At 66.1% G+C, this 440,818-nt stretch carries 376 protein-coding genes, 2 tRNA genes and 3 pseudogenes (1 of these 381 cut by a window edge); 201 read left to right on the top strand and 180 right to left on the bottom strand.

All coding sequences use genetic code 11. The annotated features are described in order from the left end of the window. Positions 1–702: 702 nt before the first annotated feature. The 9 genes from ACFSGX_RS13920 to ACFSGX_RS13880 all read right to left on the bottom strand — a co-directional run bounded on the left by ACFSGX_RS13920 (position 703) and on the right by ACFSGX_RS13880 (position 10,542). Positions 703–2,070 (bottom strand): ATP-binding protein, encoded by a 1,368-nt coding sequence (locus ACFSGX_RS13920; RefSeq protein ID WP_380930759.1) that lies wholly within the window; start codon positions 2,068–2,070, stop codon positions 703–705. Further along, positions 2,067–2,786: a response regulator transcription factor gene (locus ACFSGX_RS13915; RefSeq protein WP_380930757.1), complete on the bottom strand. Its 720-nt coding sequence runs from the start codon at positions 2,784–2,786 to the stop codon at positions 2,067–2,069. The genes ACFSGX_RS13920 and ACFSGX_RS13915 overlap by 4 nt, the downstream gene beginning before the upstream one ends. Next, positions 2,783–3,001 (bottom strand): hypothetical protein, encoded by a 219-nt coding sequence (locus tag ACFSGX_RS13910; RefSeq protein WP_380930755.1) that lies wholly within the window; start codon positions 2,999–3,001, stop codon positions 2,783–2,785. The genes ACFSGX_RS13915 and ACFSGX_RS13910 overlap by 4 nt, the downstream gene beginning before the upstream one ends. Then, positions 2,998–4,389, bottom strand: a complete 1,392-nt coding sequence (locus ACFSGX_RS13905; RefSeq protein WP_380930753.1) for an efflux transporter outer membrane subunit — start codon at positions 4,387–4,389, stop codon at positions 2,998–3,000. Before ACFSGX_RS13905 ends, ACFSGX_RS13910 begins: the two co-directional genes overlap by 4 nt. After that, positions 4,386–7,505 carry an efflux RND transporter permease subunit gene (locus ACFSGX_RS13900; RefSeq protein ID WP_380930751.1) on the bottom strand — a complete coding sequence of 1,040 codons (3,120 nt, stop codon included), beginning with the start codon at positions 7,503–7,505 and terminating at the stop codon, positions 4,386–4,388. The genes ACFSGX_RS13905 and ACFSGX_RS13900 overlap by 4 nt, the downstream gene beginning before the upstream one ends. A 1-nt stretch (position 7,506) precedes the next feature. Beyond that, positions 7,507–8,643 (bottom strand): efflux RND transporter periplasmic adaptor subunit, encoded by a 1,137-nt coding sequence (locus ACFSGX_RS13895; protein ID WP_380930749.1) that lies wholly within the window; start codon positions 8,641–8,643, stop codon positions 7,507–7,509. A 13-nt stretch (positions 8,644–8,656) separates the two neighbouring features. After that, complete coding sequence (locus ACFSGX_RS13890) at positions 8,657–8,797, bottom strand: hypothetical protein (protein ID WP_380930747.1); 141 nt, start codon at positions 8,795–8,797, stop codon at positions 8,657–8,659. Between the two features lie 123 nt (positions 8,798–8,920). Continuing rightward, a complete protein-coding gene (locus ACFSGX_RS13885) occupies positions 8,921–9,568 on the bottom strand; it encodes an alpha/beta hydrolase (protein ID WP_380930745.1) in 648 nt (215 codons plus the stop codon). A 50-nt stretch (positions 9,569–9,618) separates the two neighbouring features. After that, on the bottom strand, positions 9,619–10,542 hold the full coding sequence (locus ACFSGX_RS13880; protein ID WP_380930744.1) for a LysR family transcriptional regulator: 924 nt from the start codon (positions 10,540–10,542) through the stop codon (positions 9,619–9,621). 130 nt (positions 10,543–10,672) lie between these two features. Between ACFSGX_RS13880 and ACFSGX_RS13875 the strand changes: the two genes are divergently transcribed. The 4 genes from ACFSGX_RS13875 (at position 10,673) to ACFSGX_RS13860 (ending at position 12,993) form a co-directional block, all read left to right on the top strand. Beyond that, on the top strand, positions 10,673–11,002 hold the full coding sequence (locus tag ACFSGX_RS13875) for a nuclear transport factor 2 family protein (protein ID WP_380930743.1): 330 nt from the start codon (positions 10,673–10,675) through the stop codon (positions 11,000–11,002). Next, on the top strand, positions 10,999–11,772 hold the full coding sequence (locus tag ACFSGX_RS13870; protein ID WP_380930742.1) for an SDR family oxidoreductase: 774 nt from the start codon (positions 10,999–11,001) through the stop codon (positions 11,770–11,772). Before ACFSGX_RS13875 ends, ACFSGX_RS13870 begins: the two co-directional genes overlap by 4 nt. Positions 11,773–11,889: 117 nt before the next feature. Further along, complete coding sequence (locus ACFSGX_RS13865) at positions 11,890–12,066, top strand: hypothetical protein (protein ID WP_380930741.1); 177 nt, start codon at positions 11,890–11,892, stop codon at positions 12,064–12,066. 57 nt (positions 12,067–12,123) lie between these two features. Then, entirely contained in the window at positions 12,124–12,993 is an 870-nt protein-coding gene (locus tag ACFSGX_RS13860) for a CE1 family esterase (RefSeq protein ID WP_380930739.1), read from the top strand. A gap of 46 nt (positions 12,994–13,039) precedes the next feature. On the opposite strand, the gene ACFSGX_RS13855 is transcribed toward ACFSGX_RS13860, so the two are convergent. Further along, the gene (locus tag ACFSGX_RS13855; RefSeq protein WP_380930738.1) at positions 13,040–15,121 is read right to left on the bottom strand and encodes a phosphocholine-specific phospholipase C; all 2,082 of its coding nucleotides are present in this window, start codon (positions 15,119–15,121) and stop codon (positions 13,040–13,042) included. 62 nt (positions 15,122–15,183) lie between these two features. Then, the gene (locus ACFSGX_RS13850) at positions 15,184–17,565 is read right to left on the bottom strand and encodes a TonB-dependent receptor domain-containing protein (protein WP_380930737.1); all 2,382 of its coding nucleotides are present in this window, start codon (positions 17,563–17,565) and stop codon (positions 15,184–15,186) included. 261 nt (positions 17,566–17,826) lie between these two features. Between ACFSGX_RS13850 and ACFSGX_RS13845 the strand changes: the two genes are divergently transcribed. Further along, positions 17,827–21,087: a hybrid sensor histidine kinase/response regulator gene (locus ACFSGX_RS13845; protein ID WP_380930736.1), complete on the top strand. Its 3,261-nt coding sequence runs from the start codon at positions 17,827–17,829 to the stop codon at positions 21,085–21,087. On the opposite strand, the gene ACFSGX_RS13840 is transcribed toward ACFSGX_RS13845, so the two are convergent. Both ACFSGX_RS13840 and acs read right to left on the bottom strand, forming a co-directional pair. Next, positions 21,077–21,721: a LuxR C-terminal-related transcriptional regulator gene (locus tag ACFSGX_RS13840; RefSeq protein WP_157176493.1), complete on the bottom strand. Its 645-nt coding sequence runs from the start codon at positions 21,719–21,721 to the stop codon at positions 21,077–21,079. The two genes, ACFSGX_RS13845 and ACFSGX_RS13840, sit on opposite strands and share 11 nt — an antisense overlap. After that, on the bottom strand, positions 21,718–23,646 hold the full coding sequence (acs, locus tag ACFSGX_RS13835; protein ID WP_380930735.1) for an acetate--CoA ligase: 1,929 nt from the start codon (positions 23,644–23,646) through the stop codon (positions 21,718–21,720). The genes ACFSGX_RS13840 and acs overlap by 4 nt, the downstream gene beginning before the upstream one ends. A 153-nt stretch (positions 23,647–23,799) precedes the next feature. Between acs and ACFSGX_RS13830 the strand changes: the two genes are divergently transcribed. The 15 genes from ACFSGX_RS13830 to ACFSGX_RS13760 all read left to right on the top strand — a co-directional run bounded on the left by ACFSGX_RS13830 (position 23,800) and on the right by ACFSGX_RS13760 (position 40,339). Next, positions 23,800–25,335, top strand: a complete 1,536-nt coding sequence (locus ACFSGX_RS13830) for a DcaP family trimeric outer membrane transporter (protein WP_380930734.1) — start codon at positions 23,800–23,802, stop codon at positions 25,333–25,335. Between the two features lie 17 nt (positions 25,336–25,352). Next, positions 25,353–27,020: an MFS transporter gene (locus ACFSGX_RS13825; RefSeq protein WP_380930733.1), complete on the top strand. Its 1,668-nt coding sequence runs from the start codon at positions 25,353–25,355 to the stop codon at positions 27,018–27,020. A 211-nt stretch (positions 27,021–27,231) separates the two neighbouring features. Next, positions 27,232–27,660, top strand: a complete 429-nt coding sequence (locus ACFSGX_RS13820) for a DUF2231 domain-containing protein (protein ID WP_380930732.1) — start codon at positions 27,232–27,234, stop codon at positions 27,658–27,660. Beyond that, positions 27,657–28,973, top strand: a complete 1,317-nt coding sequence (locus ACFSGX_RS13815; RefSeq protein WP_380930731.1) for a PQQ-dependent sugar dehydrogenase — start codon at positions 27,657–27,659, stop codon at positions 28,971–28,973. Before ACFSGX_RS13820 ends, ACFSGX_RS13815 begins: the two co-directional genes overlap by 4 nt. A 76-nt stretch (positions 28,974–29,049) precedes the next feature. Then, a complete protein-coding gene (locus ACFSGX_RS13810; protein ID WP_380930729.1) occupies positions 29,050–29,883 on the top strand; it encodes a Crp/Fnr family transcriptional regulator in 834 nt (277 codons plus the stop codon). 126 nt (positions 29,884–30,009) lie between these two features. Beyond that, positions 30,010–31,191, top strand: a complete 1,182-nt coding sequence (locus ACFSGX_RS13805; RefSeq protein WP_380930728.1) for an inositol-3-phosphate synthase — start codon at positions 30,010–30,012, stop codon at positions 31,189–31,191. Next, positions 31,188–32,099, top strand: coding sequence for a hypothetical protein (locus tag ACFSGX_RS13800; RefSeq protein ID WP_380930727.1), 912 nt, complete (start codon positions 31,188–31,190; stop codon positions 32,097–32,099). The genes ACFSGX_RS13805 and ACFSGX_RS13800 overlap by 4 nt, the downstream gene beginning before the upstream one ends. A 32-nt stretch (positions 32,100–32,131) precedes the next feature. After that, entirely contained in the window at positions 32,132–33,205 is a 1,074-nt protein-coding gene (locus tag ACFSGX_RS13795) for a class I SAM-dependent methyltransferase (protein ID WP_380930726.1), read from the top strand. A gap of 10 nt (positions 33,206–33,215) precedes the next feature. Beyond that, positions 33,216–34,211 (top strand): Gfo/Idh/MocA family protein, encoded by a 996-nt coding sequence (locus ACFSGX_RS13790; RefSeq protein WP_380930725.1) that lies wholly within the window; start codon positions 33,216–33,218, stop codon positions 34,209–34,211. Continuing rightward, complete coding sequence (locus ACFSGX_RS13785; RefSeq protein ID WP_380930724.1) at positions 34,202–35,017, top strand: MBL fold metallo-hydrolase; 816 nt, start codon at positions 34,202–34,204, stop codon at positions 35,015–35,017. The genes ACFSGX_RS13790 and ACFSGX_RS13785 overlap by 10 nt, the downstream gene beginning before the upstream one ends. Continuing rightward, positions 35,014–36,504 carry a YcaO-like family protein gene (locus ACFSGX_RS13780; RefSeq protein ID WP_380930723.1) on the top strand — a complete coding sequence of 497 codons (1,491 nt, stop codon included), beginning with the start codon at positions 35,014–35,016 and terminating at the stop codon, positions 36,502–36,504. The genes ACFSGX_RS13785 and ACFSGX_RS13780 overlap by 4 nt, the downstream gene beginning before the upstream one ends. Further along, positions 36,501–37,331: a sugar phosphate isomerase/epimerase family protein gene (locus ACFSGX_RS13775; RefSeq protein WP_380930722.1), complete on the top strand. Its 831-nt coding sequence runs from the start codon at positions 36,501–36,503 to the stop codon at positions 37,329–37,331. The genes ACFSGX_RS13780 and ACFSGX_RS13775 overlap by 4 nt, the downstream gene beginning before the upstream one ends. Continuing rightward, a complete protein-coding gene (locus tag ACFSGX_RS13770) occupies positions 37,328–38,533 on the top strand; it encodes a glycosyltransferase family 4 protein (RefSeq protein WP_380930720.1) in 1,206 nt (401 codons plus the stop codon). Before ACFSGX_RS13775 ends, ACFSGX_RS13770 begins: the two co-directional genes overlap by 4 nt. Next, positions 38,530–39,231, top strand: a complete 702-nt coding sequence (locus ACFSGX_RS13765; protein WP_380930718.1) for a PIG-L deacetylase family protein — start codon at positions 38,530–38,532, stop codon at positions 39,229–39,231. The genes ACFSGX_RS13770 and ACFSGX_RS13765 overlap by 4 nt, the downstream gene beginning before the upstream one ends. Before the next feature lie 76 nt (positions 39,232–39,307). Then, the gene (locus ACFSGX_RS13760; protein WP_380930717.1) at positions 39,308–40,339 is read left to right on the top strand and encodes a LacI family DNA-binding transcriptional regulator; all 1,032 of its coding nucleotides are present in this window, start codon (positions 39,308–39,310) and stop codon (positions 40,337–40,339) included. A gap of 84 nt (positions 40,340–40,423) precedes the next feature. Here ACFSGX_RS13760 and ACFSGX_RS13755 read toward each other — a convergent pair whose 3' ends face one another. Both ACFSGX_RS13755 and ACFSGX_RS13750 read right to left on the bottom strand, forming a co-directional pair. After that, positions 40,424–42,043: a glycoside hydrolase family 43 protein gene (locus ACFSGX_RS13755; protein ID WP_380930715.1), complete on the bottom strand. Its 1,620-nt coding sequence runs from the start codon at positions 42,041–42,043 to the stop codon at positions 40,424–40,426. After that, positions 42,040–43,317 (bottom strand): MFS transporter, encoded by a 1,278-nt coding sequence (locus tag ACFSGX_RS13750; protein ID WP_380930714.1) that lies wholly within the window; start codon positions 43,315–43,317, stop codon positions 42,040–42,042. Before ACFSGX_RS13750 ends, ACFSGX_RS13755 begins: the two co-directional genes overlap by 4 nt. Positions 43,318–43,611: 294 nt before the next feature. On the opposite strand from ACFSGX_RS13750, the gene ACFSGX_RS13745 reads away from it, so the two are divergent. Further along, positions 43,612–46,650, top strand: a complete 3,039-nt coding sequence (locus ACFSGX_RS13745) for a TonB-dependent receptor plug domain-containing protein (protein WP_380930807.1) — start codon at positions 43,612–43,614, stop codon at positions 46,648–46,650. A 268-nt stretch (positions 46,651–46,918) separates the two neighbouring features. On the opposite strand, the gene ACFSGX_RS13740 is transcribed toward ACFSGX_RS13745, so the two are convergent. From ACFSGX_RS13740 to ACFSGX_RS13725, 4 genes are all read right to left on the bottom strand, one after another. Next, on the bottom strand, positions 46,919–49,471 hold the full coding sequence (locus ACFSGX_RS13740; RefSeq protein WP_380930712.1) for a glycoside hydrolase family 9 protein: 2,553 nt from the start codon (positions 49,469–49,471) through the stop codon (positions 46,919–46,921). A 36-nt stretch (positions 49,472–49,507) separates the two neighbouring features. Continuing rightward, positions 49,508–51,436 carry a sialate O-acetylesterase gene (locus ACFSGX_RS13735; protein WP_380930710.1) on the bottom strand — a complete coding sequence of 643 codons (1,929 nt, stop codon included), beginning with the start codon at positions 51,434–51,436 and terminating at the stop codon, positions 49,508–49,510. 29 nt (positions 51,437–51,465) lie between these two features. Then, on the bottom strand, positions 51,466–53,007 hold the full coding sequence (locus ACFSGX_RS13730; RefSeq protein ID WP_380930708.1) for a tryptophan halogenase family protein: 1,542 nt from the start codon (positions 53,005–53,007) through the stop codon (positions 51,466–51,468). Positions 53,008–53,083: 76 nt separating this feature from the next. After that, positions 53,084–56,146: a TonB-dependent receptor gene (locus ACFSGX_RS13725; RefSeq protein WP_380930706.1), complete on the bottom strand. Its 3,063-nt coding sequence runs from the start codon at positions 56,144–56,146 to the stop codon at positions 53,084–53,086. A gap of 212 nt (positions 56,147–56,358) precedes the next feature. Between ACFSGX_RS13725 and ACFSGX_RS13720 the strand changes: the two genes are divergently transcribed. Further along, the gene (locus ACFSGX_RS13720; protein ID WP_380930704.1) at positions 56,359–57,069 is read left to right on the top strand and encodes a SapC family protein; all 711 of its coding nucleotides are present in this window, start codon (positions 56,359–56,361) and stop codon (positions 57,067–57,069) included. Then, positions 57,066–58,064: a cupin-like domain-containing protein gene (locus tag ACFSGX_RS13715; protein WP_380930702.1), complete on the top strand. Its 999-nt coding sequence runs from the start codon at positions 57,066–57,068 to the stop codon at positions 58,062–58,064. Before ACFSGX_RS13720 ends, ACFSGX_RS13715 begins: the two co-directional genes overlap by 4 nt. Positions 58,065–58,125: 61 nt before the next feature. On the opposite strand, the gene ACFSGX_RS13710 is transcribed toward ACFSGX_RS13715, so the two are convergent. Together ACFSGX_RS13710 and ACFSGX_RS13705 are read right to left on the bottom strand one after the other, a co-directional pair. Next, positions 58,126–60,807, bottom strand: a complete 2,682-nt coding sequence (locus tag ACFSGX_RS13710; RefSeq protein ID WP_380930700.1) for a glycoside hydrolase family 3 C-terminal domain-containing protein — start codon at positions 60,805–60,807, stop codon at positions 58,126–58,128. 77 nt (positions 60,808–60,884) lie between these two features. Then, complete coding sequence (locus ACFSGX_RS13705) at positions 60,885–62,873, bottom strand: glycoside hydrolase family 43 protein (protein WP_380930698.1); 1,989 nt, start codon at positions 62,871–62,873, stop codon at positions 60,885–60,887. A 237-nt stretch (positions 62,874–63,110) separates the two neighbouring features. Between ACFSGX_RS13705 and ACFSGX_RS13700 the strand changes: the two genes are divergently transcribed. From ACFSGX_RS13700 to ACFSGX_RS13680, 5 genes are read left to right on the top strand one after another with little or no spacing between them, the layout of a single operon-like run. After that, on the top strand, positions 63,111–64,598 hold the full coding sequence (locus ACFSGX_RS13700) for an alpha-N-arabinofuranosidase (RefSeq protein ID WP_380930805.1): 1,488 nt from the start codon (positions 63,111–63,113) through the stop codon (positions 64,596–64,598). A gap of 2 nt (positions 64,599–64,600) precedes the next feature. Beyond that, positions 64,601–66,976: a glycoside hydrolase family 95 protein gene (locus tag ACFSGX_RS13695; RefSeq protein WP_380930696.1), complete on the top strand. Its 2,376-nt coding sequence runs from the start codon at positions 64,601–64,603 to the stop codon at positions 66,974–66,976. Positions 66,977–67,001: 25 nt separating this feature from the next. Beyond that, positions 67,002–68,081 (top strand): alpha/beta hydrolase, encoded by a 1,080-nt coding sequence (locus ACFSGX_RS13690; RefSeq protein WP_380930694.1) that lies wholly within the window; start codon positions 67,002–67,004, stop codon positions 68,079–68,081. Between the two features lie 23 nt (positions 68,082–68,104). After that, positions 68,105–69,985 (top strand): NPCBM/NEW2 domain-containing protein, encoded by a 1,881-nt coding sequence (locus ACFSGX_RS13685; protein ID WP_380930692.1) that lies wholly within the window; start codon positions 68,105–68,107, stop codon positions 69,983–69,985. Between the two features lies 1 nt (position 69,986). Next, on the top strand, positions 69,987–71,657 hold the full coding sequence (locus ACFSGX_RS13680; RefSeq protein ID WP_380930690.1) for a GH39 family glycosyl hydrolase: 1,671 nt from the start codon (positions 69,987–69,989) through the stop codon (positions 71,655–71,657). Between the two features lie 340 nt (positions 71,658–71,997). On the opposite strand, the gene ACFSGX_RS13675 is transcribed toward ACFSGX_RS13680, so the two are convergent. From ACFSGX_RS13675 to ACFSGX_RS13665, 3 genes are all read right to left on the bottom strand, one after another. Further along, positions 71,998–73,236, bottom strand: coding sequence for a CaiB/BaiF CoA transferase family protein (locus tag ACFSGX_RS13675; protein WP_380930688.1), 1,239 nt, complete (start codon positions 73,234–73,236; stop codon positions 71,998–72,000). Between the two features lie 509 nt (positions 73,237–73,745). Continuing rightward, positions 73,746–76,091 carry a TonB-dependent receptor domain-containing protein gene (locus tag ACFSGX_RS13670; protein ID WP_380930687.1) on the bottom strand — a complete coding sequence of 782 codons (2,346 nt, stop codon included), beginning with the start codon at positions 76,089–76,091 and terminating at the stop codon, positions 73,746–73,748. 321 nt (positions 76,092–76,412) lie between these two features. After that, complete coding sequence (locus ACFSGX_RS13665) at positions 76,413–78,455, bottom strand: S9 family peptidase (RefSeq protein ID WP_380930804.1); 2,043 nt, start codon at positions 78,453–78,455, stop codon at positions 76,413–76,415. Between the two features lie 122 nt (positions 78,456–78,577). On the opposite strand from ACFSGX_RS13665, the gene ACFSGX_RS13660 reads away from it, so the two are divergent. Together ACFSGX_RS13660 and ACFSGX_RS13655 are read left to right on the top strand one after the other, a co-directional pair. Beyond that, entirely contained in the window at positions 78,578–80,374 is a 1,797-nt protein-coding gene (locus tag ACFSGX_RS13660) for an aminopeptidase P family protein (protein WP_380930685.1), read from the top strand. A 90-nt stretch (positions 80,375–80,464) separates the two neighbouring features. Beyond that, positions 80,465–81,082, top strand: coding sequence for a glutathione peroxidase (locus ACFSGX_RS13655; RefSeq protein WP_380930683.1), 618 nt, complete (start codon positions 80,465–80,467; stop codon positions 81,080–81,082). Positions 81,083–81,229: 147 nt separating this feature from the next. Here the strand turns inward: ACFSGX_RS13655 and ACFSGX_RS13650 are convergent, their stop codons facing one another. After that, complete coding sequence (locus ACFSGX_RS13650) at positions 81,230–81,382, bottom strand: hypothetical protein (RefSeq protein ID WP_380930681.1); 153 nt, start codon at positions 81,380–81,382, stop codon at positions 81,230–81,232. 137 nt (positions 81,383–81,519) lie between these two features. On the opposite strand from ACFSGX_RS13650, the gene ACFSGX_RS13645 reads away from it, so the two are divergent. Further along, positions 81,520–81,594, top strand: a tRNA-Thr gene (locus ACFSGX_RS13645). On the opposite strand, the gene ACFSGX_RS13640 is transcribed toward ACFSGX_RS13645, so the two are convergent. Continuing rightward, the gene (locus ACFSGX_RS13640) at positions 81,573–82,550 is read right to left on the bottom strand and encodes a helix-turn-helix domain-containing protein (protein ID WP_380930679.1); all 978 of its coding nucleotides are present in this window, start codon (positions 82,548–82,550) and stop codon (positions 81,573–81,575) included. The two genes, ACFSGX_RS13645 and ACFSGX_RS13640, sit on opposite strands and share 22 nt — an antisense overlap. 122 nt (positions 82,551–82,672) lie before the next feature. Between ACFSGX_RS13640 and pobA the strand changes: the two genes are divergently transcribed. Genes pobA through pcaDC form a run of 7 tightly spaced genes read left to right on the top strand, consistent with a single transcriptional unit; the run spans position 82,673 to position 88,939 of the window. After that, complete coding sequence (gene pobA / locus ACFSGX_RS13635) at positions 82,673–83,854, top strand: 4-hydroxybenzoate 3-monooxygenase (protein ID WP_380930677.1); 1,182 nt, start codon at positions 82,673–82,675, stop codon at positions 83,852–83,854. Continuing rightward, a complete protein-coding gene (locus ACFSGX_RS13630; RefSeq protein ID WP_380930676.1) occupies positions 83,851–84,561 on the top strand; it encodes a CoA transferase subunit A in 711 nt (236 codons plus the stop codon). Before pobA ends, ACFSGX_RS13630 begins: the two co-directional genes overlap by 4 nt. Further along, positions 84,561–85,208: a 3-oxoacid CoA-transferase subunit B gene (locus ACFSGX_RS13625; RefSeq protein ID WP_380930802.1), complete on the top strand. Its 648-nt coding sequence runs from the start codon at positions 84,561–84,563 to the stop codon at positions 85,206–85,208. Before ACFSGX_RS13630 ends, ACFSGX_RS13625 begins: the two co-directional genes overlap by 1 nt. Further along, the gene (gene pcaH / locus ACFSGX_RS13620) at positions 85,205–85,918 is read left to right on the top strand and encodes a protocatechuate 3,4-dioxygenase subunit beta (protein ID WP_380930674.1); all 714 of its coding nucleotides are present in this window, start codon (positions 85,205–85,207) and stop codon (positions 85,916–85,918) included. The genes ACFSGX_RS13625 and pcaH overlap by 4 nt, the downstream gene beginning before the upstream one ends. After that, positions 85,911–86,603, top strand: coding sequence for a protocatechuate 3,4-dioxygenase subunit alpha (gene pcaG, locus ACFSGX_RS13615; RefSeq protein WP_380930672.1), 693 nt, complete (start codon positions 85,911–85,913; stop codon positions 86,601–86,603). The genes pcaH and pcaG overlap by 8 nt, the downstream gene beginning before the upstream one ends. Continuing rightward, entirely contained in the window at positions 86,600–87,739 is a 1,140-nt protein-coding gene (locus ACFSGX_RS13610; protein ID WP_380930670.1) for a lyase family protein, read from the top strand. The genes pcaG and ACFSGX_RS13610 overlap by 4 nt, the downstream gene beginning before the upstream one ends. 3 nt (positions 87,740–87,742) lie before the next feature. Then, complete coding sequence (gene pcaDC / locus ACFSGX_RS13605) at positions 87,743–88,939, top strand: bifunctional 3-oxoadipate enol-lactonase/4-carboxymuconolactone decarboxylase PcaDC (RefSeq protein ID WP_380930669.1); 1,197 nt, start codon at positions 87,743–87,745, stop codon at positions 88,937–88,939. Here the strand turns inward: pcaDC and ACFSGX_RS13600 are convergent. Further along, a complete protein-coding gene (locus tag ACFSGX_RS13600) occupies positions 88,934–90,280 on the bottom strand; it encodes an FAD/NAD(P)-binding protein (RefSeq protein ID WP_380930800.1) in 1,347 nt (448 codons plus the stop codon). The two genes, pcaDC and ACFSGX_RS13600, sit on opposite strands and share 6 nt — an antisense overlap. Before the next feature lie 225 nt (positions 90,281–90,505). Here ACFSGX_RS13600 and ACFSGX_RS13595 point away from each other — a divergent pair, with 225 nt between their 5' ends. The 4 genes from ACFSGX_RS13595 (at position 90,506) to ACFSGX_RS13580 (ending at position 94,036) form a co-directional block, all read left to right on the top strand. Further along, complete coding sequence (locus tag ACFSGX_RS13595; protein ID WP_380930668.1) at positions 90,506–91,099, top strand: SRPBCC family protein; 594 nt, start codon at positions 90,506–90,508, stop codon at positions 91,097–91,099. A 3-nt stretch (positions 91,100–91,102) separates the two neighbouring features. After that, the gene (locus ACFSGX_RS13590) at positions 91,103–92,302 is read left to right on the top strand and encodes a zinc-dependent alcohol dehydrogenase (protein ID WP_380930667.1); all 1,200 of its coding nucleotides are present in this window, start codon (positions 91,103–91,105) and stop codon (positions 92,300–92,302) included. 11 nt (positions 92,303–92,313) lie between these two features. Then, positions 92,314–93,099, top strand: a complete 786-nt coding sequence (locus tag ACFSGX_RS13585; RefSeq protein ID WP_380930665.1) for an SDR family NAD(P)-dependent oxidoreductase — start codon at positions 92,314–92,316, stop codon at positions 93,097–93,099. A 169-nt stretch (positions 93,100–93,268) separates the two neighbouring features. Further along, positions 93,269–94,036, top strand: a complete 768-nt coding sequence (locus tag ACFSGX_RS13580; protein WP_380930663.1) for an EAL domain-containing protein — start codon at positions 93,269–93,271, stop codon at positions 94,034–94,036. Positions 94,037–94,109: 73 nt separating this feature from the next. On the opposite strand, the gene ACFSGX_RS13575 is transcribed toward ACFSGX_RS13580, so the two are convergent. The 8 genes and pseudogenes from ACFSGX_RS13575 to ACFSGX_RS13540 all read right to left on the bottom strand — a co-directional run. Beyond that, the gene (locus ACFSGX_RS13575) at positions 94,110–94,535 is read right to left on the bottom strand and encodes an organic hydroperoxide resistance protein (protein ID WP_076070347.1); all 426 of its coding nucleotides are present in this window, start codon (positions 94,533–94,535) and stop codon (positions 94,110–94,112) included. A 119-nt stretch (positions 94,536–94,654) separates the two neighbouring features. Further along, positions 94,655–95,008: a hypothetical protein gene (locus ACFSGX_RS13570; RefSeq protein WP_380930660.1), complete on the bottom strand. Its 354-nt coding sequence runs from the start codon at positions 95,006–95,008 to the stop codon at positions 94,655–94,657. Then, entirely contained in the window at positions 95,005–95,436 is a 432-nt protein-coding gene (locus ACFSGX_RS13565; protein WP_380930658.1) for a hypothetical protein, read from the bottom strand. The genes ACFSGX_RS13570 and ACFSGX_RS13565 overlap by 4 nt, the downstream gene beginning before the upstream one ends. 90 nt (positions 95,437–95,526) lie before the next feature. Then, positions 95,527–96,588 carry a lipocalin-like domain-containing protein gene (locus ACFSGX_RS13560; RefSeq protein ID WP_380930656.1) on the bottom strand — a complete coding sequence of 354 codons (1,062 nt, stop codon included), beginning with the start codon at positions 96,586–96,588 and terminating at the stop codon, positions 95,527–95,529. Further along, positions 96,588–99,110 carry an FtsX-like permease family protein gene (locus ACFSGX_RS13555; protein WP_380930654.1) on the bottom strand — a complete coding sequence of 841 codons (2,523 nt, stop codon included), beginning with the start codon at positions 99,108–99,110 and terminating at the stop codon, positions 96,588–96,590. The genes ACFSGX_RS13560 and ACFSGX_RS13555 overlap by 1 nt, the downstream gene beginning before the upstream one ends. Then, entirely contained in the window at positions 99,100–99,774 is a 675-nt protein-coding gene (locus ACFSGX_RS13550) for an ABC transporter ATP-binding protein (RefSeq protein ID WP_380930653.1), read from the bottom strand. The genes ACFSGX_RS13555 and ACFSGX_RS13550 overlap by 11 nt, the downstream gene beginning before the upstream one ends. A gap of 270 nt (positions 99,775–100,044) precedes the next feature. Beyond that, positions 100,045–100,473, bottom strand: coding sequence for a hypothetical protein (locus ACFSGX_RS13545; protein WP_380930799.1), 429 nt, complete (start codon positions 100,471–100,473; stop codon positions 100,045–100,047). Positions 100,474–100,672: 199 nt separating this feature from the next. Beyond that, positions 100,673–103,654, bottom strand: a pseudogene (locus tag ACFSGX_RS13540) (DEAD/DEAH box helicase); the annotation flags it as partial. A 1,131-nt stretch (positions 103,655–104,785) separates the two neighbouring features. On the opposite strand from ACFSGX_RS13540, the gene ACFSGX_RS13535 reads away from it, so the two are divergent. The 4 genes from ACFSGX_RS13535 to ACFSGX_RS13520 all read left to right on the top strand — a co-directional run bounded on the left by ACFSGX_RS13535 (position 104,786) and on the right by ACFSGX_RS13520 (position 109,024). Next, on the top strand, positions 104,786–106,051 hold the full coding sequence (locus ACFSGX_RS13535; protein WP_380930652.1) for a TerD family protein: 1,266 nt from the start codon (positions 104,786–104,788) through the stop codon (positions 106,049–106,051). A 38-nt stretch (positions 106,052–106,089) separates the two neighbouring features. Beyond that, complete coding sequence (locus ACFSGX_RS13530; protein ID WP_380930651.1) at positions 106,090–107,163, top strand: DUF475 domain-containing protein; 1,074 nt, start codon at positions 106,090–106,092, stop codon at positions 107,161–107,163. A 3-nt stretch (positions 107,164–107,166) separates the two neighbouring features. After that, on the top strand, positions 107,167–107,745 hold the full coding sequence (locus ACFSGX_RS13525; protein WP_380930650.1) for a TerD family protein: 579 nt from the start codon (positions 107,167–107,169) through the stop codon (positions 107,743–107,745). An 82-nt stretch (positions 107,746–107,827) separates the two neighbouring features. Next, positions 107,828–109,024, top strand: a complete 1,197-nt coding sequence (locus ACFSGX_RS13520; RefSeq protein WP_380930649.1) for an acyl-CoA dehydrogenase — start codon at positions 107,828–107,830, stop codon at positions 109,022–109,024. A 111-nt stretch (positions 109,025–109,135) separates the two neighbouring features. Here ACFSGX_RS13520 and ACFSGX_RS13515 read toward each other — a convergent pair whose 3' ends face one another. The 3 genes from ACFSGX_RS13515 to rpoZ form a co-directional block, all read right to left on the bottom strand. Beyond that, entirely contained in the window at positions 109,136–110,248 is a 1,113-nt protein-coding gene (locus tag ACFSGX_RS13515; protein ID WP_380930648.1) for an alpha/beta hydrolase family protein, read from the bottom strand. Between the two features lie 806 nt (positions 110,249–111,054). After that, positions 111,055–113,139 (bottom strand): RelA/SpoT family protein, encoded by a 2,085-nt coding sequence (locus tag ACFSGX_RS13510; RefSeq protein WP_380930797.1) that lies wholly within the window; start codon positions 113,137–113,139, stop codon positions 111,055–111,057. Between the two features lie 152 nt (positions 113,140–113,291). Continuing rightward, positions 113,292–113,633: a DNA-directed RNA polymerase subunit omega gene (gene rpoZ, locus ACFSGX_RS13505; RefSeq protein WP_157176272.1), complete on the bottom strand. Its 342-nt coding sequence runs from the start codon at positions 113,631–113,633 to the stop codon at positions 113,292–113,294. Between the two features lie 134 nt (positions 113,634–113,767). Between rpoZ and ACFSGX_RS13500 the strand changes: the two genes are divergently transcribed. Next, positions 113,768–114,925 carry a phospholipase D-like domain-containing protein gene (locus tag ACFSGX_RS13500; RefSeq protein WP_380930647.1) on the top strand — a complete coding sequence of 386 codons (1,158 nt, stop codon included), beginning with the start codon at positions 113,768–113,770 and terminating at the stop codon, positions 114,923–114,925. A 22-nt stretch (positions 114,926–114,947) separates the two neighbouring features. On the opposite strand, the gene ACFSGX_RS13495 is transcribed toward ACFSGX_RS13500, so the two are convergent. Beyond that, positions 114,948–115,562: a class I SAM-dependent methyltransferase gene (locus tag ACFSGX_RS13495; RefSeq protein ID WP_380930646.1), complete on the bottom strand. Its 615-nt coding sequence runs from the start codon at positions 115,560–115,562 to the stop codon at positions 114,948–114,950. A gap of 355 nt (positions 115,563–115,917) precedes the next feature. Between ACFSGX_RS13495 and ACFSGX_RS13490 the strand changes: the two genes are divergently transcribed. After that, positions 115,918–116,835 carry a LysR substrate-binding domain-containing protein gene (locus tag ACFSGX_RS13490; RefSeq protein ID WP_380930645.1) on the top strand — a complete coding sequence of 306 codons (918 nt, stop codon included), beginning with the start codon at positions 115,918–115,920 and terminating at the stop codon, positions 116,833–116,835. A 128-nt stretch (positions 116,836–116,963) separates the two neighbouring features. Here the strand turns inward: ACFSGX_RS13490 and ACFSGX_RS13485 are convergent, their stop codons facing one another. Then, entirely contained in the window at positions 116,964–117,422 is a 459-nt protein-coding gene (locus ACFSGX_RS13485) for a peptidylprolyl isomerase (protein WP_380930643.1), read from the bottom strand. A 156-nt stretch (positions 117,423–117,578) separates the two neighbouring features. On the opposite strand from ACFSGX_RS13485, the gene mgtE reads away from it, so the two are divergent. Beyond that, the gene (gene mgtE, locus ACFSGX_RS13480) at positions 117,579–118,979 is read left to right on the top strand and encodes a magnesium transporter (protein WP_380930641.1); all 1,401 of its coding nucleotides are present in this window, start codon (positions 117,579–117,581) and stop codon (positions 118,977–118,979) included. 42 nt (positions 118,980–119,021) lie between these two features. Continuing rightward, the gene (locus ACFSGX_RS13475) at positions 119,022–119,426 is read left to right on the top strand and encodes a DUF1489 family protein (protein ID WP_157176278.1); all 405 of its coding nucleotides are present in this window, start codon (positions 119,022–119,024) and stop codon (positions 119,424–119,426) included. Between the two features lie 4 nt (positions 119,427–119,430). Here ACFSGX_RS13475 and ACFSGX_RS13470 read toward each other — a convergent pair whose 3' ends face one another. The 3 genes from ACFSGX_RS13470 to ACFSGX_RS13460 form a co-directional block, all read right to left on the bottom strand. Further along, positions 119,431–120,135 carry a GIN domain-containing protein gene (locus ACFSGX_RS13470; RefSeq protein WP_380930640.1) on the bottom strand — a complete coding sequence of 235 codons (705 nt, stop codon included), beginning with the start codon at positions 120,133–120,135 and terminating at the stop codon, positions 119,431–119,433. Further along, positions 120,120–120,824 (bottom strand): head GIN domain-containing protein, encoded by a 705-nt coding sequence (locus ACFSGX_RS13465; protein WP_380930639.1) that lies wholly within the window; start codon positions 120,822–120,824, stop codon positions 120,120–120,122. The genes ACFSGX_RS13470 and ACFSGX_RS13465 overlap by 16 nt, the downstream gene beginning before the upstream one ends. 112 nt (positions 120,825–120,936) lie before the next feature. Further along, on the bottom strand, positions 120,937–121,401 hold the full coding sequence (locus ACFSGX_RS13460) for a hypothetical protein (protein ID WP_380930637.1): 465 nt from the start codon (positions 121,399–121,401) through the stop codon (positions 120,937–120,939). Positions 121,402–121,707: 306 nt separating this feature from the next. Between ACFSGX_RS13460 and ACFSGX_RS13455 the strand changes: the two genes are divergently transcribed. Next, positions 121,708–121,887 carry a hypothetical protein gene (locus ACFSGX_RS13455; RefSeq protein WP_380930635.1) on the top strand — a complete coding sequence of 60 codons (180 nt, stop codon included), beginning with the start codon at positions 121,708–121,710 and terminating at the stop codon, positions 121,885–121,887. Positions 121,888–121,973: 86 nt separating this feature from the next. Here the strand turns inward: ACFSGX_RS13455 and ACFSGX_RS13450 are convergent, their stop codons facing one another. The 4 genes from ACFSGX_RS13450 to ACFSGX_RS13435 all read right to left on the bottom strand — a co-directional run bounded on the left by ACFSGX_RS13450 (position 121,974) and on the right by ACFSGX_RS13435 (position 126,020). Next, positions 121,974–122,492 (bottom strand): CarD family transcriptional regulator, encoded by a 519-nt coding sequence (locus ACFSGX_RS13450; RefSeq protein WP_157176282.1) that lies wholly within the window; start codon positions 122,490–122,492, stop codon positions 121,974–121,976. 209 nt (positions 122,493–122,701) lie between these two features. Next, positions 122,702–123,040, bottom strand: a complete 339-nt coding sequence (gene fdxA / locus ACFSGX_RS13445; RefSeq protein ID WP_157176283.1) for a ferredoxin FdxA — start codon at positions 123,038–123,040, stop codon at positions 122,702–122,704. 53 nt (positions 123,041–123,093) lie between these two features. Beyond that, the gene (locus ACFSGX_RS13440) at positions 123,094–123,480 is read right to left on the bottom strand and encodes an RNA-binding S4 domain-containing protein (RefSeq protein WP_380930633.1); all 387 of its coding nucleotides are present in this window, start codon (positions 123,478–123,480) and stop codon (positions 123,094–123,096) included. Positions 123,481–123,485: 5 nt separating this feature from the next. Continuing rightward, the gene (locus ACFSGX_RS13435) at positions 123,486–126,020 is read right to left on the bottom strand and encodes a helicase-related protein (protein ID WP_380930631.1); all 2,535 of its coding nucleotides are present in this window, start codon (positions 126,018–126,020) and stop codon (positions 123,486–123,488) included. Between the two features lie 193 nt (positions 126,021–126,213). On the opposite strand from ACFSGX_RS13435, the gene ACFSGX_RS13430 reads away from it, so the two are divergent. The 6 genes from ACFSGX_RS13430 (at position 126,214) to ACFSGX_RS13405 (ending at position 129,925) form a co-directional block, all read left to right on the top strand. After that, the gene (locus tag ACFSGX_RS13430; protein ID WP_380930629.1) at positions 126,214–127,722 is read left to right on the top strand and encodes a M23 family metallopeptidase; all 1,509 of its coding nucleotides are present in this window, start codon (positions 126,214–126,216) and stop codon (positions 127,720–127,722) included. A 92-nt stretch (positions 127,723–127,814) separates the two neighbouring features. Beyond that, entirely contained in the window at positions 127,815–128,534 is a 720-nt protein-coding gene (locus ACFSGX_RS13425) for a Crp/Fnr family transcriptional regulator (RefSeq protein WP_380930627.1), read from the top strand. 48 nt (positions 128,535–128,582) lie between these two features. Next, on the top strand, positions 128,583–128,903 hold the full coding sequence (locus tag ACFSGX_RS13420) for an Mpo1-like protein (protein ID WP_380930625.1): 321 nt from the start codon (positions 128,583–128,585) through the stop codon (positions 128,901–128,903). A 43-nt stretch (positions 128,904–128,946) separates the two neighbouring features. Beyond that, entirely contained in the window at positions 128,947–129,231 is a 285-nt protein-coding gene (locus ACFSGX_RS13415) for a DUF427 domain-containing protein (protein WP_184075275.1), read from the top strand. Beyond that, a complete protein-coding gene (locus tag ACFSGX_RS13410) occupies positions 129,228–129,644 on the top strand; it encodes a DUF1810 domain-containing protein (protein WP_380930622.1) in 417 nt (138 codons plus the stop codon). The genes ACFSGX_RS13415 and ACFSGX_RS13410 overlap by 4 nt, the downstream gene beginning before the upstream one ends. A gap of 38 nt (positions 129,645–129,682) precedes the next feature. Continuing rightward, positions 129,683–129,925 carry an alkylphosphonate utilization protein gene (locus tag ACFSGX_RS13405; protein ID WP_380930796.1) on the top strand — a complete coding sequence of 81 codons (243 nt, stop codon included), beginning with the start codon at positions 129,683–129,685 and terminating at the stop codon, positions 129,923–129,925. Between the two features lie 297 nt (positions 129,926–130,222). On the opposite strand, the gene ACFSGX_RS13400 is transcribed toward ACFSGX_RS13405, so the two are convergent. After that, positions 130,223–130,984, bottom strand: a complete 762-nt coding sequence (locus ACFSGX_RS13400; RefSeq protein ID WP_380930621.1) for a DUF72 domain-containing protein — start codon at positions 130,982–130,984, stop codon at positions 130,223–130,225. On the opposite strand from ACFSGX_RS13400, the gene ACFSGX_RS13395 reads away from it, so the two are divergent. The 3 genes from ACFSGX_RS13395 to ACFSGX_RS13385 all read left to right on the top strand — a co-directional run bounded on the left by ACFSGX_RS13395 (position 130,983) and on the right by ACFSGX_RS13385 (position 133,734). Further along, positions 130,983–131,396 carry a ribose-phosphate pyrophosphokinase gene (locus tag ACFSGX_RS13395; RefSeq protein ID WP_380930619.1) on the top strand — a complete coding sequence of 138 codons (414 nt, stop codon included), beginning with the start codon at positions 130,983–130,985 and terminating at the stop codon, positions 131,394–131,396. The genes ACFSGX_RS13400 and ACFSGX_RS13395 overlap by 2 nt on opposite strands. Continuing rightward, positions 131,396–131,737, top strand: coding sequence for a helix-turn-helix domain-containing protein (locus ACFSGX_RS13390; RefSeq protein WP_380930794.1), 342 nt, complete (start codon positions 131,396–131,398; stop codon positions 131,735–131,737). Before ACFSGX_RS13395 ends, ACFSGX_RS13390 begins: the two co-directional genes overlap by 1 nt. Before the next feature lie 158 nt (positions 131,738–131,895). Beyond that, the gene (locus tag ACFSGX_RS13385) at positions 131,896–133,734 is read left to right on the top strand and encodes a M2 family metallopeptidase (RefSeq protein WP_380930618.1); all 1,839 of its coding nucleotides are present in this window, start codon (positions 131,896–131,898) and stop codon (positions 133,732–133,734) included. A gap of 106 nt (positions 133,735–133,840) precedes the next feature. Here ACFSGX_RS13385 and ACFSGX_RS13380 read toward each other — a convergent pair whose 3' ends face one another. The 4 genes from ACFSGX_RS13380 to ACFSGX_RS13365 are packed head-to-tail and all read right to left on the bottom strand — an operon-like array spanning position 133,841 to position 136,961. Next, complete coding sequence (locus tag ACFSGX_RS13380; RefSeq protein WP_380930616.1) at positions 133,841–134,944, bottom strand: NADH:flavin oxidoreductase/NADH oxidase; 1,104 nt, start codon at positions 134,942–134,944, stop codon at positions 133,841–133,843. Positions 134,945–134,972: 28 nt separating this feature from the next. Further along, positions 134,973–135,626 (bottom strand): sulfite oxidase-like oxidoreductase, encoded by a 654-nt coding sequence (locus ACFSGX_RS13375; protein WP_380930614.1) that lies wholly within the window; start codon positions 135,624–135,626, stop codon positions 134,973–134,975. A 1-nt stretch (position 135,627) separates the two neighbouring features. After that, positions 135,628–136,629, bottom strand: a complete 1,002-nt coding sequence (locus tag ACFSGX_RS13370; RefSeq protein WP_380930613.1) for an LLM class flavin-dependent oxidoreductase — start codon at positions 136,627–136,629, stop codon at positions 135,628–135,630. Next, positions 136,626–136,961 (bottom strand): ArsR/SmtB family transcription factor, encoded by a 336-nt coding sequence (locus tag ACFSGX_RS13365; protein WP_157176296.1) that lies wholly within the window; start codon positions 136,959–136,961, stop codon positions 136,626–136,628. The genes ACFSGX_RS13370 and ACFSGX_RS13365 overlap by 4 nt, the downstream gene beginning before the upstream one ends. A 239-nt stretch (positions 136,962–137,200) precedes the next feature. Here ACFSGX_RS13365 and ACFSGX_RS13360 point away from each other — a divergent pair, with 239 nt between their 5' ends. Next, a complete protein-coding gene (locus ACFSGX_RS13360; RefSeq protein WP_380930792.1) occupies positions 137,201–138,292 on the top strand; it encodes a mannose-1-phosphate guanylyltransferase/mannose-6-phosphate isomerase in 1,092 nt (363 codons plus the stop codon). 247 nt (positions 138,293–138,539) lie between these two features. Here the strand turns inward: ACFSGX_RS13360 and ACFSGX_RS13355 are convergent, their stop codons facing one another. Then, the gene (locus ACFSGX_RS13355; RefSeq protein WP_380930612.1) at positions 138,540–139,304 is read right to left on the bottom strand and encodes a sulfite exporter TauE/SafE family protein; all 765 of its coding nucleotides are present in this window, start codon (positions 139,302–139,304) and stop codon (positions 138,540–138,542) included. A gap of 88 nt (positions 139,305–139,392) precedes the next feature. Then, on the bottom strand, positions 139,393–140,496 hold the full coding sequence (locus ACFSGX_RS13350) for an L-dopachrome tautomerase-related protein (protein ID WP_380930610.1): 1,104 nt from the start codon (positions 140,494–140,496) through the stop codon (positions 139,393–139,395). Between the two features lie 126 nt (positions 140,497–140,622). Here ACFSGX_RS13350 and ACFSGX_RS13345 point away from each other — a divergent pair, with 126 nt between their 5' ends. After that, entirely contained in the window at positions 140,623–140,823 is a 201-nt protein-coding gene (locus ACFSGX_RS13345; protein WP_380930608.1) for a hypothetical protein, read from the top strand. Positions 140,824–140,905: 82 nt separating this feature from the next. Beyond that, complete coding sequence (locus ACFSGX_RS13340; protein WP_184075271.1) at positions 140,906–141,052, top strand: hypothetical protein; 147 nt, start codon at positions 140,906–140,908, stop codon at positions 141,050–141,052. A 202-nt stretch (positions 141,053–141,254) separates the two neighbouring features. On the opposite strand, the gene ACFSGX_RS13335 is transcribed toward ACFSGX_RS13340, so the two are convergent. Next, positions 141,255–141,926 carry a spermidine synthase gene (locus tag ACFSGX_RS13335; RefSeq protein ID WP_380930606.1) on the bottom strand — a complete coding sequence of 224 codons (672 nt, stop codon included), beginning with the start codon at positions 141,924–141,926 and terminating at the stop codon, positions 141,255–141,257. A gap of 10 nt (positions 141,927–141,936) precedes the next feature. After that, the gene (locus tag ACFSGX_RS13330) at positions 141,937–142,434 is read right to left on the bottom strand and encodes a DUF427 domain-containing protein (RefSeq protein WP_380930605.1); all 498 of its coding nucleotides are present in this window, start codon (positions 142,432–142,434) and stop codon (positions 141,937–141,939) included. A gap of 121 nt (positions 142,435–142,555) precedes the next feature. Here ACFSGX_RS13330 and ACFSGX_RS13325 point away from each other — a divergent pair, with 121 nt between their 5' ends. The 4 genes from ACFSGX_RS13325 (at position 142,556) to ACFSGX_RS13310 (ending at position 147,355) form a co-directional block, all read left to right on the top strand. Then, entirely contained in the window at positions 142,556–142,885 is a 330-nt protein-coding gene (locus ACFSGX_RS13325) for a hypothetical protein (RefSeq protein WP_157176302.1), read from the top strand. A gap of 71 nt (positions 142,886–142,956) precedes the next feature. Beyond that, positions 142,957–145,857: a TonB-dependent receptor gene (locus ACFSGX_RS13320; RefSeq protein ID WP_380930603.1), complete on the top strand. Its 2,901-nt coding sequence runs from the start codon at positions 142,957–142,959 to the stop codon at positions 145,855–145,857. A gap of 47 nt (positions 145,858–145,904) precedes the next feature. Further along, complete coding sequence (locus tag ACFSGX_RS13315) at positions 145,905–146,765, top strand: precorrin-2 dehydrogenase/sirohydrochlorin ferrochelatase family protein (RefSeq protein WP_380930790.1); 861 nt, start codon at positions 145,905–145,907, stop codon at positions 146,763–146,765. Then, the gene (locus ACFSGX_RS13310; RefSeq protein ID WP_229674002.1) at positions 146,765–147,355 is read left to right on the top strand and encodes a Clp protease/crotonase-like domain-containing protein; all 591 of its coding nucleotides are present in this window, start codon (positions 146,765–146,767) and stop codon (positions 147,353–147,355) included. Before ACFSGX_RS13315 ends, ACFSGX_RS13310 begins: the two co-directional genes overlap by 1 nt. An 87-nt stretch (positions 147,356–147,442) precedes the next feature. Here ACFSGX_RS13310 and ACFSGX_RS13305 read toward each other — a convergent pair whose 3' ends face one another. Continuing rightward, positions 147,443–147,787, bottom strand: a complete 345-nt coding sequence (locus ACFSGX_RS13305) for a hypothetical protein (protein ID WP_380930601.1) — start codon at positions 147,785–147,787, stop codon at positions 147,443–147,445. A 26-nt stretch (positions 147,788–147,813) separates the two neighbouring features. On the opposite strand from ACFSGX_RS13305, the gene ACFSGX_RS13300 reads away from it, so the two are divergent. Beyond that, a complete protein-coding gene (locus ACFSGX_RS13300) occupies positions 147,814–148,230 on the top strand; it encodes a secondary thiamine-phosphate synthase enzyme YjbQ (RefSeq protein WP_380930599.1) in 417 nt (138 codons plus the stop codon). Positions 148,231–148,492: 262 nt separating this feature from the next. Here the strand turns inward: ACFSGX_RS13300 and ACFSGX_RS13295 are convergent, their stop codons facing one another. The 3 genes from ACFSGX_RS13295 to uvrB all read right to left on the bottom strand — a co-directional run bounded on the left by ACFSGX_RS13295 (position 148,493) and on the right by uvrB (position 152,015). Next, the gene (locus ACFSGX_RS13295; RefSeq protein WP_380930597.1) at positions 148,493–148,762 is read right to left on the bottom strand and encodes a DUF3175 domain-containing protein; all 270 of its coding nucleotides are present in this window, start codon (positions 148,760–148,762) and stop codon (positions 148,493–148,495) included. Positions 148,763–149,054: 292 nt separating this feature from the next. Further along, on the bottom strand, positions 149,055–149,573 hold the full coding sequence (locus ACFSGX_RS13290) for a hypothetical protein (RefSeq protein WP_380930595.1): 519 nt from the start codon (positions 149,571–149,573) through the stop codon (positions 149,055–149,057). A gap of 237 nt (positions 149,574–149,810) precedes the next feature. Beyond that, positions 149,811–152,015, bottom strand: a complete 2,205-nt coding sequence (uvrB, locus tag ACFSGX_RS13285; RefSeq protein WP_380930594.1) for an excinuclease ABC subunit UvrB — start codon at positions 152,013–152,015, stop codon at positions 149,811–149,813. A gap of 261 nt (positions 152,016–152,276) precedes the next feature. Between uvrB and ACFSGX_RS13280 the strand changes: the two genes are divergently transcribed. The 22 genes and pseudogenes from ACFSGX_RS13280 to ACFSGX_RS13175 all read left to right on the top strand — a co-directional run bounded on the left by ACFSGX_RS13280 (position 152,277) and on the right by ACFSGX_RS13175 (position 179,660). After that, positions 152,277–155,687: a class I SAM-dependent DNA methyltransferase gene (locus ACFSGX_RS13280; protein WP_380930592.1), complete on the top strand. Its 3,411-nt coding sequence runs from the start codon at positions 152,277–152,279 to the stop codon at positions 155,685–155,687. Between the two features lie 153 nt (positions 155,688–155,840). Continuing rightward, the gene (gene infA / locus ACFSGX_RS13275; RefSeq protein WP_076068064.1) at positions 155,841–156,059 is read left to right on the top strand and encodes a translation initiation factor IF-1; all 219 of its coding nucleotides are present in this window, start codon (positions 155,841–155,843) and stop codon (positions 156,057–156,059) included. Between the two features lie 175 nt (positions 156,060–156,234). After that, on the top strand, positions 156,235–156,807 hold the full coding sequence (locus tag ACFSGX_RS13270) for a Maf family protein (protein WP_380930590.1): 573 nt from the start codon (positions 156,235–156,237) through the stop codon (positions 156,805–156,807). After that, complete coding sequence (locus tag ACFSGX_RS13265) at positions 156,800–157,819, top strand: ribonuclease (RefSeq protein ID WP_380930589.1); 1,020 nt, start codon at positions 156,800–156,802, stop codon at positions 157,817–157,819. Before ACFSGX_RS13270 ends, ACFSGX_RS13265 begins: the two co-directional genes overlap by 8 nt. Then, on the top strand, positions 157,785–157,970 hold the full coding sequence (locus ACFSGX_RS13260) for a DNA gyrase inhibitor YacG (protein WP_380930587.1): 186 nt from the start codon (positions 157,785–157,787) through the stop codon (positions 157,968–157,970). The genes ACFSGX_RS13265 and ACFSGX_RS13260 overlap by 35 nt, the downstream gene beginning before the upstream one ends. A gap of 54 nt (positions 157,971–158,024) precedes the next feature. Further along, positions 158,025–158,100 (top strand) — tRNA-Phe (locus ACFSGX_RS13255). Positions 158,101–158,278: 178 nt separating this feature from the next. Continuing rightward, the gene (locus ACFSGX_RS13250) at positions 158,279–159,154 is read left to right on the top strand and encodes a WcbI family polysaccharide biosynthesis putative acetyltransferase (protein ID WP_380930586.1); all 876 of its coding nucleotides are present in this window, start codon (positions 158,279–158,281) and stop codon (positions 159,152–159,154) included. Next, positions 159,151–159,654 (top strand): annotated as a pseudogene (locus ACFSGX_RS13245) (GSCFA domain-containing protein); the annotation flags it as partial. The gene ACFSGX_RS13250 and the pseudogene ACFSGX_RS13245, both read left to right, overlap by 4 nt. 124 nt (positions 159,655–159,778) lie before the next feature. Continuing rightward, entirely contained in the window at positions 159,779–160,216 is a 438-nt protein-coding gene (locus ACFSGX_RS13240) for a GSCFA domain-containing protein (RefSeq protein WP_380930585.1), read from the top strand. 72 nt (positions 160,217–160,288) lie between these two features. Next, a complete protein-coding gene (locus ACFSGX_RS13235; RefSeq protein ID WP_380930584.1) occupies positions 160,289–161,434 on the top strand; it encodes a glycosyltransferase in 1,146 nt (381 codons plus the stop codon). Then, positions 161,355–162,905 (top strand): glycosyltransferase, encoded by a 1,551-nt coding sequence (locus tag ACFSGX_RS13230; RefSeq protein ID WP_380930582.1) that lies wholly within the window; start codon positions 161,355–161,357, stop codon positions 162,903–162,905. The genes ACFSGX_RS13235 and ACFSGX_RS13230 overlap by 80 nt, the downstream gene beginning before the upstream one ends. Positions 162,906–163,009: 104 nt before the next feature. Then, positions 163,010–164,641, top strand: coding sequence for an AMP-binding protein (locus ACFSGX_RS13225; protein ID WP_380930580.1), 1,632 nt, complete (start codon positions 163,010–163,012; stop codon positions 164,639–164,641). After that, complete coding sequence (locus ACFSGX_RS13220; protein ID WP_380930578.1) at positions 164,638–164,877, top strand: phosphopantetheine-binding protein; 240 nt, start codon at positions 164,638–164,640, stop codon at positions 164,875–164,877. The genes ACFSGX_RS13225 and ACFSGX_RS13220 overlap by 4 nt, the downstream gene beginning before the upstream one ends. Continuing rightward, the gene (locus ACFSGX_RS13215) at positions 164,874–165,848 is read left to right on the top strand and encodes a hypothetical protein (protein ID WP_380930576.1); all 975 of its coding nucleotides are present in this window, start codon (positions 164,874–164,876) and stop codon (positions 165,846–165,848) included. The genes ACFSGX_RS13220 and ACFSGX_RS13215 overlap by 4 nt, the downstream gene beginning before the upstream one ends. Next, the gene (locus tag ACFSGX_RS13210; RefSeq protein WP_380930574.1) at positions 165,841–167,184 is read left to right on the top strand and encodes an FkbM family methyltransferase; all 1,344 of its coding nucleotides are present in this window, start codon (positions 165,841–165,843) and stop codon (positions 167,182–167,184) included. Before ACFSGX_RS13215 ends, ACFSGX_RS13210 begins: the two co-directional genes overlap by 8 nt. 104 nt (positions 167,185–167,288) lie before the next feature. After that, the gene (locus tag ACFSGX_RS13205; protein ID WP_380930572.1) at positions 167,289–172,364 is read left to right on the top strand and encodes a glycosyltransferase; all 5,076 of its coding nucleotides are present in this window, start codon (positions 167,289–167,291) and stop codon (positions 172,362–172,364) included. A gap of 237 nt (positions 172,365–172,601) precedes the next feature. Further along, the gene (locus ACFSGX_RS13200) at positions 172,602–174,020 is read left to right on the top strand and encodes a glycosyltransferase family 9 protein (protein ID WP_380930570.1); all 1,419 of its coding nucleotides are present in this window, start codon (positions 172,602–172,604) and stop codon (positions 174,018–174,020) included. Beyond that, positions 174,017–174,562, top strand: a complete 546-nt coding sequence (locus tag ACFSGX_RS13195) for a glycosyltransferase family 9 protein (RefSeq protein WP_380930569.1) — start codon at positions 174,017–174,019, stop codon at positions 174,560–174,562. The genes ACFSGX_RS13200 and ACFSGX_RS13195 overlap by 4 nt, the downstream gene beginning before the upstream one ends. Continuing rightward, positions 174,559–174,972 (top strand): hypothetical protein, encoded by a 414-nt coding sequence (locus ACFSGX_RS13190; protein WP_380930568.1) that lies wholly within the window; start codon positions 174,559–174,561, stop codon positions 174,970–174,972. The genes ACFSGX_RS13195 and ACFSGX_RS13190 overlap by 4 nt, the downstream gene beginning before the upstream one ends. A gap of 160 nt (positions 174,973–175,132) precedes the next feature. Beyond that, positions 175,133–177,193, top strand: a complete 2,061-nt coding sequence (locus tag ACFSGX_RS13185; protein ID WP_380930566.1) for a glycosyltransferase family 9 protein — start codon at positions 175,133–175,135, stop codon at positions 177,191–177,193. A gap of 16 nt (positions 177,194–177,209) precedes the next feature. Next, positions 177,210–178,433: a hypothetical protein gene (locus ACFSGX_RS13180; RefSeq protein ID WP_380930564.1), complete on the top strand. Its 1,224-nt coding sequence runs from the start codon at positions 177,210–177,212 to the stop codon at positions 178,431–178,433. Between the two features lie 87 nt (positions 178,434–178,520). Continuing rightward, the gene (locus ACFSGX_RS13175) at positions 178,521–179,660 is read left to right on the top strand and encodes a class I SAM-dependent methyltransferase (protein ID WP_380930562.1); all 1,140 of its coding nucleotides are present in this window, start codon (positions 178,521–178,523) and stop codon (positions 179,658–179,660) included. A 116-nt stretch (positions 179,661–179,776) separates the two neighbouring features. Here the strand turns inward: ACFSGX_RS13175 and ACFSGX_RS13170 are convergent, their stop codons facing one another. The 7 genes from ACFSGX_RS13170 to ACFSGX_RS13140 all read right to left on the bottom strand — a co-directional run bounded on the left by ACFSGX_RS13170 (position 179,777) and on the right by ACFSGX_RS13140 (position 189,921). Next, positions 179,777–181,279 (bottom strand): tryptophan halogenase family protein, encoded by a 1,503-nt coding sequence (locus tag ACFSGX_RS13170; protein ID WP_380930560.1) that lies wholly within the window; start codon positions 181,277–181,279, stop codon positions 179,777–179,779. Continuing rightward, entirely contained in the window at positions 181,276–182,313 is a 1,038-nt protein-coding gene (locus ACFSGX_RS13165) for a cupin-like domain-containing protein (RefSeq protein ID WP_380930559.1), read from the bottom strand. The genes ACFSGX_RS13170 and ACFSGX_RS13165 overlap by 4 nt, the downstream gene beginning before the upstream one ends. Continuing rightward, complete coding sequence (locus ACFSGX_RS13160; RefSeq protein WP_380930557.1) at positions 182,310–183,032, bottom strand: SapC family protein; 723 nt, start codon at positions 183,030–183,032, stop codon at positions 182,310–182,312. Before ACFSGX_RS13160 ends, ACFSGX_RS13165 begins: the two co-directional genes overlap by 4 nt. A 143-nt stretch (positions 183,033–183,175) precedes the next feature. Then, positions 183,176–186,331: a TonB-dependent receptor gene (locus ACFSGX_RS13155; RefSeq protein WP_380930556.1), complete on the bottom strand. Its 3,156-nt coding sequence runs from the start codon at positions 186,329–186,331 to the stop codon at positions 183,176–183,178. A 451-nt stretch (positions 186,332–186,782) separates the two neighbouring features. Continuing rightward, positions 186,783–188,957: a catalase/peroxidase HPI gene (katG, locus tag ACFSGX_RS13150; RefSeq protein ID WP_380930788.1), complete on the bottom strand. Its 2,175-nt coding sequence runs from the start codon at positions 188,955–188,957 to the stop codon at positions 186,783–186,785. 68 nt (positions 188,958–189,025) lie between these two features. After that, positions 189,026–189,496 (bottom strand): Fur family transcriptional regulator, encoded by a 471-nt coding sequence (locus ACFSGX_RS13145; protein WP_380930554.1) that lies wholly within the window; start codon positions 189,494–189,496, stop codon positions 189,026–189,028. A gap of 116 nt (positions 189,497–189,612) precedes the next feature. After that, positions 189,613–189,921: a hypothetical protein gene (locus ACFSGX_RS13140; RefSeq protein WP_188699481.1), complete on the bottom strand. Its 309-nt coding sequence runs from the start codon at positions 189,919–189,921 to the stop codon at positions 189,613–189,615. Between the two features lie 93 nt (positions 189,922–190,014). On the opposite strand from ACFSGX_RS13140, the gene ACFSGX_RS13135 reads away from it, so the two are divergent. Next, a complete protein-coding gene (locus tag ACFSGX_RS13135) occupies positions 190,015–190,677 on the top strand; it encodes a Fe2+-dependent dioxygenase (protein ID WP_380930551.1) in 663 nt (220 codons plus the stop codon). Positions 190,678–190,680: 3 nt separating this feature from the next. Here ACFSGX_RS13135 and ACFSGX_RS13130 read toward each other — a convergent pair whose 3' ends face one another. The 7 genes from ACFSGX_RS13130 to ACFSGX_RS13100 form a co-directional block, all read right to left on the bottom strand. Further along, positions 190,681–191,562 (bottom strand): alpha/beta hydrolase, encoded by an 882-nt coding sequence (locus ACFSGX_RS13130; RefSeq protein WP_380930549.1) that lies wholly within the window; start codon positions 191,560–191,562, stop codon positions 190,681–190,683. Positions 191,563–191,635: 73 nt separating this feature from the next. After that, on the bottom strand, positions 191,636–193,726 hold the full coding sequence (locus ACFSGX_RS13125; RefSeq protein ID WP_380930547.1) for a right-handed parallel beta-helix repeat-containing protein: 2,091 nt from the start codon (positions 193,724–193,726) through the stop codon (positions 191,636–191,638). Positions 193,727–193,799: 73 nt separating this feature from the next. Then, positions 193,800–194,840: a YeiH family protein gene (locus tag ACFSGX_RS13120; protein ID WP_380930545.1), complete on the bottom strand. Its 1,041-nt coding sequence runs from the start codon at positions 194,838–194,840 to the stop codon at positions 193,800–193,802. Next, the gene (locus ACFSGX_RS13115) at positions 194,837–196,855 is read right to left on the bottom strand and encodes an alpha-glucosidase (RefSeq protein WP_380930543.1); all 2,019 of its coding nucleotides are present in this window, start codon (positions 196,853–196,855) and stop codon (positions 194,837–194,839) included. The genes ACFSGX_RS13120 and ACFSGX_RS13115 overlap by 4 nt, the downstream gene beginning before the upstream one ends. Continuing rightward, a complete protein-coding gene (locus ACFSGX_RS13110; protein ID WP_380930541.1) occupies positions 196,852–197,457 on the bottom strand; it encodes an NADPH-dependent FMN reductase in 606 nt (201 codons plus the stop codon). Before ACFSGX_RS13110 ends, ACFSGX_RS13115 begins: the two co-directional genes overlap by 4 nt. A 41-nt stretch (positions 197,458–197,498) precedes the next feature. Further along, entirely contained in the window at positions 197,499–198,566 is a 1,068-nt protein-coding gene (locus ACFSGX_RS13105) for an LLM class flavin-dependent oxidoreductase (protein WP_380930540.1), read from the bottom strand. Continuing rightward, on the bottom strand, positions 198,563–199,471 hold the full coding sequence (locus ACFSGX_RS13100; protein WP_380930538.1) for an aldo/keto reductase: 909 nt from the start codon (positions 199,469–199,471) through the stop codon (positions 198,563–198,565). Before ACFSGX_RS13100 ends, ACFSGX_RS13105 begins: the two co-directional genes overlap by 4 nt. A gap of 202 nt (positions 199,472–199,673) precedes the next feature. Here ACFSGX_RS13100 and ACFSGX_RS13095 point away from each other — a divergent pair, with 202 nt between their 5' ends. Then, the gene (locus tag ACFSGX_RS13095) at positions 199,674–202,025 is read left to right on the top strand and encodes a TonB-dependent receptor (RefSeq protein WP_380930536.1); all 2,352 of its coding nucleotides are present in this window, start codon (positions 199,674–199,676) and stop codon (positions 202,023–202,025) included. 58 nt (positions 202,026–202,083) lie between these two features. Here the strand turns inward: ACFSGX_RS13095 and ACFSGX_RS13090 are convergent, their stop codons facing one another. Together ACFSGX_RS13090 and ACFSGX_RS13085 are read right to left on the bottom strand one after the other, a co-directional pair. Next, complete coding sequence (locus ACFSGX_RS13090) at positions 202,084–203,337, bottom strand: MFS transporter (RefSeq protein ID WP_380930534.1); 1,254 nt, start codon at positions 203,335–203,337, stop codon at positions 202,084–202,086. Between the two features lie 52 nt (positions 203,338–203,389). Continuing rightward, on the bottom strand, positions 203,390–204,433 hold the full coding sequence (locus tag ACFSGX_RS13085; protein ID WP_380930532.1) for a LacI family DNA-binding transcriptional regulator: 1,044 nt from the start codon (positions 204,431–204,433) through the stop codon (positions 203,390–203,392). A 127-nt stretch (positions 204,434–204,560) separates the two neighbouring features. On the opposite strand from ACFSGX_RS13085, the gene ACFSGX_RS13080 reads away from it, so the two are divergent. Then, positions 204,561–205,547, top strand: a complete 987-nt coding sequence (locus tag ACFSGX_RS13080) for a glycoside hydrolase family 43 protein (RefSeq protein WP_380930530.1) — start codon at positions 204,561–204,563, stop codon at positions 205,545–205,547. Positions 205,548–205,585: 38 nt separating this feature from the next. Continuing rightward, the gene (locus tag ACFSGX_RS13075; protein WP_380930528.1) at positions 205,586–206,554 is read left to right on the top strand and encodes an alpha/beta hydrolase; all 969 of its coding nucleotides are present in this window, start codon (positions 205,586–205,588) and stop codon (positions 206,552–206,554) included. A gap of 43 nt (positions 206,555–206,597) precedes the next feature. Here ACFSGX_RS13075 and ACFSGX_RS13070 read toward each other — a convergent pair whose 3' ends face one another. The 7 genes from ACFSGX_RS13070 to ACFSGX_RS13040 all read right to left on the bottom strand — a co-directional run bounded on the left by ACFSGX_RS13070 (position 206,598) and on the right by ACFSGX_RS13040 (position 210,936). Beyond that, positions 206,598–206,954: a hypothetical protein gene (locus ACFSGX_RS13070; protein WP_380930526.1), complete on the bottom strand. Its 357-nt coding sequence runs from the start codon at positions 206,952–206,954 to the stop codon at positions 206,598–206,600. A 285-nt stretch (positions 206,955–207,239) separates the two neighbouring features. Next, the gene (locus tag ACFSGX_RS13065) at positions 207,240–208,121 is read right to left on the bottom strand and encodes an ATP synthase subunit B family protein (protein WP_380930524.1); all 882 of its coding nucleotides are present in this window, start codon (positions 208,119–208,121) and stop codon (positions 207,240–207,242) included. A gap of 46 nt (positions 208,122–208,167) precedes the next feature. After that, a complete protein-coding gene (locus ACFSGX_RS13060) occupies positions 208,168–208,371 on the bottom strand; it encodes a hypothetical protein (RefSeq protein ID WP_380930523.1) in 204 nt (67 codons plus the stop codon). Beyond that, positions 208,368–209,906 carry a PAS domain S-box protein gene (locus ACFSGX_RS13055; protein WP_380930521.1) on the bottom strand — a complete coding sequence of 513 codons (1,539 nt, stop codon included), beginning with the start codon at positions 209,904–209,906 and terminating at the stop codon, positions 208,368–208,370. Before ACFSGX_RS13055 ends, ACFSGX_RS13060 begins: the two co-directional genes overlap by 4 nt. 4 nt (positions 209,907–209,910) lie before the next feature. Then, entirely contained in the window at positions 209,911–210,276 is a 366-nt protein-coding gene (locus ACFSGX_RS13050) for a CsbD family protein (RefSeq protein WP_380930519.1), read from the bottom strand. 40 nt (positions 210,277–210,316) lie between these two features. Beyond that, complete coding sequence (locus ACFSGX_RS13045) at positions 210,317–210,646, bottom strand: hypothetical protein (protein WP_380930517.1); 330 nt, start codon at positions 210,644–210,646, stop codon at positions 210,317–210,319. A 95-nt stretch (positions 210,647–210,741) separates the two neighbouring features. Next, positions 210,742–210,936 (bottom strand): hypothetical protein, encoded by a 195-nt coding sequence (locus ACFSGX_RS13040; protein ID WP_380930516.1) that lies wholly within the window; start codon positions 210,934–210,936, stop codon positions 210,742–210,744. A 206-nt stretch (positions 210,937–211,142) separates the two neighbouring features. On the opposite strand from ACFSGX_RS13040, the gene ACFSGX_RS13035 reads away from it, so the two are divergent. Both ACFSGX_RS13035 and ACFSGX_RS13030 read left to right on the top strand, forming a co-directional pair. Continuing rightward, positions 211,143–212,339 (top strand): MFS transporter, encoded by a 1,197-nt coding sequence (locus ACFSGX_RS13035; protein WP_380930514.1) that lies wholly within the window; start codon positions 211,143–211,145, stop codon positions 212,337–212,339. A 51-nt stretch (positions 212,340–212,390) separates the two neighbouring features. Continuing rightward, positions 212,391–213,032, top strand: coding sequence for a UPF0149 family protein (locus ACFSGX_RS13030; RefSeq protein WP_380930512.1), 642 nt, complete (start codon positions 212,391–212,393; stop codon positions 213,030–213,032). A 3-nt stretch (positions 213,033–213,035) separates the two neighbouring features. Here the strand turns inward: ACFSGX_RS13030 and ACFSGX_RS13025 are convergent, their stop codons facing one another. After that, positions 213,036–214,253 carry an esterase-like activity of phytase family protein gene (locus tag ACFSGX_RS13025; RefSeq protein WP_380930510.1) on the bottom strand — a complete coding sequence of 406 codons (1,218 nt, stop codon included), beginning with the start codon at positions 214,251–214,253 and terminating at the stop codon, positions 213,036–213,038. 123 nt (positions 214,254–214,376) lie between these two features. Here ACFSGX_RS13025 and ACFSGX_RS13020 point away from each other — a divergent pair, with 123 nt between their 5' ends. Continuing rightward, positions 214,377–215,738, top strand: coding sequence for an ABC1 kinase family protein (locus ACFSGX_RS13020; RefSeq protein WP_380930508.1), 1,362 nt, complete (start codon positions 214,377–214,379; stop codon positions 215,736–215,738). Here the strand turns inward: ACFSGX_RS13020 and ACFSGX_RS13015 are convergent. Then, positions 215,705–216,100, bottom strand: coding sequence for a hypothetical protein (locus ACFSGX_RS13015; protein ID WP_380930506.1), 396 nt, complete (start codon positions 216,098–216,100; stop codon positions 215,705–215,707). The two genes, ACFSGX_RS13020 and ACFSGX_RS13015, sit on opposite strands and share 34 nt — an antisense overlap. A 35-nt stretch (positions 216,101–216,135) precedes the next feature. Here ACFSGX_RS13015 and ung point away from each other — a divergent pair, with 35 nt between their 5' ends. From ung to ACFSGX_RS12995, 4 genes are read left to right on the top strand one after another with little or no spacing between them, the layout of a single operon-like run. Next, complete coding sequence (ung, locus tag ACFSGX_RS13010) at positions 216,136–216,855, top strand: uracil-DNA glycosylase (protein ID WP_380930786.1); 720 nt, start codon at positions 216,136–216,138, stop codon at positions 216,853–216,855. An 11-nt stretch (positions 216,856–216,866) separates the two neighbouring features. Then, on the top strand, positions 216,867–217,634 hold the full coding sequence (gene modA, locus ACFSGX_RS13005) for a molybdate ABC transporter substrate-binding protein (RefSeq protein ID WP_380930504.1): 768 nt from the start codon (positions 216,867–216,869) through the stop codon (positions 217,632–217,634). Between the two features lie 7 nt (positions 217,635–217,641). Further along, entirely contained in the window at positions 217,642–218,337 is a 696-nt protein-coding gene (gene modB / locus ACFSGX_RS13000) for a molybdate ABC transporter permease subunit (protein ID WP_380930502.1), read from the top strand. Then, positions 218,327–218,950: an ATP-binding cassette domain-containing protein gene (locus ACFSGX_RS12995; RefSeq protein ID WP_380930500.1), complete on the top strand. Its 624-nt coding sequence runs from the start codon at positions 218,327–218,329 to the stop codon at positions 218,948–218,950. The genes modB and ACFSGX_RS12995 overlap by 11 nt, the downstream gene beginning before the upstream one ends. A 29-nt stretch (positions 218,951–218,979) precedes the next feature. On the opposite strand, the gene ACFSGX_RS12990 is transcribed toward ACFSGX_RS12995, so the two are convergent. Beyond that, positions 218,980–220,776 (bottom strand): IlvD/Edd family dehydratase, encoded by a 1,797-nt coding sequence (locus ACFSGX_RS12990; RefSeq protein WP_380930498.1) that lies wholly within the window; start codon positions 220,774–220,776, stop codon positions 218,980–218,982. A 19-nt stretch (positions 220,777–220,795) separates the two neighbouring features. Continuing rightward, positions 220,796–221,935 (bottom strand): aldose epimerase family protein, encoded by a 1,140-nt coding sequence (locus ACFSGX_RS12985; protein WP_380930496.1) that lies wholly within the window; start codon positions 221,933–221,935, stop codon positions 220,796–220,798. A gap of 134 nt (positions 221,936–222,069) precedes the next feature. Between ACFSGX_RS12985 and ACFSGX_RS12980 the strand changes: the two genes are divergently transcribed. Continuing rightward, positions 222,070–223,392, top strand: a complete 1,323-nt coding sequence (locus ACFSGX_RS12980; protein ID WP_380930494.1) for a sugar MFS transporter — start codon at positions 222,070–222,072, stop codon at positions 223,390–223,392. 205 nt (positions 223,393–223,597) lie between these two features. On the opposite strand, the gene ACFSGX_RS12975 is transcribed toward ACFSGX_RS12980, so the two are convergent. From ACFSGX_RS12975 to ACFSGX_RS12965, 3 genes are all read right to left on the bottom strand, one after another. Continuing rightward, a complete protein-coding gene (locus tag ACFSGX_RS12975; RefSeq protein ID WP_380930784.1) occupies positions 223,598–224,350 on the bottom strand; it encodes a FadR/GntR family transcriptional regulator in 753 nt (250 codons plus the stop codon). A gap of 144 nt (positions 224,351–224,494) precedes the next feature. Then, entirely contained in the window at positions 224,495–224,863 is a 369-nt protein-coding gene (locus tag ACFSGX_RS12970) for a PRC-barrel domain-containing protein (RefSeq protein WP_157176346.1), read from the bottom strand. A gap of 121 nt (positions 224,864–224,984) precedes the next feature. After that, the gene (locus ACFSGX_RS12965) at positions 224,985–225,764 is read right to left on the bottom strand and encodes an OmpA family protein (RefSeq protein ID WP_380930492.1); all 780 of its coding nucleotides are present in this window, start codon (positions 225,762–225,764) and stop codon (positions 224,985–224,987) included. Positions 225,765–225,912: 148 nt separating this feature from the next. On the opposite strand from ACFSGX_RS12965, the gene ACFSGX_RS12960 reads away from it, so the two are divergent. The 3 genes from ACFSGX_RS12960 to ACFSGX_RS12950 all read left to right on the top strand — a co-directional run bounded on the left by ACFSGX_RS12960 (position 225,913) and on the right by ACFSGX_RS12950 (position 229,681). Then, on the top strand, positions 225,913–226,812 hold the full coding sequence (locus tag ACFSGX_RS12960; protein ID WP_380930491.1) for a pirin family protein: 900 nt from the start codon (positions 225,913–225,915) through the stop codon (positions 226,810–226,812). Then, positions 226,809–227,705, top strand: coding sequence for an alpha/beta fold hydrolase (locus tag ACFSGX_RS12955; protein ID WP_380930490.1), 897 nt, complete (start codon positions 226,809–226,811; stop codon positions 227,703–227,705). Before ACFSGX_RS12960 ends, ACFSGX_RS12955 begins: the two co-directional genes overlap by 4 nt. A 374-nt stretch (positions 227,706–228,079) precedes the next feature. Then, on the top strand, positions 228,080–229,681 hold the full coding sequence (locus tag ACFSGX_RS12950; protein ID WP_380930488.1) for a cisplatin damage response ATP-dependent DNA ligase: 1,602 nt from the start codon (positions 228,080–228,082) through the stop codon (positions 229,679–229,681). A 6-nt stretch (positions 229,682–229,687) separates the two neighbouring features. On the opposite strand, the gene ACFSGX_RS12945 is transcribed toward ACFSGX_RS12950, so the two are convergent. From ACFSGX_RS12945 to ACFSGX_RS12935, 3 genes are all read right to left on the bottom strand, one after another. Next, positions 229,688–230,029 carry a PilZ domain-containing protein gene (locus ACFSGX_RS12945; protein WP_380930486.1) on the bottom strand — a complete coding sequence of 114 codons (342 nt, stop codon included), beginning with the start codon at positions 230,027–230,029 and terminating at the stop codon, positions 229,688–229,690. Between the two features lie 94 nt (positions 230,030–230,123). Beyond that, positions 230,124–230,939, bottom strand: coding sequence for a glutaminyl-peptide cyclotransferase (locus tag ACFSGX_RS12940; RefSeq protein ID WP_380930485.1), 816 nt, complete (start codon positions 230,937–230,939; stop codon positions 230,124–230,126). Positions 230,940–231,190: 251 nt separating this feature from the next. Next, positions 231,191–232,090: a cold-shock protein gene (locus ACFSGX_RS12935; protein WP_380930483.1), complete on the bottom strand. Its 900-nt coding sequence runs from the start codon at positions 232,088–232,090 to the stop codon at positions 231,191–231,193. A 264-nt stretch (positions 232,091–232,354) separates the two neighbouring features. On the opposite strand from ACFSGX_RS12935, the gene ACFSGX_RS12930 reads away from it, so the two are divergent. The 5 genes from ACFSGX_RS12930 to rpoN all read left to right on the top strand — a co-directional run bounded on the left by ACFSGX_RS12930 (position 232,355) and on the right by rpoN (position 237,481). Further along, entirely contained in the window at positions 232,355–232,972 is a 618-nt protein-coding gene (locus ACFSGX_RS12930) for a ribonuclease D (protein WP_380930481.1), read from the top strand. Beyond that, entirely contained in the window at positions 232,965–233,603 is a 639-nt protein-coding gene (gene lptC, locus ACFSGX_RS12925; RefSeq protein ID WP_380930479.1) for an LPS export ABC transporter periplasmic protein LptC, read from the top strand. Before ACFSGX_RS12930 ends, lptC begins: the two co-directional genes overlap by 8 nt. A gap of 5 nt (positions 233,604–233,608) precedes the next feature. Continuing rightward, positions 233,609–234,106 carry an LptA/OstA family protein gene (locus ACFSGX_RS12920; protein ID WP_380930477.1) on the top strand — a complete coding sequence of 166 codons (498 nt, stop codon included), beginning with the start codon at positions 233,609–233,611 and terminating at the stop codon, positions 234,104–234,106. 1,077 nt (positions 234,107–235,183) lie between these two features. Next, positions 235,184–235,957, top strand: a complete 774-nt coding sequence (gene lptB / locus ACFSGX_RS12915; protein ID WP_157176358.1) for an LPS export ABC transporter ATP-binding protein — start codon at positions 235,184–235,186, stop codon at positions 235,955–235,957. A gap of 27 nt (positions 235,958–235,984) precedes the next feature. Further along, complete coding sequence (gene rpoN / locus ACFSGX_RS12910; RefSeq protein WP_380930475.1) at positions 235,985–237,481, top strand: RNA polymerase factor sigma-54; 1,497 nt, start codon at positions 235,985–235,987, stop codon at positions 237,479–237,481. 154 nt (positions 237,482–237,635) lie between these two features. Here rpoN and ACFSGX_RS12905 read toward each other — a convergent pair whose 3' ends face one another. Further along, positions 237,636–238,832, bottom strand: coding sequence for an MFS transporter (locus tag ACFSGX_RS12905; protein ID WP_380930473.1), 1,197 nt, complete (start codon positions 238,830–238,832; stop codon positions 237,636–237,638). Between the two features lie 322 nt (positions 238,833–239,154). On the opposite strand from ACFSGX_RS12905, the gene ACFSGX_RS12900 reads away from it, so the two are divergent. Then, complete coding sequence (locus ACFSGX_RS12900) at positions 239,155–239,415, top strand: hypothetical protein (protein ID WP_380930471.1); 261 nt, start codon at positions 239,155–239,157, stop codon at positions 239,413–239,415. A gap of 4 nt (positions 239,416–239,419) precedes the next feature. Here the strand turns inward: ACFSGX_RS12900 and ACFSGX_RS12895 are convergent, their stop codons facing one another. Further along, positions 239,420–241,186 carry an ABC transporter transmembrane domain-containing protein gene (locus ACFSGX_RS12895; RefSeq protein WP_380930470.1) on the bottom strand — a complete coding sequence of 589 codons (1,767 nt, stop codon included), beginning with the start codon at positions 241,184–241,186 and terminating at the stop codon, positions 239,420–239,422. 163 nt (positions 241,187–241,349) lie between these two features. On the opposite strand from ACFSGX_RS12895, the gene ACFSGX_RS12890 reads away from it, so the two are divergent. Further along, a complete protein-coding gene (locus tag ACFSGX_RS12890; protein WP_380930468.1) occupies positions 241,350–242,585 on the top strand; it encodes a polyhydroxyalkanoate depolymerase in 1,236 nt (411 codons plus the stop codon). Further along, positions 242,572–244,125 (top strand): hypothetical protein, encoded by a 1,554-nt coding sequence (locus ACFSGX_RS12885; protein WP_380930467.1) that lies wholly within the window; start codon positions 242,572–242,574, stop codon positions 244,123–244,125. The genes ACFSGX_RS12890 and ACFSGX_RS12885 overlap by 14 nt, the downstream gene beginning before the upstream one ends. A gap of 85 nt (positions 244,126–244,210) precedes the next feature. Here the strand turns inward: ACFSGX_RS12885 and ACFSGX_RS12880 are convergent, their stop codons facing one another. The 4 genes from ACFSGX_RS12880 to ACFSGX_RS12865 all read right to left on the bottom strand — a co-directional run bounded on the left by ACFSGX_RS12880 (position 244,211) and on the right by ACFSGX_RS12865 (position 247,256). Next, positions 244,211–244,693 (bottom strand): pyridoxamine 5'-phosphate oxidase family protein, encoded by a 483-nt coding sequence (locus tag ACFSGX_RS12880; protein WP_380930465.1) that lies wholly within the window; start codon positions 244,691–244,693, stop codon positions 244,211–244,213. Further along, a complete protein-coding gene (locus tag ACFSGX_RS12875) occupies positions 244,648–245,430 on the bottom strand; it encodes a hypothetical protein (RefSeq protein ID WP_380930464.1) in 783 nt (260 codons plus the stop codon). The genes ACFSGX_RS12880 and ACFSGX_RS12875 overlap by 46 nt, the downstream gene beginning before the upstream one ends. Before the next feature lie 132 nt (positions 245,431–245,562). After that, positions 245,563–246,738 (bottom strand): acetyl-CoA C-acyltransferase, encoded by a 1,176-nt coding sequence (locus ACFSGX_RS12870; protein ID WP_380930463.1) that lies wholly within the window; start codon positions 246,736–246,738, stop codon positions 245,563–245,565. Positions 246,739–246,803: 65 nt separating this feature from the next. Continuing rightward, the gene (locus ACFSGX_RS12865) at positions 246,804–247,256 is read right to left on the bottom strand and encodes a MaoC family dehydratase (protein ID WP_157176368.1); all 453 of its coding nucleotides are present in this window, start codon (positions 247,254–247,256) and stop codon (positions 246,804–246,806) included. Between the two features lie 129 nt (positions 247,257–247,385). Between ACFSGX_RS12865 and putA the strand changes: the two genes are divergently transcribed. Beyond that, positions 247,386–250,385, top strand: coding sequence for a bifunctional proline dehydrogenase/L-glutamate gamma-semialdehyde dehydrogenase PutA (gene putA / locus ACFSGX_RS12860; protein ID WP_380930461.1), 3,000 nt, complete (start codon positions 247,386–247,388; stop codon positions 250,383–250,385). Between the two features lie 94 nt (positions 250,386–250,479). Here putA and ACFSGX_RS12855 read toward each other — a convergent pair whose 3' ends face one another. Then, positions 250,480–251,622 carry a mechanosensitive ion channel family protein gene (locus ACFSGX_RS12855; protein WP_380930459.1) on the bottom strand — a complete coding sequence of 381 codons (1,143 nt, stop codon included), beginning with the start codon at positions 251,620–251,622 and terminating at the stop codon, positions 250,480–250,482. Continuing rightward, a complete protein-coding gene (locus ACFSGX_RS12850) occupies positions 251,619–252,659 on the bottom strand; it encodes a DNA topoisomerase IB (RefSeq protein WP_380930457.1) in 1,041 nt (346 codons plus the stop codon). The genes ACFSGX_RS12855 and ACFSGX_RS12850 overlap by 4 nt, the downstream gene beginning before the upstream one ends. Before the next feature lie 117 nt (positions 252,660–252,776). On the opposite strand from ACFSGX_RS12850, the gene ACFSGX_RS12845 reads away from it, so the two are divergent. Next, positions 252,777–253,334, top strand: a complete 558-nt coding sequence (locus ACFSGX_RS12845; protein ID WP_380930455.1) for a type 1 glutamine amidotransferase domain-containing protein — start codon at positions 252,777–252,779, stop codon at positions 253,332–253,334. Positions 253,335–253,420: 86 nt separating this feature from the next. Here ACFSGX_RS12845 and ACFSGX_RS12840 read toward each other — a convergent pair whose 3' ends face one another. Continuing rightward, positions 253,421–254,782, bottom strand: a complete 1,362-nt coding sequence (locus ACFSGX_RS12840; RefSeq protein WP_380930454.1) for a putative O-glycosylation ligase, exosortase A system-associated — start codon at positions 254,780–254,782, stop codon at positions 253,421–253,423. Positions 254,783–254,991: 209 nt separating this feature from the next. Between ACFSGX_RS12840 and ACFSGX_RS12835 the strand changes: the two genes are divergently transcribed. Together ACFSGX_RS12835 and ACFSGX_RS12830 are read left to right on the top strand one after the other, a co-directional pair. Next, complete coding sequence (locus ACFSGX_RS12835) at positions 254,992–256,197, top strand: TIGR04063 family PEP-CTERM/XrtA system glycosyltransferase (protein WP_380930452.1); 1,206 nt, start codon at positions 254,992–254,994, stop codon at positions 256,195–256,197. Between the two features lie 10 nt (positions 256,198–256,207). Beyond that, complete coding sequence (locus tag ACFSGX_RS12830) at positions 256,208–256,969, top strand: hypothetical protein (RefSeq protein WP_380930450.1); 762 nt, start codon at positions 256,208–256,210, stop codon at positions 256,967–256,969. A gap of 10 nt (positions 256,970–256,979) precedes the next feature. Here ACFSGX_RS12830 and ACFSGX_RS12825 read toward each other — a convergent pair whose 3' ends face one another. Beyond that, the gene (locus ACFSGX_RS12825) at positions 256,980–257,282 is read right to left on the bottom strand and encodes a hypothetical protein (protein WP_380930448.1); all 303 of its coding nucleotides are present in this window, start codon (positions 257,280–257,282) and stop codon (positions 256,980–256,982) included. Next, complete coding sequence (locus ACFSGX_RS12820; protein ID WP_157176375.1) at positions 257,279–257,461, bottom strand: hypothetical protein; 183 nt, start codon at positions 257,459–257,461, stop codon at positions 257,279–257,281. Before ACFSGX_RS12820 ends, ACFSGX_RS12825 begins: the two co-directional genes overlap by 4 nt. A gap of 94 nt (positions 257,462–257,555) precedes the next feature. Here ACFSGX_RS12820 and ACFSGX_RS12815 point away from each other — a divergent pair, with 94 nt between their 5' ends. Further along, positions 257,556–258,206, top strand: coding sequence for a S24 family peptidase (locus ACFSGX_RS12815; RefSeq protein ID WP_380930446.1), 651 nt, complete (start codon positions 257,556–257,558; stop codon positions 258,204–258,206). A 70-nt stretch (positions 258,207–258,276) separates the two neighbouring features. On the opposite strand, the gene ACFSGX_RS12810 is transcribed toward ACFSGX_RS12815, so the two are convergent. Then, complete coding sequence (locus ACFSGX_RS12810; RefSeq protein WP_380930444.1) at positions 258,277–258,453, bottom strand: hypothetical protein; 177 nt, start codon at positions 258,451–258,453, stop codon at positions 258,277–258,279. 154 nt (positions 258,454–258,607) lie between these two features. Here ACFSGX_RS12810 and ACFSGX_RS12805 point away from each other — a divergent pair, with 154 nt between their 5' ends. Both ACFSGX_RS12805 and ACFSGX_RS12800 read left to right on the top strand, forming a co-directional pair. Next, positions 258,608–260,626: an autotransporter assembly complex protein TamA gene (locus ACFSGX_RS12805; RefSeq protein WP_380930442.1), complete on the top strand. Its 2,019-nt coding sequence runs from the start codon at positions 258,608–258,610 to the stop codon at positions 260,624–260,626. Next, positions 260,623–264,804 carry a translocation/assembly module TamB domain-containing protein gene (locus tag ACFSGX_RS12800; protein WP_380930441.1) on the top strand — a complete coding sequence of 1,394 codons (4,182 nt, stop codon included), beginning with the start codon at positions 260,623–260,625 and terminating at the stop codon, positions 264,802–264,804. The genes ACFSGX_RS12805 and ACFSGX_RS12800 overlap by 4 nt, the downstream gene beginning before the upstream one ends. Before the next feature lie 215 nt (positions 264,805–265,019). Here ACFSGX_RS12800 and ACFSGX_RS12795 read toward each other — a convergent pair whose 3' ends face one another. From ACFSGX_RS12795 to ACFSGX_RS12775, 5 genes are all read right to left on the bottom strand, one after another. After that, entirely contained in the window at positions 265,020–265,250 is a 231-nt protein-coding gene (locus ACFSGX_RS12795) for a hypothetical protein (RefSeq protein ID WP_157176377.1), read from the bottom strand. Next, complete coding sequence (locus tag ACFSGX_RS12790) at positions 265,247–265,450, bottom strand: hypothetical protein (RefSeq protein WP_157176378.1); 204 nt, start codon at positions 265,448–265,450, stop codon at positions 265,247–265,249. The genes ACFSGX_RS12795 and ACFSGX_RS12790 overlap by 4 nt, the downstream gene beginning before the upstream one ends. 243 nt (positions 265,451–265,693) lie before the next feature. Further along, complete coding sequence (infA, locus tag ACFSGX_RS12785) at positions 265,694–265,951, bottom strand: translation initiation factor IF-1 (RefSeq protein ID WP_157176379.1); 258 nt, start codon at positions 265,949–265,951, stop codon at positions 265,694–265,696. Between the two features lie 7 nt (positions 265,952–265,958). After that, positions 265,959–266,165 carry a cold-shock protein gene (locus ACFSGX_RS12780; RefSeq protein ID WP_076071220.1) on the bottom strand — a complete coding sequence of 69 codons (207 nt, stop codon included), beginning with the start codon at positions 266,163–266,165 and terminating at the stop codon, positions 265,959–265,961. Between the two features lie 143 nt (positions 266,166–266,308). Further along, positions 266,309–266,947 carry a hypothetical protein gene (locus ACFSGX_RS12775; protein ID WP_380930439.1) on the bottom strand — a complete coding sequence of 213 codons (639 nt, stop codon included), beginning with the start codon at positions 266,945–266,947 and terminating at the stop codon, positions 266,309–266,311. A gap of 82 nt (positions 266,948–267,029) precedes the next feature. On the opposite strand from ACFSGX_RS12775, the gene ACFSGX_RS12770 reads away from it, so the two are divergent. Then, on the top strand, positions 267,030–267,461 hold the full coding sequence (locus ACFSGX_RS12770) for a hypothetical protein (protein WP_380930438.1): 432 nt from the start codon (positions 267,030–267,032) through the stop codon (positions 267,459–267,461). 92 nt (positions 267,462–267,553) lie between these two features. Further along, positions 267,554–267,694 (top strand): hypothetical protein, encoded by a 141-nt coding sequence (locus ACFSGX_RS12765; RefSeq protein ID WP_380930437.1) that lies wholly within the window; start codon positions 267,554–267,556, stop codon positions 267,692–267,694. A gap of 1 nt (position 267,695) precedes the next feature. Here ACFSGX_RS12765 and ACFSGX_RS12760 read toward each other — a convergent pair whose 3' ends face one another. Then, on the bottom strand, positions 267,696–269,000 hold the full coding sequence (locus ACFSGX_RS12760; protein WP_380930435.1) for an MFS transporter: 1,305 nt from the start codon (positions 268,998–269,000) through the stop codon (positions 267,696–267,698). 83 nt (positions 269,001–269,083) lie between these two features. On the opposite strand from ACFSGX_RS12760, the gene ACFSGX_RS12755 reads away from it, so the two are divergent. Genes ACFSGX_RS12755 through ACFSGX_RS12725 form a run of 7 tightly spaced genes read left to right on the top strand, consistent with a single transcriptional unit; the run spans position 269,084 to position 272,794 of the window. Beyond that, positions 269,084–269,644, top strand: coding sequence for a GNAT family N-acetyltransferase (locus ACFSGX_RS12755; protein WP_380930433.1), 561 nt, complete (start codon positions 269,084–269,086; stop codon positions 269,642–269,644). A 6-nt stretch (positions 269,645–269,650) separates the two neighbouring features. Then, positions 269,651–270,283 carry a phosphatase PAP2 family protein gene (locus tag ACFSGX_RS12750; protein WP_380930432.1) on the top strand — a complete coding sequence of 211 codons (633 nt, stop codon included), beginning with the start codon at positions 269,651–269,653 and terminating at the stop codon, positions 270,281–270,283. 9 nt (positions 270,284–270,292) lie between these two features. Continuing rightward, positions 270,293–270,841 carry a CDP-diacylglycerol--glycerol-3-phosphate 3-phosphatidyltransferase gene (gene pgsA, locus ACFSGX_RS12745; protein ID WP_380930430.1) on the top strand — a complete coding sequence of 183 codons (549 nt, stop codon included), beginning with the start codon at positions 270,293–270,295 and terminating at the stop codon, positions 270,839–270,841. Positions 270,842–270,846: 5 nt separating this feature from the next. Then, positions 270,847–271,104 carry a molybdopterin converting factor subunit 1 gene (gene moaD, locus ACFSGX_RS12740; RefSeq protein ID WP_380930429.1) on the top strand — a complete coding sequence of 86 codons (258 nt, stop codon included), beginning with the start codon at positions 270,847–270,849 and terminating at the stop codon, positions 271,102–271,104. Between the two features lie 2 nt (positions 271,105–271,106). Then, positions 271,107–271,577 (top strand): molybdenum cofactor biosynthesis protein MoaE, encoded by a 471-nt coding sequence (locus ACFSGX_RS12735; RefSeq protein ID WP_380930427.1) that lies wholly within the window; start codon positions 271,107–271,109, stop codon positions 271,575–271,577. Then, entirely contained in the window at positions 271,570–272,097 is a 528-nt protein-coding gene (locus ACFSGX_RS12730; protein ID WP_380930426.1) for a sigma-70 family RNA polymerase sigma factor, read from the top strand. Before ACFSGX_RS12735 ends, ACFSGX_RS12730 begins: the two co-directional genes overlap by 8 nt. Before the next feature lie 4 nt (positions 272,098–272,101). Then, positions 272,102–272,794, top strand: coding sequence for an anti-sigma factor (locus ACFSGX_RS12725; protein WP_380930424.1), 693 nt, complete (start codon positions 272,102–272,104; stop codon positions 272,792–272,794). 510 nt (positions 272,795–273,304) lie between these two features. On the opposite strand, the gene ACFSGX_RS12720 is transcribed toward ACFSGX_RS12725, so the two are convergent. Then, entirely contained in the window at positions 273,305–273,799 is a 495-nt protein-coding gene (locus tag ACFSGX_RS12720) for a fasciclin domain-containing protein (RefSeq protein ID WP_380930783.1), read from the bottom strand. 148 nt (positions 273,800–273,947) lie between these two features. Further along, entirely contained in the window at positions 273,948–274,868 is a 921-nt protein-coding gene (locus ACFSGX_RS12715; protein WP_380930422.1) for a hydrogen peroxide-inducible genes activator, read from the bottom strand. Positions 274,869–274,997: 129 nt separating this feature from the next. On the opposite strand from ACFSGX_RS12715, the gene ACFSGX_RS12710 reads away from it, so the two are divergent. The 4 genes from ACFSGX_RS12710 to ACFSGX_RS12695 all read left to right on the top strand — a co-directional run bounded on the left by ACFSGX_RS12710 (position 274,998) and on the right by ACFSGX_RS12695 (position 277,295). Next, complete coding sequence (locus ACFSGX_RS12710) at positions 274,998–275,540, top strand: peroxiredoxin (RefSeq protein WP_380930420.1); 543 nt, start codon at positions 274,998–275,000, stop codon at positions 275,538–275,540. A 109-nt stretch (positions 275,541–275,649) separates the two neighbouring features. Further along, a complete protein-coding gene (gene ahpD, locus ACFSGX_RS12705; RefSeq protein WP_380930418.1) occupies positions 275,650–276,174 on the top strand; it encodes an alkylhydroperoxidase, AhpD family in 525 nt (174 codons plus the stop codon). A 64-nt stretch (positions 276,175–276,238) separates the two neighbouring features. Beyond that, complete coding sequence (gene epsC, locus ACFSGX_RS12700; protein WP_380930416.1) at positions 276,239–276,931, top strand: serine O-acetyltransferase EpsC; 693 nt, start codon at positions 276,239–276,241, stop codon at positions 276,929–276,931. 25 nt (positions 276,932–276,956) lie between these two features. After that, positions 276,957–277,295, top strand: a complete 339-nt coding sequence (locus ACFSGX_RS12695; RefSeq protein WP_380930414.1) for a DUF2794 domain-containing protein — start codon at positions 276,957–276,959, stop codon at positions 277,293–277,295. A 40-nt stretch (positions 277,296–277,335) separates the two neighbouring features. Here the strand turns inward: ACFSGX_RS12695 and ACFSGX_RS12690 are convergent, their stop codons facing one another. From ACFSGX_RS12690 to ACFSGX_RS12640, 11 genes are all read right to left on the bottom strand, one after another. Further along, a complete protein-coding gene (locus tag ACFSGX_RS12690; protein WP_380930412.1) occupies positions 277,336–278,442 on the bottom strand; it encodes a hypothetical protein in 1,107 nt (368 codons plus the stop codon). A 238-nt stretch (positions 278,443–278,680) separates the two neighbouring features. Then, positions 278,681–279,577, bottom strand: a complete 897-nt coding sequence (locus ACFSGX_RS12685) for an SDR family NAD(P)-dependent oxidoreductase (protein ID WP_380930411.1) — start codon at positions 279,575–279,577, stop codon at positions 278,681–278,683. A 145-nt stretch (positions 279,578–279,722) separates the two neighbouring features. Then, complete coding sequence (locus ACFSGX_RS12680; RefSeq protein WP_380930409.1) at positions 279,723–280,232, bottom strand: CAP domain-containing protein; 510 nt, start codon at positions 280,230–280,232, stop codon at positions 279,723–279,725. A gap of 306 nt (positions 280,233–280,538) precedes the next feature. Continuing rightward, positions 280,539–280,760: a hypothetical protein gene (locus ACFSGX_RS12675; protein ID WP_380930407.1), complete on the bottom strand. Its 222-nt coding sequence runs from the start codon at positions 280,758–280,760 to the stop codon at positions 280,539–280,541. Between the two features lie 131 nt (positions 280,761–280,891). Continuing rightward, positions 280,892–281,590: a phosphate regulon transcriptional regulator PhoB gene (phoB, locus tag ACFSGX_RS12670; RefSeq protein WP_380930406.1), complete on the bottom strand. Its 699-nt coding sequence runs from the start codon at positions 281,588–281,590 to the stop codon at positions 280,892–280,894. 4 nt (positions 281,591–281,594) lie between these two features. Then, positions 281,595–282,296: a phosphate signaling complex protein PhoU gene (phoU, locus tag ACFSGX_RS12665; protein ID WP_380930404.1), complete on the bottom strand. Its 702-nt coding sequence runs from the start codon at positions 282,294–282,296 to the stop codon at positions 281,595–281,597. An 11-nt stretch (positions 282,297–282,307) separates the two neighbouring features. Then, positions 282,308–283,054: a phosphate ABC transporter ATP-binding protein PstB gene (gene pstB / locus ACFSGX_RS12660; protein ID WP_380930781.1), complete on the bottom strand. Its 747-nt coding sequence runs from the start codon at positions 283,052–283,054 to the stop codon at positions 282,308–282,310. A gap of 65 nt (positions 283,055–283,119) precedes the next feature. After that, entirely contained in the window at positions 283,120–284,415 is a 1,296-nt protein-coding gene (gene pstA / locus ACFSGX_RS12655; protein WP_380930402.1) for a phosphate ABC transporter permease PstA, read from the bottom strand. Then, positions 284,412–285,767, bottom strand: coding sequence for a phosphate ABC transporter permease subunit PstC (gene pstC, locus ACFSGX_RS12650; RefSeq protein WP_380930401.1), 1,356 nt, complete (start codon positions 285,765–285,767; stop codon positions 284,412–284,414). The genes pstA and pstC overlap by 4 nt, the downstream gene beginning before the upstream one ends. A 3-nt stretch (positions 285,768–285,770) precedes the next feature. Beyond that, on the bottom strand, positions 285,771–286,808 hold the full coding sequence (locus tag ACFSGX_RS12645; protein ID WP_380930399.1) for a substrate-binding domain-containing protein: 1,038 nt from the start codon (positions 286,806–286,808) through the stop codon (positions 285,771–285,773). A gap of 17 nt (positions 286,809–286,825) precedes the next feature. Then, complete coding sequence (locus ACFSGX_RS12640; protein ID WP_380930398.1) at positions 286,826–288,106, bottom strand: ATP-binding protein; 1,281 nt, start codon at positions 288,104–288,106, stop codon at positions 286,826–286,828. A 133-nt stretch (positions 288,107–288,239) separates the two neighbouring features. Between ACFSGX_RS12640 and ACFSGX_RS12635 the strand changes: the two genes are divergently transcribed. From ACFSGX_RS12635 to ACFSGX_RS12620, 4 genes are read left to right on the top strand one after another with little or no spacing between them, the layout of a single operon-like run. Continuing rightward, complete coding sequence (locus ACFSGX_RS12635) at positions 288,240–288,698, top strand: hypothetical protein (protein WP_380930396.1); 459 nt, start codon at positions 288,240–288,242, stop codon at positions 288,696–288,698. Between the two features lie 11 nt (positions 288,699–288,709). Beyond that, entirely contained in the window at positions 288,710–288,997 is a 288-nt protein-coding gene (locus ACFSGX_RS12630; RefSeq protein WP_380930395.1) for an HPr-rel-A system PqqD family peptide chaperone, read from the top strand. Next, on the top strand, positions 288,994–289,851 hold the full coding sequence (locus ACFSGX_RS12625; protein WP_380930393.1) for an HprK-related kinase A: 858 nt from the start codon (positions 288,994–288,996) through the stop codon (positions 289,849–289,851). Before ACFSGX_RS12630 ends, ACFSGX_RS12625 begins: the two co-directional genes overlap by 4 nt. Beyond that, on the top strand, positions 289,836–290,843 hold the full coding sequence (locus tag ACFSGX_RS12620; RefSeq protein WP_380930391.1) for a nucleotidyltransferase domain-containing protein: 1,008 nt from the start codon (positions 289,836–289,838) through the stop codon (positions 290,841–290,843). Before ACFSGX_RS12625 ends, ACFSGX_RS12620 begins: the two co-directional genes overlap by 16 nt. Positions 290,844–290,919: 76 nt before the next feature. Here the strand turns inward: ACFSGX_RS12620 and gph are convergent, their stop codons facing one another. Then, on the bottom strand, positions 290,920–291,603 hold the full coding sequence (gene gph / locus ACFSGX_RS12615) for a phosphoglycolate phosphatase (RefSeq protein ID WP_380930389.1): 684 nt from the start codon (positions 291,601–291,603) through the stop codon (positions 290,920–290,922). 60 nt (positions 291,604–291,663) lie between these two features. Between gph and glmU the strand changes: the two genes are divergently transcribed. Beyond that, positions 291,664–293,019 (top strand): bifunctional UDP-N-acetylglucosamine diphosphorylase/glucosamine-1-phosphate N-acetyltransferase GlmU, encoded by a 1,356-nt coding sequence (glmU, locus tag ACFSGX_RS12610; protein WP_380930387.1) that lies wholly within the window; start codon positions 291,664–291,666, stop codon positions 293,017–293,019. Positions 293,020–293,200: 181 nt separating this feature from the next. Then, entirely contained in the window at positions 293,201–295,024 is a 1,824-nt protein-coding gene (gene glmS, locus ACFSGX_RS12605) for a glutamine--fructose-6-phosphate transaminase (isomerizing) (protein WP_380930386.1), read from the top strand. A 101-nt stretch (positions 295,025–295,125) separates the two neighbouring features. Here the strand turns inward: glmS and ACFSGX_RS12600 are convergent, their stop codons facing one another. The 4 genes from ACFSGX_RS12600 to ACFSGX_RS12585 form a co-directional block, all read right to left on the bottom strand. Further along, positions 295,126–295,782, bottom strand: a complete 657-nt coding sequence (locus tag ACFSGX_RS12600) for a hypothetical protein (RefSeq protein WP_380930384.1) — start codon at positions 295,780–295,782, stop codon at positions 295,126–295,128. A 981-nt stretch (positions 295,783–296,763) separates the two neighbouring features. Next, the gene (locus tag ACFSGX_RS12595; RefSeq protein ID WP_380930383.1) at positions 296,764–297,438 is read right to left on the bottom strand and encodes a hypothetical protein; all 675 of its coding nucleotides are present in this window, start codon (positions 297,436–297,438) and stop codon (positions 296,764–296,766) included. A gap of 108 nt (positions 297,439–297,546) precedes the next feature. Then, positions 297,547–299,109, bottom strand: a complete 1,563-nt coding sequence (locus ACFSGX_RS12590; RefSeq protein ID WP_380930381.1) for an ATP-binding protein — start codon at positions 299,107–299,109, stop codon at positions 297,547–297,549. Further along, complete coding sequence (locus ACFSGX_RS12585; RefSeq protein WP_380930379.1) at positions 299,109–301,094, bottom strand: PIN-like domain-containing protein; 1,986 nt, start codon at positions 301,092–301,094, stop codon at positions 299,109–299,111. Before ACFSGX_RS12585 ends, ACFSGX_RS12590 begins: the two co-directional genes overlap by 1 nt. 198 nt (positions 301,095–301,292) lie before the next feature. Between ACFSGX_RS12585 and ACFSGX_RS12580 the strand changes: the two genes are divergently transcribed. The 4 genes from ACFSGX_RS12580 (at position 301,293) to ACFSGX_RS12565 (ending at position 305,978) form a co-directional block, all read left to right on the top strand. Beyond that, positions 301,293–302,321: a DGQHR domain-containing protein gene (locus ACFSGX_RS12580; protein ID WP_380930780.1), complete on the top strand. Its 1,029-nt coding sequence runs from the start codon at positions 301,293–301,295 to the stop codon at positions 302,319–302,321. Beyond that, positions 302,321–303,943, top strand: coding sequence for a radical SAM protein (locus tag ACFSGX_RS12575; RefSeq protein ID WP_380930377.1), 1,623 nt, complete (start codon positions 302,321–302,323; stop codon positions 303,941–303,943). The genes ACFSGX_RS12580 and ACFSGX_RS12575 overlap by 1 nt, the downstream gene beginning before the upstream one ends. Continuing rightward, positions 303,940–305,469 carry an ATP-binding protein gene (locus ACFSGX_RS12570; RefSeq protein ID WP_380930375.1) on the top strand — a complete coding sequence of 510 codons (1,530 nt, stop codon included), beginning with the start codon at positions 303,940–303,942 and terminating at the stop codon, positions 305,467–305,469. Before ACFSGX_RS12575 ends, ACFSGX_RS12570 begins: the two co-directional genes overlap by 4 nt. A 65-nt stretch (positions 305,470–305,534) precedes the next feature. Beyond that, complete coding sequence (locus tag ACFSGX_RS12565; RefSeq protein ID WP_380930374.1) at positions 305,535–305,978, top strand: hypothetical protein; 444 nt, start codon at positions 305,535–305,537, stop codon at positions 305,976–305,978. 29 nt (positions 305,979–306,007) lie between these two features. Here ACFSGX_RS12565 and ACFSGX_RS12560 read toward each other — a convergent pair whose 3' ends face one another. Continuing rightward, entirely contained in the window at positions 306,008–308,377 is a 2,370-nt protein-coding gene (locus tag ACFSGX_RS12560; RefSeq protein ID WP_380930372.1) for a DGQHR domain-containing protein, read from the bottom strand. Between the two features lie 288 nt (positions 308,378–308,665). Beyond that, on the bottom strand, positions 308,666–310,024 hold the full coding sequence (locus ACFSGX_RS12555; RefSeq protein WP_380930370.1) for a hypothetical protein: 1,359 nt from the start codon (positions 310,022–310,024) through the stop codon (positions 308,666–308,668). Between the two features lie 556 nt (positions 310,025–310,580). Between ACFSGX_RS12555 and ACFSGX_RS12550 the strand changes: the two genes are divergently transcribed. Continuing rightward, positions 310,581–310,952: a hypothetical protein gene (locus tag ACFSGX_RS12550; RefSeq protein WP_380930368.1), complete on the top strand. Its 372-nt coding sequence runs from the start codon at positions 310,581–310,583 to the stop codon at positions 310,950–310,952. Positions 310,953–311,463: 511 nt separating this feature from the next. Here the strand turns inward: ACFSGX_RS12550 and ACFSGX_RS12545 are convergent. Continuing rightward, positions 311,464–317,595 carry a DUF3320 domain-containing protein gene (locus tag ACFSGX_RS12545; protein ID WP_380930366.1) on the bottom strand — a complete coding sequence of 2,044 codons (6,132 nt, stop codon included), beginning with the start codon at positions 317,593–317,595 and terminating at the stop codon, positions 311,464–311,466. A gap of 381 nt (positions 317,596–317,976) precedes the next feature. Between ACFSGX_RS12545 and ACFSGX_RS12540 the strand changes: the two genes are divergently transcribed. After that, entirely contained in the window at positions 317,977–318,765 is a 789-nt protein-coding gene (locus ACFSGX_RS12540) for a metallophosphoesterase (protein ID WP_380930365.1), read from the top strand. Positions 318,766–319,087: 322 nt separating this feature from the next. Here ACFSGX_RS12540 and ACFSGX_RS12535 read toward each other — a convergent pair whose 3' ends face one another. Continuing rightward, positions 319,088–319,861, bottom strand: coding sequence for an SDR family NAD(P)-dependent oxidoreductase (locus ACFSGX_RS12535; RefSeq protein ID WP_380930363.1), 774 nt, complete (start codon positions 319,859–319,861; stop codon positions 319,088–319,090). Positions 319,862–320,003: 142 nt separating this feature from the next. Here ACFSGX_RS12535 and ACFSGX_RS12530 point away from each other — a divergent pair, with 142 nt between their 5' ends. Beyond that, positions 320,004–320,927, top strand: coding sequence for a LysR family transcriptional regulator (locus ACFSGX_RS12530; RefSeq protein ID WP_380930362.1), 924 nt, complete (start codon positions 320,004–320,006; stop codon positions 320,925–320,927). On the opposite strand, the gene ACFSGX_RS12525 is transcribed toward ACFSGX_RS12530, so the two are convergent. The 6 genes from ACFSGX_RS12525 to ACFSGX_RS12500 all read right to left on the bottom strand — a co-directional run bounded on the left by ACFSGX_RS12525 (position 320,924) and on the right by ACFSGX_RS12500 (position 329,015). Next, entirely contained in the window at positions 320,924–321,865 is a 942-nt protein-coding gene (locus ACFSGX_RS12525) for a cyclase family protein (RefSeq protein ID WP_380930360.1), read from the bottom strand. The genes ACFSGX_RS12530 and ACFSGX_RS12525 overlap by 4 nt on opposite strands. A gap of 234 nt (positions 321,866–322,099) precedes the next feature. Beyond that, positions 322,100–322,564 (bottom strand): sensor histidine kinase, encoded by a 465-nt coding sequence (locus ACFSGX_RS12520; RefSeq protein WP_380930359.1) that lies wholly within the window; start codon positions 322,562–322,564, stop codon positions 322,100–322,102. A gap of 299 nt (positions 322,565–322,863) precedes the next feature. After that, a complete protein-coding gene (locus ACFSGX_RS12515) occupies positions 322,864–324,240 on the bottom strand; it encodes a TnsD family Tn7-like transposition protein (protein ID WP_380930358.1) in 1,377 nt (458 codons plus the stop codon). 2 nt (positions 324,241–324,242) lie between these two features. Next, entirely contained in the window at positions 324,243–325,973 is a 1,731-nt protein-coding gene (locus ACFSGX_RS12510) for an ATP-binding protein (RefSeq protein ID WP_380930356.1), read from the bottom strand. Next, positions 325,960–328,122: a hypothetical protein gene (locus tag ACFSGX_RS12505; protein WP_380930354.1), complete on the bottom strand. Its 2,163-nt coding sequence runs from the start codon at positions 328,120–328,122 to the stop codon at positions 325,960–325,962. The genes ACFSGX_RS12510 and ACFSGX_RS12505 overlap by 14 nt, the downstream gene beginning before the upstream one ends. 17 nt (positions 328,123–328,139) lie before the next feature. Beyond that, complete coding sequence (locus ACFSGX_RS12500) at positions 328,140–329,015, bottom strand: TnsA endonuclease N-terminal domain-containing protein (protein ID WP_380930778.1); 876 nt, start codon at positions 329,013–329,015, stop codon at positions 328,140–328,142. 238 nt (positions 329,016–329,253) lie between these two features. Here ACFSGX_RS12500 and ACFSGX_RS12495 point away from each other — a divergent pair, with 238 nt between their 5' ends. From ACFSGX_RS12495 to ACFSGX_RS12485, 3 genes are all read left to right on the top strand, one after another. Beyond that, positions 329,254–329,472 (top strand): alpha/beta fold hydrolase, encoded by a 219-nt coding sequence (locus ACFSGX_RS12495; RefSeq protein WP_380930352.1) that lies wholly within the window; start codon positions 329,254–329,256, stop codon positions 329,470–329,472. Between the two features lie 576 nt (positions 329,473–330,048). Continuing rightward, a complete protein-coding gene (locus tag ACFSGX_RS12490) occupies positions 330,049–330,318 on the top strand; it encodes an HU family DNA-binding protein (RefSeq protein ID WP_380930351.1) in 270 nt (89 codons plus the stop codon). Positions 330,319–331,082: 764 nt separating this feature from the next. Further along, entirely contained in the window at positions 331,083–331,532 is a 450-nt protein-coding gene (locus ACFSGX_RS12485) for a hypothetical protein (protein ID WP_380930349.1), read from the top strand. 620 nt (positions 331,533–332,152) lie between these two features. Here the strand turns inward: ACFSGX_RS12485 and ACFSGX_RS12480 are convergent. The 5 genes from ACFSGX_RS12480 to ACFSGX_RS12460 all read right to left on the bottom strand — a co-directional run bounded on the left by ACFSGX_RS12480 (position 332,153) and on the right by ACFSGX_RS12460 (position 336,946). Beyond that, positions 332,153–332,998 carry an oxidoreductase gene (locus tag ACFSGX_RS12480; RefSeq protein WP_380930347.1) on the bottom strand — a complete coding sequence of 282 codons (846 nt, stop codon included), beginning with the start codon at positions 332,996–332,998 and terminating at the stop codon, positions 332,153–332,155. Positions 332,999–333,015: 17 nt separating this feature from the next. Then, the gene (locus tag ACFSGX_RS12475; RefSeq protein ID WP_380930345.1) at positions 333,016–334,500 is read right to left on the bottom strand and encodes an aldehyde dehydrogenase family protein; all 1,485 of its coding nucleotides are present in this window, start codon (positions 334,498–334,500) and stop codon (positions 333,016–333,018) included. Continuing rightward, complete coding sequence (locus ACFSGX_RS12470) at positions 334,497–335,513, bottom strand: DMT family transporter (RefSeq protein WP_380930343.1); 1,017 nt, start codon at positions 335,511–335,513, stop codon at positions 334,497–334,499. The genes ACFSGX_RS12475 and ACFSGX_RS12470 overlap by 4 nt, the downstream gene beginning before the upstream one ends. Positions 335,514–335,536: 23 nt before the next feature. Continuing rightward, the gene (locus ACFSGX_RS12465; protein WP_380930342.1) at positions 335,537–336,190 is read right to left on the bottom strand and encodes an SDR family NAD(P)-dependent oxidoreductase; all 654 of its coding nucleotides are present in this window, start codon (positions 336,188–336,190) and stop codon (positions 335,537–335,539) included. Positions 336,191–336,307: 117 nt separating this feature from the next. Further along, positions 336,308–336,946, bottom strand: a complete 639-nt coding sequence (locus ACFSGX_RS12460) for a VOC family protein (RefSeq protein WP_380930340.1) — start codon at positions 336,944–336,946, stop codon at positions 336,308–336,310. Positions 336,947–337,067: 121 nt separating this feature from the next. On the opposite strand from ACFSGX_RS12460, the gene ACFSGX_RS12455 reads away from it, so the two are divergent. Together ACFSGX_RS12455 and ACFSGX_RS12450 are read left to right on the top strand one after the other, a co-directional pair. Next, positions 337,068–337,925: an AraC family transcriptional regulator gene (locus tag ACFSGX_RS12455; protein ID WP_380930338.1), complete on the top strand. Its 858-nt coding sequence runs from the start codon at positions 337,068–337,070 to the stop codon at positions 337,923–337,925. Positions 337,926–338,963: 1,038 nt separating this feature from the next. Continuing rightward, positions 338,964–339,383, top strand: coding sequence for a DoxX family protein (locus ACFSGX_RS12450; RefSeq protein ID WP_380930336.1), 420 nt, complete (start codon positions 338,964–338,966; stop codon positions 339,381–339,383). 332 nt (positions 339,384–339,715) lie between these two features. On the opposite strand, the gene ACFSGX_RS12445 is transcribed toward ACFSGX_RS12450, so the two are convergent. The 3 genes from ACFSGX_RS12445 to ACFSGX_RS12435 form a co-directional block, all read right to left on the bottom strand. Beyond that, positions 339,716–340,648: an alpha/beta fold hydrolase gene (locus ACFSGX_RS12445; protein WP_380930335.1), complete on the bottom strand. Its 933-nt coding sequence runs from the start codon at positions 340,646–340,648 to the stop codon at positions 339,716–339,718. A gap of 54 nt (positions 340,649–340,702) precedes the next feature. Then, on the bottom strand, positions 340,703–342,043 hold the full coding sequence (locus tag ACFSGX_RS12440) for an FAD-dependent monooxygenase (protein WP_380930333.1): 1,341 nt from the start codon (positions 342,041–342,043) through the stop codon (positions 340,703–340,705). A 124-nt stretch (positions 342,044–342,167) separates the two neighbouring features. Further along, positions 342,168–343,082: an AraC family transcriptional regulator gene (locus ACFSGX_RS12435; protein WP_380930331.1), complete on the bottom strand. Its 915-nt coding sequence runs from the start codon at positions 343,080–343,082 to the stop codon at positions 342,168–342,170. Between the two features lie 177 nt (positions 343,083–343,259). On the opposite strand from ACFSGX_RS12435, the gene ACFSGX_RS12430 reads away from it, so the two are divergent. The 3 genes from ACFSGX_RS12430 to ACFSGX_RS12420 all read left to right on the top strand — a co-directional run bounded on the left by ACFSGX_RS12430 (position 343,260) and on the right by ACFSGX_RS12420 (position 347,052). After that, entirely contained in the window at positions 343,260–343,991 is a 732-nt protein-coding gene (locus ACFSGX_RS12430; protein ID WP_380930330.1) for an SDR family oxidoreductase, read from the top strand. Between the two features lie 613 nt (positions 343,992–344,604). After that, positions 344,605–345,531: a helix-turn-helix domain-containing protein gene (locus ACFSGX_RS12425; protein ID WP_380930328.1), complete on the top strand. Its 927-nt coding sequence runs from the start codon at positions 344,605–344,607 to the stop codon at positions 345,529–345,531. Between the two features lie 111 nt (positions 345,532–345,642). Further along, complete coding sequence (locus tag ACFSGX_RS12420; protein ID WP_380930327.1) at positions 345,643–347,052, top strand: aldehyde dehydrogenase family protein; 1,410 nt, start codon at positions 345,643–345,645, stop codon at positions 347,050–347,052. A gap of 612 nt (positions 347,053–347,664) precedes the next feature. On the opposite strand, the gene ACFSGX_RS12415 is transcribed toward ACFSGX_RS12420, so the two are convergent. From ACFSGX_RS12415 to mntR, 6 genes are all read right to left on the bottom strand, one after another. After that, positions 347,665–348,291, bottom strand: a complete 627-nt coding sequence (locus tag ACFSGX_RS12415; protein ID WP_380930326.1) for a DUF4198 domain-containing protein — start codon at positions 348,289–348,291, stop codon at positions 347,665–347,667. Beyond that, positions 348,288–348,608, bottom strand: coding sequence for a DUF3325 domain-containing protein (locus tag ACFSGX_RS12410; RefSeq protein WP_380930325.1), 321 nt, complete (start codon positions 348,606–348,608; stop codon positions 348,288–348,290). Before ACFSGX_RS12410 ends, ACFSGX_RS12415 begins: the two co-directional genes overlap by 4 nt. Continuing rightward, on the bottom strand, positions 348,605–350,197 hold the full coding sequence (locus ACFSGX_RS12405) for a PepSY-associated TM helix domain-containing protein (protein ID WP_380930323.1): 1,593 nt from the start codon (positions 350,195–350,197) through the stop codon (positions 348,605–348,607). The genes ACFSGX_RS12410 and ACFSGX_RS12405 overlap by 4 nt, the downstream gene beginning before the upstream one ends. After that, entirely contained in the window at positions 350,194–350,526 is a 333-nt protein-coding gene (locus ACFSGX_RS12400) for a hypothetical protein (RefSeq protein ID WP_380930322.1), read from the bottom strand. The genes ACFSGX_RS12405 and ACFSGX_RS12400 overlap by 4 nt, the downstream gene beginning before the upstream one ends. Positions 350,527–350,542: 16 nt before the next feature. Continuing rightward, positions 350,543–352,774 (bottom strand): TonB-dependent siderophore receptor, encoded by a 2,232-nt coding sequence (locus tag ACFSGX_RS12395; protein ID WP_380930320.1) that lies wholly within the window; start codon positions 352,772–352,774, stop codon positions 350,543–350,545. A gap of 477 nt (positions 352,775–353,251) precedes the next feature. Continuing rightward, positions 353,252–353,683 (bottom strand): manganese-binding transcriptional regulator MntR, encoded by a 432-nt coding sequence (mntR, locus tag ACFSGX_RS12390; RefSeq protein ID WP_380930318.1) that lies wholly within the window; start codon positions 353,681–353,683, stop codon positions 353,252–353,254. A 72-nt stretch (positions 353,684–353,755) separates the two neighbouring features. Between mntR and ACFSGX_RS12385 the strand changes: the two genes are divergently transcribed. From ACFSGX_RS12385 to ACFSGX_RS12365, 5 genes are all read left to right on the top strand, one after another. Then, positions 353,756–355,810, top strand: coding sequence for a TonB-dependent receptor (locus tag ACFSGX_RS12385; RefSeq protein WP_380930317.1), 2,055 nt, complete (start codon positions 353,756–353,758; stop codon positions 355,808–355,810). A gap of 645 nt (positions 355,811–356,455) precedes the next feature. After that, positions 356,456–357,487, top strand: coding sequence for a uroporphyrinogen decarboxylase (gene hemE, locus ACFSGX_RS12380; protein ID WP_380930315.1), 1,032 nt, complete (start codon positions 356,456–356,458; stop codon positions 357,485–357,487). A gap of 259 nt (positions 357,488–357,746) precedes the next feature. Then, positions 357,747–358,793, top strand: coding sequence for an NAD(P)-dependent alcohol dehydrogenase (locus ACFSGX_RS12375; RefSeq protein ID WP_380930313.1), 1,047 nt, complete (start codon positions 357,747–357,749; stop codon positions 358,791–358,793). Between the two features lie 190 nt (positions 358,794–358,983). Further along, positions 358,984–359,292 (top strand): putative quinol monooxygenase, encoded by a 309-nt coding sequence (locus ACFSGX_RS12370; protein WP_380930311.1) that lies wholly within the window; start codon positions 358,984–358,986, stop codon positions 359,290–359,292. 710 nt (positions 359,293–360,002) lie between these two features. Continuing rightward, positions 360,003–360,335: a DUF1330 domain-containing protein gene (locus ACFSGX_RS12365; protein WP_380930309.1), complete on the top strand. Its 333-nt coding sequence runs from the start codon at positions 360,003–360,005 to the stop codon at positions 360,333–360,335. A 7-nt stretch (positions 360,336–360,342) separates the two neighbouring features. On the opposite strand, the gene gcvA is transcribed toward ACFSGX_RS12365, so the two are convergent. Continuing rightward, on the bottom strand, positions 360,343–361,251 hold the full coding sequence (gene gcvA, locus ACFSGX_RS12360) for a transcriptional regulator GcvA (RefSeq protein ID WP_380930307.1): 909 nt from the start codon (positions 361,249–361,251) through the stop codon (positions 360,343–360,345). Between the two features lie 152 nt (positions 361,252–361,403). On the opposite strand from gcvA, the gene ACFSGX_RS12355 reads away from it, so the two are divergent. From ACFSGX_RS12355 to ACFSGX_RS12325, 7 genes are all read left to right on the top strand, one after another. Then, positions 361,404–361,805 carry a Zn-ribbon domain-containing OB-fold protein gene (locus ACFSGX_RS12355; protein ID WP_380930777.1) on the top strand — a complete coding sequence of 134 codons (402 nt, stop codon included), beginning with the start codon at positions 361,404–361,406 and terminating at the stop codon, positions 361,803–361,805. Next, a complete protein-coding gene (locus tag ACFSGX_RS12350; protein ID WP_380930305.1) occupies positions 361,802–362,953 on the top strand; it encodes a thiolase family protein in 1,152 nt (383 codons plus the stop codon). Before ACFSGX_RS12355 ends, ACFSGX_RS12350 begins: the two co-directional genes overlap by 4 nt. Before the next feature lie 3 nt (positions 362,954–362,956). Beyond that, positions 362,957–363,709, top strand: a complete 753-nt coding sequence (locus ACFSGX_RS12345; RefSeq protein WP_380930303.1) for an SDR family NAD(P)-dependent oxidoreductase — start codon at positions 362,957–362,959, stop codon at positions 363,707–363,709. Further along, the gene (locus tag ACFSGX_RS12340; protein ID WP_380930301.1) at positions 363,709–364,509 is read left to right on the top strand and encodes an enoyl-CoA hydratase/isomerase family protein; all 801 of its coding nucleotides are present in this window, start codon (positions 363,709–363,711) and stop codon (positions 364,507–364,509) included. The genes ACFSGX_RS12345 and ACFSGX_RS12340 overlap by 1 nt, the downstream gene beginning before the upstream one ends. Further along, positions 364,506–365,684: a CaiB/BaiF CoA transferase family protein gene (locus ACFSGX_RS12335; protein ID WP_380930299.1), complete on the top strand. Its 1,179-nt coding sequence runs from the start codon at positions 364,506–364,508 to the stop codon at positions 365,682–365,684. Before ACFSGX_RS12340 ends, ACFSGX_RS12335 begins: the two co-directional genes overlap by 4 nt. Further along, on the top strand, positions 365,656–366,105 hold the full coding sequence (locus ACFSGX_RS12330; protein WP_380930775.1) for a PaaI family thioesterase: 450 nt from the start codon (positions 365,656–365,658) through the stop codon (positions 366,103–366,105). The genes ACFSGX_RS12335 and ACFSGX_RS12330 overlap by 29 nt, the downstream gene beginning before the upstream one ends. A gap of 222 nt (positions 366,106–366,327) precedes the next feature. Beyond that, positions 366,328–367,167: a hypothetical protein gene (locus ACFSGX_RS12325; protein WP_380930297.1), complete on the top strand. Its 840-nt coding sequence runs from the start codon at positions 366,328–366,330 to the stop codon at positions 367,165–367,167. A 344-nt stretch (positions 367,168–367,511) separates the two neighbouring features. Here the strand turns inward: ACFSGX_RS12325 and ACFSGX_RS12320 are convergent, their stop codons facing one another. From ACFSGX_RS12320 to ACFSGX_RS12310, 3 genes are all read right to left on the bottom strand, one after another. After that, a complete protein-coding gene (locus tag ACFSGX_RS12320) occupies positions 367,512–369,092 on the bottom strand; it encodes a Na+/H+ antiporter (protein WP_380930295.1) in 1,581 nt (526 codons plus the stop codon). 199 nt (positions 369,093–369,291) lie between these two features. Continuing rightward, positions 369,292–370,503, bottom strand: coding sequence for an MFS transporter (locus ACFSGX_RS12315; RefSeq protein ID WP_380930293.1), 1,212 nt, complete (start codon positions 370,501–370,503; stop codon positions 369,292–369,294). A gap of 40 nt (positions 370,504–370,543) precedes the next feature. Further along, positions 370,544–371,788, bottom strand: coding sequence for an MFS transporter (locus ACFSGX_RS12310; protein WP_465270301.1), 1,245 nt, complete (start codon positions 371,786–371,788; stop codon positions 370,544–370,546). A 301-nt stretch (positions 371,789–372,089) separates the two neighbouring features. Between ACFSGX_RS12310 and ACFSGX_RS12305 the strand changes: the two genes are divergently transcribed. After that, entirely contained in the window at positions 372,090–372,995 is a 906-nt protein-coding gene (locus ACFSGX_RS12305) for an NAD(P)-dependent oxidoreductase (RefSeq protein ID WP_380930290.1), read from the top strand. Here the strand turns inward: ACFSGX_RS12305 and ACFSGX_RS12300 are convergent, their stop codons facing one another. After that, complete coding sequence (locus tag ACFSGX_RS12300) at positions 372,996–374,399, bottom strand: porin (RefSeq protein WP_380930289.1); 1,404 nt, start codon at positions 374,397–374,399, stop codon at positions 372,996–372,998. Between the two features lie 219 nt (positions 374,400–374,618). Here ACFSGX_RS12300 and ACFSGX_RS12295 point away from each other — a divergent pair, with 219 nt between their 5' ends. From ACFSGX_RS12295 to ACFSGX_RS12285, 3 genes are read left to right on the top strand one after another with little or no spacing between them, the layout of a single operon-like run. After that, positions 374,619–375,098, top strand: a complete 480-nt coding sequence (locus tag ACFSGX_RS12295; protein ID WP_380930287.1) for a (2Fe-2S)-binding protein — start codon at positions 374,619–374,621, stop codon at positions 375,096–375,098. A gap of 1 nt (position 375,099) precedes the next feature. Beyond that, positions 375,100–377,247 carry a xanthine dehydrogenase family protein molybdopterin-binding subunit gene (locus ACFSGX_RS12290; protein WP_380930285.1) on the top strand — a complete coding sequence of 716 codons (2,148 nt, stop codon included), beginning with the start codon at positions 375,100–375,102 and terminating at the stop codon, positions 377,245–377,247. Further along, on the top strand, positions 377,244–377,912 hold the full coding sequence (locus ACFSGX_RS12285) for an Isoquinoline 1-oxidoreductase subunit (protein ID WP_380930284.1): 669 nt from the start codon (positions 377,244–377,246) through the stop codon (positions 377,910–377,912). Before ACFSGX_RS12290 ends, ACFSGX_RS12285 begins: the two co-directional genes overlap by 4 nt. Positions 377,913–377,925: 13 nt before the next feature. Here the strand turns inward: ACFSGX_RS12285 and ACFSGX_RS12280 are convergent, their stop codons facing one another. Continuing rightward, the gene (locus ACFSGX_RS12280) at positions 377,926–380,733 is read right to left on the bottom strand and encodes an ATP-binding protein (RefSeq protein WP_380930283.1); all 2,808 of its coding nucleotides are present in this window, start codon (positions 380,731–380,733) and stop codon (positions 377,926–377,928) included. Further along, positions 380,723–381,970 carry an MFS transporter gene (locus ACFSGX_RS12275; RefSeq protein ID WP_380930281.1) on the bottom strand — a complete coding sequence of 416 codons (1,248 nt, stop codon included), beginning with the start codon at positions 381,968–381,970 and terminating at the stop codon, positions 380,723–380,725. Before ACFSGX_RS12275 ends, ACFSGX_RS12280 begins: the two co-directional genes overlap by 11 nt. Positions 381,971–382,458: 488 nt before the next feature. Between ACFSGX_RS12275 and ACFSGX_RS12270 the strand changes: the two genes are divergently transcribed. After that, a complete protein-coding gene (locus tag ACFSGX_RS12270; protein ID WP_380930279.1) occupies positions 382,459–383,322 on the top strand; it encodes a helix-turn-helix domain-containing protein in 864 nt (287 codons plus the stop codon). Between the two features lie 154 nt (positions 383,323–383,476). Here ACFSGX_RS12270 and ACFSGX_RS12265 read toward each other — a convergent pair whose 3' ends face one another. Then, complete coding sequence (locus tag ACFSGX_RS12265) at positions 383,477–384,415, bottom strand: helix-turn-helix domain-containing protein (protein WP_380930277.1); 939 nt, start codon at positions 384,413–384,415, stop codon at positions 383,477–383,479. A 246-nt stretch (positions 384,416–384,661) separates the two neighbouring features. Between ACFSGX_RS12265 and ACFSGX_RS12260 the strand changes: the two genes are divergently transcribed. The 5 genes from ACFSGX_RS12260 (at position 384,662) to ACFSGX_RS12240 (ending at position 394,347) form a co-directional block, all read left to right on the top strand. Continuing rightward, positions 384,662–387,526 carry an ATP-binding protein gene (locus ACFSGX_RS12260; protein WP_380930276.1) on the top strand — a complete coding sequence of 955 codons (2,865 nt, stop codon included), beginning with the start codon at positions 384,662–384,664 and terminating at the stop codon, positions 387,524–387,526. A gap of 85 nt (positions 387,527–387,611) precedes the next feature. Next, positions 387,612–388,613, top strand: a complete 1,002-nt coding sequence (locus tag ACFSGX_RS12255; protein ID WP_380930275.1) for an alpha/beta hydrolase — start codon at positions 387,612–387,614, stop codon at positions 388,611–388,613. 156 nt (positions 388,614–388,769) lie between these two features. After that, a complete protein-coding gene (locus ACFSGX_RS12250; RefSeq protein ID WP_380930273.1) occupies positions 388,770–391,085 on the top strand; it encodes a TonB-dependent receptor in 2,316 nt (771 codons plus the stop codon). 421 nt (positions 391,086–391,506) lie between these two features. After that, positions 391,507–392,574: a class I SAM-dependent methyltransferase gene (locus ACFSGX_RS12245; RefSeq protein ID WP_380930271.1), complete on the top strand. Its 1,068-nt coding sequence runs from the start codon at positions 391,507–391,509 to the stop codon at positions 392,572–392,574. A gap of 687 nt (positions 392,575–393,261) precedes the next feature. Continuing rightward, positions 393,262–394,347 (top strand): LLM class flavin-dependent oxidoreductase, encoded by a 1,086-nt coding sequence (locus ACFSGX_RS12240; RefSeq protein WP_380930270.1) that lies wholly within the window; start codon positions 393,262–393,264, stop codon positions 394,345–394,347. A gap of 230 nt (positions 394,348–394,577) precedes the next feature. Here the strand turns inward: ACFSGX_RS12240 and ACFSGX_RS12235 are convergent, their stop codons facing one another. From ACFSGX_RS12235 to ccmC, 4 genes are read right to left on the bottom strand one after another with little or no spacing between them, the layout of a single operon-like run. Next, complete coding sequence (locus ACFSGX_RS12235; RefSeq protein ID WP_380930268.1) at positions 394,578–394,709, bottom strand: hypothetical protein; 132 nt, start codon at positions 394,707–394,709, stop codon at positions 394,578–394,580. Then, positions 394,706–395,158, bottom strand: a complete 453-nt coding sequence (gene ccmE / locus ACFSGX_RS12230; RefSeq protein ID WP_380930266.1) for a cytochrome c maturation protein CcmE — start codon at positions 395,156–395,158, stop codon at positions 394,706–394,708. The genes ACFSGX_RS12235 and ccmE overlap by 4 nt, the downstream gene beginning before the upstream one ends. Further along, positions 395,155–395,283, bottom strand: coding sequence for a hypothetical protein (locus tag ACFSGX_RS12225; RefSeq protein ID WP_380930265.1), 129 nt, complete (start codon positions 395,281–395,283; stop codon positions 395,155–395,157). The genes ccmE and ACFSGX_RS12225 overlap by 4 nt, the downstream gene beginning before the upstream one ends. After that, positions 395,280–395,999 (bottom strand): heme ABC transporter permease CcmC, encoded by a 720-nt coding sequence (ccmC, locus tag ACFSGX_RS12220; RefSeq protein ID WP_380930263.1) that lies wholly within the window; start codon positions 395,997–395,999, stop codon positions 395,280–395,282. Before ccmC ends, ACFSGX_RS12225 begins: the two co-directional genes overlap by 4 nt. Before the next feature lie 653 nt (positions 396,000–396,652). On the opposite strand from ccmC, the gene ACFSGX_RS12215 reads away from it, so the two are divergent. After that, on the top strand, positions 396,653–397,639 hold the full coding sequence (locus ACFSGX_RS12215; RefSeq protein ID WP_380930262.1) for an SDR family NAD(P)-dependent oxidoreductase: 987 nt from the start codon (positions 396,653–396,655) through the stop codon (positions 397,637–397,639). 68 nt (positions 397,640–397,707) lie between these two features. After that, entirely contained in the window at positions 397,708–398,319 is a 612-nt protein-coding gene (locus tag ACFSGX_RS12210; RefSeq protein ID WP_380930260.1) for a DUF938 domain-containing protein, read from the top strand. A 352-nt stretch (positions 398,320–398,671) separates the two neighbouring features. Here the strand turns inward: ACFSGX_RS12210 and ACFSGX_RS12205 are convergent, their stop codons facing one another. The 4 genes from ACFSGX_RS12205 to ACFSGX_RS12190 form a co-directional block, all read right to left on the bottom strand. Then, positions 398,672–400,105: an aldehyde dehydrogenase family protein gene (locus ACFSGX_RS12205; RefSeq protein ID WP_380930258.1), complete on the bottom strand. Its 1,434-nt coding sequence runs from the start codon at positions 400,103–400,105 to the stop codon at positions 398,672–398,674. Between the two features lie 137 nt (positions 400,106–400,242). Further along, positions 400,243–400,386, bottom strand: a complete 144-nt coding sequence (locus tag ACFSGX_RS12200; protein WP_380930257.1) for a hypothetical protein — start codon at positions 400,384–400,386, stop codon at positions 400,243–400,245. A 68-nt stretch (positions 400,387–400,454) separates the two neighbouring features. Further along, positions 400,455–400,916 (bottom strand): NAD(P)-dependent oxidoreductase, encoded by a 462-nt coding sequence (locus ACFSGX_RS12195; protein ID WP_380930255.1) that lies wholly within the window; start codon positions 400,914–400,916, stop codon positions 400,455–400,457. A 74-nt stretch (positions 400,917–400,990) separates the two neighbouring features. Further along, positions 400,991–402,060, bottom strand: a protein-coding gene (locus ACFSGX_RS12190) for an IS3 family transposase (RefSeq protein ID WP_380930773.1) whose coding sequence is annotated in 2 segments (ribosomal slippage) — positions 400,991–401,838 and positions 401,838–402,060 — 1,071 coding nt in all. Because the reading frame shifts where the segments join, the coding sequence is not laid out codon by codon here. A gap of 825 nt (positions 402,061–402,885) precedes the next feature. Between ACFSGX_RS12190 and ACFSGX_RS12185 the strand changes: the two genes are divergently transcribed. Next, positions 402,886–404,499: a GMC family oxidoreductase gene (locus ACFSGX_RS12185; protein WP_380930253.1), complete on the top strand. Its 1,614-nt coding sequence runs from the start codon at positions 402,886–402,888 to the stop codon at positions 404,497–404,499. A 106-nt stretch (positions 404,500–404,605) separates the two neighbouring features. After that, complete coding sequence (locus tag ACFSGX_RS12180; RefSeq protein WP_380930251.1) at positions 404,606–405,346, top strand: winged helix-turn-helix domain-containing protein; 741 nt, start codon at positions 404,606–404,608, stop codon at positions 405,344–405,346. A 23-nt stretch (positions 405,347–405,369) separates the two neighbouring features. Here the strand turns inward: ACFSGX_RS12180 and ACFSGX_RS12175 are convergent, their stop codons facing one another. Beyond that, positions 405,370–405,825, bottom strand: a complete 456-nt coding sequence (locus tag ACFSGX_RS12175; protein ID WP_380930250.1) for a MarR family winged helix-turn-helix transcriptional regulator — start codon at positions 405,823–405,825, stop codon at positions 405,370–405,372. Positions 405,826–405,949: 124 nt separating this feature from the next. Here ACFSGX_RS12175 and ACFSGX_RS12170 point away from each other — a divergent pair. Continuing rightward, positions 405,950–406,129: pseudogene (locus ACFSGX_RS12170) on the top strand (integrase core domain-containing protein); the annotation flags it as partial. On the opposite strand, the gene ACFSGX_RS12165 reads toward ACFSGX_RS12170, so the two are convergent. The 4 genes from ACFSGX_RS12165 to ACFSGX_RS12150 all read right to left on the bottom strand — a co-directional run bounded on the left by ACFSGX_RS12165 (position 406,130) and on the right by ACFSGX_RS12150 (position 408,432). After that, positions 406,130–406,372, bottom strand: coding sequence for an NAD(P)-binding domain-containing protein (locus ACFSGX_RS12165; protein WP_380930249.1), 243 nt, complete (start codon positions 406,370–406,372; stop codon positions 406,130–406,132). Between the two features lie 127 nt (positions 406,373–406,499). Further along, a complete protein-coding gene (locus ACFSGX_RS12160; protein ID WP_380930247.1) occupies positions 406,500–407,339 on the bottom strand; it encodes an oxidoreductase in 840 nt (279 codons plus the stop codon). Then, positions 407,336–407,557: a hypothetical protein gene (locus ACFSGX_RS12155; RefSeq protein WP_380930245.1), complete on the bottom strand. Its 222-nt coding sequence runs from the start codon at positions 407,555–407,557 to the stop codon at positions 407,336–407,338. The genes ACFSGX_RS12160 and ACFSGX_RS12155 overlap by 4 nt, the downstream gene beginning before the upstream one ends. 26 nt (positions 407,558–407,583) lie before the next feature. Continuing rightward, complete coding sequence (locus tag ACFSGX_RS12150; protein ID WP_380930243.1) at positions 407,584–408,432, bottom strand: SDR family NAD(P)-dependent oxidoreductase; 849 nt, start codon at positions 408,430–408,432, stop codon at positions 407,584–407,586. 128 nt (positions 408,433–408,560) lie between these two features. On the opposite strand from ACFSGX_RS12150, the gene ACFSGX_RS12145 reads away from it, so the two are divergent. Beyond that, positions 408,561–409,445, top strand: coding sequence for a LysR family transcriptional regulator (locus tag ACFSGX_RS12145; RefSeq protein ID WP_380930241.1), 885 nt, complete (start codon positions 408,561–408,563; stop codon positions 409,443–409,445). 235 nt (positions 409,446–409,680) lie between these two features. Here the strand turns inward: ACFSGX_RS12145 and ACFSGX_RS12140 are convergent, their stop codons facing one another. The 3 genes from ACFSGX_RS12140 to ACFSGX_RS12130 are packed head-to-tail and all read right to left on the bottom strand — an operon-like array spanning position 409,681 to position 411,932. After that, complete coding sequence (locus tag ACFSGX_RS12140; RefSeq protein ID WP_380930240.1) at positions 409,681–410,514, bottom strand: oxidoreductase; 834 nt, start codon at positions 410,512–410,514, stop codon at positions 409,681–409,683. Positions 410,515–410,563: 49 nt separating this feature from the next. Beyond that, on the bottom strand, positions 410,564–411,076 hold the full coding sequence (locus ACFSGX_RS12135; RefSeq protein WP_380930238.1) for a nuclear transport factor 2 family protein: 513 nt from the start codon (positions 411,074–411,076) through the stop codon (positions 410,564–410,566). A 55-nt stretch (positions 411,077–411,131) separates the two neighbouring features. Continuing rightward, positions 411,132–411,932, bottom strand: coding sequence for an SDR family oxidoreductase (locus tag ACFSGX_RS12130; RefSeq protein WP_380930236.1), 801 nt, complete (start codon positions 411,930–411,932; stop codon positions 411,132–411,134). A gap of 840 nt (positions 411,933–412,772) precedes the next feature. Here ACFSGX_RS12130 and ACFSGX_RS12125 point away from each other — a divergent pair. The 13 genes from ACFSGX_RS12125 to ACFSGX_RS12065 all read left to right on the top strand — a co-directional run bounded on the left by ACFSGX_RS12125 (position 412,773) and on the right by ACFSGX_RS12065 (position 431,313). Continuing rightward, complete coding sequence (locus ACFSGX_RS12125; RefSeq protein WP_380930235.1) at positions 412,773–413,534, top strand: response regulator; 762 nt, start codon at positions 412,773–412,775, stop codon at positions 413,532–413,534. 74 nt (positions 413,535–413,608) lie between these two features. Next, complete coding sequence (locus ACFSGX_RS12120) at positions 413,609–414,523, top strand: cytochrome-c peroxidase (protein WP_380930234.1); 915 nt, start codon at positions 413,609–413,611, stop codon at positions 414,521–414,523. A gap of 38 nt (positions 414,524–414,561) precedes the next feature. Next, positions 414,562–417,015 carry a DAHL domain-containing protein gene (locus ACFSGX_RS12115; protein ID WP_380930233.1) on the top strand — a complete coding sequence of 818 codons (2,454 nt, stop codon included), beginning with the start codon at positions 414,562–414,564 and terminating at the stop codon, positions 417,013–417,015. A gap of 695 nt (positions 417,016–417,710) precedes the next feature. Further along, entirely contained in the window at positions 417,711–418,412 is a 702-nt protein-coding gene (locus ACFSGX_RS12110; RefSeq protein ID WP_380930231.1) for an outer membrane protein, read from the top strand. Positions 418,413–418,637: 225 nt separating this feature from the next. Further along, complete coding sequence (locus tag ACFSGX_RS12105; protein ID WP_380930230.1) at positions 418,638–419,273, top strand: LysE family translocator; 636 nt, start codon at positions 418,638–418,640, stop codon at positions 419,271–419,273. Positions 419,274–419,629: 356 nt separating this feature from the next. Beyond that, positions 419,630–420,826, top strand: a complete 1,197-nt coding sequence (locus ACFSGX_RS12100) for an MFS transporter (RefSeq protein ID WP_380930229.1) — start codon at positions 419,630–419,632, stop codon at positions 420,824–420,826. Between the two features lie 47 nt (positions 420,827–420,873). After that, complete coding sequence (locus ACFSGX_RS12095) at positions 420,874–422,070, top strand: N-acetyltransferase (RefSeq protein ID WP_380930227.1); 1,197 nt, start codon at positions 420,874–420,876, stop codon at positions 422,068–422,070. A 317-nt stretch (positions 422,071–422,387) separates the two neighbouring features. Further along, the gene (locus ACFSGX_RS12090; RefSeq protein ID WP_380930225.1) at positions 422,388–423,698 is read left to right on the top strand and encodes an amino acid permease; all 1,311 of its coding nucleotides are present in this window, start codon (positions 422,388–422,390) and stop codon (positions 423,696–423,698) included. A gap of 291 nt (positions 423,699–423,989) precedes the next feature. Continuing rightward, complete coding sequence (gene tssK / locus ACFSGX_RS12085) at positions 423,990–425,330, top strand: type VI secretion system baseplate subunit TssK (RefSeq protein ID WP_380930223.1); 1,341 nt, start codon at positions 423,990–423,992, stop codon at positions 425,328–425,330. Further along, complete coding sequence (icmH, locus tag ACFSGX_RS12080; protein ID WP_380930221.1) at positions 425,309–426,682, top strand: type IVB secretion system protein IcmH/DotU; 1,374 nt, start codon at positions 425,309–425,311, stop codon at positions 426,680–426,682. Before tssK ends, icmH begins: the two co-directional genes overlap by 22 nt. A 3-nt stretch (positions 426,683–426,685) precedes the next feature. After that, complete coding sequence (gene tssM, locus ACFSGX_RS12075) at positions 426,686–430,072, top strand: type VI secretion system membrane subunit TssM (protein WP_380930219.1); 3,387 nt, start codon at positions 426,686–426,688, stop codon at positions 430,070–430,072. Between the two features lie 3 nt (positions 430,073–430,075). Further along, complete coding sequence (tagF, locus tag ACFSGX_RS12070) at positions 430,076–430,570, top strand: type VI secretion system-associated protein TagF (RefSeq protein ID WP_380930217.1); 495 nt, start codon at positions 430,076–430,078, stop codon at positions 430,568–430,570. A gap of 2 nt (positions 430,571–430,572) precedes the next feature. Beyond that, the gene (locus tag ACFSGX_RS12065; protein WP_380930215.1) at positions 430,573–431,313 is read left to right on the top strand and encodes a PP2C family protein-serine/threonine phosphatase; all 741 of its coding nucleotides are present in this window, start codon (positions 430,573–430,575) and stop codon (positions 431,311–431,313) included. Positions 431,314–431,862: 549 nt separating this feature from the next. Here ACFSGX_RS12065 and tagH read toward each other — a convergent pair. Genes tagH through ACFSGX_RS12050 form a run of 3 tightly spaced genes read right to left on the bottom strand, consistent with a single transcriptional unit; the run spans position 431,863 to position 435,690 of the window. After that, entirely contained in the window at positions 431,863–433,215 is a 1,353-nt protein-coding gene (gene tagH / locus ACFSGX_RS12060) for a type VI secretion system-associated FHA domain protein TagH (RefSeq protein WP_380930214.1), read from the bottom strand. Then, positions 433,215–433,754: a DUF6931 family protein gene (locus ACFSGX_RS12055; protein ID WP_380930212.1), complete on the bottom strand. Its 540-nt coding sequence runs from the start codon at positions 433,752–433,754 to the stop codon at positions 433,215–433,217. The genes tagH and ACFSGX_RS12055 overlap by 1 nt, the downstream gene beginning before the upstream one ends. 10 nt (positions 433,755–433,764) lie before the next feature. Beyond that, a complete protein-coding gene (locus tag ACFSGX_RS12050) occupies positions 433,765–435,690 on the bottom strand; it encodes a type VI secretion system Vgr family protein (RefSeq protein ID WP_380930211.1) in 1,926 nt (641 codons plus the stop codon). 115 nt (positions 435,691–435,805) lie between these two features. On the opposite strand from ACFSGX_RS12050, the gene ACFSGX_RS12045 reads away from it, so the two are divergent. The 6 genes from ACFSGX_RS12045 to ACFSGX_RS12020 all read left to right on the top strand — a co-directional run. Beyond that, positions 435,806–436,810, top strand: a complete 1,005-nt coding sequence (locus ACFSGX_RS12045; RefSeq protein ID WP_380930210.1) for a type VI secretion system protein TssA — start codon at positions 435,806–435,808, stop codon at positions 436,808–436,810. Positions 436,811–437,107: 297 nt separating this feature from the next. Then, positions 437,108–437,704 carry a type VI secretion system contractile sheath small subunit gene (tssB, locus tag ACFSGX_RS12040; protein WP_380930208.1) on the top strand — a complete coding sequence of 199 codons (597 nt, stop codon included), beginning with the start codon at positions 437,108–437,110 and terminating at the stop codon, positions 437,702–437,704. 47 nt (positions 437,705–437,751) lie between these two features. Further along, positions 437,752–439,245, top strand: coding sequence for a type VI secretion system contractile sheath large subunit (gene tssC / locus ACFSGX_RS12035; protein WP_380930206.1), 1,494 nt, complete (start codon positions 437,752–437,754; stop codon positions 439,243–439,245). 56 nt (positions 439,246–439,301) lie between these two features. Then, positions 439,302–439,787: an Hcp family type VI secretion system effector gene (locus tag ACFSGX_RS12030; protein WP_380930204.1), complete on the top strand. Its 486-nt coding sequence runs from the start codon at positions 439,302–439,304 to the stop codon at positions 439,785–439,787. 264 nt (positions 439,788–440,051) lie between these two features. Further along, complete coding sequence (locus ACFSGX_RS12025; protein WP_380930202.1) at positions 440,052–440,534, top strand: hypothetical protein; 483 nt, start codon at positions 440,052–440,054, stop codon at positions 440,532–440,534. Between the two features lie 88 nt (positions 440,535–440,622). Further along, on the top strand, positions 440,623–440,818 hold the start of the coding sequence (locus ACFSGX_RS12020) for a hypothetical protein (RefSeq protein WP_380930200.1). It continues 1,376 nt past the right edge of the window; 196 of the gene's 1,572 nt are visible here — the first part of the coding sequence; its start codon is at positions 440,623–440,625; the stop codon falls past the right edge of the window.

Here is a 440,818-nt window from a genome sequence, read left to right as displayed (position 1 = left end):
CGCGGCGATCTTGGACTGAGGTTGCGACACCCCGGCGCTCCGTGGCTGCAAGGACGCTCGCCCCGAGCGCGGGAAAGCTCCCTCAGCTAAGGTGAACCTGAACTCGTACGCCTGAGCGAGCCTTCGGCAAGCAACTGCCGCGACGAGGGTCCTAGCCGCTGCTTCGCCTGCCCTCCGTGGTCGGATCGATACGGCCGGACCCATACGCGGCCCGCTCGCCACTAGCGCCGCAGGCGTGGGATCTCATCCTTTCCGTGCCGCGTGTTCGGCCCGGCGTCTCGTTCGTACCCACATGCGGGCTTCTCGCTGCCGCTGAGGCGGCTTGCGGGCAGCCGCGTTCTGCCAGCAGCACGGGCCGCGCTGGCCGTTGCTGGCCGTTCGGCCCAGCCCGTCTCGGCACTTAGTCCTAGGCGCGTCGTTCGGACGTTCAAACTGTCGAGCGGGACTTATGCGCTCACGGCCACGGCGGTCGAGACAAGGGTTCGGCTCCCGGCCCATCGGTGTTTGGGCTGTTGCTCCGCTTGGCTGGACGCAACGGAACGCAAGGACAGCGCAGACGTCGCGCAGGGATCCGCAGCGCCATGTCAGGAGTGGTCTGGGTTCTGATGGGTCTATGGGTCCGTGGTTTAGCCAGTAGTAGGCGTAGTGGGAGCCATGCCTCGGTTTCTTAGGGTGTCACTCAGCCTGCCAGTCTAGCGGACGTCACGTGGCGCCCAGGGTCAGCGTCGCGAGGAGGCCGCCTTCGGGGTGGGTGGCGAGGGTCAGGGTGGCGCCGGTCGCGGTGGCCTGGGCACGGGCGATGGTCAGGCCGATGCCGGTGCCGTCGCCGCTCGATCGGGAGACGTCGGCGCGGACGAACGGGTCGAACGCGCAGGCGAGCATCGTGTCGCTCATGCCGGGGCCATGGTCGCGCACGGTGACGATCACGGTCCTGCCCGCGCGGCGGCATGCGATGTCGGCGTCGCCACCATATTTGATTGCGTTGTCGATCAGGTTCGACAGGCAGCGGGTGAGGGCGTCCGGGCGCACGCGTACCAGCGCGCTGCAACCGTCGACGAAGCGGACGGCGTGGCCGAACTCTGCGGCATCGTCGGCGAGACTGGACAGCAGCGAGTCGAGATCGACCATCGACCAGTCCTCGACGCTGTCCCCGCTGCGCGCGAGATCGAGGCCGCGTTTTAGCATCGCCAGCGTGGCCGACAGATCGGCGACCAGCCGGTCGCGCAGCATTTCGTCCTCGACCTGTTCCAGGCGGAGCCGCAGGCGGGTGAGCGGGGTTTGGAGATCGTGGCTGATCGCGGCCAGCATGCGGGTGCGTTCGCGTAAGCCGGCGCGGACCCGTTCCTGCATGAGGTTGAATGTCGCAAGCGCGGCGCGGACGTCGCTGGGCCCGGTTTCGAGTACCGGTTCGGCGTCGATCGATCCGGCGAAGGCATCGGCGGCGGCGGACAGGCGACGCAGCGGACTGGTCGCCAGCGCCGCCACGAGGAGCGAGAGTGCGATGGCGGCGGTGGCGACGAGCAGGAGAAACACCGTGTCGGTCGACCAGCTTGGCGGCAAGGGCAGTCGGGGGAGGGCGACGGCGACAGCCAGCGGCCGGCCGTCCATCCGGAACCGGACCAGCCAGCAATCCGGCAGTATCGGGGGGGCAAAACCCGCCGCGCGCGGCCGCCCCCAGAAGGGATCGTTGCTCAGGCAGACACTGGCCGGTGCGCGTCCGACCGTCGGCTGCATGGCGGTTCCGATGCGCGCGGCGAGCATCCCGGTGAGATCCTCGTCCCGGACGGTCGCCGGTATCGGCCGTTTGTCGATCAGGCGCGCGCCCACGAGGCGATTGTCGCGCAGGCCGGCGAGCGTACCCGCGCGATCGCGGTGAAGCCGGTCGATGACGTCGACCGTGCTGGCGATCACGCGCTCGTTGCGCAGGCGGTGAAACTCGGCACGCCGACCCTGTTCGGCGAGCAGCAAGGCCCCGAACAGCGCGAGCGAGATGCCCACCGACAGGATCAGCGCGATCCTGCCCGCGAGCGATGCCGTGAACCGCACGAGCCGGGTGATCGGGTGCGTCATTCGAACCGGACCGTTGCGGCGAGCATGTAGCCCTGACCGCGCACGGTCAGGATCAGGTCATCGCCGTCGGGGCGCAGTTTCTGGCGCAGTCGGCTGATCTGGTTGTCGATCGTCCGGTCATAGGCGGCGGTGGCGGCGCGGGCGGGGAACAGCGCCTCGCGCGAAAGCGGCCGCCCGGCGGACTGAACGAGGCGGGAAAGCATGTCGAACTCCGCGGTCGACAGCATCACGACGCTGTCGCCGGGGGCGAGCAAGCGGCGTTTGGTCAGGTCGAGCCGCCAGCGGCCGAACAGCGCGTTGCGTGGGCCCCCGACCGCGCCGGCATCGCGCGCGCCGCGCCGGAGCAGGTTGCGGACCCGCGCGGTCAGCTCGCGCGGCTCGAATGGTTTGGTCAGGTAATCGTCGGCCCCGAGTTCGAGGCCGAGGACGCGGTCGATCGCGCTGTCGCGTGCGGTGACCATGATGATCGCGCCTTCGTAGCCCTCGGCCCGCAGTTCGCGGCACAATGTCAGCCCGTCGCCGTCGGGCAGGCCGAGGTCGAGGACGATGAGGTCGACGATGCCGGCGGCGAGCACCGCGCGGATGCCGGCGACGTCGCCCGCCGGGGTCAGGCGATATCCCTCCCGCATCAGCTGCGCGGTCACCAGGTCGCGGATGTCGGCATCGTCGTCGGCGATCAGCAGGTGCGGACGATCGGTGGGAGTGGTCGTGGTCATTCCGATTCCGCGCGGTTCGGGCCGCAGGTGGCCGCCGCCGATGGAGCATAGGTGAGCGCCACGCGCATGCACAGTAGTGCGAGGCGTCGATGCGCGTCACACGATCTGAGGCATTGGGCGTTGATCGCCCGGGCGATCTCCTGCGCCGATCGGTGGGACCAGTAGCGAAACTCGTGCGCGTCCATCGCCGGCGGGTCGAGTTCGTCGACCGTCACAATGTGTCGTCCGACCCGATCGCCTGGTAGAGCGTCACGCGGTTGACGAGGTCGGTCAGCGTGGCGGTGATCGCGGTCTGCCGCGCGGAATAGAGCGTACGTTGCGCTACCAATGTGGTCAGGAAACTGTCCGTGCCCTCGCGGTAGCGCGCCTCGCTGATCCGGTAGCTGGTCTGCGCGGCGGTCACGAGATCGGCCTGGGCGCGGCGCTGACGATCGATCGTGCCGCGCCGGGCAAGGCCGTCGGCGACGTCGCGATAGGCGGTCTGCGCCGCCTTGCGGTAGGTGGCGAGATAGTAATCGACCTGGGCGCGGGCATAGTCGAGGTTGCCGCGGTTGGTACCGCCGAGGATTGGGATGCTGGCCGACGGCGTCGTCGTCCAGGTCGCGCCCGAGAACAGGCCGGTCAGCGCCGTGCTGGCCAGACCCAGCACGCTGGTAAGCGAGATCGTCGGGAAGAAGGCGGCGCGCGCGGCGCCGACATCGGCGTTGGCGCTCTTCAGCTGATGCTCCGCCTCCACCACGTCGGGGCGGTCGAGCAGCACGGTCGAGGAGAGTCCGGCGGGGACGTTGGCGATCGCGGGATCGAGCGCGGCGAGACCGGCGGGGAGCAGGGCGTCCTCGACGGGGCCGCCGACCAGCAGTTCGAGCGCGTTGCGATCCTGCGCGACCTGGGTCGTGCGCTGCGCCGCGTCGGCCTGCGCCTGGGCGAGCAAGGTGCGGGCGTCCGCGACGTCGGCGCCGTTCACCAGCCCGGTATCGTGCAGTTCCTCGTTCAGCCGGACCGTCCGCGCGCTGCTCTGCACCTGATCCTGCGACACGGTCAGCAGGTCGCGGTCCGCGGCGAGCGTGAGATAGGCGCTGGCCGTTTCGGTCACGACGGTGAAGCGCGTCGAGCGGGCGCCGCTCTGCGTGCCGAGATAGGTTTCGAACGCGGCCTGCGACAGGTTCTTCTGACGACCGAACAGATCGAGTTCGAAGCCGCTGATCCCCACATTGCCGGAGAACAGCGAGCCGGACCCCGATGTCGCGGTGCCGCCGCCCACCGCCTGGCTGAGCGCCGCGCTGCCGTCCGCCGAAAGCGTGGGGAGCTGGGCGGACCGCTGCACGCGGTACAGCGCGCGGGCGGAGGCGACGTTGGCGACGGCGGCGGCGAGATCCTGGTTGTTCGCCAGCGCGCGTTCGATGACGGCGCGGAGCTTTGTGTCGCGGACCAGCGAGCGCCACGGCATCCCGGCCTTGCCCGCGGCGGCGGGGGCGTAGGCGGCACCCGACGGCCATCCCTGCGGCACGGATTGCGAGACCGACCGGACATAGGTCGGTGCCAGATTGCAGGCAGTGAGCGCGCTCGCCCCCAGCATCAGCAGTGCGGTACGCAGGCGGATCATGCCGCGGTCTCCTTGCGGCCATGGAACAGTTTCGCGACGACGACGAAGAACAGCGGGACGTAGAAGATGGCCAGCACCGTCGCGGTCAGCATGCCGCCGATCACCGCGGTGCCGATCGCGATGCGGCTGTTGGCGCCAGCACCACTGGCGACCGCGAGCGGGAACACGCCGAAGATGAACGCCAGGCTGGTCATCAGGATCGGGCGCAGCCGGGTGCGTGCCGCCTCCAGCGCCGCATCGACGACATCCTTGCCGGCGCGGCGGGCTTCCTCGGCAAACTCGACGATGAGGATCGCGTTCTTGGCGGCGAGACCGATCGTCGTGATGAGCCCGACCTGGAAATAGATGTCGTTGTCCAGCCCGCGCAGCGTCACCGCGAGCACCGCACCGATGATGCCGAGCGGCAGAACGAGCAGCACAGCGATCGGCACCGACCAGCTTTCGTAGAGCGCGGCGAGGCACAGGAAGACGATCAGGATCGACAGGCCGTAGAGCATCGGCGCCTGTCCGCTGGCCTGCTGTTCCTGGAACGACAGGCCCGCCCAGGCATAGCCGGTGCCGGGTGCGAGTTCCTTCTGGAGCTTCACCATCTCGGTCATCGCGGCGCCCGAGCTGCCGCCCGCGGCGGGCTCGCCCTGGATTTCGTAGGAAGAGCGGCCGTTGAAGCGCGCGACGCTGTTGGGTCCCTTTTCCCACGACAGCGTCGCGATGGAGGAAAAAGGCGCCATCGTGCCGTCCGCGGTGCGGATGAACCAGCCGTCGAGATCGTCCGGCAGCATGCGGTAGGGGGCGTCCGACTGCATATAGACGCGCTTCACGCGACCGCGATCGACGAAGTCGTTGACGTAGACGCCGCCCCACGCGCTCGACAGCACGTTGGTCACGTTGGCCTCCGTCAGGCCGAGCACGGCGAGCTTCGCGTCGTCGAGCGTGACGCGCAGCTGCGGCGTATCCGGCAGCGTGGATGCGCGGACGCGGGCGAGCTTGGGGTCCTTGTTCGCCGCGGCGATCAGCTTGTCGCGGAGCGCCACGAAGGCATCGCGGCTGAGCCCGCTGGTGTTGGTCAGTTCGAAGGTGAAGCCGTTCGACTGGCCGAGGCCCGAGATCGCCGGCGGGGTCAGCGGAATGACGGTCGCGTCGCGGATCGTGCCGAATTCCTTCATCGCGCGGCCGTTGAGCGCGTCCGCGCTCTGGTCGGCCTTCTTGCGGTCCTCGAACGGGGCCAGGCTGGCGAAGGCCATGCCGGCATTCTGGCCCGATCCGCTGAACCCGAAACCGGTGATGCTGAACGCGTTGGCGACGGTCGCCTTCTCCTTGGTGGAATAGTAGGCCTGGATCTTGTCGCGCACGGCCTCGGTCCGCTCGTTGGTGGCACCGGCGGGCAGCGTGTACATCACCATCACCTGCCCCTGATCCTCGGGGGGCAGGAAGCTGGTCGGCAGCCGTACGAACAGGACGGCGAGCACAATCGTGATGACGCCGACCACGCCGAGATGGAGCCAGCGCCGGCCGATGACGGCGCGGGTGCCCGCGACATAGCGTTGCGTCGTGCGGTCGAACCAGCGGTTGAACCGGCCGAACACACCGCGTCGTTCCAGGGGGTCGCCTTGGACCGGCTTGAGCAGGGTCGCGGTCATGGCGGGGGTCAGCACGAGTGCCACCAGCACGGACAGCAGCATCGCGGACACGATGGTGATCGAGAACTGGCGATAGATGACGCCGGTCGATCCGCCGAAGAACGCCATCGGCAGGAACACCGCCGACAGAACGAGCGCCACGCCGACCAGCGCCGAGCCGATTTCGCCCATCGAGCGGATCGTCGCGGCCTTCGGATCGAGTTTCTCGTCGGCCATCACGCGTTCGACATTTTCGACCACGACGATCGCGTCGTCGACCAGCAGGCCGATGGCGAGCACCATGGCGAACAGGGTCAGCGTGTTGATCGAATAGCCGCAGATCGACAGCACGCCGAACGTGCCGAGCAGGACGACGGGGACGGCGACCGCCGGGATCAGCGTCGCGCGCCAGTTCTGGAGGAACACGAACATCACGATGATGACGAGCACGATCGCGATGGCGAGCGTTTCGATGACTTCCTCGACCGACAGCTTGACGAAGGTGGTCGTGTCGCGCGGGTAGGCGATCGCGTAGCCGGCCGGCATGTTGGTCGCCAGTTCCGCCATTCGTGCCTTCACCGCAGTCGCGGTTTCGAGCGCGTCGGCGCCGGTCGCCAGCTGGATCGCCATGCCCGACGCGGGGTGACCGTCGAGCTGTGCCGAGGTCGTGTAGCTGTCCTGCCCCAGTTCGACGCGCGCGACGTCGGCCAGACGGACGATCGATCCGTTGCTGGTGGTCTTCAGCACGATCTGGCGGAACTGCTCCGGCGTCGACAGGCGCGACTTGGCGCGGACGGTGGCGTTGAGCATCTGCCCCTTCACCGCCGGCTGTGCGCCGACCTGGCCCGCGGCGACATCGACATTCTGCGCCGCGATCGCGCTCTGCACGTCCGACGGCATCAGCTGGACCGCGGCGAGCTTGGTCGGGTCGAGCCACACGCGCATCGCATATTGCGAGCCGAACACCTGGCTCTGGCCGACACCCGCGACGCGCGCCAGATCGTCCTGGAAATTGCTGACGAGATAGTCGGCGATGTCGCTGGCGGACGCCTTGTTCGTCTTGTCGTACAGCGCGACGATCATCAGGAAGTCGCTGTTCGACTTGGTGACGGTGACGCCCTGCGCGGTGACGGCGCTGGGCAGCCGCGCGGTCGCCTGCTGCACCTTGTTCTGGACCTGCACCTGCGCGGTGTCGGGATCGGTGCCTTTTTCGAACGTCACGGTGATCGACGCGGAACCGGAGGAGTCCGAGCTCGACTGAAAATATTGCAGGCCGTCGATGCCGGTCAGCTGCTGCTCGATCACCTGCGTCACGCTGGTTTCGAGCGTTTCGGCGGATGCGCCGGGATAGGTGGCGTTGATCGCGATCGTCGGCGGCGCGACGTCGGGATATTGCGCGATCGGCAGCGCGCGGAGGCCCGCAATGCCGCCGAGCATGATGACGATCGCGATCACCCAGGCGAAGATCGGACGTTCGACGAAGAAGCGGCTGATGCCCATGTTATTTGGTCCCGGTCTGGACGGCGACGGGCTTCACGGCCGCACCGGCCTGCGCCTTGTCGGTGCCCTGCACGATCAGGCGGTCGCCCGCCTTGAGGCCGGCGGTGACGAGCCATTTGTCGCCGATCGCCTGCCCGGTGGTGACCTGGCGCAGGGCGACCTTGTTGTCCGCGCCCACGACCAGCGCGGTGGCATTGCCCTTCGCATCGCGAGTGATGCCCTGTTGCGGCGCGAGGATGCCGTTGCGCACGACCGTCTGCGGTACGGTCAGCCGCACGAACATGCCGGGCAGCAGGATGCCCTGCGGGTTGGGGAAGCGGGCGCGGAGGGTGACGGTGCCGGTGGTGGTGTCGACCGTAACCTCTCCGAACTGGATCGTGCCGGTCTGCGCATAGCCGCGGCCGTTTTCGAGCGTCAGGCGGACGGTGGTGCTGGCAGGCAGCGTGTCGCCATTGGCAAGGCTTTCGCGCAGGTCGAGCAGCGCGGTGCTGGACTGCTGAATATCAACGAAGATCGGGTCGAGCTGCGAGATCGTCGCGAGCGCCGACGTCTGCCCGGCGGTCACGAGCGCGCCGACGGTGAAGGCGGAGCGACCGATGCGGCCCGAAATAGGCGCGTAGACGCGCGTGAAGCCCAGATTGACGTTCGCGGTGCGCAGGCTGGCGCGATATTGCGCGGTGCTGGCGGCGGCCTGTCGCGCGGTGGCGACGGCGTCGTCGACGTCCTGGCGCGCGACGGCGTCCGCGCTCTGCAGCCGGTTGTAGCGCGCGACCTTCGCTTGCGCGGTCACGGCCGCGGCCTGCGCGCTGGCGAGTTGCGCCGCGGTCTGGTCGCGCGTGGCGCGGTAGAGCCGCGGGTCGATCTGGTACAGCGGCTGGCCGGCGCGGACGACGGCGCCTTCCTCGAACAGTCGCGCCTTGATGATCCCGTCGACCTGCGGGCGCACCTCCGCCATCGCGGTGGCAGCGATCCGGCCGGTCAGCTCGGTGGTGGTGGTGACGGGCTGTGCCGCCAGCGTCACGACGCCGACCTCGGGCGTGGGCGGCGGACCCATCGGTGCGTCGGACGCGCCGCCGCAGCCGGTGAGGGACAGGCCGAGCAAAAGGATCGGGGCGAGGCGCAGGGGCGAGGGGAGCATGGCGCTGGTTCGCTTACCGGGGGCGACGCGGGCGGATGCCGCGCAGGTCGGTGCCGGTGTGAGGCGACGGCGTGTCGTGCGCGGACCGGACGGCATCCGGTCGGGGCGCGGACGCTGCGGCGACCATCGCGGCGGCGAGCTCGAATGCGAACATGGGGAGAGGACCTTCTCTGGTGGTCCTCTCGACTAGACCCGGAAACCGTCCCTAAACATGCACGCGGGGTAAGCGAACGTATCGGTTTGTAACGGGCGGAGCGTCAGACGATCGCGGCCCCGGTCAGGCGAGGACCCGCCGGGCGAACGCGGTGGCGGCGGCGAGGCCGTCCTGCCCGACGCTGTGGCCCATGCCCGGCGAGACATGGGTTTCGACCGCGACGCCGAGCGCCGCGAGGGACGCGGAGGCGAGGTCCAGCGAGCGGAACGGCACCACTTCGTCATCGGTGCCGTGGATGAGGAGCACCGGCGGGCGGCTGCGGACCTCGCCCTCCAGCCGATCCGGCGCGACGAGCATGCCCGACATGCCGACGATGCCGGCGACAGGCTCGGTGCGGCGGAGGCCGACGTGGAGCGCCATCATGGTGCCCTGGCTGAACCCGACGAGCAGGAGGCGGTCGGCGGTCAGGCCGGTTTTCTCGAGCTCCTGCGTGATGAAGGCGTCGAGCGTCGGCGCGGCCGAAACGGCACCCGCGGCGCGTTCGGCCATCGAGAATGTCTGGATCGGCCACCATTGGTAGGCGGCGGCCATCTGCGGCATCCGCATCGGTGCATTCGGTGCGACGAACGCGGCGTTCGGCAGCGCCGGCTGGATCATGCGGGCGAGCGCGATGAGATCGTCGCCGTTCGACCCGTAGCCATGGATCAGAATGACGAGCGCGCTCGGCGCGGAGCCGGAGAGGGGAGCGAGGCGGGGACCGTCGAGCGACACGGAAGACCTTTCAGCGGTGGGGGCGGGACAGACCTAGCCGGTCGGCGCGGTCATGTCGCCGCGCGATCGGTGGCCCCGTTCGACGCGGCGACTTCGCGCGCGAGGCGGATGAAGGCCGTGAACGCGGCGGACGGGTTCCGGCGGTTCGGATAGTAGAGGCACAGCGGCGCGAGTGGCGGCGTCCAGTCCTGCAGGATCCGGACGAGGCGGCCGGCGGCGAGGTCGTCGCGAATGTCGGGTTCCATGAAGAAGCCGATGCCGACGCCCGCCAGAACGGCCATGCGGGAAAGGCTGGCCTCGTCGAGCGTGATCGGACCCGCGACATCGATCTGGACCGCCTGCCCGTCCTTTTCGAAATGCCAGCGGTAGAGCGCGCCGTTGGGAAGCCGGATGCGGATGCAGGGATGGCCGTGCAGGTCCGGCGGAACGCGTGGGATTTCCCTGTCCCGGAAATAGGACGGGGCGGCCACGACGGCGAAGCGGCGGACGAAGCCGAGCGGGATCGCGATCGTGTCGCTGGGGACGAGGTCCGCGGTTCGGACGCCCAGATCGAAGCCCTCCGCCACGATATCGACCAGGCGCCCCTCGGTGACCAGATCGACGTGGACGCGCGGATGGCGGCGCAGGAACTCCAGGATGAGCGGCGAGAGGATTTCGCGCGCGGCCGTTGCGAAGGCGTTGATCCGCAACGTTCCGGACGGCGTCTCCTGCTGCGCGCGCGCCATGTCCATCGCCGTGGTGATGGTGTCGAGCGCCGGGCCGACCTGACCGACGAAGGTTCGGCCGGCGTCGGTGAGCGAGACACTGCGCGTCGTGCGGTTGAACAGGCGGATGCCGAGCTGCCGTTCGAGCTTGCCGATCGCGTTGCTCAGGGCGGTGGTCGATACCCCGAGTTCGAGCGCCGCCGCACGGAACGAGCCGCGCCGCACGATGGCAAGCACCGCTTCCAGCTCGATCAGGCCGGACCTAGCCATCGTCCCGGAAATCGCAACGCTTCATCCCGCTTTGTCCCGATTATCGTGGCCGTCGTCCATCGCTAATTCGAGGTCGGACGAGGCGGGCACGTGGGCGGCCCGTCGATCCGGGGCCGGAGGAGAAGCTAAGATGACCGTCACATTGCCAGGCACGATAGCGGACTATTTCGAAGCGGATGCAGTGGGCGACGCCGGGGCGGTTGCGCGGTGCTTCGCAGAGGACGGCGTCGTCAGGGACGAGGGCGAAACGCATGTCGGAGCGGCTGCGATCGAGCGATGGAAGGCCGATGCGTCGACCCAGTATAATTACACCGTCGAGCCGTTCGGCGTCGCGAGCGAGGGCGACCGTACCGTCGTCACCGCGCGTGTGGCGGGCAACTTCCCCGGCAGCCCGACGGACCTGCGCTACCGCTTCGTCCTGACCGGCGGGAAGATCGCGGAGCTGGAGATCGTTCCGTGACCCCGTTCGTGACGCTGGAGGGGAAGCGGGCGCTGATCACGTCCGGCACGCGCGGGGCGGGGGCGGCGACGGTCGCGCTGTTCCGTGAGCTGGGCGCGGAGGTTGTGACGACCGCCCGGGCGAAGCCCGACGCCCTGCCGGACCAGCTGTTCTTCGCGGCGGACCTGACCACGCCGGAGGGGTGCGCGGCGCTGGCGTCTGCGGTTCGGGCGCGATGGGGCGGGGTGGACATCGTCGTCCATATGCTGGGCGGGTCGACCGCGCCGTCCGGTGGGTTCGGGGCGCTCGGCGATGCCGAATGGGCGCGGGCGCTGGACCTGAACCTGATGCCGGCGGTCCGGCTCGATCGCGAACTCGTGCCCGGCATGATGGCGCGCGGCGACGGTGTCGTCGTGCATGTGACGTCGATCCAGCGTGTGCTGCCGCTGCCGGAAGCGACGACCGCCTATGCCGCCGCGAAGGCGGCCCTGTCGACGTACAGCAAGAGCCTGTCCAAGGAGGTCGGGCCCAGCGGGGTTCGGGTGGTGCGGGTTTCGCCCGGCTGGATCGAGACCGAGGCTGCGGTGGACCTGGCCGAGCGGCTCGGGGCGGAAGGCGGGGTGGAGGCAGGCAAGCGGATGATCATGCAATCGCTGGGCGGGATCCCGATCGGGCGGCCGTCGACACCCGATGAGGTGGCGAACCTGATCGCCTTCCTGGCATCCACCCGCGCCGGCAGCATCACGGGCGCCGAATATGTGATCGATGGCGGCACGGTGCCGACGGCTTGAGCCGGGACAAGGTCCTATGCGCTGTTTTCGCGCCGTTCGTCGATTTCCTGGCGGCCTGACTGTAGTGATGATGCCTGCACGTGCGTGCTGTGACGTCGCGGTTCCGGGAGTTCGAGCATGATCGCGATCGGGTGTCTGGCGCTGCTCGTCCTGCCGTTGGCCGGGCTGGCGTGCGGCGGATGGATCGCCGGTCCGGACGGCGGGGTCTGGGGTGCCGCGATCGGGTTCGGCCTGGCGCTGGGGGTCTGCGGGTTCAGTGCGTACGCCTTGCGGGTGATCGGTCGGCGGCGGTGATGCGGTCGTGACATTCGAGGGTAGGCGGCGCCGGGCGGGCGCGTTACGCTCGTGGTCATGCTTGCGATCCGCCTCCTCGTTGCGCTGACTGCGTGTTTTGCCTCCACGTCCGTCCTGGCCGAGTGCCGGGTCGGGGCGCTCGACGCGTTTCCGGAAAGGGCGCGGATCCATGTGCCCGTTTCGCCATCGGCCGGCGCCATGCCGCTCGTCATCCTGCTCCATGGCAGCACGAGCACGGGCGCGGAAATGCTCCGCGAGAGCCAGCTTGCCGGGACGGCGGACCGGCATGGCTTCATCGTGGTGGCACCCGACGGCGGGATCGCGGCAGAGCGTGGATATGTGTGGAACATCCCCGGCGTGGCGACCGTCACGGGGGCGATGCCCGCGAAGGACGCGCGCGACGACACCGCTTATCTGACGGGCCTGATCGACCGGATGGTCGCGACGGGCTGCGCCGACCGCAGCCGCGTCTACGCGACCGGATTGTCGGGTGGGGGGCGGATGGTGTCGTGGCTCGGCTGCGTCGATCCGCGCCGGTTTGCCGCGATCGCGCCGGTCGTCGGGTTGCGGGCCGGGCGTCCGCTGCCGTCTGATCCGAGGCGCGCGGACCCTGCGACCTGTCGCCCGCGCGCGGCGTTGCCGGTGCTGGCGTTCTCGGGCGATGCCGATACGACCAACCCGATTGCGGGGGGCGGGGCGCCTTACTGGCAATATCCGCAGACCGCCGCGTTGCAGCGGTGGGCGACGCTGAACGGCTGCACCGAACCCTATGCGCGCGACGTCGGCGCGGGCGTGTACGAGCAGGGCTATGCCCGTTGCCGAGGCGGGGCGACCGTGGCGGCGCGCGTGATGCGCGGGGGCAAGCACAGCTGGTCGGTCGTCGACAACGAGGCGATGTGGGCGTTCCTGGCGCAGCACCGGCGTTAGCGAGCAGCCTCAACGCACCGAACGGCGTCCAAGCGTTCGGGGACGGTCAGGCGCCGCCGAACGGGTCGCTGCAGGTGATGCGGCCGGGCGTGTCGATCCGGCCGGCGAGGCGGCGGCGATAGTCGGGCGCGCCGGGTGTCGACAGCGTGATGTCGTACCAGCCGAAGCTGTCGCGCAGCGGCCAGCGGTGGCGCGGTTCGGTGAGCGCGACGCGGGCGGGCGTGGTGCCGATCCGTTCGACCTGCGCGACCAGCCCGAGGCTCCGCGGATCGGACGGGAGGCGCAGGACCAGATCGTCTGGGGTTGCGGTCCAGCCGAGCGTCGCGAGGGCGGCCGGGTCGGCGCGGTACCCGGCGAAGTGGCGGTGGAAGCCGTTGGGGCCGAGCACCCACAGATCGTAGCGATCGCCGTTGTCGAACGACCAGCGGTCGTCGAGCGCCTTGCCCGGTTCGACCGTGTAGCGCCGCGGCGCACGGGTCAGGTCGCGGCGGTCGTAGACGTGGAAGACCGCGGCGGCGGTGCCGTCTGCGGCGAACCGGAGCTGGATCGCGCCGTCGGCGATCGTGTCGGTGACGGTCAGTGCGTAGGGGAGCGGGCGGGCGCGGCGGATGCCGTGTTCCTGCCAGGGGCGGTTGGTGGTGGCGGGCGCCTGCGGCCGGACCTGCTTGGGGATCGCGGCGGCGCGGGTGGCGTCCGCGCTTGGGTCGGGCATGGCGGCGGCCCGCGTGCGATCGGCCTTGGTGAAGTCGAACGCCGAGGTCAGGTCGCCGCAGACCGCGCGGCGCCAGGGGGCGATATTGGGTTCGTGGAAGCCGAAACGCTGTTCGAGGAAACGGATGACGGACGTGTGGTCGAACACCTGCGAATTGACCCAGCCGCCGCGGCTCCACGGCGAGACGACGTAGAGCGGCACGCGGGGGCCGAGACCGTAGGGGCGGCCGCGATAGGCGGGGAGATCGAGCGGGGCGTCGGCCTTGCTCGGTTGGAGATGGTAGCTGCCGGTCAGATCGACGGTCGATCCGCCGCCGGGCGTGCCGTCGGCAGCGCGCGATGGGGGCGCGGGCGGGGGCATATGATCGAAGAAGCCGTCATTCTCGTCGAACATGACGAGCAGCGCGGTGCGTGCCCAGACGGCGGGGTCGGCGGTCAGCGCGTCGAGCACCGCGGCGGTGTAGGCGGCCCCTTGCGCCGGGCTGGACGGGCCGGGATGTTCGGACCCCTTCGCGGTGGCGATGATGTACGACACGTGCGGCAGTTGGCCGGCGAGGACGTCGGCGCGGAGGGCGTCCAGCTTGCGCGTGGTGATCGCGCGGTCGCGCAGCACGGCGTCGCCGGTGCCGTCATGCGCCGCGCGGAAGGCGGCGAAACCGGCGAGCGGGTTGTCGGTGAAGTTGTCGGCCATGTCCTGGTAGATGCGCCAGTCGACGCCGGCGGCCTGCAACCGTTCGACCACGGTCGTCCAGCGGTAGGAGTCGGGATTGCCGCCGTCCTGCGGGAAGCTGTCGTGCGAATTGCCGATCGCCGGGCCGCCGAGCGTGCCGCCGGGATCGTTGGTGCCGGACCAGAGGAACAGCCGGTTGGTGTTCGTGCCGGTCTGCGACGCGCAGTGATAGGCGTCGCAGATCGTGAACGCCTCAGCCAGCGCGAACTGGAACGGGATGTCCTCGCGCCGGTAATGGCCCATTGCGCGCTGGCTCTTGGCCTCCGGCCAGTGCGCCATGCGGCCCTCGTCCCAGCCGCGTTGTGCATCGGGCCAGCTGTGCGGCGTGCCCTCCATCCGCATGAGATCGAAATCAGTGCGGGTGGCGAGGTGGAAGGGGCGGACGGTGCGTGCGCCGGCCGGGTCGGTGCGGTCGCGCTGGTCCCAGACGGGGGCGGGGCCGGGTTTGCCGGGGACGGGGATGGGAAGGCGGTCCGCAAAGCCGCGGACGCCGCGCATGGATCCAAAATAATGATCGAAGCCGCGATTCTCCTGCATCAGGATGACGACATGCTGGACGTCCATGATCGAACCGGTCCGCGCGTCGGGCGCGATCGCGGCGGCGCGGGCGATCGCGGCGGGCAGCGTCGACAGCGCCGCACCGGCGAACCCGGTGGCGAGCAGACTGCGGCGGGACAGGTCGGTCATCGGGATGGTCCCATGGCGAACGGGCGCGGTCCGGCCTTTACGCGGACCGCGCCCGGATGGCGTCAGAAATCGACGGACAGCGCGGCGGTCACGGTGCGCGGCGAGCCGAGGAAGGCCGATCCGCCGTCCGCGCTCGACAGGTAGCGCTTGTCGGTCAGGTTGGTCGCCTGGATCGTGACGGAGACGCCCTTCAGCCGGTCGTTCACCTCGCCAAGGTCGGCGCCGACATAGCCGCTGACCAGCGTGAACTTGCCGGCCTTTGCCTCGCCCTGCGTATCGATGTTGCGATCACCGACGAACTTGGTGGCGACGCCCGCCTTGAAGATCGATTTCTTGTAGTCCGCCGACAGGACCCACATCGTGCGCGGCGAATTGATCACCTGCACCCCCGGCGTCACGCCGACATCGGCATCCTGCGCGGCGTTGCCCGTGCCGATATAGGTCGCGTGGTTGTAGGTGAAGCTGCCCGACAGCGTGAGCGGCGGCAGGATGCGGTAGGCGAGCGCGGCCTCGACCCCGCGGCTCTTCACGCCGCCGACGTTCAGGTAGACGCTGTCCTGCTGTTCCAGATAGTCGATCCCGGTGACGAGGTTCGACGAGATCGACACGATCTGGTTTTTGAACTTGATGTCGTAGCCGGTGAGCGAGGCCTGGATGCGGCCGGTGCTGTAGCGGGCGCCGACCTCGATATTGTTCGCGGTTTCGGGGCGCAGGTTGCGGATCGTTTCCGCGGGCTGGCCGAGCGGGCCGTTGCCGATCGCGGCGAAATTCTGGGAGTAGCCGGCGAACAGCTCCATCCCCTGGAGCGGCGTAACGTAGGTCAGGCCGGCGTTGATCAGCGGCTTGGAATGCGATTTCAGCGACGTTGCGCTGAGATCACCGAGCAGTTCGGTACGGGTCTGGTCGAGGAAGAACTGTTTCACGCCGAACCGGGCGGTGATCGGCCCGGCGGTCACCGCGTCCTCGGCATAATACATGATCTCGTCCAGGCCGTAGTCGGTGCTGAACTGGACGTAATATGGCGTGCCGTCATAGGCCGGGCCGACGGTGGCATCGGTGACCTTGTGCCAGTCGCGCAGCTGGTTCGAGCGGCCATGTTCGTACCAGAGGCCGGCGCGGAACTGGTTCTGGACGGGGCCGAAATCATGCTGCCAATCGACGTCACCGGTGAAGCCGAAGCGGTCGTTCTTATAGTGGGTGTGGCGGTAGGACATGACCGGCGTGACGTTCGAGGCGTAGCAGGTCGGCGAGTATTCCGCCGGCACGCCGCTGGTGCCGACGCAGCCGGGCGTCATCGTTGCGGCCGCACCGGTGGGCGTGACGAAGTAGAGTTTACCGATCGAGTCGCCGCCGCGGACGGTCTGGCCGCCGGTATATTCGCTTTCGGGATTGCCCGCGCCGTCGTTGCGGACGTCGACCAGATAGGGCGGTGCGAAATCGCCGCGGCCGCGCATGCGGTGGTAGTAGCCCGCCGCCTGCAGTTTCACCTCGCCCACTTCGGTGCGGGCCTTCAAATAGCCGAACAGATTCTTGCGCAGCGCGCGTGACGTGGAGCGGTAGGCCTGGTCGATATAGGGCAGGCCGGTCCAGCGGTCGGTATAGGCGTCGTGGTTCGGGTCGTTCGCGAACCGTTCGGGCGAGACGGAGCCGAACTCGGACTCGTCGGCATCGTCGTAGGAGACGAAGCCGGTCAGATCGACAGTGCCGACGCGGCTGAGCACCTTGGCATCGATGTGGTCGCGGCTGGTCTTGCCCGATCCGCCGATCCAGTCGTGGACGCGCGAGGTGGATGCGCTGAGATAGGCCGTGGTGTTCGGCGCGATTGTGCCGGTGTCGCCGCGGACGTAATATTTGCGCGCGCCGAAATCGCCGCCGGCCGCGGTGAAGCGCAGCCGGCTGTTTGCGGTGGGATCGGACGTGACATAGTCGAGCGTCGCGCCGAGCGCTTCGTTCGACCGCGACGAGATGTCGGCGGTGCCCTGCGACACATTGACGGTCTTGAGGTCGAGCACATCGATATAGCGGTTGGCGCGCGATCCGCCGCCATAGCCCGACCCGCCGTTGGGCAGGCCGTCGATGGTGGAGCCGATCTGCTGTCCGCCGCCGCCGCCGCTGTTGAAGCCACGGATGCTGATCGACGTGACCCAGTCGGACGAGCCGAACGCGTCGCCCTCCGCCACGAACACGCCGGGCAGTTCGTTGATGACGTCGTTGACGCTGGCCAATGCGGACTGGCGTTCGATCATCGGCGCGGTGACGCGCGTGTTGGCGAAGGCGGTGGACTGGCCGGTCACGACGATGTCGTCGCCGGCGGACTGCGTCGCGTCCGGGGCCTGTTCGGCCGTGCCGGTCGCCGCTGTCGAAATCGGCGTCACCTGCGCACCGGCGCCCGTCGTCACGGTCGCGATCGCCAGGATCGTGGCCCCCGTCATCAACCTTGTCATGTCGATCTCCCACCGCTGCGGCCCGGTTCGGATCGGTCGTCAGCGGCACGACGCCCCTGTCGGCGGCAAATGACGTCGTCGTGACAGCTTGGATTATTACGGAGATGTAATGAATATTGCGCTTGCGGGTTTATGGACGGGACGGTGCTTCGTCAGGCGTCGTGCCAGCCGGATGACAGTGTCGTGACGATTGCGTAGGGTGACCGGCATCCGGCGTGTCGCATGCGGGCAGGGCGCGGATCGACGTACCGAGAGCCGTTCATGCTGTTTGCCGTCGCACTGGCCTATGCGAGCCTGCTGTTCCTCGTGGCGTACCGGATCGACGGGGCCGGGGCGGACGGCGTGCGCCGTCGGTGGCGCGGGACGGCCTATGCGCTGTCGCTGACCGTCTATTGCACCAGCTGGACATTCTACGGCGCGGTCGGCAGCGCGAGCGTCGGGGGCTGGGCGTATCTGCCGATCTATCTCGGGCCGATCCTGCTCTATGCGCTGGGCATCCGCTGGCTCGAACGGCTGATCGTGGTGGCCAAGGAAGTTGGCGCGACGTCCGTTTCGGACTTCATCGGGACGCGGTTCGGCAAGAGCCGCGGCGTGGCGGCGCTGGTAACGCTGCTCGCGCTGGCCGGCACGGTGCCGTATCTCGCGCTCCAGCTCCGGTCGGTCGGGACGACCTATGCGCTGCTGTCCGACCATGCATCGACGTTGCTGCCGATGGCGACGACCGCGGTCGTGCTGGCGGTGTTCGCGATGCTGTTCGGCACGCGGCGCTACGAGGCGGCGGGCAAGAACCCCGGCGTCATGTTCGCGGTGGCGGTGGAGGCCAGCGTGAAGCTGATCGCGTTCCTGGCGATCGGGGTGTTCGCGGTGATGCAAATCGCCGATACGCCGCCCGCGGTCCGCGCGCTGGCCGTCGACCGGCTGGCGACGCTGTTCGCGCCGGGGGCGCTGCGGGCGGACTTCTTCGTGACGACGTTGCTGGCGGCCGTGGCGGCGATTGCCCTGCCGCGGCAGTTCCACATCGCGGTGACGCAGGCCGACGACGCGCGCGACATCAGGCGCGCGCGCTGGCCGTTCGTGGGGGCGCTTGCGGTCTTCAGCCTGACGGTGCTGCCGATCACGCTGGCGGTGCTGGCCGCGGGATCGGGCGGCGCGGCCGACATGCTGGTCATCCAGCTGCCGTTGCAGGCGGGCAGTTTCCCGGTCGCGTTGCTGGTGTTCGTCGGCGGTTTTTCGGCCGCGACGGGCATGGTGGTGGTCGAGATGATCGCGCTGTCGACGATGGTGTCGAACGACCTGCTCGCGCCGTTGCTGATCCGCCGGCTGGCGGTGGCGAGCGAGGCGGATGCCGGCGTCGTGCTGCTGCGCGTCCGGCGCACGGTGATCGCCGGGCTGATGGCGATCGCGCTCGGCTACGCGGTCGCGCTGCCGACGGGCGTCACGCTGGCGGAGACGGGGCTGGTGGCGTTCACGGCGATGGCGCAGTTCGCGCCCGCGCTGATCCTGGCGGTCGAGCGGGAGGGGCGCGACGCGCTGGCCGCCAAGGCGGGGCTGGCGACGGGGCTGGTCGCATGGGCTGCGCTGGTCCTGATCCCCGCGCTGGGCGTGGCCGCGCCGCTGAGCGGACTGGCGGAGGCGATCGGGCTGGGCGGGTTCGCGACGGGCGCGGTGGCGAGCCTGGCGGCGAATCTGTTCGTCCACGCGCTGGTCGCGGCGCGGCCGGTTGGACGAAGCATGATCGCGGCCCCTGCCGCCCCTGACGCAGGCCGTGCGATGACGTCGGGCGAGTTGCTCGATTTCGTCGCGCGGTTCGTGGGGATGGACAAGGCGCGGGCCGCGTTGAACGAAGCCGGCAGACCGGGCGGCGGTGCCCATTCGCAGGCGCGCGCGGCGGAACGGCTGATCGCGAGTGCGGTGGGGGCGCCGTCGGCCCGCGCGCTGGTGGCATCCGCGCTGTCGGGCACGTCGCTGTCCGCGATCGAGGTGGCGCGGATGCTGGATGCCAGCGGGCAGAGCCTGCAATTCTCGCAGGGGCTGCTCGCCGCGACGCTGGAGAATATCGATCCGGCGGTGAGCGTCGTCGACCGCGACCTGGCGCTGGTCGCGTGGAATACGCGGTATCTGGAGATGTTCGGCTTTCCGCCGGGGATGATCCGGGTCGGCGCGCCGGTGGCCGACGCGATCGCGTTCAACGCGATGCGCGGCGAGTGCGGGCCGGGCGAGGTCGACAGCCATGTCGAACGCCGGCTGGCGAACATCCGGCGCGGGCGGCAGCATAGTTTCGAGCGCACGCGGAGCGACGGCCGCGTGCTGAAGACGGTCGGTGGGCCCATGCCGGGTGGCGGCTATGTGATGTGCTTCTCCGACGTGACGGCGGAGGCGAAGGCGCGCGACGTGCTGGAAAGCGCGCGGATCGAGCTGGAGGCGCGCGTCGAACAGCGCACGGCCGAACTGTCCGCGGTCAATGCCGACCTGGCGCGTGCGACGGCGGACAAGACGCGGTTCCTGGCCGCGGCGAGTCATGACCTGATCCAGCCGCTGCACGCCGCGCGGCTGTTCACCGCGGCGCTGGACCGCGCGGTGGGCGGACATCCGTTGGCGGCGAAGGTGGACCAGTCGATCGTCGCGGCGGAGCGGCTGCTGCGCGCGCTGCTCGACATTTCACGGCTGGATTCGGGCGGGATCGTGCCGGTCGTGCGGCCATTCGCGCTGCGCCCGTTGCTGCGCGAGGTGCTCGACGGGCTGGCCCCGCGGGCGGCGGAGAAGGGAATTACGCTGCGCCTGGCGTGCGGCGACGCGGTGGTGGCAAGCGATGGGACGATGGTGCGGTCGATCGTCCAGAACCTGATTTCGAACGCGGTGCGCTACACCGCGCGCGGCGGCGTGGTGGTGGGCGCGCGGCGGCGCGGCGACGGCATCCTGATCGAGGTGTGGGACAGCGGGATCGGCATTCCGGCGGCGGACCGCCAGCGGATCTTCGGCGAGTTCGAACGGCTCGAAAGCGGCGACGATGTGGGCGTCGGGCTGGGCCTCGCGATCGTCGAGCGGACCGCGCGGCTGCTCGGCGCGCCGGTGACGTTGACCAGTCAGGTCGGGCGCGGGAGCCGGTTCGCGTTCACCTTGCCGCAGGCGGCGGATGCACCGGTGGCGGTGCCGCGCGCGGCGCCGAAGAGGTTCGCGCGGGCGGCGACGATCCTGGTCGTCGACGACGATGCGCGGGTGTGCGAGGCGATGGTCGCGATGCTGTCGGCCCGCGGCCACCGGGTGCATGTCGCGGGGAGCGCGGCGGCGGCGCTGGCGATCGGCATGCCGTATGATGCGGCGCTGATCGATTTCCACCTGGGCGAGGAGATGGACGGGTTGGCGCTGATCGCGGCATTGCCAGCGATCCCCGCGGCGCTGGTGACGGCGGAGCCCGGCCCGGCGCTGGCGCAGCGGGCCGCGGCGTGCGGGGTCGCGCTGTTGACCAAGCCGCTCGATCCCGATGCGTTCGACAACTGGCTGGCGGGCGCGCTCAGCGCTTGATGGCGGGGCGGGGCTCGAGCCCCAGCGCGCGGGCGGCGAGCGCGGCCTGCGTGCGGTTGGTGACGTCGAGCTTGCGCAGCACCGCGGTCATGTGCGCGCGGACGGTCGCCTCACTGATGCCGAGATCATAGGCGATTTCCTTGTTGTAGCGCCCGTCGAGCACGCCGAGCAGGACCTTGAGCTGCGTCGGGGTGAGCGATGCGACGCGGGCGGAGGCATCGTCGGTCGGATCGGCGGGCGGGTCGGGCTCGGCGGGCGCGGCGTGGCCCTCGAGCGCGGCGGCGATCGCCTGTTCGATCGTGGCGAGGTCGGCGCCCTTGCCGAGAAAACCGATCGCGCCGAACCGCCGGACCTCGGGCAGTGCCACGGCGGCGTCCGCGCTGGAGACGACCAGGATCGGCACGGTCGGCCGTTCGGCATGGATCAGCGCGACGCCGGCATAGCCGGTGGCACCGGGCATCTTCAGGTCGAGCAGGATCAACTCCAGATCGTCCGTCTCCGCCGCCAGCGTCGCCGCGCGGGCGAGCGTGCCCGCTTCGAGCACGCGCGCGGCGGGGCGCACGGCGGCGACCGCCAGGCCGAGCGCCTGGCGGAACAGCGGATGGTCGTCCGCGATCAGGATCGATCCGCTCAGCCGATCCGCTCCTTTACCAGCAGCGCAACCACCGATGGGTCGGCGAGCGTCGAGATGTCGCCGAGGTTGGTGGTGTCGCCCTCCGCGATCTTGCGCAGAATGCGGCGCATGATCTTGCCCGACCGGGTCTTGGGCAAGGCGGGTGCGAATTGGAGCGCGTCGGGCGTGGCGATCGGGCCGATTTCGCGCCGGACCCAGGCACGCAGTTCGTCGCGGGTCGCATCGTCGCCGGTGTCGCCGGCGTTGAGCGTGACATAGGCGTAGATGCCCTGGCCCTTCACCTCGTGCGGCATGCCAACGACCGCGGCCTCCGCCACGCGCGGATGCGCGACGAGCGCGCTTTCGACCTCCGCCGTGCCCATCCGGTGGCCGGACACATTGATGACGTCGTCGACGCGGCCGGTGATCCAATAGTCGCCGTCCGCATCGCGGCGCGCGCCGTCGCCGGTGAAATACTTGCCGGGATAGGTGCTGAAATAGGTCTGGAAAAAGCGGTCGTGATCGCCCCAGACGGTGCGCATCTGCCCAGGCCAGCTGTCCGCGATGACGAGGTTGCCCTCCGTTGCGCCGTCCAGCACGACGCCCTCCGCGTCAACGAGCTGCGGCATCACGCCGGGCAGCGGCTTGGTCGCGCTGCCGGGCTTGCCGACGGCGGTGTGGGGGGAGGGGGCGATCATGATGCCGCCGGTCTCGGTCTGCCACCAGGTGTCGACGATCGGGCAGCGGCCGTCGCCGACCACGTCGTGATACCAGCGCCACGCCTCCGGATTGATCGGTTCGCCGACGCTGCCGAGCAGGCGGAGCGAGGTGCGCGACGAACGTGCGACCCAGGTGTCGCCCTCGCGCATCAGGGCGCGGATCGCGGTGGGGGCGGTGTAGAAGATCGTGACGCCGAGCCGGTCGATCGTTTCCCAGAAGCGGCCATGGTCGGGATAGTTGGGGACGCCGTCGAACATCACGGTGGTGGCTCCGCTGGCGAGCGGGCCGTAGACGACATAGCTGTGGCCGGTGACCCAGCCGACGTCGGCGGTGCACCAGAACAGGTCGCCGTCGCGGTAGTCGAACACCTCCTGGAACGTGACCGCGGTCCAGACGAGGTAGCCGCCGCTGCTGTGCAGGACGCCCTTGGGCTTGCCGGTCGATCCGGAGGTGTAGAGGATGAACAGCGGGTCCTCCGCATCCATCGGCTCCGGCGCGCAGTCCGCCGACGCGTCGGCCATCGCCTCGTGATACCAGATGTCGCGGCCGGCGATCATCGGGATGTCGGCGCCCGTGCGGCGGACGACCACGACGCGCGTGACGCCCGCGTATTTCTCCAGCGCGGCGTCGACATTGGCCTTGAGCGGGATGCGCTTGCCGCCGCGGCAGCCTTCGTCGGCGGTGATGACGAAGGTCGATCCGCAATCCTCGATCCGCCCGGCCAGGCTGTCCGGGGAGAAGCCGCCGAACACCACCGAGTGGACCGCGCCGATCCGCGCGCAGGCGAGCATCGCGACCGCTGCCTCGACGATCATCGGCATGTAGAGCGTGACGCGGTCGCCCTTGGCGACGCCTTGCGCCTTCAGGACGTTGGCGAACTTGCAGACGCGGGCGTGCAGGTCGCGGTAGGTGACGCGTTCGGTTTCGCCGGGCTCGTCACCCTCCCAGATGATCGCGACCTGATCGCCGCGCGTGTCGAGATGCCGGTCGAGGCAGTTGGCCGACACGTTGAGCTTGCCGTCCGCGAACCAGCGGATGCGGAAGTCGGCGGCGTCGAACGAGGTGTCCTTCACCTGCGTATAGGGTTCGATCCAGTCGATCGCTTGGCCGCGGTCGCGCCAATAGCCGTCGGGATCGGCGGCCGCGGCGGCGCGGCGGTCCTGCAACGCGGTGTCCGGCGCGGTGTTTTTGTCGGGGTCCGCACGCTCTTGGATTGCGCTCGTCATCGATCCATCTTTCGCTTGCTACGTCCGATGCAATCTATGGGCTGACCGTGGTGAGCGGTATACGACGTTTATCGCGGTTAACGCCGCGCGGCCGCTGCGCGATGATGTACCCAGTACAAAACGGGTCGACCCGTTCGGGCTGGGGAGAGGCCAATGAGGCGTTTCAAACGCTGCGCATCGCGTATGCTGCTGCTTTCGGGCACTGCCATGCTGGTTACGACCGCCGGGCCTGCCGCAGCCCAGGGTGCCGGTTCGCCCGGGACCAGTGCGCGCGAGGCGGCACTGGAAGCCCGACTGAAGCTGCTCGAACAGGCGGTGTCCGACCTCAGATCCGAGCTGGTGCGGAGCCGCGCGTCGTCGTCGGTGGCCGCCTCGACCGCGCCGGTCGCAACCGGGGCGTCGGCTGGCGCGGCACCGACCGCCGTCGCGTCGGCATCGTCGGGCTCGTCCGGCCCAAGCGGTCCGTCCGCATCGTCCGGTCCAGGCGTCAATCCGCAGGTCGCGAGCGCCGGGACGGCGGGCGGCCCCACGGCGAACAGCACCGCATCGAGCACCGCGTCCTCCCCGTCCGGCGACGGGTTCCGGATCGGCAACACGACGGTCAAGCTGAACGGCTTCGTCCGGCTGAACGTGATCGCCAGCCGGTACAGCGACGGCGAGGTCGCGGTCGGTGGCCTGGGCAAGGAGTTCTTCCTGCCGCAGCAGATCCCGGTCGGCGGCGGTTTTTCCAGCGAGGACCTGCTGCTGTCCGCCCGCCAGACGCGGCTTGGGTTCAGCACATCGACCCCGGTGAACGGGACGGATATCAAGACGCTGATCGAATTCGATTTCGCGCTGGCGACCGCACCGGTGGGTGCGCAGCGCGCGACCAACCCCTACACGCCGACGTTCCGGCGCGGCTTCATCGAATATGGCCGCTGGCTGGTCGGGCAGGAATGGTCGACGTTCCAGAATCTGGGCGTGCTGCCCGAGACGACCGATTTCGTCGGTCCGCTGGACGGCACGGTGTTCAACCGCCAGGCGCTGATCCGTTATACCGTGCCGTTGCGACCCGGCATGACGTTGCAGCTGGCCGCGGAGAACCCGGAGACCGAGACCGCGCTGCCGACCAACGCCGCGCTGGTCGATACGGACGACGACCGGTTGCCCGACGTCGTGGCGCGCGTGAACTGGAAGGGGACGCTGGGCGAATTCGCGCTGGCCGGCATCGCACGTGAACTGCGTACCGATACGCTGGGCGTCGGCGACAGCGCGTTCGGCTGGGGCGTGTCCGGATCGGGCAAGATCCCGTTCGGCGCGCGTCACGACCTGCGGTTCATGGCGACCTATGGCCAGGGGATCGGGCGCTATCTCGGCCTCGGCTATGTGCCGGACGCGATTTACGGCGGCACGGCGCAGTCGCTGGGGCGGATCGACAATTTCGCGGCGTTCGCCGCGCTGAAGCTTGGCTGGAGCGCGACCGTGCGCTCCACCTTCATGGGCAGCTACCAGTCGGCCGACTATCCGGAGGGCGTGATCGTGACGGGTCTGGCCAACGCCAAATCCTATGGCGGTGCGGCGAACCTGTTCTGGACGCCGGCCAAGGGTTTCGACCTGGGCATCGAATATCGCCACGCCGTCCGCGAATTGCTGTCGGGGGATAAGGGCGCGCTCGACCGGGTCGAGTTCGCAGTGAAATACGGGTTCTGATCAGGAAGGACGACGCGATGGCGACGACATACGACGAAGCGCCCGATCCAAAGGCGACATTCCAAAGCGACAAGAAAGTCATCATCGCCTCGTCGCTGGGCACCGTGTTCGAATGGTATGACTTCTACCTCTACGGGCTGCTCGCGACCTATATCTCGGCGCAGTTCTTCTCCGGCGTGAACGAGACGACCGGGTTCATCCTGGCGCTCGGTGCGTTCGCGGCGGGTTTCGCCGTCCGGCCGTTCGGCGCGCTGGTGTTCGGGCGGATCGGCGATCTGGTCGGGCGCAAGAACACGTTCCTCGTCACGATGGGCATCATGGGCCTGTCGACCTTTGCGGTCGGCCTGCTGCCGTCCTACGCGTCGATCGGTGTCGCGGCGCCGCTGATGCTGGTGTTCCTGCGACTGCTGCAGGGTCTCGCGCTCGGCGGCGAATATGGCGGTGCGGCGACCTATGTCGCGGAACATGCGCCGGCGAACCGGCGTGGTCTCTACACCAGCTTCATCCAGACGACCGCGACGCTCGGGCTGTTCGCGGCGCTGCTCGTCGTGATCGGATTGCGGTTTGCGCTGGGTGAGGAAGCGTTCGCTTCCTGGGGTTGGCGTCTGCCGTTCATCATCTCGATCGTGCTGCTCGGCGTGTCGCTGTGGATCCGTCTCCAGCTTTCCGAAAGCCCCGCGTTCCAGCGGATGAAGGACGAAGGCAAGACGTCGAAGGCGCCGCTGACCGAAGCGTTCGCGCGCTGGGGTAACCTGAAGATCGTGCTGATCGCGCTGTTCGGTGCCGCGATGGGCCAGGCGGTGGTGTGGTATACCGGCCAGTTCTACGCGCTGTTTTTCCTGGAAAAGATGCTGAAGGTCGACGGCGCGACGACCAACGTGCTGATGGCGATTGCACTGGCATTGGGAACGCCGTTCTTCGTGATCTTCGGCTGGTTGTCGGACAAGATCGGGCGCAAGCCGATCATCCTGACGGGCTGTGCGGTGGCGGCGCTGACGTACTTCCCGCTGTTCGGCATGCTGACCCAGGCCGCCAACCCCGCGCTGGCCGCGGCGCAGGCCGCATCGCCGATCACGGTTGTCAGCCACGACGCTGAATGTTCGGTGCAGTTCGACCCGGTCGGTCGCAACAAGTTCGACGCCAAGAGCTGCGACATCGCCAAGTCGTTCCTGGCCAAGAACGGCGTGAACTATGCCAATGTCGAGGCACCCGCGGGCACGATCGCGCAGATCAAGATCGGTGGGCAGACGTTCGTCGCGCCCGATCCGTCGAAGGTGACGGGTGAAGCGCGCAAGGCGGCGATCACGGCGTATCAGGCCGAGCTGAAGACCGCGATCGCGGCGGCGGGTTATGCGCCGAAATATGATCCGGCGGGCATGAACACGCCGCTCGTCATCGCGATCCTGTTCTTCATGGTCCTGCTGGTGACGGCGGTCTACGGCCCGATCGCCGCGCTGCTGGTCGAACTGTTCCCGACCAACATCCGCTACACGTCGATGTCGTTGCCCTATCATATCGCCAATGGCTGGTTCGGCGGTTTCCTGCCGACCACGGCGTTCGCGATGGTCGCGGCGACGGGCGATATCTACTACGGGCTCTGGTATCCCGTGGTGCTGGCGGCGATCACGCTGGCGCTCGGACTGGTGTTCCTGCCGGAGACGTTCAAGCGCGATATCGAAGCCTGAGCGAGCCGACACCCCGTTGCAACCGCAGCGGGGTGTCGTTCGGCTGAGCGACCAGTATCGCGCTGCCGACGGTCGCGGGCAGCAAGCGGAACTTCCATCGCGAGCGGGGCATTTTCCTTTCAATGACCGCGCGGGCTCTCGGGCCGGCGCGGTTTCGCCATCATCATGTCGGTGATGAACGCCGTTCGATCGGCCAGAGGGGGATGCGATCGTGTCTGCAACCATCAGTCGACCGGTTCCGGCGGCGCTTCATCCGTTTCATGCCGTCGTGCTCGCCGGGATGGTGCCGCTCTTTTTAGGCGCGTTGCTGAGCGACTTGGCCTATGCGGATGCCTATCAGATCCAGTGGCTGAACTTCGCGTCCTGGCTGATCGTCGGGGGCATGGTGTTTTGCGGGCTGACGCTGCTGTGTGCGGCGATCGATCTGCTGCGGCGGGACCGGCGGACCAACGATGTGGTCGTTTACTTCGTGCTGGTGCTGGCGACGTTCGTGTTCGGGTTCCTGAATGCACTGGAGCACGCCAAGGACGCGTGGGCGACGATGCCGGGCGGGCTGATCCTGTCCGTCGTGGTGGCGGTGCTGGCGCTGGTGGCGACGTGGGTCGGCTTTTCCAAGTTTCGCGCGGGAGCAGTCGCATGACGCGCATCGGCCAGATCTCCGTGCTTTCGATGGCCGTGCTGCTGAGTGCGTGCGGCAACGACCCGGACGTGACGCAATATGGCGCCGAGCCGACGTTGCCGGCGCAGCAGGGCGGTTTGTTGCCGAGCATGAAGATTGCCGACCCGGGAGTGTGGGGGAATGCACGGCCGACGGTGCCGGCGGGCTATACGATCACGCCGATCGCGACCGACCTGCTGGTGCCGCGCCAGACGCTCGTCCTGCCCAACGGCGATATCCTGGTGGCCGAGGGGAAGGGCGGCGGCGATGCGCCGAAACTTCGGCCCAAAGACATCATAGCCGGCTACATCATGTCGAAGGGCACGACCCCGGTTAAGGGCGGCGACCGGCTGACGCTGCTGCGCGACAGCAATGGCGACGGGGTCTATGAGGGGCGGACGGTGTTCGCCGAGCATCTGAACGCGCCCTACGGCCTCGCGCTGGTGAACGGGGCGCTCTACGTCGCCAATCAGGACTCGCTGGTGCGGTTCGCCTATCGCGACGGGCAGATCCGGGCGAGCGGCCCGCCGGTGAAGGTCACCGACCTGCCGGCGGAGATCAACCATCACTGGACCAAGTCGCTGGCGGCGAGCCCCGACGGGCGGTTCCTGTATGTCGGCATCGGATCAAACAGCAACATCACCGAACGCGGGATGGCCGCCGAGGTCGACCGCGCGATGGTGTGGCAGATTGACGCGCAGACCGGGTCGCACCGGCCGTTCGCGACCGGGTTGCGCAATCCGACCGCGCTGGCGATCCAGCCGGGGCTGGGGCAGTTGTGGGCGGTCGCCAACGAGCGTGACGAGCTGGGACCGAACCTGGTGCCGGATTACCTGACGTCGGTGCGCGACGGGGCGTTCTACGGCTGGCCCTACAGTTACTACGGTCAGACGGTCGATCCGCGCGTGCGGCCGCAGAACCCCGAGCGGGTGGCCGCGGCGATCCGGCCGGATTATGCGCTGGGTGCGCATGTCGCGGCGCTCGGCCTTACGTTCTCAAGCCCGGTGATGGGTGCGCGGTTCGGCGATGGCGTATTCGTCGGCGAACATGGCAGCTGGAACCGCGATACGCCGTCCGGGTACAAGGTGGTGTTCGTGCCGTTCCGCGGCGGGCGACCGACGGGTGCGCCGATCGATTTCGTGACGGGCTTCATGGGTGCGGACGGCAAGACGCGCGGTCGGCCGGTGGGCGTGACGCTCGATCCGCGCGGCGCGGTGATCGTGGCGGACGACCTGTCCAACACGATCTGGCGCGTGACCCCGACGCGGGCGCCGCAACGCGTCGCGTCCAGGTAGGCTTTCGTCGGCCCTTCGCGGGTCGGGTCAGCGCCGAAAACGATGGTATCAGCGGGTTTCCGCGCTATGAGTGGGCATGCCCGAGGAGAGTCCGCTTGAAGCCCGGTTGTCGCAACATCTGCGGCTGACCTATTCCGAGCGGGACGCGCTGCGCTCGCTCGAACGGCGCGAGCGGCTGTACCAGGCCGGCGAGATCGTCGTGCAGGAAGGCGAGGAAACCGACAAGCTGTACGTGGTCGCGAGCGGCTGGCTGCACGGATCGGTGCAGTTGAAGGGCGGCGGGCGGCAGGTGCTGCGGTTCTACTTCGTCGGCGACCTGACCACGACATTCTCGATCGCGTGGGGGCGGAGTGCGGCAACACTGACCGCGGTAAGTGCGACGACATTGTACGAGCTGCCGCGGCAGGCGTTCGGCCGGCTGTTCCGCGATCATCCGCGGCTGGGCGCGCTGCTGTACGGGGTCAGCGCGTCGGAGCATGTCGCGATGGCGGACCGGCTGACGTCGGTCGGGCGGACCGACGGGATTACGCGGATCGCGACGTTGCTGCTCGATATCCGATCGCGGTTGCGGGTGACCGACGGGATCGACGGGGCGACGTTCGAACTGCCGCTGACGCAGCAGGATCTGGGCGACGCGGTGGGGCTGACCAAGACACATGTCAGCCGGTCGCTGAAGGTGCTGGCGGAGGCCGGGCTGGTCGACCGCGACGGCAAGATCATCCGGATCAACGATGTCGAGCGGCTGTCGCAGATGGTCGATTTTCAGGATCGCCACAGCCATGTCGCGACCGACTGGTTGCCGCCATACGGGTCGAACGGGGCGGGCGAGGCGAACGGCAGTTCGATGCCCGCAAACGGGTCGAACGGCGCGAATGGTGACATACGTCATCAGGTGCTGCCCGCCGAGTGAACCTATGTCACCGCCGCCCGCGCTTATTTCGCGTGGCGGTGCGCCACCCCTCGAAACCCTGACTCAGCGCGTCATTGTCCCGTCCAAAGCAGCCCGGAGTCGGGGTGCAGGAGCAGGGATACCGATATGGCCGAGCGGCTTGGCGTAGCGATCGTGGGCGTGGGTGGGGCAGTCGCCACCACGGCGATCGCCGGAATCGAATTGATCAAGGCAGGGTCGAACAGCTTTGCGGGGCTGCCGCTGGCGGACCGCGACGTGGCCGGCATGGTCGCGTATCGCGACATGGAATTCGGCGGCTGGGACCTGGCCGACGACACGCTGGCCGACTGCGCGCTGCGCCACGGCGTGATCGGCGAGAAGGAGCTGGCCAACGGTGCGGCGAGCCTGAACCAAATGCGGCCGTGGAAGGCGGTCGGCAGCACGGGCCATTGCGCCAATATCGACGGCAGCAACAAGATGGAGAGCGGCCACCGCGCCGCGGTGCGCCAGATCCAGGCCGATCTGCAGCGCTTCAAGGAAGAGAAGGGGCTCGACCGCGTCGTGGTCGTGAACCTGGCCTCGACCGAGCGGATGCCGGTGGCCGACGCCGAATGCCTGCAGTCGCAGGAGGCGTTCGAGCGCGGGCTGGACGCGGACGACAGCGCGATCAGCCCGGCGATGCTGTACGCCTATGCGTCGATTGATGCGGGTGCGCCCTATGCGAACTTCACGCCGTCGGTTGCGGCGGATGTCGCGCCGCTGGCGGATTTCGCGGCGGACCGGAACGTGCCGGTGGCGGGCAAGGACGGCAAGACCGGCCAGACGTTCATCAAGACGGTGATCGCGCCCGCGCTGCGTGATCGTGCGCTGCATGTCGATGGGTGGTTCTCGACCAACATCCTGGGCAATTCGGACGGGTTGGCGCTCGACGATCCGAAGTCGCTCGAGTCCAAGCTGGGCACCAAGGGCAGCGTGCTCAACTCGATCCTGGGCTATCCGGTCGAGGATCATATCGTGATGATCCATTATTACCGGCCGCGCGGCGACGACAAGGAAGCGTGGGACAACATCGATCTGACCGGGTTCATGGGCCAGAAGATGCAGCTGAAGCTGAATTTCCTGTGCAAGGATTCGATCCTGGCAGCACCACTGGCGATCGAGATCGCACGGTGCCTGGACCTGGCGCAGCAGCGCGGCGAAGGCGGCGTGCAGGAGCAGATGGGCCTGTTCTTCAAGCTGCCGCAGATGAAGGGCAGCAACGATCCGGTCCATGCGTTTCCGGAACAGCAGCTGATCCTCGACCGCTGGCTGGGCGACCAGAGCGCGTGAGGGGTGGATTGTCGCCGGCGACGCTGCCGTTCTTCCGCGAACTGGGCGACCTGAAGCGGATCTACTCGGCCGCCGCGCCGGGGTCGATCGCGGAACGCCTGTTCCGCGACGGCTGGGCGGCGCTGTTCGACGGGCAGCCGCCGGCGACGGTGATGAAGCAGGTCGTGGCCGCGGCACTGGTCGCGGCGCGGCTGGGCGACCTGGACCTGGCGGCGTTGCAGGCGCTGGGGACAGGCGAGCAGGCGGTCGTGATCCTGAACCGCAGTTTCGACGAGGTGACGGGCGACATGGACCCGGCGTTGCGCGCGCGGTTGCGCGGGGCGTTGTCGTCCGGCCGGCCGGCGGCGGGGGACGTGCCGGCATTCGTCGACAAGCTGGCGCGGCAGCCGCGGGCGGGGGTGACCTGTCCGGGGCAGCCGCGGATCATGTTGCAGCCGGCGGAGAACCATGCGGAACATTGCCTGACGGTGGCGGTGTACGGCGTGGTGGCGAGCCCGTGGTACGGCGCCGATCCGGTCGCGGTGTTCCTGGCCGGGATGGCGCACCACCTGCACAATGCTGACATGCCGGACAGCGGCTATTCGGGCGAGATGCTGCTGGGCGGGATGCTGGATACCGTCATCGTGAACGCGCGCGAGGCGGCGTTTCGCGAACTGGCCGACGTGCCGGAGCTGGAGGCCGATGTGCGCGCCGCGCTGGCGCCGATCGGTGGGGACGAGACGCCCGAGGCGCGCGCGTTCCATGTCGCCGACGTGCTGGACCGCGTGCTGGAGATCGAACAGCATCTGCGCGCCGCGCAGCTGACGATGGGCGTGGTGCTGGACGATTACGGGCTGGTCCATGACGGCCCGGTCAAGGCGTTCCATGACGAGATCCTGGCGACGACCGGCCTGTCGGGTCGGGCGTGACCTTACGTTCGCCGCTGACCGGTCGGGTGTTGATGCCCGATACACCGCATTCGCTGGCGGCGCCGGGGGAGCGGTGGCCGGTGGTGGATGGCATCCCGTATCTGCGCACCGAGAGCGAGGGGCTGGTCGCGGTGGCGCTCGACCATCTCGACGCCGGGTGCCCGGACGATGCGCTGGTCGCATTGCTGACCGATCAGGATGCGTGGTGGACCGGTCCGGCGACCGACCTGCGCGAGCTGAAGCGGCTGGTGCGCGAGCGCGACATGCTGTCGCTGCGCGAGGCGATGGCGCTGCTGCGGATGGGGCCTGTAGCGGATTACTTCGCCTATCGCTGGAGCGACCCGACCTATCTGGCGGGGCTCGCGCTGATCGAGGCGCACTGGGCGGCGCCGACGAGCGCGTTCGAACTGGCGTGCGGGATCGGGCATTATCTGCGCGAACTGGGCGCGCGCGGGGTGGCTTGCACGGGGGCGGACGTGGTGTTCGCGAAATGCTGGCTGGCGAAGCACTGGGTGGCGCCGCTGGCGGACTATGTCGTGTTCGATGCGGCGGCGCCGTCCTGGCCGGTCGGACAGGCGCGGTTCGACCTGGTGATGTGTCACGACGCATTCTATTTCCTGCCCGAACAGGCGCGGATCGCGGCGCGGTTGCGCGCGGTGACCGACGCAGGCGGCGTGTTGGCGATCAGTCACCTGCATAATGCGGGTTTCGAAGGCGGGGCGAAGGGGCCGGCACTGAGCGCGGGGGCGTGGGGGGCGTTGTTTCCGCATGCGGACGTGCATGACGAAGCGGTGTTGCTCGACGCGCTGATGACGCAAACGGCGCCCGCTACGGTCGGCTGGCACGACGATCCGCAGGTCGAGGCGTGGTCGCTGGTGGAGGGCGGCCGGGAGGGGCGTGTCGTGGCGGATGGCGTTGCGATGCCGATGCCGGGCGCACCCCTGCGACCGAACCCGTTGATTGCGGCCGATGGGGTTCGGTGGCCGTCCGAGCTTTACCGCGAGGAATATGGCAGCGGGTGCCTGTGGGCGCGCGACGATGCGGATTTGCCGACGACCGATCCGGTGCGGTTGCGGCGCGTCGTCGACTTGCCGGAGCGCTGGTAAGGTGGGCGTGATGCGGTGGGGCATTGCCGGCTATGGCTGGGTGGCGCGCGATCATATGGCGCCGGCGATCCGCGCGGCGGGCGGGCGGGTGACGGCGGTGGCCGATCCTTCGCCGGCGGCACGCGCGCTGGCGGAGGCGGCTGGGCTGGCGGCGTTTGAGACGGCGGACGCGATGCTGGCGGCGGGGGATGTCGACATCGTCTATGTCGCGACGCCGAACGATGCGCATGTCGAGCCGGTGCGGGCGGCGGCGGGGGCGGGGGTGCCGGTGTTGTGCGAGAAGCCGATCGCCGCGACCTTGACGCAGGCGGAGGCGCTCGCGGACGCGGTGGCGGGCGGTCCGTTGTACGGGACGGCGTTCGATCAGCGGCATCATCCGGCGCATCGTGCGATGGCGGACGCGATCGCGGGGGGCGAGATCGGGCGGCCGGTGGCGGTGCGCATCGTCTATGCGTGCTGGGTCGCGCCGGACTGGACGCCCGATGGCGGGCCGCATGATAATTGGCGAGCGGACCCGGTGCGGGCGGGCGGCGGGGCGGTGATCGACCTGGCGCTGCACGGGCTGGATCTGGCGGAGCGTTTGCTCGGCAAGCCGCTGGTCGATCTGTCGATCATACTGCAGCGGCGGATCCACGCCTATCCGGTCGATGATGGCGGGATGCTGACCGGCCGGACCGCGGCGGGTGTGCTTTTCCAGAGCCATGTCGCGTACAACACCGCGGAGGTCCTGCCGCGCCGCCGGCTGGAGGTGCTGGGCGAACATGGCCTGCTGGTTGCGACCGACACGATGGGGCAGACGGCGGGCGGTGCGCTGACGCGGCGTTGCGCGAAGAGCGGCGTCGAGACGGCGGTCGCGTTCGATGCGGGGACGTCGCCGTTCAGCGCGCAGGCGGCCGCGTTCATGGCCGCGGTGCGGGGTGGTCCTCATGATTTCTCGATGCCGCGCGACCTTGCGTTGATGCGGCTGTTCGACGCTGCCTATCAGGATGCCAGACGATGCCTTTGACAATGTTCGCCTGCGCGAATTGCGGGTTCTGGCAGCGCCATTTCTCGCCGCCGGACTGCCCGGTCTGCACCGACGTGCGCAACGACCTGCCCGAGGACGGCTGGCGGTTCCTGCCCGAGGCGGACGTGGCGGCAACGCATGACGGGGGTGCGCGCGAGGTGGCGCCGGGCTTGTGGGCGTTCACCACGACGCCTGCGCTGGGGTTGGCGGGCACGGGCTGGCTGATCGTGCGCGAGGGCGGCAATATCGCGTTCGAGGCGGCGCCTTATTATTCGCAGGCGATGCTCGACAAGATCGCGGAGCTGGGCGGGATCGCGTTCCTCGCGGCGAGTCATGCGCACGGGTACGGCGCGCTGTTCCAGTTGCAGCGTCGGTTCGACCCCGAGGTCGTCGCCATCCAGAAGGACGACCTGCGCATGACCAAGGCGTTCCGTGTGACGGTGCCCTATGACGACGCGCTGGAACTGGCGCCGGGTTACACACTGCACCATGTCGGCGGGCATTATGAGGGGCAGGCGTGCCTGCACGATGCGCCGGGCCTGCGGCTGTTCTGCGGCGACATGTTCAAGATCGACCAGGATGCGGACGGGCGATCGACCGCGATTTCGAGCCACAAGGCGTTTCACAAGGATATTCCGCTGACCCATGCCGAACTGGCGCAGTACCGCGCCGCGATCGCTCCACTTGAGTTCGACGCGGTGCTGACCCCGTTCGAATATGCGCCGGAGGTGGACCGGATGGTCGCGCTGGCGGCGCTGGACGACGGGCTGGCGCGAATGCCCGGCGTGCGGAGGTTGGGACTGTGAGGTCGGGCCTGCCCGAGGGGCTGGGTGCGGCGGCGCATCGCTATCTGGATGCGTTCCCGGCGGGGGACGTGGTCGCGTTCCCGATCGATCCGCTCGACCGGCTGGGCCTGCCGGTGTGGGTCGTGGCGTTGTTCCCGGAGGATCCGGCGCTGGCCGGGATCATGCCGTACGGCGTTGGCTATGGCGCGACCGAGGAAGCCGCGGTGCTGGGCGGGCTGGGCGAGATCGCCGAGATGGTGTGGCCGACGCTGACGCTGGGCACGCGCGCCAAGACGAGCGGGAGCTATACCGGGTTGGTCGCCAGCCTCGGCGAAAGGGCGGTGGCCGATCCGCTGACGCTCTGCCTGCCGGCCGGGTCGTCGGTCGGGCGCGAGACGGTGCTCGACTGGGTGGAGGCGAAGCGCTGGGCCGATGGGTCGACCGTGCTTGTGCCGATCGATCTGGCTGCTTATTCCGCGAAGGAGCTGGCGCCGGGGTATCGGCCGTTCACGACGATCATTTCGAACGGGATGGGCGCGGGGCCGGACCTGGACTGGGCGGTCGGGCACGGGCTGTGCGAGATTCTGCAGCGCGACGGCAACGGGCTGGTGTTCCGCGCGCTCGACCAGGGCGTGATGCTGGACCTGGACGGAGCATTGCCCGCGTCGACGACGGCGATCCTCGACCGGTTCGCACGGGCCGGCATCCGCGCGATGCCGAAGTTCGCGACCGACCAGTATGGGCTGCCCAACCTGTACTGCGTCGGGATCGACGAGGCGGCGCCGCCGGCCGCCCCGATCATGGTGACGGCCTGCGGCGAGGCGTGCCACGCCGACCGCGTGCAGGCGCTGGAGAAGTGCCTGACCGAATTCGCGGCGAGCCGGGCGCGCAAGGCGTTCGCGCACGGGCCGGCCGATCTGGTCGCGCGCGTGGCGCCGGAGGGCTATGTCGCGCGGTTCCTGGCGCAATCGGGCGGTGCGGCGAAATCGAGCGACAGCCGCGCGTTCGACGCGATGCGCGACTGGACCGGGCGCGATGCGGGCGAGCTGCGTGGGTGGCTGACCGACAGTGTGTTGTCCGAGCGTGCGACGATGCGGTTCGACGCGTTGCCGTCGCAGCCCGCGGCGGACGGTCATGCGCGTGCCGCGCGGGCGCGCGCGGCGGTCGAGGCGGCGGGGTTCGACATCCTGTATGTCGACATGTCGCCGCCCGACGGGTCGGTCACGGTGGTGAAGGTCATCGTGCCGGGCATGGAGGTGGAGACGATGAGCTATGCCCGGATCGGCGCGCGCAACACCGAGAAGCTGCTGGCGGTGGACAGTCCGCTGATCGGATTCGGAGCGGAGACCGACAGCCTGCGCCGGATCCGGCTGACCCCGGAGGATGCGGAGCGGCTGAGGCATCCGTTGTTCGATGTGGCGGCGGCGGAGCGGATCGTGGGGCCGCTCTATCCGCTGTACCGGGAGCCGGAGGCGCATCATGTCGCCGCGGCGGATGTTGCGCGATGAGCCTGCGTTATGCGTATAATACGAACGGGGCGGCCAACCACCGGCTGGACGACGCGCTGCGGCTGATCGCGGACTGCGGCTATGATGGGGTCGCGCTGACGCTCGACCATCATCATCTCGATCCGTTCGCGCCGAACTGGGCGCGTGAGGCGGAGCGGGTGGCGCGGGTGTTGCAGGAGTTGCGGCTGGGCAGCGTGATCGAGACGGGCGCGCGCTACCTGCTCGATCCGCGTGAGAAGCACGAGCCGACGTTAGTGACGGCGGCGGCGGACGGGCGGGCACGGCGGGTGGCGTTCCTGTGCCGGGCGCTCGACATCGCGGCGATGCTGGGCAGCGAGACGATGTCGTTCTGGGCCGGCGTGCCGAAGCCGGGCGTGGACGCGCAGGCGGCGCATGGCTGGCTGGACGAGGGGTTGGCGCGCGTGCTCGACTATGCCGAAGGGTGCGGCGTGGATGCGAGTTTCGAGCCGGAGCCGGGCATGCTGATCGAGACGGTCGCGGACTATGCGCGGCTGGCGGAGCGGCACCCACGGTTGCGGCTGGCGCTCGACACCGGGCATTGCCTGGTGACGCAGGATATCGCGCCGGACCTGGCGGTTCACGCCTATGTCGACCGGATCGGGACCGTCGCGATCGAGGATATGCGGCGCGGGGATCACACGCATCTGCCGTTCGGACAGGGCGACATGGACATTCCCGCGGTGCTTCGCGCGCTGGAGGATATCGGTTACGCGCGGTTGGTGTGCGTCGAGATGTCGCGCGAGAGCCCGCGCGCGCATGCGGCGATCCCGGAGTCGATCGCGTTCCTGCGGAGCATCGGCGCGTGAGGGTCTGCTTCGTGTCGCGCCGGTTCTTTCCGGCGATTTCCGGCATGTCGATCTATGCGATCAACTTGCTGCGGCAACTGGTCGCGGGCGGGCACGACGTGACGATGATCAGCCAATATTATGGCGATCCGGAACGCCGCAAAGTCTATGGCGGCGGGCCGCCGCCGGAGGTGCCGGGGGTCCGGGTGATCGGGCTGGAGGCAGTCGGCGAGCAGGACGGCGGCGATTTCGAGCGCGATGTCGAGACGATGGCAGCGACGATCGCGGCGGAACATGCGCAGTCGCCGTTCGACGTGCTGCACGCGCAATATGGTTATCCCACCGGCTGGGCGGCGCTGATCGCGGCGCAGCGGCTGGGGTTGCCGTGCGTCGTGTCGATCCAGGGCGGCGACGGACATTGGGTGGGGTCGTGCTGCGCCACGCACCGGATCGCGATGGAGCGCGTGCTGGATCATGCGCATGCGGTGCTGATCGGCGGCGCGAGTTTTGCGGGCGAGGTGCATGACCGGCTGGGGACCGCGCTGGAGCGGTTCACGATCGTGCCGGGCGCCGTCGATACCGAGCGGTTCGTGCCGGGTGAGCTCGCCGAAGGGCCGGTGCGGTTATTCTATCATGGGCGCGTCGATCGGCGGAAGGGCGTGCTGGACATGCTGCACGCGTTGCCGGCGGTGGGGGGCGACTGGACCTGCACCGTGTCGGGCATAGGCCCGGATCTTGAGCCGGCGCGCGCGCTGGCGACCGAGTTGGGGCTGGACGGGCGCGTCACGTTCACGGGTTATGCGGACTATGACCACGTGCCGGGGCTGTACCGTGACCACGACGTGTTCGTGTCGCCGACCTATGCGGAGGGGTTTTCGAACACGATCCTGGAGGCGATGGCGGCGGGGCTGGCGGTGGCGTCGTGCCGGTCGGTCGGGGTGGTGGATTGCGTGCGCGACGGGGAGAACGGGTTGCTGACCGAGGCGGGCGACGTGCCCGCGCTGACCGCGATGCTGACGCGGCTGGTGACCGACGCCGCGTTGCGCGGGCGACTGGCGATGGCGGGGCTGGCGGAGTGCCGGCGCGTCTATAGCTGGCATGCGGTCGGGCGGCAGATCCAGGGGATCTATGCGGCGGTGGTGGATGCGCCGGCGCTGGTCGGGGTGGACGAGCAGATTCCGGTGACGCCGTGCCGGTTCCGCAGCGAGCCGCACCTGTTGTGACGCATGTCGTCGCGATCTCGCCGCATCTGGACGATGCGGCTTTCTCGGTCGGCGGGCTGCTGGCGGCGCATGCGCGGGCGGGGGACCGGGTAACGGTGGTGACCTGTTTCACGGGCAACGTCGCGCGGCCGACCGGGTTCGCGCTGGCGTGCCAGACGGACAAGGGGCTGGGGCCGGAGGTCGATTATATGGTGCTGCGTCGGGCGGAGGACGTCGCGGCGTGCGCGGTGATCGGGGCGGCGGCGGTGCACCTGCCGTTTCTGGAAGCGCCGCATCGCGGGTATGCGAGCGCGCCCGAGCTGTTCGCGGGGCGGCGGGCGGACGATGGCGTGCTCGGGCCGCTGACGGTGGCGCTGGGAGAGTTGCTGGACGGGTTGGCGGCGGATCTGGTGATGGGGCCGCTGGCGATCGGCGATCATGTCGATCATTGGCAGGTGCGCGATGCGCTGGAGGCGGTCGATCCCGGTGCTCTGTTGTGGGAGGACTGGCCGTATCTCAGGCGGTCGGCGGTGCGGCCGGCGCTGCCGCCGGTGCGGAGCCACCGGTTGAGCGCGGACGACCGGGCGGCGCGGACCGCGATGTGCGGGGCCTATGCGTCACAGCTCGGCTATCAGTTCGGCGGGCATGACGCGATGGTGCGGGAGGTGGCGCTGGTGGAAAGCGAGCAGCTGTATCGCGGGCGCGGGGCAGCCGGCTGACAGCCTTGTCGGAACGATATTGCCACGCCGCGGGAATCGGCTAGGCCGGTCGGAACGAGCAGGGGCGGGGGCAGGCATGGCACGCAGGGCGGGAGCCGGACGCAGCACGACGATCATCGACGTGGCGGCGAAGGCCGGCGTTTCGCCCATGACCGTGTCGCGCGTGATCAACGGCCGATCGGGCGTCGGCGCCGACACGCGACTGGTGGTGCAGGACGCGATTCGCACGCTCGGATACCGCCCGAACGTGGCGGCGCGCAGCCTGGTGACGTCGGCCGAACTGAAGATCGGTGTCGTCTATTCGAACCCCAGTGCGGCGTTCATGAGCGATTTCCTGACGGGCGTGTTCGAGGAAGCGTCGGCGCGCGGGGCGCGGCTGGTGCTGCTGAAGGGTGAGGGCGGGCGGCCGCCGGCGGAGGGCGCGCTGCGCGACCTGATCGCGTCGGGCGTGTCGGGCGTGATCCTGACGCCGCCGCTGGGCGAGTCGCCCGCGGTGCTGCGCGTGCTGCGCGAGGCGGGGGTGCCGATGGCGTCGGTCGGCGCGCATCAGGTGGCGGACACGATCTGCGTGCGGATCGACGACCGGCAGGCGGCGTACGAGATGACGCGGGAACTGATCGCGCTGGGGCATCGCCGGCTGGGGTTCATCGTGGGCAACCCGGACCAGGCGGCGAGTGCGGAGCGGCTGGCCGGGTTCCACGCGGCGGTGCGCGAGGTGGACGGCGTGCAGACTGCGGTCGCGCAGGGTGATTTCAGCTACGCGTCGGGGCTGGTCGCGGGGGAGCAGCTGCTCGATGCGGCGGTGCCGCCGACCGCGATCTTTGCGAGCAACGACGACATGGCGGCGGCGATCGTCTCGGTCGCGCACCGCCGGCAGCTGGATGTGCCGGGTGAGCTGACCGTCGTGGGGTTCGACGACACGACCGCGGCGGTGATGCTGTGGCCACCGCTGACCACGGTGCACCAGCCGGTCCGGCGGCTGGCGGCGGAGGCGCTGGGGTTGCTCGCGACCGAGATCGCGGGGGGTGGGGACGCGGTGGAGCGGGCGGACCGGGTGCTGGCGCATGGCATGGTGCGGCGGCAGTCTACGGCTGCGCCTGGGGGGTGAGTTAGGGCACGGGGTTTGAGTAAGGCCCGCTTACCCCAAGCCACGCCCCCCTCCCCAACCCTCCCCCCGGTGGGGGGGAGGGAGTCAGGTTTCGTCTTTTCCGTCGTAGTGGAAGAAGGCGAAGTCGGCGGGGCGGGCGGTGCCGGCCATGTCTTGCGCGGCCATGCCGACGAAGGTGCCGGTGAAGTTGGGGAGGCCGGGGAGCGAAGCTTCGTCGGACAGGATGCTGGCGTCGCGGACGTCGGGGAGCCAGTTCCAGTCGGTCGCGTCCGCGCTGCGCCAGGCGAAGCGGAGCTGGTCGAGATTCACCGACACACGGAGGTCGATCGCGCCGTCGGGGACTGAAGCAACCGCGGGCGTGATGGTGCAGCGGCCGTCGTCGGGGCTGGCGGTCATGACCTGGAGCTGCCGTGCGCCGACGTCGCGGGTGATGTGGAGATAGTGGAATTTGGTGCTGTTATAGTAGCAGATCAGCCCGGCGGACTGCTGGAAATGCTCGGGGTCGAATTCCAGCCGCGTCGTGGCGGTGTAGGACAGATGTTCCTGGCGGCGCGCGACGAGCGCCTGAGTGAACTGGCTGCCGACCGTCTCGCGACCGTAGAGACGCAGGAAGCCGGGGCGGGCCGTGACGCTGAACAGCGCGTCCGGGTCGGGCGTGCGGAGCCATTGGTAGACCGGCGGCAGGCCGTCCGCAGTGAAGGGCGGGCTGGCGGGCTCGGCGGGCCATGGCGCGGGCGGCAGGCCGGGGAGCGGGGGTGTCGGATCGGGCGCGGCATCACCGCTGAGCGTCCGGAGCCAGCCGTCGGCGCCCCACATCATCGGTTGCAGCGCGGTTTCGCGGCCGAGGACGCAGCGCGCACGCACATCGAGCGGGCGACCGCAGAGATAGGCGATCCAGGTCGTGCCGTCGGCCAGTTCGACGAGGTCGCCGTGGCCGGCGCGGGTCACTTCGCCGGTGCGGCGGCCGGCGGCGGTCAGCACCGCGACGTCGGGGTGGACCTCGTACGGGCCGAACAGCGAGCGCGACCGCGCCATGGTGACGGCATGGTCCCAGCCGGTGCCGCCCTCCGCGACGAGCAGGTGATACCAGCCGTCGCGCTTGTAGAGATGCGGCCCCTCGGTGAAGCCGAGCGCGGTGCCGTGGAAGATGGTGCGGCGATCGCCGATGAGGCGGAGCGTGGCGCGGTCGAGTTCCTGCGCGATGATGCCGGCGAAGCGCGGATGGTTGGGGCGGTGATCCCACAGCATGTTGAGCAGCCAGCTGCGCCCGTCATCGTCGTGGAACAGCGCGGGGTCGAACCCGCTGGAGTTCAGCAGGACGGGGTCGGACCATGGCCCGTCGATGCTGTCGGCGGTGACGAGATAGTTGTGGAAATCGCGCAGCGAAGCGCCGGACGCGCCGTTGACCGTCGTCTGGCCGTAGCGTTTGACGTCGGTGTAGACGAGCCAGAAGTGGCCGTCGGCATGGCTGAGATCGGGCGCCCAGACGCCGCAGCTGTCGGGATCGCCGCGCATGTCGAGCTGGCTGGCGCGGGTCAGCGGGCGGGTGGCGAGCCGCCAGTTCACGAGGTCGCGGCTGTGGTGGATCTGGACGCCGGGAAACCATTCGAACGTCGACGTCGCGATGTAGAGGTCGTCGCCGACGCGCAGGATCGACGGATCGGGATTGAAGCCGGGCAGCACGGGGTTGCGGAAATGCGTCATGCGGGTTTGCGCACCAGGGTCCAGAGGATGGCGGCACCGACCAGATCGAGCACGCCGAGTACGACGAAGAAGGGTTCGTAGCCGACCTGATCGACCATCCGCCCGAGCAGCAGCGTGAACAGCAGGACGCCGAGATTGGCGGCCAGCCCGGCGAGACCGGTGACGGTCGCAACTTCGTCGCGGTGGAAAAGGTCCGACGCCATGGTGATGACGGTGACCGACAATGTCTGGTGCGCGAAGCCGCCGAGGCAGAGCAGGCCGATCGCGACATAGGGGTTGGTCGCCATGCCGACGAACGCCATGCCCATCATCATCACCGCGCCGAGCGTGAACGCCCAGCGCCGCGCATCGATGAGGTCGACGCCGCGGCGTTGCAGCCAGGCGACGACGGCGGGGCCGAACAGGCAGCCGAGATCGGCAGCGAGGAACGGCAGCCAGGCGAAGATCGCGATCTGCGTCAGATCGAACCCGCGTTCGCGCGCCAGATAGAGCGGCATCCAGAAGGAGAGCATGCCCCAGACCGGATCGGCGAGCAGGCGGGGGAGCGCGATGCCCCACAGGTTGCGGCGGCGGAGCAGCGCGCCGATCCGCTGGCGCTTGCCTGCGCCCGACAGCCGCTGTTCCTGACCGCCTTCGATATGGGCGCGTTCGGTGGCGCCCAGCCGCGGGTGATCGGCGGGCTTGCGGTACCAGAGCAGCCAGAAGACGCACCAGACGAGCCCGAGCCCGCCGGTGACGACGAACGCCAGCCGCCAGCTTTGCGTCATGACCGCCCAGGCGATCAGCGGCGGGGCGAGCACCGCGCCGAACGACGCGCCGATATTGTAGATACCGCCCGCCAGCCCGCGTTCGCGCGCGGGAAACCATTCGGCGATCACCTTCTGCCCCGCCGGCTGCGCCGAACCTTCGGCCAGGCCGAGTGCGAGGCGGAGGCCGGCGAAGGAGGGCCAGCCCTGCGCCATGACATGGGCGATGGTGATGAGCGACCAGACCGCGACGCACAGCGTGAAGCCGAGCCGCAGGCCGAACCCGTCGAGGAAGTAGCCGACGACCGGCTGGAACATGACGCCCAGCTGAAACGCGCTGGTCACCCAGCTATACTGCTCGCTGGAGATCCCCTGTTCGCTGAGGATCACGGGGGCCGCGACGCCGAGCACCGAGCGGGCGAGATAGTTCAGGATCATCGCGCCGACGAACAGCGCGATGATCGTCCAGCGGACATAGGGGAAGGGCCGGCGTCGTCCGCCAAGGTCGACTGCGGCTGGCGGTATCATATCCACTCCCGTTAACGTTACCTCGACCGTCGCGCAATCGCAGCGTCGCGCCGTCCAGTGCAGCCGGATCGCCGTCCGATATGCCGCGACGCTGCTTCAAACGCCAGTCTGCATGACGAATAACGATCATCAATGTCAATCAAGTCGGAGTATTGACTATCGTCGAACTGCGCGATACCCGAGGTGGTAACGTTAACGCAACGTAGCATCACGGGGTCCGCCCGGGGCCGCGGATCGCGAGCGAAGTCAGGCGCGAAGACGCCGACCGTCGATCAAAGGGAGGATATGATGCACATGACGCAAGGCACGCTACGCTCGACCGCAGGCACCGGGACCCGATCGTTGAAGCTGTCCGCCGGCCTGATGGCGCTGGCCTGTGCGATCAGTGCGAGCCCGGTGCTGGCCCAGGTCGCGCCCGCGCCGACCCCCGATCCCGTCCCGGCCGCCGGCCCGGTCGCAGCCCCGGCCGAAGCGGTCGCACCCGGCAGCGTATCGGCGACCACCGCGGTCGGCCCGGCGCAGACCAACGCCAGCGACGGCGACATCGTGGTGACCGGATCGCGCATCGTGTCCAACGGCTTTGCGGCCCCCACGCCCACCACCGTGATCGGTGCGGCGCAGATCCAGAGCAATGCGCAGCCGAACGTGTTCACGACGATCGCGCAGCTGCCCTCGCTCCAGGGATCGAGTGGCTCCGCGACCAACACGTTCAGCACGTCGAGCGGCCAGCAGGGGCTGAGTTCGCTGTCGCTGCGCGGGCTCGGCACGATCCGCACGCTGACGCTGCTCGACGGGCAGCGGGTGGTGGGCGCTTATTATACCGGCGTGACCGACGTCAGCCAGTTTCCGCAGCTGCTGATCCAGCGGGTCGATGTGGTGAACGGCGGCGCGTCGGCATCCTACGGATCGGACGCGGTCGGCGGCGTGGTGAACTTCATCACCGACACGCGCTTCACCGGGATCAAGGGCAACGTCCAGGGCGGCATCACAACCTACGGCGACAACGAGCAGGGGCTGGCGCAGCTGGCGGTCGGCAGGAGCTTCCTCGAAGATCGGCTGCACATCGTGGCGAGCGGCGAATATGCGAAGGAGGCGGGCGTCGGGCCAGGCGATTTCGGGCTGGACCTGGCCGGGAGCCGCAACTGGTTCAAGCAGACGTCGCTGGTCAATCGCAACGTCACGAACGACGGGTCGCCGCAATATCTGCTGCTCGACAATACGCAGAGCACGGGCTTCACGAAATACGGGCTGATCACCGCGGGACCGTTGCAGGGGACCGCGTTCGACCAGGCGGGCAACCCGTTCCCGTTCCAGTACGGGTCGAACGGAACGCCATCGGGTAACGCGGCAGGGACGGTCAACGGCTGCTACCCCGGTTATTGCGTGGGCGGCGATTTGTCGGGGAATATCGACACGGGCCGGTCGTTGCAGTCGGCGATCCAGCGGTTGGTCGGCTATGGCCGGATCGGCTATGATTTCGCGGAGAACAACGAGATCTATGCCACCGTCAACGTCGGGCAGGTGAAGACGAACAACCAGCCGACCAATGGCGCGAACCGCCCCGGCCTGACCATCCAGTGCGCCAACGCCTATGTCCCGGCATCGGTGCAGGCGCAGTGCGCGGCGGCGGGGATCACCAGTTTCCAGTACGGGACGAGCAACGCGAACCTGCCGAACACCAAGGTGTTCACCGACCGCCGCCAGTACCGGTTCGTGGTGGGCGCCAAGGGCAAGTTCGACGTGGGTGGATCCGACTGGTCCTACGACACCTATTACGAGCGCGGCGTGAACAAGATCGCGGTCGATGTCGAGAATGTCCTGCTGACGCCGCATTACAACCAGGCGATCAACGCGATCAACCTGAACGGCCAGATCGTGTGCGCCGATGCGACCGCGCGCGCCAACGGATGCCAGCCGCTCAACATCATCGGCGGGGCGACGCCGTCGGCCGCGGCACTGGAATATGTCATGCCGGAGAACGGGCCGTACCAGCGGATGAAGCTGACCCAGGACGTGGTCAGCGCGAATTTCAGCGGATCGCCGTTCGACCTGTGGGCCGGGCCGCTGTCGGTCGCGTTCGGTGCGGAATATCGCAAGGAATATTACACGGTGCGGGCCGATGCGTACGGCGCGGGGGTGAGCGAGATCAGCCCGAACACCGAGGCGTACCCGGCGGACCCGACGCTGCTGGCGTTGGGCAACAACTGGTATGCCGGCAACTACAAGAACGGCAACGGCGAGTATGACGTCAAGGAAGCGTATGTCGAACTCGACCTGCCGCTGGTCAATTCCGACGCGCTGGGTCGCGCGAACCTGAACGGTGCGGCGCGCTATACCGACTACAGCACGTCGGGGACGGTGTGGACGTGGAAGATCGGCGGCAACTGGGACACGCCGGTGAAGGGGCTGCGCCTGCGCGCTGTGACGTCGCGCGACGTGCGGGCGCCGAACCTGTCCGAGCTGTTCGCGGCGCCGGTGACGACGACGTTGCCCAACTTCCTCGACCCGGCGCGGAACGTGAACGTGGTGGTGATCCAGAACCAGGTCGGCAATCCGGACCTGACGCCGGAGAAGGCACGCAACACGTCCTTCGGTGCGGTGCTGTCCAACCCGCCCTGGCTGCCCGGGTTCAGCGTGTCGTTCGACTATTACAAGATCAAGGTGAAGGACGTGATCAGCAGCCTGGGCGCGGCGCAGATCGTCGACCTGTGCTACCGCAACATCCTGCCCGAAACGTGCGGGACCTATGACCTGAACAACCAGACGGGTCCGAATTTCGTCAACGTGCAGTCGTTCAACCTGGCGAGCATCAAGACGAGCGGGTTCGACATCGAGGCGAGCTATCGCTGGCAGCGGCCGCTGGGCCTGGACGGCACGTTCACGCTGCGCGCGCTGGCGACGCATATCCGGGAATATATCACCGACACCGGCCTGCCGGGGACGGTTCCGGTCGACAGCGCGGGCGTGAACATCGGGTCGACGCCCGACTGGAAGTGGCTGGCGGTGCAGGCGTACGAGACGGAGAAGTTCGGGTTCAGTATCCAGGAACGCTGGTTCAGCGACGGCAATATCGGCAACCAGTATGTCGAGTGCCAGCCGGGAAGCTGCCCGGAGTCGACGGTGAATGCGCCGACGGTGGACAATGCGTTCATGCCGGGGTCGTTCTACATGGACATCGGCGCGTCGTACAACTTCACCAAGAAGGTGACGGGGTATGTGAAAATCGACAACCTGTTCGACAAGGATCCGGCGACGTCGCCGTTCAATGCGAACCCGGCGTTGTATGACATCATCGGGCGGAGTTACCGGGCGGGCGTGCGGTTCTCGTTCTGAGGGTTTGATTGGGGGGTGGTGTGCTGCCCCTCCCGTCCATGCCGAGTGAAGACGAGGCACGCTCCCCCCGAGCGCAGCCGAGGGGTGATGTTGGCTTCTCGACTACGCTCGAAGGGTCCCTCGACTTCGCTCGGGATGGACGGGGTTTGAGAGATCAGGTGCGCTCCCCACCCGTTTGGTTCGAGCTTGTCGAGAACTCAGCGCGGCGTTCTCGACAGGCTCGAACCGAACGGGGGTGGGGGTGGTGGAGAGGAGGGTGGCGTGAGGTTTAGTCCGCGTTTGGCGCTCCGCTCGTCACCTGCGGCCCCGCCATTTCGCGGGCGGCGTTGGCCAGCGTGATCCACATCGAGCCTTCGGGGATGACATATTCGTTTTCGCCCCAGAAGAACGGCCAGTCCTCGTGGTTTTCCGGATAGTCGGGCTTGATGACCAGTACGCCGGGCACGACGCCGCCGGCGATGTAGGAGAAGTCCGCGCGGTTGTTGCCGTAGGCGACTTCCTTCGACACCGTGCCGACCGCGGAGACGAACGAGATGTCGGACGCCGGATGGTGGCCGAGCATGAAGTCGATCCCGCGCTGCACGCCGCGGCCGTCAACGATTTCCGGAAATTCCCGGTGCAGGATGTAGCTGTTGAGCGCGTAGCCCATGACGGTGCCGCTGCCCGCCCAGCCGCCGGTGGTGATCGGCACGCCGAACGGATTGGCACGGGCGGCGGTGTCGGCCTGCGTCTGCCAGGCCTGGACGACCGGCAGCATCGCGGCGCGGTAGGCGGCGGGCATGAACGGGATCGCTTCGGCGGCGGTCCAGGCCATGTCGTCGAACTTGGGCGCGATCTGCGGCCAGAGCGTCATGATGCGGTCGGCATAGCGTTTGTCGCGCGTGGTGCGGAGCAGTTCGACCGCGGCGGAGAATTCCTCCTGCACCACCGGGCCGCCGGTGGTGTTGCCGTGGCTGAACAGGTCGGGCGCGTGGCCCTGTTCCTGTGTCCAGGTGCGTTCGGCGATGGCACGCGCCTTGGTGGCGAGTGCGTTGTCATAACCCTTCAGCACGCGGGACGCGGCGGCGAGTGCGGCGATCGAGCCGTAGTTGAGCGCGCTGGCCTTGCTGGTGAACGCCCAGCGATCGTCGGGGATACCGCTGCGGCCGTTCCGCTCCTCGCCGGGTTTCAGCTTGGCGTCGTAAACCAGCCGGTCGGTCTTGCTGCCCGCGTCGCCGAGGTGGGTGTATTGCGCAACGTCGGGTTCGACGATGCCGTTGATCGCGTAGCCGACCGCGTCGAACTGCGCGACAAGTTGCAGCGTGCCGTGGCGGACCTGCTGGACCATGTCGGGGATGCCGTCGGGCACGTGGATCTCGACCTGGCGGCGCGCGTCGTTGACGCTGACCGTGTCGCGGTCGAGGCCCCAGCGTTCGCGGGCGGATACGAGCTGGCGGATCACCTGATATTGCGATTGCGTGCGGATGTCGAAGTCGCCCGCGTCGAACCAGCCGCCGACGTTCAGGCCGGCGATGTGCTGGCCAGGCTTGAACGGCGCGGTGGGTCCCTGGCGATACAGGTCGATATGTTCGTGGTTGAGCGGCGCCTGGACCGCGTCGTCGAGATGCGCCGGGCCGTGCCAGACGCGGTAGCCCTCGTTCACCGCCATATGGTCCATCGCGACCGGGAAATAGACGTCGTTGGTCGGGTGCCAGGCCTTGTCGTAGATGTCGTCGGCGATCCGGAACGTGGCGGTGCGCGTGCCGGCATAGTCGAGCAGATAGGTGCCGGGCTGCTTCACCGCGCTGAAATCGAGCTGGACGTAGCGGTAGCGCAGATAATTGCCCCAGGGCTTGGCGGCGGGGACGGCGACGGGCGTCATGCTGCCGTCCTCGCCCACGCGGATCAGCTGGAGCCGGCCGGTCCGGGTGTCGGCACGGTCCAGTTCGACGGTGGCGAGCTTGCATGCGGCGGGTGTGTAGCCGAGCTGCGAATGGGCGATGACGGGCGCGCGGAGCCAGCCGGGGACGCTGTTCGCCTCGACGGTCCAGGTCAGCACGCGGCCGGTGCGGCCGGCGGGGAGCAGCGAGCGGGCGACGAACCAGCCGTTCTGCGCCTGGTTGCGACCGTCGAACAGGGCGATCGGCGGGCCGTCGCTGCGCAGGGTCACGCGGCGGGCGGGATCCTCGGGCGCGAGGACGAGCCGCGTGCCGGACGCCATCGGAAGGGGTTCGGCGCCGATCCCGTCCGCGCGGCCGCTGGCGGGGTTGCGATCGGGCGTGCGGACCATCGCGTCGGCGGGGTGGAGCGGCATCGTGCCGGGTCGACCGTCGGCCATGTAGCTCTTGTGCATGTAGGCCGACGGCAGGAATTCCATGTTGAACCCGGCCTTGCCGACCAGCGCCGCGGGGACCGGCTGGGTCAGGTCGACGGTGATCGCGGCGGCGGTGCCGCGCGGTTCGACGCGGACGGTGTAGCGCCAGTTGTAGGCGGGATATTCGAGCGTGGTGACGACGACGCCCGTCTTCTGGTCGACCGTGCGGCTGATATACTTGGCGGCGGGGTCCCATTGTCCGGGCGTCGCCTGGAGGCGCACGTCGCCGTTGGTAGCTGTGCGGACGCCCTGCTGGATGATCTCGATCCCGCCGATCTTGGAATCGGCGAACAGGCCGTCATACCAGTTGCTGAAGACGAGCATGTCGACGCCCGACGTGTGGAGATAGCCGGCGGGGTCCCAGGCGAGTGTGGCCTTGGCGGCGGCGGTCTGCGCCACGGTGGCGGCAGGGAGGGTGGAGCAGAGCAGGGCTGCGACCAAGGCGAGACGCTTCGACAGACGGTTCATCTTTATGATTCCGATCGGGGGCAATGGCAGCGAAAACTAAGGTACGGCGATTTCGAAAGTGCCGACCGGCAGCGTATCGCCATCGACGAGATTGACCGCGGGCGCGTCCGACCAGGCGTAGCGGACTTTGGTCACCGGGCGGCCATCGCCGGCGATCGTCACGTCGCTGCCGTTCGGGCGGCCGGGGGCGAAGCGACAGCTGGCGGCGTCGCACAGTTCGAAGCCGATCGCGTCGTTGGCCCCGATCGCGCGCAGGGCGCCCGCGACGCCGGAGAAGCGGAGCGTCACGCCGCCGTTCGGACCGCGCGCGGCGCTGGCGATCGCCGGGCCGGACGGAGCGATCGCCTCGCCGTAGGCGGTGGCACGCATGACGCGGGCGAGGCGCTGGCCGACCTCATGCTTTTCGCCGGGGTGGATATCGAGCGGGTCGCCGAGATCGAGGCTGACCGCGATGCCGGAATGGCCGTCCGCCGCGGTCATGCGGCGTTGCGCGTCGCGGACATACGCCCAGCCGCTGTCCTGCGGCGTGGAGGCGCGCGCGCCGTAATTGGCGAGCTGGACCACCGCGAGCGGTAGCGTCGGCTGGCCGAACTGGGTGCGCCAGTCGCGCAGCATCGCGGCCAGGCGGCGGTCGTAGCCGGGGATGCCGGTGTCGGATTCACCCTGATACCAGGCGATGCCGGCGAAGCGGGTGGCGCCGAGCGGTGCGATCATCGCGTTGTGGAGCGTGCCGGCGCCGTTGATGTCGTCCCAGGGCACGCGCGGGGCACTGCCCTTTACGTCCCGCGCGACGGAATATTCCCAGTCGGTGCCGAGTGGGATGCTGCTGCCGTCGGCGAACGTGATCCGCATCGTGTCGGCCGGGCCGGTCATGCCGCCATAGGCGTAGACATCCTGATCGTTGACGGTGATGACGTTGCGGCCGGGTTTCAGCGTGCCGGCGGCGATGGCGTAGACGCGCGACTGGCTGGCCAGGCTGCTGCCGCCGACGCCGACGCCGTTGACCCAGGTGCGGTCGGCATCGTCGACCATGCCGATCGCCAGCGTGGCGACGCCGCGCGCCTGCGCTGGCGTCAGATCGACGACGCGGCGGTACCACAGCATGCCGTTGAAGTCGGCGAGCGCGGGGATGCCCCAGCGTTCGAAATTGTCGATCGCGGGCACCGGTTTCCAGTCGAGCGCGGCGGTCGGCTGCCACGGTTCGCGGCCTGCGGTGTCGCCGCTCTGGCCGCGCCACCAGGTTTCCCATTCGGTCGAGGCGCGGCGGTTGGCGGCGGCCGGATCGCGGCGGTAGAGCGCGAGCAGGTCGGCCTCGCCCTTCAGCCCGGCGGTGCGAAGCGCGGTGTCGCCCATCCAGGCGCTGATCCGCGATCCGCCCCAGCTGCTATGGACCGCGCCGATCGGCACCTTCGCGGTGCGGCGGAGCTGCTGGACCATGTAGTAGCAGGCGGCGGAAAAGGTCGGGACGGTGTCGGGCGCGGCGATCGACCAATTCGGTGTCTGACCGAAACGGGCGAGCGGGGCGGCGCTGGCCGCCTTTGCGACGGTGAGTAGGCGGAGCTGCGGGTCGGCGGGCGCGTGTGCGTCGGGGATCAGGTCCTGCGCCTGGCCGACCTGCAATTCCATGTTGCTCTGGCCGGAGCAGAGGAACAGGTCGCCGACCAGGATGTCGCGGAACACCGTCGATCCGCTGGGGGCGGCGACCGACATTTCATAGGGGCCGCCCGCGGGCATGGCGGGGAAGCTGCTGCGGAACCGGCCGTCGCGCGCGGCGGTGGTGACGACGCTGCGGCCCGCGAAGCCGATCATGATGCTTTCGCCCGGCATCGCGGTGCCGGCGACCGCGATCGGCTGCCCGCGTTGGACGACCGCATGGTCGCCGAAGATGCCGTCGAGCGTGGGAGCGGCCGCGGCGGGGGCGGCGAGCGCGGTCAGGAGCAGCGCCAGGGCGGGACGGTTCGGCATGGCGGGGAGCATCCTATCGAGGCGGGGCGTCAAATGGTCGGCAGCCCATATTCGGTGATCTTGCGGATCAGGTCGCGGTGCCGCGGCAGACCGGCCATCAGCCGCTCGGTCTGCACCCGGTTCTCGCGGATCGCGCGGTCCGCGGCGCGGACGTCCGTCGCCGCCACGCCCGGCGGGACGTGGGTGCGGTGGCCCATGCCGTAGAGCACATATTGGTAGCTGGCGGCGGGGAAGACCTCCTCCGCGCGGTCGAATTCGTCGAGCATCCAGGGCGCGTGGTAGCGCCACAGTTCCATCAGGCCCTGCAACCGGTCCGGGATCGATTCCGGGCGGACATTGTCGCGCCAGAAGTCTGTGTCGGTCCGCTGGGTCAGCGCATAATGGAGCTTCAGAAAATCGATGATCCGGCCCCAGCGGTAGAGCGTCGTCTCGTTGAAGCGGCGCGCGACGACGTCCATCACCTCGCGGCAGGCGGGCAGCTGGTCGGCGATCAGCTTGGCCGACAGTTCGATCAGGACGATCGCGGAGGCCTCGAGCGGTTCGAGGAAGCCGGCGGCGAGCCCGACGGCGACCGTGTTGTTCTTCCAGAAGATCTCGCGGTGGCCGGCCCTGATCGACAGCTTGCGGACCGGCAGGTCGCCGGCGGCATCGCCGATATAGGCGCGCAGTTCGCGTTCGGCCTCGTCCACGCTGATGTGGCTGCTGGAGAACACATGGCCGACGCCGCGGCGGGTGGGCAGGCCGATGTCCCAGGTCCAGCCCGCCGATTGCGCGGTGGAGATGGTGTGGCTGGCGATCGGCGCCTCGTCGTCCGGGTAGGGGACCTGGATCGCGAGCGCGGTGTCGCAGAACAGCGTGTCGGCGCAGCTCTTGAACGGGACGCCCAGCGTGCGGCCGATCAGCAGGGCGGCAAAGCCGGTGCAGTCAACGAACAGGTCGCCGGGGATGTCACCCGCCTGTTCGGTGCGGACCATGGCAATGTCGCCGGATTCGTCGACGACCGCTTCGGTGACATCGGCGAGGACGTGGCGGACCCCGAGCACGTCGCAGCAATGGCGTTGCAGGAAGCCGGAGAATTTGCCGGCATCGAGATGATAGGCGTAGTTTGCGACCGCCTCATATTCCGGCGTGGCGATCGTCTTCGGCCCCAGGCCCGCATCGCAGACCCGGCCCTGCGGCGTGACCGCGTCGCAGAAACTGGTGGCGTCCGGCGTTTCGAGCCAGTGCGGGGCGAGATTCACCTGACCGAAATTCTGCGGCAGCATGAGCGGGTGGTAGTAGCCGTCGTCCGGCGCGCCGGTGGTCCAGCGGTTGAAGCGCGCGCCCTGCTTGAACGAGGCGTCGCATTGCCGGAACAGTTCGGTTTCGGAGATGCCCATGCGGCGCAGCGTGTTGCGCAGCGTGGGCCATGTCCCCTCGCCGACGCCGATGATCGGGATATTGGGCGATTCGATCAACGTCACGGTGAAGCCATGCGCACGACGCGCCTGATGCTTCGCGGCGATGACGCCGGCGGTCAGCCAGCCGGCGGTGCCGCCGCCGACGATGACGATGTGCTTGATCTCTCTCACGTTATCTTATCGTTCACAGGCCGGGGACCCGATATCTGGGGTTGCCGGAACGTCCGGCAACCCCGTTGGCAGTCGATCAGTAGCGGAAACGCGCGCCGAGCGTAAAGCGGCGGCCATAGTCGAACACGTCGAGCAGCTGGTTCTTGAACCGGCCGTGCGTGCTCTGCTGGTTGTTGTTGATGTTCAGGATTTCACCGAACACGCTGAACTTGGGGTTGATGTCCCAGCTCGAGCTCAGATCGACCTGGAAGCTGGAGTTAACGAACGTCGGCTCCGACCCGAACGAACCGGTGTTCTGGTTCTGCCCGAAGCCGGCCAGATATTCGTCACGCCAATTGAGGGCGGTCCGGAACTGGAACCCCTTCTTGTCGTAGAAGCCGACGAAGTTCGCCGAGTTCGCCAAGCCGGTGACCGCAAAACCGGTCTGCGAAATGTCGCTCGCATCGTACGGCTTGTTGGTTTCGACGAACGTAGCATTTGCCTGGAACCCGAAGCCGGTGTCGCCGAACACATGCTGCAACGCCAGCTCGACGCCGCGGACGGTGGCGTCCGGGCCGTTCACCTGCTGCGACACGGCGAACACCGCGGCCTGCCCCGTCGTCGGATCGATCACGTCGTTGATCGTTTGACGCGTCACGCCGCCGACGATGAAGTTGCTGACGTTCTTGATGAAGAAGTCGACCGACAGATAGGAGTTGCGCTTGTAGTACCATTCGCCGGCGAGATCGAAGTTGTCGGCGAGGTATGGCTTCAGGTTCGGGTTGCCGCCGCTGGCGGACAGCGCGTTGACACGTTGACCGTTGCCGAGCGTCGTGACCGGGTTCAGCAGGCTGAGGCTTGGGCGGGTCAGCGTCCGCGATGCGCTGAACCGGGCCTGCAGCTTGTCCGTCAACTCCAGCCGCATGTCGAGCGTCGGCAGAAGGTAGGAGTAGTCGCTCTTCGACGTCACCGCCTGCGTATCGGTGAAGGCAAGCGTCAGCAGCGTCGGATCGGCGGCGCTGCGCACGATCGAGACCGGCTGGCGGCCCTGACCGGTGGCGGTCAGGTGGGTATTCTCGTTCCGGACGCCGGCGTTGAAGTGGAACGGCATCCCCGCGACTTCGGCATCGAAGTTGACGCGCATGAACAGCGCCCAGGTCTTCTCGTTCACGCGCAGCACGCTGCCCGGATCGACCGCCTGATCGAACGAGCCGGTGAAGCCGGTGACGCCGGGATAGTTGTAGCCCGCGACGTTGCCGGCCTGCGGGTTGCCGAGGCTGCTGAGATACGCCTGATAGGCGGCCGGATCGAACTTGATCACCGAAGAAGGCAGCGTGCCGTCGAAGCCGGGGATGAAGTTGTTCAGGCTGATATTGCCCTGAAACAGGCTGGACGGCAGCGGCGAGACGCCGGTGCTGCCGCCGGACGGGCCGCCGTAACCGGCATAGGCCTGCCAGTAGTTGTTCGTGAACGTACTCTTGTTCGACAGCCGGAACGTGTCGTCATAATATTGACCGCCGACCTTGATGGTCAGATCGTCCTGCTTCCAGGTCGCGGCGCCACGGAACTGCTTCAGAACGTCGGTATTGTTCTGGGTCTGCAGCACGGTGACGTGCGAACCGATCACGGTGGGATCGGTGAAGCGCGATTCGTCGCCCGCCGGACCATAGTTGGTCAGGACAGGGAACGCGCTGCTGCTGTTGCCGTTGATCGACAGGCCGGTGGTGTTCGACAGTAGACCCGAATAGCCGATGTCGGCGTTGCTGCTGCCGATCACGTCGCCCGGGTTCAGCCAGCTCTTGGCGTAGGAGCCGTCGGCTTCGAACGACAGGTTCTCGCTGGCGTCGTACTTGATGTTCAGACCGGTTTGGTTGGTCTGCAGGATCTGCTTGTTGATCGCCGAGGTGAAGTCGGTCGGGGTTCCGGCCTGCGTGAAGCTGGTCGGGGTGCCGTTGTCGTCGAGCGTGACGTTGCGCAGGTCGCTCTGATTGAACCAGACGCCGAAGCCGTAGACGTCGGTCGTGATCTTCTGGCGCGAGAAGTTATTGTCCAGCGTGACCATCAGGCTTTCCGACGGATGCCACTGGAGCGCGACGCGACCGTCGATCCGCTCGTCCTTCACCTGCTGCTGCTCCGCGCCATATTGCTGCGGGAACCAGCCGACGACGGTCTTGTTTGCGGTCGACAGCTGGTCGGCCGTGCAGTTCGGGGTCAGCTGGCACGGTGCATAGTAGCCGCCCGGCCAACCGGACACGTAGACGCGGTTGGTATCGGTATCACGCCGCGTGTAGATCACGTCGGCCAGGATGCCGAACGTGTCGTCCGCGAACGTGTCGCTGACGAGCAGGCCGGCCGTGGGCACAACGCGGCCGGCACGGTCCTGGAGCGAACCGGAGACGGTGGTGGCCAGGCGGAAGCCGCTGTGGTCGAACGGTTTCGGAAAGGCGATGTCGACGGTCGCGCCGATCGAGCTGGATGCGAGCGAGACGTCGGGCGTTTTCAGGACGCTGAGCTGGCCGATGAAATCCGCACCGACGGTGCTGAAATCGATCTGGCGGCCGCCGGTCGCGGTCGAGATGCGGCGACCATCGTACAGCGTCGTGTTGAAATCGCCGCCGAAGCCGCGGACGGTGATGCCGGTGGCCTCACCGCGTGCGCCGGAACGCTGGATCGACACGCCGGGGAGGCGCTGGAGCGAGGCGGCGACGTTGGAATCGGGGAACTTGCCGATGTCCTCAGCCGAGATGACGTCGACGACGCCCTGCGACGTGCGCTTGATGTCGAGATTGCGCTGGAGCGAACCGCGCAGACCGGTGACGACGATCTCCTGACCTTCGTCGGCGGGCGCCGCCTCGGTGGTCGCGATCGACTGACCGTTCGCGGGGACCGGCGCGGTTGCGGCGTCCTGCGGCTGGCCGGCCTGTTCGGCGGTGACCTGAGTATTGGGGGAGGGAACGGCGGGCTGAACGCCGGCCGGCTGGGCGGTTCCGGTCGTCACGGTTCCGGCCGCGGGGGCGGCGGGCTGTGCGGCGGCGGGGGTCTGCGCCTGGGCATAGGCGGGGGTCGCAAGCGCGATCGCGAGCACCGAAGAGGCGCCGATCAGCGGCGAGCGACGGGCCTTGTTCCAGCGTGAACCGAATTGGCCAATGATGATCTTCATGCCCTCTCCCTTTCTAGATGGGCCGTTGGCCGGCCGCGTTGTGTCTCTTGTGCGGACCGCATTAAAACGGAAACCGGCAACCGGACGTGATGGCCGTGGCTTAGGTAGCGCTAAACCGCGATGCAAGCTGTTTGTCGGTGTAATGAAATACGCTATCCGACCGTGGCTTGGCGGTAACGCTCTCACCGACTACGGTCGGGAATGGACAGGGCATGTGCCCGCAGGATGAGGACGACGGCGTGGCGGCATGGGAAGTGCTCGGGTTCGAGCAGCACGGGACGCTCGGCATCCGCGCGTCGGGCGACGCGGAACGGCTGTTCGTGCAGATCGTGGTCGGGGAGTTCGGGCCGGCGGCGGCGGATTATCCGATCCTGTTCGCCAAGAGCCCGGAGACCGGCCGGTTCTACGCCGGGGCGCTGTTGCGGTTGCAGCCGGGCGACGATGCGAACCTGGACGAAAGCGGCCGGTTGCGCGGCTATCGCCCGGCGGATCTGGAGCGCGAGGGGTTCTTCGTGGAGCAGGACCGGATCGTGATCGACCGCGAACTGCCCATGTTCGTGGACGGAAGCGGCGCGCCGCTGTTCGAGGGCGACGGGGTGCAGAGCGCGGCGTTGCAGCGCGTCCAGCGGGCGCTGGGGCGGTTGCACGCGGGCCTGCCGGCGACGGACGCGTTCATCGCCCGGTTGCTGGAACGGTCGCTGCTGGAGCCGATCGACATCGACCTACGGTTCGACGACGGGACGCGGTTCCGGCTGGAGGACCTCTATACAATCAGTGCCGACGCGGTGGCCGCGTTGCCGGACGCGACGGTGCTGGCGATGTTCCACGAAGGCGACCTGGCGGCCTGCTATACGCAGATCCAGTCGGTGCGGCAGATCGCGCGGATGGCGCGGGTGCGGAACGACCGGCTGGCCGGCGCATGACCGGGCGGGTGGCGGACGTCGCGGCGGATGCGCTGACGTCGCCCGACCGGTTCCGGGCGGAGGTGGTGGCCGCGTGCCGCCCGGTGGTGTTGCGCGGTGCGGTGCGCGACTGGCCGGTGCGGGCGGCGGCCGAGCAAGGCGATCTCGCGGCGTATCTGGCGCGGCTGGATGCAGGGCGGCCGGCGGAGGTGTTCGTCGGGGCGCCGGCGATCGCCGGGCGCTACACCTATAGCGACGACCTGAGCGGGTTCAATTTCGAGCGGCGCACGATGCGGTTCGGGGAGGCGCTGGCGGAGATCGTCGCGACGGCGGGCGTGGCGGAGGCCCCGACCATGTATGTCGGGTCGCTGTCGACCGAGGGGTATCTCCCGGGCTTTGCCGCGGAGAACGGGCTGGCGTTCCTGCCGACGGTGCAGCCGCGGATCTGGCTGGGGCACCGGTCATCGGTCGCCTGCCATTATGATACGTCGGACAATATCGCGTGCGTGGTGGCGGGGATGCGGCGGTTCACGCTGTACCCGCCCGAGGCGATCGGCGGGCTTTACGTGGGGCCGATCGACCACACGATGGCGGGGCAGCCGGTCGCGCTGGCGGTGGGCAGCACGCCGGGCGACCCGCGCTATCCACGGTTCAAGGCGATCCGCGACACCGCGCTGGTGGTGGACCTAGAGCCGGGCGACGCGCTCTATATTCCCAAGCTGTGGTGGCATCAGGTCGAGGCGACGGGGGGGCTGAACGTGCTGGTCAATTACTGGTGGGATGCGAGCAGCAGCGGGCCGGACCAGCCGCACAGCGCGATGATGCTGGCGATGGTCGCGATCGCGGACCGGCCGGCGGGGGAGCGCGCGGCGTGGCGGGCGTTCTTCGACCATTATGTCTTCCGGCCGGACGGGCACCCGCTGGCGCACCTCCCGGCGGAACGGCACGGGATCCTGGGGGCGGGGAACTCCGGGCGCATCCGGGCGATGGTGATGCGGTTGCTGCGCGGGGTTTGAGTTTGATTGCTTCCGTCCGTTCGGGCTCGAACCGGACGGGTTGGGTTGACGGTTGGCGTCCTTACTTCGCGACCGCCACCGCGGTGCGGACGTCGAAGCGGTCGGACTTGCTGGCCACGCCGGGGCCGGGCTGGCCGGAGCCGACCGTGACGCGGTAGCGGCCGGTGGCGACGCGGCGCGTGCCGTCGACGTCGACGCTGCTGAGATCGCGCGGTGACAGGTCGAAGGTCAGCGTGCGGCGTTCGCCGGGGGCGAGCGTGACGCGCTGATACCCGCGCAGCGCGATGCGCGGCGCGCCGGGCGTGTCGGGGAAGTTCAGGTAGAGCTGTGCCGCCTCGTCCCCCGCGCGGGCGCCGGTGTTGCGCAGTTCGGTGGTGACGCGCAGCCCCTGTCCGGCGCCGCCCGCCGCGGGGGTCAGGTTCAGCGCGCCATAGTCGAACTTCGTGTAGCTGAGCCCGTGACCGAACGCGTAGACCGGCGTGCCGGCGAAGTAGCGGTAGGTGCGGCCGGTCATGGCGTAATCGTCGAACGGCGGCAGGTCCGTGACGCTGCGGTAGAAGGTCAGCGGCAGGCGGCCCGCCGGGTTGGTGCGGCCCGACAGGACGTCGCCGATCGCGGTGCCGCCGGCCTGGCCCGGATACCACGCCTCCAGGATCGCGGCGGCATTGTCCTTTGCCCAGGCCAGGTTGATCGGGCTGCCGTTCATGGCGACGACGACGATCGGCTTGCCGGTGGCGCGGGCGGCGGTCAGCATCGCCTGCTGATCCGGCGCCAGATCGAGCGTGGTCTTGTCGCCGCCTTCGAAGCCGGGGACCTTGATCCCGGTTTCCTCCGCTTCGAGGTCGGAGGTCAGGCCGACGACCGCGACGAGCACGTCGGCATCGGCGGCGGCACGGGTGAGATCGGCGGTCGGGTTCGGCGAGATGCGTTTCCAGACGAGCGAAACCTCGCCCTCGATCGTGAAGGGGTAGCGGCGGCCGGCCTGCAGCTGGAGCGTTTCGAACGTGGCGAGGTCGTTCCAGCGCGACTTGGCGCGATCCGAGATGAGCTTGCCGTCGAGCCGCGCCGAGCCGCCCGCGCCAGTCAGGCCGACGCGGTAGGTGCCGGTTTCGGCCGGCACGAGGAAGCCGGTGCGGACGACGCGGTGGATGTCGGACAGCTTGGCGAGTTGGAGGTTGCGGTCGCCGACATCGGGTTCGATCCGGGTGACGACGGGCTTGGTCTGGTAACGCATCGCGGCGATCGCGGCGTCGCGCGTACCGGGCGCGAATGCGGTGGGGGCGGGGCGCAGCGGGTTGTAGTAGCGCACCAGGACGCCGGGCTTGCCGTCCGGCGTGCGGAGCATCTGCTGCGGCACGCGGTCGCCATCGGTCAGCGACGCGCCGAACGGCACGAGTGTGACGCGCGCGCCGGGCATCGCGCGGCGCAGGCCATCGACGACCGACACGGGCGTGCCGGTTAGGCCGGAGGAATAGTTACCGCGCAGGACGCGGGTGGCATCGCCGAGCGGGCCGATCACCGCGACGCGGATGCCGGGTTTGAGCGGCAGGATGCCGTCGTTCTTGAGCAGCACGAGGCTTTTGGCGGCTGCGGTCAGCGCCAGCGCGTCCTGTGCGGGCGCGCCGATCGCGGCGACGGGGATGGTGGCGGGCGTGCCGGCGAGGCCGGGCAGGTCGCCGGTGCGGTAGCGCGCGGAGAACAGCCGGACGAGCGTGGTGTCGATCTCACCCTCGGTGATGAGCTGGCGGCGGAGCGCCTCGCGGTAGCGGTCTTCGAGCCCCGACGTGTCGGACAGGGTCGCGTTGTGGCACTCGCTGTCGACGCCGGCGCGCATCGCGGCGGCGACCGCGGTCGGGCCGTCGGGCGAATATTTGTGGGTGTCGGCGATGTCCTTCACCGCGTCGCAATCCGACACGACGAAGCCGGTGAAGCCCCATGCGCCGCGGAGATGATCCTTGAGCAGCAGGTCGCTGGCGCAGGCGGGCTGGCCGTCGATGCGGTTGTAGGCGCACATGACGGAGTTGGCGCGTCCCTCGACGATCGCCGCGCGGAAGGCGGGGAGGTAGGTGTCCTCCAAGTCGTGCGCGGAGACGAAGACGTTGGCTTCGTGGCGGGTCGATTCCGGGCCGCTGTGAACCGCGAAATGCTTCGGCGTGGCGACGACCTGCGGCAGATCGGGGTTCGGACCCTGCATTCCTTCGATGAAGGCAACGCCGGTCCGCGCGGCGAGATACGGATCCTCGCCGTAGGTTTCCTGGCCCCGCCCCCAGCGCGGATCGCGGAAGATGTTGATGTTGGGCGACCAGGTGTCGAGGCCGGTGCCGATCCGGCCGTTGCGCCCGGTCTGGCGCGACAATGTGTGGAGCGCGCGGACCTCGGTGCCGATCGCGGCGGCGACGTTGCGGACGAGCGGCGCGTCGAAGGTGGCGGCCAGGCCGATCGGTTCGGGGAAGTTGGTCGTCTCGGTCGGCCCAAGCGCGCCGTGGAGCGATTCGGTCCACCAATTGTAGCGCGGGACGTTGAGGCGCGGGATGGCGGGGGCGACGTTGAGGAGCTGGTCGAGCTTCTCCTCGATCGTCATGCGCGCGACGAGTGCGGCGGCCATGCGATCGGCCTGTGCGTGGACCGGGCTGACGGCCGGGGCGGGGGCGATGGGCTGCGCGGTCGCGGCGGTGGCGAGCGCGAGGCCGATCGCCGCCGATGCCCACAGGACGTGCCTTTGCGAGTGCGATCCGCGCGTCATCCCCGTCTCCCCTGTCGTCTTGTGTTGTTTGGAAGTCTTGTAAGACTATTGTTAGCGTCGAACAACGCCCGTCGCGTTTATTGCACCCGGAAGCGGCTGCCGTCGGCATTGTCCGCGCTTGGCCCCAGGCTGTCGGCGCGCAGCGTGCTGTCGGAAGCGACATGCAGGTAGCGGTTGGTGACGAGCGACATCAGCACCGCGCCGCCGCTGAGCGATTCCATCCACTGATATTGTTGCGCGGGGCTGCCGTCGGTGCGGCGCAGCGCCACGGAGCCGTCGGACGCGGTGGTGAGCGACTGGCCGCCGCGGGTCAGCGAGACGCGACCGAGCGGGTGCTGGCCGACGCTGAGGCCGGCGAGTGCGGGGGCGGCGGGCCTGCCGATGGGCGTGAGGCTGATGGTGCGGCCATAGGGGATGTCGGGGCGGCTTTCGGGTTGGCCCTCGGTCACCTTGAAGTCGAGGAAGTCGGCATGGCCGCCGGGTCGGCCGGCGCCGTTGTAGGCGAACAGCGCGTAGCGGACGCCCTGGAACGTCAGCAGTTGGAACGGCATCGTCACCGGCGTGCCGAAGTCGGTGAAGGCGCGGCCGTCGGTCGAGACGCCGAACTGCGCGCGGTCGTGTGCGAGGTCCGCGGTGGCGCGCAGCCAGAGATGCGTGGCTGTGAGCGGGCGGCGGACGGTGCCGGCCAGTTCGTCGGTCATGACCAGTTCGAGACCCTTGGCCGACCGTTCGACGCCGATCGTGGCGAATGGCCGGTTGAGCAGCGCGAGCCCGGCGACGTCGCCCGCACGGAGCCCGGCGACGTCGAGTTCGACGACCGGCGTGGACTGCGGGCCGATCGCGCGCTGCGTCAGCGTGTTGCGTGCCTGGAGGAAGCCGGGGGCGGGCAGCGTGGTCAGGCGGAGTGCGCCGGGGCGGGCCGCGAGCGACCAGTTGGCCGCGACGGGGACGTGGTTCCATTGCCAGATCGCCCCGAGCGCGGGGCCGGTGAAGCTGTCCGATCGCTCATAGGGCGCATGATCGGGCGAGGCGGCCAGCCGTGGCTTGACCCAGGTGCGCGGCGAGCGGCCGAGATTGCCGGGGAGGCCGAAATAGGGCCAGCCGTCCTTCCACGTCACCGGCGACAGCGCGGTGAGGCGGCCAACCGAATTGCCTTCGAACATCGACCAGCCCCACCATTCGCCGGCGGGCGTCTGGATGACGCCGCCCTGGTGCATGGCGAGGCCGCCGCGTGCCTTGGGGTCGGGGCCGCGCAGGGTGAGCGGTTCCTTGTTGCCGGCGACGCGCCAGCCGGCGGTCTCGCCGAATTCCTCGTCGGCGCTGATCTCCGGGTTCACCTCGTACGGGCCGAAGGGTGAGGAGGCGCGCGCGGCGGGCATGCGGAAGCGGACCGCATATTCGGCGCTGGTGATGTAGTAGCGCCCGTCGAACTTGTAGAAATGCGACCCCTCGCCCATCCCCGCGCCCTTGGGGATGACGATCCGTTCGGTGCCGGGGACGATGTCGGTCAGGCTGGCGTCAAGCTGCGCCATGTGGATGTCCTGATAGCCCCAGATGACATAGGCCTTGCCGTCGTCGTCGAACAGGACGGACAGGTCGTGGAAGCTGCGCTTCATCGGCGTGCGGGTCCACGGGCCGCCCGGGTTCGTGGCGGTGAAGCGTTGCGTGTTCTGGCCGTTGACGTTGCTGAAGATGTAGAAGGTGCCGTCGCGGTAGCGCAAACTGGGCGCCCAGATGCCGCGGCCGTAGATGTGCTTGCCGCCCTCGAGCCGATATTCGGGACCGAGGTCCAGCTTGTCCAGCGCGTAGCCGAGGAACGTCCAGTTCACGAGATCGCGCGAATGGAGGATCGGCAGGCCGGGCATGGTGTGCATGGTGGTGCCGGTCATGTAGAAATCGTCGCCGACGCGGATCATGTCGGGATCGGAGAATTCGTCGAAGAACAGCGGGTTGGTAAAGGTGCCGTTGCCGTTGTCCGCGGTCCAGGTGCGGGGTGCGGAAGACGGCGTAGCTGCGGCGGGCAGCAGCGTGGTCGCCATCAACAAAGCCAGTGCGCCGTACGCCATTTCTTCTCTCCCTTACCCAGGTCCTAACATCGCGGAGGGCCGGTTTCCACTTGCTTAAGTCGGACAATTGGGGTTTCTTGGCCACCAAAGGGATGCACCCGGACAGGGGCATCGCATCGCCGATCAGGGGAGAGAGATGTGTTGAATCGTCGTTTTGGGCAGGCCGTGTCGGCCGTCGCGCTGATCGCCGCCGTGCCGACGCTGGCGCAGGCCCCGGCGCAGGTGCCGGGCCAGTCGATGACCGCCGCGACGGGCACGCTGTCCGCCGACCGGCCGGGTCCGCGCATGAACCGCCAGGTGTTCGGGCAGTTCGCCGAACATCTCGGCACCGGCATCTATCCGGGCATCTGGGTCGGCCCCAATTCCAAAATCCCGAACGACGCCGGATATCGCCGCGACGTGATGACCGCGCTGAAGGCGATAAAGGTGCCGATGGTGCGCTGGCCCGGCGGCTGTTTCGCGGACGAATATCACTGGCGCGACGGCATCGGCCCGCGCGGCAAGCGGCCGGTGAAGGTGAACACCAACTGGGGCGGCGTGACCGAGGACAATGCGTTCGGCACGCACGAATTCATGGGCTTCGTCGAGCGGCTGGGCGCGGAAGCCTATGTCTCCGCCAACCTGGGTAGTGCGCCGCCGGCCGAGACGTCGCAGTGGGTGGAATATCTGACCGCGCCGGCCGGCACGACCGTGCTGGCCAAGGAACGCGCCGCCAACGGGCATCCCGCGCCGTGGAAGGTCCAGTATCTGGGCATCGGCAACGAGCTGTGGGGGTGCGGCGGCAACATGCGCGCGGAATATGCCGCGGACCTGACCAACCGGTACGGTCAGTTCGCCAAGTCGACCAGCGGCAAGATGCTGAAGATCGCCAGCGGGCCGAGCGACAGCAATTACGAGTGGACCGAGACGCTGATGAAGCTGTCGGGCAAGAATATCGACGGTCTGGCGCTGCATTACTACACCCGTCCGCGCGATACGAAGTGGGAAGACAAGGGCCCGGCGCTGGGTTTCCCCGAGCGCGAATGGGCGACCACCATGGCGCACACGCTGCAGATGGAGGATTTCGTCACCAAGCACAGCGCGATCATGGATAAATATGATCCGGACAAGAAGGTGATGCTGGCGGTCGACGAATGGGGCACGTGGTACGACCCGACGCCGGGGTCGAACCCGGGTTTCCTGCAGCAGCAGAATTCACTGCGCGATGCGGTGGTCGCCGGGCTGAACCTCAACATCTTCGCGCATCATGCCGACCGGGTGAAAATGGCCGCGATCGCGCAGATGGTGAACGTGTTGCAGGCGATGCTGCTGACCGACGGCGCGAAGATGGTGAAGACGCCGACCTATCACGTGTTCGACATGTACCAGCCGTGGATGGACGCCACGACGCTGCCGATCACGGTGAAGTCGCCATATTATCATTATGACGAGGTCGCGGTGCAGTCGGTCAGCGCGTCCGCGGTGCGCGATGCGAGCGGTCAGGTGCATGTCGCGCTGGTCAATCTGGACCCGAACAACGCGGTGCCGGTGTCGGTGAAAATGACGGGCGTGCAGGCGACGACCGCGACGGGGCGCATCCTGACCGCCGCGACGATGGACGCGCACAACAGCTTCGACCAGCCGAACGCGCTGGTGCCGGCGGCGTTCAGCGGTGCGCAGGTGGCGGACGGGACGCTGACCGTCACGTTGCCGGCGAAGTCGGTGCTCGTGCTGGCGTTGCGCTGAGCATGGACGCGCCGGGTGGCACCGGCGCATCCAGCGATGGGGTGAGCCGGCGCGGCGTGCTGGGGGCGTCGGTGGCGGCGTCGGCTGGGCTGGTCCTGCCGGACGCGCTGCAGGCCGCGCCGCCGGTTTCGGCCGGTGGTGACCGGTTGTGGTATGCGCAGCCGGCCAAGGTGTGGACCGAGGCGCTACCGATCGGCAACGGGCGGCTGGGCGCGATGGTGTATGGCGGGACCGCGGCGGAGCGGTTGCAGCTGAACGAGGACTCGTTCTGGGCGGGCGGGCCTTATGATCCGGTCAATCCCGCGGCGGCGGGTGCGTTGCCCGAGGTGCGGCGGCTGATCGCGGCGGGGCGGTTCGCGGAGGCGCAAGCGCTGGCGAACGCGACGCTGATCGGGAAGCCGCGCGGGCAGATGCCGTATCAGACGGTCGGTGACCTGATGTTGCGGATGCCGGCGTTGAGCGCGGACGTGTCGGGCTATCGGCGCGAGCTGGATCTGGATGCGGCGAGTGCGACGACGCGGTTCGTGGCCGGTGGCGTGGCGTATGCGCGCGAGGTGATCGCGTCGCCGGCGGCGGAGGTGATCGCGGTGCGGCTGTCCGCGGACCGGGCGGGGGCGATCGATCTGGACGTGGCGCTGGAGACGCCGCAGTCGGCGACGGTGGTGACGACGGCGGACGGCCTCGCGATGGACGGGCGCGGGCCGGCGGCGGAGGGTGTGCCGGGCGCGTTGCGGATCGCGGCGCGGGTGCGGGTGATGCCGACCGGTGGGCGCATGACGCGGGCCGGCGCGACGCTGAGCGTGCGCGGGGCGGATGCGGTGACGATCCTGGTGGGGGTGGCGACGAGCTATCGCCGGTTCGACGATGTCGCGGGCGATCCGGCCAAGATCGTGGACGCGCGGATCGCGGGGGCGGCGCGGCGGGCCTATCGCGATCTGGCGGCCGATACCGCGATCGAGCATCGCCGGTTGTACCGGCGCGTGACGCTGGACCTCGGGCGGACGGCGCTGGCGGAGCGGCCGACCGATGTGCGGATCCGGAGCGGGGATGCGGCGGACGGGGCGGCGCTGGCGGCGCTCTACTTCAACTATGCGCGCTACCTGCTGATCTGTTCGTCGCGGGCGGGGAGTCAGCCGGCCAATCTGCAGGGGATCTGGAACGACAGCACGACGCCGCCCTGGGGATCGAAATACACGATCAACATCAATACCGAGATGAACTACTGGCCGGCCGAGCCGCTGGCCTTGCCGGAATGCGTCGCGCCGCTGGTGGCGCTGGTCCGCGACCTGGCGGTGACGGGCGCGCGGACGGCGGGCCGCATGTACGGCGCACGCGGCTGGGTGGCGCATCACAATACCGACCTGTGGCGCGGAACCGCACCGGTCGACGGGGCGCAATGGGGGCTGTGGCCGCTGGGCGGGGCGTGGCTCTGCACGCATCTGTGGGACCATTATGACTACGGTCGCGACGTCGCCTACCTTGCGATGGTGTATCCGTTGATGAAGGGGGCGTGCGACTTCTTCCTCGATACGCTGGTGACCGATTCGGCGACCGGCCGGCTGATGACGAGCCCGTCGATCTCGCCGGAAAACGAGCATCACAAGGGGGTGGCGGTTTGCGCCGGGCCGGCGATGGATCAGCAGATCCTGCGCGACCTGTTCGACCAGACCGCGCGGGCCGCGGCGATCCTGGGGGTGGATGCGGACTATGTGCGGCGGCTGATCTCGACGCGGGCGCGGCTGGCGCCGGATCAGGTGGGCGCGCAGGGGCAGTTGCAGGAATGGCAGCAGGACTGGGACGCGGGCGCGCCGGAGCCGCATCACCGCCATGTGTCGCACCTGTACGGGCTGTTCCCGAGTGCGCAGATCGATGTCGACCGGACGCCGGCGCTGGCGGCGGCGGCGCGGCGGTCGCTTGAGCTGCGCGGGGATGAGGCGACCGGCTGGGCGACGGCGTGGCGCGCGAACCTGTGGGCGCGGTTGCGCGACGGGGAGCGGGCGCACCGCATCCTGCGCTTCCTGCTGGGGCCGGAGCGGACCTATCCGAACATGTTCGACGCGCACCCGCCGTTCCAGATCGACGGCAATTTCGGCGGGGCGCGCGCGATCGCGGAGATGCTGATGCAGAGCGAAGGCGACGAGATCCTGCTGCTGCCGGCGCTGCCCAAGGCCTGGGCGCGCGGGCGGGTGACGGGGTTGCGCGCGCGGGGTGCGGTGCGGGTCGATATCGACTGGAGCGCGGGCCGGCTGGACGGCGTCGTGCTACACGGTGATCGAGCGGGCACGCATGTCGTGCGACTGGGCGGGCAGCGCCGCCGTGTGACGCTGTCGCCCGGCCGCACGGTGCGGTTGCGCGGACCGGATTTGAAACAGGCCTGATCACAAGGTCGTGAGGAGTGGAAACATGGGACGTTCAGTGACGCATATCGGCCTGAAGGTCGGACTGGCCCTGGCCGGCGCAATGGCGATCGCGGTCCCGGCGACGGCGCAGGTCGCGACGCAGGCGGTGCCGCCGGTCCCGGGCGCGGCCGTGCTGAAGGTGGAGCAGATCAAGGTCAACTCGCCGGCGATCCGCGGGAACCTGGAGGGCGAGACCGCCGACCGCGACGTGCTGGTCGTGTTGCCGCCGAGCTATGCGGCGAACCCGCGGCGGCGGTATCCGGTGGTCTATGCGCTGCACGGCTATTCGATCGGGGCGGAGCAGTGGACGCGCGAGATCCAGGTGCCGCAGACAATCGCGGGCGCATTCGCCAAGGGCGCGCGCGAGATGATCGTGGTGTTTCCGGACAGCAAGACGATCCACAACGGATCGATGTATTCCAGTTCGGTGACGACGGGCGATTTCGAGACGTTCATCGCGCGCGACCTCGTCGCCTATATCGACGGGCATTACCGGACGATCGCGGACCGCCGCAGCCGCGGGCTGGCCGGCCATTCGATGGGCGGATACGGCACGACGCGGATCGGCTTCAAGCACCCCGACATGTTCGGCGCGCTGTACATGATGAGCCCGTGCTGCCTGGCGCCGCGCGATCCGGCGATGTTCGACGCGGAGGCGATGGCGGCGCTGGAGAAGGTGAAGTCGCCTTCGGAGTCCGCCAGCCTGCCGTTCATGGTGCGTGCGCAGCTGGCGAGTGCCGCGGCGTGGTCGCCCAATCCGAGCAAGGGGCCGTTGTACCTCGACCTGCCGGTGAAGGGCGGGGTGGTGCAACCCGAGGTGCTGGCGCGCTGGACCGCGAATGCGCCGCTGGCGATGATCGATCAGTATGTCGGCAATCTGCGGCAGTACAAGGCGATCGCGATCGACGTGGGCGACCGCGACGGGTTGAAGGACGATGCGGCCAAGCTGCACGCCGCGCTCGACCGGTACAAGATCGCCAACAGTTTCACGGTGTATCCGGGCGACCATGTCAGCAACGTCGCCGAGCGGTTCCAGGATTTCGTCATGCCGTTCTTCACGCGCAACCTGGTGGGAGCCAAGTGACCATGCGACCGATTGCCCCGCTGATGATAACGGCGGCCTTGCTGGGCGCGGCCTCTGCACATGCCGCGCCCGATCCGCTGGCGCCGACCGCGCGGTGGAGTGCCAATACGGGCGGCCGCGCGCCGGTGCCGCCGATGGGGTGGAACACGTGGAACGCGTTCAACAGCGACATCGACGAGGAGAAGATCCTGGCGTCGGCGCGCGTGCTGGTGGACGGCGGGCTGGCCAAGCTCGGCTACCGCAACGTCAATATCGACGATGGCTGGTGGCAGCAGCGCCGGCAGAGCGACGGGCGGCTGGTGATCCGGACGGCGAAATTCCCGTCCGCGGGGAAGCCCGGCAGCACGGACACGAGCTTCCGCCCGCTGACCGACAGGATCCATGCGATGGGCCTGCGCGCGGGGATCTATTCCGACATCGGGCGCAATAGCTGCGGCCAGATCTACACCCCCGATTTCAAGAACCAGCCGGAGGGGACGGTCGCGGAGCGCGAGGTCGGGCTGTACGGCCATGTCGACCAGGACATCCGGCTGTTCTTCGAGGAGTGGGGGTTCGACACGATCAAGGTCGACGGATGCGGCGTACGCGGGTTGCCCGCCGATAGCCCGCGGGTGAAGAGCGGGCTGTACCGCGCGTTGCCGCCGCTGATCGACATGCAGTCGATGGCGCGCACCGACGTGGGCGCGGTGAAGGCGCTGTACGGGTCGGTCGATACGGCGCTGCGGCGCTACAACCCGGACGGCGACTATACCTATTCGCTGTGCCTGTGGGGGTCGTCGGACGTGCGCGCGTGGGGCAAGGACATGGGCAATATCAGCCGCACGAGCGACGATATCTCCCCGCATTGGGGGCGGATGCTGAGCAATTTCGACAGTGCGGTGACGCGGCCGTTGTACGCCCATCCCGGATCGTGGAACGACCCGGACATGCTGTTCGTGGGGACGGGCGATTTCGACGCGGCGCACCCGGTCGAGGCGCGGTCGCATTTCAGCATGTGGGCGATGATCAACGCGCCGCTGTTCATCGGGTACGACCTGCGCAAGCTGACGCCCGAGCAGCGCGCGATCTTCGGCAATGCGGCGGTGGTGGCGCTGAACCAGGATCCGGCGGGCAATCAGGCGGTGGTGGCGTACCAGTCCGACGACGTGCAGATTCTCGTCAAGACATTGGCGGGTGGCGGCAAGGCGGTGGCGTTGTTCAACCGGACCGCGTCGCCCGCACCGGTGATGCTGACGGCGGCGCAGCTGAAGCTGGTCGATACGGCACCGGTCGCGCTGACCGATCTGTGGACGGGCGCGCGGCGCAGTTTCACGAAGGAGCAGGCGTTTACGCTGAAGCCGCACGAGACTTTGGTGTTCCGCGCGGCGGGGCAGCGGAGCCTGGCGAACGGGCTGTATCTGTCGGAGCAGCCGGGAAGCGTGAACCCGGCGGTGGACGGGGTGGTGACGCCGCGGGTGGACCCGACGATCCACAAGTCGGTGATTTCGTGGGCCGGTACGCGCGGACCGGGCGAGCATCCGCAATATGCCGGCTGGGGCGGGGCGCAGGCGGACCGTGCGGCGTATGGCGACGTGCTGCGCGTTGCGACGCGGAGCTACGACAGCGGGATCGGCGTGCTGGCCGGATCGCGGCTGGAGGTGCGCAATGCGGGCTATACACGCTTCACCGCGGCGGTGGGCGTGGACGACAGTGCGTCGCCGGCCGGCGGGGCCGTGCGGTTCGAGGTGTATGGCGACGGGCGGAAGCTGGCGACGTCGCGCGCGGTCAAGTTCGGCGAGGCGGCGGTGCCGATCGCGGCGGACGTGACGGGCGTGAAGATCGTCGAACTGGTCGCGCGGCGGGCGGACGGCGCGCAGGGAGATCCGCCGGCGGTCGACTGGGCCGACGCGGCGCTGGTTCGCTAAGGTGCTGCGCCTGTCGTCCTTCGCCGGCGCGCTGGCCCTGTTCGCGGCCTTTGCCGGAAGTGCGGTCGGCGCTGCGCCGGCGATCCCGGTGACGGTCGCGGTCGATGTCGGGCGGCCGGGCAAGCCGGTGAACCCGGTGTGGCGGTTCTTCGGCGCGGACGAGCCCAATTATGCGACGATGAAGGACGGGCGCACGACGCTGGCCACGCTGGGGAAGCTCGCGCCCGACCGCGTGTACTTCCGGACGCACAATTTGCTGACGACGGGGGACGGGACGGCGGCGCTGAAGTGGGGATCGACCAACGCGTATACGGAGGATGCCGAGGGCCGGCCGCGTTACGACTGGACGATCGTCGACCGGATCTTCGACACGTACCGCGCGCGCGGCGTGCGGCCCTATGTCGAGGTCGGGTTCATGCCGGAGGCGCTTTCATCGAAGCCGGTGCCGTATCAGCACGACTGGCGGCCGGGCAGCGGGAGCCTGCGCACCGGCTGGGCTTATCCGCCGACGGATTATGCGAAGTGGGACGGGCTGGTGTTCGCGTGGGTCACGCATTGTGTCGAGCGGTACGGCCGGCAGGAGGTCGCGAGCTGGTATTTCGAGACGTGGAACGAGCCGAACCTGCCGCAATATTATTGGGGGGGCACGCAGGCCGAGTTCTTCAAGCTGCACGACACGACGGTGCGCGCGGTCCGGCGGGCGTTGCCGGAGGCGCGCGTCGGCGGGCCGGATATCGCTGGCGCGGGCGACCAGTATCTGACGCAGTTCATGGCGCATGCTGCGAAGGCGGGGACCCCGACCGATTTCTTGTCCTTCCATGCCAAGGGCAACCCGACGGTGGTGGGGACGGGCGCGGCGAGCCATGTGCGGATGGGACTGTCGGCGCAGCTGAAGGCGGCGGACCATGAATATGCGCAGATCGCGGCGAACCCGGCGTTCCGGAGCAAGCCGATCATCATCGGGGAGGCGGATCCGGAGGGGTGCGCGGCGTGCCAGGGGCCGGCCAACGCGTATCGCAACGGGACGATGTATTCGAGCTACACGGTCGCGTCGTTCGTGCGGTTGCAGGCTCTCGCCGAACGGCGCGGGCTGAACCTGGAAGGGATCCTGACCTGGGCGTTCGAGTTCGAGGACCAGGCACCGTTTGCGGGGTTCCGCCAGCTGACCTCGGGGGGCATCGACCTGCCGGTGATCAACGTGTTCAAACTGTTCGCCAAGCTGCGCGGACAGGAGCTGCCGGCGGTGTCGGATCATCAGCAGCCGCTCGACGCGGTGATGGCTGACGGGGTGCGCGGGGCGGCCGACATCGGCAGCATCGCGGCGATCGACGGCGACCGGGTGGCGGTGCTGGTCTGGCATTATCATGACGACGATGTGGCCGGGCCGGATGCGGCGGTGCGGGTGGCTTTGGCCCGGTTGCCGCGGGTGTTGCGGGCGGGGGCGAAGGTGACGCAGTACCGGGTCGATCCGGGGCATTCCAATAGCTATGCGGCGTGGTTGGGGATGGGGTCTCCGCTCGCGCCGACGACGGTGCAGCGGGCGGCTCTGTTGGAGGCGGCGGCGTTGGCGGAGAGTGCTGTGCCTATGGCTGTGGTGGGCGCTCGTGGCGTGGTCGATGTGGTGGTGCCGCGGTCTGGGGTGACTTTGGTGGTTGTTGAGCCGCAGGGGTGAGGGTTGGGCTGCGACTGGCTCCAGCACCCCCACACCCGTTCGGTTCGAGCCTGTCGAGAACGCTGCGCAGGGTTCTCGACAGGCTCGAACCGAACGGGTGTGGGGGGTGGGATCAAGTTGAGGGCAAACCTCTCACCCCACCGGCCACCTCAAACTCACCCGTTTGTCCTGAGTAGGGGCTGAGCGAAGTCGAAGACCCGTATCGAAGGATCGGTCCTGACATCTTGGCCTCGGGCTCAGTACCCGTGCTTCGATACTGGCCCTCGATACGCGCCAAGTGGCGCTATTCGGTCCCTACTCAGCATGAGCGGGTTTTGTGTGGTTGGTGGGTGAGTTGGGCTTACCCTAACCGTTCCGCCACGACGCCGGCCGCGATTAGCTCCGCCAACGTCGCCTCATCCAGCCCCAGCCGCTCGCGTAACACATCCCCGCTGTCCTCGCCCGAACGCGGCGGTGCGCGGCGGTAGTCTGTGGGGGTTTCGGAGAACTTCCCCGGATAGCCGAGCACCTGCACCGGCGTGCCGTCCGTGCGGGTCATGGGCTGGACGAGGCCGCGGGCGTCGATGTGGGGGTCGGCGAGGATGTCGGGGATGGTGTTGACGCGGCCTGCGGGAAGCCCGGCCACGTCCATCGCCGCGAGGAGGTCGTCGGCGCGCCACGTTGCGATCGCGGGGGCGAGGGCGGACTGGAGCGCGGCGCGGTGTGCGTTGCGGGCGGCGTTGTCGGCGAAGCGCGGGTCGGTGGCGAGGTCGGGCAGACCGAGCAGCGTGCAGAAGGCGCGGAACTGGCGGTCGTTGCCGAGGGCGACGAGGATGTCGCCGTCCGCGCAGGCATAGTCGCGGTAGGGGACGAGGCCGGGATGGTCGTTGCCGCGCCGGACCGGCACGACGCCGCCGTTGAGCCAGGACGAGGCCTGGTTGGCGAGCAGCGCCACCTGCGTATCGAGCAGCGCCATGTCGATATGCTGGCCGATGCCGGTGCGGTCGCGGTGGGCGAGCGCGGCGAGGATCGAGACCGTGGCGTAGAGCCCGGTGGTGAGGTCGGTGATCGGCACGCCGACCTTCATCGGGCCGCCGCCGGGTTCGTCGTCGGGGCGGCCGGTGACGGACATCAGCCCGCTCATGCCCTGGATCATGAAGTCGTAGCCGCCGCGGGCGCGGTAGGGGCCGTCCTGCCCGAACCCGGTGATCGAGCAGTAGATCAGCTCGGGTGTCGCGGCGCTGAGGCTGGCATAGTCGAGGCCGTATTTGACGAGGCCGCCGACGCGGAAATTCTCGACCACGATGTCACTGTCCGCGGCGAGCCGGCGGATCAGGTCCGCGCCGCGCGGGTCGGCCATGTCGATCGCGACCGAGCGCTTGTTGCGGTTGGCGCAGAGAAAATAAGCGGAGTCGCGCGATCCGTCGTCGAGGAAGGGCGGGCCCCAGCGGCGCGTGTCGTCGCCGTGGCCGGGCTGTTCAATCTTCACGACGTCGGCGCCGAGATCGCCGAGGATCTGCGTGCTCCATGGGCCGGCGAGGACGCGGGAAAGGTCGAGGACGCGGAGGCCGAAGAGCGGGCCTGTGGGGGGGTGGGTCATGGGTTTGGTCCCGCGGTGGGGCGGGGTGCGCATTGCGGATCTGGGGCGATCTTGGTTGCGACCGTTGTGCGGTGCCGGCCTTTCCTGCGCATTTCGTGCGATCCTCCCTGCGGTCTTTGCCGTCTGGAGGTGTCGTATAACCGTTTGTCCCGAGTGGCCATTGAGCTTGTCGATATGGCGTGCCGAAGGAGGGTAGCGCGGGTCCTTCGATACGCGCCTTCGCCTGCGCTCAGTCGCTACTCAGGATGGACGGGGGTGTGGGTGTGTGGGTTTTGCGGTCCGCGAGCTTGGCTTGAGGGGTGCTGTTGGCTTCTCGACTTCGCTCGAAGGGTCCCTCGACTTCGCTCGGGATGGGCGGGGGTGGGGGGTGTGCGAGTTCTCGACAGGCTCGAACCGAACGGGGTGGGGAGTGAGGTTTGGGATGGGTACGCGGTCTTTGGTGGGTCGACGTTTCCCCAGGCCACGCCCCCCACCCCGGCCCTCCCCCCGGTGGGGGGAGGGAGTGGTGCTTAGAAACCCCGGCGCAGGGTTACGAAGAACTGGCGGGGGGCGCCGGCGAGGAGGGTCTGGTTGTCGCCGCGGGCGCCGAAGCCGTTGGAGCCGACGGTGGAGACGTAGTTCTTGTCGGTCAGGTTGGTGACGCTGCCTTCGATCGCGAAGCCCTTCAGCGGGCCGGTGGTGGCGAAGGTGTAGCCGATCGTCGCGTCGAGCAGGACGCGGCCGGCGACCGACTGGTCGTTTTCGTAGGTGAAAAAGCGTCGCGACATATAGTCGGCGCCGATCCGGGCGAGGAAGCGGTCGTCGTTATAGACGATTTCGCCCTTCACCATGTGGCGCGGGCTGTCGGGCACGGTCTTGCCCGCGGTGGCGGTGTTGACGGTCCCGTTGGTGTTCAGCACGTCGTCGCGGAATTCCGACTTGTTGTAGGAGTAGGACGCGAACAGCGAGACCGCGGGGATGACCTTGTACAGCGCGGTCGCTTCGAAGCCGTAGTTGCGGACGTCGCCGACATTCTGGAGCGTCGTCGGGTTGCCGACCGAGGCGACGCCGTTGACCAGCGACAGCAGGCGGTTGGTGAAGTCGACATAATAGGCCGCAGCCGAGGCCTGGAACCCGGCGGCGCGGAACCGGCCGCCGACTTCGTAGCTGTCCGACTTCTCGGGCTTCAGCGTGTCGCGGATCAGGTCGAACCCGACCTGCGTGGTGGCGAAGGGCGAACCGCCGACCGCCGCCGAGGTGAAGGCGCGCATGTTCTGCGTGAAGGTGGCGAACAGTTCGGTCGAACCGCCGAGCGCGTAGACGGCGCCGGCCTGCGGCAGGAAATAATCCTTCGCGTCGATCGTGCCGGAGGCGAGGTTGCCGACGAGCTGCTTTGCGCGGTTGGTGACCTTGTAGCCCTTCCACCCGCCGTTGAGCGTCAGCGCGCCCAGTTCGAGGCGGTCGGAGACATAGTACATCGCAGTGGTCGTATCGAACTTCACGTCGAACTGCGTCGCGAAGGGGTTCGACTGGAACGACAGCGCGTCGCGCGACGGTGTCGCCTGGTCGGCGAGACCGTAGAAGCGGCGCGCGTTGCGGAACGCGTTCGATTCGTACCAGCCGCCGACTTCGAGGCGGTTGGGGCCGGCCTCCCACGCGACATGGCCGAGCGCGCCGCCGCGGGTCATGTCATATTCGGTCGAGCGGACCGACAGTGCGGAGCCGCCCGGCGTCGGGGTGTAGGGCAGGAACCAGAGGCCCTGGCCGTGATTGTTGTGGAAATAGCCGGTGAGCTTCACCGACAGCGCGTCGGTCAGCTTCCCGTCGAAGGTCGCGCCGCCGAGATAGTCGCGGCGGAGGCCCGCGGCGTCGAAATAGGCGTCATCGACCGTCTCGTACGGCGCCGGGAAGGTGAGGCCGACGGTCGGGTAGGGGAGGGCGGCGGTGGCCGAGCCGGCGCGCGTCGCCTGGTTCTGGTAGATCTGCGCCAGGCGGGTCGCGAGCGGGAAGTCGTTGGAGATGTTGTCGGTCTTCAGCCCCAGCCGGTCGATCATGTCGAGGCTGAGATCCTGGTAGTCCTGCTCGCGCCGGTCTGAGAAGTTGAAGAAGCCGGTGAGGCTGCCGCGATCGCCGAGATCCTGGACCAGCTTGACGTTCGCCTGATGCTGGCGCTGTTCGCCGAAACCCTTCCACTTGTCGGTTTTGAGATAGCCGTAGCTGACATAGCCCTTGAGCCCGTTGCCGGTCAGGTCGCCGCTGTCGAGCCGGACGAAGCCGCGATAGGTCGCGTCGCTGCCGTAGGTGCCCGATGCGGCGAGATCGAGGTCGTTCGACGGGTCGCGCGATTCGAACATGATCGTGCCGCCGAGATTGCCGGTGGAGGCGGTGCCGAGGGCGCCGGCGCCCTGCGCGACCGAGGTGGCGCCGATATTTTCGGAGATGAGCGCGCGGCTGATGTGCAGGCCGTTGCTGTTGCCGTAGCTCATGTCGCCGAGCGGCACGCCGTCGAGCGTGAAGCCGAGCTGGTTCTGATTGAACCCGCGGATCGAGATGCGCGACGACCATTCATAGGCGCCGAATGCGTCGGCCGCCTGGAAATTGACGCCGGGCAGCTTGGCGATCGCCTTCAGCGGCGTGGTGCCGGGGGTGAGGACCGCGATGTCGCGCGCGGTGATCGTCTGGACCGAACGCGCCTGGCCGAAGCCGAGCACGACGATTTCGGCGCCGTCGGCGGGGTCCGCGGCGGCGGCGTCCGCGGGAACGTCGGCGGTGGCGGTGGCGATGGCCGTGTCAGCCGGTGCGGCGACCGCGTGGGCGGTGCCCGACATGGCGAGGATGGCGGTTCCGGCAAGCAGGCAGGCGCGGCGAGCGATCATGGATGGTCCCCTTTGAGCGCGGGTGCCGATGCATCTTTCGCGCAAGGGAGCCCTTGCCGGGGGCGCTGGTCAGGTTCGTGAAGGTTCCGTGTCGGTTCGATGACGGTGGGGTGGGGGCGCGCCGAACCCGGCGATACAGGTCCGTAAGGTTCGAGCGTGTCGAGAACTCTGCGCGGAGTTCTCGACACGCTCGAACCTTACGGGTTTTGGGCGGGGGACGCTGTCGGCCGTCTCGGCTGCGCCCGACGGGGTCCCTCGCCTTCACTCGGGATGGGCGGGGTTCGGAGGGGGATTCTACCGACCGCGTTCTTGGGCCCCGTCTTACCCCAGCTGGTTGATCGCGAAGGCGTAGGTTTCGGCGGCTTCGCGGAGCGCGTCGAAGCGGCCGGACTTGCCGCCGTGGCCGGCGCCCATGTTGATCTTGAGCAGCAGGAGCGCGTCGTTCGTGCGGGTGGCGCGCAGGCGGGCGGCCCATTTGGCCGGTTCCCAATAGGTGACGCGCGGATCGTTCAGCCCGCCGGTGATGAGCATCGGCGGATAGGCTTGGGGCCCGACATTCTCGTAGGGCGAATAGCCGTGGATCAGGTCGAACGCGGCCTTGTCGGTGATGGGGTTCCCCCATTCAGGCCATTCGCCGGGGGTGAGCGGCAGGCTCTCGTCCTGCATCGTGTTGAGCACGTCGACGAACGGCACGTCGGCGATCACCGCGCCCCAGAGGTCGGGATCGGTGTTGGCGACGACGCCCATCAGTTCGCCGCCGGCCGAGCCGCCGTTGATCGCGATGCGGCCGGGGCTCGCAAAGCCTTCGGCGATCAGGCCCTTCGCGACATCGACGAAATCGTGGAACGTGTTCCAGCGCTGCGTCGCCTTGCCCTGGAGATACCAGTCGTAGCCGAGATCGTCGCCGCCGCGGATGTGGGCGATCGCGAAGGCGAAGCCGCGGTCGAGCAGGGAGAGCCGGCCGGTCGAGAAGCTGGGCGGGATGGCGTGGCCGTAGGCGCCGTAGGCGTAGAGGAACAGCGGGCCGGACCCGTCGCGCGGGAAGCCGACCGGGTAGACGATCGACACCGGGATCGAGGCACCGTCGCGCGCGGGAACCATCAGCCGCTCGGTGGCGTAGCGGCTTGCGTCGTAGCCGGACGGAATCTCCTGCACCTTCAGCGTCTGGAGCGTGTCGGTGGCGGGGTCGTAGTCGAACACCGTGACGGGGGTGACCATTGAGGTGTAGCCGATCCGGTACAGCGGCGGATCGAAGGCCGGGTTGGAGCCGAGTGCGGCGGTATAGCTCGCCTCCGGAAAGGCGATGCGGTGATCATCGCCGGCGTAGGTGCGCAGCCGGATCTGGTCGAGCCCCTCGACACGTTCGGCGATCACCAGATGCTTGGCGAAGCTGGTGAGGCCGGTCAGGTAAACCTGGTCGGAGCCCTCGATCACCGTCGTCCACTCACCGGGCGTTGTCGGGTCGGCGCGCGCGATGCGGAAATTGACGTGGGTGTCGTTGGTCAGAATCCAGAGCGTGTCGTGCGCGTGATCGACGGAATATTGCCGCTCGACCTGGCGCGGGCTGACGAGCAGCGGCGCGGCGTCGAAGTCGGCGGTGGGCACGAGCCGGATCTCGTCGGTCTGGTTGTCGCCGGTGCCGATCAGCAGATATTTGCGGTCGTGCGTCCGGCCGAGACCGATGCGGAAACCCTGGTCAGGTTCCTCGTACAGCGTCGGGGCGGCGGTGGGGTCGTCGCCCAGCCGGTGCGCGCGGGCGCGGAAGGTGCGCCAGTTGTCGTTGACCTCGGCATAGGCGATGCGGGTGCTGTCCGCCGACCAGACGACGCCGCCGTTCACGACCTCGCTGACCGTCTCGATATCTGTGCCGGTGGCGAGATCGCGGATCTTGAGCGTGAAACGTTCGGCGCCGCTGGTGTCCGCGCTCCAGGCGAGCAGGCGCGTGTCCGGGCTGATCGCCAGCGCACCGGCGCGGAAATAGTCGTGGCCGGCGGCCTCCGCGGTTTCGTCGAGGATCAGTTCGTCGGGTCCGCCGGCGACCGGGCGGCGGTACCAGAGACGGTACTGGCCGCCGGTCTGGAATGCCCACCAGTAGAGATAGTCGCCGTCGACCTGCGGCACGGAGGCGTCGTCCTGCTTCAGGCGGCCCTTCATCTCCTCGAACAGCGTGTCGACCAGCGTGGCGCTGGGGGCCATCGCGGCTTCGAAATAGGCGTTCTCGGCCTTGAGGTAGTCGAGGATCTCGGCGTCCTCGACCTTCGGGTAGCCGGCGTCCTTGAGCCAGTGATACGGGTCCTCGATCGTCACGCCGTGCGCGGTGGTGGCATGCGGGCGGACTGCGGCGACGGGCGGCGGCGGGAGCATCGCCGTGGTGGTGGGAGCGATTGCGGCGGGCGTATCGGACAAGATGCGGTCTCGGTCTGGCTGGCGCGGGGGCATGCGCGGGACTATCTGGGCGTCAACGCTAGATAGAAGGGCGACGGGCCATGTCCACCTACGAAGACCGGCTGAAGCTGCTGCGCGACGAACTGGCGACCCGCGCGCTCGATGGGTTCGTCGTGCCGCTGACCGACGAACATATGTCGGAATATGTCGGCGCCTATGCGCAGCGGCTGGCGTGGCTGACCGGGTTCCAGGGATCGGCCGGGGCGGCGGTGGTGCTGCCCGCGGACGCCGCGATCTTCACCGACGGACGCTATACGTTGCAGGTGCGCGAGCAGGTCGACGGCGCGCACTGGTCGTACCAGGCGGTGCCGGAGACGAGCATCACGCGCTGGCTGGCCGAGCATGCCCCGGCGGGGGCGCGGATCGGGTACGACCCCTGGCTGCACACGCGCGACTGGGTGGCGCAGGCGACCGCGGCGTTGGCGGCGCGCGGGGCCGAGCTGGTGGCGGTGGACGGTAATCCGGTCGATGCGGTGTGGGCCGACCGGCCGGCGCCGTCCGATGCGCGGCTGGTGGTGCATAGCGATGCGCATGCGGGGCGGACGTCGGCGGACAAACGGCAGGCGATCGCCGACTGGCTGGTGACGAAGGGTGCGGATGCGACGGTGCTGGCGGCGCTCGATTCGATCGCCTGGACGCTGAACATCCGCGGGGCGGACGTCGACCATACGCCCGTCGCGCTGGCCTATGCGGTGGTGAGCGCGGACGGGACGGCGGACCTGTTCGTGGCGCCGGAGAAGATGGCCGACGATGTGGCGCAGCATCTGGGCAATGCGGTGCGGGTCCATCCGCGGGATGCGTTCGCGGATCATCTGCGGTCACTCGGAGGCCAGCGAATCGCGGTGGACCCGGCGCAGTCGGTGGCGGCGATCTTCGCCGAGCTGGAGGCGGGCGGTGCGCAGGTGATGGAGGCGCGCGACCCGACCGTGATCCCGCGCGCGTGCAAGAATGCGGGCGAGATCGCCGGGCAGCGCGCGGCGCAGGCCCGCGACGGGGCGGCGGTGACGCGGTTCCTGCACTGGTTGTCGATCGAGGCGCCGAAGGGCGGGCTGACCGAATTGTCCGCCGCGGCCAGGCTGGAGGCGTTTCGGCGCGAGGACGCGCGGCTGATCGACCTGAGTTTCGATTCGATTTCCGGGGCGGGGCCGAACGGCGCGATCTGCCACTACAAGGTCGACGAGGCGAGCAACCGGCCGATCGAGATCGACAGCCTCTACCTGATCGATTCGGGCGGGCAGTACCGCGACGGGACGACCGACATCACGCGCACCGTGGCGGTGGGCGCGCCGACCGCGGAGATGCGCGACAGGTTCACGCGCGTGCTGAAGGGCCATATCGCGCTCGCCCGTGCGGTGTTTCCGGAGGGGACGTCGGGTGGTCAGCTCGACGTGCTGGCGCGGCAATATCTGTGGGCGGCGGGGCTGGATTACCCGCACGGGACCGGCCACGGCGTGGGGTCCTTCCTGGCGGTGCATGAGGGGCCGCAGCGCATCTCGGCGGCGTGGAGCAGTCAGTCAGGTGGGGCCGAGCCGTTGCGCGAGGGGATGATCCTGTCGAACGAGCCGGGCTACTACAAGGCGGGCGAATACGGGATTCGGATCGAGAACCTGCTGCTGGTCGAGCGGCGCATGATCCCGGGCGCGGAGGGCGCGATGCTGGCGTTCGAGACGCTGACCTTTGCGCCGATCGACCGGACGCTGGTCGATCTCGAGCTGCTCGATGCGGGCGAGCGGGCGTGGCTCGACGGCTATCACGCGCAGGTGCGTGAGGTGGTCGGGCCTTTGATTGATGGGGCTGCGAAGGCGTGGCTGGACGCGGTGACGGCGCCGCTCGGCTAGGCGGAATGTCCGCTTGCGTGGGGCCGGGGGGCGGGCCCATGATCGGACCTTGAGCGTTGCGCCGCGAAGGCGACGATAGAGGGATGAGAGATGCGGAAACTGGCGAAGTTCGGACTGGGCCTGGCGGCGGCCGGCGGCATTGCGGTGGCGGCGCTGGCGGTCGGTTTCCCGACCCCGCCCGCGACCCCGCCGATGCCGGCGGCCGAGGCCGCGCGGCGCACCGCGTGGGACTTCAATCTGGTCGCGATCGACGGCGAGCCGATGCCGATGAAGGCGTATCGCGGCAAGGTGGTGCTGCTGGTCAACACCGCCAGCTTCTGCGGCTTCAAGAAGCAGTTTGCCGGCCTGCAGCAGCTGCAGGATCGCTACGGCAAGGCGGGCTTCACGCTGATCGGCGTGCCGTCGGGCAGCTTCAAGGACCAGGAATATGGGTCCAACAAGCAGATCGCGGACAATTGCCAGACGATCGGCATCAAGTTCCCGATGGCGGAGAAGTCCGCCGTGGTGGGTGCAAGCGCTCTGCCGATCTACAAATGGGCGGCGGCCAAGGTGGGCGCGGAGAATACCCCGCGCTGGAATTTCCACAAATATCTGATCGGGCGTGACGGACGGCTGATCAAGGCGTTCGGGACGACGACGGAGCCGACCGATCCGGCTCTGAACACCGCGATCACGACCGCGATCAAGGCGCGTCCGGCGCGGGCCTGATCAGGGTTTGCGGTCGGTGGGGTGAGCCGCGGCGACGGATCGTACCGCGTCATTCCGGCGGAGGCCGGAATCTCGTTCTGGCTTGGGGTTCGGTTTGACCGGAGGGAGATCCCGGCTTTCGCCGGGATGACGGCCAAGGGGGAGAAGCTACTCGGTCACGTCGGTAACAGGCGGCCCGGCGGACGTTTCTTCCGGAGTTGCCGCGGCGGGGATTTCGCGCGCCTGCGCTTTGCGGCGGCGGAGATTGTCGCGGAGGGCGGCGGCCAGTCGTTCGGCGCGATCGGTTTGGCCGTTGCTCATCACCGGAAGCATAGGGGTGTGGGTGCCCGCGGACCAGCCCCGCCCGGCCTTTCAATGGGGATGTGCCGAGACGGACGCTTGACGCCCGCCGTCCCCTCCGCCATAGGCCGCCTCCTGTCAGGGGCCCGCCCCGGCATGCTGCCGTAGCTCAGTGGTAGAGCGCATCCTTGGTAAGGCTGAGGTCGTGAGTTCAATCCTCACCGGCAGCACCAGCATTTTCAGCGTGTAGAGCGGGCATCTTCGGATGCCCGTTTGCGTTCGGGCGCTCTTGGCCTGTGTCTGAATCGCTCCGGCAGGCGCCGCGATCGCGGCGGAAGGCGCGGGGGGAGCGGGCGGCGTGGCGGGTGAAGAAGCGCGAGAAATAGGCCGGGTCGGCGAACCCGAGCGCGTAGCCGACCTCTGCGATCGACAGGTTCGTGTAGAGGAGCGCGCGGCGCGCCTCCAGCATCGCGCGTTCGTCGAGCATGGCGGCGGGCGGGCGGGCGGCGATGCGGGTGCAGGCGGCACGCAGGCTGGTGTCGCTGGTGCCGAGCGCGGCGGCATGCGCGGCGACGCTTTCGCGCAGACGGAAACGCTGTTCGATGCGGGCGCGGAAGCGCGCGACGAGCGCGGCCTGCTGCCCCGGATCGGGGGCCGCGGCGTCGGACTTTGCGGGTATCGCGCGGAGCGCGCCGACGAGCAGCGCGAGTAGTCCGGCCTCGACCGCGGCGTGATGGCCGGTCGCCGACCAGCCGAGTTCACGGTCGAGCGTATCGATGCCGGACCGGATCGCGGACGCGATTTCGCTGTCTGTGCGTAGCGCGCGGGTCTGCGCGAAGACGGCGGCGAGATCGGGGTGGCGCGCAACGAGCCGGTCGAGGCAGGCGCAGGCGAGCGTGACCACGGCACCGGTCGATTCGCGGGTCCAGGCGAAGCCGTGGACGACGCCGGCGGGCACGAGCAGGAGCGCGGGCGCCGCGTAGGACAGCGTTCCGCCTTCGACCAGCATCGATCCGCCGCCATGGTAGACGACGAAGATCTGGACGAGATCGGCATGCGCGTGGGGGCGGATCATCCATTCGCTGGGGCGCGACCGCGCGTCGAGCCGTTCGACATGGATGAAATCGGGTGCGACCGCCCGGTGCGGTTCGCCGTAGAGATAGAAGCTGGGAATGGCCGCGTTCGTCACGGCATGACGATAGCCGCGGTCCGGCGAATCGTCCAACTTATCGGACGGGATTGCCATGGTCGGGCGGGGCGGACTGGCACAGTTTCGGCTCCGAGAGCGGATCGACCGCCACGGAGAGGATCTTGCGAACCCAGATCGCGATCATCGGTGTAGGCCCGGCGGGCATGTTCCTGGCGCACCTGATGCGGCAGGCCGGGATCGACGCGGTGGTGATCGAGCGGCGCGACCGGGCCTATGTCGAGGGGCGCGTGCGGGCCGGCGTGCTCGAACCGGTGACGACGGACCTGATGCACCGGCTGGGCATCGGCGCGCGGCTGCTGCGCGAGGGGCTGATCCATGGCGGCACGAAGCTGGCGCTGGACGGCGATGTGTTCCGGATCGACATGGCGGCGTTGACCGGTGGGACGACCGTGACGGTGTACGGCCAGCAGGAGGTGATGCGCGACCTGTTCGATGCGGCCGAGGCGGCGGACCTGCCGATCGTGTGGAACGCAGCGGATGTCGCGCTGTCCGGGCTGGACGGCGACCGGCCGGTGGTGACGTGGCGGGCGGACGGCGTGGACCGCACGCTGGACTGCGATTTCGTCGTCGGGTGCGACGGGTTCCACGGGGTGAGCCGCGGCGCGATCCCGGCGGACGTGCTGCGGACGTACGAGCGGGTCTACCCGTTCGGCTGGCTGGGAATCCTGGCGGATGTGCCGCCGGCGGATCATGAGCTGATCTACGCCAATCACGCACGTGGGTTCGCGCTGGCATCGATGCGGTCGCCGACGCGTAGCCGTTATTACATCCAGTGCGCGGTGGACGAGGATATCGCCGACTGGTCCGACGCGCGGTTCTGGGACGAGCTGTGCGTGCGGCTGGGGCCGGAGACCGCGGCGAAGGTGGTGCGCGGGCCGTCGTTCGAGAAGACGATCGCGCCGCTCAGGTCGTTCGTGTGCGAACCGATGCGCTGGGGGCGGCTGTTCCTGGCGGGGGATGCCGCGCATATCGTGCCGCCGACGGGCGCGAAGGGCATGAACCTGGCGGTGTCGGACGTGACGATGCTGGGCAAGGCGCTGGTCGAGCGGTACCGCGACGGGTCCGACGCCGGGATCGACGGATATTCGGCGCGCGCGCTGGCACGGGTGTGGAAGGCGGAGCGCTTTTCCTGGTGGTTCACATCGGTGACGCACCGCTTTCCGACAATGGACGGGTTCGATCGGCGTATCCAGATGGCCGAACTGGACTACATCCGCGGATCGCAAGCGGCGCAGCGCACGCTTGCGGAGAATTATGTCGGACTACCGATGGGGGCAGCATGAAGAACAGGATCTACGATACGCCGGCAGCCGCGCTCGACGGGCTGTTGTTCGACGGGATGACGATCATGTCGGGCGGCTTCGGCCTTTCGGGCAACCCGGAAAGTCTGATCCCGGAGATCCGCGCGAGCGGGGTGACCGGGCTTACGGTGATTTCCAACAATGCCGGGGCGGACGGGTTCGGGCTGTGGATGTTGCTGGAAAGCCGGCAGATCGCGAAGATGATCGCGAGCTATGTCGGCGAGAACAAGCTGTTCGAGCAGCAATATCTGAGCGGCGAGCTGGCGCTGGAGTTGACGCCGCAGGGGACGCTGGCCGAGCGGATCCGCGCGGGCGGGGCGGGCATCCCGGCCTTCTATACCAAGACGGGCGTCGGCACGGTGGTGGCCGAGGGCAAGCCGGTCGAGACGTTCGACGGCGAGGAGTATGTCCGCGAGACGTGGCTGCGCGCAGACCTGTCGATCGTGAAGGCGTGGCGGGCGGACCCGGCGGGGAACCTGATGTTCCGCAAGACGGCGCGGAATTTCAATCCAAACATGGCGACCGCGGGGCGCGTGACGGTGGCGGAGGTCGAGGAGATCGTGCCGGCCGGCAGCCTGGACCCCGACTGCATCCATACGCCGGGCATCTATGTCGACCGGATCGTGCTGAGCACGGTGAACGAGAAGCGCATCGAGAAACTGACGCTGCGCGAAGGGGAGGAGGCGTGATGGGCTGGACCCGCGACCAGATGGCGGCGCGTGCCGCACGCGAATTGCAGGACGGATATTATGTGAACCTGGGCATCGGCATTCCGACGCTGGTGGCGAACCATGTGCCGGACGGCGTCGACGTGACGTTGCAGTCGGAGAACGGCATGCTGGGCATCGGGCCGTTCCCGACGCGCGATGCGGTCGACCCGGACCTGATCAATGCGGGCAAGCAGACGATCACTGCGCTGCCGACGTCGAGCTTTTTCTCCAGCGCGGACAGCTTCGCGATGATCCGCGGCGGGCATATCGACATGGCGGTGCTGGGCGCGATGGAGGTCAGCGTCGCGGGCGACATCGCCAACTGGACGATCCCCGGCAAGATGGTGAAGGGAATGGGCGGGGCGATGGATCTGGTTGCCGGCGTGAAGCGCGTGATCGTGGTGATGGACCATGCCAACAAGGCGGGCGAGCCCAAAATCCTGGACGAATGCACGTTGCCGCTGACCGGCCGCGCGTGCGTCGACATGATCGTCACCGATCTGTGCGTGATGGCGTGCGACAAGCCGGGGCTGCGGCTGGTGGAGTTGGCGCCGGGCGTGACGCTGGATTTCGTGCGGGCGCGGACCGGGGCGGCGTTCACGGTGGCAGAGGGGATCGCGGTATGACCGGCATTGCACCTTATTCGAGTGACGATGCCGGGGCGCCGCCGTCGCGGTACGGCGATTACCGGTCGACCGCGCTGCGTGCGCCGTCGCAGCCGCGCGTGCAGGCGCCGCAGACGCTGACCGAGACGACGGGACCGGGCGGCGTGTGGGACCGGATGATGGGGTCGGCGCTGGCCGACCTGACGACGCAGCATGGCGGCGCGCCGATCGGGCAGCGGATCATCGTGTCGGGGCGGGTGCTGGACGATCAGGGTCGGCCGGTGCCGGACACGGTGATGGAGATCTGGCAGGCGAACGCCGCGGGGCGTTACATCCATGCGCGCGACCAGTGGGATGCGCCGATCGACCCGAATTTTACCGGGGCGGGCCGGGTCGTGACCGATGCGGACGGGCGGTACCGGTTCGTGACGGTCCGGCCGGGGGCCTATCCGTGGGGCAATCACCACAATGCGTGGCGGCCGGCGCACATCCACCTGTCGCTGCTCGGCCCCGCCTTTGCGACACGGCTGGTGACGCAGCTGTATTTTCCGGACGATCCGCTGATCGAGATCGACCCGATCGCGAATGCGGTGCCGATGCCGTACCGCCAGCGGATGGTGAGCCGGTTCGACCTGGCGACGACCGAGCCGAACCGTGCGCTGGGGTATCTGTTCGACGTGGTGTTGAAGGGGCGCATGCAGACGCCGTTCGAGGATGATCATCATGACTGATCCCGCCGATCGCCAGCCGGATGCGCGGCAGGACAATCAGGACCCCGCCCTGTTCGGCCAGACGCCGAGCCAGACGGTCGGGCCGTTCTTTCACTACGGGCTGCCGTGGAAGGGCGGCGCGGACCTGGTCGGCAAGTCCGACATGGGCGCGCGGCCCGACCTGTTCGCGGAGGAGCATTGGGTGCTGAACCTGTCCGCGCCGACCGGCACGCCGGCGGGCGAGGTGATCACGGTCGCCGGGCGGGTACTCGATGCGGAAGGGGCGCCGGTCGCGGACTCGATGGTCGAGATCTGGCAGGCGAACGCCGCGGGGCGGTATCGCAGCGTGGACGACGCGCGCGACGAGGTGCCGATCGACCCGCACTTCATAGGGTTCGGGCGGGCGGCGACCGATGCGGAGGGCGTGTACCGGTTCCGCACGATCATGCCCGGTCGCGTGCCGGGGCCGGGCGGCACGATGCAGGCGCCGCATCTGGCGCTGTCGCTGTTCGGGCGTGGGCTAATCAACCGGCTGGCGACACGAATGTATTTCGGCGGGCTGGCCGGGAACGACCAGGATCCGGTGCTGGCGTGCGTGCCGGCGGCGCGGCGCGCGACGCTGATCGCCGAACCGCGCGGGGAGGGCGAATGGTGGCTCGACCTGTGTCTGGGCGGTCCGGCCGAGACGGTGTTCTTCGCGCTGTGAGCGAGTTGCGCACCCGGACGGTCGCGACGGCGGCGATGATCGCCTTGTTCGACGATGTCGCGACGATCGCGGGGGCGATCCGGTTCGAGGTCGCGCTGGCGCGGGCGCAGGCGGACGAGGGGGTGATCCCGGCGGCGTGCGCGGACGAGATCGCGGCGGTCGCGGCGACGGTGCGGTTCGATTCTGCGGAACTGGCGGAGGAGGCGGCGTTCGCCGGGACGCTTGCCATCCCGCTGGTCGCGGCGATCCGGGCGGGGCTAGGCGCGGATGCGGCGCGCGCGCTGCATCGTGGGGCGACGAGCCAGGATGTCGCGGAGACGGTCCTGATGGGGCAAATTCGGGGTGCCGCGCGGTTGCTGGCGGGCGATGTAGTGCGGTTGGTGGCGGCGCTGGAGGCGAGCGCGCGGGCGCATGCCGCGACGCCGGCGATCGGGCGGACATTGTTGCAGGATGCGCGGCCGATCGGGTTCGGGCTGCGGATCGCGCAGTGGCACGCGGGGATCGCAGGTGCGGCGGCGCGGCTGGAGCGCGAGGTGGCGAGCGGGGCGGCGTTGCAGTGGGGTGGTGCTGCGGGGACGCGGCCGGACCAGGACGGGCGCGCGGCGGCGGTGGCGGCGCGGTTGGCGCGGGCGTTCGGGCTGGCGGATGCGCCGCCGTGGCATGCGCGGCGCGAGGGCGTCGCGGGGATCGCGGCGGCGGTGGGCATCCTGATCGGCGCGGTGGCCAAGATGGCGCGCGACGTCGCGTTGCTGAGCCAGACCGCGGTCGGCGAGGCGCATGAACCGGCGGCGGCGGGGCGCGGCGGATCGTCCACGATGCCGCACAAGCGCAACCCGACCGGGTGCCAGGTCGCGTTGTCCGCCGCGGTCCGCGCGCCGGGGCTGGTCGCGGCTATCCTGTCCGCGCTGCCGGCCGAGGAGGAACGCGGGATCGGCGGGTGGCAGGCGGAGGGCCCGATGCTGATTGACCTGTTCCTGATCGCGTCGGGCGCGGTCGATGCGATGGTGACCGTGGCGGAGGGGCTGGAGATCGATCCGGCCGCGATCGCGCGCAACCTCGCGGCGGCGGGGCAGGGCGACGATATCGGCGAGAGCGCGGCGCTGGTCGATGCGCTGATCCGGATGGGAAGGGACTGAGCGATGCCGTTTGCGGTGCGGGGCGCGGTGCGGATCTACTGGAAGCTGGACGGCGACGATGGCGCGCCGCCGCTGGTGCTGCTCAACTCGATCGGCACCGACATGGCGTTGTGGGACGCGTGCCTGCCCGCGCTGACGCGGCGGTTCCGCGTGTTGCGGATCGATACGCGCGGGCACGGGGCGTCGGATGCACCGGAGGGGGATTATACCCTGCCGATGCTGGCGGCGGACATGATCGCGGCGATGGATGCGGCCGGGATCGAGCGGGCGGCGGTGGCGGGCGTGTCGCTGGGCGGGATGATCGCGATGCAGGCGGCGTTGGATCATCCGGCGCGGGTCCACGCATTGGCGCTGATCTGCACGTCGGCGACGATGGATGCGGGTGCCTGGGCGCAGCGGATCGCGACCGTGCGGCAGGGCGGGACCGCGGCGATCGCGGACCTGGCAATGGGGCGGTTCCTGTCGCCGCAGTTCGCCGCGGCGCATCCGGCGGTGGCGGCGTCGCTGCACCGAGCGATCGTGGCGATGGCGGATGCGGGTTATGCCGGCGCGGGTGCGGCGATCCGCGACATGGATGTGATCGGGCGGTTGCCGGGGCTCGCATTGCCGGTGCTGGTGGTGGGCGGGGACCGCGATATTTCGACCCCGTTCGAGGGGCATGGCGCGCGGATCGCGGCGGCGATTCCGGGGGCGGAGGTGGCGCAGCTGGATTGCGCGCATCTGGCGCCGATCGAGGTGCCGGCGGCGCTGGCCGGGGTGATCGTGGCGTTCCTGGCGAAGGACCATGCGGTGGCAGGGGCGGCCGAGACGCTGTTCGAGGCGGGGCTGCGGAACCGGCGGCGCGTGCTGGGCGATGCGTGGGTGGACACGTCGCTCGCCGGGCGGACGCCGTTCAACGCGGAGTTCCAGGCGATGATCACGCGGATCGCGTGGAACGAGATCTGGGGGCGGCCGGGGCTGGACGATGCGACGCGGCGGTTGCTGGTCGTGGCGATCACCGCGAGCCTCGGGCGGTGGGAGGAGTTCGGGCTGCATGTCCGCGCCGGGCTGTCACGCGGTGGTTTTACGCGCGACATGTTGAAGGAGGTGCTGATGCAGACCGCGATCTATGCCGGGGTGCCGGCCGCCAATACCGGGTTTGCCGAGGCCGGGCGGATCATCGCGGAGCTGGATGCGGCCGAGGACGCGGCGGCGCTATAGCCCCTCGCCGCCGACCCACATCGCGTTGGAGAGCCGGCGGGCGAGCGACCAGGTCTGGTGGCGGATGTCGGGCACCGCGACGATTTCCCAGAAGGTGCCGCGCGTCATCGGTCCGATTGCGTAGAGCCGGTCCGACGCGCGGCCGGTGTCTTCCAGCACCGCGGACTGCGGATCGACGTCGATCCCGATACGGAGCGGGTCGGGCCGGATTCGGCCGCGGGCGAGCAGGTCGCGGAGCAGCGGTTCGGTCGTGCGGCCGATGTCGCCGAGCGGGCCGGTGCAGTTGACGATCCGGCGGATGGAGAGCGTGGTCGTGTCGTCGGAACCGCGCGGGCGGAAAGTGACGGTGGGTTGCGCGTCCGTCGTGGCGACCGCGACGAGCTTGCCCGCGACGATGTCGAGCTGGCCCGTGGCGCGCAGGGCGGCGATGCGGTCCGCGACCTGCGGCGCGAGGCGGTGGCGGTGGACGTCCCACCAGGGGCGGAGGTGGCGGAGGAAGCGCATCCGGTCGGCCGGGTCGGTCGCGCGCCACACCGCCTGGGTATGCGGGCGGAGCGCATCAACCGCGGCGCGCCAGCCGACCGTCGCGGCATGCGCGCGGACCTGCGCGAGCAGAGCGGAGGGGCGGCCGCGCGGGCGTTCGGACAGCGGGGCAGGGGTAAGATCGCCGTGCGGGCGGGGCAGGAGGCCGCGGCGCGACAGGGCGACGATGCGGCCGCGGAACCCGCGCGCTTCGAGGAGGAGCGCCACGTCGATCATCGTGAGGCCGCCGCCGAGCAGCAGGACGGTGTCGTCGTCGGACAGGCCGTCTGCGACGTCGGCCGCCCATGGGTCGGGGGCGTAGTGATCGCGCGTCAACGCGTCCGGGTCGATACCGGGCGGGGTGTGGGGCGGCAGGTTGCCGGATGCCAGCACGACGGCGTCGGCGGCGATCGCGGTGCCGTCGGCCAGCGTGACGACGGCCTGGTTGTCGTCGAGCGTCAGGCCGGTGGCCTCGCCCTGAACGATCGTGAGGCGGCCGTCGGAGCGGGCGGCGGCTTCGGCCAGAATGTCGGAAAGATATTGGCCGTAGACGAGCCGCGGGGCGAAGCCGCCGACATGGTCGGGATGATGGACGCCGAGCCAGCGATCGAAATGGCCGGGATCGTCGGGAAGCGCGCTCATGTTGCCGGCGCGGACGTTCAGCCGGTGGTCGGGATGCGCGGCGCTATAGGCGACGCCGACCCCGACGCGGGCGCGCCGTTCGATCAAGGTTGCGCGCGGCCCCTCGTGCCGCAGCAGGTTCACGGCCATCAATGCGCCCGCGAAGCCGCCGCCGACGATCGCGACATGATCGACGATCGGCGGTTGGGATGCGGGCGAGGGCGTGGGATCGTCGGGGATCGGGGGGCTCCTGATGATGCGATGACTTTATACGAAGTGCATGTCGCCGGTCCTGTGCGATGCGGCAAGGCGGAACTGGCAGGCGGCGGATCACGGCGGTGGAAGCTGATCCATGTTGGGACATTCGCGCGGAACGGGCGCTGGCGGCACCGGTTTAGGCTTTGCAACAGGAGGGCATTCGCGATGACCGACGGCGCGACGAACAGCGGGCAGGACGATGCGCCGCTCGCGACATCCAAGCATGGCGACCCGGCGGGCGAGACCGGCGGGCGGATGCGCGATACGGTGGGCGACCAGATCACGTCGCGTGCGGTGACGATCAACCGGCCGCGGACCGAACTTTATGCCTATTGGCGCGATTTCGCGAACCTGGCGATGTTCATGGAGAATGTCGAACGGATCGACGTGAAGGACGCGACGACCTCGCACTGGGTGGTCGCCGCCCCCGCCGGCAAGACGGTGGAATGGGACGCTGTGGTGACCGAGGACGAACCCGGCTCGCTGATCGCGTGGGAGAGCGCGCCGGGGGCGGACGTGCCGAACAGCGGGCGAATCGAATTCGTCGAGGCGCAGGGCGGGCGCGGCACGGTGGTGACCGCGACGATCCTGTACGATCCGCCAGCCGGCGTCGTCGGCAAGATCGTGGCGAAACTGTTCCAGCGCGAGCCCGCGATCCAGGCGCGCCGCGACCTGCGCCGGTTCAAGCAGCTGATGGAAACCGGCGAGATCAGCACCAACGCGATGAACCCGGCGCAGGCCGCGGCCAAGGAGGCTTAAGAGATGCGCGCACTTGCCTGGCACGGCCGCCACGACGTTCGCGTCGACACCGTCGACGATCCGGAGATCGTCAACAAGCGCGATGCGATCATCAAGGTCACGTCGACCGCGATCTGTGGTTCCGACCTGCATCTGTATGACGGCTATATCCCGACGATGAAGGCGGGCGACATCCTGGGCCATGAATTTATGGGCGAGGTGGTCGAGACGGGCCCGGGCAGCACGTTGAAGAAGGGCCAGCGCGTCGTCGTGCCGTTCACGATCGCGTGCGGGTCCTGCTACCATTGCGGGAAGCAGCAATTCTCCGCGTGCGACAACGGCAATCCGGCGGACAATCAGGACATCGCCGAGAAGCTGTACGGGCAGCCGATGTCCGGGCTGTTCGGGTACAGCCACATGACCGGCGGCTACGCGGGCGGTCAGGCTGAGTATGTCCGCGTGCCTTATTCCGACGTCGGGCCGATCGTGATCCCGGACGGGGTGGACGACGACAAGGTGCTGTTCCTGTCGGACATCCTGCCGACCGGGTGGCAGGCAGCGGAGAATGCCGACATCGAGCCGGGCGATACGGTCGCGGTGTGGGGTTGCGGGCCGGTCGGGCTGTTCGCGGTGCAGTCTGCGTTCCTGATGGGTGCGGCGCGGGTGATCGCGATCGATCATTTCCCCAAGCGGCTGGAACTGGCGCGGCGGTTCGGCGCGGAGACGATCAATTTCGAGGAGACCGCGACCTACGACGCGTTGATGCAGATGACCGGCGGGATCGGCCCGGACGCGTGCATCGACAGCGTGGGGCTGGAGGCGCACGGGCTGTTCGTCGACAATGTCGTCGATCAGATCAAGAAATCGACGTTCCTCGGTACGGACCGGATCCATTCGATCCGCCAGGCGATCGTGGCGTGCCGCAAGGGCGGGCGTGTGTCGATGCCTGCGGTCTATGGCGGGATCGTCGACAAGTTTCCGCTCGGTGCGTTGATGGAGAAGGGGCTGACGCTGAAGACGGGTCAGACCCATGTCCAGCGCTACCTGCCCGGCCTGCTGAACGCGATCATGGAGGAGAAGATCGATACGACCTTCCTGATCAGCCACCGGATGCCGCTGGAACACGGCGCCGAGGCGTACCGCATGTTCCACGACGAACAGAATGACGTGACCAAGATCGTGCTGAAACCCGGCATGGCTTCGGCCGCCGCCGCCACCGCTTGAAGGATCCCATCATGACCGAACGCAAATATGCCGTGATCACCGGGGCCTCGACGGGCATCGGTTTCGAACTGGCCAGCCTGGCCGCGGAGAATGGCTACGACATCCTGGTCGTGGCGGACGAAGCGTTGATCGAGGCGGCCGCCGCCGATTTCCAGACGCATGGTGGCGCGGTGGAGTCGCTCGAGGCCGACCTGTCGACGATTGAGGGCGTCGATGCGCTGGTCGCCGCGACGAACGGGCGGACGATCGACCTGCTGTGCGCCAATGCCGGGCGTGGGCTGGGCAAGGGGTTCCTCGATCAGGACGTCGCCGACTGGCGGCGGGTGGTCGACACCAATATCACCGGGACGCTGTATCTGTTGCAGTCCGTGCTGCGCGACATGGTGGCGCGCGACGACGGCAAGGTGCTGGTCACCGGATCGATCGCCGGGTTCATCCCGGGCAGCTATCAGGCGGTGTACAACGGGACGAAGGCGTTCGTGGACAGCTTCACCGACGCGATCCGGGACGAGTTGAAGGAGTCGAAGGGCGTCACGATCACGACGTCGATGCCGGGCCCGGTGGAGACCGAGTTCTTCGACCGCGCCGACATGATGGATACGTCGGTCGGCACGTCGGAGAGCAAGAGCGAGGCCGGCGACGTGGCGCGCGACGGCTGGGACGCGGTGATGGCGGGCAAGGACAGCGTCGTGTCCGGCTGGAAGAACAAGATCCAGGTCGCAATGGCGCATGTCACACCCGCGCCGATCCTGGCGCACATGCACCGCAACATGGCCGAGCCGGGCAGCGCGGAGTAAACAGGTTCGCTTGGATAGCTGGTGACGACAGGGCCCACGAGAGTAGACCGAACACTCTGCCTGGCCAGCTTTTCCGTGACATTGCAGCAAGTTGGCTTCGCGGTCCCGAGCCCGTTCACCCGTTGTTAGCTTCCGTGCGTTACGTCCGTAGAATATGGAAGGACGGAACATGCAGACCGGGTGCGTAGCGTGTCGGACGGAGCGTCGGACATTCGACATCGCCATGGCGTTCCAGCCGATCGTCGATGCCGAGACGGGACTGCCGTTCGCCTACGAAGCGCTGGTGCGTGGGCCGAATGGCGAAGGTGCGGGTGAGGTGCTGGGTAGTGTAGCACCCGAGGACCGTTATGCGTTCGACCAGCAGTGCCGGGTGGCGGCGATCGAGGATGCAGTCGCGGCCGGGATCCTCGATACAGAGGCGCGGCTGTCGATCAATTTCCTGCCCAATGCCGTCTACTCGCCCGTCGCCTGTATCCAACTGACGCTGAAGACCGCGCATGCAACGGAATTTCCGACCGACCGGCTGATCTTCGAGTTCACCGAGAGCGAGGAGATGGCGGACACCGACCATGTCGCGAACATCGTCGAGAGTTATCGAAAGATGGGGTTCGCCACCGCGATCGACGATTTCGGGGCAGGGCATGCGGGATTGCGGCTGCTCGCGAACTTCCAGACGGATTTCATCAAGCTGGACATGGACCTGATCCGCGGGATCGACGCCAGCCTGCCGCGTCGCCTAATCGTCGAGGGTGTCGTGCGGATCGCCGAGTCTTTGGATATCAGGGTGATCGCAGAGGGGATCGAAACCGTTCCGGAGTATGACGTATTGCGCGAGATCGGCGTGCGATATTTCCAAGGGTATCTGCTGGCGCGACCAGGTTTTCGGTGCCTGCCGACGATCGTGATGCCCGATCCGCCGCTGGCTGCGGTCGCCTGAGGGAGACTGTTCGGAACAAGTGCGCGACCAGACCGGGGTTGTGGGACTGTTCCCGCAACTCCGGTCTTTATGATCAGGCCAACGTCAGACCGACATCGACATTGCCGCGCGTTGCGTTGGAGTAGGGGCAGACCTCGTGCGCGGCCTTCATCAGCTTTTCGCCGTCCGCGCGATCGACGCCGGGGAGCGAGACGGTCAGGTCGGCAGTGATACCGTAGCCCCCTTCCGAGCGTGGGCCAAAGCCGATTTCGGCGGTGACGGTGGCGTCGGACGGGACCTTTACGCCCTCCTTGCCGGAGACGGCCTTCATCGCGCCCAGGAAGCAGGCGGAATAGCCCGCCGCGAACAGCTTCTCCGGATTGGCGCCGACGCCGCCGGGGCCGCCCATTTCCTTGGGCACGACAAGCTTCACGTCGACGGAGCCGTCGTCGGATTTGGCGGAGCCGTCACGGCCGCCGGTTGCGGTGGCGGTGGTCTTGTAGATCGGATCAACGGACATGGCGGTTTCCTTCGCTGGGATAAGTTCGGGACTGGAACGGCCGACCCGGTCTTGCGGCGCACGTCCAAAAGGCTGACGCGGCAGAACGGTATGGCGCGGCGGCCAGTCGAGGCCGCCCGTCAGCGTTCGCAGCGGGCGAGCGCCTCCTCGACTTGGTCGGCCCAGGCGTCGCGCGCCTCGTAGAGACCGAGCTGAGCTGCGGTGCGGGCGACGCGCTCGGCCGGGCTGGTGGGCATGGTCTGCTGGCGGAGCGGCTTGGGGCGGGCGGCGCGGAGGCGGCGGACGTCGGCGGCGGTGGGGCAGCGCGTGACTGCCGTGTCCGCTGGCTTGGCGGGCTTGGACCGGGTGGTGACCTTCGCGACGGGAGGGCCGACGAGCAGGACCGGGATGTTCGCGGCCGGGCGGACGGGCTTTGTGGCGCAACCGGTCAGGAGCCATGCCACGATCGTAGCCAGGACAAGGCGACCGGTCATTTCCAGCCGGTCCAGGCGGCGCGGCTGTCGCGTTCGATGATGCGTGCGTCGCCGGCGGCGGTGCCGGTGCTTTGTGTGGCACGGAGGCGCGAGATCTCGGCCTCGGTGTTCGCAGCGGGCGTGGGGCGGGCGGGGTCGGGTCCGGACGCGCCGCTGGCGAGCGTAGTTCGGGCGATCGCGCCGTCGCGTGCGGCAACGATCCGGTCGAACGCCTCGCCGGCTTCGTTCGGGAGTAGGGCGGATGCGCCGGGTTTGGCCTGCGCCTGAGCAATCCGTTCCAGCATAGCGGCCTGCCAGTCGCGCAGGGCGGCGGCTTCGCGGCGGGCGCCCATCCAGAGGCCGGCGAACAGCAGCAGGCCGGCGACCGCAACCGCCAGCCCGATCCGATTCATGAGGCCCGACCTGTGCCGGCCGGTGCGCGTCATCATGCCTGCTCCCATTATCGGGCGATCCTAGCGCACGGGGCGGCACGACACCATGCGGATGATCCGCGGTCCGGTGACGGGGGTGGGGGAAAATCAGATGGCGAGCGGCGCGACGTAGCCGGTCAGTTCGAGATAGCCGCGCCCGCCCTGGGTGCGCACCGCGCCCTCCCAATAGACCGGCAGGCCGCCGCTGCGCGCGTCGAGTTCCTGCGCATCGAACAGCGGGGTGAGGCGGTAGCGGCGGATCCCCTCGGGCAAGCGGACGGCGAGCAGTTGTTCGACCGGATAGACAGCACCAGTGCCGGGCGAGCGCCAGCGGCGGAGCGGGGTGAGCGCCACGTCACCGGGCGCGAACCGGACGATGCGACCGTCCGGCCGGCGGAGCGAGCCGCCCGCCCAGAGCGTGCCGCCGGACTTGGCGCGGATGCGGAACGCCATGAGCGCGGAGCCGTCGTCGAGGTTGAGGCCGGTCCAGTCCCAGCCGGCGGCGCGCGGATCGAGGTAGCTCGACGACCATTCGCGGTCGAGCCAGGCCTCGCCGGTGACGCGAACGGTGCGGCCGCCGCGCAGCACGGTGCCGGCGACCTTCAGGTGCGGGACCGAGTAATAGCGGCTGGCGTCGGCGGGGTTCGGGCCCTTGCGGCTGTAGCCGGCCTCGCCTTGGGCGAACGGCGGCTGGGTAGGGGTGAGGCTGAGCGCGAGGGTGAAGTCCTTGGCCGGGATGCGCGTTTCGAAGCGACCGGCGGGCGTACGGCGGAACGTCCAGTCGCGGATCGCGACCGCGGCGTCGCCGGTCGCGGCCTGCGCCAGACCGAAGCCGGCGCGGGCGGAGCGTTGGTCGTGGAGCAGCCGGCCGGTGGCGGGATCGGACAGGCCGGCGTGGGCGAAGACGATCTGCGACGGGTTGAACGCGCTGGGGTTGCGCGGATCGACGGGCAAGCGCGAGCGGAAGAAGGTAACCTGGAACCCCAGGTCGCGGCCGTCCGCGGTGCGCAGCCAGCCGGTCGCGTACCACCATTCGGTGCGGTAGGCGGGGTGCGCGCCGTGGTCCGCCGGGAAGGCAAGTGGCACACCCGGGCGCACGACCGGAAAGTCGCCGACGGGGGCAGCGGCGGCGAGCAGCAGGAGCGCGAGGAGGGTCCAGAGCCGGTGCATCACCAATCCTCCCGCACGGCCCGGACCGCATCGACCGCGACGGCGCGGCGGCCGGCGAGCATCGCGGTGGCCGCCGCAGCGACGATGAGCGAGGCGGCGACACCGACGATGAGCGGGATGGGGACGCGTGTGGTCATGGTCCAATTGAACGATTGCGGATTGACGACGTGGATCAGGATCTGACTGAGGCCCAGGCCCAGTGCGATTCCGGCGACACCGCCGACCGCGCCGAGAAGCGCGCCCTCCGCGCCCAGCATCGTGACGATCTGCCGCCGGCCCGCGCCGATGTGGCGGAGCATGCCGAATTCGCGGATGCGGGCGATGGTCTGCGCCGACACGGTGGTGGCGACGCCGGCGAGCTCGACAAGCACTGCGACCGCTTCGAGCACATAGGTGATCGCGAAGCTGCGATCGAACAGGGTGAGCGCGAAGGCGCGGAGCGTGGCGGGGCTGGCGACCTCGACCTGGCCAGCCAGCGCGGGCGGGGCGGCGGCGATGAGCGCGCGGCGGACGCGGGCGGGGTCCGCGCCAGGGGTGAGCGTGACGGCGCCCTCGTCGCGGAGCGTGTCACCGGTCAGCCGGCTGTAGGTGGCGGTGTCGATCGCGATCGCGCCTTGTTGCCGCGCATAGTCGCGCCAGATGCCGGCGACGGCGAAGCGCGTGTTGCGGCCGATCGGGAGGGGGAGCGTGTCGCCGCGGGACTTGTGCATCAGGCGGGAGGCGGGCTCGGAGAGCCAGACGGGGACGGTGCCGGCCGGGACCGCGGTGGTGGGGCCGATCAGCGGCAGTGTCGCGTCGATCGGGCGGGCGATCAGGATGGTGGCGGGCTGGCCGGGATCGAGCGTCAGCGGGACCTGGCGGGTGAAGGCGATCCGCGCGACGCCGGGGACCGCGCTGAGTTGTTTCTGGGCGGCGGGGTCGAAGCCGCCGGTGCTGCCCTCGACGCGGAGGTAGAGGTCGGCGGAGAGGATGTCGCCGAGCCAGTCGTCGACCGCGCCGCGGAAGCTGGTGACCATGACCGCCATCGCGATCATCAGCGCGGTGCTGGCGACGATACCGCCGAGCGCGACCGCCGCCTGACCGGGCGCGCCGCGCAGGTGGCGGATGGCGAGGTCGAAGGCCGGGCGGCCGGTGGCGTGCGCGTCGAATGGGGCGAGCAGGAGTCGTGCCGCCCATGGCATCGCCGCGACGCCACCGGCCAGGACGAGTGCCATCGCGGCATAGCCGAACAGTGGCAGGCCACCGATTGCGGGCAGCAGGGCCGCGACGACGCCTGCGCCGACGAGCGCGAGGGGGATGCGCCAGGCGACGGGCGTGCGCGGATCGACGACGTCGCCGGCGTTGCGGAGGGCCACCGCGGGGGCCGCGCGGGCTGCGGCGCGGGCCGGGATGATGCTGCCCGCGAGGGCCGCCGCGAGGCCGAGGCCGGCAAATAGCAAGGCCGCACCGGGGGCGAAGGCAAGTGCGGGGGCGACGCCGCCGAAATAGCCCGCGCCGAGATCGCCGCCGAACCGGGTCAGCGCGACCGAGGCGAGTGCGTAGCCGATCGCGAGGCCGAGCGCGGTGCCGACGAGGCCGACGACGAGCCCTTCGATCGCGACCTGGACGACGATGCCGGCGCGGGGGAGGCCGAGCGTGCGGAGAAGCGCGAAGCTGCGCAGGCGGCGGGTGACCGACAGCGACTGTGCGGAATAGACGAGGAAGCCGCCGGTGAGCAGCGCGACCAGCGCGAGCATGTCGAGGTTGACGCGGTAGGCGCGGCTGAGCGCGGCGCCTTGCTGGGCGTCGCTGTCGGCATCGGCGAGCGTGGCGGCGGAGGGGAGTGCGGTGGCGAGCGTGCGGCGGACCGCGGCGGCGTCCGTACCCTCCGCGAGTTTCAGGTCGATGCGGTCGATGCGGCCGATCCGACCGAAGCGCCACTGGGCGGCGGCGATGTCGATCACGCCGATCCGGCGGCCGGCCTCGACCCCGGGGAGGACGCCGGCGATGCGGAGGGGGAAGGTTCGACCGGCGGCGGTGACCGTGACGGTTGCGCCGACGCGCTGGTGGACTGCGTCGAGTGCGGCGCGCGAGAGGAACAGCGCGCCGAGATCGAACGCGCTGCCGGGGCCGCCCATCGGTTGCCCGACGAGCGCTGGGGTGACCTGTCCGGCGCGCAGGATGTCGAGGCCGAGCAGGGTGAGGTCGGCGCCGGCGGCGGTGGCCTTGAGCTGGACCACGGGGCTGGCATCGGCGACGCCGGGGTGGCGGGCGACCTCTGGGTAAAGCGTCTCGTCCATGCCGGCCGGGGTGGCGGCGCGGACCTGGAAGTCGGCCGCGCCGTTCACCGCGCGGACCGCTTGACCGAATGCGTCGAGCGCGGAGCCGTTGATGAGGTGGACCGCGAAGCCGAGTGCGACGCCGACCGCGATGGCGAGTGCGGCGGTGATGACGCGGGCGGGATGCGCGCGCCATTCGCCGAGGATCATCCAGCGGAGCGCGCGAGGCGGGGCAATGCCGCCCGCCGCCCGGTTAGCCGTCATGGGGGACAAGGCCGGTGGCGGTGAGCCGGAGGGTGCGGTCCGCGACGGCGGCGGCGACCAGGCTGTGCGTGACGATGACGGCGGCGGCCCCGCGGCTGCGCACCGCATCGGCGAACAGCGCGAGAATGCGGTCGGCGGTTTCGGGGTCGAGATTGCCGGTCGGCTCGTCCGCCAGGATCAGCGCGGGATCGTGGACGAGCGCGCGGGCGATGGCGACGCGCTGCAACTCGCCGCCCGACAGGTCGCGCGCATAGTCCGCGCCGCGGGTGGGCAGGCCGACGAGGTCGAGCATCGCATCGGCGCGCGCGGTGGCGGCGCGGGCGGCGGTGCGGCCGAGCGCGAGCGGGAGCGCGACGTTCTGGCGGAGCGTGAGATAGGGCAGGATGTGGAACGCCTGGAACACGAAGCCGATACGGTCGCGGCGCAGGCGGGTAGCGGCGGCCTCGTCCATTTCGGACAGCGCGGCACCTTCGACCGAGACGGTTCCGGTGTCGGGTTTGTCGAGGCCGGCGATGATGTTGAGCAGAGTGGATTTTCCGACGCCGGATTCACCCATGATCGCGACCAGTTCGCCGGGGCCGACGCTGAGGTCGAGGCCTTGGAACAGGGTGCGCCCGCCGGGGACGGACTTGGCGAGGCCGGTGAGGAGGAGGCGGGGAGGCATCAGGGCGTTTAACGCGGGGTGGCGGAAAGGGGTGCTGTCATTTTGTCCTTGGGGGTTCGGCGGCATGGCTGAATGTCCGGGCTTCGTCCTCTTCCGTCTATATCCAACACCGTTTGGTTCGAGCTTGTCGAGAACTCTGCGCAGGGTTCTCGACAAGCTCGAACCAAACGGGATTAAGGTTTGTGACCTGGTGGGACCTGCGACTAGGTCGGGTTCTCGACAGGCTCGAACCGAGCGGATGGGGGCAGTCCGTGCGGCCGTGACGCCCCCTTAGAACGCGTCCATCGGCACGAGGTGTGCGTAGGGGACGTGCTCCGCCTCTGGCGTTTCGACCGGTTCGCTGCCGCCGGGGCGCCAGCGGCGATGTTCGGTGTGGCGGGTCGCTGGACGGTCCTGGCCGTGAGCGACGGGGTGGATGTCGCGTGCGGTGAGCGTCGCGACGAGGTCCGCCATGGCGGCGTCGCGGTCGCGAACGAAGCGGCTGGCGAAGCAGCGCCAGATCGTCCAGCCGGCGCGTTCGAGCATGCGTTGGCGCGCCATGCCGTCGGGCCAGCGATCCGCGCCGTGCCACATGTCGCCGTCGCATTCGATCGCGAGGCGGCGGTCGTCCGTGCCCTCCACCACCATGTCGATGCGGCTGTTGCCGACCCGGACCTGCGTGTCGACGCGGTAGCGGCGCTGGACGAGCAGATCGAACATCTCGTTCGTAGCCGGACTCGCAGCGGTCGCGCGCGGCCTCCGTCACGGCGGGGTCGGTGGCGAAGGGGGCGCGGAAATGGTCGATCAGCGCGCGGCGGAGCTGGTCGGCGGGCTTCAGATCCTCCGGTTCGACCGAGCGGACCAGGATCATGCGGTCGCGGGCGCGGGAGGCGGCGACGTTGAAGCGTTGATCGTAGGCCGCGCCGGACAGCGCGCTGCTGCTGCGGTCGGCGATCATCGACACGAACATGATGTCGCGTTCGTCGCCCTGGAACGCGCTCGGTTCGCCGATGCGGATGTCGTGCGCCATCATCGTGTCGACGCCGTGCGTGCGTTCGATGGCCACGAACAGCGCGGCGGCCTGTTCGTGGCCGAGCAAAGTGGTGACGCCGATCGAGCGGCCCGCCATTGCCGGGTCCGCGACGATACGGCCGATCTCCTCGACGATGCAGTCGACCTCCGCCGGGTTGGTCTTGCCGCGCCGGACGCCGTCTTCGACCAGAATGTCGATCAGCGGCGGATCGAGGCGTTGCGAGGCGGAGGGGAGGCGGAGCGGGACAAGCTGGTGACTGTAGAACTGCGCCTTCGAATATTCGATGATCGGCGCGACGCAGCCAAAATGCTCCTTCAGCATGATCGCGCCGCCCGCGAACACGACGGTGCCGAGGTCGTAGAGCGACTTCTCCTCGCGCAGCACGGGGCGGTAGTCCGGGACCTGATCCGACAGGGGGCGCTGGGCGAGTTCGTTCATGCGCGCCTCCGGCCGGAAGCCGGCGTCGGGCGTGACCTGGCGGTCGTCGCCGACGATCAGCACCTGTTTGGCGCGGAGCAAAGCGGGGAGCGCGGCGACGGTCGATTGCGACGCTTCGTCGACGATGACGAGGTCGAACAGCCCGAGTTCGGGGGGCAGCGATTCGGACACGCGGTAATGCGGCATGATCCAGCAAGGGAGCGCTGCCTTCGCGCGGTCGGCGGCGACGCGGGCGTCCTCGCGGTAGCGGCCGGCCTTGATCCCCGTGCCCTTGCCGATGCGGCGCATGGCCTGCGCGTAGGCGGCGAGCGCGGCGCGGACCTGGTCGCTCGCCTGTTCGGCGAGGCGGCCCCAGCTGCGCAGTTCGATCGCCTCCTCGTAGGCGCGGCGGAGTTGTTGTTCGAGTTCGCCGCGGCGGTGGCCCGCCTCCGCCAGCGCGCCGTGGCGATCGATGCGGGTGAGCCAGCTGGCGATGCGGCGCAGGCGCCAGCGTTGCCGCCAGTCGCCGGGAGTGAGCGGGTCCTCGATGCCAGTCACTGGATCGGTGCGTAGCTGTTCGGCCCAAGCGGGGGCGCCGCTTTCGGCGATCAGCTCGGTGACGCGCGCGATGGTGGCGAAATGCGGAGCCAGCGCGGCGATGGCGTCGCGTTCGGCGAGCAGCGCGCGCCAGTCGGTGCGGAGCGCGGCGGCGTCCGTGTCGGGGTTGCCGACCCGTTTCGCCAGCAGGCGCAAGTTGTCGCCGAGCGGGCCGATGACGGGCTTTAGGGTCGCGAGCAGCGCCTGGCGTTGCGTCTGAGCGCCGAGGAGGTGGATGCGCTGGCGGTAGCGATCGAGCGTGTCGGTGATCGCGCGGATCGCGGCGCCGTCGCCGATCGTGCCACCCATGACGGTGCCGCGCCAGCCGGGGACGAGGCGGCGGAGTTCGGCATCGACCGCCCGTTCCTGTTCGACCAGCGTTCGGAGCAGCGCGATCCGGGCGAGTTGGCGGCGCATCGGTTCGGCGACGCCGGGCCCTGTGGCGGCGACCGGGTCGAGCGGGCCGTGTGCGGCGGCGTGGTTCCAGGCGGCGCGGAGCCGGAGCGCGGCGTCGGAAGCGATCAGATGGCGTTCGACCTCGGCCCAGTCCGCTGCGTCGGCCGGGGGGTGGCCGACCAGCCGGATGGCGGCGACGCGCTGATTCAGCGCACGGGCGAACAGGCCGGTGAGGAAGCCGGGTTCTTCGCCCTGCGCCAGTGCGGCGATGCGGTCGCGCAGGGGGCGGTCGTCGAGCGCGCCGTCAGGCAGGTCGACCGGGCGGGTGAGGAAGTGGCGCGTTTCGGCGACGACGTGGGCGATGTCGTCGGACAACCCTTCGAGCGCGACGAGGCCGTCCGCGGCCTGGTTGCGGCGCAGGTCGGCGAGGACGTCAGCGGTCCAGCCATGCGGGCCGTCGCCGATCTCGCGGTGGAGATTGGCGAGCCGGGCGAGCGCGTGCGCAGCGTCGGCGATGCGTTCGGGGGTGGCGTCGGGCGCAAGGGCCGCGGCGGCGGAGGTTTCGCGGCGGATCGCCTCTGCCTCCGCCAGCGCATCGTGCAGCGCGATCAGCGCGGTGTCGTCGGGCAGCGCGGACGGCAGGATGAGGCCGAGTGCGTTCAACCGCGGGCCGACAGATTTGCGCGCAACCCGGAGCTCGGTGATGTCGGCATCGTCGAACCCGGCCTCGTGCGATCGGATCGTGTCGATCGGGTCGGGCAGCCAGAGCGCGAGCGCCGGATCGGCCATCTGTTCGCGCGCGGCGCTGGCGGGGTCGATCATGCTGCCGTCGATTTCGACCGTCGCGGTGGCGGTGCGGCCGATGTCCTCGACCTGCCGGTCCACCTGCGCCAGGCCGCGGTGGAGCAGGTCGATGCGCGCGTCGGTGTCGGCGATCTGGCGGGTGTTTTCGGCGGGGCGGATGCGTTGCAGCCGTTCGGCGATGATATCGACCGATTCCTGGAACTGGCGCAGGCCGTCGCGGTCGCTGTCGAGCAGGCTGACCGCGAGCGGGCGAACCGAGGCGGGGAGTTGCGCGCGCAGGACCTTCAGCGCGGGGGCCTTTTGCGAGGTAACCAGGACGCGTTTGCCGAGTGCCAGATAATGGCTGACGATGTTGGCGATGGTGTGCGTCTTGCCGGTGCCGGGCGGCCCTTGCACCACCACGCCGGGGCGGTGGGCGAGTTGCTGGATCACCTCCACCTGTTCGCGGTTGAAGGGTTTGGGGAAGAACAGGTCCGCGCCCGATCCGTCCGAACTGGTGACGCCGGGCACGGTCGAGACGCCGCGATAGGCGGCCTGCGGCGGATCGACGCGTGCGGTGTCGGGATCGGTCAGCAGTGCGCGGACCGCGGGCGGGATCTCGGCCGGGTCGGTCGGGTCGGCAAGCTGCGTGCGGAAGGCGCGCAGGTCGTCCATCAGCATCGTGGCGCGACGCGTGCGTTCGAACAGCATCCAGCCGCAACCGACCGACAGCACGCCGTCGCCGGGCGGCGAGACGCCGTCGTGATCGGGCAGGTACAGCCCGTCCGCATCGAACAGCGCGACGGCGTGGCGCAGGATCGGCGCGTAGCCGTCGGGGTCGAACGGGGTCAGGCCGTCGCCGTCCTCGTCCGTCGCCAGCCGGTCGAGCGCGATGCGCGTGGCGCGCCGCCATTCGTCGACGGCGGGCAGTTCGAGCGCGTCGAGCGGGTCGCTTTCGATGCCGGGCGGTGTCGCGCTGCGCGGGCGAAGTCGGATGACGTGCGTGGCGGGGTCGATGCTCAGGTCCATCGCGACGGTGAGCAGCGGATGGTGGAGCCGCCCCTGCGGCCGGGCCCAGCGTGCGGGGCCGATGCCCCAGACCAGTTCGACCGGTGCGGCCGCGGCCCCGTCGAGCGCCTGGCGGAGCGCGAACAGCGCGTTGTAGAAGGCGATCGCGCGGCGGCGCGGGCGTTCCTCCAGCGCCCAGCCGTTCCAGGTTTCGCGGACATGATCGGCCAGCCGCGCGGTGACGCGGTCGCGGTGCGGATAGTCGGCGAGCGTCGTGAGTGCGCTGCCCGGCAGGTCGTCCGCGCCGATCAGTCCGGCCTTGCGGAGTGCGTCGGTCGGGCGTGCGTCGTGGAGCGTGGGGCGCGTGTCGATCGCGTCGGGCTGATCGATCCAGAGCGCGAGTTCGGCGTCGGCGGGAACGGGTGGCGCGTGGCGGGCGAGCCGGTCGACGCTGAGCCAGACCGGGTCGTCGTTGGTCCGCGCATCGACCACGACGCCGGGCATCCGCGCGACATCGTCCCCCGCGGCGCGCAGGCCGTTATAGTCCGCGACGTCGCTGACGATGGTCAGCCGGTCGTGTTCCGTCGCGGCGACATAGTCGATCAGCGCGACCAGTCGATCATGTTCGATAGTCATCGCGCGCGCGGACCCCCCGGTGACAAGTCCCTGCGCGGGCCTGTAGCGTCATCTCGATAGATATCCACAAGCATTGGTCAAGCCGGGATCGACGGTATACTATACTACATCCATTATGGACATTTCTCCTGATAGAACAGGACTTCCCAGCGGCCGGCCGACGTGGAATTTGACTGCCGCGGCGACGATGCCGGTGCGGGGGGGCGGTATGAACAGATCGGGGGACGCCCGGCGACGGGCGGTGGCGGCGTGACGGATCTGGTCCGTGGCGGGAACGCGGCCGTGCCGGGGGACCGGCTGGTGCTGGCGTTCGGATGGGACGTGCCGACCGGGCGCGCGGTGGAGGCGGATATCTCCGCCTATCCGCTGACCGCGGCGAGGCGCGTGCGCAGCGATGCCGACATGATCTTCTACAACCAGCCGTCGGGGGCGGGCGGCGCGGTGCGGTTCGATGCGGGGATCGGCGCGCGCGGGGGATTCGCGATCGACCTGGCGCGGGTGCCGGCGGAGATCGAGCGGATCGCGCTGTGCGTGACGGTGCACGACGCGGCGGCGCGCGGGCAGACGCTGGCCATGCTGTCCGCCGCGGTGGTGACCGCGGCGTCGGCGGCGACGCCCGGGACGCCGGCGCTGACGTTCCGGCCGGAACTGTCGGGCGCGACCGAGAGCGCGATGACCTTTGCCGAGCTGTACCGCCGGCAGGGCGCGTGGAAATTCCGCGCGGTGGGGCAGGGCTATAATGGCGGGTTGCCGGCGCTGGCGCGGTCGTTCGGGATCGACGTGGCGGAGGAGCGGGCGCGGCCTGCGCCACCGCCGCCGCCCGCGCCGCCGGTTTCGTTGAAGAAAGTGTCGCTGGAGAAGGCGGGGCAGAGCGTCAGCCTGGCCAAGAAGGGCGCGGATTTCGGCGAGATCGTCGTCAACCTGAACTGGTCGGCTCCGGCCAAGGGCATCTTCGGTGCGAAGACCGCGATCGACCTGGACCTGGGGTGTCTGTTCGAGCTGACCAACGGGCGGACGCATGTGGTGCAGGCGCTGGGCGATGCGTTCGGCAGCTACGACCGGGAACCGTATATTGAATTGTCGGGCGACGATCGGACGGGCGACGTTTCGGCGGGCGAGACGATCCGGATCAACGGCGCGCACTGGCCCAAGATCAAGCGGATCATGCTGTTCGCCAACATCTACGACGGCGTGCCGAACTGGCAGGCGACCGACGGCGTCGTGACGGTGACGATGCCCGACCAGCCGCCGATCGAGGTGCGCATGACCGAGGGCCGCAACGCCAAGCGGCTGTGCGGTGTCGCGATGATCGAGAACGACCGCGGCGCGCTGAAAGCCACGCGGATCGTCGAGTATTTCGCGGATCAGCAGGCGCTGGACAAGCGGTTCGGCTTTGGCCTGCGCTGGACCGCGGGGCGCAAGGACTGAACGGGCCGGCCCTGCGTGGCCGGGGTATCAACGGGGGAATGCCGGTGCTGCGTTATTACAAGGGATCGTTGCTGTTCACGGGGGTCAGCCTGGCGCTGGCCGCGTGGCTCGGCTGGGGGATGAGCGGGACGCTGGGCGGGATGCTGTCCGTCGTGTGGATCGTGCTGGTGCTCGGCGTGCTGGAGGTGTCGCTGTCGTTCGACAATGCGGTGGTGAACGCCACCGTGCTGCGCGACATGGACGCGGTGTGGCGGCGGCGGTTCCTGACGTGGGGCATCGCGATCGCGGTGTTCGGGATGCGCATCCTGTTCCCGCTGATCATCGTCGGGATCGCGGCACGGCTGGGGCCGGTCGACGCGCTGCGGCTGGCCGCGACGGAGCCGGAGACGTACGAGCGGATCATCACCGGCGCGCATGTCGGCATCGCCGGGTTCGGCGGCGCTTTCCTGGCGATGGTGGGGCTCAGTTTCTTCCTGGACGACGAGAAGGACGTCCACTGGATCGGCGGGGTCGAGAGCGGGTTGGGGCGGCTGGGCCATGTGCCGGCGATGCGGATCGGGATCGTGCTGCTGGCGCTCTACACCATGTCGCGCGTGGTGATGCCGGCCGATGCGCTGACGTTCCTGACCGCCGGGCTGCTCGGGCTGGTCGCCTATATCGCGGTCGATGCGTTCGGCGGGCTGATGGAGGGCGCGGAGGACGCGACCGGCATGGTCGTGCGGTCCGGTTTCGCCTCGTTCCTGTACCTTGAACTGCTCGACGCGTCCTTTTCGTTCGACGGGGTGATCGGCGCGTTCGCGCTGTCCAACAACCTGTTCGTCATCGCGCTGGGCCTCGGCATCGGGGCGATGTTCGTGCGGTCGATGACGGTCATGCTGGTCGATCAGGGGACGCTGTCGGAATACCGCTTCCTGGAACATGGCGCGTTCTACGCGATCCTGGCGCTGGCGATCATCATGCTGTTGTCCGCGCGGTTCGAGATTCCGGAGACGGTGACCGGCCTGATCGGCGCGGGGCTGATCGGCGTCTCGTTCCTCGCCTCCGTCGCGCACAACCGGCGCGCGCCAGTTCCGGTGGGACCCACCGGCCATCCGCTTCACCAAGGAGAATGAACCATGTCGATCAGTCTGTCCAAGGGCGGTAATGTCAGTTTGTCGAAGGAGGAGCCGGGGCTGACCCGGATCCTGATCGGGCTGGGGTGGGACACGCGGTCCACCGACGGCAGCGCGTTCGACCTGGATGCCAGCGCGTTCCTGCTGAGCGGGACTGACCGGGTGAGGAGCGACGCGGACTTCATCTACTACAACAACCTGAGGTCCGCCGACGGTGCGGTCGAGCATACCGGCGACAACCGCACGGGCGAGGGCGACGGCGACGACGAGGCGCTGAAAGTCGACCTGAGCCGCGTGCCGGCCGACGTGCAGAAGGTGGCGATCACCGTCACGATCCACGAAGGTGAAACCAAGCGCCAGAATTTCGGCATGGTCGCCAACGCGTTCATCCGGATCGCCAACGACGCGACGGGGCGCGAGATCACGCGGTTCGACCTGGCGGAGGACGCATCGACCGAGACGGCGATGATCTTCGGCGAGGTGTATCGCCACAACAGCGACTGGAAGTTCCGCGCGGTCGGCCAGGGCTATGCCGGTGGGCTCGCCCCGCTGGCGCGCAACTATGGGGTGAGCGTGGGCTAAGCCCCGCCCGCCGCCGGGCCGCCGCGCCCATTGCACTTGTGCTGCGAAAGCCCGATTTAGGCCGAAAGCAGAGACGAGGAGCATGGGTGTGGCGGCAGGTGGCATGGGGCAGTTCGACTGGGCGGATCCGTTCCTGTTGGACGATCAGCTGAGCGACGAAGAGCGCGCGGTGCGCGATACCGCCGCGGCCTATGCGCAGGAGAAGCTGGCCCCGCGGATCGTGGCGGCGTTCCGTGACGAACATACCGACCCCGAGATCTTTCGCGAGATGGGGGCGCTGGGCCTGCTCGGGCCGACGGTGCCGGAGCAATATGGCGGGGTGGGCGCGTCCTATGTCGCCTACGGCCTGGTCGCGCGCGAGGTGGAGCGGATCGACAGCGGATACCGCTCGATGATGTCGGTGCAGTCGTCGCTGGTGATGTACCCGATCCATGCGTTCGGATCGGAGGAGCAGCGGATGCGCTACCTGCCGAAGCTGGCGACTGGGGAATATATCGGCTGTTTCGGGCTGACCGAGCCGGAGGCCGGGTCCGATCCGGGCGGCATGACGACGCGCGCGGAGAAGGTGACGGACGGATATCGCATCACCGGCGCCAAGACCTGGATCAGCAATGCGCCGATCGCCGACGTGTTCGTGGTGTGGGCGAAGTCCGACGCGCATGACGGCGCGATCCGCGGGTTCATCCTGGACAAGGGCATGGCCGGGCTGTCCGCGCCGAAGATCGACGGCAAGCTGTCGCTGCGCGCATCTGTGACCGGCGAGATCGTGATGGACGGTGTGGTGGTGGGCGAGGAGCAGTTGCTGCCCAACGTCGCCGGGCTGAAGGGGCCGTTCGGGTGCCTCAACCGCGCGCGTTACGGAATCAGCTGGGGCACGATGGGCGCGGCGGAGTTCTGCTGGCACGCGGCGCGGCAATATGGGCTGGACCGCAAGCAGTTCGGCCGGCCGCTGGCGGCGACTCAGTTGTTCCAGAAGAAGCTGGCCGACATGCAGACCGAGATCGCGCTGGGGCTGCAGGCCAGCTTACGCGTCGGGCGGTTGATGGACGAGGGCCGGTTCGCGCCCGAGATGGTCTCCATCGTGAAACGCAACAATTGCGGCAAGGCGCTCGATATCGCGCGGGCGGCGCGGGACATGCACGGCGGGAACGGGATCTCCGGCGAGTATGGCGTGATGCGCCATATGATGAATCTGGAGACGGTGAATACCTACGAGGGCGCGCATGATGTGCATGCGTTGATCCTGGGGCGGGCGATTACCGGGATTGCTGCTTTCTGAGGTTGGTGCGCAGCTCGGGCAACGGCTTGGCGCCTCGATGGACCGTTCTGAGGCTAAGGGCCGGCGCCTAGAAGCAGCCCTCGGTTAAGTCGAGCGGCGACGCGGTACGTGTTACCGCACTTGTCCCATCCCCTTGCCACGTTTCGACGACAGCGTGTCTCGAAGCCAGTCGCCAACGAGCGTCACGAGGCGAGGCGATCCGAGGTACGGGCCCAAGTTCGACACCTCATTGGGCGTGCCTGTGGCGCTGCCTTCTTGGAACGAGTGGCCGAGTCCGTCCAGCATCACAATTCGAGCGCGGCGGTTGCTCGCTAAAGCAGCCCGTGCCGCAGGTGCGTCGTCCAGCGCCATCTGACCCTTGGTCCCGTAGATTGCGAGAACGGGTATGTGCAGGGCCTTGAGATCGGAGGCCGAGCGTAACTTGCTTCCCTTCAAGGCTTCTGGAACGTCAATCATGGCGAGCGCTTGTTCCGCCTGCGGGCGCGGGAACCCCGCTGCCTCGAACCGGTCGACGACGTTCGCACGAAGGCGGGCGATCGTTTCCGTATCTCTGCTGTCCAAGCGAGCCTGGAGCAGATCCATGACCGCATCCACCGCCGGGCCAACGAGGGCGTCACGGCCGCCGACGACCATCTTCTTCATCTGTCTGTAAATTCCGGTCCGGACGTAAGGCAGCCCGTCGCCAACATTGCCCGCCAGCGTCACCACGGCCGCGATGTCGGGATCGGCAGCCGCCGCTGCCGGCGCGATCACACCGCCCCCGCTATGGCCGACCAACGCAATGCGGCTGGCGACGATGTCCGAGCGATGGCGCATCGCCGCGACGGCGGCGGCGGCGTCCGCGGTCAGCCGCTCGGGATCCTCCTCGTAGGTGCCAGTCGACTGCCCGGTCCCACGCTTATCATATTCTAGTGCAGCTATGCCGTCGGCGGCCAGTCGTTTGATGATCTCGGAATAGCCGCCACGGGCATAGGGTCCCTGCCCCCCAATCAGCACGGCCAAGGGATAGGGACCCTTGCTGTGCCCTGCTGGCAGGTACAGCGTTCCCGCCAGCACAACACCCGGTTCGGATGGGATGCGAGTTTCTATCGTGCGAGCTGCGGGACCGACCGTCCTCGCCTGCTGCGCCTGTACGGGGCCGGCGACGCCCGTCGCGACAAGCGGGAGCAGGGCCGTCAACAGCCGCAGCGCGACGCGGCGGGACACATTGGCCATGGCTTTCATCAGTGCTCCACTCCCTGACCTTTGCAGCACGTTCAGTTTCCGTGCGGCATTCTTCCGCCTCGTCGCTGCTGAACAGCTGATCGTGCTAAAAGAAACATATGTAGAGTTATGGGTCAACTGTGCCGGGGCTTCATTGAGGGTTGCTGTCGAGAAAGTGTGCTGAATGACTGCTCTTGGGCGCTTGCGGTCTGCCCACTTTGCCGATCAGGAATGGCTGGGGATGATGGATTGAGATGTCGCGGGGCGCGGGTGCGACCGCGGGCTTGTTGCCGACCGGTGACAGCTCTTCACGATCACGGGATCGAAAAAAAGCGTCCTCTTACTTCGTTCTCGAGCCGAGGGCGGGCGGCCTGACGCAGGAGGACCGACTACGGTGTCGGTGCCGTTGCGGGCGGTTCGCCACCTGCGGCCGGTGCCGATGCCCCGGGTGCGGCCGGGTCCATGCCGTTGGCCGGCTTCCCCCCGGTTTCAGGTAGCACGCTTAATGCGATAATCCCCAGGAACGCGAGCGCCATGAAGCCAAGAACGATGAAGTTCATTGGCGTGAAGAGCGATGTGGGCTTTCTCGACATTGATATGCTCCTCGTTCGTTCGGCATCTGCCGCCGCCTGTCGAGAACTGTCAATGTCCAAGGCGGTGCCTATGCTGCGGGAACGATTGTGGTGCTGTGGCACCCACCCCCAACCCAGTTGCACGTCCTGTCAGGTGAAACAGGCCCCCGGCCTGTTTCAGGGATTGCCGGTGGCAATCCCAACCTGACAGGACGTGCAACTCTTAAAAGGGAGGGGGCTTTTTGTTGCGCTTTTTTATAGGCGTTCCGCTTGGGCGACGGCGTCGGCGGCGCGGAGGGCGGCCAGGATGCGCATGACGTGGGGGCGGTCGCGAACCTCAAGGGCGAGGTGGAAGGTGTGGAAGCTGGCGTCGCGGTGGAAGAGCGCGAGGTTGATGATGTTGGCGCCCTGCGACCCGAGGATGCTGGACATCGCGCCGAGCGAGCCGGGTTCGTTCTTGACGATGACCGACAGCCGCGCGGTGCCGCCGTCCGATCCATCGCCCCACGCGAGGTCGACCCAGTCGGCGTCGATGCCGTCCGCCAGTTCGGGGCAGTCGATCGCGTGGACCTCGACCGCGGCGTCGGGCCGGCGCAGGCCGACGATGCGGTCGCCGGGGACGGGGTGACAGCAGGTCGCGAGCTTGAACGCGACGCCGGGGGTGAGGCCCTTGATCGAGATCGCCTCGCGTTGCGGCCGGACCACCGTAACGTCGCCGCCGCCCGCGCCGGGCATCAGTGCCTCCATCACCTGTTCGTCTGTCAGGTGCTTGCGCGCGATCGCCTCCATCAGCGCGTCGCCGTCGGCCAGTTGCAGGCGCTTGACTGCGTTGCCGAGCGCCTCGCTGCCGAGTTGGGCGGGGAGGCGTTTGACGATCTCCTCGTAGAATTTGCGACCCAGCGCGACCGTCTCGTCGCGTTCCTTGTGCTTGACGAAGCGGCGGATGGCGGCGCGCGCCTTGCCGGTGGTGACGAAGCTCATCCAGCCCGGTTCGGGCTCCTGCGCCTTGGACCGCAGGATCTGCACCTGGTCGCCGTTCAGGATCGGCGTGCGGAGCGGCACGACGCGGCCGTTGACCTTTGCACCCACCGTCTGGTCGCCGAGATCGGTGTGGAGCGCGTAGGCGAAATCGACCGGGGTGGCGCCCTTGGGCAGCTGGATCAGCTCGCCGGTCGGGGTGAAGGCGAAGATCCGATCCTGGTACATCGCCATGCGGGTATGTTCGAGGACCTCCTCGGCCGTGTCGGCATGGTCGAGGATTTCGACGAGGTCACGGATCCAGCTGACCTGCGTGTCGGCGCTTTCCTTCTGCTTGTAGGCCCAATGGCTGGCGAGGCCGATTTCGGCCTGGTCGTGCATGTCGGTCGAGCGGATCTGGATCTCGATCCGCGCCTTTTCCGAATGGATCACCGAAGTGTGGAGCGACTTGTAGCCGTTGCGCTTCGGCGTCGAGATATAGTCCTTGAACCGGCCGGGGACCATCGGCCAGCGCTGATGGATCAGGCCGAGCGTGCGGTAGCATTGCTCCACATCCTTCACGACGATGCGGAACGCCATGATGTCGGACAGCTGCTCGAAGCTGATGTGGCGCTCGGCCATCTTGCGCCAGATCGAATAGGGATGCTTCTCGCGGCCGGTGACCTCGGCCACGATGCCCTGACGGCCGAGCAGGGTAACGATGCCGGACGAGATGCGTGCGATGCGGTCGCCGCCGCCGGATTTCAGCTGCTCGAGCCGCTTGGTGATCGATTCGTAGGCTTCGGGTTCGAGTTCGCGGAAGGCGAGCGTCTGCATCTCCTTCATGAATTCATACATGCCGATCCGCTCGGCGAGCGGCGCGTAGATCTCCATCGTCTCGCGCGCGATGCGGCGGCGCTTCTCCGGCTTGGGGATGAAGTGGAGCGTGCGCATGTTGTGGAGCCGGTCAGCGAGCTTCACGAGCAGGACGCGGATGTCGTCCGACATGGCGAGCAGGAACTTGCGGAGGTTTTCCGCGGCGCGCTCGTTCTCGGTCTGCGCCTCGATCCGCGACAGCTTGGTCACGCCGTCGACCAGCCGCGCGACGGAGGTACCGAAGCCCTTCTCGATCTGGTCGTAGGTGGCGACCGTATCCTCGATCGTGTCGTGCAGGATGGCGGTGACGATCGTCTCGTCGTCGAGCCGCAGGTCAGTCAGGATGCCGGCCACCTCGATCGGGTGGCTGAAATAGGGGTCGCCATTGGCGCGTTTCTGCGACCCGTGGGCCTGCATCGAAAAGACGTAGGCGCGGTTGAGCATCGCCTCGTCGGCTTGTGGATCGTAGTCCAGGACCCGATCTACCAGTTCATATTGTCTCAGCACCGTCATACCATGTGGCGGGGTGGGGCCGGGATGCAACGGGAAAGCGTGGGAGTGGGGAGAATGTCATACTTTGGTTGGCGACAATTTGGCATCGAGCCCGCCATGTCGCCACCACCCAACCCCTCCTCCGGAGAGGAGGGGCCTAGAAGCGATTACTCGTAGTCGCCGCCGACATTCTGGTTGCGGGGCGGTGCGGCGGCGGTGAGGCGGAGCGCCTCGGCCGACTGCGACAGCGAGCCCATTTCGTCGACCGCGTCGTCATCGTCCATCCGGACGCGCTGGAGGCCCTGGATCATGCCTTCTTCCAGATCGTGCGGCACGACGGTTTCCTCGGCGATCTCGCGCAGGGCGACGACCGGGTTCTTGTCGCGATCGCGATCGATCGTCAGTTCGGCACCGCCCGAAATCTGGCGCGCGCGCTGTGCGGCGGCCAGGACCAGGTCGAAGCGGTTGGGAATCTTGTCGACGCAATCTTCGACAGTGACGCGCGCCATGATGTCGCTCCGCTATAGTTTCGAGCATGAATGCAAGCGCGGGCGGTTAGCAGCATCAGCGCGCAAAGGCAAGGAATGGCACCATCGGGCGTTGCGTAGTCGTACCGACATGGTGACGGTGCTAGGCGGTGTCGATGAGCGAGGAGAGACCCACCTTCACCGTCGACGGTGACCGGCTGACGCTGCTGCCCGACGGGCCGGAGCGGCTGGAGGCGTTGATCGCGCTGATCGACGGGGCGGGGCGGACGTTGCGGCTGCTCTATTATATCTATGCCGACGACCGGGCGGGGCGCGCGGTGCGCGATGCGCTGGTGCGCGCGGCGGAGCGTGGCGTGCAGGTCGACATGATCGTCGACGGGTTCGGCGATGCGGCAGGGGCGGGGTTCTTCGAGGCGCTGGTCGCGGCGGGCGGCGGGGTGTGCCGGTACGAGGCGCGGTTCGGACGGCGCTATCTGTTGCGCAACCACCAGAAGCTGGCGCTGGCGGACGAGGCGCGCGCGCTGATCGGCGGGTTCAACGTGGAGGACGATTATTTCGGGACGGTCGCGGACGGGGCGTGGCGCGACCTGGGGTTGCTGGTCGAGGGCGACGCAGCGGCGCGGCTGGCGGGTTATTACGACGCGCTGCTCGATTGGACGCGGGCGCCGGCGGGGAAGTTCCGCGATCTGCGCACGATTCTGAAGCGGCATAGCGAGACGCATCCGGGCGGGCGGCTGCGCTGGCTGTTCGGTGGGCCGACGCGGCGGCTGAGCCCGTGGGCGCTGGTGGTAAAGTGGGACATGGCGCGGGCGCGGCGGCTGGACATGATCGCCGCCTATTTCGCACCGAACCCGGCGATGCTGCGGCGGATCGAGCGGATCGTGAAGCGTGGCGGCCAGGCGACCGTCATGACCGCGGGCAAGTCCGACAACAATGCGACGATCGCGGCGACGCGGCATTGTTATCAGCGGTTGTTGAAGCGCGGGGTCGGCGTGCTGGAATATGGCGCGACCAAGCTGCACAGCAAATTGTTCGTGATCGACGATGTTGTCCACATCGGATCGGCGAACTTCGACGTGCGCAGCCTGTATCTGAACCTGGAGATGATGCTGCGGATCGAGGACCCGGCCTTCGCCGCGCATATGCGGACGTATTTCGCGGGCGAGGCGGCGGAGAGCCATGTGGTGACGATGGCGGAGCATGACCGGGTCGGCTGGTTCCGCCGCGTGCAGTGGGGGGTGGCCTATTTCATCGTCGCGGTGATCGACGGGAACGTGACGCGGCGGCTGAACTTCGGCGTGGACGGCCGCTGATCGGCCGTCCGGTACTGATCGCTTAGTCCTTCCAGCACCAGTAGAGCTGGGCGGGCGGGATGTTGATCGGTTCGAACGCATGGTCGATGCGGCGGAAATGCGGGACGAGGAAGTCCTTCACCCGCGGGCTGAACTGATACACGAGGAACGCACCGCCGGGGCGGAGCGCATCGTGCGTTTCGGCGGCGATCCGCGGGCCGATGCCGGCGGGCAGCGTCGAGAAGGGCAGGCCGGACAGGATGTAGTCGGCATGGTCGTGGCCGTGATCGGCGATGATCGAGCGGACGTCGGCGGCGGAACCGAGCACCGGGCGGAACCGCGAATCGGTGAAGCGGCGGCCGAGATAGCCGACGAAATCGCGGTTCGTGTCGATCGCGATCAGCTGCGCATCGGGGGCCATGCGTTCGAGGATGGCGGGGCAGAAGGTGCCGACGCCGGGGCCATATTCGACGAACAGTTTCGTGTTCGCCCAGTCGACCGGCTTCAGCATCCGCGCGATCAGCTTGTCCGACGACGGGATGATCGAGCCGACCATGACCGGATGTTTCAGGAATTCCCGGAAGAACATCCCCAAAGGACCGGGCTCGCGCCGCTTGGTCGGATCGGCGAGCACCTGGTCTGCGGACGATGAAGGCATGGAAACTCCCGGAAGACGCAGCAGAACAGTCGGCACCGTTCGCAAAAGACGTGGCCAATAGCAAGTCGCAGGCATGGCGGAAACCGCCCTGTCTCGTTACGTAACGGCAATGAAGGCGATAAGTGCCGGGCCGGTCGCACCGATCGGCTTGGCCTCTCGCTGGCCACACGAACCGTTCGGTTGGCCGTGGACGAAAAAAAAGGGCCACCCCGAGGGGCAGCCCATAAAGTTTTAGGAGAGGATGCCTGAAAGGCCCGATCCTTTTGCTGCACCGCGACAATTGTCGCAAATGCATAATTGTGAGACACGCATGCAGGGCGTGCAATCGTGAGTTGCGGGGACCGGGAGGGGAAATATGCGTCGTCTGCCACCGCTGACTGCTGTCGAAGCGTTCGTGCAGGTCGCGCGGCTGGGGTCCGTCAAGGCGGCGGCGCAGGAACTGGCGCTGTCGTCACCTGCGCTGAGCCGGCGGGTGCAGGCGCTGGAGCGATTCGTCGGGCAGTCCTTGTTCGACCGGCGGCATCAGGCGATGCTGCCCAACGCGGCGGGCGAGCGGTTGCTCGCCCGGATCGCGCCGGCGATCGACGCGCTGGCCGAGGCGATCGAATCGACGACGGGGCAGCAGGATGCGCTTAAGTTGCGGCTGGGCGTGCTGCCGCTGTTCGCGTCGCAAAAGCTGATGGCGCGGTTGCCCGAACTGCGTGCGGCGCATCCGGAATTCCATGTCGATATCGATACCGCGCCGCATCCGACCGCACGGCTGGGCGAGAGCCTGGACGCGGCGATCGTGCTGGGGGCGGAACCGGACCCGGCGCTTTATGGCCGGCGGATCGATCGCAACCGGGTGAGCGCGATCGCGCTACGCTCGCTGACCCAGGGGCCGGACGCGGTGACCGGGCCGGACGATCTGAAGCGCATGACGATCTTCGTCCACCGCGACATGCCGGAGACGTTCGCGATCTGGCGCGCGGGGATCGGGCGGCCGGACCTGCAGCCCGCGGCGATCGACCATTTCGATTCGGGGCATCTGATGCTGGATGCCGCGGCGCAGGGGCTGGGCGTGGCGTTCATGCTCGATGCGCATCTCGACGGCGCGCATGACGACCGGCTGACCAACCTGTTCGGGCGCGAGGTGGAGAGCGACTACAGCTACTGGTTCGTGTGCCGGCGGTCGGCGATGTCGAACCGCGCGGTGCGGGTGTTCCACGACTGGCTGTTCAGCAGCGTGGCGACCGCGGGGGATGAGCCGGTTCGGGTGGCCAAGGCTGGCTGAGTGTTGTTCCCCGGCGGAGGCCGGGGCCTGGGTGAAGCGGTTGCGTCCAGGCCCCGGCCTTCGCCGGGGAACTGTTGGCGATTAGAGTTGGGCGCGGCACCTTTTGTCAGATGCCGCGCCGGTTCGGGTCAGGCGGAGACGGTCGCCTTGATGATCTTGCCGGGGGTGCGGGGCGGTTCGCCCTTCGGCAGCGCGTCGACGAATTCCATGCCGGACGTGACGTTGCCCCAGGCGGTGTACTGGTTGTCGAGGAAGCGCGAATCGTCGAAGCAAATGAAGAACTGGCTGTTGGCCGAGTTCGGGCTCTGCGAACGGGCCATCGAGCAGGTGCCGCGGACATGCGGTTCGCTGTTGAATTCGGCCTTCAGGTCGGGCTTCTTCGATCCGCCCATGCCGGTGCCGGTGGGGTCGCCGCCCTGCGCCATGAAGCCGGGGATGACGCGGTGGAACACGACGCCGTCGTAGAAGCCTTCGCTCGCCAGTTCGGCGATGCGGGCGACATGGCCCGGCGCGATATCGTCGCGCAGTGCGATCACGACGTCGCCGCCGCTGTCGAGCGTCAGGGTCAGGGTTTTCTGGTCGGCCATCGGCAGTTCCTTCGGATCATGGTTGGTGCGCGCCTATCTAGGGAGCTTGGGCGCGGATAAGAACCCCGCGTCGCAAGGCTGACATCGGCGGAGCGAGCGCGTACGAGGGCGGCGGGCGACGTCATCCGGGCGGGTTCGGATGAGACGGGAACGAACATGGCCGAGCAGCAGGATATGGAAAAGACCATCGCCGAGCCGACGCACGACGAAGACAACCGGCTGAATTCCGATTTCGTCAGTGCCGTGGTCGATGCCGTGGCGGACGGCGACGTGGAGGGTGCGCGTGCGCTGGTCGCTCCGTTGCACCCCGCCGACATCGCCGATCTGTTCGAACTGGCGCCCGGCGACAGGCGCAAGGCGATCGCGTCCGCGCTGCACGGCATGATCGACGGCGACGTGCTGGCCGAGATGAACGACTGGGTCCGCGATGAGCTGATGGAGGCGCTGGGCCCCCAGGAGGTCGCCGACATCGCAACCATGCTCGATACCGACGACGCGGTCGCGATCATTGAGGACATGGACGCCGACGACCAGCGCGAGGTGTTGCGCGCGCTGGCGCCCGACGATCGTGCCGCGATCGAGGAGGCGCTGGGATATCCGGAGGAGTCCGCCGGCCGCCTGATGCAGCGCGACCTGATCGCGGTGCCGGAGCATCTGAGCGTCGGCGACGTACTGGATTATCTGCGTCGCAACGAGGACCTGACCACCGATTTCTGGGAAATCTACGTCGTCGATCCGAGCCACCGGCCGATCGGGACGTGCAAGCTGAGCTGGATCCTGCGGACGCCGCGGTCGGTGGCGATCGCCGACGTGATGGCGCGCGAACAGACGCTGATCCCGGTCGACATGGACCAGGAAGAGGTGGCGCTGCGCTTCCAGAAATACGCGCTGATTTCCGCGGCGGTCATCGATGCGGCCGGGCGGCTGGTCGGGATGATCACGGTCGATGACATCGTGCACATCATCCAGGAGGAGGCCGGCGAGGATATCCTGCGGCTGTCGGGCGCGGGCGAAGGCGATATCAACGAGCCGATCCGCTATACCGTGCGGACCCGGCTGACCTGGCTGCTGATCAACCTGCCGACCGCGATGCTGGCGGCGACGGTGGTCGGGCTGTTCGACGAGCGGATCGCGAAGTACGCGGTGCTGGCGCAGCTGATGGGGATCGTCAGCGGGATGGGCGGCAATGCGGGGACGCAGACGCTGGCCGTCGTGGTGCGCGCGCTGGCGACGAACCAGCTGACCAGTTCCAATTCGGTGCGGATGATCATGCGCGAACTGCGGATCGCGGCGGCCAACGGCGTCGCGCTGGGGCTTGTGGTCGGGGCCGGATGCTATCTGTGGTCGGGGGTGCCGGGGCTGGCGATCGTGTTCGCGCTGGCGCTGTTCATCAACAATATCGTCGCGGGGCTGGCGGGGGTGCTGGTGCCGATCACGCTGGACAAGATGAACGTCGATCCGGCGGTGTCGTCGTCGGTGTTCGTGACGACCTGTACCGACAGCCTGGGGTTCCTCTCGTTCCTGGGGCTGGCGGCGATGTGGGGGCTGGGCAGCTAGAGGCGGGTTGAAGCGGCCGCGGGCGGACGCCATTTCGGGTCGATGCATGCGCTGAACATCACCAAGGTCGCGGTCGGTTGCGAGGATGTCGAGGCGCTGGCCGAGCGGACGCGCAACCGGACCGCGGACGGCGAGGCGCCGATCCAGACGCGGTACCGCCCGACGCGGCATGGCGAGCTGATCGGCGGATCGTTGTTCTGGATCATCAAGCACCAGCTGGTCGTGCGGCAGCGGATCATCGGGTTCGACGAGACGCCGGAGGGGCGCTGCCTGATCCGGCTGGACCCGGTGCTGGTGACCGTGCGGGCCCGGCCGAAGCGGGCGCATCAGGGGTGGCGTTACCTGACGGCGGACGATGCGCCTGACGATCTGGATGGGGGCTCGAACGAGGGTGCCGCGATGCCGGCGGCGTTGATCCGGGAGCTGGCGGAGCTGTCCTTGCTATGATGGCCTAGCGGGCGTTGGGACCGTCGCAGGTGATGTCGACGGTGCCTTCGCTGGCGACGGTGCAGGCGGGGGTGCCGAGGATGGTGATCGCGCCGGCGCCGGTGGCGTTGACCTTTGCGGTGCGGGTGGCGGCGACGGTGATCGTGCCGCTGCCGGCGGTGACGATGGTGGCGTCCTGCGTCGCCAGGTCCGGCGCGTCGATCACGCCCGCGCCCTGCACCACCGCGCGCAGGGCCCGCGTGCGGCCGGCGAGTTTCGTGCTGCCCGCGCCGGTGATCGTGACGTTGAGCAGGTCGGTGTCGAGCCCGGTGACGCCGAGCGAGCCCGCGCCCGAAACGCCGGCGTCGAACCGCGCGCCGCGGCCGGTGGCGACCGTCAGGCTGCCCGCGCCGAGCACCGTCGCGCCGAGGAGCGCCGGCGTGGTGAGCGCGATGCGGATGCCGCGCAAACTGCCGCCCTGCGTCGCGTCGCGGTCGCGCCGGATGACGAGCGTGCGGCCCATCATGTCGAGCCGGACGCCGCCCAGCATGCGCGCGTCGGGACCCTCCGCGCGGGCGGACGAGCCGGCGCTGGTGATGAGCGTGACCGCGAACGGCCCCTCGACCCGGATGCGGTCGAAGCTGGTGACCGAATAGCTGCGCGTCGCGGCCGCCGCCGGGGTGGGCAGCGCGGCGGCCGCCGCGAGGAGCGCGATCAGGCTGCGTTGCAACGCACGTCGCCCGATCCGGCCTTGCTGACGGTGCAGCGTGCGGGGCCGTGGACGGTGACGCCGCCCGACCCGGCCATCGACACGCTGGCGGTGCCCGCGGCGCGCGCGATCATGTCGCCCGACCCGGCGGTTGAGGTGGCGAGCGTGCGGACGGCGAGCGCGCCGGCGTCGAGATTGCCCGACCCCGCGATCGACAGCTTCGCGGCGCCCGCCTGGCCCGCGGCGACCAGGTCGCCCGACCCGGCGATCGACAGCGCGACCTGGCCCGCCTCGATCCGCGCGAGCCGGAGGTTGCCGGAGCCCGCGAGGGCGCCGGAGAAGCGTGGCGCGCGGAACGGACCGACCGTCATGTCACCCGAGCCAGACAGCGAGACGCCGGCCAGCGCGGGCATGGTGACGGTGATGGTGGTGGGCGGGGTCTTGCGCCAGCTCCAGCTGTTGCCGTGATGGTCCAGCACCAGCGTGCCGCCACGGACCTCCGCGGTCAGCGTCTTGAGCGTGACGGCCGGGCCGGTCGCGACGACGGAGAAGGCCGGACCGACGCGGACGATGACATTGTCCGACCCGCGCAGGTCGATCTGCGCGAACCCGCTCGCCGGGAAGCGCCGCGTGACGAGAGCATCAGCCGCGCTGGATGGCGATGCGGCAAGCAGAACGGGGACCAGGAGCAGGGCGGCGAGGCGACGCATGACGGGAGACTCCGCTAGGTGTTATGCTGATATAATACACCTGTGATCGGACAGGGCAAGATTAAACACACGCACTCTGGGTAAGCGAGGGTCGGCCGCCGGGACCGTTTGGTCAGGGAGCCGATGTTTTCCAGCAAGGTGCCAGCTGTTTGAAGGAAGCGTCGATCCACGCCGCGAGCGGTGACCCGACGTTGGAGCTGATCGTTATCTCTCCCATGTTGTCCGACGACGGCGCCGTGAGGGAATAGCCGGTTCCGTCGACCGTTATCATCATTTGCTCGCCTGGTACGCCATATGGCGCCGGAGACGGCATCTTTATGCTCGTCATGCTTGCGATCACCGAACGGACCGCGGGACAGGTGGCGCTGTCGGCCCACTTGATCTGAGGCTTCTCGCCAAGCGCATCCTTCGTAAAACGAAGCTGATACGGGAAGTCTGCGCCGATCCTTTTGCCGCCTGTCGCAACGTCGACCGTCTCGCTGACGCGACTAAGCGCACCTGCACGGCGGAACTGAGCCCATTGCAACGGCAAGGGCGGCTGTGTGGCGGCGGCGAGGATGAAGAGAATCGAGAGCAAAGGACTTCCAATCGTCGGCTTTGCGGGATGCTGTCATGAAGCGGGGTCGTCCGCAAATGTTTGGAAGCAATCCCTTACTCGCCCAAAGTGTGGACGGTTCGAGTTAAGAGAAAAGCCAGCGTTGCAGAACAGGGGCCGCCGCTCCATCACGGACGGATGACGCGACGGTTACGACCAAGCAGGGCCTTGGTTCTCATGATTCCTGTCATGGGATGCGGAAGCCGCGCGACGGTGGCGCCGTTCAACGTCGTTGTTCGAGGACCGGCGTCGTCATGCAGCGTCGAGGTTGGTGGGCGCGAGGTTGGCATGGACGAACTGCTGGCGATTGCCCGTCCGGAAGCGAAGCCAGGGCGGCGGGCGTTCATCGACTCGAATATGGCGGAGACGCCTTATCGATGTGTGGGCGGCGCCATTTTCGCGTTGCAGAGAGCAGGTTTCAAAGAGGTAAGCTTTGTCGCAGAGCCACCGCCGTCGCAGGAAAAATAGGACGAGTTCGCTGCTGCCAGAGGTCTGAAAAGCAAAACGCCCGCGCAGGGGACTGCGCGGGCGTTTTGTCGCTTGGGGCCGGAGCCTTACTTGTTGTGGATCGCGGCGGCGGCGCGGAGGATGTCGAGGATCTTTTCCGATGCCTTGGGCTCGTCGACCTGTTCCATCGCGGCGAGTTCGCGGGCGAGGCGGCTGGTCGCGGCTTCGAAGATCTGGCGCTCGGAATAGCTCTGTTCCGGCTGATCGTCGGCGCGGAACAGATCGCGGACCACTTCGGCGATCGACACGAGGTCGCCCGAGTTGATCTTGGCTTCATATTCCTGCGCGCGGCGCGACCACATGGTGCGCTTGACCTTGGGCTTGCCCTTCAGCGTGGCGAGTGCTTCGTCCATCGTGACGTTGGACGACAGCTTGCGCATGCCGACGCTTTCGGCCTTGTTGGTGGGCACGCGGAGCGTCATGCGCTCTTTTTCGAAACGCAGGACGTAGAGTTCGAGCTTCGTGCCGGCAATTTCCTGGCTTTGCAGTTCGATCACGCGACCGACCCCGTGCTTGGGGTATACGACGTAATCGCCGACGTCGAAGCTCAGCGCCTTTGCAGCCATGTAGAAGCCTTTCCATGCCGACGCCCGAACCGTCGCGGCAGCGATCCATCCCGGTCGGGACGCGCGGGCGCGGCAGCAGGCACGTCTAACTGTTTCCTCGGTCGGCGGACGAGGAACATCCGCCGGTCAACGAGGTACATAACGGAAATTCCGGCGAAAAGCCAGCGATCCTGCCGTTTATAGGTCGGCCGGACGCGCGTACGGTCCGATCAGTCGCCCTGGCCGGGGTTGGCCGAGAACAGCGTGTCATACTTATCGGGTACGTCTTTGAACGAATCCGCATCGGCCGGCGCGTCGCGCTTGCGCGTGATGTTGGGCCAGTTCGCCGACATGGTCGTGTTAAGTTCGAGCCATTTTTCGAGGCCGTTCTCGGTATCGGGCAGGATCGCCTCCGCCGGGCATTCCGGTTCGCACACGCCGCAGTCGATGCATTCGGACGGGTTGATGACGAGCATGTTCTCCCCTTCGTAGAAGCAGTCCACGGGACACACCTCGACGCAGTCCATGTACTTGCAGCGGATGCACGCGTCGGTGACGACGTAAGTCATTGGCGATTCCCGGTTGGACGATCGCGCCCTGCTATGAGGCGCGGACAGGCGCGTCAACCGATGGCGGGCTTTGCGGCGGGGAAGCTGGCATATGGGGACATTATGTCCGGCACAGTTTTCGGTGCATCGACGGGCGCGATTTCGGGGGTGGGGTTGCCCGCGGCGACCACCGGCGGTGGCGACAGATCGGTGTAGCAGGCCCGCGCCTCCGCCGGGGAACCGCGCCGGACGGGGATCGCCTCGACCCGCAGGATGCGGACGCGGCCGTGGAGCGCGAAGCTGAGCACGTTGCCGATCCGGACGGGGGCGTGGGCGCGGGCGACGGTACGTCCGTCGATGCGGAGATGCCCCTCCGCCGCGAGATCGGCGGCGAGCGAGCGGGTCTTGGCCATGCGGACATAGCAGAGATATTTGTCGAGGCGCAGGCCGCCGTCAGGCATGGGCGTCAGACATTGTTGGCCTTCAACGCCGCTAGCGCGCCGAACATATTGCCGGGGCGCGGGGGTGCCGCGGGTGCGGGCGCGGTGTCCGCACGCCGGCCACGCCAGGCCCAGCCTTCGGCCGCTGCGCGGAAGCCCAGGATGTGCATCAGCCGGTCGAACCCGTCCGGGGCGAGGCCGAGCGAGGTGGCGAGCGCGGGATCGGGGACGAACGCGGCGCGGCCACCCTTGGCGTCCGGGCGGCCGTCATGGGCGATGCGGGCGAGCCGTTCGATCATGTCGACGCGCAGCATCTGGCCGCCGAGCGGCCGGTAGCCGGCGCGGTGATAGGCGGTGCGGTCGGGCTCCGCCTCCGGCAGGGCCACCGTGACGGAGCCGGCGGGCGGGCAGCCGGGCATGGTTTCCCCGCTGCGGATCGCGGCGAGTGCCAGCCGCCAGCGCATCGGTTCGGGTTTGAGCAGACCGGTGTGGAACACGTCCATCGTGCCGATCCGGACGCCGAGCGCCTGCGCGGCGCGGCGACCGTCGCGGTCGAGTGCCGCCACGGTGGGCGCGATCGTGGCGCGCTCGATGGTGCCGCCGGCGTCGACCAGCGGCGCGAGCAGCGCGCGGAGTTGCGCGGGGCGGGCGGGATCGGTGGCGGCGGTGGCGATCGCGGACAGCGGGCGCAGGACGCGGTCGACCGTGGTCATGAGCCAGGCGATCAGCCGATCCTCGACCAGGATGCGGTCGGGCGTGCGGAGCAGATCGAGCGCGCGGTGGAGCACGATCCGCGGTGACAGGACGGTGCGCCCGCGTTCGAGCCGCGCGACGACATCGCCGCGCCAGAAGATCGCGACCGGGCGGCCGGGATCGGTGGCGAGCGTGAACTGGTCGTCCGGATCGGCGGCGAGCAACCGGGCGCGACCGCCGAGCGTGTCGCCCAGCCGGCGTTCGGCGGCGGCGAGCAGGCGTTTCTTGTCGAGCAGCTTCGCATCGGGATCGACGTGGAAGCGGAACCCCTCCAGTCGGCCGATCGGTTCGTCCGCGACCGACACGATGCCGGCATCGTCGATCGCGACGGGCAGCGCATCGATCCCGCGTGCGCCGAGATCGCGCATCAGCACCGCGGTTCGGCGGTCGACGAACCGCTGGGTCAGGCGCTGGTGGAGCGCGTCGGACAGCCGCTCTTCCAGTTCGCGCGTGCGTTCCGCCCACTTGGCGGGATCGGCCAGCCAGTCGGGGCGATGCGCGATATAGGCCCAGGTGCGGACGCCGGCGATGCGGTCCGCGATCGTTTCGACGTCGCCCTGGACATTGTCGAGGCGCGCCAGTTCCTCCGCGAACCACGGCGCGGGGAGATAGCCCTCGCCCTCGGTCAGATGGCGGTAGACGCGGCCGACGAGGCGGCTGTGCGGATCGACGCCGGTCTTGCGGAAATCGGGCAGTCCGCACGCGGACCAGAGCCGCCGGACCATGCGGTCGCCGCGCGTGCGGTCGCGCACCCAGGGTTCCTCGGCGAGCCGTTTGAGGACGGCGAGGTCGATCGCCTCGGGTGCGCTGCGCAGGACGCGGTGGTCGGGCTTACGCTCGAGATCCGCGATCAGCGTGTCGACGGAGTCGGTGCGCGGTTGCCCGTCGCGCCAGTAGAGCTGTTCGAGCGGGGGGAAGCGATGCTCCTCGATCGCATGGACCTCCTCCTCCTCGAACGCGGCGCCGCGCGACCCCTCCATGCTAAGTGTGCCGAACGTGCCGTCGCGCTGGTGGCGGCCCGCGCGGCCGGCGATCTGCGCCATCTCCGCCACGGTCAGCCGGCGCTGGCGCTTGCCGTCATATTTGCGGAGCGAGGCGAAGGCGACATGGGTGACGTCCATGTTGAGGCCCATGCCGATCGCGTCGGTGGCGACGAGATAGTCGACCTCGCCCGCCTGGAACATCGCGACCTGCGCGTTGCGGGTGCGGGGGCTGAGCGCGCCCATCACGACGGCGGCACCGCCGCGGAACCGGCGCAGCATTTCGGCGACGGCGTAGACCTCCTCCGCCGAGAAGGCGACGATGGCGGAGCGCGGCGGCAGGCGCGACAGCTTGGTCGAGCCGGCAAACGACAAGGTCGAGAAGCGCGGGCGCGAGATGATGTCGGCGTCGGGGGTCAGCGCCTTCAGCATCGGGCGGAGCGCGTCGGAGCCGAGGATCATCGTCTCCTCGCGCCCGCGTGCGCGGAGCAGACGGTCGGTGAAGACATGGCCGCGGTTGGGGTCCGCGCCGAGCTGCGCCTCGTCCAGCCCGACGAAGGCGAAATCGCGGTCGAGCGGCATCGATTCGGCGGTGGTCAGGAACCAGCGCGCCTCGGGCGGCAGGATCTTCTCCTCGCCGGTGATGAGCGCGACCGAGCGTTCGCCCTTGATCCGCACGACGCGGTCATAGACCTCGCGCGCCAGCAGGCGGAGCGGGAAGCCGATCATGCCGCTGCTATGCGCGCACATCCGTTCGATCGCGAGATGCGTCTTGCCGGTGTTGGTCGGCCCCAGGACGGCGAGAAGCTTACTGTCCGACGACGCCATGATCCGAATGTCGGGGCGGGGGCGTCGAAACGCAAGCGGTTCTGATCGCGATGTCGGGGCGAGCCGGCGCGCGTCCACATCCCGTGTCGGATTTGCCCCGATCCGTCGCGCATGGGGCGGTGGCGCGGGCCCGTTAAATTGACTTTAACCGTACGGGTCCAGAGACGGGCGTCGAACCACGGGAAACCTATTTTTGTATCGGACGAGCGACAGCGAACAGGACAGCGGGGGCGGCACGGCGGTGCTTCGTCCGCGCGGTGCCGTGCCGCCAAGGGCCGCCGAGTTCGGGCGGCGTGTCGAGGAGAAGGTTGCGCGGCTGGAGCTGGTCGTCGACCTGGGCGCGCGGATTGGCAGTCGCGAGTGGTGGCGCGGGCTTGCGACGTGCACGGCATTGTGCGCGTCGGCGATCGCTTTCTGGCCGCACCTGCCCCTCCTGACGCCGGCGGCACCCGCGGCGATGAGCACGGCCGAGTGGCAGGAGGTGCGTGCGATCGGCGTGGCACCACTGGCGCTGGGCGCGGACACCGGGCGGCGGCTGGCGGCGACGGCGGCGGTGCGGCCGTTGCTCGACACGCCGGAGCGGCCGACGATCGACCTGACCGCGACGTTGGGCCGCGGCGACGGGTTCGTGCGCGTGCTGGAGCGGTCGGGCGTGGCGGCGGGCGAGGCGGAAGCGGTCGCGGCGATGGTGGCGCAGGCGGTGCCGCTGGCCGAGATCGCGCCGGGCACGAGGCTGGACGTGACGCTGGGCCAGCGGGCCGACCGCGGACAGGCGCGGCCGCTGGAGGCGCTGGCGTTCCGCGCGCGGATCGACCTGAAGCTGGGCGTGACGCGGGTGGACGGGCGGTTGCGGCTGGTGCGGACGCCGATCGCGATCGACGCGACGCCGCTGCGCATCCGCGGGCGGGTCGGGTCCGGGCTCTACATGGCGGCACGCGCGGCGGGGGCGCCGGCCAAGGCGGTCGAGGCGTATCTGCGCGCGCTGGGATCGCGCCTGTCGATCGGGCGCGACGTGCATCCGAACGACCGGTTCGACATCATCGTGGAGCGCACGCGCGCGGCGACGGGCGAGGTGCAGCTGGGCAAGCTGCTCTATGCCGGGCTGGATCAGGCGCGCGGGCGCGTGCAACTGCTGGAATGGACGATCGACGGGCGGCGGCAATGGTATGCTGCGTCGGGCGTAGGCGAACGGCGTGGGCTGATGCGCCAGCCGGTGATCGGGCGGATCTCGTCCGGGTTCGGTTGGCGGCGGCACCCGGTGCTGGGGTTCTCCCGCCTGCACAAGGGGATGGATTTCGCGGCGCCCTATGGGTCGCCGATCGTGGCGGCGGCGGATGGGGTCGTGCGGTTCGCGGGCTGGCACGGCGGGCACGGCAAATATGTGTCGATCCAGCATGGCGGGGGTCTCGGCACCGGGTACGGCCATATGTCGCGGATCGTGGTGCCGGCCGGGGCGAACGTCGCGCAGGGGCAGCTGATCGGCTATGTCGGGTCGACCGGCCTGTCGACCGGGCCGCATCTGCATTACGAGGTGTATCGCGGCGGGGCGGCGATCAACCCGGCGACGGTCAGTTTCGTCACGACGTCGCAACTGGCGGGCGCCGAACTGGCGCGGTTTCGCAGCGTGCTGGCCGGGCTGATGGCGGTCGGCGAGGCGGGGCCGGTGCGCACCGCGGCGGGCGATCTGCGGCCGGGTGCTTGACCCCGCTTACATGTAGGACAATAGGGGAACGGAAATGGTGTGGCGCCAAGGCGCCGGGCCGGTTGCGGCGTGGGTAGTTCTGGGGGCGGGCATTGATCGAGACGTTGATCCGCAAGCTGGAACGGCGCGACACGCTGGCCGATTTCGAGCGGCGGGCACTGGTCGAGGCGGTCGGCGAGGTGCGCGAATATCGTCCGCACGAAATCGTGGTGCGCGAACGGACCGAGCAGCATAACAGTCACCTGCTGCTGGAAGGCTATCTGTGCCGCTACAAGGACCTGCGCGACGGGCGGCGGCAGATCGTGGCGCTGCACGTGCCGGGCGATTTCGCCGATCTGCATAGCTTCCTGCTGAAGCATCTGGAACATAACCTCGCCGCGCTGACGCCGGTGCGCATCGCGGTGTTCCCGCACGAACGGTTGCGCACGATCAGCGAACGCTGGCCGCATCTGACCCGGATGCTGTGGTTTTCGACGTTGCTGGACGCGGCGATCCACCGGCAGTGGATATTGTCGATCGGGCGGCGGTCCGCGGTCGGGCGGATCGCGCACCTGTTCTGCGAATTGCGCGCGCGGCTGGAGGTCGTCGGGCTGGCGTCGGAGGAGCGCTATGCCCTGCCGCTGACGCAGATCGACATCGCGGATGCGACCGGGCTGACCCCGGTGCATGTCAACCGGATGCTGCGCGAACTGCGCGACCGCGGGCTGCTGGAGTTTCGCGGGGGCGAGGTGATCATCACCGACAATGCCGGGCTGGCGCGGCTGGCGGAGTTCGATCCCGGCTATCTGTACCTGCAGAAGCAGCCGCGCTAACCTGATCCCAGGCGGACCCGGAGACCGGGCCGCGATCGGGAGCGGGTGATGGAGAGTTTTGCAGCGTTCTGGCCTTATTATCTGCGCGAGCATGCCCGGCCGCAGACGCGGGCTTTGCATTATGCGGGGACGACTTTGGTCGTGGCGCTGGCGCTGGCGGCTTTACTGTCCGGCGTGTCGTGGCTGTGGTGGCTGGTGCCGGTCGCGGGGTACGGCTTTGCGTGGGGTGCGCATTATCTGGTCGAGCGGAACCGGCCGGCGACGTTCAAGCATCCCTTATGGTCGCTGGCGGCGGATTTCCGGATGTGGGGGCTGTGGCTGACCGGGCGGCTGGGCGCGGAACTGGACCGGGCGGGCGTGCCGCGGTAGCGATCGCCGCGGCGGTGCGTTGGCCGTTTCGAGGAGACAGAACATGGCCGAAGCAAGCTGGAACGGACAGGTGATCGCGCGATCGGACGATATCGTGACGGTCGAGGGCAACGCCTATTTCCCGCGTGACGCGGTGGTGCCGGGCATCCTGGCGCCGAGCAACACGACGAGCGTGTGCCCGTGGAAGGGCACGGCGCATTATCATTCGGTGGTGGTGAACGGTGCGGCGAACCCCGATGCGGCATGGTATTATCCGGAGCCCAAGGAGGCGGCGGCGGAGATCCGCGACCGGATCGCGTTCTGGCGCGGGGTTAAGGTCACGTCGTGACGGGGCTGGAGCGGTTCGTCGACGCGCAGGCCGACGTGTACGACCGCGCGCTGCGCGAGATCCGCGCGGGCGACAAGACGACCCACTGGATGTGGTTCGTGTTTCCGCAGATCGACGGGCTGGGGCGGAGCGCGACGGCACGGGCCTATGCGATCGCGTCGATTGCGGAGGCGCGGGCGTATCTCGCGCATCCGGTGCTGGGCGCGCGGTTGCGCGAGTGCGTCGAGGCGATCTCGGACGGGTCGCCGGACGCGATGTTCGGGTCGGTCGATGCGATGAAGCTGCGCTCGTCGTTGACTCTGTTCGCGGAAGCGGGTGGGGCGGACGAGCCGTTCGCGCCGGCGCTGGCGCGGCTGTTCGGCAGTGCGGACGAGGCGACTCTGCGGCTGATCGGACGGGGAGTGCAGGCGTGACGCAGGATGTGGAGTGGGACTGGGAGAATGACCGGCCGATGGCGGATGCCGTGGCGGTTGAGGGTTCCGATTTCGAAGCGGTGGACAGCAACGGGACTGCACTGGCCGATGGCGACAGCGTGGTCCTGATCAAGGACCTGAAGGTGAAGGGCGCGGGGCAGACGCTGAAACGCGGGACGGTGGTGAAGAATATCCGCCTGACCGGACCGGACGAGTTCGATTGCCGGACCGACGGGATCAAGGGTTTGGTGCTGCGGTGTGAGTTCGTGAAGAAGCGGTGATCCGGGGGCCGCGTGGTGGACCTCGTTTTACTTTAAAGATCGTCCCTGCCCAGCGCAGTCGAGGCACGCTCCCCTGAGCGTAGTCAAGGAGGTGCTGTTGGCGTCTCGGCTGCGCTCGACGGGTCCCTCGACTGCGCTCGGGATGGACGGCTTTTGTAGGGTTGCACCTACTGTTCCGTTTGGTTCGAGCCTGTCGAGAACTCTGCGCGGAGTTCTCGACAGGCTCGAACCAAACGGGTTGGGGCGTGGGTTAGCTGAGTGTTGCCCTGCTTGAACTCGGGAGGATTGCGGTCCGGATCAGGACGCGGCGAGGCGGGCGATGAGCGCTTCGGCGGCTTGCGGGTTGCGGACCTTGTCGCCCGCGATGAAGAAGACGTAGGCGTCGTGGCCGGCCTCTGCCGTTTCCGCCGCGCGGGTGGCCCAGCTGTCGAGGTCTGCCTGCGGGTAGCCGGTCGGTTCGGCGGTCGTGGCGCGTTCGAGGCGGGCGTAGCTGAAGTCGGCGGTGACCGCGTCGATCGGGGGTGCGTCGTCGCGGTCGACATGGGCGATGGCGATATTGTGGTCGCGCATGAGGTCGACGAAGCCGGCGTCGGCGAAGCTCGGGTGGCGGGCCTCGATCACATGGTGGGCGGGGCGGTCGGCGATCTCACGCGGGAGCATGGCGAGGAAGCGGGCGAGGTCTTCGTGATCGTAGGCCTTTGTCGCGGGAAGCTGCCAGAGGATCGGCCCGAGCCGGTCGCCGAGGTGGTCGAGCCCCTGGTCGAGGAACATCGCGACCGACTCCGCGCCGTCGGCGAGTTTCTTGCGCGCGGTGCTGTAGCGTGAGGCCTTCACCGCGAAACGGAACCCGTCGGGCACGGCGGCGGCCCATTTGGCGAAGGTTTCGGGTTTCTGGCGGCCATAATAGGTCGCGTTGATCTCCAGCGCGGTCAGCCGGGTGGCGGCATGTTCCAGTTCGCGCGTATGGGGGAGCTTGTCGGGGAAGAAGGTGCCGCGCCACGGCGCGTAGGTCCAGCCGCCGATGCCGACGCGGATGGTGCCAGGTCGGGATTTGGACATGATGCGGGTTCCTGGTGGGGGTGGCATGTTGGACGCGGTGGACGGGACGGATGTCGCAAACCGGATCGGCGATGTCGAGCGGGTCCGTGCCGTGCTGGTCGAGGCGGCGCGCGCGGGGACGGCGCTGACCTATTCCGAGATGCTGGCGGCGCTGGCCCTGCGGTTCACGCGGCCGCGGATGCGCGCGCTGTGCCGGACGATGGACCGGATCGACGAAGACGGGCGCGCGGCGGGCGAGCCCGGGCTCGCGGTGCTGGTGGTGCGGGCGAGCGACGGGTTGCCGGGGCAGGGCTGGTGGACCGGCGGGCGCGCGATGATGCTGGGCCATGTCGGCGACTGGACGGGGGCGGAGGCGCGCGCGCTGGTTGCGGCGGAGCAGCGAGCGGCGTTCGACTGGTGGAGCGCTGCGTGATGCTGGGCGACGATCCGCTGATGCGGTTCCGCGGGCGGGATGGGCGTGAGATGGTGATGGTGCCGGCGGACATCTACGACCGGTTGCGGGAGCTGGCGGCGCAAGCCCTGCAGGCGTTGCCGCCGGCGGATGTGGCGGCGGCGATCGCGGGGGGTGCGCATCCGCTGGCGGCGTGGCGGCGGCATCGGGGGCTGAGCCAGCATGCGCTGGCGGCGCGGGCGGGGGTGAGCCGGGTGTGGATCAGCCGGATTGAGATGGGGGCGGGACATGGGACGCCGGCGACGCGCGCGAAGCTGGCGGGGGCGTTGGGGGTTGCGGTGGGGGCTTTGGAGGTTTCCTAGTTTGCGTTGCCCCTGTGGCGCGCCCCTCGACTGCGCTCGGGGGAGGGTGCCTCGACTGCGCTCGGCATGGACGGACATTGGTTTGGGACGGTGCTTGACCGGATGCGCTTCGGCCGTGCAGTCTGGCGTTTTCCGATCCAGTTAGGTCTCTCATCCGCATGATCCGCAACGGACTTTCCGCGTTCGCCCTTCTCCTGTCCGCAACCGCCGTGACGCCCGTCCTGGCGCAGGCCGCCGCGCCGGTCGCAGCCGCGCCGGCCGCGACACCGGCGGGGGCCGATGCGTTCGTCGAGCAGGTGCAGAAGGAGTCGCAGGAATACTCGCTCGACGCGTCGCGGATCGCGTGGGTGAATGCGACCTACATCACCGACGATACCGATGCGCTGGCGGCCAAGTCCGGTGCGGTCGGGACCGAGATGGCGGTGCGGTTCGCGCTGGGTGCGGCGAAGTTCGACGGGGTGAAGGGGATTTCGCCCGACACGCGGCGCAAGCTTGATATCCTGAAGAACGGCCTGACCCTGCCCGCGCCGACGACGCCGGGAGCGGCGCAGACGCTGTCCGACCTGTCGACCAAGATGTCGTCGAGCTACGGCAAGGGCCGTGGGCTGAAGGACGGCAAGCCGATCAACGGATCGGACATCGAGGCCGCGATGGGGACGAGCCGCGATCCGGCCGAGCTGAAGGAGATGTGGGTCAGCTGGCACGACAATGTCGGCGCCCCGATGCGCGGCGATTATGCCAAGATGGCGGCGATCGCCAACGAGGGATCGCGCGAGCTGGGGTTCAAGGACACCGGCGCGATGTGGCGGTCGGGCTACGACATGCCGGCCGACGATTTCGCGAAGCTGACCGACCAGCTGTGGAAGGAAGTCGAGCCGTTGTATTTGTCGCTGCACACCTATGTGCGCGCCAAGCTGAACGCGAAATATGGCGATGCGGTGCAGGCCAAGACGGGGCCGATCCGCGCGGACCTGCTCGGCAATATGTGGGCGCAGGAATGGGGCGGGATCTATGACGTCGTGGCGCCGGCCGGGGCGGGCGACCTGGGTTATGACGTCGGCGACTTGCTGAAGGCCAAGCAGTATGATCCGATCAGGATGGTGAAGACGGGCGAGGGCTTCTATTCCTCGCTGGGGTTCGCGCCGTTGCCCAAGACGTTCTGGGAACGGTCGCAGATCGTGAAGCCGGCCGATCGCGAGGTGATCTGCCATGCGTCGGCGTGGGACCTGGACAACAAGGACGACATCCGCATCAAGATGTGCACGAAGGTGAATGCGGACGACTTCACCACGATCCATCACGAGCTGGGGCATAACTACTACCAGCGCGCCTATAACAAGCAGCCTTTGCTGTATCAGGGTGGCGCCAACGACGGGTTCCACGAGGCGATCGGCGATTTCGTCGCACTGTCGATCACGCCCGACTATCTGGTGAAGATCGGGCTGCTCGATCCGGCGAAGGTGCCGGGGGCGGACAAGGATATCGGCCTGCTGCTGCGCCAGGCGATGGACAAGGTCGCGTTCCTGCCGTTCGGGCTGATGATGGACAAGTGGCGGTGGGGCGTGTTTTCCGGCGCGATCCCGACGAGCGGGTACCAGAAGGGCTGGGATGACCTGCGCCTGCAATATCAGGGGATCAAGCCGCCGGTCGCGCGCGACGAGACGCGGTTCGACCCGGGTGCGAAATACCATATCCCGGCGAGCACGCCCTATGCGCGCTACTTCCTGGCGCGCATTCTGCAGTTCCAGTTCTACAAGGCAGCGTGCGACCAGGCCGGGTGGAAGGGGCCGCTGCACCGCTGTTCCTTCTACGACAACAAGCAGGTCGGCGCGCGGCTGAACACCATGCTGACGATGGGTGCGTCGAAGCCGTGGCCGGACGCGTTGCAGGCGTTCACGGGGACGCGGCAGATGTCGGGCAAGGCGCTGGTCGAGTATTTCGCGCCGCTGAAGGCTTGGCTGGACCAGCAGAACAAGGGCAAGCCTAGCGGTTGGTGATTGCGCGAAGTGCCCCGGCGGAGGCCGGGGCCTAGGTTAAACGGTGGCGTCTAGGCCCCGGCCTGCGCCGGGGCACTTCGGGGGCTGCGCCGGAGAACGGCTTGCCTCAGTCGTCGAACAGCGTCTTGAAGCGGCGGGGCTGGCAGCGGAGATATTGGTCCGCGGCATGGACGGTGGCGCCGAGCTGGGCGGCGGCGTGCCAGGGCCAGCGGGGGTCGTAGAGGATGGTGCGGGCCAGAGCGATCATGTCGGCGTCGCCGGTCGAGACGATCGCTTCGGCCTGTTCGGGTTCGGTAATGAGTCCGACTGCGACGACCGGGATGCCGACGGCCTGCTTCACGGCACGGGCGAGCGGGACCTGGTAGCTCGGGCCGGCGGGGATTTCCTGGCGCGGATCGAGGCCGCCGCTGGAGACGTGGACGGCGGCGCAACCGCGCGCTTCGAGGGCCTGCGAGAACTGCACGCTCTGCACGACGTCCCAGCCGCCGGCGACCCAGTCGGTGCCGGACATCCGCATCGTCACCGGCCGGTCGGCGGGGAAGGCAGTGCGGACCGCGTCGAAGACCTCGAGCGGGAAGCGCATCCGGTTTTCGAGCGAGCCGCCATAGGCGTCATCGCGGTGGTTCGACAGCGGCGACAGGAACTGGTGGAGCAGGTAGCCGTGCGCGCCGTGGAGCTGGATCGCGTCGATCCCGAGGCGTGCGGCGCGGACCGCGGCGGCGGCGAAGGCGTCGCGGATCGCGGTCAATTCGTCGATCGACAGCGCGTGGGGCGCATTCTCTTTCGCATCGAACGGATGCGCGGACGGGGCGACGGTCTGCCACCCGTTGGTGGTATCGGGGGCGATCTGCTTGCCACCATGCCAGGGCAGCTCGGTCGATGCCTTGCGCCCGGCATGGGACAGCTGGATCGCGACCGGCATCGGCGACCAGCGGCGGATGGACTCCAGCGTGCGGGCCATCGCCGCCTCGGTCGCGTCGTCGTAGAGCCCGACGTCGCCGTAAGTGATGCGACCCTCGGGCACGACCGCGGCGGCCTCGATCGTCAGCAGGCCCGCGCCGGATTGCGCGAGCTGGCCGAGATGCTGGGCGTGCCAGTCGGTCATGCAGCCGTCTACCGCGGAATATTGGCACATCGGGGCGATGACGATGCGGTTGGCAAGCGTCAGGCCGCCGACGGTGATCGGCTGGAAGAGAGCGGGGCCGGTCATGATGGAAACTCCAAGCGTTTTTGGGGTGTCAGTCGCTGGTGTAGCGTTGCTGCGTCCAGGGATCGCCGCGGGCGTGGTAGCCGTTCACCTCCCAGAAGCCGGGGCGGTCGTCGGCGAGGAAGTCGATCCGCTTGAGCCATTTCGGGCTCTTCCAGAAATAGAGATGCGGCACGACCAGCCGGACCGGGCCACCATGGTCGCGGGTCAGCGGCTCGCCTTCCCAGCGATCGGCGAGCAGCGCATGTTCCGACGCGAAGTCGGCGATCGGCAGGTTGGTGGTGTAGCCGTCATAGGATTCGAACGCGACGAAGCGCGCTTCCGGCCGGGGCTCCGCGAAGGCGACCAGGTCGCGCGTGGCGACGCCGTCCCAGCGATTGTCGTAGCGCGACCAGGTCGTGACGCAGTGAATGTCGGACACGATCCGCGAGCGCGGCTGGCGCTGGAACACGTCCCAGTCCCAGACGCCCGGGCGGTCGACGAGGCCGCCGATCTGGAGCCGCCAGCGCTCCGGCGCGATGTCGGGTTGCTGGCCGAGATCGAGCACCGGCCAGTTCTTGACGAGATGCTGGCCGGGCGGGAGGCGCGTGGCCGGATCGGCGGGTGCGTCTTTAAGGAAACGCCCCTCCGCCGCCCAGTCGCGCTTGGTGGCGGTGAGTTTGGACGGCGGGGGCGTCTCGGTCATGTCAGGCGGCCAGGTCGCGGCGGTCGGCGGCGGCCTCCGCGATCAGTTCGTAGGAGCGCAGGCGGGCGGCGTGGTCGTAGATGTCCGACACGATCATCAGTTCGTCCGCCTGTGTTTCGGCGACGAGCGCGGCGATGCCGGCGCGGACCGTTTCGCGCGACCCGACGATCGAGCGGGACAGCATCGACATGGCCTGCGCCTTTTCGACCGGCGACCAGAAGCTGTCGATATCGTCGATCGGCGGCTGGCTGAGCCCGCGGGTGCCGCGGAACATGCCGACGAAGCTCATTTGCTGCGTGGTGGCGAGGCGGCGCGCCTCAGCATCGGTATCGGCCGCGATGATGTTGACGCCGACCGCAGCGTGCGGGCGGGCGAGCTGCTCGGATGGCTTGAACCGGCTGCGGTAGATGCCGAGCGCGGACATCAGCATGCCGGGCGCGAAGTGCGACGCGAACGCGTAGGGGAGCCCCAGTTCCGCCGCGAGCTGTGCGCCGTAGGTGCTGGAGCCGAGGATCCAGATCGGCACGTTGGTGCCGGCGGCCGGAACCGCCTGCACCGCCTGGTTCGGGCGGGCGGCGCGGAAATAGGCCTGGAGTTCCAACACGTCCTGCGGGAAATCGTCGCCACCCTCCAGCGAACGGCGAAGTGCGCGGGCGGTATGCTGGTCAGTGCCGGGCGCGCGGCCGACGCCGAGGTCGATGCGGCCGGGGAACAGCGTGGCGAGCGTGCCGAACTGTTCGGCGATCACGATCGGCGCATGGTTGGGCAGCATGACGCCGCCGGACCCCACGCGGATCCGCTTCGTGCCGGCCGCGACATGGGCGAGCACGATCGAGGTCGCGGCGCTGGCGATGCCGACCATGTTGTGATGTTCGGCCGCCCAGAAGCGTTCATAACCCCAGCGCTCGGCATGGACCGCGAGGTCGCGCGCATTGTCGATCGCGCCCTTCGCATCGGTGGTTTCGGTGACGCGGACGAGATCGAGGATGGAAAGCGCGGTCATGAGTGGGGACTCCTGGATGCGGCGGCCGGGGTGGATGCGGCGAGGATGTTGGCGACGAGGCCGGGGAAGCGGCGATCGAGTTCGTCGGTGCGCACGCTGTTGAACACCGATACGCCGCGTTTTTCGGAACGGATCAGCCCGCAGTCGCGCAGGATGCGGTGGTGGTGCGAGATGGTCGATGCGGGCAGATCGCCGCAGGATTGCCCGCAGTTGAGGCCGCCCGTCGCGATCAGTTTCGCCACGATCGACCGGCGCGTGCCGTCCGACAGGGCGTGCAGGACGCCGTCGAGCGTCATGTCCGCTTCGGCGGGATGGTGGAACGGCCGGGCCATGGGTTAGAGATGGTCGCTTAGTGCGATATTTCAAGATCATTGCAATATGCGGGGTGGACGGGGCGCGATCTACCGGTGCAGGGGCGCGGCGCATGGTATTCCAAGCCGGCTTGTCGCGTGCGGGGCGCTCCGGTATCGAGCGGACGCGCCTGCGCGATCCGATCCTGTCCGTTACGGCACTATGGCGGACGCCCGGGCTGGGACGCGTCGTGGTGGCGTGTCGTTCCTGCTGGGGAAGTATGCGCATGCCGTCCACCAAGATCGTCCCCGTCATCCTGTCCGGCGGATCTGGCACGCGGTTGTGGCCGCTGTCGCGCACCGGTCGGCCGAAACAGCTGCTCGCGCTGACCCATGCCGACACGATGTTGCAGCTGACCGCCCGGCGGACGCCGCAGGATGCGCGGTTCGGGGCGCCGATCGTTGTCGCCAATGCCGCGCATGCCGATGTGATCGCCGACCAGCTGGCGACTGCCGGTGTCGAAGGCGCGTTGCTGATCCTGGAGCCGATGGCGCGCAACACCGCGCCGGCGATCGCCCTGGCGGCCGTCGCGGCGGACCCGGACGCGGTGCTGCTGGTGATGCCGTCGGACCATGTGATCGCCGACCCGGACGCGTTCCGTGCCGCGATCGACCGCGCGCTGCCGCTGGTCAGCGACGGCGCGATGGCCACGTTCGGGATCGAACCCGACGTGCCGGACACGGGCTATGGCTATATCCAGGCGGGCGACACGCTGGCCGACGGCGTGTTCAGCGTCGCGCGGTTCGTGGAGAAGCCGGACCGGGCGACGGCGCAGGGTTATCTCGATGCGGGCGGGCATTACTGGAACGGCGGCATCTTCCTGTTCCGCGCCGATACCTACATGGCGGCGCTCGACACGCATGCGCCGGAGATGGCCGAGGCGGCGCGGGCCGCGGTGGCGGGTGCGGCGCGCGAGGACGACCGGCTGTTCCCCGATCCGGTGGCGTTCGCCAGCTCGCCGTCCGACTCGGTCGATTATGCGGTGATGGAGAAGGCGGACCGCGTGGTAGTGGTGCCGGTGGCGATGGGCTGGTCCGATGTCGGCAGCTGGGACGCGATCCACCAGTTGGCGGACCGCGACATCGCGGGCAATGCGCAGCACGGCGACGTGGTGGCGATCGATACGCAGCGCTGCCTGATCCGCACGGACGGGCCGCTGGTGGCGATGGTGGGTGTGTCCGACCTGATCGTGGTGGCGACGGGCGACGCGATCCTGATCATGCCGCGCGGCGAGAGCCAGGAAGTGAAGCGCGCGATCGCGGTGCTGAAGGAGCGTGGGCATATCACGCTGGATCGGCCGTTTGGGGAGTAAGTTGGGGGTTGGGGTTGAACCCCGCCTCATTCGTCCGTCCATCCCGAGCGCAGTCGAGGGACCGTCCCCGAGCGTAGCCGAGGGGCGATGTGGGCTTCTCGACTGCGCTCGAAGGGTCCCTCGACTTCGCTCGGGATAAGCGGGGGTTTATAACCCTCCCGTTTGGTTCGAGCCTGTCGAGAACTCAGCGCGGCGTTCTCGACAGGCTCGAACCAAACGGGGTTGAGGGTGAGGCGCGCCTCGCGACTTAGCCGTAAGCGCGGTTGAAGAAGACCGCCGTGGTCACGATCGTCACGAACAGCGTCCAGATGCGCACTGGCTTCGGCGGCAGGCGTTTGCCGAGGCGGGCGCCGAGCCAGCCGCCGAGGATGCCGCCGGCGAGCATCGGGATGCAGGACTGCCAGTTCACGAGGCCGCTGGCGACGAACACGATCGTCGCGGCGAAGTTCGCGATGGCGAGCATGAGGGTGCGCGGGGCGAACAGTGCGCGTGGGCTGATGTTGGCGAGCAGGCCGTAGATCGCGGTGGTCATCAGGCCGACGCCGCCCCCGAAATAGCCGCCGTAGATGCCGAGCAAGGCCTGCGCGACCATCAGCACGGGCGGGGCGATGGTGACGCGCGACTTCAGCCAGAGCGCGGCGCGCGGGCCCCAGGCGAGGATGACCGCGGCGAACAGCAGCAGCCAGGGGATGATGAGATCGAACGCGCGCGACGGCGTGACCGCGAGCAGGATCGCGCCGATCAGCCCGCCAACGAAGGTGATCCCGGCCAGCGTACGAATCCGGACGCCGCCGATCGGTTGCAGTTCGTCACGGAATGCCCAGGCGCTCATGCCTGCCCCCGGCAGCAGCGCCACGTTGGAGGTGGCGTTGGCGACGTTGGCGGGCAGGCCGATCGCGATCAGCGCGGGGAGCGTGGCAAAGCTGCCCCCGCCGGCCAGCGCATTCATCGCGCCGCCGAGCACGCCCGCGCCAATGGCGAGCGCGATCGTGCCGGCCAGGTCCATCGTCATAGGGTATTATCCATCGGCCACATCATGGGCGTGGCGCATAGCGGCGCGGACCGGGTCTGGCGACCCGTGCCCGCGCCGGAGTGGGGCGTCAGCGCGTGGGCTTGAACGAGAAGAGTTCGGTCTTGATCGATGCCGGCGCGCCGGGCTTGAACCAGTTGGTGTCCTGGATGTGGCTGGCGGTGACGTAGAGCGTGCCTTCCGGCCCCTCCGACATCGTGTCGGGCCAGCGCAGGCGCTTGTCCTGCACGACGGTTTCGAGCGTGGTGCCGGTCCAGCGCTTGACCGAATTGTCGGTGGGCGAGGTGACGTAGAGCACGCCCGCCTTGCTCATCCAGAGGCCGTCCGCGACCGTGGTGGTGCCGACCTTGCGGAGGGCGGCCTCGGTCTCGGCCTTTGGCGTGTCACGCTTCAGCTTGGCGGTGTCGATGGCGTAGAGCGTGCGGCCGGTGAGTGCCTGGAAATAAAGCGTCCGGCCGTCGTTCGACAGCGCGATGCCGTCCGCCGAGAAGGCGGGCTGGCGGCCGTCGGGGCGGACGAGCGGCCTTCCGTCGACGGTGACGGTGACGTCCTTCTCGACCTGTGTCGCGGGGTGGCCGTCGAGCGCGCGGAACGCGGTGCCCGCATCGAGATCGACGACGATGATTGCGCCGCGCGTGCCCGAATCGGTGATGTAGCCGGTGCGCCCGTCGGGCGAGAAGCGGATGTCGTTGAGGTAGGTGCCCTGCAGCGCGACGTCGCCGGGGAAGCGCACGACCTTTGTCACGCGGTTGGTGGCCAGGTCGATCCGGACGAGCTTCGGCCCGCCTTCGAGGATCTTCTCGTTCCCCGGCGCGGCGGGATCGAGCACCCAGAGGCCGCCGCGACCGTCCGCCACGACCGACTGGACGCAGACGAAATGTTCGCCGACCGGCATGGTCTGCGCCTTGGCATTGCGCCAGGCGTTCCAGGTCGCGTCGGGGTAAGCGGTGATGCGGCCGCCGCGGACCTCGGCCACCGACACGGGCGCGTCGTCGGTCCAGCGCGGGAAGTTGACGAAGATGCGGCCGTCGGGCGCAACGGTGACGCCGGTGACCTGATGGTCGAATGTGGCGACCTGGGTGAGCTTGGGTGCGCCGTCGGCGGCGATGGCGGTGCCGGCGGCGAGCAGGCCCACGGCGGCGGTGCCGATGAGGGCGGCGTGGATCGTCTTCATGGCGCGGGTTCCGATCTTGGGGATATGCGCGGGGTAACCGCCGGTTCGGGGCACGGGTTCCGGTGTGTGGTCTGGACGAGCGGGCCGAGAGCCGGCATCTTGCGGGTTTGGTTAACGAGGATCGACATGCGGACGACGGCGGCGGATATCTCGGTGCGGCTCTATTATCTGGACGATGGAGAGGGCGGGGTGGCGGAGACGCTGATCTATGCGCCGCTGGCCGAGGCGCTGGCGCTGGCGGCGCAGCAGCCGGAGGACGTGCAGGCCGGGTTGTTCATCCAGACGCCGGACGACGTGATCGCGTATCTCGATATCATCGAGGGGTAGCCGGGTCTTCGCGAACGGCCGTGGGGAGCGATCGGGGGCGTGACGGGTTTCGTTGAGTCAGTGGACGGTAAGGACCGACGATATGGACGACATGATGATCGATACGCCCGAGGGGCCGATGCGCTGGGCGGACTGGAAGAAGCAGAACCCGGTGCAACTGCCCTCGCGGCGGACGAAGGGGAAGAAGCTGCCGAATGTGGTGAAGCTGCATACCGAGGTGAAGAAGTAGGGGTTCGCTGGGGGATGTCTTAGTCGCGGCGTTACGCTTGGGGAGCTGTTGCACCCACCCCCAACCCCTCCCTTAAAAGGGAGGGGGCTTGTTGTTAATTCCCGTACTCACCACGCCGTTTGGTTCGAGCCTGTTGAGAACTCTGCGCAGGGTTCTCGACAGGCTCGAACCAAACGGGTTTCGGTGGTGACTGCGGAGAGACTTAGCCGCGCACGCCCACCCAGACGATGTGGCGGGCGCCGCCGCGGAGGCCGTTGGCGCGGACGATGTGTTCGGTGACGGCGAAGCCGGCGGTGGCCATGCGGCGGACGAAGGCGGCGTCGGGGGCGGTGGACCAGACCGCGAGGACGCCGCCGGGGCGGAGCGCGGTGGCCGCGGCGCGCAGGCCGGTGGCGTCGTAGAGCGCGTCGTTACCGGCGCGGGACAGGCCGTCGGGGCCGTTGTCGACATCGAGTAGAATCGCGTCGTAGTTGCCACGGGCGGCGCGGATCGGGACCAGCACGTCGCCTTCGAACAGGCGGGTGCGCGGGTCGGTGAGGCCGTCGCCGTGGAGCGACGCCAGCGGTCCGCGTGCCCAGGCGATGACGGCGGGGACCAGTTCGGCGACCTCCACCACCGCATCCATCGGCAGGACGGCGAGTGCGGCGCGGAGCGTGAAGCCCATGCCGAGGCCGCCGATCAGGACTTTCGGCGCGCGACGCCGAATGACGGGGTCGCAGCCGAGCGTGGCGAGCGCCACTTCCGACCCGCTCGTCCGGCTGTTCATCAATTCGTTGTTGGCGAGCGTGATCGACCATTCGTCGCCGCGCCGGATCAGGTGGAGCGTGCCGCCGCCGGCGATTTCGGTGCTGTCGATCAGGGTGCGCGGGAGCATGGCCCCGCTGTTACCAGAAGCGGCTGCGGGGGATACCCTTGAACGGGCCGGCGACCGCGGAGGTGATCCAGCCGCCGTAGAAGCCGCCGGGTTGCGGCACGACGCGTTCGCCATCGACATAGCAGGCATCGAAGGGTGCGGCATAGAAGGCGACATGATCGCGGAGCAGCGCGAAGGGCGGCGTCGGCGCGGGGTAGGACCAGCCGACGCCGACCAGCCGTTCGTCGCCGACCACGATGTCGTGATAGCGGGCGTGCCCCTTCCATTCGCAGAAGCTGGCGCCGGGCGAGGGGCGGAGCGCATCGGCGGCGATGTCGTCGGGCGGGATGTACCAGCTGGGCGGATGGCTGGTTTCCAGCGTGCGGACCGCGCGGCGCGTGTCGGCGACCACGATGCCGTGGTGGACGATGCGGATATGCGCGGCGCTGCGTTCGGCGATCGCGGGGCGGGGATAGTCCCAGACGCTTTCCTGGTGGGGCAGCGGCTGGTCGGGCACGGGATGCGACATCGATCGGGGTCTCCAGTCCGGAGATCGCGATATGGGGTGGCGGGGTGGGGGGTGCCAGCGGCCGGACATGGCGTTGCGATCCGGCTCGACTCGGGGCCGCGGTCTGGGGCATGTCGCGGTCATGGATATCCCCGCGCTCTATACCAAGATGATCCTGGCGATCGGCGACGGGACGGGCATGGCGGACAGCCTGCTGCACGTCCATGCCGGGATGGCGGTCATGTTCCTGACGCGCGTCGTGACGCGGCGGAGCCTGTCGACGCCGTGGCCGCTACTGGCGGTGCTGATCGCGGAGGTCGGCAACGAGGTGCTCGACCGGCTGCATTACGGATCGTGGCGGTGGGCCGATACGTCGTCCGACTTCGTCAACACGCTGTTCTGGCCGACGATGCTGTATGTCGGGCTGAAGCTGCGGCGCGCGCGGAGCCTGCGGAGCGTGTCGGGCGCGTAATATTCCTTTGGTGATGCAACATCCGTTCATCCACCGACGCTACAGCAGGCCCGAACAGGCGGATGAATTCGATGATGCATGACAAGGTCCCGGGCGTACCGGGCGGGGTATTGGCGTTGCTCCTGCTGGGCGGGGCACAGGGTGCCTATGCGATGCAGGCGGTGAGTGCCGGCGGGCAGGTCGGTGCCGATGCGCCCGTCGCGACCGAGGCCTCGCCGCCGCCGCCGACCGAGACGGCGACCCCTGCGCCCGCGCCGGTCGAGGGCGATGTGGCGGCGGAGGGCGAAGGCGACGAGGAAACGATCACCGTCACCGGGCAGCGCCCGCCGGGCAGCGTCGTCGGCAGCATCCCGCCGGAGGTGACGTTGTCGCCCGCCGACATCCGGTCCTACGGCGTCAGCACGGTGACCGACCTGCTGGCGGAGCTCGCCGCGCAGACCGGCAGCGGGCAGGGGCGCGACGGTGGCCAGCCGGTGACGTTGCTGAACGGCAAGCGGATTTCCGGACCGGGCGAGCTGCGCGATATCCCGACCGAGGCGATCCTGCGCGTCGATATCCTGCCGGAAGAAGTCGCCCTGAAATACGGCTACAATGCGGATCAGAAGGTCGTCAATTTCGTGCTGCGGCCGCGGTTCAACGCGGTGACGGGCGAGCTGAGCGGCGGCACGTCGACGCAGGGTGGCGGGGAAAGCGGGCGGATCCAGAGCAGCCTGCTGAAGATCACCACCGCCGGGCGGCTGAACCTGTCGGTCGACTACAGCAAGCAGGGGTCGCTGCTGGAAAGCGACCGGGACATCGTGCCGGCCGCGTCGGGGCAGCTGTTCGACCGGGTCGGCAATGTCGGGCCGGCGGCGGGGCTGACCGAGATCGATCCGGCGCTGAGTGCGCTGGTGGGCAGTACGGTGACGGTGGCGGGCGTGCCGGCCGGGGTGACCGGGCGGCCGACGCTGGGCCAGTTCGCGGGCACGGCAGGCACCGCGAACGTCACGGATGTGGGCCGGTACCGGACGCTGCGCGCGGCAAGCGACACGCTGGCGCTGAACGCGGTGCTGAACCGCACGATCTTCGGCGATGTGTCGGCGACGATCAACGCCAATTACGGTGCGACCGGCAGCGACGGGTTGCGCGGGCTGGCCGGATCGCGGCTGAACCTGCCGGCGGGGAACCCCTATTCACCGTTCGGGCAGGCGGTTTCGGTCTATCGATACCCCGATGGCGACACGGTGCTGGGCCAGAACAACCGCGGCGAGACGGCGCATGCCGGGTTCACGCTGAACAAGACGATCGACAGCTGGAACCTGACCGCGACGGGCAATTATGACCGCGCGGTATCGCGGACGCGGAGCGACACCGGGCTGGACGGGAGTGCGGCGCAGGCGTTGCTCGACGCCGGCAGCCTGACGCTCAACCCGTTCGGGGCGCTGCCGGGCGATCTCTACACGCTTCGCACCGCGGACCGCGCGCGATCGGTCAGCAACAGCGGCGATGTCGAGCTGGTGGCGAGCGGATCGCCGCTGCGCCTGCCGGCCGGGCCGATCAGCACGACCTTCAAGGTCGGGGGCGAGCTGAACGCGTTCGACACGCGGTCGGTGCGTTCGGGGGTCGTGCAGTCGGCGAATCTCAACCGCAGCAACGCGAACGCGCAGGGCAATATCGACATCCCGCTGACCAGCCGGCGCGCCGATGTGCTGGGCGCGATCGGCGACGTGTCGGCCAATGTGAATGCGTCGGTCGACCGGCTTTCGGATTTCGGGACGCTGACCAAGCTCGGCTACGGGCTGAACTGGCGGCCGACCGGGCGGTTGAGCCTGATCGCGTCTCAAACGCAGGAGGAGGGCGCGCCGACCGTCCAGCAGCTGGGCAATCCGCAGATTTCGACGTTCGACGTGCGGGTGTTCGATTACCGCACCGGGCAGACGGTGGGCGTGACGCAGATCAGCGGCGGCAACCCGGACCTGCTGTCCGACAACCGCCGCGTGCTGAAGCTCGGCGCGAACTGGAAACCGTTCGCCAAGCCCGACCTGTCGCTGGTCGCCAACTATGTCAGCACGCGCATCAAGAATGCGAGTTCGGCATTGCCCGCGCCGACCGCCGCGATCGAGGCGGCGTTCCCCGACCGGTTCATCCGCAATGCGGACGGCGCGCTGCTCAGCATCGACAGCCGGCCGGTCAACTTCCAGCGCCAGAACCGCGAGCAGCTGCGCTGGGGGTTCAACCTGTCGGTACCACTGAAGGCGAACAACCAGGCGTTGTTCGAGGCGTATCGTGCCGATCGTGACGCGCGGATCGCGCGTGGCGAGACGGTGCCGGCGCGTGGACCGGGTGGCCGCCCCGAGGGTGCGGTCGGGACGGCGGCGGACCGGCCGGCGGGCGGCGGGCGGCCGGACGGCGCGCGCGGTGACGGCGGCGGTGGACGCAGGGCTGGCGGTTTCGGCGGCGGTGGCGGACGTGGTGGTGGCGGTGGTCGCGGCGGCGGTGGCGGGCGCGTGCAGTTCGCGGTCTACCACACCTGGCAATTCCGCAACGACGTGGTGATCCGCGACGGCGTGCCGGTGCTCGACCTGCTGGACGGTGCGGCGAGCGGGACCGGCGGCGGCGCACCGCGGCATCAGGTGGAGGTGCAGGCCGGCGTATTCCGCAACGGATATGGCGCGCGTCTGTCGGGCGATTGGCAGAGCAAGACGTTCGTCCGGGCGGGCGGCACCGCGGCCGGAGCGGGCGACGGCGACCTGTTCTTCTCCTCGCTCGCCACGGTCGACCTGCGGCTGTTCGCGGATTTCTCGCAGATCCCGGCGCTGGTGCCGTACCGGTTCGCGCGTGGCATGCGCGTCAGCTTCTCGGTCAACAACCTGTTCAATCAGCGGCAGGGCGTGCGCGACGTGGCCGGCGTAACGCCGCTTGGTTATCAGCCGGGTTATCTCGACCCGATCGGGCGCGAGGTGCGGCTGTCGGTGCGCAAGCTGTTCTTCTGATCGGGCTGGCGTCGGCGGGTGTGGCGTAGGATACAGCCCGCATGACGTTGCATAGCCTTCCGATCCTGCTCCGGCTGTCCGGCCGCCCCGTCATCCTGCTGGGCGAGGGGGGGGCGGCCGATGCCAAGCGGCGCATCCTGACGCGCGCGGGCGCGGTGCCGGTGGGCGAGGATGCGGCCGCGGCGCTGGCGATCGTGGCGATCGAGGATGCGGACGAGGCGACCGCGGCGGTCGCGCGGTTGCGCGCGCGCGGGATCCTGGTGAATGCGGTCGATCGGCCGGCGCTCTGCGATTTCACGCTGCCGGCGATCGTGGAGCGCGGGGCCGTGCTGGTCGCGATCGGGACGGGCGGGGCGTCGGCCGGGCTGGCCAAGGCGTTGCGGCAACGGCTGGAGATGCTGTTGCCCGCCGACCTCGGAACGCTGGCCGATGGGTTGTTCGCGGCGCGCGCGGCGGTGAAGGCACGCTGGCCGGAGAATGACGTGCGGCGGCGGGCGATCGATGCGGCGCTGGCGCCGGGCGGGCTGCTCGATCCGCTGACGGCGGGTGGTGCCGAGCGGATCGCGGGCTGGGTCGCGGCGGGGGATGCGGGGGCGGAGTTAGGCAATGTCGCGATCCGGTTGCGGTCGGGCGATCCGGACGACCTGACGCTGCGTGAGGCGCGTTGGCTGGGCGGGGCGGACGTGGTGCGCCATGCGGCGGATGTGCCGGCGGCGATCCTGGCGCGGATCCGGGCGGATGCGGATGTGGCGGTCGGTGCGGGGGACGATGTCGCGGCGGAAGGGCTGATCGTCGACCTGCGGTTCGCGGAGGCGGCACCGGCGCAGGCGTGCTTCGGGCGGGCGTGCCGGGTTGCGGATCGGTTTGCTGCCCTCAGTGTTGGAGGCGACGAACAGGAGGTAGCTTGATGACCGACACGACAACGACGGCCGGCGACGGCGCGTTCGACGCGACGATGTTCCGGATGCCGGCGATCCGGCTGTCCGGGACGGTGGACTATGCGATGTACGAGCGGTTCCGATCCGCGCTCGATACCGCGCCGGAAAGCGGGCCGGTGGTGATCGAACTGTCGACGCTGGGCGGCGATCCGGAGGTCGCGCGGATGATGGGCGAGGATGTGCGCTATCACAGCGACATCGCGCCGGATCAGCGCTTCGTGTTCCTGGGCAAGGCCGCGATCTATTCCGCGGGGACGACGTTCATGAGCTTCTTCCTGCCGGAGAACCGCTATCTGACGCGCGGCACGCGGTTGATGATCCACGAACGCAAGCTGAAGAAACAGCTGAACGTCGAGGGGCCGCTGACGACCTGCGTCGCGGCGGTGAAGGCGTTGCTGCACGAGATCGAATGTTCGATCGAGATCCAGAACGAGGGGTTCGAGAACCTCGTGCGGGGCACGAAGGTGACGATGGAAGACGTGCTCGAGCGGGCTTCGGCGAACTGGTATATCGAGGCGAACACCGCGCGGGATCTGGGGTTGATCGCTGCTGTGGTGTGACGTGCCGCTGTCGTTCCCCGGCGTAGGCCGGGGCCTGGGTGAAGCGGTGGCGTCTAGGCCCCGGCCTGCGCCGGGGAACGTTCGGGGTCAGGGAGCGAGTTTCTCTTGGTCCAGCCCCGCGAACCAGTCCGCATAGGGGCCGGTGCGGGCCATGTGGCGGTTGAGGTCGGGGGCGCCGTCGTCCCACCAGACCGGGCCGCGTTCGCCGAGCGCGCGTTTGGCGATGTCGACGGCGGCGTGGGCGGCGGCCTCCGCGTCCGGGTCCTGCGCGCGGCGGGCGCGGGCGACGGCGCCGCGGGCGGTCATGAGGTCGGAGACGAGGCGGGCGCGGTCCGCCTCCTTGAGCGCGGGGTTGGCGCAGCGCCAGAGCCGGCCGCGCACGACGAAGTAGCGGCCGTCGGGCGTCGTGGGGTAGCGCGGTGCGTTGGTCATGCGGAACGGACGCGAGGGAGTGGATGATGCGGCAGGCGACGGACAGGCTGGAGGTGCGGACGCAGCGCCAGGGGCTGGTCGAGATCAGCGACGCGGTGGCGGACTGGGTGGCGCGGCAGGGGACGACGGAGGGGCTGCTGACGCTGTTCTGCCGCCATACGTCGGCGTCGCTGCTGATCCAGGAGAATGCGGCACCCGCGGTGCGCGGCGATATCGAGCGGTACTTCGCGCGGATCGCGCCGGAGAGCCGCGAGTATGTGCATGACGACGAGGGGCCGGACGACATGCCGGCGCATCTGCGCACCGCGCTGACCGCGGTCAGCCTGTCGATCCCGGTGCTGGACGGTCGGATGGCGCTGGGGACGTGGCAGGGGATCTACCTGTTCGAACATCGGGTGCGGCCGCACCGGCGGGAGATCGTGCTGCACCTGCTCGGCGAGTGAGCCCCGATCGATCGGGGCCGGACGTGAAGAAGGCCGCCGCCGCATGATGATGCGACGGCGGCCTCCTTACATGGTCAGCGGCCGGAGTTCGGCCCGGGAGACCTGGGCGCAGGCCTTTTCAGGCGCGCGTCCCCCGAACGGACTGAACCGACCTCAATTCTGAACCATGAGACATCGGATCACCTCCTTTCGCTACGTTGATGGGCAGAACGGAACATGATTCATCGCGTGGCATTCGGCAACCCCACTCGACCGAATTATCTCACTTCCTGCCGAATGCCCGGCGCAATTCGTCCTTGGCAGCTTCCAAGATGCGACGGCGTTCGGGGGACAGCGCGTCGCCGGCGCGGTTGATGTGGAAGGTGAGCATCGACATGGCCGAACGGAACGGAGAGGTGCGTAGGCCTACGCGGGCTTCGGCGAACGCCTTGATCGCGGATGCGATGCGTTTCGGGTCGGGACCGAGGAACAGGTCCTCGCTCGGCGCGGGACCGGGCAGCGCGGCGGAACGCGACCAGTGACGCAGCACCATGTCAGGCCGCCCGTGCCGGTGATGCCGCGATGATGCGCAACGATCGTCTCCCAACCTGTCCGTCGAAATCGAACGCGTCGTTCCTGTGACCGTTCCGTGACAGGGTGGACGGGTGGCGCAATGCGGGAGTTGTTCCCCCCCCCCTGCCACGGTCGTCATTCCGGCGGAGGCCGGGATCTCCCTTGGGCTGGGGGTGGGCGCTTTACCGAAGGGAGATCCCGGCTTTCGCCGGGATGACGGTTTTGGGGTTTGGGTTTGGGTCTGCGGCGTCGGACAGCGGTACTTCTACCGATCAGCCGCGGCAGTCCTCCACGGTGCGGGCGAACTCCGCCCAGGCGGGGATGATCAGCGGGGCGGCGCCAGCGAACTGGACGCGGAAGCGGCCGCGGCTGAACGCGATGCGGTCGAGGAAACCGTCGCTGGCCGAGAGCGCGACGCCGGCGCGGGGTGGCGTGCCGATCGCGGTCGTCGGGAAGCTGCGCGCGCCCTCCGAAGTCTGGATAGTGAGTGCGGTGCCCGGCGTGGCGGCGGCGTTGAGCGTGATGGTGCGGCGGTCGGCGTCGCAGCGGGCGGTGAAGCTGGGGTCCTGGCCCGCGATGCCGAAGGTCGCGACCGAGCCGCGCGCTTCGCGGGTCCAGCGCCAGGTGCCGGGGGTGGCGGGGCCGTCCTGCCATGCGACGGCGGGTGGCGGGGGTGGTGTGGGGGTTGGCCGTGGTGCGGGGGGCGGTGGGGGTGGTGGGGCCGGTGGTGGCGGCGCGACGCATGCGGCGAGCGAGAGGATGAGTGGGGTGAGGATGAGGATGCGGCGCATGCGTCGTGTTGTGGCGGAGTGGGGGAGGGTTGGGAAGGGTGTGTGGGGTGGGGTGAGGGGGTTTGGTGGTGGTCGGGGTTTGGGGTGGCGTTCGGGGTGTCTTTGGCGTTGTTCCCCTCTCCCAACCCTCTCCCCGGAGGGAGAGGGCTTTTCTGTCTCGTTTGGGACTTGGGGGCGTCAGGCCTAAGCCCCCCCACCCTACCCTCCAACCAGCGGGGGGAGGGCTTTTCCCGTTCGTCAGGCGGCGCCGCGGGTGCGTTTTTGGGCTCGGGCTTCTTTGGCTTTGGCGTAGCGGGTGGTGCGGGTGCCGGGTTTGCCGGCCATGGCGTTGCCGCGGACGGGGGCCTTGTGTTCGGAGGGCGGCAAGCCGAGTTCCTCCTGTTCCAGCGCGCGGATCTCGTCGCGCAGGCGGCCGGCGGTTTCGAATTCCAGGTCGGCGGCGGCGCGGCGCATCTTGCCTTCGAGTTCCTCGATATAGCCGCGCAGATTGTGGCCCACCATGTGCGGGCGGTCCTCGATCCCGGTCTCGACCGTCACCTGGTCCTTCGACGACAGGTGGCCGACGATGTCGGTGATGTTGCGCTTGATCGTGGCCGGCGTGATGCCGTGTTCGGTGTTGTACGCCTCCTGCTTCTCGCGCCGGCGCGCAGTCTCCGCCATGGCACGTTCCATCGATCCGGTGATGGTGTCGGCATAGAGGATCACGCGCCCTTCGACGTTGCGGGCGGCGCGGCCGATCGTCTGGATCAGCGAGGTTTCGGAGCGCAGGAAGCCCTCCTTGTCCGCGTCCAGGATCGCGACCAGGCCGCATTCGGGGATGTCGAGCCCCTCGCGCAGCAGGTTGATGCCGACCAGCACGTCGTACACGCCCAGCCGCAGGTCGCGGATCAGTTCGATGCGCTCCAACGTCTCGACGTCGCTGTGCATGTAGCGGACCTTCATCCCCGCCTCGTGGAGATATTCGGTCAGATCCTCCGCCATCCGCTTCGTCAGCGTGGTGACGAGCGAGCGGTAGCCGAGTTTGGCGGTCGCCTGGCATTCATGGACGAGATCGTCGACCTGGCTCTCGATCGGGCGGACCTCGATCGGCGGATCGATCAGCCCGGTCGGGCGGATGACCTGTTCGGCGAACACGCCGCCGGTCTGTTCCAGCTCCCACGGGCCGGGCGTGGCCGAGACATAGACCGTCTGCGGGCGCATCGCGTCCCATTCGTTGAAACGCAGCGGGCGGTTATCGATGCAGGACGGCAGGCGGAAACCATATTCGGCCAGCGTGATCTTGCGGCGGTGATCGCCGCGCGACATGCCGTTGATCTGGCCGATCGTCTGGTGGCTCTCGTCGACGAACAGCAGCGCGTTTTCGGGGAGATATTCGAACAGCGAGGGCGGCGGTTCGCCGGGCAGGCGGCCGGTGAGGAAGCGGCTGTAATTCTCGATCCCGGCGCAGCTGCCGGTGGCTGCGATCATCTCGAGATCGAAATTGGTACGCTGTTCCAGCCGCTGCGCCTCGAGCAGCTTGCCCTCGATCACCAGCTCCTTCAGCCGCTCGGTCAGTTCGTGGCGGATCGCGGCGGCGGCCTGCTGCATCGTGGGACCAGGGGTGACGTAGTGCGAGTTGGCATAGACCCGGATCGAGGGCAGCTTGGCCGCGGTCTTGCCGGTCAGCGGGTCGAATTCGGCAATGTCCTCGATCTCGTCGCCGAAGAAGGAGATGCGCCAGGCGCTGTCGTCATAATGCGACGGGAACAGTTCGAGCGTGTCGCCGCGGACCCGGAACGTGCCGCGCGTGAAGCTCTGTTCGTTGCGCTTGTACTGGAGCGCGACGAGCTTGCGGATGATCTCGCGCTGGTCGACGGTCTGGCCCTTCTTCAGGTCGAAGATCATCGCGGAGTAGGTTTCGACCGAACCGATGCCGTAGAGGCAGGACACCGAGGCGACGATCAGCACGTCGTCGCGTTCGAGCAGCGAGCGGGTGGCGGAATGGCGCATCCGGTCGATCGTCTCGTTGATCGACGATTCCTTCTCGATATAGGTATCGGACCGCGCGACATAGGCTTCGGGCTGGTAATAGTCGTAGTAGCTGACGAAGAATTCGACCGCGTTGTCAGGGAAGAACTGCTTGAATTCGCCGTAGAGTTGGGCGGCGAGGATCTTGTTGGGGGCGAGGATGAGCGCGGGCCGCTGCAGCTCCTCGACGACCTTGGCCATGGTGAAGGTCTTGCCGGAACCGGTGACGCCGAGCAGGACCTGGTCGCGCTCGCCCTGGCGCGCCTGCGCCGACAGCTCTGCGATCGCGGTCGGCTGGTCGCCCGAGGGTTGATATTCCGATTCGAGCCGGAAGGCGCGGCCGCCGTCATGCTTGGGCGGGCGGGCGGGCCGGTGGGGGACGAACGTGCCGTCGGTTTCGGGTTCCGCGAGGGAGGTTCGGATCTGGATCGGCATGACGGGAATATGGGCGGCGGTGCGGGTTTGTTCCAGTCTGGTTGTGTTTCTCGCTACCCTCTTTCGTCATCCCGGCGGAGGCCGGGATCTCGTTTGGGCTTGGGGTGGGTTCTTCACCGGAGGGAGATCCCGGCTTTCGCCGGGATGACGGTTTGGGGGGCGGGTTCTCTCCAGATCGGATGAAAAACTTGAGTCTAAGTTAGTCCGTTATGGCTGCACCTGCTTGGGACTCCGCATTCCCCGGACGTGACGCTCGCCCCGATGAGCGACTCCGCAAGCATCGACGCCTTAATCACCCGCTGGGCCAGCAACGAGGGGGGTGCCGAGCGTGCCAACTTCCCGCCGTTCCTGATCGAATTGTGCGCGCTGCTCGATCTGCCGCGGCCGGACCCGGCGGGGGCGACGCACGACCATAACGACTATGTGTTCGAACGCGCGGTGCGGTTTCATGACGAGGCGGGGCGCACCGGGCATGGCCGGATCGACCTGTATCGCCGCGGCTGTTTCGTGCTGGAGGCCAAGCAGAGCCGCGAGCCGGGCGGGGCGAAGGCCGTGGCGCTGCCCGAACAGACGGACCTGCCGGGGTTCGAGGCGGGGCGGGTGCGTGGGCGGCGGAGCGCGCATCGCGGGTGGGACGTGCTGATGCGCAACGCGCGCGAACAGGCGGAGCAATATGCCCGCGCGCTGCCGACCACGCATGGCTGGCCGCCGTTCATCCTGGTGTGCGACGTGGGGCACGCGTTCGAGGTGTTCGCCGACTTTTCGGGGCAGGGGAAGAATTACCGGCAGTTCCCGGACCGTGGGGGATACCGGATTTACCTGGACGATCTGCATAAACCGGCCATCCGCGATCGGTTGCGCGCGATCTGGCGCGATCCGCACAGCCTGGACCCGGCACGGCATGCGGCGCGGGTGACGCGCGATATCGCGCAGCGGCTGGCGTCGGTGAGCAAGCATCTGGAGGACCGCGGGCATGCCGCCGAGCCGGTCGCGCATTTCCTGATGCGGTGCCTGTTCACAATGTTCGCGGAGGATACCGGCCTGCTCGAACCGGGGTGTTTCACGCAGTTGCTGAACGAGACGCGCGCCGACCCGCGGACGTTCGCACCGTTGCTGGAGGATTTGTGGCGGACGATGGATGTCGGCGGCCTGTCGCCCGTGCTGCGCCGGACGGTCCGGCGGTTCAATGGCGGGCTGTTCGCCGACAGTCGGGCGATTCCGCTCGACCGCGAGGAGATCGGTGAACTGTACCAGGCGTCGCTGCATGTCTGGACCGAGGTGGAGCCGGCGATCTTCGGCACGCTGCTGGAACAGGCGCTGGACCCGGCGGAGCGGCGGCGGCTGGGCGCGCATTACACGCCGCGCGCCTATGTCGAGCGGCTGGTGATCGCGACGGTCATAGAGCCGTTGCAGCGCGAGTGGGAGACCGTCGTGCTGGGGACCGTGGAGCGCGAGCGCGGCGCGGACCGCAAGGCGGCGATCGCGGCGGTGCACGACTTTCACGTCCGGCTGGCGCGGACCCGCGTGCTGGATCCGGCGTGCGGGACGGGCAATTTCCTGTACGTGGCGCTGGAGCTGATGAAGCGGCTGGAAGGCGACGTGCTGGAGGTGCTGGCCGACCTCGGCGGGCAGGAGGTGCTGGCGCTGGAGACCGAGACCGTCCACCCGCGCAACTTCCTGGGGATGGAACTCAATCCGCGCGCGGCGGCGATTGCCGAGCTGGTGCTGTGGCTGGGCTATCTGCAATGGCAGATCCGGAACGGCGGCGTGGTGTCCGATCCGGTGCTGGAGACGCTGCGCAATATCGAGGCGCGCGATGCGGTGCTGGCGCATGATGCGCCGCCGCAGGGCGATACGGGCGTCGCGCTGTACAATCCGCGGCGGCCGGTGTGGCCGGAGGCGGACTATATCGTCGGGAACCCGCCGTTCATCGGCGGCAAGGACGTGCGCGGGCGGCTGGGCGAGGGCTATGCGACCGCGCTGTGGAAGGCGCATCCCAAGATGCCGAAGTCCGCGGATTTCGTGATGTACTGGTGGGACCGTGCGGCGGAGCGGCTGACCGAGCGCGGCACGCGGCTGAAGCGGTTCGGGTTCGTCACGACCAATTCGATCACGCAGGAATTCAGCCGCCGTGTGATCGCCGCCCGGCTGGATGCGCGCGCGCCGGTCCGGCTGGTGATGGCGGTGCCGGACCACCCCTGGACCAAGGCAACGCGCGATGCCGCCGCGGTGCGCATCGCGATGACGGTGGTGGAGGCCGGGAGCGGGGAGGGGGTGCTGTTGGACGTCGAGCGGGAGGCCGGGCTCGATACGGATGCGCCGGTGATCGTGTTGCGGGAGACTGGCGGTCGTATCCATGCAAACCTGACGGCCGGCGCGGACGTGACCCAGGTGAAGGCGTTGCGGGCGAACGCCTGGATCGCTTCGCCGGGAGTGAAGCTGCATGGGGCGGGGTTCATCGTTTCACCACGTGAGGCAGCTATGCTCGGGCTCGGCACTCGCCCAGGGTTAGAGGAGCACATACGTCCCTATCGGCATGGCCGTGACGTCACGGCGCGATCGCGCGACGTCATGGTCATCGATCTCTTGGGGCTCAGTGAGGCCGGGGTCCGGAAGCGCTTTCCTGAAGTCTATCAGCATTTGTTGGTGACGGTGAAGGTCGCGCGCTCCGAGCAGGTGGCCAAGTCCGGTACGGCGGATGCGGTCGCGTATCTTCGGGAATGGTGGGTCTTAGGAAAGGCCCGGTCTGACTTGCGGTCGGCGATTGCGGGAACCGATCGCTACGTCGTGACGGTGGAGACTGCGAAGCACCGAACCTTCCAGTTTCTCGATGCCGCGATACTCCCGGATAACATGCTGGTGTGCGCTGCTCTACCTAACGCGCACGATCTGGGTGTCCTGTCGTCTCGTTTACATGGGGCGTGGGTTAGCGCGCAGGGTGGTACACTCGAGGATCGGCCGCGATATACGAAGGGCAATTGTTTCGACCCGTTTCCCTTTCCTGACGCCAGTGTCGAGCAATGCGTAGTCATCGGCGATCTGGCGGAGGAACTCGATGCGATGCGCAAGGAGGTCCTCACTGCCGAGGGCGATCTGACACTGACGGGGCTTTATAACCTGCGCGACAAGGTGCGCGGCGGTGCATCCCTCGACCTCGTCGAGGAGGATCAGCGGCGGCGGGGGCGGGTGGATATCCTGATCGAGCTGCATGACCGAATCGATCTGGCGGTGGCGGAGGCTTATGGGTGGGGGGCGGACGCGCGGGCGGGAGTGCTGGACGATGCGACGATCGTGGCGCGGCTGGTGGCGCTGAATGCGGAGCGGCATGCGGAGGAGCGGCGCGGGGTCGTGCGGTGGTTGCGGCCGGACTATCAGCTGGCGCGGGCCGGGGTGACGCAGCTGCCGACGGCGGTGGCGGATGTGCAGATCGAGGCGGCGCTGGACACCGGCCGAGTGCGCAAGCCGGCGTTCCCGCGCGATGCGATCGGCCAGACGGCGGCCGTGCTGGTCGCGCTGCGCGGTGGGACGGCGCTGGCCGGGGCGGACATCGCGCGGCTGTACAGCCAGGGGCAACGCGTCGAGCGGCGGATCGTGGCGACCTTGTCGGCGCTGGAGCGCCTGGGCCATGTTGCGGCGGAGGGCGATCGTTACCATCTGAGGCGGGTCGCGTGACGTGGTCCGCCGACGTCGCACGGCCTGTTCGCGCGAATGCGTCGGGCGGTCGGGTCGCGCTGCGCCCGGCCGATGCGGCGACGTGCTTCCTTTTTCGGCCGGGACGCAGTACAGCGCGCTTCGATTTCCATCGCTCCAGAACAAGAGGCCTGTTTGGCTAAGGAAGAACTGCTCGAAATGCGTGGCCAGGTGGTGGAGCTTCTGCCCAACGCCATGTTCCGCGTGAAGCTCGAGAACGACCACGAGATCCTCGGCCACACCGCCGGCAAGATGCGCAAGAACCGCATCCGCGTGCTGGTGGGGGACGAGGTGCTGTGCGAACTCACCCCCTATGACCTGACCAAGGGCCGGATCACCTACCGGTTCAAGTGACCTTTGGTCGCCACGGCGACCGAAGGTCATCCCCGCGCAGGCGGGGATCCAGGGCGTGTGGTGCCGGGGGTGGTGGTCGTTGTGCCCGCCTCCTGCGCTGCGTTCGTGACTTAGCTGGACCCCCGCATCCGCGGGGGAACTGTGGTCGGCCCGACAGCCCAAATGTGAGAGTGCGATGTCCAGACTGATCCTCGCATCCGCGTCCCCACGTCGGCTGGACCTGCTCGCGCGGATCGGGGTCGTGCCGGATGCGGTGGACCCGGCCGATCTGGACGAGACGCCGCTGAAGGCGGAGCGACCGCCCGCGCATGCCGGGCGGCTGGCCGCGGCGAAGGCGGAGCTGGTCGCAGCGCGCCATCCCGATGCTTATGTGCTGGGCGCGGACACGGTGGTGGGTGCGGGCATTCGGATACTGCCCAAGGCGGAGGACGAGGCGACTGCGCGGCGGTGCCTGACGTTGCTCTCCGGCCGTCGTCACCGGGTGCATAGCGCCGTGACGCTGGTCGCGCCGGACGGGACCGCGCGGCACCGGATTTCGACCAGCATCGTGGCGTTCAAGGTGCTGACGCCTGCGGAGATCGACGCGTATTTGGCGGGCGGCGAGTGGCACGGCAAGGCGGGCGGCTATGCCATCCAGGGCGCGGCGGAGGCCTATGTCCGGTTCCTGTCGGGCAGCCATTCGGGGGTCGTCGGGCTGCCGCTGTTCGAGACGCGGGCGTTGTTGGGATCGGCAGGCCTGCTTGGCTAAGTGGCTGTACGAGGCCGGGATCGGCGAGGCGCGGGCTGCGCTGGTCGAGGGCGGCGTGATCGTCGAGGCGCGGGTCGCGCGCGAAGGCGGGTTGCGGGCCGGGAGCGTGCGGCGGGCCCGGCTGGCGCGGATCACCGCCCCCGGGCGGCGCGGGTTGGCGACGTTCGACGATGGCGAAGCGGTGCTGGAGCCGCTGCCCCCGGGTGTCGCCGAGGGTGGCCGCCTGCTGATCCAGATCGTGCGCGAGGCGATTCCCGAGGCGGGGCGGCCGAAGCCGGCACGCGCGCGGGCGGCGGCGGAGGGGGCCGAGATCGGCGACGGGCCTGACCTGGCGGCGCAGCTTGCGGCGGGTGACATACCCTTCCGCGCGGTGGCGACGGGGATGGCAGGGCATGGGCCGGACCTGCTGGAGGCGGCGGGCTGGTCCGAGCTGATCGAGGAGGCGACCGGCGGGGCGATCGATTTCGCGGGCGGGGCGCTGCGTCTGTCGGTGACGCCGGCGATGACGTTGTTCGATATCGACGGGGTGTTGCCGCCGGCCGCGCTGGCACTGGCGGGGGCGCAGGCGGCGGCGCGTGCGATCCAGCGGATGGAGATTGGCGGATCGATCGGCATCGACCTGCCGACCGTGTCCGACAAGGCGGTGCGGCAGGCGGTGGCCGCGGCGGTCGATGCGATCCTGCCGCAGCCGTACGAGCGGACCGCGGTCAATGGGTTCGGCTTCCTCCAGATCGTGCGGCGGCGGGTGCGGGCGAGCCTGCCCGAGCTGCTGGCGGCGGACCCGGTCCTGACCGCCGCGCTCGGCCTGTTGCGGCAGGCGGAGCGGGCGGCGGGGATCGGCACGCGGACGCTGGTGGCAGCCCCCGCGGTGATCGCGCGGATCGCGGAGCGGCCCGACTGGACCGAGGCGCTGGCGCGGCGCACCGGGACGGCGGTCGCCTTGCGGGCCGACGCGGCGCGGGCCATATCGCAAGGCTATGTCCAGACCGATCACCCCCCGCCGCGCACGTAGCGGCTGCCCCGTCTGCGGCGCGGCCGTGACGCCCGCATTCGATCCGTTCTGCAGCCAGGGCTGCCGCGACCGCGACCTGCTGCAATGGCTGGGCGACGGATATCGCGTGCCCGGACCGCCCGTCGAGGATTCCGACCAGCAGGATACATGAAGCGCTGGACAGGCGGGCGATCGGCTGTCTATAGGCCCCGCTCCGACCCTGTCCGCCCGGATAGCTCAGTTGGTAGAGCACGTGACTGAAAATCACGGTGTCGGCGGTTCGAATCCGTCTCCGGGCACCACAGCGCGACAATCGGCGATCCGTTTATCCTTTGACCTGAGTGCTCTACGCGCGCTTGCCTGCGTTCGCGGCAGTCCGTCCGGCAATCGTCCGCAGTCATTCCAATTCGGTGCGGGACGCCGTAGACGCATCCGCGACGGGATCGCGCGAGACGCTCTCGCGCGGGTTTGGGGCTTCGAATGTCGGCAGCAGAACGTTGGATCCTGATTTCAAACTGCCAGACCTACGGGTTGGCACATTGCCTGCAGATGCTGGCGGACGGGATCGTCGTCGAGCCGGTCGATATGGGCCAGTATCAGGCGCATGTCGGCCATTATAATGCGGGGTTCGGCGATTATGATCGCGTCCTGATCGGGCTTGGGGCCGAGGCGGTGCCGGGTGCCGATTTCTCGGCGGCGCGACGGGTCGACAAGGTACCGGAGCTGGTCTTCACCGCCTACCACCCGGACCTGGCCTACATCATGGACGGGGCGGCCATCGTCGAAGGGCCGATCGGGGCCTATCATTCGCTAATCGCGTTCGTCGCGCACGGTGCGGGACGTTCGGTCGACGACACGCTGCCACTATTCGACGCGGCCACTTATGCGGCGAGCGGCTACCTCGATTGCTGGGGGCCGGCGCGCGACAATCTGGTCTGGTACTGCAACCATCTCAATTTCGACGTCGCGGATGCGGTGCGGCGCTGGGGGCGCAGCGGCGCCTTCATGTACAGCACGAACCATCCGCGCATCCATGTGCTGCACGACATCGCGCGAATCTATCTGGAGCGCGAAGGCTATGCGACGCGGGTGTCGGACGTGATGCCGCACGACAATCTGGTGATGAGCGGCGTGTTCCCGGTCTATCCCGAGATCGGTGAGGCGCTGGGTGTTCCGGGGTCCTACCTGTTCAAGCGCATCAACGCCTATACGCAGATCGGGCTGCGGCAGTTCATCGAGGAGAGTTTCGCGGTGTATGATCGCCACGCGCCCGGCACATTGGCGGTTCACGAGCAGTCGCGCGCGAGCCACGACCGCGTCGCGGCCGTCCTGCAAGACGTGGCGGTGGCGGCATGACCAGCCCGTATGAGGCGTTGCCGAACCATCAATTCTGGCGCCGGTCGATCGCGCGGGTCGAAACGCACCGGGTCGATCCGATGATCGCGCCGCGGTTCCGGCTGAGCGCCGGTGACCGCGTCGTGACGGCGGGGAGCTGTTTCGCGCAGCATATCGCCCGGCGGCTGGTCGAGATCGGGCACGGTTTCCACATCACGGAGCGCGGCGAGCATCTGCCCGAGGCGAGCCGTCGCGAGCATGGCTATGGCGTGTTTTCGGCGCGATTCGGCAATATCTATACGACCGCGCAGCTGCGGCAGCTGCTCGACGAGTGCCTGGGGCGCCGGACGCCGGAGCAGACGCATTTCGTGCGGCCCGACGGGCGGCTGGTCGACCCATGGCGCCAGCAGGTCGAGCCCGACGGTTTCGCCACGCTGGACGATCTGCGTGCGGACCGCGCGCTGCACCTGGCGGCGGTCGAGCGGATGTTCCGCGAGGCGGACGTGTTCGTCTTCACGCTGGGCCTGACCGAGGGGTGGCGCGCGCGGTCGGACGGATCGGTCTACTCCGCCGCGCCAGGCGTGGTTGCGGGGGCGTTCGATCCAGAGCGCGACGAGTTCGTCAATTTTTTTCGACATCGATGCGGTGCGCGCCGGCCTGATCGCGCTGCTCACGACGTTGAAGGAGATCAACCCCGGCATCCGCGTCGTGCTGACCGTGTCGCCGGTGCCGCTGATCGCGACCTACGAGCCGCGCAGCGTGCTGGTTTCGACGAGCTACAGCAAGGCGGTGTTGCGCGTGGCGGCCGACGAGGCGCTGCGGCGGTTCGACTGGGTCGACTATTTCCCGTCCTACGAGATCATCACGGGCAGCTTTTCGGGCGGGCTCTATTATGAGGACGACCACCGCGAGGTGAACCGGTTGGGCGTCGCGCATGCGATGCGATGCTTCGTCGCGAATTTCGTCGAGGGCGCGGGGCAGGATGCGCCGGACGATGCGCCGCGACCGCCGGTGTCCCCGCGCATGGCGCAACCGACGGACATCGTGTGCGACGAGGAAACGCTGGACGCGCTGCGGTTCTGATCGAGGCGGGGTTCCGGCTTGCCGTCAGCGTGCGAAGGGCCTAGCGATCCTCGATCATCCAGGATGGACCCCGTGAAAATCTGTTTCGTCGGCCATGTCTTCCACCAGAAGACCCAATCGCACGCCTTCTTCACCGACATATTGCGGCGGCTGGGCGATGTGACGGAGCTGTATTCCGACCCGGACGGATCGCCGACCTGCGACGACGCGCTGATCCGGCGACTGGCCGCGGAGCGGTTCGACCGGATCCTGTTCTGGCAGACCGAACGGGTCGCGGAACGGCTGCTGCCGCTCGACCTGCCGGGGTGCATCATCGTGCCGATGTATGATTCGGTGGCGCGGCTGCCCGAGCTTTTCTGGCAACGCTTCGTCAAATCGCGCTTCCTGTCCTTTTCGCGCGCGCATCATGAGGCGCTGCAGCGGATCGGCTGCGTCAGCCATCATTTTCAGTATTTCCCCGATCCGGGTGTCGCGCCGGCGCGGGCGATAGTGACCGACAGGCTCGACGGCTTCTTCTGGGAACGCGTGCCGCGGTCCGCGGTGAACCGGGAGCGGGTGCTGGCACAATGTTGCCTGCTCGGGATTTCGCGACTGCATCTCCATGCGGTGCCCGACTTTGCGGATGACGACGTCGGCCCGCCGGCGGCGGACCCGGAGGGCGTCGCGTTGTCCACGTCGCGCTGGTTCGACCGGCGCGAGGAGTATGACCACGTCGCGGGTACGCCGCTGTTCTTCTTCGCGCCGCGCGAGCTGGAGGGGATCGGCATGGCGAGCCTGGAGGCGATGGCGCGTGGCCAGATCGTCGTCGGGCCGTCGCGGCCGACGCTGAACGAATATGTCGCGCACGGGACGTCCGGACTGCTGTACGAGCCGGCCGACCGCGCGGACCTGGCGCTGCGCCTGCCGCTCGATCGGACGCGACTTGCGGCGATGAGCATTGCGGCGCGGCGCAAGGCGGAAGAGGGGCGGCGAAGTTGGTTGAAGGACATTCGCCGACTGATTAGCGTCGTCGCGGACGACGGAACACGGTGGAGCAGGCACGATTACTCAGGGACTTTCGTCACCGATATCCAACGCGCCGCCCATGCAAGAATGGCCCGGGCCGGCGATCGCCCCGCCGACCCCGTCACGGATCGGCGTGAGCATCGTGACGGTGGCGCTGAACGCAGCCAGCGCGCTTCCGCTGACGCTGGAGAGTATCGCCGCACAGGATCATGACGACCTGCAGGTGATCGTGGTGGACGGCGGGAGCTGGGACGCCACCGCGACCGTGCTCGACACCTATGCCGACGTGATCGACCGCCATGTGGTCCGGAGCGACGCCGGAATCTACTACGCGATGAACGATGCCCTGGCGGAGGTGGCGAAGGAGTACGTCATCTTCATGAATGCGGGGGACAATTTCTACTGCGCGGACGCGATCAGTCGGATGGTGCGCGGGCTGACCGGGACGCCAGACATCTTCTACGGCAACCATGTCTATGTCGCCGGGCAGCTGGACGTGCTGAAGCGCTCGGCGTCGTTCGACCTGATCGCGGGGCAGCTGGCGACCGGGGCGATCGACGGCGTCTGGCAGGAGTCGATCCCCGGGCATCAGGCGACGTTCTGCCGCGCCGACCTGCTCCGGACGTTGCGGTTCGATACGCGGCTGAAGGTCTGCGCGGACCATGACCTGCTGTTCCGCGCCTATGATCAGGGCGCGTCGATGCTCTATGTCGACGAGGTCGTGGCGCATTATTATGGCGGGGGCTTCTCGATGCAGATGGGGGAGCGGACCCGGCTGGAATGTGCCGCGACCTACCGCCGGTTCAGCGACCGGCCCGAGGCGGTCGATCGCTATTTCTTTCCGCAGGGCGCGCCGTTTCCGCGCCACACCGCGCGCACCGGCCTGCGGCTGGCCGGGCTGGTGCCGGCCGATCGCATCAGGACTGACTATGGGGACCAGGGCGACTGGGTGATCGCCGATGGCGGCGAGCTGCTGTCGCCCGACCATGCGACGGGCGGCATCGAATTGAGCGGTCACAACGGGATCGCCGACCAGCGCGCGGACGTGCTGGTCGACGGCACCGTCGTCGGGTCGGCCGATTTGCCGCGCGGCGATTACCGCGTCGAGATCGATTTCGCGGATGCGGTGCCGGCGCGCAGTCTGGTGACCGTGCGGCCGCTGCATCACGCTCCGCCGGGCGAACATGATGCGGCGCTGGGTTTCCTGCTGCGCCGGTTCGAATTCCATGCGGCCGGTTCGGCGCGCGACGTGGGCCTGCTGGTCGGCGAAAGCCTGCCGTTCCGCCACGATATGCAGATGCGGCTGCTGCCGATGCTGGGCACGGGCTGGGCGCAGCCGGAGGACAGCCATGTCTGGTCGATCGGTGCGCAGTCCGACCTGTGGATCAAGGCATCGGCGGACGCCGGCACGCTGCGTTTCGACATGGGCGGCAATCCGCATGTGCCGGACGGGCGCCAGCCGATCGTGCTGCGCGTGAACGGCGAGACGGTGGCGAGTGCGGAGTCCGACCATGGCGCGCCGGTCATGCTGGAGATCGATTGCACGCGTGCGCCCTGGGCGGCGGGCCGCATCAACCGTGTCACGATCGCGCCGGAGGTTGTCGCGCAGCCGCCCGTCGAGACCGGCGATACGCGGTTGCTGGGCGTCTGCCTGCGCCGGCTGGACGTCGCCGGACGGAGGTGAGCCGCGCGCATCGATCGCCCTGAACCCCGCGCGGACTAGCTAAAGATCCGGTCCGCCGGTAAGGCCTGCCACGTCCAATCGAGCGCCGGAGGCCGGGTTTCACGATGAATGCGGTAACCCGGTATTTTGCGACGTTCCGATCGGCGCCGGACGACGCGCCGTTCGTGACCCTGCTGTCCGGGGCGGATCGCGAGGCCGTGTCGTGGGGCGCGTTTCGCCGCATGTGCTACGCGGCGGCGAACATGATGACCGATCGCGGCATCGGGCGCGGCGACGTCGTGCTGATCTTCCACCCGCACCAGCGCTGGCTGTTGCCGAGCTTTTTCGGAGCGCAGCTGATCGGGGCGATCCCGTCGTTCATGCCGCCGATGAACGCGCGGCAGGACGCCGCGCTGTTCCGCGGAAGCCACGCGCGGTTGATCGCCGAACTGAACCCGGCGCTGATCCTGGTCGACGAGCGGACGGCGGCAGCGCTGGGGGATGTAGATGCGCCGACGCTGATGCTGGACGCGTTCGACGACGTTTCGCTCGCCGACGTGCGGGCGGTGTTCGATGCGGTCGACGGCCCCGCGCTGCTCCAGCATAGTTCGGGTACGACCGGGCTGAAGAAGGGCGTCGTGCTGGGCTACGACGCGATCATGGCGCAGATCGACGGCTACGGCGCCGCGCTGAACCTGGACGGTGGCGAGACGATCGTCAGCTGGCTGCCGGTGTATCACGACATGGGGCTGATCGCGGCGACCGTGCTGCCGTTCGTGACCGGGACGCCGCTGACCGTGATGGGCGCGTTCGACTGGCTCGCGCAGCCATGGCGGCTGCTGACCGAGATGGCGGCGGTGCCGCACGCGCTCAGCTGGTTGCCGAATTTCGCGTTCGCATCGATGACGCGCACGATCAGCCGGGTGCCGCCGGACCTGCGGCTGGACGGGATTCGCGGGTTCATCAACTGTTCGGAGCCGTGCAAGCCGGAGACGGTCGACCGGTTCGTCGATGCGCTGGCGAGCCGCGGGGTGCGGCCCGAGCATGTCCAGGCGTGCTACGCGATGGCCGAGACGGTGTTCGCGGTCAGTCAGTCGCGGCTGGGCGAGGCGCCGCGACGCTGGACGCCGACCGCGCAGCCCGACGCGGGCGGGGGGACGCAGCCACAGCGGCCGTTGATATCGTGCGGTCCGCCGATCGCGACGGTGCAGGTCGAGATCCGCGATGCGGCCGGCGCAGCGCTGGGCGAGGATGCGGTCGGCGAGATCCACGTGGCCGGGCCATCGCTGTTCGACGGCTATCGCGGCCAGCCGGCACTGACCGCGCGGCGATTGCGCGACGGCTGGTATGCGACGGGGGATCTGGGTGCGTTGCACGCGGGCGAGCTGTATGTGGCCGGACGGTTCGACGACCTGATCATCGTGGCGGGGCGGTCGCTCTATGCACATGAGATCGAGGAAGAGGTGTCGCGGGTGGACGGGATCAAGCCCGGTCGCGTCTGCGCGTTCGGGGTGGCCAACGCGGACACCGGGACGGAGGATCTGGTCGTGCTGGCCGAACTCCTGTCGCCGGACGACACTGGCGTCGAACGGGCGGTGCGCGAGCGGCTGGCGGGGACGGTGCTGGTGTCGTCGGCGCATATCGTGCCGTTACCGCTCGACACGTTGATCAAGACGACCAGCGGGAAGATCAGCCGCAGCGAGAACCGGGCGCGGTTCGAACGAGGGGAGCTGACATCATGGCAGGACAGTCGATGACCGAAGAGATACCCGCCGAAGTGGTCGCGGTCTTCCGCCGCATGTTCCCGAAATATGATGGACCGGTGACGGCCACGCTGACCGCCGCGGACGTCAATGGCTGGGATTCGCTGCGCCACACCGAACTGATCCTGGATATCGAGGATGCGCTGGGTGTCGCGTTCGATCCGGCCGCGGCGTTCGATGCGCCGGACCTCGGGACATTGATAGCATCGGCGAACGGGCCGCCGCGATGAGCGAGCCGCTGATCCTCGTTCACGGCAATTGCCAGGCGCATGTGCTGGCGGCGGTGCTCGCCGCGAGCGGGGCGGGGACGGTGTGTATCCTGCACCGCGTCTACGGGTTCCGGCCGAGTTGTTTCGGGGTTCAGCCATTCATCCTGTCGATGGAGGAGGCACCCGCCACCGCCGAACGGATTAGCGGCTATGGCCGGCCGGTCGTGCTGGTCGAGCAGGCCACGCCGCTGGCGCCGCCGTTGCCGGCGGATTACCTGCCGGGGGTGCCGCGCATCCGCTTCCCGCATGTGCAGCTGCAATCCTGGTGGCCGCAGAACCCGGACGAACAGACGCCCGACCGGCTGCGGCGCTTCTGGAACCTGGATCTCGCGTCGCTCCGCCGGTCGGAGGCGGCGGCAGGCCTCGACACCGCGCTGTCCGCCTATATCGAGCAGTCCGCGGCGGAGCGTCCGCTGTTCTGGATGCCGGTCCATCCGGACCTGGGCGTGATGCGCCGGCTCTACGGTATCATCTGTGACGGGTTGCGGCAGTTCGGCGATTACGGGGCGGAGAACACCCTGTCGTCGATGCCGGAGATGCTGGACTTCTATTGCGAGCACCCGTTGCGCGACGATGTCGTGCGCGGGCTGGGCCTGAGCTGGGCGCAGGATGGCTGGTACCGGGCGTGGAGCGAGGCCGTCGCGGCGCATCGGCGCGGGGACGACATGGCGAGCTGCGCGCTGCACGAGCAATTGCTGGAGCAGCCCGACATGTCGAAGCATGTCTGGGGCAGCTACGGCACCGCGCTGCTGTCGATCGGGCGGAACGAGGATGCGCACCGGGCCTTCGGCGCCGCACACCGCGCGTTCCCGCATAATTCGAACTATCGCGCGCTGTGGGTCCAGACGCTGTCGCCGACCGCGATCGGCAGCGCGGAGGAACCGTTGATCGACATGATCGCCGACATCTACGACCCGTATCGCAATGGTTAGAAAGACGACCACCCGCACGAGCGATACCACGCCGGACGGCGCGGCCCCGAAAGCGAAGAAGGCGAAACCCGTGCCCAAGACCACCGCCGATCCAGGCGATGCCGAAACGACCGCGCCCCCGGTGACGGCCATCGACATTCCCGCGATCCGCGATCCCGCGCAGCGTGCGCCGGTGCTGGTCGATGTCGGGCTGCGCGTCGACGAGACGGTCAAGGAACAGGCGGCGTTCGCGCTGGCGTCCGACCGGAGGCGCGCGTCGGGCAGTCTGCTGGCGGAGTTCGCCCATGCGACGCTGTCTTATGCCGACATGTCGCAGGCGCAGATCTTCCAGGATGTGTTCGCGCTGTTTTTCAACGGGACGAAGCGTGGCGGCTATTTCGTCGAGGTCGGGGCCGGCGACGGCAAGCTGATCTCGAACACCTACCTGCTCGAAAAGACGTTCGGCTGGTCGGGGCTGGTGGTGGAGGCGAGCCCGGCGTTCCTGCCGGCGCTGCAACGGCATCGCGATTGCCGCATCGCGACCGATTGCGTGCTGGGCGTTAGCGGACGGCAGGTCACGTTCCGCTGTACCGCGGAGCCGGAATTCTCCGCCATCTCGGACAGTTCCGACGACCTGCATCAGCCGCGCCGCGCGGAGGATTATACCGAGATCCACCTGACGACGATCTCGCTCAACGACCTTCTGCAGCGCGAGGGGTGCCCCACGACGATCGACTATCTGTCGCTGGACATCGAGGGTGTCGAGTTCGAGGTGCTGCAGACCTTCGACTTCACGCGGACGCGGATCAACTGCCTGACGGTCGAGCATAACTGGACCGACGAACGCGCGCAGATCCATGAGCTGCTGACGGGCGTGGGCTTCGTCCGGGTGTTCGAGCATTTTTCGCAGTGGGACGACTGGTACGTCCATCGCGATCTGCTCGGCGCGATCCCGGCTGCGCAGACGATGGTCGGGACGGGCAGCGCCGGTCCCGCCCCCGAACGTGCGCATGCGTTTCTGCGGTCGGCGATCGAGGCGGTCGCGCGCGGGGATCTCGACGTCGCGCAGGCGCTGTGCCTGCACGCCGTCGGCATCGATCCGCGCTTTTCGGCGGCGTTCCGCACGCTCGCCGAGATCGCGATGCAGTTGGGTCAGGACGACGTGGCGCTCGGCCATTGGCACGCGGCCGTCGCGGCGGACCCGACCGACTATTGGGCGCATATCGGGCTTGCCGAAGTGTTGGCGACGCGCGGCGAGCGAGGCGAGGCGATCGCAGTGTTGCAGTTTGCCACGACGTTGAAAGAAAATAGCAGCGAGGCCCGCGTGCTGCTCGATTTGTGGACGGCGAAGAACTAGGGTCGACGATGGTCGCAAGGCTGCGCGGTTCATGTCTGGGAATGCAAAAAAAAATGTTTTGGAGAAAGCGCAAGATCGCGCCCGGTCTGCCGAGCGTGTGCATTGTGACGCCCGTCTTTAATGGTGCGACGTATATCGACGACACGATTTATTCGGTGCTTTCGCAGGCCGGCGACTTTAATCTCCATTATCATGTGCAAGATGGCGGATCGACCGACGACACGATGAAGCGTGTCCGGCGTTGGATACAACGTGCGGCGCAGTTGCCGGAGCTGTGCGGCAAGCTGACCTTTACATGCGCGTCCGAGCCGGACGGCGGCATGTACGATGCTATCAACAAGGGGTTCGCGCGCGCGCTGCCGCCGGGCGACGATGTCGTGATGGGCTGGATCGCCGCGGACGACCGGATCGCGCCGGGTGCCTTCGCGACGATCATGAACATCCGCGCCGAATTTCCGCAGGTGCGCTTCATCGGCGGGCGTGTCGCGCTGCTCGATCACACCGGCAGCGTGACGCGGGTCGAGCCGCTGATGCCGTTTTCGCAACGCTGCATGGCGGCCGGGTTGTACGATGGGCGCACGATGCCGTTCATCATGCAGGAGGGCAGCTTCTGGTGCGCCGACGTCTGGCGCAAGATCGGCGGCCTCGACACGCGGTTCCGGCTGGCCGGCGACTGGGATTTGTGGCGGCGGATCGCGGCGTACGAACGCTATGTCTGCGCCGACAGCCTGCTGGGCTTCCACCGCCGGCGGCCGGGTCAGTTGTCCGAACAGATGGACCGCTATTACGCCGAGGTCGATCAGGCGCTCGACGCAGCCGACGCGCCGCCTTTGCCCGAAATCCTCGACGGGCTCGACGTGGCGGACGGCACGTTCGGGTCTGTCGCGCTGCTGCGCGCCGCGCGCGAGGCCGCGCATGCCGAGCATGAGATGCTCAAGGTCGATCCGGAGCAGTTTCGCGCCAGCGCGCATTCCGGCGTCATCGTCCGCTATCACATGCCCACCCGGCTGTGGGAGTGGATCGACGGGTTCGGTGCGATGGCCAGCGCGCCGGAGCTGGTGTCCGTGGCGGGCGCGACCGAGAGCCACACGATCCGGCCGATCTCCGGTTTCAAGACGGCGGAGGGGCCGTATGTCGAGTTCGCGCTGCCGGGCGGTATCCGGTGGATGAGCGGTCCGACGGCGAGCGGCGAAGTGCTGGTTCCGGAGGCGGGGCGCTATCGTCTTGTGGTACGCTGCCGTTCGTGGATCGCGGGGCAGGTCGTCACGTTCCTGGACAATGGCCGGCCGATTGGCACGGTCGCGGTGACGCCGTACAGCCACCGCCGCGACATCGAACTGTCGGTGGAGGCGGTGTTCAGCGACGGGCCGCACATCATCACCATCTCCGTCGACCAGCCGGTCACCGACAGCTACCTGCTCGTCATCGGTTGGGAATTGCGCCAGTTGCCGCCCACCGCGGGGCGTCATGTGGTGCCGGTCGCGGCGACGCCGATCCCGCTTGCCAGCCGGATTTCGGCGCCGGCCGGGCGGGACTGGCCAATGATCTCGATCGTGGTGCCGACGTTCAACCAGGGTCAGTTCATCGAGGATACGCTCAATTCGATCATCCGGCAGGGATATCCCAATTTGGAGCTGATCGTGGTCGACGGCGGGTCGACCGACGCGACGCCGCTGATCCTGCGCAGCTTCGCGCCGCACATCACGCACCTGATCGCCGAACCGGATCGCGGGCAAAGCGACGCGATCAACAAGGGTTTCCGCGCCGCGACCGGCGAAATTCTGAGCTGGCTGAACAGCGACGACCTGCTCGCCGACGGTGCGCTGCATGCTGTGGCGCATGCGTTCATCCATTCGGGTGCCGACATGGTCGCGGGCGTCTGCGACGTGTTCAACGAAGCCAATCGCACGACGCACCGGCATATGCCGTGCATCGTCGACGGGCCGCTGCCGCTGAAGGACCTGCTCGACATCGAGAACCACTGGATCCGCGGCCAGTTCTTCCATCAGCCGGAGGTGTTCTTTTCGCGCCGGATCTGGGAGCGGATCGGCGCGGCGGTCGACGAAGACCTGTTCTATTCGATGGATTACGACCTGTGGGTGCGGATGGCGCGCTACAACGCGACGATCAAGGTGATCGGCGCGACGGTGGCGCGGTACCGCATGCATCCGGCGCAGAAGACCAGCACGCCCGAGGCGTATCGCCCGGAACTGATCGCCCACGCCACCAAGTTGCGGCGCGAGGTCGGGCTGGCACCGATGCCGGCGCAGGGCGACGTGACTCACCGGCTGCGCATCGTGTTCTTCAACGACTATGGTTTCAAATATGGCGCGGGCACGGCGCACCGGCGGCTGGCGCTGGCATTGGCGGCGGCGGGGCATGACGTCGTCGCGGTCGCCTACGCCGATTTCGATCGCGAGAAGCCCGACATCGTCCTGAACGCAGACCAGGCGGCGGCCGGCATCCTGGCGCTCCGCCCCGACCTGGTGGTGATCGGCAACCTGCATTCGATCGCCGCCGATTATGATCTGCTCGGCGCGCTGCTGCCGTCGGGGGTGCCGACGATTTTCTACGCGCACGACCAGTGGATCGGCACGGGGCGCTGCGCCTATCCCGGCGACTGCACGCAATATCGGGCGCGGTGTACGGCGACATGCCCGACGGCCGGGTCCTACCCGAAGCTCGACCGCGACAGGGTTGCGCCGGCCTATGACCGCAAGCGCGCCATGCTGGCCCCGAAACCGGGCCAGCATCTCGCGGTGCTGACCAACAGCCGGTACATGCAGGATTTCCTGACCGACGCGATCGCCGAGCCGGGCCGCCCGCCGATCCATGTCGCGCCGATCGGCCTGGACACCGACATCTTCAAGATGGGCAGCCGGTGGCATGCGCGCGCCTTGCTGGACCTGCCGCAGGACCGGTTCATCGTCATCACCGCCGCGGCCAGCCTGGCCGACGAGCGCAAGGGATTGCGCCTGCTGCTCGACGCGTTGGAGCGTCTGGACCGGCCGGAGGAGATCCTGCTGCTCATCGTGGGTTTCGGCGAGCCGATCGTCGACACGCCCTTCGAGGTGCGCCGCGCCGGCTATGTCACGAGCGAGGAGCTCGTCGCGCTGCATTATCAGGCGGCCGACATCCTGGCGGGACCGAGCCTGGCCGAGGCGTTCGGCCAGGTCTACATCGAGGCGGGGGCGTGCGGCATCCCGTCGGTGGCACTCGACGTGGGCGGGGTCTGCGACGCGGTCCTCGACGGCGAAACGGGTATTCTGGTGCAGGAGGCCAGCGCGACCGCGCTGGGGGCCGCGATCGTCGAGCTGCGATCCGATCCGGGTCGGCGCCGGCGGATGGGGGCGCAGGCGCGGCTCCATGCGGTCAACATGTTCAGCCTGGAAGCCAGTGCTGCGAAGCTGACCGCGATCCTGGTCAACGAACCCGCGCTCGGCCTGAACCTGTCGCCGTGCGTTTCGCTGGCGGCCGATCCGCCCAAGACGCTGACGATGCAGTATCTGATCAAGTCGCAGCGCGGCGCGCCGGTCACCACGCCGGCCGGATGGCTGGCGATCCGCAACATCAACGAGGAACATGCCACCGCGGACTTGGCGCATCTGCCGGAGCGGTTCTGGTGGGCGAGCTGGCCGGCATGCCGGTTCCTGGTCCGCGCCGCGCAATATGGCGCGCATACGCTGCAGCTGAAGCTGCGCAGCGACCTGCAGGGGCAGGCGCTGTCGTTCCTCGTCAATTTCGGCCCGGCGATCACGGTCAACCTGCCGCCCGCCAGTTTCCAGTCGTCCCGCGTCATCGACGTTCCGGTGATGCTGTCGAAGGGCGACAACCTGATCGACATGCGGTTCGCGGTCGGACGCGACGAATCCCCGGACAATCCGCGCGACCTGACGATGCTGGTCGAGGAGATCAACATCTGGCCGGCGATGCCCGACCAGCGGACCGGGCCGCGCGACGGCACGTGCGAGGTGGTGGCGGGCTTCGATCCCGAGGAGGGGCCGTATCCCGACATCGGGCTGCCCGATTGTTTCCACTGGGCGGTCGGCGACCGTGCGACGTTGCAGGTCTTCTGCGGCTACACCGGCCCGCGGGTGTGGGAATTCACGATCCGCAACCCGCATCCGGGGCAGCGCATGACGATCCGGATCGACGACGAGCCGGTCGGTTCCTGGTTCATGGCCGAAGGGTCGATGAGCGAGAACATGGTGATCCGTTGCACGTCGACGCAGGCGATCGGTTTCCACACGGTAACGATCGAGACCGAGCGGCAGCTGGAGTCGACGACGGATCCGCGCCGGCTCGCCTTCATCTTCGTCGGGTTGCGGCTGCGGCCGCCGGGCGACGACACCGTACCCATCGACGACGGTATCCGCTGGGACCTGAGTTCCGGCGTCGGGGCGGAGGAACCGCCGAGCCGGGACCAGGACATCGATCGTCCGTTCCGCTGGGTCCTGGCCCCGACCGCGGGTATCGTGGTCGAGCGCAACAAGACCGGACAGGGGCGGTTGCGGCTGGAGTATCGCACGCCCTGCACGCAGCAGAGCGCGCTGGTCCGCGTGAACGGTCGGCCGTCGGGCCGGGTCATGTTCGACGATGCACCGTTCAGCCAATCGGGTGTGGTCGAACATTCGTTGCAGCTGGAGCAGGGCCATAACTTCGTCGAACTGGAATTCGGCGAGCGGTGGACCACGCCCGGCGGAGGCAGGGACCTGTACCTGCTGATCCATGACCTGTCGGTCGAGCAGGATGCTGGCCCGGTATCGGACCCGAGCCTGTCGATGATCGACGTGCTGGCGAAGGCGCCGCCATGGGAGGTGGGCTTCGGCTTTTCGATCCTGGAGCATCCGGTGCCGAGCCTGGGGATCCACCGGCCGTTCCGCTGGGCGATCGACGGCGACAGCCAGATCCGCCTGACCCAATCGACGTCGCGGCTGAAACTCCAGGTCCGCAACAGCATCGCGGACCAGGAACTCCAGATCTTCACGGCCAGCGGAGCGCTGGTGGCGACCGCCGCGCTGCATGACGATATCCTGATGCTTCAGGAGGTCGACGTGCAGCTTCCCGATGCGGAGACGCAGACGCTGTCGGTCCGGCCGAAATTCGTGGCGCCGGGCTCTGCGGACGATCCGCGCCGGCTGGTCTACCTGCTGGAGGATGTGGTGATCGACGCGGCCTGACGGTGTGGGGCGCGTGCGAAGGCGGGTGTTCGACATAGCGGGCAACCGTGCGCGTGGTGACCGGCGGCCGGCCAGACTGCTAGACGTGTTCGGCAAGCTGGCCTATGCGGATGAGGCGAACTAGAGGTGCCACGCTTGTCGTCAGATCAGAAATCCGGCTCGCATGTGCGGCCCGAGTACATCGTGTTGCGGAATGAATCGATACGGGCGCTTGTTGCCGGGCGCGATATCACCGATGTGCAGGATCAGACAGTCGCGAGCGACAATGTCGATGAAGTTCGCGATCGTGGCGCAGCTTTGCTGTCGTTCCGCCTGTTGCAGGATATCGTGGATTATCGCGCCGTAGTTCGCGAATGGCACGCGCGACTTCGGGTCGGCGACTATCTGATCATCGCCGTTCCGCATTTCTTTCTATACAATCGCCAGCTGGCGCTTCCGTCGAAGTGGCTGCCTGCGCAACGCCGGCTCTACTCGCCGGGGTCCCTCCTCACGGAGATCGAGGAGGCGCTGGCGCCCGACAGCTACCGGGTGCGCTGGCTGGGCGACCTCGACGATGGCTATGATCATGACCTGCCGCCCGGCGTCGAGCCGCAGGGCGCAAGCGACATCGCGGTGGTGATCGAGCGGACGCAGGCCTCGGCAGGGCTGCTGCCCGACCCGCCCGTCCGCGCGGCGTGGGAAATGCCGCAGAAGGCACGCGTTCACTTCGACACGGAGCGGACCCGCATCGAGCGGGAGGTGCGCTCCTCACCCAAGCGCATCCTGATCATGAAACTGGACCATCTTGGCGACCTGATCATGGGGATACCGGCGCTCGAACTGGCGCGCCGATATTTCAGCGACGCGCGGATCGACCTCGTCGTGGGGTCCTGGAACAAGGACATGGCAGCCGAGCTGGGGGTGGCCGATCGGATCATCGCGTTCGACGCGTTCCCGCGCAACAGCACCGAGGAGGAGCCAAATGTCGAGGCGACGCTGGGCCTGTTCCGCGCGAGCATCACCGACCAGTATGACCTGGCGATCGACCTGCGTGCCGATATCGATACGCGTGTGCTGCTCCGCGCGGTGAAGGCGTCGATCAAGGCCGGGATCGGGACGCGGGGGCGTTTCCCCTTTCTGGACATCGCACTGCCGCTCGACAGCACCCGCAACGAAGCCGAACGTGCGCGTGACGACACGATCGGTCAGCATGGCTTCGCGCATCAGGGCAGCGCGCGGCGCACCCATTTCGGGCTGCATTCCGACAAGGAAACGGTCGAGCGCGACTGTGCGATCCTGTGGGGTCCCTACATCGTGCTCGAGCCGGGCGACTATGTCTTCGACTTCTACCTCGATCTGGAGGACGAGCGCGGCGACGGCCTGCTCCATCTCGACGTCGCGCTGAACAACGGCCGGCGGGTGGCCGAGATGTTCGTCTCCGGCCCCGGGAATTTCCACCTGCGCTTTCGGGTCGATGAGCCCGGGACGACGTTCGAGGCACGCATCTTCACGGTGGACGATCACCCGAGCATCAGTTTCAGCTTTTACGGCGGCCGACTGATCAAGCAGGCACCCGGCAATGTGCTCCATCAGAGCGAATACGCCGCGCTGCTCATCGAATTCGTCAAGATGCGCGTCCAGGATTTCGGCGCGATGCAAGATGTCCTGCCCGGATGAACGATATCATCGTCGCCCCTTTTTCCAACAGCGCAATCCGCGACTGGCCGGCGGCGCATTACGCGAAACTGATCGGCATGCTGCTCGACGAACCCGAGGTCACCGGCATGATCCACGTGATCGGGACGCCGAACCAGCGGCTCGCCGCCTGTGAGATCGTCCGTTTCCATTCGCCGGAACGCGTCATCAACGCCTGTGGGCGACTGACCTGGCCAGCCGTGCTGGTCGCGCTGCGCTCGGCGGCCTGTGTGATCGGTAACAATTCCGGCATCGCCCATGTGTCGGGCTATTACGGCACGCCGACGGTTTGCGTCTTCGGAGGATCGCATTCCCGGACGGAATGGCGGCCGCGGGGTCGCAGCGTCGTGGTGCTGTCCCGCACGATCAGCTGTTCGCCCTGCCAGCTGGACCACGGCCACGCCAGTCCATACGGCAAGGCGTGTCTGTGGGACATCGACCCCGGCCAGGTCCGCGATGCCGTGCTGCTCGCGACGAGACGGATGGCCGCGACGCAGCATCAAGAGCAGGAGATCGGGGCATGATCCTTCATTTCGGACGCGGGGACCTTGTCCGCGGCATGCAGGAGGACATGGCGGACCTCAAGCAGCAGCTCGCCGCATTGGCGACACAGGTCGCTGCACTGTCCGCTCAGCTGTCCGTCGAGGCCGAGCGCACGGCATCGGCCGAAGCGGAGCTTGAGCAGCTTCGCGGACGGCTCGACGGGGCGGTGCATGCCGCCGCGGAGCAGGACGCGGCGGTCGGGGCGCAGCGGCACGACGTCGAACGGCTTGCCGAGCGGATGGACAAGCAGGACGAAGCGATGGCGCAGGGCCGCGCCGCGATCGCGCGCGTCGAAAAGCAGGCGGCGGTCGATCTCGACGAGATTCGACGCCTGAACACCGCGACCACCGCGACGCTTCTGCGGCGGCGGGCCGAGCTTTCGTCGAACTGATCCTGCGCGTGCGACACCGACGGATCGGATCGCCAGGATCCGTGGCGGGCATTTGAAATCCATAGCGGAATCGGTCAAGGGATCATGGTGCTTGCCGCACCTGGCCGACCCTGGCCGACCGAGGGGCGGCGATTTTGCTTGAGGGGCCTGGACTTTGTCGATGACACGCTGGTTGAAGCGGGGTTCTGCTGACGCACCCGCGCAGATATTCGTCCGGCATGCGCAAGTGGCGTGCGCGGAAAAGCGTTTCCGGGACGCGGCCGCCCTGTTCGTCGAGGCCCTGAAAATCAAGCCGTCGAACGGCCCGCTGCATGTGCAGGCCGGCCACATGTTCAAGGAAGCCGGCGATCTCGTGCAGGCCGAACGGCATTATGACGCGGCGCGGGCATTGATGCCCGGCGATGCCGATCTGGCGCTTCAGCTCGGCCATTTCTACAAGACGGCGGGTCGGCTGGGGGCTGCGGTGGACAGCTACCAGCGCGCGCTGTCGATCGAGCCCGGTCTGGGTGCGGCGGAGCAGGAGCTGGCCAACATGCGCCGGGCCGGCCTGGGCACGCTGAACGAGCCCGGCGCCTATCGCGCACCGACCGTGGACCCGTTTCGCGGGGAGGACGCGCGTCACCCCTTCGATCCCGAAGTCGCCCGCAGTTTCGCGACCATGGCGCCGGCGCAGCTGCCGCGACCATTTCGCGAGATGGTGCGCCGTAGCGAGCCGTCGCAGAACCTCATCCAGTTCGGTGTTCGGCTCAATACCTATTGGGGGCTGCTGCGCGTTGCGCGGGGCATTGAGGTCGTGCGCGGCTTCTGCATCAGCACCGAGCCGCTGACCGAGGTTGTCGCCTTCGTCAACGGCCTGCCCGTCCACAGGGGGCCGATGAAGGGGCCGTACGACCTGGAGTACGAGCCCGACCGCGGGCGCATCCACAAATATGTGTTCAATATCTGGATCGATTTTTCGGCGTTCGTGCCGGGTCACTATGACCTCGAGCTGCGGTTCCTCGACAGCATGATGGAATGGCGGACGCTTGGTGAGCCCTTCGTCGTCGAGGCGCCGCTTCGCGAGGAGGATCACCCGGAGTCCGATGCGATCGTCAACCTGCCGCCCGGCGACGGAACGCTGGAGGAGCGGATCGCCGCGCGACCCAGCGCGATCCACGAGGCGGTGCGTCCCAACATGCTGCCCGAGATCGGCAGCATCCTGGTCATGCGGGTCGATCAGCTCGGCGACATGGTCGCGTCCATTCCCGGCATCCTGCGGCTGCGGGAGCTGTTCCCGACCGCCAAGCTGGTCGGCGCAGTGGGGCCCGCGAACGTCGATCTGGCTCGTTCGCTCAACGTGTTCGACGACCTGGTCGTGGTCGATTTCCGCGAGAGCATGGAATTGCGCACCCGCGTGTTGTCCTGGGAAGCGCAGGAGCGGCTGCGCGAACAGCTTGCTCCCTTCAAGTTCGATATCGCGATCGATCTGTCGCAGAGCCTGATGTCCCGGTCGCTGCTCGCCCTGTCGGGTGCGCCGTTCACCTATGGCTTCAAGGATCCGAACTGGCCGCGATTGTCGGCGGCGGTCGACGATGCGTTCTACGATCCCAAGAACCGGCGGGAAAGCGCCAGCCATTCGACGCGCATCGTGACGATGATCGATCGACTGGCCGCGTTGTTGAAGACCAGCGCGAAGGTCATCAAGCGGACCGATCTCGACCGCGCGCGGCTGGAGCAGTTCGGCATTGGTGCGGACGAGCGTTACGCCGTGCTCCATACGGGCGCGCGAATCATCTTCAGCCGCTGGCCGCATTATTCGAAGCTGGCGGAACGCCTGCACCGCGACACCGATCTGAAGATCCTGCTGTTCACCGATCGGGCCAAGCTGCTCGACGAATTGCCGGAGGATATTCGCGGGTCGGACCGGTTCATCGTGATCGACCGGCAACTGCCGTTCGACGATTTCGACGCGGTGCTGGGATTCGCAAGCGTGTATGTCGGGAACGACTCCGGGCCCAAGCATCTCGCATCGCTGCGCGGCGTGCCCGTGGTCAGCATCCATTCCGCGCGCATCAACTGGAGCGAGTGGGGCCAGGAGCATACGGGCGTGGTGATCACCCGGAAGCTGCCCTGTGCCGGCTGCTCGATCTATCACGACGTCGATGATTGCGGGAAGGACTTCACCTGCATCACGGCCATCACGCTGGACGACGTTTACGGCGCGGTGCGACGCTATGTCTGATCCCGACGATATCAGCATGGACCTGATCTGGCGGGAAGCGCTGCGCAGCGCCGGTCCCGTCGTGCCGGATGCCTTCGATCTGCTCGACTGGGCGACGCGGCTCGGCGAGCATGGCGGGGTCCTGCGTGACTGCGCCAGCCTGATCCAGGGTTTTCCGGCGGCGTCCGCGCGCCCAGTGAGCGTTGCGTGGACCGTCGACGTGGCGCGGGCCAGTTTGCTGGAGCTTGCCCGCGGACGGACGCTTTCGCTGCGCGAGCGGTCCGAACCGACATTCTCGGGACGGCCGGACTCACCGATGGGAATCGGACCCGGCATCCCCGCGCGGACCCCTCCCGCCGACCCGGCAGAACTGGCAGCCCGGCTGGTGCGGCTGCTCGGAAGCGCGGAACCGGACGCGCCGGCCCTGGCGGACGCCGTGGAGGATGCGCTCGAGCTTGCCCGCCGCCTGCCGATGCTGGACTATCGGCGCTCTGCGGATGCGTCTCCGCGACGCCTGGCCGCGGTGATCGCAACGGCGGCCTTGGCCGATTTCGCCTCGGATGTCCGCGATCTGGCGCTCCCGCCATTCGGGTCACCGGAACTGTTATGGCAAAGCGCGCGGCTCGATCGGCATGGGCTTGGCCCCTGGTTCCGCAACGTCCCCAACATCATTCGTGACAGCAACGACCTGTTCGATCTGGCACGCATGGCAGCGGTCGACGGCGACGAGGACAGCTGGTCCGCCTGGGTCGGATTGCTCTCCCGCCGGCTGCCGAAATGGCTGTTTCTGCACGTGGCCGACGACCTGGCGGATCACGGCAAGACCGCGGCGCTGGACGCCATGGTCGTCCGCGCGCTGGCCCGGCGGCCCGCCACGATCGAGCTGGCCACGATCTTTTACCTGCGCGACGCGGCACTTGATATCGGGGCGTATGACATCGCCGCGCGTGCGCAAGCCGCAACGGTCGCGTTGCGCCCCGGTGATATCCTTGAGCTGGAGATCCTCGGGACGATCCACGCGCAAAATGGCGATTTTGTGCAGGCGCGTGCCATCCTGTTGCAGGCGCAGGCGCTGGCGCCATTGCATACGGGTATCCAGGCACGTCTGGAAACGCTCGGCTCGCCGGCCTTTGCGCCCTTCCGGATCGCACGAGGCTTCGGATCGCCGGACGACCGGTACGAGACCCGCCTCGGCTTGCGGGGGGCCTTGCCCGACTATCCACGGATGGTCGGTCAGCAGATTGCGGCAGTCGAGGTTTAGCACGACGGCTTGGTTGCGCTTGTAACGAGCATGCTGCACCTACCACCTGATATCGACGGAGAGGCCCGAGCATTGATTAACGACAGTATGAGCGAGAGCACCACGTTGCACGGCGAGCCCGCCCGGGTGACCGAGATCGGTTCGGCAGGCCATGTGGTCTTCGGTCCGTACCGGCAGCTGACCCACGGCGTTTATCAGGTCGACTTCACGATCGCGCTGCCGGATGGCGGCACGCAAGCCGACATGATCTGCGCAACGTTGGATATCAGCGCCGACTACGGCAATCGTACCATCGTCGAGCGGCAGATCCGCACAAGCGAGCTGTCGACGGAACCGACGACGTTCACGTTGCTGTTCGTGCTGCGGTCGATCCATGTCATCGAATATCGCGTCCATACCAACGGGACCACGAAGCTGATCGTCGGATCCGATCCGGTGTTCACGCGCGTGTCGGGCGTCCTGGACGAGCCGGTGTCGGATGCGCTGCTGCGCGGCCGGGATGCGTCGGCGCTTGCGGCGGACACGCGCCGCATTCTGAGCCATCTGTCACCGGAGCGCCTGCTCGACCACCGCAAGGTGCGCCTGGGGAACGAGGCGGACGGTGGTTATGTTTGCATCGATGATTTCGACGGGATCGACACGGCGCTGTCGTTCGGGATCAACGACGACATCAGCTGGGACCTCGACGCCGCGGATCGCGGTTTGAAGATCCTGCAGTTCGACCACACCGTTTCCGACCCGGCGCCGGACGATCCGCGCATGGTGTTCGAGGCCCGGCGGGTCGGCGAAGGCGGCGTGTCGCTTGCCGACCTGATCCGCCAGAACGACCGCGGGCATGTGAAGCCGAACATCATCCTGAAGATGGACATCGAGCAGTCCGAGTGGGCCGTCATCGACGATACCCCCGTCGAGCTCCTGTCGCGGCTGGCCTGGATCGTGTGCGAGATGCACCATTTCCAGGCACTGGCGGATCCGGGCAGCCGCGATCTGTTCGACCGTTGCCTGACCAAGCTGGGCTCCGTGTTCGCGACGGTGCATGTGCATGCCAATGTCTGGGGCGGGATTTCCAGCTTGGCGAACGTGATCTTCCCGGACGTGATGGAGGTCAGCTTCGCCAATCGCGCGGTCTATTGGACCGGCACGAGCGACGAGGTTTTCCCGACCGTGCTCGATCGATCCTGCGATCCGGAGCAGCCCGACTTCTTCCTCGGCGCGTTTCGTTTCTGACACCGACTTAGGCGGGTGAAGCGGTCCGGCCGGTCGAGCTCACGCTCGACCGGGCGTGCCGTCGCTTGCCGCCGCTGCGGCCGTTCGGGGCTGTTCCTGAAACCCCGGGGTTGGCCTTATGCGGCCGCGGCGGACTTCGCCTCCGGGCAGTAGCGGTCGAGGAAGGTCTGGTGGTGGGGGAGCTTGCTGACCGTGGCGGCGACCTGGGCGCTGATCGAGGCGAGGATCTGTTGCAGTTCGCCGGGGGGCATCAGGCGGGCGACTGGGTGGTGCTGGACGGGTTCGAGCCGCTGGCCGAACATGACTTGCGTCCAGGAGGCGACGCGGAACAGGTCGTGGCTCGCCTGATAGACGTTGGCGCTTTCGCGGAACAGGTCGATCCGTTCGGCAAGGCTGTCGGGGATGCGCATCTCCCGGCGTTCGCGCCAGAAGGGCTCGTCGCGCTCGTTCAGGTGATAATGCAGGATGATGAAGTCGCGGACGCTTTCGATCTCCGTCCGCGACTGTTCGTTGAAGCGCGCGATGGCGGCTTCGCTTATCTTGCCGCCGGGGTAGAGCTGCAGGAAGCGGATCAGCGCGATCATGATGAGGTGGATGCTGGTCGATTCGAGCGGCTCGACGAAGCCGCCGGCCAGGCTGAGCGCAATGCAGTTGCGGTGCCACGCTTCCTTGCGCCGGCCGGTGCGGTAGCGGATGAGGCGCGGTTCGATCAGCTTGCGGCCCTCGACCTGCGACAACAGGCGGTCACGGGCGGCATCGTCGTCGAGATAGGCCGAGCAGTAGACCAGGCCGTTGCCGACGCGGTGCTGGAGCGGGATCTTCCAACGCCAGCCGCAGTCGTGCGCGATGGCGCGGGTGTAGGGCACGGCCGGCCCGGTCGAGGCGGTCTGCATCGCTACCGCGCGATCGGTCGGCAGCCAGTGCGCCCAGTCCTCGTATCCGATGCCGAGCGTCTCATCGATCAACATGGCACGGAAGCCGGTGCAGTCGAAGAAGATGTCGCCTTCGATCCGCGTGCCGTTCTCCATGACGATCGCGGCGATGTCGCCACCCTCGCCGTCGCGCTCGATCCGGCCGATGCGGCCCTCGACGCGGGTCAGGCCGTCCTGCTCGCACCGCTGGCGCAGGAAGCGGGCGTAGCGGCCGGCGTCGAAATGATAGGCGTAGCTAAGCGGCGCGTCCGGGCCGGTGGCGAAGCGGTGCGCGGCGGCGGCCTGATGTTCTGGGCAATAGTCGCCGAGCGGGCCGGCGACGCCCTGCGCGCGCGCCTCCAGCCAGAAATGCTGGAACTCGCTCATCCAGGTCGATTTGCCGACGTCGCCGAACGAGTGGATGTAGCGATCGCCGTCGCGCGCCCAGTTTTCGAACGAGATGCCGAGTTTGAAGCTGGCCCCGGTCGCGGCCATGAACTCCTGTTCGTCGACGCCGATCAGCGTGTGGAACGCGCGGATCGTGGGGATCGTCGATTCGCCGACGCCGATGGTACCGATCTCCTCCGACTCCACCAGCGTGATGTCGGCGAGCTGGCCGAGTTGTCGCGTCAGGATCGCGGCGGCGAGCCATCCGGCGGTGCCGCCGCCGGCGATGACGATACGGGTGGGGCGCGGTGTGTCGGTCATCGATTGATCCGTTGCAGGAGCTTGGCACGCAGGCGGCGGGCCGACAGCGTATCGAGCGGGGCTAGGTCGCCGCGTGCCGCCTCGGGCAGGTGCGCGGCGGGGCGATCGGCGGGGCCGAAGACATAATAGTCGAACATCGCGCGCCACGCGGCCTTCTCCGCCGCCGGACGGTCGCGCAGGCTGAGCAGGCCGTGGAGCAGCGTGTTCATCGGCGTGTCCATGAAGCCGGGCGCGTCGTTCCACCAATAGTTGATCATCATGTTGAAGCCGGACAGCGCCTCGACATGATGCCACCAGAGCGCGGGGTAGACGACCGCATCGCCAGGGCCGAGTTCGGCCACCTGCGCGGTCTCGATCGCCTTCGCGAAGTCGGGGAAGCGCGCGAGATCGGGCGCGCGGAAGTCGACGAGCGACACGACCTGGCCGCCGGGGGTGGGCTCGAGCGGGCCGGGGTAGAGGTTGGCGACCTGGTCGGGCGGGAACAGCGTGAAACGGCGCGTGCCGGCGACGACGCAGGCGATGTTGTTCGACATGTCGTGATGCGCGGACGCGGTGGTGCGGTTGCCGATCCAGATGCTGGTCAGGGCGCGGTCGAACGCCGCCCCGGGCAGCGGGTTCTGTGCGGCGAGGCCGGGGAAATAGAGATCGAGATCGGTCGAGCCGACGTAGAAGGAGGGGGCGTCCGGGTCGTCCAGATGGGCCAGGATGCGGTGGAGATAGTCGTCGAGCCGGACGCGTTCGGCGTCGAAGTTCAGCCGGCTCAGGTCGTTGGTGTAGCCGTAGCGGCCGGCGATGGCTGGGGCGGCGGTGTAGCCCGCGCCGGGGCGGCCGCTGTAGAAGGGGAGGAGATAGTCGACCGCGGCCTGCGGACTTTGGCGGCCGGCGGCGACCAGCGGCCAGTCGGCGGCGAGGCCGCGGATGATGACCGGCTCGTTCGCGGCGACCAGCGCGCGGTAGTCGGGCGGTGTCGCGCCGGCGTCGATCTCCCGCACACGGCGGTCCGTGATCGGCAGCGAGGCGGCCCCGGCGGTCATGCGGTGGCGGCCTGCCGGTTCTTGAGGTCGATCAGCTGCTGCATCGTGCCGAGCGAGGAGGCCGCCATGATCGCGGCGCGCAGGAGACCGCGGCGGTGGAGGTCGGTCAGCGTGTCGCCCGAGAGTGCGGCGAGCGCCTCCTGATCGATGACCATCAGATCGGGCAGTTCGTAGCCCTGCTCATCGTTGATCGCGATCTGCAGGCTGATCGGCTGGAGCAGGCCGGCATCCTCCAGCGCGGCGTAGATTTCGGGGGCGCTTTCCATGCCTTCGTAGATGACGCGCAGGACGCCCGCCATGTGATCGAGCAGCGGCGCGTTGCCGCCCTGTTCGAGGAACAGCGGCAGGCCGCCGTCGCCGCCGACGCGGGGGTCGTCCATGTCGACATGGATCATTGGTTCGCCGGGCGTGTCGGTACCCGGAGCCGGGCGGGCGACGCCGATCGAGAAGGGGCCGCGGCGCTGGATCGCGGGGACATAGGCGCTGGTCCAGCGATCGCCGGACAGGAACAGGTTTTCATCGCGGTCGAGGCCGAGCAAGACGAATGCCTGCACCCCGGCGTCGCCGCGGCGGAACACGATAGGGAAGGAGCGTTGTGCCTCTTCGAACTCGGACGGGAAGATCGGCATCTGGTTGACGCTGTCGCCATATTCGGCGCCAGCGCGGATCGCGACGTGCAGGTCGGCATGGTCGATATTGTTGACGAGAACCGGGTTCATGGCGTGCGCGCATCCTCTGTCGGCAGCGTTCGTCTGTGGGCCGCGCCGGTCGTTGGCAGTCTAGGCCTCCGCCGCGGGGCTGGAAAGAGAAAGGCCGCTGCGAACAGCGGCCTTTCCTTTACTTCCGGCGTCGGGCCACCGCTTCAGAAGCGGTAGCGACCACCGATCAGGATGCGCGGACGCAGTTCCTGAGCGAAGACGAGGTTCTCCTTGGTCCGGGCGTAGGTCCGAACGCTCTCGCTGGTCAGGTTGATGCCTTCGAGCGACACGGCGAACCTGTCGTTGATGTCGTAGCTGATGTTCGCATCGAGCGTCCCGAACGCGGCCGTAAAGGTCGGGTTGCGACCGTCACCTGCGTTGGTGCCGCTCAGATACTTGGCACGCCAGTTGTACGAGACCCGCGCGGACAGGCCGTTCTTGTCGTAGATCGCCGTGGCGTTTGCGCTGTCGCCAAGGCCGGTCAACGCGAAGATGTTGACGGTCGGATCGGCGTACGGGTCAACGTTCACGTTGCCGCTGACCTTCGTGTAGGACAGTGCGTAACCGAAGCCGGTGTTGCCGAAGAAGTTGGTCCACGCCATTTCGAAACCGTGGATTTTGCCCTCGCGGTTGTTGATCGGCTGCGACACCGCGAAGTTGAACAGCGGATCCTGATCGTTGGCAATGACATCCACCCCGGTCAGCGTCGCGTCGACGAACGCCTGGTTCAAGACGCCACCGTTCGAATTGGCGAGGAACGTTGCGTTCGCCGCAGCGACGTTGCCGCCATTCTGCGCCAGCAAGGCGGTGTAGGAGAACAGGTTCACGTCGGTCAGCGCAAAATTGGTCGCCGCAAGCTGTGCCCGAGCGATGCCGGACCGTGAGCCGGCCGCAGTCGAGGTCGGATCGCGCAACCCAAACAGAGTCTGGTTGACGATGCCCGTACCGATGAAGTTCTTCACGCGCTTGTCGAAGAAGCCCACCGAAACGAAACTCGACGGCTTGTAGTACCATTCCACGGACACGTCGAAGTTGTCGGAGACCAGCGGCTGCAGGTTCGGGTTCTGCGAGTTGCCGGTTGCGGTACCGCCAAGCCCGGTCGGGCGTGGCGGCGCAAGGGCGGTCGCGGATGCGAACAGGTTGCCGTAGTCGGGGCGGGCCAGCGTCTTGCTGAACGAGGCGCGTGCCTTGACGTTCTGGACGACTTCGATGTTGAAATCGACCGCCGGGAGCAGGTTGCTGTACTTGCCGCGGCCGCTGACCGGGACGGTGTCCGGATTGGCGAACTGAACCAGGAAGTCGTTGTCCCCCTGCCAGATGATCGCGGTCGGGACCGACTGGAGCGACGAAGAGCGGACCCGCGTCTGTTCGTAGCGAGCGCCCATCAGCAGGTTGGCGCGACGACCGGCAATTTCGCCGTTCCAGGTCAGCTGACCGAACACGGCCCAGGTCTTCTCGCCGACGGTGTCGTCCGCATTGCCGGAACCGGTGATCGCATTCCCAAGGCCCGCATAATAAGGCGACAAGACATTCAGGATGTCGATGGCGTTACCACGGAACGCGGTCAAGCTGGATCCGGACGAGTTCGGGTCGAACTTGTTGAACTTGCAGGTCAGGCAGTAGGTCTGGACCAGATCAGGGACCAGCCGGTTTACGACATCGGCATCGGTAGCGCCCCAGTTGCCCAGCGTCTGCTGCGTCTGGGCACTGGTCGAGCGCATTTTGGTATCGAGATAGTTGCCGCCGAAGTCGAAGCGGCTGCCCTCACCCAGATCCCAGCCGAGCTGCGCGCGACCTTCGTTGATGCGCTGGCGCTGTTGTGCCGTGACCGTGCGGGCGATCTGTGAACCCAGATCACCCAGATCCAGAACACCGTTGTTGTTGCCGTTGACGTTATCAAGGATCGTGTTCGCCTGCTGCGGGAAGCCGGTCGTGAAGTCGACCGACTGCGACGCGATCACGTTTGCCGCGAGCGAGGTGAGCGTGGCCGAAGTGCCATTGGGGTTGTCCGGCGTCGACTTCGATGTCGAGTGATGGCCGTCGAGGGTCAGTGTGAGGTTGTCGGCAAACTCCCACTTCGCGTTCGCGCCGAAGGACTTCAGCTGCGTCTTGGTGGCAAATGACTGCTGCTCGAAGCCGCCGTCCTTGGTCGGATTCTCGTTCTCCTGGATGATGAGCGCGCTGGCGAACGGCTTGCCGGTGTCGAACGTGACCTGGTTGAACGGACGGTTGAACCAGTTGGTCTGCTCCGCGCGCTGCTCGCTCAGTTTGTTCTGCGCGAACAGGCCGTCAACCGTGAATTCGAGGCGATCGGACGGCTTGAACTGGAGGACGCCCTGCGCATTGATGCGCTCACGACGGTTTTCCGAAAATGCGTAGCGGCTGTCGTTCGGGATCAGCACGTAGGGCGTGTCGGCACCCGGACGGTTGGTGATCTGCGTCGTCGGGGTGACGTAGGTGCCGCTGTTGAAGAAGGTGTCGGTCGGAACGACGTTCCAGTAGTTCGGGGTCGAGCTGACCGAGGTCGAACGACGCAGCTGGTAGCTGCCGAACAGCGAGGCGCCGAACGTCTGGTCCGGGTTGGACCAGCTCAGCACGCCCGAGGTTTCCGGCGTGACGCGGCGCTTCTTGCCCTCGGCGTCTTCGACCGAGAGGTCGTACAGCGCCTTGGCGCCGATCGAGCCGTTGAAGCCGCTTTCCTTCGAATCGAGCGGCTTGCGGGTGATGATGTTGATCGTGGCGCCGATGCCGCCCGACGGAATGCTTGACCGGCCGGTCTTGTAGACCTCCAGCGTGCTGACGCCTTCCGATGCGAGGTTCTGGAAGTCGAACGAACGGCCGGTGCCGCGCGCGAACGCATTGCCGCCGCTGGTGTCGACGTTGGACGCCGGGAGCTGGCGACCGTTGACGGTGACGAGGTTGAAGCCGCCGGAGAAGCCGCGGACCGCGACCTGCGAACCTTCGCCGTTGACGCGGTTGATCGACACGCCGGTGATGCGCTGGAGCGATTCGGCCAGGTTGGTGTCGGGGAACTTGCCGATGTCTTCGGCCGAGATGGCATCGACGACGCCGGCGGAGTTACGCTTGATGTCGATCGCGCGGTTCAGCGAGGCGCGGACACCGGTGATGACGATTTCGTCACCCGCCGTGCCGGCATCGGCCGGCGTGTTGACCTGTGCAACGGCCGGCGCTGCTTCGGCACCGGGCTGAGCATTGGTCGCCGGCGCGTTCTGGTCGATTCCGCCGGGCTGTGCCAGCGCGGGCATCGCGATGCCCATGGCGATCGCGCCGACCGACGTCGAGCGAACAAGCAAATTCAAGAACTTAGGACCCCGCATAACCCCTCCCGTTACGGCTCGTCGCCGCTTTTGTCATACTTAACATCGCCGATTATTTTCGGCGTTACGTCGGACCTGCTACCACGCCGGTAAGCGTTGTCAATTACGCTATGTCGTCTTTGTGATGATGTGTGCAGTTAGAAACACACACAAAGCGGTAGCGGTAACCTTGTCGCTGGGACGGATAGGCAGGCGCAGCTGTTCAATGAGACGAAATGTCATACTGACGAACTATGAGGCGCGGAGGGGCAACATGTTCGGGGGACATGAAAAAGCCCCCTGACAACCATCCAAGGGAGGTCGCCGGGGGGCTTCGTTGTTCGATATTAGAAGTATTAATCTAGTTTAGTTTGAAACCTCAGCCGGCTCTGAACTGATACAGTTAACATTCCAGGTCCGACGGGGGCCGCGGATGCGACCCCCCCGATGTGGCTCAGCGGTGCAGGTCGAAGCGGTCGGCTTCCATCACCTTGACCCAGGCGGCGACGAAATGATCGACGAAGCGACCCTCGCCGTCGCTGCTGCCGTAGACTTCCGCCACGGCGCGCAGTTCGGAGTTCGAGCCGAACACCAGATCGGCGCGCGTGCCGGTCCACTTGGCGACACCGTCGACGGTCGCTTCGAACGTCTCCGACTGCCGATCGAGCGGGCGCCACGTGGTGCCGAGCGAGAGCAGGTTGACGAAGAAGTCGTTGGTCAGCGTGCCAACCCGATCGGTCAGGACGCCCTGGGTAGTGCCCTTGTGCGTCACGCCGAGTACGCGAAGACCGCCGATCAGTGCGGTCATTTCCGGCACGCTGACGTTCAGCAGGTTGGCCCGGTCGATCAGCAGATATTCCGCGGGGAGCCGGCTGTCCGGGCTCTTATAGTTGCGGAACGCATCGGCACGCTGCTCCATCTGCGAGAAGGACTCGACGTCCGTCTGCTCCTGCGTCGCGTCGACCCGGCCCGGGGTGAAGGGCACGGTGAGGTCACGCCCCGCAGCCCTGGCGGCCTGTTCGATGCCGACGCTGCCGCCGAGCACGATCAGGTCGGCGACCGAGACGGTCTTTCCGCCGGTAGCACCGCCGTTGAAGTCGGCGGCGATCCCTTCGAGCGCGGTGATGACCGGGCCGATCGTGGCCATGTCGTTGCTCGGCCAGCTGCGCTGCGGCTCCAGACGGAGACGGGCACCGTTGGCCCCGCCGCGCTTGTCGCTGTGGCGGTAGGAGGAGGCCGATGCCCAGGCGGTGGTGACCAGCTGCGTGATGGTCAGGCCGCTGTCGGTGATGCGCTGCTTGAGCGTCGTGACGTCGGCATCGTCGATCGCCGGGCCGGTCGCGACCGGAAGCGGATCCTGCCAGAGCAGGACTTCCTCCGGCACTTCCTTGCCGACGTAGCGGGTCTTCGGACCCATGTCGCGGTGGGTCAGCTTGAACCAGGCGCGGGCGAACGCGTCGGCAAAACCGGCATTGTCGTTCAGGAACTTGCGCGAGATGACCTCGTAGGCCGGGTCCACGCGGAGTGCGAGGTCGGTCGTGAGCATCGTCGGGCGGTGGCTCTTGGACGGATCATGCGCGTCGGGCACGTCGTGCGCGGCGTCCTTCGCCACCCACTGATGCGCGCCGGCCGGGCTCTTGGTCAGTTCCCATTCGTGGTTGAACAGGTTCTCGAAATACAGGTTGGTCCACTTGGTAGGCTCCTGCGTCCAGGTGACCTCGAGGCCGCTGGTGATCGTATCGCCGCCGTGACCGGTGCCGTAGCTGTTGCGCCAGCCCATGCCCATCTCTTCGAGACCGGCGCCTTCCGGCTCCGGCGCGATGTACTTGGCCGGATCGGCAGCACCATGCGTCTTGCCGAAGGTGTGGCCGCCGGCGATCAGCGCGACGGTCTCCTCGTCGTTCATCGCCATGCGGCCGAACGTCTCGCGGATGTCGCGGGCCGATGCCGCCGGATCCGGGTTGGCGTTCGGGCCTTCCGGATTGACGTAGATGAGGCCCATCTGCACCGCGGCGAGTGGGGTTTCGAGCTCACGGTCGCCCGTGTAGCGCTCGTCGCCGAGCCAGGTGTTCTCCGGACCCCAATAGACGTCCTCGTCGGGCTCCCACACATCGGGGCGGCCGCCGGAGAAGCCGAAGGTCTGGAGACCCATCGACTCGAGCGCGACGTTGCCGGTCAGCACGATGAGATCGGCCCACGACACGGACTGGCCGTACTTCTGCTTGATCGGCCACAGGAGGCGGCGTGCCTTGTCGAGATTGGCATTGTCCGGCCAGCTGTTGAGCGGGGCGAAGCGCTGCTGCCCCGCACCCGCGCCACCGCGACCATCGGCCACGCGGTAGGTGCCGGCGCTGTGCCAGGCCATGCGGATCATGAACGGGCCGTAGTGACCGAAGTCGGCTGGCCACCAGGGCTGCGACGTCGTCAGCATCGTGGCGATGTCGGCCTTCAGCGCGTCGAGATCGACCTTCTGGAATTCCGCGACATAGTCGAAGTCGTCCGGCAGCGGGTTCGACATCGGCGGGTTCTTGGCGAGGATCTTCAGGTTGAGCTTCTTCGGCCACCATTCCTGGGTGGGCGAACCCTGCGTCGGATGTGCAACGCGGTCATGCGCGATCGGGCACTTCATACCGGCGGCTGCTGCGCCGTCGGTGTTCATTTCGGCTTCGACTGCGTCGTCATGCTTGACTTCGGCCATCAGGCTTCTCCTACTTCGTCGGAAACGGGGGTGGAACTGGGGGTGGCGGCAGCGGCGCATTGCGCACACTGGCCGCGGTAGATGACCTCGGCCTCGTCGATGACGAAGCCCGCCGAATGACTCGGCTGGAGGCAGGGAGCGGCACCGACCGCGCAATCGACATCGACGACCAGACCGCAGCTGCGGCAGACGAGATGATGATGATTGTCGCGGGTCCGCGTCTCGTACAGCGCCGGGCCGCCGTCCATCGTCACGCGGCGCAGGAGGCCCGCGACGGTGAGGTGGCCAAGGCAGTCATAGACCGCCTGGTGGGACACGCCGGGCAGCGCGCGGGTGACCGATTCGAGGACGGCGGCGGCGCTGGCGTGGGGGCGGGCGGTGACCGCGTCGAGGACCGCAACCCGTTGGCGGGTGACGCGCATGCCGGCGGCGCGGATCAGGTCTTCGGAGGGGACGGGGGTTGCCAGCATGTGGCGGTTATACGCCTAATCTTGAATTACTCAAGAAAAGAGTTTCAGGGCTGGCCTGCCTGGGTCATCGGGCAAGGAAAAGGCCCGCCGCTTGGGAGCGGCGGGCCTCGGTGGGGTCAGCGTTCGCCTTCGCCGCGTTCGTTTTCGCCACCCTCGGCCTCGCCTTCGCCGCGCTGGCCACGCTGCTGCTGGACGGCGCGGGCGCGGCGCGGGTGCTTGACGATATGGCGGGCGCGGGGCGGCGGGGTGGCACGGCGGCGGCCTTCGCCTTCGCCCTCACCTTCGCCGCGTTCGTTCTCGCCGCCTTCGCCGGGCTGGTCCGCGGTGGCCGCGAACGGCGTGGCGGCGGCGGCTTCGGTCGCCATGACGGGGCCGGTCTGGGCGATCACGAAGGCACCGACGCCGACCCATAATTTGGTACGCATAAACTTGCTCCTGACTTGATCGAGGCTTGGCAGCCGTGCCGCCATACCCCTAGGGCCATGGTCCCCGCTCCATGTCGGAACCGAGAGAAATCCATGTTGATCATGATCGCCAACGTCCTGGATCCCAACAATCTCCGATGGTTACGCAAAAATCTCGAACAGACGCGGTTCGTGGACGGGCGCCAGACCGCCGGGCGCGAGGCGCGTGTGGTGAAGAATAACGAGCAGGTGGACCGCGGCGACCCGTTGCTGGAGGAGATGCAGGAGCTGGTCATCGACCGGCTGCTCGCCAACCCGCTGTTCCGGATGGCGACCCGGCCGCATGTCGTCCGCCCGCCGTTGTTCAGCCGGTACGAGCCGGGGATGGAATATGGCAGCCATGTCGACGACGCGATCATGGGCGGCATGCGGACCGACGTGTCGGTGACGATCTTCCTGTCCGAACCCGACGAATATGACGGCGGCGAGCTGGTGATCGAGTCCGCGGCGGGCGAGCAGGACGTGAAGCTGGCGGCGGGTTCGGCGGTGCTCTACCCGACGACGTCGTTGCACCGCGTGGCGCCGGTGACCCGGGGCGAGCGGCGGGCGGCGGTCACCTGGGTGCGGAGTTTGGTGCGCGATGCGGGCGAGCGCGAGCTGCTGTTCGACCTGGAGACCGCGCGCCATGCGCTGTTCGAGCGGCTGGGCAAGACGCCGGAGCTGGACCTGCTCGCCAAGACGCAGTCGAACCTGCTGCGGCGCTGGGCGGAGGACTGAGCCTTATTTCGCGGGCGTGCGCGGGCTGAGCCAGCCGCTGTCCGCGAGCCAGTCGTTCAGCCGGTCGGGCCAGTGCAGGATCGAGATGCGGTTCGATTCGTCCAGATTGAAGGCGTGGTCGCTGTCCGCATACATGTGGAGTTCGGCCGAGACGCCGGCCTTGCGGAGCTGTTCGTAGAGCGCAACCGTGGGGGCGGCGCAGCAGGCGTCGCGGCTGCCCGCGACCAGGAAGGCGGGCGGGGCGCTGGTGACGGCCTTTGCGGGGAGGCCGCGCGGACCGGGGAAGACGAGGATCTGGAAATCGGGGCGCGCGGGCTGGCGGTCGATCGCGTCGGAGATAGGTGCTGCGGCAGGCTTGGGATTGTCGGCGATCAGCGTCACGAGTTCGCCGCCGGCCGAGAAGCCCATCGCGCCGACGCGGGCCGGATCGATACCATAGTCGGCGGCATGCGCGCGGACCCAGCGCATCGCGCGGCGGGCGTCGGCGGCGGCGTCGCGCTCGACCGAGTAGGGCGAGCCGGGCTCGTTCGCGAGGCGGTATTTCAGGACGAAGGCGGTAACGCCCATCCGGTTGAGCGCGGTGGCGACCTTCGTCCCCTCGTTGGTCCAGACGAGCAGCTTGTGGCCGCCGCCGGGCATGATCACGACCGCCGCGCCGTTGCGGTGCGCGGGGGCGGCGGGGAAGGCGATCAGCGAGGGATCGTGGATGTTGCGGACCCAATAGTCGCGTGCGACCTCCGGCTCCGTCCGGCGCGCGGCCGATCCGGGTGCGCCGTTCGGCCAGAGCGCGATCTTTTCGTAGCGTGGCTCGGACTGTGGGGCGGGATCCTGCGCGACGGACGGGGTCGCCGCCAGCAGGCAGGCGAGGAGGAGCAGGCGGCGCATCAGGGTCTCCCGGATTGTTCTTGTTATGTGACCGGTATCATCGCCGGCCGGGTGTGGCGGCGCAAGCCTGTCCTCACTTTGCGTCCGGCCGCACGCCGCTTTCGGCGATGATGCTGCGTGCGGCGGCGGGCCAGGCGTTGCCGGTGACCGCGATGTTGCCGTCCGCCCGGTTGTTCAGATAGTCGGTCCACGACCCTTGCAACCGGCCGCTATTGTACCAGTTGCCGGTCGCCAGATTGTCCATCGCGGTGCGTTTCGGCGCGATGTGATCCTGCGAATTCAGGTTCAGCCAGACGCCGCCGACCCGGTCGATCACGTTGTTGCGGACGGTGACGTAGCGCGACCCCTCATCCAGGTAGATCGCGATGCCGCCGGACCCGGCGACGTCGGCGATGTAGTTGTCCGCGATCAGCGCGCCGGGATCGGCCGACAGATGGTAGATCGCGCCGCCGTCCGGGAACCATTGTTTCACGCGCGTCACGCGGTTGCCGACGATCGCGGTGTCGCGCAGCGTGGTGGGCGTGTCGTAGATGATGTTGCCGGGCGCGTCGTAGTAGCCACGCTGCCCGCGCCAATATTCCGCGCTGCCGCCCGGATCGTTGGTGCCCCAGCCCCAGCCGACGTCAATCCCGTCATAAGGCGTGTCCGACACGTCGTTGTTCATGATGATCGTGCCGGACGCATAGGTAACGAGGATCGCGGACTGTTCCTTATAGTCGTGCGAGACGCCGCTGATCCGGTTGTCGCGGATCAGGATGTCGCGCAGCCCCATTTCGGGGCGCGACGGATGGTGCGCGTCGGCCTGAACCCCGCCGACCATGATGGCACCGCCCGCCAGATCGGTGAACAGGTTGCGCGTCACCGAGATCGCGCTGGTGCCGAGACCGATGCCGCTGTCGTTGGCATCGGCGTTGTTGCCGATGCCGAGCGCGACCTGGCCGAGTTGTGAGAAGCGATCGTCGTCGAACGTGATGCGGGTGGCGGCGGCGACCTGTACCGCGGCGGGTTGCTGCGCGAAGCGGTTGCGCATCGCCTCGAACGGGCGGCAGCCCCAGCTGCAGTCGCGGATCGGATCGGCCGGATAGTCGGTCAGTGCGCCTGCGAGATAGGAGCCGCTCTGTTGGCTGGCATAGCCTTCGGGGCCGGAGGGTTGCAGCCAGCTGGTGTGGCGGAAGGCGAGCCGCCGGAATTCGAGATCGCGGACCGGGCGGTCGTAGCTGCCGGCGATCGAGACCAGCCGTTCGAGCCGCGGCAGGACGACGGCGACGCGGCGCATGTCCTCACCGAGGCGCGGCTTGTAGTAGAGCGTGCCGGCCTTCGGATCGGCGTACCACTGGCCGGGTTCGCGGAGGAAGGCGAGCGCGTTCACCAGGAACAGGCGCGCGACCTCCGCCGAAACGGGCCGCGCGACTGTATCGTAGCCGACCAGATTGTTGCGCCAGCCGGGCTGCTGCATGACGATGCGGTCGCCCTCGATCCGCTCGACCATCGCGTGGCGGTGGGTGAACCAGCTGGTGCCCTCCACCTCGATTCGGTTCTGGTCGGGCAGGGTGGCGAGGGCGCGCCATGCCGGGTCGGTGATGGCGAGGCCCCAGGGGTGGAAGGCGACCGCGCTGCGTGGGATTTCCACCGTCGCGCGCTGGGCGAGCCGGCCGCCGACGTCGAGCTGGCGCGGGTCGCTGCCCTTCGGGATCGGTGCGGACCAAATGCCGCGGGCGCGGTCCGCGATGCGCCAGCCGGTGACGGGCACGCCGCCGGACAGGATGGGGTGGGCGCCCTCCGCCCCCTCCCACCGCACGACGAAGCCATTCTGGCCGCCGTCGTCCGCGGTGAAGCGCAGCGGGACGGCGAGCCGGTAGGTGCCGTCCGCGATCCGGACGGTGACGTCATGATCGCGGTTGAGACGGCGCACCGCGGCCTGCGCACGCGCGAAGCTGGCGAACGGGCGGGAGGCGGACCCGTCGCCGTCGTCCGACCCGGTGGTCGCGACGTGGAGGACGACGGGGACGGGGGCGGGGCGGTTGGGGATGACGATGCGGTGCGGGCCGACGATGGTGGTGTGCGGCGGCATGCGGGGAATGGCGGGCGGCGGCGGAAGCTGGGCGATCGCCGGTGCTGGCAGCAGGAGCATGACGGCGAGCAGCCGCTTCCGGAAGTTCCGCATCGTCACCCTCTCACGCCGCCCCGTCCTTGCCGTCAGCATCGGGCGGTTTGGCCGAGCGGTCAAACGGCGCGGGTCAGAAGATCAGCAGCGCGGCGGCGAGCGAGAGCAGGAGGGCCACCAGCGAGGCGGCGACGATGACGAGGATCGGTTTCGCGCCGGTGCCGAGCAACGCGTTCATCGGCGCGCGGATGCCGGTTGCGGCCACGGCGCAGGCGAGGAAGGCGGTCGCCACGACCTGTGCGGAGCGGCCGACGGTGGCGGGGACGGGCAGGACCGAGTTGAGCGCCGCGACCACGAAGAAGCCGGTGACGAACCACGGCACGGACAGCCGCGCCTTCGTGCCGTCCGCGCCGGGGAAGCAGGCGGCGATGAGCGCGAGGACAGGGGCGAGCAGCGCGACGCGGGTGAGCTTGACGATCGTGGCGACCGCGCCGGCCTCGTCGGAGAAGGAGTAGCCGGCGCCGATCGCCTGCGCGACGTCGTGGATCGACGCGCCGAGCATGAGCCCGGCCTGCCGGTCCGACAGGCCGATCTGGTGCGCGATCAGCGGGTAGAAGAACATCGCGGTGGCGCTGGCCGCGGAAATGCCGACCAGCACGAGCGTCAGTTGCGCCTGGTTGACGCGCCGTTCGCCGAGCGTGGTGGCGAGTGCCAGCGCCGCCGACGCGCCGCAGATCGCGACCGATCCGCCGGCCAGCACGCCGAACGCGGACGACATGCCGAACGCGCGCGACGCGAGGATGCCGACGCCGAGCGTGACGAGCAGGATCAGCACGACGGCGAGCAGCGCCATGGGACCGAGCGCCGCGATCTGCCCGCCGGTCACGCGCGCACCGACCAGCACGATGCCCCAGCGCAGCAGCGTCCGGGATGCGAAGCCGAGACCGGGAGCCATGCGCGGATCGTTGCCGAGGAAGTTGAGCGCCAGCCCGATCAGCAGCGCCATCAGCGTGAGCGGCGCGCCGTAATGATCCGCGACGAACCCGGCGGCCATCGTCGCGAGCGCCGCGACGATCAGCCCGGGCAGGACCGCCGTCCAGCGGCGTGGCGGTTCGGGATCGAGATCGTTGAACAGGTCCGCCGCGAGCGGGCGACCGAGCGGCGGGGCGATCATGCCATGTGGCCGATCGCCGTGAACAGCGCGGCATGCGGACTGCCCGCGCGCCAGAAGACGGGCGGCTGGCCGATCGGCGCGGCGACCTCGACCGTGCGGCCGCCGTCATGCTGCGTACCGGGCCAGAGGTGGATCCAGGTGGCACCCGCGGGCAGATAGGCGGTCCAGCGGTCGCGGTCGGGCTCGATCACCGGGGCCACGATCATATCGCGGCCATAGCCATATTGCGTCTCGATGCCCCAGCAGTCGGGGTCGTCCTGCCAATCGAGCATTAGCGGGCGCTGGACGGGCAGGCCGGTCTTGGCGGCTTCATCGCATAGCGTGGCCACATAAGGCGCGAGCGCGGCGTGGACGCGGGTCATCGCTGCGAAATGGGAAAGCACCGTGGGATCGCCGTCGAGCTGGAGATTGTCGTCGGGGCGGTTGCCCTCGTGACTGCGCATGACGGGGGTGAAGGCACAGAGCTCGCTCCAGCGCATGAGGAGTTCTGGCGTACGGACGTTGCCGTAAAGGCTGGTGTAGCCGCCCAGATCGCTGTGGTGATAGGCGTTGCCCATCATGCCGGACGACAAGGCGGCGCGGATGACGGTGCCGATCCCGTCATGGCGCGAGAAATCGACGCACTGGTCGCCCGCCCAGAGCAGCGGGCAGTGCGCGCCGACCCCGGTGAAGCCGGCGCGCATGAAGAACAAGGCATCGCCGGTGCGGTCGCGCGAGGCGATGGCGCGGGCGTTCACCTCCGCCCAGATCGTCGGCCAGGCATTGTGCGCGAGCATGCCGTCGGTGCCGTCGTGCAGCCGGACGTCGGTGGGGAGATACTCGCCGAAATCGGCCATCCAGCCGGACAGGCCATAGTCGAGCATCTCGCGCCCGATGACGCGGTCGGCGAACCAGTCGGCCGCCGCGGGGTTGGTGAAGTCGACGACGCCGCAGTCGAATTCGCCGAAATCGACGACGTAGGGCTCGTCCGCGTCCTGGCGGAGCGCGAGGTAGCCGGCCGCGCGGGCTTCGGCGTAGAGCGACCCGTCGATGGCGAGATAGGGGTTCACATAGCCCAGGAAGCGGATGCCGCGGTCCGCCAGTGCGGCGATCCACTCGCGCAGATGGGGGTAGCGCGTTTCGTTGGCTTTCCAGTCCCAGAACAGCCGCTTGCCGAAGCTGGTGACGCGCAGGCCGACCCAGTCCTCGCACCAGAGACCGGACACGACTGCGCCGGCGGCGATCATCGCTTCCATCCGTGCGAAGCTCTCCACGCCCTGTTTCAGACCGAGGATCGCGCCTTCGTAGGACCAGGCGGGCAGGCGCGGCTGGCGGCCGAAGCGGGTCGACAACTGGCCGACGATGGCGGCGAAGCGATCCGCGGCGAACAGCTCGATCCGCGCGGGGACCTCCCACGCCTCCAGTTCGTGGAAGGTCGGATCGCGGAAATCGAAGCAGCTGTAGGCGGTTGTGTCGAGGTGGAGCGCGTAGCGGCGTGAGGAGACGTAGGTCGGCTGCGGATAGTTGGTGTTCCAATAGTCGCCACCGGAGCGGCCGTCGCGGTCGCACTGGAACGTCATCTGCGTCGATTTGTCGCGGCCGACGCCGGGTTCGGACGTCCAGAGCGGGAAGCGCCGGCCGGCCATGTCGAAATAGGAGAGCTGTTCGCCGCCGCCCCACAGCCGCTCGCCCGGTTCGGCGACGCAGCGCAGCCAAAAGCGGTTGAGCGCAGGATCGAGTGCGGCGAGCGCGAGGCCGGCGTCGTCCACCGCGATGCGGAGCAGCGGCGGCGTGCCGGCGGATGCGGCCAGCCAGATGACCGCGCCGGCCGGGGTGGAGTCGATCGTGCTGTGGGTGAGCGGGATGCGGGCGTCGAGCCGGTCGGACAGGACATAGTTGCCGCGATAGGCATCGACGTCGGCGGTGCCGGTGCCGACGAATAGCGCGGGGCTGGCGACGCGGTGGCGGAGCAGCAGCGCGTCGCCGGCCATCAGGTCGAACCCGTCGCCTGCCGGGATCAGCCGGACGACGGTCATGCGGCGATCCGCGCGCGGTGGTCGCGCATCGCGGCCATCGCGACCTGCCGACCGACGAGCGCGAGTTGGCCGGAGACGACCGGGTCGCTGCAACCGCCGTCGGCATCGAACCGGCATTCTGCGCTGTTGATCGCCGCGGCATAGGGCGTCGGCCAGCCGCGTAGCGCGTGGACGATCGCGCGGAGCGCCGCGACGGTCGAACCGGCGGCCTGCCATCCGTAGGCCGTGGCAATGACGCCGACCGAGAGGTCCGCGAGGTAGACCCGTTCGTCACGGGCGGTTTCCTCGAGCAGGTCGATCGCGTTCTTCACGAGGCCCGACACGCTGCCATGATAGCCGGGGCTGGCGATGACGACGCCCGAGGCGCAGCGGATCGCATCGACCAGCGCGAGTTCACCCGGCAGCCGTTCGGCGCCTGGGGTGTAGAGCGGGAGGGCGGCAAGGTCGGCGCCGCCGAACAGCAGCGTTTCCGCGCCGTGATCCGCGGCTGACCGCAGCGCGATGGCGAGCGCGCGCTCGGTGGAGGAGCCGGCGACGGTGGTTCCGCCGAGACCGACAACGAGGGGGCGGGCGACGAGAGGGCGGGAGTCCATGGCGATCATCGTCGCTCCGTTCGCGGCTGGCGTGACGTCCGGGGTGGTGGTCAGTCGAGCGTGAGCGGGCCGTGCTGCATGCGGGGCAGGACGTGGCGGGCGAACAGGTCGGCCTCCGCGGCGTGCGGGTAGCCCGACAGGATGAACGCATCGATCCCCATGTCCTGGTACATCGCCAGCTTGGCGAGGACCTGGTCCGGATCGCCGACGATCGCGGCGCCGCAGCCGGAGCGCGCGCGGCCGACGCCGGTCCAGAGATTCTCCTCGGCATAGCCGTCGTTCGCGGCATTTTCGCGCAGCGCGGCCTGTGCCGCGACGCCGGCGCTGTTGGTGTCGAGCGACTTGGCGCGGATCGCCTCGCCCTCCGCCGCGTCGAGTTTCGACAGCAGCCGGTCGGCGGCCTGGCGGGCCTCAGTCTCGGTATCGCGGACCACGACATGGGCGCGGTAGCCGAATTTGAGCGTGCGGCCGTGGCGGGCGGCGCGGGCGATCATGTCGTCCATGATCTCGCGCACGACCTCCTTCTTGTCGGGCCACAGCAGATAGACGTCGCAGCCCTGCGCCGCGGCCTCGCGCGCGTCCGGGGACAACCCGCCGAAATAGAGCGGGGGGCAGGTGCCGGAGACGGTGGTGACGGCGGGCGGATCGAGCTTCAGCTGCCAGAACTCGCCCTGGTGGTCGAGCGGCTGGCCGTTCAGCATCGTCTTGAGGATCTGCATCGCCTCCAGCGTGCGGGCGTAGCGCGGGGCGGAGGCGAGCTTCTCGCCCGGCAGGTCGGACGAGATGATGTTGACGGTCAGCCGCCCGCCGAGGATGCGGTCGATCGTGGCGATCTGGCGCGCGAGCTGCGGCGGCCAGCTTTCGCCGATCCGCACCGCCATGAGCAGGCGGATCCGCTGCACCATCGTGGCGATCGCGGCGGCAAACGCGGTGGTGTCGATGCCGAGCGCGTAGCCCGACGGCAGCAGGATGTTGTCGAACCCGCCGCTTTCGGCCTGCAGCACGATATCGCGGCAATGTTCCCAGCTGGACCGCAGCTTCGGATCCGGCACGCCGAGAAATTCATAGTCGTCGTCGCAGAGCGCGGAAAACCAGCTGACTTCGCAAGGTCCGGTCATGGCAGTTTTTCTCCGAGGCTCGCTTCGAGGACGGCGTACCATTCGGTCCGCGTCCAGCGCGGCGTGTAGGCGTCCGGGATGGCGGCGATGCGGGCGGGGTTCTGCGTGCCGACGATCGGGATCGGGCGGGCGGGGTGCGCCATGATCCAGCTGTAGGCGACGGCGGCGCGATCGACGCGAGCCTCGGCAGCCTTTGCGTCCAGCAGCGCCACGACGGCGCGGGCGCGCGCGTCCTGCGGATCGGCGAGCCGGCCGCCGCCGAGCGGGGACCAGGCAAGCACGGCCATCCCGCGTTCCATCGCCTGGTCGATGATGCCGTCGAACAGTGGGGTCGTGGTCAGCGCGGAAAATTCCGGCTGCTGGCTGACCAGCGGGACGTTGAGGAAGGCGGCGAGCGCGGCGGTCTGTGCCGGCGTGTGGTTGGACACGCCGACCGCGACGATCTTGCCGGCGGTGCGGGCATCGTCGAGCGTGCGCGCAACCTCCTGTGGATGGGTGAGCAGGTCGGGGCGGTGGATCTGGTACAGGTCGATCCGGTCGCAGCCGAGCCGCGTCAGCGAGGCGTCGATAGCGCCGGCGAGATAGGTCGGACTCGAGTCGTACGGCACGCCCATGCTGATGCCGCCCTTGCTGGCGAGCACCATGCGGTCACGGAGCCCAGGCGAGTCGGCCAGCACGCGGCCGAGCAGCGCTTCGGCCGCACCGAACGGTTCGCCATTGTCGGGACCATAGATGTCGGCGGTGTCGAGCAGCGTGATGCCGGCGTCGAGCGCTGCCTCCACGCGAGCGCGGGCGGCGGCGACGTCGTCCCCCGCATATCGCCACATGCCCCATGCGATGGTGCTGACGGTGAGGCCGGTATCGCCGAGGGCGACGGTGGATTGCGGTGGGATGATGTAGGACACCGTTGTCTTATGCCGCCGGATCGGCATAAAGGAAAGACCCAAAAGGGAAAGCGGCGATCATCGGGGTTGCAGCAGCGATAGCATCGCTGCGCGGCATCCGGGCGCGGCGAACGATAAGAGGCCATCAGGCCGGCAGTGGAGGAGGATCGATATGACGCCTAGGACGAAACGGATCGCGATGCTGCTATGCGCGGGATCAGCGATGATCGCAGGCACCGCGTCCGCGCAGGATATCGCGCCCGCCGCCGGCCCCGTCCCGCCGGCCGATGCCGCGGCGACGAGCGCGCCGGGTACGGCCGCGGAACCGGCCCCCGCCGAACCGTCGCAAGCCGGCGATATCGTCGTCACCGCACAGAAGCGCAGCGAGCGGTTGCAGGACGTGCCGGTCGCCGTGTCGGTCGTCAGCGGGGCGGCGCTGTCCATGATGGGGCGGCCGGGGCTGGAGGGTGCGGTCAACCTGGTGCCGGCGTTGAATTTCCAGAAGTCGGGGACCGCGCTCAACCAGTCGCTGTTCCTGCGCGGGGTCGGGACCACGACATTCTCGATCGCGGGCGAGCCGTCCGTTTCAACGGTCGTCGACGGCGTGGTGTTCGCACGGTCGGGCGAGGCGTTCGGCGATCTGGTCGATATCGAGCGGCTGGAGGTGCTGCGCGGGCCGCAGGGGACGCTGTTCGGCAAGAACGCGTCGGCGGGCGTCGTCAACATCGTGTCGGTACAGCCGACGCGCGACTTCGGCGGCTATGTCGACGGCGGGTTCTTCACGGGCGGGAACGAGCGGCGCGTGCGCGGGGCGTTGAACATCCCGGTCAGCGATAATCTGCTCACCCGGTTCACCGGCTTCTACGGCAAATATGACGGCAATATCCGTAACCAGGCGACGGGCGGCGGCCGCGTGAACGGGTACGAGCATTATGGCGGCCGCGCGCAGATCAAGTGGACGCCGAGCGATGCCACGACGATCGCGCTGATCGGCGACTATCACCGCAACCAGGACAATTGCTGTGCCGAGGTGATCGGCACCGGCGCGCTGAACGCCGCGGGTCAGGCGATCAGCAGCCCGGTGTTCTCCGTGCTGCCGACACCGCAGGGCGACGAGACGCGGACGGTGAACCAGGACCTGGTCACCCGGACGAAGGAGGAGGGTTACGGCGTGTCGCTGCAGCTCGACACCGAGCTCGGCACGCAGACGGTGACGAGCATCACCGCGTACCGCGATTACCGCAACACCGAGATCCGCGACGGCGATTTCCTGCCGCGCGCCTATGCCGGGTTCAACCAGCTACACGATGTCGGGCCGCAGACCGGCAACACGTTCAGCCAGGAATTGCGGCTGACGTCACCCGCGCGGCAGTTCCTGTCGTACGTCGTCGGCGTCTATTATTCGCGGGCGGAGTCCGAGCGGACCTATTCGCGGTCGGACGTCGTGTGCAGCGCGGCGACGCAGGCGACCACGCTGGTACCGTGCGGCGGGGCCGGGGCGGGCGCCACGACCACGCCGTTCGGCGTCGCCAACTTCGGTTCGGTGTTCAAGAACATCTCCGCCTTCGGGCAGGGGACGGCGAACTTCACCGATCGGTTCCGGTTCATCGGCGGGCTGCGCTGGACCGCGGACCAGCTGGACGTGTTCCACAGCCGCACGACGACGCTGGCGGGCCCCGGCATCCAGCCGAGTTTCCCGACGACGGCGACCGGCACGGGCACGCCGGGCAACGTGTTCCGCGGCAAGACGACCAACACCAACGTGTCGGGCAAGGCGTCGCTGCAATATGACGTGACGCCGAACGTCACGGCCTATGGCGGCTACACCCGCGGCTATAAGGGGCCGGCGTTCAACGTGTTCTTCAACCTGACCGCGACGGGGACCAACGCGATCGCGGCGGAAACGTCGGACAGCTACGAGATCGGGCTGAAGAACACGCTGTTCGGCGGCAAGCTGACGCTGAACCTAGACGCGTTCTACGCCAAGTACGACAATTTCCAGGCGAACAACCCGGATCTGGTCGCGGGGGTGGTCGTCACGCGGTTCACCAACGCGGGCAAGGTTTCGACGCGCGGCGCGGAGGCGGACATCGTGTTCCGGCCGGTCGACGACCTGTCGATGTCGGGCGGCATCGCCTACACCGATGCGAAGGTCGACCGGTTCTTCCAGGCGCCGGGTGCGGCGGTGACGGCGGTGATTCCGGCCGGCACGTCACTGCCGTTCGCGCCGAAGTGGAAGGGGTCGCTGGGCGTCGATTATCGCTGGCGGACCGGCGGGTCGTACGACCTGTTCCTGGGTGCGCAGGGCAATTACCAGTCTAAGCAGCTCGCGCTGTTCTCGCCCGATGCGGTGCAGCGGCGGCTGGGGACGATCGACGGCTATGGCCTGATCAACCTGTCCGCCGGGGTGGGCGACAGCGAGGACCGGTACCGGCTGACGTTCCAGGTGAAGAACCTGCTCGACCAGAGCTTTGCTGCGGCGATCCAGAATGGCGGGCCGGCAGGGTCGTACCGCTACCAGATCCCGCGCGATGCCGACCGCTATTTCGGGGTGAACGGGCGCGTGAACTTCTAAGGTTAGCGAACGTGCCAGAAGGGCGGTCCCGGAGCGATCCGGGGCCGCCCTTTTTGCGTCAGTGGCCGGTCGGCACGGTGCGGAAGCTGCCCGGTTCGGCGAGCGTGAGCCGCGGCACGAGCAGGTGGACCAGCAGCAGCGCGACCAGATAGGAGCCGCCGCACACCATGAGCAGCGGGCCGTAACCATAGCCGTTGTCGAGCGAGAAGCCGGCCGCCTCGATCATCGCCATGCCGCTGAGATTGCCGGCGAACGCGCCGATGCCGATCGCGGTGCCAATCATGCGGGCGGGGAAGATGTCCGCCGTCATGCCGAACACGTTGGTCGAGAATCCCTGATGCGCGAACAGGCCGAGGCCGAGCAAGCCGGCGGCGACCCAGGCGTCGGCGGTCAGCAGCACGGCGGGGACGGGCAGGATCAGGATCGCATAGAGCAGCATCGATCCCTTTCGCGCGCGGTTCATCGGGACGCCGCGACGCAGCAGCCAGGTCGGCAGCAGCCCGCCGCTGAGCGAGCCGAGCGCCGCCAGGAAATAGATGAACGCGATCGGCAGGCCCAGCTGGCCCTGCGACAGGCCGAACATGCGGTGGAACAGGTCGGGCATGAAGAACAGCAGGAACCACCAGCACTGATCGCTCAGCGCCTTGGCCGCGACGATCGCCCATTGCCGTCGGTCGCGCAGCATGCGGCCCCACGGGACAGCGTCGGCGGGGGCGTCGACAACGGCGCCGTCGGGGGTGCGGGCGGTGCGCGGCGTGACGAGCAGCCAGACGACGACCCAGACCAGGCCGAGCCCGCCGGTGATGAGGAAGGCGGCGCGCCAGCCGAGCCAGAGGGCGAGCGGCGGGATGGCCAGCGGGGCGGCGACCGCGCCGAAATTGGACGCCATGTTGCCGATGCCGAGCATGAGCGAGCGTTGTTCGGGGGGAAAGTAGGTCGCGGCGGTCTTGACCTGCGCCGGCGTGCCGATCGATTCGGCGGCACCGAGTAGCGCGCGGACGCCGATAAAGCCCGACACGGTGGAGACGAACGCGTGCGCCATGCCGGCGAGGCTCCACGCCGCGACGCCGATCGCGAAGCCGCGGCGCAGGCCGATGCGGTCGATGAACCAGCCGGTGCCGAGGAACGAGACGGCGGCACAGAACTGGAACGCGGAGGCCATGTGGCTGTAGTCGCGATCGGACCAGCCATATTCGTCCTGCAGCATTGGTTTGAGCAGCGCGATGACCTGGCGATCGACATAGTTCAGCATGATCGCGGTGAAGGCGAGGACCACGATCGCCCAGCGTCGGCCGTTAACGGGCTGCTCCATCCCCACATCTCCTTCTTGTTTAGGACAACGGTGTCCTAACCCCATGCTGCGGTCAAGCCGCGGGTGGCGGGGCGGTCGATTCGCGGACGATCAGGTTGTGGTCCAGCCGTCGTTCGACGGTGTCGCCGGGGGCGAGCAGCAGGTCGGCCGCGGCGATGGCGAGGTCGCGGACCGGCTGGCGGATCGTGGTGAGCGGCGGCCAGACGACCTGCGCGAGCGGCGCGTCGTCGAACCCGGCGACCGACAGCATGGCGGGCACCGCGATGCCGCGGCGATGCGCGGCGACGAGCACGCCGGCGGCGATGTCGTCGCTGGCCGCGAAGATCGCGGTGGGCGGATGCGGCAGATCGAGCATCGCGTCGGCGGCGGCTTTTCCGGATGCGAAATCGAACATGCCCTGGCGGACGAGATCCGGGTCGGGTGCGATGCCCGCCTGGCCGAGCGCGCGGAGGTGGCCCGAGAGCCGCTGGTCCGACGAGGCATAGCTGCGGTCGCCGACGACGAAGCCGATGCGCGTGTGGCCGAGGCCGAGGAGATGCGACGTCATGTCGAACGCGGCCTGATCGTTGTCGATCGATGTGGCGGGGACGCCGTCGATCGGCCCGCCGGGTTGCAGGCGGACGAACGGGATCCGGCGCCGTTCGAGTTCGGCGATGACGCGCGCATCGTCGCAGGCGGGCGGGGCGAGGACGAGGCCGTCGGGATGCGCCTGATCAATCAGCGCGACGATGGCGTCGAGCAAGGCGGGCGCGGCGCGGTCATAGGGTTGCGCGATCATGCGGACATTGTCGCGCCCGCAGCGTTCGCGGACGCCGGCCTGCACCTCGTACACATACCACGGGTTCGGATTGTCGCAGATCAGCGCGATCTGGTGCGAGCGGTGGCCGGCGAGCGCGCGCGCGGCCTGGCTCGGCTGGAACCCGATCTCCGCCATGACGGCCAGCACGCGTTCGCGTTTTTCCGCGCTGACATATTGCTGGTCGTTGATGACGCGCGAGACGGTCTTGAACGAGACGCCGGCGAGGCGCGAGACGTCGCGGATGGTGGGGCGGCCGGTCGATCGCGTGGGGGACGCCGGAGGCGAAGTGTCTGACATTCCTTTGCCTACGCCATCCCGCGCGGGCGGGAAAAGGGGATTGTCGCTGATGACGGCCCCTCGATACTATGCTTTACTCCGGGCAGAGAATGAGTGGAGAGGGTGCGTGCGATACGCTGGAGGCAGGTTGGCGGCCGTTTTGTGCGCGGCGGGCATGGCGGCGGCGGCGTTCGGCCAGACCGGTTCGGTCGCGGCGCGCGCGGTGCCGGGATCGAACCCCATCATCCGCGACAAGTTCACCGCCGACCCCGCGCCGCTGGTCGTCGGTGACCGGCTGTATCTGTATGTCGGGCACGACCAGGCGCAGCGCGACGAGATGTTCAACATGCGCGAATGGCTGGTCTATTCGACCACCGACATGAGGCACTGGCAGGATCACGGGCCGATCATGAAGGTGGCCGATTTCCGCTGGGCCAAGGCGGATGCCTGGGCGGCGCAGACGATCGCGAAGAACGGCAAATACTGGTTCTACGCCGCGGTCGAACATGACGCGACGCATCCGGGTAAGGCGATCGCGGTGGCGGTGGCGGACACGCCGACCGGCCCGTTCGTCGATGCGAAGGGTTCCGCGCTGGTCACCAACCAGATGACGCCCAAGGGCACGCACAGCTGGGAGGATATCGATCCGACCGTGTACACCGACGAGGCGGGCACGACCTGGATCGCGTGGGGGAACCGGCAGGCGTATATCGCCAAGCTGAAGCCCAACATGATCGAGATCGACGGGCCGATCACCGAGATCACGCCGCCGCATTTCGAGGAGGGGCCGTGGCTGCACAAGCGTGGCGCGCTCTGGTACCTGACCTATGCCTCGCTCGACCGGTCGAAGCACCGCGACGAACGCGTGTCCTATGCGACCGCGGCGAGCCCGCGCGGGCCGTGGACGTATCGCGGCGAGCTGACCGGATCGGGCAAGTACAGCTTCACCATCCATCCCGGCATCGTGGACTATAAGGGGCAGTCCTACCTGTTCCTGCACAATGCGACGCTGGCGATCGGCGACATGAGCGGGGCGATCGGCCGGCGCGCGGTGACGGTGGAGCGGCTGCACTATAATCCCGACGGGACGATGCGGCCGGTGGCGCAGACCGATGCGGGCGTGACGGCGCCGTAAGAGCGCTTCGATCAACGACAACAAAAACGGGAGAGACGATGATGACGACGAGCAAGACGAGGGCAGGGCGCGCGTGGTTGCGGCCGGCGATGATGGCGCTGGCGGCGACGTGTGTCGCGGCGGGGCCCGCGCAGGCGCAGGCGCAGGCGCCCAGTGACAAGATGGTGCCGATCGCGATCCCGGCGCAGCCGGATGCGATCACGCTGAACACCGGTCCGCTGCCCGGCGCGAAGGCGCCGGAGTCGTGGCACAGCCAGTATAACAGCGTGTTCGCGCGCAATGTGACGACCGCGACGCTGACGCCGTTCCTGCCCGATCCGGCGAAGGCGACCGGGGCGGCGGTGATCGTGGCGCCGGGCGGCGGGTTCCGCACGCTGTCGATGGAGAATGAGGGCTGGGATGTCGCGCGCGCGCTGGCGGCGCAGGGGGTCGCGGCGTTCGTGCTCAAGTATCGGCTCAACCAGACGCCGGCCGACATGCCGGGGTTCGAGAAGTCGATGAGCGCGATGTTCTCCGCCGTCGCGCGGCCGGCGCGACCGACACCGGAGGCGCAGATCGCCGGGATCGCGCCGCAGATCGCCGATTCGCGGGCGGCGTTCGCACTGGTGCGGTCGCGCGCCGCGGGGTGGAAGATCGATCCGGACCGGATCGGGATGGTCGGGTTCTCCGCGGGCGCGATGCTGACGCTGGCGACCGAGCTTGCGGGGCAGGATGCGAAGCCGGCGTTCATGGGGCTGATCTACGGCCCGCTGGCCGCGGTGAAGGTGCCGGCCGGTGCGCCGCCGTTGTTCGTGGCGCTGGCGGCGGACGATCCGTTCTTCGCCAATGGCGGGTTCGGGCTGATCGAAAGCTGGACCGCGGCGAAGCGGCCGGTGGAGTTCCACCTGTATGAACAGGGTGGTCACGGGTTCGGCATGTACCAGAAGGCGACGACCAGCACCGGCTGGTTCGGCGATTTCTCGCGCTGGCTGGGGATGCACGGCTATCTGAAGCCGAAGGCGGCGTAACAAGCGTGTCGGGGCGGATGCAAACGCACCCGCCCCGTCTGCGTCAGGCCTTCTTGCGGGCCCGCTTCGGTGCGGCGGCCGCCACCGTGTCCTCTTCCTCGTCGGGCTGATCTTCGCCCGCTTCGGTCAGCGCTTCGCCCAGTGCCTTCAGCTTTTCCTGCGAACCGTCGGCCTTGTCGGCGATCTTCGTCGTGGCGACGCCGAGACGGTGGATCAGCGCGTGCACGCGGTCGGCGTCGGGCTCGTCACGCTCGAGCTGCTTGCGCAGCGAACCGAGGTCGCGAAGGATGCCCTTTGCACCGACGGTGTCGATTTCGGCGAGGGCCGCTTCCCAATCCTCGATCATCGTCGCGCCCTTGGCGGGTTTCGTGCCGTCGAGGCCGCGGTTGATCGCGTTCATCGTTCCTGCAAACTTCACAGCCATGGTGTTCGTCCTTTCAGGCGCCGGTTAGGTCGGCGATCTGGAACGTCGGACATGGCGGAAAGCGCCGGCTTCGGGCCGGGTCTTGATGAGGATCATGACGATTGCCGGCGCTAGGGATGTTTCCCCGAATGACCGTTCCCCGGCGCAGGCCGGGGCCTAGATGCAACCTTGCGTCTAGGCCCCGGCCTGCGCCGGGGAACGGTTCTGGTTGAGTCTGTTCTTTGGGGACGCCGCGCTGTTCAGGCGGCGTCCCCCGTCAGGTCAGACGCGGCGGCGGCGGGTGGCGGCAATGGCGCCGGCCCCTGCAGCGGCGGCACCGACCAGCAATGCGAACACGACCATGAACGAGGTACCGGCAGCGGCCCCTGCGGCCTTGTCGGCGGTCGACTTGGCGGTTGCGATCGCCTGGTTCTTCGTCTGGACGAACTGTGCCTTGGCGCGCGTCACCTGGGCCTGCGCCTCCGGACGGCTGATCTTGCGCTGGGCGGCGACGATGTCGACGATCCGGCCTTCGGCCTGCACGCCGTCCTGACCGCCACGGGCGAGCGCCGGCAGTTCCTTGGCGATTTCCTTCTGCGCCTGCTCCGGCGTCATCAGGGCCGGGTCGGACGGGGCGTCGGACAGATACTGCGACGCTTCGGCGCGCACGTCGGTGACGTCGATGTCGGCGACGTTGGCGACCTTCGGCGCGGCGGCGCTGATGCCGGTGCCGGCGGCCGATGCGACCGAACCGACGGTGCGGAATGCACCGCCGATGATGCCGCCGACCGCGGAGGTCAGCAGGTACAGCGTCAGGATGAGCGTGACGCCCCAGACAACCAGGCCGTGGACGAGGCCGTCGAACCGGTCATGCGCGCCAGCGAGGCGCGATGCTGCATAACCGCCCACGCCGAGCGCGACGACAGTCGTGATCAGCCAGTAGATGCCCGCACCGATGCCGAAACCGGCCGCGCCGGGGGTCGTGCCCTCGACCGGATCGACGAGCGTCATGCCGATGCCGGTGCCGAGGATGCCGAGCACGAGCTGAACCGCGATGGCGAGCACGACACCGGCGAAGATGGCGCCCCACGAAATGCGGGCGGGGGATTTGGGAAGACGTCCTTCGTGGACGGGCGCGTAGCCGGGTTCGGTGGTGATGCTCATGATAGTCTCCTGTTTAACGATGTCCGTCGGGCGGCGCGTGACGATGTCACTCGGCGTCGTCCCGTTCGGGTGGGTGTTTCGGATCGGCCTGCTTCGCGCCGGCCTTGCGCTCGCGCTCGCCGTGCTGCTCGACCACGGCATCGCCGATGATCTTGCCGATCGCCTCCTGCACCGAGCCCTTGGCCTGCCGCGTCCGACCTTCGTCCGCGCGCGCCTTTGCGGCGGGCGGAACGTCCTTCGCGCGGGTCATGCCGCGGTCTGCCGCGGGGCGGCGGCGGGGGCGGCGGCGCGTTGCGCGAGCAGCGAATCCCCGTCGAAACCACGCGCGCGCGCCCAGGCGGCGGCGGCGTTGCGACGGTTGACGCCTATCTTGGAATAGATCCGCGCGACATGGTTGCGCACGGTGTTGCCGGAAACGCCGAGCGTGCGGGCGATCGACTTGTCGTCCAGCCCGCGGCAGATGAGCGCCAGCACCTCGCGTTCGCGCGGCGTCAGCTCGTCGAGCCCCACGCCGGTCGGTTCCGACTGTGGCGCGCGGATGCGGGCGAGCTTTTCCATGATCGAGCGGCTGAGCCAGCTGGTATCCTTCATCACCGCGTCGATCGCGCCGACCAGTTCGCGCTCGGAAGCCTTGCGCGTGCTGATGTCGCGCATCGCCCACAGGACGCAGGCGTCGTTGCCGAGCTGGATCGGTTCGGTCGACACGATGCAGTCGATGATGTCGCCGTCCTTGGGGCGCACGCGAACCTCGCGGTCGCGGATCGCGCGGCCGGCGCTGATGTCCGCCTCGATCGCGTGACGCAGCGCGGGTGTTTCCCACAGATCGACCTGCCCCAGCGGGCGGCCGATGATCTCCGCGGGCGTATAGCCGGTGAGGGTGGTGAAAGCCTCGTTCACGTCACACAGCCGGTGGCCGTCGAGCGCGCCGATCGCCAGCGCCACGGGGGCAAGCGAGAAGGTACGCGTGAAGCGTTCCTCGCTGTGGCGCAACGCCGCCTCCGCCTTCCGCCGTGGTTCGAGGTCCGCGAAGGTGAAGAGCATGCAGGGCTGGTCGCCAAGGTCGATCGGCTGTCCGGCGACGATGACAAGCTTCGTACCGCCCTCGGGCAGGTCGATCTCGGCCTCCATCTGCGGGATGGTGCGCCCTTCGGACAGGCGTTGCTTGCCGAGATCACGCTTGTCGGCGTTCGCCATGACGTCGATGTCGTAGACGGTGCGCGACAGGACGGCGTCCTTGTCGTGACCGGTCATGTCCAGGAAACCCTGGTTGACCTTGACGAACCGCAGGTCCGACAGGCGGCAGATGACGGCGGGGGCCGGATTGGCGTTGAACGACTGTTCGAAACGGTCCTCCGCCTCGAACTGTGCCGACACGTCCTGGATGACCAGCACCAGGCATTCCGGTTCGTCCGCGTCGTCGGTCAAGACGAGGCTGCGCACCTGGTGGACCCAGCGCGGTTCGTTCTCGCCCGCCACGGCGACCTCGACCACGACCTGCGAGAAGGCCTCGCCCGACACGACGCGCTCGATGGGGTAGTCGGCGCCGTCGAGCCGGTGGTTGTTGCGGTATCGCAGCTGGAACCGCTGGCGATAATCGTCGACGGTCGCGCCGAGATCATCGACGGATTCGACGCCGTGCATCCCCAGTGCGGCGTTGTTCGCCCACAGGATCGACTGGTCGGGATCGACCAGGATGACGCCTTCGTCGAGCCCCGCGATGATCTGGCGCAAGTGGCGCAGATCGGCGGAGTCGCGGAGCGATTTCAGGGCGGGGACCGCGCTCACCGGATCAGTCGTGCCGGCCGTGGAGCAGCCAGGCGAGGCCGTAGCCGATCGCCGCGGCGCCCAGTGCCCAAAGGAACGGTGCGTCCTCGGCCGATGCCTCGACCGAGCGCGCGCCGCGGCGGGCGAGTTCGGCGGCGCGGTCGGCCGCGTCGCGGGCATCGTCGCCGATCCGGTCGGCCAGTTCGGGTGCGCCGTCGACGGCGTCCTCGATCGCGGATTTCGCACGACCGTAGAGGTTCTGCGCGCCGCCGGCGACCTGATCGACGACGCCGTCGACCTGCCAATCGCGGCTGGAAACGGTGTCACCCACTGCCTTTTCGACTTTACCGCCGATGTAGCGGGCGCCGCCCTGAATCTCGTCCTTGTTCACGTCCTGCTTCCTTCGTTTGAATTGGGATGGGGCCGGTGCGTCAGAGAACGACGCCGCAGCCGGCCGCGGCCTTGCCGACCTCGAGCGCGATGGCCGGATCGCGCAGTTCGGTGCCGACGCGGATCAGATCCGACGGGGTCAGCACGCCGGGGGTGGTGTCACCCTGCTTGTAGGCAGCGGCGGCCTTGCCGAGCCGCTGGAGCTGGCCGAGCGACAGGTTCGACTGCAGCCGTTGCCCGACGCAATCGGCACGGGTCGCGTCCAGCCCGTAACGCTGCAGCCCGGTCGAGATGCGCGTGGCGGGGGCCGCGCAGCCGGCGAGCGCCGCAAGGGCGGCCAGGGGGGCCGCGATACCGATGATGCGCTTCATGCTGTGCTCCAAACTCCTTCGACCGCGATGTCGCGACGAAGCCGGGAGCATAAAGCATGTCCGGGTTCCGATGTTCCTGGTATTTATGCGTCGATTTATAGGTCAAACGTACTAGTACGGGACTGAATACGCGCATCGTACATCCGCGAAAACTTTTCGTGCAGTGCCCGCGTACTATCCTCTCGCGCCTCGCTTGCACGATCACGATGCCATGCCGCACGTTGTTCGAGATAGGCGGTTTCATCCTGGCCGTCATCGTCCATGGCCATGTCGCAGTCTTCGTCCTTCATGACGGGGTCACCTCATTTGTGTCAGTCGCCCTTGTACCCCGGTCCGTCGCGGTGCGCGTGATCCGGAAGCACCAGCGGTGCTGGTAGATTTGTCCTGCCCCGGCCTGGCACAGTAGGTTCGGGGCGCGCGACGCGGGGATCCTTGCCCTGCGGCCATCCGATCCCACATAGCGTCGCTGCTGCACTGCAACATCGAAGTGGTTCCCATGGCTTCACAACCGTCACACCGATATCCCGTCGGCCTGGTTCATTTCGCGCTGGCGCTGGGCGGCTTCGCGATCGGGACGACCGAGTTCGCGACGATGAGCCTGCTGCCGATCTTCGCGCGTGGGCTGAACATCGATGCGCCGACCGCCGGGCATGTGATCAGTGCCTATGCGCTGGGCGTGGTGGTGGGGGCGCCGTTGCTGGCGGTCGCGGCGGCGCGGTTCGACCGGCGGATCGTGCTGGTCGTGCTGATGGCGCTGTTCGCGGCGGGCAACGGGCTGAGCGCGCTGGCGCCGAACTTCCACAGCCTGCTGCTGTTCCGGTTTCTGGCCGGGTTGCCGCACGGCGCCTATTTCGGGATCGCGTCGTTGGTCGCGGCGTCGCTCGTCCCCGCGGACAAGCGGACGCAGGCGGTGGGCCGGATCATGCTGGGCCTGACCGTCGCGACGATCGTCGGCGTGCCGTTCGCGAACTGGCTGGGGCAGGCGCTCGGCTGGCGCTGGGGGTTCGGGGTGGTCGCGGTGCTGGCGCTGGCGACGGTCGCGATGGTGCTGGCGTTCGTGCCGCGCCAGCCGGCCGATCCGGAGGCGAGCCCGATGGGCGAGTTGCAGGCGCTGAAGCGCGGGCAGGTCTGGCTGACGCTGGCGACCGGGGCGATCGGGTTCGGCGGGCTGTTCGCGGTCTACACCTATCTGGCCTCCACGCTGACCGAGGTGACCGGTGCGTCGGCGACGATGATCCCGGTGGTGCTGGCGGTGTTCGGCGTGGGGATGACGGTGGGCAATCTGGTGATCCCGCGCTTTGCGGACCGGGCGCTGATGCCGACTGCGGGGCTGCTGCTGCTGTGGAGTGCGGCTTCGCTGGCGCTTTATACGGTGTCGACGGGGCACCTCTGGTCGATCCTGATCGCTGTGTTCGCGGTCGGGCTGGGCGGGGCGCTGGGCACGGTGTTGCAGACTCGGTTGATGGACGTGGCGCAGGGTGCGCAGGGGCTGGCCGCCGCGCTGAACCACAGTGCGTTCAATACCGCCAATGCGCTGGGGCCGTGGCTGGGCGGGATGGCGATCGCGGCCGGCTATGGCTGGACGTCGACCGGGTGGGTCGGCGCGGCGCTGGCGCTGGGCGGGTTCCTGTTCTGGGCGATCTCGGTCGTGACGTCGGACGGGCCGGTATTGCGACCGGCGGTGGCGCACTGAGCCGAAACCGGCCAGAGCGGCGCGATCCCGAACCAGCAGGTTAGCCAAGCGATGCCCAGTCTCCCCTCCCGTTTCCGCCGGCTCGACGGGATCCTCGCCGACCTGCCGATGGACGACCCGATGCTGCTGAGCGAGCTGGACGGGTATTTGACCGCGATCGCGCTGTGCCCCGCGCCGCCGCCGCCCGCGCTCTGGATGCCGCCGATCTGGGATGGGGCGGCCGGCGACGCGGTGCCGTTCGAGGATGCGACCGACGCGCGGCTGTTCGGCGAGATGGTGCTGGCGCGGTACCGCGAGATCGAGCGCGACTTGGACCGCGCCAAGCCGCAGCCGATCTTCGACATCGACGAGCGCAACGGCGAGGTGATGTGGGAGATCTGGATCGACGGGTTCGCCTTCGGGATGGAGCAGCAGCCGGAGCGCTGGGACGATGCGACGGGCGACGACGGTGCCGCGGTGGCGGAGTTGCGCACGTTGATCGACGTGGCGCGCGATGCGAGCGATCTGGATGGGGAGGCGATCAACGCGCTGTGCGATGTGGCGCCGGTGCGGATCGTGGAGCTGCTCGGGCGGTTGCACGGGGCGCCGGCCGCGGTCGTCGCGGCGGAGGTGCCGGCGGCCAAGGTCGGGCGCAACGATCCGTGCCCGTGCGGATCGGGGCGGAAGTCGAAGAAGTGCTGCGCGGTCGGGTGAGGGTTAGAGTTCGATCCGCCAGAAGCGGGTGGGGGCACCCTCGACGCCGAAGTCGTTGTCGTTGACGAGCAGGATCGTTTGGGCGTCGATGAGCGCGATCCCTTCGATGTCCGCGCCGATCTCCGGATGGTCGTCGGTGGAGAAGATCAGGGTCTTGGCCAGCACAGGTAGGTCGAGCGCGTCGTCGGCGCTGAGCTGTTCGAGCGTGGGCGTTGTGGCGGGGTCGTGCCAGCTTGGGTCGAGGATCGTGTCGTCGTCCAAGATCACCGCGTAGAGTTTGGCGGAGGCCGAGATGCGTTCGAGCACGATCAGCCGGCCGTCGTCGGCGAGCGCGAGGTCGCAGAGCTTCACATCGGCGCGCTCGACGTCGCCCTGTGCGCGGTCACGGTCGAAGCTGCGCGGGCGGTCGAGCGGGTAGAGCCGTTCGGCGAGCAGCGCGCCGGTGCTGGTGTCGAGCGTCCAGAGCCGGACGTGGCGCGCGCGGCGGCCGGCGTCCTCGTTCGGGTGGGCGAGCGGGCTCTGGAACGCGACGTGGAGCCGCGTGCCGTCGGGCGAGAGGGCGAGCCCTTCGAACCCGCGGTTGAGCCGGCGGCGCGCAGCGAGCGCGGGCAATGCGCCGACGATGGGGTAGCCGGCCCCGTCGAACAGCGCCTCCGTACCGGCCGGGACCCAGCGCGCGAGGACCGTGCCGTCCGCGGCGACCCGGAGCAGCGAGGGGCCATATTCCTCGCCCACCCAGAAGCCGCCGTCGGGCGTGACAGCGATGCATTCGGTGTCCGCGCCGCCGGGATCGGGCGGCAGGAGGCGACCGTCGGGGGCGATCGCCGGTTCTGCATCGCGCGCATCGGTGCCGGCGGGTGGCAGGCCCGACAAGGTCCGGCCGTCCGCGGCATGGAGCGGGAGTGTGCGGCGGACGGTGACATGGGTGTCGCCGACATGCAGTTCGGTGATCGCCGGGCCGATTTCGGGGCAGGGCATCAGCTTGGCACCGGGCGTGTCGGCGTGCGCGCCGAGGTCCATGCCGTAGCGGCCGATCGCGAGCGGCATCTTGAGGTTCGGGCCGCGATCGCCGATCGCCCAGACGATCCCGGGCGGGTCGCCGGCGCGGCGGGTGAGGCCGGAGCCGAGCCCGCGGGTGACGCGCAGCGTGCCGTTCGGCAGGTCGAGCGTGGCGAGCGTTTCGTCCTGGTAGGCGAGTTCTGTGACTTTGGTGTGCGACATGCCCGGTCGGTAGCATGGCCGTCGAGTGGCGCAAACGGCGCCGGGGTGGACGATTTGCCCGGCGATTGATCGGCATGGCGCGGCGCACCATCTTCTGTTCCTAACGACCCCGACAGGATCAGCATGACCGACGACCGCACGAGCAAGGGACGATCCGTACCGAGCGGGAGGCTGGCGCGGCTCGGCATTTTCGGGCGGATGGCGGGCGGCGTGGCGGGCAATGTGGTGGCCGAGGGCGCGCGGCGGCTGGCCAATGGCGAGCGGCCGAAGATGAACGACCTGCTGCTGACGCCGGCCAATGCGATGAAGGTCGCCGACCAGCTGTCGCACCTGCGCGGGGCGGCGATGAAGCTGGGGCAGATGGTGTCGATGGATTCGGGCGACATGCTGCCGCCCGAACTGTCCGCGATCCTGGCGAAGCTGCGCGACGGGGCGCACCACATGCCGCCGGAACAGCTGGACCGCGTGCTGATCGCCGAATGGGGCAAGGACTGGCGGCGCAAGTTCGCGCATTTCCAGGCGCATCCGATCGCGGCGGCGTCGATCGGGCAGGTCCACAAGGCACGGATGCGCGATGGCCGGACGCTGGCGATCAAGGTGCAATATCCCGGCGTGAAGGACAGCATCGACGCGGATGTCGACAATGTCGCGACGCTGCTCCGCGTGTCGGGGATGCTGCCGCGCGAACTGGATATCGCCGGGCTGCTGGGCGAGGCAAAGCGCCAGTTGCACGAGGAGGCGGACTATATCCGCGAGGGCGCGATGCTGGCGCGGTACCGCGATCTGGTCGGCGATGCGCCGGGGCTGGTGGTTCCGGCGCTGGTGCCGGAGCTGACGACGCCGCGCGTGCTGGCGATGGATTTCGTCGAGGGCGTGGCGGTCGAGACGCTGGAGACCGCATCGCAGGAGGTGCGCGACCAGGCGATGCAGGCGCTGATCGGACTGGTGCTGCGCGAGTTGCTCGAATGGGGGTTGATGCAGACCGACCCCAATTTCGCGAATTACCGCTGGCAGACGGAGGCCGGGCGCCTGGTGCTGCTCGATTTCGGGGCGGCGCGGGCGGTGCCGGCGGATGTCGGGGCGGGGTATCGCCGGTTGTTGCTAGCGGGCTTGTCGGGCGACCGCGATGCGGTGCGCGACGCGGCGCTGTCGGTCGGGTTCCTGGGCGAGGCGATCGTGGTGCGGCACCGCGCGACGATCGATGCGATGATCGACGTGGTGCTGACGGAGCTGAACCGGCCGGGACCGTTCGATTTCGGCGACCGCGCGTTCGTTGGCGCGCTGCGCGATCAGGGGATCGAGATGGTGCGCGATCGCGAGAGCTGGCATTTGCCGTCGATCGACACGCTGTTCGTGCAGCGCAAGATCAGCGGGACGGCGTTGCTGGCGGCGCGGCTGAAGGCACGGGTCGATGTGCGGGCGATGGTCATGGCGCAGGTGGCCGGGGGGGATCAGCTACCCGGCACGGTGGCCGCGTCGAGATAGCGGACGATCCATTTCGGATAGCCTTCGGGGGCCATCACGATGTCGGGCACCGCGACCGGATCGCTGCCGGTTTCGACCCAGCCGTAACCGTGGCAGTGATCGCATAGCGCGCGGATGCAGCGGAAGGTGACGAGGTCGATCTGCGCGTTCCACTGGCCATGGCCGCGGCAGATCGGGCAAAGGGCGTCGAGCGCGCCGTTGCGCGGTTGGATCGGGACATTGTCGAGCGCGTGGGGCGCGTCGGGGCCGGCACAAAGGACGATGTTGCTGGCGTGCGCCATATGGTCTCCTGCGTTCGGCACCGGGAACGCGGCGCGGTATGCGCTGTTCCTGTCCTGCGCGCTGGAATAGCGCAACCGCATTTCCGGCAGCTGAAAGGATGAGCCGCATGTTCGAGATGCCTGCGATCGCGTCGCCCGAGTGGCGATCCGCGCTGGGTGCGGTGGCCGAGCCGGGCGCGCTGGCGGACCTGCGCGCGTTCCTGGCCGCAGAGGTGGCGGCGGGGCGGACGGTGTTTCCGGCGGTGCCCGACCTGTTCCGCGCGCTGGACCTGACCCCTCCGAGCGCAGTGCGGGTCGTGATCCTGGGGCAGGACCCGTATCATGGGGCGGGCCAGGCGCACGGCCTGTCGTTCAGCGTACGGCCGGGGGTGCGGGTGCCGCCGTCGTTGCGCAACGTCTATGCCGAACTGCGCGACGATCTGGGGGTCGTGCCGGCGACGCATGGGTATCTGGAGGCCTGGGCGCGGCAGGGTGTGTTGCTGCTGAATACGGTGCTGACTGTGGTCGAGGGGCAGGCGGGCGCGCACCGGCGGCGCGGGTGGGAGGCGTTTACGGACGCGGTGATCGCGGCGGTGGATCGCGGGCCGCCGGCGGTGTTCATGCTGTGGGGGAAGCCGGCGCAGGCGAAGGCGGCGCTGGTCGACGAGGAACGGCATCTGGTGATCCGCTCGGCGCATCCGTCGGGACTATCGGCCTATCGCGGCTTCTTCGGCAGCCGTCCGTTTTCGCAGGCCAATGCGTTTCTGACCGCGCGGGGGCGGGGCGAGATCGACTGGGCCTTGCCGCCCGTGGGCGATGCGGCGGCGGGGGTTTCGGTCCGCGGTGGCGGCGTATAGGGCGGATGGTCATGAAGAAGACGATGCACCGTACGATCCTGGGTCTGGCCGCGATTCTGCTGGCGGCGGTGCAGGCCCCCGCCGTGGCCAAGCCGCCGCTGGTGCTGGCCGCGGCGAGTTTGCAGGAGTCGTTGTCTGCCGCCGCCAATGCCTGGGCGGCGCGGCGGCACGAGCGGCCGGTGCTGTCGTTCGCGGCATCGTCGGCGCTTGCGCGGCAGGTGGAGGCGGGGGTGCCGGCCGACCTGTTCGTGTCGGCGGACGAGGCGTGGATGGACGATGTGCAGCGCAAGGGGATGGTCCGGGCGGGGACGCGCGTGTCGTTCCTGCGTAACCAGCTTGTTCTGATCGCGCCGGCCGGGCGTGGGGCCAGGATGACGATCGGGCGCGGGTTCCCGCTGGCGCGCGCGCTGGGCCGTGGGCGGCTGGCGATGGCGGACCCGGATGCGGTCCCGGCCGGGCGGTACGGGAAGGCGGCGCTGACCGCACTCGGCGTGTGGCCGGCGGTGGCGGGCCGCGTGGTGCGGGCGGAGAGCGTGCGGGCGGCGCTGGCGCTGGTCGCACGCGGCGAGGCGCCGTACGGGATCGTCTATGCCACCGATGCGCGGGCGGAGCGCGGCGTGCGTGTGGTGGGCACGTTCCCGGCGGGGAGCCATCCGGCGATCACCTATCCGGTTGCGTTGCTGAAGGGCGGCAGCGCGGAGGCTGAGCGGTTCCGGCGGTTCCTGATCTCGCCCGCGGGCAAGGCGATCTTCCGGCGATACGGGTTCGGCACGCGGTGATCGCGCGATGCTGACGCCCGAGGAGTGGGCGATCGTTGCACTGTCGCTGCGCGTCAGTGGCGTGGCGATGGCGGTGACGTTGCCGGTCGCGTTCGGGCTCGCGTACCTGCTGTCGCGCGGGCGGTTTCCGGGGCGGTCGCTGGTCGATGCGGTGGTGCATCTGCCGCTGGTGCTGCCGCCGGTCGTCACGGGGTGGCTGCTGCTGCTGGCGTTCGGGCGGAACGGGTCGGTCGGTGGTTGGCTGGAGGCGGCGTTCGGGGTGTCGGTGATCTTCCGCTGGACGGGGGCGGCGATCGCGGCGGGGATCATGGCGTTGCCGTTGATGGTGCGTGCGATCCGGCTGTCGATCGATGCGGTCGACCGGCGGCTGGAGGGGGCGGCGCGGACGCTGGGCGCGGGGCCGTGGCGGACCTTTGCGACGATCACGCTGCCGCTGTGCCTGCCGGGCGTGCTGGCGGGACTGGTGCTCGGTTTTGCGCGGTCGATCGGGGAGTTCGGTGCGACGATTACGTTCGTGTCGAACATTCCGGGCGAGACCCGGACGTTGCCGATCGCGATCTACAGCGCGTTGCAGATTCCGGGGAACGACGATGCGGTGTGGCGGCTGGCGGGCCTGTCGGTCGCGCTGTCGCTGGCGGCGTTGGTCGTGTCCGAATGGCTGGCGCGGCGTGGGCAGGACGATCGGGCCGGCCATGTCCTTTGACATCGCGCTGCGCCGGCGGCTGGGGGCGCGCGACATCGCGCTGACGTTTCAGGCGGACGATGGGCTGACGGTGCTGTTCGGGCCGTCGGGGGCGGGCAAGACGTCCGTGCTGAACATGGTGGCCGGGTTGCTGACGCCCGATGCCGGGCATGTGCGGGTCGGCGGCACGACGTTGTTCGATGCCGCCGCGCGGGTGGACGTGGCGCCGGAGCGGCGACGGATCGGTTATGTGTTCCAGGACGGGCGGCTGTTTCCGCATCTGCGCGTGCGGGCGAACCTGCTTTATGGTTGGCGGCTGGCGGCGGAGGCGGATCGCTGGATCGGGCTGGACGAGGTGGTGGCGTTTCTTGGGATCGGCGAGCTGCTCGACCGCTGGCCGCGGTCGCTGTCCGGCGGCGAGGCGCAGCGTGTCGCGATCGGGCGGGCGCTGCTGTCGGGTGCGCGGACGTTGTTGATGGACGAGCCGCTGGCGTCGCTGGATGCGTCGCGGCGCGGGGAGATCATCGCGGTGATCGAACGGGTGCGCGACGATTTGCGCCTGCCCATTCTGTACGTGACGCACGATCTCGCGGAGGCGGAGCGGCTGGGCACGCAGCTTGTCGCGATGGGGTAGGGGGAGGCAGCGCGCCTCCCCCGTTTGCCTCAGTGGTTGTCGCGCGGCAGGCCCATGGTCTGGGCGATGCGCTGATACTTCTCGGCGCCTTCCATGATCGCGCCGGTGTTGAGCTGACCGACCGTGGCGCGTTGGATTTCCTGCCACGGGGTCTGCGAGGCGGGGTAGCGGTAGCCGCCGTCGGCCATCAGCGCGGTGCGGCGTTCGGCCAGTTCCGCGTCGGACAGCAGCACGTCGGCGGTGCCCTTGTTCAGGTCGATCCGGACGCGGTCGCCGGTGCGGAGCAGCGCGAGGCCGCCATTGGCCGCGGCCTCCGGCGAGGCGTTGAGGATCGAGGGCGAGCCCGACGTGCCCGACTGCCGCCCGTCGCCGATGCAGGGGAGTGCATGGACCCCTTCGCGGATCAGATAGGCGGGCGGGCGCATGTTGACGACCTCGGCCGCACCCGGATAGCCGATCGGGCCGGCGCCGCGCATGAACAGCAGTGTTTCGGACGTGATGCCGAGCGCCGGATCGTCGATGCGGTGGTGGTAATCCTCCGGCCCGTCGAACACGACGACGGGGCCTTCGAACGCCTCCGGATCGTTCGGGTTGGACAGATAGCGGTCGCGGAATTCAGGGCCGATCACGCTGGTCTTCATGATCGCGGCGTCGAACAAATTGCCCGACAGCACGACGAAGCCGGCATCCTGCAACAGCGGCGTCGCGAACGGGCGGATGACGCGTTCGTCCTCGATCGTCGCATCGCGGCAATTCTCACCGATCGTGCGGCCGTTGGCGGTGATCGCATCCTCGTGGATCAGGCCCTGCTTCATCAGCTCGCCCACCACGGCGGGGACGCCGCCAGCGTGGTAATAATCCTCGCCGAGATATTCGCCGGCGGGCTGGAGGTTGACCATCAGCGGCACCTTGTGGCCGTGCGTCTGCCAGTCCTTCAGATCGAGTTCGACGCCGGTGTGGCGCGCGAGCGCGGCGAGGTGGATCGGCGCGTTGGTGGAGCCGCCGATCGCGGAGTTGACGACGATCGCGTTCAGGAACGCGTCGCGCGTCATGATGTCGGACGGCTTCAGATCCTCGGCCACCATGTCGACGATCCGCTTGCCGGTGAGGTACGCGATCTCCTGACGATCGCGGTAGGGCGCCGGGATCGCGGCGGAACCGGGCAGCTGCATGCCGAGCGCCTCGGCCAGCGAGTTCATCGTCGTGGCGGTGCCCATGGTGTTGCAATAGCCGGTCGACGGCGCGGAGGAGGCGACGAGCTTGATGAAACCGGCGTCGTCGATCTCGCCGGTGGCGAGCATCTGGCGCGCCTTCCAGACGATCGTGCCGGAGCCGGTGCGCTCACCCTTGTGCCAGCCGTTGAGCATCGGGCCGACCGACAGCGCGATGGCGGGGATGTTGACGGTGGCCGCGGCCATCAGGCAGGCCGGCGTCGTCTTGTCGCAACCGATGGTCAGCACGACGCCGTCGAGCGGGTAGCCGTAGAGCACCTCGACCAGCGCCAGATAGGCGAGGTTGCGGTCGAGCCCGGCGGTCGGGCGCTTGCCGGTTTCCTGGATCGGGTGGACCGGGAATTCCAGCGCGATGCCGCCCATTTCGCGGATGCCCTCACGCAGCCGTTCGGCGAGCACGAGGTGGTGGCGGTTGCAGGGGCTGAGGTCCGACCCGGTCTGCGCGATGCCGATGATCGGTTTGCCCGATTGCAGTTCTTCCAGCGACAGGCCGAAGTTCAGATAGCGTTCGAGATAGAGCGCCGTCATGTCGATATTGTCGGGATTGTCGAACCACGCGCGCGAGCGCAGCGGGGGGAAGCGGGTGTCGGTCATGATGCGGGTTCCGGTCGGATCAGCGTTGTACGGAGAAGCGGTAGATCATCTGGTGATGGTAGGGTTTGCCCGGGTCGACGCGTGCGGACACGAACGTCGGTTGGTTGGGCGCATCGGGGAATTTCTGCGGTTCCAGCGCGATGCCGTCGCCCATCCGGTACAGATGGCCGGATTTGCCGACGAACGTGCCGTCGAGGAAGTTGCCGGTGTAGAACTGTACGCCCGGTTCGGTGGTCAGCACCTCGAGCACCCGGCCCGACGCCGGATCCATCAGGCGGGCGGCGAGGCCCGGGGTAGCGGTAACACCCTTGTCCAGCGCGAAATTATGATCGTAGCCCTGGCCGTAGCGCAGTTGCTGGTCGCGGCCGTCGCGCAGCGAAAGGCCGATGACGCGCGGGGCGCGGAAATCGAACGCGGTGCCTTCGACGGGGCGCAGTTCGCCGGTCGGGATCAGTTTGGCATCGACGGGGGTGATCGCGCGCGCCGGGATGGTGAGCAGATGACCCATCGCGCCGGTCGGCGACCCTTCGCCGCCGAGGTCGAAGATGCCGTGGTTGGTCATGTTGACGACGGTCGGCTTGGTGGTCTTCGCATCGAACGCGATGCCCAGGCTGCCACTTTCGTCGAGCGTATAGGTGGTGGTGACGTCGAGCTTGCCGGGATAGCCGGACTCGCCGTCGGGGCTGGTATAGGCGAGGACGAGCTTGGCCACCGGGCCGGGCGTGATCGACACGACGCGCCAGGCGACCTTGTCGAACCCCTTGCCGCCGCCGTGCAGCGAATTGGTCTTGTCGTTCAGCGGCAGCTGGTAGCGCTTGCCGTCGAGCGTGAAAGTGCCGCCGGCGATGCGGTTGGCAAAGCGGCCGACCGTGACGCCGAAGAAATTGGGGTGGTCGACAAAGGATTTCAGATCGTCATAACCCAGCACGACATCGGCCATGCGGCCGTTGCGATCGGGGGCGATGACCGCTTGCAGCGTCGCGCCGTAAGTGAGGACACGCGCAGTGAGACCGGCCTTATTGGTCAGCGTAATGGTTTCGATGGCGGTGCCGTCCGCCAGCGTGCCGGCGGGGGCGCGAGCAATGGTGGTCGCCTGCGCGGTTCCGGCCATGCCGGCCAGCAACGCGGCCGTATGTACGATCAGACCCAGAGTTCGCATGCCGACATCCCCAACGTGAACCGATGGCGCCGTTGACGCGCCTTGTGTCGGTATATAGTCGGACAACATCGAGTAGGGCAAGCCGCGCGCACGCGAGCACGACGTAGGCACCCGGGACGGAGAAGGTGAACAGCATGGCGATGCCAATCCAGACATCCAGGGCAGGCGGCGGGGTCGCCAGCGCGGCGAGCGATGCGCCGGGGACCAGTTACCGGGCGGCGTTGACGCTGCTCGCCAGCCTGTTCTTCATGTGGGGCTTCATCACGGTCATCAACGGCACGCTGCTGCCGCATCTGCGCAGCGTGTTCGAGCTGTCCTACACCCAGACGACGCTGATCGAGTCCGTGTGGTTCATCGCCTATTTCTTCGCATCGATCCCGTCGGCCAAGCTGATCGAGCGGATCGGCTATCAGCGGTCGATGGTCGTCGGGCTCGGCATGATGGCGGCCGGCGCGTTGATCATGGTGCCGGCGGCGCGGATGCCGTCCTACGAAGTCACGCTGTTCGCGCTGTTCGTGATCGCCAGCGGCATCACGCTGCTGCAGGTCGCGGCCAACCCCTATGTCGCGGTGGTGGGCAGTCCGGAGACGGCATCGTCGCGACTGAACCTGGTGCAGGCGTTCAATTCGGCCGGCGCGACGCTGGCCCCGCTGTTCGGCGGGTACCTGATCCTGGGGCGGACGACGTCGGGCACCGCGGCGGCCGGTGCGGCGGCGCTGACGCCGGCGGAGCGGCTGGCCGATGCGCAGTCGGTGGTGCTGCCCTACCTGATCGTGGCGGGCGTGCTGGCGGTGCTGGCGATCGTGATCGCGCGCTTCCCGCTGCCCGCGATGGGGGCCGCGACGCAGCGGTCGGCCAAGGCGGACCGCAAGGGCCTGTCGCTGTGGACGCACCGCAACCTCGTGTTCGGCATCCCGGCGATCTTCATCTACCTGATCGCCGAGATCGGGGTGGGCAACCTGTTCATCAACTTCGTGTCGCAGCCGGACATCGGGAACCTGACGCATCAGCAGGCGTCGAATTATCTGTTCCTGCTGTGGGGCGGGATGATGATCGGCCGGCTGGTCGGCGCGTTCGTGATGCAGAAGGTCGACGCGGCCAAGGTGCTGGCGGTGGCGAGCATCGGTGCGGCGATCGTCATGCTGGTGGCGACGTTCACGACCGGCCATGTCGCGATGTGGGCGCTGATCTCGGTCGGGCTGTTCCATTCGATCATGTTCCCGACGATCTTCACGCTGGGCATCAAGGGGCTGGGGCCGTTAACTGAGGAAGGGTCGGGCCTGCTCATCATGGCGATCGCGGGCGGCGCGCTGGTGGTAGTGCAGGGCTGGCTGGCCGATGCGTACGGCCTGCAATGGTCGTTCCTGCTGACCGTGGCGTGCGAGGCGTACATCCTGTTCTACGCGCTGGTGGGGTCGCGGGTGACGGATGCGTTGCCGGATGCTCGGGTGGCGTGATGCCGGGGGCCGCGGTTGGTCCGCGGCCTTGCAAGCTCGGCGTGATTTGAGCCTGTCGAGAACTGCGCAGGGTTCTCGACAGGCTCGAACCAAACGGATTGGTGCGTGGCGCATGTGCCACGGAGCTTAGGCCCGTGGCGGTGTCGGCGTCTCGGCTGCGCTCGGCGGGTCCCTCGACTTCGCTCGGAATGGGCGGGGTAGGTAACTAGGCCGGTTTCATTGCGGCCTTGGTGTCTTCCAGCGCCTGATCGACCAGGACACGCATCGCCTCGCTCGCCGCGGCCGAGTTGCCGGCGGCGATGGCGTCGTAGACGCGGCGGTGGTCGGGGATCGGGTTGCGCGGCAGGCCCTGCGAACGCTGTTTAAACTTGGTGGTCCAGTGGACCGCCGCGCCGATGCTGGCGCTGAGCACCACGAGTGAGTCGTTGCCGGTCGCGTTCAGCACGGCGTCGTGGAAATCGCGGTCCGCGGCGCGCCCCGCCTCGCTGGCGAGCGTGTGACGCGTCATGCCGGCGAGCGCATCCTTCATGAGTTTCAGGTCGGACCGTTCGCGGCGTTCGGCGGCGAGCGCGGCGGCGGCAGGCTCGACGATGCCGCGCAGTTCGAACAAGCCGCGGATGAACCGCATGTCGGGTTCGCCGGTGAACGCCCAGGCGAGCACGTCGGGATCGAGCACGTTCCAGCGGTTGCGCGGCAGGACGCGGGTGCCCGCCTTGGGACGGCTTTCGACCAGACCCTTGGCGCTGAGCACCTGAACCGCCTCGCGATACGCGCTGCGCGAGACGCCGAGCGCTTCCGAGAACACCACCTCGCCCGACAGCACGTCGCCCGGCGCATATTCGCCGGACAGGATGGCCACGCCGAGTTTATGCGCGATCGCGCCGTGCAGGCGACGACCGGTGCCGCGCGACGCGGGGGCGGCCACCGCGGCCGGTGCTTCGATCACGGGGTTAGGCAGCTTGTCTTCGACAGGCGCCACGTCCGCATCGGATTTCAGGTCGTCCAACCGCCCCTCCCAGAACATATTTCAACGGCGTAACAGGGGAGGCGGTATCGTGGAACGAAAAACTCCGACAGTCGCGCGTCGCCCGACAAACTGCGGTCAGGCGACCGAGGCGTAGTAGCTCGACACGCGGCCGGCATAGGCGCGGTCGAACACTGGTTCGGTGCTGCCGCTGAAGCTCGGCCCGCCTTCGAGCAAGCGCTTGTCGATCGACACGACGTAGCCGACATTTTCGGCATCGTAGGTCAGCGCCGACCACGGGACCGGATAGAAGGTCTGGCCGATACCGAGCAGGCCGCCGATGCGGAGCACGACATAGGTCACCTGGCCGGTGCGGCGGTCGATCTTGAACGTCGACACTGCGCCCAGCGCCACACCGTCGCGTGTGCGGACGGGCGTGCCGTCCACCTTGTGCGAAGAGATCAGGAAATCGACGTCTTCGGCGGGAAGGTCGAGGGGCTGGGTCATGCGCGGTCTCCTGGGTTTCGGGGCGTCAACCGTTTCGGGGTTGGGGTGTTCCCCCCAACCCCGATCCTGCACGACCCGCCGCGAAGAAACCAGCGATCGACGGGCCGCCCGGAACGCCCGATCAGTCGCGATAGTCGAAGCTGCGCGCCTGCTGACCGATCAGCGTCACTTCGACGCGGCGGTTGAGCTGACGACCTGCCGGCGTGGCGTTGGTCGCGACCGGCGTGGTTTCGCCGAACCCCTGGACGCGGAAGCGATCGCGCTCGACGCCCATCGTGCCAAGCGCCTGGCGGACCGTGCTGGCGCGGCGTTCCGACAACTGCTGGTTCGCGGCGGCGCCGCCGACCGAGTCCGTGTGGCCGTCGATCCGGACGCGGACGTTGCGGTTGGCGCGCAGATAGCCGGCGAGCGGGCGGAGTCGCGCCTCGGCACCCGGGCGCAGTTCCGCGCTGCCGGTACGGAACAGCACGTCCTGCAGCACGAGCGTGGCGCCGTAGCGGGTCTGCTTCATGCGGTAGTCGCGCATGCCGCGGCGATCCCAGCCGCCGCCCTGCGGTGCGACCGGCACGGCGACCACGACGTCGCGCGAGTCCCAATCGAACCGGCGGCGGTCTGCGCCGGCGATGCGCGCAAAGGCGGCGTTGGCGTCGTCCGCCTCGCGCCGGTTGATGCGGCCGTCGTCGTTGGCGTCGAAATTGCGCAGGACGAAGGCGCGGCCGCGGTTGGTGGCGCGCAGTTCGGGGTAGAGGATCGGCACGCCGTTGCCCTGGAGCAGGATGTCGCGTTCGCCGCGCCGGCCGCCGCCGAAGTCGAACCGGTCCTGCGCGGAGGCGGTGGCGGGGACCGCGGCCAGCGTGAGCGCGGCGAGGGTGGTGGTCAATATCGTGCGCGTGATGGTCATGATCGGTCCTGCTCCTGTTGGAATATGCGGCTCCTTTCGGCCGGGCGCGTTGAACCCGCGATGAGTGGTGATGTTAGCTGCGGTTCATGCGGCGGGGTGGAGCGGGGTTCCGTTCCGGGTTAGGCTGATGACCCAGAGGAGAGCGTCGATGCAGAACGAAGACACGGTGTTGCAGACGCTGCTGCCCGTCACGCACGATCTGGGCGGGTTCAAGGTGCATCGCACATTGCCGCACAAGGACCGCACGATGGTCGGGCCGTTCGTGTTCTTCGACCAGATGGGACCGGCGCACCTGCCGCAGGGCGAGGGGATCGACGTGCGGCCGCATCCGCATATCGCGCTGAGCACCGTCACATACCTGTTCGACGGGGCGATCGATCACCGCGATTCGCTGGGCACGGTGCAGACGATCGGGGTGGGTGCGGTGAACCTGATGACCGCGGGCACCGGCATCGTCCATTCGGAACGGTCGCCGATCGTGGAGCGTGCGAAGGGGCCGCCGCTGTCCGGGATCCAGACCTGGCTGGCGCTGCCCGACGGGCGGGAGGAGATCGACCCGGCGTTCCAGCATGTCGCGGCGGACGCGCTGCCTGTGTTCGGCGACAGCGGGGCGCGCGCTACGGTGATCATGGGGACGTTGTGGGGGCAGACGTCGCCGGTCACCGCGCATGCGCCGACCATCTATGCCGACATCGCACTGGAGCCGGGCGGGCAGGTGCCGATCGATGCGGACGCCGACGAACGCGGACTGTACCTGGTCGAGGGCGAGGCGACGATCGACGGACGGCCGCTGGCCAAGATGGCGCTGATCGTCCTGCGGCCGGGGATCACCGCGACGTTGAAGTCGATGAGCGGCGCGCGGGTGATGCTGGCGGGTGGCGGGGCGTTCGCGACGCCGCGGCATGTATGGTGGAATTTCGTGTCGTCCTCGCAGGAGCGGATTCGGCAGGCGCGGGCGGACTGGACCGCGGGCAAGTTCGCGACCGTGCCGGGCGATCCGGAGTACATCCCGATCCCGCCCGTACCGAATACGGTCAGCTATCCGTGAGCGGGCTGCGGCGGATCACGCTGTCGACCGGGGTATCGCTCGACGTCGCGGTGGCGGGCGATCCGGCGGCGCCGGCGATCCTGTTCCTGCACGGGTTTCCGGAGTCGCACCGGACCTGGCTGCATCAGATCTCGGCGTTGTCCGGAGACCATTACTGCGTCGCGCCGGATCAGCGCGGCTATGCCGGGTCTTCGAAGCCGGAGGCGGTGGCGGACTATGGCATCGACCGGCTGGTGGCGGATGTCATCGCGCTGGCCGATGCGCTCGGGATCGGGCGGTTCACGCTGGCGGCGCATGACTGGGGCGGGGCGGTCGGCTGGGCGACGGCGTTGCGCCATCCGGACCGGGTGGAGCGGCTGGTGATCGCCAATGCGCCGCATCCGCTGCTGTTTCAGCGCGCGCTGATCGACGATCCGGCGCAGCGTGCGGCGAGCCAGTATATTCGGGCGTTCCGCGATCCGGGGATCGAGGCGCGGATCGCGGAGATGGGGCTGGACGGGTTTTACGACCGGAGCTTTGCGCCGCATGTCGATCCGGCGCGGGTGACGGCGGCGGATCGCGCGGAGTATCTGGCGGAATGGGGCCAGCCGGGTGCGCTGACGGGCATGCTGAACTGGTATCGTGCGGCGCCGATCGTGGTGCCGGCGATGGACGAAGATGTTGCGCGGCCTGCGTGGGTCGATGCGGCGTTTCCGGTGCTGGAGATGCCGGTGCTGGTGGTGTGGGGGATGCGGGACCGGGCCTTGCTGGCGGCGCAGCTCGATGGGCTGGATGCAGTGGTGCGCGACCTGACGGTGGCGCGGATCGATGCGGGGCATTTCGTGCCCTGGGAGGCGCCGGAGGCGGTGACTGGGGTCATGCGGGAGTGGTTGGGGATGAAGCCTCGGGCTTAGGTTTGGTCGTGCGACATTCGAAGCGGCTGTTGATCCGCACTTTCCAGACTCCCGTTCGTGCTGAGTAGAGACCGAGTAGCGCTCTTGCGCGTATCGAGGGGTCGTATCGAAGCATGGCCTAGCGGGCGGGTCGGGTCCTTCGATACGGGCCTTCGGCTTCGCTCGAAGGGTTCCTCGACTTCGCTCGGGATGTGCGGGGTTTGGGGGTAGCGCGGGTTCTCGACAGGCTCGAACCGAACGGGGTTGGGGGGATGAACGCGTTGGAACGGGTGTTGCGCGGCGTTCTCGACAGGCTCGAACTGAACGGGTTTGGGTAGCCCGCGGACCTTGCGTTTCCCGTCGGACCCGGACGGGCGTCGGGTCGTTGTGCGGGGATGCGGGCGTTTTCTCAGCTTCTCGACAGTCTTGTCTATACGCGGTCGCGCAATGCGAAGTTGAAGCTGATCGCGGATTATCTGCGGGCCACGCCGGACCCGGATCGCGGGTGGGCGATGGCGGCGTTGACGGGTGACCTCGATATTCCGGCGGTGAAGTCGGCGGCGATCCGGGCGCTGGTCGAGGAGCGGGTCGATCCGGTGCTGTTCCGGATGAGCCGCGACTATGTCGGCGATACGGCCGAGACGGTGGCGTTGCTGTGGCCAGCACCTGCGGGGGAGCCGGCGGAGATCGACGACGGGTCGCTCGGGCTGGCGGCGGTGATCGAGCGGTTGCGGAGCCTGAACCGGGTCGAGGGGCCGCGCGCGATCGCGGGGATGCTCGACCATCTCGATTCGTCGGGGCGTTATGCGTTGCTGAAGCTGGCGACCGGCGGCCTGCGTGTCGGCGTGTCGGCGCGGTTGGCCAAGACGGCGCTGGCGAACGGGTTCGGGCTGGACGTCGATGCGGTCGAGGAGATCTGGCACGGGATCGACCCGCCTTATGCCGCGCTGTTCGCGTGGGCGGAGGGGCGCGGCGAGCAGCCGACGCCGGCCGACGTGCCGGTGTTCCGGCCGTTCATGCTGGCGCATCCGCTGGAGGACGCGATCGTCGACATGGCGGACTATGTCGCGGAGTGGAAGTGGGACGGCATCCGCGTGCAGATCGTGCGGACCGCGGGGCAGACGCGGCTGTACAGCCGGGCGGGCGACGACATCACCGGCAGTTTTCCGGACGTGGCGGCGGCGGTGCGGCACGACGGCGCGCTGGACGGCGAGCTGCTGGTCAAGGGCGCACATCAGGGCGGCGCGCTGGAGGATGGCGGGGGTGCGGCCAGTTTCAACGCGTTGCAGCAGCGGCTGGGACGTAAGCTGGTGTCGGCCAAGATGCAGGCGGATTATCCGGCGTTCGTGCGGGTGTACGACATCCTGCTCGACGGTATGGAGGATGTCCGCGCGCTGCCCTGGACCGAGCGGCGCGCGCGGCTGGAGGCGTTTGCGGGGGCGCTCGACCCGGACCGGTTCGACCTGTCGGCGGTGATCGACGCGGCGGACTTCACGGCGCTGGAGGAGATCCGCGCCACGTCGCGCGATGCGGCGATCGAGGGGGTGATGCTGAAGCGTCGCGACAGTCCCTATGTCGGCGGGCGGCGTGCAGGGATGTGGTACAAGTGGAAGCGCGATCCGCTGAGCTGCGACTGCGTGATGATGTATGCGCAGCGTGGGTCGGGCAAGCGATCGAGCTTCTATTCCGACTATACGTTCGGATGCTGGACCGAGGATGGCGAGCTGCTGCCGGTCGGCAAGGCGTATTCCGGGTTCACCGACGAGGAGCTGAAGTGGCTCGACAAGTTCGTGCGGACCAACACGACGGGGCGGTTCGGGCCGGTGCGCGAGGTCGAGAAGACGCTGGTGCTGGAGGTGGCGTTCGATTCGATCCACGAATCGAAGCGGCACAAGTCCGGGCTGGCAATGCGGTTTCCGCGGATCAGCCGCATCCGGCGCGACAAGCCTGCGGCGGAGGCGGACCGGATCGACACGCTGCGCCGGATGATCGGCTAGGCGGGCTCAGCTGTTCCGGTCGATCACGGCCTGCAGGACGGAGGGGTGCATCGGGGCCGTGAATTCCGCGCCGATGCGGAACCCGGTGGCCCAGGCGACGCGCGCCATCATGGGGGCGAGGCCGGGGAGCGTCAGCCAGAGCGTGGTGCCGACGCGCGGCGGATCGTCGACCTCCGTACAGAAGCCGCCGGGCGACAGGTCGACCAGCCGGACCGAGAAGCGTTGCAGACCCTGGCGGCGCAACGAAACCGGGAAGTCCGCCGGGGTGCGTTCGGTGCGGCGTGGCGTGTGCGCTTCGTCGGTGGAAGGCACGGTGCTGGCGGCGTCAACGGCGGCGGGTTCGGTCATCGGCATAGTCCTTTCGTACCCCGGACTACACCGCGAAACATCGCCATAGCGTTAACATAGAGTTGCGTTCAGGTGTTTAACGCCGGGAACGCCGTCATTTCGGAATACGGATTTCGAACAGCGACGGCCAGTATTTGCCGGTGACGAACAGCCGATCCTTTGCGGCGTCATAGGCGATGCCGTTCAGCACCGCGTCGGGATCGGTGACCGTAACCTGCGCGACCAGACTGCGCAGGTCGAGCCAGCCCTTCACGCGGCCGGTGGCGGGATCGATCCGCGCGATCATCGCGGTCTGCCAGATATTGGCGAGGATCTCGCCCTTCACATATTCCAGTTCGTTGAGGTTCATGACCGGCTGGCCGTCGGCGGTCACGCGAATCCGGCCTTGTTCGGCGAAGGTGACGGGGTCGAGGAAACGCAGTTCGGCCGTGCCGTCGGACAGGATCAGGCGGCGGCCGTCCTGCGTCAGGCCCCAGCCTTCGCCGGGGTAGCGGAATTCGGACTTCTGGCGCAGCGTCGCGCGGTCCCAGCGCCAGCCGGTGCCGTTCTGCCAGCTGAGGCTGACGAGGTCGTTCTTCCAGAGTGCCATGCCCTCGCCGAACACGTCGGCGCGAACGGCCGCGCTTTGCAGGACCTTGCCATCGGCCAGCCGGACCTGGCGGATCTGGGATTGGCCGACCTGGCCGGTGCTCTCGTAGAACGACCCCTTATGCCAGAGCAGGCCTTGCGTGAACGCGCCGGTGTCGTGCGGGTAACGTGCGACGACGGTGGGGACGACGATCGGTGCGGGCGCGGCGTCGGCAGGGCGGGCGGTATCGACGGGCCGGTCCTCCAGGGCGGGTGCGGGTGGGGTCGCCGAGCAGGCCAGCGAGGCGCCAAGCAGGGGAAGCAGGCAGAACAGCAGACGCATGCGGCGGGTTCCGTGACCGGGGAGGAGGGCGCGTTATCGGCGCGGTGGGGGCGGGAGGGAAGTGTTTGTTGTGGGGTTGGGATGCGGGCGTGACGAGAGGAAGCAACCAGGCCCCGGCCTGCGCCGGGGAGGTGCGGGCGGCTGGTCATCGTCCTCGCTCGGGTTGGGCGTCCGGGCCGGCGGACAGCAAAAACCCGGCCCTCCGTGTGGAGGACCGGGCTGTTGTTCGGCACCGCGGATGCGGGCCGGGGTTAGGCGAGGGAGGTGAGGTTCACCGCGGCGTACTTTCCGCGACGGTCGACCTCCAGCTCGAATTCGAGCCGGTCGCCTTCGTTGAGGTTCGTCATGCCGGCACGTTCGACGGCCGAGATGTGGACGAATGCGTCCGGCTGTCCATCGTCGCGCTGGATGAAGCCGAAGCCCTTCATCGCGTTGAAGAACTTGACAGTGCCGCTGGCCTTCTCGCCCGTCAGCTGGCGCTGCGGACCACCGGCACCGGCACCACCGGCGGGCGCACCGCGGGGGGCGCCCATGCCACCGGCATCGCGATCGCGCGGCGGGCCGCGGTCCTCGGTCACCGGCATCGGCTCGCCGTCGATCTTCAGGTCGGTCGCGGAGACGCGGCCGCCGCGGTCGACGAGCGTGAACTCGAGCGGCTGACCTTCGGCCAGACCGGTGAGACCGGCCTGTTCGACGGCCGAGATATGGACGAACACGTCTTCGCCGCCATCATCACGGACGACGAAGCCGAAGCCCTTCTGACCGTTGAAGAACTTCACGACGCCCTTGCCTTCGCCGATCACCTGCGCGGGCATGCCGCCACGCGCGCCGCCGACGGCACCACCGCCGCCGCCGCCACGGAAACCGCCGCCGCCGCCGCCGCCGAAGCGATCGCCGCCACCGCCGCCGCCGTAACCGCCGCCGCCGCCGCTGTTGCCACCGCCGAAGCGATCGCCGCCGCCGCCGTAGGAGCTGCCGCCGCCGCCGAAGCGATCGCCGCCGCCACCATAGCCGCCGCCACCGCCGCCGCCGCCGTAACCGCCGCCGCCACCGTAGGAGCTGCCGCCACCATAGCTGCTGCTATCGTCGCCGCCAAAGTTGCCCTTGCCCTTGTCGCCGCGCTGCCCGCGCCGTCCTCGATCGAAACTCATGCCTAGTAAATCTTTCCCGGTCGCCCCTGCAGTGAATAGCATGCACGCCGGGCGAGGCGTACGCACTGTCCAGCACGAGCCAAGGCCGTGCCAAAGAATCGCCATAAAGTATTTCGGTGGCCACGGCGAGTCGTTTCGCCGGAGCGGTGCGGTGCCGGGGTGGATGGACTTTGCCCTGTGTCCCGGTTGCCATCCCGTCCGGCATCGCGCGTCGCCCGCGCTTTGCGATTGAGCCCGCGTCCGGCACCGCCTATGCGCTGATCTATGACAGTCCATTTCCATGAAGAAGATCTTCCGGCCGGCGTGCTCGCCCCCGGACCCGTCGCGGTCGATACCGAGACGATGGGGTTGATGACGCCGCGCGACCGGTTGTGCCTGCTCCAGATCTCCGACGGGGGCGGCGACGAGCATCTCGTGCGGTTCAGCCCCGACAGCGACTATGCCGCGCCGAACCTGCGCGCCGTGCTGGCCGATCCGGAACGGCTGAAGCTGTATCACTTCGCGCGGTTCGACGTGGCGGCGATCCGCTACTATCTGGAGGTGACGGCGGCGCCGATCTACTGCACCAAGATCGCGTCGAAGCTGATCCGTACCTATACCGACCGGCACGGGTTGAAGGAGCTGGTGCGCGAGCTGCTGGGGCAGGACATCAGCAAGCAGCAGCAATCGTCCGACTGGGGCGCGCCCGAGCTGAGCGATGCGCAGAAGGATTATGCGGCGTCCGACGTGCGGTTCCTGCACGCGATGAAGGCGAAGCTGGACGTGCGGCTGGAACGCGAGGGGCGGATGGGCCTGGCGCAGGCGTGCTTCGATTTCCTGCCGACGCGCGCGGCGCTGGACATCGCCGGCTGGGCGGAGGTCGATATCTTCGCCCATGTCTGAGGCAGGCGCGAAAGCGCGAAGCAAGCGCCAGCAATGGGCGGCGCGCGGCGGCAGCCACGACCGGGTCATCGGCCTGCTGCGCATCGCGTTGCCGATCGCAATCGCCGCGCTGTTCGTGCTGCTGGCGGTGGCGCCGCTGCTGGGCGGACGCGACGTGAGCTTCGTGCTGGCCAAGGACCGCGTCGACGTGGCGCGCGAGCGGATGCGCGTGACCGAGGCGAACTACCGCGGGCAGGACGCGAAGGGCCAGCCGTTCCAGCTGCGCGCGGCATCCGCGGTGCAGCAGACGTCGCGCGACCCGGTGGTGCGGATGGACGACCTGTCGGCGCGCATCGCGCTGGACGACGGACCCGCGACGATCGTGGCGCGCAAGGGCCGCTACGACATGGATACGGAACGGGTCGCGATCGACGGGCAGGTGCTGTTCAGCGGCGCCAACGGATACCGGATGCAGACCCGCGACGTGACGGTGGACCTGAAGACGCGCAAGATCGCATCGGGCGGTGCCGTGGACGGCAAGGGCGAGCTGGGCACATTCCAGGGCGGGCACCTGACCGGCGACCTGAACACGCGGGTCGTGACGCTGACCCAAGGTGTGCGGTTGCAAATCCCGCGGCGTGAGGCCAAGTGACCGCCATGATCCGCACCCTCGCCCCCGTCCTCCTCCTGATCGGCACGGCCGCGGTGGCGCAGACCTCCACCGGGCTGGCGGGGCTCGACACCAGCGGGCCGATCGACGTGACGTCCGACTCGGGAACGCTGGCCAGCCGCGACGGGCGCGCGGTGCTGAACGGCAATGTCCGCGTGGTGCAGGGGAACCTGAAACTGACGTCGGACCGCGCGACGATCACGTATCTGACGGTGGCCGGCAATCCGCAGATCCAGCGGCTGGACGCGAGCGGTGGCGTGACGGTGACTGCACCGACCGAGACCGCGCGCAGCCAGTTCGCGATCTACGACCTGAACAAGCGGGTGATCACGATGCTGGGCGGCGTCGTGCTGACCCGCCAGGGCGGCAACCAGGTACGCAGCCAGCGGCTGGTGTACGACCTGACCTCCGGCCGCGCCAACGTCGACGGCGGCGCGCAGGGCGGGCGGGTGACCGGGCGGTTTACGGTACCGGACCGGAAGTAGGCGTCGGAGCAATCCCGCATGCTTCCGCCGGACTAAGTTGTGACCGGGCGCACCTGACATCAGCTCCGTTTGGTTCGAGCCTGTCGAGAACGCCGCCCCGAGTTCTCGACAGGCTCGAACCAAATGGCGGCAGCGGGTTCAAATGGTTTGAACGGTCAAGCCAATGCTGCATCGGACTTGCGCATCAGATAAAGTGCTGCGGTTCTGGCGTTCCTCAGTGATGCGAAACCTGTGAATTTTGCATCGTGGGAGCGGAAAGTGGTGAAAGGTGGACGGTTGTTTTACGGCTGCTCAAACGCTTCAACGTGACGCGCCAATGGACATGTGTGCGGAGCAAGCTCAAGCTTGACGATCTCGCGCCGTCCATACGCGGGGCTGATGGCGAACGTCACTCGTACTCGCGAATCCGGTCTAACCAAACCTCCCGCCGTAGAGACTAAATGGAAAGCCGGCCGTACCTCACCCGCGCCGTAGCTAAACGTAAGCCCGCCAACACTCCATTCCTCGTCACCGGCGGTATTCTTAGTCCCGTATGGAGAGCCGGGCCGGAAATAATCTAAACAGCCTTCCGCCGTCTGAACTTTTCCGCCCGCGACTGCACTGCGTATGGCGGCCGTGTAGCGTACGTCCAGGACGATCAAGTACGTGCACAATACGATCCATACCGTCGCGAATATCGGAAGTGAACGACGCCAGCGCCAGCGCCGCCGAACTGCCAACCACGCCAGCACCGCCAGGAGAACGCCGGCGAACACGAAGATAGCCATAAACCAATAAGCTGGTCGGATGAGCCCGATGTGCTGCGTTAGATCAAAAACAGTCTGAAATTTTGGAGGCATACGTCAGCTTACGCAGCAGCCCGAATGTCCGCAATTAGGCGCTTCCATGCCCACCGGCTTGATGCAAAACTTTTGATTTTTGCATCAAGGCAGGCTGGTTCACGGATAAGAATTGCGGTGGACGGCGGCATGGCGACCGGTCTGGTAGTTGGCATAGGCGACAGTGCAGGCCCCGCCCGGCCTTCCGCGACGTCGCGCATGGATTGTCGGCGCGCTCCGCCTCCGCTAGGCAGCGGGGATGAGCGAGACCCTGATCCTGGCGGATGCGAGCAGCGATGGCCATGCGGTGGCGCGCGGGTTGTCGATCGTCTCGATCGCCAAGTCGTACGACCGGCGGCAGGTCTTGTCGGACGTGTCGCTGGACGTGGCGCGTGGCGAGGTCGTGGGCCTGCTCGGGCCGAACGGTGCGGGCAAGACGACGTGCTTCTACTCCGTCATGGGGCTCGTAAAGCCGGATGCGGGACGCATCCTGCTGGACGGCGAGGATATCACCGGGCTGCCGATGTATCGCCGCGCGATCCTGGGGCTTGGGTATCTGCCGCAGGAGACGTCGATCTTTCGCGGGCTGACCGTCGCCCAGAACATCATGGCGGTGCTGGAGCTGGCCGAGCCGGACAAGGCGGCGCGCGCGGCGAAGCTCGAGACGCTGCTCGAGGAATTCCACATCGGGCGGCTGCGCGATTCGCCGGCGATGGCGCTGTCGGGCGGCGAGCGGCGGCGGTGCGAGATCGCGCGCGCGCTGGCCGCGGACCCGTCGATCATGCTGCTGGACGAGCCGTTCGCGGGCATCGATCCGATCTCGATCGCCGACATCCGCGATCTGGTGAAGGACCTGAAGCGGCGCGACATCGGCGTGCTGATCACCGATCACAATGTCCGCGAGACGCTCGACATCGTCGACCGGGCCTGCATCATCTACGACGGCAAGGTGCTGTTCCAGGGCAGCCCGCAGGCGCTGGTGGCTGACGAGAATGTCCGCCGGCTGTATCTCGGCGAGAGCTTCGCGCTCTAGCGGGATGGCTGGGGGGCCCGCCACGTCATGAGCCTGGCCCCGCGACTGGACCTGCGCCAGTCGCAGTCGCTGGTGATGACGCCGCAGTTGCAGCAGGCGATCAAGCTGCTCGCGCTGTCGAACCTGGAGATCGAAGGGTTCATCGCCGAGGAGCTGGAGAAGAACCCGCTGCTCGAGGCGGGGCGCGAGGAGGGCGATGCGCCCGAGGTGGAGCGTGACGCGGTGGTCGTCGAAACCGCCGAGCCGGCGACCGCGGACCAGTTGATCGCGGCGGGCGAGGGCGCGGCGGACCAGCCGCTCGACGTCGATTACGATGCCGAGACCTTCATCCACGACGGGCCGACCGATGCGGGGCCGGGCATGGACGGTGCGCTGGGGATGGACGGCACGCGGTCCGGCGCGGCGCTGGCGGCGGACGGGGAGGGGTATGAGGCGACATTGGTCGCGGACCTGTCGCTGCACGATCATCTGATGGCGCAGGCCGGGATGGTGCTGGCGGGGACGGACCTGATCGTTGCGGGCCATCTGATCGACCTGATCGACGAGGCGGGGTATCTGACCGGGCGGATCGAAGAGGTGGCCGAGCGGCTCGGACTGCCGGTCGCGGCGGTCGAGCGCGTGCTGGGCGTGGTGCAGGGGCTGGAGCCGACCGGGGTCGCAGCGCGCGGGCTGGCGGAGTGCCTGGCGTTGCAGGCGCGCGAGGCGGACCGGTACGACCCGTGCATGGCCGCGCTGATCGCGAACCTGGACCTGGTCGCGCGCGGATCGATGGCGCAGCTGCGGCGGCTGTGCCGGGTCGACGACGAGGATCTGGTCGACATGATCCGCGAGCTGCGGCGCTACGATCCGAAGCCGGGGCTGCGGTTTGGCGGGGGGCGGATCGAGGCGGTGTCGCCGGACATCTTCGTCGCGCGGCGCGGGGCCGGCTGGGCGATCGAGCTGAACAGCGCGACGTTGCCGCGTGTGCTGCTGAACCGCAGCTATTATGTCGAGCTGTCGGGGGGCGTGCAGGACAAGGCGTCGAAGGCGTGGCTGGCGGACTGCGTGGCGAGCGCGAACTGGCTGGTAAAGGCGCTCGACCAGCGCGCGCGTACGATCGTGAAGGTGGCGACCGAACTGGTGCAGCAGCAGGAGGCGTTCTTCCGCCACGGGGTGACGCACCTGCGCCCGCTGACGCTGCGTACCGTGGCGGATGCGATCGGGATGCACGAATCGACGGTCAGCCGGGTGACGTCGAACAAATATCTGAGCTGCGAACGCGGGCTGTTCGAGCTGAAATACTTCTTCACCAGCGGCATCCAGTCGGCGGACGGCGGCGAGGCGGCATCGGCGGAGGCGGTGAAGGACGCGATCGGCCGGCTGATCGCGGCGGAGGGCGCAGCGGTGCTGTCCGACGACGCGCTGGTCGACCTGCTGAAGGCGCGCGGGTTCGACATCGCGCGGCGCACGGTGGCGAAATATCGCGAGGCGATCGGGCTGGGGTCGAGCGTGCAGCGGCGGCGGCAGAAGGCTTTGGGGGGTTAGGTGGCTTACCGCGAATGGCGTGACGGTCCGTTTCGGTGACCTGTACTCCGTCTAATTCAAAGCAGATCGAGAGCGAAAAATCTCCTCCGATCCGATGTCCTGTTTCCCCGCGGGGAATTAAGTTCCGGGAATGGCCATGTTCGCTGGACCGCGGTCAGGTGTCTTTCGGCCTAGCTAAACTGAAGAGCAGCCAACCGAGGAGCCCGGCCAGGACGCCGAGAGCGCCGCCCAGGACGTAGGCACCAGTCGCGTTGTCTGGCGTGAACAGGCCCCCGGTCATGTAGCCGAGTATGCTCGCGGTGCTCGTTGCGGCCCCGTAGATCGCTGCGACCTTGCCACGTGCCCCCGGGGGCGCTTCCTGTTGGAGCATCGTCCGTACCGCGACATTGTGAGCGCTGTTCGCGCCGCCGCCAATAACGAATGCGATCCCAACAAGCATAAGACCGGCCACCATCGTGGTTCCCGCGACCCCGATTGCCAACATCGTGGCACCCATCACGGTGATGGAAACAAACGCAATCGACGCAGGACGATCCATCGAGACCGTACCGGCGAGACCGGCCCCGACCATCATTCCCCCCGCCCAGCAGGCGGTCAACAAACCGAAGGCAGTTGGTCCTGCTGCCAATGACACCGTGACGAGGAACACGAACGCGACATCGGCGATCGCGGTCGCGTAGACACCGATCGTCAGAGCGCCGACCATGACTGTAATCCTGCGGTTGCGCAGGATCGGCAGGTACTCGGACAAGAGCGTCCGCGCTTCTCCTCCCGTCGGTTCGACAGGACGGCGCACGCCGCTTCCGAGTACGACCGCACCCAGGAGCGCAAAACTGGCGGCATCGATCAGCAGCGCGTTTGCGGTGCCGCCCCATGCGACCAACGCGCCGCCTGCAACCGGTCCTGCCAACATCCCGCCGCTGCGTACGAACTCCTGCACCGCGTTTGCCCTCGACAGCGATATGCCAAGACCTGCGGCTAGGACGGGTATGAGCGCGAAGCTGGCCGCGCCGCCGACCGCGAACGAGATGCTGAGGATGCCAGCCCCCAATATGGTGGAGACTTGGTCAGGATGCCAAGCCATCCAGGTGAGGATGACGGCGTTGGCCAGCGCGGTTGCGACCAACAGCTTTCCGGCATCGCGGTCGTCGACGAGCCGCCCGATGAAGGGCATCGCCGCCAGTCCCGGTAACAACTGCGCAACAAGCAGCATCGGCACGGCAAAAGGGGTGCGATCGCCGGCGGTGCGGAACATCAGTGTGATCAGCGAGATTTCATCGCCGATGGTCGAGAGAATGAGCGTGGCCAGTAGCAGCCACCCCCATCCCCGTTTGATCCTGACTTCTTCCATGTGTCGGCCCCCGTGCAGGCACCTGCGCATCGTCGGCCCGGTAGGCAATAGCCCGCGGCCGTGTCGTGCAGACAGCGGCCGGATCGCGTTCTCCGCAAACGAACGTAGAATCGAAAAGCTCTCCTCGGTTCGCCGTTACGGCTACGGACAGGCTGCAAAGTCTCGAAATCTGTCCCCGTTTCTGCTTTCTCGAAGTTATCGATCATACATTGGAAAGTGGGAACGTCGCGCGGTCCCAAATGACGGTCGGATGCGTCGCGCCGGACCCAGGACCGAACAACGGCCGCTTGCGATCGGGGGCGATCGCGGGGATGGCGTAACCATGGCGAAGCGGAAGCAGTATCTGACGGCGACGTTGCCGGACGGGACGGTCAAGACGATCGGGCCGACGGGCATGCCGTTCACGCATTACTGGCGGATCGTCGCGGTGCTGGAGGGGGACCGGACTGAGGTGTTCTGGGGGCATGCCAAGTCGCTGGCCGAGGCGAAAGGCAAGCGCGCGGCGGCGGCGGATGCGGCGAAGGTGCGCGGGTGGCGGAGCTACGCGTTCGAGGTTGTCGAGGTGGTGGCGACGCCGGCTTGAGGTATCAGGCGGCGTCGTCGAACTGGAGGCGGGCGAGGCGGGCGTAGAGGCCGCCGCCGCCGATCAGTTCAGTGTGGGTGCCCTGTTCGACGATGCGACCGCCGTCCATCACGACGATGCGGTCGGCCATGCGGATCGTGGCGAGGCGGTGCGCGATGACGAGCGTGGTGCGGTTGGCCATCAGCCGTTCGAGCGCCTGCTGCACATGGCGTTCGGATTCGGCGTCGAGCGCGGAGGTCGCCTCGTCGAGCAGCAGCAGCGGGGCGTCGCGCAGGACCGCGCGGGCGATGGCGAGCCGCTGGCGCTGACCGCCGGACAGCCGCGCGCCGCCTTCGCCGAGATAAGTGTCGAGCCCGTCGGGCAGCGCGCGGAGGAATTCGGCGGCGTTGGCGGTTTCGGCGGCGGACCAGAGCGCGGCATCGTCCGCGTCCCAGTGGCCGTAGCGGAGGTTGTCGCGGGCGGAGGCGGCGAAGATCACCGTTTCCTGCGGCACCATCGCGATGCGGTCGCGGATCATGGCGGGATCGGTGGCGGGGAGTGCCACGCCGTCGATCGACACGGTGCCTTCGCCCGGATCGTAGAAACGCTGCGCCAGCTGGAAGATGGTGGACTTGCCGGCACCCGACGGGCCGACCAGCGCGACCATTTCGCCGGAGCGGATCGCGAGGGTGAAATCGTCGAGCGACTTCACCTCCGGCCGGGTCGGGTAACGGAACGAGACGCGGTCGAACGCGAGCCGGCCCTGCGACGGGGTGGGGAGCGGCACGGGGTTCGCGGGTGCGCGGATCTCGGGCACTTCGGACAGCAGTTCGGCGATGCGGCCGGCGGCACCCGCGCCGCGCAGCAGATCGCCGTACACCTCGGTCAGCGCGCCGAATGCGCCCGCGACGAGCCCGCCGGTGAAAACGAACGCGGCGATCGTGCCGCTGGAGATGCGGCCCGCGGCGACGTCGAGCGCGCCCTGCCACATGATGAGCACGATCGACCCGAAGATGACGAGGATGACGATCGCGGTCATGATCGCGCGGAGCCGGATGCGGCGGCGCGAGGTCTGGAACGCATCCTCCACCGCGGTGGCGAAGCGGTCGCCCTCGCGCTTTTCCTGACCGAATGCCTGGACGATCTTCATCGCGCCCAGGGTTTCGGCGACGATCGTGCCGACGGTGGCGATCCGGTCCTGCGTCGAACGCGACAGGATGCGGACGCGGCGGCCCATGAACACGATCGGCAGAATCGCGAACGGGATGCCGAGCAGGAGCATGGCGGTGAGTTTCGGCGCGAGCGTGAGGAGGTAGATGATGCCGCCGATGCCGACGACGATGTTGCGGAGCGCCACGGAGACGGTGGTACCGACGACCTGTTCGATGATCGACGTGTCGGCGGTGAGCCGCGACGCGATTTCGGACGGGCGGTTCTCCTCGAAGAAGCGCGGGGCGAGTGCCAGCAGGTTGCGCTGCGTCGCGGTGCGGACGTCGGCGACGACCCGTTCGCCGAGCCAGGAGACGAAGTAGAAGCGCAGCGCGGTGGCGGCGGCGAGCACCGCGACGATCAGCAGCAGATACTGGAAATAACGGCCGATATCGCCGGTGCCGGCGGAGAAGCCGCGGTCGATGACGAGCTTGAACCCGCTCGGGATCGCGAGCGTCGCGGTGGCGGCCACAATGAGCGCGAGGATCGCGGCGGCGAGGTGCCCCTTGTAGACGGTGGCGAACCGCCAGACCAGCAGCAGCGAACCGATCTTGCGGGCGGGGGCGACGTCGGGCTTGTCCATGCCGCCGCCTAGCATGAAGGCGGCAGGGCGGTAAGCGCGACGTTGGGGACTGGGACGATAAGGCACGCCCGCGGGCGGTCTGTGGTGCGGTGCATCAAATCGGTGTATTCGGCGTTGTTATCTTGATCGTCCGGACGGGCGACCGCCGATGTGAGGATGCCTGATGCTTTACGCCGCCTACGAGATGCAGCGGACGATGATGGCGGGGGCCAGTGCGCTGGCCACGCTGGGTGCCGAATGGATGGCCAACCCGGTCAACCCGATGGCCCATACGAAGTTCGGGCCGGTGGTGGCGTCGGGCTTCGACGTTTTTGCGCATGCGTCGGCGACCTACGGCAAACCGGCGTTCGGGCTGGACAAGACGGTGGTCGACGGGCGCGAGGTCGCGGTCACCGAGGAGATCGTACTGCGCCTGCCGTTCGGGCAGCTGAAGCGGTTCCGGCGCGAGGGCGTCGAGGGTGCGCCCAAGCTGTTGATCGTCGCGCCGATGTCGGGCCATTATGCGACGTTGCTGCGCGGGACGGTGGAGCGGATGCTGCCGGGGCATGACGTGCACATCACCGACTGGCGCGATGCGAAGCTGGTACCGCTGAGCGACGGGACGTTCGATCTGGACGATTATGTCGATTATCTGGTGCAATTCCTGGAGACGATGAGCGCCGACGGATCGGGTCGTGCGCATGTGCTGGCGGTGTGCCAGCCGTCCGTGCCGGCCTATGCCGCCGCGGCTTTGATGTCCGCGGACCGGCACCCGGCGCGGCCGGCGACGCTGACCATGATGGGCGGGCCGGTCGACACGCGCGAGGCGCCGACGAGCGTCAACACGGTCGCGACGCAGCGGCCGCATGCGTGGTTCGAACAGAATGTGATCGCCACGGTGCCTTATTATTATCCGGGCGGCGGGCGGCGCGTGTATCCGGGCTTCCTGCAACTGACCGGGTTCATGGCGATGAACCTGGGCAACCACCTGGTCAGCCATTTCGACATGTTCAAGCATCTGGTCGCGGGCGACGGTGACAGTGCGGACGCGAGCAAGGCGTTCTACGACGAATATCGTTCGGTCTGCGACATGAGCGCCGAATTCTACCTCCAGACGATCGACCTGGTGTTCCAGCAGCATGCCCTGCCGAAGGGCGAATATTATCACCGCGGGCGGCGCGTGGACCCGGGTGCGATCACCGACATCGGCCTGCTGGCGATCGAGGGAGAGCGCGACGATATCTCCGGCATCGGGCAGACCAAGGCGGCGCTGACGCTGGCGACCGCATTGCCGGAGGAACACCGGGAGTATTTCATGGCCGAGGGGGTCGGCCATTACGGGATCTTCAACGGGCGGCGGTGGCGCGACGTGATCGCGCCGGTGGTCGAGGGTTGGATCGTCGCGCATGATGCGCGCTGACCGTGCGGCGTTCCTGGCGCTGATTCTGTGCGGGACGGCGGCCGGGGCGGTTCCGGTGCCGGTGCCGGTGCCGCAGGCGGGGGTCGCGAAGCCGTCGGGCGATGTGCGGACCGCGATCGCGGAGGCCTATGCGCTGGGGCAGAAGGGCGATTGCGCCGGGTTGCTGGCTCGGCTCGACCCGGTGGTGCCGGGGCTGGCGCCGGGGGCGGACCGGAATGCGGTGCAGCTGCTGCGGCTGAATTGCCTGGCACCGGCGGGGCGCGGTGGCGAGCTGGCCGCGGTGCAGGCCGAGCTTGTGAAGGCGGAACCGACGAACCCGATCGTGCGCGGGTTCGGCATTCTGATCGCGGCGGACGCGGGCGACATGAAGGGCGCGGGCGAGCAGCTCGCAGTGCTGGCGGAGAAGACGCCGGACGGGCTGAGCGGCATTTCCGGGCGGTTATGGCGCGCGATCAACCAGACATTGTCGGAGTCGAAGGACATCGCGTTGCGCGACCGGATCGCGGTGGCACTGGCGCGCGCGGACTGGCAGCCGACCGACCTTCCCGAATTGCGCGGCGACGTGGCCGAGGCGGCGGTGTCGGTGCTGGTGCGGCGTGGCGAGGTGGTCGAGGCGGGGCAGATCCTGCCGCGCGTGACATCGCCCGAGTCGCTGTTCGAACTGGCGATCCTGCGCGACCATGCGCCGATCTGGCCCCAGCTTGAGGAGCAGATGGGGCCGCAGTCGGGGCGCGCGATCGATGCGTTCGCGACTGACCGGCTGGCGGCGTTCGCGGCGCAACCCGACGATCCGCAGACGCGGCTGGGGGCGGTGCGCGCGTTCGTGCTGCTCGGCCGGTATCGCGAGGCGTCCGAGACGGCGGCGAGCGTCGCGGTGGCGAACGGGATGGGCGAGGATGCGGTGTCGACCGTGCGGCTCGATGCGCAGGCGCTGGGCATGACCGGCGGGCGGGCGGCGGCTATCGCCCGGTTGCAGCCGTTCGCGACGCTCGATTTCGTCCGGACACCGGTTGCGGTGTCGGGGATGATCGCGCTGGCCGAGACGCTGGACGAGGCGGACCGCGCGGCCGACGCGCTGACCGCGGCGCGGGCGGGGCTGACGCAGGGCGGGCCGGCGCTGAGCCCGTGGGGTGCGGCATGGCTGCGCCGGACCGAGGCTTGCTCGCTGGCGGCGCTGGGTCGGGCGGGCGAGGCGAAGGTCGTGACCGCGGCGCTGCGGGCAAAGCCGGACGACAATCCGGCGGCGGCGATCGAGGCGTCGTTGTGCGCGAAGGAGGACGGGGCGGCCGAGACCGTCGCGGTCGCAACTTTGGCGACCGCGGACGGGGCGGCGATGATCGCGGACCAGTTCCAGCCCGAGGACGCGTTGTGGGTGCGGAACGGGTCGCGGTTGCGCGCGCTGTGGACGGCGTTCCTGAAGCGGCCGGCGGTGGCGGCGGCGTTCGAGAAGCGGGCGCGGATCCTGCCGCAGGCGTTGCGGCCGGCGGCGGAACCGCGGGCGATCCCGCGGGCGGGCGGGTCGGGCGTGCCGACGGCTTGATCGTCCGGTCGATCGGATAAGGAAACGCCCGCCCCGCGGTGATGCGGGGCGGGCGCTTTTGCTTAGCGACGGTCAGGAAGGACGATCAGAGCGTCACTTCGGCGACATTGTCTTTGTAGCTGTCCTTCGGATCCTTGCCGAACAGCCGTTCGATCGCGGCGCCGAACGAGGAACCGCCGAGCCAGAGCCGGGCGCGCTCGGTATCGAGACGGAGCAGCGCGAGGTTCGGATCGGCCGTGCCGCCCTTGTACCAGGCCTCGACCTGCGGGCTCCACAGGCGATCGACGTTCGCGCGGTCGGTGTCGACCGACAGCGTGCCGTGGATGCTGGCGAACAGGTCGTGACCCTTGCCGGTGTAGGTCGCGATCGCGCGGTTCGATTCGGACAGCGCCTTGGTCAGGCCGTTGTCCTTGGTCGCGAAGAACCAGATTGGGCCGGACTCACCTTCGAACTGCGCGGTCATCGGCTGGGTATGGCCGTCGCGCGTTCCCTCGACGCCGAGCATGACGAACGGGCTGGCCTTCAGGTCTTTCCAGAAACGGGCTTCGATGCTTGCGTCGTCGGCCATGATGGCTCTCCTTGGCTATTGGTTACGGGGAGAACCGGTTTGAGTGTGCGCGGTTCCTTCGCAGCGAGAACGGCGTCGAGTGCGGTGCGGTCGGCCCAGCCGGATGCAGACGGGGTTGCCTGTCTGGACGGAAGTTTCAGGAGCGTCGTGAGCAGGATCTTGGCCGTGGTTTCGCCGATCGCGGCGCAGTTGCTGTCGATCGAGGCATAAGAGCCGTTCGCGGCGCGTTCGATCCAGACGTGCGTGCCGTCGAGGCAGAAGCCGGCCTCGCCCGGATAGTTTGCCAAAGTGAGGTCGATCGATCGGGTGAGCATCCTGTGGTCGCGCCCGGACAGGGTGAAGGCGCTACGGGCGAACGGTTGGCGCGCGAACGTGCCCGGAGCATCGCGCATGACGAGGAGTTCGCCGGATGCGGGCCCGTTCGGCAACGGATGGCGGATGGCGACGGCCCACGCAGTATCGAGGAAGCTGGTGTCCACGACCATGCGCAGGCCGTCGGGCGCCAGCTGTGTGATGTCGGGGAGCAGCGGGACGCCGTCGCCACGGGCGGGCGGTTGGACGGCATAATGGGTGCGCGTGGCAGCGCGCCGTGCGGCATCTTCGCGTGTTCCGGCGAGGGAGGCGCGGTGGATGTCGAGGAAGCGGCCCGCGACCAGCGCGACGACGATGAGCGCGAGGAGGAAAGCGGGCGCGCGCCAGTCGTGTGCGAGGGTTCGGAAAGGCGGGCGATGGCGCATGGTGCGGAATGCACCATGATGGGATCGGGGTGGCAAGGGCGTTGCGTGCTGCCCCGGCTGGCGCGCTTGTGGTGCTGTCGCACCCACCCCCAAACCCCCTCCCTTGAAAGGGAGGGGGCTTTAGAAGTTCGCTTACAGGACTTCGAACAGGCCGGCTGCGCCCATGCCGCCGCCGACGCACATGGTGACGACGACGTGCTTGGCGCCGCGGCGCTTGCCTTCGATCAGGGCGTGGCCGACCATGCGGGCGCCGGACATGCCGTAGGGGTGACCGATGGAGATCGCGCCGCCGTCGACGTTGAGCAGTTCGTCGGGGATGCCGAGCACGTCCTGGCAGTAGAGCACCTGGACGGCGAACGCCTCGTTCAGTTCCCACAGGCCGATGTCGCCGACGGTGAGGCCGAACCGTTCGAGCAGCTTGGGCACGGCATAGACCGGGCCGATGCCCATTTCGTCCGGCTTGGTGCCGGCGACGGCCATGCCGACATAGCGGCCGAGCGGGGCCTTGCCGGCTTTCTCCGCAGCGGCGCGTTCCATCACGACGCAGGCGGACGCGCCGTCGGACAGCTGCGACGCGTTGCCGGCGGTGATGTTGGCGTCGGGGCCCATGACGGGGCCGAGCGTGTTCAGGCCCTCGATCGTGGTCTCCGGACGATTGCCCTCGTCCTTGGTGAGCGTCACTTCCTTCTGAGAGACCTGCTTGGTCGCCTTGTCGACGACGTTCATCGTCGCGGTGACGGAAATGATCTCCGCGTCGAAGCGGCCGGCGGCCTGTGCGGCGGCGGTGCGCTGCTGCGACTGGAGGGCGTAGGCGTCCTGCCGGGCGCGCGAGATGCCGTAGCGGCTGGCGACGATCTCTGCGGTCTGGAGCATCGGCATGTAGACGTCGGGATGCATCGCGATCAGCTCGTGATCGGGGCCGAGCCGCATGTCGGGGGTCTGGACCATCGAGATCGATTCGACGCCGCCGGCGACGACGATGTCGGCGCGGTCGACGATGATCTGCGACGCGGCGATGGCGATCGCCTGGAGCCCGGAGGCGCACTGGCGATCAACCGACATGCCGGCGACGGTCACCGGAAGTCCGGCGCGGAGTGCGGCGGTGCGGCCGATCGTGGCCTGGACCCCCTGTTGCAGCGCGGCGCCGATCACGACGTCCTGAATCTGGTCGGGCGCGACGCCCGAGCGTTCGACCGCAGCGCGGATGGCGTGCGCGGCAAGCGTGGGGGAGGGGGTGGCGTTGAACGCCCCGCGATAGGCGCGGCCGATGGGGGTGCGGGCGGTGGCGACGATGACGGCTTCACGCATGGTGGGGTCCTCGGGTCAGATGTGCTGGTGACGGCAGTCGGGCAGGGAGCGGCGAACAGGACAGCTCAGATGAAGAACTGCGCGATCCATTCGGCGATCAGCGCGGGCTTCTTCTGGTCCTCGATCTCGACCGTCACTTCCTGGGTCTGCTGCCACTGGCCGGGGCGCTTTTCCTCCAGGCTGAGGAGCTTGAACGTGCCGCGGATGCGGACGCCGGCGGGGACGGGGGTGAGGAAGCGGACTTTGTCGAAGCCGTAGTTGATGCCCATCTTCACGCCCTCGATCCGGCTGTCGGGCAGCCGTTCGGCGAGTGCGGTCAGCATCGACAGCGTCAGGAAGCCGTGCGCGATCGTGCCGCCGAACGGGGTCATCTTCGCGCGTTCGGGATCGACATGGATGAACTGGTGGTCGTCCGTCGCGTCGGCGAATGCCTGGATGCGGGGCTGGTCGATCTGGATCCAGTCGGATGTGCCGACGACCTCCCCGACCTTGGCTTGCAGATCCTGCACGGTGGGCATTCGGTCTCACTCCTGTTCGGTGCCGCCATCTTCCGGGCGGCGATCCTTGGGGCTATGGCTTGACTGTCTCTAGGCGTAGCTTGACGTTTACGTCAACTGCGTCGATCCGTCGCAAGGACCACCGCGCCCATGTTTTCCGCGTCCCCCGCCGTCCTGTCCTCGTTGCGCGCACTGCACCGTGCGCCGGAGCCGGACGTGCTCGACACGTTGTTGCCGACCGCAGCGCTCGACACGTCGAGTCGCGAACGGGTGGTGGCGCACAGCATGGGGTTGCTCGGCGACCTGCGCACCGCGCAGCGCGAGGGCTGGGTGAACCAGTTCCTGCAACAATATCGGCTGAATTCGTCCGAGGGCGTCGCGTTGCTGAGCCTGGCGGAGGCGTTCCTGCGCGTGCCGGATCCAGAGACGGCGGACCGCTTGATCGCCGACAAGCTGGGAGATGCGGACTGGCGCGCGCACACCGGCAAGTCGCATTCGTCGCTGGTCAATTCGGCGACCTGGGGGCTGGTGATCGGCCGCGCGCTGGTGAGCGATGCCGGGCAGGGCGGCGCGTTGAAGCGGCTGGTATCGCGCGCGGGCGAACCGTTCGTGCGGCAGGCGGTGGGCGCCGCGATGAAGATGATGGGCGAGATCTTCGTCATGGGGCGGACCATCGACGAGGCGCTGAAGCGGATGCGCACAAAGGACAATCGCGGGTTCACCGCCAGTTTCGACATGCTGGGCGAGGCGGCGCGGACCTATCCGGATGCGGAGCGCTATTTCCGGTCCTACCAGGATGCGATCGCCGAGGTCGGGCGTGCGGCGAAGGAGGGCCATTCGATCTCGGTCAAGCTGTCCGCGCTGCACCCGCGGTACGAGGTCGGGCAGTGGGACGCGTGCGTCCCCGCGCTGACCGAGAAACTGGAGGTGCTGGCGGTGCAGGCGGCGGATGCGGGGATCGGCCTGACCGTCGATGCCGAGGAGTCTGAACGGCTGGAGATGAGCTTCGCGATCATCTCCGCAGTGGCGGGGCTGCCGAAGCTGAAGGGCTGGGACGGGTTCGGCATGGCGATCCAGGCGTACAGCAAGCGGGCGCGGCCGGCGGTGGCGTGGGCGAACGAGCTGGGTGCGGCGACTAACCGGCGGATCGCGGTACGGCTGGTGAAGGGCGCGTACTGGGACAGCGAAGTGAAGCGGACGCAGGAGGCGGGGCTCAGCGATTACCCGCTGTTCACGCGCAAGGCGGCGACCGACGTGTCGTACATGGCATGTTCGCGCGACATGCTGGACGCGACCAACATCTATCCGGCATTCGCCAGCCACAATGCGCTGACTGTCGCGACGATCATGGAATGGGCGGGCAACGCGCGCGATTTCGAGTTCCAGCGCCTGCACGGGATGGGCGAGGGGCTGTACGAGACGCTGGTGCGCGAGCGCGGGTACAAGACGCGGATCTATGCGCCGGTGGGCGGGCATCGCGATCTGCTCGCCTATCTGGTTCGGCGGTTGCTGGAGAATGGGGCGAATTCCAGCTTCGTCCATCAGCTGGCCGACGAGGGGCTGAGCGATGCGGAGCTGCTGGCCGATCCGGTCGACAAGATCCGGGCGGTGGGCGGGACGCGGCATCCGTCGATCCCGCTGCCGATCGACCTGTTCGGGGTGCGGCGGAACAGTGCGGGGCTGGATCTGCAGGACCGGACGGTGCTGGCGGAGGTGGCGGCGGTCGTTGCCAAGACACCCGCGCCACGGACCGACGCGGTTCCGGCCGGGCGCGGGGGGACGGAGACGTCCGCCAAGGCGGCGGTCGATCGGGCCGTGCGGGGCTTTGCGGTCTGGTCGCGGACGCCGCTGGAGCAGCGCGCGGCGACGCTGGAGCGGCTGGCGGACCTGCTGGAGACGCATCGCGGCGACCTGATGGCGGTGGCGGTGCAGGAGGCGGGCAAGACGATCGGCGATGCGCTGGGCGAGGTGCGCGAGGCGGTCGATTTCTGCCGTTATTATGCGTTGCAGGCGCGCGGCGTGCTGGCGCCGCAGGAGCTGCCCGGGCCGACGGGGGAGCGCAACGTGCTGCGCCACGAAGGGCGCGGCGTGTGGGCGTGCATCGCGCCGTGGAATTTCCCGCTGGCGATCTTCCTCGGGCAGGTGGCAGCCGCGCTGGTCGCGGGCAATGCGGTGGTGGCGAAGCCCGCGCCGCAGACGCCGGCGATCGCGGGCTGGGCCGTGGCGCTGGCGCATGAGGCGGGCGTACCGGCCGATGCGCTGGTGCTGTTGCCGGGCGGGCCGGAGGAGGGCGCCGCGCTGATCGCCGACGTGCGCGTGGCGGGCGTGGCGTTCACCGGATCGACGGGCACCGCGCGGCGGATCGCACGCGGGCTGCTGGAGGATGACGCGCGGCCGCTGGTGCCGCTGATCGCCGAGACGGGCGGGATCAACGCGATGATCGTCGATTCAACGGCGTTGCCGGAACAGGTGGTGGCCGATGTGGTGGCGTCCGCGTTCCGGTCCGCGGGGCAACGCTGTTCCGCGCTGCGGCTGCTGTTGTTGCAGGAGGAGATCGCGGAGCGGACGCTGGAAATGCTGGCCGGCGCGATGGATACGCTGGTGATCGGCGACCCGGCTGACCCGGCGACCGATGTCGGCCCGGTGATCGACCAGGCGTCCTACGACCGGCTGATGGCGCGGCGGGCGGCGATGGCCGCGCGGACCGTGCATACGGTGCAGGTGCCGGCGGACGGGCTGTACGTGCCGCCGACGGTGATCCGGATCGATACGATCGAGCAGCTGACCGAGGAGTGGTTCGGGCCGGTGATCCATGTCGCGACGTGGAAGGCAGGCGCGCTGGCCGAGACGGTGGAGCGCGTGAATGCCGGCCGGTTCGGGCTGACGATGGGGCTGCATAGCCGCATCGCGCGCGGCGCGGAGACGGTGGAGGCGCTGGCGAAGGTCGGCAATCTATACGTCAACCGGTCGATGATCGGCGCGATCGTCGGGTCGCAGCCGTTCGGCGGGGAGGGTCTGTCCGGGACCGGCCCGAAGGCGGGCGGGCCGCATTATCTGCCGCGGTTTTCGGCGGAGCGGGTGACGTCGACCGATACGACCTCGGCGGGCGGTAATGCGACTTTGTTGTCGTTGGAAGAGGTTGGGATCTGAGGGGCTTCCGACTGTGTACTGATCCGTTTGGTTCGAGCCTGTCGAGAACTCTGCGCAGAGTTCTCGACAGGCTCGAACCAAACGGGGTTGGTAATCAGTCCGGAAACACCGCCCGGCCGTCCGGGCCGCCGGTGAAGTTGAGTTGGGTTGGGTAGGCGAATTCGATGCCTTCGCGGGTGAAGGTGTCGAGGATCGCGAGGCAGACCGCGTGGCGGGCGGCGTAGACGACGTCCCACACCTCCGACCGGACGTCGAACTGCAGTTCATAGTCGAGGCTGGACGCGCCGAACGCGGTCATGCCGGTGCGGACCACGACGCACTTGTCCACGCTTTCGGTCGCGGTGCGGAGCAGGTCCGGGATCGCACGGCAGACGTCGACCGGGGTCTGGTAGATCACGCCGATCGACAGCGTCATGCGGCGGCGGTCGAGCCGGGCGAGGTTGCGCAATTCCTTGTCGAGCAGGTTCTTGTTCGACACGATGATCTGTTCGCCGGTGATCGACCGGATGCGCGTGGATTTGAGGCCGATCCGTTCGACCGAGCCGGATGTGCTGTCCCAACTAACCGCATCGCCGCGGCGGAACGGCTTGTCAAAGATGATCGCGAGCGCGGCGAACAGGTCGGCAAAGATGCCCTGCGCGGCCAGACCGATCGCGATGCCGCCGATGCCGAGGCCAGCGATCAGGCCGGTGACGTTGACGCCGAGATTGTCGAGGATGAGCACGCCCGCGATCGCGAACAAGGCGAAGGTGACGAGTAGTCGGATGATGCCGATCGCGGAGCCGATCGCGCCCTTTTCCGTGTCGCCCGCTGCGCGATGTTCGACGAAGCCGAGGATGATCTCGCGCGCCCAAAGTGCGGCCTGGAGGGCGACGGCGATCGTGAAGACGGCGGTGATGACCGCGGTGACGCCGGCCGGCGTGTTGGCGCCGCCTTCGACCAGCCGGGCGGCGAGCGCCACCATGAACCACATCCGGGTGCGCGTGATCGCGCGGCCGACGATGGTGCGCCACTGGATCGTCTCGTCATGCCCGCGGCAGAGCCGACCGCCGAGCGAGCGGAGGCCGAGCAATGCGAGCACGATCGCCGCGCCGATCGCGAGTGCGATCGCGACCTGGAGCCAGTTGCCGGCAAGCCAGGTCGTAATCTCCCGCGTCAGGCGGTTCATGTCGGCTGCGAAGTCATGGACGGCGGCAGTGGGTCGGACCGCGACGGCGGCGGTGTTGGCGATCGTCATGCGCAGGCGGCCTTACTGCAATGTTCCGCGCCCAGGGTGTCGAGGAAGGCGATCAGCCCGCGCTCCGTTGGCGTGGCGTAGCGCGTGGCACGCGGCAAGCGGACCCGGCCGACCGGGACGCCGCTGCGCGCCAGTTCGATCAGCGCGGGGTGGACATAGGATTTGCGCGCGATGGCGGGCGTGTTGCCGAGCGCGTCGGCGACGGGTTGAAGAAGCTGTTTCAGCGTGATCGGGGTGTCGCCGGCCTCGACCAGCGTGCGGTAGGCGATGACGCTGGCACCCCAGGTGCGGAAGCTCTTCGCGGTGAAGCTGCCGCCGGTGGCGTCCTTGATATAGGCGTTGATGTCGGCCGAGCCGACCGGGTGGGCGCTGCCGTCGGGACATTGATACTGGAACAGATGCTGGCCGGGGAGGTCCTGGCAACGGCGGGCGATCCGCGAGAGGCGCTGGTCCTCGATCGTCAGCCGCTGGAGCTTGCCGGACTTGCCGACATACTCAAGTTTCAGCTTGGACCCGCGGACCTTGGCATGATCGGCGCGCAGCGTGGTGGCGCCGAAACTGTTGTTCGACTTGGCGTAGGTTTCGTTGCCGACCCGGACGCGGCCGAGATCGAGCAGCCGGACGATCGCGGCGACGACGGCGTCCTTGTCCAGCGCGCGGTGGGTGAGGTCTTCCTCGACACGGGCGCGGAGCAGCGGGAGGGCGCGGCCGAAATCGGCGCAGGCGTCGTACTTCGCGGCCTCCTGAGTGGCGCGGAAATCGGCGTGGTAGCGATATTGCTTGCGGCCCTTGTCGTCCCAGCCGACCGCCTGGATATGGCCGTCCGGGCTGGGGCAGAACCAGCAATCGACATAGGCGGGCGGCATCGCGGTGGCGTTCAAGCGGTCGATCTCCGCGCGGTCGCGGACCCGTTCGCCGTGCGGGTCGAAATAGGCCCAGTGGCCGCGGAGCTTGCGGCGGGTGATGCCGGGCAGGGCATCGTCGACATAGCTCAGCATAAGCGGTGGTTCGGTCCGGTCATGGGGGAATAACGGCATGCCCCCCGCGATCGTTCCGGCTGGCGCATCGGGCGGCTTCGCGCCGGAACAGGCGGCGGCGGCACCCGTTCAGGCCCCGACCCCAAGACATCCCCCAAGACATTCGAGGATATCCCCATGCCAGCCATCGCCGACGCCAAGATCCTGATCATCGCCACGGACGGGTTCGAGCAGGCCGAATTGTTCGGACCGCGCGACCGCCTGATCGCCGCGGGGGCGACCGTCGTGCTCGCATCGCCCGCGATGGACCCGATCCAGGGCATGGAGAAGGACGAGAAGGGCGACACGATCACGCCGGACATGACGCTGGATACGGTCGATACCGACGATTACGACGCGCTGATCATTCCCGGCGGCGTCGCGAACCCGGACACGCTGCGCACGATCGATGTGGCCGTCGAGATCGTGCAGGCATTCGACGATGCGGGCAAGCCGATCGCCGCGATCTGCCACGGGCCGTGGTTGCTGGTGGAGGCGGACATCGTCGAGGACCGGACGGTGACGAGCTGGCCGTCGCTGCGCACCGACCTGGAGAATGCCGGGGCGACGACGGTGGACGAGGAGGTCGTGGTCGACGACAACCTGATCACCAGCCGCAAGCCGGACGACGTGCCGGCGTTCACCGACGCGCTGATCGCGATGATCGAGGGCATGGACGACGCCGACGAGGCTTGAGGGGTTAAGCCTGTCGGGAACCCAGCGCGGAGTTCTCGACAGGCTCGAACCAAACGGGGTTTGGGGGTTGGGTAGAGGCCCCCGTGTCAGACCGGCTGTGGTTTGCGAACCTTCGGCGCTGGCCTTGCGAACCCGACCTTCGCCGGCGAACGGGTGCGGCGGAGGAAGGCGTCGAAGCCAATTTCGAGTCCGACCAGCATGTAGATGAACGGCTGGAACGCGATGCCGACGAACAGCGCGCCGACCAGGTAGATCAGGTGAGCGTGCTGGAGCGCGGTGGCGAGCGGGGCGATCCAGCCGTCCTCTTCCGCCGCGCGGGCATATTTGCGGCGCAGGACCTCCATCCGGATCAGGCCGAGCGCGTGCAGCGTGAGCCACAGGATCAGGCCGGGATAGCCCTGTTCCCCGAGCATTTCGAAATAGCTGCTGTGATAGGCGCGGCCGGCATCGAACGCCTGGGTCGTGGACGTGCTGGTGCCGTCGGCGGTGGCGGTCGTCTTGACCTCGTCGATCACCAGACGGTTCTGGCGGTACGCCTCGAACCCGCCGCCGAACGGGTGCTGGCCGACATAGCCGAGCGTCCATTTCCACACCGCGATGCGGGTGGAGGCGCTGTTGTCCGCCTTGTAGCCCTGGATCGTGTCCATCCGCTGCGTGTAGCTTTCGGGCAGGAACGGCACGGCGATGCTGAGCGCGACCGCGATGCCCGCGACGTACAGGACGCGGCGCTGGACCGAGCGGAGCATCAGGACGGCGAGCGCCGCGATACAGATGATCCCGGTGCGCGCCTGCGTCCCGACCGGGATCAGCAGGCAGGCAAAGATAAGTGCTGCAGCATAGGCGGTGACCAGCTTGCCGCGCGGGTAGATCGTGCCGTAGCGCGCCAGCCAGAGGATGAGCGGGATGATCGCGACCGCGACGGCGGAGATCGTGCTGCTTTCGTACAGGCCGCTATTGTTGTCGATCATGAGGTTCAGCACGCCGTAGCCGCCGCCGGACACGACCGTCTTGATCCCGCCCACCACGATGATCGACGAGGCGGACAGCACGAGGAAAAGCGCCATCGATTCGATCCGCAGCCGGGTGCGGAGCGTGAGCGGCAGGAAAATCGCGAAGGCCATCGCCTTCCACACCCAGCCCCATTTGGTGAGCGCTTCCACCGGGAAATCGGCGGTCAGCGTCGTCCAGAAACAGTAGAGCAGGAGCGTGAGCATCAGTGATTGGCGGACGCCGAACCGCGCGCCGCTCTTGTCGTCCGCCACCGCCCAGCCGAGCACCGCGAGCGCGACGCAGATCAGCGAAACCGGCACCGAATTCAGCAGATAATAAGCCAGCCGCTGCGGCGAGACGATGTCGACATAGGCATAGGCGAGCACGAACAGGAACGGGCGGCGGAACCCGAGCAGGATCAGCGCGGTCAGGAACCCGATGAGGCCGAGGTCACGCATCGGGCGTGCCCGGGCGTTCGGGCTCGCGGTCCAGATCCGGCCGCCGCACGATGCGCCATGCGGCGAACAGCAGCAGGCCGTGGCTGAGCGCGAGCGAGAACAGGTCGATCATGGCCTGTTCCCCTTTCCGGATCGGCTGCGTGGTCGGGTCGACGATATCGTCCAGCGGTTGACACGTCGTTAAGCGCCGTCATGGCACAGAGTTGCCCATGCGTATTCTCCATATCCTCGATCATAGCCTGCCGATGCACAGCGGCTACACGTTCCGGACCCGCGCGATCTTGAAGGCGCAGGTGGCGCGTGGGTGGGACGTGATGGCGGTGACCGGGTCGCGCCATGTGGCGGCCGGGCCGACGGAGGAGGTGGTCGACGGGCTGCGCTTCCACCGCGCGGGCAGCGGATCGCGCGCGCCGTCGCCGATCGGCGAGTGGCGCGACATCGCCGCGCTGGAACGCAAGGTCGATGCGCTGGCGGCGACGTGGAAGCCCGATATCCTGCACGCCCATTCGCCGGTGATGACCGCGATCGCGGGCGGGCGGGTGGCGCGGCGGCGTGGGTTGCCGTTGCTGTACGAGATCCGCGCATTCTGGGAGGATGCGGCGGTCGGCAACGGGACGGGCACCGAAGGATCGCTGAAATATCGCGCGATCCGCTGGCTGGAGACGCGTGCCGTGGAGCGGGCCGACGCGGTCGCGGTGATCTGCGAGGGATTGCGCAGCGACCTGGTGGCGCGCGGAATACCGGCGGACAAGATCATGGTGTCGCCCAACGGCGTGGACCTGGGGCTGTTCGGGTCGCCGCCGCCGCCGGACCGGGCGCTGGCGGCGGAACTAGGGCTCGATGGGGCCGAGGTGATCGGCTTCGTCGGGTCGTTCTACGATTATGAAGGGCTGGACGACCTGATCGCGGCGATGCCCGCGCTGGTCGCGGCGCGGCCGGCGGCGATGCTGCTGATGGTCGGCGGCGGGCCGATGGAGGCGGCGTTGCGGACGCAGGCGGCGGCATCGCCGGTGGCGGACCGCATCCGGTTCGTCGGACGCGTGCCGCATGACCGGGTGGAGGCCTATTACGGTTTGATCGACATCCTGGCGTATCCCCGCAAGCGGATGCGGCTGACCGATCTGGTGACGCCGCTGAAACCGCTGGAGGCGATGGCGCAGGGCCGGCTGGTGGCGGCGTCGGACGTCGGCGGGCACCGCGAGCTGATCGAGGACGGGGTGACTGGCACGCTGTTCCCGCCGGACGATCCTGCGGCGCTGGCGGCGGCGCTGGCCGCGTTGCTGGCCGATCGCAGCGGATGGGAGGCGCGGCGCGCGACGGCGCGGGCATTTGTTGAACGGGATCGTAACTGGTCGGAAAATATATCACGCTATGATCCCGTTTACCAAAGGTTGGCGAGTCGCGGACGGATATGAGGACAGGCGAATGACCAGGCCGAATGCGCGTCGCATGATCGACGCGATCGAACGGACCCCGCTGGCGGTGCCGATGGCGCTGCTGACCGCCGCGGCGGCGTCGTTCCTGGCGTTCGCGGTGCCGGCTGCGGTCATGGTGCGCGCGGTGGGGATGACCGGGGTCGCGCCGCTGATCGCGCGGGTCGGGTCGTTCGGGACGACGCCGCGCGCGGTGCTGATGCTGGCGGCGGCGTTGATCGCCGGCGGCGCGGTGTGGTGGCTGTTCCACCGGTTGGAGAACCCGCGGCAGCCGGTCGAGGCGGAGCTGCAGATCGACCTGTTCGCGCCGGAGGAGGTCGAGGCGCCCGCGCCGGCGCCGCAGCTGCGTCGGGCCGATGCGCATCCGGATGCGCCCGCCCGGCGGCCGTTGTTCGCGGCATCCGACCTGGGCACGCCGATGGACGATATCGATCCGGAACCGCTGCCGTTCGGGCGGCCGCCGCTGTTCGTGGCGCCCGTGGTACCGGTGGCGGAGGAGGTCGTGGACGACCCCGACACGCTGTTGCTGGATGAGAGTTATGCGAGCGTCGCGCCGGATGTTGCTGACGACAACGCGGTGATCGATCCGCAGCACGATCTGGTGCCGGAGAAGGAGACGATCGCGGCGTTGATGGCGCGGCTGGAGCGTGGGCTGGAACGGCGCGGCGGTGGTGCGATGGCGCAGCAGGCGGCCGCCGATGGCGGGTTGCGCGATGCGCTGGACGAACTGCGGCGGATGACGGCGGGGCGCTGAGCGCCGCGCGTCAGGCCTCGACCAACGTCAGGGCCTCCACCAGCAAAGTGTCGGCGTCCGCATCGGCGGTGATGCCGGCGAGCAGGTGACCGCGCAGCGCGAAGTCGTCCTCCGCCACGGTCGCGGCGAACGCATCCGCCGCGGGCCGGTCGGGACAGCTGAACAGCAGCCGGTGGCGCGTGCCGACGAACGTCGCGCTGGCCCAGGGCGTGCAATCCTGTTCGAGTAGCTGCGTGCCGGCGGGGAGCCGCGCGAGCAGGGCGGCGGCGAGCAGTCGGCCGGGCTCGGGGCCGCGCAAGGGAGCCATCATCATCGGCCGGCATCCTGTGCGGCGAGATAGGCGACGACGCGCGCGATGGTGCGCGGGCGTGGTTCGCGGCCGCGGCGCAGGTCCGTCACGAAGCGCGGATCGCCGACCGCCTCCCGCCCGAATCGCGTCGGGGGCAGGCCGGTGCGGCGGAGATGGCGTTCGATCGTCGACAACAGATGCACGGTGCTCGCTCCTAGCGTCCCGGTGATTATGTTCGTGCTTTGTTCTCAATCAATTCCTACTTGTCTAGGAAAAATCCTAGCGGTAGGAGAATCCGTGGATAACGAAGACCCCCGCGCCGCGATCGAACGGCTGTGTCGCGAGCGTGGCGAGGACTTTGCCGGGCTGTCGCGGTTGCTGGGGCGCAATCCAGCTTATGTGCAGCAGTTCGTGCGGCGCGGGAGCCCGCGGAAGCTGGACGAGGCGGACCGCGCGACGCTGGCGCGCTATTTCGGCGTGTCGCAGGCGGCGTTCGGTGGGCCGCCCGTGCCGGAGCGGGTGGCGCCGGTGTTGCGCCAGGTGCCGATGCTCAACGTGGGTGCGTCGGCCGGGCCGGGGGCGGTGGCGGGCGACGAGGCCGCGGCGGGCGGGATCGCGTTCGACGAACGCACGCTGCGCGGGCTGGCCGGGGGCGACCCCGCCGCGCTGTCGATGATCCGGGTGGCGGGCGATTCGATGGCGCCGACGCTGGCGGACGGCGACCGGATCATGGTGGACCGCGGTGCTGCGGACCGGCCGCTGCGCGACGGGATCCACGTGGTGCGACTCGACGATGCGCTGGTGGTGAAACGGGTTGCGGTGACGGGCGATGCGGCGCGGGTGGTGCTGACCAGCGACAATCCCGCGGCGGTCGATCCGGGTGAGCGGGCGCTTGCGGACGTGACGGTGGTGGGGCGGGTCGTGTGGGTCGGGCGGCGTTTGGGGTAAGGTCGGCCGTCTCGGCTGCGCTCGACGGGGTCCCTCGACTTCGCTCGGGATGGGCGGGTTTAGGCTTCGGTCAGCCGCGGCGCTGGATCATCCATTGGGCGAGCGCCACGAGCAGGCCGGCGCCGAAGCCGATCAGCAGGCCGGCGGTCGTCTGGCCCATTGCCATGCCGGCCACCGCGCCGACGATCGCGCCGAGCGCAAGGAAGACGCCGCCGCCGGAGCGGGGTGGGCTGGCTGGGGGTGTCATGGCCATGTTCATGCCAGCATGTGCGAACCGGCGCCAGTCGTGCGGTGTGCGGGAGGGGGTCGCGGTGGCCGGGGGGCCTCGTGCGCCGGGTCGAACCGGGTGCGCGTAGAAGCCGCTGGCGGGGCGCGGTTTGCGTCGCTAGGCAGGGGGCATCATGGTTCCCGTCAGCCCGCGGCGCAAGCACGCCTGTTTCGCGATGGCCGCCCTGCTGGCACAACCGGCGGCGCTGGCCGCGCAAGCTCCGTCGCCTGCGTCGCAGCCCGCCCCGGCGGCCGTTCCGGAGCCGGTCGCGCCGGGCCCGGTCGAGTTGCTCGATCCCAATTCACCGCTGGCGCCAATGGCGGACCTGGGCGTCGCCTGGCCCGATCTGGCGGTGTCGGATCCGACCGAGGCCGGGGCGGCCGCGGCGGCGACGGGGCGCGGGGCGGGTGTCGTCGATGCGGCGGCCGAGCAGCGCTACCGGATCGTGCTGGACGGGCTGAACGGTGTCGGCGATGCGCGGTTGCGACCGCGGTTCGATATCGCGTCCGCGCTGGTCCAGGGATCGGGATCGCCGGCCAACGTCGCGCAGATCGAGCGGCGCGCGCGGGAGGATGAGGGGGTGCTGACCGAACTGCTGCGCTCCTACGGCTATTACGACGCCAGTGTCGATGCGCGGGTGGAGGCCGATCCCGCGACGCGCCGGGTGGTCGTGACGCTGACCGCCGATCCGGGGGCGTTGTACCGGTTCGCGGATGTGGAATTGCCGGGGCTCTCGGCGGCGGGGGGCAAGGCGCCCGTGCTGGCCGATGCGTACGGCGTCACCAAGAGCCAGCCGGTCGATGCGGAAAAGGTGCTGGCGGCGGGCGATGCGTTGAAGACCGCGCTCGGGCGGCAGGGGTTCGCGTTCGGGACGGTGGCGGAGCCGGAGGTCGTGATCGATCACGATACGCGCACCGCGACGCTGGCGATCGCGGTGAACCCCGGCGTGGCGCAGCGGTTCGGCATGATCCGGGTCGAGGGATCGCCGCTGTTCAGTGCCAAGCATCTCGGCCGGATCGCGCGGTTCAGGCCGGGCCAGCCCTATGACGCGGCGCTGCTGGAGGATTATCGCCGCGCACTGATCCAGACCGGGCTGGTGTCCACGCTGAAGGCCGTACCGGTGGCGGGCGCGGATGCCGGGACGGTCGATATCGCCACGACGCTGGAACCCGCGCCGCCGCGGACGATCGCCGGGACGGCGGGCTATGGCACGGGCGAGGGCATTTCGACCGAGGTCAGCTGGACGCACCGCAACCTGATCGCGCCCGAGGGGGCGGTGACGGTGCGCGGCGTGCTGGGGACGCGCGAACAGCAGGCGGGCGTGTCGCTGCGCCGCAACAACTTCAAGGCGCGCGACCGCGTGCTGACTGCGAACGTGACGGCGGCGAACATCAACCGCAACGCGTACGACGCGCGGACCTTCCAGCTGTCCGGCGGGCTGGAGCGGCAGAGCAACATCATCTGGCAGAAGACCTGGACCTGGAGCGTCGGCGCGGAACTGCTCGCGTCGGACGAGCGCGACACGATCGTGGCGACCGGCCAGGCGCGGCGCCGGACGTTCCTGATCGCGGCCCTGCCGGGGACGCTCGGCTATGACGGGTCGGACGACCTGCTGAACCCGACGCGCGGGTTCCGGCTGTCGGGGCGGCTGTCGCCCGAACTGTCGTTGCAGTCGGGGACGTTCAGCTATGCCCGGACGCAGGTGGACGGCAGCGCGTATCTGCCCGTCACCAAGGCGGTGACGATCGCGGGGCGGACGCGGCTGGGCACGATCGTGGGGGCGGAGCGCGACAGCATCGCGCCGTCGCGGCGGTTCTACGCGGGCGGCGGCGCGTCGATCCGCGGCTATGGCTATCAGGCGGTGGGGCCGGTCGATATCGACGGGGACCCGATCGGCGGGCGGAGCCTGACCGAGTTTTCGATCGAGGCGCGCGTGCGGGTCGGCGATTTCGGGATCGTGCCGTTCCTCGACGCGGGCAATCTCTACACCTCGCCGTTGCCGCGTTTCACGGGGCTGCGCTTCGGCACCGGGATCGGCGCGCGTTATTATACGAATTTCCGGCCGATCCGGGTCGATGTCGGCACGCCGCTCAACCGCCGGCGCGGCGAGGCGCGGGTCGCGGTCTATGTCTCGCTGGGGCAGGCGTTTTGAGCGACGCGGTCGCGCGCAAGCCGCGGTTCCGGCCGTTGCGCTGGCTGGGCGGGCTGTTGCTGGCGCTCGCCGCGCTGGCGCTGGTGACGGTGTGGGCGATCGATACCGGGCCGGGGCACCGGTTCCTGACCGACCGGATCGCGGCCTTGCCGATCAAGTCCGGCCTGCGTGTGCGGATCGGGCGGATCGACGGATCGATCTGGAACCGCGCGACGATCCGCGACCTCAGGCTCTACGACCTGAAGGGGCAGTTTCTGGAGGCGCCCGAGGTGCGGCTCGACTGGAACCCGGCGGCGTGGATGCGCAACGTGCTGGACGTCAACATCCTGTCCGCGCCGCTGGTGACGCTGGACCGGTTGCCGGTGCTGCGGGCGAGTGCGGAGCCGGCGGTGCTGCCGTCGTTCGACCTGCGCGTCGGGCGGCTGGCGATCACGCGGCTGGAACTGGGCGCAGGGATCACCGGCGGGCGGGTGCGCGCCGGGCGGATGACGGGGTCTGCCGATATCCGCGACGGGCGGGCGATGGTGATGCTCGACGCCGCGGTGACGCGCGCGGGCAAGGCGGGCGGCGATAATCTGCGCGTGCGGCTGGATGCGCGGCCGGACAGCGACCGGTTCGATGTCGACGTCGCGCTGGATGCGCCGGCCGGGTCGGTTGCGGGGCGCTGGCTGGGCACGCCGCGGCCGGTGACGTTGCGGATCGACGGGGACGGGCGCTGGACCGACTGGCGCGGGCGGGCGCAGGCGACGTTGTCCGGGCGGTCGATCGGCCAGCTGGCGTTGCGCGCGGCGGCGGGGCGTTATGCGCTGGACGGTCGGGTGGCGCCCGCGCCGTTCCTGTCGGGCAAGCTGCAGCGGCTGTCGTCGCCATCGGTGACGGTGCGCGGGTCGGGGACGCTGGTCGATCGGCGGCTGGCGGGTGAGATCAAGCTGCGCAGCCGGGCGCTGATGCTGGATGCAAAGGGCGCGGTCGACCTGACGCGCAGCCGGTTCGGGGCGATGGCGGTGCGCGCCGACCTGTTGCAGCCCGCCGCGCTGTTCCCGAACATGACGGGGCAGAAGATCAGCCTGAAACTGACGCTGGACGGTCCGTTCAAGACCGCGGCGTTCGATTATCTGGCGACCGCGCCGCGGCTGGCGTTCGATGCGACCGGGTTCGAGGATGTGCGTGCTGCGGGGCGCGGACGGCTGTCGCCGAACGGGCCGGTGGCGGTACCGATCCGGCTGACCGCGCGGCGCGTGACCGGGGTGGGCGATGTCGCGGGCGGGATCCTCGCGAACCTGTCGGTCGCGGGGCAGGTGCAGGCGACCGCGCGGACGCTGACCGGCACCGGGCTGGCGTTCGATTCGGACAAGCTGAAGGGCAAGCTGGCGCTGCGCGTCGACCTGGTCACCGGGCGTTACGACGTGACGATCTCGGGGCAGTTGCGGCGGTATTTGATCCCGGGCCTCGGGATCGTCGAGGTGACGAGCGACCTGAGCGTGGTACCGGACCCGAGCGGGCGCGGCACGCGTGTCGAGGGGCGCGGGCAGGGGCGTGTGCTGCGGCTCGACAATGCGTTCCTGGCCGGGTTGGCGGGCGGGTTGCCGCGGATCGACACGCGGCTGGTGCGCGATCGCGACGGGGTCCTGCGGTTCAGCGACCTGGTGCTGACCGCGCCGACCATCACGATCCGCGGCACGGGGATGCGGCGGCGCGACGGGACGTTCCAGTTTGCGGGGAGCGGGCGGCAGGCGCGGTATGGGGCGTTCGACATCGGGCTGGACGGGGATATCTCTCGGCCGCGGGTGGAGTTGCTGCTGGCGGCGCCGGCCGATCCGCTGGGGCTGGCGGCGGTGCGCGCGACGTTGTTGCCGGATGCGGGCGGGTATCAGTGGCAGGCGGCGGGTGGGTCGACGCTCGGGCCGTTTGCGGGTCGCGGGCGGATCGATCTGCCGAGCGGGGCGCCGGCGGTGGTGCGGGTAGCCGCGCTGAACGTGTCGGGGACGACCGCCGTCGGCGCGCTGCGGTCCGATCCGGGCGGGTTCACGGGCGTGCTGACGACGGCGGGCGGCGGGATCGACGGGCGGTTGCTGTTCAGCCCGGTCGGCGATGTGCAGCGGATCGAGATGCATCTGGGCTTCGCCGCGGCGCGGCTGGCGATGGCGGTGCCGGTCGAGCTGCGGCGCGGCAAGTTGGACGCGGTACTGCTGCTCGATCCGGCGGGCACGTCGGTGGAGGCGACCGCGACGGCGGCGGGCGCGCGGCGCGGCGATGTGTCGATCGCGCGGATCGCGGGCAATGCGCGGCTGCGCGGCGGGCGCGGGACGGTGCGTGCGTCGGTGGCCGGATCGCGCGGGCGGGCGTTCGAGTTCCAGACGGTGGCGCAGGTTGCGCCGGACCGGATCGAGCTGATCGGATCAGGGACGCTCGACCGCAAGGCGATCCGGTTGAGCCGACCGGCGGTGCTGACGCGCGAGGGCGATGGCTGGCGGGTGGCGCCGACCGCGCTGACCTATGATGGCGGCACCGCGACGGTGGGCGGGCGGTTCGGCGCGGGGGACGCGACGGTCGATGCGACGCTGGCGAGGATGCCGATGTCGCTGCTCGATCTGGCGTTTCCGCAGCTGGGCGTCAGCGGGCTGGCGAGTGGGCAGCTGACGTACCGGCTGCCCGGAGGGGGGCAGGTGCCGACCGGACGGGCGGACCTGCGGATCCGCGGGCTGACGCGGTCGGGGCTGGTGTTGTCGTCGCGGCCGATCGATGTCGGGCTGGCGATGGTGCTGGACGCGCGCGGGCTGGCGGCGCGATCGGTGGTGGCGAGCGGCGGTGCGATCATCGGCCGGGCGCAGGGGCGAATCGGGCCACTTGGCGGCGGCGCCGGGCTGGCCGAGCGGTTGCGCGCCGCGCCGATCTTTGCGCAGCTACGTTACACGGGGCCGGCGGATACGTTGTGGCGGCTGACAGGGGTCGAGACGATCGACCTGTCCGGGCCGGTGGCGGTGGGGGCCGATATCGGCGGGCGGGTGTCGAGCCCGGTGATCCGCGGGTCGATCCGGACGAGCGGCGCACGGCTCGAGAGCGCGGTGACCGGCACGGTGATCCAGGGGATCGTCGCGGCCGGGCGGTTCGACGGTTCGCGGCTGGTGATGGACAGTTTCCGCGGGGCCACGCCGCGCGGCGGGACGGTGGCCGGGCGCGCGACGTTCGATCTGGCGGCGGCGCGCGGGTTCGGGATGGATATCGCGCTGGATGCGAACAAGGCGGTGCTGCTGGCGCGCGACGATATTGGTGCGACGGTGACGGGGCCGCTGCGCATCCAGTCCGACGGGGTGGGCGGCACGATTTCGGGGACGGTGAAGCTGGACCAGTCGCGGTACCGGCTGGGGCGCGCCGCGGCGGCGTCGATCCCGCGGCTGAACGTGCGGGAGATCAACCGGCCGGACGATGTGTCCGACCTGCCCGCGGCGACCGCGCCGTGGAAGCTGGACCTGAAGGCGGACGCACGCACCCGGATGATCGTGAGCGGGCTGGGGCTGGACAGCGAATGGCGGGCGCAGCTGGGTATTGCCGGCACAGTGGACAGTCCGCAGATCACCGGGCGGGCGGACCTGCTGCGTGGGAATTACGAGTTTGCGGGGCGGCGGTTCGACATCGATCGCGGGTCGATCCGCTTCCAGGGCGAGACGCCGGTCGATCCGGTGCTCGACATCGTGGCGAACGCGAACATCCAGGGGTTGAGCGCGAGCATCCGCGTGTCGGGCACCGGGCTGCGTCCGCAGGTCGATTTTTCGAGCGTGCCGGCGTTGCCGGAGGACGAGCTGCTGTCGCGGCTGCTGTTCGGGTCGTCGATCACGACCTTGTCCGCGCCCGAGGCGTTGCAGCTGGCGGCGGCGGTGGCGTCGCTGCGTGCGGATGGCGGGGGGGGCATGAACCTGAACCCGATCAATGCGATCCGCCGCGCGGCCGGGTTGGACCGGCTGCGCATCCTGCCGGCCGACGTGGCAACCGGGCAGGGGACGTCGGTGGCGGCGGGGAAATATATCGGGCGGCGGACCTACCTGGAGGTCATCACTGATGGGCAGGGGTATAGCGCGACGCGGCTGGAGTATCGGATTACGCGGTGGCTTTCGTTGCTGTCGACGATTTCGACGGTCGGGCGGCAGAGTGCCAATGTGCGGGTTTCTAAGGATTATTGAGGGGGTGTGTGCGCTTCGGGCGTCGGCTTCTCGGCTTCGCTCGAAGGGTCCCTCGACTTCGCTCGGGATGGACGGAACTAACCCCGTTTGGTTCGAGCTTGTCGAGAACTCAGCGCTGAGTTCTCGACAAGCTCGAACCGAACGGGGTGAGGGGTTTGGGTCTGGAGAGATGCTGAGTTAGGTTCTCGACAGGCTCGAGCCAAACGGCGTGAGCCTTACGCCAGTTCGGCGATCGCACGTTCCACGGTGGCCAGGCCTTCGGGGCTGGCGACGGCGAGGTCGATCGGGCGGCCGCCGAGGTCGGCGTCTTCGGTGTTGAGGAAGGCGACGACCTTCGCCGAGTCGCGCAAAGCCTCGAACGCAAGGCGCGTGACGCGGCCCTGGCGTTCGGCGGCCTCGGGGCTGAGGCGAACGCCGTCGAACCGCTTGCGGAACGGACGGTTCAAAGCGGGGAGCCCCCGCGGGCGGCCTTTTCGGTGGCCAGCGTGTCGCGCATTTCCTCGCCCTGCGCGATGCGGCCGGCCATGGTCAGCCAGGCGGCCTCCGAACGGCGGCAGCGGTCGCGGACATTGTCGAGCGTGGCGGCTTCGGCATCGCGGGCGGCTTCGGCGGCGCGGGCCATGTAATATTCGCTGGTGACCGACATGGGCGGGGGTCCTTTCGATACGGCAGGGACTGTCGTGGGGTCAGCCAAGGACCTCCGCCACGATATGGCGTAATTCGGATCGCGACAATGTCGGCCGGAGGGCCGGGACGGTGCGTTTCAACCGCGCGGGGCGGCTGTTCCAGGGTAGGTACGTCGTTCGGTCGGTCGTCGTGTGGTGCATAAGGTCCTTCGGCGCGCGCGATGGGCGGCCGGTATCAAGATATAAGAATAAAGTGCGACACTTCAGCGTGTGCCGCGACGCTGTCCGGGGCCGACGCCCGGCGTTCGTTCGCGATAGACGAGCCGACCTTTTTCAAGATCATAAGGCGTCATCTCGACTTGAACGCGGTCGCCGACCACCGAACGGATGCGGTAACGCCGCATCTTTCCGGCCGTGTAGGCAATGATCTTGTGATCATTGTCCAACACGACACGGAAGCGTCCATCCGGCAAAATCTCGTCGATCAGGCCATCGAGGGTCACTGACTCCTCTTTGGCCATGACGAAATCAGGCCGACTGGAGGTTGACGGCGGACTGCTTGCCGCGACGATCCGTTTCCAGTTCGTAGCTGACGCGCTGATCCTTGTTGAGGGTCGGCATACCGGCGCGCTCGACGGCGGTGATGTGGACGAAGCTGTCGCCCGAACCATCTTCGGCTGCGATGAAGCCATAGCCCTTGTCGGAATTGAAGAATTTGACGGTGCCGATTGGCATGAGTGTTTCCTTTCAAAGAAACGAGGAAACCCCGGACAGCGTGCCCAGGGAGCCAGGAAGCAAGAAAAGGAAAGGTCCGCCCGCGGGCATCAAATTCCGTCGCAGGCGACGTGTGCAATCTTCATATAGTAGAATGGTCGTGATTAATCAATCGATTGCCGTGGCGGCGGCAACGGGCCGGCCAGCGCGGCGACCAGTTCGTCGGCGATCCGATCGTAGAATCGGCAGATCGCGCGGAGGTCGTCCGGGGTGACCGCAAGCTGCGATCCGGCAGGCAGCGGGGCAGGCCGGGCGATCGAGACGAAAGAGTCCGGGGCGGCCCAGCCGAGCGTCGGGACGGAGCCAGGCAGACCAGCGCGGACGATGCCGCCGGTGTGGAACAGGCAGTTGCGCGACCGGCCGATGGCACGCAACGCGGCGTCGTCCGGACTGGCGAGCGCCATGACGGTGCGGAGCATCGCGAGCTTGCGGGCGGTGTTGTCGAGCCGGTCGAGTGCCGCGCGTTCCTCGAGTGTCGCGACGTTGGCCGCGATGGCGTCGATCAGCAGGCTGAGGAAGCGATCGACCTCGCGCAGGCCGTTGCCGATCACCTTGGCGCGGCCGTGGCCGGTGATTGCGGTTGCGGTCGCGTCGGCCGGGCCGGACCGCAGCCCGCTTCCGAGGAATCGGGTGCCGCGGCGGAGCGTGACGAGGGCGAGCGCGAGATCGGGTGCGGGCGGGATGGGATGTTCCGGACGGGGTGGCGAGTCGTCGCAATGAACGATCCGGGGCGGTCGGTCCATCCGGGGCGGCTATGGGCTGTAACGGAACTGTAGCGGACGGGCGGCGGTTGGAGCGAACATCATATTCATCAGGAGGTCCGCCATGGCGACCGAGACACCGAACGACACCACCGCCCACAAGTTGGACACCGCCAAGCCCAAGCCGCCGAAGCCGGCCGCGAAGGACAAGCCCAAGGCCGCCAAACCGCCGAAGCCGCCGAAGGGCGAGGGGAAGCCCGGCAAGAAGTCGAAGGCGTCGGCGAAGGGCGGGACCATGGTGGCGAACGCCGTCGACCAGGTTCGGACGGCAGCGACGAAGGCGGTGAAGGCCGTGTCGAAGCCACGTGGTGCGGCGATCGGCGCGGCGGCCGCGACGGTGGGGCTGATCGCCGGTTTCGTCGCCGTGTCCGGCGCGCGCCGGGCAAAGAAGCCGGCGCGTCTGCCCGCACCGCGCAAGACGGTGACCGTGGCACCCGGCGAGACGCCGGCGCCGACGATCGGTGAGATGATGGCCGCGAAGGACGACGCGGTCTGATTGGCGTGCGGCACCGTCCCGTCGTGGGACAGTGCCGCACCCTTGCGATTTTACGCGGGACAGAAAGGTTAGCGGCTTGTTAACCCGTCGACATGATCGACGCAGCGACCATCCTGTCCCGTGAGCCGGCCGAGCGTCCCGAGACGATGTCCGTGCCGATCATGTCGGACCTGCGCTTCTTCCTGCGCGCTTATGCCGGCGGGTTCGCGCTGTTCCTGACGATCCTAAGCTGACCTAGTCGCGCAGCGCCGCGGCGCGCAGGTCGGCCGCGTGGCGATCGCAGGCCAGGTGCAGGCGATAGGCGAGCAGCGCCGCGCCGATGCTCATGACCGCGACCAGCAGCAACGTTCCGGCGATCGACACCCCGAAATGGACCAGCCCCGCGAGCATGACGGTGGCGAACACCATCGCGCCGGCATTGACGATGTTGTTTGCGGCGACGGTGCGTGCGGTCTGCGCCTTGGGCACGGTGGTGGTGAGGAAGGCGTAGAGCGGCACGACGAACATGCCGCCCGCCACCGCGACGCCGAACAGGTCGATCAGCACGCGGTCCGCATGCGGCAGCGCCACGAACGAGCGGAGGTCGAGCAGCGTGCCGTCCGTCGGCGGCCAGTGTGCGACCGTCCAGTAGAGGTCGCAGACGAACAGGCCCATCAGGATGGCGGCGGCGGGTGCGAACCGGGCGGACACCGCACCCTTCAGCAGGCGATTGATGATGATCGACCCGACCGCGACGCCGATCGAGAAGATCGACAGGAACAGCGTGGCGACCGACTGGTTCGCGGACAGCGCGTTCTTGACCAGCGGGGGGAACTGCGCCGCCAGGATCGCGCCCTGCATCCAGAAGAAGCTGATCGCGGTGATCGCCAGGAACAGCCGGCGGATGTGCATCGTGTCGCGCACCAGTCGGATCGACGCGCGCAGGATGTGGAAATCGATCCGCACATCGGGGTTCTCGGACGGGGCAGGCGGCACCTTCTGACCCGCGATGCGGCCGAGCACCGCGACGATCAGCACGAGCACCGCGGCGATATGGGCGGGCACGATGCCGCCGACGATCGTGCCGAGCAGGATCGCGCCATACGTGCCGGCCTCGACCAGCCCGGTGCCGCCGAGCACTTCGTCCGATTCGAGATGTTGCGGCAGGATGGCGTATTTGATCGGGCCAAAGAAGGTGGAGTGGACGCCCATCGCGAACAAAGCGGCGAGCATCAGCGGGATGTTGGCGAGCAGCAAGCCGGCCGCGCCGAACACCATGATCGCGATTTCGACCGATTTGACGAGCCGGACGATCTTCGCCTTGTCGCGCCCGTCCGCCAGTTGCCCGGACAGTGCGGACAGCAGGAAGAAGGGCAGGATGAAAAGCCCGCCCGCGACTGCGGAGAAGGAGGCTTCCGCCGTCGGGTCCTTCAACACCTCGAACGTGACAAGCATGATCATCGCGGTGCGGAACAGATTGTCGTTGAACGCCCCCAGGAACTGGGTGACGAACAGCGGCAGGAACCGGCGTTCGGCGAGGAGCCGGAAGGAAGGTGTCATGCGGATTTATGGAGTCACATCGTTCCGGGGAAGCCGCGACATAGCGCATCCTTGGGCCCCATGCCAAACCGGATGCGGGCGCGGTGACTGAGCCGGGCGTGGGGCCGGTGCTGACGACCGCGCGGACGCGGCTGCGCCCCTACGGCGTGGCCGATTTCGCGGCGCGGGCGGCCTTGGGTGCGATGCCCGACTTCTACCGTTTCACCAGTGGTACCGCGGCGAGCGAGGAGGAAAGCTGGCATCGGGTGCTGCGTTACATCGGGCACTGGGCGGTGTTCGGATTCGGGTTCTTCGTGGTCGAGGATCGTCTGAGCGGACGGTTTCTGGGCGAGGCGGGGGCGATGGATTTCCGCCGTGGCATCGGCGGCGGGTTCGGCGACCTGCCGGAGCTGGGCTGGGGGTTCGTCCCGGACGTCCACGGGACGGGGATCGCGGGGGAGGCGGTGCGTGCCGTGCTCGCGTGGCTGGACAGTGGGCCGGGCCGGGCGGGGACGGTGTGCATGATCGGCCTGGAGAATCATGCGTCGCACCGGTTGGCGACCCGGGTCGGCTATGTCGGGTCGGGCAGCGCGGAGTATCATGGCCGGCCGGTGGCGACCTATGCCCGTGCGGCCGGTGCAACTTTCGTATCGCCGCCCGGTTGAACGCGGATGGATATGGACAGACAGGCGCACCAATCGCAGGCCGAGCGCGCGACGGCCGGCCGCACCGCCGTGGAGCGGGCAGACGCGCAGGTGAACGCCAGCGTGGCGCCGTTGCGCGATACGATGGTGGTGCGCGCGACGTCCGCTTTTTCCGAGATACTGGACCAGCCGCCGCTCGTCGCGATCTCCGCGCTGACCGCGGTGGCGGGCCTCGCGACGCGCAATCCGCGGCTGGCACGGGCGGGGCTGCGGATGCTGGCGTCGCACGCGTTGGCGACGTTTGCCAAGGGCGTGATCAAGAACCGCGTCGACCGCTCGCGGCCGAAGAAGCTGGTCGACGACGGCGATTATCGGATGGAACCGGGCGAGAGCGATGAGGGGGACATGCGGTCCTTTCCGTCCGGTCACACTGCTGGCGGGGTGGCGGTTGTTCGGGCGCTGGCGCGGGAATATCCCGGGTCCACGGTGCCGGCCGGCGCCGCGCTGACCGCCACCGCCGCGGCGCTGATCCCGAAGCAGGCGCATTATCCGAGCGACATCGCGGCCGGGGCGGTCGTCGGCTGGGTATCCGAATATCTGATTCATCTCGCCTGGGGTCGTATGGAACGGCACTTCCCCAAAGGGCTTGCAGCGCGCTAGAAGCAGGCGATGCTGAGCCTCCCGAACATCCTCACCCTGTCGCGCATCTTTGCGATGCCGCTGCTGGTGTTCCTGTTGTGGCTGCCCAGCCGAGCCGATTACGCGCTGGCGTTCGGGCTGTATTGCCTGATGGGCATCACCGATTATTTCGACGGTTACCTGGCGCGGGCGCAGGGGACCGTGTCGAAGCTCGGCGTGTTCCTCGATCCGATCGCGGACAAGATCATGGTGGCGGCGGTGATCGTCATGCTGATCTTCACGCGCGATATCGACGGGTGGCACGTGATCGCCGCGCTGGTGATCCTGCTGCGCGAGATCGCGGTGTCCGGGCTGCGCGAGTTCCTGGCCGAGCTGCGCGTGTCGGTGCCGGTGTCGAAGCTGGCGAAGTGGAAGACGACGTTTCAGCTGGTGTCGCTGGGCGGGATCATCCTGGCCGGTGCGTTGCCGCAGCAGCACTGGATCCTGCTGGTCGGACTGTTCAGCCTGTGGGCCGCAGCCGCGCTGACCCTGCTGACGGGGTGGGATTATCTGCGCGTCGGCCTGAAGCACATGGACTGACGGCTGTGGCGATCGAGATGTTGTATTTCGCCTGGGTGCGCGAACGGGTGGGCGTGGGGACCGAGCGGGTCGATCCGCCCGCCAACGTCGCGACGGTGGCGGATTTAATCGGCTGGCTGGCGACGCGGTCGGGCGGTCATGCCGCGGCGTTCGCGGATGCCGGGCGGATCCGGGCGGCGATCGACGACCGGTTCGTGGGGCTGGACGCGTCGATCGGTGGAGCGCGCGAGATCGCGTTGTTCCCGCCGGTGACGGGGGGCTGAGCGTGGCTGCGATTCATCCAGTCATCGATGTCCGCGTGCAGGCCGACGATTTCGACGTCGGCGCCGAACTTGGCGCGCTGGAAGCGCTGGGCGGCGGAGCGGTCGGCAGCTTCACCGGGATCGTGCGCGGCGGGGACGGTCTGTCCGCGCTGGTGCTGGAGCATCATCCGGTGATGACGGGGACGACCCTGCGGCAGATCGTCGATGACGCGGCGGGGCGCTGGCCGTTGCTGGGTGTCACGGTGATCCACCGTCACGGGCGGCTGGAGCCGGGAGCGCGGATCGTGTTCGTCGGTACGGCGTCGCCACATCGCGCAGCGGCGCTGGAGTCGACGATGTTCTTGATCGACTGGTTGAAGACACGGGCGCCCTTCTGGAAGCAGGAATGCTTTGCGGACGGGCGCAAGACATGGGTGGAGGCCCGCCCGGCAGACGATGCCGCGGCGGAGCGATGGGGCGCGGCACATGGATGATCTGGAACAGCTGCTGCACCGTGTCGGGCAGCAGGACCGCGCCGCGTTCGCGCTGCTGTACGAGCGGACGTCCGCGAAACTGAACGGGATCGTGCGCCGTATCTTGCCCGAGATGACACTGGCAGACGATGTTCTTCAGGATGTTTACGTCCGAATCTGGCGCAGTGCGGCCGGTTACGAAGCATCGCGCGGGCGGCCGGTGACGTGGATGGCGGCGATCGCGCGAAATCTGGCGATCGACGTGCGGCGGCGCGAGGCATCGCGTGGACTGGGCCGGCAGGTGGTGTATGAACCGGACCTGGGAGGGGCCGCGCCGGGCATCGACGCGGAACTGGCGCTCGCGCTCAGGCGATGCCTGGAGGTGCTGGAGCCGGTACAGCGCGACATGATCGTGGCGGCCTATTGCGAGGGGATGAGCCGGGAGGAACTGGCGGACCGCCATACGCGGCCGGTAGGAACCGTGAAATCCTGGCTGCATCGTGGCCTGGCGGCCCTGAAAGCGTGTCTGAGCGATGACTGATCCGATGGACATGACCGCAGCCGAATATGTGCTCGGCACATTGGACGCGGACGAGCGCGCGGCGTTCGAACGCGTCCTGATGGACGACCCGCAGGCGGTGGCCGAAGTGGCGGCGTGGCAGCGGCGGCTGGCGCTGCTCGATGCGATCGCGCCCGACGTGACGCCGTCGCCAGAATTGTGGGCGCGGATCGAGGCGGCGACACGGCCGGAGGCGGCGAACGACAATGTCGGCGTGGCGCGCGGCTGGCGCGGGGCGGCGGTCGCGGCGGCGCTGCTCGCCTGCGTCAGTTCCGGGCTGGCGGTGATGGGCTGGCAGCGGCCGCCCGAAACGCGGGTCGTGACGCGGACGGTCGCGACGAAGATGGACGCGATGGCGACGCTGACTCCCGAGGGCGCGACGCCCGCGGTGCTGGTCGGCTGGCACGAAGCCAGCGGTCGCTATGAGGTGCGGCCGGTAACGATGGACGTCGATCCGGTCCACGCGCATCAGCTCTGGCTGATCGTCGAGGGCGAGGGGCCGCGCTCGTTGGGTCTGATCGGCAACGAGGCGCGCTGGATCGACGGGCGCTCGCTGCGTCCGGGCCAATCGGCGACGATCGCGGTGTCGGTCGAACCGCTGGGCGGGTCGAAGACGGGCGCGCCGACCGGGCCGGTCATCTATTCGGGCAAGCTGATCCGGTTGCCGGAGCGGAGTTGAGGCTGGCGGGTTGGTCGTTGGGTTGAGCGGCTGGGCGGTATGACGATCTCAGCCGATCGCAGGCGTACGCCAAGTTCCCCGCGAGCGGAGCAGTTGGGGCTGACGCTTCTCCCTCAGTATCGTCATCCCGGCGCAGGCCGGGATCTCCCTTGGGCTAGGGGTGTGCGCTTCACCGGAGGGAGGTCCCGGCCTGCGCCGGGATGACGGTTTGGGGGCCAGGTGGATTAACTTCGTCTCGTCTTTCCGGTTCGGTTGAGACCCCGTCTGTTAAGTCGTCGTCCAGCCGCTTTGCTCGTGATCTAGGTGCGGGCGGGGGGCCCCTGGCTTTGGGCGCGCTTCACCGGAGGGAGATCGCGGCGTTCGCCGGGATGACGGTTTGGGGGTAGCAGTCGTTCAGCCTGGTTCTGCGGGCTCTATTTTGCGCAAAGCCCCGGAATGCGGTGGCATTCCGGGGCTTCGTTTGTCCCTTCGGACGGGTTTCCCGCCACCGGTTCAGCGGCGGGACACTGATCAGGGCATCAGCACGGTGTCGACGACGTGGATGACGCCGTTGGACTGCATGACGTCGCCCTGCGTGACGTGGGACATGCCGCCCTTCGCGTCGGTCAGCACGATCTGCTTGCCCATCATCGAGGCGGTCAGCGTGCCGCCGGCGACGGTGGTCAGCGTCGCCTTGCCGCCGCCCGCCTTGATCGCCTTGGTGAGGTCCTTGGCGGTCATGCGGCCGGAGACGACGTGGTAGGTCAGGATCGAGGTCAGCGTCGCCTTGTTCGCCGGCTGCAACAGCGTGTCGACCGTGCCGGCCGGCAGCTTGGCGAAGGCGGCGTTGGTCGGCGCGAACACCGTGAACGGGCCGGGGCCGGACAGCGTGTCGACGAGGCCGGCGGCCTTTACCGCGGCGACCAGCGTGGTGTGATCCTTCGAGTTGACGGCGTTTTCGACGATGTTCTTGGTCGGGTACATCGGCGCGCCGCCGACGGTGGGCACCTTGGCCGACACCGCCATCGGGGCAGTCGCGAGGGTGAGGGCGGTGGCGAGCATCAGTCGGTTCATCATGGACATCGGGCATCTCCGCTAAGCGTCGCCGACGAGCCGGGCGACTAGTCGGAAATACGCACAGCGGCGGGACGGGGTTGCGCGCGGAGCGGGCGAATCAGGTGGACATTCCGTCCAAGGCGGCGGCGCTGATCAGCGATTCCGCCATCAGCTGAAACTCGCGTTCGCGCGGCGATCCGCGTCGCCAGGCAAGCGCGATCTGGCGGGACGGATGATCGGCATCGAGCGGGACCGCGACCACCTGGGTGTGGCGCAGGATGCCCGCGCGGATCGCCATGGCGGGGAGCAGCGTGACGCCCAACCCATTGTCGACCATCTGGACGAGCGTGTGGAGCGAGGTGCCGAGCATCGACGCTTCCGACCGCAGTTCGGGTCGGTTGCAGGCGGCGAGCGCGTGGTCCTTCAGGCAATGGCCGTCCTCGAGCAGCAGCAGCTGCGTCTCGTCGATCGCGTCGGGCGCGATGCGCGGTGGCGGGTCGATCACCTGGCCGCCGGGGAAGGCGACGTAGAGCCGGTCGTCGAACAGCTTCAGCGTGTCGACATCGCCGCACTGGTAGGGGAGCGCCAGCAGCACGCAGTCGAGATGCCCGCGGTGGAGCGAGTCGCAGGCGGCGCCGGTCGTCTCCTCGCGCAGATACAGTTTCAGGTCGGGCCATTCGGCGCGCAGCCGGGGCAGCATGCGCGGCAGGAGGAAGGGCGCGATGGTGGGGATGACACCCATGCGCAGGTCGCCGGACAGCGGCTTGCCCGCGGCGCGCGCCATGTCGGCCAGTTCCTCCGCCTCGCGCAGCACGCGGCGCGCCTTGGCGGCGATCCGGCTGCCGAGCGGGGTGAAGCGCACGACGCGGCGCGTGCGTTCGACCAGCATCGTGCCGAGCAGCGATTCGAGTTCGCGCAGACCCGCCGACAGCGTCGATTGCGTGACGAAGCAGGTTTCGGCGGCGCGCCCGAAATGGCCCTGTTCCTCCAGCGCGACGAGATATTGCAGCTGCTTCAGCGTCGGCAGGTAGGTCGACATAGATCGTCTCCATCGATCACGCCTCGTTGGAATAATCGATTTGCTACATCGCGCGCAAATGTTATTGCAGTGCAGCAAACCGCCGGGACAGGCGGCGCAACCCATTCTCTTCGCACAAGGAAATTCGCCATGCTGACCGTTGGTGACAAGCTCCCCGAATTCGTCCTTCCCGTTCAGCAGGGCGTGTCCGCGCTGCCCGCGGACGAGACGATCGACCTGGGCAAGAAGGACGGCAAGTGGAAGATCCTGTTCTTCTGGCCGAAGGACTTCACGTTCGTCTGCCCGACCGAGATCGTCGGTTATGCCGACCTGAAGTCCGATTTCGCCGACCGTGACGCCGTGCTGATCGGTGCATCGACCGACACGACGCACGTCCACTTCGCATGGCGCAAGTCGGACGAGCGGCTGGCCGCGGCGGATTTCCCGTGGATCGCCGACAACGGCAAGAAGCTGGCGACCGCACTCGGCATCGTCCACCCGGACGAGGGCGTTGCGTACCGCGCGACGTTCATCATCGATCCGGACAACATCATCCAGCACGTGACGGTCAACGGCCTGAACGTCGGCCGCAACCCGCAGGAGGCGCTGCGCGTGCTCGACGCGTTGCAGACCGACGAATTGTGCCCGTGCAACTGGACGCCCGAGGACGAGGTCCTGCGCCCGGCCGCCTGACCCCATGACGATGCGGATGCCGTGGCCGATCCGGCCGGGGGTCCGCACGCAGGGCGCGGGGGCATGACCTCCGCGCCTTTCTTTTTGCCCGACGAACAAGGAACATCCCATGTCGCTCAAGGCCTTTGCCGATACCCTGCCCGATTACGCCAAGGACATCCGCCTGAACGCGGGGTCGCTGGTCAACGACCAGACGCTGGGCGACCAGCGCAAGTGGGGCCTGCTGCTCGCCTGCGCGCACGGTTCCGGTTACCGCCCGCTGGTGGAGGCCGTGGAGGCCGATGCGGCCGGCAAGCTGACCCCGGAAGCCGCGAACGCCGCGCGTGCCGCCGCCGCCGTGATGGCGATGAACAACGTCTATTACCGGTTCGTCCACCTCGCATCGAACCCGGAATATGGCCAGATGCCCGCCAAGCTGCGGATGAACGTGATCGCCAGCCCCGGCATCGACAAGGCCGATTTCGAGCTGTTCAGCCTGGCCGTGTCCGCCCAGAACGGCTGCGGCATGTGCATCGACAGCCATGAAAAGGTGTTGAAGCAGCACGGCGTGAACGCGGAGATCATCCAGGCCGCGGCGCGCGTGGGTGCGGTGATGACCGCGCTGGCGACCGTCCACGGCACGATGGTGGCCTGAAGCGACTCGTAAAAGCCGGGGCGGGGCATATATTGCCGATCATGACCCGTCCCGGAGACCGCCCATGCTGACCCGGCTTGCCGATTATCTGCAGTCGATCAAGGCGCGCGATCCGGCGCCGCGATCGCTGTGGGAGATCCTGCTCTATCCGGGGACGCTGGCGGTCGGGCTGCACCGCGTGGCGCACTGGCTGTACCAGGGCGAGATGTGGTTCGCGGCGCGGTTCGTGAACCACGTCGCGCGGTTCCTGACCGCGATCGACATCCATCCCGGTGCGAAGATCGGCCGTAACCTGTTCATCGACCACGGCTTCGTGGTGATCGGCGAGACCGCGGAGATCGGTGACGACGTCACGATCTACCAGGGCGCGACGCTGGGCGGCACGAACCCGACCAACGGTATGGGCGGAAAGCGCCACCCGACGCTGGAAGACGGCGTGATCGTCAGCCTGGGTGCTGCGATCCTGGGGCCGATCACGATTGGGACGAAGGCACGGATCGGGGCGAACGCGGTGGTAACCAAGGCGGTCGCGCCGGGTGCGGTGATGGTGGGCATTCCGGCCAAGCCGATGCCGATGGACGCGACCGAGAAGGCGCGTGGCTTCACCCCCTACGGCACGCCCTGCACCGAGCAGTATGACCAGGCGACGCAGAAGCTGGAGATCATGCGCTGCGAACTGGAGCGGATGCGGGCGTGCGTCGGCGATCTGCTGGCCGAGCGCGATGCGCGGCGGCCGCAGGAGCGCGACGTCGGATGATCGGTAACGTCGGGCGGACCCGCTGATGGGGGTCGTGACGCCCTTTCCCGAGCGCCGCGTGACGCAGGTTGCGTTCGAGCGTGCCGAGATGATGCGGATCCTCGACCTGTATGGGCGGATGGTGTCGGCGGGGAACTGGCGCGACTATGCGATCGAGATGGGGGCGGAGGTGGCGGCCTTCTCCGCATTCCGGCGCGCGACCGAGCGGCCGGAATACCGGATCGAGAAGCGCCCTGCGCTGCGCGGGCGGCAGGGAATGTATGCGCTGATCGGCGAGGGCGGGACTGTGTTGAAGCGCGGGCATGAGCTTGCGCCGATCCTGGCGCCGATCGAGCGGAAGCTGTTGAAGCTGGTGGCGGAGTAGGACGCTGTCGTCCCGGACCGGGTCCGGGACGACAGGTTTCTCAGACCAGCGCTGGCTTCCTGCCCGACACCGCGGGGAGGCGGCGGCGCAGGTCGTCCGGCAGGCGGTTGACGATCGCGGCGCGGGCGCCGTGCCAGAACGCGGAGAGCAGCAGCAGCGCGGAGCCGATGACGAGGCCGGTCAGCGCCAGGTTCAGGCTGATGGCGCCGAATTCGCGGAACAGCGTCGCGAGTGCGTAGAGCACGTAGAACAGCGCGGAGACCATCAGCGCGCGGCGATCGACCGCGAGTGCGACGATGCCGAGCAGGACGTAGAGGATGATCACCACGACTGCCTCGCCCGCGGTCGCGCCGCCGTCGAGCAGGCCGAGCAGCTTGAAGACGGGATGGACGATCAGCGGCGCGGCGAGCAGGTGGAGCCAGAAGGCCACATCGGCGCGGCGTGTGGTGCGCGCGGTGTCCGACATATCCCAGCGCATCGCGAATGCGAACACGATGAGTCCGGCGATGAGTGCCACGATCGCGAGATAGGATTCGAGTGCGGGGACGAGCGCGAGCGCGACGCCCATTGCCACCGCGACGACGCCGGCCGCCAGGGCTGCGATCGTGATCGGGACGTGAAACCGTCGCCAGTGCAAATAGGCCGCACCTGCCGCCACGACACCGGACAGCGCGATGACGACGCCTTCCATATGAGGATCGCCGAACGGCAGCATCCAGACGGCGACGTCGACGACCGTCTTTGCAACGCCGCCGACGAAGGCGAGCAGCAGGAGGATGCTGGGCAACGCCATGCGACGACGGCGGGTGAAATATTCGGCGAGGCCCCATGCGGCGGCTGCCACGAACAGTCCGCCGAGCGGCGTGAAGTTGCGGGGCATTGGCCCGCTGACACCAAACGGACTTTCGAACTGCGTCGTGATGCTGGCCAGCACGATGCTCGACCCGATCCAGGCGAGGGCGGACAGCAGGAGGATGGTGGCAATTGCGACGAAGATGTCGTTGAAGCCGGTAAGCAGGCGGAACTGTTCCTCGTCCGCGGCACCGTCGCCGGCGCTGCCGGTCAGGTAGCGGCGGAAGGCGAGCGCAGCCTCGGGGGTCAGCACGCCCGCGGCGACGGCGCCGTCCAGGTCTGTGTCGGTGTACATTGGTGGGCCCCCGCTTGTTCGGTCTCGGGGGTAGGCTTGCTGTGTTGGTTTGGCAATACGGTTGTAGAGTTGGCTTGAGGCGGCGTCGTCTACAGCCAAAGCCCCCCACCCCGACCCTCCCCCCGGTGGGGGGAGGGGGTTTGGTCTCACCCTGGTCGATGCTTAGCCCTCCCCCCATCGGGGGGAGGTTACGGTGGGGGGCTTGGCTTGGGGCGACGTAGCCCCAATCGAGCAGCTGTTACCCCTGCAAAGACTGTAGGATCGTCATCGACTGGTCGGCGCCCGACTTCGGCACGGTCTCGCCCTCGCGGTCGGAGATTTCGGCCCAGTGCGCGGCGACGCCTTCGGGGGTGCGGTCATCGGTGGAGAGCATCTTGCCCTTGGTCATCGTGACGTGCGCGGTGTGGAAGAAGCCCGCGCCCGCGCCGACAATCTGGTTGGTGGGGGCGTCCTCCGACACGAGGAAGAGTGCGGCGGGGACGACGTTTTCCGGGGCGAACGCCTTGAACGCTTCCGGCGGGAAGATGTCTTCGGTCATACGCGTGCCGGCGACCGGGGCGATGGTGTTGACCTTGACGTTGTACTTGGCGCCTTCGAGGTAGAGCGTCTTGGTGAAGCCGGCGAGGCCGAGCTTGGCCGCGCCGTAGTTCGCCTGACCGAAATTGCCGTAAAGCCCGGTCGACGACGCGGTCATCAGGATGCGGCCGTAATTCTGTTCGCGCATCATGTCCCACACCGCCTTGGTCGCGGTGGCGGAGCCGGTGAGGTGGACGTCGACGACCAGCCGCCAGTCGTCCATCGTCATCTTCGTAAACGACTTGTCGCGCAGGATGCCGGCATTGTTGATCAGGATGTGGACGCCGCCCCAGGCTTCCTTGGCCTTGGCGACCATCTCGATCATCTGGCCCTCGTCGGTGACGGAGCCGCCATTGGCCATCGCGGTGCCGCCGGCCTGCTCGATCTCCTCGACCACCTTCAGCGCGGCGTCGCTCTGCCCCGTGCCGTCGCGTGCGGCGCCGAGATCGTTGACGACGACCTTCGCGCCGCGCCGCGCGAGTTCGAGCGCATAGGCCCGGCCGAGGCCACCGCCCGCCCCCGTGACGATCGCGACGCGCCCTTCGAAACTGATGGTCATCCCGGACTCTCCTGCTGGTTACGTGTCTGACGCTTTACGTGAACGTCAAGTAGCGGGCGGAAGCGAGCTTGGGAAGAGGCAACGGTCGGGCGAACGGACGCTCGTCGGTTGTGGGGCAAGGACGGCCGTCCGGACGGCCTGCGGCTCAATATACCTTCTGGCCGTAGACGTTTCCGACTTCGGCATAGCGGCACACGAAATACTCGTCGCCGCCACCGCGCGCCAACGCGCAACCCACCGTACGCGTCGAGCCCCAGATCATCTGCGTGTAATGACCGACGTCTTCCAACTGGCCGGTCCGGCTCACGTCCGGGAAAACGCCGTTTCGATAATTGCGCTTCTCGACGGACCAGGCGTCGATCATCGAACCCAGGCTATACGCGCCGGCGGTGCCGGCCCACAGATTCTCACCCTGCGGCGACGGATCGTCGGGATCACTTTCGGAATGTTCGAGGTAGCCGACGCCGGCCAGATGCTCGGCCCATGATCGCGCGTCGCGGGCGAGGCCCGGGTCCCATGTCAAAGACTGCAAATGAAGCATCGCGCGCTGGCGATTATGTTCCGCCAGGGTGCGCTGCTCCAGGTTTCCGATCCTCGACTGAGCCCCACCATTGAGCGGCAGGAAGGCGGCGAGCATCAGCAATATGAGGGTCATGAGACTTCAGACCGGACCGGTCGTGTTACGACGTGCAGACGCTGTCGCGTGGCCGGCGGGGACATAGGCCTCACCATGATGGCGTCCGGCTCATGCGATCGGGGTGGGGCCTCATGAGACGAATCCTTACATGTGAGTCTGTTGCAGGATTGTTAATTTCTTGGTGAGAGGCCCGTTGTTCTTCGGACGTCATGACGAGTTTCGTCCGAACCCGCGTTACGCGTCAGGTGAGGGCGGGGCGGGCGGGATCCGGATGGGCATCATCCCACCGCCCGCGTTCGTTGCGCGCGGGCGTTGGGCGACCGTTCACGCCTCCGTACCATGATGGATGCCCACACGCGCTGGGCGGGCGGTGCTGCGCGTGCGGAGGCCGAGGCTTTCGGCGCGGGTGCTGCACGCCATCTGCGTGCGGTCGAGCGCGCGGGCGATGACGGGGAGGAGCTCGCCGGCCTCGACGCGGTTGCGCAGGTCGGCATCTTCCTCGTCCGTCCAGCGGCGGCGGACACGCTTGGTCATCAAATAGGTCATCGGTCTAGTTCCTCCTGTTGAAGAGGAACTAGACCCGGCCGGCTGAACGCTTTTACAACGGGTTCGTCAGCATTCCGACAGTATTGCCGGCCGGCTCTATTGCGGTGAACGCTGCATTAACATGCGGATAATCAGACCGCGCCTTCACTGTCCAGCGCGTAACCGGCGGAGCGGACGGTGCGGATGATGTCGGGCAGGTTCTCGCCGTTGATCGCTTTCCGCAGGCGGCGGATGTGGACGTCGACGGTGCGCGGTTCGATGTCGCTTTCGCGGCCCCACACGCTGTCGAGCAGCCGTTCGCGCGAGAAGACGCGGCCGGGATGTTCGAGGAAATGCTTGAGCAGCCGGAATTCCGTCGGACCGAGCGGCACGGTGGCGCCGTCGCGACGGACCTTGTGGCTGACCGTGTCCATTTCGATGTCGGAATAGACCAGCCGCTCGCCCGCCAGCGCGGGCCGCACGCGGCGCAGCACGGCCTGGACGCGCGCGACGAGTTCGCGCGGGGAGAAGGGCTTGGTCACATAATCGTCCGCGCCGGTTTCGAGCCCGCGGACCCGGTCCTCCTCCTCGCCGCGCGCGGTCAGCATGATGATCGGCACGTTGGCGGTGTCGGGCATGCGGCGCAGGCGGCGGCAGACCTCGATGCCGGACAGGCTTTCGAGCATCCAGTCGAGCAGCACGAGATCGGGCGGGGTCTCACGCGCGAGCAGCAGCGCCTCCTCGCCGTCCGCGGTATGTTCGACCTCGAACTCCTCGCGCTTGAAATGCCAGATCAGGAGTTCGGCGAGGGCGGCATCGTCCTCGACCAGCAGCAGGCGGGCGCGGGCCATGATGTTATTCCTTCACCGGGATGAGCGTGTCGTCGCCCTTGGCGCGTTCGACCATCTGTCGGCCGGTCGCGGCGAAATAGACCATTTCGGCGACGTTGGTTGCATGATCGCCGATCCGTTCCAAGTTCTTGGCGATGAATAGGAGGTGCGTCGCCGAGGTGATGGTGTGCGGATTTTCGAGCATGTAGGTCAGCAGCGTGCGGAACAGGCTGTTGTAGAAATCGTCGACCGCGCGGTCGCTTTCGCACACCGCCACGGCGGCCTGCGGATCGCGTGCGACGAAGGCGTCGAGCGCGTTGTGGACCATTTCGGACACGAGCCGCGCCATCGACGGGAGGATCGACAGCGGTTCGAGTCCGCGCGCGTCCTGCAGCAAGGGCACGCGTTTCGCGATGTTCTTCGCGTAGTCGCCCATCCGTTCGATCACGCTGCTGATCTTCATCGCGGCCAGGATCTCACGCAGATCGTCCGCCATGGGGGCGCGGAGCGCGATGATCCGGACGACTTCGCGCTCGATCTGCGCCTCGATCTCGTCGATCCGGCGATCCTGGTCGACGACCCGCGCCGCACCGCCCAGATCGCGCCGGACGAGCGACTGGATCGCTTCCGAGATCGCGGCTTCGGCCAGGCCGCCCATTTCGGACACCAGCGCGCGCAGCTGCCCCAGTTCGTCGTCGAATGCCTTGACCGTATGCCCCGTGACCATGTCGTCGCTCCTCAGCCGTAGCGGCCGGTGATGTAATCCTTGGTCCGCGTTTGGCGGGGATTTGTGAAAATATCGGACGTGTCGCCATATTCCACGAGCGTTCCCAGGTGGAAAAAGGCCGTCTTTTGGCTAACTCGCGCCGCCTGCTGCATGTTGTGCGTGACGATGACGATGGCGTAGCGGCCGCGCAGTTCGTGGATCAGCTCCTCGATCTTGGCGGTCGCGATCGGATCGAGCGCCGAGCAGGGTTCGTCCATCAGGATGACTTCCGGATCGACCGCGATCGCGCGGGCGATGCAGAGCCGCTGCTGCTGACCGCCGGACAACGCCGTGCCGCTGTCGGTCAGGCGGTCCTTGACCTCCTCCCACAAGCCCGCGCGGCGGAGCGATTTTTCGACGATCGCGTCCATGTCGGGCTTGGCGCTGGCGAGGCCGTGAATGCGCGGGCCGTAGGCGACGTTTTCGTAGATCGATTTGGGGAAGGGGTTCGGTTTCTGGAACACCATGCCGACGCGCGCGCGGAGCTGCACCACGTCCATGTCGGCGCCGTAGATGTCCTTGCCGTCGAGCGTGATGTCGCCGGTGACACGGGCGGAGGCGACCGTGTCGTTCATGCGGTTGAGCGTGCGCAGGAAGGTCGACTTGCCGCAGCCGGACGGGCCGATGAAGGCCGTCACATTTTCCTGCGTCACGTCGATCGAGACGTTCTTGATCGCCTGTTTCGCGCCGTAGAAAACGTCGACGTCGCGCGCCGTCATCTTCAACGTGCCGCCATGGGCGGCCTGCTGTTTATTGGCGCGGTCGTTTAGGGAAGTCTCTGTCATCACCAGCGCCGTTCGAATCTGTTGCGGAGATAGATGGCGATCCCGTTCATCGCGAGCAGGAACACCAAGAGGACGATGATCGCCGCCGAGGTCTTCTCGACGAACCCGCGGCTGACCTCGTCCGACCAGAGGAAGATCTGGACGGGGAGGACGGTGGCGGGATCGGCGAGGCCGCCGGGGGGCGATGCGATGAAGGCGCGCATGCCGATCATCAGCAGCGGCGCGGTTTCGCCCAGCGCGCGCGCCATGCCGATGATCGTGCCGGTCAGGATGCCGGGCAGCGCGAGCGGCAGGACGTGGTGGAACACGACCTGGACCTTCGACGCGCCGATGCCGAGTGCGGCGTCGCGGATCGAGGGCGGGACCGACTTGATCGCGTTCCGCCCGGCGATGACGATGACCGGCATCGTCATGAGCGCGAGCGTGAGCCCGCCGACGATCGGGGCCGAACGTGGGAAGTCGAGGAAGTTGAGGAACACCGCCAGGCCGAGCAGGCCGAAGATGATCGACGGGACCGCAGCGAGATTGTTGATCGACACCTCGATCAGGTCGGTCCAGCGGTTGCGTGCAGCATATTCCTCGAGATACAGGGCGGACAGCACGCCGATCGGGAAGGCGAGGATCAGCGTGACGAACATCGTCAGCAGCGAACCCTTGAGCGCCCCCCAGATGCCGACCAGCGTCGGATCGGTCGAGTCCGAGCCGGTCAGGAACGCCATGCTGAACGAGGTGCGGACCGCCTTGCGCGCGTCGAGCATACGGTAGCCGGCCTCTGCTTCGGCATCCGCATCGCCCTTGGCGGCGAGATCGATGACGGTCGAGGTCGGGACCCAGATGTCCGCGCGGCGGGTCAGGATCTGCGGATCGGCCTGGATCGCCGAACGGACCGAGAGCCACGCGCCATCGGACAGCAATTTGTAGCCGCCAGTGCCGTAGGCGCGGTTCGCGGCGCGGGCGGTGGCACCTTCGAGATCGACCGCGGCGAGTGCGGCGCGCGCATTGGGACCGGCGAGCGTGGCCGGATCGAGCGCGAGGCGGGCGGCGGGGAAGTCCATTGGCAGGCGCAACTCGGTCTGCGTGAAGCCGCGCAGTCCCTGGCCGAGCATCGAGATGAGCAGGAAGACGAGGAACGCGAAGGACAGCAGCACCGCGCCCGCGCCGAGCAGGCGGAAACGCCGTTCCGAGCGGTAGCGACGGCGGATGCGGCCCTGCATCGACGTGGTCGTCCAGTCGGTCGGCACGCGCGCCGGCTGCGGCTTGGGCGCGGGCTGCATCACGGGGGCGATGGTGCTCATTCGTAGGCCTCGCGATATTTCTTCACGACCCGGAGCGCCACGATGTTGAGCAACAGCGTGACGATGAACAGGACGAGGCCGAGTGCGAAGGCGGCGAGCGTCTTGGCGCTGTCGAATTCCTGGTCGCCGGTCAGCAGCTGGACGATCTGCGTCGTAACGGTGGTGACGCTGGAGAAGGGGTTGGCGGTGAGGTTCGCGGCGAGGCCGGCGGCCATCACGACGATCATCGTCTCGCCGATCGCGCGGCTGACCGCGAGCAGGACGCCGCCGACGACACCGGGGAGGGCGGCCGGGACGAGGACCTTGCGGATCGTTTCGGACGTGGTGGCGCCCATCGCGAGCGAGCCGTCGCGCATCGATTGCGGCACGGCGGCGATGCTGTCGTCCGCCATCGAGGACACGAACGGGATGATCATGACGCCCATGACAAGCCCGGCGGCGAGCGCGCTTTCCGACGAGGCACCGGGGATGCCGACGAACGCCGCGAAGTCACGGATCGCGGGGGCCACGGTGAGCGCGGCGAAATAACCGTAGACGACGGTCGGTACGCCGGCGAGCACCTCCAGGATCGGCTTCATCCAGCGGCGGGTCGAGGGTTTGGCATATTGGGTGAGGTAAATCGCGCTCATCAGGCCGAGCGGGATCGCGACGATCATGGCGATGATCGCGCCGATGAAGATCGTGCCCCAGAACAAGGGCACTGCGCCGAACGTGCCGCTGTCCCCGGTCTGCGGCGACCAGAGCGTGCCGAACAGGAATTCGATCGGCGACACGCGGGCGAAGAAGCGCATCGATTCGAAGAGCAGCGACAGCACGATGCCGAGCGTGGTGAGCACCGCGATCAGCGATGCGCCGAGCAGCGCCGCCATGACGAGCCGTTCGACGCGGGTGCGTGCGCGGAAGTCGGGCTTTACGCGGGTGAAGGCGAAGGCACCGCCGGCGAAGGCGAGCAGCAGCGCGATGACGCCGCCGATGACGTCGTAATGAGTCTGGACGCGCTGGAACACCGGGACGAGCGGCACGACCTCCGGATGGAAGGCGGTGGTAAGCGCGCCGGTGCCGAGCGCGCGGACCTCCGCGGTCAGATCGGCCGGGTCAAGCCGGATCGCGGCGGATTGCGGCGTGGCGGTGACCGCGGTGTCGACCAGGCCGGGCGAGACGAACCCCCAGACCGCGAGGAAGAGGAGGGCGGGGGCGAGCGCCCAGAGCGCCACGTACCAGCCATGATAGCCGGGCAGGCTATGCGGCCGGTTGGCGCCCGTGCCGGTAAAGCGCGCGGCGCGGGCGCGGCCGGTGATCCAGCCGATGAACGCGAGCCCGGCGACGAGCAGGATGAAGAGCGCAGGCGACATGGATTATTTCACCGTGGCCGGATCGAGCGGCGTGAAGTTCAGCGCGATCTGGCGGTTGCGTTCCGACACGTCGGCGGGTGCCACGATCAGCCCGCGGCGCGACAGATAGCCGCCGCGGCCCCAGTCATTGGCATATTCGGCGACCAGTTCGCGCAGGCCCGGCACGACGTTCAGATGCTGACCCTTCACATAGATGTAGAGCGGCCGGGAGCCGGGATAGCTGTAGTCGGCGATCGTCTCGTAGGTCGGCACGATGCCGTTCATCGGGATGCCGCGGACGCGGTCGGCATTCTCTTCGAGGAAGCTGTAGCCGAACACGCCGACCGCGTCGGGATTGGCCGACAGTTTCTGGACGATCAGATTGTCGTTCTCACCGGATTCGACATAGGCACCGTCTTCCCGGACCTTGGTGCAGATCGCGGTGTGACGCTTGGCATCGGCCTTTTTCAGCGCGTCCATCGCCGGGTCCGCGTCGCAGCCCTTTTGCAGGATCAGTTCGGCGAAGGCGTCGCGCGTGCCGGACGTGGGCGGCGGGCCGTAGACGACGATCGGGATGGCGGGCAGCGCGGGGTTCACGTCGCGCCAGAGCTTTGCGGTCTGCGGCTTGCCGTAGGGATCGGCGGCCAGCGCACGGTAGACGTCGGCGGGCGTCAGGCGCATCGCCTCGCCCTTCAGGCTTTCGGCCATGACGATGCCGTCGATGCCGATCTGGATCTCAACGATGTTGCGTACGCCGTTCTTGGTGCAATCGTCCATCTCGGATTTCTTGATGGCGCGCGACGCGTTTTCGATGTCGGGGAAGCGCGCGCCGACGCCGGCGCAGAACAGTTTCATGCCCGCGCCGGTGCCGGTCGATTCAACGATCGGCGCCTTGAACTGCGTCTGGCGGCGGGCGAACTGTTCGGTGACGGCGGTGGTGAACGGATAGACGGTCGACGACCCGACGGCGCGGATCTGATCGCGGGAGGCGTTTGCACCGCCGTTCGAGCAGGCCGACAGCGCCAGCGCCGCCCATGCCACACCCATCGTCCTGCTGATCATCGATGGCTCCATGGGGCTCACGCCGCGTCCCGTGACGCCGCGCTAGGTCGCTTCGGCTCTTCTCCTGTGACGGTTTCATGACGGATTGATGACAGGGGTGGCGCGTTCTCCAACTCCGCCACGACGGGCAGCAGGATGGTTACCGTCGTTCCGGTGCCGACGACGCTGTCGATCGCGAGCCGGCCGCGGTGGCGCTCGACGATATGCTTGACGATCGCGAGGCCGAGCCCGGTGCCGCCGAGCGCGCGGCTGCGGCCGGGATCGACGCGGTAGAAGCGTTCGGTGATGCGCGGCAGATGTTCGGGCGGGATGCCTTCGCCCTGATCCGCGACGGTCAGCCGGATCATGCCCGCGCCCGACCCGCTGAGGTCGACCGAGACGGGTGTGCCGGCGCGACCATATTTTAGCGCGTTGCCGATGATGTTGTGGAGCAGTTGGGACAGCTGCGCCCGGTCGCCCGCCACCGCGCAAGATGTGCCGTCATGCGTCACCACGATGCGCGTCTCGTCCAGTTCGAGCCCGGCGATGAGCGCCCGGCGGACGTCGGCGAGCAGCCGGTCGAGCGCGACCGCGTCCTGCGGCAGGCTGTACTTGTCCGCCTCGATCCGGCTGAGCGACATGAGGTCGTCGACGAGGCGCTGCATACGCTTCGCCTCACCGAACATGATCTTCAGGAAACGCGCGCGGGTGGGGCCGTCCTCGGCTGCGTTGCGATCCTCCAGCGTTTCGATGAAGCCGAGCAGCGTGGCGAGCGGGGTGCGCAGTTCGTGGCTGGCGTTGGCCACGAAATCGACGCGTGACCGTTCGGCGGCGTGGATCGCGGTGCGATCGACCAGCCGCGCCAGCCGCGCGTCGGCGGTGAGCGGGTGGACGGTGAGTGCGAAGCGGCGCGCATGATCGCCGAGCCCGACCAGTTCGACGGGGCTCTCGTCACCCGAACGGCGGCCCGACAGCCGGTCCGCCGCGGCCGGGTGGCGGATGGCGAGGCGGACATCCTCCCCCACGATATGGTCGCCGAGCAGCGCGCGGGCGGCGCGGTTCGCGTGGCGGACATGCTGGCGTTCGATCACCAGCAGCGGATCGCGGATCGCGTCGAGCACCGGATCGACGCCGATTTCGGCGACCACCGGCTCGTCCGGCACGACCGCGCCGACCGTCGTCGGCCAAGGCGCCGAGGCGACGAACGCCATCGCCGCGACGATGCCGCCGCAGAACAGCAGGGCCGCCAGCGGACTGCCGAGCAGCCAGGCGATGAACCCGGCGACGACACCGGACAGCAGGGCGAGAGTTATGCGCATCGCGCCGACATTAGGGCCGATTTTGTGACAATCCTATGATCGTCCCATAATCGTCCTTAACCCGACCAACGGCGGCTCGCTTTCACCGGTGTTCGTTGGTAGGCATCGGGCGGAATACTGCGCAGGAATGGCGATGAGCGAAGACAGGACCGACGGCGCCGACGACCGGGCGGCACAGGACGCGGCGGCCAGCGGTGCGCCGACCGACGCCGTCCAGGGCGCGGGTCCGGGTGCCTCGCGTCGCCGCATGCTGATGATGGGTGCGGCGGGCGCATCGATGGTCGTGACGATCCGCCCGGCGCTGGCGCAGACCGCGACGTCGGTGCTGACGTGCCAGATCCCCGTGCCGCAACCGCGGCAGTCGGGCGGCTGGTTGATGGCCGATGGCACCGTCGTGCCGCCGTACACGCGCAACGCGGTGCGCCCGCCGTCGCAGCCGTTGAAGGGTCAGGAAATTCGCGAGGCGCTGCTGCAGGGCAGGCTCTACCCCGGCACGACGCGCGAGCAGACGCAGGCCTATACCGCCTACATGCTGCGGTTGCAGAATGGACAAAGCGGTTTCACCTGCTTCGTTTCGATCAGGGCCAAGTAGCGGCCGGGCGCATGGCCGAGCGTCGTCATATTGCCGACGCGGCGATGCCGTCGGTGGTGATGGAGGGCTTTGCAGTCGTGTACCATGCCGCATCGGGCGCGACGCACCTGCTGGCGTCGCCGGTGCCGGAGATACTGGCGGCGATCGCCCCCGACCGTGGGGCGGCGACGCTGGACGAGATCGTAGCGCGGTTGCGCGCCGATTATGACATGGACGGCGGGGACGCAGCCGACGTTGCGGCGGTGGTAGCCGAGCGGCTGGACGAACTGACCGTGAGCGGGCTGGTCCGCGCGGCATGAGGCATGCGATCGGGCTGAAGATCGGGCCGGTCGCGTTCCGGGTGGGATCGGACTGGGCCGCGCCGATCGCGGCGTTACGCTCGCTGTACCGCGACTATCCGCCGCCGGTCGGGGTGCCGGACTACACCGTCAGGCTAGAGGCGGAGCGGCCGTGGCGGCGCTGGGTGCGGCCGTCGGTGGCGGTGCGCGGCGACTACATCTTGCCGGAGGCGCTGCCGCTCGACCTGGCGCACGGCGTGCTGGCGGCCGAGATCGGGATGAACCTGCAACTGGCGCTGGGCGAGCGGCGCTGGCTGCTGCTCCACGCGTCGGGCGTGGAGCGCGACGGGCGCGCGCTGATCATGTCGGGCGAGTCCGGGTCGGGCAAGTCGACGCTAGCGGCGGTGCTGGCGACGCGCGGCTGGCGGCTGATGGGCGACGAGTTCGCACTGATCGACCTGGCGACGGGCGCAGCGCGGGCGTTTCCCCGCGCGACGAGTTTGAAGAATACGGCGATCGACGAGATGCTGCGCCATGTGCCGGAGGCGCGGTTCGGCGCGGAACTGACGGGCACGCCGAAGGGGCGGTTGCGGCATTTGCGGCCCGACGCGACGGCAATCACGCGGATGGACGAACCGGCGATGCCGGCGCTGATCCTGTTTCCGCAGTATGGCGGGGCGGAGGCGGCCGAGGGGATGGGGTCGGCCGAGGCGTTCGTCCGGCTGACGCAGGCGTCGACCAATTACGGGCCGCTGGGGCGGGCGGGTTATGACGCGCTGACCCGGCTGGTGACGACGGTGCCGACGGTGGCGGTGGACTATCCCGATACGGCGACCGCGGTGGCGCTGGTCGAGCAGCTGTGGGACGCGCTGTGAGCCGGGCGGCGCGCGACCTGACGCAGGTGCTGGCGGTGCCGGGGCGGGCCGTCGGGTTCGACGACGCGCGCTGGACGGCGATGCTGTGCGCGGCGCTGGCGGAGCGGCTGGGCGGCACGCTGGCGGAGCGGCTGGCCGGGGTGGCGGTGCCCGCTACGGTCGCGACCTGGTGCGACAACGCGCTGGTGCAGGCGGCGCAGGAGCGGCGGTCGGCATTGTGGGAGGCGGAGATGGCGCGGCGGGCGCTTGCGCCGCTGGGCGTGCCGGTCGTGCTGCTGAAGGGGACGGCCTATGCCGCGGGCGGGCTGTCGGCGGGGCGGGGGCGGTCGATCGGTGACCTCGATATCCTGGTGCCGCGCGATGCGCTGGATGCGGTCGAGACGGCGTTGCTGGCGGCGGGGTGGGAGTGGGTGAAACCCGATCCGTATGACGACGCTTATTACCGGCGCTGGATGCACGAGCTGCCGCCGCTGATCCACTCGTCACGCGACCGGATGATCGACGTGCATCACACGATCCTGCCGCTGACCGCGCGGCCGACGCCGGATGCGGCGCTGATGCTGGCGGACAGCGTGGTGCTGCCGGACGGGTTGCGCATGCTGAGCGCGCATGACCGGATCGTCCATGCGGCGGCGCATCTGTTCGCGGATGGGGACCTGGCCGGCGGGCTGCGCAATCTGTGGGATATCCACTGTTTGATCGGGGAGAGTGGCCCGGACGGGCTGTCGGCGCGGGCGGCGCTGCATGGGCTGGAGCCGGCGGTGGCGCGGGCGGGGCGGCTGGCGCATGCGTTGTACGGGACTGCGGTACCCGAAGACTGGCGGCGGCTGACGGTGGCGGACCGGCTGTTCCGCCGGCGGTTGCTGGCGGTGGACGGGTGGGGGCGTGATGTGCGGCGCGGCACGCGGCTGGCGTTCTATGTGCGGTCGCACTGGCTGCGGATGCCGCCGGCGATGCTGGCGCGGCATTTGTGGACGAAGGCGCGACGGTAAGCAGATGTTCCCCGGCGGAGGCCGGGGTCTAGGTGTTCCGGTTGCATCCAGACCCCGGCCTGCGCCGGGGAACGGTTCAGATCTGGGGTGATTGCAGTTTCATCAGTGCCGGGATCAGTTCGTCGAAATGGTCGATGAGGGCGGTGGCGCCGAGCTCCTCCGCCGGGCGGTCGCGGAAGCCGAAGGTGACGGCGATGCAGGGGAGGGCGGCGGCGCGGGCGGTGTCGGTGTCGGTGATCGAATCGCCGACGAACGCGGCGGGGCCACCGCCGGCGCGGGCGATCGCGGCGAACAGCGGGGTGGGGTCGGGCTTGCGGACGGGGAGCGTGTCGCCGCCGACGATCGCCGCGAAGCGGTTTTGCCAGCCAAGTGCTTCGACCAGCCGGAGCGCCAGCGATTCGGCCTTGTTGGTGCAGATCGCCAGTTTGACACCGAGCGCATCCAGCCGGTCGAGCGCTTCGGCGACGCCGGGATAGGGTCGGCTCGTGTCGGCGATATGGGCGGTATAGTGATCGATGAAGACCGGGAAGCCGCGGTCGATCAGGCTTTCGTCGCAGGTGCCGGTGGCCTGCAATCCCTGGCGCAGCAGCGCGCGCGCGCCGTGGCCGACCATGTGGCGGACCGACTCCGGATCGATCGCGGGGCGGCCGAGCGACCCCAGCGCATGGTTGAGTGCGGCGGTGAGATCGGGCGCGGTATCGACGAGCGTGCCGTCCAGATCGAAGGCGACGACGGTGAAGGGAAAGCGAGACGTTTGCATGACGCCGCTGTCACCCGGCCGTTATGGAATATGCAAGCGTAACATGGCAGAGCGGTGCGCATGTCGACCGATCAGACCGCCGCCGCCGCCATTCCCCGCCCGCTGGCGGCCGTCATCCTGGCCGCCGGGCGGGGGACGCGGATGAAATCGGACCTGCACAAGGTGCTCCACCCGATCGCCGGGCGACCGATGCTGGCGCACCTGCTGGCGAGCGTGGACGCGATCGGTGCGGCAAAGCGGGTCGTGGTGGTCGGGTCGGGGCGCGAGCAGGTCGAGGCCGCGGTCGCGGGGCAAAGCGTGACGGTGGCGGTGCAGGAGCCGCAGCTTGGCACGGGGCATGCGGTGCAGCAGGCGGAGGCGGCGCTCGCCGGTTTCGAGGGCGACGTGCTGATCCTGTACGGTGACGTGCCGCTGGTGTCGTCGGCGACGATGCGCGCGATGGTCGCGCGGCTGCACGCGGCGGATGCGCCCGCGGTCGTGGTGCTGGGGTTCCGGCCGGACGACGCGGCGCATTATGGCCGGGTGATTGCGGCGGACGGGGTCGTCTACCGCATCGTCGAGTATAAGGACGCGGACGAGGCCGAGCGGATGGTCGACCTGTGCAACAGCGGGTTGATGGCGGTGCGATCCGATGCGTTGTGGGACCTGCTGGCGCGCGTCGGCAACCACAATGCGGCCGGCGAATATTATCTGACCGATATCTTGGCGCTGTCGGGCCATGCCGCGGTGGTCGAGACCGATCCGGCGGAGGTGGCCGGGATTAACAGCCGTGGCGAGTTGGCCGCGGTCGAAGCCGGGTGGCAGGCGCGGCGGCGGGTGCAGGCGATGGCGGACGGGGCCACGCTGATCGCGCCCGACACGGTCTGGTTCGCGCATGACACGGTCGTGGGGCGCGACGTGACGATCGAGTCGAACGTGGTGTTCGGGCCGGGTGCGGTGGTGGCGGACGGGGTGACGATCCATGCATTCAGCCATATCGCGGGGGCGACGATCGCGTCGGGGGCGGACGTGGGCCCCTATGCGCGGTTGCGGCCGGGGGCGGTGATCGGCGCGGGGGCGAAGGTGGGCAACTTCGTCGAGATCAAGAAGGCCGTGCTGGGCGCCGGGGCGAAGGTGAACCACCTGTCCTACATCGGCGATGCGGATGTGGGGGCGAAGGCGAATGTTGGCGCGGGCACGATCACCTGCAATTACGACGGGTACAACAAGGCGCGGACGGTGATCGGCGCGGGGGCGTTCGTCGGATCGAACAGCGCGCTGGTGGCGCCGGTCGTGATCGGCGACGGGGCAATCGTGGGGGCGGGATCGGTGGTGACGCGCGATGTCGAGGCCGATGCGCTGGTCGTGGCGCGCGGGCGGCAGGAGGCGCATCCCGGCTGGGCGGCGCGGTTCCGGGCGCGGATGGCGAAGCGGTGATGTTGTGAACCATCCCTAACCCCCGTTCGGTTCGAGCTTGTCGAGAACTGCGCGAGTTCTCGACAGGCTCGAACCGAGCGGGTGGCGCAGGGTTCTCGACAGGCTCGAACCAAACGGGTTTGGTGGGCCGCAATGACGATGACGACCCCACGCGCGCGCGGGGTCATGAAAGGACGATATCATGTGCGGCATCATCGGGATCGTGGGCGCGGGCGACGTGACGGGGCGGCTGGTCGAGGGGCTGCGGCGGCTGGAATATCGCGGGTATGATTCCGCGGGGGTCTGCACGATCCATGACGGGCAGCTGGACCGGCGGCGCGCGGAGGGGAAGCTCGACAATCTGGCGCGGGTGCTGGATGCCGAGCCGCTGAGCGGGGCGATCGGGATCGCGCATACGCGCTGGGCGACGCATGGCGGGCCGACGACGAGCAACGCGCATCCGCATGCGACCGATCGGGTCGCGATCGTCCACAACGGGATCATCGAGAATTTCAAGGCGCTGCGCGACGAGCTGACCGCGCGGGGGCGGGTGTTCGAGAGCCAGACCGACAGCGAGGTGGTGGCGCACCTGATTTCGGAGCAGGTCGAGGCGGGCGCGACGCCGGAGGCCGCGACGGTGGCGGCGCTGAAGCGGCTGCATGGCGCGTTCGCGCTGGCGATCCTGTTCCGCGACCAACCGGACATGCTGATCGGCGCGCGGCTCGGGTCGCCGCTGGTGGTGGGCTATGGCGACGGCGAGACCTTCCTCGGGTCCGACGCGCTGGCGCTCGCGCCGCTGACGCAGCGGATCGCGTATCTGGAGGAGGGCGACTGGGTCGTCGTGACGCGCGAGGGGGCCGCGATCCACGACCGCGACGGCAATCCGGTGGAGCGCGAGATCACGCTGTCGGGCGTGTCCGGCGCGCAGATCGACAAGGGCAACCACCGCCATTTCATGCTGAAGGAGATTTACGAGCAGCCGATCGTGGTGGCGCAGACGCTGCGCAGCTACCTGCGGCCGCTCGACGGGCAGGTCGCGCTGCCGATCCCGGATTTCGACTTCGCCGACATCCGGCGCGTGACGGTGGTGGCGTGTGGGACGAGCTATTATGCCGGGATGGTCGCGAAATACTGGTTCGAGCGGTTCGCGCGGCTGCCGGTCGAGATCGATGTGGCGTCCGAGTACCGCTACCGCGATCCGGTGATGGAGGAAGGCGGGCTGGCGCTGTTCATCAGCCAGTCGGGCGAGACCGCCGATACGCTCGCGGCGTTGCGCCATGCACGCGCGGGGGGGCAGAAGATCGCGGTGGTCGTGAACGTGCCGACCAGCACGATGGCGCGCGAGGCGGACCTGTTGCTGCCGACGCATGCCGGGCCGGAGATCGGGGTCGCATCGACCAAGGCGTTCACGTGCCAGCTGGCCGTGTTGGCGGCGCTGGCGGCGAACCTGGCGCGGGCGCGCGGCAAGCTCGACCCCAGGCAAGAGCGCGAGATCGTGCGCCACCTGGAGGAGGCACCGGCGGCGATCAACGCGGCGCTGGCCTATGATGAGGCGATCGCGGTGGTGGCCGGGCAGATCGCGGGGGCACGCGACGTGCTGTATCTGGGGCGCGGGCCGGATTATCCGCTGGCCCTGGAGGGTGCGCTGAAGCTCAAGGAGATCAGCTATATCCATGCCGAGGGCTATGCCGCGGGGGAGATGAAGCATGGCCCGATCGCACTGATCGACGATCATGTGCCGGTGATCGTGCTGGCGCCGTCCGGGCCGCTGTTCGAGAAGACGATGTCGAACATGCAGGAGGTGCAGGCGCGCGGCGGCAAGGTGGTGCTGATCTCCGACTATGACGGGATCCAGGCGGCGGGCGAGGATTGCCTGGCGACGATCACGATGCCCAAGGTCCACCCGCTGATCGCGCCGATCGTCTACGCGATCCCGGTGCAGCTGCTGGCGTACCATGTCGCGGTGCTGAAGGGCACGGACGTCGACCAGCCGCGCAACCTGGCGAAGTCGGTCACGGTGGAGTGAACGATCGTTCGGGCTCCTAACGGCGTGGCAATCCTGAAAAAAGTTCGGACACCCGTTAAAATCCTTCGTCACCCGTAAATAAGGTCGGACACATGTGCGACCTACAGAATTATCTGAGTTCCTAAATACTTGTTTGAAGCTTCGGTAATTGCCTGAGTGCCGCTATTTTTGATTGCGCCGTTGATTTTCAAGGGCTGATCCGATGTTGATTCGGTGAGGCAAGACCTCGACCATCCTCCGACAGATGCATTGAGCGCCCCGTTGAGGTTGCTTGACATAACCATCCGCTCTGCGTCCAACAGGTCGATCTCGGCAGTGCTCATCTCAGGGCGCAGATGCCGCCGGCTCTCCGTGTGACGCCAGTTCCGCACAGCGTCGCACACCGCTACCGACAATGCCGCCCGCTGGGATGGGCCATCGCCGTGGAACCCGGCTCCGATCCCGATGTCGGGTGCGCACCGGATCTCGGCGCGGAAGCAGTCGCGTAGCTGACGGACCCGCCAGGCAAAGCTCAGCGCAGGGTCTTCCGCCTGCAACTGACGCAGCAGGGCCACCGACGGCGGCTCGAACGGTTCGGTTAGGTGGTTCTTGCGCCAGCCATAGCCCAGTCGCAGATAGACCGGCTGCAGGATCGGTGGGCGATCTGGCATGTCGGGGCGGTGCTCGTTACCGATCGCCTGCACAAGGATGTCACGCGACCGAAAGCGGCAAGTGAAGTGACGTGGGTCGAGCGACCGGATCGACCAGCGCCGCGCCATGAAATAGCGCGAAAGCTCAACTGGATCGTAAATCGCAGTCCGCTCGGAGTCCCGGCAGATGACCGCAATGTCGAGCCGCTTGCAACCATCGTCGCCAATCGACTCGAATTTCCAGTTTGCGCTTATGGGAATCGGAACTAATCAAACACATGATATGTAGAAGAGGCTTCGTTCGCTACGTCGGACTAGCCGACGATACTGAGCCGTTGTCGAACGTGCCCAAGTCGGTAGTTCAAGGCTTGCGACGGTTGAGCGGCACTGCTGGACAGCTGACCAGGCTTTGAGCCAACTGCGCGCTTTGCATCAATTCGCATACGAAGCTCCGGTCTACGCATGAGCGCCGAAGGCCAGGCCGACTGGCAAACAGCGTCTGTTGTCTCGCGCGTGTGCATGGCATCTGCAAGATCAGTAGCGCCAGCGTCGGTCGAGCCGTTTGACCCGACCCGGGTCGAGGTCCGTGTGGTCGGTCTCGTCTCGCGGGACCGGCGCGAAAGGTTCCCGGACGGACGACGAGTAATTACTTCGTCGGTCCGCACCCCGAAGTCCCGCATCGTGAGTGGTGCGATCGTCCGGACGCACAACACTCGCACTCTTCTCCTCGACAGGAGCAGGCTCCCGGACATTGAGTTAACGAACTAGCGATGTCGTAGTCGCCCGAATCGACGCCTTGATGCTGCGCCTAATGCCGATGAGTTTCGCTCGACGATGGCGCTGAATCGCGACCGCGGTCTCGATCAGGAGCACGGCCACCAGCGCCAGTATCGTCGATCTGGCACTGGTACCCGCCATATTTAGCGTGAGAATCGTGAGCAATAGAGCCAAGCCTACTATCAACACGTGGTTTCTTCATCGGCGACCGACCATCTCGATGGCAATGGTGGAACCCGGAATGGCCGGTTTCGAGCAGCGCTCGGCGATTAACGGACCTTCGTTTAGACAATGGCGCGGGGGTCTGCATGTTCGTCGTGGGAATCTGGTTGCTTAAGCTGGATCAGGTACGGCGTCGTCTACGGTTTGATACGTGCGAGCCGCATCGACAGCCGCAGCCCACCGTCGGTTACGAAGGAGACCGGAATGGCGTACGGATAGTTTGCCACAATCCGGAAGAGTGCGGACTAACCGCCTGAAAGTTTCGAAGTGGGCGGCAGGGACCTCCCCGCTCATGGCAACGCTCGTGATGCAATTGAGCGGGATTGCTAAATTATAACTAGGTTCTTCGAAAGGTGCATCGGGAACGGCTACAAGCCGGTACTCTCGCTCCGCCCGAAAGACTTGCCGCTTAATGAACGGTAGGGCATGAAACGGTTTCTCTAAGCTCAGATCTCGCCAGTTCACATAACTCATTGAGCCGTGCTTAATAGCGGGATCGAGCGAAACCGCTTCGATAAGCCTCGCTTTATCGAACGCGATGCACACACCGAAGCCGTGGTCAGCGAAAACCTGCCAATGATGCGCCGTTTCGTTTCCTTCTGCCATGCAATACGCGAAGGCAACCCCTCTTGGGGTAGTGCTGGCGTAAAGGTCCATCAGCTCACGGTCGTTACGATCCGCCCAAGCAAGCGTGTTCAGCAAGGTGATGCGACGGTTGATCAACGTGTCGAGCGCTGCGAGCGTGCTCGTATAACGCTTGAGGGATCCCCAATATTGCACGACCAATCCCTCCTGCTCCATCCTCTAAACGGCACGTAGTGTATTGGCTAACTCATCCGGCTAGCATTCCGAACAGATTATTACATAATTCGATCGGTGCTCTGCGGTGTAATTCTATGACCGCGGCCAGCCGAAGTCGCGACGTACAATTCCTCGCACGCTGGTCAAACAGGGCAATTCTAGATGTTGTTCGAAGACAGCCATCAGTTCGCCTAGCAAAGCGTCGCGCGCTTCATTTTCGATCCTGTCCGTATCCATCTCAGGAGCTGGCGGTGCGAGCTTGCCTACCGCCTCGGTCTTCATGTCGAGCAACCGAGCTCCGAGCGACTGCAGTGAACTGAGTGTTGACGCATCTGCGTTGCGTGATGCTCTGCTGACCTCCGAGTGAAGCTTTGTCATATCCGAAGAAACTTTGAGCGTTCGGTCACCATTCCTGAAGGCATTGCGGCGTAGGGATTCAAAGTCCTCTACCATCCGTTCCGTCCTCTGCGTCAGCTTCTCCAAGGAAAGCTGACCTTGATTGGACACGTCCTGCGCCCAAGTGCCGGCGTCCTTGCAGACGCTCGAACCGATTTCCCCCCGTATCGTCGTCCACGCCTTAGTGTCTTCGAAGCCGTCGCGCCGCGCATTGGGCACAATCGCCTTAGGATCGACGAAAATCTCCCCGATGAACCAATCCTGATAGCGCCCATTTGACTTGTTTTGGCGCTGGAAAATTTCGCGAACGACCGCCGTGCCGTCTATCTGAATGTTCTTCGCACGAACGCGAATGCCTCGCACCTCTTCGTCAGTATATGAGCCAGGTACTTCCTTCTTGCCGACCCATGCCCACCACTGTTTGGTGGGAGAAATGTAGAACTTCTTGTCCGATAGCGCGACCTTTGCTTCTACGTCTTGGATAGCGAACTTTGCCGTGAACGGTTTCAACACCGGCTTTGGCTGTTGGCCGGGCTCCTCAATTACAATCTTCACAGTTTCGATCGGCACCGGCGCAGACTTAGCAAACTCCCGAATCGCATCGGCGAATGGGAAGTCATCGCGGTAATCCACGGGGGACACTTGCTCGAGGAAAAGCGCCATTTCCGTCGCGGATGTCACCTCTTTCGGCGCTTCAACGAAAGTGCGCATTGCGACTTCAAAGAATGGAAGATCGGCAGCAAGCGCGTCGTCCTGAGTGGCCTTCACGCAATCTTTTAGGAGCTGCTGAGCGGTGTAGCGACTGCCCCGCTCCGGCGACATCATCTCACGCATCTTCTTCGCATCAAAAACGACTTTCGTAGAGGCGCTTTCTCCGCTTGCCTTTGTGGTGAACGTAAGCGTCTCGCAGAACGCGACGCCAGCAAGGCGCCCGATCCCTCGAAATCCTGCATCGGTCGAGAAGTCTTTCGCGGATGCCCCGATCGATGTGAGCGTTTTCACGGCAGTGTCAGACGACAGACCGGCACCATTGTCACGGATGCGGATACCGGCACCGTCGGCGTCGAAGATGATGCGGATAAGCCCATCAGACGGTCGGAGCTGGTGTAGCTTGTTTACCGCACGCTGGATCGAATCGAAGCCGTTCTGCACATACTCTCGAATCGCATTCCGGGTCTCCTCGTACATTCCGATCGTCAGCGTCTCGAGAACGAATCCGCCGAAATACGGGTCGACCTCAATATTGCGGGTACCGGCCATTACTTCTTCTCCCCGGTGACATCTCGCCAGACATCGGTCGGCGCACGCAACCCTATATGTTCGTCGTATGTATAACCGTCCATCGCTGTGCCGGCGGGGCCGAGCTGGCGCCGCGGCAAAACGTAGAGATCAGCAAGATGGTCCAGCAAAAGCTCGGCTGTGAGCTGGGCGCTTCCGAACCGGCGAGCGATTCGGAGTTTCGGGTCCGCTTGAACGTCGATGATCAGGTTATGATCGTTGATCCAGATTGCGCGTAGCGCCCTGTTTCGGTCGAGCTCCGTGTCTATCTTAATTTCAGCAAATATTGGCAACGGGTCCGAGGGTATGAACAGTGGCAAGCGAGGCGCCGACAGTGCCTTCTTTCGGATCTGCTCGATCGGTGCCCGGGCGATTGGCTGATCGAGCATGACAAGCAGCTTCTGCGCCACGAGACCATTCGGCGTACATAGCAGCTTGTTTTTGCCATCGAGATAAGTGCCGGCAAGGAGCCCCATAAACAGGAACGTCGCTGTCTCTTTCGGAAACGAACTCAGCGCGGCTGCGAGATCGGCCGCGACCGCAGCGCGCTGTGTATCACCATTAGCTGAAATGAGAAGTCGACGAGCAAACCCAACCAGACCCGCGCCACCAAGGCTTCCCGCGACCCCGCTAGTTATCAGGCCGAGGGCATCTTGTGATGCGAGCGCTTTGCCGAAATTGGATTCGAATTCCTCAAGCCCCCTCGGAGACGCGGCATCGTCCCGGGTGTCATATAGTGCGCGCTGCACGACCGCGTCACTCGCAGTTAGGCTCGAAGGGTCGAGGAAGCGGACGCTGGTCGCACGAGCCGCGCCTTCAGCGATCCTTTCCAATTCACGCTCCTGCCGTTCTCGTGCCTCATTCCGCAACTCTGCATCCGTCTTCGGGGGCGGAAGGCTGGGTGGTTGCGCGGCCGCGACGAAACCTGCGACATCACCCGGTCCCCGCTTCATGACTTCTGCCAGACGAGCCTGGTCGAGGAGCACCAGTTCACGGGCGTCGGCGGTTCGCGCTGCTTCGAAACTAAGCATTGGGTGCGGGGGCTGGACGCCACTGGCCTTGCCTTCGTTATCTCCCCGCACGGGCAGCTTGCCAGCCATCCGCCAGTCGTTTTTTACGTCCTTAGTCAGGATTGCGACTGTCCTGACGCGGTGGGCGCGCGCGTGTTCTAAAATCTCTTGCCAGAAGACAAGGTCGCCCCACCGGTTGCTACCGATCACGACGTCATTGCCGTCATGATCGTCTGTTTCGGTTTCCTTCTTGCGCTTGTCCTGAAATCCAGGCGGCACCCGGCCCGTGAAGCGGGCGTCGGCCAGCGTCTCGATTGAAGAGAATCGGTCGAAGATTTCCCCGCCCTTCATCGCTCTCGCATTAGCGAACTCGATAACCTCACGAGCGTTGCGTTCGTAACTAGCTTTCCATGCCGTTGTCCGATCGGTCAGCGTCCTAACCGCTCTGAGCGCATCTTTTGCCTGTTCACGCTGCAGTGAAACGCTTGATGCGCCATTGAGGGGCTCATCAAACAAAGTCCACATTGTCGGAAAGCTTTCGCCGATTACTTTTGTCAGCTTCTTGATATGTTCGTCCAGGTCGATGGTTATCCTGCCTTCGACATGGTGACGGTACAATTCGTGAAGCGACCAAGTGGGGACGGCCACACGGTCGGCGCACGCCCCCTCGAGCCATCCGTAAAATTCGGCCCGCGAAGCGGGGCTTATCTTGATCAACCACATCAGAAACGACGTATCAATATAAACGTAACTACCCGGCGCTCGCAGCGCGAGATCGACGCGTGCGGTGAATGCCGTTATATCCTCGCTGTCGATCGGTAGCCTCAGTGATGCGTCTCGATTCCCTTGGCGTGGGACCTCCGTTGTGCGTCGCGAGTTTGTGACTGTCCGCCGAAGCAAATTTCGGAATGCGGTCACCTTTTTGTGGACTTTCAGATCGTCCCCCCCCGGGCGCATTGGCGCCTTTATGCTCTTCGCGCGCCGTGCGGCAACGCGTTTCCGCTTGCAAGAGCTAACGTAGGACTTGGACGCGAGCAATGTGGGATTCGCATGAATTTGCTGCGCGCCACCATCGTGTATTGACAGCGGCGGGCTAGATCGCGATGCAGCGATGCGCTACCTGCATCGAGACGATGCAAATTGCGCAGTGTCACAATGCGAGGTAGCCGGATGCCTACAGTCGAAATCACTTGCAGCACCGGTCGGTCTGGCGACCGTAAGGTGCTTCTCGGGTTCGCGCGTGCGTCAGTCCTTCATGCAGTTAGCTTTCCCGACGTGCTCGACGAGCGGAGCGGCGAAGGCTATCAGCGCCGCTTCAATTCCGGACATAGCCTCGACTTCCGGCGCTATATCCGGGAGGTCGGAAGCACGACCATCCCGCTGACCTTCAACCTTCGGGCGACGGATAGCTGTGGCTGGACGCTGGTGGAGAACGGCTCCGGCGCAGCGCACCTGACCATCGATCCCGCGGCGGGGCCGGTGATGGCGCAAGTCGATTGCCAGCATCGCCTCGGCCACCTCGCCGATCTAGACATCGAGCTGCCCTTCATGTGCTTCGTGGGGCTCACCGTCGAGGAGGAGATGGCGGTGTTCACGGTCATCAACCGCAAAGCCAAGGGTCTCAGCCGCAGTCTACTCGACTTCCATGATGCCCGGCTCTGCGAGGACCTGGCGAACGACCGGCCCGAACTCTTCATCGCGCTCTGCCTGTCGAACGATCCCGCGTCTCCGTGGTGCGGCCAGTTGGACGTGGGCGGCAACAAGGTGTCCGGCATGACGCGCAAGGCGTCGCTGCGCACCCTGCAGAAGGCGGTACGCCGCTTCCTCAACAGGTCCGCCATCCTGAAGCAGCGCTCGGTTGAGGAGGCGGCAAAGGTCGTGCTCGACTTTTGGATCGCTGTATCCATCGCGATGCAAAACGACTGGTCCCGGCCGCGGGGATCGCTCCTCGCGAAGGGGGTCGGCGTGTACGCCCTCATGGACATCGCAGCGGACATGTGGCGCGAAAGCGGCTCCGCGCTGACCCGCGACCTCATGATCGCGCACCTCTCCGACCTCGCTGCCGACGTCGACTGGTCATCGGATGGGCCGTTCAAGGGACTTGGCGGAGAGGGTGGAGTGACGGCCGCCGTGACGTTGCTGCGCGGCATCCGCGTACAGCAGACCATGCGGGCGGTTGCCTGATGGCCGGCAAGCGCATCCTGCTCATCGAGCCCGGCTACAAGAACAAGTATCCGCCGCTAGGATTGATGAAGATCGCCCAGTATCACGGGCCGAACGGCAAAAACGACCACGTCACGTTCGTGAAGGGCGAGGATCCGTCCGTACTGTCGCAGGCCTGGGACCGGATCTACGTCACGACGCTGTTCTCGTTCGAGTACCCGAAGATTTCGACGAGCATCGACTACGCTCTCAAGGTCGCGAACGGACAGGCCGACAAGGTCTTCGTCGGCGGCATCGCGGCGTCGCTTATGCACGAGCGCTTCCTCGAGGAGCGTCGGTGGCAGGGTGTGCGGTTCATCAAGGGACTGCTGACGGGGCCCCCCGCCAAGGCGCTGCAGCTCGACGACTTTTCGGAGGAGCTCTACTCGGACGACTACAGCAACACAGCCATCGAGGATCTCGTCCCCGATTACAGCATCCTCTCCCAGATCGATTACGAATACCCGGTTCGCGACGCCTACTTTGCCTATACATCGCGCGGATGCATCCGGAAGTGCCACTTCTGCGGCGTTCCCAAGCTCGAGGGCATGCAGCGCGACGTGGAATCGCTTACCGACATCGTCCGTTCCATCGACGAGATGTACGGTCCAAAGAAGGACCTGATCCTCATGGACAACAACGTCGTCGCCAGCCCGCGATTCAAGGAGATCATCGCCGAGATCCGCGACCTAGGATTCACGCCGGGCGCCAAGCTGACGCGGCCGGGATCCCGCGTGGCTGTCCAGCGTAGGGTCGACTTCAACCAAGGCGTCGACGCGCGCATCCTGTGTAAGGACCCGATGTACCTGCGCGAGCTGGCGACAATCTGCCTCAAGCCGCTCCGCATCGCGTTCGACCATCTCGGCGTCCGCAAGCCATACGAGCAGGCGGTCCGCTACGCCCACGAGCACGGACTGACCGAGCTTTCGAACTACATGCTCTACAACTTCCACGATGACCCCGCCGACCTGTTCGCGCGTATGCGCCTCAACGTCACGCTGAACGAGGAGCTCAACATCCGCGTCTGGTCGTTCCCGATGCGCTACCAGCCGACCAATCGTCCGGACCGCGGCCATATCGGTGACAAGTGGTCGCGTTTCGAGCTGCGCTCGATGCAGATCATCCTGCAGGCGACCCACGGCGTGGTCAGCGGCGAGCCGACCTTCTTCCGGCGCGCCTTCGGCGACACCGTCGCCGAATACGAGACTATCCTGATGATGCCACACGACATGATCTTCAACCGCGACTGGTACGACAAGCTCGACGGGCGAGGCGAGTACGACCAGTACTTGGCGGAGGCCAACCGGCTGTCCCCCGAGCGACGCCACGAGCTCAAGACGCTGCTGTCGTCTTGCGACCCGCGCCACTACCACACACTACCGGCCTTAACCGACGACGAGGGCATCCGTTCGATCCTCCAGTTCTACATGCCTCGTCCGAAGGACGAGCTCATGTCCATCTGGCGAAAGCAGGCAGAGTGGAGCGCTGTTGCCCACGCGCTCAATGTGCCCGAGGATGAGCGCGTCGAGGACGCAGGACTGGACGCCGAAGAGGAGCCGATCGTCACGGTCGCGGAGCCGGCACGCGCAAGGAAGGCCGCATGAGCGCGCCCATTCGCCTCGCGAAGGCATCCGAAGTAGTCGGAGGTGGCCCGGCAATCGTCGGGAAGGACGTGCTCGAGCTGCTGTCCACGGCGATGTACGTTGATCCGCTCACGATCTACCGGGAGTACGTGCAGAACGCCGCCGACGCGATCGACCAGGCCCGGGCAAGTGGCCACGACGCGCGGCGGGTCGAGATCGTACTGGATGCCGCCGTCAGGACTGCGACGATCCGGGACGACGCGGCGGGCATCCCCACGTCCGACTTCCGGCGCGTGCTCACCTCGGTCGGTGCTAGCGCTAAGCGCGGGACGGACGCCCGCGGCTTCCGCGGCGTCGGACGCCTTTCAGGACTCGCCTACGCCCGGTCGCTCACCTTCCAGTCGCGCGCAGCCGGGGAGGCCCGAGTCTCGACCATGACGTGGAACTGCCAGGCTCTGCGCACCGCGCTGCGCGATCCGACCGACACGCGCGACCTCGCGGCGATCATCGACGCTATTACGACCACCACCGTCACCGACGAAGCGGGCGCCCCCTATTTCGAAGTGCGCCTCGAGGGCGTGGCCCGGCAGGGCGACGACAGGGTGATGTCACCGGGTGCGGTCGCCGACTATCTCTGCGAGATCGCGCCGGTCCCGCTCGATACGTCCTTCTCGCATGGGGCGGCCATCGCGGAGAGACTCGGCGGTACCGTGTCGCTGGGCGACCTGACGATCACAATCAATGGAGGCGAGCCGCTTACGCGTCCGTTCCGGGACGAGCTTTCCGTCGATGGCGGCCGTCCTCTTAGGCTGCGCGAGGTCGCCTTCGTAGAGGTGCCATCCATCGACGGCGGCATTGCCGCCATCGGGTGGATCGCGCATCACGACTACGAAGGTGCCATCCACCCGTCCACACATGTCCGTGGCCTGCGGGTCCGGGCCGGCGACGTGCAGGTCGGCGAAGCCGGCGTACTCGCTGACGTCTTCCCAGAATCGCGCTTCGACGCCTGGACCGTCGGCGAGGTGCATGTCCTCGACCCGCGCATCATCCCAAACGGTAGGCGCGACGATTTCGAGCGCAACGTGCATCTCGCGAACCTTAAGAATCACCTCGCGCCGCTCGGCCGTGACGTCGCCAACCGCTGCCGCACCAGCTCGCGCGACCGCAAGCGCCTGCGCGACCTGGAACTCGAGCAGGCGGCCGCGCGCGAGGGTCTCGCGGTGCTAGCCCAAGGCGCTCTCGACGCCACGGGTCGCGACCGCATGGCGCTCGGCGTGGAGCTGTCGCTCATGCGCGCCGAGAAGCTGCTCGGCGAGCCCGATCTGCTCGACAACGCCAACGGCAGCGACCGGGGCGAGGTGGCGCGGCTGCGCTCCGAACTCGAACAGCTGGCCGGCGACAACGCCCCCGCTGCCTCGCCGCTGGATCGGCTGAGTCCCAATCGCCGCGCGCTCTACGAGGAGATGTTCTCGCTGATATACGAATGCTCGGCCAACCGGTCGGCGGCGAAGAGCTTGGTCGACCGCATAATGTTGAAGATTGCGTGAGAAAAGATCGCCCAACAGGCAGCTCGCGGCGTGTCCGACATGGCCTGCTGGGCGGGTGAGTCCGGATGCCGCGCAAGTCCCGCTTCGACATCGCGTTCGAGGAGCTTTGGGGCGAGTTCAAAGCGAACACGAAGCGGAAGTTCTTCAGCGACATCCAGGGCCAGCTGGAGGAAGACGAGACAATCCGCGACATCCTGCGCAAGAGCCGGGCGGAACCACAATACCTTGCTGTGTCCTTCGATCGTAAGCCAAACGACGAGCAGTTCTCCTATCACTACTTTGACCTGGCGCTCGTAATCCTCGACGCGATCTTCGGCGGCTCGGGCATTACGAAGCCGGTGAATCAGCTCCGCGTGCTACGCTGGGAAGCTACGCGCTCTGACCTGTTGAAGGTCCTCAACTACCTTGCAGCCCAGAACCGCGAGCTAAGGTTCAGGCGAGTGCTCATAGTCCCGTTCCCAAGTCCGATCATAGGACGAAGGCTCGACCGATCGACGCACATGCGCTGACCGAGGCTTTCGCCTCGGACCTTTTCCACTTAGGCCGCCTCGCGCTGCTCCTCGGGCTCGTCGAATAGCAACTGAGTCTTACCATCCACCGGCTCCTTACCCTCGATGTGTCGCTTAACCAGGGCGTAGACATCTCGCACATACTCGACCTGGTCGCGCGAGAGCGGCCCCTTCTCGACGTGTGTCGTGATATTGCGCAGGCGGCTGATCCTGCCAATCCAGCGCGCCAGCTTCGCCTTCGCGCCCTTCCCGTAGAAGTTGTAGTGTTCCTTGAAGAGGTCCCAGTTGCCCTCGTAGACCACGATCTGCGAGTAATCGATCAGGTTGAGCGACTGCCACCTGTCACGAGAGGTGTCCCCCTCAGTGTTGTAGCGGACATCGCAGTCGATCCGGACCTGCTTCGGCACTCCGGTGATCCACCAAGAGTCGCGGGTCTCGCCGTAATGCGCCTTCAGCGTCGAGACGACGTCGTCGTACAGGATCTTGTGTATCTCGAGGATCATGTCGCGGGCCTGCTCAGTCCCGGCGGCGTCCTGTGATTCCAGGTAATCCCTGATCTCGGGCAGGTCGAAGTCGGACTTGGCGGACGCGACGATCGCCATCATCTGCAGTGCGTTCTGATCCACGCTTGTCAGCGAGCTCCCACGCGCGCGGAAGTAGGTCACCTCGTTAGTGGTCGCGCGAGCGAAAAAGTCGATGACCGGTTGCGCGTACGGCTGGACGAGCTCGATCAGTTCCTCGGCGGACGACGAGACGACCCTCGTCCCGTCCGACTCCACGAAGTGCACGATCTTTCGCAGCAACACGAGCAGCGCGCGCAGACCGAGGTTGGTGCCGAGATAGCCCCCCTTGGCGTCCCCAAGATCCCAATGGTCCGGAGCACCCTTCGCGTACAGGTTAAAGTACAGCTGCAAGCCGCGCTGCAGTTTGCGCATAGAGTCCGTCGCGTTCGCTGAGAGGTGCCCGAGCGGTCCTGGCTGCAGCACGGATGCGCCGTTGCGACCGGAGGGCCTCTGAATCTTTCCAACGAGGTTGGTTCCCTTGATGCCATCGACCAGCGATGTGAGCGTCAGGCATCTCCTGTTAGTCTTGTCGTCGCCGGTCAGTAGTATCCGGTCCTTCAAAGGAGACGCCTTATCGGAACCCATGTTCAGCACTGCCCGCGCGCAGATCGCCTCGAGCCGCTTGCCCGGATCCTCGTCCTCGATGTCCAGGTTCGAGACGAGCTCCTTCACGAGGTTGCTCTGCACCTTCACCTGCTGGGTGTTTATGTCGACGAACATCTTGATCTCGGCCGTCGAAGGCAGGTTCTCGTATGCCAGCACCGACACGACCGAACGGTCCTCCTCGGCATCCCGCCCGGCGTAAGCATAGCCGTAGAGGCGATGTTGCCCGTCGATGACCCAGGCGGACCCGTATTGGCCGGGCAGCTCGAGCATGCCCGTTGCCGTGTCGCCGAAACGATCCTTGAGGTCGAACCGAAGGCCGTCGCGCTTAATGTTCACCACGATGTTGGTCGGGAACGTCCCGCCCTCGTCGATGAAGGCGCCGATGGACTTGAGTCGCGTAGGCTTGACCATGCGCTGGTAGGTATCGAGGTCGTCGTTCGACCTGCCCATGTGGCTGATGTAGGCGATGCGGAGCAGGTCGTGGGGCGAGATGAGAAAGCTATAGAAGGTCGTGTCGCCTACGCGGCCCCGGGTGGCGGGCAAGGAAGTCCGCAGCCCCTCGACCTTCTCGTCACGAAGGTACCGTCCTAGGAACTGGTAGCGCGCTGCGACCTTCAGGATGCCTGTCAGGCGCTGAAAGTACTCTAGGTCCGCCTCGGTGATGATCGGCACCTTGGCCGTCGCCGCCCTGTCGCGGTCTGCGGTCCGGATATCCACATTGCGTGTGGCGATCGCTAGCTTGACCTTTAGCTTGCTATCGCGGCCATACTTGGCCTTGACCGCGGCAATCACATCCTCACGAACGGCCTCAATCTTGTCCAGCAGACCCTTGATCGATTTCGCGCCGCCGTCGCGCGAGTGCGTGCACTCAACGATGAACACCGTCTCGTCGTCCTTGGCGAAGACGTCGAGCTGACGTCTGGACGAACCGTCCTTGCCAGTGACCATGAGATTACGGTCCGCGTTCATCTCCTTGAAGCCCATCCGGTAGAAAAGGGTCCAGACATCGTCCTCAAGCTGGCGGTCTTCGGGCTTGGCGCGCTGGAGGCGTAGAGAGCGCTTGTTCTCCTTTGCCAACTTCCAACCATCAAGCTCTTCGGCCTCGCGCTTCATCTTGAGCGCGGTTGCCGACGCGGCGGTCACCGTCTTTTCGTCGACGCGCTTCGAGCGCAGGCCATATGCGCTACGCAGTTCATCGCCGCTGACCAGGTCCCCAAGCGTCGCCGTCATCCGCAAACTCCCCCCGGGGCCCCGTTTCCCGTTCCAGGTACATTGTCGCGCAGGGGCAAGCACGTCCAGCAAAACCGCGCTCATAGCGACCACGTCCTGCGTCGAAGGGCAAGTCCCATGACGGTTCGCGGAACAGGGGGGCTTCGCCTCCCGCCCGTCCTTGTGCTGCTGGCACCCGGCGCGTCAAAAATGTATTAAAAGAAATAGCAAGTTCAATGGGAGCAGAAACTACGGGCTAAGCGACGGCTGCTGGGTCCCGCAAGACTTCGGAGGCCTGGAAAGTGCGGCCTAATAGAATCCGCGCAGCGGAATATTGTGGTTGCGTGCTTGATGCTCAACGATGATCGGCTGGCAGTCGAGTGCTCCTGCGATATCATTGAGCTGATCGCTCGTCAGCGCGCCATTGCCGACCTTGTGACGGAGATAGTCGGCGGGGCATAGCAATTCCGCGGCAAAGGACCGGCTGGCCTGTTGGCGATAGGTGGAGGCGGTCGTGAGCAACGGATAATCGCCAGGGGACGCGTTCCAGCCAAGATAAGCGGCACGACATTCGCGAAATCGCCATTGCGCGGTCGATCTTGCCGCTACTCGGGCATGGATTTCGGTGTCCCCCCGAGCGAGTAAACCCTCCACGACCGGGGGAGCGTCATCAATCTGCCCCACCTCGGCAGTCCCGAGCAGACGCCTAGTAGCTCTGCGGGGATCATCGTCGAGCAAAAGCTTTGAGCGTAGCGCGATCGCGTCGCGATACCCTGCCTCATACGAGGGAATACGTGGATCGATCGTTGGTCTCTTACCGAAGTCGCTCACGTCAATGACTGGTGCCCGATCTAGAGTCGATTGCTCTCGCGAGACCCATGCCGAGGCGCGGGCGAGCTCGTCGAATCGGGCGGCTTCGCACAGATCATCAAAACTGTCCTCGGGAAGCTCGGCTGCAAACACGCTGATATCCGGCGTCTCCGGATCATAGGGATCGAAACCAAGGCGCCCTGCCGCGGTACAATAGTTGTGTTCTTCCGGATCCTCGAGGGAGCGCACAACACCGGCCCAGCGTTCAGCAAGCTGCGGATCAGACTGTCCATCGCTTTCAATCCAACCGAGCACCGTGTCGACGAGTTCAAACAACTGGCTTTCGAGTTGCTGCCTAGACACGGTCACGCGTTCACGGCTTTCGTCGACCAGTTCAATTTGACTAAGACTACGTTGGCTGACCGCAGGCGCGCGGCTGACACGAGCCGCAACCTCGCGTTCACTCGGCAGCATCTCCCGCGCAGGAGCGCGACTGAAACGGTGGATGCGGCCTGTTTCGATCGTGATCGCCTCTTCACCGGCAGACCAGATCCCGAAAGATGGAAAGACGAAACCGGTTACGAAAGCATCGAGATGGTGGCGCGCCATTCGCTTCGGGGTCGCTTCTTCAGGGCGCCACGGCTCGTATAGCAGGGTCCACCAGTTTTCCGCGATGCCGGTTGCAAGGTTATAAAGCGGCAGTTTCAGATAATCGCGTGCGCCCGTCTTGCGATTAACGCTACGGCTTAGAAACCGGTCGCCGACTTGAAGCCACAAACGCGCGAAGGTTGCGGCTTCGACGGGATCCTCGAACGCGCCCTCAATTTGCTCAAACCGGATCAAAAGATCGTCACTCATACGTCAATCTCAAGCCGCGCAGTTTGCGCCGCTGTCAACGGATATGCCTTATAGCCGTTCGGGGGATGGCTCAATCGTCGCGCCTCGTAAACGATGCCCGTATCCACAGGATCGCGAGCCCAGACATACTGGGGAAGGCTGTTGCCCGACCTTCCATCGAATTGGCCCCGTTCAATGGCGCTACGGAGCAACGTCGTCGCCGCAGCCTGTTCCCACGCCCATTTGCGTGGGCAAAGCATGCAATCGGGGCTTTCCGAAGCGTCGCCAACATGCCTGGCACCCGGACGGGGTGAGGGGGCGCCAGCGAAGCTCATCGTGTCCTTGTGCTGAACACTCCCCTCGTAGGTGGCCTGAGCTGCGAGCCGTTGCAAAATTGTTGCGGACAGCGAAACGGAAGCCGGCCGGACCTTCGGCGCGACGGGGGGGGGCTTGCGCATCTGCTTTGGACGTCGCGGCATCATCGGCTGGCAGAGACATCATGCGTAGTATATTTGCAAGTCGCCTTCAGAGTGCGTCCTGCTGAACGGCGGACGGTGCGCAACATATCGTGGAGCTTATGAGCATCATTGGCTGGAAGCTTTATCCATCGGAACGAGAGAGACTGCTTGTATCGATCCGGCCGACATGGCCCGACGTCGTTGCCGACCATGTCACTCTTGATGCTAGCGCCAAGGACGCGAGCGCGCTGCCAACGCAACGCGAAGGTGTAATCGTTGGATCAATTGACGACGGCAACGGCCTACAAGCGCTCGTGGTTTCGATCAATGGCACGACGCGCAGGCCCGATGGAAACACCTTTCATATTACTTGGTCGCTTGATCGATCGAAAGGACGCCGAGCAAATGAGAGCAATGCCCTGCTTAGCAGTCGAATATTTGAGCCTCTCAAAGATCCGATTGTGATTCACTTGTTTCCCGCTTATATCTGAATGGGAATTGAATTCACGCTTTTGGCAGAGCGGCCGCAGATGAAGCCGAGCCACGCGCAAAACGTGGATCAATGCAGACACCGCAATCCGACGAACTTGTTCAGCATGCGGGCTGCGCTCAACTTGGAGGAAGTCGCTATCCATTTTCGGCCGGTCCGGAGCGTGTAGCGGGTTGGCGCAAACCGCAACTTGCGCATGTTTCAGGGCAGCATTCGGCTTCCGCGCAACGTGGGTCCATGGTTCATGGCATGCGTGCACGGCGGTAGCGCCTGCTTCTACCGAAAGCCGTCCTTCGGGCGACGAGCTGGGAACAACGGCTTTGTCTCATTCATCACGAGGCCGCGGATCGGCTCATCGACCTTGGATCGGAATCTCAACCGACATTAACGAACTCTTGATTCTTAGAAACGCGTTGAGAATTTTGAATGTCGGTTTCTGACTAAATTGCGACCTCACCCTGCCAGAACAATCTCGCCAGCTTGCAACAAAAACCGGCACGTATTCGCGACCGTCAGCTTTGGTTGCGGAAATGGTCTCCGATGTATCTAGCCGTCGTGCTGGGCGTCATCTCCTGCGTCGAATTTCCAGACCGGACGAAAAAGCGTTCGGCAATCGTGCCGCCCCGATCAGCGATCGACACGAATACGGGCGTCGATGATGGTTCGACATCAATGCGGCACACCTCCACGGCGTCGTGTTGAGGAAATGAGACCTTGATTCTAGCGGCCCGGAACGCAGGTCCAAAGTGCTTTCCGATCAGGTTTGTTAGATGGAGTTCAAACTTGTCACTATTGCCGCCCAGATTACCGAAATCGCGCTCTAGACCTGGAACGGAGCCGTCGTCGGCCACTCCGATCACCAAGGTACCGCCCGACCGGTTCGCGAAGCCTGCGAGCGTCTTCACGACGACGTCTTCGAGCTTTTTGTTGGTCTCCTTCAGAACGACATCCCACCGAAGAGTTTCCTTGAACTCGACACGCTCGCTTTCGCCCTCGGCGATGAGTTGAACAAGCGGACTCGCTGGGCGCTTATGCGTCTTGGCGGGTGACGCAGATTTGCCGACGACAAGCATCCCGTTACGCCGCGCAAGTCTGTCTCCGGATACAGCCGCCGCAATGACCTCGGCCAGAAGCTCACGCAACTGCGCGCTGGTCGACTTAAATCCGACTGCACGCGCGGCCGACATCACAACCTGATCGTCGGTAGCGCCGTAGTTGGCCCGCACGACATCGAGAATCGCACTCTCGAGCTCGGCAGGCGGCAGCGAGTCGGACTTCCGGAGCGAAGCTGACCGAACCGCACTGCGGTCGCGCACTTTCGGCGCCTTGCCGGGAATGGACAAGAAATCGCCATCCTCTTCGACCCGTCCCTCACGGATGGAAACAGCGATCGCGGACTCCACGGCATCCTGTATGCGGCCGCCGGCGCGCTTGAGACCCCATGCGTCGCGTATCCGGTTCACGACTTCGAAGACGTGCACCGGACCTTCGGTTCGAACGACCTCCTCGGCAAGTGCCGACAGCGCGCCGCGCGGCGCGTCATGGAGCTCACAGACAAGATGCCGGGGTCTCGAAAGCTCGATCTCCTCGTACAAGGTAGATGCAGGTTCCGCGTCCGCTGCAGTCAGACCGATTTCGGTGAAGCCCTCGCGGTCGATGGTGACGATCTCGATCGGTACGGCCCGGGCGGCCTTTACGCCGGCCGCCTGCGCGTCGTGTTCAGCCTTCGCCGCCTCGATGCGGGCGACGACGAGATCGATCTGCTCGTTCGGTCGCTGGAACCAGTCGGTGCTCCATATCCGGTGGATCGTCCAGCCATGGCTTTCGAGGACGGATTGGCGAAGCCGGTCCCGATCGCGGGCGGACCGCGCGCCGTGGTAGGACGCGCCGTCGCACTCGATGCCGAGCAAATAGCGGCCTGGTCGTTCAGAGTCCGATACGGCCAAATCGATGAAGAAACCCGCGAGGCCGACCTGCCGGTGTACCTGGTATCCGCGCGACTGCAGCGCCTTGGCGACCTGCTCCTCGAAGACGCTGTCGTGATCACGGCCGGTGCTTTCCGCCATGACCATCTTGCCGGTCCGGGCGAAGTGCAGGAACAGTTTGAAGGCGAGGACGCCTTTTCGGGTGCGGGCGAAGTCCGGCTCGATGTCCTCGTCCGACATGGAGGCGAAGACTTCGCAGCGCTGCTTCGCCCGACTGATGAGTACGTTCAAACGCCGCTCACCGCCCTCGCTGCCGAGCGGACCGAACCGCATCGGCACCCGCCCGCCCGGCACCGTCGGACCGTACCCAACGGAGATGAAAATGACGTCGCGTTCGTCACCCTGCACGTTCTCGAGATTCTTCACGAAGAACGGTTCGGATGGGTGCAGCTGAAAGAAGTTCTCGACCTCAGGCGGCAGTCCGCGCCGCAGAACCTCCAACTGGTCGAGAATTGCCCGTCGCTGTGCTGCGGAGAAGGCCGCCACGCCCAGCGACAGCTCCGGACTCTCCTGGGCATGGGCGACGATCGCCAGCGCGACGATCTTGGCCTCTACGACGTTGATCCGCGTGCCGCCGGAGTCGAACACGCCCTGCGGGATGCGGTGGAACCGCAGGCCCATCCCAGCTTCCGCGGTGTACGGGCTAGGGACGATGAAGAGCTTGTTCTCGTAGAACTGCCGGTTACTCACCGCGATCAACGATTGATGCTTGCTGCGGTAGTGCCAGCGCAGCATTCGCATTGGCAGACCGCGCGCGGTGAACAGCCCGAGGATGCTTTCGATGTCGGCGACGCGGCTCCCCGAGTCGTCGTCGTCTTCCGCTCCGCCGCCGGTCATCTTCGAGAAGAAGGCCGTCGGCGGCAGCTGTTTCGGGTCTCCGACGACGACGACCTGCTTGGCGCGAGCGACGGCACCCAGCGCGTCCACGGGCTGGATTTGGCTAGCTTCGTCCATCACGAGCAGATCGAAGTCGAAGAGGCCTGGCGTCAGGAACTGGGCAACGGACAGCGGGCTCATCATGAACACCGGCTTCAGGGCCTGGACGGCGGGTGCAGCCTTCTCCATCAGCCGACGGATCGGCATATGGCCACGTTTGCGTGCGATCTCCGCGCGAAGAGTGCCCAGCGGGCCCACCGCCCCGCCATCCCGTGGCGGAACCGCGTCATGGTGTGCCTTCACGACTTCGAAGCTGGCGGTCGCGATCCGCTGGCGATCCATGTCGGCGAACTCGCGGGCAAGGCGGCCGTGGAGCGTGCCGTCGAAGGTGCCGAGATCTGCGTCGGCGGCGATCTGATCGGCATAGACGGCCTCGTAATAGGCCATCTCGAAAGCGGATACGGCACCATCGGTCGTCAGACGGCCGTCCGACAACCGATTCACGACGTCGCTGCATCCCAGTGCCGACGCACGTTCGGCCCGGTCACGATACGCGGTCCACTGGAACAGCCGCTCGCCCGAAGTCCTCCAGCGCTCGAGATGAGCCATCAGGTCCGCTATCGGCACTTCGCCAAAAGTCTCCCGGCCAAGAGAAACAACAAGGGCGAGCTGCAGTTGGCTAGCCACAGCGGAGAGATCCTGCAGCACCGCCGTTGTTCGGGCGGAGGCGTCAGCCCCATCTCTCGCCGGCGCTTCGCGATCCACGAGCCGGCTGCTCAGCAGTCGGATGTCGCTATTCGTCCGGATCCACTCGGCCGCAGTCCGCAGCGCCGTCCAGTCCGAAGCGGGCCCTAGCCACGATGCCGCGAACGCGGAGCGGCCCAGCTCACGCTGGCCTTCGATCCAAGCCAGCTTTTCTTGAAGTTCGATCAGATTGCGCAATTCGCGGCGGCGATCGTCAAGCGCGGCGGGCGTGCTCACGAACACCGTCGACGTCTCTTCGTCGGCCGCATGCATCCGCGCCATCACCGTCATCAGGGCACCGAGATCAGCGCGCTCCGCTCTCAGCGCGTCGCCGAACGCCAGGGGTTGGGTGGCACCGAGCGCATCCCACACCGCCGACAGTGCCGGATCCAGCTGCTCGATCAGGACCGTTGTCCGTGACGCCCGAGTTTCGACTTCACCCCGATCCGGACGGCGTGCCGCAATGATCCGTGGCTCGGCGCCTAGGCCGCGAAGCGATCTCATCCATTCGACGACGCTCAGCAACGGCGCCGACAACGAGCGATCCCCCCGCCATTCACTACCGAACGCGGATCTGGCGAAGTCGCCATCCTGCTCGATCTTCCGTCTCGCGACCTGTCCTTTTGCGAGCGCGTCGAGGAGCACCAAGCGGTCTTCGAGGGGAGAATCCGGTGAGGTCAGGAGTGAGCGGACGAGGCGGTTGGCGCTTCGCCATTCGCCGCTGAGGAAGCGCATGAAGCTAGTACCATGCGACGCGAGCGTAGCCCGTACCGATCCTATATCGGCGACCCACGCGGCGTCTGTGACATTGCCCATCGTGGTTGAGGTGGCTCCCTCTAGAGCGGCTACGGCATCGACGACCTCCGCAGCGCGCTCAACTCCGGAATTCCAAACCTCCGATGCAAAGGCATCGGGGTCGGTATCGGGAGCGGCGGCGACGCGCTCGCCGATCGCGGCGAGTTTGCGGGCCTCGTCGACGGATGTCGGCGCATCCCGTCCGAGCGCGCGGGCGAGTGCGCCTGCCTCGGCCATCAGCCGGGGAAGCATGGTCGCCAACGACGCGATCTGCCCGAAGCCGTCGACGGTCAAGCTCGACGGCAGTTCGTCCAGCGCGGCGATCGTCTCCGACAGGTCCGTGGTCCGGCCATCCGCCGTCACCTTCGATCCGAGTTTGCGCTCGAGTTCCGCACTCCGGTAGCCGGTCGTAAGCAGAAGGTCGATGTTGTCGAACCCACGGTCCCAGGTGACATCCGCCAGTGCCGGACCTTCGAGCGGCGGCGTGTTCGCCAGTCGGTTCGCAAGGACGACGAGGACGGCGATATCGTCGAGCGTGCTGATGGGCGGGAGTTCCAGAAGGTTCGCCAGCGCCGCCTGCGAAGCGTCGATCTCTGCCAGTCGCTCAATCAATCCCCCGAGCCGCTCCTCCAGCCGCTCGACGTCGGTGGGAAGAATCGAGGACAAGCCAACCCCTCGCCAGGCGTGTTCGCTGGGCCTGCCGATGACGCCGATGCGCTCGGCCAGTTCCCCAATCACGCCGTGACGTTCGGAGAAGCCATCGACCGACCAAGTCTCCGGCGCCACGAGCGTCAGGTCGCTTGGCTTCTCGCCATCGAGCCGCAACCGGCTCAGCTGGCCGACGACCTGAAACGGCGTCAGTCCGGATGCCGGATGCGGAGTGTGCATCCGTTCAGCGTGATCGTTCAGCTGATTGCGGGCAGTTTCTAGGCGGGCGTGGAGGCTGCCCGCATCCTGATGTCGAGGTGCGCCCAGTTCCCAGGTGCGTCGCAACTCCTCGAGCACCGCACGCTTGTTCGCTTTGTTGCTGTGGAGCTCGAGGCACGCATCGCCGACGCCGGTGGCGTCGAGACGGCGCTTCACCACTTCCAATGCGGCCATCTTCTCGGCGACGAACAGCACCGTCTTGCCGTCGGCGACGGCCGACGCGATGATGTTGGCGATCGTCTGGCTCTTGCCGGTGCCGGGCGGTCCTTGGATTACCATGTCCCGACCGCGCCGTACCTCGTGCACCGCCAATGCCTGCGAACTGTCACTATCAACGATGTGCAGCATCTCGGATGGCGGGATGAACGGATCGATGTTCGCGTCCTCGGGAATCATCCCCTCGCTGCCCTCGAAGCCGTCCGACAGCAGTCCCCGCACCAACGCACGGTCCGTGATGCGTCCGCCATTGGGCCAGGTCCCAGGATCAAGATCCCGGTACATCAGAAACTTGGCGAACGAGAAGAAGCCAAGCACGATGACGTCCGGCTGCACTTCCCAACCCGGCTTCGACGACACGGCCTCAGCGACCTCGACGAAGTATGCGTCGGGAGTGAAACCTTCACCAGCTTCGAAGGCCGGTAGCCGTATCCCGTGTACACGGTCGAGAAAGGCTTCGAGCGACAGATTGGACGCATAGTCCTCGGGACGCATCCGGAGCTTGAACTTCTCGCCGGCATTGCCGCGCTCAAGTTGTGCGGGGATCAGCACGAGGGGGGCGAAACGGACGTTCGCCGCGTTGTTCGGATCGATCCACTTCAATGCGCCGAGCGCAAGGTATAGGATATTGACGCCCTGTTCTTCCTCGAGCGTTCTGGCGTCGAAGTAGAGGTCGAGCAGCCGTTTCTGTAGCCCCTTGGGCGTCAGGCGCGTCTGCAGCCGCGTGTCGGAATGTCTGGAGAATACCCCGCGCTCATCCGCGATGTCATGTTCAGGCTGAGCCAGATCGGCAATTTCGTCCGCTTCCTCAATAGGTATGTCATCGCCAGTCGGTTCCCCCGCCGAAGCTGCCTTGCCGGCGAGGAAAGTGAAGGGGCGCCCTTCGGTGACCAGCATGCGGAACACCTCGCGGCTGACCTCGTCGACGATCTCGACCGCCTTAGCGCCCTTCGAGGATCGCGGCATGTTAAGCAGTCGGTTCCTTGCCGAAAGGTCCAAAAGCTCGGTCCGGGCGCGATCCAGCTTCTCGTCGACCGGCAGGTCGCTTTGGAAGACGGAGGCCGGCAGCTCCGCCTCGTTCTCGATGAATAATGTTGCCATTCGCTGCCCCTCACACGCCGGAACAGATTAGGCCCAAAAAGAGCCGCTGAGTCTAGGGTTCAGAGCGACTTCCGACCGATAGGCCGTTTCGATTGCAATCCTTTCGACGTCTTTAGGTGTTCGGGTTCGCCTCCAACCAACTCGTAAACGTCTCCTATTTTTGAACCGAGACGTCGTTCAGAGCTCTGCGCTGGACCCGGCCTTCCTGAGGGTATGATAAAGCAGTACATCGTTAGATGAACGACCGTCCGGTTTCGGAACGCCGCGCGTACCTCATAAGCGGCTGCTTGTGGGTCGAGTTGCTCAGGCGTGTAGTTCCGGAATATCGAACGGCCTCACGATTTGTGCGAGGAACAGACCGAACTGGACGAGGAAAAACGCGTGACGAAGCTGTGGATTTTCTCGGATTTGCACGCAGAGCAAAGCCTGTGGACCCTTCCGCAGCCGCCGCACGGGACCGATGTCATCGTGGCTGCTGGAGACATTGATTCACCATGCACGCGCTCAGTAGAGCGCCTGGCGGAGCTTGCAGATGGTCGTCCAGTCGTCTTCGTGCCCGGAAATCACGAGTGGTATGCAACGCGGGGACACTTCGGCGTTGACCAAGAAGCAACCCGGGCTCGGTTGGTTGCGGCGAACCTAGGGGTTCACATGCTAATGGACGACGAGATTGAGATCGCTGGCATCCGTTTCCTCGGCGCCACGCTGTGGACCGACTTTGCAATCCACGGCACGCCTTCTGCGTCGATGAGCGTAGCCGCCGGCCGAATGAACGACTTTCGGTATATCTACCCAATCGAGGGAGGTCCCAGCCTTACAGCTGAGAATACGGTTAGGTGGCACGTTACATCCCGGTCATGGCTCGCCGACCGGCTGGCTGAGCCATGCCACCTACCAACCGTCGTCGTTACGCATCATCTGCCGCATCCCCGCTCGGTAGCGACGATGTATCGAGTTGACCCGCTTACGCCTGCCTTCGCGTCGGATTTCTCCGGCCTGGTCGAAGGGGGCGGGGCAGCCCTATGGATCCACGGACACACGCACACCGGATGCGATTATCAGGCCTGTAACACCCGGGTTGTCTGCAACCCCCAAGGGTATGGGCCTAAGAGGAAAGGCGGCAGCGTGGAGAACCCCGCGTTCGACCCGACTCTAGTGATCACGATTTAGAGGAGGTAACTTCGGTCGAGATAAGCGCAGTCCAGCTCTTGAAACCGCTTCCCGGCGCCACCGGATTGTGGCACTGGCCCCCGCCCGGTAGCGCAACGCCCTGGACGGCAAAGTCGCCGTCGGGTGCGTGGCTGCCGGAGTTCATGATGCTGTCGGCTGAGGCGCTCCCGACCCGGCTGATCTCCCATCATCGTATCACTGACGATTGCCACGACATCCGAATCTTCATTTTGTCGGTTCGCGCACCTGCGACCCGAATGGCTGCGGACAGGTATGGCGCCGCGTCGACAAGCGACCCGGTCCGATCCGACGCCACCCGTTGTCAGACGATGGTGGGCGTGATGCCGCCATCGACGCGCAGTGCGGCGCCGTTGGTGGCCGACGACAGCGGGCTGGCCACATAGGCGACGAGCGCCGCGATCTCCTCGGGTTCGATCATACGCTGGATGAGCGACGTCGCACGGTCTTTCGCGAAGAAGGCGCGCTCGATTTCCGCGGCGGGGGCGTTCGGATCCGCGGCGACGCTCTTAAGGAAGTCGACGATGCCTTCCGAGCGCGTAGTGCCGGGCATGATGGTGTTCACCGTCACCCGTGTTCCCTTGGTAAGACCCGCGAGGCCGCGCGAGATCGCGAGCTGCGCGGTCTTGGTCATGCCGTAGTGGATCATGTCGGGTGGAACCATCACCCCGGACTCGCTTGCGATGAAGATCACGCGGCCCCAGTCGCGTGCCAGCATGCCCGGGAAGTAGGCGCGCGATAGGCGCGCTCCTGACAGCACGTTCACCTCGAAGAAGCGGCGCCAGTCGTCGTCGGTGATTTCAGCGAACGGCTTGGATTCGTAGATGCCCAGGTTGTTCACGAGGATGTCGATGTCCGGGACGGCTGCGACGATCGCCGCGGCACCCTCTGCGGTCGCGACGTCGGCGAGCACGCCACGCGCACCTACCTCCTGCGAGGCGGCGTCGAGCTTGGCCTGGTCGCGACCGCTGATGACCACGTCCGCGCCTTCGGACGAGAGTCGACGCGCGATCTCCAGGCCTATACCCGCGGTGGATCCCGTGACGAGGGCGGTCTTGCCGGTGAGTTGCAGATCCATGGTGCCTCCTTGGGACGGTTGGTGATTACGGTCTCGATCGATCCGTCCTGAAGGACCGGATGTGGCCCTGCGCTTGGTGATTGATAATCCGCTGCGGTTCCACATAAGTTTGGAACTGGTTTCACTAGTTGGGTGGCTTCACATGGACAATCGTGCGGGTGAGATGCAGGTGTTCGTGGCGGTCGTGGAGGCCGGCAGCTTCTCCGCGGCCGCGCGGCGCCTCGTCATGACGCCGTCCACGGTGTCCAAGCTCGTCGCACGCCTCGAGGTCCGCCTGGGCGTACGACTGGTCGAGCGATCGACCCGTCGCCTGTCGCTGACCACCGAAGGCCACCTCTACAACGAGCGTGCCCGGCGCATGCTGACCGATCTCGAGGAACTCGAACGCGATCTCGCGGCCGGCAGCGCAGGCGCGAGCGGCACCGTGCGCATCAACGCGTCCGTCGCGTTCGGCACGATCGCGATCGAGCCGCTCCTGCCCGCCTTCTGGCGCGCGCATCCCGGCATCGTCGTGGACCTGTCGCTGTCGGACGAGATGGCCGATCTCTATCTGGAGCGAACCGACATCGCCTTCCGGGTCGGCGGGTTGGCGGACTCATCGCTGACGTCGCGCAGGATCGGCAACGCCCGACGCATGATCGTCGCGGCGCCTGACTATCTCGAGCGGATGGGCATACCGGAGACTGTGGACGACCTCGATGATCACAACTGTCTGGGCTTCAACTTCCAGCGCGCCCAACCGGTCTGGCCGATGCGCACCGGGGGCCGCATCGTCGACCGGATGGTGGCCGGCACGCTGCTCGCCAACAACGGCGAGACGGTCCGCCGGCTGGCGGTCGCCGGTGTCGGGCTGGCGCGCCTCGGGGACTATCACGCCCGTGCGGACATCGCTGCCGGCCGGCTGGTCGAGGTGCTCGCCGCGGCCGGGGTCGGCGACGAGGAGCAGGTCGCCGCGCTCTACCTTGGTCCGCAGCGGCTGCCGATGCGGGTCAAGGTGTTCCTCGACTTCTTCGTGCCCCGGCTCCGGGCCTTCATGGCCGAAGATGGAACCCACGCGGCCGCCTAGCGGATTGCCACCGGATTGACGTTGACCTGGGTCGAACCCTTGTAGAGCGGCTGGCCCAGCACGAACATGAACTCGTAGGCATTGTCCCGCACCAGCGCGCGGCTGTCGATCAGTTCCAGATTGTAGATGCCCTTCTTTGCCAGCATGAACTGGTTGACCGGAAACTCCCGGCCGTCCTTGGCCGGGTAGATCTCCGTCGCCCAGGTGTCGCCGCCGAACGCGACGATGCCCTGCGCGGCGAGCCATTCGGCGGCCTCCATGCCGATGCCGGGCTCGACCTTCAGGAACTTCTCGTCGTCCTTGCCGATCAATTCAAGCCAGCCGGTGTTGAACAGCACCACGTCGCCCTTTCGCAGAGTTAGGTTTTCCTTCTTCAGCACGGCCTTCAGATCGGCGACGCCGAACTCGGTGCCGGCGGCGACGACCGGCTGCCCGTAGTGGGCGACCATGTCGAGCACGACGCCGCGCGTGACCATCGGCGGCACCTTCTCGATCCCCAGCTTGGTGACGCCCTCGGTCGTAACGAAGTCGCGCGCTCGGTTGCCGTTGTAGTAGACGTTGTCGATGCCGATGTGACCGAGCCCGTTGAGCTGGGTGCCGACGCCGGTCCAGCCGTTCACGAGTTCGTCGTTGAGCGTGAACTTGTTGGGGCCACTCGTCTTACCGCCAGCCTCCTCGGGCTGGACGTTGTAGAGGTGGAAGCTGCGATGACGATAGGCCGGCAGGTGCTTGTCGATCGGCACGGCGAGCGGATAGACCTTGCCCGTGCGGACGAGCCTGCTCGCCTGCAGAACGATCTCGGGCGACAGAAGATTGGCCGCGCCGATCTCGTCGGTCGCCCCGTAGGCGGAGGAATGCCATTCGGCGCCGCGTTCCTGCGCAACGGACGGTGCGGCGAGCGTAAGGCCTGCGATCAGCGCCAGCGTGTGGATGTGCATGCGTCTTCTCCGTTTCCCCGATGATAGCCCGAAGGTGGTGTGACGGGTGTTCGACGATTAGCGGGGCGTCCGTCACACGACCTGCGAAGCGGGATCACAGCCGGCGCGACGACACGCTTCGTGGCAAAAGGATAAACTTGGACGCCGGTCTGCGATCGGCGACTAGACCGATTCTCAACCCTGCACCCATGAGCGGGGATCGCGCACGTTTCGCCGCAGGGCCGTGCTCACCGGTCACCTCCTGGCGCTGTCGGCCGCAGGAACGTCTGAGCCGCGGCGTCTGTCAGGTCTATCCAACTCCTGCGATACCGGATGATAGCGTTCAGAGGCGCTTCCGCTGTCTCGGATCACGGAGGTCGGCTGTCGGGAAGCCAGCGTCGTGGAGGGAAGCCACAGGCGGAAGCGGGCTCCGCCTTCCGACTCGTTCGAGGCTGCGATGCTGCCCCCATGCGAGGCGACGATCGACTGACAGATGACCAGCCCGACCCCCATCCCTTCCTCCTTCGTCGTGAAGGGGCCGTCGAAGATGTGATCGATGTTCTCGTCCGCGATGCCCGGACCATCATCCTCGATCTCGAAGATGAGGCCATCCTTGTCCTCCTCCGTAGTAAGAGAAATGTGTCCGTTAGACATTCCGGCCTGAGCCAGAGCTTGCGCGCTGTTCAGCACAAGGTTCACGATCACCTGCTGCAGCTGCACCCGGTCGCCGATTACCGTGGGAAGGTCGTGGCTGGTCTCAAGCAGGAAGTTTGGGACATACTAGCACGTGAGATGTTGAGCAGCTCCAGGATTGGAGTTGACCCAGATAACTATACAGGCATTGCCAACGCCCATTCGTCTCGAATATGAGAGTGGCTCACCAATTTGTTCTCCGTGAGGCTTCTAGTTTGGAGCGGAGCATAAGACGCAACTAGCGTTCAGACTCAGAAAAATTTATCTGCTGCACAACACGCTTGGAACGCAAGCGTTCGCCGAGTGGGGCAGCTAGCCTTGTTTTGCTACGCGGCGGCTTGAAGGATAGGAACGATGTCTAGCGGACCCAACTCCTCTCTAGCGGCTTGAATCAATGACTCCCTGAGACCTGCGCGTCTCAGAAGGATCCATGGATCAAACAAACCTTCCGCGCGGCACAGAGCGCCGTGCCAGCGCAGGCGCCGCATTTGGAATGATCTTACGCTCTCCTGGATCTTCAGAGTTGCGGCGCACGAACGGGGTAACTTTCGCCTTCGCTTTGATAGCCAGTCTCGACGTCCTATAAGCCTTTCGACCGCTGCCAGTGTCACTCTGCTGGGGGGTTCCATCTTATAGATCGCTGAAGCGCCTCGTCGGAGTTCACGCGCATAAGAGGCATCGATGGTCTGCCAATCGAGGCGGGTTTCGATTGCCGGCTTCGCTCTTCCGGCCCTGAATGGCCGGTGCCTAGGCGTGTTGATTCGGGTGGGTGAGGGCGGCACCGCAGGTTGAGCCTCTAGGAAGATCTGCAGGAGCAAGTGCTGGAGGGGCGGCTGCGCACCTTTCGACGTGCGAACCAAGGAAGCAAGCCAGGACTCGTTGCAGTCCTTGAGGCGGACACCGTCGAACTGATCCAGTAGTTTTCCCCAATGCTGCTCGAGGCGGAATGCCAGCTCTCTCTGGTTGACCTTGAATCGCCCCTTCATCAAGCCCGCCGCTCGCAGGGCGTCGTGATATTCAGAAAGGAGTTCGACACCTAACCGGGGCGTTGTCGGACGCCACAATAACGCTGCGGAGGCTCGGGCGATGGCGACCGCGCCCGCAATCTCATCGTCATCCAGGGTGGCGACCAGCGGCTCCCCACCAGACGCGCAGGTCTCCTCCGACGCCGCAATGAATTCGTGACGGTTATTAGCGACAAGGCGGACACTACTGCGACGGAGAATTTCTCCATGATCCGGGCAAACTAGGACCCCAGGCAATTGGTGAGCACATCGCCAGTGGAGGGAACCGAACTCGATCAGCATGCCCTCCGAGCACGCGGCGCAGAACTGTAGGTGACTGGGGCGACCTGTTCTGAAGGTGTTGATTCCAAGCATCAGATGGATGGCACCCCCGGAATTCACCATTGCGTGAAGCGCGCGATGGGCAACGTCCGGTTGCTGGAAGCGAGCGTAATATGGGAAAAGCGTATGCTCCCACGCTAGTGTTTCGGCGTCGATCCCAAGACCCGGAGGTAATCTTTCCACCAGGGCACCAAGGTTGTTAGGCAGGTCCATCGTTGCGATTGCGTTGGCCTTGCCGAACAATGCGGACATCACCCCCTTAGGACCGAGCGCACCCATGGCCACTGAATGGCGAGCTAAGGCGCTATAGATGAGCTCGCCCGGCCTGACGCAGGGGAAGAACGCGGGCAACGGCATTTTCAGGGAGCGAGGGCGCTGTCGAGCGCGGATAGGCCAAGACGCTTGGCTACCTCGTCCCCGTCCTTTGCTCCTTCGGCCAGAGCTCGAAGATCACCATCGATTGCGGGAGCCTTCGGCCCGCGCTTCGGTCGATCCTTTCCCTGGGCTTGACGCGCGACCAGATCCGCACGCAGGCCGTCAACAAGACCCGTGATGTTACCAGTCTCGATCAGCACCGCATGCTTCGCAACGACACGCTCGATGTCCTTCGGACCTACGCCAAAACCGGCGACGATCGCCTCGACCGACTTCCGGTCGATCGACCCATCGACGATCATTGGCGGAAGACGCATTTCGCCATGCGTCTCGGCTTGCACCGGCTGCTGCTCACCGGCGACGATGCCGCGGATCTGCGACGCGAACCACTTGCCGTAGTCGATAAAGTCCTCGAATTTCTCGAGGGCCTTCCAGTCATTGTTCCTAAGCGCACGAATGTAGGGGCGTACGGAATTGAACTTCTGATCGGCGACACTACGAATGAGTTCCGGCGTGATCACTTCAGAAGCTCGGCCAGGCGTCGAGATGAGGTGAAGTTGTAGGAGAAGGAACAGCTTGACCATGAGGTCGGCAACGCCCTGAGTCTCCTCGTAGAGCGCGTTAAGAAGAGGGGGTGACGCCGGCGTGAAGACGTTGGTGTACTGGTGCTGCCACATGCGTGTGGCGAAGCCTTCAAACTCCGCGCCATAAACCTTGGCCACCGTCTTCTCGTCGGGAATGTCCACCGCATTGGTGCCAACGTCATTCTCTGTATCTTCAGGTGATGCCGGCGGCATCCTATCGAACTGCATTGAACCGAATCCGTCGCCGCGCCTGGCGTCGTGGAAGCTACGTTGAACCACGCGCAGCGACGACGTGGTGCCGACCATCACGATCGGGATCCCAATCGTATTGCGAAGCGTGACGAGAAAATTAAGCAGTTCACTGACCTCGCCGTGAGCCTTCTTCACGTTCTGGATCTCGTCGATTACGAGGCAGCCGATCGCATGGAGATTCGCTACGCGCGCCATTCCGGCTAGTGAGGCAGCAAGGCTGGCCCGCTTGTACTCTTTCTCCAGTGTGGATGAGACGCCGGCAGCATGCAGCGCCTTGTCCACTGCGGCGAAGAAGAACGTGCACAGCGCTGCCAGCGAGCCTGTTGGTGGACACTCTACGCGTAGCCAAACGATCTGCGCCAGCGCGAACGGAGACGTGTGATAGATCACCTGCTTGAACCGGCTCAATGCCACCACGACGCTATGGGTCTTTCCAACGCCGGGCACGCCGGCCACGAGCATCGAGGTGGAGGTGTCACATAGAGGAATAAGGTCACCAAGAACTTCCGTGGCCTTCACGTTGCGTGCAGGCGTCTTCTCAGCCTTCGCTGCAACCTCGCGGCGTCCGCAGGTTTGCACCAGTCGCATCCAGTCTGAAGTCCGCGGGTTGCGACCGATGTAACCCTGATAGATCATCTGTTCGACACGCCGCGCCAATTCGCGCCCGGTGGCGGTGGGCTGCGAATAGTGCAGCAGGCGAAGCGCGACATGGAGACGCTCCTCAGCTGGCCGTCTCGTGTCGTGCTCCTCGCGCACCGGCGGCCGGTCGAACGTCTGCTGAAGGGCTCTCGCGCTCAGAATCGGCGGCAGCCGTTCGATGAAGGGATTGCCGGCGTATTCTGGGATCGGCACCCCCCGCACGGTCTCACTCGTCGTCATCTTCGATATCCTCCACACTGGGAACCGCGAAGTTGCGAGTTGTGACGGCTCTGATAGGAACGACCACTCCACCCGGCTTCGGGATGGCAACCTCTGACGCGCCTTCTAAAAGGGAGCCAAACTTCTCCTTTAGTTCGGCATCGAGCTCGTTGGCACGGGCCTGCGTCTTGGCCTTCCTGGCCTCGGGACGGGTCTGTGCCGGCAGGAGAGGCAATGGTTCCGCAGCACGGCGTGCGGCCTCGGCTCTATCGCGTGCCGCATCCTCGGCTCGGACGCGTCGTTCCTCTACGATCTTATCCTGCTCTAGCCTGTTGCGCTCAGCCTCGAATTCGGCAATTTCTTCGAACAACAATCCGTCGACCCACCGGTGCGCATCGGCCCGCGCGCAGCGGCGAAACCCATTTGGAGCGGAAGGGTCATGCCAATAAACGGCGTCGCCCTTGAAGTCGTATGAGATCGTGGCCCGGATTTTACGACCACTAGCAGCAGCCCTTGCCTGAAGCGGACGGAGCTCAAGGCAGGTAAATCGGACATTCTGAAACTCAATGCCATTCGGGTAGATACTGACGTCGGCGCGCGGCATCAGCATAAAGCGTACCACTTCATCATCGAAGGAGCGCGGCGCGCCACGGTGCTCGATTCCCCAGTGAAGCATTTCCGATGGCACCCGAGGGATGCCGGCCGCCACCATGTCGGGATCAGCGTCGTAGCCCTTTAAGACGTGGCCGTTGAAGCGCAGAATGAAGAGGATGACCTCCCGCTCGAACTCGAACACGGTCTTCAGCTTGCCGGCGTGCGCGAGAGCGATGTCGTCCGGCGTGCGGCCTCGACCCCTGTAACGGGGATCGGGCCGTCGACCGGGTACCTTGCTGGACCATTTGACATCCGACCAGTGGAACAGCGTCTCGACTGCGCCTTTCAGATCGCCGCGGTCGCACGCGGTCTGCTCGAACGTCATCGAGGTTTCGCCCACCAGCCAGTCGCCTTGATGACCCCTAAGTTCGCCGCCATCGTGCAGAAGCGAACCACCGACGTAGTGCCAGTCCCAGGCGTCTACGACGGGATCGAAGTCAAACTTTCTCAAAACGGCGTCCTTGCGCGTGAACGCACTCATAAGCGCGAGCGAAGCCGCGACCATCGAGGGAGGCTGGAAGCCGAGGTAGTAGCCGCAGATGTAGCGGCTCCAAACATCTCGCACGAAGTAGATATACGGACGGCCTACCAACCGGTGACGGTTAAGCGTCGAGCCTAGCGCGAAGTTGACTTCAGAAGCATCGATCTGAAGACGCGACCCGGGCCCCGAAGTCTCCGCGGTCGAAGTGCTGGTGATAGCACGGTTGTCCTTTTCGTAAATTGGATCGCTGAGAAGGTGCCGCGCTGTCTCCTCAGCTTTGTCGTTAGAGTGATACCATCTCCTGAACTGCTCGTAATCTGCAGGATCGATATTGGCATATTTTGCCTTTAAAGAGCTCCTGAGCCTTCCCGCATCCTCAGAGATGTCGTAGCAGTTCTCGTCATGCCAACGAGTGTGGGCACCGGAGATCCTGAACGCGTCTCCGGCAAACTTGCGTTCCCGCACGACCGCATTTTCGAACTCACGGATGAGGGCGACGGTAACCGGTTCGTGGCCCTTTCGATCCGTGTCCCGATCGACCGGCCGGCCGATTTTCGCCCATCCCTCTTTGGCCGGGCCCTTCTTTCGACCGCACCGATCGTAGTGGTTCCTCAAGGCGTTGGCGCATTGTCCATAGCGGAAAAAGGCGTGCAGCCAGTGCTTGAGGGAGTTTCGTGAGATACCGGTTTCGCGGTGGCGCTGCCCGATCAGTTTTCCCCGCGCGGCGGGATCGAAGATGGCGGGCTCGTCGGAGACCAAGGGCGCAATCGCGTCCATCCGCCGCTTGATGTCTTCCCGTTCATCCTCGGTGATCTCGGGGTCGAGCCACCGCGGGCGGATGCGCGCGCTGTCTTCAAGGACGATGTCGATACATGCTACCGTCGGCGTGATATCGGATAGAAGAGCCAACCGAGGGTACCGGTCCCTCTTGAGATGCATAAGCCCGATGAGATTCCGATGCTCGTCGATCCAGACGACAAGCTCGCGGTTCATCTCGCTGCCGGGCTGTCGATCATCCGAACGCGGGCCGAACATGTCCCCTCGCCTTAGCTTCATGCGGCCAGACTCCAGTGACTGCCGAGGGAGTGGGGACGGTCGAGGGGCTGGAAACGACTGAGAGGCGAGGAAAGGGTGGGCACGCCCAGCGACGGGTCGAAGCCAACCAGCCGTCGAGCGGCCAAATGCCGAAGCGTCGACAGAACCTCTCCGGCGGCGAAGCCACCACCTGCACTGACGGAGGCCGTGAACTCACCCAGTGTCGTTCCGTCTGCAACCGAAAGTGCCTCTAGGACCCGCCGACGGCGGCGATTCCAGCACCGGGGGTCGTGTCCACCGACCCCATCGACGTAAAACCAATCACGAATCCATCGAATTGCTTCGAAGCGCGGACCGTCGCGCAGGATGTTGTCCAACATCAAATTCCAGCTGACGCCCAGACGCTGCCAGTATCTCCGTTCAATCTCCTGCTTTTCCATCACCCGGGTGCTCAACAGATCCTTTCCTTCCTTTATGGAGAAGGCGCGAGACACGAGTGGTCCGTTGGTGGGTCGGCAGGTGATCAGGAGGTCCGTCGTCATAACGATCTGGACCTTGGAGGCGGGATCGGTTGGATGACGAACCCCCATAGAATTAGCGATAGCGCGGGTAATTCCCCGGTCGAGGGGAAACTGCTCCCTGATATCCACGACCTCCCCCTGCCTCTCGAAGTGAAGGACTGCATTCCGCTCTAGGTCCGACATGAGATGCAGCACACGGTCGTGAAGAATGCCCCGCATGCGGTGCTTACGTCCGCGTGACTTGACGTTCCGCACGGTAAGCCACGCTTGATAGCCAGCGCCGTCACCCTCACCCCGACCATCCCGCTGCCACGCACCGATACGGCGCTCCGTAAGCACATAGGGGCTGCTGAAAGATCGAACGGTCGTCATCAATTATTGGAGATAGTTCTGTCACCTGCCGATGGCAACATTTGCTTTCTAGTGAGAAAATTACCTTAACTCGGGGTTGGGCTTGGCCAGATGCGTCGCTTTTGAGCGGCGCTCGCATTGCGGCTGCAACGGCGACCCCGAGAGCGTGATCTCGCTCGACGACGTGCTTACCGACATCTCCATCTACTGGTTCGGCGAGCCCATGACCGGATCGCTCAGACTCTAAAAGGAGAACCGGTTGCGCCCCCTTGTCTTCGAGGCGGGCGAGCGGATCAGACCGCTGCTTGGCGTTTCGGTCTTCCCAAAGGAGATCGCCATGCCGCCGCGCTCTCAGGTCGAGCGTGTCTTCGACGTGCGGCGCTGGACCGAGATGCCGGCCGGCGGGCATTTCGCCGCGTTGGAAAAACCGGACCTGTTGGCGGCTGAACTGCGGGCCTTCTTTCGGCTACTCAGGTAGACGGCGGCTCGTCGCGATCGCGCGGACGTGGATGAGGCGGGTGCTGATCGACGTAGCCGATTTGATCGGGTAGGCTGAGTTCGCGCGACGCTCTGCTCGTGTACCCGCTATCAGCCGTCCGTCATCGACCCGCGGGGCGCGAGGCTGGTTCTTCGACAAATGTGGCGCGATCGCCGTTCACGCCTCGTCCGAAAAGCAGAACAGCAAACTTTTGCCTCCATCGTCACGCATTTGCGAACCAGGAAGCTATGACCAAGGATAACCTGATTGGGTTTTGGCCCTAGGAAGGCTGAGTGCAAGCGGACTGAGCGTAGTGGGCAAAAACCATTCGATCGACGTCAGGTGCTTTCAAGTTGCGGCCGTTGAAACTGCTGGCGGAAGGCCATTGGAAAGTTTTGCCTCGATCTGCTTTGGCTGCCGTTGCTCGTGCAAGCACGACCGCCTGCGCGCGCGGTTGCGTAATGCAACGCTGACCCGGTGGTACGATTCTGCTCCTGCCCCCAGTCTGACGTATCGGCGTTGTCTCGTTGCCTGTCATGGGTAATGGTCGCATCGGTTTCCAAGGAGTAGACTTGCATGAACATCACTGAACTGGCCAAGGGCGTCGCAGGCGTGACCGGCACAAGCGAAGCAGATGCCAAAACCGCGATCAACACGGTGTTCGATCAGATTGCCGGTGCCGTTGCCAAGGGCGAGGAGGTCGCGATCCCAGGCTTCGGCAAGTTTGCAGTTAAGGATCGACCGGAACGTGACGGCCGCAACCCGGCGACCGGTGAAGCGATCAGGATCGCAGCGTCGAAGAAGCTAGCCTTCACCGCCGCTAAGGGACTGAAGGACAAGCTGTAGGTTGACGTTGTGCCGGCGGTTCGACTGTCGGCACCAACTGGCGAAGCTCGCACATCTGCAATCGGTCGTACGGTTGGGGTCCCTGCCACAAGCAGGAAGCTGCCGTTAGGCTGCCGCCCACTTGCGGACATTCAGCGCCTGAAGGATGGGCGCGGTGATCACGCTGCTTGCCCTTGTTCTACTGGCAACCGCGGGACGCCATAGCTTTGGCATAGTGTCGTCCGGCTCTCGAACTACCGCTTTCCATCAAACCCAGACGTTCGCGATCGTAGCTTGGCGCTATGCCGCTGTCGCAAAAGTAGCGACATTCAAGACGTCCAAAACCTATAACATGCGCGATACGGGGAGCACGTCAACAGATCGAGAAAGCCACCCGTCCTTTAACGCTCACATCTGAACGCTCAGGTTAACGTTTTACTTATGGCAAGTCGCCGCCCGTTAAGCGCGATTACTGCCGTTCTTCATCCGCGAGTGGTAATTCTGGGTGAAGTTGAGGAGAAATGTAGGAACGCGGATGCCTCGGCGGCCTATCGACGTTGCTCGCTGGGATGACTGCCTTTTGTCAGTGTGGCCGAAAATGATCAGGCAAGAACCTAAAGATCAGTTGTCCTCAGACGTGGAAGCAGGTCTTCCGGCGTTCAGTTTCCCCGTCTGCCTCTCAAGATATACGTTCGCGATGCTCGTGGGTTTCCCTTAGCCGTTCGTTACAGCGGTAACGAGTTAGACCAATCATGTACTAGTTGAGAAATTCGGTATTAAATACAATGCGTGCTGGTTCATTTAAGATGAAACATTGCAAATCCCTGCAAAGGATCATCGGAGAAGAGGTCATGCCCAGTCATTTAAGAATCCACCTGAAGAATTCTCCTCCTTACAATGGACTCATCACCAATCCCAAGACGCAAGTTCAGGCAAATGCATATTTGAAAAACCTAGTAGAAGGAACTGAACGTACCAATTTAAGCCAGGCTTTGACACAGGCGTTCGACGGTGCTGGAAAATCGAACGGCACATTGATGCACAACGGCCACCAGACATTTCATGCGTCAGCGGGAAAACTTGGAGTTTCAAGCGTCACGCTATTTTATTATATGCAAGGCGATGTAATAAATCTTTTCGCGATGGGAAAGCATAGTGGAGCAAGCACATACGATCTCTGCTTCTTTCGTCCGTCGACCGGTACGTTTTCACAAAAATCGATCGCCTTGTTGTAGATTGCTCTTTCAACGTCGATGCTCATGCTTGATACCGGGATTATCGGCAAACGGCGTTTACGCCCGCATTGGGCCGCAGCCGGACTATCTTTCCGCCCGGGATCGACCGGAACGCGCCTTTGATGAACGTCTAGGCTCTACAAACCCGGACGTTCGCGATCGTCGCCTGGCGCCATGCCACTGTCGCAAAAGTGGCGACATTCGAGACGTCCGAGACGTCCGAGACTTGCATCATAGCCATTGCGACAAGCGTTCACTGCCACTCATTTGATCGCTGCGATGTTCGCGATGAGGTCCCCGGTGAGCTATGTCGCGGGCGAGGTCGACGGGCAGCTCCGTCGCGCTGGACAATTCGCTACGCTTCTGAGCGTCGCGGCCGGACATCCACATGGGAATAGCAGGGGCGTCTAAGTGGCTGCTTTTGAACGTCGTGGCGACCAATTGCTAATTCTCCAGAAGGCCCAATCGGAGCCGAGGCAAAGGCCGCCGGCTTTTTGATTTTGACGAGCGCACCGGTGTGGCCCCGAACTCGCCCAGGGTCGGAGCCAGTACATCACCCGTGTTACTCCGCAGAGCCGCCGGGCCCCCATTGCGATGAAAGCGGATCACGAGTGCCTCGGTTAGGTCTTTACCTCCAGCTGCTCGAAGCTCGTCGCGGCGGTGCGATCGCCCCAGGCGGCCATGTCCGCCGAGACCCAGTCGAGCTTTGCCTTGATGTTCCGATGAGCATCCGGACCAAGCGGCAGTCGAAGGGGGGCGGCCTCGTCGTCGACCGCAGCAACGATCACCTTTGCGGCTCGTACCGGGTCTCCGGGCTGACTTCCCGACATGCTTTCGCTCAAGGTTCTCATGCCGCCGGCGGTCTCGTCGTAGATTGGCAGGCGGGTCGCGGCGATCGTCATGGAGCGCCCAAGGAAATCCGTGCGGAACGCTCCTGGTTCGACGATCACCACGCGGACGCCTAGGGGGCGCACTTCGAGTGCAAGCGCTTCCGATATCGCCTCGACCGCGAACTTGGTGGAACTGTAGAGGCCGAAGCCCGCGCGGGTCGCGATGCCGGAACCCGACGACATGTTGACGAAGGTCCCGTGGCTTCGACGCAGTGCAGGTAACGCCAAGCGTGTTGCCTCGATCAGACCGAAGACGTTCGTTTCGAACATCTGCCGATATTCCTCTGGCGACACCTCCTCGACCGCGCCGATGACCCCATAGCCGGCGTTATTGACGAAGACGTCGAGTTGCCCGAACGCCTGCTCGGCAGTGGCGATAGCGGCTGCCACGCTGCCAGGTACGGTTACGTCAAGATGTAGGCTGAGCGTGGTCGACGGATATCGGGCGGCAATCCGTGTGAGCTTCTCAGTATCTCGAGCAGTCAGCGCTACCCTGTCGCCTCGCGCAAGCGCTTCCTCGGCGATAGCGGCACCGAGGCCTGACGAGCAGCCGGTTATGAGCCATGACTTGGGCATTGGATGCTCCTCGCCGGTCAGAACGGGAAGGAACGGGGTTCGTGCTGGACCGAAATCCAGTGCTGCGTCGTGAAATCCTCGATCACGCCGTCCGCGCCGAAGCGGCCAAGACCGGAGTTCTTCTCGCCTCCAAAAGGCATGTTCGCGAGATCAACGGCGGGCAAGTCATTAATGTGCGTCATGCCGGCCTCCATACGATGGGCGAACCGCTCGCCGCGAGCCAGATCTCGCGTTAGTACTGCGCTGGAGAGGCCGAACTCGGTATCGTTGGCAATACGGAGGGCCTCCGCTTCGTCATGTGCGCGCAATACTGGCGCGATCGGGCCAAAGATTTCATCTTTGCCGAGGCGTACCCGTTCGGTCACATCTGTGAAAACGTGGGCCGGCAACACGAGGCCTTCTGCTGGTCCACCCAAGCGCATCACCGCGTCATCCGCATGTGCCTCCTCGATCATGCGCTGTAGGCCCGCAAGCTGCCGATGGTTGATGATTGGTCCAATGGAGGTCGCTGGATCGTCGGGATTGCCGTGTCTGAGACCGCGGACATGTTCGACGAACGCCTCGACGAAGCGATCGTAGAGGCCTTCCTCAACAATAATCCGGTTGGCACTTACGCAGAGCTCGCCTTGATGAAGGAAACGGCCGAAAGCCGCGATGCGGACCGCCTGATCCAAATCGGCGTCATCAAGCACAACGAGAGGGTTATTCCCTCCAAGTTCCAGTTGCGCCTTCTTCAGCGCGAGCCCTGTGGCGGCAAGTCCCGCGATGCGTCTGCCAACGGGTGTCGAGCCCGTGAACGAGATTACCCGGGACGCTGGGTGCAGTACGACTAGATCGCCGATTACCTTGTTGTCCCCGATGATAACGTTCAGCACGCCACGCGGCAAACCTGCTTCTTCGAGGATCCGAGCCAGAAGTAGCCCGCCGGAGACGGCCGTGTCGGATGCCGGTTTCAGTACAACCGCGTTGCCAAGCGCGATTGCGGGCGCAACGGCGCGACTTGATAGGTGCAGAGGCCAGTTCCAAGGACTGATCACGGTCACGACACCTACCGGCTTGCGGTAGATGCGATGCTCTTTGCCGGGGATGTCGCCGGGGATGATCCGGCCATGGGCGTGGCTTGGCAGCGTCGAGGCTTCAATGAGGATCGCACGGACAGCCGACCATTCCAGTTCGGCCTTCGTGCGGACGCTGCCCGACTCCCGAATCAGCCAATCGACGACCTCCGACTTCCGGGCAACTAGGATGTCCGCGGCACGCCGAAGGACCTCGGCGCGTGTACTCGGGGTCGTTTCCGACCATCCACGCTGCGCATCTGCGGCTGCGGCAAACGCTGCATCGACGTCACCGGCATCTGCCTGCCCGATCTCGACCAGTGTCTGCCCCGTGTAAGGATCGATGTCAGCGTAAGTGGTCCCAGCGTTTCCTCCACGCCATTCCCCGGCGATGAGGAGTTCGCCGAACTGGTAGCGAGCGGGTTCGGTTGCCGGCATGATCGTCATTTCGGGTCTCCTAGTTGAGCGTGAGTCGAGGGAATGGGGGGGTCGCGGCGCACCGCGATGGCCAAACCTGCGGAAAGTATGAGAAGGCCGGCGATCTGCGTAGCGTCCGGGATCTCGCCTGTAAGCGGGATGCCGAGCATTATTGCTACCGCTGGCGCCAGAGCGGGGAAAAGGGCGGCGCGGCCAGCACCAAGGATTTGCACGGCTCTGCCAAAAGCAAATAGTGCGACGACGCCGGAGAGAATACCCTGCACGAGGATCTGTTCGGCAATAAGCACGGCGTCGGCCCGCAGAAGCGCGGTGGTGCCATGCAGCCACAAGTAGAGCGGCGAATAGATGATTGCCGATAAGACCGATACGGCCGCCGTTGCCGCGAGCGGCGGCACCGCCCACTGACGCTGCAGGACGGTGAACAAGGCCCACATCATACCAGCGAGGGCAAAGAGTAGATCTCCGATCCAAGCGTCCGAGCCACCCGCGACGAGGGAAGGTCCGGCGATCACTGCTAGTCCGGCAACGAGAATGCCAAGACCAAGTATACGTGTCGCACTCAGGCGTTCTCCAACGAGAAGCCATGCCAGGACAGCACTCATCAGCGTGACGGTTCCGAGTTGAATCACCGCGCCATGCGCAAGTGGAGCAAAGCGGAAACCGCTGGCGCCGACGAGCACGAACAACGGACCCGCAAGAAGGGAGAGCACGACACCTTGGCGCCACCCAATACCTGCAAGCGTCAACGGAGAGTGGCGCAGCAGCCATGGGAGCAGGAGAGGGCCCGCAACCCCATAGCGGATGAACGCGAGGTCTGCTGCCCCGAGTCCTGCTGCGATGCCGTGACGGGAGACTGCAAGGTATCCACCCCAGATGACCGCCGCCAACAGACCGTAGGCCCAACCGGCGCGGAGCTGTGACGCCTGCGCATTCTGCGCCGAAGGGCTCGTTACGGCCCCTCCAAGCGCATTGCCGGACGAAGCCACGTGCGGTGACGGGATGGTATAGGATTCGTGTGCCACGGCGTTCCCCTGGTACCGTATTGTCAGGACGCCGCCGGATAGGTGGCTTCCCACTCGGCATCGGGGGATGTCGCCAGCCCCCAGAAGATGTCTGCGACGTCAGCTGCTTCTTGGGACCCCGGTGCGACCAGCGTTCCAATCGTTGCCGTCGCGATCCGGATGCCTCGCGTCGCGAGGTCCGGCGCAAGACCCTGGACGAGGTTCCTGAGGGCGGCCTTCCCTGCGCCCAGGCTCGCATACGAAGCGTGCGGCGCAACAGCCAAGCCCCCGCCCGTCACTAGGATGATGCCGCCACGGTCGCTGAACAACTCGTGCGCCGCTCGGATCGTATGCATGCCGGCTGCGACGTTCACGGCGAGATCGCTCTCGATTTCGCTGTCGGACATGCCGAACAGGTCCTGCGCTCGCACCAAGGCCGCGTTGAACAGCACGGCAGTCAGCCCGCCAGCTAGGTCATCCGCCTTTGCGATCGCCATGTGCAGCTGACGGGCATCGGTTGCGTCAACGCTAACTGCGTGAGCTTCGTACCCCCGGGATTGCAGGTCCGCTGCTGCACTCTCGAGCTTCGTCCGGCTGCGGGCACCAAGGACGATCGTCCAGCCCTCTCGCGCGAAGCGCTCAGCAGTGGCGGCGCCGATACCCGGACCCGTGCCGACGATAAAGATTGAGTTGGCCATAGTTCGATCCTTGAACCGCGGCGGCGTCTCTCGCCGACGTCCCGGAGGTGGCGCTCCTGAGACGTCGCGACGATGCGCTGCTGCGTTGGTGATTCATTGAGCCGTGCCCAACAGTGGTCAGTCGATCGGCTGGGTGAGCTCGAAGAGATTCCCCCAAGGATCGGCGAAGAACGCCAACCTACGGCTAATGTCCGGCAGGTCGAACGGCTCGGTCACGATCTCGACCCCGCGGCGGCGCAACTCGGCGACCGTCTCGTCCGCCGAGTCTACCCGGATGCAGATGTGATGCCAGCCTCCCAAACCGAGGCTGTCGCCCAGGTCGGAGTAGGAAGGACGATCGGAAGCGCCGGGGCCGGCCAGCAGTTCAATCCTAAACGAGTCGTCGACGGACGGCGCGACATAAGCAAGCTTCATGTCGCCATATGGCCACGTATGCATCACACGAAAGTCCAGCTTCTCGGTGTACCACGCTATGGCAGCGTTGAAGTCGGGAACCCGGAGGCCGGCGTGATCGCCCTTCATCGATGTGAACGGACTGGATGTCTTTGCAGCCGGGAATATGGAAGGCATGGGCATCACGGATATCCTGTCGTTTGCAAATTGGGCTGGAATCTTCCTGCCCTTGATTCGGAAGACACGCCGTTCGGATGTTTCGACCATTGTTGCGCCATTGCGGCGAGGACGCTGGAGCGCCATCGCGTGGTGCATCATCAAGACGGCAAGCGCTCCGTCAGAGCGCGGCATCGCGGAGGTCATCCGGTCTCCGGGTTTGTGGAACCGAGGCGCCAAACCCATATGCCGACTGCGACGCGTCGACCCACAGCGCCGCTTCGTCCCGTTTCTCCATTGTATCCCGCACATTTCGTGCAAGCGCGGGATGCTGCTTAAAAAGTCACGAAGGTCTGCGTTCATGGTCGCCGTTCCGAAAGTTCTCCAACAGGCCAGCGTCGCCTTTCCATATGTCGACGTGAGGCTACTGGATGATCGTCCCGATCGAGCGCTGAGCGCGCGCCGGTTGGGTGACTTCGGGATCGCTCTCCTCCGTACGCCTGCGAGCGTTGCAGAGGTTTCGGCACATCGGTCCGCGAATGCTGGAGGAGGTGACCAGCTGAAGCTCATTTGGCAACTTCGTGGCCGTACGCGGTACGAAGATGTCAATCGTGTAATCGACCTGTCGCCCGGCGATCTCGTTGTGACCGCCGGTGCCCGCGATCATCGGCTCGACATGGCGGAGGGACATGAAGCGCTTGTGCTTGCGTTCAACCCACTTGCCGAACCAGAATGGCCAATGCTGATCGGTGAGGCTTTGGAGACCAGGACGGGAGCCAATGCGGGCCTTGAGACTGCCGCCGCCGGTCTCCAGGCGCTTCTCGGTGCAGGGGGGAACGACGGTTCCGGCGAGCTCGCGGCGCGTGCTATGGTCGACCTTGCCCTTCGCAGCGTCCGCCAGTCCCATGATACGCAAGACGCTTCCGAGCCGCCGTTCCTTGGTCGCGCAAGCCTAAGCGTTCTGCGCAACGTCGGTGATCGGGGCTTTGGGCCTGACCGGCTGGCACGCGAGCTCGGCATGTCACGCCGCACGCTTTACTCGCGACTACTCCAGTTCGGGATAACGCCAGCCGGACTCATCAAGCGGGTGAGGCTGGATCGCGTGCGGAGCGACATCCTCCGGGAGCCGGGCCGCAGTCTGCTCGACATCGCGTTGGCAAACGGCTTTGCAGGCAGCCCGGCCTAAGCAGGGCGTTTCGGTCCGCTTACGGGCAAGCACCGAGCGAGCTACGACAAACTTTGTAATCCGGCAGAATTGCCTGGTCACCGCGGCGGGCAAGCGGGTCACGCCAGAAGCGGCACGGTTGACGACGTCGTCGCGACGTTGCTTCCCCGTCCTCTCCAAGGCAACGGGCCGATGTCGATCGCCAGCCTTTTGGGATCCCGTCGGCCGCACTCCCTCTACGTGGCCGGTGCCTGCCGCCGAGGACGGGGATGCCGCGGTCATGGAGCAAGTTGGCCGCTTTGCGGTTCCGTGGGTCCTCAAGCCGCAATGCGGGCAGTCGTGCACGCCGTAGACCGCCGTTTCAGCCATTGCCTCGTATTGCGAACACTCCAGGGACGGGTTTTGGAGATCGAGGGGGGATAACCCGGCCATCGGCGTTTCAAGCTGCGTGGCGGGTCCTCTTGAAGACCGCGCCCAAGGCCGCATTCCCTTTCGACGCGGTGTGAGGTCCCCCGATGGCGGAACACGACACCCGGCCGTGTGTGCCGCATCCACTCTTCAACAGGGCTACGGCCGGTTGGGTTGGCGAGCTGGCTTACCAGGCAGATACGCCGGACCACCACAACCTACCGGGTTACATATTTCCACGGAGGCAAACACCTTCCGGAGAAATGCACGCGACGCCAGGCTTCTGCACTCCTGAGCAAGCGGCTACTTCGGCATGCGGGCAGTCGCGACAACTTCAAACCTGCGGGAGTGCGGCTTGCTTGACGATAATGGCGCGGGAGGAACTCTCATCCGCTTCGGGGTCATGCGGGCGAAGGACACTGCTTGGGTTGCACAGGGCAAACTCCAGCGAAGTGGCTTGGCTGAGCGCGATGTGCCGGGGAAGCGTAGCCCAAATCGTATCGCCGCCGACGGCTGCCTCGGCGAAGGTGCCTTCCGTTGAGAAGAGACTACGTCGAGCTTCGCGCAAATCGGCACCATGCGTCAGCTGCGATCCGCTTTCAGAACGGACCTGAAGCCGCGGCGAATTCTAGGCCAGTAGGAGAAATCAAGGTGCAGTCAAACACTTCCCGCCACACGATATGGGCCGGCCATGCTGTGACGATCTTGGTGGTTCTGATCATGATCGCCGATGCCGCGATCAACCTCTTCGCGCCGCAGACACTAGTCGTTGAACAGGCAAAAGTTGGATTTGCCCCTGAGTCATCTGCCATCCTCGGCGTCATCATGTTGGTTTGTGCCGCTGTCTACGCGGTTCCACGCACCTCGGTCGTTGGAGCAATCCTTATAACAGGCTTCTTCGGTGGCGCCATCTGTGCGCACTTCAGGGTCGGTGAGCTTGCTGCACCTGCCCAGCTTATTGCGGTAGCCGTAGCCGTCTTGGCATGGCTCGGCCTATGGCTCAGAAACGACGTCGTCCGGGAGGTTCTTGGAAAAGGAACCTCAGCGAACGGACGGCTTGACGTATCCTAAGGTCGTCCGGGGGTCTGGTCTGGCATGCGCGCGTTGCCCAACCTTGCCTCGTCACGCGTCCATGGCGGCTGAGCTTCACATAACACCTCCGGTGGATTTGTCTGGTTACGGTCGGCGACGTGATGGCTGCCGCTAAAACACAGCGCTGTCGGTTGCTGGCCGCACGATCTATGGCAAAGCTCTCCCATCAATCAATCATCTCGGCGTGAGTCAATGACGACAGGGTCCGGAGCTGACGGATACGGAAGAGGATCTATGGATATGTCGTCGACGCGCTCGCTGTCGCGCGGAAGAGCGACCAGTCGCAATAAGTTCCGCCGACCGTGAGGCTGTCACAAGCTCGAAAGGAATGATACCAACGCTTCGTTAACGACAGCGGGCTTCTCAAGGTGAGGCCAGTGACCAGCGTCCGACACAGTGAGGATTGAACGAAGACTTGGGACGAACGAGCGTAGAGCCTCGGCGTCCTGCGGCCACAAATCGTTGAGCCCATCCACGGCGCCTGTTATGAAAAACGAGGGTTGGCCAATCACTCTTCCGGCAAAGGCGCGGCTGGCGATCGCAAAGTAGGTGTCGAGCGCTCGATAATAGTTCAGGCCGCCGTGAAACCCGGTGCGTGCGAACACATCGATTAGATCCTTCATATATTCAGGATCGATCCAGTCGATGTGCTGCGGCGCCGGCCGAAGCAGGCCTCGTCCCGGATCGAACGGGTGCCATCGCGTCTCATCAGGTGCCTGCGCCGACGACCAGTAATGCAGGCCGGGCAGAGTGACGGCGGCATTCTGCCATTGGAGGTCGGCCTCCCGCTTTATCAGATCGAACATGTAGAAATTACTCATGCCCGCACTGCGAAGGTCGGCGAGGAATCCGGCACCTCCGAGCGGTCGATAGGGAACGCTGATAGCAGCCACTGCCGAAAATCGATCCGGACGCAACATAGCTGCGTTCCACGCCACGCTGGCACCGAAATCATGACCAATTACAGGTGCCGTCTCTACCCCAAGGTGATCGAGCACTGCTATTAGGTCGCCTACGGTATCAAATGGCGTATAGGCTTCCGCCGCCTCCGGGGCGCCGCTAAGGCCATAACCACGCATGTCAATCGCGACCGCGCGCCAACCCGCCGCCGCTACTGCGACCATCTGTGCGCGCCACATGGACCAGAGTGACGGAAAGCCATGGCAAAACAGGATGACCGGTCCGTCACCATGTTCAACGGCATGAATCTTGATTCCGCCGGCCGGAATATCGAAGTGACGCATCTGTGTTCCTTTCGGTCGCAAGCGGCCAGGACGATGTCGTCCTGGTGCAAGTTTCTAGCGCCCGTCAGAGTCGGCTGGCACACTAAACGAAGCCGTCGCCTGTATCTTCTCAGGCAACAGGTCGACGAGGTGACGGGCTTTATACAAACCGAGGAGAGCGGACCGATCCTGTAGCGCGGTTCGCAACCGATCCATGGACTGGGACAGAACGGTATCAAGGTCGACCGGCGGCTCGCCCGTCGTGGTCGCATAGGCGAAATCAGGGATGGCCGATGCAGACCATGCCCGGTCGATGACCGGCCGGCAGGCCGCGATATAGCGGTCTGTCACTCGTTGCCCGTGAGAGGTCTCGGTGCTTGCCAGCATCTCGCTCAAAATCAAAGCTTCATGCGCGGCCACGGACATGCCTTGGCCGACAACTGGATTGAACCGGCAATAGGAGTCGCCGATCGGGAACAATCCGTTTGGCACCTCCCCATTGGCGCCGAAATGACGACGTACGTTCGCCGGGAACCGGAACCGAGCGAGCTCCTCGAATTTGGTCGCTCGGGATAGAGCGTCGGCGATCGTCGTGGAGCCGAGCGTGTGCGTATAGGGCGAAAACTCTTCAATCGTCGCGGGCGGCTGGTCCGCGCCACGCCCGACCAAAGCGATATGCCATTGGTCTTGAGACAGGCGGAACATGTAACCTGCCCGTCCGCTGTCTTTTACGGAATTAAGCGCGAGGCAAGTGAAGTCTGGCGCGTGAGCAATCGGAATGGTCGCGACAACGCTCGTATAGCCGATATCGACCGTGACGACTTCTTCGCGCGGGGCTGATCGACCGATCTGATCCAGGCAGGAGAGGATCAGCGTTCCTCTTCCAGATGCATCGACGACAAAATCAGCGGGCTCGAATCGGGCTGATCCCTCCTCATCGATAGATTCGACGCCAGCCACTGCGTCTCTTGCGGCATTCGTCCGGACTCGCACCGCCTTCGATTTCGACCTGCGAATGAAGTTTGGGTGTTCGGCCAATCGGGCCGAAACGACAGCTTCCAGCGCCGGACGGCGCACGGCGATGCTCCTCATTCCAAAGTCAATCCGGGGAAGGGTGGCGATGCCTGGTATCTCGATCTGCATGTCGCGCGATGATGAATAGTCCAATCCGCCGGCGGCGATCAAATCCGTGTCGATCTTTGGAAACAGATGCCGGAGCGCCAGCAAACCGCCTGCAAGCAGCAAATGGGGATGGCGCCCTTGCGGCACGCCGCGGCGTGCTTCGCCCCGAGTTTCATTCTCATCCCGCTCAAGGAGAGTTACGTCTATGCCATTCCTCAGAAAGGCGGCGGCGGCCAATAGGCCGGCCATGCCACCTCCGACGACGACTGCTTGCTTTCTGCTTTGATCCAACATGAGGTTGCTCCAACTTAGAGATGCAAGAATTCCGCGGTCTCTAGTGATGGCGAGCCCATGTTGCAGAGGCTTTGCCCGGCGGGGATTTTGGACTACGACAGTAGCCTATAATGTTTCGTCCTTTTCATGATGCATCAGCAAGTGCTTTTGTCAGCTGAGTTCTCAGGTCGCGTGATGGCGCCACGCCGTAGAGCCGGCTGTACTCTCGGCTGAACTGCGAAGGGCTTTGATACCCGACTGCGAATCCTGCCGAGCCGACGTCGAGCCGCTCCAGGAGCATGAGGCGCCGTGCGGCCTGGAGACGCAGTTGTTTCTGAAATTGTACCGGCGTCATGGCCGTGGCGCGCTTGAAATGGTGATGCAGCGACGACGTGCTCATGCTGGCCACTTCGGCAAGCTCCTCGACTCGGAACGGTCGAATATAATTGTCCTGCAGCCAGCTGATAGCTCGGGCGACACGGTTGCCGGCGGTATCCGCGGTAGCGATCTCTACTAGGCGAGATCCGGTGGGTCCCTGCAACAGCCAGTACAGTATCTCCTGCTCGACGAGCGGAGACAACGCCTCGATGTCGTTAGGCCGATCGAGCAGCCGCAGAAGTCTGGCAGTCGCTTCCAGCAGATCCTTTCCGGCGGTGTTCACAGCGACCCCGAGTGGGTTGCCCGTCGCCCTCGGGGCCGCGCTGTGGGGCAGTCGATGCATCAGTCCCTGTAGGATGTGCGGCCTAATCGCGATGCCGAGCCCGAGATGTGGCTTGGATGGCTCGGCCATCGTAACCCGAGACGCAACCGGCAGGTCGAGCGAGACGACCAGGAACTGGCCTACGCCGTAGCGATGGGTCTCATCGCCCAGCGTAACGCTTTTCTCACCCTGCAGGACCATGGCAAAGCACGGCCACTGGGTCTGAAAAACCGGATTGGTCGGTGTCGAACTCCGACCGAAGTAGAGGCACCCGATCAGGGAGGGCGACGCTCCTTCATTGGTGGCGAACCTCGCGACGATGCCTGCCATCTCGCGAATGAGGGCGCTGCTGTTGACCATTGGTATCCCTTCGTGCCGCACCCCCCGGCACAAGTCTGGCATGCCCGATCGTCTCCATGGATACCACAAGCCGGTACGGCAATCGGAGGATTGTGCATGCATCATGGAGGATGCGGATAACTGCGCCGGACGAGTTGAGGCATACCCGGGAGACAACGCAACATATGAGCGCTTCCCATGTCGAACACGTCCAAGATCATCCTCATCTCAGGCGCGAGCAGCGGCATCGGCGAGGCCACGGCGAGACATCTCGCGAAGCAGGGCCACACCGTCGTCGTTGGAGCACGGCGGGTTGAGAGGATCGAGATCGTAGCGCGGGAGATTATGGCCGAGGGCGGTTCTGCCCTGGCGATCAGGCTTGATGTGACGGATCGGTGGAACTTTGCGACCTTCGCGCAAGAGGCACACCGGCAGTTCGGCCGGATCGACGTGCTCGTGAACAATGCCGGTGTGATGCCACTTTCAGCCTTCGCCGACCTGCAGATCGACGAATGGAACTTGATGATCGACGTCAACCTCCGTGGCGTTCTGAACGGCGTGGCGGCCGTGCTGCCGATTATGACTGCGCAGCAACGCGGCCATGTGGTAAACATCGGGTCAGTGGCGGGATACAACGTAAACCCGACCGCTGGCGTATACTGCGCCACGAAATTTGCTGTCCGGGCGCTGTCTGAAGGGCTGCGGATGGAAAGCAAGGACTTACGTGTCACTTTGGTGAGCCCAGGCCTGACCCGGACCGAACTGTCTGATGCAATCCGCTCGCCGGAGACACGGGGGATGCTTCAAGGCCTGACCGATAGCATCGGAATACCCGCCGGTGCCATCGCTGAAGCCATTGGTTTTGCCATCTCGCAGCCGGCGGATGTCGATGTAAACGAATTGATCGTGCGTCCGACGGTGCAGGGATGACGCTTCTTCGGCAAGAGCGTCGCACGGCGGCAGGCCGGTTTGTAACTCACGGCAGCGGCCCGGACGCGACAGTTGGTTCCGCTGACGCCGACATAACCGGTTAGGTTGATATGGAAGACGAGAGTGCGCGCCGGCCGTCGCGGGCGAGCCGACGATGCCCGATGCCCCCCAAGCCAGCGAGTAGGAGGTGCAGCCCTCCATACTGGCGCATTGGATCACCTGAACCGGGGGCATCACGATCGGCGCCGCACGGTGGCGCCGCTGACATACCACTTGGCAACAATCTCTGGTCAAACGAGCTTCAGGCGAGACCGTCGCGGTTTGTCCGCCACTACGGTGGTAACTGGCTGGTCGTGGTATGGAAGCCTGACTGTAACGCGATCAATGGAAGGAAGCCGTTCAAAAGCGGGCTTGGTTTTAGTTTCGCTGCAACGTGGTGGAATTTGACGAATTGGCGGTTGCCGCAATTTGGGAACAATGAGCGCAAGAATGCGGCGGTCTGTAGTCCTTATATGGGGTTTCATCGCGAGCAGCGGCGGTGCAACGTCCGGTCCCGTGGACTTTCGCACGGCCAAATTGTCAGTCGCGGTGAACCCCGAAAGGCACGAGCTTCATGTTAGAGCCAACACGGGCGGTGGTGCTAGCCAATGCCGCCTTTCCACATCTCGAGATTGACGTTCAGGACGATCGTCCGGATCGGATGATCACCGCGCGGCGGGTGGGCAGATATCCAATCGCGCGGTTCCAAGCGCCTGCCACGGTTGTTGAAACAGTCGGTCAAAGGTCCGTCGCAGCGGGGTTGGGCAAGTATCTCAAGCTCCTCTGGCAGCTTGACGGCACGACGCGATACGAGGATGCGAGCGGTGCCCTGGACATCAAGCCCGGTAATCTGATCCTGACGCCGATGAACGGTGATTACCGGATGGATATGCGCGAGGGGCACGACGCACTTCTCATTGCCTTTGACCCTGCGGACGAGCCGCGATGGTCTGCGTTGGCCAGCGACGTGATTGGAACCCGGATCAAGGGTGGCGACGGGACCAATGCCGCGGCGGGAGGCATAAATGCCCTGCTGACCCGGGGGCAGGGGGATCACACCGCTGAGCTCGCCGCGCGTGTCATGATTGATCTGGCCTTGGCTAGCACGCGCGAGACGGCGACACAGGAGCCTCCCTTGCTTGCGCGTGCGGCCCTGTCCATCGTTCGAAACATTGCCGACGCGAGCTACGGGCCGACTGACCTGGCGAGCGACGTCGGAATGTCGCGTCGCTCGCTGTACGCCCGTCTAGGCGCGCTCGGAACAACGCCGGGTGCGCTGATACGCCGTATCAGGCTCGACCGTGCACGTCAGGACATCGCCAGGAACGATGGCCGTCCGCTGCTGGATATTGCGCTTGCGAACGGCTTTCCGGACGGCACCAGCTTCAGTCACGCGATCCGGCGTGCGTTTGGACGATCGCCGAGCGCGCTGCGCGAGGAGATTGCTGCCGTTGGCACCCTGCCGCCATTGGGTCGCGAGGCCAGGCTTCAAATCAAGTAGAATATGCACGCGGCCGCAAGACTTCGCACAGTCCAACACGGAGACATCGAAGAAGCAGGTTATGCTTCAGCAATCCCGTGACACTGCACGGCTAACGGATGAAGGTCATCGATGATCGACTACAGCGTCAAGGCGCGTTTGGACGCCATCATAGCGGTACAGCGGTCGGCTTATCTGGCTGACGGTCCTCCAACGGCCGCCACGCGTGCCAATCGGCTGGAACGTGCTGCCGTCATGCTGATTCAGGCCGGTGAGGAAATCGCTGCAACCGTATCACAGGATTTCGGGTATCGCAGTTCGGACGAGACGCGGCTCGAGATCTTCGGTGCCGTCGTCGCGTTGCGCGCTGCCGCAGCCAAGGTGGAGGTGTGGATGGAGCCGGCCATTCATCCGGCGCTCGCGCTCGGCGCAGAAGCCCGCGTCGAGCATGTCCCGCTCGGCGTCGTGGGGGTCATGGGTGCGTGGAACTATCCGATCGTCACGATCTTCGCACCGCTCGCGGGCATACTCGCTGCGGGCAATAGAGCCGTCATCAAACCCTCCGAGAATGCGCCAGGCATGGCTGCGCTCGTTGATCGCCTGATCAGTGAGACGTTTGCGCAAAGCGAAGTGGCGACGGTGCAGGGGGGAGCCGAGGAGGCGAGACACTTCGCCTCAGCACCCTTCGACCACCTCATCTTTACCGGCTCGACAGCGGTCGGACAGCAGGTGATGCGAGCGGCGGCCGACAATCTCACGCCAGTGACGCTTGAGCTGGGTGGCAAGTCTCCAGTCGTCATCGACAGCGACTACCCCATCGCGGATGCTGCCGAGAAGGTGATCGCGGTGAAGGCCCGCAACGCTGGACAGATCTGTCTTGCACCTGATTACGCGCTTGTTCCGGCTGGGCGGGAGCGCGCCTTTGCCGAGCATTGCGTCGCAGCGGCCAGGAGGATGTTTCCTCAAGGTGCCGCGTCCAAGGACTATTCCTCGATAATCAGTAACCGGCACCTCACGCGGCTGAAGGAGATGCTGGCGGATGCGACAGCCAAGGGCGGCGAGCTTATCGAAGTTTTCCCGGCGGGAGAGGAATCTCCGGGGCGGTATCTGAACCCTGTCATCGTCCTCAATGCGCGGCCGGATATGCAGGTGATGAGCGAGGAGATCTTCGGTCCTATCCTTCCCGTTGTTGGCTATCGATCTCTCGACGACGTCCTTGCCGACTTGCGATCTAAACCGCATCCGCTAGCCCTCTATTACTTCGGCCTTGATGAAGCACGCACCCGCAAAGTGCTCGGCGGCACTGCATCGGGCGGGGTCACCATCAACGACGTGATGACCCATGCCATGGCTGAGGATCTCCCGTTTGGTGGCGTCGGCTCTTCCGGAATGGGTTTCTATCGTGGAGAAGCGGGTTTCCTGACCTTCAGCCACGCGCGAGCGATTTATCGGCAAAGCCCAGCGAGGGAGGCTGCAGCGCTTTTTTACCCGCCTTATGGCGAACCGCTGCGCAGCTTTCTCTCGGGCGCCCTTGCACGTTGATGGTTCGAAGAGGTTAGCTTTGACCAGCCTCTTACCGGCCTAAAGGCGATGGGTAGGCATATTCATCGCGTTCTACCCAGCCCCGGCGGGCCTCGCTAGACACAGTTCGCCAACGTGTTCGCAAAAATGGAGGCGGGCAAGGCAGGAGCAGGCGGCGGACTATTACTTCTGTTGCTCATGCCGTTGTTGCGCGGCCACGGGCCGATCAGCCGTACAGCTATCCATTCCGACCGCCATGCGCATGCCCAGCGCCGCCTAAGCAAGCGGTTCCTCCAAGCCGTGGAGAATCGGGGGCAATTTTAGATTGGTCCGGCATTGGGGGTATGCCCTAGCATTAGCAGCACCGCCCGGTCGTCGCGACTTGGCCTTGGATCGCGGTAGCACGCGCCGACGAGTGGGCGGCCGAGCATTCCTTCCGCGAGCTGAAACAGGCTCGTAAGCGCGATCTCGGCGTGTGATGACGCCCCCAGTTCGCCAACCAGTTTTACTAAAGGCCATACTGCTGAATCGTGTGTCGCGCGGCATGCGGTCCAGCGTCGAAGTGATCGTATGACGACATGCGCACTCCAGCCTATTGGCATTGAGGGAACGGGGTCCATCATTATGCCGAAGTCACTTTGCGACGAACGTCGTGGTGGTCGTTCGATGCAGGACCTGCACTGAACCCGCAGCGGTCGCATGCGGTCCGGTTTCCTTTGTGGATCCGGAGAGCAGGTATCGGCCTTTCCCGCGCACAGGAAAAGAGAAGCCGCCAGACTCATCGGTGGTGAACGTCCTGCTCCATTTGTCGGGTGTGACAACCGTGACGGAATGGCCGGCAACAGGCTTGCCGTCGCGCACTAGAATGAAGCGGTCGCCGTTCGCGGTGGCAGGAACAATCTCTAACGGCATCTGCGCGCGCGTGTCGCTACGACCGGCGCGCGCATAATAGATCACGCCCTCCTTTTTCCCTTCAGGGCCCCAGGGCGCGAACACGTTGTCATCCCAGGCACGCACGTCGCCGGCCGGGGCATCGACCTCGATGAAACCGGCCATCCGCCGCTGCGAGGGCTGCGATCCGGACAGCAGCTTAGGCGCTTTCAATTTGGGAAACTCCGGATCACCGCCCTCGGGCGGCGGTTCCGCGGGCTCGCCGAGATATATTCTTGCCGGGCCGCTGCCATCACGTTCGATCCAGACCTCATGCGCCTGCGTCATTGTGGGAAGCGCCAGCAGGGTGGCGAGCATCAGCTTCTTCATGGTTGTCTCTCCTGATGGACGTGTTGCGATGGGTGCTGAACGCGGCGCGCTCGTGGCACGAGGAGATTGATGACCAGAAACGCGACGGCGGCACCCAGCATTACCAGACCGACCCAGGCGACCGGCCCGAACACGAGACCTCGCGCGGCGATCGACAGGAGCAGGCAGACAGCGATCAGGCACCACGCGCCGCGCCGCATCAATCGCTTGCGGGTGCCGGACGGCCGGGCGCGAAGCCAGCGCCCATGGTGCGCGTCCGTGGCCAGCCCGAGCAGTCCAAACGCGACGACCGCGGCTATAAACGCGAGGAGGATCATTCCGCGGGCGCCAGTTTACCCAGCCGAGCAGCGGCGACCCGCCGATCGTCGCGTGATCGGCGTCGCTCAGGGCGATATCGGGCGACGCGCTGTGCCGTTGCGATGGAGGCGGCTCCAAGCACCAGCAGGGTGAGGTCGACGCCGATCGGAAGCCAATCATTTGCTGACAGCGAGGCGAAGACGCCGCGGTCGGTCCAGAACATGTTGTAGATCGGCAGCAGGATGAGCAGGCCACCCGTGATGCCGAGCAGCACGATCCAACTCGACGCCGGCTTCCGCGCCAGCACCAGTAGTAGTGCTGCTGCCCAAGCGATGAACAGCGTGTGCACTTCCCATTCCGCGCGCGCGGCCATACCCGTCGGCAGCAGGCGGTTCGCCCATAACATGGACGCAATGCCGAGCGGAAAGCCGGCGAGGACGGCAACGTTCAACTTCTCGATCAGGCGGAAACCAAAGTGCGGCCGGTCGGGGTCGGGCAGCTTTTCGCGCCTTTTGACCGTCCATAGGACAAGACCGCTTGCCACCATCAACGTTCCAGCGACGCCGCACAGGAAGTAGATCCAGCGTAGCGCCGTGTCGGCGAAGCGGCCGGCATGGAGCCCGATCATGACGCCTGCCGTCGCTGACGCGCCACCTGGTGCGGGCGACTGCCAAATGGCGGCCCCAGTAACCCCGTCATAAGTCACCTTAGGCGTTCGTGTATTGAGGAGCGTCGAGGGTGCGCGATTGACGCTGACCCGGGCGGCAGCGTCGCCTGGGTTGGCGATCTCGACAAAACCTGAGGATCCGCCCAGCCGGCGTTCCGCGTCGCGCACCACCGTCGTCAGATCGACCAAAGGCGCAGCTCGGTGCGTTCGTTCAATGGTTTCGCTGTGTGGAAACAGCGCATCGAAGAGCTTTGCCTCGTCGCTGTAATTGGCGACGACTGCCCACGGCATCAGGAGCGCCATCAGCGTGACCAGCCCGGTATAAGTGATCATCAGATGAAACGGTAGCGCCAGGACCGCGGTCGCGTTGTGCCCGTCCAGCCAGGACCGTTGGCCACGGTGTCGCCGGAGAGTGAAGAAGTCGCGGAAAATCTTCTTGTGCGTGACGATGCCGGAAAGGATCGCCACCAGCATCATCATCGTCGCGAAGCCGACCAGCCAGCGCGCCCAGATCACTGGAACGTAGTGGAGGTCGAAATGGAAGCGGTAGAAGAAGTCGCCGCCGCGCGTCGCCCGCGCGACCGCCGGCTCGCCATCGGCCCCTATCAACGCCTGGTTTTCGCGCCGACCGCCGCGACGCGGCCTTTCGCCTTCCTTTGGTTGCGGCACCCAGAAGAGTTGCGCGCCAGGCGCGGCGTCGCTCGGCATGGTGATGAACCAGCTTTTTGCGTCCGGGGCCTTGCCCTGCAGGAAGCGTTGCGCGCCGGCCAGCACACGCATGGGCTGCTCGACGCGCGCAAGCTCGGGCCGCATCCAGCGGTTAAGCCCCTCCCGCCAGAACGCGATCGTACCGGTCATGAAAACCAGGAACAGGATCCAGCCAAGCAGGAGGCCGGACCAAGTATGGAGGCCAGCCTGCGACTGCCGGAAGCCTTTGCTCATAACCGCCCCGTCGCCGTGATGGAGAGCCACGCGGCGATGCCGGCCGGCGCACCTGCCGCGGCCAGTTTCCAGACCGCCCGCCATCCGCTCGGGGCGGCATAGGCCCACATGGCTGCGCCCGCGCAGATCACGAAGGCGACGAGCGTCGCCGTCACCGTCGCCTCGGCGGCATTCATCGGCAGCAGGCGGGCAAGTGCCATGGCCCAGATGCAGGCCACGGCGTAGCCCAGTGGAACGGCGGCAATGACGCGCAGCGCCGCGTCCCCCCGTCGTCGCCACGCGTCGGACATCGTCCGGTCCTGGCTCGTGATCTTGACCTCAGATGCCATTACGTCCGACCTTCGCCTAGAAACTGACGCGGATGCTGCCGACGACACGGCGCGGTTCGCTGTAGAAGCCGCCGGGACCGCCAAAGGCGAAACGGACGTTGCGGTAATAGCCTTGGTCGAGCAGGTTGGTGACGTTGACGCTCAGGATCGCCCGCTCGGTCAGCTTGTACCGCGCGAGCAGGTCGACGGTGGCATAGGCGCCCTGCGCTACCGTACCGGCCACCAGCACCGGCGATCCGTTCGCGTTGAAGCGTCCGGACGGCACGTTCCCACGATCGAAGATCCGCGATTGCGCGGTGACGCCGCCGCCCAGTGTCAGTCGATCGGCGAGCAGGCGGTAGGTCGTATAGATGCGACCGACATGCAGCGGGAAGAACGGGTTCACCCGGACGCCGAGGCGGTCTTCGGTGCGGGCATAGGTGTAGCTGCCGTTGACCGTCCAGCCGTGCAGCGGTTCGCCCGCCAATTCCAGCTCGCCACCGCGCGTCTTGACTCCCGACACCGAGATCGACGGCGTGAGATTGCCGGGCAGCGAGTTCGGGATGCCGTTCGGATCGGTGAGGGTGAGGTTGTCCTGCTTGATGTAGAAGCCCGCCGCCGACACGGTGAAGCCTTCACCGAAGGGCGTGGCTTTGACGCCTGCCTCATAATTGACGCCGGTCGTCGGCGGCAGGATGTCGTTGTTCACGTCGCGGGCGGAAACGGGCGAGAAGACGGAGGCGTAGCTGGCGTAGAGCGAGACCGCGCTTGTTATGTCCGCCACCACACCCCCATAGGGTGCCCACTTCCGTGCCCGCTGAACGCTGTTGGGACCGTCCGGCATCAGTGCGCCGGCGACATCATAGTCGTTCCGATCAGCGCGAAAGTCGGTATACCGCCCGCCCGCGATGATCTTCAGCCAATCCGCCGGGTTGAGCCGCACGACGCCGTATCCGCCGGTCTGCCTGAGATCCTGGGAGAACAGGAGGGCATCAGTGCGGACGATCGGCGGCGGACCGAAGGTAGGGTTCCAGGGATCGATGTCGTAGCGGCCGGCGGTTGGATACCCGACCGGTGTGGCACCGAACCCGGTCCGACCCGCCGCGAAGTCGCGCTCGAAGTGATTCAGGCCCGCGACCACTTCCTGCTCGCGACCAAAGAGCTTGAACTTGCCTGCCACATAGGCGTCGAGCGAATCCTCGTTCTGGTCGACCTCGCCGTAGAAACTGAAGGGCTCGCCAAGCCCCGTCCCGTCACGATTGGGAAAGCCGTTGGGAATGTTGAACAGCGTGCTGTCGTTCTGACCCCGCCGGCCATTGTAGCTGACGCGGGCGAGCCAGTTGCTGCCGATATCCTGTTCGGCCGCCGCGAACACCGTGGTCGTCTCGCGCAACCACTGGTTCCAAGGTGCCGCACCGGTGAAGGAGCGCGGAAATTTGGTCTTCGTGCCGTCGCTGTAGAGCAGCGGGATCGATCCCCATCCGGCACCTTGCGAGTCCGTGCGCAGGTAATCCGCACCGACGCGCAGCCGGGTGTGTGGCGTCACATCCCATTCGATGGTGCCGTACAGGACCGGGATGCGGTCGTGCTGAAGATCGATATAGGATTCCCGGTCGGTATAGGCCGCGACAATGCGGGCGCGGACAGATCCGTCCTTGGTCACCGGCCCGCCGATATCACCCTCCACCCGGTAGCTTGAGAAGCTGCCTCCCTGCATCGAATAATAGCCTCGAAACTCGGACGGTGCTCGCTTGCGAACCAGATTCACTGTCGCCGATGGATCGCCGACACCCGTAACCAGTCCGGCTGCACCGCGGATTACCTCCACCCGATCGTAAATGGCGATGTCGCCAACCGCGCTGTTTTCGTAACCACTGACCTGGTAGATCGTCGGCACGCCGTCGAACTGGAAGTTGCGAACCGCGAAACCGCGGATGTTGAAGTTGGTTCGGTTGCTGTCGGTCGAAGAGATCGTCACGCCCGGCGTCTGCGCCAGCACCTCGGTGACCGAGGTGAGGTTGAAATCCTCGATCCGCTGGCGATCAACGACTGTCACCGACTGCGGCGTCTCCTTCAGCGTCAGCGGCAACTTGGTGGATGTTGTCGGACGCTCGTCCTTTTCTCCGGTTACGACGATGTCCTGGTCCTGGGGATCATCGCCTCGTTCCCCGCTTGCAGCAGCGGTCGATGCCCCCGCCGAACCAGGGTAAAAGGCGGATGCTCCCGCGATGAAAAACGCGATCGACCACAGGCTAGGACCAGCCAACACGTATATTCCCCCCGGTTGTTTTGATACCGGCTCGCAATAGCAACTATGAACGTGGTAGCAAGCTTATTTGCGACTGGTTCGCAAATGCGGTGTTGGTCATTGCGAGAGAGTCGGTCAGCGAGAAAACGGAAGACCCTGCCTTCCTTTGCGTGGATTGGGACCCATAGCGAGGCGGGCAAGGCCAGAGCCGAGCACGGGACGGGGGCCGCGCGATCGCGCGGACGCGAAGCGCGTAGGAAGTGTCGATATCCGCCCGCCCGAACAGCGATGCGTCACCGGGGAGCGAATGTTTCAGGGTAAAGAGCGCCAGCTCGGTTTGGGCCATCGTAACATCGTTCGCATCCGGCGGCGGCTCGTAGATCCCCGAGGATGTGAAGTGATGACTGAAAAAACGGGAAAGCGGTCGCCTCGTAAATCTGCTGATTTTAGAACGTCACGAATGCCTGTGAGTTTTGTGACTTCAGCGACGAGCCTTCTTCACGTCACTGGCTCGTTCCGGATGGCGATGAAGCGCCTCATCGCTTCCAGCGTCTCGTCGCTAACGTGGTGTTCCATTCCCTCGGAGTCGAGCGCAACCGTATCCTGATCGACGCCAAGCGCGAGCAGGAAGTTTGAGACGACACGGTGACGCGCGCGGGATCGGGCACCGAGCGCTCGCCCTTCCTCGGTAAGAAACAGGGCGCGGTAGGGACGGTTCTCGACAAGTCCCTGCGTCTTGAGCCGCTGTACGATCTTTGCGGCGGTAGGCTGCGTCACCCCCATATGCGCGGCCAGATCAATCAACCGTGCCTCGCCGTACTGCACCGTCAGGTCGCCAATCAATTCGGCATAATCCTCAATCATCTCGGTGGCATGGGCCTCTCGTGTTGCTTGAAAGGCGGCTGCTCGGCGCTGTGCATCGTTGACCATGAGCCTTCGTGCCATTTCCACCCCGAGATATCCAGCTTGCATATAGATTAGCCGAGGCTAAGATTTAGAACCATGGGAATCATCGGAGGCGCCTTTGTTATGCTGGGAGTGGCGTTTGGCGTCCAGGCGGCTGAACCATCGCCTTCGGTAAGCCAAGACGAGGACGCCTCACGGGCCAAGTCCGCGGACGCCACATCGCACGAGCTCGCAATCGATCCGGGCATCGTCGTGACTGCACGAGCGGAACATTGGATCGGTCAGGACAGGGCCGCGAGTGCCGGCGCCGTGTCCGGCGACGACATCCGGGCTCGTCCGCTGCTACGCACCAACGAAGTCGCCGAGGCCGTGCCCGGCCTCCTCGCCGTACAGCATTCCGGCGGGGGCAAGGCGGCGCAATACTATATCCGCGGCTTCAACCTCGATCACGGCACCGACTTCAGCATCGCGCTGGACGGCGTGCCAATGAACCTTCCGACGCATGCACATGCGCAGGGCTATCTCGACCTGAACGGCCTGATCCCGGAGACGATCGACCGGATCGAGTACCGCAAAGGGCCCTATGATGCGCGCGACGGCGATTTCTCGCTCGTCGCAGCGGCCGAGATGACGACGCTCGACCGCGCCCGTCCATCGATCGCGGTGGAAGGCGGCAGCTATGGCTATCGTCGTATCGCCGGCGTGGGCTCGATTCCCTTGGGCGGCGGCGACCTTCTGCTCGCAGGCGAGCTGAAGGCGAACAACGGCGTATGGGCCCTGCCCGAGCGGCTGCGTCACGCCGGCGCCTTCGCCAAATACACGCTAGCAACCGGTCTCGGCACGTTGCGCGCCAGCCTGTCGAACTATGACGCCGAGTGGCGGCCCACAGAGCAGGTGCCGGTCCGCGCAATCGGGACGCTGCTGCCCGATCGTTTCGGAACGCTCGACCGGTTCCTGCGCGGGCGCACGTCACGCCGGATCGCGGCACTCGCCCTGAACGGGGACCGGACGGACGTATCGATGTACGCGCAGCGATACGTGTTCGATCTCCTTTCCAACTTCACCTTCTTCCTCGATGATCCGGTGCGTGGCGACGAGCTGCAACAGACCGAGCGGCGCTGGACCTATGGCGGGCGTGTGCGACACCGGGTTCCGCTCGGGACCCGTCTCCAGTTCCTGATCGGCGCCGACGCACGGACCGATCGCATCGACGACCTCGGTTTCTATCAGACCGAAGGTGGTCGTCGGATCGCGACGCGCAGTCTGGCGAACGTCCGCGAGACGGCGCTTTCCGGCTATGCCGAGGCCCGCTGGAAGCCGACCGATACCCTGACGATGACAGGAGGTGCGCGCGCCGATCATGTCCGTTTCCGGTCGATCGGCCGTGCCGGCACCGCGATCGACGGTGAGATCAGTGCAACAGTGGTCACGCCCAAGGCCAGTGCTGCCTTGACCGTCGCACCGGGCGTCGCGCTGTACGCGAACTACGGCCAGGGTTTTCACTCGAACGACGCGCGCGCTGTCGTGGCGGAGGTCGACCCGGTGCCGGCTCTGGTCCGTGGAACCGGGTATGAAGCTGGGGTACGGGTCGAGCGGGGGGCTGCCGTACTGACCATCGATCGCTGGTGGCTCCGCTCGGACGGCGAGCTGGTGTTCTTGGGAGACAGTGGCACCGTGGAACCACGTGGGCCGAGCCGTCGCCGGGGTTGGGAGACGACGCTGTACGTTCGACCGCTGCGCTGGCTGTCAATCGACGCGATCTATGCCACCAACCATGCACGCTTCGTCGATGTCCCCGGTGCCGAACGCATTCCAAATGCTCTCGAGTCCGCAGCGTCGGTCGGCCTGACAATCTCGGCTCGCGGCTGGCAAGGCGCATTGCGCGTCCGGCGCATCGGTCCACGTCCGTTGATTGAAGACAACAGCGTACGAGGCCCCGCGACGACGGTTGCCAACGCGCGCCTCGAGCGCACGTTCGGAAACGCCGACGTCAGCGTGGACATCCTCAACCTGTTCGACACCAAACGAGCGGATGCCGACTATTTCTACGCCTCCCGTCTGCCCGGTGAACCGCTTGGCGGCGAAGAGGGCATTCATAGTCGCGCGGTCGAGCCGCGACAGGTTCGGATTGGGCTTAAGATACGATTATAACGGCGGCCGGACCTCGGGTTTGGGGCATCCCGAAGGGCAGATATGTGCTTGTACTTGACGGTCCGGACGATCGCATCCAGGGCCCCGGGCATATCAGGGGTGCGGCGTCTCGCGCGGCGCTGATCTGGCGGCAACGCGTTCTCTTCTTCTGGTGTCGTGCACTTAGTCCGCGAACCACTTCCTAAGCAGCGAGCAACCACGTCCGTGGTGTGCCTGGGTCCGAAGAAGAGCATCCGTGCCTTCGAAGGCTTCGATCGTTCTTACCGGCCACACCGTTCCTACGGTTTTCCCAGCCATTTCGAGGACATTGTGACCGCCCATCCAGATAGGGGTGCATAGCCAATTGGGCAGTATGTTGGCCGGGTTGCAGATGTCCGGCGTGGTCTCGCACCAGATGAAACGGCAAGCCCTCGACGTTCGTTACTGCCAGCGCACATCCACCCTGCTCACCGCTGTCTCTAGAAAATTGGTGCAAGGCGTACCCCAGTGCTGAGGGCCTGGCCGTCGGCGTGCTCCGACGCCGTAATCCCCATTTGCCCGGTCAGCAACTCGTTACAATCGTAGTCGAAACGTCGAGCAGCGTCACGATTGCGATACCCCCGTCGTAAATCCGTTGTCTTTCGAAGATGGCAGTGAAAGCAGATAATGACTAAGCCACTACTCGCCGCGCTGCGGGGTGCGAAGGCCGCTGTGCCGCCGATCTGGTTGATGCGTCAGGCTGGTCGCTACCTTCCTGAATACCAGGCGTTACGGGAAATAAAGGGCGGTTTCCTTGCGCTGGCAACCGACCCGGGTTCGGCAGCAGAGGTAACCCTGCAACCGATCCGGCGGTTCGGCTTTGACGGCGCAATTCTCTTCTCCGACATACTTATGGTCCCGTGGTCACTGGGCCAGAAACTGACTTTTGTAGCGGGCGAAGGACCACAATTGACGCCGGCGCTCGTAGATCATGCGCTTGCTGCGCTTGAACAGGCACCCCAACGGCTAGAACCAGTGTACGCAACATGTGAACGCGTTCATGCTGCCCTCCCCGATGAAACGACATTCCTAGGTTTTGCCGGATCCCCCTGGACGGTGGCAACCTACATGGTGGCAGGACGCGGTTCAAAGGATCACTCCGAGACGCGGGACTTCGCTTACGTCGATGAGGGGGCATTCCAAGCGATCGTCGATGCGATAATTGCGACGACCATTGAGTATCTCGGACGTCAGATTGAATCTGGTGTTGAGGCGGTGCAATTGTTCGACAGTTGGGCCGGGTCGCTGTCTCCAACGCAGTTCGAACGCTGGGTGATTGCTCCAAATGCTGCGATTGTGACGGAGCTTCGTGCTCGTCATCCTAATATCCCGATCATAGGTTTTCCAAAGGGGGCAGGCGGCAAGTTGCCAGCGTACGTACGCGAGACTCAGGTAGACGCAGTAGGCCTAGACGAGACGGTCGATCCGCGTTGGGCGAATGCTGTGCTGCCGGTGGGGCTGCCCGTACAGGGCAACCTCGATCCGCTGGCGTTAACGGCCGGTGGCCCTGCGCTCGATACTGGGATCGACCGGGTTCTTTCGGCCTTCCCAGATCGACCCCATGTCTTCAACCTTGGACATGGAATCGGGCAGTTCACGCCAGTTGGCCATGTTGAGCGGTTGGTGCAACGCGTTCGTAATAGTGGCGGAAAGCAGTGACCACGCCCGCGATCGCAAGATCCTAGTTTCTCTAGGATCCGCACCTTACGGCGAGGGTCTTCGCAAGATCGCGATAGTCCCCGAAATATCGCGAGAGCGCGGCAGCCGCCGGCACGGTACCGCTCTCTTTAAGGCTCACGGCGCGCTGTGTTCGTTTCAGGCGAAGGCGTCGCTGACTTCTGCTGAACCCTGCTCACCGTCTGACCGGGTAGTCCTCTGCTCGGACTTACATTGAAGCGTATCCACGGAAGAGGTTCCGATGACCATCAAAGCTTTCGCCGCCCTGTCACCAAGCAGCCCGCTTGTGCCGTTCGACATTGAACGACGTAGCCTCGGGTCCAAGGATGTCCGGCTCGAAGTCCTCCATTGCGGCGTCTGTCACTCGGATCTTCACGCTGTGCGCGGCGAATGGCCTGGGCAACGTTACCCAATGGTGCCGGGCCACGAGATCGTTGGGCGGGTCACTCATGTCGGTGATCAGGTAGCCCGCCATCAGGTCGGTGATCTCGTCGGCGTTGGCTGCATGGTCGACAGTGATCGCACATGTCCGTCGTGTCGAGCTGGCCTCGAGCAGTATTGTGATGATGGCTTCGTCAACACGTACGGCGGCCACCCTTCTGGTCGCGGCGAGAACACCTATGGCGGCTATTCCGCTGCAGTGGTTGTCGACGAGCACTTTGTCCTGAAGGTCGCGCATCCTGAGCGGGACTTGGCCGCCGTCGCGCCGCTGTTGTGCGCGGGCGTCACGACCTGGTCACCACTTCGGCACTGGAAGATCGGGCCTGGAAGCAAGGTCGGAATAGTAGGCATCGGGGGACTTGGCCATATGGGCGTCAAGCTGGCGGCGGCCCTTGGTGCTCATGTCGTGGCGTTCACGACGTCGGAGAGCAAGCGTCAGGACGCCTTTTTCTTGGGTGCCCACGAGGTAGTCATCTCCAGTAAACCGGACGAGATGGCCGTGCACAGCCGCAGTCTAGACCTTATTTTGGACACAGTCGCAGCTTCGCATGACCTCGACGTTTACGTTGCGATGCTAAAAGTCGACGGTGTCTTGGTACTGAATGGTGTGCCTGAAAACCCGCATCCTTCTCCGGCGATCTATCCACTTCTGACCGGTCGTCGTAGCATTTCCGGTTCTGCGATCGGAAACATCACAGAAACGCAGGAACTGCTCGACTTCTGCGCACGCGAGAACATCATCGCCGACATCGAGCCCATCTCAATGCACGAGATTGATACAGCGTTCGAACGGATGCTTCACGGTGACGTCAAATATCGCTTCGTCATTGACATGACTACTCTTTGAAATAGGCAGGCTTACTTAGCTAGGGCTCGACCACAGGTGACTGGCGACAGCCGCACAAGCGCGTAACGCCATTCTACATTGGATGGAGATGTCTGATACGACATAGCTCTAAGTAATTACCTATAGCAATTGATGGAGCTCGCTAGAGCTTTGATCGACCGGTGTGGACCGTCATGCCTCGAGGAGAACGATGATGCCCGAACAGCTTACCTTGATCGCAAAGCTGACTGCCAAACCTGAGACGGCGGATGATATCGGCGAAGGCCTTTCTGCGCTGTTGGTGCAGACGCGGTCCGAGGAGGGGTCGATCGATTATCATTTTCATCGTGACAATGACGATCCAACCGTTTGGATCATCTATGAGAACTGGCGCTCGCGCGCTGATCTCGATGCCCATTTCGAGCAGCCCTACACGAAGGCGTTCATGGACCGGTTCCCTGAGTTGCTTCGCAAGGGCGTGGAGCTGAACTACTGTACCATGGTCTCGCTACGGCCTTGAGTGCCGTGTCGTCATTGGTGGATAGCACGCGCGGGAGACGGTTCGGGTGTCGTCTGCGGCCTTTCCGCCTTCGGTATCTGGTGCGGTGGCCTCGCGATCATCCGCCACGCGTGGGTGCCGCATTGACAGCCAGCGATATAACCCTGCCTTGATACGGGATCTGCGGCTCGATCCTGCTGTCGTGGCTGCTGTGGCACTACCTGCGGCCTCTCGCTGCTATGGGATTGCCAAAGGATATTGTCATCGTCACGCAAGCTGACTCGCCGTTCGTGATCATCGGTGCCACAGGTTCCGGCTCTGCGCCTCTGGTGCACAGTGCGGCATGTCGGTCGACGATCCGGCGTGTGGAGGGCGTTTCGCGCATCGCCTCGAGGATGGCAGGACTCACGTCAACGACCTGCCTGTAGTCGATCTCGTTAATATGCCGTTTGACGGCCAGAAGAACGTCGGATCTTACGAATTCGGTGATTAGGAGATGATTGAGGCATTACGAGCGATCTCGGTAATTCGATACGGCACTCGTTAGGGACCTGCCCATTCTGCACGGTAATCTATTGGCTATTTACGCTGCGCCAAACACTAGCGGCGTTAATAGCGGAGCAGGCTGGAACACTGTGCCCGTACACCTGAGAGGGTTGTGGTCGAATGGCGCTCGTGTGTCTGCCCGTTTAAGTGCTCGCCGCAGACATCGACGGGCCCCCAATTCGTTCATGATCCGCATCAGTTTAGCTTTTGACCAGACCACGGAGATCACCATGCCCGCATATGTCATATTTATTCGTGAGAAGACCGTCGATCAGGCGGAGCTCAACACGTATCGGCAATTGGTCAAGGCGGTACTAGAGAAATGGCCGGTGAAGTTCTTGTCGGATTACGGCGCGATGGAGGTTGTCGAAGGGTCCGAGCCGGTCGGCGTCGTGCTGGTCGAGTTTCCGACGATGCGAGAAGCGCAGGATTGGTATCACAGTCCGGAGTATCAGGCGGTTATCAGGCATCGGCTGGCGGGCGGTGAGTATCGCGGCCTTATCATCGACGGCCTGTAGCGCCAAATCAGGCGGCGGCCGTGCCACGCCCGCCGCCTGCCATTTCGTCGAGCAGCCACGTCCTGAACCTCCGGAAGGCCGGCTTACGCAACCGGTCGCGGGGGTAGATGAGATAGTAGGTGAAGTCGCCGCGATCGAGTTCGAATGCACACGGCTGGACCAGTCGGCCGGTGCGAAGATCGTCGCTGAACAGGTCCTTCTGGGCCATCATCACCCCAAACCCCTCTAGAGTTGCCTGATAGGCGAGGGTCGAGCTCGCAAACTTGTCGCCGGCGTAGGCATCAACGCCGTTCGCGCCGGACGCCTCAAGCCAGTACCGCCAGTCGTCGGGCCGGACAATCGAGTGAAGCAGCCTTACCGCTGACAAGTCGTCTGGCAAGTCGATCGGATTGCGTTCAAGAAAAGCCGGGCTGCATAAAGGGGCGAGGACATTGTCTAGCACGCGGTCGCGCTCAACCCCGCTCCATCGTTCGTCGCCGAGCCTGATCGCGCAATCGATCGTCTCACGGTCGAAATCGACATTCTCGTTGGATGTCTCAAGTCTTACCTCAACGCTTGGATCAGCGTCGTGAAACGTTCTGAGTCGGGGGATCAGCCACTTCATTGCAAAGGTGGTGTAGGCGCGCACGCGGACGATCTCGACCGTGCGCTTGCCGGTCATCAGCTGCGTTGCGTGTCGAATACCGTCGAGGTGCTCGCCGATTGACGCGAGGTAACGCTCTCCATCAGCGGTCAGCACGATCTCACGCGGCTCCCGTCGAAAGAGCTTCACCCCAAGATAGGCCTCAAGACTTTGGACCTGGCGGCTCACCGCACCGGGGGTAACAAAAAGTTCCTCGGCGGCACGGCGGATGCTCTGCAGGCGTCCTGCCGCCTCGAAGGCGCGCAGCGAATAAAGCGGAGGGAGTCCATCCATGGGGGGTCAGTGTGGAACCAACCGGGTACAGCGTCAACGCCGGATCATGGCTCGTTGCCTCCCGCTCAACGATGCCGCGCGGCGTTCTCGTTCTGCGCTGAGGCAGGGACCTTCTACCTTCAGGATAACGGAATAGGGAGGTAGCGGTGTCGATGATCGAGAAGGTAGGGGCAGCGGACGAGTCCGCCGATCGGCGTCCCTCATTGACGTTGCATGCCTCGCGCGACCGGACGTCCGGGCACGGCGTATTCCCGAGGATTCCCGAGCATTCGCCTGCTGCCGCACGGTTTCAGCCGATAACGCTTTCCGATGTTGCCGCACTTTACAGTTTCACCGTCATCCATCCCAATCCGAAGACCGGCCAGGCGCCGTTCGCGTTGATCTATGCCGATTTCCCTGAAGACGTCCGTGTGTTCGGCCGCCTTGATCTTGCCGGAGACGATCGGCCGCGCATCGGTATGGCCGTTCGGGCCGTGACAGACGAGGCAGCCGCAACCGACGGCGACGTTAACCCTGCCTATCGTTTCGTTGCCGCAGAGGAGACCGTAGGATGAACCGCGAGATCTACATCGCCGGCGCGGCCATGACGCCGTTCGGACGCCACGCCAATTCGTCCATGCAGGACCTGACCCAGGCCGCCGTACTGGGCGCAATCTCGGATGCAGGGATCGATCCAGACGATGCGCAGGCCTTCTATGCCGCGAACGTCTATGGCGGCATGGTTCTGGGGCAGGTTCTGCTCCGCGATCTGGGCATTACAGGGCCGCCGATCTACAACGTCGAGAATGCCTGTGCCTCCGGCGCCACCGCCGTCCACCTGGCGCGCCAGGCATTGCAGCTTGGCCTCTACGACACAGTGATTGTATTCGGTGTCGAGCAGCTCACGAAGCTTGGTGGCGGTACGATCCCACTCCAGCGTAACGACTACAAGACTGAGCTCTATGCGCAGCAGGGCATGACGCTGCCAACGGTCTACGCCATGCGCGGCTCGCGCTACCTATACGAACGCAATCTCGGTATGGACGTGCTGGCCCACGTCGCCGTCAAGAACCGCGCCAACGGCGCGCGTAATCCGCTGGCGCAGCAGCGCACCCCGGTCACTTTGGAAGAAGTGATGGCATCGCGGCCGATCGCCGAGCCGCTGACCCTGCTGCAATGTTGTCCGTCCGCAGTCGATGGCGCCGCAGCCTTGGTGCTGACAGCCAAGAAACCGGCAAGTGGTCGCCCGCGGGTCCGGATTCTCGGGTCTGCAGTACTTTCCGGGCATATCGAAGAGGGCTGCGACGACATCCTGGATGCTGAGATCACTGCGCGGACGGCACGCGCGGCCTACGAACAAGCCGGGCTTGGACCACGGGACTTGGACGTGGTCGAGCTGCACGATGCCTTCACGATCGCCGAGCTGCTCTACTATGAGGCGCTCGGCTTGGCGAACCGCGGGGAGGGTGCCGACCTGCTGTTGTCCGGGGCGACGGAGATTGGCGGCCGCGTGGCGGTGAACCCCTCGGGCGGCCTGCTGGCGAAGGGACACCCGCTTGGCGCTACCGGCGTCGCGCAGATGGTGGAACTCGTCTGGCAGTTGCAGGCGCGCGCGGTGGGCCGTCAGGTCGAGGGGGCACGCGTCGGCCTCGCTCAATGCACCGGTGGCGGCATCGCAGGCGTCGATCACGCCGCCTCCGCCGTCCATCTGCTGGGGGTCTGAGCGATGGTGAACAACGACATCGCCGTCGTCACCGGTGGAGCGCGTGGCATCGGCCTCGGACTCGCCAGTGCATTGGCGGACGCTGGTCACGATATTGCCATCGTCGATTTCGACGAGGCAACCGCAAAACAGGCGGCGTGCGATCTTGCGACCAGGACTGGCCGTCGCGTCATCGCGGTCCGTGCCGACGTCACCAGCAAGGATGAGGTGGCCGCCGCCTTCGATACCATCGACCACGCTTTTGGGCGCATTGATGTTCTTGTGAACAATGCCGGGATTGTTCGCGACAAGCGTCTTGTGAAGATGGACGAGGACGATTGGGACGCGGTGATCGCGACCAACCTGAAGTCTCAGTTTCTGACCTGCAAGTCAGTCGTGCCAGGGATGATCGAACGGCAGCATGGCAGGATCATAAATATCTCGTCGCGTGCCTGGTTGGGCGGCTTTGGCCAATCCAACTATTCGGCGGCGAAGGGCGGGGTCGTTAGCCTGACGCGGAGCCTAGCGATCGAACTCGCGAAGGAGGGCATCACAGTCAATGCTGTCGCCCCCGGCATCGTCGACACACCCCTATTCCAGAGCTTCGCGCCCGAGGTACAGGAACGGCTCAAGAAAAGCGTTCCCGTCCAGCGCATCGGCACGCCTGAGGATATCGCGCATGCGGTCCTCTTTTTCGCGGCGCGCGCGTCGAGCTATATGACCGGTCAATTGCTGTACGTTTGCGGTGGTCGCAGTCTTTCGAGTCCGAGCGTGTGATGCCCGTCCGCTATGCCATCGACGGTAGCGTCGCTACCATCACGATCGATCGCCCTGAAGCGTTGAACGCGCTGGACGTCGAGGCCCAAGTCGGTCTTCGGGGCGCGTTGATTGCCGCACGCGACGATGAGACTGTCCGGGTGATCGTCATCGCGGGTGCGGGAGACCGTGCATTTTCGACCGGCGCGGATCTCAAGCGCACACCGCCCTCGCGTGACGCGTACGCCCGCGCCTGGGTTGCAGCAGACGAGCGGGCCGTCGCTCGTGGTGCGTATGTCCGGTTCCTGAACTTCGAACCGTTACGGATCTGGAAACCCATGATCGCGGCCGTCGAGGGGTATTGTTTGGGCGGCGGCCTCGAGATCGCGCTGCAATGCGATCTCAGGGTTGCAGCGGACAGTGCAAGCTTCGCGCTTCCAGAGGTCAAGGTCGGCAGCGTCGCTGGCGTCTGCGGTCCGTTGCTGGCACGCGCAATCCCTGCCGCGGCGGCCATGAAGATGCTGCTCACCGGTGCCAGGGTCGACGCAGCGGAGGCGTTGCGGATCGGACTGGTAAGCGACGTATGGCCGGCGGCGGAGTTCAGTCAGCGGGTCGCGGACTTGGCAGCGACAATCGCCGCCAACGCCCCCCTGTCGGTCGCGGCTACCAAACGGGTGACGCGCGAGACCGAGGTGCTGCCGCGCTCGGCCCTCTTCGACATGGCGGAGATGGTGTTCGGCATGTTGAAGGACACGGAGGATCGGGCCGAAGGGCGACGCGCCTTCACCGAGAAACGTCCGCCGGAGTTCAAGGGTCGATGAGCGGCGCATTTCCCTCGGTTTCGACAACCGCGCCGCCGAACCCTCTCACTGGCACTCTGGACGGCATTCGGGTCGTTGATTTCAGTCAGATCGCGGCGGGCCCCCTATGCACGATGTTGCTTGCCGACATGGGAGCCGACGTCATCAAGGTCGAGCCTCCGTCGGGAGACGTCGGCCGGTCGCTGGGACCGCCATTCGCGAACGGTGAAAGCACTCTTTTTATGTCGCTCAACCGGAACAAGCGCAGCGTCGTCATCAACCTGAAGTCCGAAGATGGGCGGGCTGAAGCCATCCGTCTGATCGAGACGGCGGATGTTCTGGTCGAGAGCTTCCGCCCGGGGGTAGCCGACCGGCTTGGCATCGGTCATGACGTGATCTGCGCCCTTTTCCCGAATATCGTCTACTGTTCGATCTCCGCCTATGGCCAGACGGGTCCCTGGTCTGACAGACCGGGTGTCGACGGCGTGCTGCAGGCCGTGACCGGTCTCATGAGCATAACCGGTGGAGAGAATGATCCGCCTTCCAAGGTGCAGGCGCCGGTGATCGACATGGTGACTGGTTTCCAGGCAACGATCGCGGTGCTGGCCGCCTTGCGTCAGCGCGATCACGGGGCGGCGCTCGGTCATCTTGACGTCAGTTTGTTCGCCAGTTCTCTGATGCTGCAGCAGATACCGCTCGCGGGCTACCTCACAACCGGTGAGCCGCCGAAACGGTGCGGCAGCGGCGCTCCCTATGCTACGCCGAATGAGGCGTACAAAACCGCGGATGGACATATCTTGATCGCGGCCTACCAACCCGAACGCTGGCACCGGTTCTGTGCATCCGTCGGGGTCCCGGATCTTGCCACCGACCCTCTCTACGCTGAGCTACCAGCCCGTATGGCGAACCGTCAGAGGCTAACGGTCCTGCTCGACGGGATCCTCTCGCGCCGACCGACCGCGGAATGGTTGAGCGTGCTCGAGGCGAATGACGTCATCTGCGCGCCGGTTTCGGACTATGCCGGCGTGCGTGACTCTCCACAGATCGACGCTGTTAGGACACTGGTGACTTGCATACACCCGATCGCCGGCGATGTCGTCATGCCGGGCTTCGCGATCGGCGGCACAGCCATTCCGCCTCGTTATTCATCGCCAACGCTTGGTGAACATGACGACGTGCTCGGCAACGGATGTTGATCAGATGACAAGCAACGAGCGCGGCGCGCGGCCGGTTCATGACGAGAACCCGCTGCTGGATTATCTTGGTATCGGGCTCGTCCGCTGGGGGCCGGGGAAGTCGGAGTTCCGCATCGCCGTTGAAGCGCGCCACCTCAACCGGGCCGGCAACCTGCAGGGCGGCGTGATCGCGACGATCCTCGATGCAGCTTGTGGCTATGCGGGCCTCTGGAGCGATGCGGAGTCGGCACCGGGCAATGCCGTCACCACGATGCTGACGGTCAGCTATCTTGCCAAAGCCAACGTGGGCATTTTGACAGCCACCGGCCGCGTGACCAAGGCGGGGCGGAAACTTTACTTCGCAAGCGGCGAATTGATCGATGCTTCGGGAACCCTGATCGCGATCGCCTCAGGCACTTTCATGCATCAGCGCCCCCGCTAGTTCTGTCGACTTATCCGAGTCCAGCGTACTGGAATAGGTCGCCCCTGAATGACCGCCATCCCGCTTATGGCTCGACGTACTCGATGATCGTCACTTGCCTGAGCTTAAAGTTCGCGCAACACTCTGGCCGAAAGCTGGAAGACTTCGATTCGTCTTCCTGATCGGCCTGGGGGGGCGTTACTTTTGCGACAAAACAAATCTACGCAGTGCGCTCTCCTAACCTTGATCCTGGTGCTTGGTGGCTGTGCCACAACCACCCCCAATCTTAGGAACGGCTCGCAAACCCTAAGAGATGAAACGCTGTCTGAACAGCATCTTATCTATCACATCCAATGCCAGCTTGCGTCAGCCGTACACCAGGCGGTCGCGTTCGATAAGCTGAACGCACATAAGCCTCCGGAATTGCGGGCCAAGTGGCTTTCGGAATGGGGTGCCAAGATCAGTCTCGTGCTGTCTGTGAACAACAAAAACGCCTTTGCGCCCGGGCTTACACTCAACCATCCCTTAGCGAACGCAGTGACGGTTTTTGGGAGCGGCGACGTAACCACAGCGCAGAATCGAAGCGTCGGTCTTGGCTTCACGTGGTCCGCCGACGCGACACGTACCGAGACAATAGGCTTCTTCTACTCGTTCAAGGAACTGCTTGAATCGCCAATCAAGCCCGAACTATGCGAACCGTCCATCGGCCCGTACTTGTCGAGTGATCTCAAGATCGCCGAATTTCTATTGAAAGGGGTGGATATCTCGATGCAGAACGGCGCGGTAACGCGCAAAGCGGGAGAATCGCCGTACGAGACTTTCACGTATCAGGTGAAGTTCATTGTTACGACCGGTGGTAATATCACGCCAGCATGGAAGCTGGTCGAGCTAACCGCAAATCAAAGTGGTAACCTATTCGCCGCTTCACGTATCCATACCGATGATCTTACCATCACGATGGGCAAAGTTAAGGAGGACGTGGCCGGGAAGGCTACGCCGTTAAAATCCTTGGACGATCAGCATCTCGCCAACCTGATCGGACAAGCCGTCGCCAATTCGCTTCAAGGCCGACCCTCCCAATAGGAGACTTGCATGACCGGCAAAGAGTCGCTTCCCCAAAGTTTCGTCGACGCCGTGAAATCCGGTTTCAGACGCTTCGAGGATTTACCCGAACCTATCCGTGAAAAAATTCAGCGGCAGGATGAGGCGAGATCGCACGAATTTAACCTGAAGCACGCGCAGTGTAGTTCCGGGCAAACCGGATCGTGCAATACTACGAAGTACGCCGATGGTATCACGAAGGTTTGCTACTGTAACGCGGCGCTCCAATGTGATGACTGTGTTTTCAGAGTTCCTCCGGGCTAACGGAGCGTGCGCCCCCGTCGGGTTTGGGCTGGACCGCGGTTATTGACTGCTCGCTGCGGAGCCTAGGCCTTCGCTGAGATGGCTGCGAGTTCCTCAAGGTCGAGGTCGTGTTCAAGGTCATGAAGGGTCTCGTCACCTATGTCATCGGCGCGGTGCAACCTGACCAGTTCGGCGCGCCCGGCAGCGACGGCGGCGATGACGATGTCGAAATGTGCGCTAATCGCACCCGTGAAAGCGGACTCGTCCGCCGAGTAGTCGCCAGTCTGTCTGGCACGCCGTTCGTACGTCTCCAGAAGGCGAGGATGGAGCAGTTCGCCGTCATCGCTACGCGCGAGCGCCGACACCTGCACCAGCTGAGCCTGCGCAACCTGGGCCTCGGCGGCGGCAAGGCTCAAGCGGGGCGGTGGATCACGGTCGACGAGCCGTGTCGCACGAATGAGGAGCCCGAAAGTCGATCCCTGCACGAGGACGGTGACGAGGATCGCTGCGAAGGCGGTAACCAGCATCAGATCGCGCCCGGGCATCGTTTCCGGCAAAGTCAGCGCGATTGCCAACGTGACGACGCCGCGCATGCCTGCCCAACCCAACACGGTCGCAGCCCCCGCACCAAGCGGCTGGCGGTTCGTGAGATGCAATTGTCCGAGCAACGTCAGGATCGCATCGCTACCGAACACCCAGGCGAACCGAGCGGCGGTCATCGCGACCAGCGCACCGACCACCGGTCCCGCCATCGTCGCGAACACGGTTTCGATCCCGCCGACCCGGAGCATGACGCCCCGCAGCGAGAAGCCGATCAGGATGAAAACCATTGCCTCGAACAGGAAGACCATCACGTGCCAGAATGACGACCCGCGGATGCGGACGCTCGCCGTGAAGATCACGTGTTGATACCAACCATAGACCAGACCAGCCGCGACCGTCGCGATCACGCCGGACACGTGCAACGCCTCGCCCGCGAGATAGGCCGCCCAACACAGGATAACCGACGCGGCGATCATCAGCGTCTCGTCGTGCAGATGTCGATGGATGAAAAGCCACAGCGCGCCGATAGCTCCGCCAACCGCCAGGCCGCCGATCGCTAGAACGCCGAAGCTCATGGTGGCATCCGTCACGCTGAACGTTCCTGTCAGGGTAGCTGCGACTGCAAACCGAACGAGGACAAGGCCACTCGCGTCGTTGAGTAGGCTTTCGCCCTCGATGATCGTGCTCAGGCGCCGTGGTAGCGACACGCGCTTTAGAACGGCGCGGGCAGACACGGCGTCGGGTGGCGATACGATTGCACCAAGCGCGAAACACGCCGCCCATGGGAGCAAAGGCACCAGCCAATGAACGACGAGACCGACCGCCAGGGTTGTGAACACGACCGCGCCCACCGCCAGCGAGAGTATCTCCGCCAGATGCCGCCTGAAGGAGGCCACGGCGGTGAAATAGGCGCCGTCCATCAGCAACGGCGGCAGAAACAGAACCAGCACGAGTTCGGGATCGAGTTCAATCGTCGGCAGTCCTGGTACGAACGCTAGCGTGCCACCGCCGACCAGCAACGCTGCAGCTGGTGGAAATCTCAAGCGCGCAGCGATCCAATGCAATGCAAGGGTTGCCAGGAGCAGAGCGATCACGAGTTCGAGTGTCTCTACCGGATGCATACCGTCTCCCTGCTCGACAAATGGGTCGACCGCCCCAACGCTAGCCTATGACAGCGTCTCGGGACACTCCGCGAAAAAAGGATCAGGCCTGCAATGGCCCTCCATCGAAGTCGTCGCCCACTCCGTTCGACCATAAGGAAAACGCGACTGGACTTGTCGCGCACCGCATTGTCCGGCGCTATGCATTCCCCATCCAGGGTCAACCCGTTTCCATGCGGTTGTCGCGGGCGGTTGCCACCAGGAGCGCGCCGACCAGCATGACCAAGGACGTTGCGGCAAACACGGTGCGAGGACCGTAATGCCCGCCAACGAAGCCACCCGCGAGGGGGCCGATGACCTGTCCTGCATATTGAGCCGATGTCGACAGTCCCAACACCGTCCCGGCCGCTTGGTCAGGGACGGCGTGTCGCACGAGGCTGGCGATGCACGGCAGAAGGCCGCCGAGCGCTAGGCCCATCATCAGTCGCAGAGCCAGCAACTGCCATTCCGCTGTTACGAATGCCTGCGGGACGAGCAGAAGCGCGGCGATGGTCAGGCCTCCAGCGATCACCCGCGTCGGTCCGATCCGATCGGCAAGCCGCCCCATATGCGGGGCTGAGACAATACTGCCGAGAGCAGCGGCCGCCATCACCAGGCCGGCGGCAATCGTGACGTTGGCCGGCTCGACCAGGCTTCCGACGTAGATTGTCAGGATCGGCTCGATGGAGAAATTGGCGAGCGTTAGAAGCATGCCGACCATAAGCATGCGGGCCACCAACGGCCGGTCGAGCCTATCCGCGTTTCCGATCGCCTTTGGCGCACGCGGTCCGATCGTGGACTTGTCTTCGACAATCAGGAGGGCGGTCGCAAGGAAGGCAATCGAGATGACCGCACCCGATAGATAGAAGATGTTGCGGATCCCCATCAGGGGCGGCAGGAATCCGCCGACTAGTGGTCCTACAAGACTGCCTGCCATGATGCCCGAGGACAACGTGCCAAGCGCCCATGCATTGTGCTCGCGCGGGGTCTGGACCGCGACAAGCGTCATTGAGCCCGAAGCATAGCCGCCAAGCAGTCCCGTAAGCGCCCGCAGCGCGACTAGCTGCCACACGTTGCCCGCCAGTCCGATCAGCGAAATCGCTATGGCCATCCCGAGGCTCGCGCGGATCAGCGTCAGTTTGCGGCCATAGCGGTCGCCGATCCGTCCCCATAGAGGAGCGACAATCGCCGCTGTGAGAAAAGTCGCGGCATAAGCGACCCCCGACCACCACGCGATCTCGGACAGACCACTCGCGCCGAGTTCCTCGACGTAGAGCGGCAGGAACGGCAGCAGCAGGGTCATGCCGACCATCGTCGTGAACGAGCCTCCGAAGCAGACCCAGAGGTTGCGCTTCCAGTGTAGGGCGGCGGCTGTGAGCAAGTGCAGTTCCATCCCAATCCCTGAGTGGCGGGTGTCCAGTAACGTTCGTCGGCTAGACCAGTTCGGTCCCTTTGGTCTCGCGCATGGTCGCGTAGGTCAGCGTCGAAACCAGGCAGATGAAAGCGAGATAGACCCACACCAAACTGCCGTTCCCGCTACCAGCGAGCCAGGTCACGATGTACGGGGCAGTTCCGCCAAATAGCGTCACTGAGATTGCGTAGGGTAGGCCAATGCCGGTTACCCGCACTGCTGCGGGGAACTGTTCGGACATTACCGCAGCGGATGCGGCCGCGTATCCCGTTAGTAGGATCATTGCGACCGTTTGCAGCAGGGTCAGTTGAACCATGGTGAGACCGGGCTGAAGCAAGGCGAAGCTCGGATAGGCCCACAGCATCGATCCGATCGAGAACGTCAATAGGATGGGCTTCCGACCATAACGGTCGGCAAGTTTCGCCACGAACGGGATCAGCGGAAGGGAGATAGTGATTGCGATGATTGCGGCCAGCAGTCCATCGCGCAATGGAACGCCCGCAAGCGCATGCGCATGGTTCGGGTAGTTCACCATCCAGATGTAATTCAGCAAGTTGCCCGCCATGGAGATCCCGACAACGCGGAGCGCGACTCCCGGCCGATCGAACAGCACGACGCGGATCGGATTGCGACGCGGCGCCGCGTCAGCAGCCCTATGTTCTTCGAACAGCGTTGATTCAGCGACTGCCCGACGGATCCAGAGCGTAACCACACCGAGCGCAGCCGCAGCGATGAAGCCGACTCGCCATCCCCACGACGAAAGTTCTGCGTCGTTGGTCACCGATACGGTGAGATAACCCAGGATCGTCGACAGCAGAACGCCGGCGTTGATCGCGAACCATTGCCAGGACGCGAAGAAGGCGCGCTTCGAAGGTGGAGCCGTCTCCGCCAGGAAGGCGGACGCCGATCCGAACTCGCCGCCTGCGGAGAACCCTTGGACCAATCTTGCCGCCACCAGCACTATCGGCGCCAGCACGCCGATCTCCGTGTAGGTTGGACACAGGCCGATCACGAGCGACGCTCCGGCCATCAGGAGGATCGATAAAGTAAGCCCCTTCTTGCGGCCGTAGCGATCGGCATAGGCTCCAAGCACCGCTCCGCCAATCGGGCGAGCGACGAAGCCAACTGCGAAGACTGCAAGCGTGGCCAGCAGGCTGGTGAGAGGGTCCCGCGAGGGAAAGAAGTGCTGGGCAATCACCGACGCGAACGTCGTATACACGAGCCAGTCGGTCCATTCGACGATCGTTCCGAGCGTAGCGGCGACCATGACCTTCCTGTGCCGCGGCGTGATCCGGGCGTCTTCAACGCCTGCACCTGCCGCTGGCAGGACAACACCTCTCGTGGGATCGCCGCTCATAAACTCTCTGGTCGCCATCACGCTCTCCACAGCTTGTCCGGCCTTTTCCGGCGGTTCACGGAGTAGAATGCGCCTAAGCGCGTATCGGGCGGGAACGAGTAATTCGCCGTCGACCGTTGCGTGACACTCAACGACGCAAGGCATGCATCTCGCTTGCGGCCTACTGGCCCCGGCGGCAGCACGTCGGGCGATACGTCATAGGAGGTTTCAAATGTCGGCGTTCGACGAACCAGGGCCAGTCGGCTTCATCGGGCTTGGTGAGATGGGCAGACCGATGGTTGGCCACCTGCTTGCGGCCGGGTTACCGGTCTATATCTGCGATCCCGATCCAGCGGCGGTCGCAGCGGCCGTTGCGGCAGGTGCGATAGCGCTGGCGCGCGCTGTCGAGGTGGCTGACGCAGCGGAGACCGTGATGGTCTGCGTCCCTACGCCGGAGATCGTCGAGAAGGTCTGCGTGGGTCCTGCAGGGCTTGTCGAGGGGGGCAGGGTCCGCCGGATCGTCGACCATTCGACGACCGGACCGGCGATGGCGCGCGTCGTCTCGGCTGCCTTGGCGGAGCGTGGGATCGCCTATCTCGACGCTCCGCTCGCCGGATCGACGCCGGCAGCGAAGGCCGGCACGCTGACGATCATGGCAGCTGGCGATGGGGAGGAGTTCGAGGCCGTCCGAGCGATCCTCGATGTCTACGGTGAAACAGTGTCGCTGATCGGCGTCGAGGTCGGGCAGGGCCATCTTCTCAAGCTGATCAACAACATGATACTGTGTGCGACGCTTGTCGCGTCGACAGAGGCCCTTGCGGTGGGGATGCGCGCCGGCATCTCGGCAGATACGATGCTTGCAACGCTAAACCGGGGTACGGCCCGTAGCTTCGCGAGCCAAGCGCTGCTTCAGGACCGCGTCGCATCCGGGAACCCGCAGATCGGGTTTCGGCTCGAACTAATGCGCAAGGACCTTCGCTTGCTGCTCGAGCAGGCAGCAGAGCGGGGGATCACGATGCCCGTCAGCGCTTCGGTCAAGGCGACATTCGACCGCGGCCAGACAGCTCTGGGCCTGGACGCCGATGTCCTTGCGATCGCGCCGTTCATTGTGGCGGAAGCGGGTGCGCCGTTCGAATGACTAGAAGCGGTAGCGGGTAGAGAAACGCATGATGTCGCGCGTCGCATTTGTTCCATCGACGTTGCCTCGGGTTGCGGTGATATACTCGAGCGCCATATCGAGCGCGGTAACGGGATGGACGACGATGTTGGTCGCGAACGCCTTGACCGTCTCGATCGAATTGGGGGCCACCCCAACGGGGTTTTCGACGCTAACATAGCTACCCTGGATCGTGCCTGAGAGCCAAGGCGCAAAGACGTGCTCGTAGCTGACATTGCCGGCAAACACCGGCTCGGTCTTGAGGCGCTGCCCCGGCGAGATATGGCCGTCGAAGCCAGCCCCAAGCTCGCCGATATAGCGACCGACGCCGGTACCGTACGTTCCTTGGAAGCGCAGTTTCTGCGTGCCGTCGAAAAGCGGCAGCTTGATCATTCCGCTTCCGCTCACGCCCCAGGCGACGGCGCTGCCGGCAGGCTGCGTCTCGTCTATTTCGCGCAGGACGCCGCCGATCTGCAGGGCACCCCAACGCCGCTCGATCCGCGCCGCTGCTACGAGATCCGGCAGCTTGTCGAACTGCTCGTTGATACCGGCACCGCCAGCACCAGCCACGTCACCCTGCGGGTTTTCAGCGGATACCGCCAGCGTGACTCCCGGCGCGACATTGTAGCTGACACGAAGTTGGGCCTGACGCACGAACACCGAGCCCAGCGGCAGGGGATTATAGACGGTGGCATAGGAGACCGGATTGGCGAATAGCGACCAATGCTGACCGGCGAGCACCGCGATCTTGTCCGAAGTGCTAGTCCATTCGACATAGGCGTGCCGCAGCCGCGGATCATAGGAGTTGAGCTGGCTCTGCGCATTGTTGACGACTGAGCCGAAGAAGTCGAACTCGGTGAACGCGCGAAAGGAGCCGACGGAGGTTGGCGTTTTGATTTCGACGTTGAACCGCGTGTCGCGGGCGCTGGCGCGGAAACGTCCCCGGCCCACGGCGGTCGGATCGACCGAGAAGATGCGCGGGTAGAGGAGATCCTCGGACTCGCCGGGCCGGGCATTCGGAAAGTAGAGCATGTCGAGCTGGACCCAGCCGCCGAACTTCACCTTGGTTTTCTCGCCGTCGCTCGCGGGCACAGCAGTCGCCGGCCTGGGCTCGTTTGCCGCCATGAGGCTCGCCACCTCCGCACGAGGCGTTTGAATGGAATGTGGCGCGGCCGAGATCGCAACAACGCGGGTGCGCAGAGCCTCGAGTTCAACACGCTGTTCACGTAGCTCTTTACCCTGCTGTTCGATGAGCGTCTGTTGGCGGCGGACGATGTCGATGATCGCGGCGTCAGCTGGCGCGCTCTCTCTTGCCACTGCAGGGGTGGGAGCGATCAGCAGACAGCTGCTTCCAAGAAGGGACGCGGCGAAGGCGCGGACCCGCATACATCTTCTCCTCGAAGCGCGAACTTGACGCCGCGCCTGTCATGATTTCGAAGAACGGTAGCGCTGGCCGTCCGCCAAGTTCGAACGACTAATATGAGTTCGACCGTTGAGCCTGGCTCAACGGTCGAACACTCACGGGATCTTCACGCAAACTAACATCTCATAACGTGACACGTCCGACCATGCGGATGCAGCATGCATGCAGATGGGAGCCGTGTGATGCAGAGCCAGATCAAAGTTAACGGCCAGGCCCACCGGGTTGACGCCGACCCTGACACCCCGCTTCTGTGGGTGTTACGCGACATCGTCGGCCTGACCGGTACCAAGTTCGGCTGCGGTATCGCTATGTGCGGTGCCTGTACGGTCCATCTCGATGGCGCCGCGAAGCGATCCTGCGTGACGCCGTTGGAGGCCGTGGGTCAAGCGTCGGTCACGACGATTGAAAGCCTTGATCGCTCCCCGATAGGACGCGCACTTCAGAAGGCCTGGCTCGACCTTGAGGTAGTCCAGTGCGGATACTGCCAGTCCGGACAGCTCATGCAGGCCGCTTCGCTCCTCGCAGCCAACGGTACACCGACCGATGCCGATATCGATATGGTGATGTCGGGCAACATATGCCGGTGCGGCACCTATGGGCGGATCCGCGCGGCCATCAAGCAGGCAGCGAGCGAGATTTCGGCAGCGCGAAAGGTCGCATGAGATGACTACTCTTCCCTTTGATGATGCGCGCCTGGCACGGCGAACGTTCCTGCTTACCGCTTCGGCCTTCGTCGGTCAGTTGGCCATTGGCTTCGGCACGGTCGACGCCGCGACTAGTCCTGAAATCGGCTTCAAGCCCGACCAGTTTCTCCGGATCGATCGCACGGGTGCGATAACCCTGGTCGTTCCCTATGCGGAGATGGGGCAGGGCGCGTTGACGGGTGCTGCGATGCTTGTGGCAGAGGAACTGGAGGTCGATGTGTCGACGATCCAGACCGAGCTCGCGCCCGGTGACGACAAGCTCTACGGTAGTTCGCTCTTTGGGGATCAGATCACCGGGGGCTCAGCCTCCATTCGTGCGGGCTGGAAGACAATGCGGCAGGTTGGCGCTGCGGCACGCATCATGCTCGTCGAGGCCGCGGCGCGCAGCTGGTCTGTCGATCCGTCAACTTGTCGGGCGGAACTCGGCTGGGTGCTTCATCCGGAGACCAAGCGGCGGACACGGTACGGCGACCTGGTCGACCGCGCCCGTGTCATTCCTGTGCCGCAAAATCCGCTTCTGCGTACAACCGGTCTCAAGGTGATCGGCAAGCCACAGCGTCGGCTGGACACGCCATCCAAGGTCAACGGCAGTGCCAAATTCGGCTTCGATGTCCAGCTGCCTGGGATGCGCCATGCGGCTGCAATGAGCTGCCCGGTGATCGGCGGGCGATTGGCCTCTGTTGATGAGGCGCCAGCGCTCGCGGTGTCAGGCGTGCGCCAGGTGGTGCGCCTAGACAACGCGGTAGCGGTCGTTGCCGACCACGGCGGCGCAGCGCGCAAAGGGCTTGCCGCACTGGATCCGCAATGGACCGGGGGCTCGACGCATTCGACCGCTGACCTGATTGCGTCATTCGACGCCGCGCTCGATCACCAAGGGCTCGTTGCCGAGAAGAAGGGAGACGTCGCAGTCGCCCGTAAGACGGCCACAAGCTCGTTCGAGGCCACCTACCGCCTGCCGATGCTCGCCCATGCGGCCATGGAGCCGCTCAACTGCGCGGTTTCGGTGACGCGCAACTTCTGTGAAGTCTGGGTCGGGAGCCAGGTGCCCGGACGCGCTCGTAAGGCGGCGGCTGAGGCCAGCGGGCTGCCGATCGAGCAGGTTCGCGTCAACAGCCACTTTATCGGAGGTGGTTTCGGGCGCCGGCTTGAGCATGATTGGGTGATCCAGGCTGTGAGGATCGGCAGGATCGTCGGCGCACCGGTGAAGGTGATGTGGAGCCGCGAGGAGGACATGCGCCAGGACGCATACCGTTTTCACAACCACAGCCGAGTCCGCGTCGGGCTCGATGCCAAGGGCATGCCAATCAGTTTCGAGCATCGACTGGTGGCGCCCGGCGTGATGTTCCGGTTCCTACCCGGCTTTACCAAGGACGGCATCGATCTCGACGCAGTCGACGATGCCGCAAGCCCCTACGCGATTCCGAACACACGGGTTGAGTTCGTTCGTCAGGAACCTCCCGAGGGCCTACTGGTCGGGAACTGGCGTGGCGTGGGCGCCACCCGTAATGCCGTGATCGTCGAAGGCGTGATCGATGAGATCGCGTTGCGCGCGAACATGGATCCGGTCGCGTATCGCCGCGCGCTACTCGAGCCGAGATCCCGGCTCTCTGGCGCCTTTGAGCGGGTTGTTGCCGACTCAGGCTGGACGTTGCCACTGCCAAGGGGGTCAGGTCGCGGCGTAGCCGTTGTTTCGGCATTCGGCAGCCATGTCGCAATGGTGGCCGAGGTCACCCGCCAGGAGAGCGGGGCATTCCGCGTGACGCGCATCTTCTGTGCGATCGATACCGGTCATGTCGTGAACCCCGTTCTTGTTCGACAGCAGATCGAGGGCGGCATCGTCTACGGGCTCAGCGCCGTCCTGTACGGTCGGATCACACTCGATCAGGGCCGGGTGGTGGAGTCCAACTTCCACGACTACCGCGTTCTTCGGATGAATGAGATGCCGGAAATCTTTGTCTCCCTGATCCAAAGTAGCGAGGATCCCGGCGGTGTCGGGGAGCCTGGAACGGCACTTGTCGCACCAGCCGTCCTCAATGCGATCCGGGCCGCCGGTGGGCCTCGCGTGACAACCCTGCCGCTCGATCCGACCCTGGTGGTACGGTTATGACGCGCCCGCACACCTCGATAGTGATGGCGAGCCGGCTTGCGCTGGCGGGATCCGCGGCCCTTCTGGTCGCGGGGGTGACGCTCGGCGCAAGCGATCCTGTTCCTGCGAAGGCCGCCCCCAATCCCTCGATCAACCTTCGAGACGTCACGGACTTCGATGCAATCGCAGATCCCGCGAAACGTTCGGCCGCGTTGTTCGGTGAGGCCGGCAAGGTCATCGAGAGCCCGCGCTGCATGAACTGTCATCCGCGGACACCTCGTCCTACCCAGGGCGACGAGATGCGGCCACACAACCCGCCGATGTTCGCGGGCAAATCCGGTCGGGGCCAACCTGGCCTTGCCTGCACGACCTGTCACGGCCCGGCCAACGTCAAGACATTCGCCGCTGGGATCAAGAGCATTCCAGGCGATCCGCATTGGGGCCTCGCACCCCCTGAGATGAGCTGGCAGGGTCGCTCGCTGGCGCAGATCTGCGAGCAGATCAAAGACCCAAAGCGAAACGGCAACCGGTCGCTGGAGGCCATCTGGCACCATATGGCCGAGGATCATCTGGTCGGCTGGGCTTGGCGCCCCGGACCTGGCCGTCATCCGGCTCCCGGCACGCAGGCAGCTTTCGGAAAATTGATCCGCAGGTGGATCGATACCGGCGCGCACTGCCCAACGTAGAAGCAAACTCGGATCAGCCGAGGTTTTCCAGCAGTCGTTGAGCGCGGAGCCTTGTGGCGTCGCTATTTGAGGGCCCATACCTCGTAAGGATCGGCTGCAACGTGAACGCGTTGCGGTCACCACGTTCGACCAGGTCGCAGGCGCTCTTGAGCTCCCACGCTGTCGCAGACTGCGCTTGCGCGCAAACTAAACTCTGCTCGAGGACTTCGCGGCTTTTGGCGACTTCGCCCATCAGAGCCAGAATGCTGGCGCGTACACGCATGACCTCTGGCGTGTGAAGTCGGTCGCCATTGCGCTCGACGGCGTCCTCGCATTGCGTAATGATCTCGAGCGCTTCGTCGACCTTTCCGGTCTGGGCCAGGCCCTCTGCGAGCGTTGTCATGAAACCGGTTGTGAGCATTTCGTATCGGGCGGCACGCAGTGATACCAAGTTCGCCTGGATCATTGAGATTCCGCTTTCGATGTCCCCTGCCCGGATGGCGAGCTGCCCACGCATGCAGGCACTGACCGCGAGATAGGGACGAAGCGAATGGCGATCGGCGTGCGCCGAGAATCGCTCGACGAAACCGTCCATTGCGGTCCAGTCCTCTCGCCATTCAGCGATACTGACTGCCCAGATCAGCGCAATGCAATGGGTAACCGGATGCGACAGTGCGGCCGAAGCCTCGACGGTGTCACGCGCCAAGCTGGCACCAGCGTCTGGGAACCCCTGTAGCCACAGACTGCGGGCGGCGGTGATGCAGGCCCGGTTGCGATGATCGAAACCAAACCCGATTGGATCGATGCCGTGTTGATCTTCCAGCTGCTTCATCGCCGGTGCAAGATGAAGGTCTGCCTCGCGGTGGCGCCCAAGGAGGTGCCAGGCGATGCCGAGCAGCGAATGGGCCGCGGCGATGCCGGCCGGATTGCCGATGCGCTCCGCTAGGTCGAAGCCGCGCTGGGCAAGGCTTAGCGCTTTACCGAAGTCGGCAGTGCGCTCGTAGAAGATATGGAGAGCCCCTAGCAGGCGAAACTGACGAATGAGGTCCCCATAGCGTTCGGCGAGCACCAGAGCGCGCTGGAAGGCCTGCTCGACATCGTCGGTATTCCCGGAGGTAAACATGAGCGACTGACCGAGGCAGGTTTGAAGCTCCATCTCGAATAGCGAGCCGCTGCCCGCATCATCGAGTGCCGCGATCGCCCTAAGGGTCACGTCGCGGCATTCGGTCAGCAGTGACATCCGCAGGAAGAGCGGTGCTGCGGCGGCTGCGACGGTTACACCAAGCGCAGTATCCCCACCGGGTCCGAAGGCCCAATCAAGCGCTATCCGGAGGTTAGGCACACGCTCGGCCTCGAGTTCTTGTGGTATGTCGTTCCCAACCGGTCCGGCCGCCAAGTCGCGAAACAGCTCCGCATGGCGACGACGCACTGCGTCGGCATCACGTGATACGGCGAACCTGTCGACAAGATAGGCCTTCGTAGTGTCGAGTAATCGATACCGCACCGAGTCTACCGTACGGCAAATCGCGATCAGCGATTTGGCCACGAGGTTCTCGATGATCTCGATCGCCTCGACTTCGTCGAGAGAGTCATCGCTGACGACGCTCGCGGCCTCAAGGCCGAACGGTCCTATGAACAGCGCGAGGCGCTGAAGTATCAGGCGCGACCTTTCGTCAAGTAGGTCATAGCTCCACGCGAGCGTGTCAGCGAGCGTCCGGTGACGGGGAATTGCAGTCCGCCTACCACCTTGAAGATGCCGAAACCTGTCATTCAGGAGGTTTAATGTGCCGCGCAGCCCGTATGCCGGTATGCGACTCGCCGCGAGTTCGATTGCAAGGGCGATGCCGTCGAGACGCCGACATATGTCGGAGACGATGCCTGCATCGCCCGGACCGAGTTTTATCGGGGTGCCCGCCGCAGCGGCACGGTCGAGCAGCAGTCGAGCGGATGGGAACTCCAGAAGTCGCTCGACACTGATCGCGTCGTCATCATCGGGACAGGCGAATGGTGCGAGCACGAAGACATGCTCGCCCTCGACCCGGAGCGCTTCGCGGCTGGTCGCGATGATGTGGAGCTGGGGCGCCGCCTGAAAAAGGCGCTCCGCCAGAACTGCGGTCGCTGCGATCACATGTTCGCAACTGTCGAGGACGACGAGGATGCGGCGCTGCTTGAGAAACGTGCCCAATGTAGCAACCGCATCCCCGTCGTTAACGGCGAAACCAAGCGATGCGGACATTGTAGAAGCAACGCGCCGTGGGTCGGTGACTGAGCCGAGATCAACGAAGCAGATATCGCGCGCGAACCAGTCCGAAAGGGCGTGCGCGCCTGCGACTGCAACCGTTGTCTTGCCAATGCCGCCGGTCCCGAGCACCGTTACGAACCGATGTTCCTTTAGCATTGCGCATAGCCCGGTGACCTCTTTCTCGCGTCCGAGCATGTGCGACAGCCTGCCGGGCAGCCGGGAGGGCCGATCGTCAGGGTTCGGGAAGGGGACGGAAGGCGTGGGTAAGTGGCGGGTCACCGGCGTTACGAAACAGTATCCGCGCCCAGGCACGGTTGCGATCACGCGGTCGTCATCGCCCTCGGCCAAGAGTTTTCGTAGGCCTACGATCTGAAATCGAAGGCTAGTCTCGCCCACGGTGATGCCAGGCCAGACATGGTCCGCGACCTCCTGTTTGCTGACTGTGTTGCCGGCATGATCCAGAAGCACCGAGAGGATGTCGAAGGCGCGCGCCCCGATCTTGACCGCAAGGCCTTCGCGTTCGATCCGTCTCTCAGGCAGGAACACATCGAATGAGCCGAAGGAGAAGTCCGCTTGGGGCCTTTGCGTATCAGGTATCATTCTCGCCCCCTAAGCCCGTACGCAGTGCCCGACCGTTCGTCTCCGGCAAGAGCAAGGCCGCCACGATCACGAAACCAAACGCGAGGCTCGCCAGCAGGCCGATCGACAGAGACAGTCCATTGTCGACCGAGGCAAAGCCTACAAGGGCCGGGAACATGGCGGCAAAGCCACGGCCCGCATTAAAGCAAAAACCCTGACCGGAACCACGGATCGGGGTTGGATAGAGTTCGGCGAACTGTGCACCAAGGCCCGCGTAGATGCTTGACGCGCAAAAACCCAACGGGAATGCGAACGCTATCATCTGCCCGGCGGTGAGCGGAGCGGTAGTCGCCACAAGGACGCAGGCGATGGCACCCGTAGCGGCGAGGATGAAGGTCGGACGCCGACCCAGTGCGTCGCTCGCGAAAGCTCCAGTCCAGTAACCGAGCAGCGAACCGGCGGCGAGGGTGAGATAGTAGCTGCCCGAAGCGATGATCGTCATGCCACGCTCGGTTCGCAGCAGAAGTGGGAGCCAGGTGGTTAGCGAGTAGTACCCTCCATGGGCGCCGAACGCGAGAAAGGTGGCCCGCACGGTTGCCCCGCTGTAGGGTGCCGAGAAGATTGCGTACGGCGATACCGGGGCGGTATGTCGCGCCTGCCTGAACAGGGCGGACTCCGGAATGCGACCGCGAATAACGAGCACGAACGCTGCGGGCACCAGCCCCGCCAAGAACACAGCACGCCATGCGATTTCAGGAGGTAGCACGGACAGGAGGGTAGTCGCGGTGATCGCTGCGCAAGCCCAGCCGATCGCCCAGGCACTTTGGATGAAACCCAGCGCGCGTCCGCGAACCTGCGGTGTGACTACTTCGGCCATCAGCACCGCGCTCGTCGTCCATTCTCCGCCGAACCCCAACCCTTGCAGTCCACGTGTGACTGCCAGCGAGCCGAAATCCCAGGTGAGACCGGACAGGAAGGCGAAGAAGGAAAACCAAAGAACGGTGATCTGAAGCGTTCTAATCCTACCGATGCGATCGGCAAGAAGGCCGGCGGCCCAACCGCCAAGCGACGAGGCAATCAGCGTCACGCTCGCCAGAATGCCAGCTTCCGCGTTCGACATGCCCCACAGTAGTATGAGCACCGGTGCGACGAACGCATAGAGGTGCACGTCCATTGCGTCGAGGGCGTACCCCCCGAAGCAGGCCCAAAACGTCCGGCGGCCCGAAGCGTCCATGTCTCGGAACCAACTCATCATCATGACATTTGACCTGCATTCAAACCGATCGATGATCGCATGGGACTATTACACGAGCTCCAAAATCAAGGACGATCAACAAGGATATTATCAAGCTAATTGCAGACGATACTTCTAACGTTGCTATTAACAATAAAAAACCAACCACACAGATGACTACACAAACGCCCAACAACTTATAAGGAGTAACCTGAACGCTTACTAAGCTGTTTTGGTGTGGGACTCTCGAGCCTCCGACTCCCGACGCTCCAAAGTGCCGCCTCTCGTGTTGAGCCCTCCACGGTAGCCTCCGGGCGACAGCCGTGTAATCATAGACCGGTAGCGGAACGTGATAATAGGAGAATGTTGCGACTCCGGTATGATCTTGCGCTTTCCTGCCTGTCGTGGGAGCGTCAACGCTTGAGCGTCATTGTCTGCGGCAGCTAGTTGCCGCAACGGGGAACCTGCGAGGGACAAGCGCCGGGTCTCGGACGCCTTACGAGGAGCAGCGGTTGGATCAGGAACTAGCCAGGCTGAACCATGCGCCGGACTTGAGTAATCGTCAGCTCGGTTGGGGTGGCATCGTGGCTGACGTGCATTGGTGGCGGGGACCGGGCGAGGCGATGTCCCTGTCTCCGAACCATGACGTGGTCGCGATGCGCATCGCCGGCTCGACCCCCCTTACTCAGCGACGTAACGGGAAGGTTGATGAGCGAGTTGCCGCCTACGGTAACGTGACGGTTCATCCCCATGGAATGGACTCCCATTGGTCATGGACCAAGCCGGGCGCGATCATGCTGATGCGCGTTCCGCCATCGTTAATCGGCGAAGTTCACCGACGGTCGGGGGGAGAGCAGGATCTTCCGAACCAGTTTGGCTTTCGAGACCGAATGGTCGAGCACTATGTGGATCTTTTCAACCTGGAGCTCCACTCTCCTGACGATCTCACCAAAGGGCTTAGGTGGGAAGCCCTTTCGCTCGCGCTGGCGGCCTATCTCGTGGAACATGTTGCAGGTCGTGACGTACAGGCGCCTCCTCAAGGGGGTTTGAGTCCCGCCACGTTGCGTCGGGTGATCGAACATATCGGCGATCGCTGGCAAGATCAGCATTCACTGGCGAGTCTCGCCGTCGTGGCAGGTGTCAGCCGGTTCCATTTCGCCCGCATGTTCAAGTTGAGCACCGGTCGTACGCCGATGGAGTTCATCGAGCGATCGAAACTCGATCACGCCCGACAGCTCATCATCAATGGTCACCACAGCCTGGCGCAAGTTGGCCTACTCTGCGGTTTTGTGGACCAGAGCCATTTTGCGCGACGGTTTCGCCTCGCGTTTGGACTGACGCCAGGCGCCTTCGCGGGAAGCTACAACAGGCTCTGACGCATCACGTGCTCCGGCCCCTTGAAATCACTGACCGTTCATTGTGCGCCAGAAGGGAAGCTGCAGACCCAGGACGGAAGCCCTGCGACCTATCAGTCACGGCATGGCGCTCTATGCAGTGGGGCCTATCGGCCGATCCCTCTGCCCGGTGGAATCAAAGATCCTGCAGCTCGAGGGCGTGGCGTCGTCGAAACTCAGAGGGCGTCACACCGACGAGTTTGCGAAAACACGCTGAGAACGCTGACGGCGTCTCGTAGCCTACCGAAAGGGCAATATCGGTAACCGGCCGGTCGCGGTCGCCAAGCAATTCACGCGCTCGGGCGATGCGTTGGCCGACGAGCCAGTCGTGCGGCGTTCGCCCCGTTGCGGTCCGGAACGCGGTACAGAAGTGGAAACGACTGAGCCGTACAAGACCGGCGAGATCGTCGAGACTGATCGGCTGATCGAGGTGCTCACGCATATAGTCTTTCACCCGCTTGACCTGCCAGTCAGCGAGGCCGCGGAGGGCGCGCGCCGGGACAACCGGGCTTGAGGAGGAATGCGAGCGTATAAGCTGGGTGCACAACAGATCGACAGCCTGCTCGGCGAACAACCGTCGCGATGGTTGGGCCAGGGACACGGCTTCGGCGCTGAGCATCTGCATGATACCTGCACCGACAGGATCGTCGAAACCGGCACGATCGAGGAGCTCAACCGTCTTGCCTGCATGCAATGCCTCCGCACAATGCTGGAGGCGGTCCTCTCCGAGGAAGACATGCGAGACGCGCAGAGGGCCCGTCATGTCCCATCGACCAGCGTGGCCACTTGGGATTAGACTGATCGCACCCGGTCGAGCCCGACCCTCATGGCGTGAGGAACCAGTTCGTAGCGTAATCGCCCGCTCGCCACCGTGATAGGTGGTGACGACGTGGCCTTTCATGGCGGTAAAACTGCTATGAACATCGCCATGTTCCCAAACCGGGGTCAATTGAGTCTCGCCGTCCAGCGTCTCGTTCACGACCGGCGAGGTCGCCGCCAGCATCCGCGCCATCTCATAGGCGGCAGATGGCATCGGAAGGGGGCCGAGGTCGGCTAGAGGCTGGGCTGCGTTCACACACTTCATGTAGAGCGAACGATCCCGGGAGGCTCGTAAGCACATGAGAACGAGTGTTAGAAAACGTGAAACGATCGTAGACGGTCCCGGCCTTGCTTGCGGCATCGTGTCAGATCGGTATCGCTCGCCTGTGAGGACAAGCCCATACCAGCGCCGAGGATGGCACCCTGCGACGATGATCGAAGTTCATGGTTCGGCTCGGAAGCCGTCGAACCCCTGGGTCCCCCGGGTATCTGGAATGTCACATTGACCAAAGAACGCTATGTTTTCGATCGGTTCGAGCTTTTCCCACGCCAGCGCCTTCTGCTGGAAGCCGGCCAGCGGCTACCGCTCGGCAGTCGGGCGCTCGACATTCTGACGATACTCCTCGAGCAGCCGGGAGAGATCATTCCCAACGATGCGATCGTCGCCCGCGTCTGGGCGGGCGTTACTGTCGAGGAGACGAGCCTGAGGGTGCACATAGCCGCAATCCGGAAAGCGCTGCGCGATGGCCATGACGGAGCCCGATTCATCGCGAATGTCCCGGGCAGGGGCTACTCGTTCGTCGGAACACTGCAAACTTCACTGAGCGGCAGCACTGAGCCAGCCGGGGTGCTCTCCATTCCCGAGGCGAACAAGGCCCGGACGCTCCCAACGATGCTCACCCGTGTCATCGGGCGGGAGGATCTCGTAGAGCTGCTGGTGGAACAGACGGCCGAACGACGGCTCACCACGATCGCCGGACCTGGCGGGATTGGGAAGACGACGGTTGCACTCGTCGTCGCCAGAGCCCTGCAACCGGCTTATGTCGACGGCGTCTTGTTTGTTGATCTGTCGCCTGTTGTCGATTCGGCATCCGTGGTTGGAACCGTCGCAGCCGCACTCAACCTCGTTTTGCGTCCCGAAGATCCCGTCGGTGATCTTGCGGCGGCACTGAGGGGGAGGGTGATGCTGATCATTCTCGATAACTGTGAGCACGTTGTCGCTGCCGTTACCACCTTGGTCGAGGGACTGCTTCGCTATACAGATGGCATCAGCATCCTCACGACCAGTCGGGAGCCGCTGCGCGCCGCGAGCGAATGGGTCCAGAGAGTGCCGCCGCTCGCCGTGCCGACTGACGTTGCGCCTCTCTCGGCTGCCGACGCTATGCGTTTTGCTGCGGTCCAGCTCTTTGTGGAGCGGGCTGCCGACACCATGGGCGGCTACACCCTTCTCGACGTAGATGCACCGCATGTTGTGGAGATCTGCCGGCGCCTGGACGGGATCGCGTTGGCTATCGAGTTTGCGGCGAGCCGTGTCGACGCAATCGCCATCCGCGACCTCTCGATGCAGATCGGCGATAGGTTTCGATCTCTCCATCACGGACGCCGGACGGCATTGCCGCGGCATCAGACTTTGCGCGCGGTGCTCGACTGGAGCTACGATCTTCTGTCCCCAGCCGAGCAGACCTTGCTTGCTCGACTGGCGGTTTTCCAAGGCCCGTTCAGTCTTGTAGATGCAGATCGGGTCTGTTCCGACGATGCTGCAGACGAGGCGGACATCTTTGCCGGTGTGGGTGATCTTGTCGCGAAGTCGCTGGTGGTAGTCAATTTCAACGATGGCAGGGTTGATTATCGGCTCCTCGATACGACGCGGTCGTACGCGCGAGATAAGCTTCAGGCGAGCGGTGAAGGCAACAGGCTGGCTGCGCGACATGCCGAACACGTGCGACTGACGTTCGAAGCAGCGGCAGGGCTAGTAGAGTCCGGCATCGTTGCCGACACCGATGATACTCGCGTAGAGCGGATCGAAGATTTGCGCGCTGCACTGCGCTGGGCCTTCGGACCGGACGGCGAGATTCCGCTCGGTGTTGCACTGGTCATTACTGCCGCGCCACTCTGGTCGCAGCTTTCGCTCGTCGATGAGTCGCTTGAGTGGGTCCAACGCGCGATCGCGGCATCGGACAATTTCGCCGGGGGGGATCAGCGCCAAGTCATGCATCTTTACGCTGCATTGGGTGGCCTTCAAATGTACGCGATCTCCAGCGTGAAGCAGGCCAATAGCGCGTGGGACCTAGCATTCGGTCTCGCAAAGGGCTTGGGCGATATAGACTATCAATTGCGAGCGTTGCGGGCGCTATGGGCCGAGGCCATCAACCATGGTGAGTTTGCTCGCGCGCTCAACTTGGCAACTCGCTTTCGTGATACCGCCACGGGCACCGATGGCCATGACGATCTACTCGTGGCGGACCGCATGATCGGTTCGGCTTTGCACTTTTTGGGGAGACACGACGAAGCTGAGGCCGCGATCGAGCGGATGCTGAGGCTCTACGCCGTGCCAGCGCCGTACATCGAGGCAGTGCGCTATCAGTTTGACCAGCGCATCGCTGCCCGCATCATGCGAGGGCGGATATTATGGCTGCGAGGTAGGACGGACACCGCGCTGAGCGACATCACAGAAAACGTCGAGGCCGCTCTTGCGCTCGATCACACGATGACCTTGTGCAACGTCCTGACCGTTTCGGCTTGTCCTATCGCACTGCTCGCCTGCGACCGGGACGCCGCAAAGCGCTATATTGGGATCCTCCGCCAGCGGACCGCCGCGCGAGCGCTTGACGTCTGGCACACCTATGCGGTTTGTTTCGAGGCGGAGCTGGCTATCGACGAAGGGAATGTCGCCTGGGCGCTTGCCCGCCTGCGTCCTGCCATGGCGGCCCTCGAACGTTCCGGGTTCGGCCACTACCGGACCTCGTTCCTGATGACGCTGGCGCGGGGTCTTACTCTTCTTGGGCAACACGACGAGGCCGACGCTCGTCTGATGGAGGCTCTGGAGGCTTGCGACAGGACCGGCGAGCAATGGTTGTTGCCGGAACTGCATCGACGTCGGGGCGAGATCGAGATCGGGCGCTCGGTGGATGCGGATGCCGGCGTTGCGACATTCCGCGTCGCACTTGCGCTCGCTGAAAGGCAGGGTGCCCTGGCCTGGGCTTTGCGCGCCGCCACCAGTCTTGCCCGGCGCCTAAGCGAACTGGGTCGAAACGCCGAAGCTGTCGCGGTACTGGCGCCGATTGTCGGACGCTTCACCGAGGGGCGCCAAAGCGCGGATCTGCTCGAAGCCACCGCGACGCTAGCTAACATACGTGATCCAGACTGACCGGAAGAGCATGATTTACATCTCTTAACACGCGTTCGGGGTCCGAAAAGCCGATAGTCGCTGAGAACGACTGGACAACCGGACAATGACCCAGGCACCCGATCGCGCCAAAGGCGCACTGAATGCGCGTAGGCCGATGGTCCTGGACAGTGCGGTCGCGACCTTCCTGCGGGCGCGCGAGCGCGCGGGCGAAGTGTCACCGCATCTCATGCCCGTGCCCGAGGCAAGGGTTGCCTTGGCGCGCCTCCAGGCAATGATGCCCCTCGCGGAGCCTGCGGCCCTCCAGGAGGTTCGGTTCGACGCTGGCGAATATGGCTGGGTCGTTGCGCGGATCGTCCTACCGACTGACGCAGCAGAGCCACTCCCAATCATTCTCTATATCCATGGTGGCGGGTGGGTGATGGGGGATGCGGTCATCTATGATCGGTTGATCCGGGCGCTAGCGAACGGTGCACGCGCTGCGGTCGTCTTCGTCAACTACACGCTTGCGCCGGAGGCGCATCACCCCGTCCAGGTCGAGCAGGCCTATGCGGTGCTGTGCGGCGTTGTGAAGGAATGCGGAGCGCTCGGCCTCGACGCATCCCGTATCGCGATCGCTGGCGACTGCTCGGGAGGGGCCATGGCAAGCGCAGTCACGATGCTTGCCAAGGTGCGCCGTGGCCCAGAGATCGCCTTGCAGCTTCTACTATATCCAATTGTCGAGGATCCGGCGCTGATCGATGCCTCGGCGGCGGAAACGATTGAGGGCTGGCTGCCGAGGAACGCTCTGTGTGGGCGCGCCAACGAAGCGTTCCGAAAAGACCGACAACGCCTGGCCACGACCGCTTTCCCGCTCTCGGCGCCGCTGACCGATCTGAATGACCTGCCCGAGGCCCTCATAATCGTTGCCGAGCATGACGTCGCGCGGGATGGTGGCGAAGCGTACGCACGGCGACTAGCCGAAGCGGGCGTGACGACGACCTGCGTTCGTTACAACGGTACGATCCACGATTTCATGCTGCTCAATGTACTGGGAGGCTCGACCGCAAGCCGCGGGGCTACAGCCCAGTCGATCGCCGCCCTCCGGAGCGCGCTCCACCCTAAATGAGATCATGGCCATTCACCACTCATCCCCAGATCGACCGACACACCATTTGTGATATTTTGTTAGTTGCGTTGCCGCTATCCCGATCATCCGTCACCCACGACGCTTGTCAGGCGGGGGCAGTGTTCGCAGATGGGCATGCCGGTCCCGATTACGTCTTTGGCGATCATCGCGGTTGCGACCCTCGTCGTCGATGGCGCTCACGCACAGAACGCTGTCGTCCCGGAAACGCAGCAGCCTCAGTTCAGGTACGACGGTCGCGATATCGTCGTTACCGCGCAGCGCCGTTCGGAGGCGCTTTCCGACGTGCCGATGTCGGTGACCGCCGTCTCTGGACAAGCGCTGCGCGAACGCGGCGTCAACACCTTGCAGGACCTCGCAAAGCTCACTCCCGGCCTGTCTTATGTCGAGAGTGGTTCCTCCAACCCGGTCTATTCGATCCGCGGCATTGGCTTCTTCGATACGACGATCGGCAACCGGCCAGCGGTAAGCGTCTATCTCGACGAGGTCTCGTTACCATTTTCGATCATGGCACCCGGTGCGTCACTTGATCTCGAGCGCGTGGAAGTACTGAAGGGTCCTCAAGGAACGCTGTTTGGTCAGAATTCGACCGGTGGTGCGATCAACTATATCGCCGCCAAGCCGACTGAGGTTTTGAAAGCGGGAGTCGATCTAGGTGTCGGCAGGTTTAACACAGTTGATGCCGCCGGCTTCGTGAGCGGACCGATCACAGGGTCAATGCGTATCCGCGTTGCCGGACGGATCGAGCGCGGCGGCGACTGGCAGCGTAGCTACACGCGTGCCGACACCCTCGGTCGTCGTGACATGCTACAGGGTCGCGCACTTTTCGAATGGTCTCCGGCATCGACCGTTCGCATGCTGCTCAACGTGAACGGATTCAAGGATCGGGGTGATACCCAATCTGCGCAGTTGCTGGCCTTCGTCCCAAGCAGCACGCGACTAGCGTCCGAGATCCCCGCGCTGGCGAACTACCCGTCCGCCCCGCCGAACAATCGTGCGGCCGACTGGGACCCGGATATCGCCCTTGATAAAGACAATAGCTTCTATCAAGTGTCGCTACGACAGGAATTCGATCTCGAGTCCGACATGGTCCTGACTTCGCTGTCCGGATATCTACGGTTCGACATTGATCAGGTCACCGATCAGGACGGTACCGCTTACAACAACGTCCGTACGGCGGCGGGCGGATATAATGACTCGCTATATCAGGAACTGCGCTTGTCAGGGACGCTTGGGTCACTGCGTTGGACCGTCGGTGGGATCTACTCCCATGACAGGGCTATCGAGGATAACCGCGTCGACTTCCGGTATTCGACGACCAACTTTGCCACGCTGCCTTTCGGAGAACTAATCGGGACGTCTCAAACCTACCGTCAAGTGTTCGCCACCGTGGCGGCATTCGGAAGCTTTGATTGGACCATCGCAGATGGGCTTGTGCTTCATGGCGGCTCACGTTGGACCGCGGCTGACCTCGACTATCGTGGCTGTGCGCGCGTTGCGGACGCCGGTGGGGGGCTGGCGATCACCGCACTCTATGATTCCTTGCGCGCAGCACGTGGACTCGCACCGCTTGCTACGATCCGCGTGGGAGAATGCCTGATGGTGGATGGCAACCTTGACCCGGGAGAGGCGCGCGGCAGGCTCGACCAGCGAAATTTGGCCTGGCGGGCCGGGATCGACTGGAACGAGGACGGCAACCTGCTCGTCTACGCCAACGCCAGCCGTGGTTATAAGGGCGGCAGTGCGCCGACCATCAACGGCCTTGGGATAGCGCAGATCGTCGCGGCGAAGCAGGAGACGGTACTCGCCTACGAAGTCGGAGCGAAGGCTACCCTTCTCGATCGTCGCGTGCTCCTTACTGCTGCTGCCTTCTATTACGATTACAGCGACAAGCAGGTACGTGGTCGGACCTTGGTCGCGCCGACGCTGCTGGGTGCGCTCGAGACTCTCGTCAACGTGCCTCAGTCGCGCATCATGGGAGTCGAAGGTTCGATCGAGCTGCACCCGAACAACGGGTTGAAGCTGAGCGTCGCAGGCACATGGCTCGGCAGCAAGGTGACCGATAATTTCGTTAACTATTCCATCCTGGGCGTGGAACGGGACTTTGTAGGCAATCCGTTTCCCTACACTCCGCGTGCGCAGGTTGTCGGGGACGCGCAATATCAATGGACGATAGGGCGTTCGTTTGATGTATTTGCCGGCGGTAGCCTCAATTTCCGCAGTGCGACTACCGCAGGGTTTGGTGCTGAGCCGCTGCTGGCCTTGAAATCCTATGCTCTAGTCGATCTACGAGCGGGCACGGTGACGCGCGATGGCCGATGGCGTCTCCAAGTCTACGGCCGCAATGTCTTCGACAGATATTATTGGACGAATGTGGCGAAGTTCGTAGACAACGTCCGGCGGTACGCCGGCAACCCGGCGACCTACGGCGTGACGCTATCACTGCGATTATGATCAAGCTCAATAGCGTAAAGTCGCTATGGCTATAAAATATCAGTGCCGTAAAGGTTGCGTGAACTCACGCCGTTAAACATCGGCGGGCTATTCATCTATACTTAGAAATAATGTGATTAGATATCACATCAATATCCTGAGAGGTAATTTGCAAACGAAATGTTTTGGAAAGTCTTGAATGGGCCGTCGAACTACCTGTGACCTAAATGTCATCAAATGATGAACGGTGTCGGAGGCTGCCGTAAGGCGTTCCTTGTGGCAACCAAGTCTAATATCATACCGGTCCATTTACCCTATTCGCGGAAGTCCATCATCCCGGTTTCCCGGGTTTCAATTGTAGCCTCAATTCTGGGTCCGGAAACCGGCCCGCCACGTTCCACGGCAAAAATGCCTCCTGTGTTTGTGATCCGAGGACGTGGCCATGGAATTGAACGAAGGCCTGTCCGGGTCGGTGATCTATGGACCGGACTCTGACGACGAGCGTCATCGGACCGGAACGTCGAGTCTAGCCGACAGCATGCCCATGATGGATGCTTATATCTCGATGATGCGCGCCTCGGCGCTTATCGCGGCTGGCAGAACCGGTCTCTTCGAAGCGCTGGCGAACGGACCGCTGACAATCGAGCGGCTTGCCGAGGCAGTCGGGGCCGACGAGGCCGGTCTCGCGCGCCTTGCCGACTTTCTCGTGCTCACGGGACACGTTGACCGACAAGATGATCGGTTCGCCAACGCGCCCAGGACCATGCGTTGGTTTACGAGCTGGGGTTCCGTCGATTACCGCTCGGGCCTTGTCTGGACGGGTGATGCTTGGCCAATCATGGATGACCTTGGCGAGGCGGTTCGGAACGGGTTGCCGTCTCAGCTGCTCTGGGATCGGATGGAAGAGCGCCCCGAACTGGGACGTAACTTCGCGCGGTACATGGCGACGTTTGCAAGACATCTGGCGCCCGACCTGCTGGAGCTGGCGCCATTGTCGGACGGGCCGTTGCGCCTCCTGGATCTTGGCGGGTCGCACGGGCTTCATGCGATGGCGTTCTGCGATCGCCATCCTGGCGTACGAGCCGTTATCGTCGATCTGGAAAGTGCGCTCCACGAAACCGCGAAAAGGATCGGTCATAGATCGCTCGCGGACCGTATCGAGCTTCGTCAAGGTGATATACGCTCCTGCGATTGGGGGCAGGATTACGATATTGTGCTCTATCTGTCGGTCGCGCACAACATGAGCCGAGAAGACAATCGGGCTGTCTTTGCGCATCTTGCAAAGACGATGCGGCCCGGCGGCAGCCTGATTATCCACGACTACCCCGTAGAAACCACGCCGGCACTGTTCTTGGCCGCTTTCCGCCTGACCCTCTTGGTCGAAACCGGTACCGATACGCTCGGCTATGGCGAACTGGCGGGGATGCTGAGCGATGCCGGCTTTTCGCAGCTGAGCTCGCACACGCTAGTTCCTGCGGACAAGGGAACTTTGATCTTGGCGCGGAAGTAGCCGGACAGCGGTGCTGCACGACTATGCGGGGGCAGGGGGCTTTGGTCCAGGTGTAGGCTCCCTTACCTGTCCTCGTTCCCATCCATTACAACGGTAACTGACGAAATTCTCCGCGAAACGACTCTGTCATGTCAAAGTCACACTGGGTGTCATGGGGTGGACGGGGGCAATGGGTGGATGACATAGGTTCCGGGCCCTCTCGCATCAGCGTGCGCGGCGCGAGAGCGTCATCAGCGCAGTGCACTCTTAAATCGGGGCCTCGAAGCAATCTTGCAACATTGGCGGCAATATGCAGACGGCGCGCGGCTACGTCGTAGGATAACGGACGGACAGGGATAATTCTCAAGCTACCGTTTCCGCTCTATGACGGAGTGATTGTATGTCACGACCCAACAGTCTCGCCCCGCCGATTGCCACTCGGTCAGATGACGGAGTAACGGAAGGAGCCTTTCCCTTGCCCGGGACGCCACTAATCACGGGCTTCGGTATGTCCGGCTTCGGTTTGATCTTGCAACTGTCGGTCCCTGTAGCCTGGGCAGTGGCGATCGCTCTTATTATTGCTTGCAGTGACCGCCCTTCGACAAGAGTTCCAGCCCAGCCGGAGCGCGAGCTCGTCCGACCCCATTCTTTCTAAGTCGTCACAGCGCAATTCGCCACGCTGTTCGATATTCCTAGGGAACTAAATCCATGCCCCAGCCAACTTTCGGGATCTTCGATCACCTCGACCAGTCAGGCGACGATCTCTCAAAGCATTACTCCGAGCGCCTCAGGTTTATCGAAGAATGCGACCGCACCAGCTTGTATTCCTATCACGTAGCGGAGCATCACGGCACGCCGCATGGTTTGGCGAGCTCACCGAATCTGTTTCTTGCGGCCGCCGCGCAACGTACCGCACGCATTCGGCTTGGACCTATGGTCATGCTTTTGCCGCTCTATCATCCGCTTCGGGCATTCGAGGAGATCTGCATGCTCGACCAGATCAGCAGAGGGCGACTGGATCTTGGCGTTGGTAAAGGAGCGGTGCCGATGGAGCATGAGTTCTTCGGCATAAGCTCCAACGAATTGTCGGAACGGTACGAGGAAACCTTGAGCATCGTTTTAACGGCGATGGCGGGAGGCGAATTGAATTATGACGGAAACCATTACCAGTTCAACGACGTGCCAATTGAATTGAGACCGTTTCAGCTTCCACATCCACCCCTCTGGTGCGGTACTTCAAATCCGGCAACCGTATCCTGGGCAGCAAAAACCAATGTCCACATGCTCTGCCTCGGACCGAACAATGGCGTTCGTGCGCTCAATGATCTCTACCTTTCCCACCGACATGCACAGAGCGAGACTGGGCCCGAACCTTTCCGGGGAATGCTGCGCATGATCGTTATCGCGGAGACGGACGCGCGTGCCCGTGCGCTTGCAGCACCGGCCTACCGGTACTGGTACGAAACGCTGACCGCACTCTGGCGGCACAAGGGTATTACCCCGCCCTACAGAATCAACGCCGAGATCGATAGTGCGATCGCGGCTGACATGGTGCTGGTCGGTAGCGCGGCGACCGTTCGGGACCAGCTCTGCCGCCATCTTGAAGAGACGGGGGTCAACTACGTCTCAGTTCACGCTCTATTCGGTAACCTACCGGTCGATGCAGCGTTGGATACGATCTCGGCGCTGGAGGCGGACGTAATGCCCCGCTGTCAGTCTAGTGACGCTCGACTGCTGTCAGAACCGTTGGGTCGATCCCTGCTGCACCAGACCGGTTCGTCAGTTTCCGCGTGATCATCTTGCGGCCGGTTGCTGTGCTTAGCCAAGCCACATCTACCGGCACGCGCGATCTGGTCAGCGAGCAAATGCTTCCCGGTTGAACCTCTGTCGCGCAACATCATCCACCAACTGACGTGGTGGAATTAGACAGATGGGCGATCTCGGTTTTGCGCGATATGAAACGTCGATTTAACCGGTATTCGGCTTGGTACCCGACCGGTTCCGCGTTGTGAATTAAGAGCTGGTCACAGGGTGGCAGTGCTACTTTGAAACAGTCGGATCCGCCACGTGGGGCAGGCTAACGCCGACAGCGCGAGCAGCAGCACCGACAGCGCCGCCGCCAGGCACAGCGCGGCCAGACCGAACTCGGCGATCACGTCCTGCCGCCCTTCGGGGGCACGATGCTCTCGGACTTGTGCATCTCGCCCGCCACCTGCGGCGGCATGTAGCGTTCGTCATGCTTGGCCAGGATGTTCGTCGCGACGAACCCGCCGCCGGGAACGAACGCCCCCTCCGCCACCACGCCGCTATTCTCCTTGAACAGGTCCGGCACGATCCCGGTGAAACGCACCGGCACCGTCTGCGCGCCATCCGTCACGACGAAGCGGATCGTCACTCCGTCGGCCGCGCGCACGATCGACCGGTCCGCCACCATCCCGCCCAGCCGCACCGCGCGCCCCGGCTGCACGCCGTCGCGCACCGCATCGCTCGGCGTGTAGAAATAGGCCGCCTGATCCTTGAGCGCAGACATCGCCAGCAACGCCGCACCGACGACCGCAACGGTCGCCAGCACCGCCAGCGTCAGCCGCTGATGCTTCGCCTTCATTTCTTCAGCACCGCGTCGGCCCGCCGCTCCGCCCGACGCATCGCGACATGCGCCCACAGGCACAGCGCCGCCGTCCCGCCGATCACGATGCCATAGGCGGCGATCACGAACGGCCAGGGGTTCATGCCCGCGCCATCCGCCGCAGCCGCGCCTCGACCTTGGCGTCCGCCAGCATCGCCCGCATCCGCATCAGCACGACGGCGGTAAAGATCAGCGTGAACCCCACCACCACGATCGGCAACGGCCACAGGATCGCCCCGTCGATCGTCGTCCCCGTCAGGCCGATGCTCTGCCCCTGGTGCAGCGTCCGCCACCACACCACGGAATAGCGGATCACCGGCACGTTCACCGCGCCCACGATGCCGAAGATCGCCACGATCCGCTGCCCGCCCGCCCCGCGATCGGCATAGGCCTGCGCAAGCGCGATGTAACCGAGGTAGAGGAAGAACAGCACCAGCATCGACGTCAGCCGCCCGTCCCATTCCCACCACGTCCCCCAGGTCGGCCGGCCCCAGATCGATCCCGTCGCCAGACACAGCGCCGCGAACACCGCCCCCGGCACCGCCAGCGCGCGCCCCGCGACCGCCGCCAGCGGATGCCGCCACACCAGATGCATCAGGCTCGCCACCGCGATGCCCGTCCAGCCCGCCATCCCCAGCCACGCCGCCGGCACATGGACGTACAGGATCCGCACGCTGTCCTTCTGCAGGTAATCCGCCGGCGTCAGCCATAGCCCGCTCGCCAGCCCGACCAGCGACAGCAGCACGCCGCCCCACAACGCCCACGGCGTCACCGGCCGGGCGATCCCCAGAAATCTGGTCGGGTTGGCGAAAGCGTGCATCGTTCATCGCTGCATAGAGGCTGTTCGCCGCCCGCGAAAGAACCGATCGCGCTTGCCGCACCGGGAGTCGCCCGCCTAGACGCCGCTGATTGGCATCGCGCTCCGGCTCGGCTCGGCCTTCCGCTTCGCGATCATGGCGGTGACGCTCAAGCTGTCGAGTGAGCGCTGCGTCACCGCGCCATCACGATAAGGGTCGTGTGCGTCCTAATCGTGATGCAGTCCAGCAGCAGCGCGCTGCCGTGACTGGCTGTCGCGGCCTTGGCCATCCCAACGTCGCGAGCCCGCTGCGTCAGACCGGGGGAGCAACAGCAGCGGCACGACATGACAGACTACCGCCAATCTCGTTTCAGGCAGGCGTTGCCACCAGGCCTGCCGGTGAGGGGAAAGCGGGCTACCCGTTACGAACGTAGCACGTTCTGGCGCTGGTGTAGGAAGGCTGACACGGCCGTGTAGTTAACGGCGTCCGCCAAGGGGATCGTGAGGGTATTGATGACTATGCACGACGTATGTCGGTCATCAGCTTCCGATGCAAAGGTCGGAGCAGCGAAGAATGCAGCAACGCGGGGCTAATCGGTGGGGCGTACGATCATGGGTACCAGGCGTCAACCAGCGCTAGGCGGCAAGTTCGCCCAGAAAATTCGGAAGGTTAAATAGTGCCCGATTTCAATGCAAACTCCACAACAAACGATGTGCTTGCAGGTCTGAGTTTGGCAGGCCGACGTATTCTTGTGACTGGTGTGTCCTCCGGTCTTGGAGTGGAAACGGCACGTGCGCTTGTAGCCCATGGGGCGGATGTGATCGGCACCGCGAGGGACGTCGATAAAGCCGAGCGTGCAACAATCGGGGTTCGCGACGCCGCCGAAGCGAGTGGGGGACGGTTCGATATTATCGAACTCGACTTGGCTTCAGTGGCAAGCGTGAATGCTGCTAGCGGCTCACTCCTGAACAAGGGGCAGCCCTTCCATGCCGTCATTGCGAATGCCGGTGTGATGGTTCCGCCGGAGAGCCGGACGCCGGATGGTTTTGAAACCCAGTTTGGTACAAATCATCTCGGTCACTTTCTGTTGGTAACGAGCATCGCTCCGCTTATCACGGATGGCGGGCGGGTAGTTGTTTTGTCGTCAGCCGGTCACCGGCTTTCGGACATCGATCTAGCCGATCTTAATTACGAGGAGGGGAGGTATGATCCCTGGATCGCTTATGGACGCTCCAAGACCGCGAACGTATTGTTTGCGGTGGAGTTTGATCGTCGCTACCGCTCACGTGATATCCGCGCATGTGCGGTGATGCCAGGTCTCATAAACACTGATTTGGGGCGGCATATGACCCCGGATCAGCAGCAGGCGATCATGGCCGACATACAGCGGCAGGCGGAACTGTCGAAAGCTCCCTCGTTCGGTTTCAAGACGCTCAGACAGGGCGCCGCTACAACCGTATGGGCGGCGATCGTGGCCGACGGCAATGTGATTGGCGGCCAGTACTGTGAGGACTGCGCTGTTGCGTCGATCGCCTACGGCGACGGCTTCAACGGCGGTGTGCGCCCTTATGCTCTCGATCAAAAGAATGCGCACCTGCTGTGGGATGCAAGCGCGCGGATGGTTGGCCAACTCAGCTCCATTCAGTCGCCGCATGACGACTGAATGGATTTTGAGTACAGGAACTTAGGTAACGGCGTTCAACCTATGAATCTTAAAGGAAGTGAGAGGGAATGATGGATCCAATTGATGACCGCGTGTTCGCTCCCTCTGTATTGAGGAATCGAATGCCGATATTGTCCGTGTTGAAGACTGTGCTGCCCAGCCGCGGTCTTGTGCTCGAAGTCGCGAGCGGTAGTGGCGAGCACATTATCTATTTTGCCCAACAATTACCGCAACTGCAATGGCAGCCATCGGATCCTTCGCCAACGGCGCGCGCATCGATTGCCGCGTGGACTGCTACGGAGAATCTGAGCAACGTCCGTTCGCCCATCGATATCGATGCTACCGCCAGACCTTGGCCCGTAACTGACGTCGACGCGATCGTAGCGATCAACATGGCTCACATCAGCCCATGGTCGGCAACGCAGGGTCTGCTGCGAGAGGCCGGCCGGCTACTGTCCGCCGGCGGTCTACTCTACCTTTACGGACCGTTTCGTCAGGTCGAAGTGACGCTAGCACCGAGCAACGTGGCATTCGACGAGGATCTGCGGCAACGCGATGCGTCGTGGGGTCTTAGGCATCTCGCCGACATCGAGGCACAAGCATCGGAAGTGGGCTTGGTAATGAGTGACATAATCCCGATGCCAGCAAACAATTTATCCGTGATCTTGCGCCGGCTGTAAGCATGCCGATTTGGATGTGCGCGAATGACCGACGCTTGAAGCCCCACCATGCGAAAGCCAATGGCACGTTTGACGAACTTGCCTTCCGCATGTTCGACAGTATGACATACCGCTCCGTTAAGAGGCTGCCGAGCATCGGAGAGATGCGCTCCTATCCACTCCTAACGGAGTAGATGCTCGTCGCCTTGAACTTCGACCTACCAAACTTGGACAGGCATTTCAGCGGCTGGCGTCTGACGGCCTGATACCAAACCGTCCACCGGCTCCTAGCAGATTGCTGGGTCGCCACCAGCGACCGTCGTTCGCCGGCGCTTATCAACCGGCATCGACGGCCGTATGGGGGGGCAACGCTTCAAAGCCGGATGATGACCGATTTGAGCTGGGTGTAGTGCGCCAGTGCTTCGATCCCCTGCTCGCGACCAGAGCCGCTCTGCTTGAAGCCGCCGCACGGGGTCTGTACGAAGCCGCCGCCATATTCGTTGACAACGATCCGACCGGCGTCGAGACGAGCCGCGACGCGATGCACACGGCCGATGTCGCGGCTCCAGATGCCGGCGGCAAGCCCAAAGTCGCTGTCGTTTGCGATCCGGATTGCGTCTGCTTCATCTTCGAAAGGGATGATGCAGACGACGGGGCCAAAAATCTCCTCACGTGCCAGCGTGTCGTCGTTGCTTACCCCGGTGTAGACCGTCGGCTCAACATACCAGCCGGTGCCAAAGCGACCACCCGTCGAGACCTTGCCACCCGTAACGCACGTCAGTCCGTCCTGCTCAGCGATCGTAAAATACTCCTGGATCTTCTCGAACTGCGCGTGGGTCGTGATCGGGCCTGATGTGGCGTCGGTCTCCGGACCAACACGTAGGGCTCTGACGGCAGCGACGAATTTCTCAACGAACTCCTCGTGGATGCTTCGCTGGACAAGCAGCCGGGTTCCGGCGGCACACCATTGGCCGCTGTTCCAAGTGAAAGCGCGTACCGAACCTTTGGCTGCCGCATCGATATCGCTGTCGTCAAAGACGATGTTCGCGGACTTCCCGCCCAGCTCTAGGGTCAGCGGGAGAATACGTTCAGCGGCAAGCCTGCCCAGCTCCTGGCCCGCCCTGACGCTGCCCGTGAAGGAAATCTTCTGCATCTTGGGGTGCTCGATCATGGCGGGTCCGATCGTGTGACCCTTGCCGACGATGACATTGAAGACGCCCGCCGGCAGTCCGGCCTCCTCAGTTGCGAGTCTCGCCAGTTCGACCAGTGACGCGGGCGTATGCTCGGATGGCTTGGCAACGACGGTGTTGCCTGACGCAAGCGCCGGTGCGATCGCGCGAGCCGCCTGATGCAAAGGCGCATTCCAGGGGAGGATTACTCCGATGACGCCGAACGGATCGCGGCGGGTGTAGACATGATAGTCCGGACCCTGGTTGATCACGTCTCCGTCCATTACATTGACGATGCCGCCGTAGAACTCGAAGAACTGCGCGGTGAGATCGATCAGTGCGGGCATCTCGTGCATCGGCTTGCCGGTTTCTCGACTTTCGATCTCGCCCAGATGCTCGCCGTGGTTGCGGAGGATGCGTCCGATCTCTACCATGATCCGGCCACGCTCCGATGGGCGCATGTCACGCCATGCCTCGAATGCCAGATCGGCAGTCTCGATCGCGCGGCTGACTTCGGCTGCGCCACTATAGGCGACGTGTTCCATCTCGTCGCCCGTGCGCGGATCAAGCTTGATACCGAAACTGCCGTCCGCTGTGCCGATCATTCTGCCGCCGATGAAATTCTCGATCATCTGCATTTTGTCTCTCCCGCCGAGGTGCCTTGCCTGCGTTACTTTTAGGGTGTGTCGGGCGGACCGCCTTCGCGCACTTACGCCGATTGTCGCGAAATTGCGGTCAGCCGCGTCGAATGTTGACGCCGGCCGCTTTCTCCAGTTCAGGAATGACCGTCGTCACATTCATCGTCACCGAGGCCAGCAGTGTACGCACGCTCGAAGAGTTGTTCCAGCAGCGCGTTCACCAGCATTGGCGCGGCCGCTTCGTCTGCTTCGTAACTTGCCAGTCGCAGGTCCTTGAGCATCAAACCGAGCCTGAACCCGAAATCGAACCGCCCATCAAGCATTTGTTTGGCGAGCAGCTCCCCGGTCGTTAAATGCGCGCGGTGGTGCCGTTCAGCATATCGAGGATGATCTCGGCCGGATGACCGTACTTCATCCAGAATAGAATGCCTTCAGCGACGGCGATTAGATTGGCGCCTACGATCATGTTGTTGAGCAGTTTGAGCGCCTGCCCCTGACCAACGTGATCGCCAACATGGACGACCTTGCGTCCAAAAGCCTCCAGAACCCAGCGTAACTCACTCAAGGCGACTGGATCACCCGAGACCATCACCGACGATGTCCCGGTCATGACACCCGTGACGCCGCCTGCGGGCGGGGCGTCCAGCGTGACGATCCCCTTTGCCGCGAGCCTTCTGGCAACGACTCCTGCCGCGGTCGGACCGGTGGTCGAGAGATCGGCATAGAAGCGCCCACGGTTGCCCGCGATGATGCCGCTCTCACCAAGCGCGACGGTCCTGACGATTGAGCTGCCCCCTTCTGAGTGGTCCATCGACTATGAGAGTCTGGATCAAGGATTGAGGGTCCCCCGGTTTCTCATCCAACCTTAGGGTGAGTTTCCGGTGTTCAATCGGCGGCTTTGACAGCCGCGGCAGCAGCATATTCGACCGGCGTCAGCCAGCCAAGCGATGTGTGAGGACGGCTCTCGTTATAGTCCCGTCGCCAGGCCTCGATCTTGGCTCGTGCGTCGGTCATGGACAGGAACCAGTGTGCGTTCAGGCATTCGTCGCGAAGGCGACCGTTGAACGACTCTACGAACGCGTTGTCGGTGGGCTTGCCCGGCCTGCTGAAGTCCAGCGTCACGCCGTTCTCGTACGCCCAGCGGTCGAGAGCCTTCGAGATGAACTCCGGCCCATTGTCCACGCGAATGGTCTTGGGCGCGCCGCGGACCGAGGAGATCCGTGCCATCGCTTGGACCACCTGCTCGCCTTTGATCCCTTGGTCGACGTCAATTGCCAGGGCTCCGCGCGTGAAAGCGTCGACCACGGTCAGCGCTCGTAAGCGCCGGCCGTCGAACAGGGCGTCCGAGACGAAATCCATCGACCACATCTCGTTTGCCGCCAGTGCCGCAGGTTGGCGTTCGCGGTTGGCAGCGCTGACGTTGCGTCTTGGTTTCTTGAGCCGAAGGCTCAGTCCGTCGTTTCGATATAGCCGATAGACGCGTTTGTGATTCACGACCCATCCTTCCCGGCGTAGCAGGATGTAGATCCGGAAATAGCCATAGCGCGTCCGCGTTGCTGCCAGATCACGGATACGCATCGCCAGCGATGTCTGATCCGGCTTGTGCGAGATGTAGCGCACCGACGACCGCTCGACGCCGAGCGCCGAGCAACTGCGCCGTTCGCTTACAGCGTGGGACGCCTGCACGTACGCGACGAGCTCGCGTCGCCGTCCAGGCGTCAGAGCTTTTTTGCCAGGACGTCCTGCAGGATGTGCTTGTCCAGGCTCAGGTCGGCAACCAGCTGTTTCAGCTGTCGGTTTTCATCCTCAAGCTGCTTCAGGCGCCTCAGCTCGCCAACCCCGAGACCGCCGTACACCTTCTTCCAACGGTAGAACGTCTGCTCCGAAATTCCCATCCGACGGATGACTTCGGCCACCGGCGTGCCGGTTCCCGCTTGCTTCAACGCGAAGGCAATCTGCTCGTCTGTGTATCAAGATTTCTTCATTTCCAGCTCCTTGCCCGAAGGCTTCACAAGGCCGGAAAACTCTCACTCAAACTGGACTAAAAAACAGGGGGGACGTCAATCCCTTCGGCACGGCTGGCGCTTTTCAAAAACGCCGGTCATTTTGTTCCGTGGCAGAGGGCGACGTTGTTCAATCGATCAGTGCTCAAGTTCCTCGCCTGGTCGCGATCGCGCCGCGTTGCGGGATCGCCCGAGCGCGGCATCGTCGCTGGCGCGACAGGGCTTAGCTGCCGGGATCGATAGCGAAGGCCTCGATCAGGGGAGCGCGACCGCCAAAGTCTCCCCGGGTTCGCACAGCTCGGACGAAGCCTGACTGGCAGATGTCACTGGTTGCGACCCGCAGCATCGACGTCGTTACCCTAGTCACCGCATTGTTGCGCCACGTAGCGAGTTGGTAGCCGAGCACAATTAGTCCGCTCTGATGACCACTGCATTAGATCCTGCTGCACCGAACCACGGTGCTGACACGAGCCACTTTATGGATGACCTCCGGGAATTGCCTATCGATACGCTTGACGTGGCACAACCCGAGCTGTTCCGCGCTGGTTTCGCACCGCGTTACCTTTCCAGACTGAGGCGGGAAGCACCGGTCCATCGGTGCGCCGCAGGCCAGTTTGCACCTTACTGGTCTCGAGCGGCGGGCTGGGCCCAATCTGCTCGCAGGTAAAGTGAGCAGATCGAGAGACGGCAGACTTGGCCCCGCGCGCACCGCGTCACGGGTAGAGGGCGCGCGTCTCCTCGCTCCCGCTCGCGAACATCTTTCTGAGGGAGTTGACAATGACCGACTATCAAGACGATCCGCAGGCTTCTCACCGTCGTTCAGTTGCGAACCAGGCGCTGCTGACTGCCGGGCTCAAGGCGTCCTACGATTTCATTGTGTGCGGTGCCGGAGCGGCCGGCTCCGTCGTTGCCCGCCGCCTTGCCGAGAACGAGGCGGTGCGGGTATTGTTGATAGAGGCGGGCGGCAGCGACGAGGCCGAGGCAGTGCTCGATCCGGGACTGTGGCCCACCAATCTCGGCACCGAGCGCGACTGGGGCTTCGTCGCCGAGCCCAACCCGCACCTGAACGGGCGCGCGCTGCCCATGGCCATGGGCAAGGGGCTGGGCGGCGGCACAAGCATCAACGTCATGGTGTGGGCGCGTGGTCATCGTGCGGATTGGGACCACTTTGCCTCGGAGTCCGGCGATGCGCGCTGGGGCTACGATCGCGTGCTCGACATCTACCGGCGCATAGAGAACTGGCAGGGCGCTCCGGACCACAGCCGTCGCGGCAGTGGCGGGCCGGTCTGGGTTCAGCCCGCGCTGGATCCGAGCTCGGTCGCCCACGCGCTGCTCGACGCCGCGAGCGAACTCGGCATTCCCACCTTCGACAGCCCGAACGGGGTGATGATGGAAGGCGAAGGCGGCGCGGCGATCACCGATATGCTCGTGCGAAACGGGCGCCGCCATTCGCTTTTCCGAGCCTATATCCAGCCCTACCTCGATCGGCCCAATCTCACCGTGCTGACCGACACGACCGTCGAGCGGGTCGCGTTCCAGGGCAAGCGCGCGATCGGCGTCGAAGTCGTGCGCGGCGGGCAGCGCCAGATCATTCGCGCCTCGCAGGAGGTCGTGCTTTCGATGGGCGCGATGCAGACCCCCAAAGTGCTGATGCACTCGGGCATCGGCGACGAGACGGAGCTGCGGCGCGTCGGCATTCCCGTGCGCCAGCATCTTCCTGGAGTTGGCGGTCACCTTCAGGACCATGTGTCGTTTGGGTGCACCTGGGAATATGCCGAGCCGATCGCACCGCGCAACAACGGCAGCGAAGCGACGATGTACTGGAAGAGCCGGCCCGAGCTGACGGCACCTGATCTGCTGTTCTGCCAAGTCGAGTTCCCGGTGCCGAGCGAGCGGACCGCCGCACGCGGCGTTCCGGAACATGGTTGGACCATGTTTGCCGGACTTGCACAGCCCCGTAGCCGCGGCCGGCTACGGCTCATGAGCGATGATCCGGCTGCACCCATGCAGATCGACGCCAACATGCTGTCTGATCCAGCCGACATGGAGGCGGCGCTTGCCTGCATCGAGCTCTGTCGTGAGCTGGGCAACGCAGCGGCTTTCCGTCCGCTTGTTCGCGGCGAGGCGATGCCGGGCAAGCTGACTGGAGACGCGCTGAAGGACTATGTCCGTGACTCCGCGGTGACCTATTGGCACCAGACCTGCACCGCAAAGATGGGGCGCGACGAGCAATCCGTGGTGGACGGTGACCTGAGGGTCTACGGCATCGATGGGCTCCGTATCGCTGACGGCTCCGTCATGCCGCGCGTCACAACTGGCAACACGCAAGCGCCGTGCGCCATCATCGGTGAGCAAGCGGCAGACCGTCTGCGCGAGGCGCACCGTATCTGACATCTTCCATGCAACCTCGCGCCCGCCTCTGCGGCGGGCGCCCCACCTGTGCCGATGCCGCTCGCAGGTGCGCCACGTGGAGGACCACACCGTGTATCACTTCGGCATGACCGACCAGATTGAACTAGCCCCCCGCCCCGCTAGTCTGGGACGTATCCTTGTCGAGGACGAGCGCGAGTGCGACCGTATTGTATCGTATCTTCCCAATTGTCGGTGGACGTCGGTGGGCGTGGGCGCGCGCGACCTTGGGCATCAGTTGACCAACGGCCAACACAGTCTGATCACTATAAACACGCGACTGCGGAGCCGCGACGCTCTCGATGTGCTGCGTGAGATTAGAAGCCGGTCGCACGTCCCGGTGATCATGTATGACGCCAACAGGGACGACGTCGTGTATGCCGTGGTCGGGCTCGAGCTCTGCGCCGACGACGTCATCACCGGCACGCTGAACCTGAAAGAGCTGGCGGCGCATGCGCGTGCCGTGCTTCGCCGGCAGGAACTGGCCCGGCTGAACAGCGAGCCTTTACCCGGCGGTTATCTCTTCAATGGTTGGGAAATGCGTCATGCCGAGCGGACGCTGGTCCCACCGGAAGGCACGCCGGTTGATTTGACGAAGGGCAAATATGGCTTGCTGGCGGCCCTACTCGCAGCGCCGTGCCGCTCGCTGGCGCGTATCCATCTCCTGCGTGCGACACGTACACACGACGATATCTTCGACCGGAGCGTAGACGTTCAGGTCCTGCGTCTCCGGGGCAAGCTGTCGATTAGCCCGGGTGGCACCGACCCTATCAGGACGGAACGCGGCTTCGGCTACCGGCTCGAAGCGAACGTGGAATCCCTCTTCTGAAGGACGTCGCACCCGCCCGTCTGTCAGCGCCCGATGTGATTATACAAGGCGTCGCGAAGCCGCGTAATCTGCGCGTTCAGCGCAGTCACTTCGGGCCCGGTCTCACCGGAGGCGTCAAGCAGCGCGTCGTTAAGGCAGCGGGCGTCCGAGCGAAGCTGCAGTGCCGCCTTGGTCAGGCTGACGATCACCTGCCGCTCGTTGGCGGGGTTACGTGCCCGCTGCACCAGACCCGCAACCTCCAGACGCTTGAGGAGCGGTGTGAGCGTGCTTGCTTCGAGCGATAGCCTTTCAGCGATCTGTCCGACGGCGAGCGAGTCGTCGCGCCAAAGGACGTTGAGCACCAGATATTGCGGATAGGTCAGACCCAGTCGGTCCAAGAGCGGCTTGTATAGCCGTTGGATTGCCATTCCGGCCGAATACACCGTGAAGCAAAGCTGCTGCTCCAATCCAACCGGCCCTTCACTTGGTTCGTCTGCCATACACCACCCAACAATCATGCGCAAAAACATATATTGCGATAATTAATGGTGAACAAGGACAAATCGATCCCTTACAACAGCTATCGCAATAATGGTTATCGCGGTTGGATGCGTTATACAGATCCTGTACGAGGCGAGGGTGCTGATCGAGGCGTGGCGGCGTCATTACAACACCGTCCGACCACACAGCAGCTTGGGCTATCGACCTCCGGCGCCAGCAGCGGCGACCTCGCCATTGCCGGCCTCCGGTTCCGCTTCGCTACACCTACGCCCGGCAATGGCGGCGGAGACGACAATGCACTAACTAACTACCCGGACCACCCGGTGGGGGCTGCTCACGATATTCGGGGTCGGCAGGCAAACGAGCACCGCATCGGTGGCATCTGCGAGGGCCACGGGGGGGGGAAGCGGGTGCGCCAAGGGCAACCGCACTTGCTACTGCCTCGTCGTTGGTATCGAGAACGTGGACCCTGAAGGCCGAGGCCAGTAGATGACGGACCGGATGGGTGCCCATTGCGCCCAGCCCAACGAAACCGATCTCAACCATGCTCCGATCCTCCGCGACCGGGCCGCGTCTGCACCGGTGACACCGCGAGAGAGCGCCGTGCGACCCTTGCCGGCAACCGAGTTTTTGGGGCTCAGCCGTTGCGCGGCGCTCAACGATCGAAACGACGCTACGCTGCTTCTACCTCGAAGTCGGTTGACTCCGTGACCGCACGCCACGTCTCGAGCTCAGCATGAAGCGTATCGAGCTTCTCGTGCACGAACTTCCACGCATCCTTTCCGAGCAGCAAATGCGCAGGGGGATCCTGGGCGCGGGTCAGATCCACAATGACTTGGGCAGCCTTGTCGGGGTTGCCGGGCTGATGACCGCTGTAGGCCTTGCGCCGTTCGATAACCGGATTGATCAACGCGTCATAGTCGGTGATCGATCTTTCGACCCGTACCATCGAGCGGCCAGCCCAGTCGGTTCTGAACGCGCCAGGTTCGACCGCAGTCACGAACACGCCAAAGTCCTTTACCTCTTTGCCGAGTGTTTCGGAGAACCCTTCGAGGGCGAATTTGCTGGCGTGATAGTAGCCAAGGCCCGGAAAGGTGGTAAGCCCGCCCATCGATGTCATGTTGATGATGTGACCCGAGCGGCGCTGCCGCATGCCGGGCAGGATTGCCTTTGCAACGGCGATGGCGCCGAAGACGTTGACATCGAACTGGCGACGCACGTCTTCGAGGCTTGATTCCTCGATGAGCCCCTCATGGCCGTAGCCTGCATTATTGACGAGTATGTCGATCGGACCGAAGCGGAGCTCCGCATCGGCGACGACCGGCACAACCGAAGCGAAGTCAGTGACGTCGAGTAGGACCCCGTGTGATTTGGTTGGGGATATCAGTGAGAACTCTGCGCATTCGCCTTCGCTCCGTAACGTACCGATGACCGTATCGCCGATTGCGAGCGCTGCTTCGGCGATGGCGCGGCCGAAGCCCGAGCTGACGCCGGTAATGAACCAGGTTTTCATTTTACTTGCTCCTTATGTTCGGGATGTAAGGCCGCGAGCATAGCCGCGGTTGGCGTGCGGCTAAGCGTGATGGCCAATTCGACGGCGACCGGCATCCAGCCGAAATACGCGACTTTCGTCGCGACCATTGCAGTGTTTGCGAGAATCAATCGGACCGCCGCCAGAATGCCCAGGTAGGCAAGCACTGCTAGGAGAGCGATGCGGATGGCGGCGATCATGATCGTGTACTCCTTGTCGGTGGCCGTTAAGCGGCGGGATCTGCTTCGATCGGAAAGTCGGTCGAGAGGGCGAGGTCACGCCATTTGGCCAGTTCCTCTGCGACGAAGGCGTTCTTCGCTTCGATCGCGGCGACCGTGTCCGAACCGAACGCCATACGCAGCGGCGGATTGGGGTCGTCGACCATCGTGATGAACGCCTTGGCGAAACGAACCGGATCGCCCGGCTGAGCGTGATTGGCATCGGCCGCAAAGTTGCGCATGCCGCCCGCGGTTCCGGCGTAGTCCTCTAGGACTGTTGGACTGACGGTCAGCGACGCTGCGTCGAGGAAGTCAGTGCGGAAGAAGCCTGGCAGGACCGTCGTGACCTTGATGCCGAGCGGAGCAAGCTCCAACGCCATGCTCTCCGAAATGCCTTCCACCGCGAACTTCGTCCCGCAGTAGACACCCCAGCCGATGAACCCCTGGTATCCGCCGATCGACGACAAGTTAACGATATGACCTGATCGTTCGCGCCGCATATGGGGCAGGACCGCACGCGACACGGCGAGCAGGCCGAAGACGTTGGTGCGAAACACAGCCTCGGCTTCCTCGGCGCTGGTTTCTTCGACTGCGCCCAACACGCCGAAACCGGCATTGTTGACAAGGATGTCGATCTTCCCGAAGCGCTTCACGGCCGCCTCTGCCGCGGCATGAGCCTGAGCCTCGTTGTTCACGTCGAGCGCAGCGGCGAGAAGGTTGGGGTGGTCGCCGAACCGGTCGGTCACGCTTTTCGGATCGCGGGCCGTAGCGACGACGGCATCGCCCTTTGCCAAGGCTTCCTTGACGATCAGCGCACCGAAACCGCGCGATGCTCCAGTGATGAACCAGGTCCGCATAATGAAAGCTCCTTCAGTGAGGCGCCGGACCATCCGACGTCGATGGACTGGAATTAGGTTGGCTCGGGTCATGAGAAAATCTCCTGGATTTTCCCCGCGGCAATGAGCACAGTTCATCAATGAGAAGTGTGACTCCGGCCGATCTCGCAATTTTCCTCGCGATCGCTCGCCACCTGAGCTTCCGCAAAGCAGCGGACGATCTCGGGGTGACGGCGTCGGCTCTGAGCCACGCTTTGCGCGCGCTGGAGAACCGGCTCGATCTTCGGCTGGTCAATCGAACGACACGGAGTGTTGCGTTAACCGAAGCAGGGACCCGATTATACGAACGTGTAGCACCCGCCTTCCGGGACATCGACGACGCCCTTGATGACCTCAACAATTTCCGGGGAACACCAGTCGGCACGCTTAGATTGAACGCGGCCCGCACATCCACCCAACTCGTGCTGTTGCCGATCGTCACGCGGTTTCTGGCGTCGCATCCCAGTGTGGATGTCGAGATAGTCGTCGACAACGGTATCGGCGACATGGTGTCCGATGGCTTCGACGCAGGGGTCCGATTTGGGGAGAAGGTTGCACAGGACATGATTGCGCTACCGATCGGCTCTCGTCAGCGGTCTGCTGTCGTCGCTTCGCCCGGCTTTTTCGAGAAGTATCCGAAGCCCACTACGCCACAGGCGCTCAAGGACATCCCCTGCATCCGATTCCGATTCAACAGCGGCCGGTTCTACGCGTGGGAATTCGAGCGGGGTGGCATAGAGTTGACGGTCGAGGTCGATGGACCGCTGACGCTTGGCGACCAGGGACTGATGGTGCAAGCCGCACTCGACGGCAGCGGGATCGCCTATGCGTTCGAGGGGCAGGTCCAAGGCCTGGTGGCCGACGGACGACTGGTTCGCGTACTCGAGGATTGGTGCCCCTACTATAGTGGCTTCTACCTCTATTACCCCAGCCGCCGCCAGGTACCGGCGCCTTTGCGCGCCTTCATCGATTTCGCGCGACAGGGCAGGGTGTAGGGGTGGGAAGTGTCCAGACGGGGTCATCGCCTCGCAACGAACGCCATGCAATTCCCCAGCGTTATCCGTGTTGCACATGGGTTTGTCCTGATCGCCGGTCTCGGACAGAATGCCTGACCATCCATCTTGAGGGACAGTGTTTGCCCTCCTGGATCGCGCGGCGTTCACCGGCGCGCCAGGAAGGGGTTACACCGCTTTGGAACAGCCGATGCAGGCGAGACGCCTTGTCTGCTGCTTACGCTGCCGCGAAGTCGGTCGAGATCGACACCGCATGCCATTCCGAGAGGATGGCCGCGTCAGACCGGTGCTTTGCCTCGATCGCCGCGACGGTATCGCTGCCGAGCGGCAACCGTACTGGCGGATTAGGCGTTTCGATGAAGTCGACTAACGTACGTGCAAGCTTCGCGGGATCACCCGGTTGAGCGTGGTTGAGACCCTCTGCGATATTGCGGACCTTACCGGCCGTTCCGGCATAATCGGCAATGATCTTGGGGCTCACGGCCAGTGACGATGCGTCGAGGAAGTCAGTGCGGAAGTAGCCCGGCTCGACCACAGTCACGTGAATACCAAGTGGAGCAAGTTCGGCGTGCAGTGCCTCCGACAACCCTTCGACTGCGAACTTCGTCGAGCTATAGACGCCGAAGCCTGCGGCACCGCGGTAACCGCCGATCGAGGAGATGTTGAGAACACGACCCGATCGTGCGGCCCGCATAAAGGGAAGAACCGCTCGGGTGACTGTAAGGAGGCCGAACACGTTGGTGCGATAGACGGCCTCGATTTCGGCGGCGCTGGCTTCTTCCACAGCTCCCATCAGCCCGAATCCGGCGTTGTTCAACAGGATGTCGATGCTGCCGAACCGGGCGATCGCCGCATCGGCCGCGGCGATGGCCTGAGCCTCGTTGGTTACATCGAGCGCAACGGCGAGCAGATTGGGGTGCTCGCCGAACCGGTCGATGATTGCTTGCGGATTGCGGGCGGTGGCGACGACGGCGTCGCCTTGGGCCAGGGCGCGGTCGGCGATCAGCGCGCCGAAGCCACGCGACGCGCCGGTGATGAACCAAGTTTTCATACGAAGGGTCCTTTCATGGGTATGTCTGATGAGGGTGTGTCGAAAACCACTAGACGGGCGTGATGCGCGACCAGAGATCGTTGAAGGCGACGGCGTCGAAGAACGCATTCGCTTCGATCACCTGGCCGGCCTCCATGCGGAAGAACCAGGCATAGCTGTTGAAGTAGGGGGTGCCGTCAGTGGTCGTGCCTCGGGCATCGAAAAGAATAACCACCCGATCGTCCTCCGCGGTAACGCTGCGGACGTCCGGCTTGATACCAACCGACATGCGGGCGTTGAACGGACGGATCACTTGCGTCAGGAAATCCTCCTTCGTCGGATAGGTCCTGGATACGACGGACCTACCCTCGATCGTCCAGCTTGCGTCGTCGGCAAGCAGTTCGAAAGGGGTCCCCGTGCCAGCCTTCCACGCCTCGAACTTGTTGATGACGTCCGTCTTGTTCTGAGCGGCGATCCTTGCGTTGGCACTCGCGCCGAACGCGAGAAGGCCAAGGCTGGCAGCCGCGACGCCGAATGCTACGCGGGCGGCAGAGGGCGTTGAGGAGCGGGGTGCTCTAGTCATGATGGGCCTCCAACGGTGTTAGGCGACGGCGGCGTGCCGCCACTCCAGGCTGCGCTCAGATCCTGGCGGTCCAAGCGGCCGCCTGAGCCTCCTTGATCGCGTCCTCGACAAACTGTGGGCAGACGTTGCGGACTTTGCCGGTGTCAGCGGGGACGATCTCGATCATACGGTCGACCATCTCCTGCGGATCGAGATGACCCTGCGGCGACGCGAGCAACGCATCGAACGTCGCACGCAGCTGGTCACGTTTGGTGAAGTTCTTGGTGTCGTCGAGCCAGCGGAACGCGGTGTCTGCCATCGTCTCGTTATAGCCCGTCAAGTACGCGCCGGGATTGATCGTCTGCACCTTGATCCCGAACGGCTGGACTTCCTGCGCGATCGCTTCTGCGAGCGACTCCAGCGCGTGCTTTGTCGAGACGTAGGGGCCCCATCCGGCTGGCGTGAATAAACCGCCCATCGATGATGTGAATACGATCTTCGCTCTCTTGCCTTCGGCGATCCACTTCTTGATGAAGCCTTGGGTCAGCTCGAGCGGCTTGAAGACATTCGTTTCGAAGTTTCCCCGCAGCAGATCGACCGGAATCTCACTGACCGGTCCGGCCTCGCCAATCCCGGCATTGTTCCACAATATGTCGACGTCGAAACTGCGCGCGAAGGCCATATCGTGAGGATCGTGAAGGTCGAGCTTCTCGACTCGCATGTCGAGGCCAAGTTCCGCCGCCTTAGTACGCAACGCCGCGACCTGTGGCGACACCTGAGCCGTAGCTATGACGTTGTGGCCAGCTCGCGCCATTCCAATTGCGGCGGATTCGGCAAAACCAGACCCTGCACCGGTAATCAGGATTGTCTTGGTCATAATAGAATCCTTCCAAGCGTACTGTTTGGACCGGCAACCAGTAACCAGCGTGTGCCTCTCGCATGATTAGCTCACGGTTTGCATATCCGAGGAACTCCTCTGCCGCCGAGTAGCTATCGCGTTGCTGGCAAGCATGCAGTCTCGATGTTGCGGAGGTTGTTCCGCGATTGCGGAGCAACCGCGCACGTTATCGGCATCGGTACTGCCGGAGAAGGCGGCTTGGAAATGGGCTAGATATGTCATGACGCTGGCAGTGCGAGCCCCTCGCTCTGATCGACACTACCCCCACAGCTTTGATCACCCCAGTTCGGCTCAGTCGCGCAAGGACGTGCATTGTCCAATGGGGAGATCCAGTGAACCTGGATGCCGCGCTCGATGACGGTTCCGTCCCGGTTTGTCCGGTCGGGCCTTCCGCAATCTGCAGGCGCCACCAGGAGGCCGTGAAGCTGCAACGCCACATAGCGACAGGCAGCAGCCTACTCTCAGGTTGAGATTTGTGCACGCGCCGACAAACATGTGCACGATATGACAAGCAGCGACCGCGCGGGTCCGGTAGCCGCTTGTTACAGGACCGTTACGCTTCAGCGCTGTGGAATTGCAGGCGAAGCAAGTCCTGCACTCGTCATGTCACCGCAGCGAGAGAGGGATTCATCCAACGAGTAGTCAGGCTTTGGCTGGGCTTATTCAGACGGGACCGCCTGCGATGTCGGAACCGAATGAGCCCGAGTGCCGGAATGGCAAATCGAGACGCGGGATGCCGGCCGATGCCGTCCCATGCCGTCCTTCTACGCCCGACCGGCCAGGTCCGCGGGTGGAAACCTTTGTAAAGTTGGTATCAGTATGATGGCGTCCAAATTCCCCTCCGTTGCGGAGAGCGGTCGTATGCTCGGTCGCGTCCTGATCGTTGACGACGACGCGGCGATGCGACGGACAATCAGCACCTATCTTGAGCGGCACAACTGCCCGACGGTAGAGCTTTCCGATCCATCCCCAATCATGCAGCATATCGAGAGCGGGGCATTCAGCGTCGTTCTACTGGACTTGCAACTCGGTCAGAATGACGGACTGGATGTTCTTAGGCAGATCAGGGAGCGATCCGACATTCCGGTGATCATCATCACCGGCGAGCGTCAGGACGATATCGACCGCGTGGTCGGTCTGGAGCTGGGCGCTGATGACTATGTCACCAAGCCCTTTCATCTGCGCGAACTGTTGGCACGCGCGCGTGCGACATTGCGTCGCCAGGAAATGGGACGTTTGGCCAGCGGCAATCCCCGTGGACGAGGTGGATACCGGTTCCTTGGATGGGAACTTCGATGCAAGACCCGGTCGCTTGTCGATCCGGACGGAAACGACGTCACCCTGACAAAGGGCGAATACTCGCTGCTTCTAGCGTTCCTGGAGGGGGCAGGACATGTTCTGTCTCGTGAGCAGCTTCTTCGCGGCACTAGAACTCACGAGGACATTTACGATCGGTCAATCGACGTACAAGTCCTGCGCCTGCGTCGTAGGTTGGAGGTTGATCCCGCGGAACCGAAAATAATCCGGACGGAGCGTGGCATAGGCTACGTCTTCCAAGCGAAGGTGGAGCGTCTGTTCTGATCATGATCAGGGAACGGGTCCGATCGTATTGTTTGGCATTTCTCAGACCAGTACGCCTTCGGCCCATAGGTAGCGTGGCAGCTGGGCTGCTCGCGGGATTCCTGCTGATCATCACCCATCAAGATGCGCCAAGGTCAGTCTCCCGGCCGGCGCCGGCGGTGTGGGCGGCCGAGCCGATCCAACCCCTGGTTGAAGCTCCAGCGCTAGACCCAGGCAAGGTCGCCTTGGGCAAAAAACTGTTCGAAGATGTCCGGCTGTCTGGGGCACGGAAGCTGTCGTGCGCCACTTGCCACGACATGGCCAGCAACGGCAGCCTGGCAGGCAAACGCATGACGACCATGGACACCTTGACCGTGTTCAACAGCGGCCTGAGTTCGCGCCTCGGCTGGGACGGCACCGAACCGAACTTGCAGCAGCAGGCCCGCATGACGCTGGAGTCCCCAATGATGGCGCAAGGGGTGTCGCTTCGGCGGACGATTGGCCGGCTGGCGAACGACGAGACGATCTCTCGTGACTTTCAAGCCATCTACGGAGGTCCGGTCGATGCCGAGGGAGTGATCGACGCGATCGTCTATTACGAGCGTTCACTGGTGACGCCAGGTAGTCGCTTCGATCAATGGCTGACTGGCAACGCAACTGCCATCAACGACCGGGAGAAACGCGGATATGCGCTTTTCAAACAGCTCGGTTGCGTCTCATGCCACCAAGGTCGGAACGTCGGCGGGAATCTCTTACAGAAGCACGGTGTCTTTCGTCCGTTTGGGAGTCCCGACCCCAAGATCCTTCGAGTCCCGAGCCTTCGAAACGTCGCGACCACCGCGCCCTACTTCCACGACGGAAGCGCCCCCACGCTTGAAGACGCAGTCGCAAAGATGGCGGCCTCCCAGCTCAATGTCGACTTACAAAAGCGCGAGATCACGGATTTGGTCGCATTCTTGGAATCGCTTACCGGGAATTTCGGCGGGAAGCCAGTCAGCGCCCGGCGATGAGGATCCTGTACCGGATCCCAGTTGCCTGCCTGGTTGCGATGCTTACTTGGCTCCTATTTATGGGATTCAATCACGAAGATCATGAGGTCCAGGACTCACTTCGTGGTCTTGATGCTTATATGACCAACGAGAGTGCGCTCCATCGCGATGTTCTCAGTGCGCGCGCTGGCTTGCTGAATAACTACGACCCGCTGGATGTGGATCTGTTCCAAATGACTGCCGCAGCCGAGGACGCATCAAGATCCGCTCTTACACCTGATGAGCGACGCGATATTGGTGGCCTAAAGCGTACGTTGAGTCGACAGAATATACTGACGGAACAATTTAAGACAACCAACGCACTTGTTCGCAACTCACTAGCGTATTTCGCTGCGTATAGCGGCAGAGTTGCGGAAGACCGCTTTCATCCGGATCTTCAACGGGACGTCAACCGCCTGTCCAGCGCAATGCTGGCTCTGAACCTCAACAACTCGCAATCAGCGCGGGACGAAGTACGGTCTGCTATCGCAAGTTTGGCACGTTCCTGTGCCCGAAAGGTATGTGACGATGATGTCCACAATCTGCTGGCGCATGCTCGCCTTCTGAGGGATCAGCTACCGGTCATTAGCCGAACGATAGAGCAATTGATTCGGTCGGGCGGTTCTGCCGACGTCACCGTCCTCAGTCAGTATCTACTCAAGCGACAGATGCGCAGTGAGGCTACGGCCACACAGTTCCGTATCATACTGTATCTCGTTTCGCTGCTCCTGCTTTATCTACTCGTCCGCTGGGGCATCGCCATGCACAGGCAATCCGCAATGCTTGAGCGTCAGGTCGCCGTGGAACATTCCGTGTCACGTCTGTCGACCCGAATGATTGGGGCCGATCCGCAGACTATCATCCCCAGTCTGCACGAGGCACTTGGCGATCTTGCCGACGCGTTAGGTGCTGAGGGGGCCTGGTTCCTGGATGCGACCGATCGGTGCTATGGTTGGTCGGCTGCGCACTCATTCACGTGCGAGGAGATCGCCGCCGTGCGGGACCGCGGGGCAAAGCCGCAGTTCGGATCGCCGGGTGTTGTACGGATCCTTCTGAGAGAGGAAACCGGGGTCATCAGACGTGCCGCCGCGGTTGTACATCTGGGGGAGCTCTGTTGTATATCGTCTCCTCACAGCGAACGTTGGCCGGGCATGTTGATCTTCGGCTTCCCGGAAGGTGCGTGTGCGTGGCGATCGGCACAGCTCTCAGTGCTTCGTACTGCGCTTGATGCCCTGTCTCTCTCCCTCGAGCACGCGTCGCTGGAAGATGAGCGCCGGCGGCTAGAGGCGCAGTTAGAGCATGCCAGGAGAATGGAGACGGTTGGCGCCTTTGCAAGCGGCATCGCGCATAATTTCAATAACCTGCTCGGGGCGATGAGTGGCCAGTTGGAGATGGTCGAGGAAACGTCGAACCTCTCCGTACCTATGCGCGATCATATCCAGCAGATCCGTTTATCGACCGAGCGCGGACAACAGTTGATACAAGCGTTGCTGTCCTATGGGCGCCGACGTGATCGTGCGCAGGAGATCGTGTCGCTGGACGAACTCGTGGAGGAGAGCCGAAACTTGGCAATGGCCGGCCTCGATCCTGCCTACCAACTGACCTTTGAGGGACATGCCGGCAACGTCGAAGTACTGGCGGATCCTGTGCAGCTGCAACAGGTGCTCCTGAACATGTGTCACAATGCAGCGCAATCGATGCCTTTGGGCGGAGAAGTCCATGTTCGGACTGGCACGCAGCACCTGACCCAAGGTCTTAAGGCCTTGACCGGTCGTATTGAGCCGGGCGCGTACGCGACAATCAGTATTCAGGATCACGGATGCGGCATGGACGAACAGCTGCAACAGAAGATCTTTGAGCCCTTTTTCACGACCAAGCCTTCTGGCACGGGCCTTGGTCTCTCGACGGCGCGGGACATCCTTTTGGAACAAGGGGGCGCCCTGACTCTGGATAGTAGGGTCGGAGTGGGCACATCGATGACAATTTGGCTCCCTAGGATGTTGGAGACGGCGAGCCTTCCCGAGACGAGCGATGCTATCGTCGGAGGATCCGGTGAAACAATCCTCTACGTTTCGCCGGACGGCGAGCAACGCGTCTGGGGTGAGGATCTGCTCGCAGCCTTGGGCTATGAGCCGGTCGGTGCCGCAAGCTATCAGCAGGCGCTGGCACTGCTGCGGACGGATCAGAAACGGTTCGATGCCATCATAGTAGGTGGTCAGGATCCGACGGACGAGCTTCGGCAGTTTTCTAACCATGTCAGGACACTTGCTCCCGAGATCGCGCGCATTCTGGCTGTAAGCCGGCCGGAGGTTCAGGACCCCCGCCTGCTTCTCACCGCAGAAATTACCGCCGTTCTGCAGTTTCCGCTCGACGCACGGGAGCTTGCAGCCATACTAAGTGACATCCTCGACGATCGGCGGAGCGAGCATCATTGTATCAGGGCAGGTCGCCCTAGTGATCTGTCGCTTACATAAGCGTTCCGACGCGTCGTGTCGTTCTCGGATACATAATCGTTCGATGGGAGTGTCACTCGTCCAGTGCGGAGACTGCAAGGTCGCGTGGGATCGTGATTGCGTGAAAGCCGGTTGGTCGCCAACTCGATTTCCTCCTCAGAACGGCGCGACTGCTGACCGAAATGAGTCAAAACTGGTAACACACGCCTGGAGACCACTCGTGGTTTAGACCGCCAGCACGGGTGAACAGCCGGCCCTATCGCGGTCGCTGGTACTAGCGAAGGCAGAACAGGAGATCGCGGGCCGCATCGCTTCGCCGGACAGCTGCCGTACTTCGTGGCCGGATACTCGGCCGGTCGAGGCCCCTGATAAGACGCCGACGAGGACAGCCGATCTCTGTCCCGGCCTCATCTGGACGTTGGGACCAAGCCGATGTCGATCCCGTCACAGACGGCGGACGAAGATGTGCCCCTCCTTGTCACGGAGCACCCCACTGGTCGCACGATTATGGGCAGTTGCGCATTCGCCGTGGGGTTCAGTTTGGTCCCAAGGCGTTCTGATCGGCAGTCCTACAATCGTAGCGACTGGATGCCGCCTTGGTGACCCGTCTGCAATCAGCGACCGCCAAGAGGGCAGCGGTCTGAGGCGCGGATCCCGCAGCCGTCAGACTGATTCCCGGGCAGGTCGCTCGGGCAACCAGCCCAACAGGAGCATCCATGATGCGCGTTCTTACTCTACTGCCAGTTCTGGTCTGTCTCTCGGTCATGTCGACACCGGCGCTTGCGCGTGATCCCAGTCTCTATGGTGGGCTGTTCATCGGTGATCGACTTGGCAAAGATCAGACCTTCGCTGGTGCCAACGCCGCTGGCGCAGCGCGCGTCATCGAGACCCCGACCAAGGATGGTCTCCTTGGCGGTGCCCTGCTGGGCGCCATTGTTGCCGACGCGCCATGGGGCCGCTTGCGCACGGAAGTGGAACTGACGAACAGCAAGAGCAATCTAAAGTCCCTATCGCTGAACGGGGTGCGTCGCGAGCTGCTGAACGGCCGCAAGTCCGTTTCGACGACGATGCTGAATGCGGCTTACGATACGCCCAAGATCTGGGATCGCGTCCGCCTTACGGTAGGTGGCGGTGCAGGCACTGCGGCGATCGACTATGATGTGGAATACAACGTGGCGGCGACTGGTCCAAGGATCCAGATTCCCACCAATGCCACTGGCAAGCTCGCATTGCAGGCGATCGGGGGCCTGTCGGTGGAGGTCGTGAGAAACTTCGAACTTACTGCCGACGTGCGCTACCTCCACGTCAACAGCCACAATGTTGAGCGTTTCAACCTTACCGCCGGCACTTTGGATTCCGTTCTGAAGACGAAGTATAACAACGCGTCCGTCACAACCGGATTCCGCTTCCTCTTCTGACGACGGCCCGGCGGGCGGACAGTCGCGACGTGATCGTTGCTAGTCGTTCGCCGGTCCTCAAATGCCGGATCAGCCTTGTCGCAAAGGTCGGCATTCCTACCGATGTAACATTTCTCGATCTTTTGACAGTTCGCGTGAAACACGCGGCGGCGATATGCCCTGATAACGCATCTGCCGTGAGCTTCAGCGCCGCGGTAACAGATTAGCGCATCCAGAAAAGCGACCATGAACACCGAGAACCTTACCGCATTCCTGGCGACCGCAGCATTGCTGACGATGGCGCCGGGGCTCGACACCGCGCTGGTGTTGCGTTCGGCCGCCGCCGATGGCCTGCGACACGGCGCGCTCACTGCCGTGGGTATTGCTGCGGGATGCCTATGTTGGGGCACGGCCGCTGCCTTCGGCCTCAACAGCCTGCTGCAGGCATGGCCCCTGGCATTTGATGGGCTTCGGTGGGCAGGCGCACTGTATCTCGGCTGGCTTGGCGCGCGGCTGCTGATCAATCCTCGGCAGAGCCTCGCGGTCGATCCCGGCGCGGCGTTTCCGGTAGTCAACGGCATTACTGCGGTACGTCGAGGCTTCATGACGAATGTTCTCAATCCCAAGGTGGGGTTGTTTTATCTGACGCTCCTTCCCCAATTCGTGCCCGATGATACTGTCGGGGGTGGGTATGCGCTGGTCCTGGCGTGTTTGCATGTGCTGATCGCACTGATATGGTTCTCTTTGCTCTCGATCCTGACGCAGGGTCTTCAGTTCTGGCTCCGTCGCCCCGGCACCATGAGGCGGCTGGACCGACTCACCGGATGCGCCTTCGTTGCGCTGGGCGCACACATGACCCTGACAGCTGGATTCTCCGCCTGATGCCGAACATCGCAACATCGCGATAACTGGTCGTGGGCAAGTGGACCTAAGCTCGGGTAGCGGAGGATCGTCGGATGACAACTGGCGAAGAGAATACGCGCTTTGCGTTGCTTACACGGAATCCGACGATGAAGTTGATACTGACCTCCGCCCCGCTGACAGAACATCGCGACCCGATAGTTGCGACAGGTCGGACCGTTCGCAGCACGCCCGTTCCCACTCGCCTTCGCTGGCTTCGCCTGTTCGTCCACACTACCTCCGGCAGCGGGCCTGTTTCCGCGAACGTCGCGACTTCCGATTCAACCTGCCAGCCGACGTAGGCGGGCTAATTCTCTGCTTTGCTGGGAGACGCCGTTGTGCCCATCGACATCAGCCGGAAAAGCATCGGCCCGACCGTCATCTGCCTCCTCATTGCGGCTATGGAGGGATATGACCTGCAGTCGGCCGGAATAGTTGCGCCGCGCTTGGCTCGGCACTTCCTTTTGCGTCCCGACCAGTTGGGCTGGGTGTTTTCGGCCGGCACGGCGGGCCTGTTTCTCGGTGCGGTGCTGGGCGGGAGGATTTCTGATCGGGTGGGCCGCAAGGCTGGATTGATCGCGTCCGCCCTTCTGTTTGGCATGTTCTCCATCGGCAGCGGTGTGGCAGACAATTTTGAGTTGCTGGTCACTATGCGTCTGTTGACCGGGATAGGGCTCGGCAGCGCGCTCCCGAATATCGTCGGACTGGTTATCGAAAGCAGCGCACCGGGCACTGGTGCTGCACGGGTTACGAAGATCGCGGCCTGCATGCCTGTCGGCGGGGCGATCGCAAGTCTATTGGCATTGAAGTATCCGGCGCTGGGGTGGCAGGGGATATTCTACGTGGGCGGCATCGTCCCGATCCTCTTGGCGATCGCAGCGATGGGCGTTCTGCCTGCAACGCCGCCGACACCGCTAGATACCGGGAGGTCATTCACGGTGCCGGCGCGAGGCGGAGGCCATCTCCTGGGTCGCGATAATTGGCTTCGCAGCATCGCGCTGTGGACGATTTCATTCTGTGTCCTACTGATCCTCTACGTCCTGCTCAACTGGCTGCCCATTCTGATGGAGGCAAAGGGGGCGGCCGCATCCACCGCGCTTCTGGCCGCAATGGGTTTTGCGTTGGCAGGTGCAGCCGGGGGCGCCGTGTTCGGGCATCTGCTCGGCCGGGCCGCCAAACCGACGGTGCTGGCTCTTGCCCATGGCGGCATGTTCATCAGCTTTCTGGTCGTCGCGGTGGTCAACGGCAGCACGTCGACACTCATCGCCGTCAGCGCGACGGGTTTCTTCATCGCGGGCGCACAGGCCCTGCTTTACGGCGTGTCCGGGGAAACATACGAGGCGTCGATACGTGGACGCGGGGTGGGAACGGCGGTCGCTGTCGGGCGTCTCGGCGGTATAGCCGGCCCTGCTCTGGCGGCAGCGATCCTGACCAGAGGCGCATCGGCGAACACGGTCATTCTTTCGCTACTCCCCGTGGTGCTGGTCTCACTCGCGGCGGTTTTCGTACTTGGCCAGCATTCCCGGTCACGTTGATGATGCCCATATCGGCCGTGGAGGGAATGAGTTCTAAACTCGAGGTAATGCAAAGCACCATGATCCAGGCGAATACGACTACGATCCGGCAAGTCGTGACGAAGGCGGACCGCAAAGCCTTTGTAGAGCTTCCATTCCGCCTCTATGCTCAGGACCACGCGTGGGTGCCGCCGCTCAAGGATGAGTCGATGGGCCTCATCACTCCCGGTAAGAATCCGTTCTTTGAACATGCCAAGGCGCAGCTTTTCTTGGCCGAGCGCAATGGCAAGATAGTTGGTCGGATCTCGGCGTCGGTCGACTACGCATGGACTTCGATGCCCGCAGACAGAGGCGGCGGCACCGATAGCGGAAACTGGGGTTATCTAGACGCCGAGGACCAGGATGTCGCGCGCCTCCTGATAGTATCCGCTGAGGACTGGCTACGGGATGAAGGCGTAAGGCGCGCTATCGGCCCGATCAGCATGTCGATTTGGGAGGAACCGGGGCTTCTCATAAGGGGTCATGACCAGCCACCGACGGTGATGATGGGCCATGACGACAAGCGCTACGAAGCGTGGGTCGAGGCCGCCGGTTACGTCAAGGTAAAGGATCTCCATACTTGGGAGCTGGACATCAGGTTGCCGTTCCCGAAGCTTATCCAACGCATCATCTCATCGGGCGAGAAGAACCCCCGTATTCGCATCCGCAAGGTGAATAAGAAGCGGTTCGCCGACGAGGCGGCGATCATCCTGACCATCCTCAACGATGCCTGGAGCGACAATTGGGGGTTCGTGCCCTTCACCGAGAGCGAGATCGCGTTCGCGGGCAAGAAGATGAAGCCGATCATCTTTAACGATCTTGTCCGCATCGCAGAGCTCGACGGAGAGCCGGTTGCCTTCATGATGACCTGGCCGGATCTGAACGAGTTCCAGACAGACCTCAACGGCGATCTGTTCCCGTTTGGCTTCATCAAACTGCTATGGCGCCTGAATGGCGGCTTTTCTGGCAAGCCAAAGGTGAAGACGATGCGAGTCCCGCTGATGGGTGTTGTCAAGCGACTCCAGGCCAGTCGAATGGCGAGCCAACTCGCCTTCATGATGATCGAATATATCCGCCGCGCCGCTGTTGCCGACTTTGGCTCGAAGCGCGGAGAGATTGGGTGGATCCTTGAGGACAATCAGGGGATGAATTCGATCGCTGAGTCCATCAACTGTGAAATCAACAAGACCTACCGGATCTATGAGAAGAGGCTTTTGGGCGAGTGACGGCAGTGCGGCGGGCATCGTCGATGCTTGCGCACTCGGACGTAGAGCTCCCTCGTTCCTCGAGCCTTGCCGAGTCCTTGCTCGCCTACGCCGTGCCGGGCTCGCTGACGGCCGAACTTGACCATTTACAAGCGGGGTAGGGCTCGCCTGTTACCATTGAAACACGCCACCCTCTGCTGCTCATACAAGTGCAAGACGAAGATCGCATCTCATCGCGGATGTCCAGAATCACCTCCCCAGCCTCGATGCCGAGTGACCTCACGCCAGTACATGAGGCAGGAGCGCACCAAGATGGTGGCGCGTTGAAGCCCAGACACTTGAATCTGCTGGCACTGGGGTCTTGCATCGGCGTCGGGTTGTTTTTGGGATCGGCGAAGGCGATCGAGCTTGCGGGTCCAGCCATCCTGGTGGGTTATCTGGCAGGTGGCCTCGTTTTGCTGGTCATCATGCGCGCTCTCGCCGAACTGACGCTTGCATCGGCCAACCCGGCGTCGTTTGTGGGGCATGCAAGGGAGCACATCAGCCCCTATGTCGCTTACCTAACCGGCTGGTTGTACTGGGCAATGTGGATCGTCACGTGCGTCGCGGAACTCAGCGCTATCGCAGTCTACATGCATGCTTGGTTTCCGGATGTTCCAGGCTGGATCTGGTCGTTGGTTGCCCTGATCTGTATCGGAGGCGTGAACTTGGCGACGACCCGGCTCTTCGGAGAGTTCGAATACTGGTTCGCGCTCATCAAGGTCGTCGTGATCGTGGCGCTGATTGTGGCCGGGCTGGCGATGATATGTCTCGGTCTCGGGGCAGGCGGAACACCTGTTGGATTTGCGAATCTTTGGCAGCATGGAGGGTTCGCGCCGCATGGCGTCAAAGGGGTGATGCTTGCCATGCAGATGGTCATGTTCGCCTACCTCGGCGTCGAGATGCTCGGGTTGGCCGTGACAGGGGTCAAGCAGCCTGACCGCGTCATTCCTCGGGTCTTCGGAGCCGTGTTTTGGCGGATTCTCGTCTTCTATTTTGGCGCACTGTTCGTGATCCTATGCCTGTATCCCTGGAATGAGATCGGAACGAACGGAAGTCCGTTCGTGCGGACTTTCGAGCGACTGGGTATCGGCGCGGCCGGCGACATCATTAATTTCGTCGTCATCACGGCAGCACTGTCGTCCTGCAGCGGCGGCATCTTCAGTACGGGGCGGATGCTCTATGGCATGGCGACCGAGCACAAGGCACCCCGCCGATTTATGGTCCGTTCGCCGTCGGGTGTCCCGCGAGCGGCCTTGGCTGTTTCAATATCGACTCTAGTGGTTGGCGTGGCGTTGAACTTCCTTGCGCCTGAGAGAATATTCTCGTGGGCGACCGCCGTTGCAACGTTCGCCGCAATCTGGACATGGTGCGTCATTCTCGTAGCCCATCTTCGTTATCGTTCGAAGCGGCCTAAGGGGAATACGGCTGCGGCTCGATATGGACTTCGCTTTTCGCCCTACAGCAATTACGGGGCCCTCATCTTCCTTGGCGGGCTGATCATCATCATGGCGCTTTCGCCGGATACCCGACCGGCATTGTTGCTCGGTCCGATATTCATTGCCGTGCTGACGTTCGCTTATCGCTTCGTGCCGTCGGACCGGGTCTGACCGCAGCGATCTAATTCCGAAGACCCTGGTTCCCCTTTTCTCGTCGGCTGTGCATCCAGCACGCCCCCGATCTTCATCCCCGATCCGCGTCCGCTAGTCGCTTGGGCGCAGTGCGACGAGGCGGAACAGCCCGGCTGTGCTCAGCCAGGTTACAGGCGTAGCCGACCGTCCCCGAGCGGACACTTGGTTGCAATCGCCGATCGACAGAGGGTCCTTCAGTTAGATTTCACCGGAGCCGTTCCATGCAAAGGCGCTTACCTCCGCCGTCCCCCATCGCAGGATCATTGTCGCATGCTTGCTGAGGGGCGGGTCGCCTGGCGCGAGGGGCTGTTCCTGCGTCAGCAGCATTTTCAACAGCAGGATCGCTATCTCGACGCGCTGATGGCGGCACGTTCGCGTTCCGCGCGTCCATATCCTTGGGGTCTGACTGATCTGGTCATCAACGAGGATTTGGCAGCCCTGGGCAAGTTCGCCGTTGAGCGCTTGTCCGGCGTGCTGCCCGATGGGCTGCCGTTTTCGATACCCGGCGAACTTCCGCCGCCCGCCCCGCTCGACATCCCCGCCGATACGCGCGACGCCATGATTTATCTGACGCTTCCTGCGCATCAGCCCGGGACGGTGGAGTTCCGATCGGTGGGCGAGCGTGGCGACGACGCCGTTCGCTACCTTGTCGATATGGTGGAAGTGCCCGACGTTTTCGCCGAGGAGCGATCGCGCGAGGCGATCGAGATCGCCCGGCCGAACCTCGCCTTCGGTTTGACGCGCGACCAGACCTACGGCCGCGTCACACTTGGCCTCGCGCGCATTCGCGAGACCAGCGCGCGCGCACTGGTGTTCGACAGGCGCTACATCCCTCCGGTGCTGGACAGTAGCGCCAGTCTGCGACTCAAGGGCTTCCTTGCGGACGTCATCGGGCGCGCCGAACAGCGGATCGATGAACTGGCACTTCGTGCGGTTGAAGCGACTGACGGGGGCACGGAAACGATAGCCAACTTCCTGTTGCTACAGACGCTGAACCGGTGGCAGGCGCAATTGGGGCATCTCGCTGCGCTGCCGATGGTTCATCCTGAGCGGCTGTACGAGTTGTTCCTCGGCATGGCGGGCGAGTTGACGACGCTAACTGCTGGAGATCGGCGACCACCCGCTTTCCCAGCCTACGACCATGAACGGCTCCAGCAATGTTTCGAGCCGGTCGTCGATGTGATCCAGGCGGCGCTTTCCGCCGTCTACGATCGGGCATCGATGATGTTGCCGCTCGTCGAGGTGGCCCAGGGTGCCTACACGTCCCGCATCACGGATCCTGGGCTTTACCAGACTGGCTATTTCTTCCTGGCGGTCAGTGCGCGCGCGTCGCTTGACGACATCCGATCCCGCTTCCCCTCGGTCGCGAAGGTTGGTCCTGTTCAAAAGATGCGACAGATCGTGGAGTCTGCGCTTACCGGGATTGCTCTGCGCCACGCGCCAACCCCGCCACCGCAGATCCGCGCCATTCCAGGTCATGTCTATTTCGAACTCGATCGCGCGTCGGAGGATTGGGCGGCCGTCGCGGCCTCGCCGGCGCTTGGCCTTCACGTCGCTGGCGAGTGGCCGGGTCTGAAGATGGAGCTTTGGTGCGTGAAGAAGGCGCCATGATGAGTGATGAAGCCGCCGGACCGAGGGCCGGGGAGTCTACAGTCTTTCAGCCAGGACCGCCCCGCAACGCGGCGGCGGGCGCAGGTTCATCACCCGCTGAAGCGTCAGACGGCTTTGCGATCCGCAGCGTCACCGCTGCGCCCGTGTCCGACGATGATTTACCCGAGGCACCCGCACGACAGCGGCCGCGCAGTCTCATGATCGAGGCAGCCGCCCCACTGCTGGGCCTTGCTGCCGCAACGCGCTCCGGTCGGATCGAGATCGATCTTCCCGCTTTGCATCGTAAAGCCGCCGCCGCCGCGGCGACTTTCGATGCGGCTCTCACCCACGGGGGATATGATGAGGAAACACGCCGTCGCGCGCGTTACGCCGTATTCGCGACCGTCGACGATATAGCCCAGAACCTGCCCGGGAGAACCAAAGACGGAGCGGAGTGGGCGCGACGGAGCTTGGTTGTCCGAGGGTTCAGTGAGAACATTGGCGGAGATCGCTTCTGGCGGCTTTTAGCCGAGATGCTCGCTCGGCCTACGGAACATCTCGAACTGATCGAGTTGTATCATGCCTGTCTTGCGGTCGGCTTCGAGGGGCGACACCGGATCGGCGACAGCGGAGGTGAGCTGCGTGCCGCGCTGCGCAGCGCGTATGCGGTGCTGCCACAGGCTCGCGGGCTTTCCGAAACCGAATTGGTTCCGGCCTGGCGCGGCGAGCCTACTCCGCGCGGCAAGGTCGGTTTCTGGGCGCCACTCGTGCTGTCTACGAGCGTAATGCTAGGGATCCTGTTACTTGCGGTGCTTGGGATGCGTCTCACCCTGATGCAGACGGGCCGGTCGTCGATGCGCGCGATGCTTGCAATCAGTCCGGAATCGCCGCTGCGCCTGTCCCGGGTCGTGACGCAACCGGCCGCACCGCCAAGTGCGCAGGAAGACCGGATGAAGACGTTTCTCGCGGATGAGATCGCGCAAAGGTTGGTCGTTGTCGAACGGGATCCGACCAGTCTTCGCGTTCGCACCACGGTTGGCGCGCTGTTCCATTCCGGCTCCGACGAATTGGTGCCGGGCAGGTCGGCGTTGTTCGAGCGGATAGCGGCTGCGACGGAACGTGAACCGGGGCTGATACGAATTGAAGGACATGCTGACAGCGATGCCATCGCCAGCCTGACTTTCCCGGACAATGTGGCATTGTCACGTGCAAGAGCCGAACGTGTCGCCGGGATCTTTCGGTCCCGTCTCTCCGATCCCGCGCGGGTTAGCGGGCAGGGCCTCGGCGCAGCCCAGCCGATCGTCAGCAATGCACGAGCCGAGGGCAAGGCGCTCAATCGCCGCGTCGAGATTGTCATCCCGCGAAGTGAGTAGATCATGAAAAAGCTGATGCAGGGCTGGTGGGCGTTGGCGGCACCCGCGGCGATCATTCTGATGCTGCTTGGGACGCTCGGCCTGCCGACCCTCTTCCCGGCGCTTCGCGCGACATGGTTCCGAATGCTGCTGATCGCGCTGGTCGCGCTTGGGCTGGTCGGAGCCGCATGTTGGCGGTGGTGGAGCGGCAGGCGGGCCTCCGACCGGCTTGTCGCGGGCTTGACCGAGCAGTCTGCGGCGGATGCCGAAACCGTACTGCTGGAAGAACGAATGCGGGACGCCGTCGCTCAGTTAAAAAGCCAGGCCGGCGCCGGTCGCGACTATCTATACAAGCGTCCGTGGTATGTCATCATCGGGCCACCGGGCGCCGGCAAGACAACCGCGCTTGCCAATTCCGGCATGCGCTTTCCCTTGAGCGACGGCGCGGTGCGCGGTGTTGGGGGCACGCGCGATCTCGACTTTTGGTTTGCTGACGAGGCCGTATTGGTCGACACCGCAGGCCGCTACACCAGTCAGGATTCGGATGGCGTCGCGGACGCTGCCGGTTGGGACCGGGTTCTACGGCTGTTACGCCGTGCACGCCCGCTGGAACCGATAAACGGGGTAATCGTCGCACTGGGCGTCGACGAGCTGATGAACGCCGATCGCGCGCGGCTAGACATCCATATCAACGCCATCCGGCGTCGACTGGCTGAACTAGTTCGCGTTCTTCAGGTCTCGGTCCCGGTCTACCTGCTGCTACCCAAGGCAGATCTTCTGGCTGGCTTCACCGAGTATTTCGCCGATCTGAACGCGGAAGGCCGACGCGCTGTCCTGGGTGCTACGCTTGATCCTAACGAGTCGTCGGCGGCCCCCGCGGTGGTGATTGCGTTCGACGATGTGGTTGATGTGCTGTGGACCCGTAGTGCCAAGCGTCTCGAGGAAGAGCCGGGCCAGCATGAGCGCGGCATGATCCTGGGCTTTCCGGCTCAGTTCGCGTCGCTACGCCAACGGCTGTTCTATCTTGTTGACGGTGCGTTCCGAGGGGATGACGGGACAATGCCGATGCTCCGCGGCTTCTACTTCGCGAGCGGTACGCAGAAGGGTACGCCCTTTGATCGGATGTTGGGTACTTTGGCGTCGGTTTATGATGCTCCCCATCCGCCCGCGCGGTCGGGGCAGGGCCGCGCCTATTTCCTCAATCGCATGCTGACGGAGGTGATGATCCCGGAAGGCGGCAAAGTCCGGCCGATGGCGCTCGTGCGCAGACGGCGGCGCTACGCGACGATTGGCGTTCTTACAGCGGTTGCGATGGCATCTGTGGCAATGGCGGGCTTGTGGATCAATGCGTTCGCTGACAACACGTCGCTTCAGGCGGCGCTTGACGTCGGTGCCCGGGAGGTAAGCGAAGAGGCACGGCGTGCAGGCATAGACCTGGCTGAAGTGCGCGCGACCGATCCCGATCTGGAGCAGGCGCTCCACGTTCTCAATCGGCTGCGCAACCTACCGTATGGCTTCGCCCATCAAGCCAGCGGCAAACCGCCTTGGTCCATGCGCCTCGGCCTGTTCCAGTCGGGGCACGCCTCGACTGCCCGTCTAGCCTATCTGGAGGCGCTGCAACGCATCCTACTCCCGCGTCTGCTGCTTGAGGCTGAGGGCGCGATGCGCGAGCAGCAGGATCCAGGCCAGCTCTACGCGCCTCTTAAGGCATACCTCATGCTGGGTGGTGTCGGCCCGCTAGACCGCAACGCGGTGCGTGCCTGGGCGCTGGACGACTGGCGGATGCGTTCGCTTGGCGGCGCCGACCGTGCCGACGCGCGGGCTCAGTTGGCGGATCATCTCGACGCGATGTTAGCCGATCCGGACCTGGGGCGGGTGTGGGCGAACCGGCGCGCGCCACTCGACGGCGATCTGATCGCCTCGACGCGGGCATCGCTGCAGAGCCTCTCGCTCGCTGATCATGTCTATGCGGTGCTCCGTCAGCGCGCCTCGGCGATGGGCCAGCCCGACTGGCGTGCCGATCTCGTGCTCACGAGTGGCGACCGGCGAGCATTCCGGAACGGTGACGCGGTGCTGGCCGCGACGATCCCCTGGTTCTTCACCCAGTCTGGTTATACCCGTGGGTACCGGGCGGGTGTGCGCGACGTAAGGGCGGAGCTCGACCGGGACCTATGGGTGCTAGGGCCAGATGCCGCGAACCGCTCAATCCAGGATCAGCTGCCACAGATCCGCAATGTAATCGCAACGCGGTATGCGCGCGACTACATTGCCGCCTGGGACGCATTGCTGGCGCTGCCTCGGCCGGCGGACTATTTTCAGGACCCCGCGGCGTTGGGGGCGATCACCCGCACGCCTTCGCCGTTGAAGGTGCTGCTCCTCGATGCCGGCCGTAACACCGCGCTCAGCAGCGACGACGGATCGCCTGCACCCGGACACGTAGATGCCGGACGCGAGATCCAGGAGCATTTCAGGCCGATCTCCGACTTTGTCGGAAGGGATGCGGGCACCGACGCACCTGTCGATGCCTTGGTGAAGGCAGTGCGGCAGGCGGCGGTCGCAAACGCCGCCGCGCGTGTGCCCGGATCGGCGTCTAGTGGCGGTGCGGTCCAGGGGCAGCTCGCGACTGCCCTGGGGGAGCTGTCTACCGCCGGGGTGGTGGCACCACCACAACTCAAGGCGTTCGTCGACCAGGCGACACGAAGCGGCGCAGGCGCGGCAGCGCGAAGCGGGCGAGCCTCGCTGGGGCAGGAATATTCAGTGAATGTGCTCCCCGCCTGCGTGCAATCCTCCGAAGGACGATACCCCTTTGCGAGCAACGCGGCCGCGGACGTCAGTTCGGTCGATCTCCAGCGTGTGTTCGGGGTCAATGGTCAGCTGGATATCTTCACGCGTGACCGATTGCGACCGCTTCTCGATACGGGACGACAGGCGTGGCGCTGGAACGCGGAGGATCCGGTCGCGTCGGGGTTTTCAGCGTCAAGCGCCAGACAACTCCAGAAGGCCGCGGCAATCCGCGATCTGGTTGCTGGCGGGCTTGCTCTCAATGTTGGCGTGGACACGCTGGGTCCGGACGTGACAGCGGTTGAACTGTCCGCAGGTGGGACAAGCTATCGGTTCGACGACGCCAATCGCATGCCTCGGCCTTTGTTGTGGAACCTTGCAGTCCTGCCTTCAGCGCACATTGCGATTTTTGCCGGGACGCGAGAACTGCAGCGCCTCGAGGCGCGCGGCCCGTTTGCCTTGTTCCGGTTGCTGGACAAAGCGCGGATCGAGAATGCCGGTCCGTCACGCATCGTGGTACGGTTCGGCAACGGCGCGAGCAGCGCGGATTTGACGTTCGATCTGCCGAGCGAGAGCAATCCCTTCCGTCGCAGCGGCCCGTTTTCATTCCGATGTCCGAAGCGGCTATAGCGGATGCGGGGCTTCCTGTTTGGCAAGCTACCTGCGTTCGGCGACTTCGTGTCGCGCGGACTTTCCGTATCAATGCGGTCGTGGTGGGACCGCTGGTGTAGCGAGGCAGTGCTGGATGCCCGGGTCCGCTTAGGCGACGACTTCGAAGCGCGTTGCCTGGCAACTGCGCCGCGCCGCTTCCTCGTTGCGCCGCTGGCGGACTGTGATCCATGGCAGGCCGGCTGCCTTCACGCCTCCAGCGACCGATCTGGCCGTGTTTTTCCTTTCGTCTTGGGCGTTGCCGCCTCGGAGAGGATCGATGCGACGGACGCAGTCCTCTTTGGAGAACGGCTCGCGTCATGCGCTGAACGCGCCTTTGCTCCGCAGGTCGACCTGGATGCCCTGATCTCCGCAGCCGAGCATGCGGCAGGCACCGCAGCCGCTGGCAGGCCGCTTGAGCCGATCGTCGCCGGCGATAGGGGCTGGATCGGCGGCAACGTTCACGAACTGGAGAACTGAATATGCACAACGCACTTCGTTTCGAACAGAGCAGCCGATCCGATGTCGGCTGCGTACGGGCCGTCAATGAGGATGCTTATCTCTCCCATTGGCAAGGCGATATCTGGGCGGTCGCCGACGGCATGGGCGGTCACGCTAGAGGGCGTTGGGCATCGGCGCAGATTGTTGCCGCGCTGGAGGTGATGGAGTTTCCAGCCGACTTGGAGGGGGCCAGCGACGCGACGATCGCGGCGATCCACGAAGCCAATCAAACGATCCTGCTGGCGGGCCAGGCGGAGGACAAGGTCATCGGCTCGACCGTGACGGCGTTGATCATCCGCGACCAGCGCTTCACTGTGGTATGGGCAGGTGACAGCCGGGTCTATCGTATCCGCAGGAACAGCTTGTCACGACTGACCTCCGACCATACCCCAGTCGAAGAGATGGTGAAGGCCGGCCTGCTCACCCGTCAGGAGGCTGGAGACCACCCCATGGCCCATATGCTGTCCCGTGCCGTTGGCGTCCGGCAGGATCTTATGCTGGACCAATGTTCCGGCGAGGTCCTGCCTGGGGATGTCTTCATATTGTGTAGCGACGGTCTCACTCGGGTAGTTCCCGATCACGAACTGCTTACGATGGTCGGACAATGCGCGCCGAACATGGCGGCGTCCGCGCTCGTCGAATGTGCGCTCACGCATGGGGCGGCGGACAACGTGACGGTCGTTGTCGTTGGTTGCGACGAGACGACGCACGTCGCCGCCTGATCAGGGCGACCTGGCGTCTCCGGTCGATAAGCCGCTCGCGAGCAAGAATGCCAATGCGAACGTGTGGAGAAAGGTGCGGCACAGACGTTTGCGTGCTCCTGGTCAGGTGCCGCGACCGGGTTCGGGCAGCCTGCAGCAGTCTGCCGCCATCCCTTCACCACACTTGCAGTAGGAGAAGTACAGGGACGCGCGCTTCCTGCAGTCGTTTGGTCGTACGTGTCCGCCAGCGCGGCCGCGTGCCGCGCTGGCGGGGGTCATTAGAGGTCCGTCGATTGGCGCGCCGTCCAAGCCCCGCACCTTCCAGCTTTTCCGGCGCGGCGGCGCGCACAGGAAACCGATTTGATCCGCCGCCACGATTCTTGGCGACGTCGACGTGTGCTTGACGGGATACGCGAAAGCTGCCGGTGAGCATCGGCCTTGCGGTCCGAAGACGACTGGAAGCAACGTCGGAGCGACATCGCCAACCATGCAGCATGGTTAAATGCCGGCCCAGTCGGCGCAGTGATCAAGCGGATTGTCCGAACAACCTGATCAGTCCGCTCGATCCGGCTAGCGGCGCTCCTTCATCTCGACGATGTGGCGGTCGTAGTGAAGTCGGAACTCCTTGGCGAACAGGTCCATGAATGCCTCGTCCGCCCCGCGGACAACACCTTCGAAGCCGTGGACATACGCGTCCCAGTGCCTTGCCCGGTGCAGCGCCGGGAACCAGCGCGCCAGTCCGGTTGGCTCGCCGATGCCGCTGCGGATGGCGTCAGGCGAAAACCGACCCAACGTCCCTTCCAGCGCCCCGCGCATGGCGCTCAGCGTCGCCATTTGATGCGCCTGAAGATCCTGGAACGCGTCCTCGATCGCACGCTCGGCCGGCATGAACCCGCGCTCCGGTTCACCGAGCATCTGAGCTAGCGCCAGATCCGGGGAGCGCACGAACTTGAGCGGATTGTTGCCATCCAATTCGAGCCCGGTTGCCTGCACGCCGAGCTGTCCTTTCGCGCGAGCGCGCGCATCGATCATCAGCATCAGCCCGCCGATGAGTTGCCGCAGGACGGTGCCGGCGGCGGCAATCACATCGACCGGCTTGCGGGTAAGCCGGTCCGCGGGAACGCCACTCGTCTCGATGAAGCGTGTCCATGCGGTACTATCGTCTGGCACAGGCGCACTCATTGCTGCGATGACGACAGCGGGTCCAGTCGTGGGCTCTCCATTTCCGTCGTGATCCGGCGCCTTGGCAACGGCCGCATTCCAGTCCTCGTCCGGCGGCGGGGCGGATCCGAAGCTTCCCCGCGACCAGTCGATCTCGCTTTGTTCCGAAAGCCGGCCCCAGACATCGTTTGCCGCCGGTGCGGTGGCAGCGGCTGGCTCGCTTGACCAGGCGGACGGACGCGAGATCGGCGCCGGCAAGTCCCAGGTTCCGGCGGATTGTGCTGCGGCGGCGGACGGCCTCCCGCCTCGCTGCCACCCCACGCCGCCCGATTGAGCTGGCTCCGGCGCGTCCGCCCAGCCGTCAGTGCCAACGAGGGCGTTGTCAGGTGTGGGATAATCGGCCCAACTGATCGGGGCCTCGATGGCCGGCGATGCGTCCACCTTCGTGCCGGCTAGACTGGCGAGGATCGTATAGTGTCCAACGGCGAAACGATCACCATCGACCAGACCGTGCGCCCCGCGCAACCGCTCCGCTGCGCCGTTGAGATAGGTGCCGTTAGTGCTCTGATCGGTTAGCAGATACAGCCCGTCACGGTAGCCGATCTCGCAATGCCGTGACGAAATCAGATTACTCGGGTCAGGCAGGCTCCAGTCGGCATGCGGTGAGCGGCCTATCACCGCGCCATGCCGATCGAGAGTGAGCGTCGCCAACTCGCCGTTGTCGAGCCGGTCGAGTTCGCGGATTGTGAGCACGAGTGACATCAGGGCTTGTCCACTGGTTTGACGGCGATTGAAACGCCGAGATCGAGCGCTACGGACAGCGCGACGTCGGGCGTGGCGGTGGCATAGGCGCAATGGAGCACCCCGCCGGCTACGAGCTGGCCGGTCCCCGTCTTGGGTGGGGGGATCGATGGCGCGGCCAGGGGTGCAAGCGACCCGCCGGAAAACAGCAGGGCCGCCGCGCAGATCTTGGCTGGATCCTCGGCGGCAAGCGGTAGTGATGTCTCGAACGCATCGCGTCGCGTCCTATCCGTCGGCTCGCGAAGCCACGCGTCGATAAGAGCGAGCGTGGGTGCGTCGGCATCAGGGGCAAGCCGTGCAATCACCGCGCGCAACCATTCCACAGAGCGGAACCGGGGAAGGGCGGAGGCAAGGAAGCGCACGGCGTCCACATCCTCGCCTGCGTCTCTCAAAGCCTGGAAGAAGTGTGCGGGACTTGCCTCGTCGCCATGACGGCGTGGCCAGCCTTGGAGACCGGTGACCTGCCATGCCTCGGTCCAGACAACCTCGGTCCAATCCATTACGGTCTCCTCACGATATTGGAAGCCATGGCCCGAAGGCGGAGGGGACGATCAGCGTTGGGGTTCCTCTGATCGTGATAAGCTGTCCCTGGATCAGGGTGACCATGCCCATCGTCTGCAGCAACTGCGCGTTCGCTATGATGATCGGGCTGCGCAGGATCATCGACGCTGGGGTGAGATCGACGCGGCTCGGCCCAGCGGTGCAGTGGATCCCCGTCGGGTCGATGACCATCATGTTTTGGCCGACCCTGAGCGTGATCCGCTTCGTAGCCTCAATCGTCACGCTGCCCTGTTTGACCTTGAGTTCGGCATCGCCGGTCTCCACCGTCGTGGTCTTGTTGCGGTAGACGGAGTCCTTGCGGTCGCGCATCACTCGGGTCTCGTCGTCGAGCATGACTTCGGTCAGCCGGTCGCGCTGGGCGCGGAGATACACCTGCTCGGCTCCGCCCTTGTCCTCGAACATCAGCTCGTTGTAGCCGACCCCGCGCGGCGCGCGCTTGGCACCGGCATAGCTGCCGGAAGGGCCGATGCTCTGAGACCGGTACAGCGAGCGCGTGCGATGCTCGGGTAACGGGTAGGGGTGCGGATGCTTCGAATTATAGACGCACCCCGTCACGATTGGACGATCGGGATTGCCGTCGAGGAAGGTTACGATCACCTCCTCGTCAAGCCGTGGAAAGGTGACATGGCCGAACGACGACCCTGCCGAGGGAGAGGAGATACGCAACCAGCACGACCGCGCCTTGTCCGGCGCGTCGCCGGCCTGCCCCCACAAGAAGCGCACACGGATCCGGCCGAGATCGTCGACGTTCGTGTCGTCGGCCCCGCCGACCATGACGATCGCGGTCTCGGGCCCAGCGCGGGGCATGGGTGTCGTGATCGGCGAACGCCACCGCGTGTCCCTGGTGACCGCCTCTACCACCACGCGCCTGGCATCTGCCTCCCTGCCGCTGCGGAATGGTTCAGCATTGATCGAGTAATCGAGCGCGGTAATTACGAACTCATCGCCGCGATCAAAGGCATCCTTCGAATCCAGCTTGAACCGGCAGCCGCAGAAGACGCCAATCATGTCTCCCTCGCCGGAATACAGCCGCTGCCTCGCCTTCGCAGCCTCGCTAGCAACCTTCGCCCAATGGCCGGCAAGCGCCTCCTCGACGAAATCGCCCGTATAAGTGTAGACATCCTGCGTATCGGCCGGGTTGCGGGCACCGCCGTCGACCTCGCCCGTCTTCGTGCTACTGGTCTCATAGTCGAAACTCTGGAGTGCGAACCGTCGCTGACCATCGTCGCGGACATGCTCGTGCCATCGCCAGATCGCCCCGGCTAGACCGCCTTTGCGACCTACCTTGTCGGGCCGAAGTTTGATCGCCTCATATCCTGGCGCGGTCATGTGCGCTGAAGGTGCATCGCATAATACCAACACATGGTCATCGCGACGATGCTCGAAATAGTAATAGATTCCCTCCCGTTCCATTATTCGGGATATGAATTGGAAATCGCTTTCCCTGTACTGCGTCGTGTAGATCCTTGGCCGATAACTCCCAGAGATTCTACTATAGTCGGTTAATCGACTGTGGTCTGCCAGCACATTCTTAATTATATCGACACCGGTCATATTCTCGAAGATTCGGTACGTTCTGTTATGTGCAAGAGCGTAGAGCCAAGGGCGAAGCTTGAGGGAGTAGCCATAGCCCTCGCCCGTATCGTCCAGATAATCCGCCTCCGCCAAGAGCGCGTTGAAAACCCGTACCGGTTTATCGGCTTCGAATACCTCAATGAGCACTTTCTTCCCGATACTAAGTAGAAAGTCAACCTTCTGTGATGCAACGACCCGAGCATCAATTTCGAACAACTCACCTAATTTTTCGGTGCTCCGGAAGCTAGTAAGCTTAACCTCGCATCCCACGTTTATAGTGATCTCGGCCTGTCTATTCATATTCCAGTTCCATGTTGTCGTGTTTCAATTGTCGCATCCGCATATAAAATGCTTTTTCTAGATGGACACCCTATGTATTAGCGTGCCCGCTAGATCAACTTGACGGGACGCGAACATGAAAACACCCGATATTGCGACGCTTCTGGCGCCGGTTTCCGAGACCGATCGCGCCGGGCCTGACCTTGCCTATGATCCGGAACGGCATGAAATCGAGCAGGCATTCGAAGCTTCGGTATCGATCGATACCGATGGCAGCTCCGTGGCCGCGGCGGACATCGACTGGCGTCGGATCATTGGGGCGATCGCCGGGCAGAGCACGCGCACTAAGGACATCTGGCTGGCCGTCTATCTGTGTCGCGCGGGTGCCCGTGCCGGCAAGCTCGACATCGTCGAGGCGGGGGCAGGCTACCTCGCCGGGTTGATTGACGGATATTGGGATGATGTGCATCCGCGGCTCGAAGATTATGGCGTCGAAGGCCGTACGGGGGCCTGCGACACGCTGGTCAGGTTCCGAGAGTTCATCGGCCCCCTGCGAGGTATCGCCCTGCTGGAACACTCGCGATATGGGAGCTTCAATGGCGGCGATCTCCAGCGCTTCCAGCATGGCGGCGAGGCGGAAGATGGCTACAGCGCCTTCCGTGCGACGCTGGACGATGCTGGGAGCGCCGAGCGGTTGGCCCAAGCCGCTGCCCAACTCGACGGAATCGCTACGTTGTTCCGTAGCGTCAACGCCGCGCTCGCCCTGCATGCCGGAGCGGGAGCTGGAACGAGCTTTGCCCCGCTGTTCCAAGCGCTTGACGAAATTGGGGGCGCCGCCCGTGCATTCCTGCCGGGCCCGTGCGAGCAGAGCGATATCCCCGCGGGAGAGGTTAGCGCGGGCGATACCCCGACCGATAGCCGTGGATCCGGGCCGGTGCGTTCGCGCGACGATGTCGTGCGAACGATTGATAGCGTCATCGACTATTATCGCCGTGCCGAACCGCACAGTCCCGTACCACTCCTGCTTGGCCGTGCGCGGGCATGGGTGCACCGCGATTTCATGGAAGTGCTTCAGGACATTGCGCCCGCTGCCGTTTCGGAAGCCCAGCATCTTCTCCATTTTCAGAACGGTCCAGAGTAGGCGGTCTTGCCGCGCCGCGCGCGATGGGGAGGCGGCGTTCGGGCAGGATCGCGGCTGTCTTGGCTGGAACCCGTCTGCATTGTGAACTGCTTTCCGTCCCGATCTGACCACTACCAGCCAGACATGGCGCTGCCGTGCTTCTGTTGTGTTGGCACGGTGTTGCAACCGTAACCGAGTAGCCAGACGAAGCCGGGCATCTCCAAGACCGCGCTCCATGTGACAACCGTAACGGTCAGTCGACGCTTTGAAATCATGAAGAAGAACGGATGACGGCATCTGCTTAAAGCGGCGCCGCACATGCGGATGCCGGCTGACGAGCAGTCTAGTGAGGTGATCATGGTTTCGGCGAAGGGCGGTCAACGCTTCATCAAGGAGAATCGGGCGCCTCGCGTCCACATCGAATATGAAGTCGAGACCTATGGTTCACGCCAGAAGATCGAGCTTCCGTTCGTCATGGGTGTGATGTCCGATCTGTCAGGCAAGTCGCTCATCGAGAAAAAGCCCCATGCGGACCGCGACTTCCTCGAATTCGACATGGACAATTTCGAGGAGCGGATGGAGCGCATAGCTCCACGCGCTGCCTTTGCGGTCGAAAACACTCTAACTGGCGACGGGCGCATGGGCCTGGATCTAACCTTCAAGTCGCTGGAGGACTTCAATCCAGGCCGGATCGCGCGGAACGTACCTGCGCTCGCGAAGCTATTGGAGGCGCGCGAGCAACTGAACGACCTGATGCTTTACATGGACGGGAAAGCCGGCGCGCAAGCGCTCCTCGACAAGGTTCTCAGAGATCCGGCGCTGATGGCGACAATTGCCACAGAGCAAGCGGCGAGCCAGCCAAGCGCCGACAGGGCGGACGATGAGACGCCAACCGACGAGAACCGCGAAGGCTGAGCGCCTCGGCTCGGTATCCTCCACCATTTTCCGCTCAGGAGACGAACATGGCTGAACACGCTCTTCAACCGGCACTGGCCGCCGACGCAGCACCGGTCGACTATACCGACGAATTCGCGCTACTTCTCCAAAAGGAGTTCAAGCCCGGCAGCGATGCCAAGCAGGACCGCATCGAACAGGCGGTTCGGACGCTGGCACAACAGGCACTTGAGGACGCGGCCGTGATCGGCGACGACGTCTATACGACGGTCGACGCGTTGAAGGCCGCGATCGATCGCAAATTGTCGATCCAGATCAACGCGATAATCCACCACCCCGAGTTCCAGGCACTGGAATCTGCGTGGCGAGGCCTGTGGTATCTGGTTGGCAATACGTCCACTGGTAAGGACCTGAAGATCCGCGTGCTGAACGTCTCCAAAGAGGAGATGCGGCGGCAGTTCCGTCAATATCGCGACGCGGCATGGGACCAGAGCCCGCTGTTCAAGAAGATCTACGAGGCCGAATTCGGGCAGCTCGGCGGTCAACCGTACGGCGCTGTCATCTGTGACTATACATTCGACCACGGTGGACCGGACCTGGAGGTTATGAAGGGCCTCGCCAAGATCGGCGCGGCCGCACATGCGCCGTTCATCGCGGCCGCTGGTCCCAAGTTGATCGGCATGGACAGCTGGCGGGAGCTTGCGAACCCACGTGATCTCGCCAAACAGTTCGAGGCGACGGACTATATGGCGTGGCGGTCATTCCGTTCGTCCAACGATAGCCGCTACATGGCGCTGACGCTGCCACGTTTCCTTGGTCGCCCGCTCTACGGCGCCGACACGGACCCAGTGGAAGACTTCGCCTTCGAGGAAATGGTCGAAGGCCAGCACGACAAGCATCTGTGGCTGAACGCGTCCTACGCACTGGGTGTACGCATCACCGAGGCCTTCAAGACCTACGGCTGGTGTACTCGGATCCGGGGTGTCGAGTCGGGCGGAACAGTCGAGGATCTGCCTACCGCGCTGTTTCCCACCGACGAGGGCGGAGTAGACGCGAAGTGCCCGACCGAAATAGCGATCTCGGACCGACGCGAGGCCGAACTGTCCAAGGCTGGTCTTATGGCGCTGGTGCACCGGAAGAACACGGATAACGCGACATTCATAGGCGCACAGACGCTGCACGCACCCAAGGCCTATGAGGACCCGAATGCTACGGCGAACGCGAACCTGTCCGCCCGCCTGCCCTACATTTTCGCCAGCTGCCGCTTCGCCCATTACCTGAAGTGTATGGTGCGTGACTGGATTGGCGGTACGCGGGAGGCTCCGCAGCTCAGTCAGGAGTTGCAGAGCTGGATCATGCAGTATGTTGATCTTCAGCCCGAGCATTCGGATGAGAATACAAAAGCACGCAAGCCACTCAAGCAGGCATCTGTTGAAGTCATTCCCGATCCAGAGAACCCGGGCTACTACCGGGGTCTGTTCCGGATGGTGCCGCATTACCAGCTTGAGGGCATGGATGTCTCTCTGAGCATGGTTTCGCGTTTGCCTAAGAGCGATGCCTAGTAGTCGCGCTACAAGAAATTCTCCTAGAACGTAACTATACTTAGAAGGATAAAGTCATGGCTGTTGAAATGTTCCTTAAGCTTGCGGGTTGTGACGGCGAGTCTGAGGCGACCGGTTATGAGGGGCAGATCGAGCTTCTCGGCTGGAACTGGGGCGTGACCAATATGGCCAGTTCGGTCATGGGTACCGGCACGGGCGCAGGAAAGGCGTCGTTCCAAGATCTGAGCATAACCAAGTATGTCGACAAGGCGACGGCAACCCTTTTGCTGAACTGTGCCGGAGGTGGTCACTTCACTACGGCGGTGCTTAGCTGCCGCAAGGCCGGTGGTACGAAGGCGCTTGAGTACCTGAAGATCACGATGGAACAGGTGTTCGTCTCCAGCGTCCAGCATGGCGGCACTCCTGGTGACGATCTGACCGTCGAGAATGTCACACTGAACTTCGCCAAGGTGGACGTGACCTACTCGCCGCAAAGCGCAACGGGAACGGCAGCGGGCAGCGTTCCATTCAAGTGGAATATCAAGAAGAACGACGCGGCCTAATCAGGACATACTTCGTATTCTCATGCTGCGCACTGGACGGCCGGTCGCGCAGCATGAATGTTGATCGACAAGGAAGCTTCTACGTTGGCACTCGGTAGCAATGGGTTACTTACGAATTCGGACCGGGGATGCGACGTGGCTACCTGGACGCATTCATCGGTAACGCCCGATTTTACACTGACATGGCATCATACTATTCCCTGGAAGTGCCTTAGGCTGGTATGGAACGGATTGGTTGGAGGGGAACATTGGACTGCGGTTAAGTTGTTTCTCCAGATCGTGTCGGACCCGAATCCAAGAGGGACGGTTGCCCAGATGAGGGCCGGTCGCCTGCTGACCCGTGACGAAGTGCATTCACGATTGACGTGGCAGGGGTGGAATATTGTCGAGGGTCCCGGCGGGGAGTTCCGATCCGACGATCCTGACGATAACTATGATGGCTGGTCCACCATCAAAGGAGTATCGGCCAATCAGCGTAAGCGCCTGCAGAGCGTGAATTCGCTTTACTCCGTGATGTCGCGACTGGCGAGAAATACTAAGAAAACGGACGGTAGTTTCGAGACACCTATCATATCCGTCAGCGAGGCCCGGGCGTTGGAGATCGTCTTCCTCGCCGAGATGAGCCTGCGCGGAGGCCGTCCGATATCCTACACTGAAAACATGTGGGAAGTCGTTCGAGCGGGTAAGGTCATGAAGCATTTTCCCAATCGGTGGGAGGTGGAGCCAATCTGGAAGAAGGCGTCCTAGTGGGTTCTTCCGATGTGACATCGACAGTGATCCGCCTAAGTATTGTGTTACTCCTAGAAAGTCTGACTCGCTGTTCGGAGAGGTCTCAATGGCAACGGATCCAACTTTCCTGTTATACGACAGTAACCTAGGCGATATTCTTCGAGGGATGCAGCCAGAGGGCCTGCATGCTAGCCTGCATCAGATACCGATCCGCTTTGGCGTCGCGATGCCCGAGCCGATCAGGGCACGATTTCTTGCCAACGCTGTTCTCAACAACGACGTTCAGGTGAAGCTGGCGGGCG

Origin of the sequence: Sphingomonas arantia (assembly GCF_042682045.1) — a bacterium.
Classification (GTDB): domain Bacteria; phylum Pseudomonadota; class Alphaproteobacteria; order Sphingomonadales; family Sphingomonadaceae; genus Sphingomonas_R; species Sphingomonas_R arantia.
This window is presented reverse-complemented; position numbering and strand designations above follow the sequence as displayed.

Coding starts and splice junctions, on each gene's coding strand:
- ACFSGX_RS13145 (WP_380930554.1), bottom strand. CDS start 189,496: ATGCTGGCAACCCCCGTCCCCTCCGAAGACCTGATCCGCGCCGCCGGC.
- ACFSGX_RS12535 (WP_380930363.1), bottom strand. CDS start 319,861: ATGGATCTGCAACTCACCGGCAAGACCGCCCTCGTCACGGGATCCACC.
- ACFSGX_RS12370 (WP_380930311.1), top strand. CDS start 358,984: ATGATGCCCGAACAGCTTACCTTGATCGCAAAGCTGACTGCCAAACCT.
- ACFSGX_RS13725 (WP_380930706.1), bottom strand. CDS start 56,146: ATGAAGATCATCATTGGCCAATTCGGTTCACGCTGGAACAAGGCCCGT.
- ACFSGX_RS12985 (WP_380930496.1), bottom strand. CDS start 221,935: ATGCGAACTCTGGGTCTGATCGTACATACGGCCGCGTTGCTGGCCGGC.
- ACFSGX_RS12585 (WP_380930379.1), bottom strand. CDS start 301,094: ATGCGCCCGGGGGGGGACGATCTGAAAGTCCACAAAAAGGTGACCGCA.
- ACFSGX_RS12970 (WP_157176346.1), bottom strand. CDS start 224,863: ATGACCCAGCCCCTCGACCTTCCCGCCGAAGACGTCGATTTCCTGATC.
- modB (WP_380930502.1), top strand. CDS start 217,642: ATGCTGACGCCCGAGGAGTGGGCGATCGTTGCACTGTCGCTGCGCGTC.
- ACFSGX_RS12725 (WP_380930424.1), top strand. CDS start 272,102: ATGGACATGACCGCAGCCGAATATGTGCTCGGCACATTGGACGCGGAC.
- ACFSGX_RS12195 (WP_380930255.1), bottom strand. CDS start 400,916: ATGGACCACTCAGAAGGGGGCAGCTCAATCGTCAGGACCGTCGCGCTT.
- ACFSGX_RS13575 (WP_076070347.1), bottom strand. CDS start 94,535: ATGTCCGTTGATCCGATCTACAAGACCACCGCCACCGCAACCGGCGGC.
- ACFSGX_RS12350 (WP_380930305.1), top strand. CDS start 361,802: ATGAACCGCGAGATCTACATCGCCGGCGCGGCCATGACGCCGTTCGGA.
- ACFSGX_RS13060 (WP_380930523.1), bottom strand. CDS start 208,371: ATGACCCGCGCGAAGGACGTTCCGCCCGCCGCAAAGGCGCGCGCGGAC.
- ACFSGX_RS13175 (WP_380930562.1), top strand. CDS start 178,521: ATGAGCGAGAGCACCACGTTGCACGGCGAGCCCGCCCGGGTGACCGAG.
- tagF (WP_380930217.1), top strand. CDS start 430,076: ATGCGGGGCTTCCTGTTTGGCAAGCTACCTGCGTTCGGCGACTTCGTG.
- mntR (WP_380930318.1), bottom strand. CDS start 353,683: ATGGTCAACGATGCACAGCGCCGAGCAGCCGCCTTTCAAGCAACACGA.
- tssB (WP_380930208.1), top strand. CDS start 437,108: ATGCGGATGCCGGCTGACGAGCAGTCTAGTGAGGTGATCATGGTTTCG.
- ACFSGX_RS12710 (WP_380930420.1), top strand. CDS start 274,998: ATGCTGACCGTTGGTGACAAGCTCCCCGAATTCGTCCTTCCCGTTCAG.
- ACFSGX_RS12560 (WP_380930372.1), bottom strand. CDS start 308,377: ATGACGGCGACGCTTGGGGACCTGGTCAGCGGCGATGAACTGCGTAGC.
- ACFSGX_RS12365 (WP_380930309.1), top strand. CDS start 360,003: ATGATCCGCATCAGTTTAGCTTTTGACCAGACCACGGAGATCACCATG.
- ACFSGX_RS13900 (WP_380930751.1), bottom strand. CDS start 7,505: ATGGGCATCAGCCGCTTCTTCGTCGAACGTCCGATCTTCGCCTGGGTG.
- ACFSGX_RS13345 (WP_380930608.1), top strand. CDS start 140,623: ATGCGGACGACGGCGGCGGATATCTCGGTGCGGCTCTATTATCTGGAC.
- ACFSGX_RS12780 (WP_076071220.1), bottom strand. CDS start 266,165: ATGCCAATCGGCACCGTCAAATTCTTCAATTCCGACAAGGGCTATGGC.
- ACFSGX_RS12485 (WP_380930349.1), top strand. CDS start 331,083: ATGCGTGCTGGTTCATTTAAGATGAAACATTGCAAATCCCTGCAAAGG.
- ACFSGX_RS12490 (WP_380930351.1), top strand. CDS start 330,049: ATGAACATCACTGAACTGGCCAAGGGCGTCGCAGGCGTGACCGGCACA.
- ACFSGX_RS13115 (WP_380930543.1), bottom strand. CDS start 196,855: ATGACCGTCGTCCGGCTGATCCCGGCAGGCGACGGGTTCGACCTGATG.
- ACFSGX_RS13805 (WP_380930728.1), top strand. CDS start 30,010: ATGGCCGAGCGGCTTGGCGTAGCGATCGTGGGCGTGGGTGGGGCAGTC.
- ACFSGX_RS12460 (WP_380930340.1), bottom strand. CDS start 336,946: ATGACCTCCGCGATGCCGCGCTCTGACGGAGCGCTTGCCGTCTTGATG.
- ACFSGX_RS13225 (WP_380930580.1), top strand. CDS start 163,010: ATGAATGCGGTAACCCGGTATTTTGCGACGTTCCGATCGGCGCCGGAC.
- ACFSGX_RS13650 (WP_380930681.1), bottom strand. CDS start 81,382: ATGAGCAACGGCCAAACCGATCGCGCCGAACGACTGGCCGCCGCCCTC.
- ACFSGX_RS12790 (WP_157176378.1), bottom strand. CDS start 265,450: ATGTCGGTCACCAGCGAATATTACATGGCCCGCGCCGCCGAAGCCGCC.
- ACFSGX_RS12770 (WP_380930438.1), top strand. CDS start 267,030: ATGGCGACCGAGACACCGAACGACACCACCGCCCACAAGTTGGACACC.
- ACFSGX_RS13125 (WP_380930547.1), bottom strand. CDS start 193,726: ATGCGGAACTTCCGGAAGCGGCTGCTCGCCGTCATGCTCCTGCTGCCA.
- ACFSGX_RS13810 (WP_380930729.1), top strand. CDS start 29,050: ATGCCCGAGGAGAGTCCGCTTGAAGCCCGGTTGTCGCAACATCTGCGG.
- ACFSGX_RS12155 (WP_380930245.1), bottom strand. CDS start 407,557: ATGATCGCCGCCATCCGCATCGCTCTCCTAGCAGTGCTTGCCTACCTG.
- ACFSGX_RS13290 (WP_380930595.1), bottom strand. CDS start 149,573: ATGCGCCGCATCCTCATCCTCACCCCACTCATCCTCTCGCTCGCCGCA.
- ACFSGX_RS12200 (WP_380930257.1), bottom strand. CDS start 400,386: ATGCTCAAGGACCTGCGACTGGCAAGTTACGAAGCAGACGAAGCGGCC.
- pcaH (WP_380930674.1), top strand. CDS start 85,205: ATGACCGGCATTGCACCTTATTCGAGTGACGATGCCGGGGCGCCGCCG.
- ACFSGX_RS13545 (WP_380930799.1), bottom strand. CDS start 100,473: ATGTTCGATCTGCTCGTCCAGCGCCGCTACCGCGTCGACACGCAGGTC.
- ACFSGX_RS13890 (WP_380930747.1), bottom strand. CDS start 8,797: ATGTTCGCATTCGAGCTCGCCGCCGCGATGGTCGCCGCAGCGTCCGCG.
- ACFSGX_RS12125 (WP_380930235.1), top strand. CDS start 412,773: ATGATGGCGTCCAAATTCCCCTCCGTTGCGGAGAGCGGTCGTATGCTC.
- ACFSGX_RS12630 (WP_380930395.1), top strand. CDS start 288,710: ATGGCCGAGCGTCGTCATATTGCCGACGCGGCGATGCCGTCGGTGGTG.
- ACFSGX_RS12905 (WP_380930473.1), bottom strand. CDS start 238,832: ATGGAAGAAGTCAGGATCAAACGGGGATGGGGGTGGCTGCTACTGGCC.
- ACFSGX_RS13210 (WP_380930574.1), top strand. CDS start 165,841: ATGGTTAGAAAGACGACCACCCGCACGAGCGATACCACGCCGGACGGC.
- acs (WP_380930735.1), bottom strand. CDS start 23,646: ATGACGAGCGCAATCCAAGAGCGTGCGGACCCCGACAAAAACACCGCG.
- ACFSGX_RS13160 (WP_380930557.1), bottom strand. CDS start 183,032: ATGAACCCGGTTCTCGTCAACAATATCGACCATGCCGACCTGCACGTC.
- ACFSGX_RS12545 (WP_380930366.1), bottom strand. CDS start 317,595: ATGGCAACATTATTCATCGAGAACGAGGCGGAGCTGCCGGCCTCCGTC.
- ACFSGX_RS12355 (WP_380930777.1), top strand. CDS start 361,404: ATGATCGAGAAGGTAGGGGCAGCGGACGAGTCCGCCGATCGGCGTCCC.
- ACFSGX_RS13305 (WP_380930601.1), bottom strand. CDS start 147,787: ATGACCAACGCACCGCGCTACCCCACGACGCCCGACGGCCGCTACTTC.
- ACFSGX_RS12765 (WP_380930437.1), top strand. CDS start 267,554: ATGATCGACGCAGCGACCATCCTGTCCCGTGAGCCGGCCGAGCGTCCC.
- glmU (WP_380930387.1), top strand. CDS start 291,664: ATGTCGACCGATCAGACCGCCGCCGCCGCCATTCCCCGCCCGCTGGCG.
- ACFSGX_RS12305 (WP_380930290.1), top strand. CDS start 372,090: ATGTCGGCGTTCGACGAACCAGGGCCAGTCGGCTTCATCGGGCTTGGT.
- ACFSGX_RS12810 (WP_380930444.1), bottom strand. CDS start 258,453: ATGACACCCCCAGCCAGCCCACCCCGCTCCGGCGGCGGCGTCTTCCTT.
- ACFSGX_RS13015 (WP_380930506.1), bottom strand. CDS start 216,100: ATGCGGTTGCGCTATTCCAGCGCGCAGGACAGGAACAGCGCATACCGC.
- ACFSGX_RS13855 (WP_380930738.1), bottom strand. CDS start 15,121: ATGACCGACCTGTCCCGCCGCAGTCTGCTCGCCACCGGGTTCGCCGGT.
- ACFSGX_RS12465 (WP_380930342.1), bottom strand. CDS start 336,190: ATGGCCAACTCAATCTTTATCGTCGGCACGGGTCCGGGTATCGGCGCC.
- ACFSGX_RS12385 (WP_380930317.1), top strand. CDS start 353,756: ATGGGAATCATCGGAGGCGCCTTTGTTATGCTGGGAGTGGCGTTTGGC.
- ACFSGX_RS12625 (WP_380930393.1), top strand. CDS start 288,994: ATGAGGCATGCGATCGGGCTGAAGATCGGGCCGGTCGCGTTCCGGGTG.
- pcaG (WP_380930672.1), top strand. CDS start 85,911: ATGACTGATCCCGCCGATCGCCAGCCGGATGCGCGGCAGGACAATCAG.
- ACFSGX_RS12835 (WP_380930452.1), top strand. CDS start 254,992: ATGCGTATTCTCCATATCCTCGATCATAGCCTGCCGATGCACAGCGGC.
- ACFSGX_RS12095 (WP_380930227.1), top strand. CDS start 420,874: ATGCAAAGCACCATGATCCAGGCGAATACGACTACGATCCGGCAAGTC.
- ACFSGX_RS12140 (WP_380930240.1), bottom strand. CDS start 410,514: ATGAAAACTTGGTTCATCACCGGCGCGTCGCGTGGCTTCGGCGCGCTG.
- ACFSGX_RS12055 (WP_380930212.1), bottom strand. CDS start 433,754: ATGGATTGGACCGAGGTTGTCTGGACCGAGGCATGGCAGGTCACCGGT.
- phoU (WP_380930404.1), bottom strand. CDS start 282,296: ATGGTCACGGGGCATACGGTCAAGGCATTCGACGACGAACTGGGGCAG.
- ACFSGX_RS12150 (WP_380930243.1), bottom strand. CDS start 408,432: ATGCGGACCTGGTTCATCACTGGAGCATCGCGCGGTTTCGGTGCGCTG.
- ACFSGX_RS12375 (WP_380930313.1), top strand. CDS start 357,747: ATGACCATCAAAGCTTTCGCCGCCCTGTCACCAAGCAGCCCGCTTGTG.
- ACFSGX_RS13020 (WP_380930508.1), top strand. CDS start 214,377: ATGACCGACGACCGCACGAGCAAGGGACGATCCGTACCGAGCGGGAGG.
- ACFSGX_RS13380 (WP_380930616.1), bottom strand. CDS start 134,944: ATGACCGGCCCCGCTCTCTTCCAGCCGATCACCGTCGGCGGCCTGACG.
- ACFSGX_RS13590 (WP_380930667.1), top strand. CDS start 91,103: ATGCGCGCACTTGCCTGGCACGGCCGCCACGACGTTCGCGTCGACACC.
- ACFSGX_RS12175 (WP_380930250.1), bottom strand. CDS start 405,825: ATGGCAGACGAACCAAGTGAAGGGCCGGTTGGATTGGAGCAGCAGCTT.
- ACFSGX_RS12805 (WP_380930442.1), top strand. CDS start 258,608: ATGGTTCCCGTCAGCCCGCGGCGCAAGCACGCCTGTTTCGCGATGGCC.
- ACFSGX_RS12965 (WP_380930492.1), bottom strand. CDS start 225,764: ATGACCATCACGCGCACGATATTGACCACCACCCTCGCCGCGCTCACG.
- ACFSGX_RS12575 (WP_380930377.1), top strand. CDS start 302,321: ATGGCCGGCAAGCGCATCCTGCTCATCGAGCCCGGCTACAAGAACAAG.
- ACFSGX_RS13690 (WP_380930694.1), top strand. CDS start 67,002: ATGGGACGTTCAGTGACGCATATCGGCCTGAAGGTCGGACTGGCCCTG.
- gcvA (WP_380930307.1), bottom strand. CDS start 361,251: ATGGATGGACTCCCTCCGCTTTATTCGCTGCGCGCCTTCGAGGCGGCA.
- pstB (WP_380930781.1), bottom strand. CDS start 283,054: ATGACGGCGCGCGACGTCGACGTTTTCTACGGCGCGAAACAGGCGATC.
- ACFSGX_RS13695 (WP_380930696.1), top strand. CDS start 64,601: ATGGACGCGCCGGGTGGCACCGGCGCATCCAGCGATGGGGTGAGCCGG.
- ACFSGX_RS12850 (WP_380930457.1), bottom strand. CDS start 252,659: ATGCCGTTATTCCCCCATGACCGGACCGAACCACCGCTTATGCTGAGC.
- ACFSGX_RS12960 (WP_380930491.1), top strand. CDS start 225,913: ATGCAGAACGAAGACACGGTGTTGCAGACGCTGCTGCCCGTCACGCAC.
- ACFSGX_RS13110 (WP_380930541.1), bottom strand. CDS start 197,457: ATGATCGCCATGGACTCCCGCCCTCTCGTCGCCCGCCCCCTCGTTGTC.
- ACFSGX_RS12400 (WP_380930322.1), bottom strand. CDS start 350,526: ATGGCATCTGAGGTCAAGATCACGAGCCAGGACCGGACGATGTCCGAC.
- ACFSGX_RS12205 (WP_380930258.1), bottom strand. CDS start 400,105: ATGCAGATGATCGAGAATTTCATCGGCGGCAGAATGATCGGCACAGCG.
- ACFSGX_RS13400 (WP_380930621.1), bottom strand. CDS start 130,984: ATGTCCAAATCCCGACCTGGCACCATCCGCGTCGGCATCGGCGGCTGG.
- ACFSGX_RS12135 (WP_380930238.1), bottom strand. CDS start 411,076: ATGACTAGAGCACCCCGCTCCTCAACGCCCTCTGCCGCCCGCGTAGCA.
- ACFSGX_RS13850 (WP_380930737.1), bottom strand. CDS start 17,565: ATGACAAGGTTGATGACGGGGGCCACGATCCTGGCGATCGCGACCGTG.
- ACFSGX_RS13685 (WP_380930692.1), top strand. CDS start 68,105: ATGATAACGGCGGCCTTGCTGGGCGCGGCCTCTGCACATGCCGCGCCC.
- ACFSGX_RS13075 (WP_380930528.1), top strand. CDS start 205,586: ATGATGACGACGAGCAAGACGAGGGCAGGGCGCGCGTGGTTGCGGCCG.
- putA (WP_380930461.1), top strand. CDS start 247,386: ATGTTTTCCGCGTCCCCCGCCGTCCTGTCCTCGTTGCGCGCACTGCAC.
- ACFSGX_RS13325 (WP_157176302.1), top strand. CDS start 142,556: ATGGATATCCCCGCGCTCTATACCAAGATGATCCTGGCGATCGGCGAC.
- ACFSGX_RS13755 (WP_380930715.1), bottom strand. CDS start 42,043: ATGACGCATTTCCGCAACCCCGTGCTGCCCGGCTTCAATCCCGATCCG.
- ACFSGX_RS13495 (WP_380930646.1), bottom strand. CDS start 115,562: ATGCCTTCATCGTCCGCAGACCAGGTGCTCGCCGATCCGACCAAGCGG.
- ACFSGX_RS13415 (WP_184075275.1), top strand. CDS start 128,947: ATGGCCGAAGCAAGCTGGAACGGACAGGTGATCGCGCGATCGGACGAT.
- lptC (WP_380930479.1), top strand. CDS start 232,965: ATGTCTGAGGCAGGCGCGAAAGCGCGAAGCAAGCGCCAGCAATGGGCG.
- ACFSGX_RS12640 (WP_380930398.1), bottom strand. CDS start 288,106: ATGCGCATAACTCTCGCCCTGCTGTCCGGTGTCGTCGCCGGGTTCATC.
- ACFSGX_RS12855 (WP_380930459.1), bottom strand. CDS start 251,622: ATGACGATCGCCAACACCGCCGCCGTCGCGGTCCGACCCACTGCCGCC.
- ACFSGX_RS12410 (WP_380930325.1), bottom strand. CDS start 348,608: ATGATCCTCCTCGCGTTTATAGCCGCGGTCGTCGCGTTTGGACTGCTC.
- ACFSGX_RS12825 (WP_380930448.1), bottom strand. CDS start 257,282: ATGATGATGGCTCCCTTGCGCGGCCCCGAGCCCGGCCGACTGCTCGCC.
- tssM (WP_380930219.1), top strand. CDS start 426,686: ATGAAAAAGCTGATGCAGGGCTGGTGGGCGTTGGCGGCACCCGCGGCG.
- ACFSGX_RS13515 (WP_380930648.1), bottom strand. CDS start 110,248: ATGAAAGCCATGGCCAATGTGTCCCGCCGCGTCGCGCTGCGGCTGTTG.
- ACFSGX_RS13815 (WP_380930731.1), top strand. CDS start 27,657: ATGACGCGCATCGGCCAGATCTCCGTGCTTTCGATGGCCGTGCTGCTG.
- infA (WP_157176379.1), bottom strand. CDS start 265,951: ATGGCCAAAGAGGAGTCAGTGACCCTCGATGGCCTGATCGACGAGATT.
- ACFSGX_RS13565 (WP_380930658.1), bottom strand. CDS start 95,436: ATGATGACGCGCACCGGCCGGCACAGGTCGGGCCTCATGAATCGGATC.
- ACFSGX_RS12600 (WP_380930384.1), bottom strand. CDS start 295,782: ATGGCGCGGCGCTGGTCGATCCGGTCGCTCGACCCACGTCACTTCACT.
- ccmC (WP_380930263.1), bottom strand. CDS start 395,999: ATGCACGCTTTCGCCAACCCGACCAGATTTCTGGGGATCGCCCGGCCG.
- ACFSGX_RS13485 (WP_380930643.1), bottom strand. CDS start 117,422: ATGGCCGACCAGAAAACCCTGACCCTGACGCTCGACAGCGGCGGCGAC.
- ACFSGX_RS13190 (WP_380930568.1), top strand. CDS start 174,559: ATGATCCTTCATTTCGGACGCGGGGACCTTGTCCGCGGCATGCAGGAG.
- ACFSGX_RS12320 (WP_380930295.1), bottom strand. CDS start 369,092: ATGCATCCGGTAGAGACACTCGAACTCGTGATCGCTCTGCTCCTGGCA.
- ACFSGX_RS12950 (WP_380930488.1), top strand. CDS start 228,080: ATGCGGGCGTTTTCTCAGCTTCTCGACAGTCTTGTCTATACGCGGTCG.
- fdxA (WP_157176283.1), bottom strand. CDS start 123,040: ATGACTTACGTCGTCACCGACGCGTGCATCCGCTGCAAGTACATGGAC.
- ACFSGX_RS12415 (WP_380930326.1), bottom strand. CDS start 348,291: ATGAAGAAGCTGATGCTCGCCACCCTGCTGGCGCTTCCCACAATGACG.
- tssK (WP_380930223.1), top strand. CDS start 423,990: ATGCTTGCTGAGGGGCGGGTCGCCTGGCGCGAGGGGCTGTTCCTGCGT.
- ACFSGX_RS12160 (WP_380930247.1), bottom strand. CDS start 407,339: ATGAAAACCTGGTTCATTACCGGCGTCAGCTCGGGCTTCGGCCGCGCC.
- ACFSGX_RS13360 (WP_380930792.1), top strand. CDS start 137,201: ATGCGCATGCCGTCCACCAAGATCGTCCCCGTCATCCTGTCCGGCGGA.
- ACFSGX_RS12440 (WP_380930333.1), bottom strand. CDS start 342,043: ATGTTGGATCAAAGCAGAAAGCAAGCAGTCGTCGTCGGAGGTGGCATG.
- ACFSGX_RS13105 (WP_380930540.1), bottom strand. CDS start 198,566: ATGACCGGACCTTGCGAAGTCAGCTGGTTTTCCGCGCTCTGCGACGAC.
- ACFSGX_RS12225 (WP_380930265.1), bottom strand. CDS start 395,283: ATGAACCCCTGGCCGTTCGTGATCGCCGCCTATGGCATCGTGATCGGC.
- ACFSGX_RS12255 (WP_380930275.1), top strand. CDS start 387,612: ATGACCCAGGCACCCGATCGCGCCAAAGGCGCACTGAATGCGCGTAGG.
- ACFSGX_RS12295 (WP_380930287.1), top strand. CDS start 374,619: ATGCAGAGCCAGATCAAAGTTAACGGCCAGGCCCACCGGGTTGACGCC.
- ACFSGX_RS12330 (WP_380930775.1), top strand. CDS start 365,656: ATGACGACGTGCTCGGCAACGGATGTTGATCAGATGACAAGCAACGAG.
- ACFSGX_RS12870 (WP_380930463.1), bottom strand. CDS start 246,738: ATGCGTGAAGCCGTCATCGTCGCCACCGCCCGCACCCCCATCGGCCGC.
- ACFSGX_RS13865 (WP_380930741.1), top strand. CDS start 11,890: ATGATCGCGATCGGGTGTCTGGCGCTGCTCGTCCTGCCGTTGGCCGGG.
- ACFSGX_RS12510 (WP_380930356.1), bottom strand. CDS start 325,973: ATGACGACGAGTGAGACCGTGCGGGGGGTGCCGATCCCAGAATACGCC.
- ACFSGX_RS12455 (WP_380930338.1), top strand. CDS start 337,068: ATGCTGCTTAAAAAGTCACGAAGGTCTGCGTTCATGGTCGCCGTTCCG.
- ACFSGX_RS12030 (WP_380930204.1), top strand. CDS start 439,302: ATGGCTGTTGAAATGTTCCTTAAGCTTGCGGGTTGTGACGGCGAGTCT.
- ACFSGX_RS12165 (WP_380930249.1), bottom strand. CDS start 406,372: ATGGTTGAGATCGGTTTCGTTGGGCTGGGCGCAATGGGCACCCATCCG.
- ACFSGX_RS13420 (WP_380930625.1), top strand. CDS start 128,583: ATGGAGAGTTTTGCAGCGTTCTGGCCTTATTATCTGCGCGAGCATGCC.
- ACFSGX_RS12880 (WP_380930465.1), bottom strand. CDS start 244,693: ATGGCCGACGACGCAAGCATCGAAGCCCGTTTCTGGAAAGACCTGAAG.
- ACFSGX_RS12050 (WP_380930211.1), bottom strand. CDS start 435,690: ATGAATAGACAGGCCGAGATCACTATAAACGTGGGATGCGAGGTTAAG.
- pgsA (WP_380930430.1), top strand. CDS start 270,293: ATGCTGAGCCTCCCGAACATCCTCACCCTGTCGCGCATCTTTGCGATG.
- ACFSGX_RS13735 (WP_380930710.1), bottom strand. CDS start 51,436: ATGCCGAACCGTCCCGCCCTGGCGCTGCTCCTGACCGCGCTCGCCGCC.
- ACFSGX_RS12525 (WP_380930360.1), bottom strand. CDS start 321,865: ATGCACATCCACACGCTGGCGCTGATCGCAGGCCTTACGCTCGCCGCA.
- ACFSGX_RS12110 (WP_380930231.1), top strand. CDS start 417,711: ATGATGCGCGTTCTTACTCTACTGCCAGTTCTGGTCTGTCTCTCGGTC.
- epsC (WP_380930416.1), top strand. CDS start 276,239: ATGCTGACCCGGCTTGCCGATTATCTGCAGTCGATCAAGGCGCGCGAT.
- ACFSGX_RS12180 (WP_380930251.1), top strand. CDS start 404,606: ATGACCGACCAGATTGAACTAGCCCCCCGCCCCGCTAGTCTGGGACGT.
- ACFSGX_RS13395 (WP_380930619.1), top strand. CDS start 130,983: ATGATGCGGGTTCCTGGTGGGGGTGGCATGTTGGACGCGGTGGACGGG.
- ACFSGX_RS13170 (WP_380930560.1), bottom strand. CDS start 181,279: ATGACCGACACACCGCGCCCCACCCGTATCGTCATCGCCGGCGGCGGC.
- ACFSGX_RS13030 (WP_380930512.1), top strand. CDS start 212,391: ATGCCCAGTCTCCCCTCCCGTTTCCGCCGGCTCGACGGGATCCTCGCC.
- pcaDC (WP_380930669.1), top strand. CDS start 87,743: ATGCCGTTTGCGGTGCGGGGCGCGGTGCGGATCTACTGGAAGCTGGAC.
- ACFSGX_RS13180 (WP_380930564.1), top strand. CDS start 177,210: ATGGACCTGATCTGGCGGGAAGCGCTGCGCAGCGCCGGTCCCGTCGTG.
- ACFSGX_RS13705 (WP_380930698.1), bottom strand. CDS start 62,873: ATGGCGTACGGCGCACTGGCTTTGTTGATGGCGACCACGCTGCTGCCC.
- ACFSGX_RS13920 (WP_380930759.1), bottom strand. CDS start 2,070: ATGACGCACCCGATCACCCGGCTCGTGCGGTTCACGGCATCGCTCGCG.
- ACFSGX_RS12345 (WP_380930303.1), top strand. CDS start 362,957: ATGGTGAACAACGACATCGCCGTCGTCACCGGTGGAGCGCGTGGCATC.
- ACFSGX_RS13710 (WP_380930700.1), bottom strand. CDS start 60,807: ATGACGCGCGGATCGCACTCGCAAAGGCACGTCCTGTGGGCATCGGCG.
- ACFSGX_RS12750 (WP_380930432.1), top strand. CDS start 269,651: ATGGATATGGACAGACAGGCGCACCAATCGCAGGCCGAGCGCGCGACG.
- tssC (WP_380930206.1), top strand. CDS start 437,752: ATGGCTGAACACGCTCTTCAACCGGCACTGGCCGCCGACGCAGCACCG.
- ACFSGX_RS12645 (WP_380930399.1), bottom strand. CDS start 286,808: ATGATCAGCAGGACGATGGGTGTGGCATGGGCGGCGCTGGCGCTGTCG.
- ACFSGX_RS12990 (WP_380930498.1), bottom strand. CDS start 220,776: ATGACCGACACCCGCTTCCCCCCGCTGCGCTCGCGCGCGTGGTTCGAC.
- ACFSGX_RS13580 (WP_380930663.1), top strand. CDS start 93,269: ATGCAGACCGGGTGCGTAGCGTGTCGGACGGAGCGTCGGACATTCGAC.
- ACFSGX_RS13035 (WP_380930514.1), top strand. CDS start 211,143: ATGGCTTCACAACCGTCACACCGATATCCCGTCGGCCTGGTTCATTTC.
- ACFSGX_RS13280 (WP_380930592.1), top strand. CDS start 152,277: ATGAGCGACTCCGCAAGCATCGACGCCTTAATCACCCGCTGGGCCAGC.
- ACFSGX_RS13435 (WP_380930631.1), bottom strand. CDS start 126,020: ATGGCGTCGTCGGACAGTAAGCTTCTCGCCGTCCTGGGGCCGACCAAC.
- ACFSGX_RS12635 (WP_380930396.1), top strand. CDS start 288,240: ATGAGCGAAGACAGGACCGACGGCGCCGACGACCGGGCGGCACAGGAC.
- ACFSGX_RS12210 (WP_380930260.1), top strand. CDS start 397,708: ATGATGGATCCAATTGATGACCGCGTGTTCGCTCCCTCTGTATTGAGG.
- ACFSGX_RS13595 (WP_380930668.1), top strand. CDS start 90,506: ATGACCGACGGCGCGACGAACAGCGGGCAGGACGATGCGCCGCTCGCG.
- ACFSGX_RS12045 (WP_380930210.1), top strand. CDS start 435,806: ATGAAAACACCCGATATTGCGACGCTTCTGGCGCCGGTTTCCGAGACC.
- ACFSGX_RS13250 (WP_380930586.1), top strand. CDS start 158,279: ATGTCGGCAGCAGAACGTTGGATCCTGATTTCAAACTGCCAGACCTAC.
- ACFSGX_RS12445 (WP_380930335.1), bottom strand. CDS start 340,648: ATGCGTCACTTCGATATTCCGGCCGGCGGAATCAAGATTCATGCCGTT.
- ACFSGX_RS13880 (WP_380930744.1), bottom strand. CDS start 10,542: ATGGCTAGGTCCGGCCTGATCGAGCTGGAAGCGGTGCTTGCCATCGTG.
- ACFSGX_RS13520 (WP_380930649.1), top strand. CDS start 107,828: ATGGGTGTGGCGGCAGGTGGCATGGGGCAGTTCGACTGGGCGGATCCG.
- ACFSGX_RS13260 (WP_380930587.1), top strand. CDS start 157,785: ATGTCCAGACCGATCACCCCCCGCCGCGCACGTAGCGGCTGCCCCGTC.
- ACFSGX_RS12290 (WP_380930285.1), top strand. CDS start 375,100: ATGACTACTCTTCCCTTTGATGATGCGCGCCTGGCACGGCGAACGTTC.
- ACFSGX_RS13830 (WP_380930734.1), top strand. CDS start 23,800: ATGAGGCGTTTCAAACGCTGCGCATCGCGTATGCTGCTGCTTTCGGGC.
- ACFSGX_RS12530 (WP_380930362.1), top strand. CDS start 320,004: ATGGACAATCGTGCGGGTGAGATGCAGGTGTTCGTGGCGGTCGTGGAG.
- ACFSGX_RS12895 (WP_380930470.1), bottom strand. CDS start 241,186: ATGGACAAGCCCGACGTCGCCCCCGCCCGCAAGATCGGTTCGCTGCTG.
- ACFSGX_RS13065 (WP_380930524.1), bottom strand. CDS start 208,121: ATGAGCATCACCACCGAACCCGGCTACGCGCCCGTCCACGAAGGACGT.
- ACFSGX_RS12515 (WP_380930358.1), bottom strand. CDS start 324,240: ATGCCGTTGCCCGCGTTCTTCCCCTGCGTCAGGCCGGGCGAGCTCATC.
- ACFSGX_RS13335 (WP_380930606.1), bottom strand. CDS start 141,926: ATGCTCCCGCGCACCCTGATCGACAGCACCGAAATCGCCGGCGGCGGC.
- ACFSGX_RS12130 (WP_380930236.1), bottom strand. CDS start 411,932: ATGACCAAGACAATCCTGATTACCGGTGCAGGGTCTGGTTTTGCCGAA.
- ACFSGX_RS12550 (WP_380930368.1), top strand. CDS start 310,581: ATGAGCATCATTGGCTGGAAGCTTTATCCATCGGAACGAGAGAGACTG.
- ACFSGX_RS13375 (WP_380930614.1), bottom strand. CDS start 135,626: ATGACCGAGACGCCCCCGCCGTCCAAACTCACCGCCACCAAGCGCGAC.
- ACFSGX_RS12680 (WP_380930409.1), bottom strand. CDS start 280,232: ATGACCCTCATATTGCTGATGCTCGCCGCCTTCCTGCCGCTCAATGGT.
- ACFSGX_RS12685 (WP_380930411.1), bottom strand. CDS start 279,577: ATGACCATCAGTTTCGAAGGGCGCGTCGCGATCGTCACGGGGGCGGGC.
- hemE (WP_380930315.1), top strand. CDS start 356,456: ATGACTAAGCCACTACTCGCCGCGCTGCGGGGTGCGAAGGCCGCTGTG.
- pstC (WP_380930401.1), bottom strand. CDS start 285,767: ATGTCGCCTGCGCTCTTCATCCTGCTCGTCGCCGGGCTCGCGTTCATC.
- ACFSGX_RS12675 (WP_380930407.1), bottom strand. CDS start 280,760: ATGACCTATTTGATGACCAAGCGTGTCCGCCGCCGCTGGACGGACGAG.
- phoB (WP_380930406.1), bottom strand. CDS start 281,590: ATGGCCCGCGCCCGCCTGCTGCTGGTCGAGGACGATGCCGCCCTCGCC.
- ACFSGX_RS12890 (WP_380930468.1), top strand. CDS start 241,350: ATGCTTTACGCCGCCTACGAGATGCAGCGGACGATGATGGCGGGGGCC.
- ACFSGX_RS13550 (WP_380930653.1), bottom strand. CDS start 99,774: ATGCCTCCCCGCCTCCTCCTCACCGGCCTCGCCAAGTCCGTCCCCGGC.
- tagH (WP_380930214.1), bottom strand. CDS start 433,215: ATGTCACTCGTGCTCACAATCCGCGAACTCGACCGGCTCGACAACGGC.
- ACFSGX_RS13045 (WP_380930517.1), bottom strand. CDS start 210,646: ATGAAGCGCATCATCGGTATCGCGGCCCCCCTGGCCGCCCTTGCGGCG.
- ACFSGX_RS12500 (WP_380930778.1), bottom strand. CDS start 329,015: ATGACGACCGTTCGATCTTTCAGCAGCCCCTATGTGCTTACGGAGCGC.
- ACFSGX_RS12280 (WP_380930283.1), bottom strand. CDS start 380,733: ATGATACCTGATACGCAAAGGCCCCAAGCGGACTTCTCCTTCGGCTCA.
- modA (WP_380930504.1), top strand. CDS start 216,867: ATGAAGAAGACGATGCACCGTACGATCCTGGGTCTGGCCGCGATTCTG.
- ACFSGX_RS12240 (WP_380930270.1), top strand. CDS start 393,262: ATGCCCCAGCCAACTTTCGGGATCTTCGATCACCTCGACCAGTCAGGC.
- ACFSGX_RS12315 (WP_380930293.1), bottom strand. CDS start 370,503: ATGGAACTGCACTTGCTCACAGCCGCCGCCCTACACTGGAAGCGCAAC.
- ACFSGX_RS12840 (WP_380930454.1), bottom strand. CDS start 254,782: ATGCGTGACCTCGGCCTCATCGGGTTCCTGACCGCGCTGATCCTGCTC.
- rpoZ (WP_157176272.1), bottom strand. CDS start 113,633: ATGGCGCGCGTCACTGTCGAAGATTGCGTCGACAAGATTCCCAACCGC.
- ACFSGX_RS13475 (WP_157176278.1), top strand. CDS start 119,022: ATGCATGCGCTGAACATCACCAAGGTCGCGGTCGGTTGCGAGGATGTC.
- ACFSGX_RS13370 (WP_380930613.1), bottom strand. CDS start 136,629: ATGACCGCGCTTTCCATCCTCGATCTCGTCCGCGTCACCGAAACCACC.
- ACFSGX_RS13630 (WP_380930676.1), top strand. CDS start 83,851: ATGAAGAACAGGATCTACGATACGCCGGCAGCCGCGCTCGACGGGCTG.
- ACFSGX_RS13665 (WP_380930804.1), bottom strand. CDS start 78,455: ATGCTCCCGCCGCCGCCCGTCGCCGCAGTCCGCCCGCATGCCACCACC.
- ACFSGX_RS13465 (WP_380930639.1), bottom strand. CDS start 120,824: ATGCGTCGCCTCGCCGCCCTGCTCCTGGTCCCCGTTCTGCTTGCCGCA.
- ACFSGX_RS12720 (WP_380930783.1), bottom strand. CDS start 273,799: ATGGCGGTGTCGGCCAAGGTGCCCACCGTCGGCGGCGCGCCGATGTAC.
- ACFSGX_RS12245 (WP_380930271.1), top strand. CDS start 391,507: ATGGAATTGAACGAAGGCCTGTCCGGGTCGGTGATCTATGGACCGGAC.
- ACFSGX_RS13355 (WP_380930612.1), bottom strand. CDS start 139,304: ATGACGATGGACCTGGCCGGCACGATCGCGCTCGCCATTGGCGCGGGC.
- ACFSGX_RS13095 (WP_380930536.1), top strand. CDS start 199,674: ATGATCGCAGGCACCGCGTCCGCGCAGGATATCGCGCCCGCCGCCGGC.
- ACFSGX_RS12430 (WP_380930330.1), top strand. CDS start 343,260: ATGTCGAACACGTCCAAGATCATCCTCATCTCAGGCGCGAGCAGCGGC.
- ACFSGX_RS12690 (WP_380930412.1), bottom strand. CDS start 278,442: ATGTACACCGACACAGACCTGGACGGCGCCGTCGCCGCGGGCGTGCTG.
- ACFSGX_RS12185 (WP_380930253.1), top strand. CDS start 402,886: ATGACCGACTATCAAGACGATCCGCAGGCTTCTCACCGTCGTTCAGTT.
- ACFSGX_RS13405 (WP_380930796.1), top strand. CDS start 129,683: ATGGCGGATGCCGTGGCGGTTGAGGGTTCCGATTTCGAAGCGGTGGAC.
- ACFSGX_RS12570 (WP_380930375.1), top strand. CDS start 303,940: ATGAGCGCGCCCATTCGCCTCGCGAAGGCATCCGAAGTAGTCGGAGGT.
- ACFSGX_RS12775 (WP_380930439.1), bottom strand. CDS start 266,947: ATGGACCGACCGCCCCGGATCGTTCATTGCGACGACTCGCCACCCCGT.
- ACFSGX_RS13220 (WP_380930578.1), top strand. CDS start 164,638: ATGACCGAAGAGATACCCGCCGAAGTGGTCGCGGTCTTCCGCCGCATG.
- ACFSGX_RS12730 (WP_380930426.1), top strand. CDS start 271,570: ATGGATGATCTGGAACAGCTGCTGCACCGTGTCGGGCAGCAGGACCGC.
- ACFSGX_RS13320 (WP_380930603.1), top strand. CDS start 142,957: ATGATGCATGACAAGGTCCCGGGCGTACCGGGCGGGGTATTGGCGTTG.
- ACFSGX_RS12590 (WP_380930381.1), bottom strand. CDS start 299,109: ATGGCCGGTACCCGCAATATTGAGGTCGACCCGTATTTCGGCGGATTC.
- ACFSGX_RS12065 (WP_380930215.1), top strand. CDS start 430,573: ATGCACAACGCACTTCGTTTCGAACAGAGCAGCCGATCCGATGTCGGC.
- ACFSGX_RS13525 (WP_380930650.1), top strand. CDS start 107,167: ATGTCGATCAGTCTGTCCAAGGGCGGTAATGTCAGTTTGTCGAAGGAG.
- ACFSGX_RS13310 (WP_229674002.1), top strand. CDS start 146,765: ATGACCGACACGACAACGACGGCCGGCGACGGCGCGTTCGACGCGACG.
- ACFSGX_RS13385 (WP_380930618.1), top strand. CDS start 131,896: ATGATCCGCAACGGACTTTCCGCGTTCGCCCTTCTCCTGTCCGCAACC.
- ACFSGX_RS12105 (WP_380930230.1), top strand. CDS start 418,638: ATGAACACCGAGAACCTTACCGCATTCCTGGCGACCGCAGCATTGCTG.
- ACFSGX_RS13795 (WP_380930726.1), top strand. CDS start 32,132: ATGCCCGATACACCGCATTCGCTGGCGGCGCCGGGGGAGCGGTGGCCG.
- ACFSGX_RS12935 (WP_380930483.1), bottom strand. CDS start 232,090: ATGAGTTTCGATCGAGGACGGCGCGGGCAGCGCGGCGACAAGGGCAAG.
- ACFSGX_RS13300 (WP_380930599.1), top strand. CDS start 147,814: ATGCGGCAGGCGACGGACAGGCTGGAGGTGCGGACGCAGCGCCAGGGG.
- ACFSGX_RS13040 (WP_380930516.1), bottom strand. CDS start 210,936: ATGAAGGACGAAGACTGCGACATGGCCATGGACGATGACGGCCAGGAT.
- ACFSGX_RS13555 (WP_380930654.1), bottom strand. CDS start 99,110: ATGACGGCTAACCGGGCGGCGGGCGGCATTGCCCCGCCTCGCGCGCTC.
- ACFSGX_RS13560 (WP_380930656.1), bottom strand. CDS start 96,588: ATGCACCGGCTCTGGACCCTCCTCGCGCTCCTGCTGCTCGCCGCCGCT.
- ACFSGX_RS13500 (WP_380930647.1), top strand. CDS start 113,768: ATGAGCGAGGAGAGACCCACCTTCACCGTCGACGGTGACCGGCTGACG.
- ACFSGX_RS12875 (WP_380930464.1), bottom strand. CDS start 245,430: ATGCGCCATCGCCCGCCTTTCCGAACCCTCGCACACGACTGGCGCGCG.
- ACFSGX_RS13070 (WP_380930526.1), bottom strand. CDS start 206,954: ATGAACGCGATCAACCGCGGCCTCGACGGCACGAAACCCGCCAAGGGC.
- ACFSGX_RS12115 (WP_380930233.1), top strand. CDS start 414,562: ATGCTTACTTGGCTCCTATTTATGGGATTCAATCACGAAGATCATGAG.
- ACFSGX_RS13120 (WP_380930545.1), bottom strand. CDS start 194,840: ATGATCGCCCCGCCGCTCGGTCGCCCGCTCGCGGCGGACCTGTTCAAC.
- ACFSGX_RS12715 (WP_380930422.1), bottom strand. CDS start 274,868: ATGTCGACCTACCTGCCGACGCTGAAGCAGCTGCAATATCTCGTCGCG.
- ACFSGX_RS13585 (WP_380930665.1), top strand. CDS start 92,314: ATGACCGAACGCAAATATGCCGTGATCACCGGGGCCTCGACGGGCATC.
- ACFSGX_RS13860 (WP_380930739.1), top strand. CDS start 12,124: ATGCTTGCGATCCGCCTCCTCGTTGCGCTGACTGCGTGTTTTGCCTCC.
- ACFSGX_RS13340 (WP_184075271.1), top strand. CDS start 140,906: ATGGACGACATGATGATCGATACGCCCGAGGGGCCGATGCGCTGGGCG.
- ACFSGX_RS12300 (WP_380930289.1), bottom strand. CDS start 374,399: ATGCGGGTCCGCGCCTTCGCCGCGTCCCTTCTTGGAAGCAGCTGTCTG.
- ACFSGX_RS13295 (WP_380930597.1), bottom strand. CDS start 148,762: ATGGTGCTGCGTCACTGGTCGCGTTCCGCCGCGCTGCCCGGTCCCGCG.
- ACFSGX_RS12505 (WP_380930354.1), bottom strand. CDS start 328,122: ATGTTCGGCCCGCGTTCGGATGATCGACAGCCCGGCAGCGAGATGAAC.
- ACFSGX_RS12475 (WP_380930345.1), bottom strand. CDS start 334,500: ATGACGATCATGCCGGCAACCGAACCCGCTCGCTACCAGTTCGGCGAA.
- ung (WP_380930786.1), top strand. CDS start 216,136: ATGCCTGCGATCGCGTCGCCCGAGTGGCGATCCGCGCTGGGTGCGGTG.
- ACFSGX_RS13895 (WP_380930749.1), bottom strand. CDS start 8,643: ATGCTCCCCTCGCCCCTGCGCCTCGCCCCGATCCTTTTGCTCGGCCTG.
- ACFSGX_RS12885 (WP_380930467.1), top strand. CDS start 242,572: ATGATGCGCGCTGACCGTGCGGCGTTCCTGGCGCTGATTCTGTGCGGG.
- mgtE (WP_380930641.1), top strand. CDS start 117,579: ATGGCCGAGCAGCAGGATATGGAAAAGACCATCGCCGAGCCGACGCAC.
- pstA (WP_380930402.1), bottom strand. CDS start 284,415: ATGAGCACCATCGCCCCCGTGATGCAGCCCGCGCCCAAGCCGCAGCCG.
- ACFSGX_RS12945 (WP_380930486.1), bottom strand. CDS start 230,029: ATGACCGAACCCGCCGCCGTTGACGCCGCCAGCACCGTGCCTTCCACC.
- ACFSGX_RS13700 (WP_380930805.1), top strand. CDS start 63,111: ATGACCGCCGCGACGGGCACGCTGTCCGCCGACCGGCCGGGTCCGCGC.
- ACFSGX_RS13450 (WP_157176282.1), bottom strand. CDS start 122,492: ATGGCTGCAAAGGCGCTGAGCTTCGACGTCGGCGATTACGTCGTATAC.
- ACFSGX_RS13195 (WP_380930569.1), top strand. CDS start 174,017: ATGAACGATATCATCGTCGCCCCTTTTTCCAACAGCGCAATCCGCGAC.
- ACFSGX_RS13720 (WP_380930704.1), top strand. CDS start 56,359: ATGTGCCCGCAGGATGAGGACGACGGCGTGGCGGCATGGGAAGTGCTC.
- lptB (WP_157176358.1), top strand. CDS start 235,184: ATGAGCGAGACCCTGATCCTGGCGGATGCGAGCAGCGATGGCCATGCG.
- ACFSGX_RS13660 (WP_380930685.1), top strand. CDS start 78,578: ATGTCCACCTACGAAGACCGGCTGAAGCTGCTGCGCGACGAACTGGCG.
- ACFSGX_RS13085 (WP_380930532.1), bottom strand. CDS start 204,433: ATGTCAGACACTTCGCCTCCGGCGTCCCCCACGCGATCGACCGGCCGC.
- rpoN (WP_380930475.1), top strand. CDS start 235,985: ATGAGCCTGGCCCCGCGACTGGACCTGCGCCAGTCGCAGTCGCTGGTG.
- ACFSGX_RS13490 (WP_380930645.1), top strand. CDS start 115,918: ATGCGTCGTCTGCCACCGCTGACTGCTGTCGAAGCGTTCGTGCAGGTC.
- ACFSGX_RS13625 (WP_380930802.1), top strand. CDS start 84,561: ATGGGCTGGACCCGCGACCAGATGGCGGCGCGTGCCGCACGCGAATTG.
- ACFSGX_RS12480 (WP_380930347.1), bottom strand. CDS start 332,998: ATGCCCAAGTCATGGCTCATAACCGGCTGCTCGTCAGGCCTCGGTGCC.
- ACFSGX_RS13365 (WP_157176296.1), bottom strand. CDS start 136,961: ATGGCCCGGCCGTTCCACCATCCCGCCGAAGCGGACATGACGCTCGAC.
- ACFSGX_RS13025 (WP_380930510.1), bottom strand. CDS start 214,253: ATGTCGCACACCAAAGTCACAGAACTCGCCTACCAGGACGAAACGCTC.
- ACFSGX_RS13440 (WP_380930633.1), bottom strand. CDS start 123,480: ATGCCTGACGGCGGCCTGCGCCTCGACAAATATCTCTGCTATGTCCGC.
- ACFSGX_RS13675 (WP_380930688.1), bottom strand. CDS start 73,236: ATGACCCACCCCCCCACAGGCCCGCTCTTCGGCCTCCGCGTCCTCGAC.
- ACFSGX_RS13760 (WP_380930717.1), top strand. CDS start 39,308: ATGGCACGCAGGGCGGGAGCCGGACGCAGCACGACGATCATCGACGTG.
- gph (WP_380930389.1), bottom strand. CDS start 291,603: ATGCAAACGTCTCGCTTTCCCTTCACCGTCGTCGCCTTCGATCTGGAC.
- ACFSGX_RS12340 (WP_380930301.1), top strand. CDS start 363,709: ATGCCCGTCCGCTATGCCATCGACGGTAGCGTCGCTACCATCACGATC.
- ccmE (WP_380930266.1), bottom strand. CDS start 395,158: ATGAAGGCGAAGCATCAGCGGCTGACGCTGGCGGTGCTGGCGACCGTT.
- ACFSGX_RS13165 (WP_380930559.1), bottom strand. CDS start 182,313: ATGACCGCCGGGGCCGCCTCGCTGCCGATCACGGACCGCCGTGTGCGG.
- ACFSGX_RS12435 (WP_380930331.1), bottom strand. CDS start 343,082: ATGGTCAACAGCAGCGCCCTCATTCGCGAGATGGCAGGCATCGTCGCG.
- ACFSGX_RS13270 (WP_380930590.1), top strand. CDS start 156,235: ATGTCCAGACTGATCCTCGCATCCGCGTCCCCACGTCGGCTGGACCTG.
- ACFSGX_RS13215 (WP_380930576.1), top strand. CDS start 164,874: ATGAGCGAGCCGCTGATCCTCGTTCACGGCAATTGCCAGGCGCATGTG.
- ACFSGX_RS12695 (WP_380930414.1), top strand. CDS start 276,957: ATGGGGGTCGTGACGCCCTTTCCCGAGCGCCGCGTGACGCAGGTTGCG.
- ACFSGX_RS12865 (WP_157176368.1), bottom strand. CDS start 247,256: ATGCCCACCGTGCAGGATCTGCAAGCCAAGGTCGGGGAGGTCGTCGGC.
- ACFSGX_RS12555 (WP_380930370.1), bottom strand. CDS start 310,024: ATGAGTGACGATCTTTTGATCCGGTTTGAGCAAATTGAGGGCGCGTTC.
- ACFSGX_RS13570 (WP_380930660.1), bottom strand. CDS start 95,008: ATGACCGGTCGCCTTGTCCTGGCTACGATCGTGGCATGGCTCCTGACC.
- ACFSGX_RS13135 (WP_380930551.1), top strand. CDS start 190,015: ATGTTGATCATGATCGCCAACGTCCTGGATCCCAACAATCTCCGATGG.
- ACFSGX_RS13330 (WP_380930605.1), bottom strand. CDS start 142,434: ATGTCGCATCCCGTGCCCGACCAGCCGCTGCCCCACCAGGAAAGCGTC.
- ACFSGX_RS12845 (WP_380930455.1), top strand. CDS start 252,777: ATGCCAGCCATCGCCGACGCCAAGATCCTGATCATCGCCACGGACGGG.
- ACFSGX_RS12760 (WP_380930435.1), bottom strand. CDS start 269,000: ATGACACCTTCCTTCCGGCTCCTCGCCGAACGCCGGTTCCTGCCGCTG.
- ACFSGX_RS12335 (WP_380930299.1), top strand. CDS start 364,506: ATGAGCGGCGCATTTCCCTCGGTTTCGACAACCGCGCCGCCGAACCCT.
- ACFSGX_RS12310 (WP_465270301.1), bottom strand. CDS start 371,788: ATGGTCGCCGCTACGCTCGGAACGATCGTCGAATGGACCGACTGGCTC.
- ACFSGX_RS12920 (WP_380930477.1), top strand. CDS start 233,609: ATGATCCGCACCCTCGCCCCCGTCCTCCTCCTGATCGGCACGGCCGCG.
- ACFSGX_RS12980 (WP_380930494.1), top strand. CDS start 222,070: ATGGCGATGCCAATCCAGACATCCAGGGCAGGCGGCGGGGTCGCCAGC.
- ACFSGX_RS12405 (WP_380930323.1), bottom strand. CDS start 350,197: ATGAGCAAAGGCTTCCGGCAGTCGCAGGCTGGCCTCCATACTTGGTCC.
- katG (WP_380930788.1), bottom strand. CDS start 188,957: ATGAAGTGCCCGATCGCGCATGACCGCGTTGCACATCCGACGCAGGGT.
- ACFSGX_RS13715 (WP_380930702.1), top strand. CDS start 57,066: ATGACCGGGCGGGTGGCGGACGTCGCGGCGGATGCGCTGACGTCGCCC.
- ACFSGX_RS13740 (WP_380930712.1), bottom strand. CDS start 49,471: ATGAACCGTCTGTCGAAGCGTCTCGCCTTGGTCGCAGCCCTGCTCTGC.
- ACFSGX_RS13845 (WP_380930736.1), top strand. CDS start 17,827: ATGCTGTTTGCCGTCGCACTGGCCTATGCGAGCCTGCTGTTCCTCGTG.
- glmS (WP_380930386.1), top strand. CDS start 293,201: ATGTGCGGCATCATCGGGATCGTGGGCGCGGGCGACGTGACGGGGCGG.
- ACFSGX_RS12900 (WP_380930471.1), top strand. CDS start 239,155: ATGGCGAAGCGGAAGCAGTATCTGACGGCGACGTTGCCGGACGGGACG.
- ACFSGX_RS12995 (WP_380930500.1), top strand. CDS start 218,327: ATGTCCTTTGACATCGCGCTGCGCCGGCGGCTGGGGGCGCGCGACATC.
- ACFSGX_RS13875 (WP_380930743.1), top strand. CDS start 10,673: ATGACCGTCACATTGCCAGGCACGATAGCGGACTATTTCGAAGCGGAT.
- ACFSGX_RS13825 (WP_380930733.1), top strand. CDS start 25,353: ATGGCGACGACATACGACGAAGCGCCCGATCCAAAGGCGACATTCCAA.
- ACFSGX_RS12275 (WP_380930281.1), bottom strand. CDS start 381,970: ATGATGATGAGTTGGTTCCGAGACATGGACGCTTCGGGCCGCCGGACG.
- ACFSGX_RS12940 (WP_380930485.1), bottom strand. CDS start 230,939: ATGCGTCTGCTGTTCTGCCTGCTTCCCCTGCTTGGCGCCTCGCTGGCC.
- ACFSGX_RS12285 (WP_380930284.1), top strand. CDS start 377,244: ATGACGCGCCCGCACACCTCGATAGTGATGGCGAGCCGGCTTGCGCTG.
- ACFSGX_RS12580 (WP_380930780.1), top strand. CDS start 301,293: ATGCGAGGTAGCCGGATGCCTACAGTCGAAATCACTTGCAGCACCGGT.
- ACFSGX_RS13655 (WP_380930683.1), top strand. CDS start 80,465: ATGCGGAAACTGGCGAAGTTCGGACTGGGCCTGGCGGCGGCCGGCGGC.
- ACFSGX_RS13745 (WP_380930807.1), top strand. CDS start 43,612: ATGACGCAAGGCACGCTACGCTCGACCGCAGGCACCGGGACCCGATCG.
- ACFSGX_RS12420 (WP_380930327.1), top strand. CDS start 345,643: ATGATCGACTACAGCGTCAAGGCGCGTTTGGACGCCATCATAGCGGTA.
- ACFSGX_RS13390 (WP_380930794.1), top strand. CDS start 131,396: ATGCTGGGCGACGATCCGCTGATGCGGTTCCGCGGGCGGGATGGGCGT.
- ACFSGX_RS13090 (WP_380930534.1), bottom strand. CDS start 203,337: ATGGAGCAGCCCGTTAACGGCCGACGCTGGGCGATCGTGGTCCTCGCC.
- ACFSGX_RS12930 (WP_380930481.1), top strand. CDS start 232,355: ATGACAGTCCATTTCCATGAAGAAGATCTTCCGGCCGGCGTGCTCGCC.
- ahpD (WP_380930418.1), top strand. CDS start 275,650: ATGTCGCTCAAGGCCTTTGCCGATACCCTGCCCGATTACGCCAAGGAC.
- ACFSGX_RS12565 (WP_380930374.1), top strand. CDS start 305,535: ATGCCGCGCAAGTCCCGCTTCGACATCGCGTTCGAGGAGCTTTGGGGC.
- ACFSGX_RS13350 (WP_380930610.1), bottom strand. CDS start 140,496: ATGAAGACGATCCACGCCGCCCTCATCGGCACCGCCGCCGTGGGCCTG.
- ACFSGX_RS13775 (WP_380930722.1), top strand. CDS start 36,501: ATGAGCCTGCGTTATGCGTATAATACGAACGGGGCGGCCAACCACCGG.
- ACFSGX_RS12830 (WP_380930450.1), top strand. CDS start 256,208: ATGACCAGGCCGAATGCGCGTCGCATGATCGACGCGATCGAACGGACC.
- ACFSGX_RS13750 (WP_380930714.1), bottom strand. CDS start 43,317: ATGATACCGCCAGCCGCAGTCGACCTTGGCGGACGACGCCGGCCCTTC.
- ACFSGX_RS12425 (WP_380930328.1), top strand. CDS start 344,605: ATGTTAGAGCCAACACGGGCGGTGGTGCTAGCCAATGCCGCCTTTCCA.
- ACFSGX_RS13785 (WP_380930724.1), top strand. CDS start 34,202: ATGCCTTTGACAATGTTCGCCTGCGCGAATTGCGGGTTCTGGCAGCGC.
- ACFSGX_RS13530 (WP_380930651.1), top strand. CDS start 106,090: ATGCCGGTGCTGCGTTATTACAAGGGATCGTTGCTGTTCACGGGGGTC.
- ACFSGX_RS13905 (WP_380930753.1), bottom strand. CDS start 4,389: ATGATCCGCCTGCGTACCGCACTGCTGATGCTGGGGGCGAGCGCGCTC.
- ACFSGX_RS13455 (WP_380930635.1), top strand. CDS start 121,708: ATGGACGAACTGCTGGCGATTGCCCGTCCGGAAGCGAAGCCAGGGCGG.
- uvrB (WP_380930594.1), bottom strand. CDS start 152,015: ATGCCGATCCAGATCCGAACCTCCCTCGCGGAACCCGAAACCGACGGC.
- ACFSGX_RS13915 (WP_380930757.1), bottom strand. CDS start 2,786: ATGACCACGACCACTCCCACCGATCGTCCGCACCTGCTGATCGCCGAC.
- ACFSGX_RS13790 (WP_380930725.1), top strand. CDS start 33,216: ATGCGGTGGGGCATTGCCGGCTATGGCTGGGTGGCGCGCGATCATATG.
- ACFSGX_RS13130 (WP_380930549.1), bottom strand. CDS start 191,562: ATGCGCCGCCTGCTCCTCCTCGCCTGCCTGCTGGCGGCGACCCCGTCC.
- ACFSGX_RS13140 (WP_188699481.1), bottom strand. CDS start 189,921: ATGCGTACCAAATTATGGGTCGGCGTCGGTGCCTTCGTGATCGCCCAG.
- ACFSGX_RS13670 (WP_380930687.1), bottom strand. CDS start 76,091: ATGATCGCTCGCCGCGCCTGCCTGCTTGCCGGAACCGCCATCCTCGCC.
- ACFSGX_RS13185 (WP_380930566.1), top strand. CDS start 175,133: ATGACACGCTGGTTGAAGCGGGGTTCTGCTGACGCACCCGCGCAGATA.